The organism is Sediminitomix flava (genome assembly GCF_003149185.1).
In the GTDB taxonomy this organism is placed as follows: Bacteria; Bacteroidota; Bacteroidia; order Cytophagales; family Flammeovirgaceae; genus Sediminitomix; species Sediminitomix flava.
Genome location: NZ_QGDO01000001.1, coordinates 634,385 through 1,095,757 on the forward strand (window position 1 = coordinate 634,385; position 461,373 = coordinate 1,095,757).

333 protein-coding genes and 20 tRNA genes (2 of these 353 only partly in view) are annotated in these 461,373 nt (G+C 36.1%); 163 read left to right on the forward strand and 190 right to left on the reverse strand.

Going from position 1 to position 461,373, the window contains the following annotated elements:
• Window positions 1-1,251, reverse strand: partial view of an RNA polymerase factor sigma-54 gene (gene rpoN, locus BC781_RS02465; protein WP_109615662.1) — the 5' portion only. Its footprint begins 216 nt before the window's first position; 1,251 of the gene's 1,467 nt are visible here — the first part of the coding sequence; it begins with the start codon at window positions 1,249-1,251; its stop codon lies off the left edge, out of view.
• A 367-nt stretch (window positions 1,252-1,618) separates the two neighbouring features.
• On the opposite strand from rpoN, the gene BC781_RS02470 reads away from it, so the two are divergent.
• The 3 genes from BC781_RS02470 (at window position 1,619) to BC781_RS02480 (ending at window position 3,758) form a co-directional block, all read left to right on the forward strand.
• Window positions 1,619-2,464: an alpha/beta hydrolase family protein gene (locus tag BC781_RS02470; protein WP_109615663.1), complete on the forward strand. Its 846-nt coding sequence runs from the start codon at window positions 1,619-1,621 to the stop codon at window positions 2,462-2,464.
• Between the two features lie 60 nt (window positions 2,465-2,524).
• Window positions 2,525-3,127: an IMPACT family protein gene (locus BC781_RS02475; protein WP_109615664.1), complete on the forward strand. Its 603-nt coding sequence runs from the start codon at window positions 2,525-2,527 to the stop codon at window positions 3,125-3,127.
• A 133-nt stretch (window positions 3,128-3,260) separates the two neighbouring features.
• Window positions 3,261-3,758: a hypothetical protein gene (locus BC781_RS02480; RefSeq protein ID WP_109615665.1), complete on the forward strand. Its 498-nt coding sequence runs from the start codon at window positions 3,261-3,263 to the stop codon at window positions 3,756-3,758.
• An 85-nt stretch (window positions 3,759-3,843) separates the two neighbouring features.
• Here the strand turns inward: BC781_RS02480 and BC781_RS02485 are convergent, their stop codons facing one another.
• Window positions 3,844-4,464 carry a histidine phosphatase family protein gene (locus BC781_RS02485; RefSeq protein ID WP_109615666.1) on the reverse strand — a complete coding sequence of 207 codons (621 nt, stop codon included), beginning with the start codon at window positions 4,462-4,464 and terminating at the stop codon, window positions 3,844-3,846.
• Window positions 4,465-4,754: 290 nt separating this feature from the next.
• On the opposite strand from BC781_RS02485, the gene BC781_RS02490 reads away from it, so the two are divergent.
• Together BC781_RS02490 and BC781_RS02495 are read left to right on the forward strand one after the other, a co-directional pair.
• Window positions 4,755-6,605 carry a M1 family metallopeptidase gene (locus BC781_RS02490; protein ID WP_109615667.1) on the forward strand — a complete coding sequence of 617 codons (1,851 nt, stop codon included), beginning with the start codon at window positions 4,755-4,757 and terminating at the stop codon, window positions 6,603-6,605.
• Window positions 6,606-6,777: 172 nt separating this feature from the next.
• Window positions 6,778-7,674 (forward strand): mechanosensitive ion channel family protein, encoded by an 897-nt coding sequence (locus BC781_RS02495; RefSeq protein WP_211323661.1) that lies wholly within the window; start codon window positions 6,778-6,780, stop codon window positions 7,672-7,674.
• 82 nt (window positions 7,675-7,756) lie between these two features.
• Here the strand turns inward: BC781_RS02495 and BC781_RS02500 are convergent, their stop codons facing one another.
• The 3 genes from BC781_RS02500 to BC781_RS02510 are packed head-to-tail and all read right to left on the reverse strand — an operon-like array spanning window position 7,757 to window position 10,965.
• Entirely contained in the window at window positions 7,757-8,689 is a 933-nt protein-coding gene (locus tag BC781_RS02500) for an isoaspartyl peptidase/L-asparaginase family protein (RefSeq protein ID WP_109615669.1), read from the reverse strand.
• A 20-nt stretch (window positions 8,690-8,709) separates the two neighbouring features.
• Window positions 8,710-10,083: a YfcC family protein gene (locus BC781_RS02505; RefSeq protein ID WP_245935565.1), complete on the reverse strand. Its 1,374-nt coding sequence runs from the start codon at window positions 10,081-10,083 to the stop codon at window positions 8,710-8,712.
• Between the two features lie 3 nt (window positions 10,084-10,086).
• Complete coding sequence (locus tag BC781_RS02510) at window positions 10,087-10,965, reverse strand: cyanophycinase (protein WP_109615670.1); 879 nt, start codon at window positions 10,963-10,965, stop codon at window positions 10,087-10,089.
• A 1,229-nt stretch (window positions 10,966-12,194) separates the two neighbouring features.
• Here BC781_RS02510 and BC781_RS02515 point away from each other — a divergent pair.
• The 7 genes from BC781_RS02515 to BC781_RS02545 all read left to right on the forward strand — a co-directional run bounded on the left by BC781_RS02515 (window position 12,195) and on the right by BC781_RS02545 (window position 34,023).
• Window positions 12,195-20,141: a PKD domain-containing protein gene (locus BC781_RS02515; RefSeq protein ID WP_109615671.1), complete on the forward strand. Its 7,947-nt coding sequence runs from the start codon at window positions 12,195-12,197 to the stop codon at window positions 20,139-20,141.
• A 283-nt stretch (window positions 20,142-20,424) separates the two neighbouring features.
• On the forward strand, window positions 20,425-21,816 hold the full coding sequence (locus BC781_RS02520; protein ID WP_109615672.1) for a type III PLP-dependent enzyme domain-containing protein: 1,392 nt from the start codon (window positions 20,425-20,427) through the stop codon (window positions 21,814-21,816).
• 246 nt (window positions 21,817-22,062) lie between these two features.
• Window positions 22,063-25,068, forward strand: a complete 3,006-nt coding sequence (locus tag BC781_RS02525; protein ID WP_109615673.1) for a SusC/RagA family TonB-linked outer membrane protein — start codon at window positions 22,063-22,065, stop codon at window positions 25,066-25,068.
• A gap of 20 nt (window positions 25,069-25,088) precedes the next feature.
• On the forward strand, window positions 25,089-26,717 hold the full coding sequence (locus BC781_RS02530; RefSeq protein WP_109615674.1) for a RagB/SusD family nutrient uptake outer membrane protein: 1,629 nt from the start codon (window positions 25,089-25,091) through the stop codon (window positions 26,715-26,717).
• Between the two features lie 136 nt (window positions 26,718-26,853).
• Window positions 26,854-29,532 carry an alpha-L-rhamnosidase-related protein gene (locus BC781_RS02535; RefSeq protein ID WP_109615675.1) on the forward strand — a complete coding sequence of 893 codons (2,679 nt, stop codon included), beginning with the start codon at window positions 26,854-26,856 and terminating at the stop codon, window positions 29,530-29,532.
• A gap of 530 nt (window positions 29,533-30,062) precedes the next feature.
• On the forward strand, window positions 30,063-32,786 hold the full coding sequence (locus tag BC781_RS02540) for a TonB-dependent receptor (RefSeq protein ID WP_109615676.1): 2,724 nt from the start codon (window positions 30,063-30,065) through the stop codon (window positions 32,784-32,786).
• Between the two features lie 25 nt (window positions 32,787-32,811).
• Entirely contained in the window at window positions 32,812-34,023 is a 1,212-nt protein-coding gene (locus tag BC781_RS02545) for a hypothetical protein (RefSeq protein ID WP_109615677.1), read from the forward strand.
• A gap of 130 nt (window positions 34,024-34,153) precedes the next feature.
• On the opposite strand, the gene BC781_RS02550 is transcribed toward BC781_RS02545, so the two are convergent.
• Window positions 34,154-34,825 carry a hypothetical protein gene (locus tag BC781_RS02550; protein WP_109615678.1) on the reverse strand — a complete coding sequence of 224 codons (672 nt, stop codon included), beginning with the start codon at window positions 34,823-34,825 and terminating at the stop codon, window positions 34,154-34,156.
• 494 nt (window positions 34,826-35,319) lie between these two features.
• On the opposite strand from BC781_RS02550, the gene BC781_RS02555 reads away from it, so the two are divergent.
• The 11 genes from BC781_RS02555 (at window position 35,320) to BC781_RS02605 (ending at window position 48,217) form a co-directional block, all read left to right on the forward strand.
• Entirely contained in the window at window positions 35,320-37,023 is a 1,704-nt protein-coding gene (locus tag BC781_RS02555; RefSeq protein WP_109615679.1) for a sensor histidine kinase, read from the forward strand.
• 6 nt (window positions 37,024-37,029) lie between these two features.
• The gene (locus BC781_RS02560; protein WP_109615680.1) at window positions 37,030-37,422 is read left to right on the forward strand and encodes a response regulator; all 393 of its coding nucleotides are present in this window, start codon (window positions 37,030-37,032) and stop codon (window positions 37,420-37,422) included.
• A gap of 88 nt (window positions 37,423-37,510) precedes the next feature.
• Window positions 37,511-38,899 (forward strand): SpoIIE family protein phosphatase, encoded by a 1,389-nt coding sequence (locus tag BC781_RS02565; RefSeq protein WP_109615681.1) that lies wholly within the window; start codon window positions 37,511-37,513, stop codon window positions 38,897-38,899.
• 288 nt (window positions 38,900-39,187) lie between these two features.
• A complete protein-coding gene (locus BC781_RS02570; protein WP_109615682.1) occupies window positions 39,188-40,189 on the forward strand; it encodes an energy transducer TonB in 1,002 nt (333 codons plus the stop codon).
• A gap of 151 nt (window positions 40,190-40,340) precedes the next feature.
• Window positions 40,341-41,195 carry a pirin family protein gene (locus tag BC781_RS02575; protein ID WP_158281376.1) on the forward strand — a complete coding sequence of 285 codons (855 nt, stop codon included), beginning with the start codon at window positions 40,341-40,343 and terminating at the stop codon, window positions 41,193-41,195.
• Window positions 41,196-41,231: 36 nt separating this feature from the next.
• Entirely contained in the window at window positions 41,232-42,059 is an 828-nt protein-coding gene (locus BC781_RS02580; protein ID WP_109615684.1) for a pirin family protein, read from the forward strand.
• An 8-nt stretch (window positions 42,060-42,067) separates the two neighbouring features.
• A complete protein-coding gene (locus BC781_RS02585; protein WP_109615685.1) occupies window positions 42,068-42,943 on the forward strand; it encodes an AraC family transcriptional regulator in 876 nt (291 codons plus the stop codon).
• An 83-nt stretch (window positions 42,944-43,026) separates the two neighbouring features.
• Window positions 43,027-44,001, forward strand: coding sequence for an alpha/beta hydrolase (locus BC781_RS02590; protein ID WP_109615686.1), 975 nt, complete (start codon window positions 43,027-43,029; stop codon window positions 43,999-44,001).
• A gap of 238 nt (window positions 44,002-44,239) precedes the next feature.
• Window positions 44,240-44,542 (forward strand): RNA recognition motif domain-containing protein, encoded by a 303-nt coding sequence (locus BC781_RS02595; protein WP_109615687.1) that lies wholly within the window; start codon window positions 44,240-44,242, stop codon window positions 44,540-44,542.
• A gap of 283 nt (window positions 44,543-44,825) precedes the next feature.
• Window positions 44,826-46,145 carry an LruC domain-containing protein gene (locus BC781_RS02600; protein WP_109615688.1) on the forward strand — a complete coding sequence of 440 codons (1,320 nt, stop codon included), beginning with the start codon at window positions 44,826-44,828 and terminating at the stop codon, window positions 46,143-46,145.
• 266 nt (window positions 46,146-46,411) lie between these two features.
• A complete protein-coding gene (locus BC781_RS02605) occupies window positions 46,412-48,217 on the forward strand; it encodes an LruC domain-containing protein (RefSeq protein ID WP_109615689.1) in 1,806 nt (601 codons plus the stop codon).
• Window positions 48,218-48,521: 304 nt separating this feature from the next.
• On the opposite strand, the gene BC781_RS02610 is transcribed toward BC781_RS02605, so the two are convergent.
• The 4 genes from BC781_RS02610 to BC781_RS02625 all read right to left on the reverse strand — a co-directional run bounded on the left by BC781_RS02610 (window position 48,522) and on the right by BC781_RS02625 (window position 60,140).
• Window positions 48,522-50,075 (reverse strand): RagB/SusD family nutrient uptake outer membrane protein, encoded by a 1,554-nt coding sequence (locus BC781_RS02610; RefSeq protein ID WP_109615690.1) that lies wholly within the window; start codon window positions 50,073-50,075, stop codon window positions 48,522-48,524.
• Window positions 50,076-50,095: 20 nt separating this feature from the next.
• Window positions 50,096-53,122, reverse strand: coding sequence for a SusC/RagA family TonB-linked outer membrane protein (locus BC781_RS02615; protein WP_158281377.1), 3,027 nt, complete (start codon window positions 53,120-53,122; stop codon window positions 50,096-50,098).
• A 188-nt stretch (window positions 53,123-53,310) separates the two neighbouring features.
• A complete protein-coding gene (locus BC781_RS02620; protein ID WP_158281378.1) occupies window positions 53,311-57,477 on the reverse strand; it encodes a two-component regulator propeller domain-containing protein in 4,167 nt (1,388 codons plus the stop codon).
• 320 nt (window positions 57,478-57,797) lie between these two features.
• The gene (locus BC781_RS02625) at window positions 57,798-60,140 is read right to left on the reverse strand and encodes an arylsulfatase (protein WP_109615693.1); all 2,343 of its coding nucleotides are present in this window, start codon (window positions 60,138-60,140) and stop codon (window positions 57,798-57,800) included.
• A 218-nt stretch (window positions 60,141-60,358) separates the two neighbouring features.
• Between BC781_RS02625 and BC781_RS02630 the strand changes: the two genes are divergently transcribed.
• From BC781_RS02630 to BC781_RS02665, 8 genes are all read left to right on the forward strand, one after another.
• On the forward strand, window positions 60,359-61,324 hold the full coding sequence (locus tag BC781_RS02630) for a helix-turn-helix transcriptional regulator (protein ID WP_109615694.1): 966 nt from the start codon (window positions 60,359-60,361) through the stop codon (window positions 61,322-61,324).
• 387 nt (window positions 61,325-61,711) lie between these two features.
• Window positions 61,712-64,042, forward strand: a complete 2,331-nt coding sequence (locus BC781_RS02635) for a glycoside hydrolase family 3 N-terminal domain-containing protein (protein WP_109615695.1) — start codon at window positions 61,712-61,714, stop codon at window positions 64,040-64,042.
• Window positions 64,043-64,278: 236 nt separating this feature from the next.
• A complete protein-coding gene (locus BC781_RS02640) occupies window positions 64,279-64,743 on the forward strand; it encodes a 3TM-type holin (protein WP_109615696.1) in 465 nt (154 codons plus the stop codon).
• A complete protein-coding gene (locus BC781_RS02645) occupies window positions 64,744-65,562 on the forward strand; it encodes an N-acetylmuramoyl-L-alanine amidase (RefSeq protein ID WP_109615697.1) in 819 nt (272 codons plus the stop codon).
• Between the two features lie 154 nt (window positions 65,563-65,716).
• Window positions 65,717-66,322, forward strand: a complete 606-nt coding sequence (locus BC781_RS02650) for a porin family protein (RefSeq protein ID WP_109615698.1) — start codon at window positions 65,717-65,719, stop codon at window positions 66,320-66,322.
• A gap of 180 nt (window positions 66,323-66,502) precedes the next feature.
• Window positions 66,503-67,105: a porin family protein gene (locus tag BC781_RS02655; RefSeq protein WP_109615699.1), complete on the forward strand. Its 603-nt coding sequence runs from the start codon at window positions 66,503-66,505 to the stop codon at window positions 67,103-67,105.
• 171 nt (window positions 67,106-67,276) lie between these two features.
• Window positions 67,277-67,858 (forward strand): porin family protein, encoded by a 582-nt coding sequence (locus BC781_RS02660; RefSeq protein WP_109615700.1) that lies wholly within the window; start codon window positions 67,277-67,279, stop codon window positions 67,856-67,858.
• A 125-nt stretch (window positions 67,859-67,983) separates the two neighbouring features.
• On the forward strand, window positions 67,984-68,418 hold the full coding sequence (locus BC781_RS02665; RefSeq protein ID WP_109615701.1) for a hypothetical protein: 435 nt from the start codon (window positions 67,984-67,986) through the stop codon (window positions 68,416-68,418).
• 167 nt (window positions 68,419-68,585) lie between these two features.
• Here BC781_RS02665 and BC781_RS02670 read toward each other — a convergent pair whose 3' ends face one another.
• Window positions 68,586-71,951, reverse strand: a complete 3,366-nt coding sequence (locus BC781_RS02670; protein ID WP_109615702.1) for a methylmalonyl-CoA mutase family protein — start codon at window positions 71,949-71,951, stop codon at window positions 68,586-68,588.
• 742 nt (window positions 71,952-72,693) lie between these two features.
• Between BC781_RS02670 and BC781_RS02675 the strand changes: the two genes are divergently transcribed.
• The 5 genes from BC781_RS02675 (at window position 72,694) to BC781_RS02695 (ending at window position 79,272) form a co-directional block, all read left to right on the forward strand.
• A complete protein-coding gene (locus BC781_RS02675) occupies window positions 72,694-73,134 on the forward strand; it encodes a DoxX family protein (protein ID WP_109615703.1) in 441 nt (146 codons plus the stop codon).
• A 104-nt stretch (window positions 73,135-73,238) separates the two neighbouring features.
• Entirely contained in the window at window positions 73,239-73,871 is a 633-nt protein-coding gene (locus BC781_RS02680) for a nitroreductase family protein (RefSeq protein ID WP_109615704.1), read from the forward strand.
• Window positions 73,872-74,304: 433 nt separating this feature from the next.
• On the forward strand, window positions 74,305-77,100 hold the full coding sequence (locus tag BC781_RS02685) for a TonB-dependent receptor (RefSeq protein WP_158281379.1): 2,796 nt from the start codon (window positions 74,305-74,307) through the stop codon (window positions 77,098-77,100).
• 61 nt (window positions 77,101-77,161) lie between these two features.
• Complete coding sequence (locus BC781_RS02690; protein ID WP_109615706.1) at window positions 77,162-78,616, forward strand: hypothetical protein; 1,455 nt, start codon at window positions 77,162-77,164, stop codon at window positions 78,614-78,616.
• 80 nt (window positions 78,617-78,696) lie between these two features.
• Window positions 78,697-79,272, forward strand: coding sequence for a hypothetical protein (locus tag BC781_RS02695; protein ID WP_109615707.1), 576 nt, complete (start codon window positions 78,697-78,699; stop codon window positions 79,270-79,272).
• 626 nt (window positions 79,273-79,898) lie between these two features.
• On the opposite strand, the gene BC781_RS02700 is transcribed toward BC781_RS02695, so the two are convergent.
• Together BC781_RS02700 and BC781_RS02705 are read right to left on the reverse strand one after the other, a co-directional pair.
• On the reverse strand, window positions 79,899-80,573 hold the full coding sequence (locus BC781_RS02700; protein ID WP_146201609.1) for a hypothetical protein: 675 nt from the start codon (window positions 80,571-80,573) through the stop codon (window positions 79,899-79,901).
• Window positions 80,574-80,837: 264 nt separating this feature from the next.
• Window positions 80,838-82,187 carry an NADase-type glycan-binding domain-containing protein gene (locus tag BC781_RS02705; RefSeq protein ID WP_109615709.1) on the reverse strand — a complete coding sequence of 450 codons (1,350 nt, stop codon included), beginning with the start codon at window positions 82,185-82,187 and terminating at the stop codon, window positions 80,838-80,840.
• A 426-nt stretch (window positions 82,188-82,613) separates the two neighbouring features.
• Between BC781_RS02705 and BC781_RS02710 the strand changes: the two genes are divergently transcribed.
• Window positions 82,614-86,324: a T9SS type A sorting domain-containing protein gene (locus BC781_RS02710; RefSeq protein WP_109615710.1), complete on the forward strand. Its 3,711-nt coding sequence runs from the start codon at window positions 82,614-82,616 to the stop codon at window positions 86,322-86,324.
• 345 nt (window positions 86,325-86,669) lie between these two features.
• Here the strand turns inward: BC781_RS02710 and BC781_RS02715 are convergent, their stop codons facing one another.
• Both BC781_RS02715 and BC781_RS02720 read right to left on the reverse strand, forming a co-directional pair.
• Complete coding sequence (locus tag BC781_RS02715; protein ID WP_109615711.1) at window positions 86,670-88,226, reverse strand: hypothetical protein; 1,557 nt, start codon at window positions 88,224-88,226, stop codon at window positions 86,670-86,672.
• 280 nt (window positions 88,227-88,506) lie between these two features.
• Window positions 88,507-89,385, reverse strand: coding sequence for a hypothetical protein (locus BC781_RS02720; protein WP_109615712.1), 879 nt, complete (start codon window positions 89,383-89,385; stop codon window positions 88,507-88,509).
• Window positions 89,386-89,629: 244 nt separating this feature from the next.
• Between BC781_RS02720 and BC781_RS02725 the strand changes: the two genes are divergently transcribed.
• From BC781_RS02725 to BC781_RS02745, 5 genes are all read left to right on the forward strand, one after another.
• Window positions 89,630-92,782 (forward strand): Ig-like domain-containing protein, encoded by a 3,153-nt coding sequence (locus BC781_RS02725; RefSeq protein WP_109615713.1) that lies wholly within the window; start codon window positions 89,630-89,632, stop codon window positions 92,780-92,782.
• A 788-nt stretch (window positions 92,783-93,570) separates the two neighbouring features.
• Window positions 93,571-94,155: a helix-turn-helix domain-containing protein gene (locus BC781_RS02730; RefSeq protein ID WP_158281380.1), complete on the forward strand. Its 585-nt coding sequence runs from the start codon at window positions 93,571-93,573 to the stop codon at window positions 94,153-94,155.
• A 355-nt stretch (window positions 94,156-94,510) separates the two neighbouring features.
• On the forward strand, window positions 94,511-95,872 hold the full coding sequence (locus tag BC781_RS02735; RefSeq protein WP_109615715.1) for a sensor histidine kinase: 1,362 nt from the start codon (window positions 94,511-94,513) through the stop codon (window positions 95,870-95,872).
• A gap of 3 nt (window positions 95,873-95,875) precedes the next feature.
• Window positions 95,876-97,174, forward strand: a complete 1,299-nt coding sequence (locus BC781_RS02740; protein WP_109615716.1) for a sensor histidine kinase — start codon at window positions 95,876-95,878, stop codon at window positions 97,172-97,174.
• A gap of 160 nt (window positions 97,175-97,334) precedes the next feature.
• The gene (locus BC781_RS02745) at window positions 97,335-97,547 is read left to right on the forward strand and encodes a YgaP family membrane protein (RefSeq protein WP_109615717.1); all 213 of its coding nucleotides are present in this window, start codon (window positions 97,335-97,337) and stop codon (window positions 97,545-97,547) included.
• A 229-nt stretch (window positions 97,548-97,776) separates the two neighbouring features.
• Here BC781_RS02745 and BC781_RS02750 read toward each other — a convergent pair whose 3' ends face one another.
• From BC781_RS02750 to BC781_RS02790, 9 genes are all read right to left on the reverse strand, one after another.
• Window positions 97,777-98,535, reverse strand: coding sequence for a LytR/AlgR family response regulator transcription factor (locus BC781_RS02750; RefSeq protein ID WP_109615718.1), 759 nt, complete (start codon window positions 98,533-98,535; stop codon window positions 97,777-97,779).
• The gene (locus BC781_RS02755) at window positions 98,532-99,581 is read right to left on the reverse strand and encodes a sensor histidine kinase (RefSeq protein WP_109615719.1); all 1,050 of its coding nucleotides are present in this window, start codon (window positions 99,579-99,581) and stop codon (window positions 98,532-98,534) included. Before BC781_RS02755 ends, BC781_RS02750 begins: the two co-directional genes overlap by 4 nt.
• A 6-nt stretch (window positions 99,582-99,587) precedes the next feature.
• Window positions 99,588-101,957, reverse strand: a complete 2,370-nt coding sequence (locus tag BC781_RS02760) for a TonB-dependent receptor (RefSeq protein WP_109615720.1) — start codon at window positions 101,955-101,957, stop codon at window positions 99,588-99,590.
• A 147-nt stretch (window positions 101,958-102,104) separates the two neighbouring features.
• Window positions 102,105-102,842, reverse strand: a complete 738-nt coding sequence (locus BC781_RS02765; protein ID WP_109615721.1) for a class I SAM-dependent methyltransferase — start codon at window positions 102,840-102,842, stop codon at window positions 102,105-102,107.
• 73 nt (window positions 102,843-102,915) lie between these two features.
• On the reverse strand, window positions 102,916-103,665 hold the full coding sequence (locus tag BC781_RS02770; protein WP_109615722.1) for a LytR/AlgR family response regulator transcription factor: 750 nt from the start codon (window positions 103,663-103,665) through the stop codon (window positions 102,916-102,918).
• Between the two features lie 23 nt (window positions 103,666-103,688).
• Window positions 103,689-104,642: a sensor histidine kinase gene (locus tag BC781_RS02775; RefSeq protein WP_158281381.1), complete on the reverse strand. Its 954-nt coding sequence runs from the start codon at window positions 104,640-104,642 to the stop codon at window positions 103,689-103,691.
• A 138-nt stretch (window positions 104,643-104,780) separates the two neighbouring features.
• The gene (locus tag BC781_RS02780) at window positions 104,781-105,758 is read right to left on the reverse strand and encodes a hypothetical protein (protein WP_109615724.1); all 978 of its coding nucleotides are present in this window, start codon (window positions 105,756-105,758) and stop codon (window positions 104,781-104,783) included.
• Window positions 105,759-106,073: 315 nt separating this feature from the next.
• Window positions 106,074-106,553, reverse strand: a complete 480-nt coding sequence (locus BC781_RS02785) for an ester cyclase (RefSeq protein WP_109615725.1) — start codon at window positions 106,551-106,553, stop codon at window positions 106,074-106,076.
• 31 nt (window positions 106,554-106,584) lie between these two features.
• Window positions 106,585-107,232 (reverse strand): DUF1349 domain-containing protein, encoded by a 648-nt coding sequence (locus BC781_RS02790; RefSeq protein ID WP_211323662.1) that lies wholly within the window; start codon window positions 107,230-107,232, stop codon window positions 106,585-106,587.
• Window positions 107,233-107,332: 100 nt separating this feature from the next.
• Here BC781_RS02790 and BC781_RS02795 point away from each other — a divergent pair, with 100 nt between their 5' ends.
• From BC781_RS02795 to BC781_RS02805, 3 genes are all read left to right on the forward strand, one after another.
• Window positions 107,333-108,097 (forward strand): response regulator transcription factor, encoded by a 765-nt coding sequence (locus BC781_RS02795; protein ID WP_109615726.1) that lies wholly within the window; start codon window positions 107,333-107,335, stop codon window positions 108,095-108,097.
• A 357-nt stretch (window positions 108,098-108,454) separates the two neighbouring features.
• Window positions 108,455-109,486 carry a hypothetical protein gene (locus tag BC781_RS02800; protein WP_109615727.1) on the forward strand — a complete coding sequence of 344 codons (1,032 nt, stop codon included), beginning with the start codon at window positions 108,455-108,457 and terminating at the stop codon, window positions 109,484-109,486.
• 147 nt (window positions 109,487-109,633) lie between these two features.
• On the forward strand, window positions 109,634-110,233 hold the full coding sequence (locus tag BC781_RS02805) for a hypothetical protein (RefSeq protein WP_109615728.1): 600 nt from the start codon (window positions 109,634-109,636) through the stop codon (window positions 110,231-110,233).
• An 84-nt stretch (window positions 110,234-110,317) separates the two neighbouring features.
• Here BC781_RS02805 and BC781_RS02810 read toward each other — a convergent pair whose 3' ends face one another.
• Entirely contained in the window at window positions 110,318-110,911 is a 594-nt protein-coding gene (locus BC781_RS02810) for a hypothetical protein (protein WP_109615729.1), read from the reverse strand.
• Between the two features lie 193 nt (window positions 110,912-111,104).
• Entirely contained in the window at window positions 111,105-112,520 is a 1,416-nt protein-coding gene (locus BC781_RS02815; RefSeq protein ID WP_158281382.1) for a DUF1254 domain-containing protein, read from the reverse strand.
• A 122-nt stretch (window positions 112,521-112,642) separates the two neighbouring features.
• Between BC781_RS02815 and BC781_RS02820 the strand changes: the two genes are divergently transcribed.
• The 3 genes from BC781_RS02820 to BC781_RS02830 all read left to right on the forward strand — a co-directional run bounded on the left by BC781_RS02820 (window position 112,643) and on the right by BC781_RS02830 (window position 116,222).
• Complete coding sequence (locus BC781_RS02820; protein ID WP_109615731.1) at window positions 112,643-113,614, forward strand: helix-turn-helix domain-containing protein; 972 nt, start codon at window positions 112,643-112,645, stop codon at window positions 113,612-113,614.
• A 277-nt stretch (window positions 113,615-113,891) separates the two neighbouring features.
• Window positions 113,892-114,593 (forward strand): hypothetical protein, encoded by a 702-nt coding sequence (locus BC781_RS02825; RefSeq protein ID WP_109615732.1) that lies wholly within the window; start codon window positions 113,892-113,894, stop codon window positions 114,591-114,593.
• Between the two features lie 18 nt (window positions 114,594-114,611).
• The gene (locus BC781_RS02830) at window positions 114,612-116,222 is read left to right on the forward strand and encodes a hypothetical protein (RefSeq protein ID WP_109615733.1); all 1,611 of its coding nucleotides are present in this window, start codon (window positions 114,612-114,614) and stop codon (window positions 116,220-116,222) included.
• 64 nt (window positions 116,223-116,286) lie between these two features.
• On the opposite strand, the gene BC781_RS02835 is transcribed toward BC781_RS02830, so the two are convergent.
• The gene (locus BC781_RS02835; protein WP_109615734.1) at window positions 116,287-116,931 is read right to left on the reverse strand and encodes a chromophore lyase CpcT/CpeT; all 645 of its coding nucleotides are present in this window, start codon (window positions 116,929-116,931) and stop codon (window positions 116,287-116,289) included.
• A 185-nt stretch (window positions 116,932-117,116) separates the two neighbouring features.
• Window positions 117,117-117,470: a hypothetical protein gene (locus tag BC781_RS02840; protein ID WP_146201610.1), complete on the reverse strand. Its 354-nt coding sequence runs from the start codon at window positions 117,468-117,470 to the stop codon at window positions 117,117-117,119.
• 383 nt (window positions 117,471-117,853) lie between these two features.
• Here BC781_RS02840 and BC781_RS02845 point away from each other — a divergent pair, with 383 nt between their 5' ends.
• The 9 genes from BC781_RS02845 to BC781_RS02885 all read left to right on the forward strand — a co-directional run bounded on the left by BC781_RS02845 (window position 117,854) and on the right by BC781_RS02885 (window position 128,477).
• A complete protein-coding gene (locus BC781_RS02845) occupies window positions 117,854-118,906 on the forward strand; it encodes an efflux RND transporter periplasmic adaptor subunit (RefSeq protein ID WP_109615736.1) in 1,053 nt (350 codons plus the stop codon).
• Between the two features lie 12 nt (window positions 118,907-118,918).
• The gene (locus BC781_RS02850) at window positions 118,919-121,957 is read left to right on the forward strand and encodes an efflux RND transporter permease subunit (protein ID WP_109615737.1); all 3,039 of its coding nucleotides are present in this window, start codon (window positions 118,919-118,921) and stop codon (window positions 121,955-121,957) included.
• An 81-nt stretch (window positions 121,958-122,038) separates the two neighbouring features.
• Window positions 122,039-123,367: a TolC family protein gene (locus tag BC781_RS02855; protein WP_109615738.1), complete on the forward strand. Its 1,329-nt coding sequence runs from the start codon at window positions 122,039-122,041 to the stop codon at window positions 123,365-123,367.
• A 112-nt stretch (window positions 123,368-123,479) separates the two neighbouring features.
• Window positions 123,480-124,511: a sensor histidine kinase gene (locus BC781_RS02860; protein WP_109615739.1), complete on the forward strand. Its 1,032-nt coding sequence runs from the start codon at window positions 123,480-123,482 to the stop codon at window positions 124,509-124,511.
• A gap of 6 nt (window positions 124,512-124,517) precedes the next feature.
• The gene (locus BC781_RS02865) at window positions 124,518-125,282 is read left to right on the forward strand and encodes a LytR/AlgR family response regulator transcription factor (protein ID WP_109615740.1); all 765 of its coding nucleotides are present in this window, start codon (window positions 124,518-124,520) and stop codon (window positions 125,280-125,282) included.
• 98 nt (window positions 125,283-125,380) lie between these two features.
• On the forward strand, window positions 125,381-125,830 hold the full coding sequence (locus BC781_RS02870) for a SecDF P1 head subdomain-containing protein (protein WP_146201611.1): 450 nt from the start codon (window positions 125,381-125,383) through the stop codon (window positions 125,828-125,830).
• A gap of 591 nt (window positions 125,831-126,421) precedes the next feature.
• Window positions 126,422-127,003, forward strand: coding sequence for an outer membrane beta-barrel protein (locus BC781_RS02875; protein ID WP_109615742.1), 582 nt, complete (start codon window positions 126,422-126,424; stop codon window positions 127,001-127,003).
• A 140-nt stretch (window positions 127,004-127,143) separates the two neighbouring features.
• Window positions 127,144-127,803 (forward strand): hypothetical protein, encoded by a 660-nt coding sequence (locus BC781_RS02880; protein WP_109615743.1) that lies wholly within the window; start codon window positions 127,144-127,146, stop codon window positions 127,801-127,803.
• A 95-nt stretch (window positions 127,804-127,898) separates the two neighbouring features.
• A complete protein-coding gene (locus BC781_RS02885; protein ID WP_109615744.1) occupies window positions 127,899-128,477 on the forward strand; it encodes a Crp/Fnr family transcriptional regulator in 579 nt (192 codons plus the stop codon).
• Here the strand turns inward: BC781_RS02885 and BC781_RS02890 are convergent.
• Window positions 128,474-129,451 carry an NAD(P)-dependent alcohol dehydrogenase gene (locus BC781_RS02890; protein WP_245935566.1) on the reverse strand — a complete coding sequence of 326 codons (978 nt, stop codon included), beginning with the start codon at window positions 129,449-129,451 and terminating at the stop codon, window positions 128,474-128,476. The genes BC781_RS02885 and BC781_RS02890 overlap by 4 nt on opposite strands.
• Before the next feature lie 491 nt (window positions 129,452-129,942).
• Between BC781_RS02890 and BC781_RS02895 the strand changes: the two genes are divergently transcribed.
• From BC781_RS02895 to BC781_RS02905, 3 genes are all read left to right on the forward strand, one after another.
• On the forward strand, window positions 129,943-132,540 hold the full coding sequence (locus BC781_RS02895; RefSeq protein WP_109615745.1) for a TonB-dependent receptor: 2,598 nt from the start codon (window positions 129,943-129,945) through the stop codon (window positions 132,538-132,540).
• Between the two features lie 262 nt (window positions 132,541-132,802).
• Window positions 132,803-133,177: a hypothetical protein gene (locus BC781_RS02900; protein WP_109615746.1), complete on the forward strand. Its 375-nt coding sequence runs from the start codon at window positions 132,803-132,805 to the stop codon at window positions 133,175-133,177.
• A gap of 227 nt (window positions 133,178-133,404) precedes the next feature.
• Window positions 133,405-136,260, forward strand: a complete 2,856-nt coding sequence (locus tag BC781_RS02905; RefSeq protein WP_109615747.1) for a M16 family metallopeptidase — start codon at window positions 133,405-133,407, stop codon at window positions 136,258-136,260.
• Between the two features lie 83 nt (window positions 136,261-136,343).
• On the opposite strand, the gene BC781_RS02910 is transcribed toward BC781_RS02905, so the two are convergent.
• Together BC781_RS02910 and BC781_RS02915 are read right to left on the reverse strand one after the other, a co-directional pair.
• Window positions 136,344-137,126: a DUF4292 domain-containing protein gene (locus BC781_RS02910; protein WP_109615748.1), complete on the reverse strand. Its 783-nt coding sequence runs from the start codon at window positions 137,124-137,126 to the stop codon at window positions 136,344-136,346.
• A 150-nt stretch (window positions 137,127-137,276) separates the two neighbouring features.
• The gene (locus BC781_RS02915) at window positions 137,277-139,904 is read right to left on the reverse strand and encodes a valine--tRNA ligase (RefSeq protein WP_109615749.1); all 2,628 of its coding nucleotides are present in this window, start codon (window positions 139,902-139,904) and stop codon (window positions 137,277-137,279) included.
• Window positions 139,905-140,245: 341 nt separating this feature from the next.
• On the opposite strand from BC781_RS02915, the gene BC781_RS02920 reads away from it, so the two are divergent.
• The 5 genes from BC781_RS02920 (at window position 140,246) to BC781_RS02940 (ending at window position 143,195) form a co-directional block, all read left to right on the forward strand.
• Window positions 140,246-140,809 carry a hypothetical protein gene (locus BC781_RS02920; protein ID WP_109615750.1) on the forward strand — a complete coding sequence of 188 codons (564 nt, stop codon included), beginning with the start codon at window positions 140,246-140,248 and terminating at the stop codon, window positions 140,807-140,809.
• 80 nt (window positions 140,810-140,889) lie between these two features.
• On the forward strand, window positions 140,890-141,378 hold the full coding sequence (locus tag BC781_RS02925) for a hypothetical protein (RefSeq protein WP_109615751.1): 489 nt from the start codon (window positions 140,890-140,892) through the stop codon (window positions 141,376-141,378).
• Between the two features lie 52 nt (window positions 141,379-141,430).
• On the forward strand, window positions 141,431-141,973 hold the full coding sequence (locus BC781_RS02930) for a hypothetical protein (RefSeq protein ID WP_109615752.1): 543 nt from the start codon (window positions 141,431-141,433) through the stop codon (window positions 141,971-141,973).
• Between the two features lie 25 nt (window positions 141,974-141,998).
• A complete protein-coding gene (locus BC781_RS02935) occupies window positions 141,999-142,550 on the forward strand; it encodes a hypothetical protein (RefSeq protein WP_109615753.1) in 552 nt (183 codons plus the stop codon).
• A 90-nt stretch (window positions 142,551-142,640) separates the two neighbouring features.
• Entirely contained in the window at window positions 142,641-143,195 is a 555-nt protein-coding gene (locus BC781_RS02940; RefSeq protein ID WP_146201612.1) for a hypothetical protein, read from the forward strand.
• A 93-nt stretch (window positions 143,196-143,288) separates the two neighbouring features.
• On the opposite strand, the gene BC781_RS02945 is transcribed toward BC781_RS02940, so the two are convergent.
• A complete protein-coding gene (locus tag BC781_RS02945) occupies window positions 143,289-143,579 on the reverse strand; it encodes a putative quinol monooxygenase (RefSeq protein WP_109615755.1) in 291 nt (96 codons plus the stop codon).
• A gap of 152 nt (window positions 143,580-143,731) precedes the next feature.
• Here BC781_RS02945 and gldC point away from each other — a divergent pair, with 152 nt between their 5' ends.
• Both gldC and BC781_RS02955 read left to right on the forward strand, forming a co-directional pair.
• Window positions 143,732-144,067, forward strand: coding sequence for a gliding motility protein GldC (gldC, locus tag BC781_RS02950; RefSeq protein WP_109615756.1), 336 nt, complete (start codon window positions 143,732-143,734; stop codon window positions 144,065-144,067).
• A gap of 244 nt (window positions 144,068-144,311) precedes the next feature.
• The gene (locus BC781_RS02955; protein WP_109615757.1) at window positions 144,312-144,977 is read left to right on the forward strand and encodes an SCO family protein; all 666 of its coding nucleotides are present in this window, start codon (window positions 144,312-144,314) and stop codon (window positions 144,975-144,977) included.
• 144 nt (window positions 144,978-145,121) lie between these two features.
• Here BC781_RS02955 and pyk read toward each other — a convergent pair whose 3' ends face one another.
• Together pyk and BC781_RS02965 are read right to left on the reverse strand one after the other, a co-directional pair.
• Entirely contained in the window at window positions 145,122-146,528 is a 1,407-nt protein-coding gene (pyk, locus tag BC781_RS02960) for a pyruvate kinase (RefSeq protein WP_109615758.1), read from the reverse strand.
• Between the two features lie 367 nt (window positions 146,529-146,895).
• Complete coding sequence (locus BC781_RS02965) at window positions 146,896-148,020, reverse strand: BamA/TamA family outer membrane protein (RefSeq protein ID WP_109615759.1); 1,125 nt, start codon at window positions 148,018-148,020, stop codon at window positions 146,896-146,898.
• Window positions 148,021-148,359: 339 nt separating this feature from the next.
• Between BC781_RS02965 and BC781_RS02970 the strand changes: the two genes are divergently transcribed.
• The 8 genes from BC781_RS02970 to BC781_RS03005 all read left to right on the forward strand — a co-directional run bounded on the left by BC781_RS02970 (window position 148,360) and on the right by BC781_RS03005 (window position 156,158).
• Complete coding sequence (locus BC781_RS02970) at window positions 148,360-149,331, forward strand: AAA family ATPase (RefSeq protein WP_109615760.1); 972 nt, start codon at window positions 148,360-148,362, stop codon at window positions 149,329-149,331.
• A 35-nt stretch (window positions 149,332-149,366) separates the two neighbouring features.
• Window positions 149,367-150,293: a DUF58 domain-containing protein gene (locus BC781_RS02975; RefSeq protein ID WP_109615761.1), complete on the forward strand. Its 927-nt coding sequence runs from the start codon at window positions 149,367-149,369 to the stop codon at window positions 150,291-150,293.
• Between the two features lie 23 nt (window positions 150,294-150,316).
• A complete protein-coding gene (locus tag BC781_RS02980; protein ID WP_109615762.1) occupies window positions 150,317-150,790 on the forward strand; it encodes a DUF4381 domain-containing protein in 474 nt (157 codons plus the stop codon).
• Window positions 150,756-151,760: a VWA domain-containing protein gene (locus BC781_RS02985; RefSeq protein WP_245935567.1), complete on the forward strand. Its 1,005-nt coding sequence runs from the start codon at window positions 150,756-150,758 to the stop codon at window positions 151,758-151,760. Before BC781_RS02980 ends, BC781_RS02985 begins: the two co-directional genes overlap by 35 nt.
• A 9-nt stretch (window positions 151,761-151,769) precedes the next feature.
• Window positions 151,770-153,515 carry a VWA domain-containing protein gene (locus BC781_RS02990; RefSeq protein ID WP_109615763.1) on the forward strand — a complete coding sequence of 582 codons (1,746 nt, stop codon included), beginning with the start codon at window positions 151,770-151,772 and terminating at the stop codon, window positions 153,513-153,515.
• A complete protein-coding gene (locus BC781_RS02995; protein WP_109615764.1) occupies window positions 153,509-154,864 on the forward strand; it encodes a BatD family protein in 1,356 nt (451 codons plus the stop codon). Before BC781_RS02990 ends, BC781_RS02995 begins: the two co-directional genes overlap by 7 nt.
• A 42-nt stretch (window positions 154,865-154,906) precedes the next feature.
• Complete coding sequence (locus BC781_RS03000) at window positions 154,907-155,362, forward strand: nuclear transport factor 2 family protein (RefSeq protein ID WP_109615765.1); 456 nt, start codon at window positions 154,907-154,909, stop codon at window positions 155,360-155,362.
• Between the two features lie 160 nt (window positions 155,363-155,522).
• Entirely contained in the window at window positions 155,523-156,158 is a 636-nt protein-coding gene (locus BC781_RS03005; protein WP_109615766.1) for an AlbA family DNA-binding domain-containing protein, read from the forward strand.
• A gap of 47 nt (window positions 156,159-156,205) precedes the next feature.
• On the opposite strand, the gene nadE is transcribed toward BC781_RS03005, so the two are convergent.
• Window positions 156,206-158,215: an NAD(+) synthase gene (nadE, locus tag BC781_RS03010; RefSeq protein ID WP_109615767.1), complete on the reverse strand. Its 2,010-nt coding sequence runs from the start codon at window positions 158,213-158,215 to the stop codon at window positions 156,206-156,208.
• Between the two features lie 261 nt (window positions 158,216-158,476).
• On the opposite strand from nadE, the gene pdxH reads away from it, so the two are divergent.
• Window positions 158,477-159,118, forward strand: a complete 642-nt coding sequence (gene pdxH, locus BC781_RS03015) for a pyridoxamine 5'-phosphate oxidase (protein ID WP_109615768.1) — start codon at window positions 158,477-158,479, stop codon at window positions 159,116-159,118.
• A gap of 107 nt (window positions 159,119-159,225) precedes the next feature.
• Here the strand turns inward: pdxH and BC781_RS03020 are convergent, their stop codons facing one another.
• From BC781_RS03020 to BC781_RS03030, 3 genes are all read right to left on the reverse strand, one after another.
• The gene (locus BC781_RS03020) at window positions 159,226-159,960 is read right to left on the reverse strand and encodes a hypothetical protein (RefSeq protein WP_109615769.1); all 735 of its coding nucleotides are present in this window, start codon (window positions 159,958-159,960) and stop codon (window positions 159,226-159,228) included.
• Between the two features lie 18 nt (window positions 159,961-159,978).
• Window positions 159,979-162,504, reverse strand: a complete 2,526-nt coding sequence (locus BC781_RS03025; protein ID WP_211323663.1) for a TonB-dependent receptor — start codon at window positions 162,502-162,504, stop codon at window positions 159,979-159,981.
• Between the two features lie 288 nt (window positions 162,505-162,792).
• Window positions 162,793-163,422, reverse strand: coding sequence for an NUDIX hydrolase (locus BC781_RS03030; protein ID WP_109615770.1), 630 nt, complete (start codon window positions 163,420-163,422; stop codon window positions 162,793-162,795).
• A 660-nt stretch (window positions 163,423-164,082) separates the two neighbouring features.
• Between BC781_RS03030 and BC781_RS03035 the strand changes: the two genes are divergently transcribed.
• The 5 genes from BC781_RS03035 to BC781_RS03060 all read left to right on the forward strand — a co-directional run bounded on the left by BC781_RS03035 (window position 164,083) and on the right by BC781_RS03060 (window position 176,721).
• Window positions 164,083-165,438, forward strand: a complete 1,356-nt coding sequence (locus BC781_RS03035) for a TolC family protein (RefSeq protein ID WP_109615771.1) — start codon at window positions 164,083-164,085, stop codon at window positions 165,436-165,438.
• A gap of 38 nt (window positions 165,439-165,476) precedes the next feature.
• Window positions 165,477-166,616, forward strand: coding sequence for an efflux RND transporter periplasmic adaptor subunit (locus tag BC781_RS03040; protein ID WP_109615772.1), 1,140 nt, complete (start codon window positions 165,477-165,479; stop codon window positions 166,614-166,616).
• Window positions 166,617-166,659: 43 nt separating this feature from the next.
• Window positions 166,660-170,058, forward strand: a complete 3,399-nt coding sequence (locus tag BC781_RS03045; RefSeq protein ID WP_109615773.1) for an efflux RND transporter permease subunit — start codon at window positions 166,660-166,662, stop codon at window positions 170,056-170,058.
• 719 nt (window positions 170,059-170,777) lie between these two features.
• Window positions 170,778-171,191, forward strand: coding sequence for an acyl-CoA thioesterase (locus BC781_RS03055; RefSeq protein WP_109615775.1), 414 nt, complete (start codon window positions 170,778-170,780; stop codon window positions 171,189-171,191).
• Window positions 171,192-171,690: 499 nt separating this feature from the next.
• Window positions 171,691-176,721 carry a glycosyl hydrolase gene (locus BC781_RS03060; protein WP_109615776.1) on the forward strand — a complete coding sequence of 1,677 codons (5,031 nt, stop codon included), beginning with the start codon at window positions 171,691-171,693 and terminating at the stop codon, window positions 176,719-176,721.
• Window positions 176,722-176,938: 217 nt separating this feature from the next.
• Here the strand turns inward: BC781_RS03060 and BC781_RS03065 are convergent, their stop codons facing one another.
• The 7 genes from BC781_RS03065 to BC781_RS03095 form a co-directional block, all read right to left on the reverse strand.
• A complete protein-coding gene (locus tag BC781_RS03065) occupies window positions 176,939-179,395 on the reverse strand; it encodes an erythromycin esterase family protein (protein WP_109615777.1) in 2,457 nt (818 codons plus the stop codon).
• Between the two features lie 216 nt (window positions 179,396-179,611).
• Entirely contained in the window at window positions 179,612-181,846 is a 2,235-nt protein-coding gene (locus BC781_RS03070; protein ID WP_109615778.1) for a tetratricopeptide repeat protein, read from the reverse strand.
• Window positions 181,847-182,138: 292 nt separating this feature from the next.
• On the reverse strand, window positions 182,139-182,750 hold the full coding sequence (locus BC781_RS03075; protein ID WP_109615779.1) for a PH domain-containing protein: 612 nt from the start codon (window positions 182,748-182,750) through the stop codon (window positions 182,139-182,141).
• A 221-nt stretch (window positions 182,751-182,971) separates the two neighbouring features.
• A complete protein-coding gene (locus BC781_RS03080) occupies window positions 182,972-186,349 on the reverse strand; it encodes a two-component regulator propeller domain-containing protein (protein WP_109615780.1) in 3,378 nt (1,125 codons plus the stop codon).
• A gap of 375 nt (window positions 186,350-186,724) precedes the next feature.
• Window positions 186,725-189,040: a glycoside hydrolase family 65 protein gene (locus BC781_RS03085; protein ID WP_109615781.1), complete on the reverse strand. Its 2,316-nt coding sequence runs from the start codon at window positions 189,038-189,040 to the stop codon at window positions 186,725-186,727.
• A gap of 235 nt (window positions 189,041-189,275) precedes the next feature.
• Window positions 189,276-190,625, reverse strand: a complete 1,350-nt coding sequence (locus BC781_RS03090; RefSeq protein ID WP_245935568.1) for an MFS transporter — start codon at window positions 190,623-190,625, stop codon at window positions 189,276-189,278.
• A 373-nt stretch (window positions 190,626-190,998) separates the two neighbouring features.
• The gene (locus tag BC781_RS03095) at window positions 190,999-192,177 is read right to left on the reverse strand and encodes a THUMP domain-containing class I SAM-dependent RNA methyltransferase (RefSeq protein ID WP_109615782.1); all 1,179 of its coding nucleotides are present in this window, start codon (window positions 192,175-192,177) and stop codon (window positions 190,999-191,001) included.
• A gap of 161 nt (window positions 192,178-192,338) precedes the next feature.
• Between BC781_RS03095 and BC781_RS03100 the strand changes: the two genes are divergently transcribed.
• The 3 genes from BC781_RS03100 to BC781_RS03110 all read left to right on the forward strand — a co-directional run bounded on the left by BC781_RS03100 (window position 192,339) and on the right by BC781_RS03110 (window position 194,942).
• On the forward strand, window positions 192,339-192,971 hold the full coding sequence (locus BC781_RS03100; RefSeq protein WP_109615783.1) for a hypothetical protein: 633 nt from the start codon (window positions 192,339-192,341) through the stop codon (window positions 192,969-192,971).
• A gap of 67 nt (window positions 192,972-193,038) precedes the next feature.
• On the forward strand, window positions 193,039-194,313 hold the full coding sequence (locus BC781_RS03105) for a type IX secretion system plug protein (RefSeq protein ID WP_109615784.1): 1,275 nt from the start codon (window positions 193,039-193,041) through the stop codon (window positions 194,311-194,313).
• Between the two features lie 128 nt (window positions 194,314-194,441).
• Window positions 194,442-194,942, forward strand: coding sequence for a hypothetical protein (locus BC781_RS03110; protein ID WP_146201613.1), 501 nt, complete (start codon window positions 194,442-194,444; stop codon window positions 194,940-194,942).
• 77 nt (window positions 194,943-195,019) lie between these two features.
• Here the strand turns inward: BC781_RS03110 and BC781_RS03115 are convergent, their stop codons facing one another.
• Window positions 195,020-198,307 carry a two-component regulator propeller domain-containing protein gene (locus BC781_RS03115; RefSeq protein WP_109615786.1) on the reverse strand — a complete coding sequence of 1,096 codons (3,288 nt, stop codon included), beginning with the start codon at window positions 198,305-198,307 and terminating at the stop codon, window positions 195,020-195,022.
• A 309-nt stretch (window positions 198,308-198,616) separates the two neighbouring features.
• Window positions 198,617-199,264, reverse strand: coding sequence for a trimeric intracellular cation channel family protein (locus BC781_RS03120; protein WP_317047222.1), 648 nt, complete (start codon window positions 199,262-199,264; stop codon window positions 198,617-198,619).
• 163 nt (window positions 199,265-199,427) lie between these two features.
• Here BC781_RS03120 and BC781_RS03125 point away from each other — a divergent pair, with 163 nt between their 5' ends.
• A complete protein-coding gene (locus BC781_RS03125; protein ID WP_109615788.1) occupies window positions 199,428-200,012 on the forward strand; it encodes a SiaB family protein kinase in 585 nt (194 codons plus the stop codon).
• Here BC781_RS03125 and recO read toward each other — a convergent pair.
• Entirely contained in the window at window positions 200,009-200,689 is a 681-nt protein-coding gene (gene recO, locus BC781_RS03130; protein ID WP_109615789.1) for a DNA repair protein RecO, read from the reverse strand. The genes BC781_RS03125 and recO overlap by 4 nt on opposite strands.
• Window positions 200,690-200,929: 240 nt before the next feature.
• Here recO and BC781_RS03135 point away from each other — a divergent pair, with 240 nt between their 5' ends.
• Together BC781_RS03135 and BC781_RS03140 are read left to right on the forward strand one after the other, a co-directional pair.
• A complete protein-coding gene (locus tag BC781_RS03135) occupies window positions 200,930-202,063 on the forward strand; it encodes a BamA/TamA family outer membrane protein (RefSeq protein WP_109615790.1) in 1,134 nt (377 codons plus the stop codon).
• A gap of 238 nt (window positions 202,064-202,301) precedes the next feature.
• Complete coding sequence (locus BC781_RS03140; RefSeq protein WP_109615791.1) at window positions 202,302-203,426, forward strand: MBL fold metallo-hydrolase; 1,125 nt, start codon at window positions 202,302-202,304, stop codon at window positions 203,424-203,426.
• A gap of 120 nt (window positions 203,427-203,546) precedes the next feature.
• On the opposite strand, the gene BC781_RS03145 is transcribed toward BC781_RS03140, so the two are convergent.
• The gene (locus tag BC781_RS03145) at window positions 203,547-204,920 is read right to left on the reverse strand and encodes a cystathionine beta-synthase (protein WP_109615792.1); all 1,374 of its coding nucleotides are present in this window, start codon (window positions 204,918-204,920) and stop codon (window positions 203,547-203,549) included.
• Between the two features lie 364 nt (window positions 204,921-205,284).
• On the opposite strand from BC781_RS03145, the gene BC781_RS03150 reads away from it, so the two are divergent.
• The 3 genes from BC781_RS03150 to BC781_RS03160 all read left to right on the forward strand — a co-directional run bounded on the left by BC781_RS03150 (window position 205,285) and on the right by BC781_RS03160 (window position 207,832).
• Window positions 205,285-205,662: a TraR/DksA family transcriptional regulator gene (locus BC781_RS03150; RefSeq protein ID WP_109615793.1), complete on the forward strand. Its 378-nt coding sequence runs from the start codon at window positions 205,285-205,287 to the stop codon at window positions 205,660-205,662.
• Between the two features lie 159 nt (window positions 205,663-205,821).
• Window positions 205,822-206,388, forward strand: coding sequence for an SMC-Scp complex subunit ScpB (gene scpB, locus BC781_RS03155; RefSeq protein WP_109615794.1), 567 nt, complete (start codon window positions 205,822-205,824; stop codon window positions 206,386-206,388).
• A gap of 34 nt (window positions 206,389-206,422) precedes the next feature.
• Window positions 206,423-207,832, forward strand: coding sequence for an ankyrin repeat domain-containing protein (locus BC781_RS03160; RefSeq protein WP_109615795.1), 1,410 nt, complete (start codon window positions 206,423-206,425; stop codon window positions 207,830-207,832).
• 7 nt (window positions 207,833-207,839) lie between these two features.
• Here the strand turns inward: BC781_RS03160 and BC781_RS03165 are convergent, their stop codons facing one another.
• Together BC781_RS03165 and BC781_RS03170 are read right to left on the reverse strand one after the other, a co-directional pair.
• Window positions 207,840-208,745 (reverse strand): DUF58 domain-containing protein, encoded by a 906-nt coding sequence (locus tag BC781_RS03165; protein ID WP_109615796.1) that lies wholly within the window; start codon window positions 208,743-208,745, stop codon window positions 207,840-207,842.
• A 107-nt stretch (window positions 208,746-208,852) separates the two neighbouring features.
• On the reverse strand, window positions 208,853-209,611 hold the full coding sequence (locus BC781_RS03170) for a septal ring lytic transglycosylase RlpA family protein (RefSeq protein WP_109615797.1): 759 nt from the start codon (window positions 209,609-209,611) through the stop codon (window positions 208,853-208,855).
• Between the two features lie 309 nt (window positions 209,612-209,920).
• Here BC781_RS03170 and BC781_RS03175 point away from each other — a divergent pair, with 309 nt between their 5' ends.
• Window positions 209,921-210,235: a DUF3276 family protein gene (locus tag BC781_RS03175; protein ID WP_109615798.1), complete on the forward strand. Its 315-nt coding sequence runs from the start codon at window positions 209,921-209,923 to the stop codon at window positions 210,233-210,235.
• 90 nt (window positions 210,236-210,325) lie between these two features.
• On the opposite strand, the gene BC781_RS03180 is transcribed toward BC781_RS03175, so the two are convergent.
• Together BC781_RS03180 and BC781_RS03185 are read right to left on the reverse strand one after the other, a co-directional pair.
• A complete protein-coding gene (locus BC781_RS03180; protein WP_109615799.1) occupies window positions 210,326-211,867 on the reverse strand; it encodes an NFACT RNA binding domain-containing protein in 1,542 nt (513 codons plus the stop codon).
• Window positions 211,868-212,042: 175 nt separating this feature from the next.
• Window positions 212,043-213,062, reverse strand: coding sequence for a threonine aldolase family protein (locus BC781_RS03185; protein WP_109615800.1), 1,020 nt, complete (start codon window positions 213,060-213,062; stop codon window positions 212,043-212,045).
• Between the two features lie 284 nt (window positions 213,063-213,346).
• On the opposite strand from BC781_RS03185, the gene BC781_RS03190 reads away from it, so the two are divergent.
• Window positions 213,347-215,086: a GNAT family N-acyltransferase gene (locus BC781_RS03190; RefSeq protein ID WP_158281384.1), complete on the forward strand. Its 1,740-nt coding sequence runs from the start codon at window positions 213,347-213,349 to the stop codon at window positions 215,084-215,086.
• Window positions 215,087-215,172: 86 nt separating this feature from the next.
• Here BC781_RS03190 and BC781_RS03195 read toward each other — a convergent pair whose 3' ends face one another.
• From BC781_RS03195 to BC781_RS03285, 19 genes are all read right to left on the reverse strand, one after another.
• Window positions 215,173-216,054 (reverse strand): phosphatidylserine decarboxylase, encoded by an 882-nt coding sequence (locus tag BC781_RS03195; protein ID WP_109615802.1) that lies wholly within the window; start codon window positions 216,052-216,054, stop codon window positions 215,173-215,175.
• A 204-nt stretch (window positions 216,055-216,258) separates the two neighbouring features.
• Complete coding sequence (locus BC781_RS03200) at window positions 216,259-217,260, reverse strand: glycosyltransferase family 2 protein (protein ID WP_158281385.1); 1,002 nt, start codon at window positions 217,258-217,260, stop codon at window positions 216,259-216,261.
• 11 nt (window positions 217,261-217,271) lie between these two features.
• The gene (locus tag BC781_RS03205; RefSeq protein WP_109615804.1) at window positions 217,272-217,853 is read right to left on the reverse strand and encodes a TetR/AcrR family transcriptional regulator; all 582 of its coding nucleotides are present in this window, start codon (window positions 217,851-217,853) and stop codon (window positions 217,272-217,274) included.
• 117 nt (window positions 217,854-217,970) lie between these two features.
• Window positions 217,971-219,275, reverse strand: a complete 1,305-nt coding sequence (eno, locus tag BC781_RS03210) for a phosphopyruvate hydratase (RefSeq protein WP_109615805.1) — start codon at window positions 219,273-219,275, stop codon at window positions 217,971-217,973.
• Between the two features lie 219 nt (window positions 219,276-219,494).
• Complete coding sequence (locus tag BC781_RS03215; RefSeq protein ID WP_109615806.1) at window positions 219,495-220,694, reverse strand: coproporphyrinogen-III oxidase family protein; 1,200 nt, start codon at window positions 220,692-220,694, stop codon at window positions 219,495-219,497.
• A gap of 169 nt (window positions 220,695-220,863) precedes the next feature.
• Entirely contained in the window at window positions 220,864-221,874 is a 1,011-nt protein-coding gene (locus BC781_RS03220) for an HmuY family protein (protein ID WP_158281386.1), read from the reverse strand.
• A 57-nt stretch (window positions 221,875-221,931) separates the two neighbouring features.
• Window positions 221,932-224,172 (reverse strand): TonB-dependent receptor, encoded by a 2,241-nt coding sequence (locus tag BC781_RS03225; protein WP_109615808.1) that lies wholly within the window; start codon window positions 224,170-224,172, stop codon window positions 221,932-221,934.
• Between the two features lie 108 nt (window positions 224,173-224,280).
• A complete protein-coding gene (locus BC781_RS03230; protein ID WP_158281387.1) occupies window positions 224,281-225,339 on the reverse strand; it encodes a hemin-degrading factor in 1,059 nt (352 codons plus the stop codon).
• Window positions 225,340-225,380: 41 nt separating this feature from the next.
• Window positions 225,381-226,178: a heme ABC transporter ATP-binding protein gene (locus BC781_RS03235; RefSeq protein ID WP_109615810.1), complete on the reverse strand. Its 798-nt coding sequence runs from the start codon at window positions 226,176-226,178 to the stop codon at window positions 225,381-225,383.
• 1 nt (window position 226,179) lies between these two features.
• Window positions 226,180-227,262: a FecCD family ABC transporter permease gene (locus BC781_RS03240; RefSeq protein WP_109615811.1), complete on the reverse strand. Its 1,083-nt coding sequence runs from the start codon at window positions 227,260-227,262 to the stop codon at window positions 226,180-226,182.
• 3 nt (window positions 227,263-227,265) lie between these two features.
• Window positions 227,266-228,144, reverse strand: coding sequence for a heme/hemin ABC transporter substrate-binding protein (locus BC781_RS03245; protein ID WP_109615812.1), 879 nt, complete (start codon window positions 228,142-228,144; stop codon window positions 227,266-227,268).
• 271 nt (window positions 228,145-228,415) lie between these two features.
• Window positions 228,416-229,546 carry an RluA family pseudouridine synthase gene (locus BC781_RS03250; protein ID WP_245935569.1) on the reverse strand — a complete coding sequence of 377 codons (1,131 nt, stop codon included), beginning with the start codon at window positions 229,544-229,546 and terminating at the stop codon, window positions 228,416-228,418.
• 561 nt (window positions 229,547-230,107) lie between these two features.
• Entirely contained in the window at window positions 230,108-231,457 is a 1,350-nt protein-coding gene (locus tag BC781_RS03255; protein WP_109615813.1) for a sensor histidine kinase, read from the reverse strand.
• Between the two features lie 29 nt (window positions 231,458-231,486).
• Window positions 231,487-232,233, reverse strand: coding sequence for a DUF3575 domain-containing protein (locus BC781_RS03260; RefSeq protein WP_109615814.1), 747 nt, complete (start codon window positions 232,231-232,233; stop codon window positions 231,487-231,489).
• Between the two features lie 256 nt (window positions 232,234-232,489).
• Window positions 232,490-233,848 (reverse strand): phosphatase PAP2 family protein, encoded by a 1,359-nt coding sequence (locus BC781_RS03265; RefSeq protein ID WP_109615815.1) that lies wholly within the window; start codon window positions 233,846-233,848, stop codon window positions 232,490-232,492.
• Window positions 233,849-234,179: 331 nt separating this feature from the next.
• Entirely contained in the window at window positions 234,180-235,568 is a 1,389-nt protein-coding gene (locus BC781_RS03270) for an alginate export family protein (protein ID WP_109615816.1), read from the reverse strand.
• Between the two features lie 27 nt (window positions 235,569-235,595).
• Complete coding sequence (locus BC781_RS03275) at window positions 235,596-236,981, reverse strand: MATE family efflux transporter (protein WP_109615817.1); 1,386 nt, start codon at window positions 236,979-236,981, stop codon at window positions 235,596-235,598.
• Between the two features lie 97 nt (window positions 236,982-237,078).
• Window positions 237,079-238,299, reverse strand: coding sequence for a geranylgeranyl reductase family protein (locus BC781_RS03280; protein ID WP_109615818.1), 1,221 nt, complete (start codon window positions 238,297-238,299; stop codon window positions 237,079-237,081).
• Window positions 238,300-238,386: 87 nt separating this feature from the next.
• Window positions 238,387-239,613, reverse strand: coding sequence for an ABC transporter permease (locus BC781_RS03285; protein WP_109615819.1), 1,227 nt, complete (start codon window positions 239,611-239,613; stop codon window positions 238,387-238,389).
• A 248-nt stretch (window positions 239,614-239,861) separates the two neighbouring features.
• Between BC781_RS03285 and BC781_RS03290 the strand changes: the two genes are divergently transcribed.
• Entirely contained in the window at window positions 239,862-240,782 is a 921-nt protein-coding gene (locus BC781_RS03290) for a universal stress protein (RefSeq protein ID WP_109615820.1), read from the forward strand.
• Window positions 240,783-241,035: 253 nt separating this feature from the next.
• Window positions 241,036-242,055 (forward strand): class 1 fructose-bisphosphatase, encoded by a 1,020-nt coding sequence (gene fbp / locus BC781_RS03295; protein WP_245935570.1) that lies wholly within the window; start codon window positions 241,036-241,038, stop codon window positions 242,053-242,055.
• 105 nt (window positions 242,056-242,160) lie between these two features.
• On the opposite strand, the gene nrfA is transcribed toward fbp, so the two are convergent.
• Together nrfA and nrfH are read right to left on the reverse strand one after the other, a co-directional pair.
• Complete coding sequence (nrfA, locus tag BC781_RS03300) at window positions 242,161-243,735, reverse strand: ammonia-forming cytochrome c nitrite reductase (protein ID WP_109615822.1); 1,575 nt, start codon at window positions 243,733-243,735, stop codon at window positions 242,161-242,163.
• A 16-nt stretch (window positions 243,736-243,751) separates the two neighbouring features.
• Window positions 243,752-244,327, reverse strand: a complete 576-nt coding sequence (gene nrfH / locus BC781_RS03305) for a cytochrome c nitrite reductase small subunit (protein WP_109615823.1) — start codon at window positions 244,325-244,327, stop codon at window positions 243,752-243,754.
• A gap of 246 nt (window positions 244,328-244,573) precedes the next feature.
• Here nrfH and BC781_RS03310 point away from each other — a divergent pair, with 246 nt between their 5' ends.
• The 4 genes from BC781_RS03310 to bioB are packed head-to-tail and all read left to right on the forward strand — an operon-like array spanning window position 244,574 to window position 249,153.
• Window positions 244,574-244,960 (forward strand): cytochrome c maturation protein CcmE domain-containing protein, encoded by a 387-nt coding sequence (locus tag BC781_RS03310; protein ID WP_109615824.1) that lies wholly within the window; start codon window positions 244,574-244,576, stop codon window positions 244,958-244,960.
• A 42-nt stretch (window positions 244,961-245,002) separates the two neighbouring features.
• Complete coding sequence (gene ccsA / locus BC781_RS03315; RefSeq protein ID WP_109615825.1) at window positions 245,003-247,630, forward strand: cytochrome c biogenesis protein CcsA; 2,628 nt, start codon at window positions 245,003-245,005, stop codon at window positions 247,628-247,630.
• Window positions 247,631-247,687: 57 nt separating this feature from the next.
• Window positions 247,688-248,146, forward strand: a complete 459-nt coding sequence (locus BC781_RS03320) for a hypothetical protein (RefSeq protein ID WP_109615826.1) — start codon at window positions 247,688-247,690, stop codon at window positions 248,144-248,146.
• A gap of 2 nt (window positions 248,147-248,148) precedes the next feature.
• Window positions 248,149-249,153 (forward strand): biotin synthase BioB, encoded by a 1,005-nt coding sequence (bioB, locus tag BC781_RS03325; protein WP_109616574.1) that lies wholly within the window; start codon window positions 248,149-248,151, stop codon window positions 249,151-249,153.
• Between the two features lie 69 nt (window positions 249,154-249,222).
• Here bioB and BC781_RS03330 read toward each other — a convergent pair whose 3' ends face one another.
• From BC781_RS03330 to BC781_RS03375, 10 genes are all read right to left on the reverse strand, one after another.
• A complete protein-coding gene (locus tag BC781_RS03330; protein WP_109615827.1) occupies window positions 249,223-250,266 on the reverse strand; it encodes a helix-turn-helix transcriptional regulator in 1,044 nt (347 codons plus the stop codon).
• Window positions 250,267-250,913: 647 nt separating this feature from the next.
• Window positions 250,914-251,912 (reverse strand): GTP 3',8-cyclase MoaA, encoded by a 999-nt coding sequence (gene moaA, locus BC781_RS03335; protein ID WP_109615828.1) that lies wholly within the window; start codon window positions 251,910-251,912, stop codon window positions 250,914-250,916.
• Window positions 251,913-251,945: 33 nt separating this feature from the next.
• Window positions 251,946-252,866, reverse strand: a complete 921-nt coding sequence (gene moaCB / locus BC781_RS03340) for a bifunctional molybdenum cofactor biosynthesis protein MoaC/MoaB (protein ID WP_109615829.1) — start codon at window positions 252,864-252,866, stop codon at window positions 251,946-251,948.
• Window positions 252,866-253,315 carry a molybdenum cofactor biosynthesis protein MoaE gene (locus BC781_RS03345; protein ID WP_109615830.1) on the reverse strand — a complete coding sequence of 150 codons (450 nt, stop codon included), beginning with the start codon at window positions 253,313-253,315 and terminating at the stop codon, window positions 252,866-252,868. The genes moaCB and BC781_RS03345 overlap by 1 nt, the downstream gene beginning before the upstream one ends.
• 29 nt (window positions 253,316-253,344) lie before the next feature.
• Complete coding sequence (locus BC781_RS03350) at window positions 253,345-253,587, reverse strand: MoaD/ThiS family protein (protein ID WP_109615831.1); 243 nt, start codon at window positions 253,585-253,587, stop codon at window positions 253,345-253,347.
• Window positions 253,568-254,146, reverse strand: coding sequence for a molybdenum cofactor guanylyltransferase (gene mobA / locus BC781_RS03355; RefSeq protein ID WP_109615832.1), 579 nt, complete (start codon window positions 254,144-254,146; stop codon window positions 253,568-253,570). Before mobA ends, BC781_RS03350 begins: the two co-directional genes overlap by 20 nt.
• Window positions 254,143-255,534, reverse strand: coding sequence for a molybdate ABC transporter permease subunit (gene modB / locus BC781_RS25820; RefSeq protein ID WP_109615833.1), 1,392 nt, complete (start codon window positions 255,532-255,534; stop codon window positions 254,143-254,145). The genes mobA and modB overlap by 4 nt, the downstream gene beginning before the upstream one ends.
• 9 nt (window positions 255,535-255,543) lie before the next feature.
• Window positions 255,544-256,266 carry a molybdate ABC transporter substrate-binding protein gene (gene modA, locus BC781_RS03365; protein WP_109615834.1) on the reverse strand — a complete coding sequence of 241 codons (723 nt, stop codon included), beginning with the start codon at window positions 256,264-256,266 and terminating at the stop codon, window positions 255,544-255,546.
• Window positions 256,263-256,607, reverse strand: a complete 345-nt coding sequence (locus BC781_RS03370; RefSeq protein ID WP_109615835.1) for a winged helix-turn-helix domain-containing protein — start codon at window positions 256,605-256,607, stop codon at window positions 256,263-256,265. Before BC781_RS03370 ends, modA begins: the two co-directional genes overlap by 4 nt.
• A gap of 216 nt (window positions 256,608-256,823) precedes the next feature.
• A complete protein-coding gene (locus BC781_RS03375) occupies window positions 256,824-257,735 on the reverse strand; it encodes a lysophospholipid acyltransferase family protein (RefSeq protein WP_109615836.1) in 912 nt (303 codons plus the stop codon).
• Window positions 257,736-258,077: 342 nt separating this feature from the next.
• Between BC781_RS03375 and BC781_RS03380 the strand changes: the two genes are divergently transcribed.
• Together BC781_RS03380 and BC781_RS03385 are read left to right on the forward strand one after the other, a co-directional pair.
• Window positions 258,078-260,444 (forward strand): TonB-dependent receptor, encoded by a 2,367-nt coding sequence (locus tag BC781_RS03380; RefSeq protein ID WP_109615837.1) that lies wholly within the window; start codon window positions 258,078-258,080, stop codon window positions 260,442-260,444.
• 293 nt (window positions 260,445-260,737) lie between these two features.
• Window positions 260,738-261,478 (forward strand): hypothetical protein, encoded by a 741-nt coding sequence (locus BC781_RS03385; protein WP_146201614.1) that lies wholly within the window; start codon window positions 260,738-260,740, stop codon window positions 261,476-261,478.
• Between the two features lie 350 nt (window positions 261,479-261,828).
• Here the strand turns inward: BC781_RS03385 and BC781_RS03390 are convergent, their stop codons facing one another.
• The 6 genes from BC781_RS03390 to BC781_RS03415 form a co-directional block, all read right to left on the reverse strand.
• Entirely contained in the window at window positions 261,829-263,511 is a 1,683-nt protein-coding gene (locus BC781_RS03390) for a SpoIIE family protein phosphatase (protein WP_109615839.1), read from the reverse strand.
• 169 nt (window positions 263,512-263,680) lie between these two features.
• Entirely contained in the window at window positions 263,681-264,511 is an 831-nt protein-coding gene (locus BC781_RS03395) for an ABC transporter ATP-binding protein (protein WP_109615840.1), read from the reverse strand.
• A 12-nt stretch (window positions 264,512-264,523) separates the two neighbouring features.
• Window positions 264,524-265,399 carry an ABC transporter ATP-binding protein gene (locus BC781_RS03400; protein ID WP_170123100.1) on the reverse strand — a complete coding sequence of 292 codons (876 nt, stop codon included), beginning with the start codon at window positions 265,397-265,399 and terminating at the stop codon, window positions 264,524-264,526.
• A gap of 281 nt (window positions 265,400-265,680) precedes the next feature.
• The gene (locus BC781_RS03405; RefSeq protein WP_109615841.1) at window positions 265,681-266,781 is read right to left on the reverse strand and encodes an ABC transporter permease; all 1,101 of its coding nucleotides are present in this window, start codon (window positions 266,779-266,781) and stop codon (window positions 265,681-265,683) included.
• A gap of 135 nt (window positions 266,782-266,916) precedes the next feature.
• Window positions 266,917-268,323 carry a CmpA/NrtA family ABC transporter substrate-binding protein gene (locus tag BC781_RS03410; protein ID WP_109615842.1) on the reverse strand — a complete coding sequence of 469 codons (1,407 nt, stop codon included), beginning with the start codon at window positions 268,321-268,323 and terminating at the stop codon, window positions 266,917-266,919.
• Window positions 268,324-268,407: 84 nt separating this feature from the next.
• On the reverse strand, window positions 268,408-269,673 hold the full coding sequence (locus BC781_RS03415; protein ID WP_109615843.1) for an alginate export family protein: 1,266 nt from the start codon (window positions 269,671-269,673) through the stop codon (window positions 268,408-268,410).
• Window positions 269,674-270,263: 590 nt separating this feature from the next.
• Between BC781_RS03415 and BC781_RS03420 the strand changes: the two genes are divergently transcribed.
• On the forward strand, window positions 270,264-271,562 hold the full coding sequence (locus BC781_RS03420) for an MFS transporter (protein ID WP_245935571.1): 1,299 nt from the start codon (window positions 270,264-270,266) through the stop codon (window positions 271,560-271,562).
• A 132-nt stretch (window positions 271,563-271,694) separates the two neighbouring features.
• Here BC781_RS03420 and BC781_RS03425 read toward each other — a convergent pair whose 3' ends face one another.
• The gene (locus BC781_RS03425; RefSeq protein ID WP_109615845.1) at window positions 271,695-272,219 is read right to left on the reverse strand and encodes a gamma carbonic anhydrase family protein; all 525 of its coding nucleotides are present in this window, start codon (window positions 272,217-272,219) and stop codon (window positions 271,695-271,697) included.
• A gap of 200 nt (window positions 272,220-272,419) precedes the next feature.
• Here BC781_RS03425 and trpS point away from each other — a divergent pair, with 200 nt between their 5' ends.
• The 4 genes from trpS (at window position 272,420) to BC781_RS03445 (ending at window position 276,258) form a co-directional block, all read left to right on the forward strand.
• A complete protein-coding gene (gene trpS, locus BC781_RS03430; RefSeq protein WP_109616576.1) occupies window positions 272,420-273,394 on the forward strand; it encodes a tryptophan--tRNA ligase in 975 nt (324 codons plus the stop codon).
• Window positions 273,395-273,526: 132 nt separating this feature from the next.
• The gene (gene dnaN / locus BC781_RS03435; protein ID WP_109615846.1) at window positions 273,527-274,654 is read left to right on the forward strand and encodes a DNA polymerase III subunit beta; all 1,128 of its coding nucleotides are present in this window, start codon (window positions 273,527-273,529) and stop codon (window positions 274,652-274,654) included.
• Window positions 274,655-274,788: 134 nt separating this feature from the next.
• Entirely contained in the window at window positions 274,789-275,319 is a 531-nt protein-coding gene (locus BC781_RS03440; RefSeq protein WP_109615847.1) for a hypothetical protein, read from the forward strand.
• 30 nt (window positions 275,320-275,349) lie between these two features.
• Window positions 275,350-276,258 (forward strand): hypothetical protein, encoded by a 909-nt coding sequence (locus tag BC781_RS03445; protein ID WP_109615848.1) that lies wholly within the window; start codon window positions 275,350-275,352, stop codon window positions 276,256-276,258.
• A gap of 86 nt (window positions 276,259-276,344) precedes the next feature.
• Here BC781_RS03445 and BC781_RS03450 read toward each other — a convergent pair whose 3' ends face one another.
• The 4 genes from BC781_RS03450 to BC781_RS03465 form a co-directional block, all read right to left on the reverse strand.
• Window positions 276,345-276,716, reverse strand: coding sequence for a hypothetical protein (locus tag BC781_RS03450; protein WP_109615849.1), 372 nt, complete (start codon window positions 276,714-276,716; stop codon window positions 276,345-276,347).
• Between the two features lie 144 nt (window positions 276,717-276,860).
• Complete coding sequence (locus BC781_RS03455; protein ID WP_109615850.1) at window positions 276,861-277,808, reverse strand: glycosyltransferase family protein; 948 nt, start codon at window positions 277,806-277,808, stop codon at window positions 276,861-276,863.
• A 148-nt stretch (window positions 277,809-277,956) separates the two neighbouring features.
• Entirely contained in the window at window positions 277,957-278,910 is a 954-nt protein-coding gene (locus tag BC781_RS03460; protein WP_109615851.1) for a glycosyltransferase family protein, read from the reverse strand.
• Between the two features lie 22 nt (window positions 278,911-278,932).
• The gene (locus BC781_RS03465; RefSeq protein ID WP_109615852.1) at window positions 278,933-280,777 is read right to left on the reverse strand and encodes an ABC transporter ATP-binding protein; all 1,845 of its coding nucleotides are present in this window, start codon (window positions 280,775-280,777) and stop codon (window positions 278,933-278,935) included.
• A 284-nt stretch (window positions 280,778-281,061) separates the two neighbouring features.
• On the opposite strand from BC781_RS03465, the gene BC781_RS03470 reads away from it, so the two are divergent.
• The 4 genes from BC781_RS03470 to BC781_RS03485 all read left to right on the forward strand — a co-directional run bounded on the left by BC781_RS03470 (window position 281,062) and on the right by BC781_RS03485 (window position 284,610).
• Window positions 281,062-281,820, forward strand: a complete 759-nt coding sequence (locus BC781_RS03470; RefSeq protein ID WP_109615853.1) for a glycosyltransferase family 2 protein — start codon at window positions 281,062-281,064, stop codon at window positions 281,818-281,820.
• Window positions 281,821-281,947: 127 nt separating this feature from the next.
• Window positions 281,948-282,994, forward strand: a complete 1,047-nt coding sequence (locus BC781_RS03475) for a glycosyltransferase family 4 protein (protein WP_262510259.1) — start codon at window positions 281,948-281,950, stop codon at window positions 282,992-282,994.
• Between the two features lie 27 nt (window positions 282,995-283,021).
• On the forward strand, window positions 283,022-283,849 hold the full coding sequence (locus BC781_RS03480) for a glycosyltransferase (protein WP_109615855.1): 828 nt from the start codon (window positions 283,022-283,024) through the stop codon (window positions 283,847-283,849).
• Complete coding sequence (locus BC781_RS03485) at window positions 283,849-284,610, forward strand: glycosyltransferase family 2 protein (protein WP_109615856.1); 762 nt, start codon at window positions 283,849-283,851, stop codon at window positions 284,608-284,610. Before BC781_RS03480 ends, BC781_RS03485 begins: the two co-directional genes overlap by 1 nt.
• A 39-nt stretch (window positions 284,611-284,649) precedes the next feature.
• On the opposite strand, the gene BC781_RS03490 is transcribed toward BC781_RS03485, so the two are convergent.
• The 8 genes from BC781_RS03490 to BC781_RS03525 form a co-directional block, all read right to left on the reverse strand.
• Window positions 284,650-285,531: a GT-D fold domain-containing protein gene (locus BC781_RS03490; protein WP_109615857.1), complete on the reverse strand. Its 882-nt coding sequence runs from the start codon at window positions 285,529-285,531 to the stop codon at window positions 284,650-284,652.
• Between the two features lie 36 nt (window positions 285,532-285,567).
• Window positions 285,568-286,320, reverse strand: a complete 753-nt coding sequence (locus tag BC781_RS03495; RefSeq protein WP_109615858.1) for a segregation and condensation protein A — start codon at window positions 286,318-286,320, stop codon at window positions 285,568-285,570.
• Between the two features lie 151 nt (window positions 286,321-286,471).
• Window positions 286,472-287,827 (reverse strand): dipeptidase, encoded by a 1,356-nt coding sequence (locus BC781_RS03500; protein WP_109616577.1) that lies wholly within the window; start codon window positions 287,825-287,827, stop codon window positions 286,472-286,474.
• A gap of 237 nt (window positions 287,828-288,064) precedes the next feature.
• Window positions 288,065-288,691: a sterol desaturase family protein gene (locus tag BC781_RS03505; RefSeq protein ID WP_109615859.1), complete on the reverse strand. Its 627-nt coding sequence runs from the start codon at window positions 288,689-288,691 to the stop codon at window positions 288,065-288,067.
• A 141-nt stretch (window positions 288,692-288,832) separates the two neighbouring features.
• On the reverse strand, window positions 288,833-290,398 hold the full coding sequence (gene bshC / locus BC781_RS03510) for a bacillithiol biosynthesis cysteine-adding enzyme BshC (protein ID WP_245935572.1): 1,566 nt from the start codon (window positions 290,396-290,398) through the stop codon (window positions 288,833-288,835).
• Between the two features lie 75 nt (window positions 290,399-290,473).
• Window positions 290,474-291,061, reverse strand: coding sequence for a hypothetical protein (locus tag BC781_RS03515; protein WP_109615860.1), 588 nt, complete (start codon window positions 291,059-291,061; stop codon window positions 290,474-290,476).
• A gap of 303 nt (window positions 291,062-291,364) precedes the next feature.
• Complete coding sequence (locus tag BC781_RS03520) at window positions 291,365-291,985, reverse strand: thioredoxin family protein (protein WP_245935573.1); 621 nt, start codon at window positions 291,983-291,985, stop codon at window positions 291,365-291,367.
• A gap of 68 nt (window positions 291,986-292,053) precedes the next feature.
• Window positions 292,054-293,307 (reverse strand): competence/damage-inducible protein A, encoded by a 1,254-nt coding sequence (locus BC781_RS03525; protein ID WP_109616580.1) that lies wholly within the window; start codon window positions 293,305-293,307, stop codon window positions 292,054-292,056.
• Between the two features lie 134 nt (window positions 293,308-293,441).
• Between BC781_RS03525 and BC781_RS03530 the strand changes: the two genes are divergently transcribed.
• Window positions 293,442-294,704 carry a metallophosphoesterase gene (locus BC781_RS03530; protein WP_109615861.1) on the forward strand — a complete coding sequence of 421 codons (1,263 nt, stop codon included), beginning with the start codon at window positions 293,442-293,444 and terminating at the stop codon, window positions 294,702-294,704.
• A 209-nt stretch (window positions 294,705-294,913) separates the two neighbouring features.
• On the opposite strand, the gene BC781_RS03535 is transcribed toward BC781_RS03530, so the two are convergent.
• Window positions 294,914-295,609, reverse strand: coding sequence for a deiodinase-like protein (locus tag BC781_RS03535; protein WP_109615862.1), 696 nt, complete (start codon window positions 295,607-295,609; stop codon window positions 294,914-294,916).
• A gap of 103 nt (window positions 295,610-295,712) precedes the next feature.
• A complete protein-coding gene (locus BC781_RS03540; RefSeq protein ID WP_109615863.1) occupies window positions 295,713-296,300 on the reverse strand; it encodes a Crp/Fnr family transcriptional regulator in 588 nt (195 codons plus the stop codon).
• 203 nt (window positions 296,301-296,503) lie between these two features.
• On the opposite strand from BC781_RS03540, the gene BC781_RS03545 reads away from it, so the two are divergent.
• From BC781_RS03545 to BC781_RS03570, 6 genes are all read left to right on the forward strand, one after another.
• Window positions 296,504-297,364: a helix-turn-helix domain-containing protein gene (locus BC781_RS03545; protein ID WP_109615864.1), complete on the forward strand. Its 861-nt coding sequence runs from the start codon at window positions 296,504-296,506 to the stop codon at window positions 297,362-297,364.
• A 147-nt stretch (window positions 297,365-297,511) separates the two neighbouring features.
• Window positions 297,512-298,528, forward strand: coding sequence for an alpha/beta hydrolase family protein (locus BC781_RS03550; protein ID WP_245935574.1), 1,017 nt, complete (start codon window positions 297,512-297,514; stop codon window positions 298,526-298,528).
• A gap of 6 nt (window positions 298,529-298,534) precedes the next feature.
• On the forward strand, window positions 298,535-298,909 hold the full coding sequence (locus tag BC781_RS03555; RefSeq protein ID WP_109615865.1) for a DUF2255 family protein: 375 nt from the start codon (window positions 298,535-298,537) through the stop codon (window positions 298,907-298,909).
• A gap of 18 nt (window positions 298,910-298,927) precedes the next feature.
• Window positions 298,928-299,224 carry a putative quinol monooxygenase gene (locus BC781_RS03560; protein WP_109615866.1) on the forward strand — a complete coding sequence of 99 codons (297 nt, stop codon included), beginning with the start codon at window positions 298,928-298,930 and terminating at the stop codon, window positions 299,222-299,224.
• Window positions 299,225-299,247: 23 nt separating this feature from the next.
• Window positions 299,248-300,090: an SDR family oxidoreductase gene (locus BC781_RS03565; protein ID WP_109615867.1), complete on the forward strand. Its 843-nt coding sequence runs from the start codon at window positions 299,248-299,250 to the stop codon at window positions 300,088-300,090.
• A gap of 205 nt (window positions 300,091-300,295) precedes the next feature.
• Complete coding sequence (locus BC781_RS03570) at window positions 300,296-301,363, forward strand: LamG domain-containing protein (protein ID WP_109615868.1); 1,068 nt, start codon at window positions 300,296-300,298, stop codon at window positions 301,361-301,363.
• 84 nt (window positions 301,364-301,447) lie between these two features.
• Here BC781_RS03570 and BC781_RS03575 read toward each other — a convergent pair whose 3' ends face one another.
• The gene (locus tag BC781_RS03575) at window positions 301,448-302,251 is read right to left on the reverse strand and encodes a hypothetical protein (RefSeq protein WP_109615869.1); all 804 of its coding nucleotides are present in this window, start codon (window positions 302,249-302,251) and stop codon (window positions 301,448-301,450) included.
• 257 nt (window positions 302,252-302,508) lie between these two features.
• Entirely contained in the window at window positions 302,509-303,279 is a 771-nt protein-coding gene (locus BC781_RS03580) for a carbonic anhydrase family protein (protein WP_109615870.1), read from the reverse strand.
• A gap of 427 nt (window positions 303,280-303,706) precedes the next feature.
• Between BC781_RS03580 and BC781_RS03585 the strand changes: the two genes are divergently transcribed.
• The 3 genes from BC781_RS03585 to BC781_RS03595 all read left to right on the forward strand — a co-directional run bounded on the left by BC781_RS03585 (window position 303,707) and on the right by BC781_RS03595 (window position 306,827).
• On the forward strand, window positions 303,707-304,075 hold the full coding sequence (locus BC781_RS03585; RefSeq protein WP_109615871.1) for a hypothetical protein: 369 nt from the start codon (window positions 303,707-303,709) through the stop codon (window positions 304,073-304,075).
• Between the two features lie 88 nt (window positions 304,076-304,163).
• Window positions 304,164-305,999 carry a peptidase U32 family protein gene (locus BC781_RS03590; RefSeq protein ID WP_109615872.1) on the forward strand — a complete coding sequence of 612 codons (1,836 nt, stop codon included), beginning with the start codon at window positions 304,164-304,166 and terminating at the stop codon, window positions 305,997-305,999.
• A gap of 96 nt (window positions 306,000-306,095) precedes the next feature.
• Window positions 306,096-306,827, forward strand: a complete 732-nt coding sequence (locus BC781_RS03595; RefSeq protein WP_109615873.1) for a DUF1573 domain-containing protein — start codon at window positions 306,096-306,098, stop codon at window positions 306,825-306,827.
• Here the strand turns inward: BC781_RS03595 and BC781_RS03600 are convergent.
• The gene (locus BC781_RS03600; protein WP_109615874.1) at window positions 306,824-308,674 is read right to left on the reverse strand and encodes a sensor histidine kinase; all 1,851 of its coding nucleotides are present in this window, start codon (window positions 308,672-308,674) and stop codon (window positions 306,824-306,826) included. The genes BC781_RS03595 and BC781_RS03600 overlap by 4 nt on opposite strands.
• 62 nt (window positions 308,675-308,736) lie before the next feature.
• Window positions 308,737-309,354, reverse strand: a complete 618-nt coding sequence (locus BC781_RS03605; protein WP_109615875.1) for a response regulator transcription factor — start codon at window positions 309,352-309,354, stop codon at window positions 308,737-308,739.
• Window positions 309,355-309,642: 288 nt separating this feature from the next.
• Here BC781_RS03605 and BC781_RS03610 point away from each other — a divergent pair, with 288 nt between their 5' ends.
• The gene (locus tag BC781_RS03610) at window positions 309,643-310,239 is read left to right on the forward strand and encodes an FMN-dependent NADH-azoreductase (protein ID WP_109615876.1); all 597 of its coding nucleotides are present in this window, start codon (window positions 309,643-309,645) and stop codon (window positions 310,237-310,239) included.
• Window positions 310,240-310,299: 60 nt separating this feature from the next.
• Here the strand turns inward: BC781_RS03610 and BC781_RS03615 are convergent, their stop codons facing one another.
• From BC781_RS03615 to BC781_RS03670, 12 genes are all read right to left on the reverse strand, one after another.
• The gene (locus BC781_RS03615; RefSeq protein ID WP_109615877.1) at window positions 310,300-310,677 is read right to left on the reverse strand and encodes a VOC family protein; all 378 of its coding nucleotides are present in this window, start codon (window positions 310,675-310,677) and stop codon (window positions 310,300-310,302) included.
• 100 nt (window positions 310,678-310,777) lie between these two features.
• Window positions 310,778-310,852: transfer RNA gene (locus tag BC781_RS03620), tRNA-Val, on the reverse strand.
• 14 nt (window positions 310,853-310,866) lie between these two features.
• Window positions 310,867-310,941, reverse strand: a tRNA-Val gene (locus tag BC781_RS03625).
• Between the two features lie 15 nt (window positions 310,942-310,956).
• Window positions 310,957-311,031 (reverse strand) — tRNA-Val (locus tag BC781_RS03630).
• Between the two features lie 15 nt (window positions 311,032-311,046).
• Window positions 311,047-311,121, reverse strand: a tRNA-Val gene (locus tag BC781_RS03635).
• A 15-nt stretch (window positions 311,122-311,136) separates the two neighbouring features.
• Window positions 311,137-311,211 (reverse strand) — tRNA-Val (locus BC781_RS03640).
• A gap of 14 nt (window positions 311,212-311,225) precedes the next feature.
• Window positions 311,226-311,300 (reverse strand) — tRNA-Val (locus BC781_RS03645).
• A gap of 14 nt (window positions 311,301-311,314) precedes the next feature.
• Window positions 311,315-311,389 (reverse strand) — tRNA-Val (locus BC781_RS03650).
• Window positions 311,390-311,403: 14 nt separating this feature from the next.
• Window positions 311,404-311,478 (reverse strand) — tRNA-Val (locus BC781_RS03655).
• 14 nt (window positions 311,479-311,492) lie between these two features.
• A tRNA-Val gene (locus tag BC781_RS03660) sits at window positions 311,493-311,567 on the reverse strand.
• Between the two features lie 195 nt (window positions 311,568-311,762).
• Window positions 311,763-319,775, reverse strand: coding sequence for a PKD domain-containing protein (locus tag BC781_RS03665; RefSeq protein WP_109615878.1), 8,013 nt, complete (start codon window positions 319,773-319,775; stop codon window positions 311,763-311,765).
• A gap of 69 nt (window positions 319,776-319,844) precedes the next feature.
• Complete coding sequence (locus BC781_RS03670; protein WP_109615879.1) at window positions 319,845-320,897, reverse strand: PorP/SprF family type IX secretion system membrane protein; 1,053 nt, start codon at window positions 320,895-320,897, stop codon at window positions 319,845-319,847.
• Window positions 320,898-321,388: 491 nt separating this feature from the next.
• On the opposite strand from BC781_RS03670, the gene nagA reads away from it, so the two are divergent.
• Complete coding sequence (gene nagA / locus BC781_RS03675) at window positions 321,389-322,552, forward strand: N-acetylglucosamine-6-phosphate deacetylase (protein WP_109615880.1); 1,164 nt, start codon at window positions 321,389-321,391, stop codon at window positions 322,550-322,552.
• Window positions 322,553-322,623: 71 nt separating this feature from the next.
• Here nagA and BC781_RS03680 read toward each other — a convergent pair whose 3' ends face one another.
• The 3 genes from BC781_RS03680 to BC781_RS03690 form a co-directional block, all read right to left on the reverse strand.
• Window positions 322,624-324,069 carry a PP2C family protein-serine/threonine phosphatase gene (locus BC781_RS03680; protein WP_109615881.1) on the reverse strand — a complete coding sequence of 482 codons (1,446 nt, stop codon included), beginning with the start codon at window positions 324,067-324,069 and terminating at the stop codon, window positions 322,624-322,626.
• Between the two features lie 219 nt (window positions 324,070-324,288).
• Window positions 324,289-325,377, reverse strand: coding sequence for an anhydro-N-acetylmuramic acid kinase (locus BC781_RS03685; protein WP_109615882.1), 1,089 nt, complete (start codon window positions 325,375-325,377; stop codon window positions 324,289-324,291).
• A gap of 192 nt (window positions 325,378-325,569) precedes the next feature.
• Window positions 325,570-327,057: a helix-turn-helix domain-containing protein gene (locus tag BC781_RS03690; protein ID WP_262510254.1), complete on the reverse strand. Its 1,488-nt coding sequence runs from the start codon at window positions 327,055-327,057 to the stop codon at window positions 325,570-325,572.
• A 745-nt stretch (window positions 327,058-327,802) separates the two neighbouring features.
• Between BC781_RS03690 and BC781_RS03695 the strand changes: the two genes are divergently transcribed.
• Both BC781_RS03695 and BC781_RS03700 read left to right on the forward strand, forming a co-directional pair.
• Window positions 327,803-330,589 carry a hypothetical protein gene (locus BC781_RS03695; RefSeq protein ID WP_109615884.1) on the forward strand — a complete coding sequence of 929 codons (2,787 nt, stop codon included), beginning with the start codon at window positions 327,803-327,805 and terminating at the stop codon, window positions 330,587-330,589.
• 303 nt (window positions 330,590-330,892) lie between these two features.
• On the forward strand, window positions 330,893-333,595 hold the full coding sequence (locus BC781_RS03700; RefSeq protein WP_109615885.1) for a hypothetical protein: 2,703 nt from the start codon (window positions 330,893-330,895) through the stop codon (window positions 333,593-333,595).
• A 47-nt stretch (window positions 333,596-333,642) separates the two neighbouring features.
• On the opposite strand, the gene BC781_RS03705 is transcribed toward BC781_RS03700, so the two are convergent.
• The 6 genes from BC781_RS03705 to BC781_RS03730 form a co-directional block, all read right to left on the reverse strand.
• Window positions 333,643-334,803, reverse strand: a complete 1,161-nt coding sequence (locus BC781_RS03705) for a PQQ-dependent sugar dehydrogenase (RefSeq protein WP_109615886.1) — start codon at window positions 334,801-334,803, stop codon at window positions 333,643-333,645.
• 139 nt (window positions 334,804-334,942) lie between these two features.
• Window positions 334,943-336,655, reverse strand: a complete 1,713-nt coding sequence (locus BC781_RS03710; RefSeq protein WP_109615887.1) for a glycoside hydrolase family 3 protein — start codon at window positions 336,653-336,655, stop codon at window positions 334,943-334,945.
• A gap of 2 nt (window positions 336,656-336,657) precedes the next feature.
• Window positions 336,658-337,944 carry an MFS transporter gene (locus tag BC781_RS03715; protein WP_109615888.1) on the reverse strand — a complete coding sequence of 429 codons (1,287 nt, stop codon included), beginning with the start codon at window positions 337,942-337,944 and terminating at the stop codon, window positions 336,658-336,660.
• A 1-nt stretch (window position 337,945) separates the two neighbouring features.
• Window positions 337,946-338,422, reverse strand: coding sequence for a GNAT family N-acetyltransferase (locus BC781_RS03720; RefSeq protein WP_317047223.1), 477 nt, complete (start codon window positions 338,420-338,422; stop codon window positions 337,946-337,948).
• Window positions 338,423-338,433: 11 nt separating this feature from the next.
• Entirely contained in the window at window positions 338,434-339,240 is an 807-nt protein-coding gene (locus BC781_RS03725; protein WP_109615890.1) for an N-acetylmuramic acid 6-phosphate etherase, read from the reverse strand.
• Between the two features lie 24 nt (window positions 339,241-339,264).
• A complete protein-coding gene (locus BC781_RS03730; protein WP_109615891.1) occupies window positions 339,265-340,125 on the reverse strand; it encodes an N-acetylglucosamine kinase in 861 nt (286 codons plus the stop codon).
• Window positions 340,126-340,323: 198 nt separating this feature from the next.
• On the opposite strand from BC781_RS03730, the gene BC781_RS03735 reads away from it, so the two are divergent.
• Entirely contained in the window at window positions 340,324-344,397 is a 4,074-nt protein-coding gene (locus BC781_RS03735; RefSeq protein ID WP_109615892.1) for an AAA family ATPase, read from the forward strand.
• Window positions 344,394-345,053 carry a response regulator gene (locus BC781_RS03740; protein ID WP_109615893.1) on the forward strand — a complete coding sequence of 220 codons (660 nt, stop codon included), beginning with the start codon at window positions 344,394-344,396 and terminating at the stop codon, window positions 345,051-345,053. The genes BC781_RS03735 and BC781_RS03740 overlap by 4 nt, the downstream gene beginning before the upstream one ends.
• 69 nt (window positions 345,054-345,122) lie before the next feature.
• Here BC781_RS03740 and BC781_RS03745 read toward each other — a convergent pair whose 3' ends face one another.
• From BC781_RS03745 to BC781_RS03775, 7 genes are all read right to left on the reverse strand, one after another.
• On the reverse strand, window positions 345,123-346,655 hold the full coding sequence (locus BC781_RS03745) for a glycoside hydrolase family 10 protein (RefSeq protein WP_109615894.1): 1,533 nt from the start codon (window positions 346,653-346,655) through the stop codon (window positions 345,123-345,125).
• 180 nt (window positions 346,656-346,835) lie between these two features.
• On the reverse strand, window positions 346,836-349,574 hold the full coding sequence (locus tag BC781_RS03750) for a family 10 glycosylhydrolase (RefSeq protein ID WP_109615895.1): 2,739 nt from the start codon (window positions 349,572-349,574) through the stop codon (window positions 346,836-346,838).
• Between the two features lie 138 nt (window positions 349,575-349,712).
• The gene (locus BC781_RS03755; protein ID WP_109615896.1) at window positions 349,713-351,317 is read right to left on the reverse strand and encodes a PKD domain-containing protein; all 1,605 of its coding nucleotides are present in this window, start codon (window positions 351,315-351,317) and stop codon (window positions 349,713-349,715) included.
• Between the two features lie 59 nt (window positions 351,318-351,376).
• A complete protein-coding gene (locus BC781_RS03760; RefSeq protein WP_146201615.1) occupies window positions 351,377-352,207 on the reverse strand; it encodes a hypothetical protein in 831 nt (276 codons plus the stop codon).
• A 35-nt stretch (window positions 352,208-352,242) separates the two neighbouring features.
• Window positions 352,243-353,751 carry a SusD/RagB family nutrient-binding outer membrane lipoprotein gene (locus tag BC781_RS03765; RefSeq protein ID WP_158281388.1) on the reverse strand — a complete coding sequence of 503 codons (1,509 nt, stop codon included), beginning with the start codon at window positions 353,749-353,751 and terminating at the stop codon, window positions 352,243-352,245.
• Window positions 353,752-353,755: 4 nt separating this feature from the next.
• Window positions 353,756-356,788 carry a SusC/RagA family TonB-linked outer membrane protein gene (locus tag BC781_RS03770; RefSeq protein ID WP_109615899.1) on the reverse strand — a complete coding sequence of 1,011 codons (3,033 nt, stop codon included), beginning with the start codon at window positions 356,786-356,788 and terminating at the stop codon, window positions 353,756-353,758.
• A gap of 722 nt (window positions 356,789-357,510) precedes the next feature.
• A complete protein-coding gene (locus tag BC781_RS03775; protein WP_109615900.1) occupies window positions 357,511-358,425 on the reverse strand; it encodes a tetratricopeptide repeat protein in 915 nt (304 codons plus the stop codon).
• 186 nt (window positions 358,426-358,611) lie between these two features.
• On the opposite strand from BC781_RS03775, the gene BC781_RS03780 reads away from it, so the two are divergent.
• Both BC781_RS03780 and BC781_RS03785 read left to right on the forward strand, forming a co-directional pair.
• Window positions 358,612-359,802 carry a glycosyltransferase gene (locus BC781_RS03780; RefSeq protein ID WP_109615901.1) on the forward strand — a complete coding sequence of 397 codons (1,191 nt, stop codon included), beginning with the start codon at window positions 358,612-358,614 and terminating at the stop codon, window positions 359,800-359,802.
• Window positions 359,803-359,832: 30 nt separating this feature from the next.
• A complete protein-coding gene (locus tag BC781_RS03785; RefSeq protein ID WP_109615902.1) occupies window positions 359,833-360,501 on the forward strand; it encodes a metal-dependent transcriptional regulator in 669 nt (222 codons plus the stop codon).
• A gap of 89 nt (window positions 360,502-360,590) precedes the next feature.
• Here BC781_RS03785 and ttcA read toward each other — a convergent pair whose 3' ends face one another.
• The 8 genes from ttcA to BC781_RS03825 all read right to left on the reverse strand — a co-directional run bounded on the left by ttcA (window position 360,591) and on the right by BC781_RS03825 (window position 369,858).
• Window positions 360,591-361,400 (reverse strand): tRNA 2-thiocytidine(32) synthetase TtcA, encoded by an 810-nt coding sequence (ttcA, locus tag BC781_RS03790; protein WP_109615903.1) that lies wholly within the window; start codon window positions 361,398-361,400, stop codon window positions 360,591-360,593.
• A gap of 99 nt (window positions 361,401-361,499) precedes the next feature.
• The gene (locus BC781_RS03795; RefSeq protein ID WP_109615904.1) at window positions 361,500-362,408 is read right to left on the reverse strand and encodes a S66 peptidase family protein; all 909 of its coding nucleotides are present in this window, start codon (window positions 362,406-362,408) and stop codon (window positions 361,500-361,502) included.
• Between the two features lie 79 nt (window positions 362,409-362,487).
• On the reverse strand, window positions 362,488-362,994 hold the full coding sequence (locus BC781_RS03800; RefSeq protein ID WP_109615905.1) for an OmpH family outer membrane protein: 507 nt from the start codon (window positions 362,992-362,994) through the stop codon (window positions 362,488-362,490).
• A gap of 38 nt (window positions 362,995-363,032) precedes the next feature.
• On the reverse strand, window positions 363,033-363,533 hold the full coding sequence (locus tag BC781_RS03805; protein WP_109615906.1) for an OmpH family outer membrane protein: 501 nt from the start codon (window positions 363,531-363,533) through the stop codon (window positions 363,033-363,035).
• Window positions 363,534-363,646: 113 nt separating this feature from the next.
• Entirely contained in the window at window positions 363,647-364,177 is a 531-nt protein-coding gene (locus tag BC781_RS03810) for an OmpH family outer membrane protein (RefSeq protein WP_109615907.1), read from the reverse strand.
• A 150-nt stretch (window positions 364,178-364,327) separates the two neighbouring features.
• Window positions 364,328-366,877, reverse strand: a complete 2,550-nt coding sequence (bamA, locus tag BC781_RS03815; protein ID WP_109615908.1) for an outer membrane protein assembly factor BamA — start codon at window positions 366,875-366,877, stop codon at window positions 364,328-364,330.
• 57 nt (window positions 366,878-366,934) lie between these two features.
• The gene (locus BC781_RS03820) at window positions 366,935-367,672 is read right to left on the reverse strand and encodes an isoprenyl transferase (protein WP_109615909.1); all 738 of its coding nucleotides are present in this window, start codon (window positions 367,670-367,672) and stop codon (window positions 366,935-366,937) included.
• Window positions 367,673-367,905: 233 nt separating this feature from the next.
• Complete coding sequence (locus BC781_RS03825; protein ID WP_109615910.1) at window positions 367,906-369,858, reverse strand: BamA/TamA family outer membrane protein; 1,953 nt, start codon at window positions 369,856-369,858, stop codon at window positions 367,906-367,908.
• Between the two features lie 194 nt (window positions 369,859-370,052).
• On the opposite strand from BC781_RS03825, the gene BC781_RS03830 reads away from it, so the two are divergent.
• The 3 genes from BC781_RS03830 (at window position 370,053) to BC781_RS03840 (ending at window position 373,204) form a co-directional block, all read left to right on the forward strand.
• On the forward strand, window positions 370,053-370,571 hold the full coding sequence (locus BC781_RS03830; protein ID WP_109615911.1) for a TRAP transporter small permease subunit: 519 nt from the start codon (window positions 370,053-370,055) through the stop codon (window positions 370,569-370,571).
• Window positions 370,572-370,602: 31 nt separating this feature from the next.
• Window positions 370,603-371,907 (forward strand): TRAP transporter large permease, encoded by a 1,305-nt coding sequence (locus BC781_RS03835; RefSeq protein WP_109615912.1) that lies wholly within the window; start codon window positions 370,603-370,605, stop codon window positions 371,905-371,907.
• A 118-nt stretch (window positions 371,908-372,025) separates the two neighbouring features.
• The gene (locus tag BC781_RS03840) at window positions 372,026-373,204 is read left to right on the forward strand and encodes a dicarboxylate/amino acid:cation symporter (RefSeq protein ID WP_109615913.1); all 1,179 of its coding nucleotides are present in this window, start codon (window positions 372,026-372,028) and stop codon (window positions 373,202-373,204) included.
• A gap of 82 nt (window positions 373,205-373,286) precedes the next feature.
• Here BC781_RS03840 and BC781_RS03845 read toward each other — a convergent pair whose 3' ends face one another.
• Window positions 373,287-375,305 carry an OmpA family protein gene (locus BC781_RS03845; protein WP_146201616.1) on the reverse strand — a complete coding sequence of 673 codons (2,019 nt, stop codon included), beginning with the start codon at window positions 375,303-375,305 and terminating at the stop codon, window positions 373,287-373,289.
• A gap of 290 nt (window positions 375,306-375,595) precedes the next feature.
• Between BC781_RS03845 and BC781_RS03850 the strand changes: the two genes are divergently transcribed.
• Window positions 375,596-377,926 carry a lamin tail domain-containing protein gene (locus tag BC781_RS03850; protein ID WP_109615915.1) on the forward strand — a complete coding sequence of 777 codons (2,331 nt, stop codon included), beginning with the start codon at window positions 375,596-375,598 and terminating at the stop codon, window positions 377,924-377,926.
• A gap of 58 nt (window positions 377,927-377,984) precedes the next feature.
• Here BC781_RS03850 and gyrB read toward each other — a convergent pair whose 3' ends face one another.
• From gyrB to ribH, 3 genes are all read right to left on the reverse strand, one after another.
• Window positions 377,985-379,922, reverse strand: coding sequence for a DNA topoisomerase (ATP-hydrolyzing) subunit B (gyrB, locus tag BC781_RS03855; RefSeq protein WP_109615916.1), 1,938 nt, complete (start codon window positions 379,920-379,922; stop codon window positions 377,985-377,987).
• A 251-nt stretch (window positions 379,923-380,173) separates the two neighbouring features.
• Window positions 380,174-382,591, reverse strand: a complete 2,418-nt coding sequence (locus BC781_RS03860; RefSeq protein WP_109615917.1) for an efflux RND transporter permease subunit — start codon at window positions 382,589-382,591, stop codon at window positions 380,174-380,176.
• A gap of 79 nt (window positions 382,592-382,670) precedes the next feature.
• Window positions 382,671-383,153, reverse strand: coding sequence for a 6,7-dimethyl-8-ribityllumazine synthase (gene ribH / locus BC781_RS03865; RefSeq protein ID WP_109615918.1), 483 nt, complete (start codon window positions 383,151-383,153; stop codon window positions 382,671-382,673).
• Between the two features lie 254 nt (window positions 383,154-383,407).
• Here ribH and BC781_RS03870 point away from each other — a divergent pair, with 254 nt between their 5' ends.
• Window positions 383,408-384,253: an alpha/beta hydrolase gene (locus BC781_RS03870; RefSeq protein ID WP_109615919.1), complete on the forward strand. Its 846-nt coding sequence runs from the start codon at window positions 383,408-383,410 to the stop codon at window positions 384,251-384,253.
• 247 nt (window positions 384,254-384,500) lie between these two features.
• A complete protein-coding gene (locus BC781_RS03875; RefSeq protein WP_109616582.1) occupies window positions 384,501-385,109 on the forward strand; it encodes a deoxynucleoside kinase in 609 nt (202 codons plus the stop codon).
• A 62-nt stretch (window positions 385,110-385,171) separates the two neighbouring features.
• Here BC781_RS03875 and BC781_RS03880 read toward each other — a convergent pair whose 3' ends face one another.
• The 9 genes from BC781_RS03880 to BC781_RS03920 form a co-directional block, all read right to left on the reverse strand.
• Window positions 385,172-387,532, reverse strand: coding sequence for a TonB-dependent receptor (locus BC781_RS03880; RefSeq protein WP_109615920.1), 2,361 nt, complete (start codon window positions 387,530-387,532; stop codon window positions 385,172-385,174).
• Between the two features lie 176 nt (window positions 387,533-387,708).
• A complete protein-coding gene (locus BC781_RS03885; protein ID WP_109615921.1) occupies window positions 387,709-388,236 on the reverse strand; it encodes an AAA family ATPase in 528 nt (175 codons plus the stop codon).
• Window positions 388,215-388,841: a nicotinamide riboside transporter PnuC gene (pnuC, locus tag BC781_RS03890; protein WP_109615922.1), complete on the reverse strand. Its 627-nt coding sequence runs from the start codon at window positions 388,839-388,841 to the stop codon at window positions 388,215-388,217. The genes BC781_RS03885 and pnuC overlap by 22 nt, the downstream gene beginning before the upstream one ends.
• A gap of 119 nt (window positions 388,842-388,960) precedes the next feature.
• Window positions 388,961-390,061, reverse strand: a complete 1,101-nt coding sequence (locus tag BC781_RS03895) for a complex I subunit 1/NuoH family protein (RefSeq protein ID WP_109615923.1) — start codon at window positions 390,059-390,061, stop codon at window positions 388,961-388,963.
• Between the two features lie 137 nt (window positions 390,062-390,198).
• Complete coding sequence (locus BC781_RS03900; protein WP_109615924.1) at window positions 390,199-390,858, reverse strand: 3-oxoacid CoA-transferase subunit B; 660 nt, start codon at window positions 390,856-390,858, stop codon at window positions 390,199-390,201.
• 104 nt (window positions 390,859-390,962) lie between these two features.
• The gene (locus tag BC781_RS03905) at window positions 390,963-391,412 is read right to left on the reverse strand and encodes an acyl-CoA thioesterase (protein ID WP_109615925.1); all 450 of its coding nucleotides are present in this window, start codon (window positions 391,410-391,412) and stop codon (window positions 390,963-390,965) included.
• Between the two features lie 83 nt (window positions 391,413-391,495).
• The gene (gene rfaD, locus BC781_RS03910) at window positions 391,496-392,461 is read right to left on the reverse strand and encodes an ADP-glyceromanno-heptose 6-epimerase (protein ID WP_109615926.1); all 966 of its coding nucleotides are present in this window, start codon (window positions 392,459-392,461) and stop codon (window positions 391,496-391,498) included.
• Between the two features lie 81 nt (window positions 392,462-392,542).
• On the reverse strand, window positions 392,543-393,172 hold the full coding sequence (locus tag BC781_RS03915; RefSeq protein WP_109615927.1) for an NUDIX domain-containing protein: 630 nt from the start codon (window positions 393,170-393,172) through the stop codon (window positions 392,543-392,545).
• 102 nt (window positions 393,173-393,274) lie between these two features.
• A complete protein-coding gene (locus BC781_RS03920) occupies window positions 393,275-393,859 on the reverse strand; it encodes a hypothetical protein (RefSeq protein ID WP_109615928.1) in 585 nt (194 codons plus the stop codon).
• 226 nt (window positions 393,860-394,085) lie between these two features.
• Here BC781_RS03920 and BC781_RS03925 point away from each other — a divergent pair, with 226 nt between their 5' ends.
• Entirely contained in the window at window positions 394,086-394,493 is a 408-nt protein-coding gene (locus BC781_RS03925; protein ID WP_109615929.1) for a carboxypeptidase-like regulatory domain-containing protein, read from the forward strand.
• A gap of 189 nt (window positions 394,494-394,682) precedes the next feature.
• Window positions 394,683-395,246, forward strand: a complete 564-nt coding sequence (locus BC781_RS03930) for a helix-turn-helix domain-containing protein (RefSeq protein WP_109615930.1) — start codon at window positions 394,683-394,685, stop codon at window positions 395,244-395,246.
• 447 nt (window positions 395,247-395,693) lie between these two features.
• Here the strand turns inward: BC781_RS03930 and BC781_RS03935 are convergent, their stop codons facing one another.
• From BC781_RS03935 to rsfS, 7 genes are all read right to left on the reverse strand, one after another.
• Complete coding sequence (locus BC781_RS03935; protein WP_109615931.1) at window positions 395,694-396,341, reverse strand: flavodoxin family protein; 648 nt, start codon at window positions 396,339-396,341, stop codon at window positions 395,694-395,696.
• A gap of 88 nt (window positions 396,342-396,429) precedes the next feature.
• Window positions 396,430-396,807, reverse strand: coding sequence for a DUF2255 family protein (locus BC781_RS03940; RefSeq protein WP_158281389.1), 378 nt, complete (start codon window positions 396,805-396,807; stop codon window positions 396,430-396,432).
• 22 nt (window positions 396,808-396,829) lie between these two features.
• The gene (locus BC781_RS03945) at window positions 396,830-397,306 is read right to left on the reverse strand and encodes a DUF2255 family protein (RefSeq protein WP_109615933.1); all 477 of its coding nucleotides are present in this window, start codon (window positions 397,304-397,306) and stop codon (window positions 396,830-396,832) included.
• Window positions 397,293-398,264 (reverse strand): alpha/beta hydrolase, encoded by a 972-nt coding sequence (locus tag BC781_RS03950; protein ID WP_109615934.1) that lies wholly within the window; start codon window positions 398,262-398,264, stop codon window positions 397,293-397,295. Before BC781_RS03950 ends, BC781_RS03945 begins: the two co-directional genes overlap by 14 nt.
• Before the next feature lie 95 nt (window positions 398,265-398,359).
• Complete coding sequence (locus BC781_RS03955; RefSeq protein ID WP_109615935.1) at window positions 398,360-399,229, reverse strand: helix-turn-helix domain-containing protein; 870 nt, start codon at window positions 399,227-399,229, stop codon at window positions 398,360-398,362.
• 204 nt (window positions 399,230-399,433) lie between these two features.
• Window positions 399,434-401,473: an ATP-dependent zinc metalloprotease FtsH gene (gene ftsH / locus BC781_RS03960; RefSeq protein WP_109615936.1), complete on the reverse strand. Its 2,040-nt coding sequence runs from the start codon at window positions 401,471-401,473 to the stop codon at window positions 399,434-399,436.
• A 49-nt stretch (window positions 401,474-401,522) separates the two neighbouring features.
• Window positions 401,523-401,900 carry a ribosome silencing factor gene (rsfS, locus tag BC781_RS03965; RefSeq protein WP_109615937.1) on the reverse strand — a complete coding sequence of 126 codons (378 nt, stop codon included), beginning with the start codon at window positions 401,898-401,900 and terminating at the stop codon, window positions 401,523-401,525.
• A gap of 87 nt (window positions 401,901-401,987) precedes the next feature.
• On the opposite strand from rsfS, the gene BC781_RS03970 reads away from it, so the two are divergent.
• A complete protein-coding gene (locus BC781_RS03970; RefSeq protein ID WP_109615938.1) occupies window positions 401,988-402,764 on the forward strand; it encodes a biotin--[acetyl-CoA-carboxylase] ligase in 777 nt (258 codons plus the stop codon).
• Between the two features lie 65 nt (window positions 402,765-402,829).
• On the opposite strand, the gene thrC is transcribed toward BC781_RS03970, so the two are convergent.
• A complete protein-coding gene (thrC, locus tag BC781_RS03975; protein ID WP_109615939.1) occupies window positions 402,830-404,143 on the reverse strand; it encodes a threonine synthase in 1,314 nt (437 codons plus the stop codon).
• A gap of 98 nt (window positions 404,144-404,241) precedes the next feature.
• The gene (mazG, locus tag BC781_RS03980; RefSeq protein WP_109615940.1) at window positions 404,242-405,027 is read right to left on the reverse strand and encodes a nucleoside triphosphate pyrophosphohydrolase; all 786 of its coding nucleotides are present in this window, start codon (window positions 405,025-405,027) and stop codon (window positions 404,242-404,244) included.
• Window positions 405,028-405,206: 179 nt separating this feature from the next.
• On the opposite strand from mazG, the gene BC781_RS03985 reads away from it, so the two are divergent.
• The 13 genes from BC781_RS03985 to BC781_RS04045 all read left to right on the forward strand — a co-directional run bounded on the left by BC781_RS03985 (window position 405,207) and on the right by BC781_RS04045 (window position 407,959).
• Window positions 405,207-405,848, forward strand: coding sequence for a SprT family zinc-dependent metalloprotease (locus tag BC781_RS03985; RefSeq protein WP_109615941.1), 642 nt, complete (start codon window positions 405,207-405,209; stop codon window positions 405,846-405,848).
• Window positions 405,849-405,948: 100 nt separating this feature from the next.
• Window positions 405,949-406,030 (forward strand) — tRNA-Leu (locus tag BC781_RS03990).
• A gap of 11 nt (window positions 406,031-406,041) precedes the next feature.
• A tRNA-Phe gene (locus BC781_RS03995) sits at window positions 406,042-406,114 on the forward strand.
• Between the two features lie 35 nt (window positions 406,115-406,149).
• Window positions 406,150-406,222 (forward strand) — tRNA-Phe (locus BC781_RS04000).
• Between the two features lie 35 nt (window positions 406,223-406,257).
• Window positions 406,258-406,330 (forward strand) — tRNA-Phe (locus BC781_RS04005).
• Between the two features lie 36 nt (window positions 406,331-406,366).
• Window positions 406,367-406,439, forward strand: a tRNA-Phe gene (locus BC781_RS04010).
• 57 nt (window positions 406,440-406,496) lie between these two features.
• Window positions 406,497-406,578 (forward strand) — tRNA-Leu (locus BC781_RS04015).
• Between the two features lie 11 nt (window positions 406,579-406,589).
• Window positions 406,590-406,662: transfer RNA gene (locus tag BC781_RS04020), tRNA-Phe, on the forward strand.
• A 57-nt stretch (window positions 406,663-406,719) separates the two neighbouring features.
• Window positions 406,720-406,801: transfer RNA gene (locus tag BC781_RS04025), tRNA-Leu, on the forward strand.
• A 10-nt stretch (window positions 406,802-406,811) separates the two neighbouring features.
• Window positions 406,812-406,884: transfer RNA gene (locus tag BC781_RS04030), tRNA-Phe, on the forward strand.
• A 56-nt stretch (window positions 406,885-406,940) separates the two neighbouring features.
• Window positions 406,941-407,022: transfer RNA gene (locus BC781_RS04035), tRNA-Leu, on the forward strand.
• A 10-nt stretch (window positions 407,023-407,032) separates the two neighbouring features.
• Window positions 407,033-407,105 (forward strand) — tRNA-Phe (locus BC781_RS04040).
• 164 nt (window positions 407,106-407,269) lie between these two features.
• On the forward strand, window positions 407,270-407,959 hold the full coding sequence (locus BC781_RS04045) for an SIR2 family NAD-dependent protein deacylase (protein WP_109615942.1): 690 nt from the start codon (window positions 407,270-407,272) through the stop codon (window positions 407,957-407,959).
• A gap of 310 nt (window positions 407,960-408,269) precedes the next feature.
• On the opposite strand, the gene BC781_RS04050 is transcribed toward BC781_RS04045, so the two are convergent.
• From BC781_RS04050 to BC781_RS04060, 3 genes are read right to left on the reverse strand one after another with little or no spacing between them, the layout of a single operon-like run.
• A complete protein-coding gene (locus BC781_RS04050; RefSeq protein WP_317047226.1) occupies window positions 408,270-409,733 on the reverse strand; it encodes a sodium:solute symporter in 1,464 nt (487 codons plus the stop codon).
• A gap of 57 nt (window positions 409,734-409,790) precedes the next feature.
• Window positions 409,791-410,999, reverse strand: coding sequence for an exo-beta-N-acetylmuramidase NamZ family protein (locus tag BC781_RS04055; protein ID WP_109615943.1), 1,209 nt, complete (start codon window positions 410,997-410,999; stop codon window positions 409,791-409,793).
• Window positions 411,000-411,012: 13 nt separating this feature from the next.
• Window positions 411,013-411,936 (reverse strand): hypothetical protein, encoded by a 924-nt coding sequence (locus BC781_RS04060; RefSeq protein ID WP_109615944.1) that lies wholly within the window; start codon window positions 411,934-411,936, stop codon window positions 411,013-411,015.
• Between the two features lie 225 nt (window positions 411,937-412,161).
• Between BC781_RS04060 and BC781_RS04070 the strand changes: the two genes are divergently transcribed.
• Window positions 412,162-413,298 (forward strand): glycerate kinase family protein, encoded by a 1,137-nt coding sequence (locus BC781_RS04070; protein WP_109615946.1) that lies wholly within the window; start codon window positions 412,162-412,164, stop codon window positions 413,296-413,298.
• A gap of 7 nt (window positions 413,299-413,305) precedes the next feature.
• Here the strand turns inward: BC781_RS04070 and BC781_RS04075 are convergent, their stop codons facing one another.
• Entirely contained in the window at window positions 413,306-414,229 is a 924-nt protein-coding gene (locus tag BC781_RS04075; protein WP_109615947.1) for a DUF1835 domain-containing protein, read from the reverse strand.
• Window positions 414,230-414,234: 5 nt separating this feature from the next.
• Window positions 414,235-414,711: a hypothetical protein gene (locus BC781_RS04080; RefSeq protein ID WP_109615948.1), complete on the reverse strand. Its 477-nt coding sequence runs from the start codon at window positions 414,709-414,711 to the stop codon at window positions 414,235-414,237.
• A 200-nt stretch (window positions 414,712-414,911) separates the two neighbouring features.
• Between BC781_RS04080 and BC781_RS04085 the strand changes: the two genes are divergently transcribed.
• The 7 genes from BC781_RS04085 to pafA all read left to right on the forward strand — a co-directional run bounded on the left by BC781_RS04085 (window position 414,912) and on the right by pafA (window position 423,945).
• The gene (locus BC781_RS04085; protein ID WP_109615949.1) at window positions 414,912-416,225 is read left to right on the forward strand and encodes a sigma-54 interaction domain-containing protein; all 1,314 of its coding nucleotides are present in this window, start codon (window positions 414,912-414,914) and stop codon (window positions 416,223-416,225) included.
• Window position 416,226: 1 nt separating this feature from the next.
• Complete coding sequence (lptE, locus tag BC781_RS04090; protein WP_109615950.1) at window positions 416,227-416,760, forward strand: LPS assembly lipoprotein LptE; 534 nt, start codon at window positions 416,227-416,229, stop codon at window positions 416,758-416,760.
• 171 nt (window positions 416,761-416,931) lie between these two features.
• A complete protein-coding gene (locus BC781_RS04095) occupies window positions 416,932-418,125 on the forward strand; it encodes a hypothetical protein (RefSeq protein ID WP_109615951.1) in 1,194 nt (397 codons plus the stop codon).
• 23 nt (window positions 418,126-418,148) lie between these two features.
• Complete coding sequence (gene secG / locus BC781_RS04100) at window positions 418,149-418,493, forward strand: preprotein translocase subunit SecG (protein ID WP_109615952.1); 345 nt, start codon at window positions 418,149-418,151, stop codon at window positions 418,491-418,493.
• A 177-nt stretch (window positions 418,494-418,670) separates the two neighbouring features.
• Window positions 418,671-419,321 (forward strand): O-methyltransferase, encoded by a 651-nt coding sequence (locus BC781_RS04105; RefSeq protein ID WP_394342323.1) that lies wholly within the window; start codon window positions 418,671-418,673, stop codon window positions 419,319-419,321.
• A gap of 74 nt (window positions 419,322-419,395) precedes the next feature.
• Complete coding sequence (locus BC781_RS04110; RefSeq protein WP_109615954.1) at window positions 419,396-422,155, forward strand: LysM peptidoglycan-binding domain-containing protein; 2,760 nt, start codon at window positions 419,396-419,398, stop codon at window positions 422,153-422,155.
• Between the two features lie 116 nt (window positions 422,156-422,271).
• Window positions 422,272-423,945: an alkaline phosphatase PafA gene (gene pafA, locus BC781_RS04115; RefSeq protein WP_109615955.1), complete on the forward strand. Its 1,674-nt coding sequence runs from the start codon at window positions 422,272-422,274 to the stop codon at window positions 423,943-423,945.
• 73 nt (window positions 423,946-424,018) lie between these two features.
• Here the strand turns inward: pafA and BC781_RS04120 are convergent, their stop codons facing one another.
• From BC781_RS04120 to BC781_RS04145, 6 genes are all read right to left on the reverse strand, one after another.
• Window positions 424,019-424,813, reverse strand: coding sequence for a class I SAM-dependent methyltransferase (locus tag BC781_RS04120; RefSeq protein WP_109615956.1), 795 nt, complete (start codon window positions 424,811-424,813; stop codon window positions 424,019-424,021).
• A gap of 629 nt (window positions 424,814-425,442) precedes the next feature.
• Complete coding sequence (locus BC781_RS04125) at window positions 425,443-428,586, reverse strand: tetratricopeptide repeat protein (protein WP_109615957.1); 3,144 nt, start codon at window positions 428,584-428,586, stop codon at window positions 425,443-425,445.
• Between the two features lie 275 nt (window positions 428,587-428,861).
• The gene (locus BC781_RS04130) at window positions 428,862-429,155 is read right to left on the reverse strand and encodes a Dabb family protein (RefSeq protein WP_109615958.1); all 294 of its coding nucleotides are present in this window, start codon (window positions 429,153-429,155) and stop codon (window positions 428,862-428,864) included.
• Window positions 429,156-429,191: 36 nt separating this feature from the next.
• Window positions 429,192-430,406 carry a hypothetical protein gene (locus BC781_RS04135; protein ID WP_109615959.1) on the reverse strand — a complete coding sequence of 405 codons (1,215 nt, stop codon included), beginning with the start codon at window positions 430,404-430,406 and terminating at the stop codon, window positions 429,192-429,194.
• Between the two features lie 99 nt (window positions 430,407-430,505).
• Window positions 430,506-431,405 carry an oxygen-dependent coproporphyrinogen oxidase gene (gene hemF / locus BC781_RS04140; RefSeq protein ID WP_109615960.1) on the reverse strand — a complete coding sequence of 300 codons (900 nt, stop codon included), beginning with the start codon at window positions 431,403-431,405 and terminating at the stop codon, window positions 430,506-430,508.
• Between the two features lie 36 nt (window positions 431,406-431,441).
• Window positions 431,442-435,992 carry a translocation/assembly module TamB domain-containing protein gene (locus BC781_RS04145; RefSeq protein ID WP_146201617.1) on the reverse strand — a complete coding sequence of 1,517 codons (4,551 nt, stop codon included), beginning with the start codon at window positions 435,990-435,992 and terminating at the stop codon, window positions 431,442-431,444.
• Between the two features lie 342 nt (window positions 435,993-436,334).
• On the opposite strand from BC781_RS04145, the gene tsaD reads away from it, so the two are divergent.
• Window positions 436,335-437,354: a tRNA (adenosine(37)-N6)-threonylcarbamoyltransferase complex transferase subunit TsaD gene (tsaD, locus tag BC781_RS04150; RefSeq protein ID WP_109615962.1), complete on the forward strand. Its 1,020-nt coding sequence runs from the start codon at window positions 436,335-436,337 to the stop codon at window positions 437,352-437,354.
• Window positions 437,355-437,415: 61 nt separating this feature from the next.
• The gene (locus BC781_RS04155) at window positions 437,416-438,270 is read left to right on the forward strand and encodes a mechanosensitive ion channel family protein (protein WP_109615963.1); all 855 of its coding nucleotides are present in this window, start codon (window positions 437,416-437,418) and stop codon (window positions 438,268-438,270) included.
• A 274-nt stretch (window positions 438,271-438,544) separates the two neighbouring features.
• Here the strand turns inward: BC781_RS04155 and BC781_RS04160 are convergent, their stop codons facing one another.
• From BC781_RS04160 to ndk, 7 genes are all read right to left on the reverse strand, one after another.
• Window positions 438,545-438,994, reverse strand: coding sequence for a T9SS type A sorting domain-containing protein (locus tag BC781_RS04160; RefSeq protein WP_109615964.1), 450 nt, complete (start codon window positions 438,992-438,994; stop codon window positions 438,545-438,547).
• Window positions 438,995-438,998: 4 nt separating this feature from the next.
• Window positions 438,999-442,679 (reverse strand): di-heme oxidoredictase family protein, encoded by a 3,681-nt coding sequence (locus BC781_RS04165; RefSeq protein WP_109615965.1) that lies wholly within the window; start codon window positions 442,677-442,679, stop codon window positions 438,999-439,001.
• Window positions 442,680-443,320: 641 nt separating this feature from the next.
• Window positions 443,321-443,998, reverse strand: coding sequence for a dethiobiotin synthase (gene bioD / locus BC781_RS04170; protein ID WP_109615966.1), 678 nt, complete (start codon window positions 443,996-443,998; stop codon window positions 443,321-443,323).
• Window positions 443,999-444,005: 7 nt separating this feature from the next.
• On the reverse strand, window positions 444,006-444,791 hold the full coding sequence (gene bioC / locus BC781_RS04175) for a malonyl-ACP O-methyltransferase BioC (RefSeq protein ID WP_109615967.1): 786 nt from the start codon (window positions 444,789-444,791) through the stop codon (window positions 444,006-444,008).
• Window positions 444,792-444,794: 3 nt separating this feature from the next.
• The gene (bioA, locus tag BC781_RS04180; RefSeq protein WP_109615968.1) at window positions 444,795-446,114 is read right to left on the reverse strand and encodes an adenosylmethionine--8-amino-7-oxononanoate transaminase; all 1,320 of its coding nucleotides are present in this window, start codon (window positions 446,112-446,114) and stop codon (window positions 444,795-444,797) included.
• Window positions 446,115-446,145: 31 nt separating this feature from the next.
• Window positions 446,146-446,502 carry a hypothetical protein gene (locus BC781_RS04185; RefSeq protein WP_109615969.1) on the reverse strand — a complete coding sequence of 119 codons (357 nt, stop codon included), beginning with the start codon at window positions 446,500-446,502 and terminating at the stop codon, window positions 446,146-446,148.
• Window positions 446,503-446,677: 175 nt separating this feature from the next.
• Complete coding sequence (ndk, locus tag BC781_RS04190) at window positions 446,678-447,124, reverse strand: nucleoside-diphosphate kinase (protein ID WP_109615970.1); 447 nt, start codon at window positions 447,122-447,124, stop codon at window positions 446,678-446,680.
• 146 nt (window positions 447,125-447,270) lie between these two features.
• Between ndk and BC781_RS04195 the strand changes: the two genes are divergently transcribed.
• Entirely contained in the window at window positions 447,271-447,762 is a 492-nt protein-coding gene (locus BC781_RS04195) for a metallophosphoesterase family protein (protein WP_109615971.1), read from the forward strand.
• 86 nt (window positions 447,763-447,848) lie between these two features.
• On the forward strand, window positions 447,849-450,305 hold the full coding sequence (locus tag BC781_RS04200) for an erythromycin esterase family protein (RefSeq protein ID WP_109615972.1): 2,457 nt from the start codon (window positions 447,849-447,851) through the stop codon (window positions 450,303-450,305).
• Window positions 450,306-450,387: 82 nt separating this feature from the next.
• Here BC781_RS04200 and rpoB read toward each other — a convergent pair whose 3' ends face one another.
• The 4 genes from rpoB to treF form a co-directional block, all read right to left on the reverse strand.
• Complete coding sequence (gene rpoB, locus BC781_RS04205; protein ID WP_109615973.1) at window positions 450,388-454,254, reverse strand: DNA-directed RNA polymerase subunit beta; 3,867 nt, start codon at window positions 454,252-454,254, stop codon at window positions 450,388-450,390.
• A gap of 207 nt (window positions 454,255-454,461) precedes the next feature.
• Entirely contained in the window at window positions 454,462-455,058 is a 597-nt protein-coding gene (locus BC781_RS04210) for a TlpA family protein disulfide reductase (protein ID WP_109615974.1), read from the reverse strand.
• Window positions 455,059-455,106: 48 nt separating this feature from the next.
• Window positions 455,107-455,985, reverse strand: a complete 879-nt coding sequence (locus tag BC781_RS04215) for an SDR family oxidoreductase (RefSeq protein WP_109615975.1) — start codon at window positions 455,983-455,985, stop codon at window positions 455,107-455,109.
• A gap of 90 nt (window positions 455,986-456,075) precedes the next feature.
• Window positions 456,076-457,695: an alpha,alpha-trehalase TreF gene (treF, locus tag BC781_RS04220; RefSeq protein WP_109615976.1), complete on the reverse strand. Its 1,620-nt coding sequence runs from the start codon at window positions 457,693-457,695 to the stop codon at window positions 456,076-456,078.
• 199 nt (window positions 457,696-457,894) lie between these two features.
• Between treF and BC781_RS04225 the strand changes: the two genes are divergently transcribed.
• Window positions 457,895-459,193: a carboxypeptidase-like regulatory domain-containing protein gene (locus BC781_RS04225; RefSeq protein WP_109615977.1), complete on the forward strand. Its 1,299-nt coding sequence runs from the start codon at window positions 457,895-457,897 to the stop codon at window positions 459,191-459,193.
• 65 nt (window positions 459,194-459,258) lie between these two features.
• Here the strand turns inward: BC781_RS04225 and BC781_RS04230 are convergent, their stop codons facing one another.
• Window positions 459,259-460,257, reverse strand: coding sequence for an energy transducer TonB (locus tag BC781_RS04230; RefSeq protein WP_245935575.1), 999 nt, complete (start codon window positions 460,255-460,257; stop codon window positions 459,259-459,261).
• Between the two features lie 36 nt (window positions 460,258-460,293).
• Between BC781_RS04230 and BC781_RS04235 the strand changes: the two genes are divergently transcribed.
• Window positions 460,294-461,373 carry the 5' portion of an ABC transporter substrate-binding protein gene (locus tag BC781_RS04235; protein ID WP_109615978.1) on the forward strand. The gene runs 168 nt beyond the window's last position, so only the first 1,080 of its 1,248 coding nucleotides appear in the window; its start codon is at window positions 460,294-460,296; its stop codon lies off the right edge, out of view.

A 461,373-nucleotide genomic window follows, 5' to 3' on the forward strand; every position in this document is an offset into this window, starting at 1 on the left:
CTCAGAAAAGAAATACTTCAATTGGTAGATCCCTAAATCGGTTTGTACAGCTTTACTGTTCGCTACACGAGAAACCGTAGAAATATCCATATTGATGATTTCTGCAATATCTTTAAGAATCATAGGCTTCAGTCTTCCTTCATCACCTGAAAGGAAAAATGGTTTCTGATAATCTACAATTGCATTCATTGTCTTTAAAAGTGTTTCCTGACGTTGACGAATTGCATCAATAAACCATTTCGCAGCATCCAACTTTTGCTTAACGAAGGTTACCGTTTGTTTCATCTTACGATCCTTTTTCTCACTCTTCTCATAAGAGTCAATCATTTCTGCATAAGATCTACTGATTTTTAATTCTGGAGCATTACGAGAGTTTAGACTGACTTCTAACTTTCCATTAATCTCCTTTACAATAAAATCAGGCGTTATGTATTGTGTTTTGGCATAAGATGATGTAAACCCACCTGGCTTAGGTGTCAGCTTCAAGATTACATCGAAAGCCTCTTTCAGTTCTTCATCGGTTACACCTAACTTTTTCTGGATTTTAGTAAAGTGTTTCTTTTTAAACTCTTCAAAGGTTAATAGAATTACCTTCCTAGCTATTTTAGTTATCTTGTCATTCTGGGGTCTTCGCTGAAGCTGGAGATCAAGACATTCTTGAAGGTCACGGGCGGCAATACCTGCTGGTTCGAAAGTTTGTATCTTTTTGAGGATATCTTCTACTTCATCTAGGTTTGTATCTATGTTTTGGAGAAAGGCAAGATCATTAACGATAGCCTCTAACTCTCTACGGATATAGCCATCATTATCAATACTACCTACAAGTTGTTTCCCAATCACCAATTGCCTTTCATCTAACTTCAAAAAGCCCAACTGGTCCATTAGGTTATCCATTAATGATTCTGACATAGCGATAGGCATATCTCGGTCTTCTTCATCACCTGAAGGACCGTCTCCTTGCATTTTATAGCCGCCAGCATCATCATAATTGGCATATTCTTCTAAACTGATATCTTCAACTTCATCAAAATTTTCATCATCAGCACTATCTACAGTTTCTTCGTACTCAGAAGTCTCTTCTTCTGAATAAGTCTCGTCCTCTTTTCCTTCTTCTAAAGCAGGATTTATTTCCAACTCCTCTTCAATTCGGGTTTGTAGCTCTGCTGTAGGTATCTGCAATAGTTTGATAAACTGTATCTGCTGAGGAGATAAGTTTTGTCTTAAACTCTGAGTTAAATTTAATTTTTGCATACCTAATATTATTTGGTTTAGCTTTTGGGTAAATGAAAACCAAAAAGCCTTTAACTGTTAATCAAATACGGTTCAAAAAATGAAAGGTTTGAGTTAAGTGATAAATTAACCTCTCTAATTTCTTCCAAAAAATAGTAAATTATTTTGAGCCCACATAAAATCATGCCAAAAAAATATATGAATGTATATTTTTTTGAAAAATGCTTGTTATTTCAATTTATTCAGCTTAAAAGACAGTTCGTGAAATTACAGAAACACAATGTTTACAACCTAACTTAAACCTCTCATTTTAGTAAAAATCAAATATTCCTTTCAAAATGGATATGATTGATTTAGCTTTAACTATATCTGGTAAAATTTGATTGTTATGCTGAAGAAAGTTGAATTTATTCTTAACTCACCGAAAAATGATAAGCGTTTCCTACTTGATGCTCGTTGGAAAGAAAATTCAAAGAAAAAACCTTTAATCATTTTCACACATGGTTTTAAAGGCTTTAAAGACTGGGGCGCTTTTGATATCATTGCTGACCAGTTTGCCGAAAAGGGATATGTTTTCCTAAAGTTTAATTTTTCCAATAACGGGACAACTTTAGACTACCCTTATGAAATTACAGACTTCCATAGCTTCGCAAGAAATACATTTACGAAAGAGTTAAATGATTATGATACTATTCTTGAATATCTGAATAGTGAGTCTTGTTTTATTCCTAATATAGATTTAGATAAAATTTATCTTGTGGGTCATAGCAGAGGTGGAGGCATTGGACTTTGTCTTACAGCTCAAGACCCTCGAATCAAGAAACTCGCTACTTGGGCATCGGTTCCTTCTTTAAATCGTTTTTTCACAAAAGATCAATTAGAAAAATGGGAAAATGAAGGTGTTATTCATGTTTTAAATGGAAGAACACAAGAGCAACTGCCACTTCATTATGAACTTGTAGAAGACTTTGAAGCTAACAGAAATAAGTTAGACCTTGATATTCTTCTCCCAAAAATAAATGTTCCTACGCTTGTTATCCACGGAGATGAAGATGAAACAGTTCCTGTGCAGGCAGCTGATTTAATCGTTAGTCATTGCCCGACTGCAGAAAAGAAAATAATCAAAGGAACAGGTCACACTTTTGGCGTTGCACATCCTTTTGAGGAATCAGAATTACCATCAACAATACAAGAAGTTGTTGATCTCACCATCGGATTTTTCGATAAAGTCTAAGTAGACTCACAATTTTTTGTACTTTTGTGTGCTTAAGTATTAAGAAAAAGCCAATTAAATATGGAAGATTCATATTTGACCATAGAGGGAACATCAGAAGGATTATATAAAGAGAAAGGAAGTAAGTTCTTGGCTTTCGCTTATCGGGTTCGATCTGAAGAAGAAGTTCGAGAGATTGTTCAAGGTTTACGTAAGACTTATTATGATGCTCGTCATTGGTGTTATGCCTATATACTTGGAGCTGACAAAAAAAAGTTCAGGGCTAATGATGATGGTGAACCAGGAAACTCTGCTGGTGCTCCAATTCTTGGACAAATTCGTTCGAAAGAATTAACGGATACTTTAGTAGTTGTTGTCCGTTATTTTGGGGGAACAAAATTAGGTGTTTCAGGTTTAATTAATGCCTACAAAACATCTGCTGCAGAAGCTCTTGAAGAAGCGGATATCATTGAAGAATTCTTGATGAAGACGATCAAAGTAACCTTCGAATATCCTTTGATGAATGAGGTGATGAAAGTTGGTAAAACATTTGATCTTGACTTCGGAAAACAAACCTTTGATACCGAATGCCATATCGAATTTATGGTTAGAGAGAAGCTTTTTGATCAAGTTTTTGCAAAACTAGATGATATAGATGGAGTTAGAGTGAATATTTTAAGCTAGTTCACCAAAAATTCAAGGAATAAATTGTTCTCTTTTTGAACCTTTTGATTAATTTCCTCCATTCTAAGAATGTAAACAGGTCTTCGGACAAAAATGATATAGTTACTTTGGTTATTTCCATTTGAGTAGCAAAATGAATTACACTTTAGATGCCGTTAAAAAAGCCCTTCAAGAGAGTGGGCAAGCTTTCATTTATCGCAAAGATGCTGATAACGACGAAAGCCAAGTAAATTTCCTTTTCGTTGGTGAATATGAAGGAAAAGAAGTTCTTTTCGATTCTTTCATGTACATCTTAGAGATGGAGTTCTTTTCTGAGATTTATGAGGAAGCTGTAACCCTTACAGTAGAACAATTCCCTAAGTATGATGGAATGGACTTCAATGCTTTGGAAGGAGAGCATATTGATGCAATGGAACAAATTGCAGCTGAACTTGCGAAAGATGATGAGTACAAGGTTCAAGAACTTTTAGAAGTTGAGCCAAACATCGAAGATTCATCTATTGTAAACTTAGATATTTGTCTAAACCGTCCTGAAATCACAGAAAAAGACGTACAAGAATTCATCAATTCGTTTAAGTCTCCTGAAGGCGTAAAACTTGATGAAACGCTTTATGCTTTTGATATGGACTAATTGATATAATCAAAATATGAAAGCCCTCATTACTTTAGCAAAAGTTAAAGCGATGAGGGCTTTTGTTTTTCTAATTGATACTTTTTTAGAATCTGTATTCACCCAAAAAAGCTCTTTCATTCATCGAAACAATGACATATGCACCATTCACAATCTTAACCACATTCAGACAGCCATTTCCTTGAATAACCTTCCGATAAGCACTTAAGGGTAAACCTAAAAACTCCAACATCAATAATCTATTCACACAATCATGTCCAATTAACACTACCGTTTCACTCTCGTGTGATTTCTCAATTTTCTGAATAATATTTCTTGCCCGAACTTGTACATCTTGCAACGATTCACCATCCTCAAATACATATCTCTCGGGATGCTCCAACCACATCAACCATTGGTCCGGATGCTTTTCTCTAAATTCTTTATGCAATTTAGCCTGCCATATTCCGTAGTCAATATCCACTAACAATGGTAGTTGTTGACTTTGTAACTCAAATGTATCCGCTATATATTTCCCAGTATTGATTGCTCTATCAAAAGGACTAGTGTACAATGTTGAAGGCTGCCAATGACTACCAATGTAACGCCCTAACATTTGAGCCTGACGCTGCCCTTTTTCATTTAATTCTATATTTGCGCGACCACTAAAATAGTTATTCTTATTCCAATCCGTTTCACCATGTCGTGCTAACAAAATTGTTGTCATATCATCTCTGTTTGATATGTCAGTAAGCTAAAATACTTTCTTATAGTTCCTCTATTTGAATTACTGAGCTTGAAGATTTTCACATTCACATTTAATACAATTTTTCGTGATTAAGCTAAAATTCAGTCTAAATAGAGACTAGACTTTCAAAAATTTTAGAAAATTGTGTAATTTTCTAGCTTTAGTTGAAATAAACTTCAACAATAAAGGATAATAGTCCTTTACAATAAACTATGTCTCAAATTGATCTATTTGACGATTCGATCATCTCACTTTAGAAATTTAATTTTATGAAGAAGAATCTTCTACTTTTTGCTTCTTGGGCATTGACTTTCGGGTTTGGATATGCTCAGAGCACAACTTGGCAACAAGCTATCGATTACAAAATGGACATCGACTTCGATGTGAACACACATCGTTATGATGGTGAACAAGAAGCTACACTAACAAATAATTCTCCAGATACGCTTACAAGAGTTTTTTATCACTTATACTTCAATGCCTTCCAACCAGGAAGCATGATGGATGTAAGATCGCGTAGTATCAAAGATCCTGATCACCGTGTGAAAGATCGTATTTCTCACCTTTCTGAAGACGAGATTGGTTATCAAAGAATCAATAGTCTTAAGCAAAATGGTAAAGTACTAGAATATAAGGTTGAAGGGACTATTCTTGAAGTAGAATTGGCTAAACCAATTGCTCCAGGTGAAAAAGCTACTTTTAAGATGGACTTTGAAGCACAAGTTCCAGTTCAAATCCGTCGTTCGGGACGTTACAACAAAGAAGGCGTAGCCTACTCAATGGCTCAGTGGTACCCTAAAATGTGTAACTATGATGCACAAGGGTGGCATGCAAACCCTTACGTAGGGCGTGAATTCTACGGTATTTGGGGAGATTTCGATGTAAAAATCTCGATAGATGAGAAATTTGTAGTTGCATCTACAGGTTACATCCAAAATCCAAAAGAAGTTGGATATGGCTATGAAGGTGTTGAAAAAGGTAAAGCTAAAAATGGCAAGATCAAATGGCATTTTGTAGCTCCTAATGTACATGACTTCACTTGGGCTGCTGATCCTGACTTCACTCATGATGTAGTACAAATGAAAGACGGACCTGCTCTACACCTATTCTACAAAAAGAATATGGATCAAAAGTACATTGATGCGTGGAAAAAACTACCTGAAGACATTGACAAAGTATTTACTTTCTTAAATGAAAATTACGGTAAATACCCTTATGATGTATACAATGTTGTTCAAGGTGGTGATGGCGGAATGGAATACGCTATGCTTACTCTTGTAACAGGACAGAGAAACTACAATAGCTTATTAGGGGTAACAATTCATGAATTACTACATAGTTGGTATCAATTTGTATTGGCAAGTAACGAAAGCCTTTACTCATGGATGGATGAAGGATTTAACACTTATGTAGGTAATGAAGTAGACAAGCACGTATTTAATAAATCTAATGTTCATTTAGGCATTTATAAAGGCTATCAAGCTTTGGTTGAATCAGGGCAAGAAGAACCTCTTTCAACTCACGCTGACCACTTCAACACAAACAGAGCTTACTCTATTGCTTCTTACGTAAAAGGAGCTGTATTCTTGGAGCAAATGGGCTATGTGATTGGTAAAGAAAACTTGAACCAAGGTATGTTGAATTACTATAACACATGGAAATTCAAACACCCAGACGTAAACTCTATTATTCGTGTAATGGAGAAACAATCAGGAATCGAATTGGACTGGTACAAAGAGTATTTTGTTTTTACAACGAAAACAATTGACTACGCTATCCGTCAAACATTCTCTGATGAAACAAGTACTACTGTTACTTTAGAGCGAATTGGTAAAATGCCAATGCCTATTGACCTTGAAGTAGAATACACGGATGGAAGCAAAGAAATTTTCTATATTCCATTGCGAGTGATGAGAGGTGAAAAACCAGTTGAAAACGATACAAAACGTACTCAGTTAAACGATTGGCCTTGGACACACCCATCATACACTTTAACAATTCCTACTTCTGCCAAAAACATTAAGAAGATTGAAATTGATCCTTCTTTAAGAATGGCTGACATAGATAGAAGCAACAATAGCGTTGAATTCCAACAAGCAACAACAGGAGCGGGTATTTAATCTATTCCTACTGATATAATAAAAGCCTCTTTTACTTAATGTGAAAGAGGCTTTTTTCATACCCACTATACTCTCACATTCTCTTATTCAAATTAAAACTTCAGTCTTTATAGGTTCTTTTATTGCTATTCAGTTTGTAATTTGAGGTAGTACCTAAACTATTACAATCGCTATGAGTAGTACATTTTCTGATGTAAAGACAATGGAGGAACACTTCATTAATACTTGGGATAAGCTCGTTGATAAGCTCATGGGATGGATTGAAGCCTCTATTCTGATTTTACCGAATATCTTAATCGGTCTGGTCACCATCCTTCTTTTTTATTGGCTATCGAAATACCTACAAATTCTACTAAACCGAATTCTAAAAAACATCATACACCATTCCTCAATTCGGAATTTATTCACAAATATATTGTCAATTGGTGTTTTTGTGATAGGCTGCCTACTTACGCTTTCCATACTCAACTTAGATGGTACTATAAAGTCTTTGCTTGCTGGAGCAGGAGTCGCAGGTTTGGCCATAAGTTTAGCGTTGCAAGGCACACTTTCAAATACCTTTTCAGGTATCTTTATTTCTATAAAAAATGAAATACAAGAAGGCGATTGGATAGAAAGTAATGGCTATTTGGGACGAGTTGTAGAAATAAACCTCAGAAATACCAAACTTAAAGAGGCTGATAACAATATTGTGATTTTGCCCAACACCATGATTCTTAATAACCCACTTAAGAATTACGGCCTTACACATCGATATCGAGCCACTATTAGTTGTGGTGTAGGCTATGAATCAGACCTTGAGCGCGTAAGAGAGTTAACAATTCTAGCCATTGAAAGTATTTTCCCTTCTCAAGGAATAGATGAGGAAATTGAATTTTATTATAAAGAATTTGGAGACAGTTCCATCAATTTCATTGTGAGGTTTTGGGTAGATGCGAAAGAAAGTAAACAAGCAATGCAAGTTGAAAGTGATGCAATTATGAAGATAAAGTCCATTTTTGACGAAAATAGTATAAATATACCTTTTCCAATCCGCACACTTATCTATCAACAAGACCGTCCTATTTGAAAGTGAGTAACAGCATTATTTGGACAAATGAAAAAGGCGAGGTAAAAACCTCGCCTTTCATATTTAGAATAATATCAATTAATTACTTCTTATCATAAATTGCTGTAAAAGCTTCCAAATTTGAAGAAACAGCTCCACGATACATTCCTGCAGAGTTAAAACACAAATCGATATTTCCTTTAGCATCTACGGCAATAACTCCTCCTTCACCTTGCATTTTCACTAGCTTATCTTTAACTACTTTATCACAAGCTTCAGTTAGAGACAAACCTCCATACTCCATCATTGCAGAAATATCGTATGCCACTACAGCTCTAAGGAAGTACTCACCGTAACCTGTACATGAAATAGCACAAGTATCATTATTCGCATAAGTACCCGAACCTACAACAGAACTATCTCCTAACCTACCGAATCTTTTATTCGTCAGACCTCCAGTTGAAGTTGCTGCGGCTAAGTTTCCATTAAGATCAAGAGCTACAGCTCCTACAGTACCAAACTTACGTTCTCCATCATGATCTAAAACTACTTTGTCAGACCCCATAGCAGCTTGCCACTGAAGGTATCTTTCTTCTGTATGAAAATATTCTTGATCTACGAACTCCATACCCTCTTGCTTTGCAAAAGTTTCAGCACCTTCGCCAATCAAATAAACAAAGTCTTCTGCCAAGAGAACTTTCTTTGCTAAAGAAATTGGATTTTTAATATGTTGTAAACCTGCAGCTGCTCCAGCTTGCAATCCTTTTCCATACATAATTGAAGCTTCAGTTTCATGGATTCCATTATTTCCATACACAGAACCTTTCCCGGCATTGAACAAAGGACAATCTTCTAAAACCTGTACAGCTCTCTCTACAGCATCTAAACTGCTTCCTTCTCCTTTCAATATTTTCTCTCCTTCAAAAAGCGCTTCTGCAAGTGCCTCATGATAAGATTTTTCTTTTTCAGGAGTTAAATGTTCAGGTAATATAGTTCCAGCCCCGCCGTGAATAGCCAATGAATAATTATTGTTCATTATTTAGTTTTTTGAGATAATTAGAATTGTAAAAAGATGCTAGGCGGTATTAAAAGAGCCATAGCTGTGAGTGTAAGAATGATAAATAGTGGGTAAAACCATTTTAACCATTCTCCATAAGATATTTTAGAGATTCCTAAAACTCCCATTGTTACTCCACTTGTAGGAATAATCATATTTGAAAGTCCATCTCCAAATTGGAAAGCGAGTACCGCAGTTTGTCTACTTACTCCCAACAAGTCTGAAAGCGGAGCCATAATTGGCATCGTCAATGCTGCTTGTCCTGATCCTGAAGGAAGGAAGAAGTTTAAAAATGATTGAGATAAGAACATCAACTCTATAGATGCTATTTTACCTATGCCATCTAAACCAGTTGACATACTATATAGAATTGTATCTATAATTTTACCATCTGTAGCTAAAATCAAGATACCTTTTGATAATCCAATAATTAATGCAGCAGGCAGCATTTCTTGTGCTCCTTTTTTAAAGGCTTCCGCTGCGGTATTCATTTCAGTTCTTGAAACAATAGCACAAACAACTCCAAATGCTAAAAACAATGCGGCAATTTCCTCTATGTACCAACCGTATTCTTTCACCCCATAAACGAGCAGTACTAAAAGCACAAGGAAGCTAAACAGAATGAAGATTTGCGATAATGATAAAGCAGAGCTTTTTACTTCTAAGGAAGTCGCATTCCCTTCTAAGGTCTCTGTTTTTTGTTTATCCAGTTTTCGGATGTAAAGAAGAATATAAATTGTAGTGATTGTAGTCAAAACAGCCCATACCAACAAACGATATTCCATACCACTAAAAGGAGTTAACCCTGCAATACTTTGTGCAATTCCAATGGTAAAAGGGTTACTAAAAGCTCCAGCAAAACCTACTCCTGCTCCAACAAAAGGAATGGCTAAACCTACAATTTTGTTGTACCCTAGGCTATCCGCAAGCGGCAAAGTGATCAATACAAATACAAGAACTTCTTCACTCATACCAAAAGATGCCCCTGCCAACGAAAAGAGTACGATCAACAAAGCTATAGTTCCATACTTTAATTGAGGATACTTATGGCAAACAACAACCATTCGCTCCAAAGCTGTTTGTAATGCTCCCGATAGGGTAAATAACTGAAAAGCGCCACCTACCAAAAGTACAAAAGCAATAATTTGAGCAACAGAAGACATTCCTTTCACTGGTGCTAAAAGCAAGTCCGTAATTCCTTGAGGATTTGCATCAGTATACTTAAAAGAGCCAGGTACAATCTGTTCTTTATTGTTTACTACTTCTTTCGCAAACTCTCCCGCAGGAACAATCCAAGTCAAGATCCCAACTAAGATTAGAACCCCCGATACAATGATCAAAGTATCGGGAAGACGAAACTTCATTTTCTCCATATCTTAAATTTCAAACACATCACCAGGTACAAACACATCTAGCTGAATAGAAGTAGCACCAATTTTATCTTCATAAACTTTTGGACTCTTCTGCTTATTCATCATTCTGATTACCTGAGATTCTCCAACTACTTCAATTTTCGTCCCTTCAGTCACTAGAATTGCTGTAGATTCGTCAATTCCGAGACCTACTTTAGAAGGGTTTTCTATCACGGCACTAATCAGTCTGTTATAACGACTTCTTTTCACAAAGTGCTGATCAATAATTGCTTCAGGAAACAAACCTAGTCCTTCCGCTAACTCAATATTTTCTGATTCAATATTTCTGAATGTCGAATTGTATTCGGGATGCTTTTTCTCATTCCCAGTGATCATTGCTTGACTCATCAAAGCAGCACCTGCACTTGTTCCAGCTATAGTACCTCCATTTTTATAACAGTCATGAATTGCTTGGATAAGTTGTGTGCCAGCTACTCTTTCCATAAATCGATTTTGATCACCTCCTGTGATATAAACCAACTTGGCTCCTCGAATAGAATCCAACAAAGATGTATGAGGAGCTACACTATTTGCAATATCTTTTGGGAAAATAGCTGTATATCCCAAATCTGTAAATTGCTTACAACCATAATAAGCTGAAGTGTCAGGTTCTGAGCTAGACATAGGCAACACTACTGCGTAGTTATTATCTTTCCCAAGGTTAGCTTCCTCCCCTAAACGTTTAACCAAAGATGGTGGCCTTTTCCCTCCACCTATTATAAAAAGTTTGCCTTTGTTAGTATTTACTTGCTCAACTAATGATGCTTCTGAAGTTTCTGTAACTTTTGAAGTACATGCGCTAAAAATCAGCCCTAAGAATAAGGCGATATACAATGGTTTCATAGAAAGAATTGATTTGAATATTTCAACAAAAATATTCAGGAGGAGATAAGAGACTTGACAATAAAATGGTGTTATTTGATGAGCAAGTTATAAATATTTAGGCTTTATTCATAATAGAATTCAATGAACTGAACTTATTTTGATAAAAAATTGACTTTTTTTCATGCAATTAATTGCCTTGAATATTTACATTTATTAATATTGTTCCATTATCAGGAGACTTTTTAGATAAAGACAACAGACAAAAATGGCTATCTTTCAATCATTTAAACATATCGCATACTGCAAAACTGCTTCCCAAAGAGGATTGCAGCCGATATTTGATTGTTGATATCTCCCTCCTACTCTTCTTAACAACTTCCTATTTATTTCTTGGGTTTATACTGTTTCATTGTATATATGAAAATACAGGTCTATTTCTTATTCTCTTCATAGGATAAGCTGTATTCATTTTCAAAAATACACAATGTTACATGCATGTTTCGATTCTTGATTTTTCTTAATTCAAGGCTGGGCTACTATTTCCCAAAATCTAAATATTCAATCTTCTAACATTGAAATTTTGAGTTAGCTATCATATTCAAATTTGATAAAAGGAAGTTTCATTTCATTTTGACAGATAACGCTTACCTACTCAAAAATGAGTTAGGATGGGCTTCTATATATCAAAAATTAACTAAGGCAGCGATCATACGCTTTCGTGGTTTTTGCTGTAAATCTTCTTTCTTATTTGTATGTAGCTGCCTTTAGTTTTTAAAAATAATATTGCTATGGTTATTCAAACGAAATCTAGAGCAATTATCTATAGTGTGATAAATTAGTTTAGTGTGTTTCGAAAACAGTGACCTCTCATTTTACAAAGTAATAAGCTGTTTTCTCATCATGTGTATGTATCAATTAGATAGAATGTATAAACGAACTGACAAGCAGTAATCATTTGGTTTTCTTGGAAAGGACTTTTCTATTTGAAGAGTCCTTTTTTTATTTCATTTTCTCAGATGTACCATTTTCAGTTAGAATGAAAAATAATTGAAGAATAGAAACAGGGTTTTGCACTCATTTACTTCAAAAACTTACATGCTCAACCTTTTTTTGTGCATTGTAGGAAAAAGTGCAAAATTCTTGAACTGAATTAGAACTATATATCAATCTACTTATACGCTTTATAAGTTTCATGGTCTCTTCTTAACCGATAACAATTTAATTCTAAGCTACTAACCCAATTATACATGCAGACCAAGCTGAAAATATTAATATATCTCTGCCTTTTTTGCATATCATTAACTAGCTATGCGCAAGAAGCTAACTTTACAACTTCCACCTCAGGGAGTGGATGTGGAGTCTTACAAGTATCATTTCAGAACACCTCCGTTGGTGCTGACGCTGTTTCGTGGGATTTTGGAAATGGAAATTCTGCAACCATTGATAATCCAATTGCAGTATATACAACTCCAGGAACCTATACGGTAACACTGACTGTCACAGCAGGAGCTGCTACTGGATTGACAAAATCAGAAGAAATCACTCTAAACCCATTACCAACTATCCAAAATATGACAGCCACACCTAACAGTGGTTGTTTTGGAGAGACTTTTGAATTTCAAGCTGATGTAAATTCAGAAGCTGTTGGAGGCATTAGTAGTTATTTCTGGAATTTTGGAGATGGTACTTTTTCTAGAGATGAAAATCCTAGCCACATCTATGAAAGTGCAGGAGTCTATGACGTAACCCTCGTTGTAGAAGATGCCAATGGTTGTGTAATATCTCAAACATTCCCTGCCATGGTAACAGTCGGAAATGGATTCTTAGTTGATATTGCAAGTTCAGCCCCACTTCAGTATTGCTCAGCACCACAAACAATTGAATTTTCAGCTGACGTTCCTACTGGAAACTATACTTTTGAATGGTTACTAGACGGTGTGGTTATTTCAACAGACTCTATAATAACACAAACCTTCAATACGATGCAAGATGATCCATACTTATTGGTATTGAATGTAACCGATGATGAATTGGGTTGTACCGTATCTGACCAAGTCAATATTAGACTTAGTGCTGCCATAGCCGCATTTACAACTGAAGAAACGGAAGGTTGTGAGCCTTTTACAGTCAATTTTGAAGAGCAAATAGAAAATATAGTTGACAGAAACACCACAGAAGTGACTTGGGACTTTGGAGATGGAAATAGCATAAATGGTTTTCTTTCTGATGAAAATATAGCTACACCAAGCCATACTTATGACACTCCTGGTACATACACCGTATCAATGCAAGTCTTAGACAACACTAACAGTTGTACTGATTTTGTATCAGTTACAGATTACATTACAGTCTTTGAAAATGTGAGTATAGATTTCACGGCTGATGAAACCAACTTCTGTCAGAATAATCAAACAGTACAGTTTACCTCTTTAGTCACTGATGCCGATTCTATTATTTGGAATTTCGGAGATGGAAACTTCCTGAGAGGTTCCGCATCAGACCCTGCAGTTTTAAATCCCTCTCACACATATTCCATCTTAGGAAGTTATGATGTAGAGTTAACAGTATTCACTACAACTGGATGTGAAACAATTGAATTGAAAGAAGCATATGTCAATTTAGCCGAATTGGATGCACAAATAAACGTTGCTCCAAATACAGCCTGTATTCCTTCTGATTTTCAAAGTGACACCCAATTAATCATAGGTGGATGTGCTCCGTATCAAGTTCAATTATTCGATGGAAGTGGAGCTGTTGTTCCTCTCACATATAATTGGCAAATCACAGGAGTAGATTTAAATGGGAATCCTTTTACCTCAAGTTCAACAGAACAAAACCCTCAGATAGTTTTCCCTGAAGCAGGTAATTATTTTGTACAGCTGAGTATCTCTGCAGATGGTGGTTGTACAAGTTCTACTACTCTTTCTGACACCATAAAGGTCGGAATCTCACCAAGCTCATTAGATTTTAGCTCAGATGCCGCTTCTGAAATATGTAATGGAGATACAGTCCGATTTACCAACGAATCAGTTTTAAACACAGCAAATCCATTTCCTATCTCTACTTATTGGGATTTCACTCAATCAAATACAGTAATGGATGGTGGTAGTGGATTAACCAACGGGTTCTATGTTTATGATGATCAAAACCCTGGAATGAAAAGTGCTAAATTATGGTACTTCTCAAATGGCTGTTGGGAGTGTATCGAAAAGGAAGTTACTGAGGTTAAGATGCCCAAAGCTGCAGCTGAACTTTATACCCCATTATGTGCGAGTGGAGATTCAGTCTATTTTATAAATAGATCAGTAATGACCTCAAATGCCACTCTAGATTGGACATTCACTGTTCAAGAAACAGGAGATGTCTTTACATCATCAGATGAATACGTCGGAATACCGCTAGCTACGGGACAAACTGTAACTTGGGAACTCATCGTATCAGACCCTTTCGATCCATCAAATGACTTAACCAAAAACCCTGATGGCTGTATTGACTTCACCACTGGAACTTATACCAAACCTAACTCTAGTTCTCCAAATTTTGAAAATGCCGTAATTTTCTCACAAACAGACACCGATGCTTGTGCTCCAAATACGTATTCTATAGTATCAAACATTGCTATCTCAGGTACTCAAATCACAGAATATGCATGGGATTTTGGTAATGGAGAAAGCCAGATATCCAGTTCTAATACTGCCAATATCACTTACGACATACCAGGAAACTATAGTGTCCGTCTTAAAATTACCACTGATAATGGTTGTGAATTTGAACATGTATATAATGATGAAATAATTGTTGGTGGTGTAACTGCCAATTTTGATTACTGTCCTGCAGGTACATGTCTTGACTCTGCTGTCACATTTTATGACAACTCTGTTTCTGTATCTGAAATTCAACAATGGGAGTTTGATTTCGGTGATGGAAATACATCTATCATAACTAGTACTGATGACTTCCCATTCGAATACAGTTATACCGATTCCGTAGATTATATTTCACCTCTAGGAAATCCTTATCCACAACAAGATTTTTACACAGTGACTATGAGAGTTACAGCTGCAAACGGATGTACAGATTCTACTTCTATGATCATCAGACCTACACGTCCTGTTCCTGAGGCGAAACAACCTTTCGACTTAGAATATGTCTGTGAAAATGATGTAAAAGGTGCTATGGTCAACTTTGAAGTTGAGCAAGACTCAACCCATGGTTTATTACCTCTGTTTGGTTTATTTTATGTAGATGGCGATCCTGATATGGATTTCTTCAATATTGGTACTTGGGCTACAGGTCCTAAATTTTATGAAGGAAGTGACCCTGCCAGACAATATACAGGAACCGTAATGGTATTCGACCAAAACAACTGTCCTAACACATCTACATTTACATTTGAAGTTGCAAAAGATACAATCATAGCTGACTTTACTGTAGATAATGGTAGTTCCAACTGTATTCCGCTTGAAGCAACTTTTACTGCCGATGCTTTTCTAGATTCAGATGTTTTAGAAAGCCAAGGTTTAAATGGAATTGCATCCTATACTTGGAGCTTTGGAGATGGTATAGTTATGACAGACTCAGTTCCGACTATCACCTATAATTACACCATTCCAAACACTGAAGGGTACGATGTTTCTTTAACTGTAACAGACTCTTTAGGTTGTTCTGTAACTATAGATAAGCCAAGATTCATCAAAGTTGGAGGCCCTGACGGAGACTACAGGATAGATAAAGAAATTGGTTATGCTCCTCTTACTGTAAACTTTGAAGGCTTCCCAATACCTACTAATGAAGACTTTAGTTTCCTTTGGGATTTTGGCGATGGTACCACAGGTCTTGGCGAAAGAGATTTAAGTATAACGGATAGTTTGTTATACACCACTCAACATACTTATACGCAACCTGGAATTTATAACCCTACTCTTGTATTATCAGATAGTGTAGGATGTACCTTATCCCCTCAAGTAACTAGACAAATTGAAGTTTTGGCCTGTCCAGAATTAGCGATTATTGACACTGTTTTATGTGAGGGAGAAGGAGACTACGCTCTTAATCTACTATTGGATAGTATTCAACTAGGTACAGCTAATGTCAGCTGGTTTATAGATGGAACAGAACAAACAGGACTAGCAAATCAGACAGACGTAAGTTTTACAGAGCAACTAGGTGAAAGATCAATAAGGGTTTTATTCGATATCGAATTTGACGGAGAAACTTACTGTACAACCGATTCTACTTTTACATTGACTTATCAAGAAAGTCCAAATACGGCTTTCACAGTTTCAGACACCGCTGTCTGCCTTCTTGAAGATGGAACCTCAGAAGCAATTACACTGACAGATATTTCGACTCACCCAAGTGGTATTCCTCTATCAAACTTAACCTACTTTATTTTCAGACAATTTGATGGTGCATCTATCGCTTCTTTTGTAGGAAACATTGGTGGTGATAATACTTTTGATGGATTTACAGAACCAGGAGTATATGAGATTGTAGCAACCATTGAATCTGAATTGGGGTGTGAAGCTTTTTCTCCTTTACAAGAAATTACGGTTACTCCACAACCAAATGTTAGTATTCAAAATCAGAACCTCTGTGAAGGACTTACCTCTAGCTTTATTGCTTCAGCAAGTTTCCCTGCAGGAACTACAGGTATTACGATAACCTCCTATGAATGGGATTTTGAAAATGATGGAAATATAGAATCTACCGGAGACAGTGTTTCATTTACTTATCCAACTCAAGGGGAATATGTCAATAGACTTATCGTTACAACATCTGAAGGCTGTGATGTGGAAGTTTTAGACACCATACAAATCTTCCCTGTTGCAACCCCTACCGTAGCCACTACCTTTACTGCTTGTGAGGGTGACCCTTTAGAAATACCAATTTCTGCTATCATTGACAATTCTGTATTCAACACCGCTGCTGTGTCAAGTTTTGAGTGGGATATGGGAGACGGTACAGCCCCTATTAGTTTAGCAGCAGATGCAAATGGCGAAGCGACACTCACTTACACCTATTCAAATATTGGAAACTATCAGGCTAGTGTTCAAGTGCTTTCTGCTAGTGGTTGTTTATCAGACCCTGTGGTTATAGACATCACAGTTGAGCCAACACCAATTCCAAGCTTTGAGATAAGTGAAGTCTGTTTTATCAGTGAAGGAAATGTGAGAGTAATTTTTGATGCTTCAAATACAACAGGTCCTGTTACCGCTTATCATTGGGATTTTGAGAGTAATGGCACAGACAATCGTAGTGTAACAGAAGATACCGTACACCATACATTTACGCCAGGCACTCATATTGTACAACTTGTTTCAGAAAATAACGGATGTACAGATACGATCTCTCAAATCATAGATGTACCAAGTATTGATTTTGGCTTTGAATTCGGTTCTTGTAATCCACTTACTGTAAACTTCACTGCGGTAGATGATGACTTAATTGGAAAATCTGGATTTACCTACAATTGGGTAATTGATGGGCAGAACCTCACAGGAGAAGAAGTTTCTGTGACCTTCGATGCCTCAAAAAATAACACAACGATTTCAGCTAGTCTTACCATCGGTTTTACTACTGCTACAAATCCTGCGGATTGTGGAAATGATTATGTAATCACAAAAAATATCACCCTAGACGCCGATTTATCAAATTTAAGACAAGAGATATTACCCGCTTCTCCAGATCCACTTATTGCATGCCTAGGCGATCCATTATCTTTATCAGGAGTTGGTGTTGATATTAATGGCAATGAAGTCTTATCCTATACTTGGGATTATTACCTCACAAGTGACAATTCAGGTCAAGGTATCATTGATGGCAACACTCAAGATGTAGAACTCATATTCACTGCTGCGGGTAATTACACACTCGAATTGGTTATGGAAACCATTGATCCAAGTTGTAATTTAACTGTTACTAGAAATATTGAGGTATTTGAAAAACCAATTGCTACCATAACTGCTGATGAAGTGATATGTGAAGGTGAAACACTCGAGCTGTTCTCTTCTGGCTCAAGTTGGAATACAACAAATAACCCTGTCACTTTTAGATGGTACAAAACAGATGGAAGTTTACTGCTTATGGATACTGTGATTACATCTTCAACAGAATCATATGTAGTAAGTAATACCCTCTTGCCAATAGGTTTCCATAATTTCTACCTTGAAATTGACGATGGCAATTGTGCCACACAAAGCGACACTTTAGAAATTGAGATAAAAGCAAATCCAATTGCTGAATTTGAAGTAATTCAAAAATGTGAAGGAGATACCATTGTCATTGAAGATCGTTCTACTTTGACTCCCGATATTCCTCACACCTATCTGTGGACGGTAAATGATGCCACAAATACATCCGTATTTACCTCTACTGAACAGAACTTGAGTATCCCTACTAGCTTGACAACTGGAAGTTATGAAGTTTTCTTAACGGTAACTTCAGCGGAAACCTGCTCAAATACGATTAGTGAAACCATTCAAGTAACTCCAGTTCCATTTGCTGAATTTTCTACAACTGATGCTTTATGTGTAGAAAGTCCGATCACCTTTACAAATGAAACTGCATATGCAGGAAGTGCAGACTTGACTTACCTTTGGACATTTGGAGATGGAAGTAGTTCTACTCGACAAAATCCATTACCTAAGACTTACACAAGTGCTGGTGCATATACCGTGACTTTAAGTGTTAGCTCTGCTGATGGTTGCTTAGGACGAACAGAGCAAACGATAGAAATACAAGACCGTCCGATAGTTACTTTAGAACCTAATTTTGGACCAATCTGTGGAGATGCATCTATCACACTGACACCACGAGAAGATAGAAATGATGCCGAGCTTAGCTATTTCTGGGAAATAGGTACGACCACAGGAGGTATAGTTTCTGCAAATTCGTTGACTAACTATGAAATCATTTTAAGTGCATCTGATATAACGGAAGAGGAAGTTACAGCGAATGTATCATTGTATGTCATGTCTGATATCACGGGTTGTTTTTCCGACACCGTAGAAACAACTGTAATATTTAGAGGGCTTCCAGTAGCTGAAGCAGATCTGGGTGATGATATTCAAGTGTGTGAAAGTGATAACCCTCTCATTGGTAAAGAAGCTAATCCATCTGGAAATTACAGTTATTCATGGCGAGTGATCACTCAAACTGGTGAAGGGCCTTCTACCGTTCAAATTGATTTTGAAAATTTAAATGCAGCCCAATTACAAATTCGAGAAGCAATATACAACCCGAATAATCTGACTAGCGGTAGTGCTATTTTTGAATTAGAAAGAGTAGTCACAGATGAAAGTTTTTCTGGAGATCCTCAGTTCTCTCAGTGTCAAGCTTCCGATACAATTATTGTAGAAATCGTTCTAAACCCAGAGCTTCAATATGTAGATTCATTTGAAGCCTGTGCTGGGGAAGATATTCTCATTGTTCCAGATGCTAATGCTAGATATAATTTCTATGACTATACTTGGAATGTGATCGGAAGTAATGCCTCAAGTATAACTATTCAAGATGCTGATAATCCTTATGAAGCACGAGTTATTCTTAATGCAGACTCTGCCTTGCTACAGCAAGCGAATATTTCTTCAACAATTGAAGTAGTAGCTACACTCGACAATTGCGAGGTCAGAGATACCATTTCGGTCAACTTCCTTGGAAATCCATTATTTGCATTCCCAAGCGAATATGAATTCTGTGAGCTCGAACAGCAAAATTTCACTGTAAACTTTAATCTACCAACTTCTGAATATTTACTTACTTGGGAGCAGCTTGATACAGATGGTAATGTCATATCAAGCACTACTGGTACTACTATGAACCCAGAACAGGGAGGTGGAATTTATCGAATAGTTGCGACTACGGTGTCAACAGGTTGTACTTTTGAATACATTGTCACCATAACAGATCGATGTGCTCCTCAAATTGCTTACCCTAATGCATTTACACCTAATGGTGATGGTAGAAACGATGGTTTTAGATTAAAAGAGCAGTATGCTAGTAACTTCCTTCTTAAAATATATGACAGATGGGGAGTTGTTGTTTTCGAAACCAATGATAGTTCTATCCCCTGGGATGGCACTTATAATGGTAAAGAGATGCCTCAAGGAGTTTATACTTACAAGGTGGAATATGATGATGAAATCAACAATGAACAAGTTGTCAACTTTGGAAGTATCACACTACTGAGATAAATAATACATCAATCAAAAATTAAAATCCTGATATCAGATTCATTTGCGATATCAGGATTTTTTCGTTTTAAAAAATAGAACTAAAACATAGTAAAAAGGCTCCTCTGAAGAGCTTAAATCTTATTAGCTAAAAAATAATCCCAAATACAGAAAATTTAGCCTTAAAAAGTGTTTAGGCATTAATTAGATACAATTAATGTTCTAGTGTAAGACAGATGTATTTGACATAAATACATTGTCCATAAACTCTATATTAACAAACTTAGATTTGCTTAAGGGCTAAATGAAAAATTACTTTGATCTGATTGATCAAACCTTCGATTTCCCAACTGAAGAGTTTGATGTAAAAGAAGGAACATTATCATTTAACAATGTTCCAATCATGGAGCTTATTGAAAAATATGGTACTCCTCTGAAGTTATGCTATCTGCCAAAAATCAGTCAACAGATACAACGTGCTCAACGAGTTTTCAAAGAAGCTATTAAGAAACAAAATTACCAAGGTGATTATATCTACACCTACTGTACCAAGTCGAGCCACTTCAAACATGTGATTAAAGAGACATTGAAGAACAATGCTCAACTTGAAACATCTTCACATTATGACATTGAGATCATTAAAAGTTTATACAAAAGTGGAGATATAACAAATGACATCACGATTCTTTGTAATGGCTTCAAACCCGAACCATACAAAAAAGCTATTGTAGATCTTATAAAAATGGGATTTCACAATTGTATTCCTATCGTAGATAACATTGAAGAAATTGATTATTATGACGAGCATCTCGATAGAGTTGTAAATGTAGGTATACGAGTTGCAGCAGATGAAGAACCCGACTTTGGAATGTACACCTCACGACTTGGTATCCGATACAGTGAGGTAGTAAACCTCTATCAAGAAAAGATTGCTCCTAATCCCAATTTCAAATTAAAACTCCTTCACTTCTTTATAAATTCTGGGATAAGAGATACACAATATTATTGGACTGAACTTAACAAGTTTATTTATAAGTACACCGAATTGAAAGCACTTACTCCCGATATTGACAGTGTAGATATTGGTGGTGGATTCCCAATAAAGTACTCCCTTTCTTATAATTACGATCACGAGTACATGGCTTCGGCAATCGTGGAAGTTATAAAAGATGTTTGTGACGGAAAAAAAACACCTACACCACATATCATAACTGAGTTTGGAAGTTACACTGTTGGAGAAAGTGGAGCAATCATATATTCTGTACTTGATGAAAAGCTTCAAAATGACAAAGAAGCGTGGTATATCATAGATGGTTCATTTATAACTCATCTGCCAGATAGTTGGGGAAAAAACCACAAATTCATCATGTTAGCTATCAACAACTGGAATAATCGTTTCAAACAGGTACACCTTGGAGGTATCACCTGTGATTCAGATGACTTTTATAACTCTGAAGCCCATAGTGCTAACATCTATTTGCCTGCTTTCGACAAAAAAGATGAAAAACAATATATTGGAATGTTCCACACCGGAGCTTACCAAGAAGCTATTGCGGGCTATGGAGGAATATCACATTGTTTGATACCAGACCCAAAAATGATCATCATTGATAAAGATGAAAACGGGAATCACAAGTATGAAATATTCAAAGAACAAACAAGTTCTGAAAAAATGCTTGACATACTTGGGTACTAAGAAACTCTAATTCATCCAAAAAGATATTTGCCTACTTCTAAAAATACTTGAAGTAGGTATTTTTTTGCCTCTTTTTTCAACGCTCATTCCCGAAATAAGTCTTAAAACTTCTTAAACCTACTCATGTACTAAGTTCATCGGAAAGGTTAAAATTTTATGGCCGAAATCAATCAGTTTTGAACATCTAGGTTTACAACCACTTATGACACAAGGCTAAAAATAAAGACTCAAAAAACTATCATTTCTATGAACATTGTAAGACGAATAGGTTACTTACTACTGTTTCTACTACTGCCTCTGGTACTTTCCGCACAAGAAGTCAGTGTAAGCGGAACAGTAACAGACGAAACTGGAGCGCCATTGCCAGGCGTAAGTATTTTGGTTGAAGGAACATCTAAAGGGGTTACTACCGATTTCGATGGTAATTATACCCTAAATGGCATTTCCAATGACGATAATTTGGTATTCTCATATGTAGGATATTTGGACCAAAGAGTTACGGTCGGGAATCAATCTATAATCGATATTAAAATGGCTCCTGATGTAGATGAGCTTGAAGAGGTTGTCGTTGTAGGTTATGGAGCTCAGAAAAAAGAAGATAACACAGGTTCATTAAAAGCTGTATCAACAGCTGAATTTAACAAAGGGGCATTAACTTCTCCTGACCAACTACTTACAGGTAAAGTTGCTGGGGTATCTATCACTTCAAACAGTGGAGCTCCAGGTGCACAAAACTCTATTAGAATTAGAGGTGGTACTTCTGTAAATGCGAGTAACGAACCTTTGTATGTAATTGATGGAGTTCCAATTGACAACTCAGCATTCAACCCTGGTGGATTTGATGCCGGTAGAAACCCTCTAAACTCGATCAACCCTTCAGATATTGAATCATTTACTGTACTAAAAGATGCTTCGGCTACAGCTATTTATGGTTCTAGAGCAGCAAACGGAGTAATTTTGATTACCACTAAAAAAGGTAAAGCTGGAAAGGTTTCTTTTTCATACGATGGATTTATCTCATTCAGTCAAGACTTCGGTTCTCCTGATCAACTTTCACCTCAATCTTACAGAGATTATGTAACTACAGAATTTCCAGATAGAGCAGGTTTATTAGGTGAAGCAAATACAAACTGGTATGACGAAACTTTACAGACTGGTATTGGTCAAAGCCATACAGTGAGTTATTCTGCAGGTGCTGAAAAATTCAATGTTAGAACCTCTATCGGATACTTTAGCCAAGAGGGTATTCTTAAAAACTCAGAAACGGAAAGGGTAACATTCAATATTGCATCTCAAAGTACACTACTAGATAGTCACCTTAAACTAGACATCAACTTCAAAGGTGCTCAAAATGAAGATAAGTTTGTAAACGGTGGTGTAGTTGGTAGTGCAATTCGATTTGACCCAACTCAACCGATCAGAGACCCTGAAAGTATCTATGGTGGATACTTCGAATATGAGAACATCAACGCTCCTAAAAACCCTATTGCACTTCAAAATGAAATTGAAGATAATGGTACTTCATACAGGGGATTAGGTAACGTAAAACTCGATTACAAACTTCATTTCTATGACAAACTATCAGCGATCTTAAACTTAGGTGTTGATATTAATACAGGACACCGTAGACGTTACGACCCTTACTTCTTACGTGAGCAATTCGGAAGCGACAACGGTAATGGTCAGATCAGAAATGAAAACTTCAGTAGAGTCAATAACTTGATGGATATCTACTTAAACTGGAGAGAAGAATTTGAAGAAATTCATAGCCGTGTAGATGTTACTTTAGGTTACTCTTGGCAAAGATTTATTTCAGAATTCCCAGGTTATAGAGCCTTCAATATTGGTAATGACATCTTGGGAGAAAATGCCGCTAGTTTTGCAGGAGACAGTCAAGTTTTCTTCAACAAACAAGCCAATAAACTGATCTCGTTCTGGGGTAGATTGAACTACTCATTCTACAACAGATACAATATCACTTTCACATTGCGTAGAGATGGTTCATCAAGATTTGGAGAAGATAACCGTTGGGGTACCTTCCCTTCTATTGCCTTTGCATGGAGAATTATCGACGAACCTTGGATGAGAGCTACAGACGGTTGGTTAGCAGATCTGAAACTTCGTGCAGGTTTCGGTATTACGGGTAACCAAGAAATTGGAGATTACAACTTCCTTTCTACTTATACATTTAGTGATAACAGAGCAAGCTATCCTATCGGAAGTGGTTTCGAACCTACAGTAAGAGCAAACGGATTTGATTCTGGTCTAAAATGGGAAGAAACAAAACAATGGAACGTTGGTATCGAAGCGGGATTTGCTGAAGGTAAATACAATGTAGAAGTCGATTGGTATCTAAAAGATACGGAAGACCTTCTTTTTGAAATTTCTGTACCAGGTGGTTCCAACCTTACCAACGTGATTCTGACAAACATTGGATCATTAAGAAATACAGGAGTTGAATTTACGTTCGATGCCGTTGCATTAGATAGACCAAACTTCCAATGGAATGTAGGCTTGAATGCTGCTTACAATGTGAATGAAATTAGAAGTCTAGATGTAATTGACAGTGATGATTTCTTAGGATTCCAAACCGGAGGTATATCAGGGGGTACTGGTAACACCATCCAAATTTTGAGAGAAGGAGAGCCTGTAAATTCATTCTTTGTATTTGAGCACATTTTCCAAGATGGATTACCATTGGTAGACGGTGTAGACCACAACGGAGATGGTAACGCAAACAACCTTGACATCTATGTTGATCAGAATGGTGATGGAATTATCAATGACCTTGATAAAACAGTATACAAAAAACCTGCTGCCGATTGGATTTTAGGACTTACTTCTACGATGTACTTCTGGAATTTCGACCTCTTATTTACTCTTCGAAGCAACTTGAACAACTGGGTTTATAACAACAATAAATCCGACCTACTTCAAACTAACTCAATTAGAAATGGAGACTTCTTGTCAAACGTTGATAAAAGAGTTCGTCAAATTCCATTCAGAGAACCACAATACTTCTCAGACTACTTCCTTGAAAGCGGTAGTTTCCTAAAACTAGATAACATTACGCTAGGATACACTTTCAATGACCTTGTTGATAACATGAACTTGAGAGCATATGTAACAGCCCAAAACTTATTCCTAGTCTCTGGTTACGATGGTATTGACCCTGAAACACCTACAGGTATAGACAATAATGTTTACCCTCGCTCGAGAACTTGGTTGATTGGTCTTAGTCTTGGTTTTTAATCCTAATCTTGATTTTAGCAATGAAAAAATACATACATAAAATATTTGTACTTCTATGCTTAGTATCGGTAGGGAGTGCATGTACAGACTTAGATGAGGAACCATTTACACTCATCACCGAAGTAAACGTATACAATGAACCATCGTCATACCGTACCTTCCTAAATAAGTTGTACGCTGGTCTTGCTCTAACAGGGCAAGCAGGTCCTGCTGGTAACGGTGATATCAAACAAATCGATGAAGGTTTTTCAAGTTATCTAAGACAATATTGGCAACTTCAGCAAATCCCTACAGATGAAGTAGTTATTGGATGGGGTGATGCAGGTCTTCCAGATATTGTTCGTCTAACCTGGTCTTCTGATAACCAGTTTAACAGAGCCGTTTATGACCGTATCTATTTCCAAATTTCTCAAATCAATGAATTCTTAAGGGAAACTACTGATGAGAAATTAGCGAGTAGAAGCACACCAGATTCAGTTCTACAAATTATGCCTCAGTATAGAGCTGAAGCGAGATACCTTAGAGCGCTGAGTTATTTTCATGGTATTGATCTTTATGGTGATATCCCATTACTCACCGAGACAAATTCGAGTGTAGGATTAACTCCTCCAGAACAATCTACAAGAGAAGAGGTATTTACCTTCATTACAACAGATTTACTTGATCTTGAAAGTGATTTATCTCCAGCCGCATCTGCTGACTATGGTAGAGCGAGTCAAGCCTCTGCATGGACATTACTATCTAAATTGTACTTAAATTCTGAAGTTTATGTTGGACAGGCAAAATACGACAGTGCAAGAATCTTTGCCGAACTTGTTATTGACGAATCCGAATTTGGTGGCGGAAGTGCATTTACTCTAGAAGAAAATTATGCTGAACTATTTGGTGCAGATAATGATCGAAGAAAAGAAACAATCTTCTCTATAAATTTTGATGGAGAGAACTCTCAAACCTTCGGGGGGACGACATTCCTAGTGTTTGCAGCTATCGGCGGAAATATGGATCCATTCGAATACGGTGTGAATGGTGGTTGGTGGGGCTTAAGAACAACTCAAAACCTTGTCAACACCTTTGAAGAAGTTGCTCCTGTTGAAGATGATGGAACAAGTACAGATTCTCGAGCTATTTTCTTTACAGATGGTCAAGAAAGAGATATTACAGACGACAATCAATTGGGTAACTTCCAAGTAGGTTATGCTGTTCCTAAGTTCACAAACGTGAGATCAGATGGGCAAGCTGCTGGAAACAACTCATTCCCAGATACAGACTTCTCACTGTTCAGATTAGCAGATGTATATCTTATGTATGTTGAAGCTGTTGAAAGAGGTGCTAACCAAGGAGGATATGCCCCTGTCGACTTAGTCAACGAGATTAGAAATAGAGCTTTTGGAGACGGCAATCAGAATATTACAGATGCTGATATTGATCTTGACTTCATCATTGCTGAAAGATCAAGAGAATTGTATTGGGAAGGGCACCGCAGAACTGACCTTATCAGATTCGGGCTATTCACAAGTGCTGACTACCTATGGCCATTCAAAGGTGGTCCTGTAGAAGGCCGAGCAGCAGATGAGTTCCGAGACCTGTACCCGATTCCTTCTACTGAGCTTATTGCCAACCCTAATTTGACTCAAAATCCTGGATATTAAAGTCTAATCAATGTTTCATAGATTAAGGTTGCTTCTTAGTGGGAGCAACCTTTTATTTTGTTAAAGGATTTACATATCAACAGTATCAACTACATTAGTTTACTATCTTACACTTATATTTTTTAAGAAAGTAATTATGAAATTAAAGACACTGGCTTTTTTAAGTGCAGCCCTCCTCACTGCATGTTCCTCTCAGAATCATAAAAATGAGGAATTTATCTACTCTTCTCCCGAATTTTCAATTAGTAAAAATGAAGTTGTACAAGGAAAATTCACTGCTGAAATCATCGGTAGTAAACAAATATCATCAGACTATCAATCTCCAAAACACCTCAATTATAGTCCTGTAATTGATTTTAAGTTTGCCATTAATCAAAAAGATAATGAACTAGACTTTGGTGTTAACCATAGAGTTTTCATCCAACCTAACGGAAATGAATATGAAACACCCATTATAAAGTTTGGTGAACAGTTTTCTGATCAAAATCAACCGACAGATAACAAACCTTTAGCGCCGAATACTAAAGTTACATTCAGACTAGATATGAATGAGGTTTTAAAATCATTTGAAGAAAAAGGATTCTACGAGACTATTCATGGCGATAAAATAGCAAAGGTCGATTTTAAAGAGGTTTGTATAGCCGGAGGTTCATACCCTCTTCGTTGGGATTTTGAAAATCTTGGAGGAAATAATGGAGAACGTCTCACTGATGAAGATAATGACGGAATTTATGAAACTACTATCGTTCTCAATCCACATAATGAGGATCTAAAAACAAAGAATGTTTGGACTCTAGAAGAAGATATTAGCAACTTTCCTCAATTAAATACAGATATTCCTTTAATGGATGCCGCTTATAATTTGACACTTGAAGAAGTCATTAAACTAAGCGAAGCTGATGGTACTTTCAGAACTGGAGAAAAATGGGCTGGTGTTTGGACTCGTGATGTGAGTTATGCCATAATTTTAGGCCTCGCTCAAGTTGACCCCGAAAGATGTAAAACATCATTGAGAAAAAAAGTAAAAAGAAACCGAATCGTACAAGACACGGGTTCTGGTGGAGCATGGCCTGTATCTACAGATAGAATTGTATGGACACTAGCCGCATGGGAAATTTATAAAGTAACAGGTGATAATGATTGGTTAGAAGAGGTCTTCCAAATTATTAAAAATACAGTCGATGATGACCTAGAAGTCATTTGGAATACCAAAGAAATTGTAAAAGGAGAAACTTCATTTACTGATTGGAGAAAGCAAACTTACCCAAGATGGATGGATAATGTAGATATCTCACAATCAACTGGCCTGAGTACGAATATTGTCTACTACCAGTCTCTTAAGATTCTACATGAAATGGGGCAAGTTCTTGGGAAAGAAAATATAGAGAAATATAACTTAAAAGCAGACCATCTTAAGGCTGAAATTAATGCCAACTTTTGGCTAGAAGACAAAGGCTATTACGCACAATACCAATATGGTCGTTTCAATAAAATAACCTCACCAAACTCTGAAGCACTTGGTGAAGCATTTGCCGTACTATTCGGTATAGGTGATCAGAAACGATCAAATCGAGTAATTGCTAACACTCCTAACATGACTTACGGAATCCCAACAGTTTACCCTCAACTAAATGGTATTCCTCCTTATCACAATGATAGTGTTTGGCCTTTCGTACAAATGTTTTGGAACCTTGCTGCTGCACAAGTAGGGAATGAAGCAATACTAGAACATGGATTAGCTTCTATTTACAGAGCATTAGCTTTGTTCTTAACTAACAAAGAAAACATGGTTGCTTCCACAGGGGATTTCGCAGGTACCGAACTAAATTCAAACTATCAGCTTTGGAGTGTGGCTGGTTCACTAGGCTTAGTGTATAAGATTTTTTTCGGAATGGATTTTCAGGCAGAACAATTGAAATTTAGCCCTGTAATTCCTCAGGCTTATCAAGGGCAAAAAACACTTACAAATTTCACTTACCGAAATGCAATTCTAGATATCACTATTTCTGGACATGGAAATAAAATAAAAAGTTTTAAAGTGGATGGCATAGAACAAGATGCAGCTATTTCCTCATCTTTAGAAGGTAAACATCAAATTGAAATTCAACTAGCAAATAACTCGTTTAAAGACGCTCCTCTTCAACTTGTGGAAAACCATGTGATGCTCCCTACACCAGAAACTACTCTGACCAAGAATATCATTAGTTGGGAGAAAATTGAAGGAGCTCAGAAGTACGAGATTTTTGTAAATGGAAAACTGAAAGAAACTACTGATAAAACTTCAATTAAAATTGAGGAACAGAACTTCCAAGAGGTTTCCGTAAGAGCTATAGACACCGAAGGATTTGTTTCATTCCTTTCAGAGCCTATTAAAGTTTATAATGAGAAAAATGAAAGTCTAATCGAAGCAGAACGTTTTGCTAAAATAAGCGACAAAAAACTCACTGATTTCACAGGAATTGGAGCTATTGAAATCTCAAAATTGGCTAATCGTAACTTTGTATTTGATGTAAAAGTCCCTGCCGATGGGGAATATTTAATTGACTTCAGGTATTCAAATGGAAGCGGACCTTGGAATACAGATAATAAATGTGCGCTACGTACACTATTCTTAGAAAATAATAAAATAGGTAGTGTTGTTATGGCACAAAGAGGCACTGATGAATGGTCGAATTGGTCATACTCGAACTCGAACAAAGTGTATTTGAAAAAAGGAAAAAATCAACTTTCATTAAAGTTTGAAGACTATGATGAGAATATGAATGTAGATATAAATAATGCCCTCATTGACTATATCCGTCTTATCAAACTTTAATTGTTATCACAATATCAGCTATCCTCACCTAAATCTCTTTAGGTGAGGATTTTTAGTATCTGAACATTACTCAAATTATCACTTGTTCAATCATATGGTAGTTTTCCTATCAAAAAGAAATACTTTTCAGAATCTTTAAAAGAAGACAACTTCAAAACACACTCACAAACAATTATTTAGAAACTATCAATGCTAATTTCATCAAAAGTAGAATGTGCTTTTTCACTTGTTTTAGAATACTTCTAACACCACACATCAATATTAACAGACTGTGAATCTGTCTATTAAACAAATTCTAATTCAAGTCAAAATCCTTATAATTCCCCATAAATAGTTAAACTCATAAAAGACGTTCATTCATAATTTGAAGTCGCTCTTTTCTTCAGTTTATCTTCTATAAACATTCGTAACACTAGAGAAATACAATCGAGATAATAGCTTTATTATTTGGTAATCTTAAGACTGTACAATTGCAAAAAATGTCAAGAAAAAGGTGTGGATGATATTTACTACCTAGCTATAACCCAGATATGAAAAAACTTATACTCTTTTGTTTTTTTGCTACTCTTTCAATTGTAGCATTAAGTCAAGAGAAGAGAAAACTAACAGGGACAGTCAAAGATGAAGCTACAGGAGAAGAAGTAATTGGCGCAAACGTCTTGATTAAAGGAACAACCATAGGTAAAGCCACAGATATCTATGGGAAATTTGAACTTGAAATAGAACCTGGCTTTTATACCCTCAAAGTATCTTATGTGGGTTATAAAGATTTAGAGAAAGAAGTTGACCTCACCAATAATGATTTAGACGTAGAAGTTTTACTTCCTGTAGATGCTGAAGAACTAGAGGAAGTTGTTGTAAAAGGTCAGATTGATAAAACCTCCGATGAAGCATTACTGGTGGAACGAAAAAAAGCAGCTAGTATGGTTCAGAGTATTGGAGCCGAAAAATTAGCTGTACAGGGTGTTTCAAATGTGGAAGAAGGCGTTGCCAAAATCTCAGGTATAGCCAAAGTAGGAAGCAAAGGCGTTTACGTACGCGGACTTGGTGACAGGTATAATAGCGTAATGATGAATGACCTCCCGATTCCTTCAACCGACCCCGATAAGAAGGTTATGCCACTTCAAATTTTTCCAACCGATATTGTAGAAAATATATCTGTTGCTAAAACTTTTCAAGCAGATCAATACGGTGATTTTGGAGGTGCAACAGTTATGATTGATACAAGAAGAGCTCCTCTTTCTCCATTCTTAGATATTTCACTTGGAGCATCGGGAAATACAATTACTACTTTTCAAGATTTCAGAGTACAAAACAGTGGTAATAATTTCGGATTCAAGAATTCTGACTCAGACAATCCACTGGGTGTTGATGGAAATAATAACCCTGTTCTTCCTACAGATGGTGATCCTTTCCCTAAAGGCTTCAACCAATCGACATACAATGCTCCAATAGATTTTGGAGGAAATGTAACTGGAGGAAAACTCTTTCCTATTGGAAATATGGGCTTAGGGTTTATGGCTACACTAGGCTATGAATATGACTATAGAAGAGTGGAAGGAATTGTGAGAAACCTTGATGCCAATGGGCGAGATTTATCATCATTTGATCTTGAAGACTGGAAACTGTCGACCTTAACAACAGCATTAGCAAACTTCAACTTAGACATCAACGATAATAACAACCTTGGCTTGAACTTATTATTTGTCAATGACTCAAAGAATTTGGTTGAAGATAGAGCAGGTTTTGTTGACGATCTAGATCGTGATGATATTTTATTCCGAAGAAGAACATTTCTACAAAGCCAAGTTTTTATAGCTCAACTAAAAGGAGAACATATTTTAAACGAGCGTTTTGATTTGGAATGGGGAGGTTCTTTTGCCAATACCAATCGTTATGAACCCGATCGAAAGCAGTTGGCATTTCAAGGTTATTCGCCAGGCGTAGATTCAGTCAACTTCTTGACAAATAGTAGAGCCGACAATCACCGATTTTTCGGCGATATGGACGATCAAGAGTATTCTGGATTGGCTAAAGTGAACTACAAGCACGGAAGTGTCGGGGAAACTTACAAAGGAAGACTTTCATTTGGAGGGCAAGTCAAATTGAAAACTAGAGATGTTACGAACTTTCAGTATAATATTCGATTTTTCGGAAACCCTAGAGTTGATGTAAACAACCCAGATGCCTTTCTAAACAATAGCAATTTTGGTTCAGCATACGAATACACCAACGGTATCGACGTTGCTCAGCATAAATTTATGGTAGATCAGAATGTCTACGGAGGGTTTTTACTTTATGATTGGAATCTTACAGAAATCTGGAAGCTTGTTTTAGGAATTAGATTTGAACATGGTAGTCAGGAAGTTTCTTTCAGAACTTTACAAGACAACTTTAATAGTCCGTTCAGAAGTGAAGATTATACAACCAACGATCCTCTACCATCTTTGACTGTTAAGTATGCAAGATCAGAAAAAGTCAACTATCGATTTGCTTTTAGTAAAACCCTAACGCGTCCAAGATTCTTGGAACTGATTCCATTCCAGTACCAAAGATCAGACAGAAGGTTGATAGAAGGTAATCCCGATCTTGAAAATTCTAATAACTACAATCTAGATTTCCAATACGAATACTTCCCTAATCCTGGAGAGTTGATTTCAGTAACATTATTTGGAAAAATATTCGATAATCCAATCGAACAAATCAGTGTACCCCAAGGAGGAGGAGCTTTATACACGTTCATAAATACGGATTTAGCTCATTTATTTGGAGTCGAGTTTGAATTCTCAAAGAAACTTGGCGCACATTGGGATTTAGACTTTAATGCATCATTGCTTTATTCTAGAATTGAACTAGGCAATAGTGTCGATGCACAGCGTATGACAAACAACAACCGTCCACTAGAAGGGGCATCTCCTTACATCATTAATTTATCAGGTTCTTATCACGATCAGCTTACAGATGCTTGGTACACTACAGCGACTTTAGTTTTCAATGTATTTGGTGAAAGATTGAATTCTGCAGGAGCACAAGGTGTAGGTGATATTTATGAAAAATCAGTCCCAACTCTCGATTTGGTTTGGAAAAATAAGCTGAATGAGAAATGGAAAATTGATGCCAAACTAAGCAACATACTCAATCCAGAAATTCGATATGAACAAAAGGAATTCGGAGATAGCTCAATTCGAGACATTGAAGTATTCAATATTAAATACGGAATAACTTATGGTTTGTCCGTAGGATATATTTTCTAAAACATAAAATCAAAGAAAACCCAAAATGAAACTTTTAAAGTATTCGTTCTTTCTGTTGTTATCATTAGTGATTACAACTTCATGCGATGATGATGACGACAGTTCAGGAGGAGGTTCTGAATGTATTGAGAATCTTGATGGCAACCTTATCTGTCGTAATATCCGTGATGGAGAAACACTAACACTACTTGAAGATTCAACTTATCGAATAGAACAAGGAATCTTCGTTGAAGAAGGAGGAACTCTAATTATTCAGCCAGGAGTGGTTGTAGAAGCTCAAGCTATTGGTTCTTCTCCATTTCTCTTAGTTGAAGCAGGAGCTACGATCAGAGCTATTGGTACTCGTGCGAAACCAATCATTTTTACATCTGATGCAGACACTCCAAGACCTGGTGACTGGGGAGGTATAATCCTAAATGGCTTAGCTCCTGTAAATGCGGGTGATGATGTAGTTGCAGAAGTTGGCGACGCTAGATACGGCGGAAGTGACGAAGAAGATGACTCAGGAGAATTAAGATATGTAATTGTAGCCTACGGAGGTGATCAGATTAACAGTGAAAAAGAACATAACGGATTCACATTTAACGGTGTAGGTAGTGGGACAGAATTGGCTTGGCTCATGGCTTATGAATGTTCTGATGACGGAATGGAATGGTTTGGAGGAACTGTTGAGGGTTCTAACCTAGTAACAGTCGGTTCAGAAGATGATTTATTTGATTGGACTTTCGGATGGACAGGAAGTGCTACTAATATATACGGCAAACAGTTTGAAGATGCCAATCGAGGTGGCGATAGAGGAATTGAGGCAGATAACAATGAAACCAATAATGCACTTACTCCAGTATCTTCACCTACAATCTCAAACCTTACTCTACTCGGAAATGGAAGAGATGTTTCTGGAATGAAACTAAGAAGAGGAACTGGGTTCAAGTTCTCTAATGTAGTAATTGATGGTTTTGGAGGTATAGGAATTGACATTGAGAGTGAGCTTTCATTAGCTCAAGTAGCGGATGGAGATGCTACTTTTGAAAACATTTCTGTTGATACAGATAGCATTGATTTTACAGTCAATTTGAGCCTTCCAGAAGGTACAGAACCAAGTGAAGATAACTTGGCTGATTCTACAGCTACTGTAGAGGCAATTGAAACAGCTTTAGAAGGCTCTGAGCCAACAGGAGCTCCTCAAGATTTGATTGATTTCTCAGAGGAAATGATTGACCTTATTGACGCCTTGTAATTTATAAAACGATCAATATAATCATCCACTTAGCCTCGTGCTAATTGTCTGACTTGTCTTGAGTTTATACACAGGTAATCTAAGTTGTTATAAGATTCTATTCCATTGGAATAGAATCTTTTTGTATGTTTTAATTTTCAAGGTCAGAAAATTCTAAATACAATGTTTTAAAATCAAATGAAGACTTTTTCTCCTCCAAAGGACTATTCTCTAAATCCTCAAAATGGATTCTGAAGATTGAATCTGACCATTCAAAATTAAGCGAAGAATACACAGGACTTCTCAACTCAATAATGTGGTCAAAGTCAGGCTTTGCAGAAATAAAATGCGCTGCAAACTGTTCTTTATCATTACCAAAGAAAATATAGGACGGGTATTCATCTTTAGTCCCATTTTTTTCAAATTTTCTGAAGTGTATCGTTTTAATAAAGTTAACATCAAACTCCTCCGTGATAGCTTTTCCTCCTCTTTCAAAATGTCCTTTGTAAAGAACAGCCTTAAATGACCTTGGCTTTTCCATCATCTCGGGTAAAACAAAAATCTCAGGGACTAAGGTATAAACCGTTTCACTTTGATCATTCTTTTTTGCATTTAGATAAGTTTCTAGCACGTCTGAAGGTAACTGAATTGTGGCAATTACTTGGTAATCGTGAGGTGAGTGAAACATGGGTAGGTGAGACACAAAAATCTCCTTTTCCCCAAATAAGAGCATACCATGTGTACTTGGTTTATCGGTATGATGATGTTGAGCAACACTAAAAAAACTGCTCAGTAAAAAGAATACTAAAAATAGTGGTTTCATTAAAATGGTATTGTGTTTATAAATTTTCACTCTGTTTATAAAACGATCATTCTTTATTTTGTTCAAAAAAATAGAAATTAATCGTATAACACTTAACTTAAAATAAACACCTTGATTAGTAAAAAGGTAAATCTCTACTTACTTTTGAGAGTCAAATTCAATGGGCTGAAAATATTTTTTTGATTTTAACATATTGACTCAATCCCAATAATACAAATATCAGTCTAAAACAATTTTGTATTCACGAATACCAAAAACCTAAGTCAAAATGGATTTAAAAGCATTTTTTGAATTAAATGACTTTAGTGTCTTTTTAACCTTACTTAAAAATTCTTTTGCAAAGACCTCAATCACCCTTGAGACAAGTTCATACACGACTAAAAATCAATAGTGATTCTCAATAAGTTTATATAATTTTACATCTAATTTTAGATTGGTGTGCTCAATCAAAATGAAATAATCGAAATAAAACTGGCTAATTTTTTTTCTAAACTATGCTTCAAAGTATTGTTACTGCTGCTGTAGGCATTGGTGCTGTGGCTACCGATGACCCTCAAGAAAAATCAAGGAAACAACTGCTCAATGGTTTGGCTATACTCATGAGTATGGGTGGAATTCTATGGGGTATTCTTGCTTCAGTATACGGATTTTACTACCTCTCCGTCATCCCGTTTGGATATACAGTCATGTCAGCTGTCAACCTTACCTATTTTCATTTTTCTAAAAACTTTAAGGTTGTCCGTTTTATACAAGTGCTAATGAGTTTACTGCTTCCATTCTTCTTTCAATGGGGAATCGGAGGTTTTGTAGCTTCAGGCGGCGTTATGCTTTGGGCATTGTTATCGCTTACAGGCTCAATCGCCTTCCAAGACAGAAACCATTCTAGACGTTGGTTAATAGCATATACCGTACTTATCATTTTTACGGGTGTAACAGATCAATATTGGGCAGAAAGAGGTTTATCTTTTCCTAGTGAGGTAACATCTCTCTTCTTTACCATAAATGTATCTGTAATATGTGCTATGGTACTGAGCTTAGTTTTATACTTTGTGAGTTTGAGAGATAAAGCCAATGACGAACTTCAAGAACTTACAGAAAATCTAGAAGACAAGGTCACACAGCGTACACAAGAAATATCGGCTGCAAATGATGCCTTAAGTATGCAAAAACAAGAGCTTGAACTTGCGCTAGACAACTTGAAAGCTACACAGTCACAGCTTGTACAGTCTGAAAAAATGGCTTCTCTAGGTACACTCATTGCAGGTATTGCCCACGAAATTAATACACCGCTAGGGGCAATTAGTGCTTCAATTAAGAATATATCGGAGTCTCTTACACTGACAGGAAATAACTTCCCTGAGCTAGCTAATATACTTTCTGAAGAAGACTTGAAACTTTTCTTTAGTATTGTTAGAAAAGCAGATGCACAGTCACAGGCACTTTCATCTAGAGAAGAACGCCAAATCAAAAGACGCCTTCGTTCTGAATTGGAAAATGAAGGAATTGAAAACGAAGACTCATTAGCTGATACTTTAGTAGATGCAAAAGTTTATGATCTAGAAGAAGTTTTACCACTTCTTAAGCAAAAGAATGCTGCAATGATTCTTGAGAATCTTTACCACTTCTCAACCCTTATCAATGACAGTAAAAATATTTCTTTGGCAGTAAGTAAAGCATCTAAAGTAGTATTCGCCCTTAAGAGTTTTGCTCACAAAGACCTTGGAGGTGAAAAGCAAACTGCCAATGTAGTTGACAATGTTGAAACCGTATTGACCTTGTATCATAACCAACTGAAACAAGGAATTGAAGTAGTTAGAAATTATGAAGAAGTACCTATGATAGGGTGTTTTGTTGACGAACTTAACCAAGTTTGGACAAACCTTCTTCACAATGCACTACAAGCTATGAATCATAGTGGTGAGATTACCATCAACATTAAAAACTCAACGATACTATCCGAGTCTGGAGAAGAACTACCCGCCGTAAGTGTTGGAATGGCCGACAATGGCCCTGGTATTCCTGAAGAAATTCAGAATAGAATTTTTGAAGCCTTCTTTACCACTAAAAAACAAGGTGAAGGTACAGGTTTAGGACTTGACATTGTAAGTAAAATTGTCAAGAAACATGACGGTAAGATAGACGTAGACAGCAAACTGGGTGAAGGAACCGAGTTTATTATCACTTTACCTTTAGCATAAAACAAGATGAATAAGAAAGTTATATTATGTGTGGATGATGAGAAAATCATCTTGAATTCATTAAAGAAACAACTTAAAACGAGATTTGGTAGTGAGTTTCTGTATGAAATAGCTGAAAGTGCTGAAGAGGGGCTAGAGATTTTGGATGAATTATTTGAAGACAATATGGAAGCTCCAATTATTGTCTCTGACTGGTATATGCCAGGCATCAAAGGAGATGAATTTTTACAACGTGTACACGAAATACGTCCTGATATCGTTAAAATTCTACTTACAGGGCAAGCTGACACCGCAATTATAGAAAGTGCAAAAAAAGATGGCTATCTAAATGAGGTTTTCTACAAGCCTTGGAGCCAAGATGAGCTGATGAGTAGTATTGAATCGCATTTAGGACTTTAAACTATATATTTTTTCAACCAAGCTATTTTGAAAGAGTGCTTTACCTCACACTTTCAAATTTCAATTATCAACACAAATTCTACTTTCGATGAGAAAACGAGCTATACTATGCGTTGACGATGAAAGAATCATTTTAACTGGTCTCAAGAAACAATTGAAACTAGTTTTAGGTGATGACTTCATTGTAGAAACGGCTGAAAGTGGGGATGAAGGGCTAGAAGTACATGCAGAATTGCTAGAAGATGGTTACGACATTCCTGTTGTAATCTCTGACTACATTATGCCCGGAATGAAAGGAGATGAATTTCTCAAAAATATTTACGATCAAAAAGCAGAAACTATCAGTATTCTTCTGACAGGACAAGCAGATACAGATGCTGTTGGAAATGCTGTAAACGAAGCAAATCTTTATCGATATATCCCGAAACCTTGGGAGCCTGAAGATGTACAGCTCACCGTAAAAGAAGCCATCCAAAAATATGATGCTGCACTCCAAATTGAGAGTCAGAACGCTGAACTTACAGAGCTTAATGAAGGTCTCGAGAAGAAAGTTGAGGCACGTACCGAGGAGTTACAAACCGTAAATGAAGAACTACAAAGTCTGAATGAAGAACTAACGCAAACACTAGAAACCGTTAGTGACCAAAAAGACGAGCTAGAAATAAAGAGCAAGAAAATTCTTGATAGTATTCAATACGCTCAACGAATTCAGAAAGCTGTTCTTCCTTCAAAAAGTCTTTTGACTGATTCTTTTTCAAAACACTTTATTTTCTTTCAACCAAGAGATATTGTAAGTGGAGACTTCTATTGGTGTAGAACAATTGAAAACAGAATCTATATCTGTGTAGCTGACTGTACAGGACATGGTGTTCCTGGTGCATTTATGAGTATGTTGGGAATTGCTCACCTCAACCAAATTGACTCTAGCTATAAAGGAAATGCAGCACAATGTTTAGATGAATTAAGAGATTATGTAAAAACATCTCTTGGTCAAACAGGCGAACTAGGTGAGCAACAAGACGGAATGGATATGGCTTTTTGTATCATAGATACAGATACAAAAATCATCCAATATGCTGGGGCTTATAACCCTATCTTCATCATGAGAGAGAAAGGGCAGCCTATTCCTGAGATTTCAAATCGTACTCAATTCTACGAACAAGATGATTTGGTATTGATCAGAGTAAAAGGGAACCCACAACCTATTGGGGTTTATCCTAAAGAAACACCATTTGCCAACGTTGAAATTAAGATTGAAGAAAACGATCTCATCTACCTTATATCTGATGGATTTGTTGATCAAGTTGGAGGTGATAAAGGAAAGAAATTCATGAGTCCAAAACTCAGAAAACTTCTTTTTGAATGTCACAATTTATCCATGCAAGAGAAACATGATCTTATCAAGAAGACATTTAATGATTGGAAAGGAAATTATGAACAAGTTGATGATGTAACAGCACTTGGTTTCCAACTCTAACATTCATAATAATAATCGTAAAAAAACCTCTGATTGAGTCTCTACTTGACCAGAGGTTTTATTTTATACAAAAACTAATCATATCACTAAATAAAGACCCGATTTAACTATTCAAACATTAAACTATTGTTAACAATGCACTTATTTTTCAATTTTTATTTTGATTAAATTCAAATAATCAGTAAATAATACTAGAAACACTTCGAAGCTGTTGTTTTTAATTCTGAAATAAATGCATTAATCAGAATTTTATTCATCAAATATTCAAACCTTAAATTCTAAAGTAATATGAATGTACCACAGGTTTATGAATTACTAAATTCGATCTGGATTCCATCTGTAGCAGCCTTTTTTACAAGTTCAATTGCCTTACTTGGAATCCGAAATGCAATCATTGACAAAACAAATGCGAAATATGCTTTAAAGAAAAGTTTAAAGTTTTTAGCCATGACGTTTTGTATTGTTTTAACTACGTATACGCTTAATACGGCACAAGAAAGTCTTACAGTTCTGAATACTGCTTTGCTATTTTTTGGTTTAATGGCATTTTTTATTGAGACGATGAAGTCTTTCTCGCAACTTAAAAAGGAAGAGCAAACAGAGAACAAAAAGAGCGTACTAATCAAAAAATATGCTTTTGCAGATTTGAGTAATTACCGTTTCTCAATTGCGAATATTGGGGTACTAATGAGTCTTTTTGTGGTACTTACAGCAATGGAATTCCCAACCTTTGAACCTGAAAAAGTTGTCATTTGGACTTTAGATGCACAGGCAGAGGATACACCTCTTCTACCTCCTACAGTTCCGATTGAACAACCCAAACCACCTAAAGTTGTTGTTCCTAAGCTAACTCCAGTTCCTGACGATAAGGCTATAGACGAAATTGATATAGAAATACCAGACTTCATTGAAGACCTATCTGTAGATGATTTCTCTGATGATGAATTTGTAGAACCAATCGAGGAATTCGTAGAACCTTTTGTCCTTATTGCAGAAAAGAGTGCTGTTCCAGAAATGGGAATGACAAATTATTTAAAATGGGTAGCCAAAAACATCGATTATCCTTCTCAAGCAAGACGAATGGGAGTAGAAGGAAAAGTCTATGTACAATTTATTGTAGAAAAAGATGGTAGCGTTTCTCAGATTCAAATTGCAAGAGGTATTGGCGGAGGTTGTGATGAAGAGGCGATTCGTGTCATCAAAAAAGCGCCGAAATGGACTCCAGCTTCTCAAAGAGGTCGATCTGTTCGTCAGCGATTAATCATCCCGATTAATTTTAAAATGAACTAATAAAATCTAGTTAGATATAATAAAGCCTGTAAATGTTAGTACATACATTTACAGGCTTTTTTTATCCTTTCCACTTTTTACCATCAGAGGTATTTTTTTCACCTTTATTGACCTCCTTATTCAACATAGCTTTGTAAAAATAATGAAAGCTATGAAAACGCTAAAAACAATTAAAAGTATAACTACACACTCAAAAATTGATGGAGTAGTTCCTGGAGTCAAAGGACAGAGAGCCTTTCCGACACATTCGCTTCGTAATACAGATCCATTCATTATGTTGGACCATATTGGTCCACAAAAGTTATCCAAGGATTACTTTATGGATGGACATGCACATCCGCATAGAGGTTTCGAAACCATAACATTTATGTTTGAAGGAGTGATGGAGCATATTGACTCACTGGGAAATTCTGCAACCTTAAAATCTGGCTCAGTCCAACGAATGAATGCTGGAAAAGGAATTATTCATGGTGGAGATATGAGTGTAGCAGATTCTCAAATATTTCATGAAATCCAACTTTGGGTAAATCTGCCTTCTTCTCAAAAACTCTCAGAACCCAATATTCATAATGTCCATGATCATCAGATTCCTGTAATTGAAAAAGGAAAAGTAAAAATCAGAATAGTCTCAGGGAAACAGCAAAACATTATAGGCCCCATCAAAACGGTTCATCCTATTAATGCCTTTCATATCATTTCAAATGAAGATAGAATACTTTCAATCTCTGATCTTCCAAGCACTCACAATACCTATTTATACCTCATGAAAGGTCAGATTTCCATCAATGACCAAATACTTGAAAGCTATAACACAATCAGCTTTAACAAGGATGGTGATCAAATAGAATTTGAAGTTAAAGAAGGCTCGGAACTTTTGATTTTATCTGGAGAACCAATCAATGAACCTGTAGCTATGGGAGGCCCTTTTGTGATGAACACCAATGAAGAAATTGAACAAGCCTATGCTGATTACAGAGATGGTAAATTCGGGAAAGTCACTGTCTAAAATAAATTAAATCTAAAACCTAAACTATTTATTAAAATGAAAGAATCTAGAAACTTAAAAAGAATTCAAGAAGCAAGAAATGGCATTCAACATATTGTAAACAGTGAAGTTAGAAACGAGCTGAAACCTATTGTTTTTTTTGATGCAGGAAAATTCAATAATACAGCAAATGGTTTCAAAATAGATAGTCATCCTCACTCTGGCATTGGAATCATCACTTATTTTCATGGAACAGACCTTCATCACTCAGATAGTGGTCATAATAAAGGAATTATTCATGACGGAGGTGTGCAATGGATAAGAGCAGGTGGTGGAGTTTGGCACGAAGAAGCCTACAGAAGAAAACATGATGCCCCACTTTTAGGAAGTTGGAGTGGTTCTATTCATCAACTTTGGGTTCAGCTTCCTCCTGAGTTTGAAGAAAGCGATGTAGCCTACGCTAACTTAAAAAAAGAAGATATTCCTACAGTAGCCAATGTAAAAGTAATTGCAGGTGAGTACCAAGGTACAACAGGTCTATTCGACATTCCTTTAAACCTTACGTATTTAGATGTTTATTTGAATGAAGGAGAAGAATGGTCATTCAAAACACCCAAAGGACAAACTACAGGTTTCATTTATACCCGAGAAGGAGAACTAGCCTTAGGGAGCGATCTTATTGCAAATTCATCGATGGGAATTTTAGAAAATAACGAAGGTCATATAAAAGTACAGGCGCTATCAAAAGAAAGTCATTTCATTCTTGTAACTGCAGAGCCTTCAAGTTTTCCAATACTCGCACAGGGTGGACAAATACATACCAATAGAGCTTCATTGGAACGAAGTTTAGTTAGAATTCAAGAATTAGGGCTAATTAATCATTAAATTGCATAATGACTCCGAATGAAGATATTGTTTTTTTCAAAGGGGAAGATACTGGAAAAGGTCTTCCCTTTGGTATTGTAAACTCTGATAATTTACTGAGTGGAACAGGTATTTTCACGCCTTCACTCAGAGATTTTCATGTTATTTTTTGGTTTAAAAAAGGCTCAGGAAAATACTACATCGACTTTAAAGAGTATGAACTAAAACCCAATACACTGATCTTAGTACCCAGAGATCAAGTACACTATTTTGCACCACTTAATCAGGAAGAATGTGAAATTGAGTCTATCGTATTTCATCCCGATTACTTGTACAGAAACGATAATGACATTCAGCATCTTTTCTACTTCACTGTTGCAGATCACATAGAGGGAAAACAAATTCTTACACTTGAAAAGGAAGAATGCGAACACCTCACAATATTAAGCACTCAGATGAAAGATGTGTACTACCATTGGGATAGAGAAAAAAGCGAACAAGCCTTTTATCATTGGCTATGCTTGTACCTTATTTATGTAGAAAGACTAGCTTCTGCCCAATTTGATACAGAAACCTTAGACGAGAATGCTAAACTACTTTTATCTTTCAATGAGCTTTTAGAAGCCAACTATAAAACAGAATACAAGGTGGAGTACTACATGGAAAAGCTCCAACTCAATGTAAAGTCTTTCGCTAAACTTACTAAAGAACGCTACAAACTTTCCCCTAAAGCAGTCATTGATCAAAGAAGAATATTAGAAATCAAAAGGCTATTGAAAGGAACAGACACCCCTGTTAAGACAATCGCCTATGAACTTGGTTTTGACGAACCTACAAACATGGTGAAATACTTTAAAAAGCACACAGGCCTTACCCCAGTCGCATTTAGAACAGATAAAGCTTAATAATACTTTTGCATTCTACGATAGTTTATATATTTGCTAAATCTTAGATTTCAATACTTTTTAATACGACTAACACTTTAAGGATGAAAAAAATAACTTACTTGGTGGCCATTCTATTGGGAATCGCTGTTCTTTTCTATCTGATGCTTCCAAGGTTTTTATATTCAATGGTAACAGAATTCGAGCCTTTTACCTTTGAAAAAGTATATTCAGACACCAGCCTAATTAGACATTTCGGCATCAAAAACCATAAGACACCAAAAGATTATGGCTATGAGAATTCGGAAGATATTACTTTTTATTCTTTACTAGACAGTCAGAAACTTAGTGCATGGTATGTCCCTGCCAAAAAAGAATCAGATAGTACTTTATTCTTTATTCATGGAAGAACATCCAACCGATTAAAAACCATGAAGTACTTAGAAATGATGCGTGAAACACAGTTAGATACCCTTTATAATGTATTCATTGCTGACTTTAGAAATTCTGGTGAATCTGCAAATCAAGACTTGACAATCCAAAAAACATATATGGGATATAAGTTTGCTGAAGATTTGGCAGGAGGTATTGAATATTTGAAGAAAGAAAAGGGACAGAAAAAATTCACACTTTACGGCTTTTCGATGGGTGCTATGACCATATTCACCTATATCGGACGTGAAGACCTCAAACATGACATTTCATCTATTGACAAGATCATTGTTGATAGTCCTTTATCAAATGTTCCAGCACTCATCCACGACCAATCTTCATCGATGCACGTGCCAGATGCCATATTTGATGAAGCCATCGATTTGGTCAATCACGACATCAATGGTTACTTCAATAAATTGACCATGGCTGATCAACTAAAAGACTTTGATAAGCCGATACTAGTTTTACAAAGTAAGACAGACCCTACTACCCCACTGAAATATACAGAATCCGAGTTGAAGAAAATGAAAGGAAAAAATATTCAAACTTGGATCGTAGAAGATGCAGGACACGTAAAGATGTATTCTAAACCAAAATACCACAAAGAGTACATTCAGCGTGTAAATACATTTTTAAGAAATTAATTGGAAAAAAATTCCGCTTAAGTATTCAAAATGAACCTCTTTCATCTACAATATGAAAGAGGTTTTTTTTCACTTTTTTCTCATAAAAGCGCTTGCATTTCTACATAATCCTTAATTAACGATCTGTTTACAGGAAAAAAACATAAAAACTAATCGTTTTAATTATATAAGTCATACATTAGCGTATGTTTATTCGTCAGCACCCATATTAGCTGACATTATAATTTTTATTTTCGTTATGAATATTTTTGTTGCCAGATTAAATTACGCCACTAAAGAAGAAGATTTACGAGCTACTTTCGAAGCTTTTGGAGAGGTGAGTTCTGCTAAAATCATCATGGACAGAGAAACAAACCGTTCTAAAGGTTTCGGTTTTGTGGAAATGGCTGACGATGAAGCTGGAGAAATTGCTATCCAGAATTTGAATGATACTGAGCTTGACGGAAGAACTATTGTTGTTAAGAAGGCTGAGCCAAGAGAAAACAACCGTAGCAACAACCGTTACAACCGTGAAAATTCTTGGAACAACGACAGATACTAATATCTGCTTGTTCATTTAGATATGACATCTCTTTCTACTGATAGAGATATTTGGGCGATTCCAATTTTTGGAATCGCCTTTTTATTTTTAATCGATCAAATAGCCCTTTTATCAACTATCAACGGATTTGAGTTTATCGAAATAGAAATACCATTCGTCGGATTATGAAAGCACTTAGTAGAAGTAGCCGAACGACTTCTTCTTGGTCAAGGTTCTGTTGGTGTAATTCAAGAAACAACAGTACGACAACCTAAGAACCAAGACTAAAACCTAACTATATTCGATGAGAAAATTAACTTATCTAGGCTTAATCTGTGCAACAACAACCTCACTCTTTTCTTGTACACAAGAAGAAAACATACCTACGCTTTCCAACCAGAATAATGTAACTACAATTACAGAAATGAAAGATGTTCAGGTTCCAGAACAATTTTCATGGTCAGCAAGTCTTCCATTAGATTTGAACATTCAATTTCAGAATATTGGAGAAACAAACTTCAACTTAGAGAATGAGCTTGTTCTTCTGATGGATATGGATGGAAACCATCTTACTCAAGCTTTCATAAAAGATAATACAGTTTCATTTTCAGGAAAATTACCTCATTCCCTAAATAAACTACAGGTATATTTCCCCAAAACTCAGAATATCCTTGAGGTTTATCCTAATGAAGGTGATGTATGGATGGAAGTAGCAGACCTTAGTACAAATGCCGTATTTGAAAATGAGTTTTTGTACATTGACGGTCTTAAGTACTTCGATTACCAAGCAAAAAGTAATGCTAGAGTACAAACAAGTGGAGACGCTGATAATGATGGCGTAGCAGATGAATTTGATTCATTTCCCAATGACCCCAACAAAGCCTTTAACGAAAGATATCCACTATCAGGTTATCACTCAACATTATTTGAAGACCTTTGGCCATACCAAGGAGATTATGATTTCAACGATGTTGTTGTTTCTACGATCATCAATACGATTAAAGATCCTCAAAATAATATAATCCAACTATCAGTAAGTATAGACATTGATGCTAACGGCGGAGACTTTAACTCAGATATCATGCTTCGTCTGCTAAAATCTGACAAGACATCATTCGGACAACAGATTATTTCAAGTGTAGGTGGTGCTGATGGTTTTGAGCCTGGTTTGCAGGAAGTATCAAGTAACCTCATAAAAGTGATTTCAAACAATCAAAACTTAGGTTACAAAAACAATGGAGATGGAGCGAATGGTGATATTGAAAATAAGAGTTTTTCAATCGTAATTGACCCTGCTTTAGAAATAAAGAGCATTGACCCTAATATATTTATCTGCCGCACTTTTGATCGTTCACATGAAATTCATGGCAGTGATTATCCAGCAACCGTTAGTTTCAATTCTGCTATGCTAAATACAGGAAATGACAATGGTAACTTTATGACATCTGATGGGTATCCATGGAGAATTGAAATTTTTTCAAGCACAAAATTCTACCACCCAAAAGAAGGGGTAAGTATTGTCAACGCATATCCTGACTTTGCGAATTGGGTACAAAACAATAAACAAAGTTATACGGACTGGATGGAAACACCTCAAATGAGTAAAGTATTTGTTCAGGAATAGAATCTATTCCATAGCTAATTAAGTCAGAAGCCCTTGTAATCGTGATTACAAGGGCTTTTTTTATACATCAAATTCAATTCTTAAGTCTCAAAAATGGATTTCCTACATGTGTAATTTTATCGAAATATCAGTACTGTTTATCGGGTAAAACTCCTGCTTAGTAGAAGTGCATGAACGTAGCTTTCAAAGACAGGGTTCTACTGATGAATTAAGAAACAATACGACTTACACAACCTACACTAGAACCTAATACCAACTAGAAACTAATGAGAATATTAACTTACCTAAGCTTTTTATGTGCTGCTTTATTTTCTTGTACGCAAGAAGAAAACGTTCCTACTCTTATTACACAACAGACTAATACAGGAACGATAAGCACAATGAACGAACTTCAAGTTCCTGATCAATTTTCTTGGTCTGCGAGCCTTCCTCTTGATCTAACCGTAGAATTTCAAAATATTGGTGAGACCAATTTCAACCTAGAAAATGAATTGGTACTGCTTTTAGATATGGAAGGAAATCAACTGACGCAAGCACTTATAAAAAACAATAGTGTTTCTTTTACTGGAAAACTTCCGCATACTTTAAGCAAGCTTCAAATCTACTTCCCAAAAACTCAAAATGTATTGGAAGTACTTCCTGATGAAGGTGATATTTTTATGGAGGTCGCAACTTTTAGTCCTTCAGATATTCTGGAAATAGACAATCAATATCCATTCATTAATGGATTGAAGTACTTGGCACTTGATGTAGAAAAAAACTCGAATAGCAATAAGAGAGTCCAATCAACGAACTTACTTCAAGATGGCACTTTAGATGGTAGCCTTACGGTACTACCCAATGATAACTGGTGGCCGCACTTCCTATTAAATGAAGGTGGATGGTATACATCATCAAGATCAAACTATCAAGCAATACACGGAACTGAAAGTAATAATCAATTTGCAGAGCCTCTTGAAACACACTTACTACTAGGTCAAACTATTGATATTTCGGCAGGTGGTGAATATGAACTTTCAGCTGATATCAAACATATGCATCTGTATTTTCACATCATGTATTATTCAGGCGCTGAAACTGTAGGAAGCAGTAATGTTATTTCTCAAGATCAAAGAACACATGCTAATGGTTCTCATCATTGGAAAAATAAATCATTTTCATTCACACCTCCTCAAGGGGCTACTAAAGCTACAATTTATATTTCGGGTTATGACCAAGGAAATGGCTCTGCTAAAATAGATAACATTACATTGACGGGCACAGTTTTAGACAGCGATAATGATGGAGTAAATGATGATATCGATATCTATCCGAATGATGCTACAAAAGCTTTCTTTGAGAGATATCCTGCAGAAGGTTATAGATCTGTTCTTTTTGAAGATTTATGGCCTTACCAAGGAGATTATGATTTTAATGATGTAGTGGTTTCCACAATAGTGAACACCATTAAAAATGCAGATAATAATATTGTACACCTATCAATTAGTATGGACATAGATGCAAATGGAGGAGACTTCAATTCAGATGTAATGATCCGACTTTTGAAAGCTGATAAAACTCCATTTGAACAACAAATTATAACGAGTGTAGGTGGAGCAAATGGCTATGAACCTGGTACGGAAGAAATTTCAAGTAACCTTATCAAGGTAATATCAAATAATCAGAAATTAGGTTATAAAAATAATGGAGATGGAGCAAATGGAGATGTTCAGAATAAAAGGTTTTCTATTGTTATTGATCCTGCATTGGAGATAAAAAACATTGATCCAGAAATCTTTATCTGTCGTACTTTTGATCGATCTCATGAAATTCATGGAGATGGATACCCTGTAACATCAAACTTTAATTCAGCAATGCAAAATACAGGACATGACGGTGGAAACTTTATGACTTCAGAAGGCTACCCTTGGAGACTTGAGATATTTTCAAGTACAAAGTTCGACCATCCTAAAGAAGGTGTGAGCATCATCAATGCCTATCCACAATTTGCCAATTGGGTACAAAACAACAAACAAAGTTATACGGATTGGATGGAGACTCCTTTAGAAAGTAAAGTCTTTGATATGGACTAAAATAGAACTTCAATCCTAAAGTCTCATTGTGAGATACCTTAGTCAATAGATTAAAAATAAAGAACCTTTTAGAAGATGATAACATCCTACAAAAGGTTCTTATTTGTTTGTCAGCTTTGTTATTTCAGAAAAATAGTTTGATAGTCAAAAGTAAATTTCCAACTAAAAAATTCGCAAATACCGATCAATCCCCTACTCAATTCAGAACTTTAATTCGATAACCGCTCATAATTATCTTGTTCTAAACAACTCACTTTTGACCTATCAATACTTATCTTTCTTCCTATTTATACAGATACTATTACTACCAGTTCGGATTCTGAGTAAGATTAGTAGCCGCCACTAACTCTGATTGAGGGATTGGCCATAAAGCATGTTTAGCCTGATATCCCAAATCACCTAACTCTCTTTCTGCTAACCCCCATCTCTTTAAGTCTACATATCTCTGTCCTTCAAAAGCAAGTTCAAGGAAACGCTCTTTTACAATGGCTTCAAACAAATCGTTGCCAGTTACTCCCATCAGAGGAGTCAATGAAACTCTTTCTCTTACTTTATTCAATTCAACCAAGGCTTGTGCATCATTCCCAGATTTATGGTAAGCCTCTGCCGCCATAAGTAATACATCAGAAAAGCGAAGCAATCTCCAGTTTGAACCATAGTTTAATGCCGTTTCTCCATTAGTACTGGTCTCATCTAAATAAGTACCAAACTTAGCTCTGAAGAAGCCTTCAAAATCATGGAATTCACTAAAATCAGGTGTTACAAGTTCATCCTCTGCTACTCCTGCATCTCTTTGTGCTTGCAAGTCTGAATCAATAAATTCTTGAGCGGTAATAATTACAGCAGATCGTCTTACTACATCACCTTCTGCTTCATAAGCATCGTAAAGTTTCGGACTTGGCAACAAGAATCCCCAGCCATCCAACATATCTAAATCAACAACAGCTCCAGCTCTTGGCCCCATCAATTGTGTATGGATATTAGATTGTGCTCTTTGTCCCCAAGGGAAATTCCCCCAGTTATACGCTTGAGAATTAGAATATGAACCCTCAAGAATTGACTCTACTCCAAACTCGCCTTCTGTACTAAAAACAGTTGCATAATCCATCTCCAACTGATATTCTCCAGAAGAAATTACAGAAGCAAATGTACTTGCTGCCTCGCTATATTTCTCTTGGAAAAGGTAAGCCTTTCCTAGTAAAGTTTGTGCTGTTCCTTTAGAAATACGGAATTGATCAGCAGAAGAATACTCACTTTTTAGAGGCAAATCCGCAATTGCTTCCGTTAAATCTTTTTCAATTTGTTGATAAACTTCAGCCGCGGGTGTTCTTGCTTGGTTATACTCAGAAACGATAAGTTCCTCAAGCACCAAAGGAACATCTCCCCAAAGAGAAACCAATTCCATGTAATAATATGCTCTCAAAGCTTTTGCTTCTGCAATAAGTCTTTTACGGAAATCACTTTCTGGATCAATGTTATTGATCGCAAGGTTTGCTCTGTAAATTCCAAAGTAATTTACCCCCCAAGTAGCCAAAACCTTATCGTTGGAAGCATCAAAAGCATAATCATCTAAGGTTTGATAACCTGGTTGGTCACCTGCACCACCACCACCACACTGACCTTCATCAGATGGTAATATCTTTGAAAGAATTGGGCTACCCCAACCCCATTGATTATGGTGCCAGATTAACATATCATAGGCTACGGTCACAGACATTTCAGCATGATCATCATTCTGAAAGAAATTTTCACTTGCTACTCCACCATTCAACGGTGTCTCTAAATAATCTTCACAAGAGGTTAACGTCCCCATAGAAAGACCACAAGTAAAAAGTATTGGGATTATATATTTTTTCATGATTCTTTTCGATTAAAAAATTAAAACTTCACAGATAAACCTGTCATCATCAATCTTGGTGTTGGGTAAACCCCTCTATCAATTCCTAAACTTTTATCATCGTTACTTCCACCAATTTCAGGGTCAAAGCCTTTGTAAGAAGAGAAGGTGAAGAAGTTATCCAATGACACATAGAATCTTGCACTACCCAATTTCAATTTGTCTAATGCAGCGCTTGGTAAATTATACCCCAATTGTAGCTGTCTGATTTTTACGAATGAAGCATCTTGTACCATAAAGTCTGATGATAGCGCCTTTTCATCGAAATTAGCTCCAAACCAATCATTTGTCGCATTCGATTCTGTCCATCTATCTTCATAGAAGAAGCTCGGATAATTCGCTCCATTTACATCCGTTCTAGCATAGCCGATCAATACATCATTCCCAAATGAACCCTGAGCAAAAACTTGAAGGTCAAAGTTTTTATATTCTACTTTTGCATTCAATCCCAAATAAAGGTCTGCATGAGGACTTCCAATTTCTGTAAAATCACCCGAGTTAATCTGGCCATCTCCGTTTACATCAACAATAATCGGATCACCTTTTTTAGCAGGATAAGAACCTGCATCTATTGTAGCATGGTATTCATCTATTTGTTCTTGACTTTGGAAGATTCCATTGGTTTTATAACCTCTAAAGTACCATAACGGATAACCTTCTTCCATAGCTGTTGCACCATTCCAATGTCCTCCAATATTTGTCCCTTCTTCTCTTAGTTTATTTGGGTCGATCTCGGTCACTACATTTTCAATTCTTGTCATATTTGCCGAGATGCTGTACTTCACAGGTCCAGTATTTTTGTCATAAGTAATTCCTAATTCAAAACCTGTATTTTTAACTGTACCCGAGTTTACAATTGGAGGGAAATTACCTACAAAGCTCGGAGGAGTACCAGGATTCAAAAGGTCTTTTGTTTGCTTATCGAAATAATCTGCTGTTACAGTCAATCGGTCATCCAAGAAGCCCAAGTCCATACCAATGTTCAATTGTTCAGAAGTTTCCCAAGTCAATTCAGGATTAGAAAGACGTAGTGGCTCTGCACCAATGACAACTTCTCCATCTGCGTTTGTATACTGGAATGTAGGACTTACTAAACCAATGGAAGCTCCAGGATAAAGATTTGACAAACTACCATTTCGTCCCCAAGAAGCTCTCAACTTTGCAAAAGCAATCGCTGGTACATCAAAGAATTCTTCATTTGAGATTACCCATCCCCCAGATACTGACGGGAAAAATCCCCATCTTTTACCTTCAGCTAATAATGAAGAGCCATCTGTTCTTGCGGTGATCCCCAATAAATACCTCTGCTTATAATTATACTGAAAACGTCCGTAGTAAGACATCAATTTCACCAATTCCTCATTACCGAAAGCTCTTGTATTTTCTTGACCATTCGGAATAGAACTTAAGTATGATAACTCATCGGTTTCACCAAAAAGAGGCCCACCTTCACCTGCTACAAAGGTTGTTTTTTGAGAAAGTACTGAGCTACCCAATATCACACTGATATCATGGTCTCCAAATTGTTTGTCATAGCTCAACCAATTTTCCCACTGCGAACTTACAAACTTACTCATTGAACTTCTTGAATTGGCTTGACCGTTCGTGGCTGTAGTGGTATAAAAATATGTTCTTTGCCAGCTATGTGTCGAATTGTTAGACATAGCCATACCCATTCTTGAATTCAACTTCAACCCGTCCATCAAGTCTGCTGAACCAAGGAATGAACCATAGAATAAGCCTGTTTCACTTGTATTCTTGTCGGCATTTAACAATCCGATTGGGTTACCAATCTCTTGAGTTGTAAAGGTGGAAACACCATAATACTGTCCATTTGTAGCTTGCTGATAAGGAAGGTCTGTTCCAAACTTGGTAGTTACATAAGTTGGTAAACCATTTGAAAATGTAACAGGTGTTGCTGGATCAAACATCATTGCCGTTTGAACGATACCACCATAAGAATCATTTTCTAGAATGTTGTTTCTTTTAAAACTTGCATAAGATGCTTGATGCGAGAAATTCAACCAATCTTTTACTTGATGAGAACCGTTCAATCTGATTGAGAAACGATCAAACTTGGATAAGTCACCTCCAATCACACCATCTTGCGTAAAGAAATTACCCGATACAAAGAATGTTGATTTTTCATTTCCTCCACTGATCGTTAAAGCATGTCTTTGTTGTGGTGCAGTTTGGAAAAGTTCGTCTAACCAATTTGTTTCAGCCAGAGGATCATGATCTCTAGTCAAACCTCTCTCTCCCCAATACTCTTCAAATTGATTCAGATTCATCAAATCAATACGAGTGTCTACACTTTGTACCCCATACTGCAAATCATACGTAATACGGGTTTCTCCTGCTTTTCCTTCTTTAGTTGTTACATAAACAACACCATTTGCTCCTTCTGCTCCATAAATAGCTGTAGAAGCTGCATCTTTTAATACTTGCATTGAACCGATTTCAAGAGGGTCTAAGAAATCGATATTGGGTACACGCATACCATCTACAATGTAAAGTGGATCAGAATTTCCGTTTGAACCAGTACCCCTAACTCTCACTTTTATTCCTGCTCCTGGTGAACCGCCCGAAGGCACAACGTTTACACCTGCAATACGTCCAGTCAGTGAATTTTGAACAGAACCGGCAGAGTAACTCTCCAAGTCGGCAGTTTTTACACTAGAAACAGAGGTTGTCATCAAAGCCTTGTTCTGCTTACCGTATCCGACCACAACCACTTCCTCCAACTGACTTACGTCTTCGTCTAAGGTCAGATTAAAGTTTGTTTGATTACCTACTTCAACTTCCAATGTTTTGTATCCCACTGCTGAGATTTGCAATACTGGAAGTGTAACATCTTGTGGAAGAGCTAGTTTAAAAACTCCATCAATAGACGTTGTAGTACCTACGCTGGAACCTACAATCAAGATATTAACACCTGGCAATGTAATCCCAGCATTATCCTTGATCGTTCCTGTAATCATGCGTTCTTGTGCTGATACTGTTGTCACAGTTAGTATACTGATGATGCACAGTAATGAGTAAAAGGTTAGCACACCTTTTTGTAATTGGGAAAAATTCATATTCAGTTAGATTAATCAAAAAATGTGTTCTTTCAACACTTCCAAACTTCCAGAAAATGAATCAATCTATACTTCGGTAAATGTTCCAAAGCTGTATGGAACATGTTCCATAAGTGTTACACGGACGTTTTAAGCTGTTTTTTATCCAAACTTTCTAAATATTCTGAAGGGTTTACACCGAATTGTTTCTTGAAACAATCTCTGAAATACTGTAAATCATTAAAACCTACTTGGTAAGTTACTTCAGCAATTGTCATTTGATTTTGTTCCAACAACTGAGCGGCTCTCTTCATACGAATAGAACGGATAAATTCATTTGCAGACTGACCGACTAAACCTTTCAATTTTCGGTAAAGTTGAGTTCGACTCAAACCCGATTCTTTGCAAAGGTCGTTTACACTAAAATCAGAATTGGCTATATTTTCTTCTACACATGCCAAAATCTTTTTTAGAAACTGCTCATCCCTAGAAACTAGCTGGACTATTTTCGGACTAAGCTCTTCAGAAGAACCTTGCATTAGTTTTTCACGAATGAGTTTACGTGTATTGAGCAAGTTCTGAATTCTTAATTCTAGTAATTGGGGGTTAAATGGTTTTGTGATGTAATAGTCTGCACCTAATTCCAAACCTTGAATTTCACTTTCTTGGCTTGCTTTTGCAGTAAGCATAATCATAGGAATATGAGATGTCTTTTCATCCGATTTAATTGCTTTACCCAATTCATAACCATTCATTTCAGGCATCATGATATCGGTAATAATCAAATCTGGAAAATGCATCTGAGCTAGTTTGAGAGCTTCTACCCCATTTTCTGCTTCTAAAATTTTATAAGAAGTACTCAAATAGTTTTTGATAAAACTTCTCAAATCTTCGTTATCCTCTGCAATCAGAATTGTCTTACTTGATTTGTTCGCGACAGCTGGAACCTTCCTTTTTTCTTTCTGCTTGGTATCTAGTGCATTATTTTTTGTCGGCGAATAAGAAAAGCTGTCTTTATCTACACTCAAACGTTCATCTATTTCATCAGATGTAAAATGAGCATCTCCTTTTCTCAGAGAAATCGTGAATTGCGTACCTTCATTCAAAGTGCTTTCAACCAATATTTTACCGCCATGTAACTCTACCAACTCTTTAGTAAGTGCCAAACCAATACCCGTTCCTTGGTATTTCTTGTCATTCACTTGGTAAAAACGATTGAAAACATATTGAAGATGTTCTTCTGCAATCCCTACTCCTGTGTCTTTGACAATAATTTCTACAGAATCTTCTGTATCTGTAATTCTAAATAAAATCTGCCCATACTCTGGTGTGTACTTGAAAGCATTTGACAGTAAATTGGTGACAACCTTCTCTATTTTTTCCTTCTCAAAAAATACGTTTAATGTCTTTGTCTCAAATTCACATTTGAAATCAATACATTTTCTTTCCGCATAAGATGTAAAAGAGTATGCAATTGGTTTCAGGAAGCTGATAATATTGTGTTCGCCAACCTGCAACTTCATATTTCCAGACTCCAACTTAGATAGTTCCAATAACTCATTAATCAAATGGAGCAGACGTTCAGCATTTTTGAGCATGATCTGATACAGGTTATCCACATCTCCTTGATAGTTATTCGATAATAATGCTTTGATTGGATCGATAATCAGCGTAAGAGGCGTTCTGAACTCGTGAGAAATATTTGCGAAAAACCTAGATTTGATCTCATCCATTTCATGGAGCTTTTCCAACTCAAAATGCTCGATTTCTAACCTATTCTTCAATCTTTCCCTTGCCAAGGTAGTTCGTCTTACCATAAATAAGGCAAATAAAAACAGTCCAAAATAACAGAAATAAGCCAAGTTGGTTTCCCACCAAGGTTTGTCAATAAACACATAAATCAGTGAACCTTCTTCATTCCAAACCCCATCATTGTTTGCACCTTTTACTCTAAATTCATATTCGCCAGGAGGTACATTCGTATAATTAATTCTATCATTTGGTTGTACATGTATCCACTCTGTATTATAAGGATACAACATGTAGGCATACTGATTTTGCGAAGGTTGAGAATAGTTTAGAACTGAAAAATCAAATTCAAAATCATTCTGATTATGATCTAATACAATACGACTTTCAGGATAGATATCTGATAATAAACGTCCATTTTTGAAATTCAAATCTGCATTATCGGATACCGAAAAACCTGTAAGCAGTACTTCAGGAATTTCTTTATTTCTATTAATATCTTTAGGGTAAAAACGGTTAAAGCCATTGATTCCACCAAAAAACAGCTCTCCATCTGGACTTACAAAGCTTGCATTCTTAACATATTCGGCATCCTGCACCCCGTCTTCTGTATCGAAAACTTCAATCTTACCATTTGGATGGATAAGGTTAAGTCCTTGACTGGTTGTCACCCATGTTCCTCCATCATGGTCACTTTCAATTCCCAAAATCACATTTCCTGTCAAGCCCGTTTTCGATGTGATATAGCTGAATGTTTCTGTCTTTCTATCAAGAATATTGATTCCGCCACCAAACGTACCAATCCATAGATCGCCATTTCTGTCTTCGTGAATCGTAGTTACGGTGTTATGATTCATGCTCAACGAGTCAGCAACTCGGTATTCATAGTTTGTTTTCTCAATGATCTTATAATTCTCATCGAGAATAAGTTTATCCAAACCCGAGCCTTCCGTTCCGAGCCAAATCACACCATCATCGGTCTGATGAATAACTCTATTTTTTGAAGAGCTAATAGCTAAAGCATCAGTGTCTGAGACTTCTAATGTTCTAAAGGATTCTGTCTTTTTATCAAAAATACCTACTCCACCTCTAAACATGGATACCCAAATATTTTCATTCTGGTCTTCCATCAAGAAGTATGCATAATCATCTTTCTTAGATTCATCTTTAAAGCCATTCAGCGGATAATGTATAAAAGCATCTTTTCCTTTAATTTTTTTACTCAAACCTCCCTGCCAAGTAGCTATCCATAAGTCTCCTTCTTTATCAATCAATAAGTTTAAAACGGCATCACTTACCAAGCTTAAAGCTCTTTTTTTGTCATGCTTAAAGTAGGTGTATGCTCCTGTTTTCTCATTGTAATAATTCAGTCCGCCACCATCTGTTCCTATCCACAAATTCCCTTTTTCATCTTGCGCAAAAGAGCTAATAGTATTGTAGCTCAATGTGTTTTTAATATCTTTCTTTCTAAAGATATGCTTGAATTTACGTTGATAGCGATCATACTTATTGACCCCATTATTAAATGTCCCGACCCAAAGTGTATTGGATTTATCTACAAATAATGACCAAATAGAATTACTTGCTAAGCGGTCATTATCTCCTTTATCACTCGTAAAAACACGAAGGTTCTTCGTCTTCTGATCATAGAGATACAGTCCACCATTTTCAGTACCTATCCATACATGATCAAGCTCGTCTTCTACTACAGAAAGGATGGTATAAGATTGCAATTCTTGCAAAAGACCTTTTTGAACACAATCTATTTCTTTAATGATCACATCAGTGAGACCTTCTCCTATGCTTAAATGATAGAGTCCTTTTTCTGAGCCTATCCACAATCCTGTTTTGCTTTTTCCCAATGAAAAAATAAAATCATTACTCAACAGCCCATTTGACCTACTTAGAGAAAGAAAACTATTGTCTTTCGGATTAAATAAGTTCAAACCACCACCGAGGGTAGCCACCCAAAGATTCCCTAAATGATCTTCCTCTATATCCATGATATGATTATGAGAAATTGATTTAGGTTCGTGTTCATCATGAAGGTAATGTTTGAAGCTTTGGCTTTGAGCACTATAAAGATTTAGCCCTTTATTTTCTGTCCCTACCCATAGTTGATGATTCTTGTCTATGAATACGGTACTTGTATTTTTTTCTGAAAGTGAATTTGGGTTATTAGCATCATGGTTGAAGTTTATGAAAATATCTTTTTTTGTATCAAAGTAATCTAACCCTTCTGCTTCGGCTGCTATCCAAAAATTCCCTAGAGAATCCATCACCATGCTACGTACGTTGTTACTGGAAATGGAATGTACATTTTCGGGAGCATGGATATAGCTATAAAATTGCTTACCATCATATTTATTCAGTCCATACCTTGTGCCGAACCACATAAATCCATCTTGATCACGAAGAATTGTAGAGACCGTTTTTTGGGATAAACCTTTATGAATATGAGTAAAAGAAATATTGTCTTGAGAAAATACCTTTAAGGACAAAGGCATCATTAGGATAAGTGAAAGAATAATCCTCAGATGTAAAAAATACTTCATATTCATAAGTTATTAAAAAATGTAACAAAAACACTTTTATGTGTGATTTTATACCACTTAAAACTGAATTAAATTCTATTACATGAGATAAACCATCAGTATAAAAGTCAACAAAACTATACTATATGAGCTAAATGCAACAAGGGTATTTGATTCATTTATACTTGATACATGTTTCCTTCCCTTCGCAATACATTTTCTTGAAAATAGAAAAAATCCATTCTTAAACACATTCCAAAAGGAAAGCAAAGAATGGACTTTTTATGATTACACAAAAGGAGGTTTTAAAGCTCCTTAGGAAAATGAAACAATTATGTAGACTATTTTACACTATATTCTTCTATCAAATCTATTGTTACTCGCTTAAGTAAACCTGTATACTTACTATCCTTTACTTTATAAAGATCGCAAACAGAAGTACCTGTATCATGCCCTACGTCTAACGTTTCATCCAAAGAGTATATATTTGGAATTGTCCTTCCGATTCTTCCCTCACCTACAATTTTTCCATCTACCATCAGCTGAATTGTTGCAGGAGTGTATGGCTTCATCTCATCCATAATCACTTTTGCTTGCATTTCTTTTGCTCCTGCAGATACTTTCGTTTTCGACTTAATAATATAAGGCTTAGTAGTATCATTATATACATACACCAAATAACCCGATTTGTCTACGAATAAGCTAAACCCAGCAAATCGGCCACCTTGTGTGATGAGTACACCTTTATCACCACGTTTATACCCTTCATCTAATTTTGCTGTAAACTGATGTGAAATAAACTTAATAAAAGGTGTTCCACCTTCAGGAATACGTAGTCCATTCGGGTATTTAAATGTTGTTCTTCCAGATGCCAACGAAGGACGATTAGTAGATCTAAGACGTTCTGCACGACGGTCATCTATTGGTAGAGCTTTATTTTTGGCAGCTTCTGCAAAGAACATATGTTTCATATATTCCAATTTCTTTGGCATTTCTGCGGCTAAATTATGTGCTTGAGAAAAATCTTCCTCCAAGTTATAAAGCTCCCATTCCATATCCATCAAGTCGATCTTCGTAGAGGCAGCTTCCCAAGGTTCAACTCTCATTGCACCTGCCCACCATCCATCGTGATAGATTCCTAAGTTTCCTAAGATTTCGAAGTACTGTGTTGTGTGCTTCTCTTCTGCATGTTCATCTTCAAATGAAGAGACAAAAGATGTTCCATCAAAAGGATCTTGATCTACTCCATCAATTGATTTTGGCATTTCCAGTCCAGCTATCTCCAAGATTGTAGGAGCGATATCAGTTACGTGTGTAAACTGCGAACGGATTCCTCCTTTTTCTTTAATCCCATTAGGGTATGAAATAGCCATTGCATTTCTTACACCTCCCAAGTGCGAACTTACTTGTTTTGTCCATTGGTAAGGTGAGTTTACCGCCCAAGCCCAAGCCGCAGGCATATGGTTGAAGTACAACTCAGAACCTAAAGTACCACTTTTTACAGCTGCTACTTTATCTTCCCAAGGTTCTTCAATACCATTGAATAGAGCCATTTCATTCAATAGCCCATCCATTCCACCTTCTGCCGATGCACCATTATCACCCGCCATGTAAATGAATACCGTATTATCTAGTTTACCCATTTCCTCCACAGCATCATACACTCGATTAATCTGGTCATCGGTGTGTTCTGTAAATCCAGCAAATACCTCCATCATATTTGCAAAAACCATTCTTTGCTCATCTGTCAGACTATCCCAAGCTGGCAAGTTTGCAGGACGAGGCGTTAATTCTGCATTTTCAGGAATGATGCCTTTTACTTTCATATTTGCGAAAGCTTTCTCACGAAATACATCCCATCCTTCATCAAATTGTCCTTTGTATTTCTCTATATATTCTTTCGGTGCTTGGTGAGGTGCATGAACTGCTCCTGGTGAGAAATAAAGCAAGAAAGGTTTATCTGGCGCTAAAGCATCAACTGACTCTATATAACTAATTGCCTTATCTGCCATATCGTGTGTGAGGTGATACGGCGAGCCATCTGCATTTGTAGAAGGTGCTTCTATTCTAGTCCTATTTTCTACTAAAGCTGGATGAAACTGATCTGTATCTCCCCCTAAAAATCCGTAGAAATAATCAAAGCCAAGCTCATTTGGCCATCTGTTGAAAGGCCCTGTTATTGTAGCTTCCCATGCAGGAACATTATGGTTTTTACCAAACCAAGAAGTAGAGTATCCTGCATCTTGCATAACCTTTGCAAAAGAAGCGGTTTCATCTGGTAACATAGAAGTATATCCTTCATTACCATTCCCCAACTCCATAATAACACCCGTTTCAGCATGATGATGATTTCGACCTGTCAACAAAGCTGCACGTGTAGGAGAACTGAGTGCCGTAGTATGGAAACGATTATAAAGGAGTCCATCTTCTGCAATTCGGTCAAATGCGGGGGTTTTAATTTGACCACCAGTAGCTCCCATTTGGGCAAAACCAACGTCATCCGTAAGAATTACGACAATATTTGGGTTTCCAGCTATTCCATTAGTTTGATAATTTAACTCTTTAGGTTTAGAGTCTTCAGAATCATGTACAGACAAACCTTTTACAGGTTCTTGAGCCAATGCTGGTGTTGCTAATAAAGCACACGGCAACCATGTACTCATCCATTTACTATTCAAGTTCATTTGATAGTGGGTTAAGATTAGTGTTTTACAAAAGCAGTCAAAAGCTTTTGTTTTTATTACAGTTGCAAAGTAGCAACATACCCCATGAACTTTAATTATAAATAAAGAGATTGTATTTATAAATTTCGGTCATAATATTGGGGTGTAAATCTGACAAGATTAGTCTAATGACCTATTCCATAACCGTAATATATTTCCCCATCTAATTAGAGACTAGAATGAAAAATGAAGAATTAATCGAATTTAGACTTAAAGATTATGATGCCATTGGCTTTTTTAAAAGAACTAGTAAAAAAAGAAAAGGGAATTGGGATGGGGAAGCCCTAAACTTTACGGACCAATTTGGTAGCTACGATATCGTGTCCTTAAAATACCCAAATGGTATAAATATAGGGGTTACAAATCTTTTCATTAAAAGAGGAATACGATTTATCAATGAAAGTTCGGATTATGAAAAATACTTTGCCATTCGTATTGGTTTTCATGGAGGGATATCAAATGTCAAAAATGAAATCACCAACTCTGAGGGTATTTTTATGTACGATGCTACACAAAGTTTTGAAATCATCTATGCTGCAGAACAACAATTTAAATGGTTTGTCATTCGTATCCCTTATTCTTTTGTTGTTGAATGGGGCGACTTGCTCCACCCCGCAATTAAAGAATTGATGAGTAATAACCTCAAATGGAATTATTATTCAAGATTAACTCCCGAAATTGAGAGCTTAGTTAGAGATTGCTTCATGATTTCAAAAGATGTAAAACAGAGAAGGCACCTTTTCTATGCGAGAGCTTTTGAGATCTTAGGACATATATCCAACTTGATAGAAAAAGAAAAAAATAGCTTCATCCCAACCAATATTCACAAAGATGATTTGAGTATGATGCTCCAACTCAAAGAAGAACTCTTATATGATTTCGCTCATTCTCCAGAAATAGAAACGCTGAGCAAAAAATATCACATGAGTATCTCTAAACTTCAGCGTAGTTTCAAAGCAGTTTACGGGATGCCCATTCTAAAATTCTTCAATCTTCACAGACTGGAAGAGGCACACAGACAAATCAAATATTCTTCGAAGACCTTATTAGAAATTAGTGAAAACTTAGGTTTCAATAGCCTTCCTCACTTTAGTGCAGCCTTCAAAAAACATTTTGGCTTTCCTCCAATTGAACTAAGATCATAGAAATCACAACCATCTAAAGCACAAGGCTACACGGGAGAATATTTAGCGTGTAAGAGAACGTTATTACCAATAATGAAACACTAAAAAAATATTATAATTTTTTAAGAACTCATTTTAACACTCTTTCCACTCATCATTTTTTGTACATAAGAAGTATAACTTTTTCTAGAAGAAAAAAACAGAAACACTAATAATCAATGCATTAAACGTGTATAGAAGTGTTTTTTAAGTGCTACAAAAAACTAGACAAGTCTACTTTTCTTCTCAGAATGTAGAAATTACGTACTTGTATATCATTTTGAATTCTGTGATATTGGCTATCATACAAATGGCAGAAAACACATGCTTCTGCACACTTAGCATTCAGATTATAAAGACCATAAACAGATGAAAAAGGTAAGCACTTTTTTCCGATTACATGTACTTTCATGTTTATCGGTGCTTGTCATATGGGGATGTACAGGAACAACAGCCCAGAGCAACAATGAAGACAAGCTGAAGATTCAAGAAATTATTAGTCAAATGACCCTAGAAGAAAAAGCAGGTCAGATGACCCAAGTAACTTTGGAAGTAGTTTCTAAAGGAAAAGACCCTTTCAATATTATCCAACCTTTAGAACTCGATGAAGCAAAACTTAGAAACATTATCGTAGAACATAAAGTAGGTTCTATTTTAAACTGTGGAGGATTTGCACATACACCGCAAAAATGGCAAGACCTTATTTCTTTGATGCAAGAGGTAGCCACAAAAGAAACAAGATTAGGCATTCCGATTCTCTATGGTATTGATGCCATTCATGGGGCAAACTACACCGACGGTGCAACACTTTTCCCTCAACAAATTGGTTTGGCTGCTACTTGGAATAGAGAGTTGGTAGAAGCTGGAGCAAAAGCAACAGCCTATGAAACTAGAGCGTCTTCTATTCCTTGGACATTCAGCCCTGTATTAGGATTAGGAAAAGACCCAAGATGGCCAAGAATCTGGGAAACATTTGGCGAAGACCCATACCTTATTTCTGAAATGGGAGTAGCAATGATAAATGGCTTTGAAGGTGATAACACCGCTGATAAATTTAGAGTAGCTTCTTGCCTTAAACATTATATCGGATATTCCACTCCGCTAAGTGGTAAAGACCGTACCCCAGCTTGGATTCCTGAAAGACAGTTATTAGAATATTATGTTCCTTCTTTTGAGGCTTCAATAAAAGCGGGAGCAAAAACGATCATGATTAACTCGGGTGAAGTAAATGGCGTTCCAGTTCATGGAAGTTATAAACTTCTAACGGAGTTGTTAAGAGATAAATTGGGCTTTGAAGGTGTGGCAGTTACTGATTGGGCAGATATTGATTACCTACATACTCGACACCGCACCGCAGATAGTCAGAAAGAAGCTGTAAGACAAGCGATCATGGCAGGTGTAGATATGGCTATGGTTCCATACAATGTTGAGTTCACAAAACACCTTATTGAACTTGTAAAAGAAGGTGCTATCCCAGAAAGTCGTTTAGATATTTCAGTCGAAAGAATTCTGAAGCTAAAAATGGACTTAGATTTATTTGAACATCCTGTGATGAGTTTTGAAGACTATCCTGATTTTGCCTCTACAAAACATCAACAATTAGCTTTAGATGCAGCACTTGAGTCAATTACTCTTCTTAAAAATAACAAAGACATTCTACCAATAACGAAAGACAAGAAAGTTCTGATCACAGGGCCTAATGCAAATTCGATGCGATCACTGAACGGAGGATGGTCTTACAATTGGCAAGGAAGTGTAACTAACGATGCCATAGAAGCTGAAAACACCATCAAAGAAGCCATTGAAAATACCCTTGGAAAAGCAAATACTATTTTTGTTCCGACCATTACTTACAACGAAAAAGACGTTTATTCGGCAGAAAATAAATCAAGCTTCAAAAAAGCAGTAAATGCAGCCAAAAGCGTAGATTATATCCTTCTTTGTTTAGGGGAAAACAGCTATACCGAAAAACCAGGAGATTTAGAATCTTTAGTTATTTCTGAAAACCAAATTGAATTGGCTAAAGAAATGGCAAAAACAGGAAAACCAATCATCTTGATTCTTAACGAAGGTCGTCCTAGAATTATCAGAGAAATTGAAGAGGTATCTGAAGCTGTTCTTCATGCTTACTTACCAGGAAATAAAGGAGGTGAAGCAATTAGTCAAGTACTATTTGGAGACTATAACCCAAATGGGAAACTACCATACACCTACCCTAGGTTTGAAAATGACATCGTTCCTTATTACCACAAATACACAGAACAACTTCCTCCTTCAGATGGAAGTGTTTATCAAAAGTCACTTTTCTATCCACAATGGGAATTTGGTTTTGGTTTGAGCTATACCACTTTTGAATATACTGACTTGAAAGTTGATAAAACTGAACTGACTTCTTCTGAGACCGTAAAAGTTGAGGTAACAGTGCGTAACACAGGTAAAAGAGATGGTAAAGAGGTCATTCAATTGTACAGCAGTGATCTATATGCTAGTATCACTCCAGAAGTGAAGCGTTTACGAGACTTCAAAAAAATAGAAATCAAAGCAGGAGAAAGCCAAAAAGTGAGTTTTGAACTGCCTATGAATAAGCTTGCATTCACAGGAAGAAAGCTCAACAAACAGCTTGAAGCAGGTGAATTTATACTCAGTATTGGTTCTGAAAAAGTTAGCATAAATCTAAAAGACAGTAAGACAGACATCTAAGTAAATCGAAGTGTAGACAACAGTGTAGACTGTTTGTAAGCATAAGTAGTTTTCATATTGAGGGTAAATTACTTATCGTAACGCCCAATTGAGAGTTAATTCATTGAGTTAACTCTCTTTTTTATACCCATCCCCTAAATAAATCTATTTTAGATTCTAACATTTTTTTCCATATCTTTAATTTGTACATTTCTCATTTTGAGTAGAATCATTCAAATAAGATATTTTTTTTAATCATGAACTTTTTATCCAAAATCTTTAGCTCTGAAGCCAAAGGGATCATAGACAGTGGCGGGAAACTTATTGATAATATTAGTACTTCTGACGAAGAGAAAAGCGCTGCCAAAAATGAATTGAGTGAAATTGTAATGACAGGTCTTAACAATCTTCAGAAGGCTCAGTCTGAAATCATTCAATTAGAAGCAAGAGGAAACTGGCTTCAAAGATCATGGAGACCTATTCTCATGCTTGCTTTTGGCTTTATCGTGATTTATGCCTACTTCATTGAACCTGCATTTATGAATGTGGCCTCAGAAGACCTCATTTCAAAAAGACTTGACCCTAAATTTTGGGACTTACTTCAAATTGGTTTAGGTGGTTATGTGATCGGACGATCTGCCGAGAAAGTGGCAAGTACGCTTACACGAAATGTAGATATGCCATTTATCAAGAAAAAAGATAGGTCTAAAATATTTGGGTAGATGATGAATTTTCAAATCGATGACAACCATAGATTAGAAGGCAAGGTAACGCACTTGGAATGTTCAAAAAACACAAAAAAGTTTCAACAATTACCGAGTAGCATAATTTTGCATTATACCGCAGGACGAGATGCTTTATCTTCTGCCAAATATCTGTGCAAAGAGAATATCAAAGCTTCCGCCCACCTTGTGATTGGCAGAAAAGGAGAAGTCATTCAACTCGTACCTTTCAATACAATTTCGTGGCATGCAGGAAAAAGTAGTTACAAAGGAAGAAATGGCTTCAATAACTTTTCGATTGGTATTGAAATAGACAATGCTGGCCCACTCGAACCCATAGGTCAAAGTTACAGTGCTTGGTTCGGAAAAAAATACCCAGCTACAGCGGTTGTGAAAGCCACACACCGTAATGAAAAAGTTGAACGATACTGGCACAACTACACCGAAAAGCAAATTGATACAGTTGAAAAAATCTGTGAACTTCTGTTAGCTACTTATCCTTCAATCAAAGAGATTTTAGGGCATGAGGAAATTTCTCCAGGTAGAAAGCAAGACCCAGGACCTGCATTTCCATTAGACAATCTCAGAAGTCGTCTTACAGAAGAAAGAGACTCTGAAGAAGCTTTTACAGCTATGAAAGCAGAAGTTAGTGTGCCTCTTCTAAATATCAGAGAGATGCCTAGCATCCAAGCTGAAAAAGTGATGGAACCTCTTCCTGAAGGCACAAGGCTAAAAATTTTAGGAGAAAGAGACGGTTGGCTCAAAGTCAGAACGCAGGTTGAAGGATGGGTCGCAAGTGATTATGTAGATATCGTTTAGCTTGAAGTTAAGTGTCCCCATTCTATATTTAAGATTTAGTCATTTTCAAAGAACCTTTTAGAGGATAAACACATCTGCTAAAAGGTTCTTTTTTTATCATTTAAATTCAAGCAAACTTATTTGAATCAACTTTGTATTGACTAACCCAATTCTCATGAAAAAAATATTCATCATACTCTCTTTGCTATTTTCTGCTCATTTCACATTTGCCCAATCAAGTATTCTGAATATCGGACTTAAAGGAGGAGTTGGAAGTAGCAAATTCACCTTCGATGAATCCGCTCTAGCTTCAGAAGCCGATCGAGAAGCTTCATGGCATGTAGGTCTTATGGCGCGTATAAAAATTCCAGTATTTGGCATTTATGTTCAACCAGAAGTTTACTATTCTCGCACGCAAGGGCAAATTGAAGTCCTTCAAGGCTTAGGGGGAAATGAGTCTTTTAGTCAAGACCGAATTGATATACCTGTACTTTTAGGTTGGAGATTAGGCCTTGATGTCATTGCCATACGTTTCAATGCTGGAGTGGTGGGTATCATTATGCTAGATAATGGATTAGATGATCTATCAAATACACTACTCGAAACAGAAACCAATGATTTTATTTGGGGCTACCAAGCAGGTGTGGGTGTAGATTTTTGGAAATTATCCTTCGATGCCCGCTATGAAGGTAACTTCAATAAGTTTATAGAAGAATCTGCAGGAGTCAATATCGATGGAAGGATTAATCAATGGGTTTTTAGCTTGGGTTATTGGTTCTAACATTGAGATATCGACCTTTTAACGGTATAGAATATCTAAAAAAACAGATCATCTTTTTTGAAATTTTCTAAGTCAGAAATTGTCTGATCACAAAAAAGGATTGTCATAATAGAAATTTCATAAGAATATTGAATCAACTACGTTCTTAAAGTAGTTAATCATTCCTTAAACGTTATCAAAATGAAAAAGCTATTATCAATTCTTTTTGTTTTTGCATTAATTCAAACTGCGAATGCACAATCTGATATTTTTAACCTAGGTATCAAAGGTGGCTTTGGTAAAAGTGAAATTGCTTTTGACAAATCAACGCTTATTCAAGATTCAGACAAAGCACAATCTTGGCACTTTGGTGTAACTAGCCGTATTAAAATTCCAGTAGTAGGACTTTACATTCAGCCTGAAGTTTATTATTCAAGAACAGGTGGTGAAATTCAAATCCATAATGATGGACTTCCTCAAGTAAGCGGAATCACTCAAGATCGTTTGGATATTCCAGTTCTTTTGGGTTGGAGATTAGGTATTGATGCTGTGGCTTTCAGACTTAACGCTGGTCCTATGGGTATTTTGATGCTTGACAACGGACTTTCAGACCTTCAAGATATAGGAGATGTAACGACTAATGACTTCATTTGGGGTTACCAAGCAGGTGTTGGTGTAGATGTTTGGAAATTCTCTCTAGATGCTAGATACGAAGGAAATATCAATGATTTTGTAGAGTATAACGATAGTAATGCTAGTGGTAAAATCAGCCAATGGACATTAGGACTTGGTTACTGGTTCTAATCCAACTATAATTGAAGTAAAAGAGACTGTTTCAGGTTTATGAGGCAGTCTCTTTTTTTATGCTTTCCATTCAAACAGTTAAGACTTATTACAATATATATTTTCAATCAAATACTAACTTGCACGCTTTGATTTCACTAACAAATTATAAACTAAACCGACTACAGTTAAATGAAAAAATTACTAAGTTTTTTCTTCTTCATCCTAATTGCACAAGCCGCACACGCACAATCAGGAATCATTAATGTTGGACTAAAAGGAGGCATGGGATTTAGCCAAAGCAAATCTTATGACTTCGAAAATGCACAATCTTGGCATGCAGGTATTGCCGCAAGAGTCAAAATTCCATTGGTAGGCTTTTATGTTCAGCCAGAACTTTACTACAGCAGAAATGGTGGCGAATTCTCTTTTGAAGAAGCTGCTACAACAAAAGATTTCACACAAGAACGAATTGATTTACCAGTTCTTTTAGGGTTCCGAATCGGGTTAAAATCTTTAGCTGTCAGATTAAATGCAGGACCAATGATGTCCTTTGTACTTGAAGATGGATTCAGTTCTCTTCCAGAAGTAAATGACATTAATAGCAACAACCTCGTTTGGGGTTACCAAGCAGGTGGTGGCGTAGATATTGGCAAATTCTCGATTGATGCACGCTATGAAGGAAACATCAATAAATATGTAAAATCTATAAATGGTGCCGATGTAAATGGCCGAATGAATCAAGTTGTTTTGGGACTAGGATATTGGTTCTAAATCACTTAAAATTGACCTCTTCAAATGCGATTTTCATTTTAAATGGGAATCGCATTTTTTGTTTTTTTGTTTTTAAACTATATCAAATTCTAAGTAATTTAAAGAATCACTTTTTAATGATAAGAATGAAAGTTTTCAAAAACATCATGGCAGTCCTTGTCGGGCTTGTCATTGGAAGTGCAGTCAATATAGGACTTATCGTAATTGGTCCTTCAATCATTCCTCCTCCAGAAGGCTTTGATGCTATTGATGTGGAAAGTCTTGCAGAAGGAATACACCTTTTCAAGCCAAAACACTTTTTATTCCCGTTCTTGGCACAAGCACTCGGTACTTTTACAGGGGCTTTATTAGCTTATTTACTAGCTGCTACTTATAAAAGGACATTTGCTTTCGCTATCGGATTTCTTTTCTTATTGGGAGGCATTGCGAGTATTATCAGCCTTGAATCACCCATGTGGTTCACATTAACAGACCTCATTTTTGCATATGTTCCAATGGCTTGGCTCGGAACCTTGGTCGGGAAACATCTTTTAAATAAAAAACATGCTAGAAATTATTGAATTCATATTTGAAGTCTTAGCAGCTACATCCACTTCAAGTTTAAAGCCTGCCATTAAAATCATTATATTTTTTACATTTATTCTACTTATTATAAATGATTATAGAAATCAAAAAAGTCCTCCCAATATGCAGATTGAGAGGACTCAAATTATTTAATAAAATTCGATTACATATTTCTACGGTATTGCCCGCCTACTTCAAATAGTGCATTTGTAATTTGACCTAGTGAACATACTTTTACAGCATCCATCAGTGCCTCAAAAGTATTTCCGTTTTGAACAGCGATTTCTTGCAGCTTTTTCAGTGCCAACTTCCCTGCTTCTTCATTTGATTTTTGAAGACCTTGAAGAGAACTAATCTGTGCTTCTTTTTCTTCAGTGGTCGAACGAATCACTTCCTCTGGAATAACCGTTGGCGAACCTTCTTTTGAAAGGAATGTATTCACCCCAATAATCGGGAATTGACCATTGTGTTTCAAATGCTCATAATACATTGATTCTTCTTGAATCTTCGAACGCTGATACATGGTTTCCATCGCTCCTAAAACACCTCCACGTTCCGTAATTCTATCAAACTCCGTAAGCACAGCTTCTTCCACTAAGTCTGTCAATTCTTCAATGATAAATGAACCTTGAAGCGGATTTTCATTCTTAGCTAGTCCCAATTCTTTATTGATAATCAACTGAATAGCCATCGCTCTACGCACAGACTCTTCTGTAGGAGTTGTAATTGCTTCATCGTAAGCGTTGGTATGCAAAGAGTTACAGTTGTCGTAAATAGCATACAGTGCTTGTAGCGTTGTTCGAATATCGTTGAAAGCAATTTCTTGCGCATGAAGTGATCTACCCGAAGTCTGAATGTGGTATTTCAGTTTCTGCGAACGCGAGTTTGCACCATATTTCAATTTCATGGCTTTTGCCCAAATTCTACGAGCTACACGTCCGATTACGGCATATTCTGGGTCAATACCATTTGAGAAGAAGAAAGAGAAATTCGGAGCAAAATCATCGATATTCATTCCTCTACTCAAGTAGTATTCTACAAAAGTGAAACCATTTGAAAGCGTCAATGCCAATTGAGTAATTGGGTTAGCACCAGCCTCTGCGATGTGGTATCCAGAAATAGAAACCGAGTAGAAATTCTTGACTTTCGAATCAATGAAATACTGCTGTAAATCTCCCATTAAACGAAGTGAGAATTCAGTAGAGAAAATACAGGTATTTTGCGCTTGATCTTCTTTGAGGATATCTGCTTGAACGGTACCTCTTACTTTCGTAAGTGTTTCAGCCTTTATTTTTTCATAGACCTCTTTTGGTAAAACTTGATCTCCTGTTACCCCCAAAAGCATCAAACCAAGACCATCATTTCCTTTTGGCAATTCACCAATATATTTTGGTCTCTCAACACCTTTTTCTTTATAGATTGCTTCTATTTTTTGCTCAACTTCAGCTTCCAATCCATTGGCTTTGATATACAATTCACATTGCTGATCAATTGCCGTATTCATAAAGAAAGCGGTCATGGCTGCCGCAGGCCCGTTTATGGTCATGGAAACCGATGTATTTGGAGCAGAAAGATCAAAGCCCGAATACAACTTCTTGGCATCATCTAGAGAGCAAACGTTTACTCCAGAGTTTCCGATTTTACCATAAATATCTGGTCTGTGGTCTGGGTCTTCACCATAAAGTGTCACCGAATCAAATGCTGTTGAAAGGCGATTTGCTGGTTGACCAAACGATAGATAATGGAAACGCTTGTTTGTTCTTTCTGGGTTTCCTTCTCCAGCAAACATACGAGTAGGATCTTCACCTTCACGTTTGAATGGGAATACGCCTGCCGTATATGGAAAATGTCCTGGTACATTTTCTTGTGCGCACCATTTCAGAATATCACCCCAAGCCGTATATTTTGGCAATACCACTTTTGGTATTTTAGAATGAGAAAGCGATTCCGAGTAGGTTTTCATTCTGATTTCTTTATCTCTTACTTTAAAGATAAATTCATCAGCAGCGTATTGAGATTTCAACTCAGTCCATCCTTCCAAAACTTTCAGATGCTCGATGTTGAGTTGTTGTTTTAGGCTTACAGCTTTTGCTTCCAAGTGTTTCAACAAATCTTGATCTTCATCTTTCAAAAGATCAATAGTTTGTAACACACTCTGATAAGCATTGGCTATTTCTGCCTGTTTATTTATTTCTTGGTCATAACGACGGTTAGACTCTGAAATTTCGGATAAATAACGTGTTCTATTTGGAGGAATGATGTAGTGCTTTTCAGACTGTTCTTGCACTAGAGAAAACGAACTATCCCATCCTAAACCGAACTTTTCATTCAGTTTATCGACAATTGCTCTGAAAAGTTGATTTGTGCCTGGATCATTGAACTGACTTGCAATAGTACCATAAATTGGCATTTCATCTTCCGCAGTTTCCCAAAGCTGATGATTGCGTTGGTATTGCTTTTTCACCGCTTTAAGTGCATCCAAAGCCCCTCTTTTGTCGAGCTTATTGACCGCTACCAAATCTGCAAAATCAAGCATATCGATTTTCTCAAGCTGAGTCTGTGCCCCAAATTCTGGCGTCATTACATAAAGCGATACATCAGAATGATCTACAATCTCTGTTCCCGATTGTCCGATACCCGAAGTCTCCAAAATCACAAGATCAAACTGAGCAATTTTTAAGATATCTAAGGTCTCTTGTACATTCTGAGCAATTGAAACATTGGTCTGACGAGTAGCCAAAGAACGCATATATACACGATCACTATTTATGGCATTCATTCGGATTCTATCTCCGAGCAATGCTCCACCTGTTTTTCTTTTAGATGGATCAACAGATACAATCGCAATCTTTTTATCTTCAAAATCCATCAGAAAACGACGGATCAATTCATCTACCAAACTCGATTTACCAGCACCTCCTGTACCTGTAATTCCGAGTACAGGCACTTTTACATCTTCTACCAACTTCAGAATATCTGTCAGTTGTGATTTATTATTTTCAGATGCAGAAATGACACGTCCAAGACTTGCTTGTTCTTTGGTTTTGAATTTCTCTAATTCTCCATTCAGATTGATGCCTGTCGGATAATCACAACGCTCTAGAATGTCATTGATCATTCCTTGCAATCCCATTTCACGACCATCATCTGGGGAGTAAATTCTTGTGACACCATATTCGTGTAATTCATCAATTTCTGTTGGAAGAATCGTACCTCCTCCTCCTCCGAAGATTTTGATATGCCCACAGTTGTTTTCTTGAAGTAGGTCATACATGAATTTGAAATACTCCACATGTCCTCCTTGGTAAGAAGTAATCGCGATCGCTTGTACATCTTCTTGAATTGCACAATTCACAATTTCTTCCACTGATCGGTTGTGTCCTAAGTGGATAACTTCAGCTCCCGAACTTTGCATGATACGGCGCATGATATTAATAGCTGCATCGTGCCCATCAAAAAGTGAACCTGCGGTTACAATCCTAATTTTATGCTTAGGCTGATACACTGTTGTTTGTTGACTGACTTGCATGTTTTCGTTGTGTTAATGTTAGTACGTGGTTTAAAAAATTATATGTGTTTATAGTTTATACTCTTTTCCGACGATTTCGGTTTATAAATATACAATACACAGTATTGTAAATAATCGTTAAGCACTCAATATTATAACAATTTTTCTAGATGAAATTAAAAATCATGTTGTTTTCTTCTTTTCCTTATTGATTTAGAACTAAATACGAGGGCAAAAGAAAACGACTGTGACTATCCTTAGAGTTAACGAAGTGATCTAAGGATTTCTCTATGAAAGAAAGAGGCGTACGCAGTTCTTTAGACTCGAAAAATCTGCAAAATGTCGAGTCTGAAGACTCTAACTCCCATTTCTTAATTCGAAGATGCTGCACTCGCTCACTTCGTTAACTCCCCGAATAGGATACCCGAAAAAAATACTGTTCTTAGAGTTGCTCTAAGAACTTAAAATGATTGTAAGAGTCTCTGACTCTATGTTTTGGCATATTTTCCGAGTCAGAGACTCTTGCTTTCATTATTAAATCCTTAGATACTGCGTTCGCACACTTCGTTAATTCTAAGGATAGTTATAAACAAACTTGTTTTCTTATGTCCTAGAACTTAAAGGTCTAGAAACTCCAAAAATTTAAAAATCCTCTCGAATCCTATTTTGTAATCTTTTTTTCCGCTTCTTTTTGATTTATAAATAATACAATTACATTTGTATCGCAAGCGATTTAATCGCGATAATTAAAATGAAATAAATAATGAAAAGATATATTGAAACTTCAACTACACAAAAAGTATTCAGATGGCTTCTAGCTGCTGCAATGCTTTATGCAGGGATCAGTCATTTGAGTATAAATAGGGCACACTTCCAAGCACAAGTACCGAATTGGCTTCCTATGGATAAAGACTTGGTGGTTATCCTTTCGGGGCTAGTAGAAATCGGATTGGCTTTGGCTTTAGGCTTTTGGAAGAAGCAACGCGTGTATGCTGGATGGGCTTTAGGGATTTTCTTCATCCTTATTTTCCCTGGGAATGTCTCTCAATATATCAATGGTATCGATGCTTTCGGGGTATTAAACTCTGACACTGCTCGACTTACTCGACTATTCTTTCAGCCTGTATTAGTAGCTTGGGCTTTGTGGTCTGCGGGTTCTTGGACTGCTTGGAAAACACGAAATGAGCTAGTTGTACCCCAATAAAGAAATAATTCAAAATTATTTACAACTAAATCTAAACAACGTTATTTATTTACACGTTATCTATATCGTTGTTCAAAAATTGATAAACATTAAAAAACTATATAATGGAATTACTAAACAAACTTAACTGGAGATACGCTACGAAAGCGATGAACGGTCAGACTGTAGAGCAAGAAAAACTTGATAACATTCTTGAGGCTATTTCTTTATCTCCAACTTCAAGTGGACTTCAGCCATTCGAAGTATTAGTAATTACGAACCAAGAAATTAAAGAAAAAATTAAGCCTGTTTCTTGGAATCAGTCAGTAGTAACAGACTGCTCTCACCTATTGGTATTTGCAGCATGGGATACTTACACAGAAGATCGTATCAATAGAATGTTTGATTTGGTAAACGATGTTCGTGGATTCAAAAACGAAGGTTGGGAAAACTACCGTCAGATGCTTTTAGGGACTTACCCACAAAGAGATGCTGAAGAAAACTTCAACCATGCCGCTAAACAAGCCTACATTGCATTCTCACAAGCAATTGCAGCAGCAGCTTTTGAAGGTGTAGACTGTACTCCATTGGAAGGTTTCGATCCTGAAGCTGTAGATGAAATCTTAGGTTTGAGAGAAAAAGGTCTTAGAAGCTGTGTAATGCTTCCTATCGGATACAGAGATGCTGATAACGACTGGTTGGTAAATCTTAAGAAGGTAAGAAAACCAAAAGATGAATTAGTGACTGTAATTGACTAATTCAGGACACCCTATTATTTAAAATTTTAAAACCACTTGTTCTCATAGTAGGGCAAGTGTTTTTTTTATGCTAAAAACACCTCTCCTTAACCCAAAAAAGAAGATTAACCGCATATTTTCTGACTAAAAAGAAAAAATAGAATACACTATTATCTTAATTTAAAGATATACTTGACTTCCATTTGACAAAAAACTGAAAAAATAGTCGTTTACAATTAAAGGATTGAATATCAATTTTTAGGAGAAATTAATAAATGAAGTTTAATTTTTATTTTTTTTATCTAACATATAAAAACATTAAGCTTTAGTTCATTTAAAGGCAACTTATAAGCCACCAAAAGGAAATAACAGCCCCGTATGTTTGCAATGTGTTATAACAATAAACACAATTAGCGAATAACTTTATTACATACTGATTTTTAAAGAAATGTCTTTGTGCTGGAAAAATGTGCTCGCCTTGGTTTTCACACTTTCTATCTTAGGTACTACTCTTAACGCACAAGAGAGAGCTAAGCTAATAGGAAGAGTTACAGACCAAGAGACGGGGGAAGAAATTATCGGAGCAAGTATTTTGGTGAAAGGTACTGGAACAGGTACTGCTACCGATATATTCGGAAACTATGCTTTGAATCTTGTAAATGGAACGCATGTATTACAACTCACTTATATTGGTTATGAAAGCCAAGAAATAGAAGTTGTACTTCAAAATGCGGAAACAAAAGAATTGAACATTACGCTAAAACCAGATGCCCAACAATTGGATATGGTGGAAGTAGTGGCTAAGAAAGATCAACGAAGTGAGGCTTCAATGATCAATACCGTAAAAGAAAGTGATATGGTAGTCAGTGGTGTTTCTGCCGAATTGATTGCTAAACAAGGCGGTGGAAGTGCTGCAGACGTCATGAAACGTATTCCGGGAATTACCTTAATCGAGAATCGTTTCGTTATGGTAAGAGGGCTAAACCAACGATATAACTCTGTTTTGGTAAACGGCGTAGGCGTACCAAGTACAGAGCCAGATGCAAAGGTTTTCTCTTTTGATATTCTTCCTTCTAGCATGATTGACCAGCTTTTGGTCTACAAATCAGGCTCGGCAGAATTACCTGGAGAAATGGCGGGAGCAGTGATAGACGTAACAACTAGAAATGATCTGACGGAGGATTTCAACAGTATCTCTTTATCGTTAGGTGCAAGAGTAGGAACGACTGGGCAACGCTTCTTATTTGACCAAGGTTCGGGTATGGATTACACTGGTTTTGGGACAAATAATAGGGCTTGGGGCAATCAATTCCCTCAAAAATTAAGCTCAAATGCCAATGAAGCGGCACAACAAGCACAAAGCCTAAATAACAATTGGGCATGGAGCGAAGGCACTGCCCTTCCCACAGGAAGTATCTCTTACTCTATGGGAAGACTATTTGATGTAGGAGGACTAGAAATGAGCAATATTACTTCTGTAGGCTACAGTAATGATTACAAAACTTCGGAGGTTTCAAACTATAAATATTCACCAGGCGGTACTGCTTCCATCTATAATTCGGAGGGAAATAAGTTTGAGAATTCTACAAAGACTTATGTCTTATCAAACTTCTCTGCCAGATGGAATTCGAATAACAAAATTGAGTTCAAGAATCTTTTCAATCAGATTGGAGAAAGAGAAATGTTTGAGCGTGAAGGCGAAGATTTAGCGAATAACTTCCTTCAGAAGGATTACTCGATGAGGTATCAGTCACGAAGCTTTTACATGGGGCAACTGAGTGGTGAACACGAACTTTCTGATGATAAGAAATTGACTTGGACAACAGGACTTTCAACCATGAGAATGAATGAGCCTGATTGGAAAAGAATCCGATACCAAGGTGGTTATGTTTCAGCAGAAGATAATCCTAACCGATACAATGATTTGCCATTGGCATTCTTTAATCAAGCCAACTTAGATTACAACTCAAGATATAGCTCAGAGTTAAATGAGAATATCTACAATGCTAGAGTAGACTATGAGCAAACATTTGAAAACCCATATCATTCGGATAAGAAGATTAAGCTAAATGCAGGTCTTTATGGAGAAGCATCGAAAAGAGATTTCTCAGTAAGATGGACTTCAATTACTCCATTCCCGAATAACGCACCAGAAACACCAGTTTACGGAGCAGATATGAATACAATCTTTGCCCCTGAAAACTTTGGACCTGGCGGATGGACAATGCGAGAAGGAACAAACCCTTCAGATGCTTATTCAGCAGAGTCTACACTTTTGAGTGGATACTTAGGAGCATCGCTTCCTATCGGGAAATTCACGTTCAATGGTGGTGCAAGAGTTGAATCCTTTAATCAGAATATAATGTCAGAAGGTCTGATGGAAAATGTAGATAACAACAATCTAAATATTTTACCATTTGCCAATGTCTCTTATGACATTAATGACAAAATGTTATTGAGAGCAGCCTACAGCAAGACGATCAACAGACCGTCTTTCAGAGAGCTTGCCCCATTCAACTTCTACGACTTTGAAATGAGAGCTAACATTGTAGGTAATAGCAACTTGAAACAGTCAGAAATTCAAAATATAGATTTGCGTTGGGAGCTTTATCCTTCGGAAAATGAATCGATCTCTATCGGGACGTTCTACAAGAGTTTTAAGAACCCAATCGAGATGTTTATTCAGCCAAATCAGAATACCATCTTCACCTATGAAAATGCAGAAGCTGCAACATCTGCGGGTATAGAAGTTGAGGTTAAGAAATCTTTCAAAGATATCTCACATTTTGATCTGATTCATCATTCATCACTTTCCTTGAATGCTTCTCTGATTCACTCAACAATGACTCTAGGTGAAAATTCGATGGAAGTAAATAGCGAAAGACCGCTTCAAGGACAATCTCCTTATGTAGTGAACTTAGGTTATTACTATGACAACCCACAAACAGGATGGGCTTTTAACCTACTCTACAATACCTACGGACAGCGCATCTATTCGGTAGGAGACGGTCAAAATTCATACCCTTGGTACGAAATGCCAAGACAGTTGATTGACTTGAACATCTCGAAAGAGTTTAACAACAACTGGGAAGTTTCATTGAATGTAGAAAACCTACTGAATGCCAAATACCAACTTTATGTAGATGGTAATGCAGACGGAAAAATTGATACAAGCAATGAAAATGACAATATGGTCATGGAGTCTTATAGTGGACAAGCTTTCACACTCGGACTTTCTTACAAATTCTAATACACAGAATTCATTTTACAATTCACATAAACAAACAAACTTTTAATTCTTTACTTTCAAAATGAATAATCTATCTAAATTCCTAGCAGTTGGTATGATTGCCGCTTCAACTTCATTGTTCACAGCATGTAGCGATGATGACAAAATTGACAACCCTGGCAACGGTGGAGGAGAAACTCCAGAATGGGTAACTGGCGACCAAACAACTGCAGCAAACGGAAATACTGTAACAGTATTAACGGGTTCTGTAGATGAAGATTTCACTTTGACAAAAGACACACAGTGGATCATCATCGATAAAGTTTTTGTTCAAAGAGGAGCAACTTTAACCATTGAGCCAGGAACTGTAATCTACGGTGACACTGAAACTAAAGGTGCTTTGATCGTAAACCGTGGTGCTCAAATCAATGCTGTAGGTACAGCTGATGAGCCTATCGTATTTACTTCTGAGCAAGAAACAGGTCTTAGAGACAGAGGAGACTGGGCTGGTGTTGTACTTTTAGGATATGCTAAAACGAACAACGTAGCAAACTCTGATGTAGAAGGACAAGGTGCATTGATTGAAGGTATTGTAGGTGTTGAAGGTTCTGACGATGGTCGTTATGGCGGGAACACACAAAATGACAACTCAGGTAAGATGGAATTTGTACGTATCGAGTTTGCAGGTGTGGCACTTTCTCCAGACAATGAGTTGAACTCTCTTACATTTGGAGGTGTAGGAAACCAAACTGAAGTAAACCACATCATTGTTTCTCATGCAGGTGACGATTCATACGAGTGGTTTGGTGGAGAGTCTAATCACCAATACCTAGTTTCTACGGGTTGTATTGATGATGATTTTGATACAGACGAAGGTTACAGAGGTATCTTACAATATGGTGTTTCTATCAAAGACCCTATGACAGCTGACGTTTCTGGTTCTAGAGCTTTTGAAGCTTCTTCTTCAAAAGATGCTGCAGCCGCAAATGGATACCACTCTCAGCCTGTATTCTTGAACTTTACAGCTGTAGGTCCTTATGCTTTCTCTGAGTCAATTCATCCTTATCACCAATCTGGTGTAAGAGCTGATAGAGCTACAGAGATTGAAATCTATAATTCTGTACTTGTAGGTTACCCTCACGGTATCCAAAGACAAGATAAGAGTGGTGAAATTGCGCCAAACGCTAAATTCATGAATAACTACTTGGCAGGTCACGATGAAACATTTGTTGATATTGCTGGTGGCGGCATCAATGATATTGTAGCAGATAACCACGAAAAAGCAACAATTGCTGATATCCTGAACTTGCCTACAACAAACTATGGAGACTATGTAGATGGTAATGTTGTTCCTCACTTAGCTTCTGAATTAAACGCTTCTTCAATCAATCCTGCTGATGTAATTGAAGGCGATGCTGACCAATCAGTAATTGAAGATGTAGATTTCGTAGGAGCAATCAATCCTCAAGGAATTCAAGCAGAATGGAACTGGACATCTAACTGGATGTTAATGGATGCTGTTAATCAACCTTACTAATTTTAAAAAAAGTTAAGATTGTGATATATAAGTCTGAGAGTTCTTCTCTCAGGCTTATTAAATACTTAATTAAGTTTAATATGAGAAATTTTGTACTGTTCAGCTCAATAATTCTATTTATATTTGCATGTGCATATGATCAAACGCCATCAACCAATGTTGATGATTATATCACGACAGTACAGCAAGATACCTTGCAATTCCAACTAGCGCTTTATATCGCTAAAAAGCCTAAGCGGAAAGATCCCAAGAAATTTTACGATGAAAATTTTCATTCCTATTACCAACAGAGAGGAAAGGATTACGAATTTCTTCACTATTGGATAGACAATGAACATGTTCATCACTTCTCTTTACTCAAAAAAGAGTATAAAAGTCTGCATAACAAGCATAGAGCTATAGCAGGTAGGTTTACTTTAAATGATCAGAATAGCATCGAAAATTTCGATTACTACTACTGGTCACCAGCTATACAGCCAGAAGATGCTCGAAAAGTAGCCAACGATGTTTTTGATGAGATTTTGAAAGAAAAATCGGTTAAAAAACTCTACGGGAGGAAAGATTTGATTGACTTCCCAAATAAAGATACATTTTATGATGCACCACAAAGAAAGTGGGTATATCAACCTGATACCTTAAAACAGCTGTTTCAATAGCATCAGAGGTAAAGGGAGCATCAAACATACTTATGTAATTTCTGAAAACAGGACAGAGATTGCTATTTTCTAGTGTTTTATACACATAGCAAAGTGTAAGTAAATTACTGAAATTAAGATTCTTACCATAGTTCTACGAACTAGACTAAGAATTGAGACAGAACTACTTACCAAACGCATTTACAATACACATTTACAAGCATATATTCAGTGGAGGTCCCAATTCTGTTGGGCCTTCCCTTTTTTTTGCTCTAAACCGAAGTACCAAATAACAAGGTGTACATTACTCTTATTTTGAAATGCCTGAGCCTATTCTGTATAAATCGCACATTCGTACTTATTTCATAGTAACTTATCCTCTCTAGAACTATAGAGTTTTACTAGAAAAACAAAGCTAAGCCTTCTTATTTCTCCCCCTAAACTTGGCATACTCATGATTATTGAAACGACGATTTATCGCATCTGAGTATTTCAATTTTAAGAGAATTTGAGACGCGATAAATCGTCGTCTCTACCTAGCTAACGAATATTTTAGAATTGAAAAAGTATTGGGAAACCTTTACTCAAAAAGATGTCCATAAAGGTTGGTTGTTTTCCTTACACTACAGTAAGTTTTCGGGGAGATTTTAAAGGTTATAAATTGGCTCTATTTCAGATAGTTTTTCCTTAAGCTTTAAATAATAAGATTGCCATTCTTGAACTCTAGGTACAGGCCTTGATAAAAATTGATCTACCATTTCTATTTTGTTAGTGAAATCTGGATCATTACATAATTTTGAAATAATTAGTCCTCTAAAATATGCATCAATTGTACCCGATAAGATTCCTTCACTCTTATCATGCCACCTCAGACCTTTACTTGTAAGAATATCCATTACTATCAAAACATTAGGCATATATGAAAACTTATCAACAAAAACACCACCACTATTTGCCAAATAATTAACAACTAAACCCGATACTCTTAAGGTTGAAGCTTCATCTTTATAAGATAGTCCATCCATTAAAGGTATTTTTATATCTCTAATAGTTGGTAAAAAATATTCAGAGTTTATATCTAAATACTTATCTGGATAACCATTTGGTTTATTCACCTCTCGTATTATCTCTTCTACCCTTTCCATTCCCATCGATATTCCAGAAAAAGCAATAGAAGAATAAGTTGAGTAAAACTCCAACTGAAATCCTACCACAATTCCGTTTTCACGCTTTATAAATCCTGAATTCTCTCCATCACGATATAACTTAAAACCTTGGTCTTTTATTCGCGAATATAGATCAGCTAAAAGTATCTTTTTCATATTATTGGTGTAAACAACAACTTCATAACTCATTTACATTTAACCAAAAAGTAAATTTCGTCCGCAAATATTTTGCGGATGCTCGAATGCGGCACTTTCAGTGCGGACGCAGTGCCAAAACTTAAACTAAATTCAGCTTGAGCAAGCTATCTAGAAAGATTAGCTACATTTACAAGACCTTACTTTTCCGTACAATCTCTTGCACTGCTATACCTATACTCTGCTACATTCTCCACGAAGCCTGCCCAAACTGGAGATTTACTTTTAGTTAGAATTCATAAAGCTTCCATAAAACTTCATCTCAGAAATACAGATATCATCATACTTTGTCCCCTTATAGACATCAGTAATTGTAAATCTTATCTTTTTAATTTTCCCACTTTCAGCAATACATTCTTCTAGAGTTGGATAAGATAAACACCACTCTCCATTATCAAGGATAATATCTAACATTGAATAATAATTACTTCTATATTTCATAGGTCTCAAAGACCTATCCGTTAGAGGTATTTCATTCTCTTTATAGAACTCCTCAACAATAACGGAATCACCTTGTTCAATCGTGACATCTATTTTATATGATTTTACTTTGTTATTTGTAATGTATGTCCCTTTACTTTTTGTGTAGCCATTCAAAAAAGTTACGGCTTCTATCAAAACTCCATCTATAAATTCAACCTCAATCCATTCTCCTATTCCTGCCCCCTTAACTCCTTCTACCCATGCCGTATTTTTATCATCATCAATGAGATTATGAGGTGAATAATTACCTACAAGCTGAGAAGAACACCTTATATTTTTGACAACAGAAGAAGGTAAACTCCTTTTTACCTCATCATAATTCAATAACGAACTCATATCTACAGCAATAAATAATGGTTCATATGCTTTGGGTTTAAAATCAGAAATTGTCTTTGTATAAACTCCATCTTGGATTTGAAAATTGTCAAAGCCTCTAATTACGATTTCCTCCTCTGAAATATCTATCCAGGTATCTATTGTTATATTTAGTTGATCTACTATCCCATCACCCCAAAACCCTGCGGGTTTAACATCATAAATAAAAGATCTATCGGAGTAATATGAAAAGTAAGTCATTCCTCCTCCATTATAATTCTCATAATTTGCAGTTATGGTATAATTCACCTTTAATACAGCTTCAGAATTTGCCTCAAATTCAAGTTCTGTCAAATACCAATTCCTACTCAATTCAGAACAGGTATAACTCTTACCTCCAAATGCTACTACATACTCAGACTGCACTCCTCTTTCAAGCTTATTGTCATAGCTAAGTTTTTCATCATTAAAAGTAAAAGAAAAACCTTCTACATAATCTTCCTCATTTTCATTTTGATAAGGAGATAAGTCGACTGGAAACCCATAGCTCACCAGATTAGATTGCCCATGATTTTTGAGATAATAGATAACTTCAACATCAAAATAGTTTAAATACACTTTAATATTTAAATTCTCTCTAGTTAACTCAATTTCAGATTGATTTAGCATTTTAATTCCTCCTTGTATTTGCGCGAAGATTCCATCAATAGGTCCTCCATTAGGGAAAGCAACAAGGCTTGAAAAAATAAATGACAGACAAAAAGTAAACTGTTTCATATCATGAAAAATAAATACTAAAAAGTAAAGCTCAAACTAGATTGGTCTTTACTTTTTAGTATTTCAAGTTACAAACTTGATAGTTGCTGCTAACCACAAGTTAGCTCTTCTCACTTCCCAGCTCGCAAACTTGCGGTAGCGAAATACATTGGTATATACATGAAATTTATTACATACTGTATCAAAATCAGTATCACTTACTGTTTTCAAATCGATAAGTTAATCTAGAACTGTTCACACTAACATCAAACTGAAAACAGAGAGAAAATAACCATTCCTTCATCTTTTCTAATGATGAAACAGCCTCATATACCTCGTTATTTTCAAACCTACCTTTTAAGAGATCAAGTGAACTTCAAAACCATTAAAATTTACCTAAATAATAACCAAACTTAAAACTAAACTATTGTCAAAACCTAATTAAAGATGAACTCAAGCAAACTAACACTGACTTTGCTGTTGCTAATGTTTTACTTATGCAATAGCCCAAAAATCTATGCCCAAGACAAAGTATTTGATGGAAGCATAACCTTTACAACACAAACTCAAGTAGATGAATTTGTAGCTGAAGGCTATAACATTGTATCTAATGAATTTGGGTCTGCAGGAGTCTCCTTTAATAGTGACCCAACAAGTACTGACCCAATCACAGACGTAAGTCAATTAAATATCAAACACATAGACGGTAGGTTGAGTATCTGTAATTTAGGAACTATCACAAAGCTCAATTCTCTTCGTGTGGGCAGTTATAGAAATCTATTCATATCTATAAAGGCGAGTTCGATACTAGAAGAAATGAGTGGAATAGAAGGTACAAATAGAGAAGGAGATTATGCTATTTTTAGTGTTTCAACTGCATTAAAGAAGGTCGAAATTCCGACACAAACGCTGTATGACGATATTTCAATTAGTGGATTAAATAGCGATGTCAAATTCACAATTGCCTCCAATGTACAGGTGAAGAAATTCCGCATGAATAATACAAAATCAAAAACGGATCTTGACGACTTTCATTTTGATGCACAAAAACTAGAATCTCTTCGTATCCAAAGTACCTTACTGACAGACCTCTCTTTTCTACAAGGGCAAGCATTGCCTGTTTTAGATCGAGTGGTTGTTTGGGTGAATTCATTACTCGAAAATATTGATGGTTTGAAATTGCCAAGCAGACACATGAGGCAAATACTTATTTCGAATAACCCAAGATTACAAGAGTGTTGTTCTTTGGCTAAATCAAGAGCAACGGCAAGTTCATTTTCGATCAGAGATAATGCAGGTGAGTGCTCCATTTTATCTCTAGCTGACTATAATCGTTTGGCAAATTCCTGTGATCCTACCCTTTTCAGTGGTAGTGCTGACTTTAGAAGTCAAACGGACGTAGATGAATTTGTAGCAGCAGGATACAAGAGAATATTAGGAAGTGTGAGTTTTAACAGTACATCTACGACTGATCCTATTACAGACCTTAGCCAAATTGATTGGGATGAAGTAAACGGAAATGTACTTATTACTAATCTTGGAGAAATAGAAGAACTCACTAGCTTAAAGTTAGGTTCTTATAATGCCATCATTTTTGTAAATTCTACGGTACCATCCAAATTAAAGACCGTTAGAGGTATTCAAGGAACCAATGTAAGTGGGCGTTTTAGTGTCTCCAAAGGCGGAATAAAAACCATAGAAATTCCCACACAATCAGAGCCTATAATATTGCAATTGGGTAGAGATCTTGAAAATATTGAAATTGACCCTAACACAAAAGTTAAAGAACTGAATGTGAGTCGACTTAACACTTCTCTGAGTATATTAAAAGATATAAATCTAGATTATGTAGAACGTCTGATATTATTCAATATACAAGACAAAGACCTTTCTGTCTTTAACCATAAACTAATTGAACCGCTTACTCGTATAACCATTAATTCTTGTCCCAATTTGGAGAGCCTTGAGGGCTTACCCAATTGGACAGATAAACTAACAACCTTACAGATACTATTCAACCCTAAACTTGAAATGTGTTGCCAACTCACAGATAGAGTCTTAGACAATCTTATCATTTCTACTCTATTCTCTAATGCTCCAAGCTGTAATAGAGGACCTCAAAGTCGTTTTGATTTCAGCCCCATTTCAGCCTATTGTTTAGAAAATAATTCGGGTATCAATTTAGTATCTACTTCTTTTAGTACTTCGGAAAAGGGAAGTGTCGCCTTCAATGTTTCCAAACTAACGAACCCCGTATTGGCTTGTATAGAAAAACTGAATTTTGAAACAGGCGAGTTTGAGGCTTTTGAAGATTTCAGTCTGACTGATGCTGAAATATACAATGGGAAAATACTAATTATCCCCAATGAAGAAGAGGATGAAGCGTTAAGTCTCGATGAGAAAAAAGTAGCTGTGGAAAATCTAGAAAAAGGTACTTACCGATTAAGTATCCTAAACTCAGTAGCAGAACAAAAATCTCTGACGGTAAACTTGATTGGAAACAAATTCAAAGTCTTGTCAGCAGTCAACGGAGGCCCATTCACAAAAAATTATAGCGATAATCACATTTTTTACCTCCCAAAAGTACCATCCTTATATGATATGAATCCGTCAAATCAAGTAACGACACTTTCATTGACAAATGACGATAAATTATATCTTCAACTCAACGGAGAAACAGGTATAATTACAGGAATTGTAAGCGCTACTGAAGGCCCCAATTTAGGGACAAAATGGAAAGTCCATATTGTTTTGGAAAAAGCGTTATTACTTGATGGACATCTTCCAAAGTTTGAGTTTAACAATCAAGCCACTCCAACGATAAAAGATCTTTTAACGAAGGCTTGGAGATATTATACCATCAAGCTAAATAACGAATCTTACCTTGAGCTTATTGATGATCAAGCTCCCAAAACTAAAATTGTCATCACTTCTGAAAAAGGAAAGTATTGCTTACAAATTGGAGATTATGCGAACAATAAAAATGCAAATCTGGGCTGTTCAGACTGGTTCGACTTTAAAATAGAAAGAGAAGGTTTTCCAACATCGTATTCTAGTACACATGGAGATATCAATGCTGATCTTGAATGTGTAGATGAAGATGAACTTATCAAGGTTTTGAATAGTGATAACAAGCAAATGGATGCTCGTTACCAACTAGAAGAGGGAGAATTTTCTTACTTAATGGAAAGCTCAGAAAGTACCGATAAGGAAAGTATGTCATTACTGACACAAGTTATTGCAGATGATCTACTTGAAAGCTCACATACAGAAGATCATATCGAACTTCAAAAGGAAATGGCTGTCTTTAATTATCAACTCACTGATGAAAAGCAATTAGATGCAAGCTTTAAAGGCCTATTCCAAATGGCAGGAAATCTTTGGCATATGAATATTAAGCTTGAAGCGATAAAACGTGGTAAAGAAAAGATTTATGTAGGTAACGGTACTATGAGCCTTTGGTATAATGATGATGTTGTTATTCAGCTAAATGAGGTCAGATTAAGTAAATCAAATGACAGAACATTGAATATGGAGTATCAATGGTTATACAAGCTAAATAAAGGGAAAGTTCTTCTAAACTTAAACTATCAATCTGATAATAGGCTGAAGGTTGAAGCAAATCAATGTTCCAAAATAGAAGGGAAATACTTCTGGAAACTCAACAACTATGACGCATTTAGTCCGATTCGATTTATACATAAAAATAGGGAAGTGATTATCCCTCCGCTAGATTTTAGACAAGTATATAGTGAACATGCGAAAGTAGAAGGTTGGATTGGAAATGCCATTGTTTCTTTCTCTAATGAAAAAGAGGATGCAAATATCTCTTGTGAAGATAACCTTCAATTAAGTGCTAAAGATATTGATCTAGATGATTCACTACCTCTCCCTAATTCTCCTCAGCTTCAAGCTATAAAAAAAGCATCCATTCAAGTATATCCAAATCCTAGTCAAGGAATGTTTACACTTGAGAATATGGAAAAAAAGAGTCTTGTAATCAAAGTAGTTTCCTTGGATGGTCAGGTAGTTTTTAGTAAAAGCATCCTTGCAAGTGAAAAGAAATCTATCAATTTACAACACTTGAAAAAGGGAATTTATATGCTCATTAGCACCTCAAAAGAAAGCTCTAGTACACAAAAACTGATCATCAAATAATAGCTTAAAAAAGCTCAAACTAGTATGATACTAGCTTGAGCTTTCTCTTCTTTATAATTTCAAGTTACTAAATTGCCCCCCATTCGTCCGCAAATATTTTGCGGATGTTTGAATGCGGCACATCCTGTGCCAACACTTTAACAAAAAACTAATCTAAGCTACTCTGCTTAATACTCAAAACCACTTTATCTAACTATCAAGATAAAGTGGTTTTGATTTTCTATTGCTTCTGATAGAACTTTCGTTTTCATGTTGGCATTACAAATGCCGCCCTCGTGCATCCTGATAAATATCAGAACGAGATTTATTTTTAATCATTTGAGGACGGACGGGGGGGATTTACTTTTATTTACTCAGCTCTTCAACTACAATTTTATGACGTACTTTTAATTCTGGATGCTCCGGTATTTTAACTAAACCTTTTTCAATGATATTCTTTGCTTTAGTATACTTCCTTTCTCTAAAATATGCAGCTCCAGCTTCGGCATAAATCAAACCATACTGGTTTTCATCATATCTGAGTTCTTCACCAAAATTTTCTATTAGTTCTTCCATATTTTTTAAATACGCTAAACCTTTTTCAATATCATTCGCAATTAGATGATTATATGCTTGTATAGTATAAGTATAAAAATAAAGCGATTGATAAAGACTATTTGTTTCTAAAAAAGAGTATTCAATGACATAATCATCCATCTTTTTTATCGTATTCAAATTACCTGAACGTCTAGATAAGTCTTGTATTAAAATTTGAGTAATTAATGACTGAGTATTAACATTTACAGGATTTAATTTGAATGCTACTGAAGCATACTCCAAAGTCTTTTTAAAATTAGATTTCTGACCATAATAATGAGCTAAATTATTATAGTATAATTCAGAAATATTTCTAACTAAAGTCGAGTCTAAAAGACTTTGTTCCAAATATGAAAAGGCAGAATCCATGAAAACTGTATTACTTTCCTGAAACAACCTGTTCTCTGTAATTACAGAAAATGTTTGAAGTATTTGATTATCATCTGCATTCGAAAGATTCGCATATTGTGCTAGGTATTGTATGTCTTCAAGATTGTCAAACTTAGATTTTAATAAAATATTCGCAAGTAGTATACCACTGAGGTATTCATTCTTATCTGATGGATATAAAAACTGTGCTTTATAAATTGAATTAAGTGCTTCTTTAAACTTTTGTTCAGATAAAAAAGTTATTGTCTCATTATAGTACTGCAAGCCTGCCAATTTTTTTAGATCAATTTCATCTTTACTAAAAAAGAATTCATTGTATACTTGACGAACCCCTTTTGAAGCTACTTCATCTTGAGTATAATATTTCAACTCTACAAGTGAGTTTACAGCATCATTAATCTCAGTGTCACTTGGTTTATAAAAACCATCTTGAGGAGCTGTTGATTCCAAAATTATACCTTTGGTTTTTGGATATGCTATAGCATAAACATGTGTTGGAGTTTCCTTTATTGCATATGGAATATTGTACTTATCCAAAATGAGACAATATAAAGCTGTAGCTGAAACACAGTTATACTCTTTTACATCAAAAATTTTACTAAAATTCGATACTTCTCTATATTTCAAAAAGAATTTTCTATGAGTAAGATTAAAGAGTAATTTCAATTTTTTTTCCTCAGATTTTGACTCAAATTTCTTTTTAGAAAGCTCCTCTATCAATAAATCAATTTCATGACTAGCTTTATCAAGCAATATATTTGAGTTGTCTTCAGATATAGCAAATAGAATTTCTAAAGAACTATGATTTTCTATATCTGTAAGAACACCTTTCTCAAAATCATTTTTAAATTCGATATGCTCTAGCTGTGCAGAAACGAAAAAAGGTCTGATCAGAAAAAATATTAAGACGATCCTAAAAAGTTTATTACTGTTCATTTTGAAACTGTTTTCAATTCTCTTTTAACAAATCACGATTGACTCGAAACTATTCAAAGTCTTTCTTCAAAACAAAAAAATAATCATATTATACTGAGTAATTGTATTTTGATAAGCTAAAGCTAACTGCCGTAAGTTTGCAGGCTGCAAAAAAAGAGTTGGCTTAACTTGTGGCAAATCCTTACAGAATAATAAGGCCCTAAAACAAAAAGCTCAAACTAGTAACTATACTAATTTGAGCTTTTTCTTTTATACTAAATTCTTAGGAAGCTAACTGAAACTATGCCACTACTACTTCCTCTACGTCCAGTTCTTCAACTTTTTGTGTATTCAGACTATGTTGTAGAATGATGAAAGGCAATAAAGCATGTGGTACTCGGTATATCACAGCAGGAAGCCATTGTAAAAATGTATTCTCTAAAAACTCCAAATGGAAATGCCCTGTCAATCTTGCCAATGACGTTAAACTTCCCCATACAACCATATAGATCAACATTGGTCTTTCAATTTTTGAAATAAAAATCCCTATGGCTACGATAAAATCTAGAATGCCTGCTACCAACAACATGTATTTTGCTTGGTCTTCACTGACTCCTAAAGTAGCAATGGTCATATCTAGAAACTTCCCTGGTAAAGGATAAAAGCCTACAGCATACAAACCATGGCAGATAAATGTAAGTGCGATAATTACTTTTGCGGCTAATACAGGAAATTCTTTCTCCCGATTTCTGATCATATACCAAAGTAAAAATGGTGCTGAAAACTGGGCTGAATATTCCAAAAACTGCGCAAGTTGCATAAACTTTTCTTTCGCATAAAGAAAGGCCAAAAAGATAAGTGCTACACTACTGATCAACTGCAAACCCATTCCTAGTTTTCTCAAGATGCCTTCTTTTTGAAGGCCAAAAATGGAAAGAGCTGCAAGTAAATAAAGTACACCAAAAAGAGTAATTGTAGCATTGATCCATTGATCGGTCACAGGGCTAGTCACATAGCTGAACCAATCAAATGCTAATGTATTTTCCACAAAATTTCTAAGCAAAGCCTCATCCCATAACAAAGTACGAAATGGAGCATCCCAAACAAGGTGTTGAAATGCTCGACCGATTAAAACACAAAAAGCACTAATAGAAAGATAAAATAGTAGTTGTTTTTTCATGGGGATACTTTTTATAAGTCAATGAAATAGTTCGAAAATATAGTTCTATTTATTTTCCTTAATGTCAACCATTTATGAATAAAAGATCACACTTCCTTAGGACATTATAAACAGATTAATACCCCAAGGTTAACAAGTCAACTATACTTATTATCTCATTGATTATCTATTCATTAGCCATTCATACGATTAAGTCAACTTGCGGCAACTTAACTTTTTTATTCATTCCTACTAAAACAGAATCATGAGGAATCTTTTACTCAAAGTATGTATCACAACGCTAATGCTAATGGGGCTAAGCCTTTCAGCAATTATGGCCAATACCGACAAGTATCGTTTGGTATTACGTGGCAATCCATCAACAACAATGACCATCGCTTGGAATCAAATTTCAGGCAGCAACCCTGTTGTCTATTACGGAACAACAGATTTTGGAACCAACTACAGTGCTTATCCAATGAGCAAAACGGTAGACCGTTCGGTTTCTTATGCAGGGATGAGTAATCAGTTTGCTCGTCTGACAGGACTTCAACCCAATACAGCTTACTATTTTGTCATCAGAGATAGCCAAGGCACTAGCCAACGCTTTTGGTTCAAGACTGCTCCTGCTACTTCGGCTGATCGTTTGTCATTTATCGCGGGTGGCGATTCTCGTAACAACAGAACTCCACGACAGAATGCAAATCGAATTGTATCTAAACTAAGACCTCATGCGGTTCTTTTTGGTGGAGATATGACTTCCTCTGGTACAAATTCAGAATGGCAAGACTGGTTTGACGACTGGCAATTGACCACAGGTTCTGACGGAAGAATGATTCCGATTGTGGCTACTCGTGGAAATCATGAAAGCTCAAACACGATGGTTTATAACCTATTTGATACGCCTTCATCTGATGTATATTATGCCATTACTTTTGGTGGTGATCTGATCAGAACTTATACCTTAAACACCGAAATGTCTATCAGCGGTAACCAAACTACTTGGCTCGCAAACGACTTAGCAGCCAATGCTAATGTCACTTGGAAAACGGCACAATACCATAAGCCTATGCGTCCGCATGTGAGTTCTAAGTCTGAAGGAAATACACAATACAGCTCTTGGGCAAATCTTTTCTACGATCACAAAGTTCAGTTGGTGGTAGAGTGTGATGCCCATACCGTAAAAACAACTTGGCCTCTTAGACCTACTACAGGAAGTGGAAGCGACGAAGGTTTTATCAGAGATGATGTAAATGGTACGGTCTACGCAGGTGAAGGATGTTGGGGTGCTCCACTGCGTTCTAACAACGATAACAAAGCTTGGACAAGAAATAGTGGAATGTTTAATCAAGTGAAATGGATTTTTGTAGATGAATCTAAAATCGAGTTGAGAACAGTAAGAGTAGACAATGCCACTAGCGTTGGTACGGTAAGTGACCACAACATTTTCACTGCTCCTTCCAACTTAGACATCTGGTCGCCTTCAAACGGTTCGGTCGTGAGCATTTTGAATACAAATGTCAGTGTGCCTGAAGTTAGCCTCACTGCTCCTACAAATGGTACTTACTACGAAAGCCCTCAGTCAATTACTTTAAGTGCTTCTGCCTCTGATGCAGACGGCAATATTACGGCTGTTGAATTCTTTGTCAATGGACAATCGGTTGGGACAGATACATCTGCGCCTTACAGCCTTAATTATAATCTGCCAGCAGATGGAAACTACAGTATTTATGCCATTGCGAAAGATAACGACGGATATGCTACAACATCTGAGAGTCGTCAGGTAAACGTAGGACTTGTACAAGAAAGCTTGAGCGTTCGTATTGCTTCTGGTAATGATGATGTGGAAGAAAGAACTGATGGCTCCATGTATATGAATAGTTCAGATATTGAGCTAGTTTACGACGGAGGAAATCAAACTGTTGGTCTTCGTTTTTTAAGCTTGGATATTCCTCAAGGAGCAACTATTGACAATGCATCTATTCAATTTACTACGGATGAAACAGGTGGGGCAAACGGTACACTCACTATTTATGCTCAAGATGCAAACGATGCTTCTGCCTTCTCTACTTCTAACAACAATGTTTCTTCTCGTACTAAAACTTCTGCTTCAGTAAACTGGTCTCCTTCTAGCTGGTCTAGTATAGGACAAGCAGGAAGTGCGCAAAGAACTCCAGAATTGAAAACATTGGTACAAGAAGTAGTCAACCGTTCGGGTTGGTCATCTGGAAATGATATGGTTTTTATCATTGAAGGTAACGGCGAAAGAACTGCTGAATCTTACGACGGCGTTTCGGGTAGTGCTGCATTGCTCAACATCACTTATACTGTAGGTGGCGGGAGTACTCCTACTCCAAATGAATATACATTGAGTATAAATACATCTAACGGTAGCGTATCCAAATCGCCAAACCAATCTACTTACACCGAAGGTTCAACTGTATCTTTAACTGCCACACCAAATAGCGGTTATGAATTTAGCTCATGGTCGGGGGCTGTAAGTGGTTCTCAAAACCCAATCAGCATTACCATGAATTCGAATAAAACGGTAAGTGCTAACTTCTCTGCCATCCAAACTGGTGGAACTCCTGTAACTATTTCTAAAAGCGTAGCAACAGGAAACGATGATGCTGAAGAGGCTGAAAGTGGAAATATGTATCTAAACAGCTCTGACTTGGAGTTAGTATACGATTCACATCAGTCGGCAGGAAACCAAAAAGTAGGTATTCGTTTTACAGGCTTGTCGATTCCACAAGGCGTAAGCATCAGCGATGCTTATATCCAATTTACAGTAGACGAGACGAAAAATGATAGTGGAAACCTACAAATCTATGCTCAAGACACAAATGATGCCGCAGGTTTCAGCAGTTCTTCAAACAACATTTCATCAAGAACAAAAACTTCTGCTTCTGTTTCTTGGACTCCTGCCACTTGGAGTAGTGTAGGCGCTGCAGGAACGGCACAACAAACACCTAACTTATCTTCATTGGTACAAGAAGTAGTCAATCGTTCGGGTTGGTCATCTGGAAATGACATGGTTTTTATCATTGAAGGTAACGGTAGAAGAACCGCCGAGTCATACAACGGCTCTAGCAGTAAAGCACCTAAATTGTACATCACATACCTTAGCAATGGAAATGCGCGTAAAGCAAATATTTCTCTTGAAGCTACTACTCAATTCCAAATCTTCCCGAACCCCATCCAAGAAATCGTAAACCTTGAATTCAATTCTGAAAAGGATGGACAACTTCAAGTTACGTTTACAGATATGGCTGGAAGAACTGTTTTGGTTGAATCCCTTGAGGTAAAAACGGGCTTAAACAAAATAGAGCTAGATGTCAATGGACTTCCTTCGGGAGTTTATGTAGCGAATATTGTTGGAGCAGGTATATCTGAATCTGTCAAGTTGACGAAGTAGTACCAAGCTAAGTTAATAAGCTCTGATAAAGGATAACTTAAGTACTAGGACAAATAATTTCAGATGAAAAAATACTGTTCTTAGAGTAACTCTAAGAACTTACAAACGAATGTGAGAGTCTTCAGACTCGACAATATTACTGATTTTGAGTCTAAAGACTCTTTCATTCATAGATTAATCCTTAGATCGCTTAGCTAACTCTAAGGATAGTTATACCTATTTTCCATTCATAGAAATTCATACACAGTGGAGATTGTATTCCTTACTCAAATGGTAGTCTTCATTTCTTTGCTTGATCAAAGAAACGAAGACTGCGTCCGCCCAGAAAATCAAGCCACATAAAAAACGGTCAGCGCACTAGCTACCGCTTCTCCGCTTTTGTGGCAAACAACCCACTAGACGCATAAGAGGGAGGCTAGTCCCATCGTGCGAAGCTTGGGATGATTTGTGGGGAGGATGATAGAATGGGACTTGACTTTTTTTGCTTCGTTTTTTGTGTCAAGACAAAAAATGAAGACTACAATTAAGTAAAAAACAATTGTAACCACTGTGAAAGATCAATCTGAATGGAAATCGAAATTACTCGAATTCATATACCCACCTACTTATCGACTTATTAAATCAAAGAACACCTACAGACCGAAGTTTGTAGGTGTTTTATTTTATAACATATCAAGCCTACATAAAATATCACTCTACTTTAAATAGAATATAATTTAACAATCATTGTTTCTAGCATTATTTTTGCGGATTGATCTTTTTACATTATCAAGCCTTTTTACCAATACTTGAGTCAAAATATACGCCATATCGACCGACAAATCCTTGCACAAGGGTTACAACTCAAACTTAGCATTACCGCTATTGCTGAAACTTTGAATGTAGCTCCTTCTACCCTATACCGAGAGTTAAAAAGAAATCGTAAGAAAGATGGCAGTTATGACCCTGACTATGCACATTCATTATATTTAGCACGAAAAAAACGAGTAGGTAGTCGCCCCAAAAGAAAAGCATATAGTCAGAAGAAAAAGCCTTATCAGTTATATGCGAAAAGGAAAGATATACGATGGTTTTCTGATACGAGTATAGGCCGAAAACCAAAGATAAAAATAGCTTTTGCATCCAAATTCAGTCATTTTCTCATTTTTAGAGCTGTTCCGAATGCCTACAAAACATTTGACTACCGAAAAGATGGTTTACTCTATCTTTTACTTTTCCGCCATGAAGGTTGGAAATTTAAAACGATGGTCGATGTCTTGTATACTCAAATTCTGGCTTTATCCCCTACGGCTCTTCTCCAAGGCATCAAAGAACAGTTTGTCAAAACCAAAAGACAAACTTACATGGGAGAAGTCCGTCCAAAGGTCGCTTAAGCACACAAATTGTATCGTTATACACTGTTTTAAGCTACTCTTTTCTGCTCCCAAATAGAATTTTCAATAGCAATACACTGATAGCATTCTCTTATTCTTCTTCTTTTCTGTAAAAAAACCGATCAACTGAAGTTCTAATTTCAGTTTTGCATTTGCTCACGCTTTCACTTCTCTTTTAGACTCGGAGAATTTATTGTAGTTAAAGTCTGAAGTAAAAAAGCAGTATTCTCTCAAAAACATACACACAATATATTTCCTAATAAAACCCAAGAAATTTAAGGTCTAGCTCCATTACATTTAGTCTGCGCTAAATTCAGTTCGCTCTTTGCTCTAACTTTGAATAAGTTTTCCCTTTATGAAACCGATCATTTCTCTTCCAAAATATTTCTCTTCAGCTTTTTTGCTGGGTGATAAAGATAATTTCTCATTCAAAGAGCGAGTGATCAACTGTACATTTTTTTGTGGATCAATAGCAACATCTACTTTATATATAACTGGGATTCAAACATTCACTCCTCTTTTTTCCATTATCATCATCAGTAGTATAATTTTGGGATTTATTGGATATCTCACTACGAGAATATACCGAAGATACCTTGTAAGCTTACTCATATTAATTGTACTTGAGCTAATTATCATAGTGATGCTATGGAAGGAGAAAGGAGGAGTATTAGGGCTAGTTCCAATTACCTTTATTGGAATTGTTGTTATCGATATTCATTTAATTCCCAAAAAATACAATCCTCTATTCATCATCACTTCTGTATTACTTTTTAGTGCTGTCATTTTCGCTGAGGTTAAATTTTCAGAACTCCAAATAGAAGTTTCATCTACCATTGAAGAAAAAATAGCTTTAGCCAGTATTAATTGGGGCGCAATTATGTTGATCATTTTGGCAATCATTGTGCTATTCAAAAATGAATATGACAAAGCACAAAATATACTTCATGAACAAAAAGAGGAACTAAAACAGATGCTCCAAAAAGAACAGGAACGGCACCAAATGAAAGGCGCTTTTTTGGCAATGGTATCGCATCAGTTTCGTACTCCAATGACAGTGATACAAAGCTCTACAAACCTCATTCAACTTAGGGCTAGCAAAAGTTTTCAAGGTTCTGAACTTGATAAAACTAGCCGACAATTCGAGAATATCTATGGAGCAATAGACACCCTAACTAACATTATGGAAAGAATGCTCAACTATGAAAGCATACAGGCGAATAATGTAAATTTCAATCCTAAAATGTTAGAACTCCAAAGCTTTATTCAAAAGATTATTAACAATTATCCTACGACTAAAAAGACTCAAAAGATAGATTTAACCTATACAGGTACTGCAAGACAAATACAAGCCGATCCTATTTTGATGGAGCATTGTATTTCAAACTTGATATCGAATGCCGTTAAATATGATCCTCAACATCGCTTCCCTAACATCAATATTTGTTTTACAAAAGATAATGTGCAAATAAGCATTTCAGATAAAGGTTTAGGCATTCCAGAAGAACAACAAAAAGAGCTCTTTTCACCTTTCTTTAGAGCAAAAAATGTAGCCAATATCAAAGGAACAGGCGTTGGTTTATTTGTGGTTAAAAATTTTATAGAATTACATGATGGACAAATCACCGTTAAAAGCAAGGAAGGAGAAGGGACTACCTTCAAGCTTAGTTTACCCTTTAAAAAGAATAATCTAAAAGTCGAAGCCCCTTCAATCTAATATATGTACGTTCAGAAATTCTCTTCTATTCAACTGCTAGGAGATAAAAGTGAGTTTACATTCGAACACCAGATGCTCAATAGCAGTTTATTACTCGTTATTTTTGGTAGTCCTTTTCTTCTTGGTATTGAAGCTAATTCAGGCAATTTTGACCTTTTTATATACCCAATCACTTTTCTTTTTGTAACGGCAGTATTCGCTTACAGAGCTTCGCGAATCAGAAAAAAATTCTTTACGGCATTATACCTTTTTTCCCTAATTGTTATCATCCTATTATTTATCACTTGGGCTTTCTTAGGTGGTATTAAGGGTTTTCTCCCAATCGTTTCCTTCCCTTTATTGATTTTGCTAATTCAATTTTTTCCAAAAGTCTATTTTAAATACATCATTGGCAGTTCATTACTCTTATTCTTTATATTCTTTTATCTAGAGCATGAGCACCATGACCTTATTTTAATCAAAGACTTAAGCTTAAAGGATATTATTATCAGATGGATTTTCGCACTTACGATTGCTTTTTACTCATTGTATATATCGAAGAAGCAATACCACAAATGGAAAAATGCCTTTTATGAAAAAGAAGTACAACTCAAAACTACTCTCAGAAAAGAACAGGAGATAAATCAGCTGAAAGGTAAATTCATTATGATGGTAGCCCATCAGTTTAGAACTCCGATGACTACCATACAAAGCTCTGCGGAACTCTTAGAATTGAAAAATAGAATAAGACATAAAGATGATCCTAATGATGAAATTCAGTACAATCGGATTTATGGTGCCATAGCTGATCTGACTGAAATGATTGAACAAATTACTTATATTGAAAATATAGAAAAGGAAAAACTTAGCTTAACTCTCAAACCGACCAATCTTTTGGTGCTCTTGGAAGAGTTGCTTCAGCAGACTACATGGAAAAAAGCGACATCTCATCATCATGCGATCACAACGATTGGAGCTATTCAGAATCTAGCCTTAGATGAAAAACTCATCAAAAAAAGTCTTGAAATCTTAATCTCAAATGCTATAAAATTCGACCCAAAACATCGGTTACCATTCATCCAAGTTGAGTATAAAACACATCATGTTGAGATCTTCATTAGAGATCGGGGGATCGGAATTCCAGAAACTGAATTTGAGTTTTTATTTACCCCGTTTTTTAGAGCATCCAATGCCAACAATATCAAAGGAACAGGCTTAGGCTTACTCACGGTAAAACATTTTATAGAGATACATCAAGGGAGTATTTCTGTAAAAAGTAAGGAAAATCAAGGTACTGAAGTTTGTCTTTGCTTGCCATATTAAACCTTCTCAAAAGATATCTTATTCTGATGATCTCCATCAAGGTTTTAGTCTTCACACTATACTACATTTAGGTCACTAAAAGATGAGGTCAAAGTAAGAAAAATCATCTGTAACTATACTCGGCTTCATTATCCATTTTTTACGCAAAAACTTAACTATCATGAAAAGAAATATGGGCTTACTCGATCGCGCAATAAGAGTTTTTATCGCTCAATTGATTGCAATATTATTTTATATGGATATCATTTCTGGCGTTTTAGGAATATCCTTGATCGCTGTGGCATTGGTATTTACATTAACAAGCTTGCTAAGTTTCTGTCCGTTATATGCTCCTTTCGGAATAAAAACTTGTACACTGAATAAAGAAGCTTAGAAAATTATTTAAGGAACAATACAAAGGCGATCATCTAGTTTGGGATGATCGCCTTTTTCTGTTTTTTTAGTCTGAGTGAACTATGTGATATTTTCGGATTTTCAAGTTTAAAATCGAGTCTGAAGACTCTTGTATCATTAATAAATCCTTAGAACGCTTTGCTAATTCTAAGGATAGCATAACAGGAATAACCTGAATTGATAATTAGGTCTACTCAATGTTGCTGTTTTTAATCACTAATCCCCATCCAATCCAAAAAGCTTTTAACTTTTGCTCTGCTGATAATGATTTCAAAATCATGTTGAGGCTTTAAACTCAATTTCAGACGACTATTGAAATACTTTGAGGCTTTTACAATGGCTTCAATATTTACGATCACATTCCGAGTTGGGCGGTAAAATTTTTCGGGTGGTAAAATTGTCTCTAGCTGATTTAAGCTTTTGTCAAGAAGGCTTCGCTTTCCATCAAAAGAGACTATAGTTGTGTATTTATCTTCTGCTACGAAATAGGCAATTTCGTCTACAGTTATATAGCTGTAGTTATCCCCTGTTTGAATCAATAATCGCTGTGTTTTTTGAGGACTGTGCTTCGCAAAAATATCCTGAAATATAGCGGTATCTATTTCTTTCTTTTTCTCTGAAGCGCTGAATTTTTCGATTGCTTTTTCAAGTTCCTCTGAACTGATCGGCTTTAAGAGGTAATCAATACTATTTACTTTGAACGCTCGAATGGCATATTCACTGTAAGCGGTCAAGAATATAATAGGTGTTTTTACTTCTACCGAATCAAAAATTTCAAAGCTAATTCCATCTGAAAGTTCGATATCCATAAAAATAAGATCAAGCTTATCCCCGTGTTCTTTCAACCAACTCACCCCTTCGCTTACGGTTTGGATACACTTTACAACTTCAAAATCTTTATAGTTCTCTAGCAGTTTGATCAACTCTAGCTGAAGTAGCTTTTCATCTTCAATTATCAATACATTCATAAGGCTTCAATAAAAGGAACAAACACTTTAAACACATTATCTTTATTTTCGATGACAATCTCTTGCCCAAAAGTATTGTACCTCATTTTTATATTTTCTAGACCAATACCCCATGAGCTCGTGCTCGATTTCATGGCTATTGGATTGGAGACTTCTACCCCATCCTCTTTTACTTTTAGAGTGACTACCATCGGGTTTTCATCCGACATTTTATTGTGCTTCACTACATTTTCAATCAGTAATTGAAGTACCATAGGTAAAATATATTTGCGGTCACACGCAGTCTTGTTCTCTATTTTCAGAACAAATGCCTCTCCAAACCTTGTCTTGAGAAGAAAGGTATAATGTTCTAAAAACTTGAATTCTTCTTTCAATTCTATAAGGTCTGAATCTTTAAAATCAAGTACATGACGAAGTACAATCGAGAAGCTGTTTACGTACTTTTTGGCTTTATCTTGAGAAATACTAATCAACGGGCTGAGTACACTTAGACTATTGAATAAGAAATGAGGATTGATCTGATTTTTCAATAACTCATACCTATATTTTGTATTCTCATGTAGCAATTGTTTTGTTCTCAATTCCGATTCATAATGTGTATTCATCAAAACCATCAGTTCAATAATTGGAACAAGAAACAGATTGACAATAGTGCCTACGGCCAAAAGGTAAACGATTTTCTCTCCTGTGATTAGATCTTTCCCCACAATCAAAGAAATGATTTGATTGACAAATAAAATCCAAGAAAAGGTAAGTATCGAGAAAACGATAAAGTCTACAAAAGTACGAATAAAGGCTGTTTTGGATGACCATGCGAGCTTTGTGGTGTTTAACCAATTCACAATTTTGAAAGTCATACCAGCCACAAACAACAGATTGAAGTAATTGATGATAAACTCGAATAAGAGTCCAAATGAAAATTCTAATGCTCTTCCATTGTAGTGCCAGTCGAAAGCTAGAAGTACAAACTGAAAAATGACAGAAAAGAAAGCCATAATCAGCAATAAATTCCAACCGAAAAATTGCTTTACCTTTAACTCACTCATATTACCTTAAAATTCTATTTTGTAGTACAAATTCGGTATCAAGAACAATACATTATCTTCATCAATAGTGTTCTCTCTCAAGTTATATTTATAACCAGCCATCTGCTGTGTTAACACTGCATTCTGGAAGTCTAAGCCCCAAGTACGGGTTGTACGTTCCTTGTTGATCTTATAGGTAATCCCTGCATTTAGCCAAAACTCTGGTCTACCCTGCCATTCATATAATCGGGTTTCATCATTCACAACCGATCTGTTTTCATGCGTTTCTGCTTCTAGGTAAGGAGTCAATCGTCCACCACCCATATAAGTTGCATTGAAGTTAAAACCTAATAGGTTTTTCTTTTTCACAACAAACTCTTTCCCAAGTGCAAGCGTAGCCATATAGTTTCTATTGTAAAGGGTGTTACGCTCTATATTCATCGCATCGGTATATTTAGAATCAAAGATTGATGCGGTGAGCAGGTAGTAGAAACCTCTATCCATTTTGCGTTCTAAGGATACATCTACACCTATATTTGTTCCTGTTCCATCATTCGTGATTGCGCCATCTACTTGCCATACATTAGAATAATTGGCAAAAGAATAAGGAGTTCCTTCAATCACAGGTACATCAAACAGCTCCTGATAATAAGCTTCTATGGTTAAGCTTGTATTTTCGGAAAGGTCAAAACCAAGACTTAATACATAATGATCTGCCTTAGATAATTTCAGATCGTTGAACTGATTATCTTCGGGTCTTTTGTAGAAATATGTCTTCAATTCTTCTCTTTTGGTATGACGACCGTAGGCTAAACCAAAGTTAGCAAAAGGTAAATACTGCCAATTTAATCCTATTCTTGGTTCTAGCGTTACTTCATCTACCATCTCAAACTTTGTCGTAGAAAGCCCTGTGGTTAAATCTACCGTTGGACTAAGGCTAAACTTGAACTGTGTAAAGGCACTTACGCTAAAGCTATTCCCCACGACATTGTAATGTTCGTGAAGGGCTGAAGTAGGCTGTGGCGCTTCAGAAGCGTAAGAATCTACATGTAATAAACTTGCTCTAACGCCTGTTTCATTCGTAATTTTTCGACTGAGTTTAGAGTACAATCGTGTAGAAAATTCAAGTTTACTTTCGTGCGTTTTATACTTTGCATAAGGAGACAATGAGCCTGTGTTCAAGGTATCGGCATCTTGAGTAAAGTAACTCACATCATTTTTATAGTAGTTTGTGGTATAGCCAATATTTGAGCGAAGTGCCGAAGCCCCTCCTACATTGATATTGTGATTTATCCCTACAGCTCCCATTCCAAAATGAATGTCCTTTTCTAAAAAATCTTGAAAATACGTTCTGTATTTTATGTTATACTCGTCTTTATCTTCATCATGTTTTACTTGATATTTTTTGAAAGGTGTTGGGTTACTACTCAAGCCTCCCATACCCCAAACAGATATATCTCCTATTTGCTTTGATGGGAAACTCAGATTAAAAGATAAATCTTGGAAATGTGGCGCAGCTCCCCCTGCCAATTCACCATAATAACCAATGAAGCCATGTCTGTAGTTTACAAGATAGCTAGAGCCTTTATCTTTGTTAATCGGCCCTTCTGATGCTAAATCTACACCAAGAATACCCATCTGAGCCATATGCTGATGTTCTTCATTGTTTCCCTGTCTGAAACTCACATCGAACACCCCAGAAGTGGCATTGGAAAACTCTGCTGGAAATGCCCCAGAAAAGAAGTCTGAACCCTTAAGCATATTTGAACTGTAAATGGAGATTAGACCAGCTCCTGCAAGGTTTCCTCCACCAAAATGTGCTGCACCAGGAACATCCATTCCATTCAATCGCCATAATACACTGTTCGGAGAGTTACCTCTAATAACTACACCATTATCTTGTGGAGCTGAAAATGTAACACCAGCAAAATTATAGGCTACACGTGATGGGTCACTTAAACCTCCTGCAAAACGAGAGGATTCTTCTACTGTAAAAGATCTTGCACTTACAGGCGCCATGGTATTATAAGACTCGCTTCCTTTTCGAGCTGTCACAACTACTCCTTCCAAGATTTCGGAATCTTCCTCCAATTTCACATCCAAAAACAATGGTTTGGAAGAAGTCACTAGAATTCCGGGAAGTCGTGATTGCTTATACCCCATATAAGAAACGACGATGGTATGTCTACCTACGCTTACGCTTTCTAAGGTATAATGTCCATCCTGATTGGTAATCGCACCTGTATTTGTATTTTCAATGCTTACAGTGGCTCCGATAAGCGGTTCTCCTGTGATTACATCGATTACTTTTCCTTTAATTTCTTGAGTAATATTTTGGGCTACTGCTTGTTGAGCAATGAGTATGATAATTAGAAACGATACAAGTTTGTTTGTCATTTGTCTATAAATTATGATTACAGTACAAAAGACGTTTTGTTATGCCCTATTTCAAATGTATATCCGATGAGCTTACAATTACAAGGCATGAACTTAAGGATAGAAGTCATGAAGAAATTTGGAATTGTAGCTTCAGCCAATATCCGATTACGCTTTTCTCATTCGGACAATCAAAATAGGTGGAAACTTGCTAAATACATCATCTCGGTTATTCTGTTCAAAAGTAGGTTCAAAAAATCCATCAATCACCAGAGCATTCTGCACTCCTAGATTGAGGTAATAACTGATAGGTCTATGAAAATAAAATTGCTCTTGTTTTTGCGTTGTGATTGCCGTTCCTTTTGAAGTACTTTCTTTCATATAATCATGAATAACTAAAGAGTTACTTTCTTGTACTTCTACAAACTCAGAATTAAAACAAGGATGTTGGATTGAAAACACAAAGCTTCCTTCATCGGTCAATAGCTTATGAATTTGCTTAAATAGTTTCTCGATATCGGGCATATCCATAAAAACCATATTAGATACAATGCCATCGTAGGTCATATCTTGTAAGCTTTCCAAATCAGCATCATTGGTCGCATCTAAGACTTCATAACTTATATTATCGCAATCGTACTTTTTCGCGTTTCGAATATTGTTCTCCGAAAAATCAAAGGCTCGAACTTGAATGCCTTTTTTAGCCATTCGTCTGGCAAAGAGTCCATTTCCACACCCAACATCTAAAAGCCTGTCTCCTTCTTTAAGTCCCAAAAGTCGTTCAGTTTCGGGAGCAATCAATTCTTTATGCCAATCATTCCCTGCTTCTCCCATTGCCTCATCCCAATCATTGGCATTTACATCCCAAATGTTTCTATTTTCTTTGTTTACTTTTTCTGATTTCATACGATCGTATCGGTTTTCAATCTAAAACTAAGAATCATTAGCTATGATAAGAGAAAACAAGTCTCAATAAGTCCTAAGAATCAAGCCATCTCAAAAAATCAGCTACTCTTACTCTACTCACTAAAACCTTATCATGAAATGTAGGCGAAAGCGTGATCAACAATCTACTGTTGAAATACTTAGAGGTACTTTTGATTGCATCTACAGAGGATATAATATTTCGAGCTAGTCTGAAAAAATCTTGTGGATTAAGCGCTGTTTCTATCTTATCTAAAGTTTCATCTACGATATACTTCTGCTCTTTCTTTGTCACAAGGAAAGTTACCTTCTCTTCTGAATAGACATAAGCAATATCCCTTGTATTTACATGATGGTAATTATCCCCCAATTTGACGACAAAACGTTTTCGATAAGTCGGACGATTGAGTTGATGAATCAGTTGATTGATTGCGCTTGGTGAGTTTTCTGCTTCTTTTTTATATGATAATTTTTGAATCGCTTTCTTTAATTCTTCTTCGTCAATGGGTTTTAAGATATATCCAATACTATTTACTTGGAAGGCTTGAATCGCATATTCATCGTAGGCTGTGGTAAAGATGATAGGGGTACGAACTTCCACTTGCTCAAAAATCTCAAAACTCTTCCCATCTGTAAGCTGAATGTCCATAAAAATCAAGTCGCATGAATTATTCTTTAGCCAATCCACACTTTTTTCAACAGACTCTAGAATGGCTACTATTTCATAAGCTTGAAAGTTTTCCGTAATAATTCGCTTCAGTTGCTCTTGTGCTAAAGGTTCATCTTCTATAATTACTACTTTCATACATTTAGCTATTTTACGCTTTGTTAGATCGTTGGAATTTTTACTCGAAAAAACAGCTCACTCTCTGTTATTTGCAGCTCCGAATTACAGACAAGCTTAAACCTACTATTCAGATTCATTAGTCCAATTCCATTCGAATCTTCACTTTTCTTCATTGGGTTCTTGTTGTTTTCAATACAGATCAAATCTTCTTCGGCATAGATTCTTAAGTGTAGTTTCTTGTCTTGCGAAACAATGTTATGCTTCACTGCATTTTCAATGAGCAACTGAAAAGTCATGGGTGGAATCGATTTGTTTCGTTCCTCTTTACCTAATTCAACAGAAAAATCAAGGTGATCTCCCAAACGGATTTTTAATATTTCGATATAGTCGGAAGCAAAGGCTAACTCTTTCTCAACAGCGATAAGCTCCGTTCTGTCATAGTTGAGAACGTAGCGATAGATTTTAGATAACTTCTTGGTGAATAGCACTGCATTTTGAGGGTCGGCATTGATTTGTGCACTTAATACATTTAGGCTATTAAATAAAAAATGAGGATTGAGCTGACTTCGGAGTTGATTATATAAGTACTCTGAGTTTTCACTTTTGAGTTTAATGATTTCTAGTTCTTTCTTTCGTTGATCATCGTATTGGAAAAAAAATTCTAATTGAAAGATCATCAAGAAATTGATAAAAATCGCTGAGATAGAGGGCACATTTAAGATGAACTTACTCAGAAGTTGATCGAAAATCCGTTCTCCCAAAAACACATAATTGGCAATCAGCGAGATACTTACTGATAAAACGGCTCCTAGACTAAGCTCTACTACTAGTCTTAAAATGAAATTGTCTCGGAATAAAACTTTATTACTGATCCATCTGATCATTTGCATATCAATCAAGATGACAAGTAATAAGAATGGAAATGAAAGCAAGGTTTGATTAATGACGCTTACAATCTGAAAATTGTCTTTATGCTGAATCAATTGAAGCATCATAAAAAACAAGGCTAGAAAGATCAGTGCTGATGATACAACTAGAAAATATTGTTGATGCTGTAATTTTTTCCGAGTTAAAGCCATAATACATAAAACAAAACATCAGACCAGTTTCCTGATCTGATGAAGTTGATGTTCTTAATATCTGATACCAAAAGTGAAACCAATCCAGCCTTTCAAGTCAACATTTCCGTTGTTACTTTCAAACAATGTGTAAGGAGCTAGTTGAGAGCCGATCAATTCTCCATCTTCCCCTTGGTATTTAGAAACAGTCATATTCAATACAGGACCAGCGAAGACCTTCACCCCAGATTTAAACTCTTTTGAACCTGTAACTTTTAACTGTGTCAGCATATTCAAATCAGAAGTAAATTCCTGTCCTTCTGAAAGTCCATAGCCAAGAAGTTCAATTTGAGTTGCGAAGTTATTTTTTAGAGCAATGTCTTTACCAAAACCTAAACCAACAGCATATTGAAGGTCATCTGTTTGGTTGATGTAATTTACACCTGCTGAAAAAATAGTATAGAATTTATCAGTACCCAACTTGAAACTTCCATACGTATGAAGTGCATCTGAGAATCCTATTTCAAATTCTTTTTTACCATTTTTCTTTACAATATTGATCAAGCCAATAGAAGTACCACCTACGCTATCTGCTATATTAATCAGACCTATCTGCGTTCCTGCCTTATCGGCTACATTCAGAATTCCACTCAATTGGAAAGCAACATTACCTTTTGCTGTCACATTGGTAATTCCACTGATTTGCACACCTCTATCTTGATCTGATGCAATATTCGTGATACCCGCAAATTGTACTGCTTTCTCACTTTTTGCACTATAATTTGTCAGTCCAGCAAACTGAACACCTTTAGTATAGCTAGTATTCACATTATAAAGACCACCTAATTCAAGGACATTATTTCCTCTGCTGTGTCCTCCTAAAAGGTTTAATGAGTAATCATTTATAATCTCGTTTGCTTGAGTTCCATTTGTTCCAATTGGGCTAATAAAACTTAGTTGAAAAGCTTTTTCTGAAGATTGTGCATTTGCTCCACTTATCATTGCTACTGAAGCAAAAATTGCCAACATCACTTTGCTTAATCTTTTCATCATTATAAATATTGTGTTTGCTTGTTTGTTAATCAATGATGCAAAAGTATAAGAGAATGAGTGAGATAGGAATGAAAAAAAGAAGAGCTTAAGGATTAGCCCGATGAACTTCACTTTTGGGGTGCTGAATTTAATTGGCGATGTCAGCACTATTCTTTGAAATAGTTCTAAGAACTTATAAATGAAGAGAGAGGTGGAGGCAGTTCTTCAGACTCTAGTTATTGTAAAGTACACGAGTCTGAAGACGCTCTCATTCATTCTTCAATCCTTAGAGTGCTACGCAAACTCTAAGGATTGTATTACAAAAAATAAAGAGAATTACTTATCTGAAAGTAGTTGAATCATATCATATAATGGCCAACTCCCCCATGTTTCTGTAATCTTTCCATCTTTCAAACGGAAAAATTCCATTGCCTCCCAAGTTATATTCTTATTTGTAGCTTCAATACCCAAGAAGGTATCTTTATGCGTAGCATTCCATGTTAGACGCACAGCAATAAGATCGCCTTCTACAATTACGTCTTCAACTTTCACCTTTAAATCAGGAAAAGTCTTTTCTGCACCTTTGATGATGTTTACGGCATCTTGGTTCGATCTTGCTCCATCTGGTCTATGCTCGTAGTAATCATCCGCAAAGAAGTCCATCACATACTGTAAATTCCCTTTATTGTAAGTCTCTTCAAAGAAGTTTACTACAATTGCCTTATCTAAAGATTCATTGTCTTCCGTTTTTGCATTCTGACAACTTGCAAGCAATAGTAACAATACAAGTACGATTCCGCTGTTAACTATTTTCATATTTACTTCCTTACGTTCCAAAACGATTCGATTACTCTTTATTTTCTTCTAGCCATTTAAGTCTGCGGACATCTGGCGTATGCTTTACTTCAAAATCTTCAAAAGAAGCTTTAAATCCATTGCCATCAGGACTAGCAGCCATCATACCAACCATTACAGGGGTATTCTCATCAAGGTGCACCAAATTACTTAGTTGATACTCTTTTCCGTCTAACGAATAGAAGATTTCAACTGCATCTAGTTTTCTTACTGCTTTGATCCATACTGCTTCAGGTTTCTCCGTAAGTTTAACCACACTCCAATTACTATATTTATCTGTGACTACAGTACTAAAATTATAAACACCATCTACATACTCAATCCCAGTTTTAATCCAACGATTTTCATCAATACGAAGCATTAATCCCATTTGATCATAGCGAGTCTGATAGTCTCCAACCGCTTTTACAGACACTTCAAATTCACCACCTTTGGTTGTATAATAAAAAGGGCCATCATCTACCGTAAAACCATAATGAGTTTGACGCCAATAATCGCTTTGAGGGGTGACGTTCATAACTAAAACGCCATCTTTAACTTCCCATGATTCAGGTTCATTGAACCACTGCATTTTATCAAGATTTTGTGCCATAGATAAATGTGTAAAGAGCAGAAGACAAATGCTGAGATAAATTTTCATAATATAACTTAGTTTGTTAGTGTTCATTATTAAGAAGCGTGAAATTGCGGAATAGAGTTCAGTATCACAATACTGAAAAATAACCATAGCGACCCGTAAAATGGATATAGTAAAGAAGTTAGAACGTGAGTTATTCGAAGGAAATCTAGAAACAAAAACCTCTAAAGAGGAAGTACTAGAGGTGATTGAAATGGTAAAGTCTTTTGTGAAAATTGATGGAGCCTTAGCCGTTATTTCTGATCTAACAAAAGATGTCAGTTATATCTATGCAGGACATTTTGGGACATTCTTGGGTGTAAAACCTTTCGAACTTTCAATGCTAGATACAATATGGGAAGATGAAATTTTTCAGAAAATACATGAGGATGATCTATTTGAACGTCACCTTCTTGAATATGAATTTCTACATTTCCTTAAAGAAATACCTCCTTCGGAACGATTAAATTACGCCACAAAAAGCTACCTAAGAACAAATACCTCAAAAGAAAAAGTGCGTTACATTACACATCGTACGTCTTACCTTAAAACGACTGAAAATGGGCAATTAGCATTGGTGCTTTGTTTGTATAATTTTAGTGATGATCAAGCTCCAAACGTTGGAATAGGTGGGAAAATAATGAACAAAATCACAGGAGATAAAATTGAGGTAAAAACCTATCATCATTCTTCTAGTCTTCTTAGCCCAAGAGAAGGTGAAATCTTACAACATATTGAACGGGGATTATTGAGTAAAGAGATCGCTAGTGCTTTAAATATCAGCGTACATACCGTGAATAGACATAGACAAAATATCCTTGAAAAACTGAAAGCAGGGAATTCTATGGAAGCCGTTCAACGAGCTAAAGCCATGCAGTTGATTACCTAAGAATGGATTTGTTCAGGTATTTTTTTGCAGAATCAATACAATTCTACCTACAAATGAGGGCTCTGTTTTTATTCTATTAAGCAGTAAAAACTAATGGTTGAATAATAATTATACTTCGAATTTAGACTTACATATTTCGACTCTAAAACTGTATACTTCATAATCGCGACAAAGTACAAGTTTCGCCTTAGTAGCACTAAGAGAAAAGCTATAATAATATACTGTAGTTTACTGAATGATAGTATTTTTTAATTTACAGCATATTCACTGATTACAAATTCAACTTTCTCATGTCTAAATATATCTCATTTGACACTATTACTTTTTGAGATTTAATAATTGGACACACTAACTATTATGAAGTTTTTTAAATTACTATTAATCTATTTTCTCTTTTTTATCTCTTATGCTAACCTCCAAGCTCAAGACGATAGCGAGATCGTAAAAGATTCTACGGAACTAAAACAAGAAAAAATTCTTCAAGAATTAGATTCGGTAAAAACATTATTGGATGAGATCAAAGAACTAAAATCAGACTCTTCTTCACTTAAGGATGCCTATAAAAGTGAATACATTCGATTTTCGATAGGTACAAACTTTGACTTTGAGAATAAACTGAAAGCTGATCAACTCTATGCTGATGTTGAAGGAGAATTCTTTATCACAAGAGGAAAATCTACGGATACTACTGACATGGCAAAAATTAAAAAGATATTCTATTCAGCAAAAAAGCATCCTTTTAAAGTCAACTTTAGAGTATTTCAATCAAAAACATTTTCAGAAAATGATAGCTCTAATGCTATATTAAAAGTAGGTGAAGATGAAGGATACAATACTTTTCAATCCCGAAAATTTTCACGAGATATCATTGGGCTTGATATGACCTTTAAAAAGGATTTTGGCAAGGGCTTTCAAGTTGTTTTTCCAGTTTCGGTAGAACACCACTCTATTGTAGATGAACTGACAGTAGAGTATACCGAAGGGGTAGTCCCTGATGGTTATCCAGATAGCCAAAACACTAAATATGATTTAAATTTCATACGTGCTGGTTTAGGTCTAGAATTCCAAAAATCAATCGCCAATAGGGTCCTACTTAGAGGTAGTTTTGATTCTGGTTTAGCTCTTGCATCAAAGTATCGTATTTTCCAAGATACAGATGAATCATCCACTAAAACCTATGCAAATTTTAAAGTAGAATTTCATGAAACTAAAATTGGTCTAAAATTCGGCTTTAACTATATGCAATACTTTAACTTTAGTAAAAATGAAAATGGTAATAGTCTGATACTAGGTGAAAATCTTATATTCTCTGAACGACCTATTTATAGCTTATATGCTACAAAAGTTTTCGCTTTACAACAGGTATTTAATTTTATTGGACTAGAATAATAAATTAAAGTGTCAAATGATAGCCTTACTTCTAAAGAAGTAAGGCTTTTTTATATACCTGAAATAAACAACTACAGATGTAATTCCTCATAATCCCCACACCCTTTCTTAATATTATCAAATATTCATTTCTTTGTAAAAAAGAAAATGATGAAAATACAACACTTCGCCCTTTTGGGTATTACATTCTTGACATTGATGTCTTTCTCATTCCTTCAGTATACAGAAGAGGATGAGCCTAACTATTACTCTAGTGACTATATCATTACCTATGGCCAAGCTGGGCCTTTTACTTTGAATAGTGCTTTCCCTGGGAAAGAAGGAGAATACATGGGCTATCAACTTGTTCAGAGAAAACAAATCCGCTATGCTGAAGATGGAGCTGATACGCTCACAACTTTCCATGCACAGAAAGATGGAATTACGCATATTATTATCCACCCAAAATATAATAATGACGCTCTTATTGGAGGCTTAGAAGTGGTTAGCGCTTTGTATGAGACTAAACATGGCGTTGGTGTAGGCAGCTCTTTGTATGATTTCTATGCTATTTATCCAGATGCAAAAGGCTATTATACTTTTGTAAGTGATATGTATTGGGTAGAATATCCAGTGATGGAAGGCATCCAATTTCTTATAGATGCAAAAGCCTGTAAGACAGAACCTGACGCTTTTAGTGATTTAACAGTTATAGAAAAATCGAATCTAAACTTAAAAAGTAGAATTACAGGTATTCGTATTTTCTAAGTTTTTCATTTAACTAAAAAATCCCATTGATCACGTTTGTGCAATCAATGGGATTTATGTTACTTATTATTCTTCAAGAGCATATTAAATTTTTTCCAATAGTTCTTTAGGTAAAATCTTACTGAGTAATGGTTTTTGTTTCTCTTCTAGAACTAAAAACTTCCAATCAGCTACTCCATCCGATGAAATGGCATACACCTTTTTTATAGATTTTAGTTCAAAAAAATCAGTCTCTTCATTATAAACTACATTCCCTTTCCCAAAACTTTGATCTAAAGAGCTTTGAAGTATTTTGATTCTTAATCTTTTATCTTTCTTCGATTCTTTCTCTTCGACTAAAAACCGCATTAAGATCTCATTTGAATAAGTCAGAAAGGAATAATATTTTTCATCAATTTTCTGAGCATCTTCAATTTGAATTATCTTAGGATTTTTGAGCTCATACTCCAAAGTAGGGTTATTAAATGTTTGTTCCATAACCATAAGAAGTGTCTTTTTAGGAATGTACTCAAAAAACTCAGGTGTCAGATACTCCATAGATTTCTCAAAGTCTTTACTAATAATAGCACTTAGATAATCATTAAAATCATCTTCGATTTCTTCTTTATAGCTCTGAGCAAAAGAGAACGTATTCACGAAAAATAAAGCTAAAAATATAAGTCCAGTCTTAAGATTCATTCTTTAATATTTTACTTTTTAAAAAGTTAGAATCACGAAATAACAATTTTGCTCAAACACTTACAAAGGATTATTACCTTTCAAGCTAAAAAGGACACAAGCTCTCAAATAACAAATCCCATTGATCGCCTTTATGCAATCAATGGGATTTTTGTTGTTTAAGAATTCTATCTAGAATTAGATTTTTTGGTACTTATTTTTTCTGCAAATCATTTAATTTCCATGTTTTATCATAGAATGATTTCTCAGGACCATAAAGTCTAAATAATAAGAAATAATCATGACCTTCTAGTGTTGGTGCCCAGTTTACTTCTTTTCCTTTTGGTGCTTTTGGCCCAAAATAGATCGTTGTAGAACCATCTTCATTTATTTCTAAACCTTGGTCCATAGAAGTAACACCTGCTTTTGGAGTATGCTTTACAAAAGCTCCTGTTTTAAGATCATAGACCAATACAGACCAAAACAACTTTGCAGGAACATTTGGTGGAAGCGTCAACGTATATTCCTCCCCTCCTTTCAAGAAATCTCCATCAGCATCCATTCCACTTGACAAGTATTGCGTTTGTGTTCCCAATGTCACAACATTACTAAAAGCTGAATAATACGTTGCTGCTCTGTAGGTATAATCCAACAGATAAGGATATTTCCAAGTTGCTTTTGTATCTCTATGAGCGTCTACATCCATCAAAAAAGCCCATGTTCGATCTTCCCAATGTCTTTCATCGCTAGTGGCAATCATTTCTTGAAACTCCTCATGTGTTGCAGCCATTGATTCTTTCAATAAGTTTCTTTCTTCTATGGTTGGCTTGAACTCTAGCCCTTTTTGAATTCCCAATGTTTGAAGCATACCCATTGCTACCATGTCTTTTTCTTCAATAGTTTCTTCCTGAATCATTGTATTTAAGGCATCAAAATAGGTATCGTCGTAAGGTGCAATAGCTTCGATTTCTAAATCACTACAATTGATAAATTTTGTAGGTACAGGATTTTCAGCATCTGCAAGTGGGTAAACCTTGAAATTTTTAATGAACTCCTCTCCTTTTTTCAAGGTCTCAGGTTCGAAATCTTTCAAAAGTGTTCTGAGTAGAAACCAGCCATTATAGTTATTATTTTCAACAACTACATAACCCTCAGGGATACTCTCTTGATAATTAGGAGGAACAATGAGGTATTTAGCGCCTTTTCCTTTGTCTTGTCCTTGTCCACCTACATCCATCAGAGGTCGGTGCCAAACATCCAGAATTGTCCCGAAAAGACCTACATCTTCTGTTGTTTTTGGAACTTCGACTACAATTGGTCCATCTTTTTTGGTATTCCAAAAACTAAAAATATAAAGCGTTGAATTGTTAGGTGTCGTCACTTGTAATTTCCAATCCATTGGTTTAGAAAAATAAGCGACATCATTATATTGAACATTCGCATCTTCTTTAAAACCTTCACGCATTGCCCATAGATTAACTAATGGCATTCCCCAAAGAGCTGTTTCAGTTGCACGTCTTTGATAACGTTTCGTTTCATACTCACTCATTTGTTGCGCATTGATTTGTTCAGTACCCAGTAACAACAAACATAGAAATGGGATAAATCTTAGTGTACTTAATCTTTTCATAGTTTTCATTTTTTTGAGTATTCCTTTACGTGATGATGTTACAAAGATGGTGGATGTAAAAAGGATAAGGTTATCAAAAACCGTAAAGAGAGTTACGTAAAACCGCTAAACTTATTTGAACCATGAAAATATATCATGTACATCAAGGCTTAACTCATAAAACCTTTTCTGAATTAGCAGAACAGATAGATACTTGCAGGTGGGACGGCAATACACTTCAAGCAAATACGAGTGAAATAAAATTCAAGTCCTATTATTACAATGAATTACAAGGCCTGAATTGGGCTGTCAATGAATTTTGGGCAGAAGAAGACGTTTTACTCAAAGATATTCAGGGAGAACAACAATCTATTTTTATTCGATTTATAAAAGATGAAACGCTCTACTACCAACAAGGGATAAAATCTATTGGAAAAGGAAATGTTCAAGGTGTGTGTATGTATAATTACCCTCAAACGATAGATATGTTAATACCTGCGCACAAATCTGTAAAATGGATTGGTGTTAGCATAAACGCTCATCTTTGGAAACAACTTACGCACAATCGCTTTCCTGAATTAGATGGATTAATTTTTAGTAAAAAAAAGTGGATTATCTATGAAAGCTTAAGCATACAGATGGAGAATTATATTTCGGATATTTTCTCGGCTCAAAATGTTGGCATTGGCAGAATAGGACTCACTCTAGGCTCAGGCTTACTTTTACTTACCTTCTTTTTCCAAGAAATTTATAAACGTAGAAAAGAAAAAAATAATATTGGAACATTAACCGCCGATGCCGATCTCCTATTTGCGATCAAAGACGACTTACAAAGCCACCTCAGCGAACCTCCGAGTATAGAAGAACTCATGAAGAAATATGGAATGAGTGAAACTCGGCTGCGAATTAATTTTAAAAAAATGTTTGGTATGCCTCCTCGCCAATTTGTTCTTAGAGAACGTTACAGAGAAGCATATCGTCAAATAAACCAAACCGACAAATCAATTATTGACATCGCGTATTCACTCGGCTTTGCGAATAAAGGACACTTTAGCAATGGATTTAAAAAGGAATTTGGAATATCTCCATCCCAACTAAGAACCAGAAAAATATAATAGAAAAGTATTAAGTAATTGGACTAATGACTTTGGGTTAAAAAATACTGTTCTTAGAGTTACTCTAAGAACTTAGAAGCTTGCCGTACTACTTGTAAATTTCTTCCTATTTCTGAGCTAACATTTTTCACTGAATACTTCCATTCAAATATTACTAGCAAATAGTCTAGTAAAGGATGGCATTGTAATTGTATTTTGACTTTTACATCACTTTCTAAAATCACACCAAGCTTCTCCCCAACTCAAAATTAGGCTTTATCCAAAAACTAAATTATAAATGAAGCTATTCGCTTACATCAGTCTTATCCTAATTTCGCAATTGGATATTTATCCTAAAACCGAAGAAAAATGGTTCTCCAAAAGTGATTTTAAAGCGGGAAAAATACTCCTTCAAGGTATGGATGAAGACTTCAAGAAATACTTTTATGAGGAAGAAGAAATCATCTTAGCTCAAACGATTGTCTTTGGTGAACTCATGCGTTATAACCGATATCAAGATTTTGTAGAAACTAAAAGTCTGGAAGAGTTCTACGTTTCCTACGGAAGTGAAATCATCAATTTCTCCATTGGCAAATTTCAGATGAAGCCCTCTTTCTTTGAGTTTCTTGAACAGAAGCAAAAAGGATTAAATCTTCACTATTCTTTTACAATTCAATATCAATCTTCTGATGAAACCTCCCAAAGGATACAGCGATTGAAACGTTTGAAATCCGAAGAATGGCAAATAAGATATCTCAAACTTTTTATGGACATGATGTACAGCACGCACCCAAGTCTAAAATCATTGAAGATTGAAGAAAAAATTACGCTTTTAAGTACGGCATATAACCTAGGGCCTCAACATAAGCTTAGTACCCTAAAAGAATACGCTGAAGTCAGGCAATTTCCTTATGGAAAAAACTTCCCTGCCCAACTTCAAACTTCTTATGCATCAATCGCTTTGGAAGCCTACCAATATTTAAAACTTGAAAACCAATAATTCAAAATTATATATCCAATGAAAACTCTTCTCAAGACCTATTTTTCCTTACTATTGATTAGTGGAAACTTACTTTTCTCTGCCTGTCAAAGTTCGGGTTCTTTTATACAAGTCCCTCTCGAAGCTGCTGATGTAGCTTTTCATAACTTTAGAGTTGACCCTAGTCAATCGATTCACCTTGAATTAGAAAATGGAACGAATATCTCTATTGCGCCCAAAAGTATAGTTGACAAGGATGGAAAGGTGGTCATAGACTCCATTACGATTCGTTATCGAGAAATACATGATGCTTATCAGAGTTTACTTTCGGGAATACCCATGCAGTTTAAGGAGCAGCATATGCAAACCGCAGGAATGTTTGAAATTGATGCTTTAGATGAAAAACAAAACAAATTATACCTCAAAGAAGGTCAAACAATCGCTGTAGATTTGGCTTCAAAAGTAAATGACAAAGTCTATCCCTTTTTCAGATTAGACACTCTTAAACAAGAATGGCTTAAATTAAGTAATGAAACACTAGCCGAAATTAATCCTGCCAAAGCGGAATTATTGGATTCTGTCCAATCTCAAAATCTATACAAAGAGACACTTCATAAAGAAGCGACTCAACTCAAAAATAAATTTGATAATCGCTTTGCAATTATGAGTCTTGCGGCCTACGATCAACTTTTAAATAATATCGATTACAACCTTATAACTAACCAAAAAGTAGAAAAAATTGTCAAAAAGGTAAAAGAAGAAACGATCACTAAAACCAATAGCTATGGTTTGAAATTATTTCATTACCCATTTTTAGTTTATCAAGGCCCTGATAGCTTTGCTTTTGTCGGTAGTGATTTGGGTGGTTTTGCCTCTAATGTAGATCAAATCTTATGGCAAATAAATAAAGGAGAAATCAATACAAAGTGGTTCTATAATAAAAACAGGGAATGGGCTGGAGATCGATTCTACGATGTAAAAGAGTTTGGCAATAAGACTATTTTGGGCATTCAAATGGTACACCTAAAGGACTTAAAGTATCAGATGATTCGAACGTACACAGATTCTTCCATCGCTGTTACCGAAGTTGAAGCGATTGGCCTGCTTAGCGATATCTATAAGATGAACCCTTACAACTGGAAAAATGATTTTGACCAGTATCAAGCTCGTATTCAGGAATCATTGGAAAAAGCTAAAAAATATACCAATAGAGCCTCTAAGCAGTATAAATTCATCAGAAAACTCAATATCAATGCATTTGGCGTTTATAACTGCGATTACCTCATCAGCCAAGATGATCTCTTATACACTTCGGCTAAAATGGATTTAAAACTGAAAGGAATCACAAATGAGGAACTTGAAAGTACTTCATTCTGGTGGATGCTTCCCGACGAAAGAACCAACTTAAAGTTTCGATATGAAAAGGGCAATTTTTATAATATTCCAGAAAAGTCTATTCTACTGACCGTTCTAGGAGACCAAGTTGCATTGTGCTACCCAGAATACACCAAAATCCGTCAACAAGAATCCGTAGAACTAGAATTGGAGTGGGTAAAAGAGAAAATACAGTCTGCTGAAGATTTAAAAAAAGTAGTACAGTCATATCGTCAAAAACATGAAAATCTAGAATTTATGAGTATGACTTTTTGATTCGTTTTAACAAAAAAGGGACAGCAACATTTTAGTTGACTGTCCCTTTTTTACAATTAAATGGCTACTCCACTGAAGCAACTTCCTCCTCTACTTCATACTTATCAAAAACATAAGCACCTTTTTCAGCTCCCCAAATTTGTTCTCCAGCATCATTCCATCCTCTATCCCAAGATGTGATTTTTGCCTCAGAAACTTCTACCTCAGAAGTTGCATATGATGCACCATAAAGTGAACTCTTACAATCACGTTCGTTAGTAGCACCCGCATAAGAACCGTCTTTTTGTTTTTTCAAGAATACAGAACAACCTTCTCTTGTCACCAAAGAATCTGGAGAAATTGTCGTAAAGATAACTGGTGTATCCCAAGCATGTATAAAACGTGATGGTTGAGGTAACTCATATACCGCACTTTCAATCATTCCATCTTCGGTTTTTGAAAGTTTATACACTCGCTGACGGTACGGCTTTTCTAATTTAGAGCTAACCGCCTGCTCAACATAAAGCCATTTAGCCTCTGTATTTTCTTCCCAAATTGGGTACATCACAAGATTGATATCAAAAAATGCTGAATCTTGCTCTGACTGCAATTTACTAGAAAAATGCCCTTGCATTAAACTCACTACTTCTGATAGTTCGTCTCTTTCATTAGTTTGTGTACAAGCAGTAAATACAAATAGTGTAAGGATAGTTAAAATACCTTGTCTCATTTTCAAAAAGTTAGTAGTATAAAGTTGAATTGATTTTAGTAATACTTAAATCGAAATATAGGAAATAAGTTTTAATCTATTCTTCACCTTTGAAATAAGAATCATATTTTGATGTTGTTTGCGTTCCAATCAATGTATCATTTTGTAAAAAAACTCTTGGGCTAAGGGTTCGTCGTTTTTTTATCTCATACATCGTTTTTAAGACTTTCTAATTGTTTAATTAGTCTACTTGGTACAGCGACTGTACCTCCTAAATTCACTCTTACTTCAGTACCATTTTTAAAATGAATTACTAACCAATCAATCCTTATTGCTGTAGGATTATTAGGTTGATATACTAACTCTGTTTGTACCGTAGAGAACCTCCTAATTTGATTCCATTTTATAACCTCTCTCTGATCTAAATATATCCCAGTACTGTCTGCTTTCAATAAATACCTTGACTCATCTTTCCGAATAAACATAATACCAATAATAGTAACCACACAAAAAAGTAGAAGACTTAGTATAACCGAAAGCTTTATTGGTGCCCCTATCATATTTAATCCGAACCCAAATAAAATAGGGGACACAAACATTATAAAAAGTATCAATACAATATTACTTGTATCCTTTACAATAATTTTTTTCATAGAGGTCTATTCTTCTCTAACATTTTATTTTATCCCTACTAAATATATAGCTTAAACTCGTACTGATCTAATTCCAAAATTTAATACATAATCATCTATCAATTTTAAAAACACTACACTTCTCCAACCCTCACCAAAAATTAAGCCCCCAGATTTGGCCGATTGAGCAGTCAATTCGGCAGTTTCATAAAATTCAGTATTGAAAAAGGAGACAGACACATACACATTTGATTATAGATTCCGCTTCACCTCGGAAACTAGTGTTAATACTGTCACCTATTAAAAAATCTATGAAACGAATCTGGTTTGCAGCCTTGCTTTTAACAGCAGCTTGCTCGTCCGATGATCAACAAGCAAACACGTCGAAAGACAAATTGGTCAAAGCTATCCGCACAGAAAGTAGTACACAAACAAAAGTACGTACATTCTCAGGAATCACGGAGCCTAACAAAGAAGTAAATCTTTCTTTTAGGGTAAGTGGTCCATTGTCGCAGTTCAATATGGAAGAAGGACAAGCGATCAAAAGAGGAGAAAGACTCGGGGTGATTGATACCCGTGACTTTAAAATTAATCTGCAAAAAGCGGAAGCCCAATTTGAGCAAGCAAAAGCAGAAATGGAACGTACAGAGCGTTTGAAAGCTAAAAACAATGTTTCCCAACAACAATACGAATATGCTAAGGCTACATTTCTAAATGCAACAGCCAACCTTGAAGCAGCTCAAAATGCACTAAAAGATACACAGCTCAATTCACCTTTTAGCGGTTATGTGAAATCTGTCATGACAGAAAAAGGAGAGCATATCAATGCCAAACAATCCGTACTTATTGTACAAGATTTTAGTGCTGTAAAAGTACGCTGTAATATCCCTGCCTCTTTGGCAATGCAGCAAGAGAATATTGAGAAAGTAAGTGTAAGATTCGATGAATTTCCGAATAAAGAATTTGAAGCGATTATCAAAGAAATTGGTCGTGATGCCAATGCGCTGAACAATGCTTACCCAATGATTCTGGAAATTGAGAACAAAAATAATGAATTGATCGGGAGTATGTCAGCAGCTGTTGACATCAAAATGCAATCTGATACAAAAAGTAGCATTCAAGTCCCTTCAACGGCCATTATGGGACTACCTTTAGGAGGTGCTTATGTATGGGCATTCAATGCAAAAGACAACCAACTTCAAAAAGTTGATGCTAAAGTAAATCAGCTGAACAATGATGATTGGGTAGAAGTAGAACTGCAATCTGAACAATGGGATTGGATTGTGTCTGCAGGAGGATGCTATTTGCATGAAGGACAGAAAGTCCGTGTACAAGAAGAGGTACGTCATATTTCAATGAGATAAGGGAGGTGAGATATGAGCTTAACGGATTTTACTTTAAAAAATAAACCCTTCAGTTGGTTTGCCCTTGCATTGGTACTGTTGGGAGGAATGTTTGCCTATCTAAAAATAGGAAAACTAGAAGATGCGCCATTTACCATCAAACAAGCGGTTGTACTGACTACTTACCCGGGAGCCTCTGCTGAGGAAGTTTCTGAGCAAGTGACAGACAAGCTAGAAGAAGCTATTCAGTCTTTGGGCGAATTGGATTATGTGGAAACAATCAACAGACCAGGAGTGTCTCGTATTGATGTTTACCTCAAAAAAACAACAAAACAAGCCGATTTACAGCAAGTTTGGGATAAACTTCGACGAAAAGTAGGTGATGCACAAACACAACTTCCTTCGGGTGCAGGGCCTTCAATTGTCAATGATGATTTTGCAGATGTACTTGGTGTTTTCTACGGCATCTACGGAGACGGATTTAGCTATAAAGAACTGAACGACTATGCTGATGAACTGAAAAAGGAAATTCTTAAAGTTCCTAACGTAGCCAAAGTAAATCTCTTCGGAAAAGCGCAAGAAAGCATAGATATTCAATTGTCTCTGACGACCATGAGTGAATTAGGTATTTCTATGGATGCTTTAGTTACTGCACTGAATCAGCAAAACCAATTGGTCAACTCTGGTTTTTTGAATACACCAACACAACGTATCCGAATTCAAACCACAGGAGATTTTGATGAATTAGAAGCCATCAAAAACTTCTTGATTACAGCTGAAGATGGTAGCCAAATTCCACTGAAAGACATTGCTACTTTAAAACAATCTTATGTGGAGCCTTTTACTTCAAAAATGAAGATTCAAGGTCTCCCTGCCATCGGTATTGCTATCTCTACGGTTGACGGTGCAAATGTAGTAGATATGGCATCAGCTGTAGCTTCTCGTCTTCAAGAATTGGAAGAAGACATGCCTTCGGGGCTACTGCTTAAAAATATATATGACCAAGGTGCGGCTTCCCAAGAAGCGAATGACGGATTTGTCATTAACCTTGTCGCTTCGGTAGGAACAGTAGTTTTAATTCTACTTTTCTTTATCGGATTGAAAAATGGTATTCTGGTTGGTTCTGGGCTGATTTTCTCTATTCTCGGAACATTAATCGTGATGTGGGTCACTGGGCTGAATATGGAACGTGTTTCCTTGGCTGCATTGATCATCGCGATGGGTATGCTTGTAGATAACTCCATTGTAGTGGTTGAGGCCACTCTTATGGCTATGAAAAGAGGAATCCGTAAAGGAGAGGCTATCATGATGGCGGTAAAGGGTTCGGCTTGGCCACTACTTGGAGCAACGATTATTGCGATTCTTACCTTTTTACCAATTCGTCTTTCTCCAGATAACACAGGAGAATACCTTTCTTCTTTGTTCTCCGTATTGGCAATTTCACTGACACTAAGTTGGATTTTTGCCATGACCCAAACGCCTCTTGTTTGTGATGATTTCATCAAAGATGAAGAGGAAAATGGCGAGCAAGACGATCCGTACCAAGGGAAGTTCTATGACATTTTCAGAAAAGTATTGAATTGGTGTATTGCCAAAAAATACATTGCCTTATCGATACTTATAGGATTATTTATCACCACCATCTTTAGTTTCAGATTCTTGAGTGTGATTTTCATGCCTGATCTTGACAAACCCATGATTAAAGTGAATGCCTTCTTACCTGAAGGCGCTCGCTTTGGGTATACTGAAGAGCAAGCAGATGCCATGTTCAATTGGCTAATCACTCGGGAAGGGGTAAAAGAAGTCACTACTACAATCGGACAAACTCCACCAAGATATTTCTTGGCTTCAAGCTCATTTGGCCCTCAATCCAACTACTTCCACCTAATCGTAGAATGTGAGGATTTTGAAGCTACCGAAAAGCTTTTGGAAATGATGGAAGCGGAGAAAGAAACTCTTTGGCCAGATGTCTATGTCCGTCCAGAATATTTCTCGGTGATGTCTCCGAAAGAGTCAAAGGTACAAGCCAGATTTATGGGTCCAGACCCCGTTGTTTTAGATAGCTTGGCAAATGAAGCGATGGAGATTATGAGGGTAAGTCCGTATGCCAGACATATTCATAGTGATTGGAATAATATGTCTGCGAAATGGTCTGTAGAATATGCTCCAGAAAAAGCCGCTCATGCCAATGTCACTAGAGCACATCTTGCGAATGCATTCCAGACCATGGGAGATGGAATTACGGTTGGGGTCTACAGAGAAAAAGACAAGCAGATGCCAATTATCATTAAAACCGAAGAATCGGGAATTAGTGATATGCAACAGGTCAATAACCTTACGGTGATGGCAGGAACGAAAAGTGTGCCTTTAGAACAAGTCACCAAAGATCTTCAGCTCGAATTTGAATATCCTGTGGTCAAAACTTATAACCGAAGAAAGGCTATTTCAGCCATGTGTGACCCTGTTTTGGGAGTAACTACTGGGATGGTTCAAAAAGATATCACTGAAAAGATAGAAGGAATGGATTTACCCGATGGCTATTCATTTATGTGGGATGCAGAGAAGAAAAGTCAACAAGAAGCTGTAGAAGCCATTCTGACTTATTTTCCTTTAGCAATTCTACTTATCATCGGAATTCTGATTGCCTTATTCGGAGATTACAAACAACCACTGATTGTTATTGTGATGCTCCCAATGTCTTTGATCGGCTTAGTATTCGGACTGATTTTACTCAATAAGCCATTCGACTTTATGAGTTTCATTGGTTGGATTGGTCTACTCGGAATGATCATTAAAAATGTGATTGTTCTTTTGGATGAAGCTAATGTTCAAAGAGCCGAAGGGCAAAATCATTACAATGCCATTATGCAGGCTACCGTTTCACGTATGCGTCCTGTACTGATGGCCGCTATTACCACCATGTTTGGTATGGTTCCTCTAATTCCTGATAGTGTATTCGGTTCTATGTCAGTTTCCATCATCTTCGGACTTGGCTTCGCGACATTCCTTACCCTTTTGGCAGTACCTGTCTTCTATGCCATTTTCTATAATGTCAAGGAAGACAGTATGTAACCCAATTGAAAGTTGGGGCATAGTTAGGGTGCCCCTCTTTCTCTTATATCATTCATCATTAGCGCATAGAAGAACAAACTTATGTCAAAAAATAGAAAGCCGTGGAAGGTTGTCGGGCTCTGTATGCTATGGGGGCTAACACCTATCTATTCATACGCTCAAGAAGAAATTGATCCATATTTATCAAAATATAGAGAGGAAGCCTTGGCACACGAACAAAGTGTTCAAATGGCCGAAAACCAAGTGAGTGCCGCCGAAGCCAATTATCGAGCTACAATTTCGGACATGCTTCCACAAATATCACTGGACGGGAATTATACCTATGTCCAAAATCCTACGCAACTCACGCTCCCAGATATTTTAGGAGGTGAATTAGGTGGTATGACTATACAAGGGGCTGCAAATCATCAATACGGCACATACGCCCGACTGAATCAATCAATCTACAATGGAGGGTTGCTTCAAGAGCGAAAAAAGAAAGCCGATATTCAGAAAGATAAAGCTCAAGACCAACTCCAACTGACCAAAACGGAGGTTGTCTTACTTACTGATATTCAATACTGGCAAACCGTAGCTCAACAAGAAGTATTAGCTGCTATGGAGGAATATCGTGATGCCATGAGACATCTGACCAGTGTGGTTGAAGATATGGTAGAGTCTGGTGCAAATAGCAGAAATGATTTGCTAATGTCTGAGGTCAGAATGAACAAGGCTGAGCTAGCAGTCGTGCAAGCTGAGAACAATCTTGCAGTGACGAAAATGTCATTCAATCGTTTATTAGGGCATGAATTTAAAGAAGAAATAACAATCAGTGATTCGATTTCATTTCTCAGTCCAAGCCTGCTCATGCACCTAGAACCTCAAGTAAGAGCTGAGTTGAAGATTGCTGAAAAAGAAGTACAAGAAAGTGAAAGCGACTTCAAAATGGTTAAAGGAAAATACCTACCCCAACTGAATGCTACGGCTGTCGGGATGTACTCCTCTCCTGGTTATGATTTTCAGCCTGGAGCTGTACCAAACATGCAAGCGGGTTTAACTATGGCTATTCCACTTTATGCAGGTTCTAAAAAGAAGAATGAAAAAGCTATGGTAAAAATGAAGGTGGAAAATAGCCAACTTCAATTGGAACGAACACAAGAGATGCTCAACCTCGAACACGAACAATCTTTTGTGGCTTGGCAAAATAGCTTGCAAGAAGCTCAACTTGCACAAAAAGCAGTAGAAAAAGCTAAAGAGAATGCCGCTATCATGATGGACCGATATGAAGAAGGAATGATTGCCATTCTTGAAGTGCTCGATGCCCAAATCTACTTCGAACAAGCCATGGTCGATTATATTCAGTCAAAATTAAATATGAAGGTACAATATACACACTACCTAAGAGCGGTAGGTGTATTATATCACAACTAGAATTTTATTCTGCACATATATAATTGGATGTAAAATCCATTCTCATGATCATCTACCTGACTCCATCAATTGATGGAGTCACTTTTTTTCTACTTTGTAAAAAACAACACCTATGAGCGAAAAGGTATACCTTCTCAAACCCACTATCCGATGGGGATTTAGCTTTGTTATTTCCTGTGCCTCTCTCTACTTTATTGCTTGGGGAATGATCCCGAACTTCTCTCCTCTTGACATATTCACTTCATATATCAGTGTCTTGTATGTCGCTTGGTTTAACAGCTCTGTTTACCTTGCTTTCAAGATTGACAAGCAGCTCGATAAGGTGCTTCCATGGAAAAAAAATCAGAAACTTCGTTTTTGGATTGAATTGGTCATCATTTTTATAATGGCTATTCTTTTCTTCTACATCGTTTCTATTCTTTCAGGATTATTTCAAGGTGAACTCAAGTGGTTTCCAAACAAAGCGAGTATCACCATAAGTATTTTGAGTTCTATCATTTTATTATTACAAACCTCTTCGCTACTCGTTCAGAATTTTCTTCAAAATTGGCAAGCAGCCGATTTGAGAGCAGAACAGCTCAAACAACAAAAACTACAATTTGAGTACAAAGCTTTACAGGCTCAGCTCAATCCGCACTTCCTTTTCAATAGTTTAAATGTTCTAGTTTCTGAAATAGAACACGATCCTCAGAAAGCCAAGAACTTTGCACTCGACCTTGCGGATGTCTATCGATATGTGTTGCAGAGCAAAGACAAACAGACCGTGACATTAAAAGAAGAATGGGAAGCTGTAAAAAGTTATATCGAATTGCATCAAGTACGATTGGGCGATGGATTAGTTATCAAAACGAAATTTTCAGAAGAGACACTTGAAAGGGAAATACCACCTCTAACATTGCAAACACTGGTTGAAAATTGCTTGAAACACAACCAAGCAACAGTGCGTAAACCTCTAAAAATTGAAATTATAGCTGAAGGAACAGCATTGCGTATAAATAATAATCTTCAACCTAAACTCAACCCGACCACGCATGGCGTAGGTTTAGGAGCCGTAAAACAACGCTATGCTTTACTTAAAGCAGAAAGCGAAGTGAACATTCAGCAGGATAAAACACATTTTCAAGTTACAGTTCCATTAATTTAGAAGTCTATGAATGTCATAATTATAGAAGATGAAATACCGGCTCAAAGATATTTGACAGATTTACTTCAAAAGCACAGACCTAATTGGAAAGTTATAGAGACTCTACAATCTGTAGAAGAATCTGTAGAATTTATCAAGAGCAACGAACAGCCTATTGCACTCTATTTCATGGATATTCAGTTAACAGATGGCTTAAGTTTCGAGATTTTTGACCAATGCGAAATAGATGCTCCTGTTGTTTTTGTTACTGCTTATGATGAATATGCTTTGCAAGCTTTTGAAGTCAATAGCCTCAATTACATGCTTAAACCTCTTCGAGAGGAAGCTCTTATCAGCACTATTGAGAAATTCGAGGCTCAGCTAGTACAAACCTCACCTACTGAAGACATCATTCAAACTGTAATGCAAGATTATATTGGGCAGAAGAAATCGTATCGAAAGCGATTCTTAGTTCAAAATATCAAGCACATTGAAGTCTTACCTTCCAATCAAATTGCCTACTTCCTTTCTGAAAATAAAGCTGTATATGCCTACACTTTTGACCATCGGCGTCATCAACTTGACTTTAGTTTAGATAAACTAAGTACACAACTTGATCCAGAGGATTTTTATCGTGTAAACCGACAATGTATTACCAATGTAAATGCAGTAAAACAACTTGAACCATACTTCAATGGGAAGTGGATTTTACATTTGAATCCCAAAACAGAAGAACAAATCATTATTTCAAAAGACAAAATCGGAAAGTTCAAACAGTGGCTAGACCTATAAAAACTGATATATCGTTAAATGATATCAATAAGTTTTTTGTTGAGCAGAAATAGTACTAACTCACATAAAATCATATTTGAAAATAAACTTACTAACCTATGAATTTATATAACCTTAGATCACTTTTCGTTCTGATTTCAATGTCTCTTACGCTAAATGCTTCCGCACAAGAGCTATCCGATTTAAAAACATTAGACAGACCCAATGGATTTTATGCCACCCTTAACTATGAAGCAGACAATGTAATAAATGAGGATACGTTCGAAAAAGAACCTTCTATCACCCACACAGATTACAAAAGAGTATCAAAGAAGAAAGATGGATTAGGAATGTGGGCTATTCAGATTGTATTCAATAAACAAGGTCAAGAAAAAATATATCAGCTCACAAAAGAGAATATAAATAAGCCCATTGCCATTGTTATTGACAAACACATTGTCTCAATGCCTAAAATCATGATGCCAATTACTGGAGACAAAACCCTCATTTCAGGTAATTTTACGGAGCAAGAAGTTGATAATATGGTCAAGCAATTAAAAACAAAATAAACTCGTTCCTTAAGACTAAAATAGGTGGATATATCTATTCGGATACTTTCGACTTCTATTCAGGTTGATCTTTCACCGTGGCTGCAATTAGGAGAAAGAAAGTCAAGTCCAACTCGACCTCCCACGCTTCAATCTAGCCCAAGCTCTGTAAGATGGGACAAACAACCTTCCTATACGCATTGGCGAAGAGTTTGCCACAAAAGCGGTGAAGCGATTGTCTGTGGGTTGACCGTTTTTTATGTGGCTTGATTTTCTGGGCGGACGCAGTCTTCGTTTCTTTGATCAAGCAAAGAAATGAAGACTACCATTTGAGTAAGGAATACAATCTCCACTATGTATGAATTTATATGAATGGAAAACAAACCTTTATTCTTATGTCCACCTATTTATTCTACGGTACTGGACTCATTTCAAATTCATCAGGACAAAGCTTAAAAATGCCCCTTTTCAAAAAGCAGAATATTGTTAAAAAATAACAAAAGTAGTTATTTACTTTAGTTAGTATCATAAAGTATAAATGATGCTTATCAATACTTTAGATCAAACCACAATCTACTTTTGCTACATTCAAAACAGATTTCGCTTTTTATCATGAAAAACTTACTAAGCACTTTAGTAGCATTATTCGTCGTTGTTAACCTATCTCAAGCCCAAACATTTAGCATAGGAACCTCAGCCGTTTATGGTGACGATATAGAAGAAGCAGGATTTAACCTAAGAGGTATGGTTCACCTTGACAAACACATCGGTTTAGTAGCAGAATACACGACTTTCCATCAGCATGATGAAATCGCACATCATGAACTTGAACAAAAGCGTTTATGGGAAATCAACCTTAATGCTGAGTATAATATTCACCTTCTTAAGCATCTTGGTATTTATCCTTTAGTTGGTCTCAACTACAGTCATGAGCTTGAAGATATTCATGAACTAACAGGAGCAGAAACACATTCATACACTGCTCAAAATCATGATTCACACCATGAAATCAACTCTTTCGGAATGAACCTTGGTGCAGGTATTCATTACGAATTAGGTCACTTTGAACCTTTTGTAGAATACGGACACCTTTTTTCTGATCTACCACAAAATGTATTTTCTGTGGGGCTGATGTACCACATAGGTAATCATCATCACAAACCACACACTAAACATAAACACCATAATATTTAAGGAAATATTAAATGACATAATTTAGGAAGGGAGTAAAAGCAAATTCAGCTTTTACTCCCTTTTTTCATTAGTTTCTTTAACAGAAGCTGTTTAACTTTAATTGATTTTACAGTACACCAAAAACATAACTATTTTTTCAAATGTCAGAATCAGTTAAAGAACAAGATCAGCCAACTGCTGCTGAGGTAAAGAATGAGATGCTCAAATCGAAATATGATGCCATTAAAGAATGGGCTGTCGCTTTTGGCGTCTTAATTACTTTGATTTCATCCATTCTTTCTAGTGTAACCTCTCATCAGAACTCAAAACAGCTCCAAAGTTTGGAAGAAAGGTTCTACAATGAACTTGACACCATAGCGGCTAATTTTGTGGTAGATGAATTAATTCCTCCTTCCAAACAATTTTCAAATTACAAGCTAGAAGGACGTTTTGAGACTTCACTTTCTCAATTGAAAGATCACGATCTATGGGTTTTTGTAAACGATGGAGATTCTTTTTATGCTCCCAAAACTCCAATTGTTGTGAGTAGCGACCAACGATGGTTTCACAATTCGGTGCCGATTGCAATAGACGGTAGAATTACTTTGGTTTTTGCTGTGGTTGATAAAAGTGAAAGTAAGCGTCTACAATCTTTGGCGAACTCAACCCCTAGTCTTGTGATGAATGGGCTGTCGGATAGTTTTAAGGTTATAGATCATCAACACATCAACAAAGAAGGCGATAAAGTGACTTACAAAAGTGAAGAAGATTTTATCAGTTTAAACCAAGACGCTAAAACAAAAAAGGGAAGTATTCACTAATTTGTAGTTCGTGGATATTGTTATTTTAATGTGACAACAGCGCTATTTTAGCAAAAACAAAGTTTGCAATTTCTCCTATTAAACTAAATTCTAAAATGAAAGAGGCATTAAAAGAATTCGTTTACAATTTCGAGTATCTCACCAAAGAAGAGGCTGATTTGATTATTGAAAAAACAAATCTGCAATCTTTTAAAAAAGGTACGATTTTGCTTTCTGAGGGAGAAATTGCAAAAAATTGCTATGCTGTCATTCAAGGCTTAGTCAGAGAATATTACTACATAGATGGCGTTGATAAAACTACTGCTTTTTACACGGAAGGGCAGCCTGTCAATTCTTTCAGCAGTGCAACCAATCAAACACCTTCTAAACATTATTGGGAATGTGCCGAAGACTGTATATTGACAGTTGGTTCAGATTCCTTGATTAATGAAATGTGTGAATTGATTCCTAGATTGAAAGAATTTATCCTACTAGAAGTGGAGAAGAACACAGGCGAACTTCAAGATCGTTTTGCGACATTTATGACTTCTAGCCATGAAGAAAGATTCGAGAATTTGATGGCTACCAATCCGTCACTGATAAACCGAGTTCCTCAATATCAGATTGCCAGTTATTTGGGAGTAACTCCCGAATCTTTAAGTAGAATCAAGAAAAGATTGCTCAAAAAAGCCTAGAAGGTCATTATGATATTTCCTTTTTTTCTTCCAGAATCGATATAGTGATGTGCTTCCACAACATCTTCTATGGAATAAGTTTTGTCGATAATCGTTTTCAGCTTGTGAGATTCTATCAACTCATTAATTTCATTCAAATACTTCTTTAGCTTTTTAGCTTCTTGTAAACCTGTTGCCTCAAATTTCACTTTCTGATTCCCCCACAAAGAGGTCTTCAACATATCTTTTAATATCGAGAGACTAAGAACAGGTGTGATAAATCTGCCTTCTTCTTTCAACACATTTTTACATTTTGCAAATGAGCTTTCCCCTATGGTATCATAGACCAAATCATACTTGGTGCTCTCTTTCGTAAAATCTGTTTCTTTGTAATCTATCAGATAGTCTGCTCCGAGCAATTTCACCAAATTATGATTCTTTTCACTACAGACTCCTGTAACTGTAGCCCCAAGACTTTTCGCAATCTGCACCGCTGAAGTACCTAAAGACCCCGAAGCTCCATTGATCAATACATGCTGTCCTGATTTCAGCTCACCAACATTGACTAAAAAATTGTAAGAAGTGAGAGCACCATCACAGATTGGTGCCGCTTCTTCTAAAGCAATTCCCTTTGGCAAAGGCAAAACAATATCATTTGCAGCATGTACACAAACATATTCTGCATTCGCACTAAAGTTGATACTAGTTTCTCCGTATACTTCATCTCCAATATTAAAATCGTCAACCTCACTTCCTACGGCTTCTACCACTCCTGCAAAACCTGTCCCTATTACTGGATTTTTAGGTCCTTTGAAACCTAAGAAAAGTCTAGCAAACTTTGGTGTCCCTTGTCGCATCATAGCATCAGCTCTGGTCATACTCGCAGCATGATTTCTCACAAGTATGTCATTTGGTTTAACTACAGGAATAGGCAATTCTTTTATTTCTAGCACATCGGCATTTCCATATTGAGGACAAATAACGGCTTTCATCATAACTAGTTCTTGTTTTAATTTTTATGTCTAAATGTGAAAGCAAGAAGCCCAGAATGAAAACCAATTTCATTGACTTAAGATAAGATTTTAGAAAAAGAGTGAATTTTATTTAAAAAGCTTGACTCACTTTCTTTCCTATAAAAAACTACAAAATAGCCAGTTAGCTATAATCAAATATTCAACTCACAGAAAGGGCGTTTCAACGCTTAAGAATTATTAAATTTTTGAAGTTTTGAACTTCAGAATCTCAAGCTAATTTTGTGTCAACAAGTAAAGAATGCTAATCCTAAAGAAACATATCGAGCTAATAGGGACTCTCAAAGAGTACACAACTCCAAGTCCCCGACGTACTCGTCAAGTCCGACGACGACGATAAGGCTTGTTGTGTCTTAGTGATTCAACTCTCCAAATTCGATCGAAATCTTCTAAGCCCTTTAGAAGGCGACTTCGGTCAGAAAAAAGCAAATAACAAACAATTATATTTTTAATTAATGAATACTTCAAGATTGAACGTACTTAACAGTACGGTGCTCAGAGGTACGATCTTACTTCTGATGCTTTGTGGAAATGTTAGATGTTGGGCAGCAAATACAGCTGAAGCTAAAACGACCAATACCTTTAACACAATAGAATCTCAAATACAAGGTACCGTTATTAATGAGCTAGGTGAACCGATGTTAGGTGTAGCCGTTACGATTCATGGTACAAATACAGGTACAATTACCGATATCTCTGGTAATTTTGAACTGAGTATCCCGAACTTCCCTTCTGAGCTAAACTTTAGCTATATTGGATACCTTCCTCAAAGTATTACTATTCAAGCACCAACAACAAATCTTCAAGTTCAACTACAACCTGATGAATTAAAACTAGATGATGTGGTTGTAATCGGGAGTAGAAATGCCAATAGAGCACTCACAGAAACGCCCGTTCCTGTAGATGTCATTGCTCTTGATGAAGTTACAAACAGTGTGGGGCAAGTAGATCTAAATCAACTTTTACAATTTGCAGTTCCTTCTTTTAACTCTAACAGACAAGCTGGTTCAGACGGTGCCGACCACATCGATGCAGCCACACTAAGAGGATTAGGGCCTGACCAAGTTTTACTTTTAGTAAACGGAAAAAGAAGACACACTTCATCTTATGTCAACCTACTAGGTACAAGAGGTAGAGGAGCAGTCTCTACTGACCTTAATACAATTCCTGTAGCAGCTATTGAAAGAATTGAAGTTCTAAGAGATGGTGCTGCAGCTCAATATGGCTCCGATGCCATTGCAGGGGTGATCAATATTGTTCTTAAAAAAGATACAGAAACAGGTTCCATTAACACAGGAATGGGCTTACACCAAGATGGTGATGGTGAAAGCTTGATGGTTAGTGGTAACTATGGTTGGAAACTAGGTAAAGAAGGTTATCTAAATGCCACTGCTGAAGTGAACAAAAGAGGAATGACCGATAGAGCTCCAGCAGGAGAAATGAGAAGAATTGGTGATGCTGATGTGTTAAACATTTCTTCAATGGTAAACGCCGAGCTTCCACTTTCAGAAAAAACATCCCTATATGCCTTTGGTGGAGTAAATTATAGAGATGCCATTTCAGGAGCTTGGGGTAGAGAAGCCGATGATGAAGATAGAAACATCATTGAAATCTATCCAAACGGATTTGTTCCAGACCTTCTATCCAATGTTTGGGATCATTCGATAGCCGTAGGAATTACTTCAGAAGTAAAAGGTTGGAATATTGATTTAGGACATACCCACGGATTCAATTCAATGGATTTCAACATTGACAATACCTTGAATGCATCTATGGGCGTGGATTCACCAACTTCTTTTTATGCAGGTAAATTTCATTATCAGCAGTTCGTAACCAATTTAGATGTAACTAAATACTTCGACCATATTTTGGAAGGCTTCAACTTGGCAATAGGTGCAATGCACAGAGCTGAAAACTATGCGATTTACCAAGGAGAGGAAGCCTCTTGGAAAGATTATGGCAACGGAAAAGCTGCTGGAGCACAAGGTTTCCCTGGTTACAGACCTGAAAATGAAGTGAACGAGTGGAGAAGTAACGTGGGTGTATATATCGATACAGAATTAGATATCACTAAAAAGTGGATGATTGGTGCCGCAGCCAGATATGAAAACTACAGTGATTTCGGCGGTACACTTACAGGCAAGTTTGTTACAAGATATACAGTTACAGACAACTGGACACTTAGAGGTGCTATCAGTTCTGGCTTCAGAGCACCATCTTTACAACAAGCATACTTCAACTCTACCTACACCGATTTTATTGGAGGAGAAGCTTCAGAAGTTGTTTTAGCTAGAAATGATTCTGAGTTGGCAAAAGCCTTAGGAATTCCAGAATTGAAAGAAGAGACTTCAGTAAACTATTCTTTAGGAACTACATGGGAGCCTCTTCCGAACCTAACCATTACAGCAGATGCTTATCTTATTGATATAAAAGATAGAATTGTATTGACAGGTTACTTCTCTGAAGATGATGAGGATATTTCTGAAATCATGCAAAGTATGGGTGTTTCTGAAGCAGCATTCTTCACCAATGCAATTGATACAAGAACTTACGGATTGGATGTGGTTACAACTTACAGCCTTCCAATCAAACAAAATAGCTTAGACTTCTCTTTAGCTGTTAACCACAATGTAACGGAAGTTCAAGCTGTAAAAACTTCAGACCAATTGATAGGAAAAGAAGATATCTACTTTGGAGAAAGAGAAAGATACTTCCAAGAGGGCTCAGCGCCACAATGGAAAGGTAACTTCTCTACCATCTTCAAAACTGAAAAATGGAATGCGATGGCTAGAGTCAACTACTTTGGTGCAGTAACGCTAGGTGGTTGGACAGAAGGATTTGTAATGAACTACGATCCGAAAGCCACAACAGATATTAGTTTCACTTATCATCCGACCGACAAATGGAACTGGACAGTAGGTGGAAGCAATATTTTCAATGTATATCCTGATAAGCAAGACCCTTACGAAACAGATAATGGTGGTTATTGGGACCCTGTACAAATGGGCTTCAATGGAGCTTATTGGTACACTAGAGTAAGCTACTCTTTCTAATAATTCCATTTCACTATTCAACAAAACCACAGACACAGACCTACTTTTAGGTTTGTGTCTTTTTTTATAATCTGTACTTTCTTAGCCATGATAAAACGAATACAGTGCAACCTGTTTGGATAAAGATCGTAATCGGAAAGGTTCTGACAGATGTACTACTTCTTCCAAAAAATTAAGGTAAAAGCCTACTTTTTTCCGCACCTTTGAAATAGCCAAAGACCTATATATGGCTTACTAACAATTAACCTATAAACCTAATACTATGCAGAAACTAGCTATGTCAATTATCCTATTACTTACTTTTTCATCTTGTGCAACAATGATCAACGGAGAGGATCAAGACATTCAGATCAAATCAGAAACACCCCATGCCAAGATCTTTGTAGATGGCAAATTCATTGGTGAAGACCAAGTGATGGCTCATCTCAGCAGAAAAAGTGACCATGTAGTAGAAATTAAGAAAACTGGATTTGAAGATCAAAAAATTGAGCTTCACAAACATGCTCAAGTAGAATGGGTCGTTTTTGATGCTTGCTTCAACTGGTTCGGTCTTTTGATTGATGGACCTTCGGGGGCTTGGAATGAGTTTGATGAAAAAGAAATTGTAGTCGAGCTTGCAAAGAAACAACAGCTTTAAGCTTTAGCTTCTTCATGGGCTATTTGATCCGATGTCAAGATTTTGGCATCGGTTATTTTTTACAACCGATTCTCCCCTCAAAACAATTCATCCTACTATATACCCGATTTATTATATTTTAAGACCTAACCTTCTTTCAGCTGACGTATTTTTCATAACTTAGATTTATGATATTCACCAAATTGGAATATCATATTTATCCCAACTTTAAACTTTTTGCTTTAAACATGTCAAATAACTTATTAAAGGCGGTATGCCTATCATTCCTTTTTTTAACACCAACTTTTCTATCAGCCCAAAAATTGGTTGAAAAGGTAGAAGCCGATGAGAGCGGCTGGAATATTCCTTATGAAAAGTATGTACTAGACAACGGACTTACTGTTATTCTCCACCAAGATACTTCAGATCCTTTAGTGCATGTAGATGTAACTTATCATGTTGGTTCTGCTCGTGAAGAGTTGAACAAGTCTGGTTTTGCCCACTTCTTTGAGCACATGATGTTCCAAGGTTCTGAAAATGTAGCAGACGAGGAGCACATCAAAATTATCACGGAAGCAGGAGGTACAATGAACGGAACAACAAACCGTGACCGTACAAACTACTTCGAGACTGTTCCAAGTAATCAGTTGGAAACAATGTTATGGTTAGAAGCTGACCGTATGGGATACTTCTTAGATGCAGTTACGCAAGAGAAATTTGAAGTACAACGTGCGACTGTAAAGAATGAAAAAGGACAAAATTATGATAACCGTCCTTATGGTCAATTCAGAGAAAAAAATGCAGAGGCTCTTTATCCTTACGGACACCCATACTCTTGGTTGACGATTGGTATTTTGGAAGACCTAGACAGAGTAGATGTTGAAGATTTAAAGAAATTCTTCCTTCGTTGGTACGGACCTAACAATGCGACATTGACAGTTGGTGGTGACCTAGATGTGAAAGAAACATTAAAATGGGTAAACAAATACTTCGGTAAAATTCCAGCAGGTCCTGCTGTTGAAGACATGAAGTTGGATGCTCCTGTATTGGACAACGATCGTTATGTATCTTATGTAGATAACAATATCCGTTTCCCTGCACTTCTTTATACATTCCCTACAGTTCCAGAATTCCACGAAGATGAGGCTGCATTGGAATGTTTAGCAGATATCATTGGACAAGGACAAGATTCATATTTCTATAAGAAATTCGTACTTACACAAGAAGCTATCCAAGCGTCTATTTTCAACTCTAGCTCTGAGCTAGCTGGTGAATTTACAATGTTTGTATTGCCTTTCCCAGGTAAATCTTTGAGCGACTTCGAGCAAAAAATGAGAGATGCTCTTGTTGAATTCGAGAAAGAAGGTGTAAGTGATGAAGATATTCAGAAGTTTAAAGCTAAAAATGCTGCTGGTGCACTTCGTACATTAGAATCTGTAAGAGGTAAGGTTTCTCGTTTGGCTCACTTCCAAACATTCTTGGGTAACCCTAACTACTTCCCTGAATCTATCAAAAAGTATGAGTCGCTTACAAAAGAAGATGTAATGCGCGTGTACAAAAAATACATTAAAGGTCAGTATGCTGTTATCCAAAGTGTATTGCCTAAAGGTATGGAAGGTCAAGCGGCTAAGCCTGATAACTATGAAGTAGACAAGTCTGGACCTAATCCATTCCCAACAACAGATTATGCTAAGGTAGCAGAGAGAAAGTCTCCAAAAGATGATTTCGATAGAAGTATCCAACCTAAATCAGGTCCTAACCCTACGATTGAAATCCCTACACTTTGGAGAGAAACACTTGCTAACGGTCTGAAAGTAATTGGTACTGAAAGCAAAGAAACGCCATCAGTAACGCTTCGTTTATTTATTGAAGGCGGTCACTTACTTCAAGCAGAAGACAAAGGTAAAGTAGGTCTTGCTTCTCTTACTGCGGATATGATGAGAGAAGGAACAGAGAACTATTCGGCTGCTGAATTTGCAAATGAGTTAGAAAAACTAGGTAGCTCAATTTCTTTAGGTAGCGGACAAACTGGAGTTTATATCAGTGTAAACACATTGAAAAAGAACCTAGATAAAACGTTAGCACTTTTAGAAGAGCGTATGTTCAGACCTAAATTTACGGAAGAAGATTTAGCTCGTTTGAAAAAGCAAACGCTAGAGGCGATTATGGCAAACAAAAAACAACCTGTGCCTATCGCGAATACAACTTATAGCCAATTGCTTTACGGTAAAGACCACATCTTAGCAATTTCTTCAAGCGGTACTGTAGAATCTGTTGAAGCTTTAACACTTGCTGATATCGATGCATTCTACAAAAACAGCTATGCTCCTCAAGTTACTCAACTTGTTGTTGTGGGTGACATTTCTAAGGAAGACCTTCTTTCTAAAGTTGATTTCCTTAAAGAATGGAAAGCTAACGATGTAAAAGTACCTACGCTTACAGTTGAGAATAAACTTGATAAAACAACATTGTACATTGTTGACAAGCCGAATGCTCCTCAATCAGAGATCAGAATTGGTTATATGACTAACCTTAAGTATGATGTAGATGGAGAATTCTACAAAGCTACTTTAATGAACTACACTTTAGGTGGTGCTTTCAATAGCCGTATCAACTTGAACCTACGTGAAGATAAAGGTTGGACTTACGGTGCTCGTTCTTCATTTGATGGAGACAAAAATACGGGTGACTTCACTGCTTCTGCGGGTGTTAAAGGTGTTGCAACTGATAGTGCTGTAGTTGAGTTTATGTCTGAAATTCAGAAATTCTACGAAAGTGGAATCACGGAAGAAGAACTAACATTTATGAAGAGTTCTATCGGACAAAAAGATGCCTTGAAGTACGAAACTCCAGGTCAAAAAGCTGCATTCTTGAACCGTATTGTACGTTATGATCTTTCTGATGATTATGTAAAGAAACAAAGTAAAATCGTTTCTAAAATCAAAGCGAAAGAGATCAACGAGATTGCCAAGAAATACTTAGACCCTTCTAAAATGTACATCGTAGTTGTAGGTGACAAAGCTTCTTTGAAACCAAAACTTGATAAACTAGGCTACGAAGTAGTTGAGTTGGATGTAGAAGGAAATGAAGTTCCTGTAGAATAATCTAAGACTGATTACTTCTAAAACATAAAAAAGCCAATCCACAGAATAGTGGATTGGCTTTTTCTTTTGCCTTATTTTCTAAATTACAACTTCTTCTTTTTGTACTTAGAAGGAATACTAAAAGGCATTTTTATCGAAGATTTTGAAAGATGAATTTTACTGAAATCAAGCTCGATAAGCATATTTGTAAAAATCATTTCTTCCCATTCACTCTCTCCGCTTGTGATCTTTACTTCATGAGGCAAAAACTGCCCTTCGCCATCACTTACATCTTTAAACTCGGAGAAGTTTACCAAAAGATCATTCGTTTTTCTTCCTTTCGATTCTAAGAATAGTTTTGACAGCTTCAAGATTGTTCGATCTACATAAGCTCGAATTTTGTAGTCTCCTTTATTATTTCTGAGTACAAAATTATCGTCTTCAATAAACGCTTTATTCTTTACTTTAAGCGTTGCAGGTAATTCTCCTAAAAGAATCGATTGAATAATCTCAAAGTTGAGGTCTAGATCAAATTCTCTTTTTAAAGCAGAGTAATTATAATCATAATAAACCTTCTCCAAACGGTTGATTGCTTTGATTCTCTTCGGAGTAATATATAATCTTAAACCCTCGATTCCTGTACTTCTCAGTGAAACCCAAATTGCCTCATCTTTATGGATTCTAAAGTCTGCGGTCACTTTGGTATTCTGATCGTTGGCTTGATACGAAGCTTTCGCTTTCGCTGATAGGTATTTGAAATCTAATTTTTCAACCGTGAATTCTTTTGCCTTGGTTTTGGTCACTACTTTCTTCTGTTCTCTACAAGACGAGAAACCCAGAAGTAAAATCCATGACAATAAAAACAGTATATTATTTCTTACTGACATTCTTTTCTATTTCCACAAGAGTAAGAACATTTTTTCGCATACAGCAAAGACATCCCCCCTTAAACTTACATCAATACGAACCCCAAACATAAGATAAAAAAATGAAGTCCCATACACCTTAGAGTGCATGGGACTTATATTCATAAATAATTAAAGTTTTGCTAATGCTTCTTCCAAGGCTGCAATTTTACTTTCAGCATCGGCTTTCTTTTGCTTTTCTTTATTCAAGACAGCTTCAGGAGCATTGTTCACAAAACGCTCATTAGATAACTTACGATCTACAGAAGACAAGAAGCCTTTTGCATACTCCAATTCTTTCTGAAGTTTTTGTTTCTCTTGCTCATTATCAATCTTGTCAGCCAAGTCTACGAAGAACTTAGATGCCTTATGAACAAACTGAGAAGCACCTTCAACTGCTTTGTCGACAAAGTTTACAGATTCAAGGTTTGCCATTTTGTGCAATACATGAGAGAAAGTCTCGAAATGCTCTTTCGTTTCTGTCATGATTGAAAGCGGCAAGCTCTCTTTTGGAGAAATTTGCTTCGAGTTACGGATGTTACGGATGTTTGAGATAATCTCAAATACACCTTCAGCTCTAGCCAATAGATCTTGGTCTATAGCTCCTACTTTAGGATATTCCGCAACGATGATACAATCATTTTCTTCACGCTCACCAATGTTCGCCCAAATTTCTTCAGTCAAGAATGGCATGAATGGGTGAAGAACCTTCATCAATCTCTCGAAGAAGTTGATTGTTGCCTCATAAGTAGGACGGTCAATCTTGTCTCCGAAGTTTGGTTTCACCATCTCTAGGTACCAAGAACAGAAATCATCCCAGATCAAACGATAGATAGCCATCAAAGCATCCGACAATTTATATTGCTCGAAGTATCCTTCAATTTCTTCTAAAGTTTGGTTGAATTTAGACTCAAACCATTCTACAGATTTTTCATTGATCAATCCTTGGCTAGAATCATCAACTTCCCATCCTTTTACCAAACGGAATGCATTCCAAACCTTGTTGGCAAAGTTACGTCCTTGCTCACACAATTTCTCATCGAACGGAAGGTCATTACCCGCAGGAGATGACAACAACATACCTACACGTACACCGTCAGCACCGTACTGTTCCATCAATTTGATTGGATCAGGTGAGTTACCTAAAGACTTAGACATTTTACGTCCAAGTTTGTCTCTTACGATACCTGTCAAGTATACATTCTTGAATGGCAAGTCGCCTTTCCACTCGTAACCCGCAATAATCATACGTGCAACCCAGAAGAAAAGAATCTCAGGAGCTGTTACTAGATCATTTGTTGGGTAATAGTAGTTGATTTCCTCGTTTTCTGGCTCATTGATACCATTGAAAACAGAAATTGGCCACAACCAAGAAGAGAACCAAGTATCCAAAACGTCATCGTCTTGGGTCAATTGCTCTGCAGTGATGCTTGCATCTTTTGCTTGAGCAAGTTTCAAAGCTTCTTCTTTTGTCTCAGCAACTACAAATTCACCATTTGGAAGGTAGTATGCAGGAATTTGGTGTCCCCACCACAACTGACGAGAAATACACCAGTCTCTTACATTCTCCATCCAGTGACGGTACATATTCTTAAACTTTGGAGGATGGAATTGAATGTTGTCATTCATCACATTGTCCAAAGCTGGTTTTGCCAACTCTTCCATTTGCAAGAACCATTGCATCGAAAGACGAGGCTCGATTACCGCACCTGTACGCTCAGAAGTACCTACAGAGTTTTGGATTTCCTCAACTTTAACAAGCAAGCCTGCTTCTTCCATATCTTTTACGAATTCTTTACGAACCGCAAAACGATCTTTTCCAGCATATTTCTCACCTGCTTTCGCATTGATTTTACCATCAGCATCAATGATGTCGATTACTTCCAAATTGTGTTTGATACCCAATTCGTAGTCATTCAAGTCGTGTGCAGGTGTTACTTTCAAACAACCTGTACCAAACTCGATATCAACATAGTCATCACCAATGATAGTGATCTCACGATCTGTAGTTGGTACGAGTACTTTCTTACCGATCAAATCTTTGAAACGCTCATCATTAGGGTTTACACAGATAGCTGAATCGGCAGGAATTGTTTCAGGACGAGTTGTAGCAATCGTTACAAATGTTCCTTCTTCTCCTACAACAGGATATTTGATGTAGAATAATTTACCTGTACCTTCTTTGTGGATTACTTCCTCGTCTGATAAAGCTGTTTGTCCTTCTGGATCCCAGTTTACCATACGAACACCACGGTAGATTTTTCCTTTGTTGTAAAGATCAACGAATACTTTAATCACTGATTCAGACAACTCTGGATCCATTGTAAAGCTCGTACGATCCCAATCGCATGATGCACCCAATTTCTTCAATTGGTCAAGGATAATTCCACCATATTTTTCTTTCCACTCCCAAGCATGCTCTAAGAACTGCTCACGAGATAGATCTGCTTTTTCAATGCCTTGTTCGTCTTTGAGCATTTTGACGACTTTCGCCTCCGTAGCAATAGATGCGTGGTCTGTACCAGGCACCCAACAAGCATTCTTGCCTTGCATACGTGCTCTTCTGACCAATACATCTTGAATTGTGTTGTTGAGCATGTGCCCCATATGCAACACCCCCGTTACGTTTGGCGGTGGAATTACGACAGTAAATGGCTCTTTTTCAGGATCTGGGACAGAACGGAAAAACTTATTATCCATCCAATGCTGATACCACTTGTCTTCGATGTCCTTCGGACTGTACGTTTTTGCTAATTCCATTAATTCATCAATTGAAGGCTCTTAATTATCTATTTTAAGAACCCAAAGTTCTGACTCAAAATTCTCAATCTGCAAATGTAATAAAAAAGTCTTGACTAGACATGAGATGTTTCTGAGAATTGTGCTATGTCTCTATGAACTTTTTGTTCATCTTTCAAACCTTCTTACACATGAGCTTTCATCCGAAGTCTTCTTATTGACTGAGCACAAACACTATCAACAAACTTCTATGAGGAAACTATTGTACTCTCCAAAGGATTAATAGCTGGTTCTAATATGATTAGAAATCTAATGTGTTCTGTACTTAGCGATAAATCTCTAGACCTAACTCCATATGAGCTATGCAACAATTTGTAATCCCAATTCTACTGCTATTATTCATTACATATTTCTCAGCTTGTGAAACAGTTCCATACTCTGAAGATAACTTTGTAAGATATACTGCTGTACGATATTTGGATGGTGACACCATTTTTTGCAGGCTCCAAAAGTCTCAGGATGGAGCAACGACGATTGGGTATTTGGTAAATGGAGATTTTGACTCAGAAGTTACCATAAAGCATGACACATTCCCTTCCTTTGATGACCAAGGCTTTTATTTCTTCAAAGCCTTGATGAAAAAATTAGACCAACCGAAGGAGTCTTACAAGACTGCAAGCATTTTCAATTTAGATACCATTGAGGTGATTTATGATTCGCTTGTTCTAGACTATAAAACAGGAAACTTCAAGACAGATTCTTGTTACATCTATCGAATCATACCTCCCAAGAAAAATTTTATGGGTTTCACGCTCCTCAAATTCTATATCGATTTTGACAGGGGAATTGTATTAAAAGGCTTAGATGAAAAAACAAAAACAGACGCTAATATCATTTTTGAAATCCTTGGTAAAGACAATAATTAACTACTACATACAAGTTCTACGACGTGATTTACAACTTGAAAAATATAACGTATCATCTCCTAACATTACTAATATGCATTATGGTATATAGTTGTAAGGATAATTCAAATCCTTACCAACAATATAACTATGAATGGTATTTTGGTGGAGACACCTCAAACTATATGCTCAGGCATTACAAAGACAATACAAGAAAGATATATATCAATACAGATGACGATTTTGACAGACAAGTTGAAACCATATCTGATACTTTGCCCCCATCTTCAAGAGTTGGCTTCCATTTCTTGTATGAATATATCGAAAAGATGGATTCTACAACTAATTTTTATCATATCGACAATCCTCATATTGGTCATAAAAGTGTGATTACTTATGACTCCCTCATCCTAAATTACGAAATCGCAAATGTTACCATTGACTCCTGCTTTGTGTATTCTGCGAGAAGTGATGGAAATGCTATTTACAGTGATTTGACAATGTATATTGACTTTGATAGGGAAATTATAGTGAGAGCTGTTTTTATAAAAAATAACGAGGTTTTGTTTCAGCTCATTGAAGAAGAATAAGGTAACCGAATATAATGAGAGTGAAGTTTTTACAATTTCAAAGAATTAAAATATGAAAATCCAATATATACTCTTTCTTATACTCTTGACGCTAGCCACTATCTTTGGCTGTCAAGACTCTAAACTAGAAAGGCAGTACAACTGTCATTGGTATATAGAAGGGGATACTTTATACTATATTTTCAAGCATTACACGAATGGTAAAAAAGAAATATACTTTGATGTAAATCAAGATTTTGTCTATGATGAATATTCTCAACTAGATACAATGTTGAATTCAATAGATAATGGGTTTTATTTTCATAGCTGGTTGATCAAAAAAATAGAAAAACCCGAGCACTCCTACACAACTTTTATCAGATACCTAGACGATAGCTGTCAAGTAAATTTCGACACTTTAATATTAGATTATAAAGTTGGGGCACTTGATGTCGACTCTTGCTATGTGTATTCTATCGACGTAAACGATACTATAAATGACTATTTATTCAATAAACTCGTCGTTTACATTGACTTCACCAGAGAGTTGATTGTTAAAGCTGAACATAAACGAGACCAATCTCTACTTTTTATCGTAAAGGATGAAATCAAGTAAAATAATCAACAAATGAATTTCACTGATGAAAAGAATATCTTTAACGCTTATCATTATCACTTTAACCTTATTCTCAATTTTGGGAAATGGCTGTACCCATGAAAAGGTCACAGGAGAATATCTTTATCATTGGTATTCTGGAGAAGACACCATTTTCTACTTGGTTAAGACTTTAAATAATAACACAAAAGAAATTACACTGGGAGTAGACGAAAATTTTGAGCAAAAGATCAAAACACACACAGAACCACATAAAATAATTAATGAGAATGAGTTTTTAGTGAGAGACATTCTTTTCAAAAAACTTAATGCCCCAAATGAATACTATATCACCAATAGCCATTATTTAGATGCTGATCTTACTGTAAAATATGATAGCGTAGTCACAAACTACAGCGTAAGAGATAAGACGATAGACTCCTGTTATGTTTATACTTGTACAGTAGAAGACCCTCAAGCAGAATCTAAACTTAAAGAGTTTTCAATTTATGTTGATTTTGATCGGAAAATCGTCGTAAAAGCCAGAGATAAGAAAAAAGCCAAAGACATGTATTTACTCATCGAGATAAAAGAGTAAAAACGAAACGTCTTTAATTAATATTTTGAAATAGAAATTTTCTAAGATCATATCGTGTTTAAGGAAGTATTAACCAACCATAGTTACGATATGCTTAGTTCAATGCTTAAGAAGTGTTTGTTCCTTTGTCTTCTGATGTTTGTATACACCATAAACATTCAAGCACAAGAAAAGGACAAAAATGAAGACAAAAAACAAACGGAGTACAAGGAAAGAGGAAAAACGCTTGATACTCAATTAGAAACTATCGACGCCGTTGAGAATGAAATTGAGGATGAAGATTTAGAAGAATCTGAAGTAGAATTGAAAGAAGCACAAGATGCCTTGAAAGAAGATGCTGAAGATTCAAAAATTGACATGGAAGAGAGTATTGAAGGAGAAACAGAACAACTTCAAGAAAACTTAGACGAAGAAGCACAAGAGCAAATTGAAGAAAGTGTCGAGGATGTAGGAGAACAAATCGAGGAAAGTTCAGAAGACTTAGGTGATCAGATTGATGAAAGTACAGAGAATGTAAGTGACCAAATCGATGAAACAATTGATGAGGTAGATGATCAAATTGATGAGAGCATTGAAGACGTACAAGAAAGTCTTGACAATGATAGTGACGAAGACGTAAAAGAGCACAACGATAAAGGCATGTAATTCAATTGGTATTACATTCATTCAGACTCACCTTCTGAAAAATGATCTGTTATGATCACTTTTCAGAAGGTGTTTTTTTATATCATTCTCCAATTAATCTTGAAGCACATAAGAAACAGCTTCTGCTTTTTGGCTAAAAAGAGGCTTTACCCTTTTCCAAGTAGTTATAAACAATTCGGAATTTCTGTAAGCTTCTAAAGCTTCTGCTGATTCCCAAATGCTAATGGTTGTACAAACATTTGGCACTGCAAGATCAGCGTACAGATTTACATCCAGACAGCCTTCAAATCCCGAAATCTTAGTTTGCTTTTCTTGAAAAATGGCTAAAAAATTAGCTCTCTCCTCTTCTTTAAAATACATTCTCACTATTCTCGTGATTTTCATTGCTGCTTTATCTTAAGATCTTCTGTTATTCGATAATCTATTTACACTTGTTTTTTTCTCAAAACAATCTCACTAATTTTGTGTTTTGAAAAGGTGCATTATTCAAATGCCACTAAATTCTTGAATTGCGACAATCGAATCTAAAGATAGATATGAAAAAATCAGAAATAAAATTCAACGTAGAACTAGACGAACAAAACGTTCCTGAGAAAATCTTTTGGTCAGCTACAGACTCACCTTCTGCGGGTATGGAAGAGGCTAGAGCGATCACAATTTCGGTTTGGGATCATCTTCAAAAAAATACTTTGCGTATCGATCTTTGGGGTAAAGAAATGACAATGGACGATATGAAGCGTTTCTACATTGATACAGTTGGTGGATTGGCTCAAAGTATGCGTACTGCTACTGGAGATGAGAAACTAGCGAACATGATGGACGATCTTTGTAAAGAAATGGTAGAGCACATCAAGAAGAATCCTAACGGATAATCAATTGCTCTGAATTTTATAAATCATGGAAGGTAGCCTTAGAGAAAGGGCTACCTTTTTTATTTGCTCATTTTTTTGATTGATAAAACACTGTGATTCGTAGATGAAAGTCCGTCAGACATTGATTCCCTTTGTGGTACTGATCTATATTCTGAAACTTGTGTTTAAACACTAACATATTATTCAGAAAAGTTACTACGACCAAACCTGACTTTTTTATATCCGAAAACGAATGAGTCTTAAAATGAAGAATTCAACATTAATCCTACTTTTTAGCATACTAACCACAGTGTCTTCTTGTTCACTCAATTCAAGAGGCAAAGGAAATCGTAACAATAGACTACCTTACTATAAAGAAGCGAGTTTTACGCCATATTGGCTTTCAAAAGATACAACCGAACTTAAAGATTTTCATACCATTCCTTCTTTCAGTCTAGTTTCTCAAAAAGGAGATACCATAACAGAAAATAGCTTTGAAGGAAAAATTTATGTGACCGATTTTTTCTTTACTTCATGTCAAGGTATTTGTCCTCAGATGACTTCTAATATGAAAATCATACAGGATGAATTTGAGAATGATAATGAAATACTCTTACTATCCCATTCGATCACTCCCAGAAAAGATTCACCACAAATGCTAAAAGCTTATGCCCAAAAAAAAGGGATTGATGACGACAAATGGATACTTGCAACAGGCAATCGAATCGACATTTATGAGCTTGGGCGGAAAGGATATTTTATAGAAAAAGACTTAGGAATCAACAAAGGGCCAAATGATTTTCTGCACAGCCCAAACTTTGTTTTAGTAGATAAAGAAAAGCATATCAGAGGAATTTATAATGGACTAAATTCAAATGCTGTCCAGCAACTGATCACTGATATCAAAACACTCAAAAAAGAATATCTATAAGTAATAGATTTGGAAAAGATACTGAATTCTAGAATTGACTAGCGTAAACTAAGCTGCAATGAGACAATTAAATCTAGATAAAAGAAAAAGGACTTGAAGCTTTAAAGCTCAAGTCCTTTTTTTCATCTATAGAAAAGAGAAAGATTATTTCTCTAAGTTTTCTACTGTAGTTACTTCAATGAATGAAGCTCCGTGAGCATCACCATAGTTACCACCTACAACAACGATACGATCTTCAGCAGAGAATCCTTTTTCAGACTTCATTTCTTGAAGAGCCTCTTTGATGTAAGCTTTGCTATCTGCACCTTTCTCAATGTAAGACGCACGAACACCAAATGTCAATGACAATTCACGTACAACGCGCTCATCGTAACATTTAGCGATAATTGGAGTCTTAGGACGGTATGCAGCAATAGCACGAGCAGTTCTACCGAAAGCAGTATCAGTAAGGATTGCTCTTGGGTTCAAGTGCTGAGTTGCATAGTAAGCTGATTTTGCCATAAATGCTCCGATATCATCGTTGATGATTACGAACTCAGTGTCTTTCTTGTAACCTTCGTATTTTTCAGTAGCAGCCGCAATAGAAGCCATTGTTTTAACCGCTTCAACTGGGTATTTACCGTAAGCTGACTCACCTGAAAGCATGATTGCATCAGAACCATCATAAACAGCATTTGCAACGTCAGAGATCTCCGCACGAGTTGGACGTGGGTTATCGATCATTGTGTGAAGCATTTGAGTAGCTGTAATTACAGGTCTTCTTCTAGCGATACATTTGTCGATGATCATTTTTTGTACCGTAGGGATGTTCTCTTGAGGAATCTCAACAGCCAAGTCACCACGAGCAACCATGATACCGTAAACGTGATCCAAGATTTCGTCGATGTTATCTACACCTTCTTGGTTCTCGATTTTAGCAATGATTTTTGCAGGAGAATTACACTCATCCAAGATCTCTTGTACAGCAATTACGTCCGCAGCGTTACGTACGAAAGAGTGTGCAATAAAATCAAGATTATGCTCAGCCGCAAAACGGATATAGTTTCTGTCCTTTTCAGTAATTGAAGGAAGTTTTACGTGAACTGAAGGGATGTTTACAGACTTCTTACCGCTGATTGGCCCTGTATTCATAGCCTCACATAGCAATTTTCCGTCTTTTTCTTCTTTCACTTGAAGTTCCAAAGAACCATCGTCAATAAGTACACGGCTTCCTACAGGAACGTCGTTTACAAAGCCTGCGTAGTTAACAAAGACACACTCTCTAGTAGAAACTGCGTCTGGATCACCTGCCATCCATACTTCGTCACCTGCGTGAACTTCGAATGACTCTTCCATTTTCGTAGTACGAATCTCTGGTCCTTTTGTATCTACCAAAATACCGATTTGGTTAGAAACTTTACGAACATTTTCTACTACTCTTAATGAATCTTCGTGAGTTTGGTGCGCGGTGTTGATCCTAACTACGTTCATTCCTGAATTGTAAAGTTCTGTCAAAAACTCAACTCCACAATTTCGGTCAGAAATCGTTGCAACTATTTTCGTGTTTTTCATTTAATGATAATTTATGGACTTGTTCTAATCCAGTTTTGCAATTGAATTGTAAATTTAAAACAACTATTTAATTTTTTTCTCTCATTCTCTGACCTACAATCCAATTTTTTCCTAAAATTAATACTAAATTCATTTCGTGAAAATTTCAACTTACTGATAAACAACAATTTGACTAATCAAGTATCAGTAACGCATGAATTTGATAAAAATCATTTTTTTCGTTAATATTTTTGAATTCTTGATAGGAAATATGCGTTGGATTTATTATGTGTACTTTTTACTTTTAAAATTATAGCTAACGTTGCGTATAGCTACTTATTAACAATTTCTAAAAAGTGAATAAAAATTCATTTATTTACAAATGAACTTAGAATGCTTCTCTGAGGCCGAAATACCAAACAAAGCCCTCTTTCCCAACAGAAAAATCTACACGAACATTCAGACGTTCATACGGTAAAATCCGATAGCGAACTCCAACACCTCCATCGGGAAGCCACTCGGCATCTCCGAAATTCTCGTAGTCACCATATACTTTTCCAACACCAGCAAAAGCCACAAAACCTAATCGCCTTTTTAAAAGTGGCGTTTCTCTCCTATACTCAGCTTCGGCTGTAACCAAATGACGGTCTATAAATGAGCCTACTTGATAGCCCCTTTGTGTAAGAATGCCAGAACGCCCATAAAAACCATAATTTTCATTTGTAGGATTACCAGATAAAAATCGTCCTAAAAAATGCCATGCTAAGACATGATCGGGATTTCCTTTTATACTAAAGAACTGTCGGAAATCAATGTTGTGAGATAGGTAACCATTGTCTTCCCCTTCTTGGCTGAAATTTTGTCCCAAAGTATATTCTGCATACATCCCATGGTAAGGGTAAAAAATATTATCGCGAGTGTCGTAATTAAGTGCATACTGCAAACCATGATTTTCTACTCTATTTTCAAACCCTGCCATTACTAACTTTTCACTCGATTCATCATCTCTCCCCTCATACTCTACACTACTGAAAGCATAACCAAAACCGCCAAACAGCTTCGGTATAATTCGCCTTTTCACAATAAATTTAGCAACCAGATTATTACGAATAACACGAGCTTTTCCGATTGGTGCCAAGTCTAATTCTTGACGAATTTCTGCATAACCAAAATCCACAAAAATACGCCATTTATCTTCTTTCAAATAAATTCTCGGAACAGCGCCTACTGCCCAACTGCTATTAGTTGTTCCCATCCCGATCACCGCAACGGTACTTGGCGGCGTGATGGTATCCGTTTTATTCATATAGAAAGTAAAAAGATTGACCAAGTTGAGTCCCCATTCTACAGACGGAGAATATGAAGGTGTAGGGATCAGTCGATACTTCATTTTACTTCGCTCCTTGATCGCATCAAATTTTGGACGTTTAGAATAGTCTACTTCATCATCTTCTTGTGCAAAAACGACTGAACTTAGCAGACATAAAATTGGAATCAAAGAGCTTAACTTCATAAAAAGATATTTATTTAGAAGTTACGCTTTACTTAATTCTAGAAAGCTAAAAAGTAGCGTTGAATATTACGTTCTTCATCATTTCTAGCCTTCATTTAGTTTTGGAATATTACCTTTTTTAGAATCAACTTCAACTTATCCTATCGGATCAGTAGGTTAAACATCTTTAAGGATTTTAGGACTTTTAAATGAAGCATTGTCACTCATGATGTTGTAGATTTGACACAATAACCTAATTTATTTTACGTCGGAACTATAACAATCATTATGGATGTACTCTAGGATAGAATACCTGTATTCTGTTCTTAGCTAGCTATACCCCATAATGAGATATTAACCATGGAGAATAACTCTACCCTCAATCAGATCCTAGAATTGGAAACTCAAATAGGATCTATGGTCATTGGTCAAGATGACTTGATTAGAAAATTAGTCATTGGTCTATTGGCTGATGGAAACCTATTATTAGAAAGTGTGCCTGGTTTGGCAAAAACGCGTACCGTAAAAAGCCTTGCCAAAGGTTTAGACACTGGTTTGAGCCGTATCCAATTCACCCCAGATTTATTGCCTTCAGATGTCACAGGAACAGAAATCTATCAAGCTGATTCTGAAGAAAAATTCGTTTTTCAACAAGGGCCAATATTTAGTAATCTGATCTTAGCCGATGAGATTAACCGTGCTCCTGCCAAAGTGCAAGCAGCATTACTTGAAGCCATGGAAGAAAGACAAGTTTCTGTAGCCGGAAAAACACACCAAATGGCTCCTCTTTTTATGGTTTTAGCCACACAAAACCCTGTAGAGCAAGAAGGTACTTACCCTCTTCCAGAAGCTCAAATGGACCGTTTTCTGATGCACGTCAAGATTACTTACCCTTCTTCTGAGAGTGAGAAGAAAATCTTGAATTTGGTCAGAAATGAAAATAAGAGCGATTACAAAAAAGAGTACAAGAAATACGCAGAATCTCTCGTTTTTGAAGCTAGAGAACAGATTGAGCAGATTACAGTAAATGAGGCTGCTGTTCAGTATATCGTAGACCTTATCGATGCGACACGTTTTCCTGAAAAATATTCTGAAGAATTGAATGCTTGGTTAGATTATGGGGCCAGCCCAAGAGGTTCTATTGCTTTGGACAAGTGTGCAAGAGTACAAGCATGGATTTCAAAAAGGGATTATGTAACCTCAGATGATATCAGAGCTGTAGTACATGACGTGCTTCGTCACCGTCTGATTTTAAGTTATGAAGCTAATGCTAAAAGAATCACCTCAGATCAAGTGATTGATAAAATCCTTGAAGTGGTAGCCATTCCTTAAATAGGTAGTTTTCTTTCACTAAAATCAGAGGTCCTATGGCTGAAAATCATAGAAAATACCCCGAAGAGATTGCGATCACCTTAGACGATCTCATTAAGTGGGAATATTATGCGGCACAAACAGGTCTTCTTCCTAAACGCCCCGTACATAGCATTTTATCGGGCGGTCATGCTTCTCGCTTAAGAGGACGAGGATTGGACTTTGAAGAGGTTCGAAATTATGTGGCAGGTGATGATATCCGAAATATAGATTGGAAAGTAACAGCTCGTACAAAGGTAACGCACACCAAAGTCTTCAATGAAGAAAAAGAACGTCCGTCATTGGTCATTCTAGATCAGACAACTCAAATGTTCTTTGGCTCAGAGCGTTTCATGAAATCAGTGATTGCCATTCAGATTGCTGCGCTTTCAGCATTCAGAACATTGCATAGTGGAGATCGTGTAGGAAGTTTCACATTTACCGATGATGAAATTTTGTATTTCTCCCCTAAACGAAACCGTTCTTACATGCGATCTGTCATGGAAACATTGGTAGAAAAGAATCAAGAATTGGTTGAAAAAAGAGAGGTAAAACCAAACCTATCTCAACTCAATGAAACCTTGAGACAAGCGACCAATGTGGCCAAACACGACTATGTGATGACCATCATTTCTGATTTCAACTACGCCAATGAAGAAACCATCAACCACCTTCTCCATTTGTCAAAAAGCAATGATGTCATTTTGGTACATATTGCTGATAAAATGGATAAGGCACTACCCGATGGAAATATTCTGCTCACCAACGGACATGAGCAAATCATGTGGAATAATGAGAAAAAAGGGGCTCAATCAAAGTATCAGAAAGAGCATGAGCATTTCTCCAATACCATTATTGAAGAGTTCAGAAAGTACGGAATACCTACTGTACAGCTAAATACGGCTGAAGATATTGCAGATCAAATTCGAAATGTCTTCCAATAAAAATCACATGAAGGTGAAATATCATGAATGAGAATGAAAACAGCATTGGTCAGCTTATTGAGCCTGGACCGATTGCTTATACATACGATACCACTGGTTGGAAAATAGTAGCCGCAACTCTCGTGTTTCTATTTGTTCTTTTCATCCTTTGGAAGATTTACAGATACCTTAAAAATACCTACCGAAGAGAAGCACTTCAATATTTTTCTACGATAGAAAATACAGATATCAATCTTCAGAAACAGGTATTAGAGGTAAATAAGTTACTCAAACAAGTAGCCATAACAGCCTATGGAAGGCAAAAAGTAATTAGCCTTCAGAAAGAGAAATGGATTGATTTTCTGAATAGTAAATCGAAGAAAGCAATCTTCTCTGATTCGACTGAAGAGGTACTAAATCAGTATATCTACAAATCCGCTTTGAGTACACAAGAAGTAGAACAGACTAAACAATACTTAGATCATGCAAGAACTTGGATCAGCAAACATGAACTTTGAAATCGCCTATCCATGGGTGTTTTTCCTCTTGCCTTTGCCTTTCTTAATGTATTGGATTTTGCCTCCATTAAGGGTTCAAAAAGATGCATTCAAGTTTGCGATGTTCAATCGCTCAGTCAAAGTATTGGATGAAGCTCCTCGGAAAAGTGCATGGATTGCGAAACGAAATATTGTACAGTGGGCGAGCCTTTGGATTGCTTGGTCTTGTTTGTTGGCGGCTTTGAGCTGGCCAAGACTTGTAGCCGAACCCGAAATGAAAGTCAAAACGTCGAGAAGCTTTTTAGTTGCGGCTGACATTTCATTTAGTATGGATACCAAAGATTGGAAAGTAGATGGAAAACTCATTTCACGTTGGGAAGCCACAAAGAAACTGATGAGTGATTTTATTGAGAAAAGAAAAGGAGACCGATTAGGACTTATTTTCTTTGGTTCTAACCCTTATCTACAAGCGCCTCTCACCACTGATTTAGAAACGGTAGAATGGCTCCTAGACCAAACGGAAGTAGGTATGGCAGGGCAAGTCACCAATATTGGAAGTGCAATTACTTATGCCAATAAGGTTTTAGAAAAAGATACACTAGATCATAAAGTGCTTTTACTACTTACAGATGGTAGAGATAGCGAGCAAGATGTCGCACCTATGGATGCTGTAAAAGCCATTGCAGAAGATAGTGTCAAAATCTATACAATGGGAATTGGTGATCCTACTCAGAAAGGCTCAGATCTTGATGAGAAAACATTAAAGTCAATTGCAGAAGCTACCAATGGAAAATACTTCTTAGCCATGGATCAAGACCAAATGGAAAAGGCCTATGAGGTTATGAATGAGCTTGAACCTATGGAGTTTGAAGAGGAAGAATACAGACCAGAGGTTCCCTTGTATTATTATCCGCTCGGGCTTTCACTTTTCCTAATCCTTATCCATCAAGTGTTTAGAGGGATTTTTCACCTATTCTTTCAAAAAGCATAAAACAAGCATATGGAATCAATCTTGAAAAACATAAAGCCTTTCAATTATGAGAGTTTTCACTTTCTCAGACCCGAATGGCTATGGGCATTTATTCCTTTGCTTGGAATAACTTTTCTTCTGCTATTTGCCATAAAAGATAGGTCAAAATGGAAGAAAGCAATCCCGAAACATTTACAGCCTTATTTGTTTGTAAAAGGAAGCAAATGGGCGAATCTGATGCCGATCATTTTATTAGAATTAGGAGTAAGTTGTCTCATTATCGCAATTTCGGGCCCGACTTGGTACAAAAAAGAAATTACTGGGCAAAAAACAGAAGCGGTACTTCTAATGACTCTCGATCTTTCGGGTTCAATGATGGCAAAAGACCTTTCTCCAAACAGATTGGAGCGAGCAAAAATGAAAATCAAAGACCTTTTAGATCATAACCCTAGAGCAAGTACTGGTTTAGTCGTTTTTGCGGGAACACCTCATACAGTTTTGCCGCCTTGTAATGATTATGACATTATTCAGACTCAAATTGAAGGACTGTACCCGGCAGCGATGCCTGTAAGAGGAAGCAATATTTCTTTGCTGATAGAGGAATGGAAAGAAAGGTTGAAAAATGTAAAAGCGCCAAGTACAATTCTTCTTTTTACAGATGAATTAAGTGAAAAAGATACCGATGAATTGATCTATTATATTCAAAATTCAATTCATGAGTTGACGATTGTACCGATGTCTACACCCCAAGGAGCTAAAATTCCTAAGAATAAAAAAGGTACAGCCATTACTCAAAATGGTAAAGCTGTAATTTCTAAAATGGATCAAGCCGTTTTAGGGCGTTTGTCAGCTTCAGAACAAGTTCATATCAGTCAACTAACACTAGATGATTCTGATATGGAATTGATTGCTAAAAAAGTGAGCGACAAATTGATTTATCAAGAAGATGAAGAGGAAAGTGACGAAGAGTGGGAAGACCTCGGAATCTTATTTGTCTTACCGATTTTCTTTATTTCACTCTTTTGGTTCCGTAAAGGTTGGATGGTACAATGGTGCCTTGTCTTTGTTTTCATTTTACCTTCTTGTAGCCCCAATGACCCTAATGCAGATTTATGGTTCTCGCAAGATTACCAAGCACAAGCCAAAGAGAAAAATGGAGATTTTGAGGCGGCAGCAGAGCAATATCAAGACTTAGCTCACAAGGGTGTGGCTTATTACAAAGCTGAAAATTACGATGCCGCTTTAGCAGTATTTGAATTAGATAGTTCTTCTGAAGGAAATTACAACAGAGCATTGACATTGGTAGAATTGGGTAGATTGGAAGAGGCGAAAGATGCTTTTTCCAAAGCTCAAGAATTAGACCCAGACCTGCCCCAACTTCAATCACATATCGATACAATTCAAGCACGCATCAAAGCAGAAGCTGAACTACGTAAAAAGTTCCAAGCACAAGAAGTACCCGATACGGGTAATAAAGAACCCTTGAAAGAGCGAAAGGCCAAAGGTGAAGATGAAGAGCTAACTTCAGACACAGAGGTTGACGAACTTCCCGATGATGGTGAAAGAGTAACTGACGAACAAGAAACGGACATTCAAAAGACCAAAGAGCTTGAACGCCCCGAAGATGCAGAAGGAGCAGAACTAAAAGAAGTCGATGCTTCAAAAGTGCTAATGGAAAAGATTTCTGCTGAGCCTCAAGAATTTCTGAGACGCAGATTTAAGCTCCAAAAAGAAAAGTATTATCCAACGGTAAAAGAAGGAAAAGAAACATGGTGAGATACATACTTATAGCATTGTGTTTTTGTCTATCAGTTCAAGGAAAAGCACAGAAAAAGCCACATACATTCGCAAAAGTAAAAGTCAATAAAAAGTCTGTTTACGAGCAAGAACCTCTGAAAGCAACCGTGAAGGTTTATTCGAGCACTTGGTTTACAGATGACCTTGACATGAGCGACCTTCAAGTAAAAAATGCTTTTGCAGTTCCTTTCAAAAGAACAATGGGAGGTACTGAAGTGGTAAACGGAAAGCAATATACAACCTTGGAATTTTTCTGTCTGATCTATCCGTATAAGGCTGGAAAAACAGAAATTCCCCCAATGAAAGTGACGACTTCATGCCCTCCCGAAGGAGATTACAAAGGCGTTCCGATAGTTGTTTATACAAATGCAATTCCTTTTACGGTAAAACCTGTACCCAAAGAAGTCAAGAAAGACGATTGGGTCGTAGCTCAAAATATTACGTTGAGTGAATCATGGAATACATCCTTGAAGAATTTGAAACAAGGCGATGTCATTGAACGAACCATCAATATAAATGCGGCAGGAACACTGCCAAGTTTCATACCTCCTCTTGAAGTACCCGAAGTAGAAGGAATTTCTGTTTACCCTAAATCGGCAAAGGTTAAAGAGACAAAAACCAATACAGGAATTAGTGGTAAACGAATCGAAAAGGTATCCATTCTTTTGGAAGAAGAAGGTGAAGTCACTTTACCAGAAATACAGGTAAGTTGGTGGAATCCTTATTTGCAAAAGCGTTATTCAAAGACACTCCCTTCCAAGAAATTGACGGTGAAAGCTAACCCTGATTTGGGTATGATGCTCAGTTTAAGAGATAGTCTAAATGCACAAATTGACACAAGCTCTTCTTCAGAAAAAGCCGAACAAGAAGTATTCTTGATTTTTGGGTACAAACCTTGGAAAGTAGCTCTTGTAGCTATTATCTCAGTCTTATTCTTAATATTTCTATTTAAGCGAATCAAAAGAGCAATTTATGCCTTTAGAGAAAGACGAAAGGAATATAAGAAGAGCGAAGCCTACTGGTATTTGAAAATGAGAATGGCTGTTAGGAAGAATCCTAAGGAATTCTTGACAATTACTTATTTGTGGCTCTTGAAATGGACTGACAAGGATCAGCATCCTTCTTATTATACTTTGAAAAAATTTGCGGGAGCTACCGTAGATGATGATGGAGTTCCTTTTGTGAATACAATTTATACGGATCGGATTCCGAACGCATCTCGACCGAAATTAATAAAAGATCTCAAAGCACGTCGTAAGATGTTATTGATACAAAAAAAAGGAAGTCGATCTAAATTCGGATTAAAACCTTTAAATATCAATGAATAATAGAATATGAAAGAAGGTCTTTCATAAATTAATTGTACGAATATGGAAAAAGCTAAGCTTTTAGTTACAGAGTTTTTCAATGCTATTGATCAGCAAAATTGGAAAAAAGTAGAAAAAATATTCGCGCCTAGCGTATTACTTGATTATTCTTCAATGACGGGTGTAGAGGCGGCATACATGACGCCTACACAAGTGATAGACCGATGGAAGGAATTCCTGCCAGGTTTTCAACACACACATCACCAATTGGGGAATTTTGTGGATGAGCTCGATAGAGAAAGTGCACATGTTTTCTGCTATGTAACTGCTTCTCATTATTTAGAACATGAAGAAGGAAGTATTTGGAAAGTCATCGGTTCTTACAATATCGAACTGAATACAGATGTAAGAGGAGAATGGCAAATTGAAGCTTTGAAACTCAATTACAAATACCAAACAGGAAACCTTAAACTTCCTGACCTTGCTAGAGAAAGAGCAAAATCGAACATAATCGGGTAATCTTCTACTCGAATATACTTTGGCCTTTTCAACAAAAAAAGATGTTGGAAAGGCTTTTCTTTTTCAGCTAGAAACCTTTTTATCACAAACTCTTCATACTTTGTTCTTTTATTTTGTGTGTGGTTTTTGTTTATTGTAGTAGGACAACACACAGAAGATCATGAGCGATAAGAACCTTTACCGACTGATCTCAAAAGGTGAATCTCAGACCTTAGATTTTAAAAGAACATTGAATGATGTTTATAAAATCGCGAAGTCACTCACATCTTTTGCCAACACCAAAGGCGGCGTTTTGCTAATTGGTGTGGAAGATAACGGAAAAATAAGTGGCGTTGACCCTGAAGAAGAAGCCTATTTGATCAAAGAAGCAGCTAATTTTTATTGTGATCCACCCGTAAACCTCAAATTTGAAGAAACACTAACAGATGAAGGAAAGACTGTCTTGATGGTCATTGTACCCAACAGTAAACTCAAACCTCACAAAAGTTTAACAAAAAAAGGCGATTGGACAATTTATACTCGCATGTATGATAAGTCTATTCTTGCCAGTGAAGGAATCATTGATCGGATGGAAAGTGATGTGGTAGAAGACGAACCCGTTCTTTATACTTTAAGCCCTCAAGAAGAATCTCTAATTGATTATTTGGGTATTTTCCAACGAATCACACTCAAAGGTTATGCTAATCTCGTCAATTTCAGTGAGCGTAGAGCACGTAGAAGTCTGATGACTTTAATTAAAGAAGGACTCGTCGCTCAGCATGATATTGAAAAAACACCATTTTTTACTTTAGCTTAAAAAAAGAAAGGCAAATCGAAATTTATCACGATTTGCCTTTTTTCATTCTATTTGATTAGTCTTCTTAATTCCTCCAACTCCCTTTTATATCCACCAGATAAAATTGGGAAACGACACCATGTTTTAGGATCAAGGTTTCTGTCATCCAAGTGGAATGAAGCCGCATAACGCTCTCTTTTCCATTGATTACGGCACCACATAGTAAAGAATTTTTCGATCCAAGCGACTAATTGCTCCTTCTCAACCTCTGGATAAATCACATTTAGTTGATAAAAACACTTCACTGGAGATTTTTTATCTCTGATCGCCAATCCTTCAATTTCATTGAGCACCTCATAAGGCATCAAATCTGCCTCATCTGTTTGTTTTGAACCTTTAGGTCTAAGTTCCGCAGTCGGTTGCTGATCGTTTACAGCTCCCAAAGAAGGAATCTTTATTTCTCCTCTAATTCCGACTTTCTCTAACCATTTCAACCAACTTCTTAAGAACGTCTTGTCAATACCTGCCAAAGGACTCAAACCTCCACTTGTATCTCCGTCCATGGTTGCATAACCTACTGCTGCTTCTGATCTATTTGAGGTTGAAAGCAATAAACCACCTTTGATATTTGCCAACATCCAAACTGAAGGGGCACGAACCCTCGCCTGTATGTTTTGTAATGCTAAATCATCTTGTTCCCAAGTCAACTGACGATCGATACTTTCTTCAATCATCCCGACATAGTTCTTAAAAATATCATTGACATTCAGAATAAAGAACTCTGCTCCTATACCTTCTGCCAATCCTTTTGCTGCATTTAGCGTAACCTCGCCACTATTTTCTGTTGGCTGATATGCTGTAGTCAAAAACTCAGGCATCATTTCTTCTACTGACGATAAATTCTGAATCGACTTAAAGTATGCCAGTTTCTTTTTAAATCCTTTCAGACCTAGTTTCTCAATACCCAATTTTACCATCAAGTAAATACAAGAAACAATAGCTGAAGAATCTGCTCCACCACTCAGAGAAACTACAAACCCTTTCGAATAACTTTTACGCATATAATCGAAAAGTGCTAAAGCTTCTGCCCTTGCAAATTCTTCCTCTTTCAAATATTTGCTACTCTCCCAATTTGCCTCTAAGGGCTGATCTGTCGTTGGCCCTGCCGAAGGAATCTGATAATCCACCTCTATTCGTCCTGCTGCTTTTTCTGGCCCAGAATAATCTGAACTCATTTGCATTTGAGCGAGGTGCGCCCTATTCAAATCAACTACCGTTGAGGTAACTTTTACATCATGAAAACCTAACCTTTCGGACATTGCCAATAACCGTCCTGATGAAGCAATTAAGGTTCCTCCATCAAAAATTGATCGACCCGATTCATTTCCTAAAAGATTGGAATAGACATAAGCACACCCAAACGCACGAGAACCGTCTACCACAAATCGTTTACGAGAAGCAAACTTTTGGAAAGCAAAATGACTAGCTGAAGGATTCAAGATAATATCGACACCCATTCTTGATAAACTTCTACCAGGCCTGTCGGCTACCCAAGCATCTTCACAGATTTCAAATCCTATTTTTATACCGTTTAGGTCAAAGTGAATATCCCCTATCGGGAAGGCTTTTTTCTTGGCATGCTTAGGTAAAGAAGGATAACGGAATTGCACTTCTTCTACGACACCTTGAGGCCAAGGGCTAAACCAACGTGCTTCATAATGGATGCCTTCTTTTGGTAAAAATTGCTTAGCCGTAAAACCAATCAATTCTCCATCTACCAAAAGTGCTGCGGCATTGAACACCCTATTTTGGTAAGAGACAGGCAAACCAATGGCTACCACAATATCTTTGGTATGAGGTACAATTTCGAAGAGTACCTCCATGGTTGTTTCATGAAGTGCTTCAGAGAAAAATGTATCTTCACAGCCATAACCTGTAATTGTCAATTCGGGCAAACACAGCACGGCTACATTGTCGTCTTTGGCATCTTCAATAGCCTTAATTATATTTTTCTTATTGTTATCCCAATCTAAGGGAATCTGATTCAATTCTGCTCCAGCTATCTTAATCCAGTTCATTACTCACCTTTTAGCATTAGAATTCTGAAATGATATCAAAGTAAACTATAATTCAGAGAAGGATCAAATACAATATAAATCGTTATGAAGCTTATTTAGTCGTTGATTTTTAAACAGCGATCAGATGGATACCTTAATTCTGAGTTTTTCGCTACTTTTGCCTTCTCAATTTCGAAACATATAAAACGGGGCTAGGGTTATAGTTTATGAAAAGACTTTATACTTTTCTGAGCAAATCCGTTCCAAATAGACTAATAACGCATGAAAACAAATATTGCAGATATCCGAAAAGATTATGCTAAAAAGGACTTAGATACCAAAGACTGTTTGGATGACCCAATAGCACAATTTGAAATATGGCTTGATGAAGCAATTAAATCTGAAGTGCCTGAACCTACAGCTATGATTGTTAGTTCTGCCGATGAAAATGGAAGACCTTCTAGCCGTACTGTTTTATTGAAAGGAGTAGAAGACAAAAAATTCATTTTCTACACCAATTATACGAGTAGAAAAGGGAAGCAGATATTAGCAAACCCATATGTGTCGGTTACATTTTTCTGGCCAGAACTTGAAAGACAAGTTCAGATTGAAGGAAAAGCATTGAAAGTAGCTTCTGATACTTCGGATAAATATTTTGAAAGCCGTCCGTACAAAAGTAAAGTAGGCGCTTGGGCATCAGAGCAAAGTACTGTGATCAATTCTCGATCAGTAATAATGGAACGTTTTGCTAAATTTTCCCTTAAATATCTGACTTCTGTACCTAGACCAGATCATTGGGGTGGATTTGAAATAGAAGCAGATCGCATTGAATTTTGGCAAGGAAGACCTAGTCGTTTGCACGACAGAATCTTATATACTAAAGATGAAAATGGTGAGTGGGGAAAAAATCGTTTAGCGCCATAAGCTAGAATGAAATAATTGAAACATATAAAACAAAAAGGTAAGTGTCTACATCCAAACACTTACCTTTTTTGCTTCTAAGCCTTAACGTTCTTCTTCCATGAAGAATATCAGTTATTTATTTTATTCATTATGATCTCATAATACTGTATCCGTTGTTCAATCCGATCATTTACCCCATCATTGATTAGTACATCGAAGGTTACTTCATATATAATTCCTTCTTCAAAAGTTAAATAGAATCTCGGAATTAAGATATCAGCAATATGATCGTCAATATCATCCTCGGTATTATTACCTAAATCGAAATAAGCTCCTCCTTCACCAAAAGAAATGTAATCTTCTCTTACTAAAGTGTATTGCCTATCGTCATCTGTATTTTCAGTTCTATCTACTCTGAAGATTGGCGACAGCACCCAAGAAGTATCTGACATATCAAAAATAGCTAAGGTATCCACAGAAATTCTTTCCAAAAGGATATTCTGGTCTTCATCTTTGACAACCGAATCGTAACGAACAAAGAAGAATGAACCAGTCTGTCCGTAAAAACCCGAAATCAGGATATCTGGAAGAAACTCCCCTGCCGTACTACCATCAGAAAAACCATTATTTGCTCTCACGGTTGAATCAGCCGAACGGCTATAATCTACAGTTGTCAGACGGTATGGATTATCTTGAGGATATATACCTCCTCCATCAACAAAGGTTAGCCCTTGCACAAGCCTTAAGAATTCATCTTCTTCATCTTGTCTATCCTCATAGAAATCTTCGATATCATCAAGTGCATTACACCCCCACATTCCAATCATCCAACAGAAAAGCACTAAGTATTTCAAAATTTTCATAAGTCTTTTTGTCTTTGATTAAAAATCTACTTTTAATGATACCGACCATGTCGTTCCGACCGAATAATATACCAGAGCCGTTTCTTGATTATGTTCAATACCATCCCGTGCATCTGCTATGTATTTTTCATCAAAAATATTATTGATCTTCGTATTGAAGTAGGCATCCAACGAGCCAATTCTGAATTTATAGCTAGCACTAAAATCAAATAGACCATACTTTGGTACTCGCCATGCTTGTTCTCTATCCTCAGGATCTGTACGGTTACTTGGATCATAATCTGCATACAAATCAGAGAAGAATGTGTAGTCTACGCCTAGCTTCAATCCTGAAAGAATTTCATACTGTGCACCTGCCGCAACTGTGGTTTGAGCAGCGTTCCCAACTTTCAAGTCTTTAATAAACAATTGTAGGGTATCGATAGGTTGCTGAGACTGATCAAAAAAGATCGACTCAACATCGTCTGTCCAAATCCAGTCTCCTACTGAAAGAGAACCTGTTATTCTAGCTCTTGGTGAAAGAATCACTTCTACATCTGCCTCAATACCTTGGTGACGAGCATCTACACCCGTAATATTTGCAAAAGTCTGGAAGTCTGGCGGTAAAGCTACAATCAAACTTTTGTTCTTCCATTCGGTATGATACAGATTGACATTTGCCAATACATTCGTACTTCTGTAGCCATAACCAACTTCTACCGTAAAAATATCTTCATTGATGGCATCATCGTTTACATCATTTTTAAAATTTCTGAAGACGGCATTAAACATTGGAGGGCGTTGTAGGAAACCTGTGTTGAAAAATACATTATGATTATCATTGATATTGTAGTTGGCACCACCTTTCGCACTAATAGTCTGATCATGCACCCATTCAGAAGTTCGATTTCCTGGCATATAGTTAAAGAAATCAACACGTTGTTTCGAGTTGTTCGCAAAAGCAACCGTTACAAATGCTGAAATAGGATCATTGACAAATTCAGCTTGTGCAAAAACGCTTTCCCATGCTACAATACCATCGTTGTTAAAACCTACTTTATCACCTTCACGCGCAATCTTAATTGGCTCGTTTACATCTTTATTGATGTCATAATAAAATTGCCCTCCTAAAAGATTTGTAATTTCTTGGAAGTGGCGTCCTTCATAATAACGTAAATCAAAACCTGCTGTAAGTGTTACTTTATCAGAAATACTTGTAGTAAAATTCGATAATAGTCCATACCAATCATGATCATTCATAGAGGCGACTAGCACCGTATTCGAGGCAATGTCTTCTTGATTTTCCTGATAGTATCGATCGAAATCTATAAGTCCATCACCTGTTCTGAATGTTCTAAAATTTTGATCAGCACCATAACCACCTATTCCGCCACCTCTACCAAAAGAAGCATAAGCTGTTGTTGCCAATTGAGAACTTGAACTGATGTTCCAATAATGGTTTAAGGTAATTACTGGTTTTGAGTAAAAGTTGGCTCTACCATTCGTCTGTTGACCAAACAAATACCCCCAATCTTCATTAAATCGCCTACCTTCTCGTTCAAAAGTTTCAATAGGTAATTGAGTTCTTCTTTGTCCATGCGTTTGTGTTGCTCCGAAAATACTCAAGGCTAAACTATGATTTGCATTGAATTCTTTCGAGATATTGGCGAAATAAGAATAAGCTTCAAAGTTGGTTCCATCTACCCAACCATCTCCCGAAGATTGAGAACCCGACAAGGTCACTGCCCACTTTTTCTCTGTCAATCCTGTAGATACGGTAAATGAAGTCTTCTTATAATTATTGTTACCTCCTGCGACCATTATATTTCCTCCTAACTTTGCATCTGTTGTCCGTGTTAGAATGTTGATTGTACCTCCTACAGATGGTATCGCCAACTTTGTGGCTCCCAAACCTCTCTGTACTTGCATATTTCGAGTCACATCTGATAGCCCTGCCCAGTTTGACCAATAAACTGCTCCATTTTCCATATCATTGATCGGCATACCATTTATAGTTACGGCTATATTTTCAGAGCCAAAACCACGAAGGGTAATCCTAGAATCTCCAAAACCACCTCCTTGCTTTGTGGTAAATACTCCAGGAGAAGATTTCAGTACTTCTGGAAATTCTTGGTTACCTAATTTCTCCTCAATGATTTCGGGGTCTACGGTACTAACCGCAACTGGTGTTTGTCGGTCGACAGCAACAGAGGCAATTACGTTTACTTCTTTTAGATTGACGGCATCTGTAAGAAGTTCTATAACACCTAAATCTGTTGTTCCTCCTAACTCAATGTCTTGTTCAATGGTCTGATAACCCACATAAGAAAATAGGATGACCGCAGGACCTGTTTCTTTCGTTTCTAATTTAAAGTTACCATCAAAGTCGGTCGTGGTACCGATTGTGGAACCTTTGATCACCACTGTAGCTCCTATCACACTTTCTTTGGTTTCTGCATCTATCAACTGTCCATTTACCACAGTTTGTGCGGCTATGTAGGTAGTGCATCCCAAAAACATTCCGATAGTGATGAGCAGTGGTCTCAATTGTAAAAGTGTCTTCATGTGTAAAGAGTCGTTTCTGCTTAATATCGAAATGTAAATTAGAAGAGCTAGGGCACTAAAAAATGTAGTTTTAGAGTTAGAAAGCATCTGTGTAAGCTTTCTGAATTTTGATGCTCACAACAAAAATTATCTATGAGACAAGAAGGGCTTTTATCTTTTATGAAGGAATTAGAATTAAAAATGAAGAAAAGAAAAAACGTAACATCTGTAGTCATTAAGTTTATGCTACAAACATTACGTTTCAATCTAATTTTTGAGAATGTATAGACTTACAAGAAAGCGTTGCTTTTACTTACGCTCCGACATCAACTTTTGATATTGTTCATAAATATCTCGAATAGAAGCATAGGTTTCCTTTAAACAAGTCTGCTCAACTTTCTCGGTCGTCATCCATTCTACCTGTTCAATATCTTCTTCGGTTTGAGGTTGCATCTCCGAATCGTCTTTGCACTTCATTCTATACCAATGTGTACATTTCAAGACTTCCTTTCCATCACGCTGATAAGTATGCCAGGTTTCTCCTATTTTTTCTTTTAGCTTAGCTGTGATCCCACACTCTTCTTCAACTTCACGGAGTGCTGCCTCTGCTATATCTTCATTTTCCTCCACTTTTCCTTTAGGCAAATCCCAAAGTCCCCATCGTTTGATAAAAAGTAATTTATCTTTCTTCTCTACTATTCCTCCGGCGGCATGAATTATTTCAAAATATTTTCTAATTGCACCAACTGTCTTTTCATAATCTCTAACATAGAAAATAAGATGTGGCTTCCCTGAAATACGTCCATCTCTGGCCATCTCATAAAATGAAATGATTTGATCAGGACTCGCAAAACTTTGCATAAATACACCTGCACTTGGCGCTGTTTTCAGCGTATAATCTTTGACCTCTATAAGAGATTCTCCTGTATAAAATTGCATCAGTCTGTTTTTGAAATGGTATCTTTCTGTAAAGCTACAAACCCTTCTTCAGACCCCAAAAAGGCCATTAAAGTTTAATAAAAGGTACATTTAAGACGGTTCGGACGTCTAAATTAAAATTTATACACTACTCGGACGCTAGTTTAACTATCATTTATCTATTTGCTTTCGTGAAATACAAAAAGCAATTATGAAGTATATAATCGAGACAACGCCTTTCATTTTATTTATTTTAATTCATCTTTTCAATATTGGTCTACTCTTCATGTATAGTCAGTCGTTAACACCTATTAAAATATTTACAAATACAGATGTAGCGGAACGCAAAAGATTGTTAACGCAATAATAGAAATTAATTTAAAAGCGTTCTATTTATCAGTTCGGAAGCTTTCTTTGACGCTTAAGTAAATTATTCTTCGAGCTAATTCTAAGAAGCTATATTTTTGAATGAATAATTGAACACCTCTTGTATTGTGAATTTTGGTGAACACAATACACTAAAAAGTCCTAAAATCAGTATTAGACGTACAAAATGAACGGTTTGGACGTCTGATGGAATCATCCGAGTATTTAGGACGAAAACAAGCTTTAGATACTATAGCTTTGTTTTAAAATTGAACACAAACAAACGACAATTAATACTTAACAAACAAATTACCTATGAGACAATCTTTAGTCATGGTACTGCTTGCGCTTTTTTATGCGAGTAGTGTTCATGTAGTCTGGGCGCAAAAATCTGATACCGTACCAACATCTTTCAGCATGGAAGAAGCCGTGAATTATGCAATGATGCACAATAAAGAAGTGACTATTGCTGATTTGAACGAGGCGATTTCAAATATGCAAACTAAAGAGTTTGTCAGTCAAGGTTTACCACAGATCAATGGTTCGGCACAGTTAGACTACAATTTTGAGCTTATGACCATGGGTACTGACGAAAATGGAAACCCTATTCAGTTTGGAAGTGAATATGGCGGACAAGCAGGTATTTCCTTAAGCCAAATGCTCTTTGATGGTTCTTTTTTAGTTGGCTTAAAAGCGTCTAGAACGTATCAGGATTTAGCTATAAAACAAACCACACAACAAAAAATTGACATTGTAGAACAAGTTCAGAAAGCTTATTTTTTAGCACTCGTAAACGAGGAAAATAGAGAAGCGATCCAACGAAACTACGACCGTTTGAAACAACTTCTTTATGAAACAGAAGAAATGTATAAAAATGGTTTTGCAGAAAAAATTGATGTACAACGTATTCGTGTAAACTACAATAGTGTTGTACTTCAGCTTGAGCAAAACAAACAAGAGATTGAGCTTGCTTATATGTTACTGAAGTTCCAAATGGGCTACAATATCGATACTGAAATTCAATTGAAAGATCACCTTTCAGATCAGCACTTGAATGAAACATTGATGACAAGTGACATGCAATATGCTTATCAGAACCGTATCGAATATGACATTCTGAATACCCAATTCACCCTGAAAGAATTGGAAAGAAAAGAAAACAACTTCCAATACATGCCAAAGCTAAACCTTGTAGCCAACTACGGATGGGCAAACTTTGGAGATGATTTCGGTGCATATTGGACTTCGGCTAACTGGTTCCCGAATGGTTCGGTAGGTGTGAAAATGACTGTTCCTATTTTTGATGGTTTATTGAAAAGCAGAAAGAGTCAGCGTATGAAATTGGAAATGCAGCAGATCAGTACGCAAAAAGATTTAATGAAAGACAATGTGGCCGTTGAAGTGAAAAAAGCAGCTGACCAACTTTCAACAAGTCTTAAAGCCCTACAGATCTACGAAGACAATATGGGATTGGCAAAAGAGGTTTACGAACACTCACTTGCTAAATATCAAGAAGGGATTGGCTCTAACTTAGAAGTGATTGAAGCAGATGGTTCTTACAAAGACGCACAAGATGAATATTATTCGTCGTTGTATAATGCTTTGGTTGCACAGATCGCCCTTCAGAAGGCAAATGGTACACTATATCATGTAGCACCAGAGTCTGAATAAACTAATCTTTCCATCCATTTTAATTTTCGAAACACCTTATGAAAACGATAAATAAACTAGCATTTTCTTCAATCTTCTTTTTAGCGGCTTGTTCAGGCGGAAATGACATCGAGTCTCTAAAACAACAACTAGATACTAAAAAAGCTTCGGTCACAACTATTCAACAAGAGATCAAGCTTATTGAAGCTGAAATCAAGAAACTAGATCCTACTTTTGGTGTAAATACTGCAGCAGTTTTAGTGAGTGCAAAAACGATTCAACCCGAAGTTTTTGAACACAAAATTACAGTTCGTGGTAATGTGGAATCTAGAAAAAATATTATTGTCTCTTCAGAAACAGAAGGACGTATCCTAAAAATCAATGCGCTTGAAGGTACAAAAGTGAAAAAAGGAGACGTTATCATTGAAGTAGATGCAGATAAGCTAAAAGACCAAATTGATGAGGTAAAAACATCATTGAGCTTGGCTACTGATATTTATGCAAAAAGAGCTGCTCTTTGGGAAAAGAACATTGGTACTGAAGTTGAATTTTTGGAAGCTAAAAACAAAAAAGAAACTTTAGAGAAGCAATTGAAATCTCTTAAAACTCAATTGAGTTATGCTTATGTAAAGGCACCATTTACAGGTACGATCGATTATGTAGAAGTAAATGTAGGTGAGCATGTCGGAAAGTCGAATCCGCTATTCAGAATTGTAAGTAGTGACGATATGCGTGTGACTACGGAAGTTTCAGAAAAATACTTTGGTAGCATCATCGCAAAAGATAAAGCGGAGTTGGAGTTTATGTCTATCGGTAAAACTTTAGCTTCTAAAGTAAAAGCCGTGAGTACGGTTATCAACGAGAACACAAGAACATTTACCATCGATTCCAACATTCCTTCAAGCGTATTGAGAGACGTTCGTCCGAATATGATGGTGAAGGCAACTTTCACTGATTTTGTAAATGAAGATGCTTTTGTCGTTCCTTCAGATGCTGTAATGAAAGACAACAAAGGAACATATGTGTATATCGTAGTAACTGAGAAAGGAAGACAATTTTCTTCAAAGAACTATGTAACTGTTGGGTCTGAATACAACAACTCAACTTGGATTGAAAAAGGACTAAAACAAGGCGACCAAGTCGTAACTGCAGGTCAGTTCAAACTTGTAGAAGGTAACCTGATTCAAGTAGCTAAATAAGGACAACTGTCCTGATCTCAGACCAACTAAAAGACATACTTCAATGGACAATAAGAATAAAATTTTAAAAGAATTCGGGGCATCGACCTTTGCGGTAAAAAACCGTACTACGGTCTATGTACTGACTGTAATGATTGTCATCTTCGGATTTATTTCATACAGTTCTTTGCCTAAAGAAAACTTCCCAGAAGTTTCTGTACCTACCGTATATGTAGGTACGCCATATCCGGGTAACTCTCCTGTAGAAATTGAGCAGTTGATTACTCGTGTCTTGGAAAAAGAATTAAAGAAAGAAGAAGGAATTGATGAGTTGACCTCTAGTTCTGTAGATGGATTCTCAGCTATTACCATTCAATTCGATATGGATGTAGAGACAGATGACGCTGTTTTCCGTGCAAAAAATGCGGTAGATAGAGCCTCTTCTTTCCTACCTTCAGACCTTCCTGAAGATCCTTTGGTAAAAGAAATTGACCTTTCAGAAATTCCTGTATTGAACGTTTCATTCTCTGGCCCATATACCATTGTAGAGCTTCGTCATTACGCCGAATTACTGAAGGAAGAAGCTGAACGCTACCCTGCCGTTTCTGAAGGTCAGATAAAAGGTATTGATGACCGAGAAGTACATATCAATATCGACCCTTACGAAATGGATGCTCGTAACATCACGTTCAACGACATCAAAACAGCAGTAAGCAACGAACACATCAATATTTCTGGTGGTGATATTATTTCAAACGGAACAAGACGTTCTGTAAGGGTTTTGGGAGAATTCCCTGATCCTGTAAAAATGGAAAACATCATTATCAAAGTCGAAGAAGGAAAGCCCGTTTACCTACGTGATATCGGTTCTGTAGATTATACGTTCATTGACCAAGAATCTTATTCAAGAATCAATGCGAAAGAAACAGTAACGCTAGATATCATCAAACGTAGTGGATATAACCTTTTGAGCACTACCGAAGATATGGTCGAAGTTATCGAGGATATGAAAGCATCTACTTTTCCAGATGACTTGATTATTACGTTAACTGGTGATCAATCCAAACAGACAAAAGATTCACTTAGAGAGCTTGAAAACAACATTATCACAGGTATGCTACTCGTGATCATCGTTCTTTTATTCTTCATGAATACAAGAAACGCGATGTTCGTAGGTTTAGCCATCCCGATGTCAATGCTACTTTCATTTGTAGTCATGAACATCTTCGGGATTACACTGAATACCATGGTACTCTTTGGTCTTGTCATGGCACTGGGTATGTTGGTAGATAATGGTATTGTATTGGTAGAAAACGTTTACCGATTAGTAAGAGAAGGATATTCTCCTATCAAAGCTACAATTTATGGTGCTGGTGAAATTGCATGGCCAATTATTGCATCAACAGCCACTACGGTTGCAGCCTTCTTGCCACTTGCTTTATGGCCGGGTATGATGGGTGAATTCTTCAAAAACCTACCGATTACTATCGCTATTGTATTGTCAAGTTCATTGTTTGTAGCTCTTGTCATCAACCCTACTTTCATTGCTTATTTCATGAAAGAAGAAGATGGTGAAGAAAAAGTAAACTACAAGCGAGTACTCATGACTTCAGGAGCATTCATTATTGTAGGTGTAGTTTTACTTCTTACTGGTAATCGAGTGTCAGGTAATTTGATTGGTATTTTTGGTACACTGATCGCACTAGATACATTTGTACTTTCTCCTCTTGCTAGCAAGTTCCAGAAACACGTTTTACCAAGAATGGAGAATGCATATGAAGCGAGTGTAAACTTTGCCTTGAGAGGAAAGAATCCTTACTTCTTCTTAGGAGGTACAGTTTCATTGCTTGTTGTCTCTATTATGTTGTTTAAAGTATTTAGTCCACAAGTCTTATTCTTCCCACAAAACATTCCTTCCAATGTATATGTGATGGTCGAGTATCCGATTGGTACAGACTTAGGAAAAACAATTGAAACAACCGTTAGACTTGAAAATCAAGTTTATGATGTACTCGGAGATGATGTCAAATACGTAAAATCTGTCGTAACATCTGCTGGTATTGGTTCTAGTGACCCGAACGGAGAGATTAAAGCAAAAGGAGCTGGTACATACCATGAAGGTATCGTAAAAGTAGAATTCATTGATTTTGAAGACCGTATTGGTGTAGACACTTACGCCATTCTTAAAAGAATTCGTGATGCGATCTCTGATGAGCCTGGAGTTGTGATCAAAGTTGATAAAAACAACGTAGGACCTCCAGTAGGTAAACCTATTCAAATCGAAATTTCAGGTTATGACTTTGATGGTCTGATGCAAGCAGGTAACATGCTTATCGAAGCCATTAAGGAATCTGGTATTGAAGGTATTGAAACGCTATCAAGTGACTTAGAACTCACAAAACCTGAATATCAAATCAAGATTGATAGAGAGAAAGCGGCTTTCTACGGATTGTCAACTGCACAGATTGGAGATGAAATTCGTACGGCTATTTTCGGTAAAATCATTGGTAAATACAAAGACCGTAATGATGACTGGGATATCAAAGTTCGTTTTACAGAAGACTATCGTTACAATGCTGAAGCTTTGAAAAATAAGATTCTAACATTGAAAAATAACAAAGGTGAAGTGATGCAAATCCCTGTTTCTGCTGTGGCAGACTTCGAGCTGAGTTCTACATTCGGTATGATCAGCCGTAAGCAACAACAGAGGGTATTATCCATTTCATCTAACGTATTGCCAGGTTACAACGCAACAGCTGTGAATAACCAAATTGCAGCACTTTTACCAACGCTAGATATTCCGAATGGCTATCATGTAAACTTTGGTGGTGAGCAAAAAGAGCAAGCTGAAGAGATGGCCTTCTTAATGCAAGCCTTGATGATCGCCGTATTCTTGATCTTTGGTATTATCGTATTCCAATTCAATAAAATCACTGCTCCATTGATCATTATGGCCTCTATTGTGTTGAGTACAATTGGAGTATTCCTTGGTCTAATCATCTTTGAAATGGACTTCGTAGTCTTGATGACCATGATGGGTATTATCTCATTGGCAGGGGTTGTAGTAAACAACGCTATCGTATTGATTGACTTTGCAGATATGAAAAAGAAAGAGGTCATGATGAATATGAAAGAAGGTGAGGTAATGACCAAAGAATTACTTTCAAAAACCATTGCCGAAGCTGGTAAAACACGTTTGATACCTGTACTTCTGACTGCAATCACTACAATTTTGGGCTTGTTCCCAATGGCTGTCGGGATGAACATAGATTTTGTACAGTTTATGCAAGATTATGATTTTAACTTCTACACAGGTGCCGAATCTCAGGCATTCTGGGGACCACTTGCTTGGACTGTCATCTTTGGACTTACGTTCGCTACCTTCCTAACCTTGATCGTACTTCCTGTAATGGTTGTGATCATTGACCGAATGAAATTGAAAACGGGAGGAAATGTAGCTTAATTTTTAAGATCATCCACCATCCAAAAAAATCTCCAATCGGAGAAAAACTTAAGAACCTTTGAAGGATCTCTACATCCTTTTAAAGGTTCTTTTTTTATTGAAACCCAATTTTCTTAGGACTAAACCTATCATCATTTTTTACGCTTAAAAATTCAAAAATTCTTTCTTAAAAAGATAATACGTCATTCCATTTGATAAAATTATAGGGAATAAAGTCACTGAAAAAACAGCCCAATCCAAATGAACATATAAAACCGACAAAAGAGCTGGCACAGGACTTTCTTTGGTCAATAGATAAAATATTATTGTTGAGAGATATTCAGTTAGAAACATCAGTACAAAGACATACTTAACTTTTTGTATTGGCTTAGAAAATACAATTACTAATCCCCAAGAAATAAAATAGAGCAATAGCTTAACGTAAATAATCAGTAAAATCATCAATCCTTGATCGGAAATTATCACACCTAATACTATTGAAAAAAATATATCAAATAACAGATGGAAAATAACAGAAACCCCTATCAACTTTCTATTCGTATTTCCATAGAAAAAATGTCTCATATCTCAATTTACAACTTCAATCATCAAGAAACATAAGAAGACTTTAAAGATTCAAGACCTTAAAGGAAAAATAGTTTAATGACAAAAGAGCCAACTTAGATTATCATCCTTCAAATAATTGCATTAATTTTAGCTTTGTAAAAGTGACTAAACGAATGTTAGAAGAACTAATCAAACAAAGCGAAACAAGACAATTCAAGGCCGTATTCCCAAATACACTCAATGCAAATGAAACTTTATTTGGAGGAAAAGCGATGCAATGGATGGACGAAGTAGCCTATATTACTGCTACACGTTTTACTAGACAGCGAATGTTTACGGTAAAAACAGGTGATATTAAATTCTTAAAAGCTGTGACACAAGATTCCATCGTAGAGGTTGTCGGAAAAGTGATAGATGCTGGAGCAGTAAAGCTGAAAGTGCAGATGGAAATTTATGTAGAAGATATGTACAGCCGTAAAAGGGAAAAAGCCATTGAAAGTGAATTCGTCTTCGCCTGCCTTGATGAAAATAATAAACCAAAACGAATCGACTATAGCTTAATGGAAGCGGAAACCGAATTAGTATAAATAGAAGTCCTCCCAACATTTTTGAGAGGACTTTTTTGCTTTCCAACGCAAATATAACATAGCGATCAACAGTTCTTTTCTGAAGAAAATTAAATAAATATAGGTGGAAAAATTACTCTTTCACGCTTCACCTATCACATCCGAATAATAAATCTTTAGCCTTTTCACCTTAATCAATCTTAAAAAATCAGCCTAACTTTTTTGTCTAGCTAACAAGCTATAAATAAGATAAATAAACAGTACTGTTGAGACTTTGATGTAAAGTATATTTCTCTTGAGGTATGTTTATCACTTCGTTATTTAGTGTTTAAAAAACATTTATAATTAACCTTGCTCTCAGAGACTTTGAAGAACATGATCTGGTCATCATTTTTTTGAGTTGCATAAGGTAAGCTCACCAATTTTTCTCAGAAGAAATCACCGCATCAGTTCTACTACTTCGTATTTGATCCCTTTCTAATTCTATGAGAGGTTTCATTCTTTTTTAACATTTACAGATATGATTGAGCAAATCAACAGACTAAAACTAATTCTTCTATCCATATTTGTATTCCAAGTATGTTTACCTTCAAGTGCACAATTTGTACCTATCGGTAATGGAAGTTATACAACACAATTTCCGGGTGTAGATCAGGCTGGTCGAAATTCTTACCCTAGCGGAACACCATATTTAAGTGGAGAAGCAGCAAACAAAGCCGTTCCTACCAACGACTGGTTTTCCAATTTTGTAAAGGAAGCTCACGGAGGACAGGCTTTTAATTATCCCTTATCATATTTATCGAAGGCAGAGGGTTTAGTAGTTAACTTAACAAAGCCTAGAGCGGGAAGTCCAATAGAATATCGTGAACCAATGAGTGATGTAGAAGCGGTAAGAGTAGGCGTAAAAGACTTACAAGCCCCGAACTCTACGCTGTCAGACTTTGGCGATTGGACAGTAACCTTTTCTTGGGAAAATGGAAACAATAGCTTCAATGCCCTATTAGGACATGGTATGCCCTTCTCCTATTTCACAAAAGGAGATAATGACCTAGCGCATATTTTAGTTGGTTTTCATGGTGAAGACTCATATGCTGATGGCAATAAAATCATTATTGAAAATGGTTACAATGGTGGAAACTTTATTGTTTTCGCGCCCACAGGATCTACTTGGGAAGGTACTAATGGTGATTTCACCTCTGACCTTAACGGACAAAACTATTGGTCCATGGTATTGATTCCTGAAGGCATGTCTACCACCGAGGCTATTTCCCTTTTTGAGCCTTATGCTTTTGTTTTCCCTGCCTCATCAAAAGTGGATTGGTCATATGATCAAAATACGGGGATAGTCACTACTGATTATACGATTACACCAGAAGTAAAAGAAGGGAATAACGATACTGTATTTTGGGGTATTCTACCACATCATTGGGGACATTTGACAGCCGAATCAGCACAACCAACAGCTTATTCGTATGCTACTGTTCGTGGAGAATTGAAAATGATAGCATCTAACACTTTCTCAACAGAACTGAGGTTTAGTGGTATTTTACCTGCTATGCCAGATGTAGCAAAATACAGTGATAGTTATAACCCAGCAGAGTTATTTGATAAGATTGATGCGATGAAATCTGAAGGTTTGTCTACTTGGACAGACTCTTACAATGAAGGTCAGAGCATGAATCGTTTGGTACAGACAGCACGTATAGCCGATCAATTAGGGTTTACCGAAGCACGTGATGAATTACTTTCAACTGTCAGAGAACGTTTGGAAGACTGGCTTTCGGCAGAAGGAGGAGAAATCGCATTTTTATTCTATTACATAGATGAATGGAATGCTTTGATCGGATACCCTGCAGGTCACCGCCAAGATTCCAATTTGAATGACCATCATTTCCATTGGGGCTATTTCATTCATTCGGCTGCCGTATTAGAACAATATTACCCAGGTTGGGCTGAAAAATGGGGCGATATGATCAACTTATTGGTAAAAGATGCCGCAAATCCGACAAGAGATGAGCAAATGTTTCCTTTCCTAAGAAATTTCAGTCCTTATGCAGGGCACAGTTGGGCAAACGGTATGGCATCAGAGCCTTTTGGAAATGATCAAGAGTCTACTTCTGAATCTATGCAATTCAATTCTTCTCTGATCCATTGGGGTACCGTTACAGGCAATACGGAAATTCGTGATTTGGGTATTTATTTATACGTCACCGAACAATCGTCTGTCAATGAATATTGGTTTGACCAAAATGAACGTGTATTTCAACCAGAATACATCCATGAAATGGTTGCTAGAGTTTGGGGGGCAGGCTATGATAATGGAACTTGGTGGACAACAGATATCGCAGCATCTTACGGCATTCAGCTTTACCCTATTCATAGTGGTTCATTATACTTAGGTCACAATACAGATTATATCCAAAAAGTATGGAATGGAATGACTGCAAAAACAGAGATATTAGATAATGTACCAAACGATAACTTGTGGTATGATACGTATTGGAAATTTATCTCTTTCTTAGATGCCGAGTATGCTTTGGATTTGTATAATAACTATACTGAAAGAAGCTTGAAATTTGGTATTTCGGATGCTCAAACCTACCATTGGTTACATACGATGGTCGCATTAGGACAAGTTGATCCAAGTATAACAGCAGATTATCCAATAACGGCCGTATTTAACAAAGATGGAGAAAAAACCTATACGGCTCACAATTATGGAAACGAACCGATAACTGTACATTTTTCTGATGGATATCAACTAGAAGTTCCTGCTTATGCTAGGGCGACTAGCAGAGATGCATCAAATACCATTAATATCACAGCAGATGAAATAGAAGTAGCTGTAGGAGGTTCAGTAACTTTAAACGCAACTGTTATTGGTGATGTAAACAGTGTCGAATTTTATCAAGATGGTCAATTGATTGGAACAGTAACAGAAGCACCGTATACCATTACTGTAGATCAGTTAACTGCAGGCTATTTGGCATTTCATGCAAAAGCAATCAATGAATCAACTATAAATATGTCTAACTTTATTCGTGTATTAGTGGGTACACAACAGGCATATGGAGGTACTCCTGTTAATTTGCCAGGAACCATCGAAACAGGAAATTATGATACTTTTGAAGGCGCTAAAGGGCAAGGTATCACGTATGTCGATGTAACAACTTGGAATGAAGGCGGCTATCGACCAGAAGAAGCTGTAGATGCTTCAATCACAAATGGTGAGGGAGCTACAGTCGGTTGGATTGAAGCAGGTGAATGGTTAGAATATACAGTGAATATCCAACAACAAGGCGAGTATAAGGCAAATATCCGTTTTTCAAATGGTAATAATGCTCAAGAAGGACCATTCCATTTTAAGATAGATGGAGTAAAAATCAGTGATGATATCTACCTCAATTCAAGTGCTGATTGGGATAATTGGGCAACCAAAACCGTGGAAAATATCAACTTAAAATCGGGAGAGCATATCCTCCAAATCTATATGGATAATGGCGGTTTCAATCTTGGTAAAATCACTTTCGAACATATAGCTGGAACAGAAACTCCTGAAGTATCAAGTCTTGAAGTCACACCTTCTTTAGCTAGTATTGACAATGGACAAACACTACAATTTACAGCACAAGGCTTTGATCAATTTGGGGATGAGATTACAGTTAATCCTGTTTGGTCTATAGACGGAGGTGGAAACATTGATGAAAATGGACTTTTTACAGCCACTACAACAGGGATTTTTACCGTTACTGCAAGTGAAGGAAACATTTCTGGGACAACGCAAATTAAGGTTTTAGGTGAATCTGAACTACGCGAATTAATCATCACTCCTACTAACCCAAATGTTGTCATAGGAACAACATTACAATTCACCGCAGACGGAAAAGATCAATTTGGGGAAAATATGGATGCCCCGATCACATGGAGCATTGATGGTGGTACAATTGATGAAAATGGTTTTTACCAAGCCAATACATTAGGCACATTTACTGTTACAGCTACAAGTGGAGATATTGAAAAAACAACTACCATTACGGTAAGCAGAGCCAATTTAGCTTTGAATAAACAAGTGATGGTCAGCAGTATCGAAAATGGCGGAACCGTAGGAAATAATGCCGTAGATGGAAGCTTATCAACAAGATGGTCAAGTGAATTTGAAGACCCTCAGTGGATTTATGTTGATCTAGGTAAAACTTATGACATTGATCAAGTTGTATTATACTGGGAAGGAGCTTACGGAAAAGCATACGAAATTCAAATTTCTTCCGACGCAAACAATTGGACCAACGTTTTTACTGAAGAAAACAGCAATGGTGGAATGGATGAAATCAACTTTTCTGCTAGAGGGCAATATGTAAGAGTTTACGGAACAGCAAGAGGTACAATCTATGGTTATAGCTTATTTGAGCTTGAAGTATATGGAACCGAAATTCCTGCTGAACCTGATACAGAATCTCCGTCAACACCAACAGGACTTTCAGCTAATAATATTTCGGGTACGAGTTTGACATTGAGTTGGGAGGCTTCTACAGACAATGTAGCAGTCACCGAATATGAGATTTACCAAGACGGTCAATCAGTTGCGACAACAAATCAAACACGTATTTCAATCACAGGACTAACGCTAAATACTAGTTATACTTTTACAGTCATAGCCAAAGATGCGTCAGGAAATCTTTCTTCAGAAAGTGAATCTTTAACCGTTACAACAAAAGAATCAGAAGATACTGAAGCTCCTTCAACTCCGACAAACCTTAGTGCTAGTGAAATTACTGAAACGAGTTTGACTTTAACTTGGGATGCTTCTACCGATAATATTGCGGTCACTGAATATGAAGTTCGTCAAGATGGAGTTGTCGTTATCACAACGGCTGAAACGAATATTACAATTACAGGATTAACTGCTAATACTAGCTACAATTTTACGGTAGTAGCTAAAGATGCCACAGCTAATGCCTCTTCAGAAAGTGAATCTTTAACCGTCACGACAGAAGTTGCAAAAGACACACAAGCACCTTCAGCTCCAACAAATCTTCGTACTAGTGAAATTACAGAAACGAGTCTGACTTTAACTTGGGATGCTTCTACCGATAATATTGCGGTCACTGAATATGAAGTTCTTCAAGATGGAATAGCGGTTGGTACAACAGCTGAAACGAGTATTTCAATCACAGGATTAACCGCAAATACTAACTACAATTTTACGGTAGTAGCCAAAGACCAAGCGGGAAATATCTCTGTTTCAAGTAGTGTATTAAGTGTAAAAACTTTGCGCCTTACTTCAAACGACAATGTTTTAAGTGACACCGAGTTTAAACTCTACCCTAATCCATCAGAAGGTAACAGTTTTATAATCCAAATGAATGCCTTAAGTACTACAACCAACATTGAAATTGTAGATATGAAAGGCCAAAAGGTAAGATTTAGCAAAAATCAACTCAATGATCACCTGATCAAAATCACATTCTCTAAGCAATTAGTAAAAGGGGTATATATTGTACACGTCATAACTAATAATGAGATATACAACCAAAAATTAGTTGTCAATTAAAGGTCTATACCTTCAACATTAAGACAATTCAATATTAGGTTTTTGAGTGGTAACTGATACCTAAAATAGACTAGTGGCATAGTCAAAAATTAAGGTGTGTCCTATAAAGTTTCAATCGATAACCCTAAAAACATAGGGCACCCTTGATTTTTAAAATGAGAATAGTGTAAAAATAAAAGTCCTCCAAATATCATTTGAGAGGACTTTATTTTAATATCTATTTTGAAGGCAAATGCTCCCAATCTTTTGGGTTGTATTCCTCTTGAGGATAAACCTTACGTTGATTGATTATCACACTATCTTTTTCTCCAACTTGAACATCTAAACCTATGATTTCATGAAAAATATGAATTGGTAAATGTTTATCGAAATTGGTTTGAAATAGTTTATGATCTAAAAAATAATGATTTCCTACTTTCTTATAAGTGGTTACTACTTTCTTATAAAAAACAATATCACTCAGCTCTTTACGATTTAACACATTTCCCCACATACGGTAAGCCTTATCCACAAAGGCTAAATATTCTACACGCTCAATCCCAAAATCAGACGCATTTATCAAAATGCTACCTCGTAATTCTTTAACGCCTAATAAGTTTGTAGTTCGTATACTTTTAGCATCAGTCTTGAATAATATAAGATATTGTAACTCTCCATCTTCAGATTCTATGATTTCTTCTAGCTCAAAATCATATTTTCGAAGATTAGCCTTATTCAAGAAATTTCTTTTCTGAGCATCAACAGCATCATAGAACATCCACGCCCATGAAAAATCACGAGAATCGTTTTCAAATGCTAAATTAGTAAAGTCACGCCCTTTTGGTACATCAGCTATTCGTGATTGTTTGACAGTTATAGACCTTTTTTTCCCTCCAGCATGAACTTTTGCTTTTTGATAACCATTTAAATCATAATCATTAAAAAGAACTTCTCTTTGTTTAAAAGTAAGGCTATCAACCCATCCCCTAAATCGTATAATTTTACTTTGACTAAAAGGTGTCTGAATAAAGTTATTCGGAATATTCTTTATGACTTGCTTCATGATTGCCTTTGCTGTCAGTGGCTTATCCGTAACCGTAATTTCAGTTAATTCACGAATACTTGGTTCTAGTTCAATTACAGGATTTTCTTTAAACTGCTTTACGCTCAACTCTAATGGCATATAACCGATAGAAGAAATTCGGATTGTTCTATTCTCACCTTTAGGTAGCTGTAACACATATTCTCCTTTGGTATTTGTAGAAGTTCCTAGCAAAGTATTTGGGATTCCAATATTGATATAAGGAATTCCTTCTTTTGAATTTTTATCTCTAATTTTCCCTTTTAGCTTAACTAAAGACTCATCTTCTCGATTAAAAATCACATAACGAGCCGTATCTGATTTCACCTCTACACTTTCAACATTTGAAGCGGTTACTTTTTCACTTCCAGCATCTTTTGGCGTATCAACCGTAAGCTCAATTGAAGATACAGTTGCTCTGGTAAGCGTATCAATCAGAATCAATCCATCTACTACATTTTCCCACTTCCCTTCAAAATTAGGGTCAAATAGACTTAAGGCATGAGAGTTAAAAGGTTTAAAGTCTTTGGCAGATAGATATACAGCTTTCTTACCTTCTTTTGTAAACTTTGCTTCTAAGGAAGTAGGAGATGAAGCACATGTAGAATCTGTCGTAAAACCCGTAAATCCAATGGTGAAAATATTTTCTTCGCCTAAGCTTTCATTCAAATGATAGCCCATTGGTTTAAACGTTTTAAATTCTTCTTCATCTAAATCACCAACTTGATTTGCTACATGTGCTGTTGCACCCCATAAGATTACTTTTTTGTTAGGATATCTGTTGAGCCAAAATAAAGTATTTTCAGCCATCAAACGATCTCGAACATTATTATCTTCAGCTTGGAATGTTTCTGCTGTTTTATCTCCCGTTCTATTCTTGTAATAATCTTTTGCCATCAGACTCAGATTATCTAGAAGATGAATATAAAAGTCTTTTTCTGCCTTTGTAGCAACTGCGTTTTCTTGGATTCGATTCTTTATCTGAGTATTGATTTTCTGAAAATAGAGATGTGATACTAAATCATCAGGGAAATTGAATTCAGAGATCACTTCCACAAATTCAAGCCAATCATAAAATACATTTTCACTATCATCACCTATCAATCGGAGAATATCTTCTTCAAAATCTGTAATGTAATCATCTCCGATAGCCTGCGAATCGAAACCCAAAACTCCCAAAGAATCCTTATGTGAAGCTACATAGTTTATGAAGGGATGAAACTCCTTTCTAAGTGTCCATATTGGAAATATAGAATTGCCTAAATGCAGTTTGGCACTTTCGCCATTTTGTATTGCTTCATGCGCTTTCTTCAGATCATAAAAACCACTTTCAAAGAGGATAAGGTCAAAATCCATTTCTTCATGTAGAAATTGAACGACACGCGTTTTTGCTTCATACAATTCTCCAAAATCGTGTTGAGCCTCTCCCAAAGCTACAACTCTAGTTTCTCCAATTTCTTTTTTCAAAAATTGGAGGTCTTGGTAATTGGCATCTGAAGGTGAAATAGACTTAATTTCGACTAATTCCTCAAACTGACTAGTGTTTTGTGCAGCAAGTGGAAGAATAGTAAAAAGAGAAAGTAGTAGACTAATTATTGTTTTATTGTCAGTCATTTAAGGGATGGTTTATTTTAAAAAGTAGTAACACTATAAACTTATAAAATAATTCAAAAACAAACCATTTATTTATACCTAAATATCCATATACTGTAATACAGATGAAGCTCCAAATAATACATTTCCCCCTTTTACAATCTTCAAAAAAATAAACCACTTCAGCCATGATTATAGCCAAAGTGGTTTACAATTTTTTTTTATGAGTACAGGTGATTAATTCTCTAAAGAACAGTAATCATCAGACTCTTTTTTTGCTTTTTCATGTCCCATATCTGCTGCAACTTTTAAGTCCATACATGCAGAATATTTATCATGATTTTTCTTATGCAGTAATGCTCTCTGATAATATATTTCTGGATCTTTTGCGTAGATTTTAATGGATGTCGTATAATCCTCAATTGCCTTTTCTAAATGTCCCAATCCAGCATGTAAGCCGGCTCTATTATCATAATAATAGGCATTTGTAGAGTTCATAGATATTGCTGAATCATATTGAACCAAAGCTTCATCGTATCGCTGTGTATTCTCCAAACTTATAGCAAACTGATTATGCATTTTGGCAGTCTTTTTAGGGTGATCGATATAAGCTCTAAAGTAGGTTACGGCATCTTCATACTTTTTCCCCATGAACAAGGCATCTGTGAAGTTTTGCTTCAGCACATAATCATCCTCATTCAATTCGATAGCAGATTTAAAGAATTCAGCAGCTTTGTCGTATGCTTCTGTTCTGAAATATGCAATCCCTAGATAATTCACATAATCTAAACTAGTTGGTGCTAGCTCCACTGCTTGTTTTAAAGACGTAATAGCTTCTGAATTCTTTTCTAAACTCAAGGCTACATAACCATGATTGTAATAATCTACAGGGATAGCATCTTCTCTTTTCACGATTTCTGAAAATACCTCATAAGCTTGTTGGGTACTGTCTTGTCTGAAATGAGACATGGCTAAGTAATAGTAATTATACCTTGTCACACTTGAATCTTCTAGTGATTTTTGAAGATCAGGAATGGCACTGCTATAATCCTTCAAATTGTACTTGACTTCTCCTAAAAGTCCGAAAACATCATTTCTTTTAGGATCAAGCTCCAAACACTGATTAAAATCTGAGATGGCTTTATACCAATTCCCTAACTTTTTGTGAGCAGTACCACGGTTCGAGTAATAAGTAGCATTTTTACTATTTAGGTTGATCGCCTTCGTAAATTCAGCTGCAGCTTCTTCAAATTTTCCTTCTCTATAAAAATCAATACCAAGTTCATTGAAGTAATCAGAATCCTTCTGCATACGCTCTATTCCATTTCCCTCAGCTAAAGCAATAGTTTCTTCCGTTGGTGAGAAAATCGCATCATCAATCTCTTGATCTAAAGAAAATTCATCAATCAAAAAAGTCATCGTATTTGCAATTCTAACAACCTTTATCTCTTTCATCACAAATTGCCCTTTCTCATTTACCTCTCCAGTAGTGGTCGTGATATCATTCTCTTTTTCTACACGGTAAACTCGATAGTTCTCCTTATTGATGTAATATGCTATTGCTTGCTTTTCTTTTGAGAGTACAAATCGGTAAAAAGAAACTCCGTCAAATTCACCTTCTGACAATCTCCTGATCTCAAATCCATCCTCCAATAATTCATTGATATCAGAATTATCAAAATCTGCAATCATATTGTTGTCCTCACTCTCGTCTAATGGTTTTATCTCTGCAATCTTAGCCATCCCATTATAATTCCATGAAACTGAATCATCTTTACCAAAGATCAGACTCATACCCATGATTTTCATTTCTATTCTCATCTTTGGTAGTTTCATGTAGCACAGAAGATCCATCGTCATTCCCTCTACTTCAACCTTACCCTCAAATTTTAAAGGTTTCAGGTAAATACTATCTGCTTCACTTACTTTGTTAAACTGTGATAGGATTTCATCGGCTTTGCTTAATTCGACTGGACTGAAAGTAAAACTACCGTACTTTTCGTTGGCACTCTTTACCAATTTTCCAAAAGTCTTTAACTCCTTATCTGATAAAAGCTTTTCATTACGAAAAGTGAAAGTTGCTTCTTCAGCTCCTTCATCATCTAAGGCTACGGCCTTAATTGTCCCTTCTTCAATACTTTTAATCAAGTAAAAATCAAGAGACATTACCTTACCAGATATGACTTCTATTTCTTTAATTTTCAAGGAATCATTTTCTACAATTCCTTCTACTTTTGTTTTGGTATTAAAATAATTAGGCCAATGGATTATACCATCAAAAGCACCTTTCTGAGACTTTAGTACCTCCATATGTGCTTGAAAAGTTGTACCTGAAGGAAATACTAATTCTCCATACCAATTCCCCTTATCAAGCTTACTGTTTAGCAATTCTTTATTTGTTGTTTGCCCCAAAGCACTTAGTTGTACCAACGACATCAGAAGTGCTAAAGTAAGTGTAAAAAGCTGTTTCATCTTCCCTTTATGCTTTGCTTATAAAATGAAAAAAGTTGGACTTCTCCTCTTTAAAAAAATGGAAAAGTATATTTAAATCAATGTCATATTAAACAAGATTGATCTTATTCTTAGCTAAGAAACAAATTTAAGCCTATACTTAACCTTATCATCAAGATGATAAAAAAAATTTCTAAACGATTGTAGATGAGATCAAGATCTTAAAATCCGATTAAGAGTTATATCTAGAAGAAAACCCCAATAAGACGGTCTTGCTCATTGGGGTTTTCAGTAATTAGGAATCTGAAACTTATTAGTTTAGAATGTACTTCTCAAATACTTCTGAGAAATCATCTACATGAAACTCATGATGTTTAGCAACTTTCCAGTCATAAACATACTCATTCAAGCTTGCGAATTCAGACTTAGAAACATTACTACCAAATGCTCCTTTTAATGCATTAATTGAAACTGATAAACTTTCATCAGACATGTCTAACTTCTTCGCATTTTCATCTTGAATAGATGCAATCTTGATCAAGCTTTTGTATAGGTCTTTTAGCTTTTCAATTTGCTTTTTATCCACATCAATACTGTATGACTCATCGCCAAGTCTAAATTTGATTTCAACATCAAGGTCGATGTTTCCTGCAGTCTCAAGCTTAACATCACTGAAAGTATGTGACTTATAAGTGATGCGCTTCAAGACTCTTTTTGAATTCATTGCAGAATCTCCATCTAAGTGAATAAGCGCTGTATTTGTAAAGCAATATTCATCTGATTTTGATTTGATTAAGAAGAAGATTTTTTCTCCATCTTCATGCATTACATAATCATCAGAATCTACTTTGTCATAATCTGAAGGGTCAATGATTTTTCCGATGTCGCTAAGTCCCATCACATCAGAAGCCAATTTCTTAAACATGGTTTTAAGGTTTCGTTTTTATATTGAATAAATAGGATAAATATTATACAATATAGAAAGAATTCAGACTATATAAAGTAATCATTTAAGCTTATTCACATTCCACACTAAAGAATCATTTCCTTCTCTGAGGGTATATTTTGACTTTCAATCCTTACCTATAAACAAGTCAAAACGACTTGTACTTCAACACTAAACTAGCTTCAGATTCATAAATTCAACTATACTTTCATTCCAAAAATGGTGATATCATCACGCTGATTCGCATCTTTTTGAAAACCATTAATCGTCTGATTTACTAATGCTTCCCCTTCAGAAAAATCTTTTAATGCTACACAATTCATAAACAGTTCTTCTAAACGCTTTGAACCAAATCGATTCTTTGTACCATCATTTTGGTCAATCAGTCCATCAGAACTCATAAATAAGACATCTCCTTTATTTAGTGTAAAGGTTTTGTTTGTGAAAATGCTTTGATTTCGCCTTTTCCAAATTCCACCAATGCGGATATTGTCTCCTTTTACCTTTTTAAGGTTATGTTCTGTATAATAATATAGCGTTGATTTAGAACCCGCATACACTACATTCATTCGGTCTTCCTCATATTCAAATCGGCAAAGAGCAACATCCATTCCATCTGAATTTGAGCCACTTTCTTGCTTTAAAACTACCTTCAATCTGATTTTTAACTCTGCAAGAATTACAGCGGGATCATAAACACCTTTTTCCTTAATGATATGATTAAGTAAACTTGTACCGATCATAGACATAAATGCACCAGGCACACCATGTCCTGTACAATCTGCTACAACCATAAAACTATATTGGTCTTTTTGGTATGCCCAATAAAAATCACCAGAAACAAGATCTTTAGCTTTGTAAACCAAGAAATAAGCTTTTAACATATCGTCCATTACTCCTGTACTCGGAAGAAAGGCTTGTTGAATTGTCTCTGCGTAACGAATACTTTGGGTAATTTGCTCATTTTTTTCAGCTAAGAAATCTCTCTGTAAAGCTAATTCTTCAGCTTGTTGTTGTACCTCTTCATTCTTCTGAACTAACTCGGCAGTACGCTCAACTACTTGTTCTTCTAATTTGTGCTTTTGTACAATTTCTTTATTCAGTCGATGGCGATACCAGCCATACCCACTACCTAAAAAGCTAAGAAGTACAATCGTTCTAAACCACCATGTCATCCAATAAGGAGGTGTTACAAACAATGTAATTTGTTTTCCTTCTTCATTCCACAAGCCATCGTTATTAGAGGCTCTGACAGTCAGTGTATATTCTCCTGGGTTTAGGTTTGTGAATGTTGCCGAGCGTGTTTCACTATCAAACCATTGATCAGAGAAGCCTTTCAATTGATATTCATATTTGTTCTTTTCGGGGATAGAGTAATTGAGTGCAAGAAAGTCAAATGAGATCACTGATTGTTCATAGTCAACTCTGATTGTATCTGTAAAAGTGATCTCTTGAGCTAAAATTTCAGTTTCATCACCAAACTTGATCGATTTATTGAAAATGGAAAAATCCATAAAGTATACTGGTGGTACTTTCTTATTTTCAATCAGTTCGTCGGGATAAAATAGAATGACTCCATCTATTGTTCCGAATGCAAGCTGTCCATCTTCTCCCCTAGAACTTCCTTGATAAGTAAATTCATCACTAGGTAAACCATCTGATTTGTCATACCTTTTCACCACTTCACCAATACTTGTATTATACTTATACAGCCCTTTTGAAGTACCAATCCAAATATTGCCTTGTCGATCGCCATTTAGAGACCTAATACTTACTGATTTTAACTCATCGTTTTCAACTTGTTCGAAAACTTCTTTCTCAATGTTGTAACGTAATAAGCCATTTGTATTTGTCCCTGCCCAAAGAATTCCATCATTATCTTTATAGAAATCGCAAAAATGAGTTTTGTACAATGGGTCTCTAACTGTTGCTTCAGGTATTTCTGGACCTGCAAAAGTTTTAATCACTTTCAAAGACTTCGCATCAATCACTTGAATACCATTTGACTGCATTCCTAGCCAAACTAAACCATTGTCATCCGTATAAAGACTACGAATTCCATCAAAAAGCAGCCCTTTATTATCCATTTTTAAGGTCTTGAACAACTTTGTGTCCTCATTAAATACGGATACTCCTTTTGCCAAAGAGGCTAACCAAATATTGCCATAAATATCTTCAGCTATACTCGCTACAGTTCGGTCACCTAAAGATGTATCATCCCCATCTATTGGCTGATAATTATCAAACTTCCCATCTTCTTCATTCCATACATTAACTCCACCTCTATCAGTTCCTATCCACAGTCGACCTTTAGTATCTTTCAAAATAGCTCCAACTTGGTTTTGAGTAATAGAAATATCGGTATGATCTGTATAAGAATAAACTCCTCCTGTTTCTTGATTAATTATGGAAACACCTCCACCATAGGTTCCTGTGTATAGATTGTTACCTGATAGTAAAACAGCATCTACTTTTTTAGCATTAAGACTTTTATCAGTTTTCGTATACGTCTTAAACTTATATCTATGAGGGTCAAAAACACTAACTCCTCCGCCATAAGTACCAACCCATAGTAAGTCATTGGAGTCAACATAAATACTAAATTGATTATTTGCACTCAAGCTCGAAGGGTCTGAAACATTGTTATAGTACCTTTTAAACGTTTCTTTCTCTACATCAAAATAATTTACTCCACCTCCAAAAGTTGCTAACCAAAGACTCCCTAATCTATCTTCTGCTATTGCCAATACTTGATCTTGCCCTAAGGAATTGCTGTTTTTTTCATCATAAGTAAATGTCTTGAACTTTCCATCACCTAGGTACTTACAAAAACCACCTTCATTCGTTCCTATCCAAATTGTTCCTTTTTTGTCTTTATAAATACAATTTAGAGCATTTGTACTAAGGCTATAAGGATCATCTTTCTGATGTTTTATATATGAAAAGGATTTTGTATTGGGGTTATATACACTTACTCCGTTATTAAATGAAGCAAACCAAATGTTACCCTCTTCATCTTCAACTACACCTCGAATATCTGAAGAATTAGTTCCTGTCCCTTCTTCTTTTGAGTCAAACCCGATCAGAGTTTCGGCTTCCTTATCAAAAAGGTGAATACCACCAAAGTAGGTTGTGACCCAAAAATTACCATGACTATCCTCTAAAAAGCCACTGATATGCCTATCATCTAAAGCAAGACTATCTACTTTTCCATCAACTTCCCTGAATGATTCTGTGCTTGGATCATATAAATTAATTCCTCTTCCAAATGTTCCTACCCAAAAGTCTCCATCCTTATCTGTGTAAAGACATGAAATATCATTTCCACTGATCGACCTCAAAGAATCTTCAGCATCATGATAAAACGTTTTGATTGTATAACCATCAAATCTGTTTAAACCTTTCTCTGTACCAAACCACGTAAAGCCATACTTGTCTTGAGAAATTGTATATACAGACATAGATGATAATCCATCCTCAGATGTAATGTGCTCAAACTTGACAGTCCCCTGCTGTCCATATGCATTTGAAGCAAGTAATAAAAGAGTCAACAACGAATGATAGAATAAAGCCTTCATGTTAGTGTAGTATAAAAAATAAGTCGTTTATCCATTTCATTGATTCGTACAAATGTGAATCATTTTAAGACAGAATAATTGATAAAAATGGACTTATTTTTACAATGAAAAAAATATAGATAATACCCTATAAAATTAAAATATTATCAAAATATACATATTAATTTACATTTTATGCAACAAAGATTAAATGTAAATGCTATTTGAAAGAAGTCTAAAGAATAATGTTACTCTAGTTTAGTTTATCTGTTTTATACTATTTTAAGCTCAAAAAACTGTGGATATACATTTTTTAAAAGCACAAAAAAAGCCCCACAATTGCTTGTGAGGCTCCAAGACACTTGAAAAGTGCTTTATATTAATACAGGCTATGTATTACTTTTTCACAGGGATAACCAACTCTCCGTTACCTGCCAATTCTTGCTTAGCACCGTAAACAAGCATTTCAGCAGCAACATCAGTATTGTTCTTGATTGTTACGTTTTCGTGATCTACACGGATATCCATTGTAGCTCCTCTCCAAACAATCTTGAATGTATAAGCTTCCCACTCAGAAGGAATTTGAGGCTCAAGGCTCAATTGCTCATCAATCACACGCTTACCACCGAATCCTTCGATTACTGACATCCAAGTACCCGCCATTGAAGTTGTGTGACATCCGTCTTGTGAATCCTCGTTGTAGTTATCAAGGTCAAGACGAGAAGTTCTTAGGTAGAACTCATAAGCACGCTCCATATCACCGATTCTTGCAGCGATGATAGAGTGAACACATGGAGACAATGACGACTCATGTACTGTTCTTGGCTCATAGAAGTCGTAGTTACGCTTCAATGTAGGAACGTCGAACTCATGCTCGAAGAAGTACAATCCTTGAAGAACATCAGCTTGCTTGATGAAGTTAGAACGCAAGATTCTATCCCATGACCAGTTGTGTACCAATGGAAGGTGTTTAGGATCTAGGTCTTTCACCAAGATTTGCTCTTTATCTAGGAAGTTATCTGCTTGCAAGAAGATGTCTCTCTTCTCATCGTATGGATAGTACATGTTGTCTACGATGTCTTTCCACTTAGCAGTTTCTTCAGCTTCGTTGAAGTTGTTTTTCGCTACCAACTCAGCATAACGATCAGCGTGATTTGCTTTTACGTAATCTACTGCCTCTTGTGCGTAACGCATAGACCAAGATGCGATGTAGTTCGTGTACCAGTTGTTATCAACGTTGTTATCAAACTCGTTTGGTCCAGTTACACCGTGCATTACGTATTGGTTCTTGTGCTCTGAGAAGTGAACACGTTGTGCCCAGAATCTAGCTACACCCAATAGTACATCAAAACCGTACTCAGCAAGGTAAGCATAGTCTTGTGTATGTCTGATGTAGTTATAGATAGCATAAGACATAGAACCGTTACGGTGAATCTCTTCGAAAGTGATCTCCCACTCATTGTGACATTCTTCACCGTTGATTGTTACCATTGGGTAAAGTGCTGCACCGTTGTCGAATCCTAATTTACCAGCATTCTCGATTGCTCTTTCCAAGTGGTTGTGACGGTATACAAGTAGGTTACGAGCTACTTTAGGGTCTGCTGTACACAAGTAGAATGGCACACAGTATGCCTCAGTATCCCAGTAAGTTACCCCACCGTATTTTTCACCAGTAAATCCTTTAGGACCGATGTTCAAACGAGCATCCTCACCAGTGTAAGTTTGGTTCAATTGGAAGATGTTGAAACGGATACCTTGTTGAGCAGCAACATCGCCCTCAATTTTGATATCTGAAAGCTCCCATTTGCTAGCCCAAGCCTCAGCTTGCTCAGCCAACATTGCATCGAAACCTTTAGCTTTAATTTTAGCCAATTCAGCTTTTGCTGCATCAACTAGTGCTGCTTTATCATGGTTCAAAGATGATACAACAGCTGCATATTTTGTGAATACTACTTCTTCACCTTCTTTAGCTGAAACCTCTACAGTTTGAGAAACAAATTTCTCTGCTTCTGCCAATGTTGGGTTTAATGCTTGCTCCGCTCCTGCTACAGTGATTGCATAATCCATTGCAGTAGTTACTTGGAACAAAGTCTTACGTACTTCAGCAGTTACATAAGCGAAACCTGTTTCGTTACCTTTTGCTGCTTCAGTCCAGAATTTTTCGTCGTAGTTTGAGTCTTCGTTTACTACGTCAGCGTCTACTGTAGGAGTAAATTTGATGTTTCCGCTGAAGTTCAATGGAGTGATTGCATATTTGATCACACCAGCTTCATCATCTACGATAGAACAGAAACGAGTTGCTTCAACTTTAACTTCTTTACCTGATGCTAAACGAGCCGTAAACGTTCTGTAAAGGAAACCATCCTTCATGTTTAACACTCTCTTGAAGTCAATTACTTCAGCAGTGTTCAAGTCAAGCTCTTCACCTTCAATTTCTACATTGATACCGATCCAACTTGGTGCATTCAATACCTTCGCGAAATACTCAGGGTATCCATTTTTCCACCATCCTACTCTAGTTTTGTCTGGGTAGTAAACACCTGCAATGTAAGTACCTTGCATGCTGTCTCCAGAGTACTTCTCTTCGAAGTTACCTCTCTGTCCCATACGACCATTACCCAATGAGAACAAGCTTTCAGAAATACGATTGTTTTCTACATGGAATCCTTCTTCGATGATATTCCAGTTGTCGTGCTTGATGTAGTTTTTCATTTTCAGTAAACTTTATTTTTACCCTTTCTCAATAAATCCTTCAACTATGAACATAACGTGCCAACCTAATCTCACCCAGAGGTCAGAAAAGAAGGGTCTTTATATTCAACCAACAAATGAAAAGGGAATTCAATTTTGATTTTGTAAATAGGACAATTTTTAAGCTAGCCTTGTAAGGAGGCATTCCTAAGGATATAACTCCTTACAAGTAAGCTCAATATATAATACAGGTTGCTTAAGCTTTCTTTTTATCTTTTACGATGAAGACTAAAGCTGAGGCGATAAACATACACACACCTGCTGTAACAAGCATAAAGATTGCTTGTTTATCGAATAGACCGATTAGGAATCTACCTACTACACCACTCAACAACTGAGGGATTACTACAGTAAGGTTGAAGATACCCATGTACGCACCCATAGCTCCTGATGGAAGGTTCTCAGACAAGATCGCATAAGGCATAGCCAAGATAGCTGCCCAAGCAATACCGATACCTAACATTGATGCCATAAGCATGTTTTGATCTGTGATAAAATACATAGATACGTATCCGATACCTCCTGCAAATAGTGCAATAGCGTAAGTGAATTTTCTTCCGTATTTGTTGGCAATTTTATCCATCACCAGAGAGAACAATGCAGCAAATACACCGTAACCCGCAAACAAAATACCTACCCAGTTTGCCGCTTCGTTATAAGCAGCTGAAGAAGTATCATCTACAGAAGTACCCCAAACGTGTTGTGCAACTGCTGAAGTTGAGAATACCCACATCATAAATAGGGCAAACCATGAGAAGAACTGTACTGCAGCCAATTGCCACATTACTGTAGGCATTTCTTTTAAAAGCTCTAAGAACCCTTTCTTTTCTTCTTTTGCTACTTCTGCCTCGTCAACACCATTGTACATGGCATATTCTTTTGGCGGATATTCTTTCGTAGAGAATACTGTCCAAAGTACTGTAACTAGCAATGTAGTACCACCAATGTAGAATGACCAGATTACAGAGTCGGGAACTTGACCTTCTGGCGCTGTATTTTGGATACCAATACCTGTAAGAATAAATGGTAAAGCAGAACCTACTACAGCTCCTACGTTGATCAAAAACGTCTGAACAGAATACCCTTTGTTAATTTGCTCTTCTGGAAGCATGTCTGCAACAAGAGCACGGAAAGGTTGGAAAGTTACGTTGAAAGAACCATCCATTAGTGCCAACATAAGTGCACCAAACCAGATAGCAGGGATATAAGCAGTGAATGCTGAAGCATTTGGCATTAAGAACATACCAATAGTAGCAGCAATAGCACCACCAAAGATAAATGGACCTCTACGTCCGAAATGTTTATTCCAAGTACGATCACTCATTGCACCTACTACAGGTTGAACAACAAGACCAATCGCTGGTGCAATCATCCAGAAGATCGGGAGATCATGTGGATCGGCACCTAGAGTGGATAAAATACGTGAAACGTTAGCGTTTTGTAGTGCGAAACCAAATTGAACACCTAAGAACCCGAAACTCAAGTTCCAGATTTGCCAAAAAGACAACTTAGGCTTGGTTGCTTTCATTGTAGTTTGTTTCTCCATTTTCATTTTACTTTTAATACATGTAAGCCTGTATATGTATTGTGTAATTTATACACTCTCTTTGTTATTCACAAATATAGAAACCCGCTCATTATTATGAGAAAAAAGTTTTTTCGGGCTCGGTTGCGAAACAAAAAATTCACACTTGTTAAAACAAAATTATTTCGCAATCGGTTGATGTTAGTCAAAAAAAGAAATCCTTTGTGAGTATATGAGTTCTCACAAAGGATTTACTTTAACATTTTTGTCTTCAAATGGCAAAAGCATAAAATTTCTTAAATTTTTATACACCACTGAAAACCTCAATAAAATCAAGTTCCAAATGGACACTTTTATTGCGAGACAAGCATAGAAAACAATGCCTAAAATCAGCTTATTCTTCTGACTCTGCTTTCTCTTTTCGGCTTCCTTCGTAGAGTTCGTATTTTACATACTTACACTCCAATCCACCGTTTAGAAGGTCTACTTTTTTGCTCGTTTTCAAACCAACACTCTTCAAACCTTCTGTACTTGCAGACAAAATCCAAGCATCATAGCCTGTAAAATCTTGCTTCATTTTGTCGCCAAGCTCTTTATATAACAATTCGATATCTTCAATATCACCACCAATACGCTCACCATAAGGAGGGTTACAAATCAAAACACCTTCTCCTTTTGGCACTTGACGGTCTTGGAATGCAATCTGACGAATACTGATGTAATCATCCATTCCTGCTCTTTCAATATTCCCTGCAGTTACATCAATTGCATCTGGATCGATATCTGAACCTAAAATCTTACAATTAATGTCTTTTTGTGCTCTTTTAGCTTCACGAATTAGCTTTCTCCACAAACGACGGTCAGCATCTTTCCAACCTAAGAACCCATATTCCGATCTAAAAAGACCTGGTGCTGTGTTTGTAGCAATCAAAGCCGCTTCCACCAAAATAGTACCCGAACCACACATAGGATCTACAAAGTTGCGCTCGCCTTTCCAACCCGACATATAGATCATAGCTGCAGCTAAACTTTCATTCAAAGGTGCTGCTTTCTGTTCTGTTTTATATCCTCTTCTGAATAATGGTGTTCCAGAGCTATCTAAAGAAAGAATACATTTATCATCCGAAATACGAATGTGTATACTTACATTTGGTCTCTCAACATCCACAGAAGGTCTCTTCCCTCCAGTTCTTTCTCTGAAATGATCTGCAATGGCGTCTTTTACTTTCAAAGCCACATACTGAGAGTGAGTGAAGATTGGTGAACTAACACTACTGTCTATCGCGAAAGTGCTGTACAGATCTAGGTATTTTGTCCAATCAATTTTCTTTGCATTCTCATAAAGCTCGTCTTCGTCTTTGGCTACAAAACGCTCAAGTGGCACCAACACTCTGATTGCGGTACGCAACCAAAGATTGGCTTTGTACATTGTTTCTTTATTTCCCTCAAAAGTCACCGCCCTTTTCTTGACCTCGATGTTTTCAGCACCGATGCCTTCCAATTCTTGGGCTAAAATTTCTTCCAAACCTTGAAAGGTTTGTGCAGTCATTTCAAACAATTGCTCTTGTTCCATTAGTCTGTTTTTCAAAATTGCAGTGCAAAGGTAATCGGATTCCTTGACTCTTGATTCTTTATATCGAAAAGTTTTCTTAATTCTACGTTTCTTTAAGTTTAAATTTCTATTGAAATTGCAGCAGAATTAATTAGGACTCTACTCCATAGAAGAATCTTTAGATGAAAAAAGTTTACATTTTTATAGATGTTGAAAGCGCAAATCAACTTTTGGCGGAAGGATTTATTGATGAGAATTGGCATTTGGTCTTCTTCATGCGAAACGACCCTAGGAGTAATCCTGAAGTGAAAAAATGTAAATCGCAGTTAGGACAACAGTGTAAAATCTTCCAAGAACCAAGAATGGATCGTGATTTTTTGGAAGACAATCTCAAGCTCAGAATAGGTCAATACCATCAGAAAGCAAATGCAACAGCCAAGTTTGTGATCATTTCGCAAGAGCAAGTTTTCGACAATACAATTAAGATTATAAAAAAGGACGGAAGACATTGTATTCGTCTCTCAGACTTGAACTATAATAATATTGTCAACGCGCTTCAGTTAGAACCCTCTCATAAAGAAAGTACTTTAAATGAAAGTATTTTTAGCTCAGAGGCACTGAAAGTAATTCGAAACCTTCGTACAGTTTCTTCTAAAAGAAGACCAACAAAATTAGATAGCTTTAAAAATTACCTTTCCAACTTCTTTCTAGGCTTAGATTATAAAGAAGAAATGGCGGCTATCATTTTGGAAGAATTGATCCAGAAGGAAGTTGTAATTGTTAAGGCAGAAAGAGTGAAATACAGATTATTTTAGTTAAAATGACTTTTGGTTAGACTAATAGACATAATCTGCTTCAATTTTTTCAATTAAAAACAGACAAATGAGAGCTTTTCTTCCACTACTACTAATTGTATTTGCTTTTTCTGATGCATGGGCACAATTCAATTATAAAGACGAGGTTTATGATGATGAAATTGCGACGGTTCTTTTCTACAGTACCATCCACAATCAGAATGGTCAGACCTTAAGCCCTCCAATTTTACCACTGAATAGTTCGGGTAAACTGATATTAGAATTTGATCAGTTTGGGGATGATGCTCCATATTATAAAGCAAAGATTATTCATTGTGACCATGAATGGAATCCTTCAAGACTTAACCCAATTGAGTTTATTCAAGGTTTTCAAGATCAAAACATCAATGATTTTGAGTTTTCATTGGGGACTAAAGTTCCTTATGTCAACTTCAAACTTGAGCTTCCAAAAGTGAAAATTTCTGGAAATTACATTATTAAAGTGTACCCAAGAGGAGATGAGAGAAATGTAGTTCTTACCAGAAGATTTGTAGTTTATGAGTCAATTACCCAAGTCGGAATTCAAGCCCGACAAACTGTTGGTGGTCAATTAAGTCAGGAGTTACAAGAAGTAAACGTAACAGTTAGTTACAATGAAGCTGATCTCAATATTCTCCCAAATAATGTATGGATTACCATCCGTCAGAATATGAGATGGGATAATGCGAGATACTCTATCATGCCTCGTTTCAATAAGGTTTTTGATAAACTGCTTGATTTCACTTTTTCAGATTACCGAAATGCATTTGACGGTGGAAATGAATTCAGAGGCTTTACAACCAATACAGAAAATGCGAGAGGTGGGCTCAGAGTTGGAAACTTTGAAATCAATCGTGACTTCAATAAAATGTTTTTGTACCCTGACCTTCAGAGAGGAAACTTAACCTACAATCAATCTCAACAAGATATAAACGGACAATTTTTTGTAACAGTAGCCAACCGAGACCCTCGAACACAAGCAGATTATACTGAAGTGATTTTCACCTTAAAAGCCGATCGTCCTTTGGATGGAGAACTGTACATTCAAGGTGCTTTTTCTGATTGGGACTTGAAAGAAGATTATAAAATGCATCACGTATCGGATAAAAACGCCTATTTAGGCAGTGCATTTTTGAAGCAAGGTGTCTACAACTACCAGTATGTTCTCAAAAAAGCTGATGGTAGCTATTCTAGTGAACCGATAGAAAACTCATTCAGAATCACAGAAAATGCATATGATGTTTTTGTGTATTACAGAGATATGGGAGGCAGATATGACCGCGTAATAGGTTATAAAATGGTCAACTCAAGAGGTAAATTCTAATATCATTAGATTCTACTTTTTACAATTGTATAGAAGCTTTAAGAATTGATGATGATACCCAAGTCTTATTCATGGAAAGACTTGGGTATTTTTGTGATTAATTTTATCATAACCTAGTGTCATTATCCATGAATTACTATCTAATTTTAAGCTTTATCATTATCCTCTGTTCCTTGGGGATGTCAGGATTTTCACAATCTTACCAAAGTCATGGTTTTCAAGTGGACTATTCTGGTCAAATGGAAAAAGTACAAGATAACTTTGACGTAGAAGGAAATCATTTCACTGTTTTTCAAGATGTACAAAAAGGTATCAATCAAAATGAAACGGATATTTACCGCCTTGATATTATCAAATTTCAAGAAACGGTAACTGATACAGATACCTACTTCAATTCCCTCTATGACATTTACAGTGAGACAGGAGATGCTAAACACACTACTTTTAAAGGTAGAAAAGCGGTGATGGCAGATGAAAAGTTTCAGCTTGAAGGAAAAGACATAAAGCAGCGAAGAGTAACGGTTTTCTTTGACAATACTAGCTACACACTATTTTATTTAGGAACCCCGAACGAGCTTTACGAGAGTAAATACAATGATTTTGTAGATGACTTCAAGTTTATCCGATAAATGAACTCGCAAAAAAGCCCATAAAATCACCAATCAACGGTATTTTATGGGCTTTGTTTTTCTATCACAAAATTGCTTTAAGAAACTTCGATACCTACTACGGTTATATCATCTCTCTGATGAAAATCTCCTTGATGTTGAACAAGTTTATCTTTGATAGACTGTTTTTGAACATCTAAAGGTTGAGAAGCATCGAGCCATGACATAAATAATGGTGTCCCTATTTTTTTACGATCTTCATTCGACTGATCTATAATTCCATCAGAACTTAAGAAAATACGATCTCCTTTTTTAAGGAAAGCTGTTTTCAACTCGAACGGTCTTACTTTTCGGTAATGTCCACCAATCGCCTTGTTCGTTGGGCTAACTCTATAAATTTCGGAATCACCTTCCTTGATAAAGATTGGCATCTTGGCTCCTGCATAATACAACTCCCATGATGCTTCATTTTTAATGATTTTACAGAAACTCACATCCATTCCATCTTTCACAGATTTTTCTGCATCATGCTTAAGGTCTTCTTTAACGGACTTATCTAAGAGTTCTAATACTTTATCTGGAGCATGTATTTTCTTGACGTTGACAATTCGATTGAGCAACGAATACCCAACCATACTCATAATTGCACCAGGTACTCCATGACCTGTACAGTCTATTACAGCAATACAGAATGTTTTTTCATCAATTTCTGATAGCCAAAAGAAATCGCCCGATACAATATCTTTAGGTTTATAAATTGTGAAATATGAACCTAAAACATCTTCCATTTTCTGTTTAGAAGGCAGTATTGTCTTTTGAATTTTCTTTGCATACTTAATACTATCAACTACTTGATTATTCTTCAGATTCAGTTCATCCAAAGCCATTTCCAATTCCATTGACTTTGCACTCAGCTTATCCCTTTGTTCTTTTAAGACTTCTGCCTGCCCTTCTATCTCTTCTTTTTGTTGTAAAATCTCACTTGTTTTCAACAATACTTTTTCCTCAAGTACCTGATTTTTATGCTCAAGCCTAGCCATTCGCCATTTCATGGTTAAAACACCTATGACCAGTAAAGACAGAATCACTAAAAACTTAAACCAAGTTGTTTGCCAATAAGGAGTTCTGATCTCAATGTTTAAAACTTTAGGCTCTGAGTTACTCACCCCATCGTTATTGAATGCCTTCAATTTAAACTGATACTGACCAGGACTTAGATTTGTGTACTTGGCAACGTTAAACTCAGAAACATTTGTCCAAGTTTCTTCATAAGGCTCTAAGATATAAGCGTATCGATTTTGCTTTCTATCCACAAAACTCATGGATGAAAAACGTATCTGAATATCGTTTTGTGTATGTGCTAGCGATAAACTATCAAGTGTTGAAGCCTTGTAATTATCGTAAACCAACAGACTTTTTTCACCATCGCTGATCTTCCCAGCTTCCACTGATGTAAAAATAGGTTGAGGCTGATAAGGATTCTCTTGAATAGAATTAGGTTTAAAATGAATTACGCCATTTACGCCACCCAAATAGATTTCACCACTTTGACTTCGTTTAAATGCTCCTTGATTGAATTCTGAAAAAAGAAGTCCATTCTTTTCAGTAAAAAATTTCAAGTGTTTTTTGCCTGCTTTCGCTTCCAGAAAACCGATTCCTCGGTTTGTTGAATACCACAATCTTTGATCTGTATCTTCAACTAATCCGTAAATCACATCATCAAGAAACCCATTTTGGATATTAAATACTTCTACTTCCGATTGTTGATTAATTTTGATCAGACCTTGACCGTGAGTTCCTACCCAAAGGTTTTTGTCACTATCCTCATGAATGACGGTCACTTCTATTACAGCATCAGTTGAATCTGTTGTTAAATGAAATGCTTCAAAAGTTTTGTTTTTAGGATTAAACTTCGCCATTCCATTTCCATAAGTACCGATCAAAATGTCACCGTCAGTGGTTTCAAAAACTACATTTATATCATTACTCGGTAATCCATTCTCTTTGCTGTATGTATGTACTAATTCTATATCTGAGTTGTAAACGTATAATTTATCAGAAGTTCCGACCCAGATATGCTTAGATTGATCTTGAATGATTGACCAAATATTCCCTTTAGGAAGCACTGAACTTAATGAGTCAATGATAGTATAACCTCCATCTTTGGTCGCTAAGATTTGTAATCCAGCAGTAGTACCTACCCAAAGTCTTCCTTTATGATCTTTTCTAAGTGATCGAACTCTATTGGAAGCTAATCCATCTTCCTCTGTAACGTAATTCGTTCTTCTATTTTCCGAAACGATATTTACACCTCCGCCATCAGTACCAATCCATAATCTTTTATAGATATCTTCTTCAATAGCACGAACGATTGGGGTATTTAACTTGTCATCCTTGTTATTAAAATGTCTAAATCTTTCCGAAATCTGGGAAAATGAGATCATGCCACTTCCTCTCGACCCCAACCATATTTCACCACTTTTATCTTGAAAAATCTTGGTCAATGAAAGGTGATTCAGTCCTTCTACTTTTGATAATTTTCTAAACTTATTATCAATACTGTAGAAGCCATTTGTTGTCGTAATCCAATAATTATTTTCTCCTTTTAAAATATCTCTAGCAAGCGTTAGCTCTGGTAATTTGATAACCTTCTTCAATTTCTTTGATTCAAGGTCGTAACCTAAAATCTTCTGCTCTGAGTCAAATAAAACAAAAGCCTTTTGATCAATATGACAGATTCGTTTGATGAAGTCTTCATTATTTTCATCTAGAATATCGAATTGATCTACCAAAGAAAATTCATCATTAAAAATGAAAATTGAGTGATTATTACTCAACCAAATTTCTTCCCGATTTGGAATAAAAGTCACACTAGAAATGAAGTCACCTTTTAAATATTGAGTGAAATCAACATCGAGCCATTTCAGTTTTTTCAAATCAAAAATGAAAAGCCCATTGGCACTTCCTACCCAAATACGTGAATTTGAATCTCCGAAAATTTGGTTTACATGAGTATCAGAATTTGGCAGTCTTTGATAAGCTACTTCACCAGTAGTTGTATTGAGCAAGCTAATCGCTCCTTGGTAAAGACCACAAACCAATTGATGAGTCTCTAAATCATAGTAAAGACTTGTATAATCTTTGATCTGTTCATTCTTATCATTGGATAAAGAAATCTCTGTAATTTGATGACCATCATACCGATTTAGTCCATCTCTAGTAGCAAACCAAAGGTATCCGAACTCATCTTGTGTTATACTTTCGATATTATTATTCGACAAGCCCTCTCGAACCCCTAATTGGTTAAAGTTGATTTTCTGCCCATACCCTCCAACGGAGACCAACATTAGAAAGGTAAAAACAGTGTAGTAAAATTGTGACTTCATGATAGAGAAAATAAAAAATTGGAAGCTCTAAAAACTTCCTATAAAGTAAGTATAGTATTGGCTACCAAACTGGTGCCTTTTCAGGTATTAAACACACTATCGTAATATATAGATACGATTTGCATTAAGTTAATAATATCTAATACAAATTGATACTTTTAGTTACCTTATTTCACTTTTCTAAGAATACCACCCGTTATTTCAGCTTATAAAAAGCTACAATCCGTCAAAAAAATATTCTGATTAAACATAGATAACTTGCCTAAATCAAGAATGAAAATCAAAAAAATCTAGTGATCAGTTAAAACCTTAATTATCCGAAGACTTCTTCCCTGAATGTTCATTTTTTTCAAGACCTTCATTACTCAATTGCGGGAGTGCAAGGTGATATCTTACTGCTAAAAACCTTATAGACATTATAAAAAGTACCGAGATATAAGTGAGATAAGGGTTTTCTATTCCGTAATGACGCATACTTGCGTATAACAACCCACCTAATAGACAAGGTGTTGCATAAATTTCTTTCTTAAAAATAAGCGGTGACTCACCACACAAGGTATCTCGAATAATACCACCCAAAACTGCCGAGAAAATCCCTAGAATAACTGCCGCACCAAAAAAAACATCATAAGAAAGCGCTTTTTCAAGACCAATGATGGTAAAAACACCAATTCCTACTGTATCAAAAAAGAATAAAGTTTTTCGTAATCTAAATACCCATTTCTGAAATAAGATTGTAAAAATTACGGCTAAAGTAATCACCCACAAATAATTATAATCTACTGTCCAAACAATAGGGTGAGCATCCAACAGAAGATCACGGACTGTCCCGCCTCCTATGGCCGTTACAGCAGCTAAAAATAAGGCTCCAAAAATATCCATCTTACGGTCTGCGGCGGCTAAAGTGCCACTGACTGCAAAAGCAAAAGTTCCGACGATATCTAAATAATAAATCAATTTTATTTACGTTTTCTTTGTGTCAATCTCTACAACTACTCACTTTTGGCACGAGCTTGGCGAAGGTCTACAAAAAGACTTTCTTAAATTGTGACTTACACCATCAATTTAGAGTTTTTCACAATACAATAGGGCATTTACCTTTTAAGTACGGGATAACATTATGCAATTAGACATTAGATTCTTAAAAACGGCTCTTCTCCTTCATGACGAAATGAGCGAGAACGGTATTTCCATCATCTACATGGGAGCACTTAACCAAGACTTCACTAAAATGTTCTTGGCCATGACCGAGGACAAGATGGATCGTAAGAATGAAAAAATGAAGGTAAAAAAGAGAGTTTATCACATGCTTGTGGAAACTCTTCAAAATATTACAAGACATTCGGCTGAAATGTCTGACAATCCAAAAGCAGGAAACGGGCTATTTTTTATCGGACAAGACGAAAAAGCATACTACGTAATTACTTCAAACAAAATTGAGAACGAAGAAAGAAAATCTCTTTGTGCCAATATTGACGAAGTTAATAATGCGTCAGAGGAAGAATTAAAAGAAATGTATAAGACGCAAATCAAATCTGGTGATTTGAACGCTACAGGTGGAGCAGGTCTTGGACTTATTGACTTGAGAAGAAAAACTAAAGAGCCTTTACAATATCAATTTGTAAGATTGAATCAAGAGCATTCATTATTCCTTCTTAAAGTATCTGTTGCGGTTTCTGAAGAAGAAGTAGAAGCTGCTGTTTAGTGAAAGATACTCCTCAAGATATCTAAAGATTTTACTTCCCCAAAAGATGGATAATGCCATTGATAAAACTTCAAAAGGATTTCCATCATCTGGTCTCTTTGAGAACTAGACAATTGAATAGCTGTATTTGATCCATTTTCTAGTAATTGGTCAAATGCAGCTATTATTTTTGGCTCATCTGCCCTCACCTCCGAAAGCTGCCTAACCAAATTCTCTCCAGAACCAATATCCAATCCTAAATAAGGCAAGCAAGCTAACAATAAGTATAAATGGAAATAGCTAAAGTTTTCTTTTGCTTGGTCGAAAGCTGTTAGTTCTGCCCACAAAAACTGGAACAAGGTCGGATAAGACTCTGCCTCTCCTTTTAAGATTTTAAAAAGTACCTCAGATAAGAAAAATGCTATTGTATTTTTTCGGATATCAAGACCAATTGAGTAGTAAGGCTGAGCAATTGAAACTTCTCCCATTCGCTGCATTTCTCGGTGAGGTTGCTCATAAGCGACAAACTCTACCAAGGTTAAGGGTTGAAACATTGCCACTTTTGCAGATTTCTTCTGACGTGCGCCTTTCACCATATAGGTTCTAAACCCCAAAGCTTCCGTAAAAACTCTCACAATGAGCGATGTATCTCCATACTTTAAACTATTGATCACAATCCCACGCGTCTTGACCTGCATAATTGACTTTCTAAGCTCTAAAACAATTTGGTTTGAAGATGTAAAAATCTATGTTTTTGAGACTAGAAACAAATCCACATGACTCCCTCAAGCATTTTAATAAAACAGATCACAAGTAATTAGACCCTATCATCTGAATATGATCTAGTACAATTTGAATAAAAAAACACTGTTCAAGGAACATAATGGGCTGAAGCTATCAGATTCAAGTAGATTAGAAATCCTCAGAGTTGTACTAAAATGATTTACCCAATTAGAAACTTTCTGTTCATTCTACTATTTCTTCCTCCCGTGGCTTTTGGGCAAGAAACCGACTCCCTTGAGGAAAACTCTATTTCAAAACTAGCTACAACTATTCTAGACTTTGTAACCTTAGAAACAAAAACCTTTACAATTTCACTTTTTCCAACTTTAGACTTCAATCAAAGAGCTGGATTATCACTTGGAGTGCTTACTCCAATAGTCTTGAAAGAAGAAAAAAAAGATATAAGGAATAAATACTATCGGCCAACAACCATCATTCCTGCGTTTTCTTACTCTACAAAAAATCAGCTTCTTTTTGATTATGATATGCTTCTATTTACCAACAACGGTTGGTTAATAGTGAATCGGATGCAAATATTTGATTTTCCAGATACATTCTTTGGAATTGGAGAACCACAATCTGAAACTACACAATATGATCATTTCAATTTCACTAGCCTCGGAGAAGTTCTATTCCCTATCAAAGATGTATTCTTTTTAGGGTTATTCTACGACTTTACTTACAACCGAAATAGCAATATTGATGGGCAGACTCTAAATGAAAGCATAACAGGCTTTGACAAAGGAACTACATTAGGTTTAGGAGTAGAATTTCGCTGGGATCAGAGAGATAATATCCTTTACCCTACTGAAGGTCATTTTTGGAAAGCAAATGCGAGATACTACTTCTTTGACTTTAATTATTGGGCTGCAACAGTAGACTTGAGGTCATTTTTTAAAATTCGGAATGATAAAAACATTATTGGTGTACAATTTCTATGGGATATCAGAACAGATGGTGTTCCGTACTACAAATTAGCGGTGCTAGGGGGCAGTAAAAGGTTAAGAAGTATCGGAAATTCTAATAAATACATTAACAATCAAATCTATTTCTTGCAAGGAGAATACAGACGAAAACTGTTTCATCGGTTTGCAGCCGTTGCTTTTACTGGCTTTGGGAATCATTTATCGGGTTTTGAAGGCAAAGCTTTCAATGATATCCAGTACACCTATGGGCTAGGGTTACGCATTCAATTGCTCCAAGATGATCCTCTAAATTTTAGAATTGATTTTGGGCTTGGAAATAATTCTGAGTCTGCATTTTTCTTTACAGTAAGAGAAGCATTCTAATTTTCTTCAAAAATATCAGTCTTAATAAGCTTAATTAATTATTAATCTTCTCTATCAGACGAAAAGATCACATACTTTTGTATGTTAATTCAGTAGAGTCAAAACACGCATGAGTCTGAATTATTAACGACTCAGTGGATAGAATTACCCTTTTCCTTAACAAACAAAGGAAAGAGTGCGTATTAATGATGAATTCAATATTTTTTGAAAGGTGAGTAAAATTAAAAAAGTAATAAAAATGACAGGATATATTATCCTTACCATAATAGCTGTTTTTGCTGCATATGTAGTATTCTATTTATACACAAGTCCTGAATTTGGACGTTCTGCTACTAAAACGCAAAAATTAGCCTATGAGCAAACAGGTCTTTACAAAGATGGACAATTCCAAAACCTCATTCCTACAGAAATGAAAATGGATGTTATGGGCTTGGTTAAAGAATATTCAAACAAGTCAAAGTTTGCAACACCGAAAGAACCTGTTCCATTTGAAAAGTTAGATTCAGCAAAAATAGCTGTTGCACCAGACTCCCTAACGACGCTTACTTGGTTTGGGCACTCTGCGTTCTTACTTCAGATGGATGGTAAAAATATTTTGCTAGACCCAATGTTGGGTGATACTCCTTCACCACACCCTCTAATTGGCTCTAAGCGATATAATAAAAATCTACCTTTAGAAGTAGATAAGTTACCACAAATCGATGCTGTAATCTATTCTCATGATCATTATGATCACTTGGATTATGGCACAGTAAATAAAATAAAAGATAAAGTTAAGACTTTTATCGTTCCTCTAGGACTTGGAAATCACCTTAGAGAATGGGGTGTAAAAGATAGCCAAATTCAAGAATTGAAATGGTGGGATGAAACAAAGTTAGGGGATATCAAACTTACTTGTACTCCATCAAGACACTTCTCAGGAAGAGGATTGACAGACAGAAATACAACTTTGTGGTCTTCTTGGGTTATTGATGGACAAAAAGATAAAATCTACTTTAGCGGTGACAGTGGTTATGGACCTCACTTCAAGGAAATTGGTGAAAAATTCGGTCCTTTTGACCTTACATTGATGGAATGCGGTCAATACAACCCTCAATGGGAAGCAATTCACATGATGCCAGAACAAACTGCTCAAGCAGCTAAAGATGTAAAAGCTGAACGTTTATGGCCAATTCACTGGGGTGCATTTACTTTGGCACTGCACGATTGGAGAGATCCAATCCAGAGAGTTGAAAAAAAGGCTGCCGAGTTAGAAATTCCGATGACAACTCCTCGAATTGGAGAACAAGTCATTGTTGGGGAAAGTTATCCTCAAGAACGTTGGTGGGAACAATCTTTAGATAAACCACTAGCTACAAAATAAGCAAACCAACACTTGTCGATATATAATGAAAAAGTTTTGAATTAGATGAGAATCTGAGAAAACTCTTAAAAACAAAAACGACATAGGATATTCCTATGTCGTTTTTTATTTCTACGAAAATCAGACTACAACTTCAGATAATAAATCATTTCTAGTAATAATAAATACCCCTTGTCGATCATCTCTTACTAAAAGAGCTTTATTCTGATTATTCAGCATAGAAGCCATTGTATCTATTGTAGTATTTATGCTTATAAATGGAAATGGTGGAGCCATTATATCTCCTACAAGTCTATTTTCTAAAGAATCCGATTCTAATAATTGATTTAGTAATAAAGTATCAGAAACACTCCCTACAAAACTTTCTTCTTCTACAACTGGTATTTGAGAAATACCATTTTCTTTCATCAATTTAATGGCATCACTCACCAAAGATTTCGGTTCTACAATCACTAGATTATCTTGATCTTTTTTCTTAATCAAATCACTAGCTGTCGCAAAATCTCGTTCCTCCATAAAACCATGATCTTTCATCCAATTATCATTGTAGATCTTATTCAGATAACGTGTCCCATGATCTGGTAGAATAATCACAACATGATCATCTTTTCCTAAATTATTCCGTTCAGCATAATCAATAGCACCTGCAACTGCTGCTCCACATGACCAACCTATAAAAAGTCCTTCTTCTCTCGCTAATCTTCTTGAATAGATTGCAGCATCTTTATCTGTAACTTTTACAAAATGGTCGATCAATTCAAAATTTACATTTTCTGGTAATATATCCTCCCCAATACCTTCAAGCATATAAGGGTAAATTTCATTTTCATCAAATTCACCTGTTTCCTTGTACTTCTTAAAAACAGAACCATAAGAGTCCACTCCTACAGTTGTTATAGAGGGGTTCTTTTCCTTTAAAAATTTTGAAGTTCCACACATAGTCCCTCCTGTACCCACTCCTGCTACAAAATGGGTTATCCCTCCTTCCGTTTGCTCCCAAATTTCAGGACCTGTGGTCAAATAATGAGCTTCAGCATTTGAACTATTATCATATTGATTGGGATAGAATGAATTCGGAATTTCTTCATTTAACTTTCTTGCAACAGAATAATATGATTTCGGGTCAGACGGGTGTACATTGGTAGGACACACAATCACTTCAGCCCCTACAGCCCTCAGAATATCAATCTTCTCACGAGACTGTTTATCTGAAACTGTAAAAATACATTTATAGCCCTTAGAAATAGCCACTAAAGCTAAACCCATCCCTGTATTACCTGAAGTCGCCTCTATTATTGTACCTCCCTTCTTCAAAAGTCCCTTACTTTCAGCATCTTCCACCATTTTTAGAGCCATTCTGTCTTTTATACTATTTCCGGGGTTAAAGTATTCAGCTTTTACATAAAAATTAGCTGATAAATGCTTTGGGATACTATTCAATCGGATAAGGGGGGTGTTTCCAATTGTCTCTATAATATTATTACAATATTTCATGTTCGTAGAAGGTTAAATGAAATGGGTTTGGGTATATGATATCTTCGAATTTTTGGTTAAATAAAATACTCATATTCATCCAATATAACTAATCAAGGATGCGTAATTTCAAAAAAAAATCATATTTTAAGTAACCAGTAAATCAATATCATACGTATTAGAAAAGTACAAGTATATAGTGAATGATTTATATTAATTTTCTAGAATAAAATATATCTTTGTGCAACACTACTTTTCGCTGAGACTAATTTAGAAACAAAAAGTCCTATTATCGATTTAATAGGAAGAACGACTTTTTTTAACCGTGTAAATAGTTTGTCAGGATTTTGTAATACTTGCTTTCTAACACCTAACTTTTGAAGCTATGGCAACAGAACAACTCCGATATTCACCAAGTGAATTAAAAGAATTTGAGGAATTGCTAGAGAAGAAAATTAATTCCTCAAAGAGTGAATTAGAACATTTAAAAAACTCGATTCTAAAATCTCAAAGTGGCCATGATGGCAACCACAATGGAGCAAAAACCCTTGAAGATGGTGCCGCAGCCTTTGAGAAAGAACAATTGAATCAATTAGCTGCTCGTACGAGGAAGTATATTGAGCAATTGGAAAGAGCAATGGTTAGAATCAAAAATGGTACTTATGGTATCTGTGTAGATACTGGAAAACTTATTTCTAAGGATAGATTGAGAGCTGTACCTCATACCTTGCACTCAATTGAAGCTAAGATGAACAAGGCCTAGACCTATTAGAATTAGCCAAATAAATATTAAGCTTCTTCTAAAGTTCAATTAAACAAAAAATTATATTTTCTTTGTAGGTAGATCAAAAATTGGTCTGCCTTTTTTTATGCATTTCTCACTCACAATTGATATCTTTTTCTATCTATAACAATAGAATCTATGGAAAAAATAGAATTAGAAATAGAAGCACTTATCTTCTGTGCTAAAACACCAATTTCAGTAGATCAATTACTTAAGTGTTTAATTGAGGTTCATGGTCCTGCTATTGTAGAAGATGATATCAAAAATACCATTGAAAAGTTAATCAAGACCTACAAAAAAAGACAATCTTCATTTGAATTGTGCAAAGTTGGTGGAGGGTATCAATTCCTCACAAAAAGTGAGTTTCAAGAGACCGTCGCTGTTCATCTCAAACAAGAATCTAAGAAACGTCTTTCAAGATCAGCGATAGAAACACTCGCAATTGTAGCTTATAAACAACCTGTTACTAAAACCGAAATTGAGCTTATTAGAGGTGTGAGTTGTGATTATTCAGTTAGAAAATTACTCGACAAAGAATTAATCGAGATAGTCGGAAAATCAGATGCAATCGGAAGACCTATGCTTTATGGTACCACGCCCACGTTTCTGGAGTATTTTGGCATCAATGATTTATCCGAACTTCCTTCTCCAAAAGAGTTTTCTGAGGAAGAGAAAAATAAAATAGGCAAAGAAATTGATAGTTAATCATGTGCCTTCTTGATATTAAATTATTTGATACATGAAATACTCTCTCGTTTACCTATTATTTCTATCTCTACTACCATTACAAATACTTGCTCAAGATAACTTATCCTTTGAGCAAGAAGAATTCCTTTACGCTTGCTCCAATGGCAACTTAGATGTATTCGAAAAATCGCTTCAAGACAAAGTCGAGATCAACACTATTGATGACAATGGGAATAATGGTTTACACCTTGCGATATTCTACAAACATTTAGAAATAGGTGAAACACTAGTACAAAAGCATATTTCTTTAGAGCAACGAAACTCACTTGAGTTAAGTCCTTTAGATTTATGTTTAATTCAGGCTGATGATATCATAGCACAACAAAGTAGTGTGAAATATGATAAAATCATCACTCTAATTTTCGAATATCTTTATGAACTGCCTAGCCAAGATTACCTCAATAGCCTTTTGATTAATCCTAAATCTCAACAGCATTGTGAAGTTTTAAGGCTAAAGGAGATAGAAAAAAGAGCTTTCTATGAAGATTTGATTAGTAAAAAGAAAACAAAGCAGATACAGAAGCTCATAAAAGAGAAGACATTCTCAAAAAACACTTACTTTCTTGATTTTGCAATTGCTGAAGGCCTAAGTCCAAAAACAGTTAATCTAATGATAAATTATGTTTTTGAAGACAAAGGAAATGAATACATCCTCAATCCTTATGCAGCGCCTCCTACTTATTTAAAATACCTTGTAAATAGTAGTAATTCTTTAATAGAATTAGAGGAAGGTTTAGTAAACGCTATCAATCTATATTATGCATATGGAAATTCTATTGACAATCAATGGAAAGCTCTAGAGCTTATAAATAGCTACAGCAATAGAATTATCGAACTTGCAAAACCGACTCCATCTTCAAAAATTAACCTCGTCACAAATGAAAATGCAGACCTCTTCTCCCCTTATCTCGAAAAGATAAATATACGCCTGAGTACAAAGCTTGATAAGAAGAAGATTTTAACAAATGCAGAAAAAATAAATATCACCCCTTACATAGAAACCTTCAAGCCGATTCATCATGATGAAAAAAACTGGGATGAATTGATTCAAACAGCAGTAATTCAAGGAAATTTGACTTTACTGGATTCGTGTATTCAGAATGGAGCTCCAATTATGCTTAACAATGGCGAACAAGAGACTTCGTTACTGCACATTGCTGCACAATATGGTAAGTCTAATGTCTTAAAATACTTTATTGATAGAAAAATAAGCCCAGACATTTTAGATAGCAATATGAATACGCCTCTTCTACTAGGAATACAAAATATGCATTTACCAACGGTAGAATACCTCATACAAGAAGGTGCTGATATTGAGCATAAAAATAGCGAAGGAGAAAGTCCTCTATCAACTTTAGAAAAACTTGAAGCGGACGAATACATTCTAAGAATAGTCAAATAAGCTGAGTCTAGCTCATTTTTCTTCTTTTTATAAGATAAGGAAGAAGTACTTGATCAATATTTTGGCGACAGTCAACCTCAATCATATCAATCTTGTACTGCCCACATTTCATTTTGATATCGTGATATCGTTGTTGAATTTCTTGCTTGTAAAAGTCTTTTACTTGAGATGGAGAAGCTTTGACTTCTTGCCCTGATTCAACATCAATAAAAATGGTAGGTCTTTCTTTGAAGTTAAAGTTTATTTCTGTTTCTGCATCAAAAACATGAAATAATAGTACCTCATGATTATTATGCTTTAAATGCTGCAATGCACTAAATAATTCATCCTTATTTGAAGAATTATCCATCATATCAGAAAAGATAATAACCATAGAACGTTTATGGATCTTTTCTGCTACTTGATGAATAACTTCCGCTACAGAGGTTTTTTTCTGATTTGGAACATTCTCCATCAGATGCTGTAAGTACAGAAATAAATTATGGATATGCTTTACTGTCGACCTTGCTTGGGTAAAATAATCTATCTCATCTGAGAACGTACATAACCCCACAGCATCTCGTTGCTTTTGCAACATATAAGCCATAGCTGCTGCGCAAACTGTGCTAAAACGAATCTTTGCATAGTCTTTTTCTGGATAATACATAGATGAAGAATTATCCAACAAAACCATAGCTCTCAAGTTTGTTTCCTCTTCAAACCTTTTGGTATAAAGTCTGTCTGTACGTGCAAAAACTTTCCAATCGATGTACTTTGTACTTTCGCCAACGTTATACAAACTATGCTCTGCAAATTCAACAGAAAATCCATGATAGGGAGACTTATGTAAACCTGTAATAAATCCTTCGACTAACTGTTTAGCTAGCAACTCAATATTTCCGTATTCTTTGATTTGATTAAGGTCAATACTCATAAGTCAATGCTTTTTCTATGAATTTAATCCAAATATTCGTCTCCTAAAAATTTCCTTTCTATACTAAAGGATTATCTTAGAATATACATAAACTGATTATTCTAAAACTATAGATGCTTACATAAAAAAGCTCCCTTGTATCCTTTCTTTTCTGCTTTAGGAATATTTACCCGAGCTTTATCTCTAGATGTCCAAGCACCATAAACTATTCTATAAAAAGGCTTTCCATTCTTGCTTGATACTTGAATGTAAACCTCATCCAATTTTTTCTGAGCAGTTTTGGCAGCTTTAAGGGCATTTTTTAATTCACTGTGTGCTGCAAGTTGAATACCAAAACCCTTCACATTTCTTTGAGTCCCCCAAATACTATAAGTCCCAGTTGAAGAAAAATCTTCTTTACTACCTCTATTGGTATTTTTAACTTTAGTCTTTTGATTATTACCTGACTTTTTACCGACACTTGCTTCTGCCACTTCTGGAGAGTCTTGCATAGAAAGAATCGTAAATTCTATTTTGGCCACTCCATCTTGAATCATTCCAATATTCTTTGCTGCTGCATAAGATAAATCTATGATTCGATTACCCACAAACGGACCACGATCATTGATTCTAACTTTAACCCATTTTCCATTAGTTAAATTCACGACTTTCAGTACTGTATTAAATGGCAATTCTTTATGAGCTGCAGTCATTGCATACATATTGAATTTTTCACCATTTGCTGTAGTTCTACCATGAAACTTCTTTGCATAGTATGAAGCTTCTCCAGTCACCTTATCTCCAACTTTAAATTGAGCAAATGATGGAAAACACAAACAACAAAAAATCAAGCAAATGATGGACTCGTATAGTTTATTATGTGGCATTTGATTTTAATTAGATAAAGTATGTAAAAAAGTAACCTAAGATTCGTAAAAATTTAATCCAAGAAATAAATTGTACTTTAAAAGGAAAAAAAAGGCATATCAAAACTTTTTAATGCCAATATATCACTAATTTATCCTTTAATACAATAAAAATAGGGTATACTACATTAATATGGAAACTCACTTCGAAGTTCTGATCTATTGATATTTTAATGGTTTGTAGTAGAAGTGTTTTTTTGATAACATATTTTTTTATAAATTAAAAATTGTTATTACTTTACTTGTGTTGAATCAATAGATTTTAGGAAAGTGGAAGAGAACAATAAAGGAAAAGAAGAGATCTTCTCAAAAAGAGTGAGGGCAGGTAAAAGAACATATTTTTTTGACGTGAAAGCTACACGATCAAATGATTATTACCTGACGATCACAGAAAGTAAAAAGCGTTACAAAGAGGACGGTTTCTACTACGAAAAGCACAAAATTTTCTTGTACAAAGAAGATTTTAACAAGTTCATTGCTGCACTTACTGAAAGTGTAGACCATGTTAAGGAGGAGTTGATGCCTGACTACGACTTTGCTCAAATCGATTCAAACGAAATTGACGACGAGCTGAGCTGGGATTGAAACCAAGAAAAAAGGTGATTGCTCTTGCGTAATCTAATAGGCAAGAGCATTTTATCTATATAGTCATTTAAAGACTAATTTATCTGACTGTTAAAATGGTGATGGTTCTATCATCACCACTTTTTCTTTATCAACTACCACTTGCCCAGGTGCAAATCCTTTGGGCTTACGTACAAATTTTTTGGGCGTGTAAATGACGGGACAAAGCGTATCTGTTTTGCGTTGCGAATAATAAGCTGCCAAAGATGCTGCTTTCTCGATCACATGATTAGGGAATGTTTTACCAGGAATTTGTTTCACCACTACGTGTGAACCTCCTACATCCCTAGCATGCAACCATAAGTCATTCTTACGAGCAAAACGCTGTGTAAGAATATCATTGTTTGCCGCATTTTTTCCCACGAGAATCTCATACCCTTCAAATTCAAATCTTTTATAAGGAAGAGGCATTTCTTTCTCTTGAATATTTTGCAACTTTTGAGCCTTTAAATACTTTTTGAATTCTTTTACTGATTCAAAGGCTTCAATTCGCTCAATATGCCTTTCAATTCCCTCTACTTCTTCTTCCTTCTTAACGACATTATCGAAAAGGATATTCTCCTCTATTTTCTGATTTTTAGACTTTCTGTAATAGTTTTCTGCATTCTTCTGAGGAGTTAATGTATCATTTAGCTTAATACTTATTTCTTCATCTCTATAAAAATCAAAAAGCTTCACCTTTTTACTTCTCGCAGGTATCTGATGAAGATTAGCCATAATAATATCAGCAATTTGATCATGTCTAGCATTCTGATGCAATTCATCATACTTTGCTTGATTCTTTTTGATATAACTCCTAGCTCTTTTCAGTTTAGCTTGTAAAACCTTTAAAACTGGCTGTCGTTCTCTTTCAATAAAGTACTTTCTAGAAAAATGGAAGTAAAATTCGTTGGCTACTTCTAAAGCACTTTTACTCTCAAATTGAATATCTCCCGTTTTAAAAAGTAACAGTTGATCAATATTTTGCCAGTTGGAGATATAGAAATTCCCATCTTCAAATTCTTGAATCAGATTTTGTAGTGCAGTCCATTGTTCAGAGATACTTTTTGATTCAAAACCATTTTCTTTCAAATAGTTCAAACCTTCTCGCCCTAAAGTCGGATATGTTTTTTTAATTCCTCCTTCTTCGAAAGCTTCAAAACTCTGATCTAATGATCTATTCAGATTCATAAGATCTAGATTCCAATCATCTTCGTGCCTATTTTGGAATAAGGAGATGATCTCATTGTCTTTCGACAACAACAAGTTTGAACGATTACCAAACATCTTAAAAAAGAGCTTATGCTCCTCCTCAAAATCAATACTAAAAATTCGTTCGTTTTTATACTCAGTAACTCCTACAATGGATTTACCCACTAGCTCTTTGAAAAGATCAATATTATTTTTCTTAGATCTATTAAATGATTTTGGGAAAGTCAATAGGTTTAAGTTTGGAACTAAAGACGCTCTAATCCAAAACTCCTGATGTCCTTTGCAAAGCCCAATGATCAGTTCGTCTTTATTCTGACTAAAGCATTCTACTAGCTCCATTCCTAAGACAACCTCCTTAACCTCTTTTGCAAGACACTTTAGGAAATAATAATTATTAAACATATATATCGTATTATCTTCTTTCTATATTGAAACACATTTTCTACAAGAAAATGATTTCACAAAGATAGACGAAACTAAACGAGTTTCAGATTCTTGATGATGCTAACTTCTAATGTAGACAGTTAAAAGTCAATTTCATCAAAATTTGAAACTCGTTATTTATTGACAAATGCTTCTAATTGGCATAATGCTGATGAATCAGCTCTAGGAAACCTTGTATATCTTCAGTTGTTGTATCGAATGAACACATCAAACGAGCAAGATTTCTAGATTCATCAAAAATATAGAATGGATATTTCTCTTGTAAAACAGGAATTAAATCTGTTGGTAATTCAGCAAAAATACCATTTACATCTACTGAATGAGTAATTTTTATCTGATCAAACTCCTTTAAACCTTCAGCCAAATGCTGAGCCATTTTATTAGCATGAGTTGCATTTTTTTTCCAAAGATCATTTGTAAGATAAGCATCAAATTGAGCACTTATATATCTCATCTTTGAGAGCAATTGCATACTTTGCTTTCTAATGAAAGGATAATAGTCTGCTAGTTCTTTATTTTGAAAAACCACAGATTCACCCATCATCATACCATTTTTTGTCCCTCCAAAAGAAATGATATCTACTCCTTTAAGCATTTCATGAACTGGAGTATCTAGAGCAACAACTGCGTTTGCTATTCTAGCTCCATCTACATGCAATATCAATTCATTTTCTTTACAGAAGGCTGAAAGGCTCTGAATCTCTTCTGTTGAATATAAAACACCAAACTCTGTAGGTTGAGTGATTGAAACCACTTTCGGCTGAACCCTGTGTTGGACACCTTTGATAGAAAGAAGCGGTTTAATTTGCTCTGGTGTAATTTTTCCATCTTCAGTTTTGATATATGTTAGTTTGCCTCCCAAATGATGTTCTGGAGCACCACATTCATCCGTATTTATATGTGCAACATCTGCACAAACAACAGTTTCATGTGAACGACAGAAAGTTTTTAATGCAGTAACATTCGCTCCTGTACCATTCATTACAAAAAAGACCCTTGGGTCTGTCTTGAAGAGCGCTTTGATTTTATCTTTGGCAAGTTGCGTCAATTCATCATTTCCATACGCGGGAGCATGTCCTACATTAGCCATCACCATAGCCTCCATCACTTCTGGAGAAACTCCTGCATAATTGTCGCTTGCAAAACTTTTCATCACTTTAAAAATAAGCTGTTTATCAAAAGTTAATATTTATAGAATACAAAAATACCACAGACAAATGGAAGAAATATCCAAATGAGCTTAATAAATTTATATTCCTCGTTTCTTAAACATCTCTCCCGAATATTACGACAAGATCACCACTAAACTTTAGCTAAACATTAGGGTTACTGATTGTTCACTTTATAAGCGTTCATGCAACAAATAACATAACATTATGGTAGACCCTACTTAAAACCATGCTCATACATTTGGTTATTGTAACTAAAGTTCAGCATATGGAAATTATCAGAACACAGGATGTAGCGGAAGGAATAGGTTTTCCAACACCACTAGCACGTTTAACAATGAACATGCTAAAGCTTGATCAATTCAACAAGCTTTATTCACAATTACATGAGTATCATGGTATAGAACTTCTTGAAAAAGCCTTAGATGAATTAAACATTTCTCTAAGTATTGATGAAGAAGAATTAAAATTCATACCCAAAGACGGTGCCTTCATCACAATTTCAAATCATCCTTTCGGCTTACTAGACGGTGTATTACTTTTAGTACTAATCTCTAAAATTCGCCCCGACTTTAAAGTGACAGCCAATTATCTGTTGAGCAAAATGGATCCATTCAAAGAGTCATTTATTTCAGTAAATCCTTTTGGTACTGGAAAAAAAATGAAAGGTAGTCGAATTGTGATGGACAGACTAAGTAAAGGGCATCCTGTAGGTATATTCCCTGCTGGCGAAGTTTCTACATATTACAAAGAATTCAAACAGATTACAGATAAAGCCTGGAGCAAGAGTGCTATTCGAATGATCAAGAATTCGAACGTTCCTGTTATTCCAATATATTTTGAAGGTAACAATAGTTTATCCTTCCATCTTCTAGGGCAAATTCACCCTGTTTTAAGAACAGCTAGAATCCCATCAGAATTTTTAAAGAAGAAGAATTCAAAAATTAGAGTACGAATAGGCTCTCCAATCAGCCCTAAAGAGCAAGATACAATTGAAAACATCAATGACTTTGGGAGATACTTAAGAGCTCGTACCTATATCTTAGGAACTGCTCTTTCAAAGAATAGGGCAGCAAAAGTGCGTGATACCTTCCAACAGCTTAAAAAGAAACCTCAACCAATTATTGCTCCAGTAGATCATTATCTTTTGGAAGATGAGATTGAAGAAATAAGAGACACTTATAGAATTCATGAACATCAAGACACTGAAATCTACATAGCCCCTTATCACAAAATCCCTCACCTTCTCACAGAAATTGGTCGACTTCGAGAAGAGTCCTTCAGAGCTGTAGGAGAAGGAACTAATAAGAGTATGGATTTGGATGAATTTGACCGTTATTACCAACACCTTTTCTTATGGAATAAAACCGACAAAAAGATCATGGGTGCTTACCGAATTGGTCTTGGAGATAAAATAATGACCAAATACGGTGTAGATGGCTTTTATTTGAGCACTTTATTTCATCTTGACCCTCCAATGAAAGAGACTTTAGAGAAATCATTGGAACTAGGACGTTCTTTTGTGGCAAAGGACTACCAACGAAAACCTCTCTCTTTATTCCTACTTTGGAAAGGCATTCTGCTTTACTTACAGCACAACCCTCAGTACAAACATTTAATTGGCCCTGTAAGTATTAGTAATAATTACTCTCAAGTTTCTAAAAGCTTCCTGATCTCATTCATCAGAAAACATTACTTTGACCCAATCATTTCACAATGGGTACGACCTAGAAAAGCATTTGCTGTAAATTTCAAAAAAACAGACTCAGATATACTTACAGCTTACGTTCATAATCTAAATTCTTTAGATAAATTGATAGAGAATACAGAACCGCAACGTTACCGAGTTCCGATTCTACTAAAGCAATACCTGAAACAAAATGCTAGAATTGCAGGATTCAATATCGATCCGAATTTTAATAATTCTTTAGATGGGCTTCTGTTCTTGAATGTGAATGAAATTCCTGAAAAGACAATCCAAAACGTGAAAAAAGAAGTTTCAAAGTAAGAATCTCTAAAAGATAATTTCCCATAAAAAAAGACCTCATTCTAGAGTTTAGAATGAGGTCTTTTCCTTTATATTATTCTTAATCTTTAGCTCAAACAAGCGATTTTCTCACCCATTTTCACTGTTGTTTCATATCCGTTTGAAGTGTTCGCAACCAAATCTTGATCGAACATTATTTTTCCTTTTTCAAAGAACAACACAAGTGTAGAACCTCCAAAAGTGAAATAACCTTTCTCATCTCCTTTTTCTACTTCAGAATTAGCTGCATAAGTCTGAATAATACTTCCTACCAATGTTGCACCTACTTCACTAATTAAAATATCTCCAGCTTCAGCCGTTTTTAAGATGCTATATGTTCTTTTATTCTGACAGAAAATTTCGAGTGATTTATCAAGTGCCAAAGGCGAAACAGAAAAGTAGTCTCCTTTGATCAAGTGCGTCTCACTTACTTGTCCACTAGCAGGAAAGTGGAAACGGTGATAATCAGCTGGAGCCAATCGAATAATTGCCATGCTACCATTCTGATACTTCTGAACCAACTCTTGATTATTAAGAAAAGTATCGACACCGAAAGAACTTCCTTTTACAAAGAACTCTTTAACATTCTCCATATTTGGGAAAACCAAAATTTTTCCGTCTGCAGGAGATACAATTCCATCACTGATTTTACGCGTATTAGGTTTTAATTTTCTGTAGAAAAAATCATTGAAAGAAGTGTATTCTTTAGGTTCAAATTCGGCAAGATCAATTCCGTGTTTCTCAACAAAGCCCTTAATATATTTCTTAGAGAAAGATGTATTCATTACCCTTCCGACAAGAGCTGATACAAACTTTCGCTTTAACAAGAAACTAAGTGTAAGTTTACCTAAGGGTTTCTGATATAAAAAAGCAATAGTTTTAGCTCCAGGGATTAACTCGGTAATTTCAATCCCTTCTTCTCTTTCTATATATGTAACAGAAGACTCCATTTTTATATTTTCTATATTCGACTATTGACCTATTTTAAAAAGCTAACTGCAAATATAGCCTTTTTAATTGAAAACTTCTCAAAGCCTTCATTCCCAAACGTCAAATCAATATTCTAAGGCCTGATAATCAATTACTATAACATTATAACAATGTATCTTAACGATTGTATGGTCTTTTTGTGAAAATATATGTTTTTTAAAGACTTAAGACATTAGCAAAAAGTCTTCTTCTTCACTAAATCCTCTACTTAAAAGAAACTTTCGAACCTCTTCTCCCATCCCTCTATTTGAGACATAAGAAAGAATAAAGCCCTTGAAGTTCTCTTTTTGTAAATCTTTATAGAAAAGACATTCTGAACCTAATTTGTCTTTTTTTATGTCAATATAGCCTTCTATTTCAATCCCATGACTTAGTAAAAACTCGGCTCTTTGTCTCGAACGTTTTCCAGCACCCCATATCCAAACTTTAGGATAAAAATCTGAATTCCATTTTAGCCAATCCGCTAAATATTTGGTTTTTAATTTATAGAAAGCATCAACTTCATAGCGTTCGTCCGTACGCGTAAGTCTTCCTTTTGAATCTTTCCAAACCAATACATCATCCTCAACCTTTCCAAATACGACTCCATTTGAAAGCCATCTCAAAATCAAATCATAATCTTCAGGAAAATCGCCATCTCTATAACTTCCATATTGCTCAAAAACAGTTCTTCGAGCCATCAAACTAGGGTTAATGACAGGCAATTCTACGAATCGATTTCGCCAGATATCATCATGGTTTTGTAATTGATTTGCCCAGTTTACAAAATGCTCAAAACCATCAGAGTTGATTTCTGTGCCTTCATAAATAACCTTACCTGTTACAGCATCAATTGAGCTATTTTTATCTAATAATTTTATTTGGGAAGATAAACGTGAAGGTAATGCTTCATCGTCAGCATCCATACGAGCGATATACTCTCCCTTGGCAACTGACAATCCCTTATTAAAAGCAAATACAACCCCTTGTTGATGTTCATCTAGGAGTTGTATTTGTTTTGACTGGTTTGCCAATTCTTCAGCGAGTTCTCGGCTCTGATCTGTTGAGTTATTGTTAACTAAGATTAGCTCTAAATCACAAGAAACAGACTGATTTAATATACTTTTCACTGCTTTTTCCAAAGTCTTTTCAGCATTGAAAAAAGGAATGATAATAGAAACTTTCAAACTAAAATTGATTATTTAAGTGCTTTGATACACAGTTTAGCGGCTCTTTTTGCATCTTTTTCACTCAATGGTTCTGATGAAAAAATACCTTTTACACGTAAAGATGCTAATTCAATTGGAATAGCTGGAAAAACTGCAACAAATTCTTCAGTAGTAATATCTTCGCTTACACATCCTTTTGCTTTCCCTACTTCACATAGTTTTTCTAAAGATTCAGGAATACTTCTTAGAAAATCTTCCGACATTAAGAAAGTATAATCATTCATGAGCATATTCAGAAACTTTGCTCTTGAAGGAGCTTCGTTTGCTAGACGGAATATATTCATAATAATTGCGAATAGCACATCCTCGAAGTCATCATTATTTTCGGACTGCTCAAGGATATTTGATTTAAAATCCTTAATATAGGAGATGTATAAGTCTTGAACCAGCGCTTGTTTACTTGGGTAATGACGATAAAGATAGCCGTCTGCTACACCCGCCTTTTTAGCTATTGCTGAGACAGATGCGCCTCCGTATCCTTTATCTACTACCATTTCGATAGTAGCTTCTTTTATCCTTTCGATTTTCGATTCATCAATGCTTTTCGCCATATCCTATTTATTAGTGAATGTTCATTCACTGACAATATACCTTCATGAATTCAAAAAAAAAAGTTCGCTTTCCAAATAAATGGAAAACGAACTTTCTATGTTTATTATTCAAACAGATTATTTGTTGCTGATATCTTGTTTGAATGCTTTCTCTTGTGGGTAGTAAGCCACATCGCCAAGAATTTCTTCGATTCTCAACAATTGGTTGTACTTAGCCATACGGTCAGAACGAGAAGCAGAACCAGTTTTGATTTGACCACAGTTCAATGCTACTGCCAAGTCAGCAATAGTGTTGTCCTCAGTCTCACCTGATCTGTGTGACATTACTGAAGTATATCCAGCTCTGTGAGCCATTTCTACTGCAGCGATAGTCTCAGTCAATGAACCAATTTGGTTTACTTTGATAAGGATAGAGTTACCTACACCTTGCTCGATACCGTCAGCCAAACGAGTTACGTTAGTTACGAATAAATCGTCACCTACCAATTGACACTTATCGCCAACTAGATCAGTCAAGATTTTCCATCCGTCCCAGTCGTTTTCATCCATACCATCCTCGATAGAGATGATTGGGTATTTAGCTACCAACTCAGCCAAGAACTCAGCTTGCTCTTGAGGAGTTTTTACGCCACCTTTAGTATCGTTAAATTTAGTATAGTTATATTTTCCATCTTCGTAGAACTCAGCTGAAGCACAGTCAAGCGCTAAGAAGATATCTTTACCTGGCTCGTAACCTGCGTTTCTGATAGCCAACAATACGCTATCCAAAGCATCTTCAGTTGAATCGAAAGCTGGAGCAAATCCACCTTCGTCACCTACTGCTGTAGAAAGACCTCTGTCATGGATAACTTTTTTCAAGCTATGGAAGATTTCACAACCCATACGGATCGCAGTAGTGAAATCAGGAGCACTTACAGGCTGAATCATGAACTCTTGGAATGCAATAGGAGCATCAGAGTGAGAACCACCGTTGATGATGTTCATCATTGGAACTGGTAAAGTGTTCGCTGAAGCACCTCCTACATATCTGAAAAGTGGAAGACCTAATTCGTCAGCAGCTGCGTGAGCTACTGCCAAAGATACACCCAAGATAGCGTTAGCACCCAATTTAGATTTGTTTGGTGTACCGTCTAAGGCGATCATTGTTTTGTCAATAAGGTTTTGATCAGTCACTTCCATACCTACTAGAGCTGGAGCGATTACCTCATTTACATTTTTCACAGCGTTCAAAACACCTTTACCCAAGTAAACTGCTTTGTCATTATCTCTAAGCTCAACAGCTTCGTGCTCTCCAGTAGAAGCACCTGATGGTACTGCAGCTCTACCAAAGCCACCAATTTCAGTAGTTACATCTACTTCAATTGTAGGGTTACCTCTTGAATCAAGGATTTGTCTTGCGTGAATTTCAGTAATGATACTCATTTCAGAATATTAATATAGTTAATGAATGATGTGTTCGAGAACGAGTCCAAAGATAAAAGAAAGCCCTAGTCAAAAAATATGACTTAAATCAGTAAGACTTAGAGAGATTTTATTGCTTTCCTACATGACATCGTTCATAACACACTACTATTATTTTGATTTTACTCATAATCAAATTAATAACCCTTTCTGAGCCTGTTTAAATCCCGATTGGCTTTTTTAAATCTTTATGATTCCTTCAGAAATTTTTGTGTAAACTTTCTGAAAATTCAATATTCCCTTTGTGTGAAGTCTGATTTTTTCGCCTTTCGTTTCTAAAAAGCCTTCATTTTCCAAATATTTTAGAGGTGTAGGATCAACGCTAAATCCAGTATTTTCAAAAAATAATGAAAGATCAAGTTGCATACTTTCCAGAATACCTTTCAATCGTTCTTGTGCTAGCTTCAAATCATCTGTCACTTCTTTAACCATCATAGATGGAAAAAGACCTTCATTTACTTTTTCTCTAAAAGAGGCTAAATCGGGAGCATTGAAGCAGCGAAAATTTCCAATCTTTCCCCCTGCCCCACTTCCTAGAGGAATCATATCTCTATTTCCATAAGGAGTTCGAGTATATCTACATTCTTTTCCGTCTTTAGCGTAATTCTTGGTATTCCAATGTACATACCCTCCTTTCACGGCAGTTTCCATGGCTATGAGTTGCATCTCTTCTACCAACTTTTCTTCGGGTAGATTAACTTTCCCACTTTCGACCCTTTTCTTCAAAGGTGTATCTCCTAAAAGCTGTAACCTATATGATGACAAATTATCAACCCCAAAATCGATGGCAATTTCAATTTGTTCTTTTACATGATCTAATGTCTGGTTGGGTAATCCGTACATCAAATCTGTATTCAGAGTAAATCCTTCTTCTTGTATTTGATAAATGAGTTTTTTAATCTGATGAAAATCGGCTGGTCTCCCCAAAAGATTTCTGGTCTCTTTATCAAAAGCTTGAATACCCAAACTTATTCTATTCACTCCATACTTCTTTAGGAGCTTTAATTTTTCAAGATCAAGATGTCTAACGGTACTTTCAACTGTAAATTCATAGTCTGAAGAAAAACTTAGATACTTCGTCAAGTTTGCTAATATTGCTTCTAGCTGATGATTCTCTAAAACTGTTGGCGTACCTCCTCCAAAAAAGAAAACGTCAAAAGGTGCTTCTTGAAAGTAAGGAAGATGAAAATGATTTTGCATTTGCTTGACCACTAGCTCTGCATAATCAGATTGCTTGGCTGTAGTATATTTATAGAAAGGACAATAATTACATCTAGAAGCACAAAATGGGGTATGAAAATACAATACTCGTTCTGCTTTTCTCGGACTGTTTTCAAACACATTTTCTAAAGAAACTGTGTCAACTTTAGTAGTCATCATAATCTAATGATTTTAGTCACTATCGTTTATAAACAAAGAGAAGAAGAGAGCAAAGCCCCCTTCTTCAAGACACATATAAAAAAGACAAAGATGAAGTAGACAAAAGCGCCATGCCTACTCTGACAGGTTTTCATCTTTGATTGTTCTACCTATTATTCATCGTTTAAATCTACTGTAGTTCAGTATACTCAAACTGTTGATACCCACGCTCGCCTTCAGTATTCAACATCGCTGTGATTCTCATTTTCACCACATTTCCATCTAAATCTTCAATCAAGTAAAATTGGTTTGGAGTAATCGTATAGGTGTACGTTGAGAAATCAAATACTCTCCAAGATGATCCAATTGTAGTTCTTGATGAAGAGAATTCTGGATTCAAAGTTTCTAAATCAACTTCTGTAAATGATGCGAAATCAACACTTGTTTCTAATTCATCAATCAAAGCAACTTTTACTCCTTGATTTTGGATGATGTAGTCCTTGTACGCTACTGCTACTCCTTCCTGACGAGCTGTTGTCTGAGTAAATGCAATATCCCAATCGCCTTTCGCAGGTTCTACTGACACTGCACCACTTTCAAATGACACATAAGAGAAATTATACATCGCATCTTTTTCTACTGTATACATTTCTTGTGTATCAAAAGCATCTGTACTTGCAGTAATTACTTTATAGCCACCATTTTCTTGAAGCACTTGTACCAAAGCCCACGAAGTAGCTGATGAATTTTGTTTGATCACAAAAATTTCATTGTCACTTGCAGTTGAGCTAATCGCAGGGATTGCAGTATCTGTTATAAACTCACTTGGATTATCTACATGACCTTCCATTGTTTGGTAACCACCAGGAAGCATCGCTACTGCTGCCTCAATTGCTTCTGAAGTTAATTCTGACCAATCGTTTATCCCTGTAGTTGCTGCTTCAGCTCCAGCCGCGTAATTGATTTTAGCAACAAACTCACTTCCGTTAGATAAAGCTAAATCCCAAGAGTTATTTGCCACTCTTGTCGTCACAGAATCATTCAAGTTTATATATACCTGATGATCTTGAGCATCGCCACCCATATCTACATTTATAACTGCTCCAATCGGTTCTTCTACTTTAAATGTATCGTCTTCTGAACATGAAGAAAATGCTGTTGCTAAAAATGCTAGTCCGATAAAAGTTGATTGTAATCTCATGATTCTCATTTTATATTTGTTTTCTTGTATTTAGTATGAAGTTTTATCTATGCTTATTTAATTTCTGAAGCTTGTGCTTAAGGCGTATGATAGCCTTAAAAAATATGACCTACCATAACTCACCTGACGGCTCCCTCCGCCAGAATGTGTACCACCTCCTCCACTTGCTCCAATTGTGGTCACATCTAGTAAGTTTTTGATACCACCCGTCAGTGAAAAACCTTTTGGCAATGCTTTTACTAAAGTCAGATCAACCCATTGATAAGGCTCTGTTTCTCCCATAAAAACATTTCCATCTTGATCTGAATAAGGGTCAAAACTTGCTCCTGTATATTTGAAAAATAGAGAAGATCTTAAGCCAATTCTTTTGAAATTGTAACTAAGATTTGTGTTAAAGTCTGGAGTGTAGCTAAAGACATTAGATTGACTTTCATCCAATTGATTTGTCACACCCATCAGGCCAAATCCTACCGTTAATCCAAACTTTTCACCAAAGAATGAGGCATTGGAATTGAAGCCAGTAGACTTCTGACTTAGTAAATTAATGTTGTAGAAGTTACCACTACCATCAGCCGCCGCCGCAGTCGTGATCATATTCTCTAAATCCGTATAGTAGCTTGAAAGCTCTAGTTTTAGGTTATTCTTTTCTGAAATTTGATGCACATAGGTTAACCCTAACTGTACCGTATTGGATGTTTCTGGAATAAGGTCAGGATTGCCAAAAATATTATGGTTATCATCTACAAAATTGTAGTAAAGGTCTTTCAGCTCAGGTGCTCTAAATCCTTTTCCATATCCAGCTCTCAAATTAAGATCTTCAGTAAGTTTATATTTTACATTCAACTGCGGAATAAGCGGTGCATCAAAAAGAGAATTATTGATATATCTGATACCCGGCATAACTTTTAAGTTGTTGAACTTAAATTCTGTAACTGCATAAACTCCTAAGTCAGAGATGCTACGTTCTCCATCAATTTTATCACCTGCTCCAGCTTCATGTACAAATTCATATCCCGCAGTTAAGGATAAGAGATCTCCTGATTTTCTGAATTCAGTTTTGTGATTAAATGACTTAATCCAATCTTTTGTATACTCTTGAGCTAAAAACTCTTTAATACCAGAAATACCATTAACAGAGTAGGTTTTCTTTTCTCTTTCGAAATCTGTAAAAGCAAAAAATGTATGAAGACGAGTATCTTTATTGAATCTATATTCTGCCTGTAGATATTGCATTAATCTACTTGTTTCGTACTCGTCATCAATTGCATAAGCTTCTTGACCTACACCCTGTGGTTCACCCAAATCTCTAATGACTTCAGCCATATTATCTAGGCGATAAAAAATATCCCATCGTTGAGAATTGTAACGAAGCAATCCGCCTGTTTGCAGTTGCTTTTTGGGTAACCATTCATGTCCTCTTTTTTCTAGAGCATCAGCTTTCCAACCATAAAATTGGTTATAAGCTAGGTCGGTCACCAAAGTAATTCTATCGGTTATTTGTGCACCTGCTCGAACAATTTGAGCTCTTTTCCCTTGATCTAATCCATACTCAGAACCTACTGATTCTTCTTGCAATACCACATTTAGATTTAGATCATTGCTCAAAGATTTTTTGGTAATAATATTGATAACTCCAGCCAATGCATCTGCCCCAAAACTCACTGCCATAGGCCCTTCAATAATCTCGATACGCTCAATGTTATTGACATTAACTTGCCCGAAGTCAACAGCGTTCTCAACTCCTACACCACCAGCCATCGGTACTCCATCCATCAATACTTTTACATATTTTGCTGACAAGCCCTGCATCGTAATATTGGAAGAACCAGTTGCCCCGTCTTGTTCAAAGCGAATATTGGTCATATTCTGAAGAACTGATTCTACACTTAAGGCTCCCATCTGCTGAATCTGAGAAGCTGAAACCGTTCTAATTTTATAAGTTGCATTACGAATAGATTGTGCCTCTGATAGACCTGTTACAACCACTTCGTCTAAACGAAAATCTTTGGGTTTTAGACGTATCGTTTTAGTCTCGTCAGATGGTATTGTTATTTGCTGTGCTTCATAATTAACATGATGTACAACAATGCTATATGCTTTAGCTATTTGGGGTAATTTTATTTTCCCTTTACGATCTGTGAATAGACAGAATTCCTCTTTTGACCCTACAGCTTTCCCAGCTACAACAACTCCAACGATACGTTCTTCTGTATTGGCATCAATACATGTTACTTCTTGCGCCATCAGAGTCGAAGTAATAATGAACAGTAAAGCTATGATGTTAAAAAGTACTTTCATGACTATTTATAGAGGTCTTAGTTTATTTATTTATTATTAGACTTATTCTAAATAATAAGTCAAATAAAAAGCACAGGCTTGGGGTACCTGTACTTTTAGGGTATACAATTAGATACGCTCGAAATTATCTACTAGCGTTCTCCAATTCTCATCTTCTGCTTGACCAGGTTTACGTAAACCGAAGAACTGAACAATCAACTTATTGTCATGATCAAATACTTCGATTGAAGTTACATGTCCATCTTCTGTTGGTTTCTTTACAACCCAAGCCGTATTGATATGTTCTTCGTTCAAATGCATGTTGAACTTAGGGTCCATGATATTTAACCAGTTACCCATAACCAATACACGTTTCACTACATCTTGATGAATCTGAATGTTACCACGGCTACTTGCAAAAATCATGATTGGAAGCTCAGTTTCTGCTGCTTGCTCCAATAAATCTTTCAAGTTTACAGGGTCTATTTTGTATGTAAATTCACCTTTTACCAATTCGCAAGCATCGTATCTGTCAGCTTTATATTTACGGATCATTCCAAAGAATTGGTGTGTGTCTTTCAACTCTCTCCAAGATTGTGTAAACTCTTCTTTGTCAATATCATGGATTGGCGTAGTTGACATGGGTTTGTAAGCTTCATAAGCCTGTACATCAGACTGATCTTCTGAGGTAAAATCAGCTACAAGCTTATCAAATGCCGCAATATCAGTATTTTCCTTCTTGTAAATTTTAATGACTGAATCCCCTTCTTTGTCATAGATATGAATACTCTCAGAGAATCCTTTTTTACTCTCTTGCTTCACAAAGAAACCTACAGCCCAATATTGCAAGAACATTCTTGTTTCAATAGGACCAATAGAAAGTCCAGTACTACCATCAGGCATTACGTTCGTTTTTCCAAAATCACCTTTATGCTCAAGTACACAAGCTTCATTTCGTGTAATACTCAATACCTCCTTCAATTCTGGTAAACGTTTTACAAAGTCAGCCCAATCCCCCGACAAACGAGTTACTTCACCATTTCCAATTTTTGATGCTAAAAGCTCAGCCTCAGAAACTCCAAGTTTTGTGGCAATATCACGAGGAAATATTCGCTTTCCTTCCGTATCAAAATTAGTCCAAGCTTCCAAAAGCTCTTTACCCTGTAGTCTTTGTGTACTAGTTGTCATATCTATATATGTATCGTTTTTAATTCTATTATTATAATTTGCTAAGCTGTCCATTGTCTTGCATGAGCTGAATCTGCCACCACAAAAGGACAATCAGTATCCGCACATTTCAGCATTCGTACAGGATGAGAAAACGTTTTCTCAATCACCCATGCCTTAAACACTTTTTCAACTTCTCCTTGAGCTACTTCTTTTCCATTTTTTATAAAAAGCATTCGGTCTGAGAATTGAGCAGCCACATTGAGGTCATGAACAATAGCTAATACGCCAATATGATCTCCGCATAGTTTTTTCACTAATTCAAACACTTGTTGTTGTTGAATGATGTCCATGTTGGAAGTAGGCTCATCCAGAAAAAGGTATTTGGGAGCATCATCTTCATCCCAAAGTTGGGTTAAAGCTCTAGCCAATTGTACACGCTGTTGTTCACCGCCCGAAAGACTACTAAATACTCTATCTTTAAACTGATAGGTATTTGTTTTATCCATCATTTCTGCGGCTAATTCCTTATCTCTTTTTACGCCTGTTGAATAAGGAAGTCGTCCCATCATTACCACCTCGTCTACGGTGTAAGGAAAACTCAACTGAAAATTTTGAGAAAGAACAGCCCGCTTTTTTGCTAAATCAGTTACCTTAAAGTCATTGATTCCTTTCTGATCAAAAGAAATTTGCCCTTCAGATAATGGTGTATCTCCTGTAAGAATCTTCAACAAAGTGGATTTACCCGCACCATTGGCTCCCAACACAGATAATAACTCTCCTGGCTTGACCTCTAGATTTAAATCGGATAGAATCTGATTTCCTCTGATCTGATGATGAATATGTTTTGCTGACAGCATATTAAGCGATATTTTTTGCTTTCCTTAAAAGATAAATAAAGAATGGAGCACCTAGCAATGAGGTAACAATACCTATTGGTAATTCTGAAGGGCTTACGATGACTCTCGAAACCGTGTCTGATAAAATCAACAGCGCTGCTCCTCCGAGCATTGAACCTGTAAGTACGGTTTTATGAGAAGCTCCAAAGATTGTTCTTACCATATGAGGTACTACCAAACCGATAAATCCTATAATTCCAGAAAGTGCGACTGCTGCCCCGACAGAAAGAGCTACCAAACACACCACAATTAGCTTCACTCTTTCTACATCAACTCCCAAGTACCTCGCTTCAGATTCTCCGAGTGCCATTGCATCTAAATCTTTAGCATATTTCAGTATATAAAGACTTGAAACAAACATAATTGGCCCTGCTAAGTAAAAATCTGACCATCTAGCTCCAGACAAATCACCCATACTCCAAAATGTAAAACTTCGAAGTTGTGTGTCATCAGCACTATAAACTACCAAACCAATGATTGCACCGATCAAAGCATTGATTGCAACCCCTGCCAAAATGAGGATAGAAACCTGCGTACCATTGTTCATTTTAGCTAATCGGTAAACTGCAAAAGTCACTAGCATACCGCCCAAAAAGGCTCCGAATGGTAGCATATAAGTACCTAGCTTATCTATAAATTCAAATGGTAAATACAGTTTGAAAACCATAATAAGGATTGCAAAAAGTGCTGCGCCACTTGACACCCCAACCAAACCTGGTTCAACCAAAGGATTTCGGAAAAGACCTTGCATTGAAGCTCCAGAAACAGCCAAGCTCATTCCAACTAATCCACCAAGTAGTACTCTTGGCATTCGAAGATTAAAAAGAACGATAGCTTGTCTATCCTCAAAGTTTCCTTCAATTATACCAGCCGAAATTTTCTCTAATAGAATAGCTACAACTTCTGAAATGGAAATTTCTACTGCTCCAATCGTAAGTGAAATACAAACTGAAATCACCAATAGCCCCCCGAGTCCTACAACTACATTGATATTCTTGAGGGCATCAGAACACTTGCTTAAAAAACTGCTCTTCTGCTTACTCATCTTTTATTGTATTGTTTGAAGTTTTGTCGCTAACTCTTGGATTGCTTCGCCAATTCTTGGACCGAAACCTGAAACAAAAGCACCATCCATCGCTATGATTTGTTTTTTCTTCCCAGCCGTAGTCTCTGCCACACCAGGGATAGTGAGCACACCTTCCATTCCTCCTAGACTTTCCAAACCAGACTCAAAGAACATTAGATAATCAGGATTTGCAGCAATCAATGCTTCAGGAGTCAATTTCTTATATCCGACTACATCAGTCACTGCCAACTCAGCTCCTGCAAGTGCTAAAATCTCTTCTGCAAAAGTTTCTTTCCCTAGAATATGCATTGCTCCTCGTCCTCTTGCATAGACCATCAATACTTTAGGTTTTTGAGCTTTTTCATTTGAAGCTAGAACAGGCGTACTAGTTTTCACTTTTTCAATCAACTGAGCTCCCTTTTCTTCTACTTTTAGTTCTTGGGCTACTTGTCCGATCAATTCATACAATTGATTGACTGATTTCTCTTTTGAATAGGTAATTATATTGATTCCAGCTTCTTGCAATTGAGCAATTACTTCTGCTTTCATTCCTTCTTCTGCCACCCAAACCTGATCTGGATTATGGGCTAAAATGCCTTCAGCGCTAATTTTTGAGACATGTCCAATTACAGCAGACTTCAATACTTCTTCTGGATATGTACTTGTAATATCTCTAGCAACTATCTGATTTGCAAACCCTAGCGCAGCAATTACTTCAGTCACTTGACCTCCAATACTTACGATACGAACATTTTGTTCACCGTCAACCTGCTCATTAGTTTTTTCTGAAGTTTTAGCCGAACAAGACACTACTAGTATTGCGATTAGGCTAACTAATATTGAAAAAATGGTCTTTTGCATATCTATAACTGTTTACTTCTTCTTATTTGGACTTATTTTAAATAACTAAGGCAAATATTATATTTATTTAGACCTATTACAAATAATAAACCAAGTTTGTTAATAAAAAAGAATTAAACACATAAGTAAAAACCACTTTTAACCCTGATAATCAATAGGTAAAACAAACTGTTAAAAAATACTCGTCAGAAAATGAGAGAGAACTGAAAGTGTATAAATGAAAAAAGGCAAGCCACTTGGCTTGCCTTCATATATCTATTTAGAATAAATCTTAGTCGTATTGTACGTAATTCTCCCAACGCTCCATTACTTGATGGATATCTTCTGGCAACTCTGAATCAAATTGCATGTATTTACCAGTAGTTGGATGAATAAAACCTAAAGTCTTGGCGTGTAAGCCTTGCCTTGGAAGTAAAGCCAATTGATTATCAATAAATTGCTTATACTTCGAAGTTTTAACTCCTTTCAGTACTTTATTTCCACCATACATTACATCTCCGAAAAGTGTATGTCCTATGGATTTCATGTGTACACGAATCTGATGTGTACGTCCTGTTTCCAATTGACACTGTATCAAAGAAACATAACGCATTCTCTTCAGAACTCTGTAATGTGTCACTGCATACTTCCCAACTTCACCTTCAGGATAAACCATACTTTGTCTACGATCTGTATAGCTCCTTCCGATATATCCTTCAATTGTACCATGATCTTCTTCAGGTTCTCCCCAAACAAGTGCATAATACATTCTGTCAATCGTATGATAATAGAACTGTCTTGACAAGTGATACATTGCATGATCGGTCTTAGCAATTACTAGAAGTCCTGATGTATCTTTATCAATTCGGTGTACAATTCCTGGTTTGTCTTCACCATTACATGCTGTCGGAAGATCTTTGAAATGGTAAGCCAAAGCATTCACTAGAGTATTTTCCCAGTTATTATGCCCTGGGTGTACTACCATACCAGGTTCTTTATTGATGACCAAAAGTTGATCATCTTCATATATAATATTTAAAGGAATGTCTTGAGGAATGACATCTGTTGGAGCTTCTTTTTCTGGTAAATAAATTACAATCTCATCTCCTGGTCTGATCTTGTAATTTGGCTTTACGATTTGCTCATTTACTAAAACTTCACCTCTAGTGATCCCTTTCTGAACTTTATTTCTAGTAATATTCGGTAAACGGTTCATCAAAAACTTGTCTATACGTAGCAGTTCTTGATTTTCTGTTACCGTCAATTTTAGGATTTCTAAATCTTCCTCTATTGAATGATCAAAATTAGGCTCTTGCTGTACACTCTTTTCTTTCTGATTCACCTTGAATTGTTGTGTATGATCCGTATCTGTTTTTAGTTTTCCAGCAAACTGCCCATTATCGTAATTCTCGTCCATTTCCATAACAACTAAATTTCAATTGAGAGCGAAAACAGCCTAAAAGTACTCGCAATGTGGAAAAACCAACTTCCAAAGTTAGTATTTTCTCAAGAAATAATCCTAATTAAAGATCGTATTTCCAAGACACTTCTCGGTCTAAACGCTGCATCAAAAAACTGAGACCTCTATAAAATAGTTTCCCTATTTAATTAACAGATTCTAAATGATAACTAAGAATAAATATTAAGAATTATAGATACAACCTCCAAAGCCCTCAATCTTCAAGGGTTTTAAAAACAAAAAACACAAAGCCTTTTCCAGACTTTGTGTGAGTTATAAAGTGAAAATACCTTATAAAAAATTCTTTTACTTTTTCTCTGATTTGATATCTACTGTTTCAACCCCAGAAAGAAGTTCTTTTAGCGCTTCTACTTTCTCATCAGTATCCACATTGATTTCAATCGAAAATGATTTTTTCTTATCCATAGTACAATAATTGAATGACCCTTTCACATATTATAATGCATAAAATGGCATTTCTATTGTAACATTTGAAGATAAATCCCTGAAAATAGTGATTATTAACTATGCGTTTACAATTTGGTCATCTGAAATAGGCTTGGGCAATTTAGGCATTTCAATCCTAAATTTACTCCCATGATTAATAATTGAATCTACAGAAATATTAAAACCGTGCTTGTGAATGATTTTCTTCGTGATAAAAAGTCCCAATCCGTTTCCTTGAATGGTTTTTGATTGATCTTCACTTCTGTAAAATGGCTCAAAAATATTTTGCAATTCCTCTTCAGCTATTCCAACACCAAAATCTTGAATCTGAGCAACTAATTTTGATTCATCAAATTCGAGGGAAATAATTGGTGAAGCCGCACCCTTAGAATACTTTAAGCTATTTGATATTAGATTTGTAAATACAATCCCTAATTGCTTGGGGTCAGCAACGATACAAAAAGGGTCTCCCGAAACTTTCAAAGTGACGTCACGTTTTTCTGGGTCTACATCTTTAATTTCATCAGCCAAAGATTCAATTAAACCTAAAATACAGGTTTCTTCTAATTCCAACTCCAAATCATCTGCTTGATGGTATTTCATCACATCTTGAATCAATTCATTTGCTCGGTCTATAGCCCTTTCTATTCTAAAAATTGATTTTTCAAAAAGCTCATCCCTACGCTCCATGTCTGAATTCCAAGTCATTTTTACCATTTCAAGATTTCCCTTGATAATAGTAAGTGGCGTTTTATACTGATGAGAGGATATACCTAAGATTAAGTCTTTGACATTTGCTAGATTCTGCTGTTTTTCAATACTTTTTTCAAGTTGTTGATTCTGCTTTTCTACCTCTCTACGCTTTTCTTCAAAGTCTCTTTTTGACAATCGTAATACCGAATACGAACCCCAAAAAGCAAACCATGTCACAAACAAAGTATCTAAATATGCGATTTCAGAAGTGAGAAATGGATAGCTCAAATCAAAGAAATAATCGAGAGTATGTAAGCCTAAATAATTGATGAGCGCGGTAGTATAAATATACTTATGACTCTTCGTTGGTGTAACCATATAAATTAATGCGAGCCCCACCATAAACATCATTGTAGAACCCAGACCTCTCCATCCATCACTAAAGAAGTACCCTATATTTAAACCCAAAAGAAGTAAAGCTCCCCATACAAAAGCTGCATTCTTTACAAATCGGTTTGTACGCGTAAAAAAATATAAAGTAGCAAAACCTACAAAACTCAGTATACAAGTGATGAGAAAAATTAGATGTTGAAAAATGTAAGGACTTGTTACTAAAAATGTCAAATAGCCAATACAAGCTAAAAAGCTCCCCATATTCAGCATTCGATGCTCAAACGAGAACGTTCCGGGGTCTCCTTCTATTTTTAGAATGATGTTTTTGAGCTTTTTACTCATACAAAACTTAATTGTAACCTATTTTTTATTTAGAATAAAATCCCGATTTGAATAACATACCTCAAACCTAAAGTCCAAGTAGAAAAAGTACCACGGGCAGAAATACCTTCATCCAATAATTCTTCTAATCCCGGAAATTTATCTTCAATGGCATCTTGTAATTCATCATAAAATTCACCTTGATCACCACTAAAATCACTGTCCAACTTAAGTGTCGCATTATATAATCCTAAACTCGGACCAAACATGATTAAGTCAAGCGTAAATCGTCTGAAGAATACAAACTGATACCCTAGTTCAAAACCAATATTCAATACATTGAACTTTGAAACTATAGGAATAATATCTGTTGACTGATTCATTGCATCAATCCTACTAATTGAATTTTCCAATTCAAAAGTATATAAAAGTGCATAGGGTCCGATATATAAACCATCGGGAGGTAAACCTCTATTCCTTTTTTTGAAATACCTTCTGTAGTCTAGTGCAAAATCAAATCCTCGATTTCTGTTTTCACCAGATATCAGAAAGTCGCCAACTCTTATATCTACTAATGACGGAAATTCTAATACACCAAAATTCATAGAAAGGGACTGATGCTTACCTAGAACACGTTCGTAGCCAAAAACCAAATTATTGGCTCCAAATAGTATTCGCGGGGTTATATTCCACCTAATGACATTCTTCCTATTTTTAGTGATTGTGCTGTCATATTCAACTTGGGCAAGCGTAAAAGAGGGCAATAGTAAGCAAACAAAAATGAGGATGCATCTCATAAATGAAAATAGGTAAACTGAAGCTGTAATCTGATTTTAGAAGTCAAAATGCATTCTTCCTTACTTGAGAAGTAGCTACTTTTTGCATTCTACGACCTAATTCTGAGATGAATTAAAAAATGGTTTTAGAATTCTTCTCTTTTTCATTTATAAATCAACTTTTCATCAACATCATCCATACTTCATAAAAAAGGAGATGAACCTCTGTTGATCCATCTCCTTTTCATACAGCTATCTTCTTTCTTTCAATCCCAAATTAGAACAACTTAGAGATGTTAATTCCAAAATCTAAACTATTAAGATTATAGCTTTGAGAAGGTGTTGGAGCTTCTCCTATTTTATCGATTAGTTTTACGCCTTTGGTACTTCCTCGGTAAGAAGCCCTAAAACCTACACTCCAAGTTTTTACAAACTGATAATCTAAGCCTGTTCCTAATTGGTAAGCTACAGATGAAGAATTGGTATGTCCAAAAAGCGTATTACTATCTTCAGTGCTGCTATCTGTGTTTCCTTCTGAAGTTCTAAGTTGTCCTCCATTTATTTTAGCATAACCAATTCCTGCATTAGCTACGAAATTCAATTTATCAGCAATCTTATTTCTATAAATAGGACCGATAGTCGCGTGAATACTACTCATTCCTTTCTCTTGAACATCACTCGGTAAAGATGTTTGAGAAAACTGATCTTTCACTTCATACATTCCCATCATCACATCCAAGCCTACACCAAAGTTTTCACCAATGTAATACCCCGACTCAATTCCGAAACCAAATCCTGTACTTTTATAGTAATCACTTATTTCTCCCAAAGGAACAGTCATTGCTGTTTTAAAGCCAAAATAGCCTTCTGCTTCATCAGAAGGTACATAAGCACTCAGATATGCTTCGGGATTCTGTTTCCCTTTTTCTTTGAAAGCTAAACCTGTTAGCCAATACCCAAGTTCTACTGACCCAATTCCAACACCTGCCCCTGCTACTACATCACCTACCCAATGGGCATTATTTAAGATACGAGTAACACCAGTTGTAGCAGCTAAGGTGTAACCTAAAACACTGTAAAGAGGATGAACTTCTCCGTATTCTTTATGAATTGCGTGTGCTCCTACAAATGCAAAAGTTGTATGAGCCGAAGGAAATGAATGATCTCCACCACTTGGTCTTGTATGATTAAAACCTCGTTTCATTTGATAAGCAACAACATCTGCAATAAGTCTCGATGCTCCTACTGCAATTGCTGTTCTATAAAACTTATGCTTTCCTTTTACACCTACTGCTTCCAAACCAACGGGTACTAAGTATAGATAACCCGCAAGATAATCATCATAATTATGTTTGAAATCGGGAGCAAAGTAATCTCGCTTCTCCTTTACATACTGATTTATATTACTTGCTTGAGAAATGGCATACCCTCCCAAAATGAGTGAAGCAGGTATTACGGTCGGTTTTACCCAAGCCTTTTGTTTTTTTGTGACGGATTCTTTCTCTGAGATATTGAAGTTAAGGTGACTTTGTGTGTAATTTTTTTCTTTTTTCTTTTTCTCTTCTTCCAATACTTGGGCACAAGCATACTTGGAATTCATACAGATACATAAGAATACGAGTAAGATAAATGGCATACATTGGTAGTTATGATGAATTAGACTTCAAAAAGTAAAAACCGTTTGAATGACAGTTCTTTATCATAAGTTATTATCCATTAAAATCTATTCATTAATTAGAGCTTATTTGGAACTAAAAACAATCAGTTTCAAATACTCTCGAACAGAATGTTATAAGATTATAGACTCAGACTTCCTCAGTCTTAATTCAAATTGATAGTTAATTAAAAAATCCCCTACACCTTTCGATTTATTGATAGAAGACGAAATACCAATAGAAAAAATAGTTCCAAAATCATTCGTACACACTGACTATTAACAATTTAAACTAGAAAGCTAATATTTTCCATTAGAATTTGTAGGCAGCAGAAAGCGAAACGAAGAATGATGATTTCCCATTTCCTGTTTCAGTAACATAATCGCCTGGCTCTAAGTATGACATAAAGCTTAAGAAGGTTAAATGAGGATTTGGGACATAAAAGATATCTAGCGCATATTGCGTTCCTATACTTTTTGCATCTGACTCAAATTCTGGAAAAGGACGTACTTGTTGAACTCCAGGCGAATAATTTCCATCTTCAATACTTTGTCTACTCAGAAAATATACACTAGCATTCATCATCATACCTTTTACGGGCTGTAAACCTACGATAGGACGAATATTTGTGATATTACTCGGGCCTAGTGGGGCTGCAAAGCCGAACAAAGGTTTTGGGTAGAGTGGGTCAAAAGTATTCAATTCATTGTCTGAATTATTCTGATCGCCTGTAATATAACTTCCAGCTAGTCCAATACTAGGTTTTAGAAATACTTTATCAAATACATAAGCCAGTTCTGCTGAAAAGTTAAAAGCATTAATTTTCAAATCATTGAATTTGCCAAATTGGTACATACTTTCGGCTTCAAGTCTGAACGTTGGTGAATAATGCCAAGCTCTAGTGCCTACAGTATGCCTTGTTTGTTCGCCATTTACCCAATTAAAGCTTCTCCGTTCTGATTTGAAACCAAAGTAGTAAAGATCTAATTTGATATCCTTCTGTTTTCGAGCATTAAGGTAGCTTCCCCATAAGTATTCCTCGATTCTGGTATTATCGAAAACTTCTGGGTTGATGATGACGGGTGTGCCTCCAAAAAGATGAAGATCAAATTTTTTATTATTGTAAATGAAACTTGCCGCATCAAAAGCCAATCGGTTATTTGGGCCTTCTCTAGAGGAGATTAATAAGCCATTTCCAAAATCAAACTCTTGTCTTCCTAAACGTACAAATGTGCTGTGAGAACTGTCTTTTACATCAAAGTGAAACTCCCCGAAAAGTTGATGAAGACCGAGACCATCTACTACAATTTCAGAAATAGGTTCATTAGGAGAGCCAAACTCATTTGTATTATTTAGTTGAGAAAAAACTCTGAATCTTTCTCCAAACCAAGCATCTGCATGAAGCATGATTCGGTGTTGGATAACCCCGTTTTTATCTTCGATAAATTCTGGTGGTAAATCTCCAAAATTAGAGTTTACTCGCAACTCATACCATTCTCGTATTTCTCCACCAAAAGAGAGTGTTATATTTTTCCCGATAGGAATAAATTTCAATTTATCAGTTCCTTTTGCCTGTATCGAATCCGATTTTAGATCACTGAAATCGTCTTGGTATCTAAGATTTTTGATAGGACCAAATTGAGCTTGTACAATTCCTTGAATATCGAGGAAAAGTAAAAGTGCTAATAGTAGTTTTTTCATGGTTTAGCTAAGTAAGATTGTTAGTGATTAGTTAGTTTTTGCAAGTTTAAAGTCGCTCATCATATCTGTGACAGGGTTTCTGTTTTTGAGACTAGAACCAACTCTTTTTAGCTCTTTTCTCATTTCATAAGCAGCATAAAGTCCTCCTAACAAATTACTTAATCCTAAGGCAATGAAAATTCCTTGTGCTCCGAAAAAATATCCTGCGATTGTAAGAGGTAAAGTGAGTCCGAAAGTTTTCACAAGCATAATTCGTAGAGCCTTCTGAGGTAATTGTAAGCCATTGAAAATTGCGATGGTCACAAGGTATAAGCCATGAAAAATGTAACTCAAGCTTACGATATAGAAATAGTTGGCAGTTGTTGCTATAATTTGCTCGTCTTCACTGAAAATACCTGCAACAGGCTTGATAAAAAGGTATAAAACAATTGCTGCCATTGCGCCAAGGTAGAATGATGCTTTTCCTCCAAAAACGATAGCTTCTTCGATACGTTGAACCAGTTTTGCACCAAAGTTTTGAGCAATAAATGGTGTAGAAGCTGTACAGACTGCCATAATTCCGATAAGTAATAAAGTCTCTATTCTGCTGGCTACACCAAAAGAAGCAACTGTATCGGCACTAACTTTTCCTAAAAGAAAAGTGACTAACATGAGTGTAAATGGTGAAATGAGTTGGGTTAAAACCGAAGGCAATCCTAGTTGGAAAAGTGATTGAAGAATTGTTTTATAGGCTGAAAAATCTTCTGAAGAAATACTTAAAAGTCTTTCTTGAAATAAAAAGATAGCCATACAGATAAAAATAAAAACCCAAGAAACGACAGTGCCTATGGCAACTCCTTGAATGCCCATTTGAGGAAATCCGAATTTTCCGAAGATTAAGACATAATTGAGAATGAGATTGATAACTCCTGCTATTCCGAATACAATTTCGGGCTTACTTGCCATTCCTTTGGTTCTTAAAATAGAGCCTGCAACGATTCCCACAGATAGTAATGGCATTCCTAGATAAAGTGGAACCATATAAGCTTTAATGTCTGCTATCAGAGCAGCATTTGCACCTAATAAACTGAAAACGCTATCAATAGAGCTGATTCCTATAGCCGTAAATACAAGTCCGACTACAAAACTAATGATGACAGAAAGTGTAGATATTTGTTTGATTTCGATGGGATTTCCTTCGCCAAATGCCTTTCCAAGAATGATGGAAACAGCAACAGAAAGTCCGATAAATAGTCCGACCAATAAGAAATATACCGTAGAGGCAAATCCTAATGCGGTGAGTGATTCGGCGCCTAGAGTGCCGACAAAATAGGTGTCTACTACTTGGAATAATATGGTAGAAAGCATCCCGAATCCTACAGGAAGAGACATGCTACGTAATACTTTGTTTGTGGGGCTTTTTAGTAAATCCATTGTTCTTCTTGATTTTAGTATGTTACAAAGAACGGACTTAGACCCACGTGCCTAAAGGTGAAAAAGTGTGTGATGATGGTAAAAAATTTCCATCTGCTTATTTTCCGAATAATAATTTGAGGTAGAACATTGGGTTCTTGAAGTTTTTGCGAATATCAACATTGCCGAGCATACTCATAATTGTATTTTGAATACTCTTACTCTGATTAGCTCTGTTGAAAATAAAGTTGAGTAACCAAGCATGTTGAGCAAGTTTTTGCATCATCGTACTTAGCTTAAATGTTTTGCCTAGTTTCTGATAAACAGCCTTGTCATATTGAGCTATAAACTCAGCTGAGAAATTATTTTGTTCTATGCATTTTAAGATCTGATCAGCTGCAAATTTCCCACTGTACATTGCATGACCTATTCCTTCTCCTGTAAAAGGGTCAATCAAGCATGCCGCATCTCCACAAAGCATAAATCTTTCACCAGAAATTTTACGTTTCTTGCTGGCTAAAGGTAAACCATACCCTTTTACTTTTTCTAAAGCTTTTGCATCCTTGAACCTATCTTTTAAATGAGGAGCCGTTTTTAGGTATTCATCAAGTACTTTTTTGATGTTAATTCCTCTTTTGTTTACCCAATCACTTCTCAGACCAAGGCCAATGTTCGCTTTATTGTTTGGTAATGGAAATACCCATAAGTAGCCCGGCAAGATATCTTTTAAGAAATGAAGTTCGATCATATTCCCTTCTTCAAAACCGACTACATTTTCGTAGTACATTCGTAGGCCGGCAGCATAGTGCTCTGCTTCAACTTGTATATTGGCTTCTTTTTTTGAAAACTGCGAATGTGCACCATTTGCCCAAACTACAAGTGCTGAAGTAAGTTTTTCTCCTTCTTTATTTTCTAACTCCCAACCATTTTCAATTTTAGAATAAGATGAAATTTCCCATCCTTCTAAAAATGTAATCAGCGATTGGCTCTTTACTTCTTCAATCAAAAAGTGATCGAAATCCATTCTCGGGCTTACAAAACCTTCGGATTGTCCGTCGGGCAGAGCAAATGGAATCTGAATTTCTTTAAGATTGGGTGAAACGAATTTTACTCCAAAGCAATCTATTTTAGTGCTTTGTTGTCTGAATTTTAAAAGTAAATCTTCAGAATATTGTTTAAGCACTGAAGGAACGAAACCACCCAAAGCATCTCCACAGACTTTATCTCTAGGAAAAACTGCCTTATCTATTAAAATACAAGGGACATTTGCTTTTGCTAAAAAAAGAGCGGCCATTGCACCTGCTGGACCTGCTCCTACTATACAAATTGATGGTTTCATAGATAGAAAATAAAAAGTTAGTGACTCAGCATAATACCATGAAGTCACTAACTATTTTACAAAAATTATATTTGGATGGCTAATTCACTAGCTAAACTTAATGACTTTAATAGGTGATAGCCTTGAAATAATAGACGTCGGAATAAGTTGAATAGCAATCACCAATATCGCTACTAATGCATTTACACCTATCACTATTGACCATTTAAATGTAATCGGGACATAACTCATATAATACGTTTCTGGATCAAGTGGAATAATTTTTCCATACTTTTGAAGCAAAGCCAAAGTAAAACCTAAAACATTCCCCAGTAAAAGTCCCTTTAGCAAAATACGAGAGCCATTGTACATAAATATTTTTCGAATTTGCCAGTTATTTGCCCCAATTGCCTTCAAACTTCCAATCATGTTAGTTCTTTCCATAATTAGAATGAGTGTGATGGAAATGATGTTGAAAAGCACCACAACAAGAATAATCGACATAAAAACAATCACATTCTTGTTGAGCATAGTAAACCAGTCAAAAAAGTGCGAAAACTCCTCTGAAATCTTTATTGGTATAAGGTCTAAATCTGTGACTTCTGAGATGGCTTCATAATCTTGATCTAATAGATCGAAATCACTCACGAAAATCTCCATACCACCTACAATATTATCATTCCATCCATTTATTCGCTGTACAAGTCTGATATCACCAATCGCTACTCGATCGTCAAAATCTTCAATACCTGTTTCATATATTCCGACAATATGTAATGGACGAGCTTTGGGTGGTTGTTGGATGAAAAATAAAATGACTTTATCTCCGAGACTCAATCCCATTTTATCCGCAATCCTCCTACTCACCACAATTTCTTTTGAGTATTTATCAGACGCAAGATTCGGGAAACGGCCTTCAACCAAGCTCCCTTGCAATCTTATCGAATCAAAATCTTGCGAAACACCTTTTAGTAAAATCCCTGTTACTTCCTCTTCATGTTTCAGAATACTCCATTTATGAGCAAAGACCTGTAAATGCTCAATTTCAGAAATAGTATCTTTTGCCAAATAAAGCTCACTATCATTGAGGTCAATTGGAGATTCTTCCATGGATTGATTCAAAGAAAACTTCTCAATCAAAATATGTCCTGAAAGTGCAAATATTTTATCTTGAATAGTGGCCCTAAAACCTTCAAAAATGGTAAACGACAACAGCAATGTTGCAATCCCCAATGCAATACTTCCTACAGCAATTCGACTGATCAAGGAAGAAAAATTCCCTACCTTCTGATCACTAATTCGTTTTGCTATAAAATTTGAAACATCCGCTGCCATAGCTACAAATAATTTGTGTAATCCAATTTACACGATCCCCTAAAAAACAAAGCCAATACTAAGCTGCTAAATTAAGAAGAACTTTCTAGAAGTAAAATGCACAACCATACATAGCTTTTTCAAAAAACAGAACAAATATTAGACTATTCAAATAAGCAACCATACAACTTAAAGAAGCATCAGCCATGTAAGGAATGAAAGACTTTAAAGCGTTGTTAAATAAATGATAACAACAGTTGCTGAGCTTTATGTATGACTTTAAGAATATTTTGGTAGCCTTAGACCGTAGCGAGATGGATCGCATTCTGCTTAACAATCTCTATAAATTACAACCTATGGTCTCCGTAGAGAAAGTTTATTTTTTGCATGTTACCAAAAACGAAATCATACCTGATGAAATCACTGGCTTATCTCCATTGCTCATGGGGCCAAGCGATGTAGATTTGGAAGAAGAGATCAGAGAACAGCTCAAAGAAATATGGGAGAAACAAGAGCGAAAGAAAGAATATGAGATTCACATCGAGAAAGGAAGTATGAGTAAAAGACTGATTGAATTCAGTGAGAAAAAGGATGTTGACCTCATCATATTCGGTAAAAAACTTAAACGAAAAGGTGTAAAATCTCGCCAAGTAGCCAGATTTGCCCATTGTTCAGTACTCATAGTTCCTGAGAACATCCCAGAAAAATTAGACCATATTGCTGTTGCTGTTGACTTCTCTTCATCTTCAATTGATGCCCTCGAAATTGGAATTAATGTAGCAAGGCACAACGAAAACACCAAGTTATCTGCCATTCACCTTTATGAACTACCTGTTGGTTACACTACCGTAGGACATTCTTACGATGAGACCAATAGCATCATGAAAGAGAATATTCAGAAAAACTTTGATGCTTTGCTCGAAAAAATAGATACCAAAGGTGTTAAGATTGAAACCTTACCAATTTTCAAACCTCAATACGAAACCTTTGAAAAATCACTTACTCATACCCTTCATGAACTAGATGCATCAACTGTGGTGATTGGCTCACACGGTAGAGATGCTTTTGTGGAATGGATGCTGGGTTCTTCAACCGAAAAATTCCTAGATATCTCTTTAGATATTCCTGTTTTTATCACTAAAAAGAAAGGTAAGTTTATGCCAATTATTGACTCTTTCTTTGATAAATAGGACAAAATCAGTCAATCTGATATGAAAATTGGACAAGTTGAGAACTTTGAAAATTTTTAATAACTAATTTTAAAATCCCTTTACAGCCTATCAAAAGGTTAGAATGTATTTATAAAAAAAATTAATATTTAAAGAGGTTTGGGCTTGAAAAATTCCCTTTTATCTTTGCGTTAAATGTATTTTTTACATTTATATAGATTACCTGTTAAAAAAACTACACAACCGATTACTTACTGAACAACCAAAAACCAATATGCACGCTTTTCAACGAATGTTAGAACAATTTACTGCACCTGTGGGAACAGCATTAGATCGTTTCATAGCACAAAAACAAGAACAATTCCCATATGCCACTGGAGAATTGTCCCAGCTACTCCGAGATATCGCTCTTGCTTCTAAAATTATCAACAGAGAAATCAACCGTGCCGGACTTACGGGTATTGAAGGACAAGCAGGAGGTGAAAATGTTCAAGGAGAACAACAACAAAAGCTAGATGTAATTGCAGACTTCCGTTTTAGTAGAGCGCTTTCCAAAGGAGGTGAAACTTGCGGAATTGTATCTGAAGAATCGCAAGACGTGATTGATACAGGAAATCATGATTCCAAGTATGTTGTTACGATTGATCCTTTGGATGGTTCCTCAAACATTGATGTCAATGTCTCGGTAGGAACCATTTTTTCTATCTACAGAAGAAAGTCTGAACTAGGAACACCTCCTACAATAGATGACATGCTTCAGAAAGGAACAGAACAAGTAGCAGCAGGTTATATCCTTTACGGATCTTCAACTATGCTTGTTTACACGACCGGTTTCGGTGTTCATGGCTTTACTTATGAGCCTTCTCTTGGCGAGTACTTCTTGTCTCACCCAGATATGAAGATCAAGGAAGATGGAAGTATATTTTCTATCAATGAAGGAGCCTACAACAGCTTTTCACCATCAATCAAGAAATACTTAACGTATTGTAAAGAAAACGAATGGTCTGGGCGTTACATTGGCTCATTGGTAGGAGATTTCCACCGAAACTTATTGAAAGGAGGAATTTACCTTTACCCTTCTACTGAAAAGCATCCTGACGGGAAATTACGATTGCTTTATGAGTGCAATGCTTTAGCCTTTTTGGTAGAACAGGCAGGAGGACTTGCAACAGATGGAAAGCAAAGAATATTGGATATAGAACCTAGAACGCTTCACCAACGTACACCGTTTTATGTTGGATCACCAAAGATGGTCCAAAAAGTACAAGAATTTCTAGATGAAGATGATGTCTAAATGACACATTGAAGAAACTCTGATAAATTGTAAAATAGTTTGAGATATAATAAAAGCCAACACTTTTGTGTTGGCTTTTTTGTTACGCAAAGAGATACATTTTATTTATTTATTAAGCATTGATGCTGTTTGCTCTTTTTCTTTAGATTTTGGCTCAGCATTTACAGCTTGATCGTATTGTGGCATTTTAGACTCTCTCTTTTCAGCTTCATCCAACCACTTCGGTACGACTGTATCTAAGAACAGTTTTTTCTCTGCTCTAAGCTTCGGTAAATCTACCCCTATATATTTCTGAGCCTTTTCTTTAGTGGAAACATCTGGAATAGGAATTTCTTTAGTATATCCTAACTCGGTAAGTACAGAACGGATTTTCATACGAGCTTCTTGAGCTATTTCGATACCTGTACCAACTACTCTCAGAATCTCAACTGGGGCATGGAAAGCCGCACCATGCGCTGCAGCTGCATAATCCCAACGCCATTGGGCATGACGAATATCCAACAGAACATCTTTCATTTGTTCTTCTGTTGCCCCTTGCTTCCAAGCGAATTCTGCTTCTAGGTGAGTTTTAACCAATATCTCCTCCAATTTCCCTCTATTATGAAGCACTCTATCCATGTTATTGTAAACACTTTTAAGAATGTCTTCCTCACTTTCTCGGTGACAAACCTGACAAGAGTTTGCGATATTATTTAGTGGAGATTGAATTTTGTGATCAGTGAACTTCACTCCGCCTTCAGATTTATAAGGCATATGACAGTCGGCACAAGAAACTCCTCTTTGGTAGTGAATACTCTTCGTATAAGTCTCGTAACCTGGATGTTGAGCTTTAATGATTGGTGCTTTACTTAATTGGTGAGTATAATCTTTAAAGTTAATGTCATCAAAATACTCCTCAATTTCTTCAGCTGTGGTACCATTATCCCATGGGAAAGTAAGGTAAGGAACACCTTTTTTGGGCTTATCACTATTGAAGTAATATTCTACGTGACACTGAGCACAAACTAATGTTCGCATTTCTTGATGAGTGGCTTTCGTAATATCTTTACCTTGTCTTTCAAAAGCCTCAATCAGTGCTGGTCTTGTGATTTTGAGCTTCATTGTATTCTCATCATGACAGTCAGCACAACCAATCGGATTTATAATATCTGAACCTCTTTCTTCCCAATGACCACTATAAAACTCTGCAATACCTATTTCCTTCATTTTACGAGGTACATCAGGAGATTTACAAGTCCAACATGTATTTGGCATCGGACTATGCTTGCCATTCATAGGTGCACCCGTACGAAGTGTATTACGAATATCTTCTACAGCATAATAGTGTCCTCTTGCTTGATTATAATCTTGAGAGAATTTATAACCAGCCCAAAGAATTACGAGTGCAGGATATTCATCCAACATATCAATCATGGCACTACCATTGTACTTACTTCTGAAGTCCATACTTTTGGTTTCCATGTATGTTTCATATTCCCTAGGATAATTAATTCCCCAAACCTCATTTCTAGGTTCTAGATTATTAATTTTAATCTTCGGTTTATTGACCAAGGATGATTCGGTTCTACGCTCTACGATGGTCGAAGAAAATACCCCTAATAAATAAACTACACCTACTGTAAGCAGGAATAAAACCCATCCTACCCAAGGTTTTTTCTCGACGGTGTCTTTTAAGCTCATAAGTAATTAGATTTATTTATTCAGATTCTTGTAATTTTTTTAGCCACTGTGGAACGGGACTTCCAAGGTTCGGAACTTGAGCCTGTGGTGTTGAACTCAAACTTCTTACACTCCCGTGAGGTGTCTCTACGTGACAGTCCCAACAATATTTACCATCACCATGAAATATTTCTTCATTGTCAGCCAAGTTCACTTCTGAAATCAGTTGTTCGTGACAACGTTCACAGTTTCCTTGAACTGTTTGAGCTCCTTCAGACTTTATTTGAATCACTTGAGGCTCAAGTCTGAAAGTGAACATATATGAGTGTCCTAAACCATCTTTGGCTTTAAACCAATATTTCTCGAAAACACTTGTTTGAGGAACATGACAATCATTACAGCTTGCAACTTCACGGTGAGAACTATGCTGCCAAGTTGCATATTGAGGATTCATCACATGGCAGTTTATACAGACCTCTGGCTCATCAGATAAATAAGAAAAAGCATTGGCTATGTTTAAGGTATAAATTCCCAAACCCAATAAAGCCGCCAAGAGCCCAAATACAGGGATTTTCCAAGGATCTGGAGGAGTAAAGTATCTCAGTAATTTCATAATAACACCCGAATAGATTCCACTATAGAATTGTAATTGTACTAGCTGTCAGTGGACGTGCTTACACACTACTTTATCCTAGAACAACAGATTTCTTGATGTTATTCATTTCTTGTTAAAAAATCCTATTAGACCTTCTCTTAAACACAGTGATATCATGTAGTTTATAGGAACATCTTACGTAGGATTCATTTTCTCCTCTACTCTGTTTATTTAGTAAGTTCTAAGCTTAATTCAACCTGTTGTATGCGAAAAACACATGTAGTATTAATCTGTATAATTGCGATAGCATGTGCAATGATTCTTTCGACCACATCTTCTACTGGAAAATATGCAAACTTCAATGAAGCTTTTGCAGATGAGGGAGAGCCTTTTACGATTGTAGGGCAATTGAATAAGTCAAAACCAATAGAATATAATCCTCAAGTTGATCCGAATATGGTTACTTTCTTTATGACGGATAAAAAGGGGAAAGAAGTCAAAGTCTACCTCAATCAAAGTAAACCACAGGACTTTGAAAGATCGGAAGATGTTGTAGTAAAGGGTATCGCGAAAGGAGATGCTTTTTATGCTAAAACAGTCTTGTTGAAATGCCCTTCAAAATACCAAGAAGAACAGCAATTCAACCAATAATTAGGTACCCAAATTCACGATATTTTACTTCTGCTACTCATTATGAATACCATAAAGGCTCTCCAAAATCTTAACTTCTATGAAAATGAACATACCCTAATTGGTATTTTAGGTCATGGTATGGTTATTTTCTCATTGTTCTCAGCTTTAATTGCAGCTATATACTTTATAAAAGCGAGTTCAAAAAAAGAGGAAGACCTCAGATGGAGAAAATGGGGTATTGTAAGTTTTAGACTTCACTTCATAGCAGTTGTTTCAACCGCACTGATGCTATTCTCAATGATTTTCAATCATTATTATGAGTATGAATATGTGTGGAAATATTCCAATAATCAGATGCCCCTTCGTTACATTTTCTCCTGTTTTTGGAGTGGGCAACAAGGTAGTATCTTGTTATGGACTTTTTGGACTGGACTGATCGGAGTAGTTCTCAGTAAACAAAAAAACTCTTGGCAACCATATGTACTCAGCATTTTTGCCATCATCCAAGTCTTACTGAGTTCGCTTTTACTCGGGGTATATGTAGGTGATCTCAGAATTGGTGAAAGCCCTTTTATGCTCATCAGAGAGTTACCCGACAATATGATAATGCCTTGGGCTAAAATGTCAGATTACATTGCAAAAATTGAGAACCTACAGGATGGAACAGGATTAAACCCATTACTTCAAAACTATTGGATGGTTATACATCCTCCTACTCTATTTTTAGGATTTGCTGCAACTCAAGTACCTTTTGTATTTGCTATAGCAGCATTGTGGAGAAAGGAATTCAAAGCATGGATCAAGCCTGCTTTGCCATGGACGTACTTTGCAATTATGGTTTTAGGTGTTGGTATTCTGATGGGTGGTGCTTGGGCATATGAAGCTTTAAGTTTTGGTGGCTTTTGGGCTTGGGATCCTGTTGAAAATGCATCATTTGTTCCTTGGTTAATCATAGTTGGGGCAGGTCATTGTATGCTAATTGCTGATAAAAAAGGGAGTAGTACATACTCTGCCTTGTTTTTAGCCATGATGTCATTCATCCTAGTTTGGTACTCTACATTCTTAACAAGAAGTGGAGTTTTAGGCGAAAGTTCTGTTCACTCCTTCACAGGTGATGGTATGCTCGGGCAGCTCTTGGTTTATCTCCTTTTGATCTTCTGCATTTCTATAGGTTTTCTCTTGAATAACTTCAAACTACAGAAACTATATGCTACTTTCTGTGTACTGATTGGTATAGCCTATATTTTATCGAAAAATACCACAATTACATTCTCGACTTTCTTGATCGGAACAATTGCATTTATGGTAGTGGGCTATGAAAAACACTTTTCTAAAGATCAGAAAGAAGAAAAACTATGGTCTAGAGAATTTTGGATGTTTTTAGGAACCATGCTTCTTGCCATTTCCGCGATACAGATTTCAGTTACAACCTCTATTCCTGTCATCAATGGCTTATTCAATACTAGCTTTGATGCTTTCACAGATTTAGCCGAAAGAAATCATTTCTACAATGCGTGGCAAGCTCCTTTTGCAATAGCAGTAACCTTCTTGATTGGGATTACTCAATTTATGAAATACAAGCATACAAATGCTTCTCATTTCTTTACTCAGATCTTAAAACCACTATTTGTAGCGGCTATTATAAGCTTACTATTCTTCTTCCTTCCTATTTTCACCCCAACACATAACCTGCACCTCTTACTCGTTTTCTCTTCAATATTTGCGATTACAGCCAATTGGCACTATGTAAATAGCGTATTGAAAGGAAAAATGAAAAATGCTGGAGCAGCTATTGCACATATTGGTTTCGGGATGATTATGCTAGGAGCTACACTCTCAACCTCTGGAAGTAAAGAAATTTCAGCAAATTCATCTGGGAAAGACTTACAATTGGTAAGTGAGCAATTCAATAACAAAGAGAATATTTTACTATCAAAATATGACACGCTCCTTATGGGAGACTATTTTGTAACCTATAGAGGGAAAAAACAAAAAGGTGTAAACATCTACTTTGATGTGGGGTATTACGAAGCAATTTTCGATGAAAGTGCCAGAAGTTATTCTGTAGGCGACTCTCTTTTCTCACTAAATCCTTTTGTTCAGCTTAACGAAAAATTTGGAAATGTAGCAGAGCCTGGTACAAAGCACTTTTTGAGCCACGATGTTTTTACACATATCAAATGGGCTGATATGGAGACTTCTGACTCGCTTGCCATATTAGATGATTATATGTCTGAATCAAAAGTTACGATCTCTGTGGGAGACAAATTCAGACATGAAAATATAGGAGGTGTTTTCAGAGAAATATATCTGATAAAAGACTCCAAAAAGAAAGAAGAACTCGGATTACGAGAGAATGACATTGTAGTAGAAGCAAATATTAACATTCGTGAAATGTCAGAGGATTCTGAAATTTATGATATCAAGCCATTATTTATCATCCGAGATTCTTCACAAGTCATGACAAAAACTGTAAATCTCCCAGAACTAGATATCAACTTCACTATCAAAGAATTAAAAACAGAAGACAAAACCATTGTTCTCGGTATTCAAGAACGAGAATACATTGTTATGGAAGCCGTTGTCTTTCCATTTATCAATATTCTTTGGGCAGGATGTTTTATTATGGCTATAGGTTGCTGGGTTGCCATTCAAGAAAGACGTAGACAAATGAGGGTGCGACTTTAATATATTTTCTTATTTTTGTTAGACAAAGCACAAATTTTTGGATAACAGAAATTGAGTATGTTTTTTTTCAAACGCTGGTCACGAAAGTCTTACGCATTATTTCACACGCTCAAAAAAGAGGTGCGAATCAGTAGATTATCTATTGATCTACTACAGGCTCAGCCTATAGCTGTAGCACAGCTTTCGTTTGCCCAAACAACAAATACAGATAGTCATGAAACAGATCATGAACATACTCCACCCCCTGATATCTTAGAACTGTTAGGAATAGAATTACTTTTAGACTTTAAAGTAGCTCAATCTGCTTGTGCCTCTGCTTCCCAGCTCAAAAGCCCAAGCCTATTGCTACTTTTTCAGTCTGCACTTTATTACTACTTCCTCCCGCTTTTACTTTTCCCCTTTCAAATCATCTTTTTTCTAAACCTTTCTAAGCATCCTTATTCCAAAGGAAGCCTTAATCGCTTTGCCTTTGGGGAAGCTAGCGATCCAGATAGACAAAACTTTAAAATATCATGAATATGAAATCAATTATCAGAAACGACTGGAGCAAAGCAGAAATCCGCGAGATTTATCACAAACCTATTTTTGACTTGATGTATGAAGCACAAAGTATACATCGTGAATTTCACAAATCTAGTGAAGTACAAGTTTGTACCTTATTATCAGTTAAAACTGGTGGTTGTAAAGAAGATTGTAGTTACTGCTCACAATCAGCGAAGTACACAACCAATGTTAAACCTCAAAAGTTAATGCCTACAGATGAGGTTTTACAAAAAGCTAAACAAGCAAAAGAAAACGGAAGTACTCGTTTCTGTATGGGTGCTGCTTGGAGAGAAGCAAGAGATAACCGTGACTTTGACAGAGTACTTGACATGGTATCTGAAATCAACGGTATGGGAATGGAAGTCTGTGCAACACTAGGACTTCTTAACGAAGAGCAAGCTCAAAAATTAAAAGAAGCAGGACTTTATGCCTACAACCACAACATCGATACTTCTAGAGAATACTACGACAAAGTAATTACGACTCGTACGTTCGATGACCGTATTGAAACAATCAAGAATGCACAAAAAGCTAAGATTTCAGTTTGTTCTGGAGGTATCATTGGTTTGGGTGAAACAGAGGAAGACCGTATCAGTATGTTATTCACTCTATCTAACTTGCCAGAACATCCAGAGTCAGTACCTGTAAATGCACTTGTCGCTATTGAAGGAACACCAATGGAAGGAAATGATCGAGTTCCTGTTTGGGATATGATTCGTATGATTTCTACTGCTCGTATCTTGATGCCAAAAGCGATGGTTCGTCTTTCTGCTGGTAGAAATGAAATGCCAGTTTCTGAGCAAGCATTATGTTTCATGGCTGGTGCAAATTCTATCTTTGCTGGTGATGAACTTTTAACAACGCCAAACCCAGCAGAAGACAAGGATAAAGCGATGTTTGACTTGTTAAACCTTGTTCCACGTCCAGCATACAAAGGGGCTGCTGCAGATAAGTTCGAACAAGTTCCTGAAAAAGTATAGGGAATCTATAGTATAAACTTAAAAGGTCTAGTCAAAATTAATTGACTAGACCTTTTTTAATTATCTTCTTTATCCGAACATCAAACCTGAATTGAAAAATGGTAATGTTTTACCTTTTGCTTCCAGTTGTTCTTTCTTATAGTTTTCTCTTAAAATACTTGGGCTAAGACCAAATTGCTTTCTGAAACCTCTGTTAAAATGACTTGGATGGGTAAAACCTAAAGTATAAGCTATATTACTCATAGGTTCATCTGTTTGAGTCACCATCTCATAGGCTTTTGAAAATCTCAAATTGAGTAAGTACTGGTGAGGAGGAAGACCAAATGTTCTTTTAAAACTAGTCCTCAACTTTTCAGAACTCATAGAAAAACGCTCTGTAAGTTCTTTCATACTTGGAGGATTAGCCAAGTTCTGACTTAATTCATCTTTTATTTGATTGAGAATATTATCAGGGTCAATTTGTGTTGATATAATTCCTTTTTCTTGACTATTTCTTTTCAAGACATTGATAAAGGTATTCATCATTTCCATTCCCCTCATATGTACATTGCCTGAATGGAATATCGCATCGGCTTCTTCTTCAAAAATCTCTCGAAGAGACTCCCTTATATTTACATTAAGAGGATCGAACAATAACCAATCATCACACTCATTCACTAATTCAGTTAAACCAGGATAATACCTTTCTATTACATTTTCAAAAAACGAATGAGTAATTACAATATTTACAAAACGTAACCTTGAGTGTGGAGGAATATAAAATCTCATATCATTACGAGTATCATAAAAAGATGCACTATAAAGGGAATCGTCTCCTAAAGCTACTTTTTTTTCTCCCACTTTTTCTTGATACATCACTCCATCAAACATAAATCTGAAGGAGTAATATGAATCACGACTTGGTCTTCCTACTAGCAAATGTTCATCCTCAACCCTTAAATCAAAAGTCCCAATCTCAACCCCTTCAATTTGCTTGTATAAGTTAATTTTATAGTCATGTGTCGGTGAACTATGTTCTAGTCTTTCTTTATCCCAAATTTCTATCCCCAAATCACGACTAATAATGTCTAAAGATTCAGACATAAATATCTGCTCAAACTCAAAAATTTCCATGATATAAAGTGAGATGTATAACTCAAATAATTGTAAAAAATCTGTAGGTATTATTCTAAAAAAGTAGAAATTCTAAAATACAATCCATTTCAAATTTATATGAACTCCCATCATCTATATTAACATTTTATAAGATATAGCAATAAAGAAAGCCAATACTATTAGTATTGACTTTCAGTTATATCTTCATGATTGATCGTCAAATAAATCAAGTTTAAAACTCGAACCAACGACCAGTCTATTTTCAGAAGAAAAAATTTTCAATGAAAAAATCCTCTATCTCGCATTTATTACTATATATTATGATCTATACTTTTCTTTAATATTTTTACCCTAACCTATCTATCTTCCATTAAAGGATAATATATTTTGTAGTGTTTTATAATTCAATATCAAAATAAGCTTAGGTTCTGATTGATAGCAGATTATTTCTTAATGTATAGTTTGTTATATGATTTAATAACTTATACAAGTTCATATTAGGTCTAAAAGGAATTCCAAACTCTCTATGATAAAAGAGTGGTAATGCCTATATAAATTACTAACGTTTTAGTATTTAATAATTCAAAGGTAGGATATAAAAAAATGAAGGTATTGCACAAAAACAAAATGTAGTTGCACAAAAACAAATCTGATTAAAATCCATACTATCCTCCAATACGAACCATGCTACGGTTATTTTCTCTATCAGCTTTAGCGTTGAAGTCTTTTCCGCCTCTTTCTTTTCTCTTCTTCATGACTCCTTTTCTGACTATCGGTTGGATACTTGTTCCGTTTCTGAATGCTGAAAGAAGATCGAGTTCTGAATCTGAGAAAAGACAATTTTTCATTTTTCCATCTGCAGTTAATCTCAGACGATTACAATCACCACAGAAAGGTTGGGAAACAGTACTAATCAGACCTACTATTGCTGATGTTCCTTCTATTTTAAAATTTGTGGAAGTTTCGTGAGCTTGATGAGCTAGCGTTTGAAGTTTATTTCCTAAATGATTTTCTAGGATGCTCACAACTTCTTGGTGGGATACTCTTTTATTGATAGACCATTCATTTCCTTGGAATGGCATAAATTCAATAAAACGGACATCCAAATTGTGTTGTATGGCAAAATCTGCAAAATCCGTTATTTCATGATCATTTTCTCCTCGCATCAAAACCACATTTACTTTGGTTTTGATTGGAGTTGTTTTCAACCATTCAATGGCTTCCATCACTTTCTCAAAGTCATTTCGCCTTGTGATATGATGAAAACCTTTAGGGTTTAAAGAATCTAGACTGACATTAATACTTTCTATTCCAGATTTAAGTAATGCTTCTTGATGTTTGGAAACTAAAACGCCATTTGTTGTCATGTGCAATGAGACTGGCATTTTAGCCAAACGTAAAAGTATATCATCTATATCTTTTCTGGCTAATGGTTCCCCTCCCGTAATACGGATTTTACGAACTCCCATCTTTACAAAGTCGTGACAAATTGCCTCTATTTCATCCGTCTGCATCAATTCTTCAGAAGGTGAAAACTCAACATTTTCGGGCATACAATAAAAGCATCTGAGATTGCAACGGTCAGTAACCGATAGCCTCAGATAATCATGTTTTCTGCCAAAAGTGTCTTCTAAAGATTTTGTAAAGATGGAGCTATTCACCATTATAAATTTTCGTCGTCTAGTAGTTAGTTTATGTTAGGAGATTTTGTCGTGTTGAGCTCCTTTAAAAATTCTGAATACATGAAGTGCTGCAGGAAAAACGGCATCCATTGACTCTTTAGCACCATTTGTAGAACCTGGTAAAGCCATTACTAAAGTGTCACCGATCGTTCCCACAAGGCTTCTTGAAAGCATGGCATACGGCATCCGTTCTTGTCCATAACTTCTGATTGCCTCTTCCATTCCAGGAATTCGTCTTTCCAACAAAGGTTCAATAGCTTCGGGAGAAACATCTCTAGGTGAAAGTCCTGTACCTCCTGTAAAAATCACCAAATCGAAACCATCTTTGCTATAGCTTAATGTTTTCTCTTTTATAAGATCTTTTTCATCAGGAATAATCTCATAGATTGGAGTTTCAACCTCTAAAGAATGTAATTTTTCACAAATTGCTTTCCCTGCTTTATCCTCTTTTTTCCCTGCCGAAATACTGTCCGAACAAACAATAACAGCAGCCTTTAGTGTTCTATCAAATTTGTCTTTAAAATCTGATTTCCCACCTTTCTTTTTCACCAATCTGATATTTTGTATTTCTACTTGTTTATCAATTGGCTTAAGCATATCATACATTGTAAGTGCAATCACAGAAGCTCCGTGCATTGCTTCTACTTCCACACCTGTTTTATATACGGTCTGAACTGTGATCAAAATCCGAACAAAAAGTCCTTCAATTTCATAATCTACACCAGTATATTCTACGGGCAGTGGATGACAGTCGGGTATAACATCTGAAGTTCTTTTTACGGCAAAAAGTCCTGCCGTTTTTGCCATTTCCAAAACATCGCCTTTAGGTACAGTTCTGTTTTTTATGGCATCAATTGTTTCTTGCTTACTGACCACAACTGTTGCTTCAGCTAAAGCAGTACGTTTGCTTGTATTTTTGTGTGTAATATCAACCATTAGGCTTTCGTATTTTCTTTCCAAACATAAGACTCATCCTCAAAAAGCTCTTTTCCATAAATCGCCACTTCTTTTTTGATACGTTCTACCAAATATTGGCAAGCTTCAAATGCGGAAGTGCGATGCTTAGATGAAACAAAGACAAAAAGACAAATTTCTCCTGTTTTAACCTTCCCTAAACTGTGGTAAATGTGCATACAAGTCAGTTCATCAAACTTTGAGAAAGTTTCTTCTCTGATTTCATGAAGTGAATTTTCTGCCATTTCTTGATAGCAAGAATATTCGATAGCAGAAACAGTTTTTCCATCAATCTCATCGGCTCTCACTTGCCCCAAAAAAATATCGTGAGCACCAATTGTCGTTTTTGTTTGGTGTTTGGCAATAGAGTTTGCTATAAACTCAGGAGAAATAGCTCCCTCTACAAATACGTTCTTTTTCTTTTTTTCCATGTCTGTTGATGTTACTTGGTTTTGTAGAATCAACCTCCAGCAAAAGGAGGTAACAATGCTAATTCTGCTGCTTGAGAAAGTGAAGCATCCTTATTTGTCATCTTGTGGTTTTGACTAATCATGTAAGTAAAATCAGCCACCACAGGATATTTTTCATGCACAAGGTGTAAAAGATCCGAAACCTTGGCATTGCTCGGCACTTCCCACTCTTCGGAATCTTTCCCTACTTTGTCGGAAAGAATTCCAAAATACTTAATGGTTAATCGGTTCATCTTTTAATCTTTTATAATCTTCGGGTGTATTACAATTGAGTAAAGTTGAAGAAGTATTGGCGTCTAAATCAAGTGTTTTTGCTCTGATCACGTCCAACATTTTCATCAAACTATATCTTTTATTTTCTATTTGTTTTTCAATCAATTCAAACACAGAACGATGATAGCAGCCAACTAAAGGGTAAAGTTGATCACCTATTTTACAGACTGTAGCGCTGCCATTTTCTTTGGTTTGTTCCAATAATTTCTCAAGAATTGAAACAGAAATCATCGGGCTATCACAGCTAATAAAAAAGTAATAATCCGCTTGCTTACTTTTCATGACAGCATAAAGTCCTCCAATTGGACCAATGTCTGAAATCAGGTCTGGGACTAGTGAAAAACTAAATTTTGTATATGCTAAATGACTAGTCGAAATCACGATCTCGTCAGCGCCTATTTCGTCTAGCTTTTCAGAAATAAGTTCGACAAAGCTTTTACCACCAAGTTCCAAAAGACCTTTGTCTTGCCCCATCCTTGAACTTTTGCCACCAGCTAATATGACACCTAATACTTTCATGCGAGCTTAAAGTTTAAGGGTTCATCAATAGCTTCTGTAACCAATTTTCCTTCATGAATTAGAAAAACTTTGTCACAGATTTTATTTAGTAATTCCACTTCATGACTCACAATCAACATTCCTGTATTTCTTTTTTTATGGCTTGCCAAAAGAAATTCTACTACTTGTTTTTTCAGTCGAAAATCCAATGCTGAAAAAGGCTCGTCTAGCAAGATGAAATTAGGATTCATCAATAAAGCCCTGCCAATTGCCACGCGCTGTTGTTGCCCGCCAGAAAGCGTATTTGGATACTGATCTAATAGCTCTTCTAATTCTAATTTTTCTACCAATTCATCATAAAATGCGTTTGTAGACTGAAGCGAAAAACATAAGTTTTCTTGAACATTTAGATGCGGAAAAAGTGCATAATCTTGAAATACTACCCCTAGCTTTCTACACTGAGGACTGACCATTTGTCTTGTTGCTTTATTCCAAGGTTCTTTCCCCCAATTCATTTCTCCTTCAGAGAACGAACTCAAACCTGCTATTCCTTTGAGTAAACTTGTTTTCCCTGCTCCCGAAGGCCCCGTCAGTCCTATAATTTGGTTTGACTTAAAGTTGAATTGTAAATTGATCTCTTGTTGTTCAAATTTCTTTCTGAAATCAATGGCTATATTTTCTACAGACTTAGGTTCAATTTCAGCGTGTAGAAATTGAGTACTAGACTGCTTTTTAGTTATCAATGATAAATTCCAATTCTTTACCTTTTTCAGATAATTGATAAAAAGTAAAACTGAAAAAGAAAAAACTAATAATACGGCTGCATACTGATGAGCAGAAGTATAATTTAAAGCCTCTACCTCATCAAAAATAGCAATTGAAGCTACTCTTGTTTCATTCGGAATACTTCCTCCAAGCATAAGTACGACCCCAAACTCGCCAATTACATGTGCGAACGTCAGAGCAAAAGCGCTAAGCAGCGAAATCTTGATATTTGGCAAAAGAACGTTGAAGAAAGACCACCATTCACTTTTCCCCATCGAAAAACTCATTTCTCGAAGCGAAGAAGGAAGGTTTTGTAAGCCTGTCTGAATTGGAGAAACCATAAATGGTAAACTGTAAATCACAGAAGCCATCACAAGTCCTTCGAAAGTGAAAACCAGTCGTAAACCAAACATCTGATCGATCAACTGACCAAAAATATTGGACGGATGAAATAGAATCAGAAAGTAAAATCCTAAAACAGATGGAGGTAATAAAAGAGGAAGGCTGACCAAGCTTTCAACTACAGGCTTTCCTTTAAAGCTTGAAAAGGCTAATATTTTAGCCAATGGCAAAGCGATCACACACAAAATGATTGTGGTGACAAGTGCCAATTTCAAACTCAATATAAATGGTGCCCACTCCATCTTTTCTCCTTAGAATCCGTATTTTTTTAATATTACTACTGCTTTATCAGACTTGAGAAATTTATAGAAATCCAATGTATTTCTGTTATCGTTGAGTAATAGTAAACCCTGTTCTAAAGCATCAACTTCAGCACACTCACGGAGCGACTCTTTCTTTTCCCCTAAAGCCAAACTCGATGAACTAGAAGTAAAAGCCATCGCTACTTGTTCAGACAATATGTAATGATTGACTTGAGATATACTATTTCCAAAAACCAACTGACTTTCCAATTGCTCGTAAACGCCAAATTGTTTTAGATAACTGACCGCCAAAGCACCAAATGGTGCTGTTTTAGGGTTCGCAATTGCAATTTTCAAATCTTTATTCTCAATGATTTTAGTAAAATCTATAGCATCTGCTATTGCCCATTGACACAGTTTATTTTCACCTAGCTTAAAAGCTCTATGTTCCAATTCAAGACTTTCATATACTTTAGAACTATAAATAGTATCTGCTGAAATGAAAATATCAAAAGGTGCTCCCTGTAATATCTGAGTCACGAGAATACCCGAAGAAGCTTTTACCAGCTCTATGTTTTTTCCTGTTTCCTCTTCGTAGACATTTTCTAATTCTTGGAATGCATAAAACGTACTTGCCGCTGTAGCCACTAATACAGGTTCATTCTTAGGCAATCCACATGAGGACAGAAAGCAAACGACACATATAAAAATATACCTAATGAGACTCTTCATGATTTTAAATTTTCTTCAATGTTTGCCAATTCACCATCTAGAAAGTTATAAAACCGAACTTGCAACTCTCTATATTCCTTAATGAGCTTAGTTCCTTTTTCGGTCACAACAGTTCCACCACCACCTTTTCCACCAGATGATTTCAACACTACCCCCTCTCCTGCGGCTTTATTCAACTCATCAATAAGTCGCCATGCTTTCCGATAAGAAATTCCGAGTTTTTTGGCTGAAGCCGAAATTGAACCACACTCTAACAAGGCTTCCAAAAGTCTTACGCGACCTTCGCCAAGTAACGTCTGTCCATTTTCTTCTATCCAAAAGCGTCCTTTTATTTTCCTCATCGTTATTCCTTTGAAAACACAACGATACGATATTACGTAATTATACTTACTTTTAAAATCGTTTTTAAAAATATTTTTAAAGTAAAAAACACGTAAAAATTACATCATATAAAAGAAATAAGATTGTATTAGAATGCTGAATAGGTATTCTCATTCGTTCTTCAGAAAGTAAAAAATAAAAAAGCCATACCTTTTTAAAAGATATGGCTCCTAAGTTTAAACCTGTAATTCTGGCTCTGGAATTACTCCATCAGGATAATCCCTTGTCACTTTACGTTTCCAACGTTTATGAGACCAAAGCCAATAAGCAGGTTCTTCTATTATTTGTTTTTCTAATCTTCTTGTATGTTTTTCAGTAATTGCACAATGCGGTTCCATAGAAGGATCTTCAACCAAAACCTCAAAGAAGATATCATAATAACCTCTTTTTACCTTCCGAATTTCTCCGAATATGACAGGTGCATTTAACTCTCTAGCATACTTTTCAGTCCCAAACATAACCGCAGTATCTTGCGACAAAAACTTAGTCCAATATACTTTTTTACTATATGTCGGTGATTGGTCTGTACCAAAAGTCAGCGCAAATGGTCTCTTCTTCTTGATGTAGGTACGCATAAATGCTTTGACCTCCATTTTAGGAATTGCCTTCGAACCACTTTTACCTCTCGACTCCTTAAATTTCTTTTCAAAGAATTTATTCTTCAATGGTGTATATAAACCAACAATCTGATGCTTCAATTGTGCATTGAAAGCCGCTGCAGACATTTCCCAGTTATTATAATGTCCAAAAGTAAGAATCACGTTTTTACCTTGATCATAAAACTGATTCATTTCCTCTGGATTTATAACTCTGACCCTTTTTTGAAGCTCTTTTTGAGACATACTAAAAAGGCTAATACTTTCCACAATAAGGTCACAAAGATGAGCTATGTAGCGTTTAACCAATACCTCTATTTCCTCATCTGTTTTTTCGGGAAAAGAATTTCTCAAATTTTCTCGAATCACTTTTTGCCTGTACGGAACAACGCGGTACATCAAAAATGCGAGAAAATCCGAAAGCTTATGTAAAACCCCAAGAGGTAAAAGCGATAAAGGCTTTAAGATCAAGTAGTAAAGGAACTGAGCCATAATTCGATCGTGAATAATTCTGAAAAATGAAGTCTATTTGAAATTTATCACTCCTTAAAAATGCTAGATTTTTAGATCGGGGTGCAAATCTAATAAATAGACCTTCAATTGTATTATATAAAGTATGACTTAGGCTAAAATATCTTTACTATTAAGTTTAATTGGCATTAGTTTAAGATTATTCACAAAACTCTCCCTTACAAAAATCCTTACCCAATCAGATAATTGTACTGTGTTTTGATGGAATGAAAAGTATAGAATAAAATGCAAACAGAAATCTCCAAATAAAATTTTAAGGAAAGAACATATTATAAATTAAGCCTTAACTGAGCTTCTTTATTTATGATTCGACCTTCTAATTTTCGCTTTGTTATTTTCTTCTCATTCTTAATTTTTTGCAGCCCCCTCCTCGCACAGCAAAAAGTTGATGTTTCGGGTTATGTGAAGGATAAAGCTGGAGCACCACTCATAGGGGCATCGGTTTATATACAAAGCACCGATTTTGGTGCAATCACAAATGCTGATGGTTATTATAAAATAAAAAGTGTTGAACCTGGTAGCTATAATCTGGTAGCGAGTTTTATTGGTTACAAAGCGCAAACGAAATACAATATTATCATCAAATCTAGAGGAAATCAGCTTTACAATTTTCAATTGGAAGAATCCTCAGAAACACTTGATGAAATAACCGTATCACCAGATCAGAATCAAGTAAGTCGTCCAATCGAAACACCTCTTTCCACTCAAAAATTAACAGCGGCAGAAATTGCAACATATCCTGGAGGAAATAATGATGTTGTAAAAGTTGCGCAAACATTGCCTGGTGTTTCGCCATCAGTGGGTGGATTTAGAAACGATTTGATTATAAGAGGAGGAGCACCCAATGAGTCTGTTTATTATTTAGATGGAATGGAAATTCCAACAATCAATCACTTCAGTACACAAGGCAGTGCAGGTGGTCCTGTTGGTCTTCTCAATGTTTCATTTATTGACAATGTTACTTTATCTACTTCTTCATTTGGAGCACAGTACGACAATCCACTTTCTGGAGTACTCCAGTTTGAACAAATAGACGGAAATCGAAGAGATTTTAGTGGAAACATAAGGGTAAGTTCAAGCGAGACAGCCCTTACCTTGAACGGTCCACTTTTAAAAAATGGAGAAGAACAATCTAAACTCAGCTACATTCTTTCGGTCAGACGAAGTTACCTTTCCTTCATTTTTGGGCTTATTGGGCTTCCAATCAGACCCGATTATTGGGACTATCAGTACAAAATTAACTACGAAATTAATGCTTACAATACCTTAAGCCTTTTAGGAGTAGGTTCTATTGATGATTTTGATGTAGAATCTGATGATGACTTTAGTGACGAAGAACAAGCACTTTTTGAGCAAGTGCCATTTATTGAACAAGAAACTAACGCTATAGGACTGACATGGAATCGACGTTTCAAAAATGGAAAAGGCTTTATGCAAACTACGCTCAGTAATAATTTACTGAATAATGAATTTTCAAGATTTAGAGACAATGAAAATAAAGAAGGGCTATTTTTTAAAAATGATTCCAAAGAAATAGAAACTAAATTAAGGTATGCCTATACCTACTTTTCAAAAAACTGGAAACTTGTTGGAGGCTTTAATCTTCAATACAGTTACTACGAAAACAACACCACAGATCTTAATCGAGATTTGCAATATGCTACTGATATCGACTTCTACAAGTATGGTATTTTTGCCAATGCTTCTCGATCATTTTTCAATAAAAAATTAGAGTTTTCCTTCGGTTTCCGATTAGATGATGATGACTTTATCAGAGGAAATACTCTGGGGAATACATTTTCACCTCGTTTAGCATTATCCTATGAATTTGCTCCGAATTGGAAAATAAACGGTACTGTAGGACGATACTACAAAATACCTCCTTATACTATTCTAGGTTATCAAGAAAATGATATGCTCGTCAACAGAAATGTAGACTATACAAGAAGTGACCACTATGTTTTAGGTTTAGAATATGTGTTAGGGCCATCTTCAAACATCACCTTAGAAGGTTTCTACAAAGCTTATGATGACTATCCCATTTCTGTAGATGATTCTGTGTCTTTAGCTAATAAAGGAGCTGGATTTGAAGTTTTAGGAAATGAAAAAATAGAAACTTCAGGAAAAGGACGTGCCTACGGTTTAGAATTATCATTACAACAAAAACTACAGCGTAACTTTTATGGTATTTTCTCCTATACCTTTTTCTTTAGTGAATTTACAGGCTTTGATCGAAATAACTTCCTTCCGTCTACTTGGGATAGCAGACATCTGATCTCTTTCACAGGAGGATATAAATTAAATAAAAATTGGGAAATCAGCGCTCGTTACCGATTTGCAGGGGAAACACCTTTCGTTCCTACAGACCTTGACTCGACCTTGGTTACTTATCCAGAAATTATCCTTGACTACAGCCGTTTGGGAGAAGTAAAACTCGATGTTTTCAGCCAATTGGATATTAGAATTGACAAAAAATGGAACTTCAATAAATGGTCATTAAATATCTTCATTGAGGTTCAAAATATACTAGCACAAAATATTCCTACTCCACCTGAGTACATCCTTGCGACAGATAATAACGGAAATATAATTGAGCCAAGAGAACTCATAGAGATAGAACAAGAAAATGACAGTCCTGTCCCTGCCCTTGGAATTGTCATCGACTTCTAAACGGATGTAACTTTTAAAATAGAAATAAAAAAACAGAAATTTATCACAAGTACTTTTAGCATTTCTCTTCCTCTCAATATTCATATTTGATGCTATAGATCATGCTTCTTCAGAAAAAATAACAACAGACCATTCTTTATACATTGTAATACCTAATGAATAGAGAACATAGTTCTTAGACCTATCCTAACTCACACCAAAACTACTTACATCAGATGAGATTACATTCAACTAAAAGAATAAACTAAGCCATTTACCAAGTTGTTTTTCTGATACAACCTAATTATTGACCTATGCTAAAAACTTTACTATTACTAGCTATCATGATTTTTTCATGGGCTTTACCTACTTATGCCCAAAAAAAAGAGCCTGAACTTCATATTCTTCTTCCTGAAGACCTTCAAAAAGGAGGTGATTTTGAAGGTTATGTTGTGCTAAAAGAAGAAGGTGATACTCTTCATGGTCACATTAGTATAAAGTCATTGAAGCACCATGAAATGGGGCATGGTCATAGTTTCCCGATTATTGAATCTATCAAATTTAAAGCTGAATGGGGAGAAATGACTTATGATTCAGATGGGATTAGAAGCTTTGCCCTCAAAAGAAAGAAGCCGATTAAAGCATATGATAATCTGGATTCTTTTGACCAAGAATACATGCACTTTGACCTAAAACGATGTCTTAATCAACACCGTTCAGGATACCATGACTTATTCTTACAACGATTGTTAGATGGCGTGGTTCAAATTTATGAAATCCCTTATATGGAAGTCGTTGAAGATAATTTGAAAGATGATAAGATTGTAAAAAAGCTCCACTACCTCGTCAATAAAGAAGACTCTGACTTTTGGGATATTGGAATCAATAACTGCTATCAACTTATACCTCTTCTTTTAGGTGATTCAGACGAAACACAAGTATATCTAAATAAACACCTAAACTGGTTTGACATCTCTCACCTACCTATACTTATTGATTATTACAATACACATCATCATAGACGAAAGTGGAAAAAAAATGTCCATAACTTTTAAATAGTTGGACATAAGAAAATAGGTAAGACTATCCTTAGAATTTACGAAGCTAGCGAGTGCATTATCTAAGGATATATTTATGGATGAAAGAGGCGGACGCAGTTCTTCAGACTATAAAAACACACACAAAATCGAGTCTGAAGACTCTCTCCTTCATTCATGAGTTCTTAGAGCAACTCTAAGAACAGTATTTTTTAACCTAAAAATATTTACTCTAGTATTTATACTTTGTTCGTTTTCTAAAAAGAAATACCTTCTCGAAAATCGAGAAGGCATTTACACTTTACACTTTTCCCTTACGAGAGTTTAACATCCCTAATTTTTTGGCTAGTAAAAATTAGTTCTTAAAATTATAATTCAATCCCAACTATCAACACGTCATCTGTCTGTGGAACATTCCCTTTCCAGTCATCAAATGACTTTCGTAGTACCTTCTTCTGTTCATCCATATTAACTCCACCTAAAGATTCTATCAGCGAAATCAGATTACTTTGTTGGAACTTCATATTGTCTTTTTCACCAAATTGATCTTGATAACCATCACTACACAAATAGAACTGTTCTCCAGTTTTATAATTGGTCGTTACACTTGGATAAATCTTTTCGTACTGTTTAGAGGTATATCCGATGGTCACTCTTGCTCCTTTAAATATTTCAAATTCTCCATTTGACCTTCTGATAAACATTGGCCTTTTTGCTCCTCCAAAGGTTATTTCTTTTTTAGCTTCATCAATTCTAACAATGGCGATATCCATTCCATCATATACTTTTTCAGCTCTTTTAGAATTCAAAAACTGATACAGTCTAGCATCTAATTCTTCTAATATTTTGGAAGGCTCAACGATCTTATTCTCGATAATGATATTGTTCAATAATATATTCCCGATCATCGTCATAAATGCCGCTGGAACACCATGACCAGTACAATCGGCAGCCACTAGCAACTTGAAATCATCATTTTTATGAAACCAATAGAAATCTCCTGAAATCAAATCTTTTGGCTTGCTCATGATAAAGCCATCTGTGAAATGAGCTAAGATTGACTTTCTACTTCCTAGCATAGCATTCTGAAGCCTACGAGCATAATTTATACTATCTGTTACTTTTTTATAGACTTTAGATAATTGCAGGTTTTGATCAAAAATTCGATCATTCTGAGCCTGCAACTCTTGGCTTTGTTGTAATATTTCTTCTTTCTGCTCTTGAATTTCTTTTGTTCTTTCTTCAATCTTCACCTCCAATTCTTGATTTATACTCATTTGAAGGTTGTGGTTTTCTTGAAGTTGAGCGATTAATTCTTCTTGGGCGTGTTTTTTTAACTCATTAGATATTTTTAGGTCTTGATGAGCGACCTCCAATTCATGATTCTTCTCGGTAAGCTTCGACAGGTAGCGAGTCATCGCAATAACTGCTGGTCTAAAAATCAATAAAGCTTCTAAAAGGATGGTGGTGAGGGTAATGATCAGAATAACAATCTCAATCTTTTTTACAGTCTGAATACGAGAAGTAGATTCAAAATCATATTGGAATGTAATTGAGTTCATTCCTTTCAAAAAGTCTCCTTCATTCATTAAGATTTGGGCTACTAATTTATGTTTGTCAGTATCCAAATCTGATTTTATGAGTGAAAATGCTGCTTCCTCTATCAACTCATAGTTATATTTGATTCCATCAAACATTGTAGTTACATCTGTACTATTCTCCCCTCCTAAACCCATCCCCTCTTTTCTCTCAATCAAGCCATAATGTGAACTACTCCACAACTCAATCACTTGCTCAAATTCTTTTTTGAGGTCAAAATATCTTTCATATTCAGATTCCTTCTCTAATTGTAATGCAAGCTTGGAGATTTTTTGGCTCAACATTCTCTGACGTCCTGAGATGTTGATGACCCTTGCATCTTTTTCTTGTTTACTAAGCACTCCACGGATGATAAGTTGGCTGGTGATACTCATGAGTGCAATTAAACTTAGCGCAATTATGTAAGAGGTGGTGAATCTCTTTTTCGGATTTTTCTGTAAAAAAGTTGCCATTAGTTGTAGGTGTTGCGATGTAAAAAGTTAGTAGACAGTTGATTTGAAGCGAAAAGCATCAGCTACATGTCTCACCATGTAGCTTCCGCCTTATCATACGCAAAACAGCAAAGTATGCTGACTAAAATAAACACTTAGTGTATTATAACACTACTATGAAAAAAGTATCTTAATGATTCAAGAAATCCATTAGATACCCTCTATAATCGTAATAATCTGGATGTTCTAATACCGCTTTACGGTTACGTGGACGCTCAAATGGGATTGGCAATTCATCTCCAATTTTAGCGAAAGGTCCACTTGTCATCATGATGACTCTATCAGCTAAGAAAATTGATTCATCTACATCATGCGTAATCATTACTGCTGTGATTTTCTCTTTTTGCCATACCTCCAAAAGAACATCTTGAAGCTCACCCCTTGTCAATGAATCCAACATTCCGAATGGTTCATCTAGCAATAAAACTTTAGGCTTAAGCGCAAAAGCTCTTGCTATTCCTACACGTTGTTGCATTCCTTGTGAAAGCTCAGTTGCTTTTTTATGGAAATCATTCCCTAGACCAACTTTGTCCAAGTAATACTTACAGATATCAACTTTTTCCTTTTTAGTGGCATGAGGAAAAACTTGTTTTACACCTATAAGAACATTCTGAAGCGCTGTCATCCAAGGGAAAAGACTTGGCGATTGGAATACAACAGCACGGTCAGGACCTGCTCCAGCAATTGGTGTTCCGTCTACCAATACTTGACCTCCACTGATTTCATTCAAACCCGCAATCATTGTGAGTAGCGTAGACTTACCACAACCTGAATGACCAATAATAGAGATGAATTCTCCTTGCTTGATCGACAGCTGAAGATCAGACAATACCGTATAATCTCCTTTAGGTGTCGGGTATATTTTAGTAATATCTTTACAGACTAGCATATCTGGTCTATCATCTTTTAAGATAGATGCCCATGCTTTTTTCTGGATATTTTCTTTTTCTAATAATTCCATGAGTGTAGGGGGTTAAGCTCTTTTTTTAGATTTCATGAATCGACTGAAGAAGCCTGTTGGCATGACAGGTTTCAAGTCTGGTAGTGTATAAGTTTCACCTCCTTCAGCTTTTCGGTTTGCACCGACTTCAATTAAATACTCTAAAATCTCATTTCTGAGGTGCTTATACTCTGGATTTTTATTGATTTCCGCAATCACACGAGGTCTTGCGAAATTGACTTTAAATTCTGGGCCTAATGTCGCTCTTGGACCTGGTGTAAGAGGAATAATCCTGTCGGCCATGATAATTCCCTCATCTACATCATTGGTAATCAGCAAACACGTTTTCTGATCTTCACCCCAAATCTTCACGATTTCTTCTTGAAGTGTGCCACGAGTCAAGGCATCCAAAGCGCTTAGCGGCTCATCCATCAGGAGTACTTGAGGGTTCATCGCTAAGGCTCTGGCCACAGAAACACGCTGTCGCATACCACCAGATAATTCAGTAGGTTTCTTGTCGATGGCATGAGAAAGGTGTACCATTTCTACATACTTACGAATACGCTCGTCCTTTTCTGCTTTAGATGCTTTGGGATAAACTTCATCAATTGCCAATTTCACATTCTGATAAACTGACAACCAAGGAAGTAATGAGTAATTTTGGAATACTACTCCTCGATCTGGACCAGGGCCTGTAATTGGCTTCCCATTCAGAAGTACTTCGCCTTCATCAGGAAATTCTAGCCCGTTAATTAAATTTATGAGGGTTGTTTTTCCACTGCCTGTAAAACCAACAATGGCTAAAAACTCACCTTCTTCTATAGATAGATTTATATCTTTTAAAACTTCAACTTTGTCTTTGCCTGTTCCGAAAGATTTGCTGACGCCTTTTAATTCTAAAAATGCCATAATCTTAATTTTTTGATTCAATAGGACTGTTTGAAGAGTTAACGAAGTGATCTTCAAACTCAGAGATAAAGGATTCTGTTTACTCCAAATGTCCTGCAATTTTGCACTAGACTTTTTGGAAAAGACTGTCCTTGTTCTTTCTTCTTTTGTCTTGACACAAAAGAAGCAAAACGTCAAGGCTATGATGTTTCATCTAATGCCGGTTTATTTGACTGTTAATTGCATAACTTGTTGAATTTATTTCTCAATTCAACAGTTAAACACATCAACAATTCAACACCCTAAGCTACTTCAGCCTTGTTGAAAGACATCATCTTTTGGACGGTCATCATGATACGGTCAAGTAAGAAACCGATCAATCCAATAATGAACATAGCTACGATGATTTTAGCATTTGAATCATTTGCTCCATTTTGGAATTCTTCCCAAACAAATGACCCTAGACCCGGACTTTGAGCCAAAAGTTCAATGGCAATCAATACCATCCATGCTACAGAAAGTGTAATTCTTAATCCTGTAAAAATCATTGGCAAAGAAGATGGTAAAACTACTTTGAAGATGTTTTGACCAACATTCAACTTCAATACTCTTGCTACATTCACGAAATCCTTATCAACAGTAGAAACTCCCATACTTGTATTTACAAGTGTTGCCCACATGGCACAAAGTCCTACCGAAATAAATGAGATCATAAATGATTTATCCATGTCAGAATCTGACATAAGCGTTTTCACAATCATGAAAACTAATAGTAGCCATACTACTGGCGATACTGGCTTAAAGATTTGAATTAACCAGTTAAAAGAGGTTCTAAGTGTACTACTCAAACCGATAATAATACCTATTGGGATTGCAATTAGGGCAGCCAATAAAAATCCTGCAAATACAGTTTTAAGGCTAGTACCAATTTGGTCTACGAAAGAAGGACGACCTGTGTAGGTGATAGGTGCTAAACCTTTTGCCTCTCTTGAAGCATTAGTTTTGGCCACTTTCTTTTCGAAAGCATCTTTCTTGTCGCTAATAATTTCATGGTCTTTCAGAAGTGATAAATAGGCTGTCCATACTTTTGCTGGGGAAGGAAGTGTATTTGGCTGACAGCTTACATCTCCTGAAGCAATACAAGATGCCATAGCTTGGGCTGCTGCTTCACCTTGTTCTGTTCTTGCTTTTTCAATTCTTGAATTAGCTTCTTTGTTGTACAAGAAATCGGCACCTAAATGCCATACCAACAAGAAGAATAAAATAGAAGCTAATGGAAATATCGTTGACTTTACGAAGTTGATTAAATTCTTTTTAGGCTCTTCACCATTAATCAAACGAACAAGAGGTTCTAAGAAACCTAGTCCTGTAAATCTTAAACTGTTTATTACTTTGTCTTTCATCTTTTTCTAGTTTTTGCGTATGTAAAGAAAGATTGTTAGTTGACTTGTCAATTATTTTGTTCTGCTTGGATGAGAGAAAAAGAAGAGGGAGCAGAACACCCTCCCCTTTGTAATCAAGAGTGAATTTTAATTAGATTAAAGCGCATCGTCTTTGTTACCAATCTCGAAGCTTTTCAGATAACCGATAGGATCTTTACCATCGTATTTTACACCATCAATAAAGTCTGTAGTTGGTGTTTTGTAACCATCTGTTGATGGAATTTCTGAAGCTTCTAAGTGTCCTTCTTTCACAAGCAATTCTGCTGCTTGCATCCAAATATCAGGACGGTAAATATCTTTAATAGTACTGTGGTACCAGTCTGCTGGCTTAGTCTCAGGAATTTGTCCCCATCTTCTCATTTGAGTCAAGAACCATACACCATCAGAATAGAATGGGTAAGTAGCATGATGACGGAAGAATACGTTGAAGTCAGGCATTGAACGCTTATCTCCTTTCTCAAATTCGAAAGTTCCTGTCATTGAGTTTGCAATTACTACTGAATCAGCACCTACATATTCTGGCATTGAAAGGATACCTACTGCTTTTGGTCTGTTACCTGGAGTATCCAACCACTTACCTGCTCTGATTAATGCTTTTGTTACAGCCGTTGCAGTGTTAGGGTATTTCTCAGTAAACTCTTTCGTCATTACAAATACTTTCTCTGGGTTATTTTTCCAAACATCATAGTTTGTAGTAACTGGCACACCAATACCTTTAAATACAGCTTGTTGGTTCCAAGGCTCACCTACACAGTAACCGTAGATTGTACCTGCTTCCAAAGTAGCTGGCATTTGAGGTGGAGGAGTTACAGAAAGAAGAACGTCTGCATCTACCTGACCCTGAATGTTATCTGCAGTATAGAAACCAGGGTTAATACCTGCTGCAGCTAACCAATATCTGATTTCGTAGTTGTGCGTAGAAACTGGGAATACCATACCCATTTTGAATGCTTTACCATCGTTTTTATACTCACTAATAACGGGAGCGAGAGCGTCAGCTTTGATTGGGTGAACAGGTTTACCTTCAGCATCTTTTGGCACATGAGGCTTCATTTTTGACCATACGTCATTTGAAACTGTAATACCATTACCATTCAAGTCCATTGAGAAAGGAGTTACCAATTCTGCTTGACGACCAAAACCAGCACCTGCTGCAATTGGCTGACCTGCCAACATGTGAGAACCATCCAACTGACCATCAATTACACGGTCAAGAACGTTTTTCCAGTTTGACTGAGCTTCGATAGTTACATAAAGTCCCTCATCTTCAAAGTAACCTAACTCTTTAGCAATTGCCAAAGGAGCCATATCTGTCAACTTAATGAAACCAAAAGTCAACTGAGGCTTTTCAATTTCCAATTGAACTGTAGAACTTGAATCAAGAGAAGCTTCGCTTGTTTCCTCAGAAGAAGAAGACTTACTTCCTCCACATTGAGTCAATCCTACTAAAAGCATCGACAGGATTGAATATCTAACGATAGGATTTAAGAATAATCTTAACATTTTAGTATGCTTTTTAAATTTTTAGATCAGCTTCCAAGCGATTAAACTTGGAAGCATTTATGTGTTTCTGTTATTTCTTATTGATTATTTAGAGGCAAAGATTTGAGGCTTGAAAGTAAGCATCACCCATGCCCAGTTTTGAGTTTGGCTGCTGTCTCCTCCTTTCAAAATCTCCATTGACTCAGTAGCGAACAACTGAGAGTAACCAACATTTAGTGTTACGTCTTTGCTAAGTTTTCTAGCATAAACTAAGTCAAACTCAGTACCCAAGCTAGCATCAGCTACGGCTCCTTCAGTATCTGTAAATTCAGAAGCACCTAAGAATTGGTGACCGTGAACGATCAAAGCACCAGCTTTTTCACCTAACTTAAATTTCGTTTTTACATAAATATCTTGTAGACCTACATTGCCGTGAGCATTACCTACGTAGAAGTAGTCCATGAAGCCATTGTGAGCGTGGTTTGTACCGTATGCAGGAGTAAACTGAGTGATTTTAGTATCCGTTGCTTCTCTACCTGACAAGTATTGATAACCTACTGTGATTGGCGTAAGAGATGTTTTATAAGTAGCATTCAAGTCAAACATATAAGCATCAACTTCTGAACCTTTGAACTCTCCTGTTTGGTAATATCCTTCTCCAGCAAGCTTAATTCCACCAATTTTTTTCGAGGCTACCAATCCAACAGTTTGTCTGTTACTTACGCTATCTAAAGCAGCTCCGTATGCCCAACCGTCGTTGAAAAGAAGTGCAGAAACTCCTCCTCCTTCAAAATCTTTATGTACCCACAGGTATTGCATTGTTTTATAGTTAGCTACATCATAAGCAGTACCTACCAATTTTGCTGGCTCAGCAATTGTACCACTTTGGTTATAAGCAAAACCTGCATGGATTTTCAATTTAGACTCCGCATCTTCGTATTGGAACAATGCAGCATCGTGTCTACGACCTTGTTGCGCCCATTCCAAACCACCTAGGAATCTTTGATTATCATATGAAATGATCTGACGACCTACTTTCAATCCAAATTTGCTAGTGAAGTTGTATTTCGCCCAAGCTTCACTGATAGCTGTCATTCCGTTGTCATCCTTAAAGATTTGACCAGTCTCACCCCAAATACGGATGTCTTGAAGTGTAAACTTTAATTGTAGTTTGTCTTTCTTATAATCGAAATACAAACGTGATCTTTGTTCTGTAAATAAAGCAGCATCTACATCTTCTGCTGTCAATTTCTTAAATCCGTTTCTGTACTCTGTTCTTGGTCTTACTTCAGCAGTAATAGACAACTGCGCATTAGACTCTAGTGCAAAAAGTAATAGTAGCGATCCGATTAGGAAAAAAAGCTTTTTCATCTTAAGCAATAGTTTGTTTAGTGAATAAGTATTATTACGTACCAACACTACAAACATAAGTAAGCTTAATTTTAATACTTAGCACTTAACACAGCCTAATACAAGCTTTTACAACAAGTAAAAAACTGCATTTACGCATTTTCAATGAATAAAACACTGATTAACAAGCTAAATACATTAGAGAAACATTATACGTATAAATAACTAGAAGTACCTAAATCGAATAAAAAATCAGTAATTTTTTCAATAAAATTGATTCAAGTTTCAATACAACACTTAATAATTTAGGTAAAACCACATTTTTAACAGTAAAAAACTAAGTCATTAACTTACATTTTACGTAGTTTTAAATCAGCTATTTAAAAATATTAATACACTAAAAATAAGGTTATTAAGATTAAAAACTGCGAAATAACATATTTACACACAACTATTCACATGTTTATAAATGCCCTATAACACCACTCGTTATGATTATAGTCGCTACTATTGTAAGTATAAACACTTAGTTATTATACGCAATGAAAAAAGAAGCTCTATATCTTGAAAAGGCAACGAGTATTAACCTCTTTAGCCTTAAAACAGTCCAAATGAAAACATTCCACCTTAGCTGGATTGCTTTCTTCTTATGTTTTTTTGGGTGGTTTTCTCACGCGCCACTCTTAAACTCAACAATTGGTCCTGACCTAGACCTTACTAAAGCTCAAAAAATCACAGCATTTATAGCTTCTGTAGGGGTTACTATTTTCGCACGTTTATTTATAGGTAACCTTTGTGATAAAATAGGACCAAGAAAAAGCTATGTTTATCTACTTCTTTTTGGAGCCGTAGTTGTTTCCGCTTCATCATTCGCAAACTCATGGGAAACTTACTTAGTTTCTAGAATGGCAATTGGAGTTATTGGAGCTTCATTTGTAATTACTCAGTACCATACTTCAGTAATGTTTGCGCCTAATGTAGTAGGTATTGCCAATGCTACAACTGCAGGTTGGGGTAACCTTGGTGGAGGTGTTACACAAGCTGTTATGCCACTTATTGCTTCTGGTATGTTAGCTTTTGGCTTTGCGGAGTCAGAACTATCAAAATGGAGACCTGCCATGTTTGTTCCTGCTGCAATTATGCTAGTTGTGGCATTCTTATACTGGAAATACACTACTGATTGTCCTAAAGGTAATTACGAAGACCTACCTAATGAAAGACCTCAAGCAAAAGAAGGAGAATCTAGCTTATTTGTTTCTGCAATGAAGGATAAAAGAGTTTGGATACTTTTCTTAATGTATGCAGGTTGTTTCGGTATGGAACTATTTGTAAACGGTAGAGCTGCTACTTATTACCAAACTCAATTCGAACTTTCTGAAACGACAGCTGGGCTTATTGCTTCGTTATTCGGTTTGATGAACCTTTTCGCAAGATCTATGGGTGGATGGTTAGGTGACCGTTTCTCTGTAAAAGGAGGATTGAAAGGTAGAGTAAAATGGTTAGCTATCGTAATGGCTGTTGAAGGATTGGCACTTATCCTATTTTCTAGAATGGATGTTCTTCCTTTTGCCATTATCACAATGATTACATTCTCATTATTTGTACAGATGGCTGAAGGTGCGACCTACTCAGTTGTTCCATTTATCAATAAAAAAGCTTTAGGAGCTGTGGCAGGTATCGTAGGTGCAGGAGGTAATGTAGGTGCCGTTTGTTATGCTCAGTTCTTATTAAGAAGTGGTTCTTCACTTCAAGATTGTTTCCTTTACTTCGGACTCATTGTAATTGCTATCGGATTCTTAGGTCTTACAATTAAGTTTAGTCAAGAAGACGAAGACGCTGCTGTAGAGGAGCAAAAACGCTTAGAAGCATTAGAAGCTGAATTAAAAAAGAAAGAAGGCGTCATCGCATAAATATATATACAACACAACACTACTTAAACACTTTTAAAGGCTATCCAATTATTTGGATAGTCTTTTTAATTAAAAAAGCATTCTAAATGAGGGGATATATTTAGAATGCTTTTTTTCATTTACCGAAGAATGTTACTTTTCTTCATTCTCATCAAACCAACTGCTGTACATTACATAATTATTCGCAGTTCTTTCAAAAACGGCTCTCAATCGGTCATCTAATGGCTTAATCTTTTTAGCAGGCATTCCAGCATACAAGTATCCTGACTCACAAATCGTATTTTCCAATACGACTGCTCCTGCCGCAATAAAACATCCTTCCTGAACAACTGCTTTATCCATTACAATAGCTCCCATTCCAATAAGAACATTGTCTTCAATTGTACAACCGTGTACCAAAGCATTATGACCTATTGATACATTGTTTCCAATTGTTGTAGCCGCTTTTTCATAAGTACAGTGAATTACTGCACCGTCTTGAATATTGGTTTTGTTTCCGATTCGAATACTATTAACGTCTCCTCTAACGACAGCATTGAACCAAACACTACATTCTTTGCCCATTACAACATCACCAACAATAGTGGCATTATCAGCAATAAAACAATCCTCTTCCCATTTTGGCTCTATTCCTTTTACGGCTCTGATTACTGGCATAACATTCACTTATTTAGTTTAAAAGATATGTGTTGTGGACATTCTGTTTACCATTGTTAAGAGTCTGGTAAAAATCTATGAGTGAATATAATTAAGTATAGATAGAAAACACTGAAAAATTATTACTTTTGCACGTTGGAGTCTTACAAAAAGGCTTTAAACAATCTATAGATCTAAAAGAATTACAAAAGCAGATACAAATGGCAAGAGTTCTGACGGGTATCCAAAGTTCTGGTACTCCACACCTCGGGAATATTCTAGGAGCGATTAAACCTGCAATCGAAATGTCTAAAGACCCTAAAAATGAGTCTTTATTCTTCATCGCAGACCTTCACTCTATGACAAGCATCAAAGATGCTGAAGTATTGAGAGAAAATACTTACTCTGTAGCGGCAGCATGGCTTGCTTTCGGTTTTGATACAGACAAAAACATTTTCTACAGACAATCAAGAATCCCTGAAGTGGCTGAACTATCATGGTACTTAAACTGTGTAACGCCATATCCGATGCTTGCAAATGCTCACTCATTCAAAGATAAAGCTGATCGTTTGTCGGATGTAAACTCAGGTTTGTTTACATATCCTGTACTTATGGCTGGTGATATTATCCTTTATGATGCTGAAAAAGTTCCTGTAGGAAAAGACCAAAAGCAACATTTGGAAATGACTCGTGATATCGCAAAAACATTCAACCGTATATACGAGGAAATCTTTGTTTTACCAGAAGAATCTATCAATGAAAATGTGATGATTGTTCCTGGTACTGACGGACAGAAAATGAGTAAATCTTACGGAAACTTCATCAATATTTTCCAAACGGATAAGAAGCTTCGTAAGAATGTAATGCAGATTGTAACTGATTCTACACCTCTTGAAGAGCCAAAGAATCCTGATACTTGTAACGTATTCACTTTATATAAACTATTAGGTACTGAAGAGCAAATCGAAGACCTAAGACAAAAGTATTTGGGTGGCAACTACGGTTATGGCCATGCAAAACAAGCTTTGTTCGAGCTAATCGTTGAGACTTATAAAGAAGAAAGAGAAAAGTACGATTACTACATGAACAATTTAGATGAGCTAGAAAAAACACTTCAAATTGGAGAGGAAAAAGCTCGTCAGATTGCTCAGAAGAAATTAGCTCAAGTTCGTAAAGCTGTTGGAGTAGGACGCTAAGTTCCTCTATCAGTTTACGATTGATATTGAAACAAATAGTTTCTATTTTAGAGGAAGCTTCTTGAAATATTCAGGAATCTTCCTCTGTTTATCTAATTAGAACCTGAAGATTAAAATATAAAAGCATATATAATGAAGTTTACAGCCTCAACTTCCACGATTCTTAAACAGATTTCTTCACTTAACGGAGTAATCCCTAGTAATCCGAATCTTCCGATTTTGGAAAACTTCTTATTCGAGATTAAAGAAGGAAATCTTAAAATTACAGCTTCAGATCTACAAACTTCGATAATCGCTGAAGTTCCTGTAGAGGCTGATCAAGACGGAAGCATCGCAATTCCTGCAAAAATGCTTGCAGATACATTGAAAAACCTTCCAGAGCAACCTGTAACTTTCGAAATTGACTTGGAAACTTATACAGTTTCGATCAATTCAGATAATGGTTTGTATAAATTAGCAGGTGAAAATGCAGAAGATTTCCCTGAAATCCCACAATTAGGCCGTGTGGATACTATGGAGATCGAAAGCAATGTACTTCTTGATGCACTAGGATACACGCTATTCGCAACTTCAAATGATGAAATGAAGCCTGCAATGAATGGTGTTTTCTTAAATATCAACTCTTCTAATGCTGACTTTGTAGCATCTGACAGCCACCGTTTGGTTCGTTACAGAAGAACTGATATTCAGTCTGAATACGAGACATCAATTATCATTCACAAAAGAGCACTTTCATTGTTGAAAAACAACTTGCCATCAGAAGGTGAGGCTGTTAAAATTGAATTCAACGATCAAAATGCTTCATTCACATTTAGCAATGTTCAATTGATTTGTCGTTTGATTGATGAGCGTTTCCCTGATTATGAAAACGTAATTCCGTTGAACAACAACAACCTTGTAACTTTGGACAGAGCTGCGATGTTGAGCTGTTTGAAGCGTATCGCAATCTATGCAAACAAGTCTACAAACCAAGTTCGTTTCAAGATTGAAGGAAATGAAGTAGTTGTTTCTGCAGAAGATATCGATTTCTCAAACGAAGCAAAAGAGCGTTTGTACTGTGAGCACGAAGGAGATGATTTGGAAATTGGTTTCAATGCCAAATTCTTAATCGAGATGTTGAACAACATTCACTCTGACAAGGTAACTTTGAAACTTTCTGAGCCAGGAATGGCCGGTTTGATGGTTCCTACTGAAATTTCAGAAGAAGAAGATTTATTAATGCTAGTGATGCCAATCATGCTTCACAACTACGCTTACTAGGTCTTAAATGATAGATTAAGTTAAAAGCTCTTACATTTCTAGTCTATAGAAAAGTAAGGGCTTTTTTATTTATTCAGAACCATTAGCAAAACAATTCATGTTTACGGAACGAACAAGACAAAGCTTCTTTAAACATGAAACTAATAAACACACTAGGGCTATCATTTATCATAGTCACTTCAGTTCTACTCACATCATGTTTTGACTCTAAGCAAGAGCAAAAGAAAGTAGACAGTATTGAATTGAAAGACGGTGCTGACATCTCAAGCGAAGGTGAGAAAACGCGTGGAAAGTATCGTAAAAAACTCGTTAAAGGAAAAGAATTCAATGCCTGTCTTCCAAATAAAATGGGAGATTACAAAATCACTTATACCCAAGAAAAGCTCGGCATGATTCAAGCAGTCGTCTCTGAAAAAGGAGATGATGTAGCTACCATAACCGTTGCTGACCTACTCGACACTCCTCAGAATATTGAAAAATACACCTCTTCTACTCAAGATTTGAAAGGTTACCCAATGCTCTCAAAGGGTAGCAAAGGTACTGCTATTTTGGTCAGTGATAGATTCCAAGTACAAGTCAGATCAAAGTCCGATTCATTTACAGAAGCAGACCGAATTGAAGTACTCTCACAAGTAGATCTCAATCACCTTGCACAACTCAACTAATCATACTTACTCATTAAAATTGAAGAAATTATGGGATGGTTTTTTAAAGAAAATCCAGAAAAAATAGCAAGTATCATCAATGATCTACCTAGTTCGGGATTAACTGTGATGAGCTTGAAAGTACTAGATAGTATTGTTCCTGGGCAATGGACAAACCCGACAAACTTTGATCAAATGATTCGTGATATCACAGGCGATGATGATGAATCCTATTTAGCAGATGTAAAAGAAAGAGTCTTCCAACTCTATAATGAAGAAAAAGAAGGTTATCAGAGTGCCATTTGGATTTATAATACCATTGAATCAATTGACACTGCAGTTGGTTCTGCTGCCATGTCTGACAAACTGGGAGAAAAAGTAAAACTCCTATCTTTTCTAAAATACTTAACTCCAAAAGCAGAATCAGCACAAAAATTCGACTTCGCATTAAAAATCATAGGTGAACTGATTGCATTCACTAAAACGAATGGTATTCCTGGTGATGGGATTGTAGATTTTGTAAAAGCATTTGGTCATTATGCCGGAAATGCAAAAATCAGAATGGCTGGTATCATTTGTTTTGATGGAATTCTGCCTTTAGGAGTTGACTTTGTGCGTTCAGCAACTGATGCATTGGATGGGCTAAGTGCTGACGAAGCAGATAAGAATTCATCATTCTCCAAATTCAAAGATATCATTCCGGGTGATTCTACCGATGATAAACTAGGTTATGTAAAAAAAGGATTGGCTGGAGTTGGCGATTCTCTCAATGGTTTTGTTTCTGATAATGGAATTACGCAAGATAAGATTTTAGGCAGTGTAAACCGCTTCATTGATAAAGCCGACACCAAGCTAGATATGCTTTCTGCTTTTATTGATGTTTCCTCAGATTACTATGCCCATACAGGAAAACAATCTGTCGTCGAACAAATTATTAATAGAGCAGCAGGAGAAGTTTAATTCAAACCTGATAAAATAAAGTCCCATTTCTAAGATAGATATGGGACTAATATTGAATAGAAACATTTTTTAGAAAAGTCTAAGGTCTAAGGTCTAGGGCCTCTACCTCTTTTTCCTTTTTGTTCTTCAGCTAATTCTTTAAATGCTATAAATTGTTCTTCAGTAAGGATTTTTTCCATTTCCGACTCAAAACTCTCTCTTTCCTCTTCCATCTGAGCTCTTATTTCAGACCTATCTGCACCACTCTCTCTGAGCTCAGTCATTTTCTCCATTTGTGCAAAAAATAAGTCATAAATCTTATCTCCTTGCTCTTCTGTTAATTCAAGAGCCTTTGTTAATTGAGCTGTTCTTCTTTCTGCGGCTTCTTTAGGATCAAGATTAGGACGTTGAGCACATGCCACAAATGTTGAAAAAATAGAAGCCAAACCAATAAGCGTTACTATAAATTTCTTTTTCATATCTCATCTATGTTTTATTTCTGAAGTAAAAATGGGAAATGCTTATTTCCTTATGAAAAAATTTCAACGAATGGGCATTTATTTTCAATGAAAAAGAAAAAAGGCCGGTTGAAACCTCAACTGACCTTCTAATTATTTATATATCTACTTTTTGAGTAAAGTGTAATTTTTATATCCACCGATCAACCTACCTCCTAGTAAATTTCGCTCTACCCAAATAATAATTCTATACTTCAACTTTTCATGTTTCCGTATTGGTCTACCAATCACTATTGGTCCATCATAACGAAGATCGTCTTGCCAATCTAATTCCTTAATGCGTTCACTCATAACCTTCGGATGTGTACCCTTGAATTCTAGAGTTCTATCCATTCGGCCATAATCGAAAACATCTTGAGTAAATTTCTTTAATGTCTCTTCAGTTACCTTCCTGTAAGCATTGGCAAAAGTGAGTCTTTTTGTCAACATCACTTTAGGGGGTCTCACCCAGCCATAGTGATAAATATTAGCGTCAATCTTTACGACATTTAGCTTTGAAGAACCCTCTTTTTTTGCATAACTAAATCCATCAAAATTAGGGATTTTTCTAAATGATTGAGCATCTCTGAAAGAATGGATTTCAGGCTTATTTCTAATAATTCGAATCTCGTAAGGATACCAACAATGGTCTCTGAAGTAGTGTTTATAGTCTCCCCAAAAATGAAAATAGCTAAACAGAAAACCGTCTACTTCTTCATCATTGAGGTGTTTTTCACAAGCATTCTTTATTGTTTGTTTATCTTTTTCATGGACAACTTCATCCCCTTGAATATAAAATAGCCAATCTCCAGTACATGCCTCTTTAGCAATATCAGTTTGATGTGCGTATTCCGTTCCTCCTGTAAATTTTTCGAAATCCCATTTGGTATGAATGATTTTAATTTTATCAGAACCAATACTTTGTATCAGTTCTAAAGAATTATCGTCCTCATCTCCTTCTCCCAATGCAATTACAAACTCATCTACTAAATCTAGAATCGAAAGAATAGATTCTTTGATCGGGTAATATAACTTGGAGGTATTCCTCAAGAAAGTAAAGCCACTTATCTTCATCTGATTCCCAAAAACTTCTTAACTACCAAATTGAAAGTTAATCACTTCCAATTCTTTTTTTTTTAAAATCTTATTTCTTTATTAATACATAAAAATAGAGACTGCCTAACACCCAGATCAAGACAGTCTCTATTCAAACTTAGATAAATTACTCACTAACTAATTCGTAATTCTTATATCCACCGATTAATCGGCCTCCTAAAAGATTTTGTTCAACCCATATGATCATCCTATATTTTAACTTTTCATGTTTTTGTATAGGACGTCCAATAACAGTAGGACCACTGAAGCGAAGATCGTCTTTCCAATCTAGCTCACTCCTTTTTTTATCCATTACTTTTGGGTGAGTGCCTTTAAACTTTAAAGTTCTATCCATTCGCCCATAATCATATGTGTCTTGAGCGTATTTTTGGAACTCATCATTTACATAAGCAGCTCCCCTATGTGTATGGTTAAAATATTTAGCCTTTTTCAACATCAACTTTGGAGGACGTACCCAACCATAGTGATATATGTCCGCATCAATTTTTACAACCTTAAGTTTATATGTATTTTCTTTTGTACGATAGCTTAATCCATCAAAATTAGGCATTCTTCGGAAAGACTGTGCTGATTCATACGAATGAATATCCTTATCATTTCTTATTATTCTTATTTCATCAGGATACCAACAATGATCTCTCCTATAGTGCTCATAGTCACCAAAGAAATGCATATACCTAAACAAAAAACCTTCGACTTGTTTATCATCTAAGTATTTTTCACAAGCTGCCCTGATATTTGAATGATCTTTTTCATGTACTAATTCATCACCTTGTAAATAGAACAACCAATCACCTGTACACGCTTCTTTAGCTATATCTGTTTGGTGTGCGTGCTCCATACCTCTAGGGTACTTTTCGATGTCCCAAACTGTATTTATTATCTTAATTTTATCAGATCCTATACTCTGAATAACTTCAAGAGTATTATCATCCTCATCGCCTTCACCTAGAGCAATTACAAACTCATCTACCAAGTCTAGTATAGAAAGTATAGATTCCTTGATAGGATAATAGAGCTTAGATGTATTTCTTAAAAAAGTAAATCCGCTTATTTTCATTTTAAAAAAGTATTATTCTGAATTACATTTTTTGCATTGATTGAAGCTTATGATAAACTCCTTTTTGTAATAGTAAATGATCGTGTGTACCTTTTTCAACTATCTCTCCGTCCTTAATCACTACAATTTCATCTGCATGCTGAATTGTACTTAGTCGGTGCGCAATAACCAAAGATGTACAATTTTGCATTAAATATTCCAATGCTTTCTGAACTAGCTTCTCTGACTCTGTATCAAGTGCAGAAGTTGCTTCATCTAGAATTAAGATTTGAGGTTTTTTGAAAATCGCTCTAGCGATACTCAACCTTTGGCGCTGCCCTCCAGAAAGTTTCATTCCTCGATCGCCAATATTTGTATCATAACCATCTTCCATTGCCATAATGAAATCATGGGCATTAGCTATTTTCGCTGCTTCTATTACTTCTTCCCTACTAGCATTTGATGTGCCAAAAGCTATGTTATTAAAAATGGTATCATTAAAAAGAATAGATTCTTGAGTTACAATACCCATTTTCTCACGAAGGGAATGTAATGTGAAGTCTTTTACATCCTCACCATCAATTGTGATTTTACCTTCAGTAGGATCATAAAAACGAGGGATTAAATCCGACAAGGTAGATTTTCCTCCACCAGAAGGACCTACCAAAGCGACCGTTTTTCCTTTTGGAATATCAAGATTTATATTTTTAAGAACCTTTTTATCTTCATATGCAAAAGATACATTCTCTAAAGAAACCTTATCATCAAATACCTCAAGCGTCTTCGCGTTCTCTTTATCTTTGATTTCGATTTCTACATCCAACATTTCAAGAATACGATCACCTGCTGCAAGACCTCTTTGAATATTCCCTATAGCTCCAGCAATTGCTTTTGCTGGGTTCAATACTTGAGTAAATAAAGAAATGTATGCAATAAATTCTGAACCTGTCAGACTAGCATCTGTAAGTACTAAACTTCCACCTTTTATAATCAAAATAGAAATAAATACACCTCCCATTACTTCTGAATAAGGTGAAGCCAATTCTCTACGGCTTGCCTCCTTTTGGAATGAGCGGACATATCTTTTATTCTCTACCTCATATTTTTCCTTCATGTAGCTTTCAGAGTTGAAAGCTTTCACAACACGCATACCCCCTATCATTTCATCCAAGATAGACAATAGGTTTGCCGCCATTTCTTGTGTTTTCTTAGAGTGCCTTTTGAGCTTCTTGGCTATAAATGAAATTGCACCTCCAGAAACTGGAATAAGAATAAAAGCGAATAGCGTTAAATCTGTTGAGATATTAAAAAGAGCATAGAAAAAGATAATCAGCTGTATCGGCTCTTTAAAAAAAGTTGTGATACCATGCATAATAGCCCCTTCTACTGCTTGTACATCATTCGTTGCTCTAGACATCAAATCTCCTTTACGAGCAGAACTAAAAAAGGCATTATCCATCAAAACTACCTTATCAAAAATAGATGATCGAATTCTAGCAACAGTTCTAGCACGCATCCATTCTCTTAAACGAGCAGTAGCATATCTTAGTAAGTTTGATAAAAGTGAGAAAATCACCGTTGTTCCACACACATAATATAGAACTTTCATTTTGGCATCATCTCCTCCTTCCGCAATCATCTGATTAAGAAACTGATACCCATAAGCTTTCCAGTTTGTAAGATCATACCATTCGAAATCGCCCAAAACCATGAGTTTTTCAGGCTTAGCTGAGTCTCCTAAGCTATTGAAAATGGTATCTAGAACGGGCATGATCATAGCGAAGTTCGCTACGCTAAAAATACTTCCTAAAATTGATAACAGGATATATGGAGTTAAAAACCCTCCTATAGGTTGAGCAAACTGTAATAACCGTTTGAATGTCTTCATATTAATATATCATAATTATGCATCTTAAAAATGCAATAATTTTCACCTTCGCAAAGGTAGTATTTTTTAGAAGTAAATGCTGATATTCTTACTGAATGCCTTTATTTAGCTACTAAAGTAAAACTACATCCTTCCAAAACTAAAAACCTTTACATTTTTAATATTCGGAGAATCTTTTATAATTAGGAACAATCTTATGATATTTGTGATGTGTTAGTATTGAGCTGTGCTAAGATATATTTTCAAGCTTTTTAAATGATTGACAATCGAATTTCTAACTGATTTTGACATTACCTAAAATTACCGCAATTATCCCGACCAAAAATGAAGAACATAATATAAGAGAGGTTCTTGAGTCTGTTTCTTTTGCAGATGAAATTATGGTTGTAGATTCATTTAGTACAGACCGTACTGTTGAAATCGCTAAAGAATACACTGATTTCATTTTACAGAGAGAATATGAAAACTCTGCATCTCAAAAAAACTGGGCAATTCCTCAAGCTACACATGAATGGATTGTTTTGGTCGATGCAGATGAAAGAGTTACCAAAGAACTTGAATTGGAAATAAAAGAGATTCTTAAGGGCGATAAACTCAAAGCTGGTTATTGGATATACAGAAGAAATCACTTTTTAGGTAAGGAAGTTAAATATAGCGGATGGCAAAATGATAGAGTAATCAGATTATTTCAGAAAAGTAAGTGTAGGTATGAAGACAAGCATGTACATGCTGAAATAATTGCAGATGGAGAAGTTGGCAAGTTAAAAAATAGACTCATTCACAATACCTATGTGAGTTTTGATCACTATTTAGCCAAATTAAACCGCTATGCAGCTTGGCAAGCTGAAGACTATTCGGATACTCAAAAAATCACTTTTTATCATCTAGGAATTAAGCCTGCTGTTCGTTTCTTTAAACATTTCATCCTTCAAAGAGGATATAAGGATGGTATGATTGGATTTATTATTGCTTATTGTCAATCATACGCTGTAGCTAGTCGCTACATCAGACTCTGGATTTCACGAAATACAAATAAAAAGTAATCTGTCTGCTTTCATCTACTTTTAAAAGTACATAAGCAACAAAACGTTTACTCTGAATTTTTACATACAATTTTTAGTACTTAGTCCTACAGAAGCTTTCATGAATATATTACATATAGCCACATCTATGACATGGCGAGGGGGAGAGAGACAGGTTTACTATTTGATGGAATCCCTATCAACTCAAAGCATCAACCAACATTTACTTTGTTCTGAAAACTCTGAAATATCTAGTAGAGTCAATACATCTGTTGCTACAACACACGTAAAACCAAAACCTAGTAGCATAAGCTTGAGCTGGGCTAAAGAAGTAAAACGAATTTGTCAAACTCAAAAAATTGACATTATTCATGCTCATGACTCTAAATCACAAACTTTTGCTGTGTTGGGTAATGCCTTATTTAACATCAACATACCTGTAATTTTAACCAGAAGAGTATTGTTCCCCGTGAAAGGGAAGCTCTCACTTTTCAAATACAATCACCCATCAATAAAAAAAATTATTTGTATTTCTTCAGCAGTACAAAAAGAAATGCAGAAAACGCTTAAGGTTGATAAAACTATTATCATCCCTAGCAGCATAGACACTCACAAATTTGAAACTACTGAAAAAAAGGATTTTAACTTAATAGAAAATAAAACAAAAATTGGATACGTAGCTGCTCTTACTGAAGAAAAAGATCATAACACTTTTATAGAGACAGCTAACTTAATATTACAAAACAGAGATGATGTTCATTTTTATATTGTAGGCAGTGGAAAGTTGGAAAAAGAAATTCAAACTAAAATTGCAGAACTAAACTTAACAGAACATATTTCTCTTACAGGATTTATAAAAGAAATAGATGCATTTATACCTCAATTAGATCTTCTACTTTTTACTTCTTTATCGGAAGGCTTAGGCTCTACTATTCTTGATTTCTTTTTGTGCAAAAAGCCTGTTGTTTCGACTAAATGTGGAGGAAATGAAGATATTGTCTTCCATCGAAAAACGGGAATGTTAGCAGAAAAAAAAGACTCAAAAAGTCTAGCTAAATATGTTGAAGAAGTTCTAAATAATGAATCACTAAAAGAAGAAATTATTGAAAATGCATATAAGCTTGTAAAACAAAAGTACTCCCTAAATAACATCAGTAAAGAAACACTAAAAGTTTATACTGATTCTCTAGGCTAGTACCGAGTATAAATAACTATCACATCAATGAATCGAAAGGAACTTATTACAATTATTATCTCATATTACAAAGAAATAGAAAACCTCAAACTTGTTCTAGATGCTTTAAATAATCAATCTGACCATAGATTTGAAGTTATTATTTCTGAGGATGACCAAAATACTGAAACAATTACCCAGCTTACTCTTTTTAGAGAAAAGTATTTTTTCAAGATTCATCATGTCAATCAAGATATTGATGATGGATTTAGAAAAAATATTATGCTGAATAAATCTATACTGACTTCAACTACTGAGAATATTGTTTTTATAGATGGTGATTGTATTCCTCACAAACACTTTGTGAAAAATTATATCAAGAACTTTAAAGACAACGTCATTCTTTTTGGAAGAAGAGTCAACTTAGGGGATACTCTTACTTCAAAAATAAAGTCATCCAAAAAGACATCATTCTCTCTGGCTTCTCTTTTATTTTCAGATTCTTGGAAAGTTAAAGAAGGGATTTACTCTCCTAATTTCTCAATTATGTTCTCTAAAAAGCAAAAAGGTTTATTAGGCTGCAACTGGGGCATAAAAAAGAAGCACTTATTAGAAGTTAATGGCTTTGACAATGATTATGTACTCCCAGCAGCTGGAGAAGACACCGATATTGAGTGGAGATTGAAACAAATTGGAATTAAAATGGAATCAATAAAGAACAAAGCAATTGTTTACCATTTATTTCATGATAATTCAAGAAAGCCTGAAAATGAGGCTAAAAATGCAAAAATGTTGCAAGGTAAAATAGATGCAAAATTAGCTTTTTGTAAAAATGGCCTGAATCAAATTGATATTAAAGAGCCTGTTCTTGGGTAATGAAAGTTAGTTTAATTATCTCCACCTACAATTCTCCAGATTCTTTAGCTTGTGTTCTTGAAAGTATAAAAAATCAAATCACGAAGCCATATGAAGTAATTATTGCCGATGATGGCTCTAATTTTGAAACAGCAAATCTTATTCAAAACTTCAGAAAACAGAACTTTACAATTAAGCACTGTTGGCAAGAAGATAAAGGATTTCGATTAGCTAAAATTAGAAATAAAGCAATCGCACAAGCTAAAGGAGACTATATTATTTTCATTGATGGAGATATAATTTTGCACCCATCATTTATAAAAGACCATAAAACATGGGCCAGAAAGAACTTCTTTTTACAAGGTTCAAGGGTTCTTCTGTCAGAAGAAAAATCTAGTACTGTCAAAAAGGAAGGACTTACCCCAATACACTACTTTAGCAAAGGAATTAAGAATAGATTAAATACTATAAACTCAACCTTATTAGCTAAAATTTTCACTAAAAAAGGTCTCTCATTCGATAAAGCAAAAGGCTGTAATATGAGTTTCTGGAAGAAGGATTTACAAAAAGTTGGAGGCTTTAATGAAAAGTTTATTGGTTGGGGAAAAGAGGATAATGAATTAGCGATTAGACTTATCAATAACAGTGTTAGAGGTATTAAACTTAATTTCGCAGCAAATACATACCATTTGTATCACCCTATGAACACTAACCCTAACATTGAGAAAAACATCCAACTTTTAAAAGAAACAGTGAACAGAAAACAAAATAAGATTGGATAAAAAAGCTAGAGTTACCTTAATAACCCTAGCTTTTTTATTCTAGATAAACTGTTTCCTTAAAAAGAACTTAATGTCTTTTGCTAAAAACTTCGTTTTCTCTGTTTTTGAAAACTCAGGTCGATCTTTTTTATCTAACAGCTTAAACACAGAGTGACCTTTTAATCTAATCCATGTTCTTGACGTTTTTCTATCAATAGCATCTATCACAGAGCCAAGATCCAATACATGTTTATTATAACCTTGATTCCACAATCTTTTAGCTACAACATTTGAAGCCGCTCCAGCTGATGTAATAATTAAGTCAACTTCTTTTACATTTTTCTCCACACTTGGCCACCAATCATCTATTGTAGAGTAGGCATTTTTTCTTGGTGTTTCTACATAAATATCAATTTTCCCATACAACTTTTCAGCACTTGATTTAGGAACTCCACCAATGAACATTTTCTTCTTAGGGCGGATATATTTATCTAAAAATGACTTTATTTTTTTAGGTTGAAAAACTGTAAGAGTTGAGAAGAAAAAATGATTCTCAAAAACTTTTTTTTCATTAAAATTGAATTCTTCTGATATGAAAGATTCAATCTTTTTATTAGCTCCAAATGGTTCATAAACCCCTTTAGAAATACTTTTCTCTAAAGGAGGATGAAAAGGCGCTGCTATCAAATAATCAGGATTATCTATTTTAAAAGCCTCTAAAAGTTCTTTTTTATATGCAGGACTACCAATATGGTTACGGGTACTTTCCCCCATCATTAACAAAAACTCCCCATCACCAAATCTTGAAAAAAACACTCTAGAAGAGCTATCAAGACGTTTCTTTAGGTAATAAAGACTTTCCTCACATGACTTTATTTTCAACTCTGCATTTTGATATTCAGTATCTTCTGAAAAAGATTTAATTAGATATTTTAATGTCATTCTTTAAAAAAGTTGAATTGGAAAATTCTTCGTTTCCTAAAAAATATCTGGTCCGTGATATGGCTTAACCCAAAAGTTGTTATAACCTTCTCCAATCTCAACGGTCACTTTGTTAAGTGACATCAATTCTAAGACAGCCAAGAAATTAAATACGACTGCTACCTTATTATATTGTTTTCGGATTAGATCAATGAATTCGATCTTTTCTTCAACTTGAAGACGTTCTAATAGATTAGTTTTTTGCCCTTCAAGAGTATATGGATAAGGAACAACTTCATGACGTCTAGGATTATCATCTTCTTGCATAAACCTCTTCATCGCCCCTTGGTAAACTCTCAAAAGCTTATATAAAGTTACATCTTGTAGTTCTGCTTCAACATCTGTAAGCTTCTCTATTTCTTTCAATTCGTCTGGAATGTTACCTCGTTTAATTCGGTTAAGCATTCCTCCTTCCCATTCTTCAAGTACACCAATTACAGATTTGTATTTTTTATATTCGAGTAGATGTTTTACAAGCTCTTCACGAGGATCTATTTCATTTCCTTCCTCATCAATTTCTACTCTTGGTAATAACATTTTTGCCTTGATTCTCATCAACGTAGAAGCCATCAGAATAAACTCACTCGCTACTTCGATATTCATTTGTTCGAGATGAGATAAATATTCCATAAAATCATTGGTGATCTTATAGATCGGAATATCATAAATATCAATTTCATCTCTCTGAATGAAGAATAGCAATAGGTCAAAGGGACCTTCGAAAAGCGGTATTTTTATTTCGAAACTCAAGACAGCAGTTTAAAGGAAACAGTGATTATTTCATAAAAATAAGCAAAATAATCCTATCATCTATTTTTAAAGGAGTTACACTTAAAGAAAAAAATAAGTCACCCCAAATTTTCGGAGTGACTCATGTATAATCTTAATCGATTCTATCTAATTATTTTTTTGCAAAATACTTGTAAAATAAAGCGATAGTCTCGATTCCTTTATGGTAAAGCTCAACTTCAAAGCTCTCATTTGGTGAGTGAATTGCATCTTCATTCAAACCAAATCCCATCATGATTGAGTCCAAGCCCAATTCATCTTTGAACATTGGTACAATTGGGATACTACCACCACTACGTACAGGAATTGGCGTTGTTCCGAAAGACTCTTCATAAGCGTTACTTGCTGCTTTATAAGCTTCAGAATCTGTAGGAATTACTGCAGGGTAACCTCCGTGATGAGCCGTAACTTTAACTGTAGTTCCTGCCGGTGCTAAAGACTCAAAATGTTTTGCAAATAGCTCTGAGATCACTTCCCAATCTTGCCCTGGTACCAAACGCATTGAGATTTTTGCATAAGCTTTTGAAGGAATTACGGTTTTAGCTCCTTCTTCAGTGTATCCACCCCAAATACCATTTACATCTAAAGATGGACGAATAGAAGCTCTTTCATTTGTAGAATAACCTTCCTCACCAAATACATCTTTGATATCGAGTGCCGCTTTATAAGCATCTAAGTCAAATGGTGCTTTAGCCATAGCCTCACGATCTGCCGCAGATACTTCTTCTACTGTATCGTAAAATCCTGGAATTGTAATTTCACCTTTCTCATTCGTCAATGAAGAAATCATCTTCGTGATCGCATTGATTGGGTTCATTACAGCACCACCATAAAGACCTGAGTGAAGATCACGATTTGGACCAGTTACTTCTACTTCCATGTAGCTTAAGCCTCTCAATCCAACTGTGATTGAAGGAATATCTTTTGCGATCATTCCAGTATCAGATACCAAAATCACATCTGCTTCAAGCTTCTCCTTATTCGCTTGAACAAAAGACGTCAAGTTCACTGAACCAATCTCTTCTTCACCTTCAAGCATAAACTTCACATTACATGTCAGGTTATCTGTAGCCATCATTGTTTCGAAGGCTTTTACATGCATGTACATTTGGCCTTTATCATCACTAGCTCCTCTAGCGAAGATTTTTCCATTTCTGATTTCAGGTTCAAAAGGAGGTGTGTGCCACAAATCTATTGGATCTGCAGGTTGAACATCATAATGTCCATAAACTAAAACTGTAGGAAGTTCGCTATCAATTAGTTTCTCTCCATATACAATAGGGTTACCTGGAGTTGGGCAAATTTCTACATTATCAGCGCCAGCTTTCGTTAATTGATTAGCTAAAAATTCAGCTGCTTTTTCTACATCTTTTCTGTATGAACTGTCTGTACTTACAGATGGAATTCTAAGCAATTCAAATAACTCTTCAGTGAAACGCTCTTTGTGTTCGTCAATATATGCCTTCATAAAAGGAAATTTTATTTCTTTTTGTAACTCTTCCAAATTCTACACAACCATTCAGACTCCTCTCTATCCTTGGAAGTAAAATTCTAGTAATAGATGATTAACTTGATGGATTAGAACAAATATAACATTTACAAAAGCATCTATAAAAAATTATATAAAATGTCTACATACTTTTTAATCATTATAAATAAAAAAGCCCATTAAAAAATGGACTTTCAATCAATTTCGGATATAAGATTATTTCTTTTGAATAGGCATGGTTCCGTAAATATGATCCCACAAGGTTGAAGATACTCCGAATGCCCTTTCTGGATCTTTGTAATGATGAATGCCGTGATGAACCCACAATACTCTAAGGAAATTTTTTGGAGGTCTATAACTATGCACTATGTAGTGAATTAGAAGATAAGTAGCATACCCTGTCAAGAAACCTGGTAAGAAGCCATAGGTCCAATTACCCATCAAAAATGTAAACATCACAAAGAGTAAACTAGCCAAGACTGTACTCACTATTGGAGGCATTGCTAATCGACTTTTATCTTTTGGAAAATCATGATGTACACCATGAAACTTGTAGGTAAGGTCTTTTCTGAATTGTGTGGTCTCGGGCATATGATACACAAAACGATGTGCCGCATATTCGACCCAAGTGAAAAGTAACCATCCAGAAATAAATGCTGCTAGGCAAGAAATTGGACTTATCAGATTTTCATAGACACCGTAAAAAATCATTCCTATGGAACCTACTAAGAAAATACTTATCGGAACATAAGCATGCGTGTGTGTCAAATATTCGAGTAACTTATTGTCAAACAGCTGATCGTTTGCTGGTTTGTTAATTCTTTCAGTAGAAGCTCTTTTCATAGTATTGGGTTTAACTTGGTTTTCCACCTCAATACTGTAAAGGTTCAGTTTGTAATTTTAGTTCTACTTGGTAGCTTTTCAGACAAAAAAAGTAGGATTTTGTATCAAAACCCTACTCATCTATTTCTTTAGTTCTTAATCCTAGATTGAAATCACTTGGAAGCTCAACTCGAATGGTTTCAGCGTTTGATGAACCTTCTCCACGAAACTTGAATCTTTTAAGTAAAATCCTAACATATTTTCTCTTCGCTCTTGCAATCCACCGCCAGGGAAAAGTTCATATTTCAGATTAAGCAAATGTTGTAAGCTTTCTTGCTGTCTTCGCTGTTCTGCTTTTACAAATTTGTGAGAAGTGTGTGCAAATTTCTTCTCTAGTCTTTTCTTTTCTGCTTCAATATGACCTATTAATGTCACATCTACTTCATTTGCCTTGGCTAGTAGATTGTCATAAGCTTGGAATAGCATCTGATGTTCTGCTTCAAAAGACAAATCATAATCTGTATTTCGCTCAGCAAATTCTCTTTTTAGTAAATGCTCTGCTTGGAAAAGCTCTTCTAAACTAAAGCCTGTCTTAGCTAGCTTTCTTTGCTGATCTTCAGTAATTACTAAAGCAAAATTTCTAGGAAGTAGAATTGGGAAAGGAACTTCCATTTGGTCAAATAGTTCTTTCAATTGGAACCAATATACAACTTCTGCAGGTCCTCCTGTATAAGAAAGGTTTGGCAAAATCATTTCTTGATACAACGGACGAAGTACCACATTTGGACTGAAGCGTTCTGGGTGATTTTCAATCTCAGCTTCCATTTCAGCTTTAGAGAATTTGATAGCCGTATCAACTACTTGGAAAGTATCTTCATCAATTTGTTCAATACGATTACGCAATTCACCTTTTAAATAGAAGAAGTTTATCGGGCGGGCATAAATTTGTGTTTTAAACCCTGCCTCTTCCATTTTCTGATTATTTTCCTCGACCCACTGATGCGGTAAATTTTCGAAAATATCCTTTTTCATGACTGACTTAAAACTTGCTTTCAAGTCTACGTCATCTCCATCTACACAGATCAGTCCTTCCTTCTCAAAAAGGTAATGTGTGTATGCACGAACAGCCTCTGTCAAATTTTCAGCATTCTGATAAGCTGATTTAAAGAAGTCAGGCATATCCTTGAAACGATCTAAAATCGCCTCAATATTTTTAGGATTCATTCTTCCTACAGCACCTGTCTGATCATTTTCCCAAACGTATTTTTTGTCTTTGATACAGAAATACGAGATTTCCTCAAAGTCATGATCTTCTGAAGCCATCCAATAAACAGGAACAAAATTGTATTGCGGATATTTTGCTTTCAGCTCTTTTGCCGCTTCAATAACCGTTACAATCTTGTAAATAAAATAAAGAGGTCCCGTAAATATATTAAGCTGATGACCTGTAGTAACCGTAAAGGTATTTTCATCTAATAAACGCTCAATTTGGGGAGTATAAGAAGGATATTTTTCGTATTGGTTCTTAAGAGAATTCACCAATACTTCGCGTTGTGCTTTTGAAAAGACTTTATCTTTAATTTGCTCTGGAAAATTCTCAATACTTGGGCTACGGTGTATAAAAGGTTTTACCGAAGGGTCATTATTGATATATGCGTTAAAAGTATTCGAGAAGAATCCTGTTTTTTCAAAAGGAATACAACAACCTTCCATAATATCTGTCTTCATTTTATTTGATAGTCAAAAAGAAATTGGATGTAAAAATGCTAAATAATTGCGTGAAGCTCGGTATGCGAAACAATATTATTCACATTCGAACTGAAAAATATAAAAAGGATTTTGAGCACTGAATTTCACAAAACCGTCTTTATCTGTCTTGAATTTATGCTCTTCAAAAGGCTTAAGTCCTTCCATCTGAACATTTAAAGGAAGTTCAAAAATACTATCTCTTTGTACCCATTTTTCAAAAGTATCTTGACAGAACATCCCCTTCCCATCTTTGGTATAACTCACAATATCCCATTTATGAGTCAATTGTAAGAGTTGTTCTTGTTCACTTTCAGAAAGTGTACCGTAGATATTAAATGCTTTTTGTCCGTCTTCACCTAAAAACTCAAGAATATCGATGAGTCCGAAAGATTCAAAATCATGAATGGTAGAAGGTTGAAAGCTATCCAACAGCGGTTTCAATTCCTCTTCTTCACCTTCCAAACAAAAGATTCTGTCTACTTTTATTCCCCAAGAAATAAGTTGCTTTGCTGTATTTGCATGACATACCACCACAGGACTCCATTCCAACAACTCTCCAAGTCTGGGCAAATCATCCTCTGTTAGCTTCCAGCAAATCAGACTTGGTTCTTGATAATCTCTAACAATATGATGTGATGACATCTTTGAATAATTAGTCTTCCAAGTACTAGGACAAATGATTACGGGATAAAATTTTACTGTTCTTAGAGTAACTCTAAGAACTTACAAATGGAAAGCAGAGTCTTCAGACTCGAAAAATCTGCTAAAATGTCGAGTCTGAAGACTCTAATTCCCATTTCTTAATTCGAAGATCGCTTCGTTAACTCTTCGAATAGAATATCCGTTTCCATTTGTCCCACTACTTAATGAATTACAATATACTAATCGTGAAAAAAGGTCAACCTTAGGTAATCACCAAAAGTTAACCTTTTATCATTTTTTATATTATTTCAACACAGACTTCACAATCTCTTGAATTGTTGTCTGTCCTTTATCTTTATTATACCACTTTTGTAATACCTCTTTAATTTCCTCAAAAGGCTTTTCTTCAGCTCTCATTTGCATATAGCTCTCTTGAAGTTCTACAGGACGAGGCCCCCAATTTCCGATTTCTTCTTTTGTTTCTGCATCAAAAGCAATCAACTTCGGAATAGAACGCCCTCCATTAGTCAAGTATTCATCCATCAACTCCAAGTTTTCATCTCTCAGAAGAATTTGAAGTTCGATGTTTTCACTCAATTCAGCCAACTTAGCCATTACAGGTACAGTGTGTGCAGCATCGCCACACCAAGCCTCTGTAAGTACAACCCAAAGTACTTTTCGGTCATAATTTGCGAAAAGCTCTTTTACTTCATCTGAGAATTTCAAATTCTTATCATGACGTAACATTCTCTTTTGGTTCATCACCGTATAGTGAATCATGGCTTCACTGTGATTCTCCCCTGTTGTTTTGCCTTCAGCAAGCAATTCAGCAATCATTTTATGAAAGCTGTCATAAGTAATTCCTTTTTGAGTCTGGATTGTTTCTAATGTCTTTACCATCACCTTATATGAATGTTCGATCATATAAACGCCATTTCATTAAAAAGGTTTACAAGTAAGATAATTCAAGTGTTATAATTTCAAAATCACTTTTAATTTTCGTTTGCCAAATTACTCCAAAGCAACCTTAAAACTGCTGTTGTGGTGTACTGAACATTGATTTTTCTTCCTCGCGTAATATTCAAAAGTTTTGCTTCTGTTTTCTTACCATCAGAATATCCAATCCAAATTGTACCTACAGGCTTGTCTGGTGTTCCTCCTGTTGGTCCTGCAATTCCTGTAGTAGAAATCCCTACCGAAGCATTGAATTTCTTACGTACATTTTCAGCCATTTCCTTTGCAGTTTGCTCACTTACTGCTCCATATTTCTCTAAAGTTTCAGCTCTTACTCCCAATTGATCCATTTTGATTTCATTAGAATAAGGAATAATTCCTCCTTTGAAATAAGCTGATGAACCAGAAATATCTGTAATCTTATTCGCTACATTTCCACCTGTGCAGCTTTCAGCAGTAGCTACAGTCATATCTCGTTGTTTAAGGATAATGCCCACAACTTCTTCCAGCTCTATATCTTCTTCCGCATAAATTCCTTTTGTGACTATAGACTTCAGTTTCAGAACCTCTGATTCTAGTTGTAGCTCTATAGCTTCTTTATCCTCTCCTACCGCAGTCAGACGTAAACGAACTTGCCCTAACTTTGGTAAATAAGCCAATCCAATATTTTCGGGTAAAGCCAATTCCCAATCTTCTAGCATCTGAGAAAGTTTTGATTCGGGAATACCGATCGTTCGGATTACTTTATGAATGATATGCCCTGGAATGTATTTTTCCTCCAAACGAGGTAATACATGCTCAGACATCAAGAATTTCATCTCATGAGGAACACCCGGCATACTCACAAACACACAACCCTCATGATCAATCCACATGCCCGGAGCTGTACCTACTTCATTTTGCAGTACATCGCAGATTTTAAGGACTTCAGCTTGATTTTTATTCTGTTCAGTAAGTTCTCTTCCAAATTGTCGTAACAATCGCCCTATATTCTCGTACACATTTTCGTTGAAAATGAGTTCAGTGTCAAAATAATTAGCTAATGTCTTCTTCGTAATATCATCTTTGGTAGGTCCTAAGCCGCCCGTCATCAAGACAATTTGAGCTTCTTTCTTGGCTTTATCCAAAGCTTCAGTAATTGCCTCTTTTGTATCTCCGATGGCTGTTTTACGGATTACTTTCACGCCAATTTCGGTAAGTCTTTCAGACATCCATTGTGAATTTGTATCTGTAATCTGACCGTACAAAATCTCATCGCCAATCGTGATAATTTCTGCTTTTATTGCTGTCATTGAAGAAGTGTATTTACTATTTCGTAAAGTATGCTGAAAAATTTCGATAATTCTTAAACTAAGATTCATCATTTTGGTTGCAAAATCAAAGAGCTTTGTAGAATAAGCGAACTATATTTTAGAAACACATCATAATGAAAGAGCGCGTAGTCATTTTTGTCTCAGTTGTATTTGTCATTTTATTCCTTTTGGACTTGTATTCATTTAAAGGAGTAAAACTTTTGGCTGAAGACATTTCCAAAAAATCTACTCAAGGGCTATTGTTGAAAGGCTATTGGGTATTCAATGTATTTATCTATTTACTTTTTGTTGCAGAAGTATTCCTATTTGAAAAATATAGAGTTCCAGGATATACCCCTTATTTCTTCATAGCCAATGCGCTAATCATGATGTCCATTTTCTCTAAACTGATCTTTGTACTATTCCACGGTGCAAATGATTTGGTGTATTGGACAAAAATGATTGGAGAATACCTCTTTTCAGCACCGAAAGTAGATGAAGAAACCGCTACCAAAATAAGTAGGGGGAAATTTTTAACCTATGTAGGTGCAGGTTTAGCTGCTGTTCCTGCCGGAGCATTTCTGTACGGAATGCTGAAAGGACGTTATGATTTTAGAGTGATCAAAAAAACACTTTCATTTGACAACCTACCAAAAGCTTTTGATGGTTTGAAGGTTGTTCAGATTTCTGATATTCATATTGGCAGTTTCCCGAAAGGTCACCCATCCGTGCAAAGAGCTGTTGAACAAATCAATGAATTGGAGCCTGATGTTATTCTTTTCACAGGTGATTTGGTCAATAACCTCGCGATTGAAACTGATGGTTGGGTAGATGTTATGAAACAGATGAAAGCCAAATATGGTAAGTATTCCATTCTTGGTAATCACGATTACGGAATGTACGTGCCTTGGGAAAACAAAAATGACCAAATCGCGAACTTTGATGCTGTAAAACAAGCCAACAGAGATATGGGCTTTGATCTTCTTTTGGATGAAAACAGAGTTCTTGAAAAAGATGGTGAGCGCATTGGTATTTTGGGTGTTGAAAACTGGGGTGAAGGCTTCTTGAAAAAAGGAGACTTGAACAAAGCACTAAGTGGGACAGAAGGTCTTCCATTTAAAATGTTACTTTCTCATGACCCTTCTCACTGGGATGCTCAAGTTCGTGACACAGACATTGACGTTACACTTTCTGGTCATACACACGGAATGCAATTTGGTATCGAAATTCCGGGTATCAAATGGAGTCCTGTAAAATACCGTTACCCAAGATGGGCTGGTTTATACCAAGAAGGAAAACAATTCTTGTACGTAAACAGAGGTTTTGGTTATCACGCATACGCTGGTCGTATCGGGATGGCTCCAGAAATTACAGAGTTGACTTTGACTAAAGCTTAACCATAAAAAGGTAGAGACAGATTTAACTTATCTCTACCTTTTTTACATCTTACCCAAACACTACCCACAGATGATATCAGAAAGTACATTGTTATTCTTACCTCACTCTTGATCAAAAGCGATGTAGATATAGAGTAACATTACCACATGAACAAGCCCAGAAATCAATAGATAAGAATAAGGAAATGACATAATTTCTTTGTTTTCAGTTAAAATAAATTGCCAGCCTTGTAGTGCTTTTTCAAGAGTAGAGGTAATTCTACGATAAAATCATAAGCAGCTACCCAACCTCCATGGAATAGCGTTTTAAATGACTGTATAACTCCTGGTTTAGCAGGTCTGAACTTCAAATTGTCGGGGGACTGATTTTTACTGATATGCTCTAAAATTGGTTCAAGGTAATCGGTATTATTCCATGCCCTTACGTATTTAATCACCCCATCTGTCCCGATGATAAACATACTATTAGGCAATTCTCCGTAAGTCTTATGTGCCTTACCGTCTAGATTATCAATTAGAATGGTTCTTCGGTCATCGTAAAAACGAATTGCTTCTCTTGCCGCAGCTACTTTATCCGTTTGGCTTAAGTGATTTTTGATGATATTTCCAGGATGAGCTTCACGAACATATAAAACAACAAAATTGTATTCTGGATGACGTTTTGCAATTTCTTGCATAGGGTTTACATGTCCTCCGTACATTGGGCAAGTGATACTTCCCATCTCGAAAACTAGAGGCTTATCAAGAAAATCTGAAATCTTTACTTTTTTTCCTTCGGCAGTCATCAATTCATAGTCAATGAACCGATCACCCTCCTTCAAACCCATAAAGTCATGGAATTGGTAGAAATCAGCTTTAAATCTTGGGTAATTATAATTCTGCGAGTTGTTTGTGTTTGTTTTCATGTCTTATCTACTTTTAATGATAAGACAAAGTTAGTTGACGGCTTTTCGAAGTCTTTTGACAAATATCAAAAAGCAATTGGCAGACTATTTTCTGCTAAAGAACTTATTTACTTTTCTTTCTCACTCTACTCAAGGTTTCTTGCGTAATCCCTAAATAGGTAGCGATTTGCCCTAATGAAGCCCTTTGGATTACTTCAGGTTGGTTTGTCATCAAATCATCGTATCTTTCTTTTGCGGAGTGCATCTGAAGAGAAAGAATACGTTTTTCTAGACTTAAATAATATCTATCCCTTAACAATCGTCCGAAATAAAGTGAGTCTATAGATTCATGATATAATTCTTGGATATTTTGAAAGCCAATTTGGATAACCGTAGAATTCTCTACAGCCTCTAAATAATCTAATGAAGCTTTTCCTGTTGTGATAGAGTAGATCGAAGTGATCATTTCGTTCTCGTGAGCAAATTCTAATGTAATATCTTTCCCATCTTGCAGCGTATATCTACGAATAAAGCCTTTGTGAATGATGTAGGCATTTTTACAGTACTCTCCCTCTTTCAGTAAATTAGTTCCTTTTTCGTATTCTTTGACCTCAGAAATCTCTAAAAGAAGCGTTAATAATTCATCTATAATCTTTTCTGTGGATATAACAGGCTGTAAAAAGGCTTTAAAAGTTTGCTTAATGTCATTCATCGATCTACTCGGGCTGATTTATAATTGAAACGAGATAGACAAATATTCAGTTTATTTCCAACCAAGTCAAATGACCAAACTTACTTTCTACATCAAAAATGAAGATTATTCTACAAATCAGAATTTATTCGTCCATTTTGAAATTTAGAATATAGAAGCTCTTTGGTAAGAGTTATATGTAAAATACAATTCTGAGTAAAAATATGCCCAAGACCTATTCTATAACTGAATTCACAAAATATCTGAATATTGATGGATGTAAAAGCAACAAAGTCCACCTTACCAATTATGACGACCACTCAAACCTCAAACTTAGTTCTGAACCTATTATTGTTGATTTTTATTTGATGGCTATCAAATTGAATTTTAGTGAAACTGAAGCTTTTGGCAAGACAAAAGAAGACACCCGCAATACTTTTGCCTTTTTAGATGTCCCTAAAAAAACATTGGCTTGGGACGTAAAACAAACTTGGGGAGGCTATCATATACTACTAAGTGAAGCGGTTTTTAAAAAGTATACTGATGAATACAGCTTTTTCAAATACGAAAATCATGAGTCTTTATTTTTAACTGAAGAAGAAGAAGTTGTACTTATTGACATCTTTAAAAAAGCATATGATGAATATCAGAAAGAAGATTTTAACGAAGCAATTATTCTCTCTTATGCACAATTGATACTCACCTATATTCATTCATACTACAAACGCCAATTCGATACAAGAAGCAATGACTACAATAAAGTCGTTGATTCGTTCCTCTCAGAACTAGACGGTTATTTTTATGAACCCGAACAGGAAGTTTATTTACCTTCCGTGTCCTTCTTCGCAGATAGAGCCAATCTTTCTCCAAACTATTTCGGAGATGTGATTAAACACTTCACAGGTAAATCTCCACTAGAACATATTCATGAAAACATCGTCAAACAAGCAAAATCCAAACTCAGAAAAACCAACTTAAGTATCAGTCAGATTGCTTATAGTTTGGGTTTTGAATATCCTACCTATTTCACCCGTTTCTTCAAGAAAAAAACAGGGCTATCTCCTAAGGTCTATCGAAATCAGTAAAATGTTTCATTTTTTAAGTGATCTGTGCATTCACATTTATTTAAAATAAAGCGACATTGCTTTCATCAAACATCCTCTGTTTTAGCTGATTTACCTATTGCTAGTCAAACAAAATCTTATTGTATCACTCTTACAACTTGAAATATTATGTTTCAAAAAACTTTAGAGTATCAAATAGATAGCACTTTGAAAAGTAGAATGGGCGAAGAACGCTACCTGAAAGCTATCGAGCAACAAAAATCAATTGCTGAAAAAGACTACGCTACGATTAAATATTTGGCAGAATTTGCGGTTCGTCCGATGTTCCGCACACCCGTCCATAAAACCCCAAAAGATCATGGAATTCCTAACTGGGAAGATGTGTACTTCCCTTCATCAGATGGTGTCCCATTGGAAGGTTGGTACATCCCTGCGGTAGATGGAGAAAGCGACAAACTAATTATTATCAACCACCCTATGCCTATGAGTCGTTCGGGTTTCACAGGACACTTTGGAGAGCCTTTCTCTAATGTAGATACGCTTGAAATCGACTTTGTAGCCCATATGGCTCACCTTTCAAGGGCAGGCTATAATATTTTGGCTTATGATCTCCGAAATCATGGAAATAGCGGCAGTGCCAATGGCGGAATCTGTGGAATTGGTCGTTATGAATGGCGAGACTGCGTAGGAGCGAAAAAATACGTGGATGCGCACCCAAAACTATCCAAAATGACCGTAGGACTTTACAGTCGTTGTACGGGAGGAAATGCACAATATGAAGCGATTTACAGACATCCCGAGTTATTTGAAAACCTTAAATGCTTCTTTGGGCCAATGACGGTTTCCATGACAGCTCTCATGACCTCATTTGCAGGGCTAATGGGAGTAAATCAGTACATGGAACTGATGGATTTTGAACAAGTCAAATTAGGTGGTTTTACCAATGGAGAAATGCATCCTCAGAATTATTCATCGGCGGTGAAAGTCCCTTATTTTATGGCTGAAGTCCTAGACGATGTATGGACTGACAACCCTAAAGATGCTCAAGAAATCTTCGATAATATCAGCTCAGAAGAGAAAGAACTGTTTTGGATTGAAGGAACAGACAGACGTTTCGATGGCTATAATTACTTTGGTCTTTACCCAGAAAAGATGACTACTTTCTTTGATAAATACATGAAATAAATCGCTATGACAAAAGACGAAATCTTAAAGCTCGTAGACGAAACAAAAACACCACAAATCCGAGCTGGAGAAACCCATTCTTTCAATGACATCTGGATGGTTGTAGTTGATGGTAGAATATTCTGTAGACAGTATTCATTTAGTGAAAGAAGCTGGTATTCAAGTTTCCTTTCCGATTCTAAAGGCGCAATCAAATGTGATGACAAAATCATTGAAGTCAATGGCATTATCCCTAAAGATTTAGATGAAATCAACGAAGAGGTGAATAAAGCCTACATCGAAAAGTATGATAATCGGCTAAATCACTACCCTCAGATAGCTCATCAGATGACAGGTGAAAAATATATGGCAAAGACCATGGAGCTTATACCAATTATATGATGACTAAAGACAAACCCTATGAATACACCATTATATGTATTTGCAAAATTCCATTGCCAAGCTGACAAAGTGAAAGAAATGAAAGCACTTCTTCAAGAGTTTATTACAGAAACCCTAGCGAATGAAGAAGGCTGTATCACTTATACTTATTTGCAGTCAACCGAAGATGAAACCCTTTTTACTTCCTTAGAAATTTGGCAAAACTCGGAAGTAGAAGCGGCACATTGGGAAATGGAACATATGAAAAGATTATTAGCCAAACTGCCCGAAGTTGCAGATGGTGATGCCGAAATCACCAAATACACAAGAGCTTAATTATTCACTTTATTCAACTAACTATGAAAAGGATTCTAATAACAGGAGCTGGTTCTGGGCTAGGAAAAGGTACAGCTTTAGGGCTTGCAAAAAATGGACATCACGTCATTGCGGCTGTTCACCTTTGGGAACAAAAAACTGCACTGCTAGAAGAAATAGAAGCTTTAGGTCTACAGAACATTGAAGTCACAAAAATAGATATCCTAGATCAGATTGATCGAAGAAAAGCATGGCAATATGATATTGATATTTTAGTCAACAATGCAGGTATCGGAGAAACTGGACCTATTGCTGAAATCCCTGTTGATCTCCTACGAAAAGTGATGGAAACGAATGTTTTTGGTACGCTCGAATTCACACAAGGTTTCGTAAAGAAAATGGTAGAAAGAAGGGCGGGTAAAATCTTCTTTGTGTCTTCTATGGCAGGTGTTTCTACCTACCCTTTTCTAGCTCCTTACAATGCTTCCAAACACGCTTTGGAAGCCGTAGCACAATGTATGCGCGATGAGCTAAAGCCTTTTGATATTACTGTCGCGACGATCAATCCTGCGGCTTTCAGAACAGGATTTAATGATCGAATGTATGACTCGGTAGATCAATGGTACGATGAAAATAAAAACTTTACAGAAGCAAAAGCGATTAGAGATATTCAAGAAAGTGTCGCTAGCCCTGATGGTCAATATGACCCTGAAATGATGATAAAGGGAATGATAGATGTTATTCCGAAAGACAAACACAAATTCAGAACGATGATTCCGAAGGAAGTAGAAGATTGGTGTAAAAATTACCAAGTCAACCAATGGACGTTAGAGGTCGAGGTCAAAAACTCGGACGAAAATAATTCAAATATTAGAGCTGCTTCTTAATGAAATAAACATCAAAAGACTAGAAAGTAACTTTCTAGTCTTAATCACCTATCTCAAAATAGCTCATCACATGAAGTAAATCATCAAACTTTTATTTATATTTTTAAATTATATCACTTAAATTTAGATAGTCAAAAAAGACAACTCTTTTTAAAATTTCAAAAGTATTTTTCAGCTATTTATCATTCATTAAACTCAATTTAAAGTGAAACATTTTTTTTATTTTTTTTTAATATCCCTAGTTTCTTGCGAAGGAGAAATTGGACTGACAGAGGGTAATAGTTTGTTCAATATTGTCAATGAACCTATCGGAGAAAATTGTTCCGCTGGAGGACAAAAAATAGATATCGGAATAGACCTTAACAAAAATGGTACTCTTGATTATGAAGAAATAGAATCAACTCAATACATATGTAATGGGGAAAATGGTACCGATGGACAAAGTAGTCTTATAAAATTGACAGAAGAAAAAGCAGGAAACAACTGCTTTTATGGAGGGTATAAGATCGAAACGGGTATCGACTTAAACAAAAACGATATCCTTGACGAAGAAGAAGTTGAATACACCCAATACATTTGTCACACTGACTCATATGTTTCATTAAAAAGTAATCTTGTTGCATATTACCCTTTTATTGGTAATGGAGACGATATTACAGACAACGGGAATAACAGTACTGTATATAATGCAAGTTTAACAAATGACAGAAAAAGCAACACCAATAGCGCTTACCACTTTGATGGTAATAGCTATATCAGCATACCTCATAGTTCGTCATTTGCTTTTGACACACAGTTTTCAATAGCTGTATGGGTTAAGCCTTCTGCATTTAATTCCGATAACTGTGAATCTAACCGGATAATAGAAAAAGGTATTGAAACTCAAAGAGGTAATTGGGGTTTATATTACGATGATAACTTTGAAGGAAATGGCTGTGGAGAACTTGATCCAAATAAGGTTCGATTTAAATTCGGTATCGTTGGTGATAATGGATATAGGTATGCGTATGTTGGTGAAACAAACATAAATTTAAATGAATGGTATTTCGTAACAGGAACTTATGATGGTTCACAAATGAAACTATATGTAAATGGAGAAGTTGAATTTAGTGAAAATGTATCTATTAATTTATACACAAATACAGCACCAATAACTATCGGAAAACAAGACCATAGTTCATATCCTTACTTCTTAAACGGAGCGATTGATGATATCCATATTTTTAATAAAGCCCTCACTAAAGAGGAAGTAGATTTACTATATAATCTATAAAAATATTCAGATTTTAACTTACAAGTTAAAAATTATGCCTCTATTGGTTAATAACTAATAGAGGCATTTCTTAATAAATTAATTTTAAAAGTTAGGCATCCCCAAAATATAATAACCCAATTTTTTACCATTTTCTTTTTCTGCTGGCTTTACTTCCCAAGTATATTCATTGTCTGAAGGTGGAAGTAATTCTTCAATATCTTCAAAAGTATAAGTTCTGGGTAAAGAAGCTTGTCCATCCCAAGCATAGAAAATAGGAACAAGAGGAATTAGCCATGTAAATAAAATGTCCTTAAAAGTTAACGGCTTGATAAAAGGCAGCATAAAAATAGACATGATAGCCAATATAGGTAAGGTAATGGGTAACAACAATCCCCAAACAAACACGGGTACTTTATTTTCACCTAACTCATAGATCAGGATACTTTCTTTATTCTTTTGAGCTGAAGCTAAAATCTCACTTGCTATTTTGGGAGGCATATGGTGAAAACTATTGATCATAGTTTTTATCCCTTCTGGAGTATTATCCAAGTTTACTGCATCTAATGATTCTTCTTGATAAGAAATAGAATTACTTTCATCTGAATTAAATGATACTGCAAGTTTTGCATTAGGATGTAAATCAGTTAAAAGCAAATCGACTATTTCAGCCTCAAATTGAGAATTCAAATACGCTATAGCCATTGGCATTGCTCCTCCAGACCCAGAACCTAGATCTACTACTCTGGTAAAATTTGTCTTCTGTTTAGCTTCCAATAAAAGGTTAGCAATCACCTTCTCTACTCCCATCATCTTTTGTAAGACATTGAGTAGCTTCGTCATTGTCATTCTGAAAGAATTAGGAAACCATTGGAAATCTTCAAACTCAAAAAGTTGTATGCGCTTCATCTCAATAATTTGGTTTAGATAAAAAATAGATGATAAGGTAATTTCCTAAAGTTAATCGAATCTTCTTCAAATTCTCTGTCTAAGCTCTTTCCTACCTTGAATTCTCTCTCCCTTAAATGAATAAAGTTAGGCTCTAATAGTGACAACTAACTGATTTTAATACAACTGAAAAGAAAAAACCCACTTTCAAGTCTTCTTAAAAAGAAGAATTGAAGCGGGTTTCTGATAGAAAACGAAATATAATAATACAGTTTAGCTTAGTTGGCGTCAACTGGTCTTGAACACATTGGTTGTACGTGTCTGGCATTATTGCCTTCAATTGCATTAATTTTCTCGATCTGCGCTTGAGAGGCTTCAAAAGTATCTTTAATCACCAACCACTCCACTGTCTCAGTGTATGGAGGTGTTGTCAACGAACCCTGATAATGATAGTAATGAAGGTCTTCCAAAGCACTTTCATGGCCTGAAGCACACTCAGATAAGTAAATACCATCTTTGTCTACCATTTCTTTTTCATGCGCTTTTTTAGGGACTTTATTCAAGAATTCTTTAATCATTCTGTTTTCTTGTCCCATCTTAAACATGATACCCACAACCAAATAGTCAGTTTGCTCTGGGTTTTCATCATTGGTTCTTGTATGTACAAGGTGCATTTCCATAGGGTAAGTCATTCCATCAATTAGGTGCTCCGATGGTGTATGAAAATGACACTGTACAAAATTATAATCCTTACCGTCAAAAGTTGTAGGCGCTCCTTTCTCAAAATCAAGTTGGATGGTATGCCCTTTATTTACTACATCTATAGCGTGAGCAGACTTACAGCCCAAAGAGATTGTATGTTTTCCTGTTTTTGCCTCTGAAGTCACAATATTAATTGGTGACTGCGCCTTACCATGCTCAATATCTGCAAAAGCATAAAGGCTCTTACTTTCAGTTCCATGAGCATCATGCTCTCCGTGCTCCGTATGATCTTCTCCACAAGAGACCATGAACGCTGCTAAAATCGCAGTAAAAATTACTTTTTTCATTTTACGTTTAGTCGAAGTTGTTTGCACAGGCAGTGATCAGTCTTTCGTTGCCTATACTATTTTAGTAGTGAGATTAAAAACGGTCGCAAATGTGAAGTAATGCCTCACATTGTGCAAATTTGAAATGTGATGATAACAGAAAATAACAATTGTATCAACCACATTTTTAAGCCTTTACCAAAAGCACAAAACATACTTTCTATGGCTTTTAATGTTTTTTTAGGTTTTTGAACGCCCAAAGTTAAAGTATCCCAAAATGATTTTTTGTAACCTAGGTTATACTAAAAAGATGCTTTTTGTCTTGTACTATACACCTACTCAAATAGACTCATTCGGAATCATTTACAAATATTTACTGTTTGTGTACTGACGAGAAATCGCGAAGATTAAGTCTTTAGGTGTGAAGCTATTAGGGTATATCATATTGATGTGGGTAATATTTCTCCCTTCTTTAAATTTGGAAGAAGTGCTAGATCAGTATGTGCCTAAAACCGAAATAATCCAATCTGAAACAGCTTCAAATAAGGCTATCACAATTAATGACATTCGTCACCTTTCAGATGAAGACAAAGTAATTGTACTCCATATCGGAAATTCTACTTTTATCATTCCAGAGAAAAGACTTTTTGAAGAGCAAGAGCTAAAAGGTCACTTAGAAGATTATCATTTTACGGCTACTTTCCACCCTGAAAAAGGCGTCAAAATTGTAGATACAGAAGAGGCTCCTCTTCCTTATGAAACTTCCAATTGGCTACAGGTAAGTAGTCTTTATGACAATGCTTTAGTATTGCATTAAAACCTTGTTTACAATCAGAAGGTAGATTTTAAACTCATTCACAGTATATTATTGACAAACTACTCAAGTACCGCTACTTTAGTCGGTTATGAGAAAGCTTGAGTTATTGGCACCTGCCAAAAATTTGGAACAAGGAAAAATAGCAATCAATTACGGTGCGGATGCATTGTATATAGGAGCTAATCAGTTCGGTGCAAGAGCTAATGCATCTAATTCTTTAGAAGATATTGAAGCACTCATTCAATATGCTCACCGATTTAACGCTCAAGTGTTCGTGACGTTGAACACTTTGCTTTATGAACAGGAAATCAGAAAAGCTCAAACACTTATTGATCGACTTTATCAGATGGGTGCAGATGCCCTTATCATTCAAGATATGGGCTTATTAGAGCTTGATCTCCCTCCTATTCCATTGCATGCAAGTACTCAGACACACAATTATGAGCTGCCTAAGATTCAGTTTATGGAAAAAGCTGGATTTGATCGTGTAGTTCTAGCTAGAGAACTTTCTTTGGCTCAGATTCAAGAAATCCAACAAAATACAAATGTAGAACTCGAATACTTTGTGGCAGGAGCTTTATGTGTAAGCTTCAGTGGACAATGCTATATGAGTCATGCAATCGGAAAAAGGTCTGCCAATAGAGGCGAATGTGCTCAACCCTGTCGCTTAAAATACCAAATGACCGACAGAGATGAACAGATCATTGAAAAAGATAAGCACTTGCTTTCTCTGAAAGACCTGAACCTTTCTCATAGAGTTGACGAATTGGCAAAAGCTGGGATTACTTCTTTCAAGATTGAAGGAAGGTTAAAAGGGCCTGATTATGTAAAAAATATGGTCACACAATTCAGAAAAGAATTGGATGACTGTATGGAAAAAGATGCTTCATTTATTCCTGCTTCTAGCGGAAAAGTGGTTCAGACGAAATTCGACGCTGATCTTGAAAAAACTTTCAATAGAGGATTCACCTCTTATTTTTTAGATGGACGTGAAGGAGATCAGATTACTTCCTTCGATTCACCTAAATCAAGAGGTAAATTGGTAGGAAAGGTTAAACAAGTCGGAAATAAATTCTTTACGCTGGACAATGACACCCCGTTTGCAAATGGAGATGGGATTATGTTTTGGGATCGGAAAAAAACGGCTTTTGTCGGTACAAAAATCAATACAGTAGACGGAAACAAATTATTTCCGATGAGTATGAATGGTATCCGAAACGGCTTGGAAATTTTCAGAAACCATGATCATCAATTTGAAAAAACATTACTTCAAGATCAAAGCAGAAGAGTACTAGATGTAAAAATCAGTTTATCAGAATATGATGGTAAGTTCTTACTAGAAGCTACTGACAAAGACCAAAACACGGTAACCTCTACTTTTGAGGCACAAGTTGAGCTTGCTCAAAAAGAAGACGTTGCCCTTAAAAATATTGAGAAACAACTTTCAAAAAGTGGAGATTCGGATTTCTACATTTCGGAAGTAGCTATTCAGACCTCAAAAATGTACTTCTTCCCTGCTTCAATGCTCAACCAATGGCGTAGAGAAGTTCTAGATAAATTGGCTGAAAAACGAATCAATTCTTACCCAAAACCGATTCGTCAAAACTTTCCACAAGAAGTTTCTTTTCCAAGTGCAACCTTGGATCATCATGGAAATATTCTGAATTCTTTGGCTGAGTCTTTTTACAAAAAACATGGAGTAGATAGCCTAGAAAAAGGTTTTGAACTCCAAAAAGATGCGAAAGGCAAAACTGTAATGACCACAAAACATTGCCTAAAGTATGAATATGGTTTTTGTAAAAAATTTGGTGATAAGAAACCAAAAGATGGAGTAAAAATGCCTTATAGACTCCGACAAGGTGATTACAGTTTCAGACTTGCTTTTGACTGTAAACAATGTGTCATGAAATTGATCATGGAATAATTTTGAAAACAGATGAGGAACAGTTTATGTATATATAAAAAATATACATAAACCGTTTCGAATTTAATTGAACTAGAAGTCTTAAATACCGATAAAATGTATTCTCAACTGAAACATTATTTTTTTATTTTCTTGAGTTTAGTTTCTCTCAACTCAGTAGCACAAGGAGTTTTGTATTTAGAGGCAAATGATATTGATTTAGGAGAAGTTGCCTCAGATAAAATTATCACTTTTGCACTACCACTTGAAAACATTGGATCTACTGAATTAGCATTGAATGAGGCTATTGGAGATTGTGACTGCACGTCATTAATTCTTTCCAAACAAACACTTAAAGCTAATGAGATAGCTGAGCTAAAAGTTTCAATAGACACAAAAGGATATGATGGCTATTTCTATAAAAATATCTATATAACTACAGATGAGTTTCCTTTCGAATATCAAGTAAAAATTAGAGCCAATGCATCTAAGACATCTGACCGTACCAATAATGTTGAATGGGCAGGAAAAAGCAGAGGTGCTCAATTTTTAGTTGAAAACAAAAGATTTTATTTCGAAGAAATCCCTCAATTTCAACCAAAAGTTCAGAAAGTAAAACTTATTAATACTGGAAAATCAAATTTACAAATTAAAGCTCCAGCTACAGAATTAGTACACTGTGAACTACCTACAACTAGCTTGAAAAGTGGTGAGCAAACAGAATTAGAATTGCATATAAACACAAATACGTTAGGCTTTCAAAAATTCTATTACCCTATCCTTATCGATGACAAAAAAGTAACGTTCAGAATAGAAGCAAATGTCATAGAAGCTGAACCGAACAATTAAAGTTCTTCACCAAATACATTTATACCTTCAATACGGATAAACGTACCTTGTGCCGAAGATTCAACAACAAGTTGCCCTCCAAGTGCTTTTGCTCTGAAAGATATATTCTGAAGACCTATACCGTCATCTGGTGGAGAGTCTTCAAAACCAACTCCATTATCTTCGTAGATAATTCTCGTGTCTTTTCCTCCAAAAAACTGAATATAAACAGAGTTTGCTTTACTATGCTTTTCTGCATTTTGAAGCAACTCTTGAACAATGCGATAACAATGATTAAGAGCTGTCAAATTTTCTGATGGCTCCCAATCATGAAAACTAATATGTACTTTTCGATCTTTTGAATTATACTTAGCTCCCAAATCTGTTATTGACTCCTCAAATTCTTCATACTCAAATGAAGGTGAAACAAGACCATGACTCAAATTCCTCACAGATCGAATTGTTTCATGAATTAACTTTCTAACATCTCCTCCTCTGAAGTTTTTTGTCTTATTGATAAGTGCCAAATTCCCACCTACATAATCATGTAATTCTCGTCCTATTCGATTTCGCTCTATTTCTTGCCCTTTGATCAGCGCCTCAGAAACTTGCTTCTGGACCACATGATTTTCTAAAATAAGCATTTCTCTTTCATTCAAGATAGTCACCGCCCTACGCACAATAGCAATAAAAAATGCAAATGCCTCAAAAGTATAAAGTACGTAGATGTACAAGAAACTATTGATATTTCTGCCAAATACACCCAAGTATGGAAGCGATACTATAATAAATGCACTGCTCAAGGTTATTAGATGGATAATGAAAAGATATTTAGCCAACTCATTTCCTTCTTTTGCTCTCCTCAAGCATACAGCAAGATTATAGACCCCAGAAACATAGGTGAGAATTATAACGAAAGCTGAAGAGATACTACTGATTAAATAACTATTGTATCTGAAAACAGAGAATAAGACACAACACGCAATAGCAGCTATAATTAGTGGATGAAGCCACTTATCAGATTTAAAGAGATAAACACCTTTAGGTTCATTCAAAATACGTCTAAAGAATAGATAAGAACACAATATAATTCCTGTATTTGCCCAATATCTCACCAATAAAAACGTACTGTAAGTATCCTTCTCAAAAATTATCCATAATGTTCCTATTTCACTTTCGGTGAATAAAAATATGGATAGGAAAAACATGGAGTAATACAGAAAAAACTTCTGCCTTGTAAAAGCAAACAGAATAAGGCTAAGAAAAATGATCAGGGTTGTTACTGTTCTGAATACAATAAAATATCGGCTTAAAGTATTTGTTTCTTCCTCTAACAAACTTGGATCAGCCAAATAGATATTTGAAAGGTGTGGTTGTCCGAATGCTTGAAAATGGATATAACAAGTATAATTACTTCCTTTCTTAAACTCTGCATTGTATGTAAAACCTGATTTAATTTTTGGCATTGAAACCAAAAACCTCCTTTCAGTCCCCAAATGTATTGATTGTACAATCTTTGTTTCTTCTTCAATGAGCCAAATATCCAAGATTGGAATGGACGGACAACTTGTAAAAATACTTTTGACCACATCCTCTTGAGATCTCACTTGAAATTTAAACCAATCTTGATCACTACCAGGGCCAAAATCTAAACCCGAACTAGGCACTTTCTCCCAGTTTTGAGCTGTAAATGTTGGAAGGTTCTCTCCATCAAAATTTGGTGTAACTGAATAATGATATAGAAAAGGAGTCAAATCTAATCTTTCATTGACTTGATCTGCAAAAAGAATTTCTTCTTCAATTGGTTGTCCAAAAGAAAATTGAAATGAAAAAAAGAATAGTAAAAGTGAAAAAGTATACTTTGACATTGTTTTAAAAAATACCTTACGTGTAAGGTAACAAAGATCTAAGAAATTAAAAATCTCTTGTTTTATAAAATGAGGTTATCTATCGCATATTTTATCAGTTCAGCTTTGTTCCCAACTTTAAGCTTAGATTTAATATTTTTAGCGTGTGTTTTCACAGTTTCTAAACTAATGGAAAAATCTTCTGCAATCTCCTGCATGCTAAGTCCTTGTGCCAAATGATTCAATATTTCTTCTTCACGAAGTGTCAATACAATTTCTTCCTTAGGACTTTGGAGCATCGTATCAATTACTTGTTTTGAGTAATACTCATTTCCATCAAGGATACTCAGAATTCCGTTTAAAAAATCTATTGCATCATCGTCTTTGAGCATATAGCCCATTATCTTCTCCTTCTGTACTTTTCGAATGATTGAAAGTTTATTGTGCATTGTAACTATCATAAACTTCAAATCTTCGTACTGATCTCTTGCTCTTTTGATAAACTCAAAACCTTTGATCTGTGGCATATCCATATCAACCAAAATGAGGTCAAATGTAGATAAAGGTAATTCTAAGCCCAAAAGCGGATTATTTACGATAACTACTTCTGCATTTGTGATGTGTTGTTTTATGATTTGCTCTAGACCATTACAAAAAAGTACATGATCATCTACTATGAGTAATTTTAGATTTTGATCCATATTGTCAATTTTCTCATAATAATAAAATAATTTCTAAAGCTTATCTATACCTAAATAGGGGGATTTTCTACTTTTCCATTCTTTTTTTAGTCCAAAATAAATCTAAACCTTGTCAACAGGTTATAAATAAAGCCTTTACTCTTCAACTTTTAAATTGAATTATTTCTAATAATCATTTCATAAATGACTGAAGTCAATGTTAATTAACAAAAAAATCAAGTAATTATTTTACATGTAATATAATTACAAGTATATTGCAGAGTAATCAAACAAAAAATCACTTTCAAGATGACTATTCTTAAAATTAACTCAAGCCTTCAAGACATTAATACTTCAGCTAGCCGTCAGTTAGTAGAAGAAATCATAAAGACAATCAATACTTCTGATGCTAAGATCATTGAAAAAGACCTAGCAGAAGGATTGCCACTTTTATCTCCTCAAATGTTAGGCGCATTCTTCACTCCAGAAGGAGATAGAACTGCAGAGCAAAAAGAGGAAATAGCTGTTTCTGATCAATTTATTGCAGAACTACTAGAAGCTGATACTCTTGTTATCGGAGCTCCTATGTACAACTTTGGTGTTACAGCGTCACTTAAAGCTTATTTTGACTTGGTAGCTAGAGCAGGTGTAACATTCAAATACACTGAAAATGGACCTGTAGGTCTTTTGGAAGGTAAAAAAGCTTATGTTGTAATCTCTACTGGAGGAACACCACTTGGTTCTGACTGGGATCATACTTCAAACCACATCAAAACATTCCTAGGGTTTATCGGAATCACTGACGTTACAATTGTGGATGCTTCTCTAAACAATGGAAGAGTAGAAGAGGTTGTAAACAATGCAAAAGCAAAAATTGCTGAGCTTTCATCAGAAAGCATTGCTTAATAAAAGCAACTCATCTCATACTAAAAAATCCTGTGTACGACCCTTTGTACACAGGATTTTTTATTTGAAATCAAAAAAGTCTCCAATATGCCATAAAACACCTGAAGGATCGTGTAAAAAGAACTCATTACCCCATTCTTGATTGACTATCGATGAGATACGTATCTCTCTATATGTTTCTGACAAGTTTTTACTCAAAAGCTCCTCTCTGAACTCCTCTGCACTATTTACTTCTAAAAAGAGCATTGTATTATTCACCCACTCTTCTACATAGTAATCTTGTAAATAAAAGCTGACTTGTTCTCCTTTATGAAACAAGCTCATCTTTTCACCTATCATCACTTCCTCAAAACCCAGTGAATGATAAAATGCTTTCGACAATTCAAAATCCTTTGCACCAATAAAAGCTCTTATTGATTTTACTGAATCTTCTTTCATCTTACTGTTACTTAAACAAATAATATCTGATGAATTTGAGAAAATAGAGGGAATAAAAAAAGCCACTTCAAATTTTGAAGCGGCTTCTGATTTTCTTGTGTGGGACGTATTGGATTCGAACCAATGACCCCCTGCTTGTAAGGCAGGTGCTCTAAACCAACTGAGCTAACATCCCTGTTATTCTATGTGTGGGACGTATTGGATTCGAACCAATGACCCCCTGCTTGTAAGGCAGGTGCTCTAAACCAACTGAGCTAACATCCCTGTTATTCTTATGTGTGGGACGTATTGGATTCGAACCAATGACCCCCTGCTTGTAAGGCAGGTGCTCTAAACCAACTGAGCTAACATCCCTGTTATTCTTATGTGTGGGACGTATTGGATTCGAACCAATGACCCCCTGCTTGTAAGGCAGGTGCTCTAAACCAACTGAGCTAACATCCCTGTTATTCTTATGTGTGGGACGTATTGGATTCGAACCAATGACCCCCTGCTTGTAAGGCAGGTGCTCTAAACCAACTGAGCTAACATCCCTGTTATTCTATGTGTGGGACGTATTGGATTCGAACCAATGACCCCCTGCTTGTAAGGCAGGTGCTCTAAACCAACTGAGCTAACATCCCTGTTATTCTATGTGTGGGACGTATTGGATTCGAACCAATGACCCCCTGCTTGTAAGGCAGGTGCTCTAAACCAACTGAGCTAACATCCCTGTTATTCTATGTGTGGGACGTATTGGATTCGAACCAATGACCCCCTGCTTGTAAGGCAGGTGCTCTAAACCAACTGAGCTAACATCCCTGTTATTCTATGTGTGGGACGTATTGGATTCGAACCAATGACCCCCTGCTTGTAAGGCAGGTGCTCTAAACCAACTGAGCTAACATCCCGTTCTTTTCAGAAACCTTATTTCCGAAAGGCGAGTGCAAATGTAGTAGCTTTGTTTAAACTGTGCAAGTCATTAATGGTAAAAAAAAGTCAACAATTGATTTATGACTGATAACCAAGGGAGAAAAAATTCATGTTTTATTACAATTTTTCAATATCCACACTCAAAACACGACTATTTACTCTTATTTACATTGTTAGTCCGCTAAGGTTATTCGACCTGTTTTTTGGAAATTTTGCTTCTCATTTCCTAAAGATGAATAACTAACTACAAATGTATAAACACCTAAAGGCATCAATTCACCTCTATATTTCCCATCCCAACCATTTTCAGGAATACTTGCCTCTACTGCATCTTCATAATTTCTTTCAAAAATAACTTCTCCCCATCTGTTAAAGATTTGTAAAGTTATTTCTGCAGTATACGCCGTCTCCAAAAAGAAGTAATCATTGATTCCATCATTATTTGGAGTGAAAGCATCAGGAGCAAACATCCGATTAGGGCAAACATCCGTGATTGTAATAGTTTGCTCAGTTACACAATTCAGCGGATTAGATATATCAGTCATCCAAACGGTATACTCTCCTACCTTATTTCTAACAACTGATTGTGTTGTTTCTCTTGTGTCTTGCCACTCATAAAGCACATCTGTAAAAGAAGGAGCTGAAATAGTTACTTCTTGACTGTCTTCGAAACAATGATCAATTACATCATTCGCTATTTCTAATTGAGGATAATCTACAACCACAAAATCTGCTGTATATGTACAATTTGCTTGAGAAGGGTGTAAAGTTTGAACCTCCACACTGTATGTATCAGGTTGACTAATAGATACCAACCTATTTGTTTCTCCTGTTGACCAAGAGTAGCGGATAGCTGTTCCCTCAGTTACAATTCTTCGAGCATCAATTTCTAAAGGCTCTCCAAAACATTTGTATAGTGTATCCCTCGTATACGTATTTGGTGAAACTTGAATAAAAACAGAGTCCATAGAAGAACAGCCTGTCGTACTGAAAACTTCAACCGATACCCACCTAGATTCTTCAGCAAGTTTATCTATACGTTGTTCGGTAGATCCATCTTCCCACAGATATGTTTCCCCTCCTTGTGCTTCTAAAGTAAACCACTCCCCATAACAAACATAAGTTGGCGCTTCTAAAACTACTTCTGGACGAATTCCTACTTCAATAATTTGTGATAAAGTATCAATACAACCATTCGTCCGTTCAACTCTAGCAAAGACAGTATATAGCCCTACTCGATCAAACTGATGATTTATTTGGAGACCATTGGTTGTCAGATTACTTCCCAAATGTTCATGATAATTCAAATCCCAACTCACCTCTTGCACTGATGCTTCAGGATAATTTGACGAAAATTGAATGGTAACATTTTCATTTAAACAAGCCTGTGATAACAATTGAATTTCTGGCTTGAAGATATTATCTATTTCAATTTCTTGCTGGAATACGTCTCCTATACAACCATTAGGACTAATAGTTCTTGCACTGAAAATATAAATCCCCTCTTCATATGCTCTAACTAACATTAAGGAATCAGAACTTGATTCAAAAACTCCATCATTATCTAAATCCCATTCCCATCTATAAGTATTCGGGAGAGTTGTCATACTTCGATCAAAAGTTAACTCACCGAGTTTACAAGGATTTTGAGAATTAACTTCAAATCTGGCTTCAATTGAAGGTTCAATGACTAAATAAATTTCCTCAGAAATCTGACAATCCAGATTCACTCTGTTACTCCCTACCCTATTAAGAGTTAAGAGCATTCTACTAGCTAAAGGATCAAAAGTCAAATCTGAAATAGTTGGATTAAATGAATTGATATCTTGTAAACTTGCAGTCCCTCCACTTGTATTGGTGATAGACCATTGATAGGTATAAGCAGAATTCTCTGTCAGATTACTATCTAAAACCGTTAATTCGTCGGTATTTTCACACAAATAAATTGTATCTCCACCTACCAAATTGGGACGATTATAGAATGACAGTGTTACGGTATCTGCTGAGAATATATTTTCGTTTAGTTCATTCGTGATTTTTAGCACATAAGTAGCACTTATTTCACTGATCGTTTCATCTAAATCTGGGACATAGAGTCTTAAGGTATCAAAACCTACATTTCTTTGATCTAAACCATTTCGTATTCTGTTTTCTTGGATGGCTTGAGCTTTTCCATTCTGATCTGTAACAGTTATTCTAGACCAAGTTTTTATAAATCCACTTTCGATAAGACTGTCAGGATAAATCAATGTTTCTTCCTCAAAACACACTCCTGTAGAATCAAATATCAAATCAAAGATTGGTTCTTTGTAGAATGTCACTGTAATTGTATCTCGATCTGCACAGTCTTCGTTACTCACAATCAACTCATAAGTAAAATCCACCTTTATTTCTCCTACTGGGAATGTAGGATTACTCAGATTTAAGTTTTCTCCTAAAACACTTTCTTGTACACTTGCGGTATTTGGAGTAGAACTCAACTGATTCCAAGTATATACGCTATTTGGGTAAACCTCTCTCGAGCTTAAATTGATTTGTTGTGACTGGGGAGCTTCTGTTTTATCTGCTATAATTTCAGCATTCGGAGTTCTTAGGAAATGAAAATTGATTGTTTTTCGATCAGTACAACTAGAAGTCTGATTTGAGACTTCTACTATCGCGCTAACAAATAATTGATCTTGGCCATCTTCAAAGAAAGCAACGCTTATATCTAAAGACGGAGAGCTCAAACTTTGGGCTTCAACTCTTCCATTTGTAGCTTGTAAAACCCATTCAAAATCATAAGCTGGTAATGGATTTGTCATTGCATCAATAGAGGCTTCTGTAGCACAATTAGGAATATAAATTGTATCGTTGTCTACAAATCCATCAATTTCGGGAAAGCGGTGAATCGTGAGGTTTACAGTGTCTAAATCTTCACAGAATGTACTTAATTCTGCATCGAACGTTCTCACAGTAAAAGTAGTATTAATAATCGCACTTGGCGTCTCAAAATTGATAGAATCAAAAGTTATCCCTACACGATCTGTTCTAACATAATTTTCTTGAACAGTCCCACCTGTCTCAGCTATTTTCGTCCATTCGTAATCCCAATCTGGGTTTGCATAATTTGTTGAAAAAATCGTATCTAAAAATGCTTCACAAATTGTTATTGAATTTGCAATATCAGTAAACGGTTTTTCTTTAACCTCAATTGAAACTTCTGTACTATCAACACATCCTCTTTCACTACTTACAATCAATTTCACAGTATAATCTCCTACTTCTGAATACTCATGAACAGGATTCTGAGCCAAACTGGTACTATCATCTCCAAAATCCCAAGACCACGCATTGATTTCATTAGTCCCTACAGGTAATGGTATCGGGATTAAAGATGAGATATTTTGATTATCAATTTGAGAACGATCCGTAAAACTCAAGACCTCAGATACACATATTTTTTGGGCAGAAGTCTCAAAATCAGCTTGTGGAGGGTTAAACCTAAAAATAGGAATATCTACTACAACAGAATCTTCACAACCATTGACAGTCGTGACCTTTACCCAAACTTGATGATATTGTTCTACACCGAAATTTTCAGCTTCATAATCAATAACTATTTGATTTAAATTTTGCCCTGCCCTATCTACTTGTGGTAAAATTCCATCGTAATTAAAATCCCACTCCCAATTCAGAATACTATCTAAAGGAACTCGTGGATTTTGGATTTCAGCAACAAACGAAACCTCATAAGTACCACAGTTTATCTGATTTGACAACTGCAACTCGGGTAAAGGGAAAATTCTAGCATCTTGAACAAGTGTATCAGCACATCCTGAAGTTGAATTCACGATCAGTTGAACAGGGTATACTCCATCTCCAATAAATTCATGAGTAGTTGTCAATCCCTCTGCTGTATTTCCATCGCCAAAATCCCACTGATAAGACTCAATCGTATACCCCAAACCTGCCAAAGAAGTCGTTGCATCAAATAAATATATTCCTTGCCCACAACGCCCTGTTTGTGGCACACTTTCAAATAATGCTGTTGGTGGAGGTCTAAAAGTAATTCTGAATGAAGTTTCTTTTTCGCATGACACTTGATTTGAGACAGACTTTTGAGGATTTAGAAAGTCGGTGTAATCAGAAACCACCCAATACTTCACTGTGATTTCTTCTCCGTCAGTGTCCAAAGGATCAATTTCATTTGAGCTTGTAGTTCCAGATAAAAACTGCACATTATTTAATCCTTCTCCTTCTGCCACGACAGTCCCATCTTCTCTTAACCATTGGAAGTAAATCTCTCCTTCAATCTGTGCTCTATTCAAACTGTCTTCCCATTCATAAAAATCTATAAAATTGAAATCTTCAAGGTTTACCGTCAATCCTTCTTCAGTGGCACACAAAGTTGTATCTTCATAAGACAAGGTCGGACAATTTAAAATACTAATTGTTCCTGCATAATCAGCTGTAGTGACACAACCATCCGCATCTGCAAAAGATAAAGCGGGTTCTGCTGTCTTTAGATTAACAGTATCGGGAATTGTATAAGTGAATTCTTGAATAGGAAACGAACTACCTCCTTGTCCATCTCCTGAAGTCCAAATTAAAGCTACACTATCAGGGTCTATTCCTGGAGTTTCAATAGTGGCGGTGAGATCAATATCTTCTTCCCCATAAAAAATTAGTTTTTCGATATCAAAACTTCCAAGAACACCACCAACTGTAATTGATTTTGATTCTGACTCATGTCTACAAGTTCGCCCATTTGGAAGTTCCTCTTCAATCGTTAGAGTAACTTGATAAGAAGAATCTGGTGGGGAAGGTTTTGTATAAAAGTGTGCAACTTCACCCGTAAGAGTAGTAGCTGTATTCCCATCACCAAAATCCCAAATCCATCGAACGATTGGCACTTCGTAAGTCGTTGAATCATTTTCTGTGATTACTCTTGGGGTTGAACTTCCAATTGTCCCATCGGCAGAATCAAAGAAACTGATAAAACCTGGACAATCTAAAGAGAATACATCGGCAGAAAAATCTACTTCTGGAATTACTGATGTTGGCACTTCAAAGCTGGTTTCTTCCATAGAAGTACAACCATTCCCATCTGTGACTAATAAGCGTAGTTGGTAGGCTTCACCTTCTTCAAAATTAAAGGTAAAAGTAAAATCAGCAGGGAAACCATAATCGAAATCATCTTCGAAGGTATCTACCCAATCAGTACCATCAAAAATTTGCCATTGGAAGCTAGGAAAGGGGAAAAACAGAAATCCTTTAGGTCCTATTCTTGGGGTTATTTTGGTTTCTGTTCCTTCACATCCATAATCAAAGGTTACATTATCTGCGATGTTGAAATCGGGATATGTCAGATTAAAAAGAAAATCATTTTCCCATTCACAACTATCTGTAAACACATTCAGCGTTATACGTTGTCTATCGTCTTGTGGGAATCTTGCTTCAATAGGAAAAATGCCTTCCAAATTATCAATCGTACCGTCTGTAGAGGTTCCTTCTTCTAAAACCTCTCCATTCCAAAGCCATTTCCATTGTATGGTATCAGAAGTTGTCCACACCTCACTGACTTCAATAATAACGGAATCTCCTTCACACAATTGATCATTTCCATCCAACTCGAAAGATGTACCCAATACGGTAAAAGGTTCTATTGGTACTCTTCGAATACAAGTCGGAGATAACAACACTTCATAAAGTCCTTCCCACTCTCCTGCTTTCGGAAATATTGCGGTTGTATAGCTATTGAATTCTAGTAAAGTGGTACTATCATCTTCATGTGTAAAAGTCCAACGATATGCCGCATCTACAGGTAATTCACCTCCCTCAAAAAATGCTGCTCTGCCTACACAAACCTCCGTAGGTACACTAATGATTTCGGGAATTCCTACTTCTTCTGCAAGTTGAATAGTATTCGAAAATCCATCAGTACAAGTACCTTCAGTTGCGACCATAGAAACTTCTACAAAAGCTTCGCTTGGTAAAATTCCTCGAGGATTTCCATTAAATGTAGGAAAATTGGGATGCTGAACAGGATCATCACTTGCATTGGTGGTAGACAAAGTGAAAACTTCTCCATTGACAATAATTTCCCAATCAAATCGATCTCCTCCTACAGAAGTGTTTTCGATCTGCAAGAGTGTAGGCGAACACTCGTCATTTACATAATTAAACTCTGCTTTTGGTGGTAAAATTTGAACCTGTTTTTCCAATATTCGTTCTTCACAATCATAGCCTTCATAATAAGCTCTCAAACGTACATTGATAAAGACAAAAGGGTCTGCTAGGTCATACTGAAACCTACCATCGCCTTGAGGATTTACAGCATTATCATAAGAACCACCACCAGTATAATCCCACTCATATTTTATGGAATCGGCATAAGGTGTTGAAATCCCTCCGAAAGAAGATAAGTTTCTAAATGTTACGATAGTCTCGTTACAAATAGCTGAGTCGGGTAAAATCTCAAAATCAAGTATAGGAAGTATTCTGATATCTACAGGCTTTTCTAAGACAAACTCACAGGAAGGGTTATTACCTATGGGTTCGGTACGTACCAATGCCTCAATCTTATAATTCCCATCATCGTTGATCGAAAATTGAAAATCTCGTTGATTACTCGTTTCAATCTCTGTTTCTGTTCCATTTTCAAGTTGGATGAGTGACCAGTTTACTGAAGCAATTTCTACATTCTCTACATCAGAAATAGTATATCGTCCATCAAAAGGTAAACAGCCTCCGTCATTTCCTACAATTTCAAAATCTGGGATTTCAGACCTTACTCGAATAGAATCTAGCACACAAAAATTACTTCCTTCTTCAGTTACAACTTCTATCGTAAATGAGCCAATAGAGTTTACAGGGATTTGTGGAGCTCTTTCGTTTTGTCCGTATCGTTGTGATTCCCCTCGAATCTGCCAATACCAATTCCCTAGATTGGAATCATCACGAAGTATAGGAGAAACGGTAAAAGGAGATTGGCAAAAAACAGTATCATCAAGTTGTATTTCAGCTCTAGATAAAACAGGAATTAGGATTGGTCTAATAAATTGACAGCCAAAGTTTACTCCTCCTTCTATTTCCATTACCACATTTTCCGTTTGAGAAGATGCTGTGTTATTTGTAAAGCGATGTTCTACTCCTTCAGGGTATACACTTCGCTTGACACTTCCATCTTCAAATCGCCAAACTAGTTCTGTTCCAACTAAAGAATTTTCCAACAGGGGTGTAAAAACAATAGCACCATAATCGGTACAATAAGGTGGGGTAAGTGTATTGAATTCAAAACCGTTGGTCTGATCTATAAAATACATCCCATCGGAAATAGTAATGCTATTAGAACAACCCGCTGGACTGCTAGCTGTCACACTAATGTCAAATGATTTTCCACTTGACCTGTCGTAGTTATGAAGTAAAGATTTACCTAGACCTTGCCAACCATCTCCAAAATCCCAATCATACTGAATGTTTGTGTCATCAACTTGATTTCCATCCGTATCAAATATAGCTGCGGTATACATCACCATGGCATTATCCTCGCAGCTATACGTTTTTTCGGGGGTAATTCTCACCTCAAAAGGCGGAACGACTTCAATAATTCCACTATAATTTTCTATCAGTCTACACCCTTGCGCATGTGTTCCTTCCATAAAAATGGAGAACTGACCAGCTTTATCCATAGGTACAATGGCTGGATAACCATCTTGTGAAGCATCGCCTTGGTATAGTTGATTATCTATTAAATACTCAACTTCTGCAAACGTTCCTACAGGAGCATCATTGCTTACAACCAACTCTTCCCCCAAACATAATAATGTACAATCAACGAGAATATTGACCACATTAACATTATTGATTTCTATAAAATCTACAGGACTTGAAATAACCTGTGTACTCCCATCCGATAATTCAATAGTGACAGAGATAGTGTAAGTCCCTACCGAATTATATTGCTCCACTGGATTTGGTAATACTGAGGTGTTCCCATTTCCAAAATCCCAATTATAACTATTCACCCCAGAAAATCCATCTAGTCTTAGGCGAAGAACCAAGCCATTACAAGCCACAATTTCATTTCCTGTGATAGCATCAATTTCTTCTAAACCCGTATCCACTACTATGGATTGCGCCTTAGAAGAAATCTGTGATGTTATAAGTAGGACTCCACTAAAGAAGAGTACTAGGTATTTCATAGTGATAAACAGTGCTTCTGTGAAATATAAATTTCGAGTTTGCCGTGTTAGCTGTTTATCAATTGATAGTTATAACCAAGGTATTGGTGTAGGACAAATTACTTTACCTTTTCTTTTTCTCCTTTTTTTAGGGTAATCTTTATTGAAATTAAAATCAAAGGATAAAGAAACTTCATGTGTTTGTGCTAATTGCTGAGGTAAATCCGAAAGATTAACATCATAGCTATAGCCTACTTTCACACTTTTCAATTTGAAACCGACCAAAAAAGCTAGTGCATCTTGATTTAGCCCTTCTCCGTTTTCTTTCAAAACAGGTAATCCTCTGTACCATACACCCAGCATTACTGGAGAATACAATCCATAAATACCCAAACTTAATTGATCTGATTTACCTTGACTTTGGTAAAGAATTACAGGTGTAAGTATTTTATTGTCTAAGTTCTCACCTCCATATTTTGTTTTATGACTAAAGGGAATTACATAACCTGCCATTACAGAATACTTGATAGGCAAGGTCTGAGAGCCTCCTGTAAAACTTGTTTCAGGAGAATTCACATGATGAGCAGAGAAACCAAACCACATTTTTTCATGTAAGAGTAAACCTCCAAGAGAAATATCTGGATAAAACTTACGTTCATCCAGATTAGGTTCTTGCGTAGGTTGTCCCGTAGGTCCAAAATTATCTAGCTGATCTCCAAAGAGGAAATTATTGAAATCAAGATCTGATTGTACTATTCCTCCTTGAATCCCCAAATTCAGCGACCAAGACTTTGAAATACGAAGAAGATAAGCTGTCGAAATAGATAATTGTGTGTTTGAAAGAGGTGCATCTTGCCCTAAATTATCATGCTTCAGCATTAGCCCAAGAGACAATCCACTTCCAATAAAGTGATGATCAAAACCGAATAAATAAGATTCGTAATTTGACGGTAGTCTTGTCCATTGATTTCGGTAATTGAAGTTCATTCTAGCATCTAAGCTAGAACCTGTCATTGCAGGATTCAAGTAAAGGGGTGCTGCATAGAATTGTGTGTATTGTGGATCTTGCGCCTCACAATTACTGCGAGCAAGACATACAATGAATAATGTTAGTAATAAACTAGAAGCGTAAGTTAACTTCATGTTTTTCAGTTGTAGTAACAAATTAGGTTTAGGTAATAAGAAGTTAGTTGGTTGTTAGTTGTGTAGTTATGCTTATTAAAGTGGGAAGAAACGCAATTCGGTTGTAGTAATTGTAGAGTTACGCATAAATTAAAAGGTTTATTGCATTTTCTAACACATGAAGCTTTATCGGCTATATTTCGTTCCTACACTGTTCGTTTGTCTACAATTTTTATATCACTTTTTTCAAATAGTCCTATTCTTAAGCTTTTCAAGCGGTTTTCCACTCTCATAACCATTAATTACTTGATGTAATATTTACCAAGCTATGTTCTAATAAAGCTGTAATGAATAATTCACAAACTATTAATAATTTTTATTATTAATAATATTGTTTTTAATATTTTATATTCTTTATATTGCAATCAAATAAAACAAATAATAGTAAAATCTCTACTTGTAGAGTTATCAACACATTTTTTCACCCTTTATTGATATAAACTCGAAGAACCATGAAGAAGATCTTATCAAATTGCCATATCATGACTGGAGAAAGGGAACTATGGAACCACTCCATTATTATTCAGGATGGAAAAATATTAGACGTTGTTCCTTACGCGTCTATGGCGCCAGAAGATTGCGAAGTGATAGATATGTCAGGAAAATTTCTTCTTCCTGGATTTATAGATTTACAAGTTAATGGAGGTGGAAGTGAATTCTTTACACACAACATTAGTAAGGAAGCTGTTGAGGTTATGTATAAGTCTCACCTAAAGTTTGGTACTACCAGATTTTTACCAACGCTTATATCTACCTCAAAAGAGAATATTCTGAATGCTTGTAATGTCATTAAAGAGTGCCAAGAAGAAAATGCTTATGGGGTTTTAGGAATGCACTTAGAAGGGCCTTATTTCAATATGGAGAAAAAAGGGGCTCATTATCCTAAGTTTATTAGAGAACCTCAAGAAAATGAGTTAAATGAGATTATAGAGGTAGGAAAAGAAGTCATCAAAATTATCACTGTTGCACCAGAAAAGTTTTCAGATGATTTATTAAAGCTTCTAGTAAATAATTTTGTTGTCTCGGCTGGACATAGTAATGCGACATATGACCAAGCCAAAAGAGCATTTAACTTGGGTATTAAAAAGGTAACTCACCTTTTCAATGCCATGTCTCAGTTTAATAGCCGTAACCCCGGATTGGTAGGGGCATTCTTTGATGAGAAAGATGTATTCGGAGGTATTATTGTTGATGGCGTTCACTGTGATTTCGCCTCAGTAAGAGCTGCACACGCCTTGAAGAAAGGTAAATTATTCCTCGTTTCCGATGCCTCATTTGTAGACAATGATGTAGAATCGTTTGAGTTTGATGGTTTCCAATTGAAAAATATAGGCGGAAACTTCTATACAGAAGCAGGAAATCTTGCAGGCTCATCTATCAGTATGTTAGATGCAGTGAGAAACTGTGTTCTTAATGTAGGAATATCTCTAGAGGAAGTTGCGAAAATGGCTTCAACCTACCCTGCACAATGTTTGGGTATTCAAGATGAATTTGGAAAAATTAAAGCTGGTTATGTTGCTGACCTCGTAGTACTTGACAATAACCTTAATTTGGAAAGTGTAATTGTTGAAGGAAAAGAAGTTGTTTCATATAAAGAAGAAATGGAGTTAGCTTAAACTTTATTTTAATTACTCGTTTGGAACCCTATTGAAGAAATTCGATGGGGTTATTTTTTATCAGAATAAAACTAAACTTCTACAGCAAGAGCTAAAACATCATCAGTTTGAGGCGTATCTCCTTTCCACCCCAACCAACTTTGGACTATGGCATCAAGATGATTTTCAAAGTTTTCATTATGATCTTCTAAAATCAGATTCCTAATTCTTTTTTGAAGAATTTTCTTATCTCTTGGTCCTCCAAACTGATCTGTTATACCATCAGTAAACATAAATAAGATATTCCCTTTCTCCAATACAACTGATTGATCTTCAAAACAAAGATCTTTATGATAATCTATTCCCCCAATTGTCTTCTTCGTTCCTTTCAATTCTATTAGTTCAGAATTTTTTAAAAGCCAAAGAGGGCGTCTAGCTCCAGAAAAAATTAACTCTCCTGTAGGTTTATGATACCTTACTAAACTCAATTCCATTCCATCCTCGATATGAAATTTATTTCCTTTCACAGAGATGGCTGCTCTAAACTCTTTTTGAAGCTGTTCAAAAATTTCTGCTGGCGTAATTTCAGTCTCAGCTTTATCAACTATGGTATCTAGTAATACTTTTGCGATAATTGTTAGAAATGAAGCAGGAACACCATGTCCAGTACAATCTACGATTGCAGTATAGAAATACCCATTCTTTTCTTTCCACCAATAAAAATCACCTGATACAATATCTTTAGGCTGATAGATGATTCTATGCTTCTGATAGTAATTATCTAAGAGCTGTACATCTGGTAAAAAGGCTTGTTGAATTCTCAGAGCATACCTTACACTTGAAGTTATATTTTCATATAATTTGGATAGTTCTTGATTTTGATGGTGTGTTAGCTCTAACTGTATCTTAAGTTCTTCAGATTGATTTTCTACTTCCTGCTGCTTTTCTTGTAATTTTTCATTTGCAAGATTCAGACTCTTCTTTGTTTTTAATTCATTGATAATTCCGTTGTGTCTACTTTTCATCATAAACACAGAGAGAATTGATAGAACTAAGGTCATAGGATAACCATTGTCTATCACATCGGCCCAAGTCATTTCATGAAAAAAATGAATACCTAAAGTGAAAATCAAAAAACATAAAATGTTGATAACTGCAGAATGTTTAGAATCCCAAACAATCAAACCATTACCAGCTAAAATAGCAGCAGACAATGCGCTAAAATAAACAGGACTATGTTCACTTGGACTTATCGAACAGAGGTAGCTCAATTGTAAGGACATCCCTCCATAAACTACGTAATTAAAAACAACAGCCCTCCTATAAATCCCTAGCTTATACATTATATAAAAAAGTAAGGTCACTAGGGCTTGAAATACTCTGATAAAAAGAAAATCAGCAGCTATATTTTGAGGTAAAAGTCTATGGTCCATTATCGCACATAATGGGTAAACAATTACTCCAACAATAGTAAGAATTCCTATGTACTTGCTGTTGAAAGGTTCTAAGTACCTTTCGTTTTCTCTATCTAAAGTCATAAAAAGTGTGGATCGGTATTTCCACAAAAATAAACCAAATACTTACATATTTAAATTAATTATATAAATAATCCTATTTTCAATTATCGCGATAGAATTATCTAATAGAAATTTAGAAACAAATAAATGAACTTAAATAACTTTCAGAATAATTAATAAAAGCTCTTCAAATAATTCAACAACAAACAATAATGATCTAATTTTTAGATAAATAACAAACTAAACAAACTTCAACTTACTATTGAAATCATATATCTGCCCACCTACATTATCTACTAAAGCTCCTGTTACACTTGACAAACAGTTGACTTCACCTCTGACTTTTAAGACTCCTAATAATCCAAAAATTAAAGCTTCTTTCATTTCAATCAACTCAGATGAGGTTGTTGCAAATTCAACACCTGAAGCATAATATTTGATTCTATCAATGAAGTAAGAATTAAATGCCCCTCCACCTGTAATAAGGCATTTTTCATTTTGATCTAACTTATACTTCTCTAAACAAACTCCAATTTGCATAGAAGCATGCTCCACAGCTGTTGCTAGTTTATCCTCAAGGGTTGGTATTTGATCTAATAATGGAATGACATACTCCAATACCCACTCTTTCCCTAATGACTTAGCTCCTTCTTTTTTATAGAAATCCAATTCATTTAGTTTATTCAAAATATCTAAATCAACTTTCCCAGAAGCTGCTAATTTTCCATCTTCATCATACGATTTCCCAATAGTTCGCATATAATGATTTAAAGGCATATTGGCTATTCCTACATCAAATGCAAGACGTTCGCCATTTGTACCTTCAAAGGATATATTCGATATTCCCCCTAAATTCAAACAATATCTAAATTCACTGAATAACAGACGATCACCTATTGGTACTAATGGAGCTCCTTGTCCACCTAAAGCCACATCTGTAGTTCTAAAATCTGCAACCACAGGAATTTTCGTAATTGCATTTATATGGGCAGGACTCCCAATTTGAGTGGTAAGTGAAAACTCATCTGGTTGATGAAAAATAGTATGACCGTGAGAGCAAATAAAATCTACCTCCAGTTGATACTCATCTATAAACTTTTTGACTTCTTCAGCGAAAAACTTACCGAGTTCTACATCAAAACGAGCATACGCCAAAGCAGAACCAGATTCTACTGAAGCTAATTTTTCTTGTAAAGAATGATCATAATCTACGCTTTTACTCTTTTTGATTTCAAATTTCCAATTATCAGTCACATCAAAATGGACATAACACAAATCTAGACCATCTAAACTTGTCCCCGACATCATACCAATCACCTTATATTTCATAACTCAGAATTGTTCTTTATCTCAAAAAATAAAACCTTAAACTTCTTCTGTAAATCTAATTTCAAAACTGATATTTCACCTCACTAAATACGGTTATTTCTGCTTTTAACCTTTGAAGAATTATATACAAAAAAAGTGAGTTGAGCCTTTTACAGCCACAACTCACTTTTTAGTAATTAACAACAGATTTAATTATTCCATTAAACCTTTCAATATATCTTCTATTTCTTTTTCTCTCTTATCTTTTTCCAATACAGTTGGGGCAAAACCTCTAACTGTACAATCTGTAGAAGGACATCTCTCACAAGTTTCATTCACCATCTCTACTTTTATACTAGGGTCACTCAAGAAACGGCAGGTTTGTTTAAGTGTATCATCAATAAAGAATCCAATTGTAATACTTGTATTTACAGCAGGTTGTCTATTCAGACCATGTGCCAATGTAATACAGAAATATTCTTTTCCAGAAGTGATATATCTTGAAACTTGAGAGTTACAAACAATCTTCTTAGGATCTTCTAATTGATCTTTCTCAAGTTGTTGGAAAATCTTTAACGAAACCCACCTTCTACAATAATGTTCACTTAATACAGTTCCATGAGGAGAGTGTAAACCAGCCAAATGAAGTTCTTTAGTTAGTTTAAATGCATTATCCCCTGGATTATTATTTAACCTTAGGAAGAATATTTTATCGATTCCGAAAAACTTTGGTAAAATACTCGTTAACCTTGAAAGGAAAATCTCAGGTGAAACTTGGTATTTATTAAAGATATCTAGGAATTTATTCTGACTAAAAGTCTCACTTGATAAGAAATCAGCTAGGTCAGTTGCAATTTCTTTTTCGGGCATCAATAAAGCTCCAGCAAAGTAGCTAGCCATATGATGATTTAATAGCTCATCAAATGATTTCACTCGAACCCAAGAATAAGTTTTAGTTCGATCCTGAATCTCCATAAAATTATATGCAGCTTCTCTACAAAGTACAAATAACTTATGATCAGGTGAAAGTTGCGGATGAAGCATCAAAGTTTTCTTACCATCTTCACCATCATCTTTTAAGAAAGAATGCAAACTACCTTTAGATGGATTGACAGCTAATTGTTGCTCATCAAATTCGTAACCGTGTTCTTCTTTCAAGAATTTTTCTAAATCTTCAATGTTCGGCTTTCCTTCATTGAAATATTTAGACATAAAATTTTGAGCAGCTTCTTCCACTTCCTCAAAATAATTTTCATGCATTTCCTGATAAGACCTAAGAACCGAGAAATAAAGATTCTCAACAGTAAGGTCATAATTTCTCGAAATTTCTACGATGGTATTGATAAACGCACTCAATTTCGCTGGTGCATCTGAAACTAACTCTAATAAGTTTCGAGGCTCAATACCAAAAACTTCTAGCGGCAACTCTTGAAGTAAATTTGATTTGAGAAGATTTGAAAGTGGACTGAGTTTCTTTGAAATTTTCAAGGAAACCAATTGATCGTAAGATAGTTGAAGAGCATTCGCTAAAAGCACTATTTTAGTTCTTTTAGGATACTTTTTCCCCTTCTCTATTTCATTTAAATAGGAAACAGATAATTCCGCTTTTTTAGCTAATTCAGACAAAGATAATCCTAACTCCTGTCTACGCATTCTTACCTTTAGTCCTAAGATTAAGCGTATGTTCTCTTCTCTTACCACCTATTTTTTACTTAAATTGATTCTACTCTGATGTTTTCGGGAATAAATCTACAACAATAGTCTCAAATGAAAAAAAAATATACAAAAAGCGAAATTTCGCTTTTAATTATGAATTCGTTTCTATACATTTGTAATGTTACTTGAGAGACAATTTAGTCGCCGTATTTTTATTGTACAGGTGCTTAACTCTGTCAATCAGACATTATTAATTTTTCGTTTTCAATATAAAAAGGCATTCCTCATGGGAATGCCTTTTTTTGTTATTGTTTCTAAAATTGAAAAATAAATGAATACGAACTTTTTTAATACAAACAGTCAGTCGTTATATCAAATACTAAATTGAGGACACTTAAATGGTAACAAGAACAAGCTCAACATGTAATAAAAAATAAAACTTTGTAAATAAATCCGAACTCAATTGAATCATAGCAATAATACATTACACTTTATAAAGATTATTTAAGCTCTAAATACTAAATCCCAAACCAATCATATAATTTTAGGCCATTCAAAATTTAGGCGTTAGCCACAATCCAAAATCTTAATACATACATTTTATTATGTATGTAATTACTATGTAAAATATTAACCTAAAATCATCTTTCTATCGACCAATTATTTCCAAATCCTAGATTTCATCAAAAGCTCTCGACCTTCGTCTTGTGCCGAGTAAATTGGACTCGGAGCTAGTCTTTTTTACCAAAATTCACCCATTAACAAAAACTCTTTTTTAATAAAAAGTAAAATGAAACTTTTAAAATTTTTCCCGATTCTATTCCTACTATCTCTTATTGCTTGTCAAGAATATCAATTAGAAGAATCTGAAGTTCTTGAACAAGAGGTTGGTAATAACAAGCGTATGGCTTTTAATCAAGATGTTTATTTCTTGAATAGCGCCAATGGTAAATCTGAAATTTTCGATGTTGACTTTGATTTCCAAGGTTTGACAGGGCATGCAGATTTAACAAAGTTAGAACTCACAAAAGACGGGGTTCCATTTGAGCTTCCAAATGGTGGACACATGTGTGTATCTCCAGACAATCGTTTTCTTACTGTTGTTGTGGCTAAACAGAGTAAAATTTTTCTTGTAGAAATAAGTTCGGGTATCGTAAAAGAAGCGACACTCATGGCTTATGACCTCAACAAGACTAGCATCAGTACAGTATTGGCTGACCCAGAAAAATATAAGATGCAAAATCTTAAAAATGCTAAGGGTAAAAAGATCGGAGGTATTACTCAAGTTGATGTAGACAAAGAAGGTTATCTATTTATAGCAGGTAAAGCCGGTTTTTTTAGAGTTGTAGCTGATAGAGGAAATGGTGAAAAAGACCCATCTGAAGTTAATTACGGAAAGGACATTTGGTCAGAAATTTGGGCACAACAAGATCTTGCTTATTTACAAAGAAATAATGTAGATACAGATACTCATGGTTCAAACTGGGTTCATGCTATTCATTATCAATTCTCAGGAAGTGTTGCCGTTGAATCGTCCGAAGACGAATTTGAGGAAGAGTATTTTGAAGAGGTTGATACTTTTAATCCGAAAAAAGTAAAATTCAGAGGTGGAGATATTTTATTTACTCAAAACTCTGCTGAAACTGATGGTTTTGAACAACAAAGATTAATCTCTTTTTCACAATGGAAAGGAGGTACTGCAATCTATCTAGACCTTCACTGGGACTGGAAAAACGAGCAAATTTATTTTGACGCAGGAAGAGTGATGGAAGGATTAAACATGAATCGTAACAACGAAAGTGGAAAGGGAGCTGGTAGAGTTACTGGAGCTGCGCTTACAGGAGATAATATGGTATTTACCTCTCATCATTTTAGTAACTATCTTCAATTAAGAACATTAGATGGTACTGTAATTCGTGATGATATTGAATTAAGAATTGATGGAGATGAAAACAACCTTCTCAGACACAATTGGGGGGATATGGCTTCAACTCAACAATTTGATAAGAACTCTCAAAATCCTGTTGCAGGAGGAAGTTCAAAAGAAATAGACGGTGAATATTATAATGCATGGTATAGAGGTGAAGAAATAGGTCATCAATACGCAGAAGTAAAACTTTACAGACCTGAGAAAAAAGTATATGACATCAACGAGCTATCAAATACTGAAGCTAGCTACAATGCAACTAAAGATTCAAGAGGAAACTCGGCAAATGCTGACCTAGCTGATTACCGTAAAAACGCAGAGAAGTTTGTCTCTCTAGGAGGTGATGGCGGTTATGTCTTAATGCAACTACAAATGCCTATCACTGTCTCTAAACAATCAATGCTTCAGGTTGTAGAAACTAGTTGGAACAAAGCATCCGATTATACACCAACTTCTGCAGGTTGGAATTCATATAAAGAATCTGCTGAAGTTTATGTTTTAGAAGGAAACACTTCAAAATACTATGATCCTACTGAAATGGATCCAAATAATTCAAATTGGACGTCTGTAGGTGTTGCTTACATCGCTAATAACGAATTCAAGCTATCTGAAGCTATCGATTTAGGTACTGATATCAGATGGATTATGGTAAAAGATTCTGGTTCTAAAACAAGTGATGGTTTTGACGTCAATTTTGTATCGTCTTATGAAGCTCAACCCGAAATTCTAATCAACCAAACTGACTACACTTGGCTACCTTGTGACATTACGGTTGACAGTTATGCAATAAGATCAGGTGACGATAATCCGAGTAACAAAGTTAGAGGAGGCGAAGCAATGTATAAAATACCTGACGCTGATGACATTGTTGCAAGTAGTATCATTCAATTAACTCAAGCACAAATGGATGAACTTGGTACAAAGTCAGGAAGAAGTAGAGTGATAGGTCTATTTACAGCGGAAATTGATGGTAAACTTCATGCTTATGAAATTCATGACGATTGTGCAGTTAAAGGAATGAGACATTTTGAATGGGGCGGAGAAAATAAAAATGCATCCTTTGTTCCACTTCCTCTAAAAGCTGACAAATACGACATGTCTCAAGTTACTACTTCATTTGTAGACTGGGATGGATTTGACATCATCTATAACCTCAATGGAGAAACGAAAAGAGTACCATTTGCTCAAAAGCAAGAGGCTCGTTTAAGATATAAGAAAGCTATAGACTATGTTAAAGTACTCACTCTCTGGGGAGATATTATTCCAAAGCTCTCTATTTGTGGTGACAAAGGTGATATAATTGAAGTAGACTCTAAATATCATTGGGATCAGAATAGATTTACTAGTGATAAAGTTTACATATCTAGTATGTCTAAAGATTTAAACACAAATAACCCAATCACAACTGATGTTTTCCAAATTCTTAATGGTTATAGTTATGATATTAAAGTTGATTTGAATATCGATGGTGAAATTTTAGAAATAGAGGTTCCTGCTAATACTTGGATTATGGGTAAAGGTGTTTTCAATGCTAATCTAAAAGGATATACCATTTATCGTAAAAGTAACAATGAAGAAATTAGTAATAAAGGACAATTTGGAACATTTGGTTCAACACAAATGCTTGAGTATGAATGCTCGTCTTTATAGTTCTTAAAGTATAAATAATGCATGAAGGCTATCACATTTTGATAGCCTTCTTTATTTATACCTACGAAGTATTGCAAAGAAATATTTACTTCGATCTACTTAACATCAAAAACCGAAAACAATAATTTCTACTAATCTTAATAATGTAAGATCATACTACTTTTTGATATAAAATCATCTACTTGCCAACCAATTTTTTAGTAAGCACTACTGTTATATGAGAGAAGTATAATCTTCTAATTAAGGGCAAAACAAACGTAGCCTTTGAACTAAACTAAAACTTCTCAATAAACTACAAGTAAGATGAAATCTCTCAAATTCATCTCATTATTTCTACTCATTTATTTTGTAGGATGTAATGAATACCAACAACTAGAAAACGAAGCCATTCCAACCCATGAAGTTGGTAACCACAAACGGATGGCTTTCAACCAAGATGTTTATTTATTAAACAGTACCAACAAATCTGAAATCTATAAAGTAGGTTTTGACTTTCAAGGCTTACAAGGAGATGCTACACTTACTAAGCTTGATCTATGGACAGAAGACAACCAAGATTTTGAACTTCCTAGAGGAGGACATATGTGTGTATCACCAGATAACCGTTTTCTTACGGTTGTCATAGCAAAAAGAAGTAGAATCTATTTAATTGACTTAAATACGTATGAAGTTCGATCATCACTCCTACTCGGGTATCGATATGATCAACGCCAAACAAGTATCAGCACTGTCAGAGAAAACCCACAAGCTTTCTATATGAGCAAAATTGGGGGAATAACCCAAGTAGATGTAGATCAAGAAGGCTTCTTATTTATAGCGGGTAAAGCTGGCTTCTTTAGAGTAGTCTCAGACAGGGGAAATGGTATGCAAGACCCATCTAACATTAATACAGGTAAAGATATCTGGACTGAAATTTGGGAAAGAGATGACCCTAGCTTAGAAAATAATGAAAATTGGGTTCACGCGCTACAGTACAAATTCAATGGAAATCTCAGTGTTGAATCTACAGAAGACGGAGAAGAATACTTTGAAGATGTCACTCCTTTCAATCCTAAAAAAGTAAAATTCAGAGGTGGTGATATTTTATTCACCCAAAACAGTAATGAAACCGACGGTTTTGAACATCAACGTTTAATCTCTTTTTCACAGTGGAAAGGCGGTACTGCTATATATCTTGACCTAGAGTGGAATTGGGCTACTCAAACCATTCAGTTTGATGCAGGAAAAGTAATGGGAGGATTGAACATGAACCGTAATAACGAAAGCGGCAAAGGAACTGGTCGAGTAACAGGAGCAGCTCTGACAGGAGATAATATGGTTTTTACCTCTCACCATTCTAGTAAATTCTTACAGCTAAGAACATTAGATGGTACAGTTGTCCGTGATGATATCGAATTGCAGTTAGATGGAAATGAGGAAAACCTCCTAATACATAATTGGGGTGATATGGCATCAACCCAACAATTTGATAGAAACACGAATAATCCTAATGATAAAACACTTAGCAACAAAGAAATTGATGGTCAATATTTTGAAGATTGGTATAAAGGAGAAAAAGAGGGTCATCAATATGCAGAAGTGAAGCTATACAGACCAAAACGAAGAATATACGAACCGAATGATTTGTCTCAACCCGATCCAGAAGAAAGCTATAATGCAACAAGAGATTCTCGAGGAAACGCTGCTAATGCAGATTTAGCTGATTATCGTAAAAATGCCCAGAAATTTGTTTCATTAGGAGGAGAAGGAGGCTATGTATTGATGCAACTCCAAACGCCTATTAAAGTAAATTCATATTCAACGCTTCAAGTTGTAGAAACGAGCTGGAATAGAGCTCCACAGTTCACCCCAACATCTTCAGGGTTTAATTCTTATGCAGAAAAGGCTAAAGTTTTCGTTTTACCCAATGATGATTCACGCTATTATTCTGATACCGACATGCAAGTAGATGATCCTGACTGGATTGAAATAGGGGAAGCCTTTATTGCAAATAATGAGTTTTCACTTTCAGAGACCGTCAGTGAGGGAACTACGATCAAATGGATCATGATTAAAGATTCTGGCTCTGAAACACCTGATGGTTTCGATCTTAACTTTGTTTCAGCATATGAATTTAAACCAGAAGTTTTGATTACTCAAGACGATCATCCTTGGCTGCCTTGCGACCTCACTGAAGACAGCTTTGCTATAAGAACTGGAGATGACAACCCAAGCACAAAAGTAAGAGGTGGTGAAGCAATGTTTAGAATTCCTCAAGCCAATGAAATCATTGAGAGTAGTATTATAGAACTTACGCAAGAACAAAAAGATTTTCTTGGAACGAAATCTGGAAGAAGTAGAGTCATCGGTCTATTTACAGCCGAAATTGATGGAAAACTTCATGCATATGAAATCCATGACGACTGTTCTATTAAAGGGATTCGACATTTTGAATGGGGCGGAGAAAATAAAAATGCATCCTTTGTGCCACTGCCGTTAAACCCCAATAATTACGACTTATCTCAAGTTACCACAGCGTTTAAAAAATGGAAAGGTTTCGATCTTGTTTATACATTAAATGGGGAAACCAAAAAAGTCCCATTTGCAAACAAACAAGAAGCTCGCCTTAGATATAAAAAGGCTATTGACTATACCGAACCAACATGGAATAGTGTCATTCAAAAACTTTCGGGCTGTGGTGAAATAGGAGACAAAGTAAATATCACGACTGAGCTATGTTTAACTCCAACTGGAGGTTTTGCTCGTTCTACCATAGAGGGTTCAGATGTATTCCAACTAAGAAACCCTAGTGATGATGATGTTACATTTATCGTTACGACTAATACTCAAGGTACATTTGAGATTTTTGCCCCTGCTAAAACTTGGCATTTTGTAAAAGGCGGTACAGGTACTGTAATTACTAATGTGAAAGCTTATACCGATTTTGGAGGTACTTCTCAAACAGAAGTTTGGAATAAAGGTGGTACTTCTACCTTAGGAAGCGAACTTAATTGTCCTATGCAATAAATTTATAATTCACCTCCCCTCAAGAAATCTTAAGGGGAGGTTTATTCTTATTTCTTGTAGGTCACTCGATAAATAGCTCCGGCAAAATCATCAGAAATCAAAAGTGAACCATCTGGTTGTTCTAGTACATCAACAGGTCTACCCCATTGCTTTTGTGTTTCTTCGTTTAACCAACCTTCAATAAAAGGTTGAAAAATCTCAGATTTATTCCCATCCAACAAAACTAAAGATACTTTATAACCTGACTTTTTACTTCTGTTCCAAGATCCATGCTCTGCTACAAATACTGATTTTTTATACAATTCTGGGAACATATCTCCCGTGTAAAATGACATTCCTAAAGGAGCTACATGCGCTCCCATCTTCTGAACAGGATCAATGTAATCTTCTGACTTCGTTCCTTTTCCAAATTCAGGGTCTTCTACATCACCCGCATGCCAATAAGGATAACCAAAATGCTGTCCCTTTTCTGTAGCTACATTTAACTCACAATCGGGAATATCATCTCCCATCATGTCTCTACCGTTATCTGTAAACCACAATTGTCCTGTTTCAGGGTGCCAATCAAAACCTACTGTATTTCTCACGCCATGTGCATAAACCTCAAAATCACTACCATCATCGTTCATTCTAGTAATAGATGCAAACTGAGGATCATCTGACTTACAGATATTACAAGGTGCACCTACAGGAATATATAATTTCCCGTCAGGACCAAAAGCAATATACTTCCATCCATGATGTCTCTCGGTCGGAAATTTATCATAGATAACGACAGGCTTTGGAGGATTTTTAAGATTCGCTTCTATATCATCAAAACGGAGGATTCTATTGACTTCTGCTACATATAAATTCCCATCTTTTAAAGCTACTCCATTTGGCATACTCAAGCCTTCTGCAATTACATAGCGATCATCTGCATAACCATCTTGATCTGAATCGACCAATGCCCATACCTTATCTTCTTTACGGTTTCCAACAAAAATAGTCCCTTTTTCTCCTCTTGCAAGCGAACGAGCATTAGGGATATCTTCTGCAAAAACATTGACCTCAAAACCGTTTGGTAAAGACAGTTTTTCTATTGGTAACTTGGTAGAAGGTTTCTCTATTTTGACTGTCTCTGTGTTTTTTTTCTCTTCTGCTTTATTCTCCACACAAGAGCTAGAAAATAGCGCTAGGATTGAAAGAATTGGTAATAGCTTTTTCATAAAAGATTTGTGAGTTTCCGTGTTTAATATTTATACATTCGAATTTATCGTCATTAAACAAGCCCAATTTATAAACAAAAAAACTCAGAACAATTATATAAATTGAACTGAGTCTTTTCTTCTATGGAAATAATGACCTCTATGCGTTTACTGCATTTCTTTGTCCATCCCCTGCCTTGAAATTTGAAAGGCTAACAGGTAATGTTCCATTCGCTTCTTCTTTACCCAATAACACATCTACTACAGCATCTTGGAAATAGATACTATCTTGATAAGTGATAAAAATAGTAGAAGCATTTTTATGACCTTCTACCTCATCTAAAGCGTATGCATTTCCAAACAATAAAATTGTAGTTGAAATATTTCCTAAATTCTTCATCAATTCTAGTCTGACGAACTCAGGAATATCAAAGTTATTGAAAGGCTTAATGTTCACGCCATGAAGACTTACAATCACCTCATCAGAAGATTTTGCTTCGCCGATCAATTCTTGCAGTGCTTCAATTCCTTGACTTTCTCTCCAAGTCAATACAGTCACATTATCTAGCTCATTTTGTAATCTTTCAGCTAGAATGTTCGCCTCCTTCTTTTCAACTTCTTTCAAGTGATGCGCTACTTGATCTCTTGAAGTCAGCGTTTTATTCTCTGCAAAAATTTGAATTACAGCAATCTTCTTTTCTCTATTTTGAAGCGGAATAAAATCACCTTCTCCCAATTGAGTTACTGCTGCTTTTGCAAGTTGCTTGTTAAGCGCAACTGAAGCTTCATCATTCAAGTCTTTTTCAAGCTGTGCTAAAGAAATAGATTTGAACTGATCTAAAGCTGCCCATTTTTTCATCGCTAGAACTTTCTGAACAATCGAATTCAATTGTTCTTCCGTTAGGATATTTTGAGCTAAAGCTTCTTTCAGTTTCTCCACTCCTTTTGGTACACTCTTACTATTTGTAATGATGTGATTTCCGGCCAAAATAGCTCTCAAATCTGCATCACCATCCTCATAGTGATTTGTAATACCGTGCATATCCATGGCATCTGTGATCGCTAGACCTTTAAAGTCTAGTTCTCCAAATAATAGATCACTCAAAATCTTTTCAGAAAGAGTCACAGGCATATGCTCTCTATTATCCAAAGATGGAATCTCCAAATGAGCTGTCATTACAGAACTTAGTCCTTCATCGATCAAACGCTTGAAAGGATAAAGTTCTAAATTATCCAAACGTTCTTTAGAGTGCATCAACTTAGGTAGCTCCAAATGTGAATCTGTAGCAGTGTCTCCATGCCCTGGGAAGTGCTTCGCATTATCTAGAATATTTGAAGCTTGTAAGCCTTTCATATAGGCTACTCCCTTTTCTGCAACCTTTTCCTTATCCTCTCCAAAAGAACGATAATTGATTACAGGGTTTTTAGGGTTATTATTGACATCTACTACAGGAGCTAAAGCTGAACTGACGCCGATGCGTTGACAATGTTCACCGATTTTCTTTGCCATTTTAAAAATCAGCTCATTGTCTTGGATCGCTCCTAAAGCCATCTGATATGGAAACTGGGTTGTCCCGTCAAGACGCATAGCCAATCCCCATTCAGCATCTATATTGATAAATAAAGGTACTTTGCTTTTTGCTTGGTATTTGTTTGTTAGTTCAATCTGTTTTTCAGGAGTTCCTTGAAAAAAGGTCAAACCTCCCAAATGATATTTTTCGATCAGTTCTTCAATAAACTGCTCATGTTCTTCGTCACGATTAGAGAAGGCTGCAACTTGAAAAAGTTGACCAATTTTCTCCTCTACACTCATTGATGACAGGGTTTCTAATACCCACTCATCATTTAAATAGGTTAAAAATGGAGGTTGCATAACTATTCTTTTTCAGGTAGTTTTTCATGTATTTTCTTAACAATCCAGATACTTGGGATTCCTGACAACAATACCCATACGAAGAAATTGTCATAACCCAATACCTCTTGCAGTTTACCCGAAAACAAGCCAGGAATCATCATACTCAAAGCCATAAATGCAGTTGCAATTGCAAAGTGCGCCGTTTTGTATTTTCCTTCTGACATATGAATCATATACATCATATAGGCTGTAAAACCAAAACCATAACCGAAGGTCTCAAAGATAATTGAACCACCAATTAAGTATAAGTTTTCTGGTAAAACCCAAGAAAGGTAAATGTAAGTCATGTGTGGTAGGTTAATAGCTACCAACATAATCCAGATCATTTTCTTTAATCCATATTTTGAAACGGCCATACCTCCTAGAATACCTCCTAGAATCAGACCTATTGGACCAACCGTACCGTAAACCGTACCTACTTCTGTAGTGCTCAAACCTAAACCTCCTACTTCAGCCGTATCCAACAAGAATGGTTGAGCCATTTTTACCAATTGAGCTTCCCCAAAACGATAAAGTAAAAGGAATGCAATTGATAACCACACACCTTCTTTTTCAAAAAACGTTTTGAAAGTTGCGAAGAATTCATTGATGATATTACCTGCAGACTTTTCTTCTTCTGAAGTTGTTTCAACCTTAGGAATAAACACACTATGGTATAACCAAGATACTGCCATCAATATAGCCATAACGCCTAAAGTCACTGACCAAGCCATTGGCACACTATTGAATTCTTTTTCAAGGTATCCTCCCAAAACAACTACACCACCTTGGGTAAATACCATTGAAATACGGTAGAATAAGCTTCGGATACCGATAAAATAAGCTTGATCGTCTTTACTGGCACCGATCATATAGAAACCATCTGCCGCTATATCATGAGTTGCAGAACTAAATGCGATTAACCAGAAAAACGCTAAAGATGCCTGGAACCAAAATTCCGTATTTAAGGTAAATGCAATCCCTGCCAAAGCTACTCCAATGACAAATTGCATGATAAGAATCCACCAACGTTTGGTTTTCAATATGTCAATGAATGGAGACCAAATTGGTTTTATAACCCAAGGCAAATAAAGCCATGAAGTATAAAAAGCTAATTCAGTGTTTGACAATCCCATATTCTTGTACAGAATTGTCGTCACATACATGACTAAACCGTATGGAAGACCTTCCATAAAATAAAGCGAAGGAATCCACGTCCAAGGGGATTTTTGCTTTATTTGTTCTCTTTCTAACGTTGTGTCCCTCATCTTACCTAAGCATATTTTTGTAAATACCTGGAGTTGAACCTTCAATTAGGCTAGCCCCAACAACTTTCTCATAAAATTCTGCAGGACCAATGCCTCCTATGAAGCCATAGGCATAGCCCATATGTTTTAGCTCGTGAAGTGTTTCGATCAATAATAATTTACCGATTCCCTTTCCTCTCATTGTTTCATCTACTCCTGTAGGTCCAAAAAATGCCTTGCAAGTAGCTTCTACACAAGCAAATCCTTTCATTTGCCCATCTTGAATGGCTATAAAACATGAAATCGGATTATTTGAAAAAGCAGCTTCTACCTCACTTGCCCAATGCGGATTAAAATGTGTTTTCACCCAATCTACAACAATATGTCTTTCGGGTGCAATAGCCCTACGAATTTCGATGCCTTCTTCGCTGAGTAAATCATAGTTTTTTTGAAACTCAGCTTTCTGAGGAAGGTCATACAACTTTACGAGCATGTCCATAATCCTTGCAGTTATTTCTGTTTATTAAAAAAATCAACGGCCTTACGTACAGAACCTTCTTGTAATAAAAGTTTTTGAGCTTCCTCATAAGAAATAGAAGAAACCTCATCCATGATCATACGAGTACCTCTATCCACCAACTTTTCATTACTCAATTGCATATCGACCATCTTATTGCCTTTCACATGCCCCAAACGGATCATTGCCGCAGTAGAGATCATGTTCAATACCAATTTCTGAGCCGTACCCGATTTCATACGTGTTGAACCTGTCACAAACTCGGGTCCTACTTCTGCTACAATCGGAATTTCAACTTCAGGAATCAGTTTAGCATTTGAATTACACACAACACAAGCTGTCAGCAATCCTTCTTCTTTTGCCTTTCTCACGCCACCAATCACGTATGGTGTTCTTCCCGATGCCGCAATACCTACCAAAATATCATTTTCATTGATATCATAAGCTTGAAGGTCTACCCACGCTTGGTCAAAATCATCTTCAGCATTTTCTACTGCATTTCTGATAGCATGATCTCCACCAGCAATGATACCGATTACCTTATCACGTACGCCGTATGTAGGAGGGATTTCTGACGCATCAAGAATACCAAGTCTACCACTTGTTCCTGCTCCGATATAGAAAATTCTTCCGCCTTTTTTCATACGCTCTACCGCACCGTCTACCAACAAAGTGATTTCATTAAGTGCTTTAGCTACTGCCAAATGTACTTTGGCGTCCTCCTGATTCATATTGAATAGGATTTCTGAAGTAGCCATTTTATCAAGATCGTTATATAATGAAGGTGATTCTGTTTGCATCTTATTTTTGTTTTATGTTTTTAATTACAAAACTGTCGACTTATCGACTGTGTAATCGATTAGACCATCAATTGGCGATTGCATCACTTTATCTATTTCCACGCCTTTTTGTACTGCAATAGTTTCAATTTGCTCCGAAAAGTGAAATGCGATTGAACCTGCTAGTCTAATTTTTAGATTTTCAACTTCTGAATATTTTAAAATATAATAGTCGAAAAATTTATTGAAATTATCCTCTAAAATAGCTTGGCATTGCGGATGAAAACTATTTTCCTTTAGAAATGGAGTAAAAGATGCCAAATATTTATTTGGTTTACTCTGATGGTATATCCTGTCCAACACATCTAACTTATTGATCTCATATTTATCATAAAAAGCTTCAATAAGCTTAGGATCCATTTTATGCGTAAGCATTTCACTCAATAAATCTCGTCCTAATACAGCCCCACTTCCCCAATCGGAAAGAATGTAACCAAGAGAAGCTACATTTTTAACTATCCCTTGATTTTGGTACACACAAGAATTTGCTCCTGTACCTAAAATTGCAGCTATTCCATCTTCATTTTGCCAAAGAGCGATAGCTGCGCCTAACATATCACTCCCGACATGGGTTTCAATACTTGAGCCATAACAGGCTTCGAAAGCTTCGGTCAATATTTTTGTAGAACTAGGATTTCCACAGCCAGCAGCATAAAACAACACTTTAGTAAGTGCGATACCTACTGTCTCAGGAACTACCGCTTGTTTTAACTCTTCGATTAGTTCTGCGAAAGTATAAAAATACGGATTAATGCCTTTAGTTCTAAACCGTTTTATTGGGCCTCGCTCAGGATCGACAACTACCCATTCTGTCTTTGTAGATCCGCCATCTCCAACAAGCACCATATTATTATATATTTAAATTTCTTATTTAGATATCGAAAAAATTACGTTTACCTTGCTTATACTATTTCATAGGTATTTTAGTATTTACTACAAAGCTAGTGAACATCTGCAAGCCAAAATTCACTGAAAATGGCTATTTAGAGAAACACACTTTTTAGGGCAGTATGTTAACTTTTTTCAGTTGTTTAAAAAGTAAATATGGATCAGACGACTTCAACACACAGGTCGATAAGCTCTGAATTAGAAACCACCATCAACACACTAATTGAGGCGACCTATATACAACATAGAGTATCTCTTATACAAGGAATTGAGGGCACTGGAAAACAGCGAATTGTAGATCAGCTTGCACATTCATTTCAAGGGAAAATTCACTTTATAAAAGTCAGTTGTACTCAACTTTCATCGAATGTGCCATACTATGCCTATCGTATGGTAGTACAAGCGCTCATTCAAGAATTACTACTGAGTGAGCGATTAGAGCTGCTTCAAAAAGTTTATGATAAATTCATCAAATCACACTCTTTAGAAATATTCACAAATCTAGAATCCTTTATTCCCGAATTGAAAGGTGTGATTTCAAAAAAAACGGAGGATTCAAAAACACAGCAACAGCCAACAAGAGAGAATAGCCTTGAATACTTTCGTAAATTCATGGAACTATGCTTTCAAGAAGCTGAAAAACCTGTTGTTTTGGTTTTTGAAAAAATTGAATGGTTGGATAGCTCAAGTTCTTTTTTCCTAAAAAGTCTATTCAAAGAGTGGAATAGTGGAAAAGCGCTTTTCATATTCCTGAGTTCACTAAACGAAAATGAAGGGCATTCTAATAACTTCTTGAATATTGTTAAAGCGCATAGTTCAGCTACATTTCTCATAAGCATTATCTCAAAAACTGATTTTGAAAAAGCTTTGGAAGTTAAACTAGCTCCAAACATTGTCAGTAAAAGTGTCCGAAATGAATTGTACCGATTAACTGGAGGAAATATACAATACCTTTCATCTATTCTGAGTTGGCTAGAAAGTAAAAGGCTCATTTGGCTATTAGATGGACTTTGGTGTACGGATATATTTGCCTTAAGAAAACACCTAAAACCACAATCTGCTGAGAGTCTATTAAAGGATCAGTTAAAAAGACTTTCAGCTTTAGAATTATCCATTCTCAACCATATTGTAATTGCCCAAGAATGTGATATAGAGTTGCTTTGCCATTTATTAGCATTATCTAATAGTCAACTTCAGCAAGAACTGCTGTCCCTTGTAGAAAAGCAATTTATCAATCTCAATGATCAAGGTGAATTTGAACTAGAAGAGTTATATCGAACTAAACTTCTCTATGAGCTTATTCCCGCTCCAGAAAGAAATAAGACTCATTTTAAGATAGGGTTTAGTGTTTTACAAGAAGCAAAAGAACGTCATCGAATCTTTTCAGCAGTTCATCACCTCAATAGAGGAAGCCAATACGCACTAAAAAACAACAAACATGAGTTACTCGCAAAGGCTAATTTAAAGGCTGGAGAACAAGCACTAAAATCGGGCATTTTTCAAGAAGGAAGACATTATTTTCGAATGGCAGAAATGCATCTCAATTTTGATGGATCACTTCAAAAATACAAACTCTATTATCAGATCATCACCCAAAGAGCGCAGCTTGAATATCTTCTTAAAAATTATGATTATGCGAACCTCAGACTTGATGATCTTTTAGTACCACATTACCCACTTGAAGACCGAATTAATGTTTATGTCAAAAAGATAAAACTCAATAACCACCTAGGCAGATATACCACTGCTAGAGATGTTCTATTAGATGGATTAAGTGCATTGGGTTTTAAAAACTTCTTTGAGACTGCCCCACAAAAAATTAAAAGACTTCAAACAGATATTGATTCTAAAGTCAAACTTTTCTTAGCTTCTTTAGACCATGATGACTTAGATGAAATGCCATCTCATTTCGTCCATAAAAATACGCTTTTATACAATGCAGGGATAGCGATTCATCATACATCTGAAGAAGAAATGCTATTATCGAATCTATCTATTATTACAGATGGATTGAAGTATAAAAAAACAGGTGAACTAGCGGTTGCTTGTTGTGTGTATGGACGTTTCCTATTTACACAGCAACAAGATATTGAACGCGCAATTAGCTTTGGTCAGTTAGGACTTAAAATAGCTGAATCTCTTGAAAATAAACTGTATCTAGCTAGAGCTTACGGAATTTTCACTTTCTACACCTTACCATGGAAAAGAACGCTACATGAAAACCTTAAATACCTTGACCAAGGAGCTTCTATCGCTAAAAAAGAAAAAGATTTTTACCTACAATCCATTCTTCAAACACATGCCTATACACTCCAAGTTCTTTTAGGAAATCATTTAGAAGATGTAACAGATTTAGGTGAACAGCTAAGTAATCAAAATAGTCCGATAGCCTACAGTGTTTCGGCTCTAAATCATCTGATCAAATTTTTGAGTGGAAAATTAAATAGCTTACCAAAGGCTTATCAGTCAATTCACTCAACGACTGTTTACAGTAAAAATGAGACACTTTTCTTTCAAAGCTTTTCTAAAGGAGTCGGCTTATTTACAATTGGTTTGTATGCTTTTGCGGCAATAGAATTTGAAAAAGCTTATGCACACTCAGTATTGCAAAGAGGTTCTATTCTTTACAACATTAATCTAATGTTTCTAGGTATTTCTCTAGCAGAACATCAGAACTCAAATCATAAAGAAGAATATCTGTTACAATTGATTTCAGAATTAGAGCGGTATGAAAAAGAAACTTCTACAAGCTCTCAAATCTTTACTTTTTCTACATTACTGAAAGCTGTTTTCTATTCTTCAAAAAATGAAAATGCAACAGCAGAGTTTTTCTTTGATCGTTTTGTCAATAATCAAAATACACCCCAAGGATTTAAAGCACTAGGTTATGAGCTTAAATTCAATCATCAGCTTAAAAATCAAAAAGAGGATAAGTCCACCCTAGAAAAAGCAATAGAAAACTACAAATTATGGGGAGCGGATTATAAGGCTAATACCCTAAACCAAGCATATAGAAAGTTTAGAAAAGACAGCGAATATAAACAACTAGACACCTTCAAAGTATATCTCGAATTTCAGAATTTACTTGAAGAACTTTCTAGTATAGAAGAGGTCAGTAGCTTTGCTTTAAAGTATCTGTTTTTACTGAGTTCAGCCAATAATGGAAGTGTCTATCTCTATCAAAAAGATCATTTTATTTTAATCAATAAAGCGCACAATTTCCCTTTCAACTGTTTTACCTATTCACCAGAAATGAATGTAAAAGGGCAAGCTTATCAACTAAATATTGCCTACCAAACCAAAATTGAACAACAAATCATCAGTCATAAATCAACAGATCATCTTAAAGTCCCCACTACTCTTCACAACTTCTATAGCATACCAATGAACAGCGGAGACTTTATAGGTACAATTTTATTAGAAAATTTAGATGAGCAGCTAAATGAAGATTTGGAAAATCAACTTCAACTATTTACAAGACTCATCTCGTCTAAAATCAGACAAATCTTAAGCTCTGAAAAAGAAAGGTTTTTAAATCAACAATTGATTGAAGAAGTCAAAAAGAAAGATTTACTAAATCAAGAAATTAAAGCGCAAAATAAAACTTGGCTAAAAGCTACAATTGAGGGGCAAGAAAAAGAGCGATTACGTATTGCGCAAGACCTTCACGACAGCGTTGGAGCTATGCTTGGAGCTGTGAAACTGAATATTCAGAATGTGATTGAACCTGAATCTGATACTCAAAGAATTTCTCCAATCTTAGAGCAAATAGATGAAGTCTGTCAAGATATCAGACGCATTTCGCATAATATGCTACCAAGTGCACTGACAAGGTTTGGGTTAAGTGTTTCTTTAGAAAAATTAATTGACCAATACGAAACCCTTGATAAGTTTGAGATTGACTTTTCAATAATGGGTTTAAATGAAACACCTTTAAGTCAAGATATTGAAATTTCGGTTTTCAGAATCATACAAGAGGCTTTACAGAATATTCAAAAATATGCAGGCTGTACTGAAGTCTGTATCCAATTAATCGCAAGAGACGATGCATTATCTATTTTTATTTCAGATGATGGTTGCGGCTTTGATACAAACACCACTGCAAAAGGTATCGGGCTGCTCAACATCGAATCTCGAATTATATCTCTCGACGGTACTTGGACATTGGACTCTACACAAGGAAGAGGTACAGAAATAAACATCGAAATACCACTAAATAAATTAACATGATACAAACACAAACGATCAAAGTAGCCATAGTAGACGACTACAGCATCATTGCTGATGGTATACGCCTACTCATAGAACCTGAGGAGGATTTAGAAATATATGGTGTATTTAATAATGGAAAGGCTTTCGTGAATGCCTTAGAAAAAGAGGAAGAACACCCAAACGTTGTTTTGATGGATATCAACATGCCTATTATGGACGGTATTGAAACCACAAAACATCTGATGAAAAACTTTCCCAACATCAATGTTTTAGCGCTTTCTATGCACAACGAAAGAGAATTTATATCGGGAATTTTGAAGGCGGGTGCATTGGGTTACGTTCTGAAAAACACAAGTAAGTTTGAACTTTTACATGCTATTCAAAATGTAGCCAATGGCGAAACCTATATTTCAGGTGAAGCTTCAAAAGTGCTTCTTAGTGGATTTGTGAAAAAGAAACAGACCTTATCAGAAAAAGTATCTAAAAGAGAAATGGAAGTCTTGGTCAAAATTTCGGAAGGACTAACCACACAAGTCATTTCAGAAATGTTATCGATTTCAAAAAATACAGTGGAAACACATCGAAAAAACTTGCTATACAAACTGAAAGCAAAAAATACGGCTGAGCTTGTCAATATTGCCTACAAAAAGCAATTGTTAGGCATGGATGAATAAATAAGCAAGCCCATCTCAAAAACAGTATGAGATGGGCTAATTTTATGAACGCTTAAAAGTGTATATGCATTAAATCTGCTTGATTTTAGATTTCTTCACTTTAACAGAAACAGCATTTCCTGCTTCTCCTTCATCATGAACTCGATTACAAGCCGTCACGATATAAGTATAAACTTTTCCTTTCTCAGCTGATTTATCTACAAAAGTAGTTTCAGCATAAGGTGCTCTTTTCAATGTTCCTAAAAGGTTTCCTGCAGTAGACATCTCCCCTGCCTTTTCTCCTTCAAAACGATACACAACAAAGTAGTCTGCATTACTTTCTGTTGGGGTCGTAATCTTCACAACTACTTCATCTCCTTGCTTCTCTACTTTCTTGATTTCAGCTTGTGCTGGTTTTTCAATATTCAACCAAGGCATTTGAGGAACCAAAGCTGGTTTTCTGTAATGATCATTTCGTAAGGTATCTGCTACTGCCACAGCATTTGAACCAAAAGATTTAGCACTGAAGTACATACTTCCATTTATTTCCTTAATCGTTCTGTTCAAATTCAACTGTCTCGGAAGCTCAGATAAATCTTCCCACGCTCCCTTTTTTCCTACTCGATATGGTGCTTGACCTACATAAATATGCTTACCATAGCCATGTTGTTTCCACCAGTTCACCAAAATCTCGTAATCGGCTACTTTCTTACCAATTTCCCAATATAACTGAGGAGTAATGTAATCTACCCAACCTTCTTTCACCCACAATAAAACGTCTGCATACAAGTCATCATAATTGGTTTGACCTGCTTTAGTTGCTGAACCTGTAGGATCTTTATCTTGATTTCTCCACACACCAAATGGGCTAATACCATATTTTACATAAGGTTTTTCTGCCTTGATACGTGTATTCAATTCTTTCACAAAAGATGAAACATTGTCTCTTCTCCAATCTTCAATATTGTCAAACTTGTCTTTTCCGAATTGCTCATAAGTCAATGAATCTGGAAAATCTTCACCAGGTACTTTGTAAGGATAAAAATAATCATCCATGTGAACCGCATCGATATCGTAAGTTCTCACGACCTCCATGATATTCTCCAACACATATTCTTTTGCCTCAGGAATGCCAGGGTTGTAGTACATTTTCTTACCATACTCCACAAACCACTCTGGGTATTTATTTACAGGGTGCTGCTCTGAAAGCTCAACTTTTTCCGAATTTTTTGCTCTATATGGGTTGAACCAAGCATGAAATTCCAAGTTTCTTTTATGTGCCTCTTCTAGCATAAATGCTAACGGATTATAAGCAGGTTGCACACCTTGCTCTCCTGTAATAAATCTTGACCAAGGCTCTCTTTGAGAAGGATAAAAAGTATCTGCCACAGGTCTAACCTGTACCACTACAGCATTCATCCCTAGAGACTTTTGCTCATCCAATAGTTTGACAAATTCTTCTTTTTGTTGCTGAACGGAAAGTCCTTTCTTACTTGGCCAGTCAATATTTGCTACGGTTGCAATCCAACAAGCTCTTAATTCTCTTTTTGGAGGATTTCCATCAGAGGCAATTACTTGGTTTGTCATCAGTAATGCCATTACTATCTGAAATATCTTTTTCATACGTTTCGCAATTAATCAACCCAAATATCAAAATCGTAACGATTGTATTTATTTAGTGTAAAACTAGAATAATTATAGCTTTAAAAATTCACCAATTATGGGGATTTCTATTTTTCACTAGCAAAAAGAGGTTCCCTTTTTTTGAGAACCTCTTCAGTAGATTTGGTTAGCCAGAAACGACTACTCAATTACCATTTTTTTAGTGTACTGAATATCATCAATAATGATGGAGTAAAAATAAATTCCAGAAGTCCATTTAGAGACATCTAATGAAAGCTTATGACTCCCTGCCTCAAGAGTCCCTTCTTTCTTCAAGTAGACTCTATTTCCAATTATATCATGAACAAGCAATTGTACCTCCGAACGTTTTTCTAGTTCAAATGCAACCGTAGTCATATCTGAAGCCGGGTTTGGGTAATTCTGCTTCAGAGCTCGGTTCAATTTATCATCGTCTGTACCCGTAGGTATTTTTTCTTTTACATAGAAATGATAAATAGCTGACCATTCACTTTGACTACCTACCGCATTTGATCGAATACGGAAGTAATAATTAATTCCTTCGTCTAGGGTATAACTAAAGTCCGTTTCTTGAGTCTCTGTACTTTCAAGTATTGTGCTCTCTTCAAATGCAGACGATGTCGCCCACTGATACTGCCCCGATGAAGTACCGAGAGGATATTCCCATGTAATTTCTATTGTACCAACATCCAACAATTCATTTTCTGTATCTGTAGGTTTCAAAATTTGAGGAGAAACCAGAAGAGCATCATCCATGTAAAATAGATATGTATTAGACCATTCTCCATACCCCAACAAGCTATTTGATCTGATTCGGAAATAATACTTCTGACCGATTTTGAGTTCACTAAATGACTTAGTTGTTACCTCTGATTCTTCATCAAGTAGGATGCTCTCTTCTGCAAAATCGGATGTCGTTGCCCATTGGTAATTTGCTGAATTCACACCCATCGGATATTCCCAAGTGATTTGGACATGGTCGATATCTAATTCATTACTTTCATCTAAGTCTAAAAGACTTGGTGCCATTGGTAAATCCTTTTTGAGGTAAAAGTGATAAACTTCTTCTGTCCAATCTCCATAACCCGCTAATGAATTATAAGAACGAACTCTGAAATAATAGTCTGCTCCAAGTATCAAATCTGAGAAAGTAACTGAAGTATCTACAGTTCCTCTATTTTCTACAATACTTCCTTCATCAAAATCTTTTGTAGTTGCCCATTGGTATTCAACCCCAAGTGAGCCTTCTTCTAAAGTCCAATCAATACGAACCTCAGCTTCTAGTACTTCATTTTCTAGTTGTGTCGGATTTGTCACTACAGGAGCATTTGGTTTTACAAGTTCAGATTCTTCCCACATGTTATTTTCCGAAAGCACTTTTACTTCGTAATTCGAAAGATCAACATTTGAAATATGTATTGAAGTACCATAAGTTAGACCGATAACAACTGCTTCCGCATTTGCCGTTTCACCATAATAAACTACAAATTTCTTATTCGGTATCTCTTTCGAATTGTCAGTCCAAATCAAACTATCTCCTACAATCGCTAAATCAGAAGGAGCATTAGGAACAACGGTTTCCAACCAAGGCATTGCTGGAGGTAACGCAACTTCTGCGTAAGCTTCTCCAAATACATCCTCTGTATTTATACCATTCATGACCTGTTGTGCTCTGAAAAACACACTACCAAGTGAATTCTTATTTCTATTTTCCTCTTTTCGATCTTCCTGTATTTGTCTAGCAATTTCATTTTCTGATGATACAGTATTTTGAACTTGTAGTCTTGAATTTGCTTCCAAATTTGAAAGGTTCATATAAGCTTTCAACTCATGTAAATCTTGAGGATATTCTTCAGATTGACGAGCTGTAGCCGCCGTTGCCACATCTTGATCTAAGTATTTTAGCTCATGACCGCTGTACAAATGACGTTCAGCTTTTTTACACTGATCTGCCCACCAACTTACCAAACTCGTATAATCTTGTCCACCTCCAATTGGCCAATACAACTGAGGTGTTAAATAATCCACAACTGGAATTCCTACAGGAGTATCCGAATTTACATCTACTCCCAACCAAGAAAGTGCATCAGCATAAATCTGATTGTAGGCATTCATCCCAACGATTCCTTGTGGATAATTTGGCTTCCATATTCCAAAAGGACTGATTCCGAACCTTACAGAAGGCTTTAACTCTTTGATTCGTCGGTTGACCTTCCCTAACATTTGGGTGATATTATTTCTTCTCCAATCTCCGATGTTAGTATAATCAGCTCCATAAGTTTCAAATGTGTCTTTATCTTCACTTGTCGTTCCATTGTAAGAGTAGAAGTAATCATCAAAATGAATTCCATCTACGTCATAATTAGCTACAACATCTGCTACAACATCTGAAATGTATTCAGAGACTGCTGGGATACCTGGGTCTAAGATTTTCTTACCATCAGCATATTTCAAAATCCATTCGGGATGTTTTTTAGAAACGTGCTCTTCAGGATAAGTATAACTCGTAGATGCATTTACACGGTATGGATTCAACCAAGCATGTAACTCTATACCTCTTTTATGAGCCTCTTCAATTGCAAAAGCAAGAGGGTCATATTCTGGCTCTCCGCCTACATTTCCAGTCAAATACCTCGACCAAGGTTCGTAAGCTGAACTATAAAACGCATCGCATTCTGTTCTTACTTGCAAAAAAACTGCATTAAAATTCAAACGCTCTAGCTCATCAAGCATTAGAATTAGTTTTTCTTTTTGAGCTTCAGCCGTATCATATTTATTAGGCCAGTCAAGTCCAAAAACGGTAGCAATCCATACTGCTCTAAACTCCCGATCGTAGGTTGTTTGTGAAAAAGCAGAGGAAGTGATAAATAGGCTTAAAAAGAGAATGTAAAATTTTTTCATATCAATATTCTAGCTAAAAAATTGATAACATATTAAACAATAATATTCTAAAAACCACTAAAACCTGACTTTCCTTCATATAAAGTCATATGCAGAAAGTCAGGCTTAGAATAAATTGGGCTTCTCTAAAACAAACGATTAACGTCTTACTGGATCGATTGCCATTCCCATTGGCGCATAACCAGAAAGATACATTTCTACTTCACTTCCGTCTAGGTTTGCTCTTTTGACACCAGAGGTTTCTGGGGCTTGATCTGCTGATCTGTAACTCCAGTAAATTTTATCATTCATCTCGTCTATAGCGATACCTGTGATCCCCACCAAACAAGAGTAAGACAAACCTTCTAGGTTACCAAATTGATCAAATTCTGAAGCTTCGTAGCTTTCAATTTCTTGAACATTTGTACCATTCAAATCACACATATACAAGCCTGTTTTTAGCATTGCAGATGTATTTGGATCAGTACTTGGTACATTCACTGCAAAATAGATTTTATCCTTATACACCTTGAATGTTTTCACAGAAACACCTGCTAGGAGACGATCGTGAGCAGTTTTACCATCTCTACTGAAAGTATAGATACTTTGTCCATTATTCGCTTTCGACCAATAGAACTTATCTCCTACCAACTGACCATCACCATTCATATTACCCCATCCAATTCCACCTGGCTCACCAGGTTGAGCTGTTGAATTATAAAAAGCGGTTAGTGTATTATTTTTCACAAAATGAGCTGGTAAATCTGCTTCTGCTAAGTTTTCAGTAAACTTATTAATTGAACGAAAACCTTCTCTACGATCTAGATAATAGACATTGTTACCTTCTACTGTACCTGCATAGGGAACATTATTTGCAGAAATAGCATCTAAGATGACTTTCATTTCTTTTGACACAACATCAAAAGCGTATAATTGTCCAGCTGTACCCGAGCCTAAGAAGAACGAACCTTCACCAGCATCAAAAACATAAACTTTTCCGTCAGCAACCTCCAAGTCCATAGCATGTGCCGCAGAAAACTCTGTAGCCATCGCCTCTGTTTCTGTTCTGACTGTTAGCGGCTTTCTGAAAATTTTCCCTGTTGCTAAATCATGGAAATATAAACCTTGTGCTAACTCTGGTTTCACCTCCACTTCAAAAGTAGAATTCAACACCTCTTCTCCGTCATTGACAGTAAGAAGAATATGATACATACCTGCTTCTTCCCAAGCCATTTTCACAGATGATTCCGTAAATGTTTCTCCATTCCCGAAATCCCATGAGTAGCTCACATCTTTGCCTTCATAAGTAAAAACCTTAGCACTGAAAGTCACAGAATCTTGCATTTCGATTGCCTCTTTATCCATCAGAAGCTTTGGCATTGGTTTTACCACATTGATATCTAAAGATGTGCTTTCTTTGACACCATTTGCATCCGTGACATCCAAGTTAATGGTATAACTACCTGGTAAATCGTAACGGATGGTATCTGGAGTTAAACCTGAATAACTATCCGCTTTATTCAAATCATTTTTTAAATAACCTTCTGGAAATGACCATTCGTGAGACACTGCATTTTTTGAAGCATTTATTACGACAACATTAGCAGGTGCTTCAAGTGGATTTTCAACAGTAACTTCATTGGCTAATTTCAAACCTGCCGTAATTGGTAGACTCTCTGAGTCTTCTGTCTGACAAGCACCCATGCCTATAGCTAACGCAAAAATGCCTGCAAACTTCAATCTATTTAATACGCTCTTTTTCATTTTTGAGATAGATTTAAAACCAAAAAATATCTATTCAAGTATTCTAGTTTAGTACCTACTTATTGGATCATTGCACTGATCTCTCTGTTGTAGATTCTTGAAATCCCTTTCGTATTTGTTGCTTTGGCTTCAAAGAACATCTCATTCTCTGAAGTGAATACGAACTTAGAACCATCAGCTGATTTAGCAATTACTTCAAGTACTGAGGCATCTGATTGACTTACTAGCTCTGTAGCACCAACTTCTGTTAGTACCCATTCTGTGATAGGAGGCTCATCTCCTTCTGATTCTTCTACGACAACTTCTTCAAAGAATGTCATGAAGGTTTCCAAATCATAAATGGCTAAATCATCTACAAATACTGATTGTAAAAACTCATGAGAGAGTTCAGGTACAATCTCGTTTGCAATTTCATTGATGAGAACAGATTCAATAGAGCTTAAGTAGCTTAAATCCTCTTCTTTTACAGGCGCATATTCTGGAAGAATAAGATGTGCATGGTCTGTGATATAAGCACTCTGCGCTGTTTGCCAGTCTTCAATGAAGTTTTCTGATTTAGTGAAAATATTTCCTTTCTCACCTAAGGCTTCATCATCTACTTTCTTATTGTAGGCATAAGTCTCTTCCCCTGAAGTAATCGAATATGTCAATGTATAAGATTGAAGTATCCAAGCATTGATTTCTACACTTTCAATGTTATCATCTTGTCCCCAATATCTAACTCTCAGATCAAACTCTTTCCCTGCAGCTGAAGCCTTAACCCTATCCATTGTAATTGTTGGAGCATCACCTGTTACAGTCCCTTGATCGGCTAAAGGATCGTTTTCCTCACAGCCCGTAAAAAATAGGACTGCAAGTACTAAAAGTATGGTATATGTCAATCTTGTCATGATTTCTATTTTTAAGGTTAAAAAAAGATGATAGGTTATTTTTGCCACCACATTTTTTTAGTAATCCAGTCTTCTGCTTTTGCACCCAATCTCTCGATTTCTGGAAGATTGTAGATATACTCCGTTTCTGGATCATAAGGAAGACGGTTGAACCAATCCCCATGCATTTCAGGAAGCACCTGTGAAGGATAAGTCATTCCTCTGAACACCGTTGGGTCAAAATTGTATCTACGCATATCCGTCCAAGACTCAGGAGCAAGGTAAAGTGCTACATATTTTTGCTCCATGATATCTGCCAACGTTAGTGCATCTACAGATTCAGCTACTAAATCGGAATCCATTAAGTCTTCAACTTCAGAAGTTTCAACACCCAACCTTGCAAGATTCAAGCGAATACCTTCTTGGTAAGCGGCAAATGCTGTTGATTTATCTCCTGTTTGGAATGCTGCTTCTGCTTTGATGAACTGTAATTCTTCATCTAGGAAAAGAGGCTGAGAGGATAAATCTAAAGTCCAGTGACCGCCATAAAGTGTTGGGTAATCATTGGCACTCGCTGTTCCTAGCCCTTCCGATACAATAATTCCATTAAAGTTTTCTACTCCACCTTGACCTGCATTAGCTGCTGCAGTCATCAGTTTTGCTAAACGAGGATCCTCAAAAGATGCGGACTTTACTTTTGACATAAAGAATGTTGTTGGCAAACTCGTATCTAAATCATTTGTAACGTGATCCCACTGCGGTCTAGACTTAGAAGGTCCCATTGGGCTTGTAGACCAAGTTCCAGAACCGTCATATCTATAAAGTGCTCCTTCAAAACCAACTTGTTCTGCTTCTGAAACAGCTTCTAAAACTTTCGCGTATCTATCTGGCTGAATTGCGGTAAGGTGCAAATGCATTTTAGCTCTTAAGGCTTTGTTTAGCCCTTCCCACTTTCTGATATCTCCTCCATAAATAAGGTCTTCCCCATTACCCATTGGTAAATCCTTCGCCGTCCCTGCCTTTTCGTATGCTACATCAGCTTCTGCCAATAAGTTTTCAATGTATTTATACACCTCTTCTTGAGCATCGTAATGCGGATCAATTACTCCTTGAAAAGCTTCATAAACGGGCATATCACCAAAGTGGTCTGTGGCAAGCATCGTACTGTATGCCATAATCGTTTTACCGACGGCTACATAATTGTAGTTTTCATCTTTTTCTGCACGAAGAATCAGGTTATTCACATTTCCTCCTACATCAAAATAATGACGTCTCCATTCTCCAATACGATAAGGGTTTCTGTAATCCCACTTATCATGAAATGAACTCGTTCCCCACAATGTCGTTCTGTACTGAGTTGTATATGAATCTCGAAGTGTATGCTGATAGAAAGAAATTGAAAGCATTCCTTCAACTCCTGGTAATAAGAAGTTTGGAGTAGTGGTTACAGGATCATCTTCTGGTTGGTTTACATCCAAAAAGCTATCCATGTCACAGCTTGTTGTTCCTACTAAAAGAACCAACAAGAATGTCCATAATTTATATGTTAAATTAAATCTTTTCATGTTCTTAGAATTTAGCATTTACACCAAATGTGAAACCTTTTGTTGGAGGTACCCCGAAGTAGTCAATCCCCATTGTACCCGCACCAGCCGTAGATGAACCTGTAGAGTTCACCTCAGGATCTCCACCTGAATAGTTGGTGAAAAGAAGTAGGTTACGACCTGTTGCTGAGAACTCCACATCTTTGATTTTCCATTTGTCTAACAACGAATTTGGAAGTCTGTAGCTAAACGTCACATAACGAAGTCTCAACCAATTCACATCTTCTACAAAGTTGGTTCCTACTTGTTGGTAGTTATCTCTGTAGTAGTCGTAGTCCATCACAACTTCCTTCTCATTCTTTTTATAAGTTGTATTTCCTGCTTCATCGGTTACTGGTACTACTCCGTCAAAGACAATTGTTGCATCTCTATAATTCTCTAGCATCTTATCTTGACCGTAAGTAATCATGTGATAACTATTGGCATTCAAGACATCGCCTCCAAGACTGCAATCAAATAAGAATGAAAGACCGAAGTTTTTATAAGTAAAGCTGTTTGTCCAACCTGCAATCAAGTCAGGCATTCTATCTCCTATATTTTTTCTTTGTGTATCAACAACAGGATAACCATTCTCACCAATAATCATTTGTCCATCAGGTGTTCTTGCATAATCAGTGCCTGTTACACCAAATACTGTTTCTCCCACAAATGAGCTACCGTATGCGGTATTCCCCATCACTTGAGCCTGTGCAATCACATATTCTGACACGAAACTTGGTAACTCTTCAAGAGTAGATTTTGATTGAGATAGGTTCAAAGTTGAATTCCATGTGAAATCCGCTTTCTTGATAATATCTGCATCAATCATTAATTCCCAACCTGAGTTATCAATTGTACCTGAGTTAAATGTCTGAATGATATAACCAGTTACTGGAGAAATACGGGCCGTGATAATCTGATCATGAGACACTTGGTTATAAACAGCTCCTTCTACTCTCAAACGACCATCCAAGAAGGCCATATCAATACCTATTTCTCTAGACTCTGTTCTTTCAGGTTTCAAGTTCGGGTTACCCGCTGTATGGTAGTTGACAAATCCGCCATTCGCACCCAAGTAAGGAGTCAATGTTGGATACAACTTCTGAATAGGAGCATCCTTACCTACTTGTGCATAAGAGACATGCAACTTACCGTATGATAGAATATTATTTTCTGGTAGAAGTTCTCCGAACACAATACCTCCAGAAACTGCTGGATAGAAGAATGACCTGTTGTTTACTGGCATGGTAGAAGACCAGTCATTACGACCTGTAACGTTTACATAAGCCACACCTTTATAGTCCAACTTCACATCTCCGAATACACCAACTCTATTTCTTTTTCGTGTTGATTGTTTCGAAAATACCTCTTCCATATTATTGATAGAGATCAAATCTTTATTCAGTAGTCCTCTACCTTCTTGAATGGCTCCATAGCTTTCATACATTTCAACGTTATTACCAACCAAAGCACTCAATGTAAAACTTTGATTAAAAGTCTTGTTGAAAGATGCAGTTATCGTTGAAGTTGTAATAGAACTCATTGACATCACTCTGTCCATTCCCCCTTGGAAATAACCGACAGTAGAATAGGCCATCTTTCTCTCATATTTGTTTGTGTACTCGTCACGTCCGAGTCGGTATGAGATATTGAGTGATTCAAAAGGTTGCCAGTTCAGATTCGTATTTACGATCAAACGATTGTTTTGCTCCTCTACAGGGTTATGATCTAAAACCCAAAGCTTGTTATCAAATTGAGGACCTGCTTCTGTATCAGTCACTAGACTAGGAAGTGCCCAAACCTTTTCTCCATTTGCTTCCTTGTAATGAGTAATGTCTTTTGTAGACGGCCAAAGCATTACATTTCTTGCAAAACCACCTGAATAATTTAAAGCACCACGTATGTTTGTAGAATTGATGTAGTTGGCTGATGCTCCTACTCTTAGATTATCTCTAAGTTTGAAAGTACCTTTTAATAGTATACTTGTTTTATCATAACCTGTCATAGGTACTACCCCATCTTGTGTAAGATTATTGATAGATGCATACGCCGTTGTATTTTCAGTTCCTCCAGAAATTGTTGCACTGTTGGTAAACGCTGCCGCTGTTTGGTAAAAATTCTCAGGATTATTATATGTCTTTTCATCGGGTCTAAGAAGCGGTCCCCACATCATCATGGTTTCATCGTTTGCAAGACCAAGACTACCCTGTGAATATTTTTTTTGTTGCTCTGGTAACCTTCCTACTTTATCAATATCTACCGAGCTAGAAAATGTCACTTGTGTTTCACCTGCTTTACCACTTTTAGTTGTGATAATAATTGCTCCGTTGGCACCATCCATACCGTAAAGCGCTGCAGCTGCAGGACCTTTCAAAACAGTCATGCTTTCAATATCATTTGGGTTGATATCGGCGGCCCTGTTTACCCCACCATTTTGAGATGAGTTATCGATCGGAATACCATCAATGACAAAAAGTGGTTGGTTATCTCCTGTAAGTGAATTGGCTCCACGAATCATAATCTGAGAAGATGCACCTGGCATACCTCCACCTGAAGTAATCTGAACCCCTGCTACTTTACCTTGTAGCGCATTAACCATGTTAGACTGCTTAGATTGTACAAGTTCTGCAGCATTCACTTCTTGTACAGCATAGTTCAAAGCTTTCTTTTCTTGCTTTACCCCAAAAGCAGTTACTACAACTTCCTGAAGTTCTTCAGCATCAATTTCCATGAATACTTCCACCTCAGACTCAGTACCGATCTCTACTTCTTGCGGCTTATAGCCCACATAAGTAATCAATAGGGCTGTTTTTCCTTCTGGTACGAGCAATGTGAATGCTCCGTCAAAATTGGTGATTGTACCATTTGAAGTACCCTTTACAACAATGTTTGCACCAATGACTGCAGTTTTGTCTGATGCATCTCGGACGACACCGCTAATTGTTCTTTCCTGAGCAAATGTCAAGGTAGAGCAGAACAATGCGATCATCCCAAAGAGTGAAACCTTTAGTAACCTCATATCCAAAAATTACTGTTTACAAAAAATGTTATCTCGTGGTTTTATAGATCAAAGGATGTAATCATATCAGTTGTATTCCTTATCCACGATGTGAAATTGACACTTATGAGATTTAAAATCCTCACTGAAAATAAGGATAAACAGAAATACACATTTAAGATGATAGGTAGAATTTAGCTATAAAATACTAAATATCAACCCATTAAATTCACTCCTCAAAAATTCCTGTATCCTTTATTTCATCATCATTTTTAGAGAATTGGTGGTTACTTAGCAGAAGGTGTATGAAATCTAAGTAAAACTCTAAAAACATCTGTTTAATTAAAATTTCAGAAATTTGGTATCATTCAAATAATCTAATGTTAAAAAATACCAAAGGACAAGGTGCAAAATTTAAAGCTTAGCTTCACATAATGATTGTTAAGCCTAAGTAGTTGAATAAGTGATTTTGGGTTTAAAAAAATATTGTTCTTTGAGAAACTCTAAAAACTCATAAATGAAAGAAGGAGACGAACACAGTTCTTCAGACTCGACATTTTAGCAAACTTTGGAGTCTAAAGCCTCTAATTTCCATTTCTTAATTCGAAGACCACTTCATTAACTCTTCGAATAGAATACCCGAAATCATTTATCACAGTAATTATTTCACTTTCAAATAAAAAAGCCCTAAAAAGACATAATGCTTTCTAGGGCTTGAACCTCTAAATATGTATTGAAAAATCTTACCAATCTGGTCGGTCAGAATTTTGTGGTTTCTTAGACTTACGCTTCAATTGCTGATAATACTGTTGCTCTTTATTTTTCAAAGCTTCCAATATCATTTTAGCCTGATCTTCAGACATCTGTATCTCTTCCATACGCTGCTGCTTTTGCTGCATACGCTGTTGTTTTTCTTCTTCCGCTTTTTCCTCTTCAGATTGCTCAGGTTGTTGCTCTTTTTCGCTTTCAGATTCTTTTCCTTCCTGATCCTGATTTTCCTTCTCTTCGGCGTCTTTTTCGTCATCAGACTTATCAGACTCCTGTTCTTTATTCTCTTTCTCAGATTCCTCTTTTTCTTTAGATTCATCTGAGTCTTCATTTTCTTTATCCTGATCGGAATTCTCCTTATTCTCCTGTTCTTTATTCTGCTCGTCTTGGTCTCCTTTTTCGTCTTTATTTTGATCGTCTTGGTTCTGCTGATTTTGCTGTTGCTGATCTTGCTCCTCCTTCATTTTCTTGACAATCTCATAATTTTGGCGAGTGACCTCATTCGTTGGGTCAGCCTTCAAAGCTTCTTTAAATGAAAAAATAGATCTTTCCAGATCTGGTTTTTCACCTTCCACAGCCATCATTCCCAATTGGTGATAAGCCGCCGACTTCACCATATTATCATTATTCCTACTCAACTGCTCATAAAGCGGTTTTGCACTATCCTTTTGCCCTGCTTTGTAATAAGCATGAGCTAAATTTAAAAGTACAGCCGCATCTTCCACTTCTTCAGTGTAAACCAGATGTTTGTATTTTTCTATGGCAGTATTATAATCTGAGGCGAGAAAAGCTTCTTTGGCAGCTTCTTTATACTCATTAATACGAGCAATCTTAGTAGGATCAACAGACCCTAGCATTGTCAAAAGTAAGATAGCAAGTAAGTGCTTCATGATTTAAAAAGAATAAAAATGATTGACAGTACGATGTATAGACCATATTTCGGACTGTATACTAATGTGGAATATACGACTTCGGATATCTTTAGTAAAATGTCTTTTTGTTTGAGAAAGGATTTTTAAGATAGTTTAAGAATAGTAATCAACACATTCATATTATTCTATTTCCTTCTCATATTCATGATTAAAGTGAATGAAGGAAAAATTCCTATTTTAAAAGCTATCAAACTAGCTTACCTTTGTACAACAGCACGAATTCGATCAGGGTATCAGATGAACAAGAAATCTATTTTTTTAGCTTCTACACAAAAACCTATCAATGATAGTAGAATGTTTGAGAAATTTGCTTTATCGCTCTCTCAACATTTCCGACTAAGCGTTTTTGGATGGAATGCACCTGTCCCTAATGTTCCCGAGATTGAATTTATCTGCCTTCACACCACTCAACGTTTACAATGGTATAAAGAGTTTTGGAAAAGTCTTCACACTCAAAAACCAGACTATATCATCGTTCATCATCCCGAATTATTGCCTGTCTCTCTCGCCTATAAAATCAAGCACCCTAGTGTTTGTTTATTTTATGATATGCAAGAGAATTATTTTCGGAATTTCCATTATCAAAATCTGTATCCCAAAGGCATAAAAACCATACTTGGTATAGGCTTTAGAACTCTGGAATATTTATCACTACCATTTCTTCAAAAAATCTTCTGTGCCGAAAAGTGCTACCCCAATGAAATTCCATTTATAAAAAAGAAAGCGCTCGTTCTTGAAAATAAATACAAGAGTCTCTATCCTTCTGAAAAAGATAAAATCAAAGAACCCTTAAAACCTAAAGTCCTTAAACTGCTTTTGTGTGGTACAATTTCTAAAGTTTTTGGAGCAGAAAGAGCCATTGAATTTGTTGAACGTCTAAACCAAGAATCAACTTTGGTTCAGCTTAAAATAATTGGAAAAGGAGTTGAAGAAGATTTAATTTCTGAGATCAAGGAAAAAGCAGAGAAACTAGATTATATCACAATTGAAGGTATTGACCAACTCGTAGCTCATCAGCAAATTATAAATGAAATGAAAAAAGCTGATGCAATACTTCTTCCTTACCTTCCAAACAAAAGTACGGAAAACTGTATTCCAACGAAGCTCTACGAAGCTATGGCTTTGGGGATTCCTATGTTAATTCAAAAAAATAAACTGTGGGAAACAATCATTAAGAAACACCAGGCAGGACTTATGATCGACTTCCATTCTACTAACACTCAAATCGTTAATACATTTCTGGAACAATCTTTTTACCCCAACGGTATTGTGAAAGAAGCTTATTGGGAAAATGAGGAGAAAAAATTATTGAAAGTCATGAGAGAAATACGCTAATTGCAAACCGTTTGTATAAAAAATTTGACCATGATTAAGCACGACTTCAGTCATTCCGAAGAGAATTATATCAAAACCATATTTCATTTATCAGAACAAGAGCAAAATGTATCGACCAATGCTATTGCTGATGTTTTGAAAACAAAACCTGCTTCGGTTTCAGATATGTTGAAAAAACTTTCTCAAAAGGAAGTGCTCAATTATGTAAAATATAAAGGTGTTTCACTAACGGAAGAAGGCCGTAAAGTTGCACTTTGGATTATTCGAAAGCATCGACTTTGGGAAGTTTTCTTGGTTGAAAAACTGCATTTCAGTTGGGATGAAGTTCATGATGTAGCCGAACAGCTAGAGCATATCAAATCTACTCGAATGATTGAACGCTTAGACGAGTTTTTAGGCTTTCCTAAATTTGACCCACACGGCGATCCGATTCCTGATGCTGATGGAAACTTCCAAGAACAACAAACAATTTTACTGTGTGAAGCTACACTCAAAAAAGGCTATAAGGTCGTAGCTGTAAAAGATACAGAGAAAGCATTGCTTCAATACCTGGATAAAATAGGAGTAGGTATTGGTAGCAAAGTCGAGGTTTTAGATAAAATTGAGTATGATGGTTCTTTAGAATTAGATATTGATGCCCGTAGCCGAAAAATAGTTTCTAAACAGGTTGCTGAAAATATCTTGATTTTGGAAAACTAAGGTTCAAATAACCTAACAATAAAAAAGGTCTTGATAAAAGTAGAAATACTCTTATCAAGACCTTTTTCTTTATCTAAATACGCTGAAATCTAAGAAATCATAAGTCCCTCTTCAGGAATCTTAGATTCTAAATTATCAAAGTCATAAAGCTCTCTATCCATCAAATGAGAAGGTGATACATTCTTGATCGAATTAAAGATCACTTCCAATCTATTCGGATTCTTTTCTTCCCATTCTTGAAGCATCTGTTTGATATTCTGACGCTGTAAACCTTCCTGCGAACCACAAAGATTACAAGGAATAATCGGGAACTGCTTAATCTCAGCAAATTCCTCAATGTCCTTCTCCTTACAATAAGCCAACGGACGAATGACAACATGCTTTTCATCATCCGTTCTATACTTTGGTGGCATCGCTTCCAATTTACCACTGAACATCATGTTCAAGAACAATGTCTCAATAATATCATCTCTATGATGTCCTAAGGCAATCTTAGTTACACCTTGCTCTTCAGCAAAAGTATAGAGTGTTCCTCTTCTCAAACGAGAACAAAGACTACACATCGTTTTACCTTCTGGAACCTTGTCTACAACAATACTGTAGGTATCTTTCTCCAATATATGATAATTGACATTGATGCTGTCAAGATAGTTTGGCAAAACATCTTCAGGAAAACCTGGCTGTTTTTGATCTAAGTTTACGGCAATGATCTCAAACTTATACTTTCCCGTTTTCTGAATGTGCATCAAGATATCAAGCATAGTATAACTATCCTTTCCTCCCGAAAGACAAACCATCACTTTATCTCCATCCTCAATCAAAGAATAATCTGCAATTGCATTCCATACAGATTTCCTTAATCGTTTTGTCACTTTCAAATCATCAATTTCCGATACCATAACAGTTAATTATTACGCATTTATTTTCAGACAATTCGTAAGTTAAGGAAATAATTTCAGAGGGCTTACAATTCATTCACTGATATTCGAGAATCGCTATTAAGATAAGTGACTCAGAATACTCCCACTTTCGTTGACTTCAATACTAATTTCACAGCCCAATACCAAAGGATAATTAGGCTGTTCGTGTCCTATTGCAAAGTTGAAAGCTACAGGATAATCAAATTCCTTTACTTTTTCAGTAATAATTTCTTCTGGAGTAAGTGGAAACTCATTCTCATCGTTCTTTCTCGTATCAGTAATCTGACCAATTACTAAAGCCGCCAAATGATCTAGTTTCCCACAACGCTTCAAATGTGTCATCATCCGATCTATGGTGTAACGGTATTCCCCTATTTCTTCAATAAAGAGAATTTTGCCTTTCATATCAATGTCTACCAAAGAACCTACTTGATCATTTACAAGGGCTAAATTTCCACCGACAACTACTCCTTGTGCACTTCCAATTCTGTTCAACGGAGAAGCTTCGGCTAAAAGAGGCTCTAAACCTTCACCAAATAAAAATTGCTTTAGATTTTCCCTAGAAGGAAGAGAATCTTCTAAACCCATTTGAGCTAACATACAAGCATGCAAACTCTGTACATTTTCGCTATTGATTTTATAATGTAGGGCAGTAATATCGCTAAAACCAATAAGCCACTTTGGGTTCTCTACAAATTTGGTCATATCAATTTGATCCAAAATTCTAGTTAGCCCATAACCACCTCTTGTACATAAAACAGCTTTTACCTCAGGATGGTCAAATGCCCACTGAATATCTTCAAGTCGTTGTTCATCTGTAGCGGCAAGAGAACCATAACTATCTCGGATATACTTACCCTCCAGTACATTAAGCCCCCAAGATTCTAAATAAGAAAAACCGGCCTCAATTTTGTTTAATGGCGCAGGACTAGACGGGGCAATAATCGCAATTGTATCGCCTTTTTTTAAAAAACTGGGTTGTTTCATCTTGAATTAAAATAGTTAGTTCAAAAAAAACCTGTCATCAGTGTTGATGACAGGCTTCATATTGAATATTGCAAAAATATTATTTAGCTACTTTCACTTTCTCAATCACTTTACCAGTGATATCGTCTTTTCCATTATTGAAAAGAAGCATTGTAATTGGTAATACTTGAGAGTATCCCGCTTCTTTAGCGACATCCTCAATACCTTTTACAGCTTTTTGTTGCATTGGAATAAGCGCTGCTTGCTCTCTTTGCATCATATCTTGTTGCGACTTTTGTTGGAACTCTTTCAAGCTTGCATCCAATTGTTGTAACTCTCTTTCTTTTTCTTGAAGAACTAAAGGTACCCAAGTCTCTCTGTTTGCAACGTATTCTTTATACTTTGCTTCAAACTCTTTTTGTTTATTGATAAATGAAGCTTCCAATTGCTTACCGTAACTCTCTAATTGAGTCATTTGTGTTTGGTACTCAGGCATTGCTCTGATTACACTATCCAAATCTACATAACCAAATTTTGTTTGTGCAGAAGCAGAACCCATACCCACTGCCAAGAAAGCTACTAAAGCAAAAATAAATCTAAGTTTCATTGTATATAGTCTTTTAAATATTTCGAAATAATATTGGCTTAGTTAAGCATTTTATCGATAATCTTCTGTGTATAATCCTCCACATCAGATCCGTATAAAAGAATCGTAGAAGGAAGCACCACATCAATACCTTCAGCTTCTGCTACAGTTTTGATACTTGCATCCATCTTTTCTTTGATAGGCTTCAATAACTCTTGCTCTTTTTTCAATACTTGAAGTTGAGCTTCTTGTTGCAATTGGTAAATCTCTTGCTCTAGAGCTTGAAGTCCTCCAATTTCCTCTTGAAGTTGTTGAGGCGTCATAGATTGTTGTTGCACTTGAAGATTCTGCTGCTTTTGCTGAAACTCCTTTACTTTAACATCTATACGACCTTGGAATTGCTTTTTATATACTTCTAATCTTTTCTGCGAATTTTTAAACTCTGGCATCGCTACCTTGATGCTGTCCATGTTTACATAAACTGCTTTTTGCGTTTGAGCAAAAGAAACAGTAATGCTCATGATCATTACAGCAAAAAAGCTGTATAAAACTTTTTTCATGCTTATAAAAAACTTAATTGGTTAAATCCTTCCTCCTAAAAATTCGAATTAGCGCTACGAAAATACTAATTATGAATTATAACTTCCCACTTTTTTTAAGACAACTACTTCTTTTATTTCGTTGTGTCTTCAGGGTCACCTAAATCTAACTCTTCCAATACAAAATCTGTGTAATTGTGCTTAGGATCAGAATAGATCATGATAAGATCAGCAGATTTATCAAATAAAAATTGTAGCTTTTTTTTCTTACAAACAGTTTCTGCTGCTTTCGCAATCTGATCTTGTATTGGTTTTACTAGTTCTTGGCGCTTCAAAAAGAGGAGTCCTTCATAGCCAAAGGCATTGTTCTGATACTTATAAAGCTCATCTTTAACAGTGGCTATTTCGGCTAATCGCTCTTCTTTCATTTCTTCAGTGAGTAGAATCTCATCTTGGAGGTACTCACGTTCCATGTCATCGATCTTCTTTCTACGATCTTTAATTTCTTGTTTCCACTCACTCGCAAACTCATCAAGCATCTTCTGAGCTTCCTGATATTCGGGCATTTGATCCATGATCACTTGCGTATCAATATATCCGAACTTCTGAGCATAAGCAGAAATTGAAATCGAAAAGGTAAAAAGGAGAAGAAATAAAGATTTCATATCTTTTTTAATATTGATCGAGAAGCATTTTAACAAAAAAAATTCAGATATAAGAATGATCGTATAAGTGAAAACTGAATTTTTGGAAAATTTATGATAAAGCAATAAAAAAGCCCCTCAATAGAGGGGCTATATATAATATTTCTAAGTCTATCTGAAAGTCTGACCAATTGTAAAGTGGAACTGGCTTCCTCCGATATTCCCTGTTCCAGGAACATCATCAAATCCGTATCCCCAGTCAATCCCCAGCATACCAAATGCAGGCATAAAGATACGAGCACCAAAACCTGCCGAGCGCTTCAAGTCAAATGGATTGAACTCATTAAATGTCGCCCAGTTGTTTCCTGCCTCAGCAAAACCTTGTACATAAATAGTAGCTGAAGGGTTTAGAGAAACAGGGTAACGTAATTCAAGTACATATTTGTTATAAACGGTACCACCTTCTCCATTTGTTGATGGAGGAATAATCGAACCGTTAGGATAACCTCTCAAACCGATAGTCTCTGTACCTAACAAATAGTTTTGGTAAGTAATACCGTCACCACCCAAAATGAATCTTTCAAATGGACCTAAGCCTTTTTCATCGTTATAAGAACCTAGGAAACCAAGGTGTGCACGAGTTGCCAATACCAAATCACCCACTAGCTTTTGATACCAGAAGTTATCAAACATCCACTTATGGTACTCAACTAGTTTGAATCGGTCATCATTTGTAATCTCTGGATCGCTAAAATCTTTATCAGAGAATACAGAATATGGAGGAGTCAAACTGATTTGCAATTGCATCTGAGAACCTTGTCTTGGATAAGTTGGGTTATCTACAGAGTTACGTGCAAATGTTGTATTGAATGCTAAGTTGTACGAACGTCCTGTATCATAAGAACCAAATCCTGTAGCTCGGAAGTTATCCAAGTTGTAGATACGGTAACTGATCGAGTTACTCATCGTAAACCAGTCATCTGGCCATGTCAGACGTCTACCTAAACCAACTGTAATACCTCCAATTCCAAGAGATCCTGTTACATTGTTACTTGCGTCAAACAATCTCTCAACTGAATACTGGAAACTCACAGACAATGAGTTTGGTTTTCTACCTCCTAACCAAGGCTCTACAAAACTCAAAGAATATGTTTGGTAAACTTTACCGTTTGCTTGAACTCTCAATGAAAGCTGCTGACCATCACCTGAAGGAAGTGGTCTCCACTTACTAAAGTCACCTACATTTCTTAGAGAGAAGTTATTAAATACAAGACCTACTGTACCTACAAATCCGTAGAAACCTCCCCAACCACCAGAAAGTTCAATCTGGTCATTTGGTTTTTCTTCCAAACTATAAGCAATATCTACAGTACCTGTTGACATGTTTGGAAGTGGATTGATACCAATTGTCTCAGGGTTAAAGTACCCCATTTGCATCAATTCACGTTGTGTACGAATCAATAAAGAACGGTTGAACTTATCACCAGGAAGTGTTCTCACTTCACGGTGAATAACGTGGTCACTTGTCTTTGTATTACCCGATACTAAAATCTTACTGATTGATGTTTGCTCCCCTTCTGAAACTCTCATTTCAATATCAATTGAATCTTCTTCAACCAATACCTCTACAGGAGTAATTCTTGAGAACAAATAACCATCATCCATATACAATGCTGATACGTCTCTTCCTTGAGGGTTAAATGTAAGACGAGTCTCTAGCTCACTCTTATTATATACATCCCCTTTTTTGAAACCTAATACAGCTGCAAGTTGCTCATCTGTATACTTATAGTTACCAACCCAGTTAATATCTCTGATATAGAAACGTTGACCTTCATCGATCTCCATTTCTACACGTACCATTTCTTTTTCGTCTACAATAATATCAATTACTGTATCTCTAACGATTTGGGCATTTCTATATCCTTCTTCGTTATAGAAATCAATAACATTGGCTTTATCTGTTTCGTATTCTTCAAGAATGAACTTTGAAGGTGTAAAGATTCTGTAGAAGCGCTTTTCCTTTGTCTTCTTCATCTTACGTTTTACAACCTTCTCTTCAATTTGCTCTACGCCATCCAGTTTGATTTCATCAATTTTTACTTTCTTTTTCTTATTGACTACAAACTTTAGAATAATACTATTTGAAAGTACTGGATCTTTCTCCTTAATGACTTTTACCTCACAATTTTTAAATCCTTTTTCAGCATAGTGCTTCTGGATAATATTTACTGAGTTTTTCAACATTGGATCAGTCACAATACGACCTCTCATCAAGTTGATTTTGTCTTCAAGTGTACTGGCTTGTCCTTTTGGAATGCCTTCAAAAGAATACTTTGAAAGTTTCGGACGTTCACTAAGTTCAATCTGAAGGTAAACATCAGATCCTTTAATTTCTGATACAGAGATGGATACATCTCCCACAATACCAAGACGCCAAAGCTTTTTAATGGCATTTGATATATCTTCTCCCGGTATCTTTATTTTGTCTCCTACTTTAAACCCTGCAATATTGATCAAAGCGTTTTTGTCATTGAATTGAGCTCCAACAACATTCACACCTGCAATCGTATATTCAACGGGAGCGGCATAGCTAATTCCATAATCGCTTCTATAAGATTTGGTATCTAGACCAAATTGGGCAAAGGCATTGCCGGATACCAAAGCAAGAAGCAGCGGTAATAAAAGATACTTAAAAAGTCTCAAACCGTTTTGATTCATTATTCCCAACACTGTAACTTTTACATCTATTCTGTAGGATCCAAAAAAATGATTCTATTAACTACTCACTTGTTCGCTTGTCATCCCAAATCGTCTTTCTCGATTTTGATAAGCATACAGTGCTTCGTGCAGCGTGTGCTTACGAAAATCAGGCCATAGGGTCTCAGTGAAATATAATTCAGAGTAGGCTAATTGCCAAAGCATGAAATTACTAATACGTTGTTCCCCACTGGTACGAATCAATAATTCTGGATCAGGTATATTACGAGTACTTAAATTTTCGGTGATAGTGTCAAGGTCAATCGCATCTTCCTCAATCAAACCTGCTGCAACCTTTTTAGAAATATTTTTGATTGCATTGAGCATGTCCCACTTCCCACTATAATTCAAAGCAAGAATGAGGTTGAGTCCTGTGTTATTAGCAGTCATTGACATGGCTTCTTTTAAGGATTTTTGACAATTCCTTGGCATGGCCTCAAGATCACCAATAACTGATAATTTGACTTTATTCTCGTGAAGGCTACTGATTTCTTTATCTATAGTTTTAACTAACAGTTGCATTAAGGCATCTACTTCCAATTTAGGACGATTCCAATTTTCTGTAGAAAATGCAAATAGTGTAAGGTATTTCACCCCTAGTTCACCACACCCCTCTGTTACTTCTCTGACCGCTTTAATAGCACTCTGATGACCAAAAACACGTCTAGCGCCTTGTTTTTTAGCCCATCGTCCATTCCCATCCATGATTACGGCTATATGCTCCGGGATATTTGTCAGATCAATCTTCTCTTTCATTTATACTACAGTCTTAGTTAATGCTTACACATTTTGCTAATGATCAACAAAAATAGTCTTATAAGTTAGTTTCACAAAATAGTTCCTTCATTTCGCCTTGATCTATCAATAATTTCTTAATAAAAATTTATTCACGTTTATTCGAAATTTATAAATCCAAAGTTACAATGTTTCAGTTTTCACAAACCTTTTCTTTCATTTAAGAAGATTTAACTGCAAAAGATAATTTTGATTTACCTATATGGGATTATTTCTGGACGCCTACTTTCAAAACCTTTAATCTCAAAAGGGATACTAGTACTCAGCCGTATACTAAACTTCGACTGTTCGGGTATATCATTGGGTATATAGCCTATTTCTAACTCCAAAATATTAATTGACAAGTTTTCATTTAGTGTCCGAAGTCCGAAGCCAAGACTATGGTACCTAGGAGATTTAAAAATACTGTCAGATGTATTTTGTGCAATCGTACCAACACTCCAAAATCCAAAAAACGCAATCTTAAAGCCATAAAACTGATAAGGGCTGAAGAATACAATTTCAGGCTCAACTACAGCTCTTTTTTTTCCAAAAAGTTCACGTGATCTCACATTATTCAAACCTACATCTCTGTTCAAAATGACAGAATCACTTTCAAAGCGATTAATTCCATTTAAATAATTGAGATTGATGAAGTAGCGAAAATTCCAGTCTCCTTTTCTAAAAAGTCTAGAGAAGTGAACAAGCTCTACATTGATCACCCCTTGATCTAAACGAGCACTATCTATAAAACTTCCTAAATTGAGTTCTGCCCGATAATACCCCCCTTTCTTATTTTTTTGACCAGAAGCAACAGTTACAGCACCATAATAGCGGTCTTCAAATTCTCCATTTTCATATCCGCCTGTAAATTGAAGAAGGTGCCCGAGTGGAATATCCTCTGTTCTACCAAATCCACGTACTAAAGAAGTGACATAGAATTTACGATCAGACACACCAATATTTGCCAAATACTGATCATAATTATGATAATTGTAATTGAGGTTTTCCTCAACAGCAGGTCTAATCGTATAATTCTGCCGATTAAAACCAACTGAAGTGATCAAGCGATAATTATATTCATTGCTAAGTTTATATGCTCTACCAAACCATGCATCTGCAAAGGTACCTTCAGTATCCATCCGATTACCTAAAGTATCAATTTCTAAGGCCCGTCTTCGCAATTCATAGCGTCCTCCAACACCTCCTGCATATTTAGTGAGTGGAGAGAAAAACTCTCTTTCTAAGCGAATCCCTTGCAATTCCCGATCTGCATGCGACTCATAATCACCTTCTAGTCTGATAAATGAACCTCCAATATTTACAATTTCATACTCAATATCTACGCCTAAATTTGGTGGTTCATCTCCTCTATAAACTCCTTCGAGTGTAAGGCGGTGTCCTAAACCTGCAATATTGCCATGTCTCAATCCGAAATCAAACCTAGAAGTAGAGCCGTAAGAGCCAACAGGAATAATAGCCCATTGATCTTTTGTCACAATTTGTAAAGACACAGAATCTTCTGATTGGGTAGGAAAAAGGTTGATACGGGCATCTTTAATAAATGACAATTGACGGATAAGACGCTCACTGTCATACATTTTAGCAGCAACGACCTTTTCACCTTTTTTTACGATCAAGTTATTTCGGACAACATGCCTTCGCGTTAGCGTATGAATTTTATTAGCCCAAGCCTCAAAACGATCGACACTTGCCCTACTATAGCCATCTACACTTGTACCAAAAGGGGGAAGCCGTATAATCTCAACATCTTTAATAATTTTTCCTTCATATGCAGTCCAATATTCTTCCCTCCGAGAATCTCGAACTTTAGCCGGTTTGTTATTACTTCGATCAAAAAACCAAGAATACAACTGTCTTCCAACTCTACTCTGATCCGCTTTAATCTTCAAAGAATCTAAAAACTGCTCTGTTCGTTCCACATCCAAAGAGTCAAAACTGTACTCCATATCTACAGGGACTTCTAACACAGTATCTCGCTCAAAAGAGTAGACACTATCCCCGATTACGATAGACTGATATGCTCTCACTCGAATTGTCTGATAAACCTTTAGGGAATCGTCTTGAGCAAAACCTAAAAGTGTTTCAAACAACAGAATAATCAGCAGTATTATTTTTTTAGAGCTTTTGAAACTCAAGCTATTCATTTAAAACTATCGGCCTTTGGTTTTTAGTGATAAAAAGCTTCCTCTTTTCAATTCTGTAAACAGTGAATTTATATGGTTTAGCTTTAGTCAAGCTATTAAAAAAGCTATATGCTGAGGAAATTGTATTATATTTATTTACAAAAAAGCTAATAATTGTTCAATACCAACACAATTTCCAATAAACAATCTTTAATATGCTGAAAAAATCAATTTTATACTTTTCACATACTATCCAAAAGCTGAATGAACATATTGGAAAAGCGATCTCTTGGCTTGCTCTTCTTTTAGTTTTACTAATCTGTCTAGATGTATTTCAGCGCTACGTTCTGAGTTACTCCACACCTGCTATTGCTGAACTTGAGTGGCACTTATTTGCAATTCTTTTTCTTATTGGAGCGGCTTACACCTTAAAACACGATAAACATGTTCGAGTAGATGTGTTTTACAATCGTTTTTCACCTAAAAACAAAGCACTCGTAAATATCTTTGGTACTATTCTTTTTCTCTTTCCATTTGCGTGGATTATACTCAAGGCTAGTATTCCATATATTGAAGCATCTTACGCCATCAACGAAAGCTCTACTGACCCAGGTGGATTACCTGCTCGTTACCTGATCAAATCAAGTATTTTTATTGGTTTTACACTATTGCTCCTTCAGGGATTTTCTCTAATCATCAACTCCATGTTAGTCATTTGGAATCAAGAAGATTAAACACATCACATCAAGCTAACTTTACTAAATCATGATTGTCCTTTTACTTTTTGCTACCTTATTCATTGCCTTACTTTTTGGCTATCCTGTTGCTTTTACATTAGCAGGTGTTTCTATTATTTTCGGATATTTCGTTTTTGGGATAGACCTTTTCTACCTTCTTCCATTACGTATTTTCGGTACGATGAGTAATCAGTTACTGATGGCTGTTCCGCTATTTGTATTTATGGGGGTAATGCTTGAGAAATCCGGTATAGCAGAACGACTACTGAATATTATGAGCCTTTTGCTTGGGCGTTTGAGAGGGGGACTCGCTATTTCAGTCATTTTGGTAGGAACGATGCTCGCTGCTTCCACAGGAATAGTAGGCGCGACAGTCGTTACTATGGGTTTGCTCAGTCTGCCTATTATGCTGAAAAAAGGATACAGACCTGAGATAGCAACAGGCGTGATTGCTTCATCGGGGACACTCGGGCAAATCATACCTCCAAGTATTGTACTTGTTCTTCTAGGAAGTGTTATGAATGTTTCTGTCGGAGATTTATTTATAGGTGCTGTCATTCCTGGCATTTTGCTAGTCGGACTTTATATCGCTTATATTTTTATTTTGAGCATTGTCCGACCAAAAGATATCCCATCAATCTCAACCGATGCTTTAACTGAATTCAAAAATCAAGAAGGCTTTGTAAAAACTATTATCAGTGCTTTTGTTCTTCCGTTCTTACTTGTCTTAGCGGTATTAGGCTCCATTTTCACAGGTATTGCCTCTCCTACTGAGGCTGCTGGAGTTGGTGCTTTTGTTGCGACTTTACTGACTGCATTTGAGAAAAAATTAAATCTCAACATTCTAAAAGAAGTCATGCGAGAAACTACATTTCTCACGAGTATGGTATTTCTGATTCTAGTAGGGGCAACTTCTTTTGGTCTTGTTTTTAGAGGTATTGGTGGGGATGAAATTTTAATTTCGTTTATTCATTCTTCAGAATTATCACCAATAGGATTTTTACTCATTGTCATGCTGGGGATGTTCATTCTTGGCTTCTTTATCGACTTCATAGAAATCGTTTTTATTTTCATGCCTGTAGTCACCCCTATTTTCCAAGCTTATGACATGAATTTAGTTTGGGTAGCCATCTTGGTTTCTCTGAATTTGCAAACCTCATTTCTGACTCCTCCATTCGGATTTTCATTGTTTTATTTAAAAGGCGTTGCGCCGCCATCGGTTCGAACGTCTCACCTGTACAGAGGTATCATCCCTTTTATCCTAATCCAATTATTGGTACTTAGTATCGTGATGTTTTTCCCAGAAGTAGTTACTTTTTTAGGTTCTCAATAAAACGTGATCGTATCCTAACAAGCTCAAACATAAGCTAATTTGCAAATCTTGTTGTTCTATAAGTATTACTTTCGTTGATGTAGTAAATACACCTCGATATAAAAATCACAAAATACTTATGGCAAAACTTAAAGGGATAAAACTTGGGCTTCTCCCCAAGCTCATCATTGCAATATTTATAGGAATCGGCTTAGGTAACTTAGATTATTTCTGGATCATTCGCCTCTTGGCTACTTTCAATGAGATTTTCGGGAATTACCTAGGCTTCATGATTCCACTAATCATTATCGGATTCATTGTACCAGGAATTGGAGATTTAGGAAGTGGAGCAGGGAAACTACTAGCCCTTACCGCTGGTTTAGCGTACTTATCCACAATCACGGCAGGTGCTATAGCTTATGGTGTGAATTCGGTGGTCTTACCCAATTTATTGGAAACAGGTTCCTTTTCATTAGAGTCTTTCTCAACCTCAGAAGGCGGCATTACTCCTTATTTCACTGTTGAAATGCCTCCACTTATGGGAGTAATGTCGGCTTTGTTATTAGCATTTACACTTGGACTCGGGATCACTATTCAGAAAGGGAATGCATTAAAAAACATAGCAAATGAGTTCCAATTGATTATAGAGAAAATAATTACACTAATTATCATTCCTCTACTTCCGTTTCACATTGCTGGTATTTTCGCCCAGATGACTTACACTGGTCAATCCACTTTAGTCTTATCCGTATTTATCAAAGTATTTCTAGTGATTTTTGCACTTCACTTTATAATGCTTTCTATCCAATATACCATTGCTGGAATCTTAAGTAAACAATCGCCTCTAAAACTATTAAAGACGATGCTTCCTGCATATTTTACGGCCATTGGTACACAATCTTCGGCAGCGACTATTCCTGTTACGCTTCGACAAGTCATCAAGAATAATGTAAGAGAAGATATAGCAGACTTTACGGTTCCATTATGTGCCACAATTCATTTGTCTGGTAGTACGATTACACTTACAAGTTGTGCAATGGCTATTATGATGCTTAACGGTATGCCTACAGAATTTGGGGCTATCTTCGGTTTTATAATGATGCTAGGTGTGACCATGATTGCAGCTCCGGGTGTTCCTGGTGGTGCTGTAGTGGCTGCACTTGGCTTGCTCGAAACCATGTTAGGTTTCCCGCCTACCTTAACTTCTCTGATGATTGCTCTTTATATGGCTCAAGATAGTTTCGGTACAGCTTGTAATGTCACAGGAGATGGTGCAATTTCTATTATGGTTGACCAACTTTCTGGAACGAAAAAATAATTTCCAACATATTATGAATAGAAAAGGTCAATAGAATTTAAGTTTCTATTGACCTTTTTTTGAATGAGGAAAACTATAGTCTTTAAATCTCTAAAACCTTAAATTCAACCCTTCTATTCATCTTTTTTGACTTATAATCTCGTTTTTGGGTAAGTGGCTTTGTACTTCCAAAAGCCTGTGTCTGAATACGATTCTCTTCAATACCATTATCTTTAAGGTATTTCTTCACCGTCTGAACTCTTTGTTCCGAAAGCGCTAAATTAATTTCAGGATCACCATCTAAATCCGTATGTCCTTCCAATAAGATTTTCAAGGTCGGATTTCCTTCTAGAACAGCCAACAATCGTTGTAATTCCGTCACTGACTCATACATTACCTCCGCTTTACTTTGCACAAAAATCAAATCCTTTAAATTAATTCGTTGTCCAATTTTCAGTGGGTGCAACACAAGGTCAATCTGAGCATACGAACTCTCACCAGAAAGCTCCACTTTTTGCTCAGAAAGGTAATATCCTTTCACATCAGACTTGAAAGTAAAACTTTGAGAAGCAGGTAAAATCACCTTAAACTCTCCCGTTTTCAGATTAGGAGTGAAAAAACCCTCTGTCTTACCTTCACGGTTCTGATACATGACTTGAGCAAAGATATTTTCATTTGTTTCTGCATCATAAATTCTTCCACGCACTTCTACTACTTTCTTTGGGGCTAAATTTTTAGGTACATTAAACGTATAGATATCAGCTCCTTTCCCTTCTGTATCTAAGCTCACATAAAAGCCTTGTTTCCCTTTCGCATCCATACAGAATGAAACCTGAGAACCTTCATTATTGACTTTCTTTCCTAAATTCACTGGTTTAGACCAATTCTCCCATGTCTCATCCAAACGCTTACTCATATAAATATCAGCCTGTCCGTAGCCGCTATAACCTGTAGAAGAAAAGTATAGTGTTTCTCCATCAGGGGCCAAGAAAGGTGTCATTTCATGAGATGCTGTATTGATCGAACTGCCAAGATTTAAAGGAGCTGACCACTTTCCACCTTCACCTCTAAAACTCACATAAAGATCTCTTTCGCCAAACGAATAATCTGTTTGTTGAATAGACATAATCATCACCCGATTATTCGTTGCTAAATAGAAGTCTCCAATATTTGAATTATTCTGAAAATCTGGAATTTCAAGAGGAACAGGTAATCGATCTGAGTTTTCATTTGCTATAGAAAGTCCTTTCGCCATTTCTCCATTCTCTAAATACACATTACCCAATAGCATATTCCCATTGAGATCAATTGCACAGACATAATTATTCCCTGTATTATTAATCGGAGGACTTAATAATTTAGGTGTACCCCAATAGTTTCCTTTTCGGTCAACATACCAAATATCATCCATTTTTTTGTCACCATAATTTTTAGGATGACCTCTTCGTACAAAGTACAATCTATTCCCGTCAGGACTAATGACTGGGTTGATTTCATCGAATGATGTATTTAAAGCGCCCTTTACTTTCTCTACCTTAAACTCCATCAACTCTTTCCCCTCATAAACAACAATTTTAGGCTTCACCTCACTATCAGAAATTCCTATGGCATCAATATGATTAAAACCTTTCACCTTTGAAGTTGACAGGAGAACCTTCACTTCTTTTACTTTATAATCGGTGAGTTCGGGCAACATATAAGAATATAATCCTCCTTTTGTTTTTGAATTTTTGAACTCGTCTTTTGTATAAACAACATGATATCCATTCCCTTCATCGATAAACATGATTTTAGATACAGCTCCTGGGTTATACGTTTCTGCAACCAATACTTGTTTTACTGCTTGCGCTTCAGCAAAACGTACATGAATCCATTCGGGAAAACTTGAAGAAGGAGAAGCTGGCGACCAAGCGCAACTAGAATTTCCTATTGCAGGTAATTTATTAGGTTCGCCTAAAGCTTGTGTTGCTTTATATTGGGTATTAATCTTTCCTTTTAATTTATACTCAGTAGAAACGCCTACCACTTCACTAGCCCACTGAACTTTTTGAGCAATAGAATATGGTATAGCGAAAACTAATAAACAGAGAAAAAGAATAAGTTTAGGTAATTGTGGTTTCATACAACTATCAATTGACGGTTTGAATATCACCAAAGAATCATCTGGCTTAAAGTATTGAAAGATGTAAAAAAACACATTTGAAAAAATGTCAATTCGCAACTGTATCTCACACAGTTACCTTTTACTAGCATAATACATTTTCTAAGTTCAGGCATTTTCATACATAGGCGATAATACATCACTTTACTAAGAAAAGTCACTTTAAATAAGTACAATGCTTAATTGATTAACCTCTATCGTCTATTTTATACTTCCCTTTTTAACCCATTATTCACCCAATATCAATTATTTTGACTCCAAAAATTATACTTCAAGCCAAAACGCTATTCTTAAGCCTTTTATTCTTCATCTCATTACAGAATATTTCAGCTCAAGTGGGATGGGTTAATGAAATTCATTACGACAACAATGGTAGCGATAGTAACGAAAACATTGAAATAGCCGTACTTACAAGCTCTATTTCAGACTATAACCTTCTCAATCTACACCTAATAAATGGAGCAGATAATCAGATTTATGCTTCTGTAGACATAGGAGTCAATTATAGTTCAATCTCTACAAATGGAGCGTACACTATTCTGACTTGGGAAAAATCTGGTATCCAAAATGGTAGCCCCGATGGTGTATTGCTCACCTACAATGATATTCTTCTAGACTTTATCAGCTACGAAGGGAGTTTGAACAACATTTCTGTAGCGGGATTCACTGATATTTCATCTACTGATATAGGAGTCGAGGAATCCAATACAACTCCCTCCAATTACTCACTCCAAAGAACAGGGATTGGAACTGATGCCACATGGACCACTCCTTCAGCTGCTTCTTTAGGAACTGAAAATAGCGCAGTCGGGCAAAACCTTAATGCGACTCCTAGAATACAAGAGTACAGCCCAAATGAAACAGCTATTTATTACCAAGCTGAAACTGAAATCACACTCACATTCTACAATGAAGTAACACTTACGGATGGTTGGTTTGAGCTTCTAGGAAGTAGCCAAGGAACAATTCTATGTGAAGCTTCTACCTCTGATCAAAAAAGCTTTACACTCAGCCCTCAAGAAAGTTTTGATTATGGACAATCCATTACAGTAAACTTATATGCAAATAAAATTGCGAATGCTGATAACCCAACTCAGTTTATGGATGAGGATATTTCTTTTTCTTTTGATATCACTCCCAAAGTTCTTATCAATGAAATATTAGCCGATCCTCACAACTCTCTTTCCTTTGGAGATAGCAATATAGATGGCATTCGAGATGCTTATGATGATGAGTTTATCGAATTTGTTAACCCCACTCCTATTGATCTTGATATTTCTAATTGGACAGTTACAGATGCTGAACTTGAGAGGCATGTTTTTGAAGATGGAACCACCTTAAAGGCAGGAGAAGCAATTATTGTTTTTGGAGGGGGAAACCCAAATGCAAATTTTGGTTGTGCTCAATATGTAATTTCATCAAATGGCTTTTTAGGCTTGAACAATACCGGTGATATCATTAGTATCAAAGATGAAAATGGGAATTTAATTGATCAAGTCACTTACGGAAGTGATGCGAACTCAGATCAATCCATCACAAGACAAAGAGATGCACTCGGAAAGACTTTTTCAACACATTTATCCATTAGTGAAGACTACTTTTCTCCTGGCGTTCAAACGGATCTCACTCCTTTTGCAGATAATAATTGTCCATCTATTTCATTTACAGCTGATACTTTTGAAGTTACAGAATCGAACTCTGAGTTATTTGAAACTAACAATATCGTAAAAGTGAAAAGAGATGGAGACCTTTCTGGCGCTCTAACAATTGAAATACATGACTTAGAAAGCGGTGACGCCACTGGAGGAAATAATCCTGATTTAGGGATTGATTATGACAATAGCGAATTCCCAATAGAAATAATTTTCTCGAATGGTGAAGGAGGTGAAAAAGCAATCAATATCCCAATTCATGGAGATACTGAACTTGAAAGCAATGAAACCATCCATCTTTCAATTCAAATAAAAGAAGCTGAAACACTCCCATATATTTCTCCTGTTGAGACTGTATCACTCTCTATCATTGATGATGAAAATATCACACTTCCTATTCAATTGATTTCCTTTAAGGGAGAAATAGAGAACTACAATTTGTCTTTGAATTGGGCGACAGTCTCTGAAGTAAATATCAAATCCTTTGATATTGAGACTTCGGAAAACGGAATAAATTGGATGTCAATAGACAGAGTAAATGCAAATGGTTTTGAAGCTGCTATTCAAAAATACCAATGGAGAAAAAACGTATTTCCTAGTAACCCCAAATATGCTAGACTCAAGATTAAAGAATCCGATCATCAATATTCCTACACAGATATTCTTCCACTTACCAACACTCAAAAGGCTAATATTTTAGTTTACCCATCACAGATAGAAAGTGGCCAGCTCATTCATATTCAAAGTCCCTCTGTAGCACTTCAAGAAACTGAGATTTACAACTTATTTGGTCAACTCATTTACTACAGAAAATTTACTGAGAACATTTTTAAAATACATCTTGATATTCCTTTACAAAATGGCTTTTACCTTATTCATACTATCGATCAGCTTGGAAAAAGGCATATCCAAAAGATTATAGTAGAATAAAAAAACGGGATAACTCTAATGAGTTATCCCGTCAATATCTAATTAAATACGAAGTTGATTAAGCATCAACATTAGCGTATTTAGAGTTTTTCTCGATGAATTCACGACGAGGTCCTACTTCATCTCCCATTAGCATAGAGAACAAGTGATCAGCTTCTGCTGCTGACTCAATCTCTACTTTGTTTAGACGACGGAACTCAGGATCCATTGTCGTACTCCAAAGCTGCTCAGGGTTCATTTCTCCAAGACCTTTGTATCGTTGTACGTTTACTTTTCCTTCTTCTCCACCAAACTCTGCAATTGCATTGATACGATCTTCTTCAGTCCAGCAATAGCGTTCTTGCTTACCTTTCTTCACTAAATAGAAAGGAGGCTGAGCGATATATACATAACCTTTTTCGATCAACGACTTCATATAACGGAAGAAGAATGTCAAGATCAATGTACGAATGTGGCTACCATCCACATCGGCATCGGTCATGATTATGATCTTGTGGTAACGAAGTTTTTCAAGGTTTAAGGCTTTTTCATCCTCTTCTGTACCGAAAGATACACCAAGAGCAGTGATAATATTCTTGATTTCCTCGTTATCGTAAATTTTATGCTCTTGTGCTTTCTCAACATTCAAGATTTTACCCTTCAATGGCAAGATCGCTTGGAAGTTACGGTCACGACCTTGTTTTGCCGAACCACCCGCAGAGTCACCCTCCACTAGGTATACTTCACATTGAGCAGGGTCTTTTTCAGAACAGTCAGCCAATTTACCTGGCAAACTAGTCGTAGTTAAGACGTTTTTACGCTGAACCATTTCTCTCGCTTTACGAGCTGCATGACGTGCTTGCGCAGCCAAAACTACTTTAGAAATGATTTGCTTCGCTTCTTTTGGATGCTCTTCCAAGAACGTAGCAAGTGTCTCAGACATTGATGAATCTACAGCTCCTGTTGCTTCAGAGTTACCCAATTTTGTTTTTGTCTGACCTTCAAATTGCGGTTCTGGTACTTTCACAGAAACAATTGCTGTCAAACCTTCACGGAAGTCATCTCCAGAAATGTCCACTTTTGCTTTTTCAAGCATACCCGAACGATCTGCATAAGACTTCAACGTACGTGTCAAAGCTCTACGGAAACCAGAAACGTGTGTACCACCTTCATAAGTGTTGATGTTGTTTACATATGAGTAAACATGCTCAGAGTATGAGTCATTGTACAACATCGCAACTTGAACTTGGATACCAGATTTCTCACCTTCCATATAGATTGGCTCAGGAATCAGTTTGTGACGAGTAGAGTCCAAATAAGCTACAAACTCTCTCAAACCACCTTCAGAGTAGAATTCATCCGAAATTGGATTTCCTTCTTCATCCATTTCACGAAGGTCTTTCAACTTGATTCTGATACCTGCATTCAAGTATGCCAACTCACGAAGACGTGTTGCTACAGTTTCGTAGTTGTATACACTTGCCGTGAAAATATCAGTATCAGGCCAGAAATGAACCGTTGTACCGTGAATATCAGTGTCACCGATTACCTTAGCAGGATATTGCGGTTTACCGATTTTATATTCTTGTTGCCAAAGTTCACCATTACGGTGTACTGTAACTTTCAAATCTTTAGATAAGGCATTCACACAAGATACACCCACACCGTGCAAACCACCTGATACTTTATAAGTATCTTTATCGAATTTACCCCCTGCGTGAAGTACCGTCAAAACGACCTCCAAAGCAGATCTTTTTTCTTTAGGGTGCATATCTGTAGGGATACCACGACCGTCATCTGTTACGGAAATCGAGTTATCCTCATGAATTGTCACTTCAATGTTCTTACAGTAACCTGCAAGAGCTTCGTCAATAGAGTTATCGACAACCTCCCAAATCAGATGGTGTAAACCTTTAACTCCAACATCACCAATATACATGGCTGGACGCTTTCGAACTGCTTCAAGACCTTCCAGTACCTGAATATTGCCTGCTGAATATTCTTTATTCTCTGCCATAGGATTATTTCAAATAAATACGGCTAAAGGTACAATTTTAACTGCATATTTTCAAGCTATAAACCGCCTTTAAACGACTCAAATCATTGCATTTTTCATTTCATAGCACAAGTTCTGAGAATACAGCTCAAAAATGTGCTAATAGTACTTTTCCTTTAACTTAATTCTCTTCTGAAATTCGGTATTAAAACAAAAAAACGGCTAATCTTTGGTAGGAGATTAGCCGTTTCATTTATAAATGGAAATAATGATTACTCATTATCTCTTCTTTTTTCTGCACGAATCTGATTGAGGTCTATTTCCTCGTCTTCGTCTTCCAAATAGAAATCTTCTACTACCTCAAAAATTGGTGTAAACCTCATTTGTTGCCTTCTTACTTCAAAAGTATAAAGCAAACAAGGAAGAAGAACTAAGTTGGTCAACATGGCAATCAGCAGTGTAATAGAAGTCAAAAGACCTAAAGCTACTGTACCACCAAAATCAGATGCTGTGAAAATCACGAAACCAAAGAACAGTACAATAGAAGTATAGAACATACTCGTACCTGTTTCTCTGATACTGATATGAATTGCATTTATAGGATTGTATCGGTGCATTACCAATTCTTGTCTGTATTTCGCCAAGAAGTGAATAGAGTCATCTACAGATATACCAAATGCAATACTAAATACAAGTGCAGTACTTGGCTTTAAAGGGATATCAAGATAGCCCATAATCCCTGCCGTAATCAAGAGCGGAATCATATTAGGAATCAAAGAAATCAAGATCATTCTCAAATTCCCAAAAAGAAGTCCCATGATTATCGCAATCAAGAAGAATGCTAAGAACATACTGTTCTTCAAATTCTCAATCAAGAAATCATTACCCTTGATAAATACTCTTGTCGTACCTGTAATAGCGGCACTCAAACGAGAATCCTCAGTAATTTCATCAAGCCCAGGCCTAATTTTCGTATCAATCAATGAATCCATCTTGATAGAACCAATATCAGCCATACGCATTGATATTCTCAAATAACGTCCTGTTGAATCTACAAAGTTTTTAGACAGGTCAGAACCGCCATTTTCACCAGAATTCTTGAAGTATTTATTGATTGTTGCTAACTCCATTTTTGAAGGCAATCGATAATCTATCGTATCTCCTCCGTTATAAGCTTGATTGGCTGCTTTTAAGAAAGTAGCCATAGAAATAGCAGGTGAAACCTCGTCAATAGAAGATACAAAATCACTTATCTCCTCTATTTTTTCAAAAGTACCTTTTCTTCTATACCCTTTCTTACTGCCTGTATCTACTATAATTTCTAATGGCATTACACCACTAAAATTATCTTCAAAAAATGCCAAATCTTGTCTTACACTAAAACCTTCTGGAAGGTCATCTACCATGTAAGAATTAGATTTCACTTTCATCAGTCCTACAATACTTGCGATTACAATCACAAAAGTGGTAGCGTATACCCAAGTCCTTTTGGTTGTTACTACTTGGTCAATACCATTGATTAACTTACCAGTAGGTGTAAATTCTAAGTGCTTTAGCTGCTTTGTCGTTGGGTCTGGCAAATATGAAAGCACTGCAGGAATGTAAGTCACACTGATCACGAAAGTAGCGAAGATGTTAATCCCTGCTACAATACCGAACTCCATCATTCCTTGAATACCTGTGAAGATCAATACCATAAAACCAATAGCCGTTGTTGTATTGGTAATTAGCGTTACAAAACCGATTTTCTTAATCATTCTTGTAATCGCCTTGATCTTATTCTGATGGTGACTGTATTCTTGATGGAATTTATTGATCAGATAAATACTGTTTGGTATACCTATGACCACCAATATTGGTGGTAGCAATCCTGTCAGAATCGTAATTTTATAGCCTATGAGCCCTAATGTTCCTGTCACCCAAACGATCAGAATACCGATCATCATTAGTGCCACGATCACAGGTGTAAATGATCGGAAGAATAGGAACATTACTAGTACAGTAACACCGATTGAGATACCCAAGAAAAGGCTCATCTCTTTCTTCACCTTCGTAGATGTGATATAGCGGATAAAAGGCAATCCCGACCTGCGAATGTGTAATCCTGTTTCTTCTTCAAAACGATCACATTCCTGAAAAATCTCATCCATCATCGGGAATCGTTTTTCAGAGTTCAGGTAGTCACTCTCAAAAGCTATAACGACTAATGAAGCCCCCGTTTCGGCATTAAATACTTTATTCTCATAAAACTTTTGCTGGCTGAACAGTCCTCTCAAACTATCCAATTCAGCTTGCGACTGAGGCGACTTGTCAAAGACAGGCTTCAGTTCAAATTTCTTTTCGTCTCTGTTTACTACTAATTGTGGAAGGTTGGCTACACTAATAACACTGTTAACACCACTAATCCCTTCAACCTTTTTAGTAAAGCCTTCAAAAGCTTTGTAATTCTCAAACTCAAAGATCTTATCGTCTTCGAAACCTAAAATCAATGCATTGGCATCCTCTCCAAATGTTTCCAAAAATTGGTTGTAATAAACCATTTCGGGATCTGTATCGGGAATGATACGTAAGAATTCATAGGACATTTCAGCCTTTCGCCCTTGCCATCCCATAAAAACGGTAAACAGCAAGAGAGAAATGATAATAAATAAGCGATTTCGGAGAACGACTCTTGTAAATTTTGTCCACATAATTAAAACTAGAAAGACAACCCTCTTTTGTTAATCTTCACCCAAAAAATAACCCCCAACTCTTGGGGGCTTTCAACTTTTATTGATTAAAGCCTAGCATTTTTACGGCTGCCATTGCTGCTTCAACACCTTTGTTACCATGCTTTCCTCCTGCACGATCCAATGCTTGTTGCATTGTGTTTGGTGTAAGAACTCCAAAAATCACAGGTTTATCATATTTCAAAGAAACATTGGTTAAGCCTTGTGCTACAGCATGACAGATAAAGTCAAAGTGTTTTGTTTCTCCTTGAATCACACAACCTAAGCAGATTACTGCATCTACCTCGTCAAGTTGTGCCATATACTGAGAAGCCAAAGTCAACTCATAAGTACCAGGAGCATACTCTTTGAAGATATTTTCTTCTTTTGCACCTTCTTTTAGTAAAGTTTCAACTACACCATTGAACAATGATTCTGTGATGTCAGTGTAATAATCAGACACTACAATCGCAAAACGCTTGTTCGAAATATCAATATCTTTATTTTTTACGTACTCGCTTAAGTTTTTCAGTGATGATGCCATCTTGTACTATCTTAATTTTATCTATGTCAATACCGTGCAAATCTAATAAACTTAATGAATTTGATCGCCTATCTGATTTCTTTATCCTAAGATTTTTTGTAATAAATACAGAATTCTTTTCTATCTTCTTAAGATTCCCGACCTTTTGAATACTAGACTGTGTGTTTACCAACTTAAGTAACACATTATTCCTCAGAATCTAAGCTTGGATGTTAAGTCTAATCTGAAATCGTATTTTTTTAAAGAAAAAATTCATGCAGCAAAAAGAAATCTCATACAATACTCCAGATGGACAGGCCTTTTATGCTTACCAATGGAGCCCCGAACAGAAACCCAAAGCTGTTCTTTGCTTGGTACATGGTTTTGGAGAACACATCCATCGTTACGAACACGTGGCCAAGTTTTTTGTAGACCATCAAATTGCACTTGTAGGTTTTGACCTTAGAGGGCATGGACGTACTGAAGGTAAAAGAGGGATAGTCAGTTCATACGATCAATTAATGGATGATATTTCATTTTTTATTCAGCAGGTAAAAAATGAATTCCCAGACTCATCTTATATTTTGTACGGACACAGTATGGGTGGTAACCTTGCATTGAATTATTTATTGGCAAAATCAAACGAATTTGAAGGGGCTATTATCACGAGTCCTTGGCTAAGCCTTGCTAGCCCGCCCCCTTCTTTTGTTGTTTCTATCGCAAAATTTATAGGTAGTATTTTCCCTAACTTCACTGTGCAAAGTAAATTAGACGAAGAAGGTTTGTCTCGTGATTTAACGGTAGCTCAAGCCTACAAAGCTGACCCTTATGTACATGGCGTAATGGGTACTCAATTATTCACAGGAGTATCTGCTACAGGAAAATCTATAATAGAAAAAGGAGCTAATTTCTCCCTTCCCATGCTTCTTATGCATGGAAATCATGATACCGTAACATCTCACAAATCATCTCAGCAGTTAGCAGATAAAGCAAATGAAAATCTTCTATTCAAAGAATGGGATGAAGCAAGGCATGAACTTCACAATGAAACGAACCAAGAAGAAGTGATGAATTATATGCTTCAGTGGGTTGAAGAGAACATTTTAGTGAAAAAAGCATAGAAATATTTCCTATTTAAAAATCTCCAAATTCATCGATGTGATTTTGGAGATTTTTTATTGCATTTTATAAAGTCCTCGAAAACCAATATCTTGCGCTCGAAAAAGCGTACTTGTACTTTCTTTGATCTTCATTTTGATAAGAGATCGTAATGACTTTTTCATTAGGTAATGCACTTCTGTTACTTCATAAACAGATCAACACATACCTTTGTGTAGAGGGGAATATTTAGAGAAAGAAGAAAAAAGAATGAAATTAATAGCTGTTGAAGCGAATATAGGGGTAGGAAAAAGCACACTTCTACCGAAACTAGCAGATGAAATTGGTTTTACTCCAATTAAAGAAGATGTTGATGACCCAATGTTTACCAAGCTTCTGAAAGATTTTACAGACAATCCTCATGATACTGAGAAACGTCTTACCTTTCAAAAATACATTACAGAAACCAGAGCTAAGTTACTTAACAATATTCCTGAAGGAAATTATCTGATTGAGCGTTCGCTATTTTCAGACCTCATTTTCTCTCAAGTGAATATGTTGGGTATGGAACGCCCTGATGGAAAGTATTTGAGCTACTACTACGACATCATTGACGCTTTGAAGGATTACCCTCAAGTAGATGCTATTGTATATTTGCAAGCAGACCCTAAAGTGAGTTATGAACGCTTGCTTAGAAGAGGTAGAAATGCTGAGGCTGGTACTCCATTTGAGTATATCTTGGACCTTCATAATTATCATGAAGCAGCTTTACCTCAAATCTGTAGAACGTATAACACTCCGCTTATTCGTATAGACTGGAATAACTTTGGTAGTGCAAGAGACATTGCTGATAGATTGAAAAACCAAGATATCATCTAAAGAAAAACACCTCAAGCAAACAAAATGCTTGAGGTGTTTTTTTATATAAACACTATTGAAAATTATAATTTCATAGATACAGAGAACATCACATTTGTTCCTGCCTGTGGGTAATAATAATTCTCAGTGATCAACTCATTATCCCAATAATAACTAAAGGTATAACCATTCGCCTCGTAAGTATGATTAAAGATATTATTAATCTGACAAGCTAGATCAATAGACTTCATGAATCGAGGTTTGATACTGTATGAAAACCTCAGATCATTCACAAAGTAAGCATCTAACTTACGGTTTTCATTCGATGTATTATCCAAATATTGGTCGCCTACATATTTAGAGATAAAACTCACCTCAAAGTTTTTAAATGGACGGTAATTCAATTGCGCACCACCTACTACACTTGGACTAAATGCAATATCTGTATCTTCATAGGTATTATATCTTACAAACTCATCAGTACCCTCTGTGTAATCATAAACAACCTCTGTAAACTCAGCAATTTTATTGATGCTCAAAGCCAAATTGGCTGCAATACTTAACTTTGAATTGAAAGCATAGCTACCATCAAGTTCAATACCCATTCGGTAACTATCATCTACGTTTGTTCTGATATTTGAACCTACATCATTCAATTCACCTGTCACTACAAGTTGGTTAGTATAATCCATCAAATAATAATTCACATTCAATTGTGTATTACTATTTCTGAAACGGTATCCTAACTCAAAGTCGCGAAGAGTTTCATGTTTTGGTGTTACACCATCTAGCGCATCTACAAAGTCAGAACGTACAGGCTCTCTATTCCCAATACTATACGAAGCATATAAAGATGAATTTGGTGTCATTTGGTAGTTGATTCCAAACTTAGGGTTTACGAAATTATAAGTTCCTCCCGTATTGATATCTACAAGGTCATTATCATTTCCTTCTGTACGGTAATGAATGTAGCGATATTGAAGATCTCCGTATAAATTGAGTTTGTCAGACAACTGATAAGAAGCCTTTACATAGGTATTTGCTTCTTGCTTTTTTCCTTCATTGAAGTAATAGCGGTCTCCCCATTTTGCAGGACTCGCTGTTTCAGCCCAAATCACTTCTCCAAAGTGATCGCCCACATACTCATTAGCTGCTCCGCCAATATTTAAACTCAATCGATCAGAAGCATAATTAAGACTTAGCGTAAAACCATAAAAATCATTATCTAACCATCTCTGACGAATCAAATCTGTTTCTGCACCAGATTCCGACACCAATTGGTAATGAGCAGGGTCTTCACCTTCTTTATACTCTTCATAATACCCACGACCTTTTGTGTAATGCAAAGCACCATTCAATGTCCAGTTATCAGATAAATCTTGCGCCAAAATCAACTGATAATGGTCTTGTTGATAATTATCTGTTTGATTTTCGTAAGTATAATAGTTATAAGTTCGGTCTTCTTCCAATAGGTATTCTGGTACTCCCCACCAAGATTGGTATGTTTTTTCTTTTCCTGTCCAAGCATTCAACTTAATCATGGTAGACTCTCCGTAGTATCCTCCAGACACCCAAAGTGACTTAAGATCAGAAAAAGCCCTATCTACATAACCATCTGAAGTAATATTTGATAGTCTGACGTCAAAAGCAAATTTATCATCGATCAGCCCAGTACCTAATTTCACGGTGTTCTTCATCGTATTGAATGTACCGTAAGCATTATTGATTTCAGCATAAGCATCAGGGTTTACATTTTCAGTCTGAATATTTACTGATGCTCCAAATGCTGCGGCTCCGTTGGTTGATGTCCCGACACCTCTTTGTACTTGAAGTTGATCTACCGAAGAAGCAAAATCGGGCATATTCACCCAAAACACATTATGAGATTCCGAATCATTCAAAGGGATTCCGTTTACCGTCACATTGATTCGTGTAGCATCGCTACCTCTGATACGCATCCCTGTATAACCAACCCCTGCACCCGCATCTGAAGTAACAACCATTGAGGGGGTTTGCGCTAAAAGGAAAGGCATATCTTGTCCAAAGTTTTGTTTCTCAATAACCTCTTTATCCAAATTGGTAAATGTCATTGCCGTTTTGTCTGTTGCCCTAAGTGCATTGACAATAACTTGTTCTGTCATGATTACTTTTTCCTCCAAAGCAATCTCGATCGTTGTATTTTGCTTGAGCGTTAGCTTTTGAGTAAAAGTCTGATAACCAAGAATACTAACCTTCAGGTCATAGCTTTCAGCAGGAATGTTATCGAAAGCAAAGTTTCCGTCTGCATCCGTAATTGTTCTGTACTTTGTTCCAAGCAATTGAACATTGGCTGCAATTAATGTTTGATTGTCGTTAGCTGAAGTTACTTTTCCAGTAATACTAAATTGCGCAAAAGCACACACTGGTAATAGCCATACCAGTAAGCCAGATAATAATTGTTTCATTTGAAGTTGTTTAAAATCTGAAGACTAGGAAACGTCTTCGTTTCAACTATCCCCGAATTAGCATTACCTAATCGGGTTGTATGGGTATACTCTCAGCCCGTTGTATTGAGGCACCCCTAGTTGTGAATGTTACGTGATTACAAATGTTTATAAAAAACGGATGCAAAAGTAAGAATTTATTTCGAATTTAGAAGTAGTTCTATATTATTTATCGCCTTCTCAATTCGCTCTTCCTTCAGTCCGCCTATTATAATGACATTACTACTTAGTTTGTTTAGTTCTTTTTGGTACATTTCAAATAACTCATTTCTGAAATGCGGGTGTTCTCGCTGAGGATCAGCTTCCCAAGGTAAATCTGGTTTCATCAAAAAAATAAGATCATACTGCTGTTTTTGTAGTTGATCAACAATCCAAGCATCCGATCGTCCATACTTCACATCCCCCCAAACTTTGAGTACTGTCATTTCTGTATCTACAAAAAGGATTTGATTTGCCATTGGAATCAGCTGCTCTTCTGCTGCTAATTGACCTTTAGCAATGAGAAGAAGGTCTTTTTCTTCATATGGTCTATCCAGTTTTTCGATATAAGTCCGAGCAAACTCAGGAACCCATACCGTCTGATAATGCTTTGCTAAAAGTTCAGCTAAAGTACTCTTCCCACTAGACTCTGGACCTGTAATGGCTATACGGTAAGTTTTTGACATGCTTCTTGTGCTTTCTTTTTCCAAGAGAAATATCCCCAAATAGCTAACAATAGGTAGAAGAAATAAAGTAGGCTACTCAAGTACCAGCCTTTATAAAAATATAATGGAATGGCTAGAAGGTTTGCCAAAATCCAAAAATGCCAATTTTCAACTTTACGCTTTGCCACAAGCCACATCGCTACGAAAGCAGGGGCAGTACTAGAGGCATCCCACCAAGGGACATTCGTATCAGTAAAATGATCGAGAAAAAAGCCCAAGGCTATAAAGCTCAAAAGAGCGAAACTTATACTTATTAAATTCTCTTTGAAGTCATTGAAAGTGATTGGCAATACAGCATGATTCGAATCTCTACGAGTCCACATGTACCAACCATACACACTCATCATCACATAATATGCATTGATACCCATTTCAGCATATAAAGCAGAAGTATAGCCCATATACACAAAAATGCCCACACTGATTAAGCCTAAAGGATAAACTGCAATATGATTTTTACGTTCATACCAAACACTCATCAAACCTGTCGCGAAAGCTACTACCTCAAACCACTGTAAAGCTTTAGCAGTACTCCAAACGCTCTCCCAAAATTCTACCCAATCCATTAATCCGTAATCATATTAAAAATTCAGCCCGCAAAGATAGCGTAACTCTTGAAACTAAAAAACGGAAGTTGTTTCTGTACAACTTCCGCTCTATTCATACCATTTAGATCAGTCTTCACCTAGATCATCATCAATCTCCAAACAGCACTAATAAGTACTAATACAAGTGCCATTGGTGTCAGGTATTTCCAACATAATGCCATTAACTGATCAATACGCAAACGTGGATAAGTCCAACGAGCTAGCATTTGGAAAAACACCAAAGTAAATGCTTTTGAGATTAGCCAAAATGCTCCCCAAGCATACCCACTTACTTCACCGACAACTCCACTTGTCCAATCTGCCAAACGAACAGAACCAATATTGGGCAAAGGCGTATTCCAACTTCCTAAGAAAAGAATACTAGCCAGCAAACTTGCCAACAACATCATTCCATATTCTGAAAGCATCAAGAAGGCAAAACGCATTCCTGAGTATTCTACGATATAACCTGCAATCAACTCTGATTCTGATTCAGGTAAATCGAATGGTGTACGATTAGCTTCCGCTAAAGATGCTACGAAGAAAATGACAAAAGCGAAAAAGAGGAATGGAGAACGGAAAATGTTCCATGTCAAAAATCCTCCAACTTCAGTCACATTTATATTTAAAAACTTTAATCCGAATAAATAATTAGGATCGGCATTCAATAATTGAGCTGAGAATATACCTTGTTGCATACTCATCTCTTGTAGATCCAAGGTCTGAGAAATCATCACAGGACATAAAATCGTTAAACTCAGTGGTACTTCATATGAAATCATTTGAGCGGCAGAACGCATTGCGCCATACAATCCATATTTGTTATTAGAACCCCAACCTGCCATCAAAATACCAATCACATCCATTGAGATGATTGCCATCATGTAAAAAACACCAACAGCGGCAGCTGATCCAACAAAGTTTGGTGCAAAAGGGATAATCGCGAAACCTGCGAAAATAGAAGTAAAAACAACTACGGGCGCTAACTGAAACAAGGGTTTGTCAGCTGCCGCAGGTCTAGTATCCTCTTTTGTCAAAAGCTTGACGATATCCGCCAACGTTTGTAGTAATCCGTAAGGACCTGTTACCATCGGTCCGACACGATTCTGAATAAAGGCAGAAACTTTACGCTCTGCATAAACTCCAAAAAGTGCGAATGTAAGGATAAACGGAAGAACGATAAAAAGTGCAATAGTCATATTCTCTTGGTCTTATTCAACTCTCCTAGCAGAAAGAACTCACAAAGATAACTATTGTTTGAATTATAAAAAGAAAGCCAGACTCGAATACTCAAGTCTGGCAAATCTGGTCGTATAATTGAATTGGTTTATGATATCTAATCAAGTTGCATTTCAGGGATTTCTCCTTCTACAATAAGCTTACCTGCTGTTACTTCTTTAATTTCTTCCACACTCACACCTGGTGCTCTTTCCAAGAGCTTAAAACCTCCTTCAGGTAATACATCAAGTACCGCAAGATTTGTCACGATTTTCTTTACACAGTTTACTCCTGTGATTGGAAGGGTGCATTTAGGCAATAATTTTGATTGACCTGATTTGCTACAATGCTGCATAGCAACTATAATATTGTCAGCAGAAGCAACCAAGTCCATAGCTCCTCCCATACCTTTCACCATCTTCCCAGGGATTTTCCAATTGGCAATATCTCCATTCTCAGAAACTTCCATTGCGCCTAAAATGGTCAGATCAATATGTCCCCCTCTAATCATCGCAAAGCTTTCAGCAGAACTAAATAGGCTAGAGCCAGCCAACATACTTACTGTTTGCTTTCCTGCGTTGATCAAATCAGCATCAACTTCATCTTCTGTGGGAAAAGGACCGATGCCTAACAATCCATTTTCAGATTGTAATACGACATCAATATCAGATGGGATATAGTTTGCTACAAGAGTCGGGATACCAATACCTAAATTGACATAAAAGCCATCCTCAAGCTCTTTCGCTATTCGTTTAGCAATTCCGTGTTTATCTAGCATGTTGTTGTTTGTGGTTTTTGAGTCTCTATTGACAGCCTCCTCAAGCTGAATAGTAACTTATTACAATAAGTTAAAACTTAAATCCACAGAATACAAGTATTTTACTAATTCTCTGAAGGAACACTCTTTTCTAAACGGATAATATTATCCCACATTAACTGAGGCACGGTGACAGTTTCCCCCAAATTAAAATCGTAATGGATGATTGAAGAACTAAAGAAAGCGACCAAAGTATTGAACTTGGTACTATAAAATTTGGAGATCATCTTAATTCTCTGATCATCAAACTCCTTTACTTTAATCCCTACTTTCACCTGATCTGGAAAAGTGACAGGATAGACAAAGTTTGATTCCATAGAAGCCACCATCAAACCTTGGTTTTTGTGTTCTTCATCGGAAGTTTGGAGTCTTCTAAAATATTCTTGTTGGGCTGTCTCAAACCATTTAATGTAGGTTGAATGATTGAGATGTTGGTGTGCATTCAAATCTCCCCAAATGACAGGAAACTCTAACCAGATTGGAAATTCTGAAGGAATAAGTGCTGTTGATTTCATGTTGTTTTGATTGTACCTATACTGATGCAATCAAAAAACAGAAAGAGATTGTTCCCAAAACGGAAACAATCTCTTTTTTATTTCTAGTAATATTTCTTTTCAGAAAGGTAATTTTTCACATAATCTGTGACTCCTTCCTCCAAAGTATGGAAGGCTTTATCGTATCCGATACTTCTTAACTTAGACATATCTGCCTCAGTGAAATATTGGTATTTGTCACGAATATCTTCAGGAGTATCTCTAAATGAAATATTCTCTGCTTTATCCATTGCTGCAAAAGTAGCTTTTGTAAGGTCTAAGAACGTACGTGCTGTTCCTGTACCCAAGTTGTAAAGTCCTGAGTTCTTACGGTGATGCATCAAGAACATCATCACTTCCACTACATCTTTTACATAAACAAAGTCTCTTGACTGATGTCCATCTGCAATTCCTTCTTTGTGCGAACGGAACAATTGCATTCCTTCAGTCTCTCCGATTTGTTTGTGAGCGTGCATAATCACAGATGCCATACGTCCTTTATGGTACTCATTAGGTCCGTATACATTAAAGAACTTCAAGCCTGCCCAGAAGAAAGGTTTCTTCTCTTCTTTCATTGCCCACTTATCAAAATCATTCTTAGAGACACCATAAGGGTTTAATGGTTGTAATTGCTCAATGATGTCCTCACTGTCAACGTAACCATGCTCACCTAATCCATAGGTTGCAGCCGAAGAAGCATATACCACAGGAATGGCATGTTCACAACATGCTTTCCAAACTTTTTTCGTGTATTCTGTATTTAGGTGGTTCAACACGTCCATATCGAACTCAGCCGTGTTTGTACGAGCCCCCATGTGGAAGATAAATTCAACCTCTAGGTGATTTTTATCTAACCAATCAAAGAAATCTTCACGATCTACTTTTTCAATAATTCTTTTGCCATCCAGATTTTTATTTTTTTCTGGATTAGAGAAATCATCAACTGCAACCACGTGGTTGAAGTTATCCTCATTCAAGCGGCTGACCATACAGCTCCCAATGAAGCCTGCTGCTCCCGTTACTACAATCATTATTTAAGAATTTATAAAGTCGATCAAATGAATTTGAGGGCAAAGTTAATTATTTCAAAGAAAGAAATAACTTCTAAGTGATTAGATTTTAGGAATGTTTTGTGAGATCAAATCTTGCGTTTGAAGCCACTGCAATCCGATAATTGTCTTGGCATCGTGTATTTGCCCTTCTTCAAGCATTTTATAAAGGGTCTTTTTATCATAAAATTCCAAGGCAATATCTTCATATTCACAATCCAATCCACCGCCTTCTTCTATTTTAGATGCATTGTCTACTTCTATATAGAATAAATGGACTTTCTCATAAGTATTGCCTGGTGTAGAAAAGAAAGAACAAATGAACTCCGTCTTCTGAGCTTTATACCCAGTTTCTTCCAAGACTTCTCGTTCAATGGCTTCAAATTTACTTTCTCCTTTATCCAAAATTCCAGCTACGGTTTCTGTAAGCCAAGCATTTCCACTTTGCATGATTGGGAAACGAAATTGCCTTACCAAAACCACTTTCTGTAAATCCTTGTGCCAAAGAATTGCGGTTACGGCTTCTCCTCTATCGTTAAAAATACGAGTTATGGTATCTGTCATCCCTCCATCAAACTTCTCATGACGAAGCGTCCCTTTTCTGATCTTAAGAAAATCGTCATAGACGGTTTCTTCTGACAGAATCTCTACTTTTTGAGGATGTTTATTGATTTTTTTTCCTTTTAGGTACATGATTTCAAGGTATCTGATACTCAGTTTATAAACAAAACTTAAAGCAAAAGGATATAATCATGTATCTGATTTCTTGATAGAAAGGAAGTTATTCTTAGAATTTTAGTGCAATGGTTGTCGAATAATCACAGTTTTGTCAGATGGCGTCTTTCCCAAATAGATTTCATGGTGAAATTCCTTTGGTCGTCGTCCCAATTGACGGATGTAACGAAACATTTCTCCTATCGGAATATCTGTATTACTAGACATATGCCCTTTACCTAACATCTGAACACAATCACCATCTTCATATTCAAAAATACTGATCCCATTTACAGAAGAAGTATTCCCATCGCTATGATAGCTCTGAAATAAAGAAATAAGAGAATCTTTAAATTTTAGAGGAATTCGTAAAAGTAGTTTCCATGCCCAACGCGTATGGAGTTGACTTTTATCTTTAGCACTCTGATCTAACTCCCAAAGAGTCTCTAGCCTTGGGATACTAAATGAAATCTGATGTTCTTTGAGGGCGTAGTTTGCAAATTCCTGTGCAAATTCTAGAAGCAATTTAGATTTTGATTGAAATTCATTATGGTCAGGCTCACCAATTCCATTGATACTCAGGTATAATTTTTTATCAAAGGAAATAAATTCCGGGGTATTCTTAGCATTGTAATAATTAGGATCTATAGCTTCTATATCAAGCATGATAAGGATTGGTTTCTTCTTGAAATTAAAAAATAGTGATTTTAAAAAAACAGTTCCATCAAATAATAGGTGATTTCTCTAAATCTTAAAAATTTGTTATGAAATATTTATAACTAACTCTTTGAATCTCACTCTAAGATTATCTTACTTTTGCTAAAGGAAGGTATGTGATATCTTAATTTACCTTACCGCTTTTTTGTTTCTCATTTCCTCATATATTTAGTCTATGAAAAAATTAGTAAGCATTATTTCTTTCATTAGTTTTATTTTATTGAGTGCCTATACTCCTATCGACTCTTTTGACAAACCTGTTGTATTGTTGAAAGTTACCGTTTTAGATGAGACGGGTAATACTCAAAAAAATGCTAAGATCAGATTATATGAATCTTTGACTGACTTTCAATTTGATGATAATGTAGTCGTAGAAGGAACGACTAACGATAAAGGGAAAGCCACATTCAAAGGTCTTGCACCAAAGAGTTATTTTGTAAAAGCTTGGAAAGGTAATAAAGTTTCTCCAGAAGCTGGATTAAAAACTAAGAAGTTACAAAAGAATAATTTGAATAAGATAAATGTGATCATTTCAGAAGCTAATGAAATGGCAATTCCAAAAGTGAAGAAAGAAGGTAAATAATAGACCTTAGACTTCTAAAACAAAGAGCCTTACAAATCATTGTAGGGCTTTTTTTATTTGCCATTGCATTATTTCTACTCCGAGTAAAACAAATCAAACTATATTCTAAGATAAATAGACTGAAATTAGCACTACAAGAAACATCTCTCTATACTTACGACATCTAAAGGTTCATCAAATCACTATTACTTGTCCAAAAATCTCAGATATATAGATCGAAAAATCATTGCAGAAGGACTCAAGCTAAAATTAAGCAAAGCTGAGATTGCAGACACCTTGAAGGTCTCTGTGACTACCATCTACCGAGAATTGAACCGAAACACCCGTAAATCTGGTACTTACGATCCAAAATATGCCCACAAATTAGCATTAGCCCGTAAAAAACGGGTAGGAAGCATTGCCAAGAAAAAGTCTGTACAGACAAAAAAGAAAGCTTATACACTTTATGCTGATCGTCGTTTGATAAAATGGTTTTCGGACACGACAGAAGGAAGAAAACCTAAAAACACTTTTCTTACTCCTTTAAAATGGGGAAGTGCGTATCAGGTTATACTTTCAAAGAAAGTATTCCATTTCTACAACGATTTCGCATTATTCGCCTTACTCTATTATCATGAAGGTTGGAACTTCCCAACAATCATTGATGTACTTTACAGTTCATTTCTACCCCATCTAACATCCAACTCAACTTTTGTTTCAAGTACAAAAGCCTTCACTCCTATAAACTTTATCCAAAAAAATACAGCTGCTTAATCCTATTCTCCCATTTTTTTAATTGCTCAATTGGAAAAGTCACTACACCTATGATCGGAAATTGAAAATGCTTCAATTTTGCAGCCTCAAGAGGTTAATTCTAACTTAGAAAACCTTCATCTTTTTGAGCTTAGTTTCTTTTTTGCATTTGCTCACGAATTGTATTTGATCTTCAATTTTAACTAAATGGACTTCTATTCACCTATAAAGTTCATTAATCAAAAAAACGTGTAAAACTAAAAAAGCATCAAGCTACAAAAGCCCAATGCTAATAAATTTCACCCTAGTATAAATCTGTGACGTTATAGTAGGGCTAACATTACGAAGTTTAGAGAGTTGATTATTCCTCATCTTGATCACTCAATTAGTGCTAGAACGCCAAACTGCAGCTTTGAATCCTATAGGTTTAACTTGGGATATTAATTTTTGAAAATGCCTTTAGTCATTCTACAAGTCTGTTGAGATGCTCAACTGAACCAATTGTTCCAATATTTGCTTTTCTAATTCTTGCGTGTCTATCTGTTGTCCCATTCGTCCTCTGTTCACTGCTATATGCCCCATAAACACTCCTCCTTTTGCTCGAACTGAATCTGCAAAATCGTCAATATACTGTTGCTCAAATTTACTATTGTAAGTATTGAATAATATGACCTTGGTTCCTCTCAAATCATTTGATCTAATGAACTCCCAAATAGGTGGTGCGGGACTATACCACCAAATAGGGGATCCTATATAAAGCGTGTCTATTGTATTGAAATCAACAGGATTGTAATTAATTTCCGCTTTTTGCTTTCGTGCATCTTGATTGGCATTTATCCAACCATTGAGTCCAATCTTATAGTTTTCAGCTTCAATAGGAAGAAGCATTGCTTTTTTATGCTTTGCAATAGTCTTGGCTGCTACCTCTGTATTCTTGGATCGACTAAAATAAGCGACAACAGTTTTTGAACCGTTTGTATTTTCTTGAAAGGGGAAAAGCGCATTGTCCTTATATTGCTTATGTTCAGTACTTACAACGAATACTGCAAAACCAACAAGGGATAACAATAATGTTCCAATTAGTCCGAGGAGAATGTAAATCACTTTCTTTTTCACTGTCTAAAACAATACTTTATATTACTCAAATCAAGCCACGTTTGATCATATCTATGTGCATTAACAACACCATATTTCTGCTTGTTCATTAATCCAGTACAGGGACAAGTTCCATAGTTCTTTCCATAAAACGTTTTCCTGTCATTTTATGAGCAATTTCAGGATAATGATTCAGACGTGTATCATATTTTTCGATATACGCCCTATTGATTTCCTCTCCCAAAGCTTCTAGATCATCAGGAATAATTCCTTTTACTCGAATCTCAATTTGCCCACATTTGATATGCCCCTTTGGATCATTTTGAAAGCTGGTATACCAGCTTCGTTCAGCAAAAGCGTACTGCCTACAGAATATTCTATTATAAGCCACCACTAGCCAAATATCATTGAATCTATGTATTTCCCCTGCCTTAATTTGAGGAGTTTTGGTCTCATGAACCAAATTTAGGATTTCATTCTTTGTCATGTTCATTCCCTTTAAGAATTAGCTATGGTCTAGTTGCTATTACCTTCAACTCCAGTGTCCGCGCCATCCTTTCTGCTTCGATCATTTGTTTGGCAATTTCGGGATGATCTCCATCTCCATACTTTTGTATATAAGCTGTATTGATTTTCTCATTGATAGCATCGAGATCATCAGGTATTATACCTTCAATTTGATAGAACTTATCGCCACATTGTATCGCTCCCTTTTTATCTTCCAAAAACTTATAATACCAACCCTTTGGATCGCCTAGCCATGACCTTGAAAAAATTCTATCGTCTACAACGACCATCCACATGTCAATAAATGGGTGGGTGTCACCCTGTCTGATGGTGGTAATGGGTGTGGCATTAATACAATTTATAAGATCTACATAGTCTTGATCTGCAATACTATGGATCTTGTTTTGCTGTGCATAAGAAAATTCCCCCATCAGTATTGACAGAGGAAAAATCATAATCAGTATTTTAAAGGCTTTCATTAAATAATTGATGAATTTTATCAATAGCTATGCTTACTGCTTCCTCAACATGATATAAATCGATATGCGATGCACCCTCTACGATGAATAACTCACCTCTTCCTTCATTGGTGTAGCTAATCGCTTCGTCACTAAGTGGACCAGTCAGTGCGATTTCACCCCTGATAGCAAGTAATGGACGATCATTCAGGTATTTTAGCATCGGATTCACATTCATCATATATCGAATGTCTATGGATTGTGCGTCTCTGTAATCACCATTGGTCACTTTATACCATCCACGATTACCACCTTCTCTGTAATAGTGACTGGCTTGCTTCCAAAATTGATTTCTTGTTTCCCATTGGCTTTGATCTTCTGCAAAATCCGTTTCACCATACCAAGCATCTACATATTGCTCCTCATTAGTAAGGTAATAATGCTTACGTGCTTTAATGGACGTCTCCAGCATTTCATCAAAGGGTAATGCGCCTGCAGTAGTTACCCAGCCCGCAAAATCAAAAATTCCTGATACCGTGGCGACTTTTTTGATTCGTGGATCAAAAGCGGCAGCATAAGCTACATAGCCTGCCCCAGAACAAATCCCTAATCCTACAATGTTATCTTCATCCACACTCTGAAGACAGCTTAAAAAAGTCACTGCATTTTTAATATCATAAACCTTCATGAAAGGGTCTTCACGGTATCTAGGCGTTCCTTCACTTTCTCCAAAAGTTCTGTGGTCAAATGATAGCGCGATATACCCTAGGCTAGCGAGCCTTTCAGCATATAAACCTGTCGATTGCTCTTTTACTGCTCCTGCTGGTGTTGCAGTCACGATAGTCGTATACTTTTTCGTTGCATCAAAATTTGCTGGAGTGAATAAATTACCTTGTAACTTATAGCCTTCACTCATAAACCAAACTGGATTTTTTCCAGCCTTTAATGCTGTGGAGTATTTGATTCCAAAATTCTTCATTGCTACTTTTTTAAAATTTGTTTCTGCAAAACTATAGTGTAGCTGAATCTTGAAAAGATACTTTTTCGGAGATTATGGGTAAAAATTAGAGATTACTAAGATTTTCGGTATTGGCTTGGGCTTAAGTCCGTTTCAGCTTTAAATACCTTTGCAAAATAGTTAGGGTATTCAAACCCAAGACTGTAAGCAATATCTGATACCGATTGATTACTATTTTTAAGCAATTGTTTAGCCGTCGCTATAATATGTTCTTGTATATGTTTTTTAGCCGTTTTAGAGGTATAGGTCTTTAATAAATCACTCAAATAGTCGGGGGTTATACTCAGTTGATCAGCGAAATCATTCACCTGTGGCAGCTGTACTACTTCTTGATTATTGATATAATAGGTTTTCAATAAGTGATGAAATTTTTCTACGATAGCATTATACTGTAGTTTCCTTTGATTGAACTGTCTTTCATAAAATCGATCAATATAATTAAACAGTAGATTGGAATAGCTAATGATAATCTCTGTATCTGCTGGTGAATTTTTATACTCAGCATGCATCTGCTCAAAAAGGGTTGTTATCCTAAGTTGTTCAACTTCCTTTAAAAACAAAGCCTCATGGTTTCCATAATAAAGGAATGAGTATTTCAAATGCGGATTTTCCTCAATTACTGAAGGTAATATTTGAAGGTAATAGCCGGTATAATCCTCTTCGGTATCCCATTCCAATACCTGATTTGGACTTGTGAAATACATAAATCCTTGGTTTTCCTCCTCTGGCTGAGCGCCAAATTGACTTGGATTACTAAAGTTGTGCTTTAAGGAAATTCTATAAAAGTCTAAATATACAGGCGGGGAAGTCAAACGCAGCTGCTCCGAATCTTGATATCTTCCTACATCAATTACAGTGTTTTTATTGGGTATTAAACCTGCATATTCATTATAATTTTGTATGGTTTTGAATTGATTCTTCTTCATGATATATATTAGACTTTTGACTAGTCTCTAAGACATTTAATGTTGTCAAAAATAGGCTTATCGACCTAGGTTTAGTATCCCAATTCCCCAAAGGTATCAATAACTAATAGCCAATCTTTCTAACCTCACCTATGTATGATATATAAAAAGAGCTTAAACCATAATATGGTTTAAGCTCTTTTAAAATTTTATTTCAGCTTGTGATTATTCCGAATCAGTTTCTTTAGATTCTTCTTTTTTCACATCCTCTTTTACTTCTTCTACTGTCTCAGCACTTTGAGTAGCTTCTTTTTGCTCTTTAGCTTCAGTAAACTTTTGGTAAGTTGTCTTTTGCTCAAAAGGGCGTTGTCCGATTAACTTCTCAAGGTCTGATTGATAAAGAATTTCTTTATCCAATAGTTGCTGTGCCAAAATTTCAAGCTCTTGTCTCTTGCTGTTCAAAAGATCAATCGTTCTAGCGTAAGCGTCTTGAATGAACTTCTTCACCTCTTCGTCAATCTTTTCAGCTGTTGCTTCAGAATAAGGACGAGAACCGAATTCGCTACGGTTAGGATCATAGAATGAGACATGACCAATCTCTTTGTTCATACCATAGATAGAGATCATGCTGTAAGCCATTTTAGTCGTTCTTTCCAAGTCACTTAAAGCTCCTGTAGAAATCTTCCCGAAGACAATTTCTTCAGCTGCACGACCACCAAGTGTCATACAAATTTCGTCTAGCATTTGCTCTGTAGTGTGCAAGAACTGTTCTTTTGGCAAGTATTGGGCATATCCTAATGCTGCAACACCTCTTGGTACAATACTTACTTTTACCAATGGATCGGCATGCTCCAAGAACCAACCTGCTACAGCGTGACCAGCCTCATGGTAAGCCACAATTTTCTTTTCATCTGGAGAAATGATTTTATTTTTCTTCTCAAGACCACCGATCACACGATCGATCGCAGCTTGGAAGTCTTCCATTTCAACCGCATTTTTCTCTTTACGAGCTGCAATAAGAGCTGCTTCGTTACAAACGTTGGCAATCTCAGCACCCGCAAAACCTGGTGTTTGAGCCGCAAGCTCTTTTGGTTTTACGCCTTCAGCCAACTTGATTGGCATAAGGTGTACCTTAAAGATTTGCTCTCTACCAATAATATCTGGTTTATCTACACTGATTTGTCTGTCAAAACGCCCTGGACGAAGAAGTGCATTATCCAATACATCAGGACGGTTAGTCGCTGCAAGAATAATTACACCCGAGTCAGTCGCAAAACCATCCATTTCTACCAATAGAGAGTTCAATGTATTTTCTCTCTCATCGTTAGAACCTGGCATTTGCCCTTTTCCTCTTGAACGACCAATCGCATCGATCTCATCAATAAAGATAATTGCTCTACCTTTTTCTTTTGCTTGCTTGAATAAGTCTCTCACACGAGCAGCACCTACCCCTACAAACATTTCAACAAAGTCAGAACCTGAAAGACTGAAGAAAGGCACTCCAGCTTCTCCTGCTACTGCTTTTGCCAAAAGAGTTTTACCTGTACCCGGAGGGCCTACTAGTAGAACTCCTTTAGGGATTTTACCACCAAGATTAGTGTACTTCGATGGGTTTTTAAGGAATTGAACAATTTCTTCAACTTCCTCTTTAGCCTCATCAAGACCTGCTACATCATTGAAGGTTATCTTAACTTTATTTTCAGCATCAAACAGTGCCGCTTTTGATTTCCCAATGTTAAAAATCTGACCGCCAGTACCACCGCCAGCCATACGACGCATCAAGAACCAGAAACCGAAAAGGAATGCAATAATAATTGACCAACTCAAGAATTGGCTTCCTAATTCTCCACGATTGTTATCTGCCTTTACAATTACTTGTTTGTCTGCAGGAACATCCGCTTGAATCTGATCTAGTTTTTCTAAGAACTGATTTGCATCTACAATTTGAAACGTAAAATGAGGACCATAAACGCCTGAGAAAGGACGATCATCTAACTGATCCTTATACATTGGCTTTTTGAATGCCTCTGTATCAAGAGTAACTTCTACAAAGTCTTTGTTTACAATGGTAATTTCTCTAACGTCTCCCTCTTTTACCATCTTTTCGAACTCAAATAGGCTAATATCAGAGGCGGAGCCTTGGCTATTCATCCAAGTAATACCAAGTACACCGACAATGAGTGCCAATAACAACCAAACTTGAAAGTTGCCCTTTGGTGCGCTATTGGGGTTCACCCTATTGTTCTTTTTCGGATTTCCTGTCATGTGTATCTATCTAAAGTGTATCTCAAGAAATTTCAATTAAAAAGAAAGCCTAATCTAGGTTTTCAAAACGAGTGACTTTGGCGTCACCCCATAAATCTTCCAAACCAAAATATTCTCGACGGCTTTTTTCAAAAATATGAACTACAACGTTAATATAATCTAATATAATCCATTGTTTTTGCGTATAGCCTTCTCTATGATGCGGAAGCTCGTTTTTTGCAATTTTTATGATTTCCTCAACACTATTCTGAATTGCATCCACTTGCGTATCGGTATTACCCGTAGCAATCACAAAAAAGTCTGCGACTGCATTTCCTGTCTTTCTCAAGTCAAGTAAAACAATATCCTTGGCCTTTTTCTCCTGCATCCCTTTCACCGCAAGTTCGGCAAGCTCTTTCGAGTCTAATTCAGTATTTTTTCTTTCCATTCTATTTTTTTAGAAATCTTTCTAGCTATTGTGTAATTTTGTCTGATAGATAGTCAGTTGTTTTACCTATTCATACAAAACTAAGAATTGTATAAAAACTTTACCAACACTTATTTCATTGGCAAAAAAGTAACTTATCTGCCAACTTGTCATTCAACCAATGACATCGCTTCCGAGATCATCCAAAAAGGAGAAGCTATCGATGGTCAATGTGTTATTACCTCATACCAAACGAAAGGTCGTGGTCAACGTGGAAATTATTGGGAGTCGGAAGAAGATAAAAATATTATGCTCTCACTGATTCTCCGTCCGTCATTCTTAACTGCCTACGAACAATTTCAACTTAATATAGCAATCTCTTTGGGCATTTTTGATGTTTTATACAACTATACTGGCGATGGCTTAACTTTAAAATGGCCAAACGATATCTATTTCAAGAAACAAAAGCTTTGTGGTATCTTAATTGAAAACTGTATTAAAGGTTCAAAGATTGACACCACAACTATTGGTATGGGAATAAATATCAACCAGTGTAATTTTAACCATCCAGAAGCCATTTCTGTTTCTCAAATTACAGGGAAACTGTTCAATTTGGAAGAAGTAATTGCAGATTTACTGAAAGGGATTGAAAAAAGATACTTTCAGTTACTCAACGGTAAAAAAGACCTACTCAAACAAGACTATTTGAGTAAACTACTGAATTACCAAGTGTTTGCACAATACCTTGATATGAGAAAAGACCCACCAGAACCTTTTGAAGGAAATATTTTGGGGGTAAATGACAAAGGACAGTTAGCCGTACAAAGAACCAATGAAATCGATTATTTCAACTTCAAAGAAGTGAAATTTGTTATTAACCGCTAAACTTTAATGAAAAAGTCATCCCAATTTACTTGAGATGACTTTATTTTTTCATACCGTCTTAGAGACTATTTTTGGCTCATTGCCATTTCTAGAAGATACTCTTTTAATTCAGAGAATTCTGTTCCCATAGAAATTGCTTGCTTTTCACGCTCAATCAATTCTTTCAAACGTTGAGGCATTTCAATTTCTTTGCTCAAGTTATCTTCAACTATATCTTTGAATTTCACAGGGTGTGCTGTTCCTAACACAATTCCTGTTACATCTTCTTTTGTTTCTTTCAAGTAATCTTCCAATCCGTAGTACCCAACGGCTGTATGTGGACACATTACATATGCTGATTCTTGGTAAACCTCTTTCATTTTTTCTAAGGTTTGCTCATCGTTATAAGCATAACCTTTGATTCTTGAAGATACTTTTTCGTAAGAGTCTTCATGAAGTGCCATCAAACGAGGGAAGTTACTAGGGTTACCCACATCCATTGCATTAGAAAGTGTCTTCACGGAAGGACGAGGAGTAAACTCCTTTGTTTTTAAGTAAGTCGGAACAATGTCATTCGCATTTGTAGATGCGATAAACTGATGTATAGGTAATCCCATTCTTTCAGCAATCAATCCACCACAAAGGTTTCCGAAGTTTCCACTTGGTGTACAGAATACGACAGGCTTACCCAATGCTTTTGTTTGTGCATAAGCATAGAAATAGTAGAATGATTGAGGAATCAATCTACAAATATTAATAGAGTTGGCTGAAGTCAAGTGTAAATGAGCATTCAACTCTTTATCCAAGAATGCCTCTTTTACCATTCGCTGACAGTCATCAAAGGTACCATCAATCTCAAGAGCTTTAATATTCTGACCGTTTGTTGTCAATTGCTGCTCTTGAATGAAACTTACTTTTCCTTTAGGATAAAGGATTGTCACATCAATGCCATCCATCCCTAAGAAACCTTGAGCTACGGCACTACCTGTATCTCCAGAAGTTGCCACTAGAATATGTACTCGCTCACCTTCTTCCAAATAATGTTGCATGATGCGCCCCATGAAACGCCCACCAAAATCTTTAAAAGCAAGTGTTGGCCCATGGAAAAGCTCTAAGACATGTTTGTTGTCTTTTACTTTTACGACTGGTGCATCAAAATTTACAGCATCATCAATAATGGTTTTTAACTTATCCTCTGCTATATCATTTTGAAGCAATGTTTTTGCAACCTCGAAAGCAATTTCTTTGAAGCTTAAGTTTTCAATATTTTCAAAGAAAGAACTTGGCAGACTTGGAATTTCTGTAGGCATATACAAACCATTGTCTGCTGGAAGACCACGGAAAAGTGCTTCTTTTAAACCTACTTCTGGAACCTGTTTATTGGTACTGTATAATTTCATAAAAAAGTCGTTAAGTTGAGCGCAACGTTAATTATCGATTTATCTAAATTACAATGAACACTAAAGCAGAGCTTTAGCAAAAGTGAAGATATGTTTCTCTATAGACCTAGTTTCTTAGCCTCATTCCACAAGGCATCCATATCTTCTAAAGAAACATCTTCAAATGATTTATTTTGTGCTATCAGCTGTTCCTCCACATAGTTGAAACGTCTGATAAACTTCTTATTCGTTTTCTCTAAAGCTGTTTCAGGATTTACATCTATGAATCGGGCATAATTGATTAGAGCAAAAAGAAGATCGCCATATTCTTCTTCTGTTTTCTCGGTGTTTCCTGTTACTTCTATTTCGTGTTCGAGTTCTTTAATCTCTTCCACTACTTTATCGAAAACATCTTTTCTTTTATCCCAATCAAAACCCACTCCGCTGGCTTTATCTTGAATTCTAATGGCTTTCAGAAGAGCTGGCTGAGATTTTGGAACACCTCCTAATACTTTCTTTTTTTTGTTTCCTTTCTCTTTGAGCTTTATCAACTCCCAGTTCCTTTTAACCTCTTCTTCATCTTGAACTTCTACGTCGCCATAAATGTGAGGATGACGTTCTACCAATTTGTCAGAAATACTATTCAATACATCTGTAATGGTAAAAGCCTCTTTTTCAGAACCTATTTTAGAGTAAAAAACAAGGTGAAGCATTAAGTCTCCGAGTTCTTTTTTCACCTCCTCCAAATCGCCGTCTAGTATAGCATCGGAAAGTTCATAGCTTTCTTCCAATGTCAAGTGACGAAGTGACTCCATTGTCTGCTTTCGATCCCAAGGACATTTCTCCCTCAACTCATCCATGATATCCAATAGACGCTCAAAAGCCTCTAATCTTGCATCTGCCATACTTTTTCTCCTAAATTTCCCTTATTTTGAATTAAGAATGCCGATGAATCCCGTAAATTCACGCTTAGTAAAGAAACAAAGATAAAAACTAGCTTGATACATTTTTAAATATATCAACAAATAATCCCTATTTATTGATAATTTTTTAAAATTTAAGCGGTGAAATAGATTATGTATTAATGAGAGCGCGAATTTCTGAACAATTAGCTAAATATCTTCCAGCTTCAGCTGTCGAATTATGCACTGATTGGGTGATCAATTATAAAATTCAGGTAAAAGTAGCTGCTCCTCGTAGTACTAAAAGAGGAGATTACCGACACCCATTCCAAAATAGAGGGCATCGTATTTCAGTAAATGGAGATTTAAACCCTTACAGTTTCTTAATCACCTTCACACATGAAGTAGCTCATCTTATTGTTTGGAATAATCATAGAAACAGTGTTCTCCCTCATGGGCTAGAGTGGCAACAGACATTTGCTGAACTGCTCAGACTTCTCTTAAAGATGGATATCTTTCCTTCTGACATAAAAACTGCTCTTCTCAATTACATTAGAAAGCCAAAAGCATCTACTGCTTCCGATGCTGAATTATTCAAAGTTTTAGAAAAATACGAAGAACCAGACCCTGCATTGGAAGGCTTAGAACTTTATTATGTAGAGGAATTGAACGATGGGACTATATTTAGAATGGAAAATGGGCGAATATTTAAAAAAATTCACAAGCTCAGAAAATATTTTTTATGTGAAGAAATCCCTTCAAAAAGCCTATTCAGAATCAATCCATTAGCCCGAGTGGTTGTCTGCGAAAATATGAATCATTAGGCCTGTATTGAACATTTTCAAGTAATAAAATAGAAAAATACATTTGCCTAGTATTAAAAAAATCCGCACCTTTGCATCGCTTTTTACGAAAGCGATCAACGCGGATGTGGCGAAATTGGTAGACGCACTAGACTTAGGATCTAGCGCCGCAAGGCGTGGGGGTTCGACTCCCTCCATCCGCACATAATTACTAGGTGCTGTAGCTCAGTTGGTAGAGCATCGGACTGAAAATCCGTGAGTCGGTGGTTCGAATCCACTCAGCACCACAAATGATCGTCTTCATAAAAAGCAGCCTTTTAAAGGTGCTGTAGCTCAGTTGGTAGAGCATCGGACTGAAAATCCGTGAGTCGGTGGTTCGAATCCACTCAGCACCACAAAATGGTCATCATATAAAAGCATTACTTTTAAAGGTGCTGTAGCTCAGTTGGTAGAGCATCGGACTGAAAATCCGTGAGTCGGTGGTTCGAATCCACTCAGCACCACAAGATGATCATCATATTAAAAGCATTCTTTTAAAAGGTGCTGTAGCTCAGTTGGTAGAGCATCGGACTGAAAATCCGTGAGTCGGTGGTTCGAATCCACTCAGCACCACAAGTCTTTTTAGCAGCTTAAGACTAAAAACATAATCTGCGAAGCATTAGTAAAGATGCGGATGTGGCGAAATTGGTAGACGCACTAGACTTAGGATCTAGCGCCGCAAGGCGTGGGGGTTCGACTCCCTCCATCCGCACATAATTACTAGGTGCTGTAGCTCAGTTGGTAGAGCATCGGACTGAAAATCCGTGAGTCGGTGGTTCGAATCCACTCAGCACCACAAGTCTTTTTGGCAGCTTAAGACTAAAAATATAATCTGCGAAGCATTAGTAAAGATGCGGATGTGGCGAAATTGGTAGACGCACTAGACTTAGGATCTAGCGCCGCAAGGCGTGGGGGTTCGACTCCCTCCATCCGCACAAATTACTAGGTGCTGTAGCTCAGTTGGTAGAGCATCGGACTGAAAATCCGTGAGTCGGTGGTTCGAATCCACTCAGCACCACAAGTCTTTTGGCAGCTTAAGACTAAAAACATAATCTGCGAAGCATTAGTAAAGATGCGGATGTGGCGAAATTGGTAGACGCACTAGACTTAGGATCTAGCGCCGCAAGGCGTGGGGGTTCGACTCCCTCCATCCGCACAAATTACTAGGTGCTGTAGCTCAGTTGGTAGAGCATCGGACTGAAAATCCGTGAGTCGGTGGTTCGAATCCACTCAGCACCACTTTTAATAGTATCGCGAGGCTATCTCATTTCATGAGTTAGCCTCTTTTTTTATTTAAGCTCTAAAAGCTCAATTTTATTGACTTTATTTATAGTCTCTTTTTATCTATTACACATCTTTTATAGACAAATCATTCACTATTCAATTCTTTAATTTCTATTGATATGAAAATTGTAGTCTTAACAGGAGCAGGCATAAGTGCTGAAAGTGGAATCCCTACCTTTAGGGCGTCTGATGGATTGTGGGCAGGATATGACATTAATGATGTGGCAACTTATGACGCTTGGAGAAAGGACAAAGAACTTGTCTTACAATTCTACAATGAGAGAAGGCAAAATGCGAAGCAAGCAGCTCCAAATAAAGGACATTTACTTTTAGCCGAATTAGAGAAAAAACACGAAGTAACTGTCATTACTCAGAATGTAGATGATCTTCATGAACGCGCTGGTTCGTCTAAAGTAGTTCATCTTCATGGCTCTTTATTTGAAGCCAGAAGTACACTCGATGAAAGACTGGTTTATGATATAGAAGGGGATATTCTGATTGGAGATAAATGTGAAAAAGGCTCACAACTACGACCAAACATCGTATGGTTTGGTGAAGCTGTACCAATGATCGAAAAAGCTGCAGAGATTACAGAAGAAGCCGACATATTTCTTATTGTTGGCACATCTATGCTTGTTTATCCTGCCGCAGGTTTGATTCACTCTACCAAACAAGAGACTCCAATCATTGTAGTGGATCCTAACAAACCCGATATAGGCGGTGTGTTAGGGATTCATTTTATAGAAGAAAAAGCGAGTACAGGTATGCTAAAAGCAATTGAAATTATAGATCAACTTTCTAAGAATTAAGCTAAACACAAGTAGGTGGGCATCTATTTCGAGATAAAACTTAACTGTTCTTAGAGTTTTTTCTCTAAGAACTCACAAATGGATAGAGAGGCGGAAGCAGTTCTTCAGACTCAAATTTTTAGCCAATTTTGAAGTCTAAAGACTCCAGCTTTCACCGAGAAATCCTTAGATCACTTCGTTAACTCTAAGGATAGCTACACTCGTTCTCTTTTGTCCTAGTACTGATCAGGTATATATAAAAAAACCTTCTATCAGAAACTTTAAGTATTTCTAATAGAAGGGGTTTATTTTTGCTGTTCTCTTAAATTGGTTAACTCCTTAATTCTTTTCGACTTGACACTATCCAAAGTCCTATCATTGTAAAGACTGCATTTACTAACAATATTTCAAAACCAAATTGGTATCCCCAGAACAACTCTTGTGAGTAAGTATTCAGTACCCAAGAAAGTAAGGGTGATAAAATACAAATCAGAGGCACCCACTTATCTTTGATTACTCGTTTATTAGACAAACCGAATGCAAATAAGCCCAACAAAGGTCCGTAGGTATAACCTGCCACCTTAAATACAGTAGTTACCACACTATCATCTTGTAGAATTCTAAAGATGACAATCACTGCAAAGACCAAGGCGGAGAAACCAACATGAACCATTCTGCGTACCTGCACTTCATGTTTACTTGGTTTATAGCTATGGTTTAAGAAATCTACACAGAAAGAGGTGGTCAGTGCTGTCAATGCAGAATCCGCACTAGAGAAAGCCGCAGCAGTAATCCCAAGTAAAAAGAGGATTGCAATACTTTCTCCAAAGTAATTCATGGCTAAAAACGGGTATATTTCGTCTGTTTTCGTAGGCAATTGAATCTGAAAAGCATCACCATATTGATACAAGAGTACACCTAAGGACAAGAATAAAATAGTTGCTACAAAAAAGGCTAAAGAGAACCAAATGATATTTCGTTGGGCATCTTTCATAGAACGACATGTCAAGTTCTTTTGCATCACATTCTGATCTAAGCCATTCATTGCAATTGCTATAAAAACACCTGCAATAAATTTCTTCCAAAAGAAGTTCTTAGATCTCCAATCCCAATTGAAAATCGTGGATTCTTCTCTTGAAGAAATGCTTTGCCATAAATGATCAGACAATTCCAATTTAGAAGCTAAAAATACAATGGTTAATACAACTGCCGATAATAGAAAAAATGTTTGAAGGGTATCTGTCCAGACTATTGTTTTTATTCCTGATTTGTAAGTATACAACCAAATCAAAAGCAATGTCATTAAGACGGTCATCCAGAAAGGAATGCCAAAATGATCTGAAATGGCAATTTGAAGTACACTAGCTGCAAGAAAAAGTCGGAAAGAAGCTCCGATCGTTTGGGAAAGTAAAAAATAGAAAGAACCTGTTTTATAGCTAGACACGCCAAATCGTTCTTTCAGAAACTCATAAATAGAAACCAATTCTAATCGGTAAAAAATAGGTATAAGTACCAAAGCAATAAGCCAATATCCAACTACATTACCCATGACAAATTGTAAATAATGCCATGACGAATTCCCGACTTCACCCGGTACCGAAATAAAGGTTACACCCGAAAGTGAAGCTCCAATCATCCCGAAAGCAACCAAATACCAAGGCGATTTTCGATTCCCTGTAAAGAATGTAGCTTCATCAGAAGACCTACTCGTCCAGTATGAAATCCCCAATAAAAATAAAAAATAACATACAACCACTCCAATGGTTAAGCTTGGTGAAATCTGTTGTAGCTCCATAATTAAAAATTAGATTAGAAGTATTTTATGTTTGTTTGTCAATTCTAAAAAGTCGGACTAATTAGGGTAAAGAAGGTATTTTTCTCTCATCTGATTGTAAGCTGCAAGGTCAGAAGTCCAAGAATCTTCAATTTCTTTTAAAGAAGTTCCCGACTCTATTTGCTTCCTCAATACATCTGTACCAGCTAATAAATCCATAAACTTCGGACGATCTATAAATTTCTCATGCCCTAGACTATCCATTTTTTGATACCAATCCATAAAATAAGAAAGCGTAAACTTAGCGTCTCCAGAATTGCGAAGATCTAGCCCATAACACTTTTTATCTTGAAGTTTCGGATACATAGACGCTCCTTTTATTGGAATAGGTGTAAAGCTAAAATCACCAAGATTTTCATCGGGATAGCCAATAACTTGAAAAGGGAAATTTGTACCTCTACCAATACTTACCACTGTAGGCTCAAAAAAGCACAAAGACGGATAAAGTCTGATCGATTGATGATTTGGAAGATTTGGTGAAGGTTTAATAGGAAGAATGTATTGCTTCTGATGGTCGTAATTTTGGACTTTTACAACTTCTAGGTCACATTTAGCTTCTGTTTCCATCCAGTTTTCCCCATTGATCATTTGCGCAAGCTCGCCAACTGTAAGCCCATGTACTACAGGTATGGGTACAATCCCTACAAAAGATTTGAAATCGGGATTTAAAATAGGGCCTGCGGTATAGTCTCCTAATGGATTTGGTCGGTCTAAAATGAGTAGTTTTTTCCCTTGCTCGGCACAAGCCTCCATTACATAATACATGGTACTTATGTAAGTATAGAATCGAACTCCTACATCTTGGATGTCAAAGATGACTAGATCAATATCTTTCAACATCTCAATAGAAGGCTTTTTCAGCTTTCCATAAAGAGAAATAATAGGCAAACCTGTTTCAGGGTCAAGACTGTCATTTACTTTCGCACCTGCATCAGCTTTTCCTCTAAAACCATGTTCTGGGGCAAAAATGGTTTTGATTTTTACTCCACGACTTAGTAAAGTATCGACAAGATGTGTTCCATCCACTACTGAGGTGTGATTCACAACTAAAGCTACCTTTTTTCCTTCAAGAGAAGGGAGATAAACATCTAGCTGATCTGCTCCACAAATAATCTCAGACTCACGTTCGTCAGTGACCTCTACCGTAGCTCTATTTTTTGTTTGCTCTTGACAAGCCCAACCCAAAAAAGAGAAAAGACTTAGTACAAACAGTAATTTCGTATACATGTGTTTTCGAAAGCTATTGAACCATAAAATTGGACTCTCCGATTTTAGACTCTTTAGAATAAAGCTCAACTGTATATTTACCTTTAACTAATAATGTTCGGGTACAGTCAAGGCCAAACTCATTATTCAAAGTATTCGGATATTCAATTTTTTTCTTGTCGGTATAAAATAGCTCCTTCTCCTTCACCTTAAATTTACCAGATGAATTCTGCTGATAAATCACAGCTCCTCCTGGCTCAATAAGTCTGAGAATAATTTCTTTCGGCCCTTGATCAATCAGTGGGTTTTGTTCGAGTGTAAATAGAATTTTGATCAGTTCAGTTTTTCTAGGGTTGAAAACATCTGCGTCAAAGAAACTGCCTTTGTTATTTTTACCCGTAAACTGAATAGCTGTCGCTCTCAAAATAGAAGCTTCCTCTACTAATTGTGTCAGATGACTATTTTCAGATTCCAACTCTTTGATTTGAGCCTTCATATTACTTTGAGCAATTTTCAATGAATCATTCTCATCTGTCAGTTGCTGGAATCTATGATTTAAGGATAGGATATCTTTTTCTTTTTGCAATAGAAGGGCTTCGTAGTGCTGAACTTTCAGCCTGATATTTTCAAATTCTTCAGAAGTGAGGTTTTGTGAGACTTTTAGGGTTTGCTTTTCTTTCTCCAAATCTTCCTTAATCATCATCAGCGCATCCACATTTCCATTAAGTTCCTCAATTTCTCTGATTTTGGCATGAAGTTCATTCGAGATAGAGTCTAATTTATCATAGGTGTTAACAAGCTCTAGCTCTTTGTTTACAAGTATCTTTTCATCCTCTAACTGAAGATAATCATTATAAAACCATTGCATTCCATTAATGAGTAATAATACTGCAATTAGTAGAATCAAAATATTGGTTTTTCCTTTAACAATTTTCTTATCCTCTTGATTAGTCTTCATACTTTATTATGTTTAAAAACATAAACATTAGAAGTTCACCTCTCCCATGCTTCCCAAAAAAGTCTTTTTTCTTAATATCAGTATTATTTAAGATACTTCTACTGTATATAACTAAGAAATGAATCCACAAATTATATTGATAAGTAGTATCTTCCAAAAGCTTTTCGAAATCCTTCAAAAATTACTTATAAAAAGTCATATTCAGCTCAAGTTAAATAGAATAACATGAATATCTTAATTGCCATAGACAGCTTTAAGGAATGTTTGAATTCTTCCGAAATATCAGAAGCTATTGCTACAGGCATCTCTAAAGTGGATAGCTGTATTTCTATTACCCAAAGAAGCTTAGCTGATGGTGGTGAAGGAACTTTAAATGCGTTTAATGACAGTTTAAAAAACAGAGTTAAGCTATCGACACTCGATCCTCTCGGACGAAGAATCGATGCTGAATATGGAATTCTAAAAACTAACACCGTCATCATTGAACTAGCACAAGCTTCGGGTTTGGAGTTACTTACCAAAGAAGAACAAAACCCTCTGATTACCTCTACTTTTGGAACAGGTTTGCTCCTAAAAAAAGCAATAGAAGAAGGATATCGCAATTTTATCATTGGCTTAGGAGGAAGTGCTACAAATGATGCAGCTACAGGTTTATTGAAAGCTCTTGGGTTTCAATTTCTAGATCATGACAAATCAGTCATCGAAAAAGAAGGTGGGCAAATTTTGGAAAGCATTTGCTACATAGATAATTCTCAAGTGATTGAATATTTAGATGAATGTACTTTCACACTTGCTTGTGATGTTCAAAACCCTTTCAGTGGAAAAAATGGTGCTGCATATATTTTTTCACCTCAAAAAGGTGCAACAAGAGAAGACGTTGAAATACTTGATCGAGGTCTGGTTTCTTTTTCAGAAGTCATTAAAAAAGAAATTGGAATTGACATTAATCCGATTGAAGGTGCTGGCGCTGCTGGTGGAGTTGGAGGAGGATTAGTCGCATTGCTCAATGCAAAGATCAAATCGGGAATTGAGCTAATTATTGAGAATATAGGCTTAGAAGAGCATATAAAAAACGCAGATTTGGTTTACACAGGAGAAGGTAAATTAGACAAACAAACCTTGCAAGGTAAAGTACCTGTCGGAATTGCTAAAATCTGTATGAAACACAATACACCTGTCATCGGAATTGGAGGGGTAATTGACCTTGATGCTATTGAAGGATTAAATCAACATTTTACAGCATTATTTTCCATTCAAACAGAACCTTGTTCAAAAGAACTTGCGATGCAGCCAGATTATGCAAAACAACGATGTGAAAATATCGGAATGCAAAGTTTTAAATTAGTCAAAGCATTTAAGTAAGCTCATGTTATTTATCTAAAGTCTCAGTCATCGGATTGTATGAATAGTCATCGGCTGGAAAAGGGTAATCTTTCATCTTATCGAAAATAAATTTCTCTCCATTCAACACTTTAAGACCAAGCTCATTCAAAGAAACCTCTTCATCTTTTTGATCAAAAAACACAGCTAACTTATCCATATAATTGAAATACTGAAGATCACCTAAACCATATTGATCTTTGGTCAAAAGCATTTCTCGGACAATTTTCCTATCGGGTATTCCATTATGTTTCTGAACAAAAGTCAGCATCGAATTTTCTAACTCACTTAAACCATTAACTACCGATGGATACCTCTTCATTTGAAGTTTGAGCGCTGGAATTAAGTATGGAAAACTAAGCTTGCACTCATTTTCTAAATTAAAAATAGCTTTATAGTCTTGTGCTAAATAATACTTCCAAACTCTTGAAATAAGCTGAAGGTCAGCCATAGAAATTTCAAGGCTGTTACTCATTAATTTTGAATATGCTTTAGGAGAAAAATCACTCAGTGTCTTCCATTTATTTTCTGATTCATCATAGCCCGTACAAATCAATTGAAGGCTTACTCCCTCCTTTAAATTTTCAGCTATGAAAGCCAAAACAGCTAGCATATTCATCTGACAGAATAAATCATACTCAAACCATAAATAAACCTGCTGATAATCATTTATATGATGCAGATTCTTAAATGTCTCACTGCTTTTTGCTACATATTCTAGTGCATCAACCTCAAAGTAATCTTGAAAGAAATTTGATCTCATTTCCCAAAATGGACGATCAAAAAGTTTTTTACTCAATGGCCCATCGCACAATACTTCTCGACAAACACAAATATCTCCTTCAATCGCTGTTTGCTTGAAAATTTCAGCAGTAGAATCTCCATTAAGAATATGTAGTGTTGTCTGTTTCATAAGGCTTATTTTTTCCAACGATTAAAAACAATATCTGAAATGTATTTTGGCTCATAAAATGCAAATTCGGCAAATTCGATATCAGCCAAATCTTTTACTAACTGAACACAAGTAGGATGATGTCCGTTGACGGGAGTTTCAAGAGTAGCTTTTGAAAGTACTTTTACAGATTTCTGAAAAAATGCTTCCACCAACTCTGGAATATCCAAAAACTCAAAACTTCCAAAGTTATTTTTGGAAATAGCCATCACAGGAAAATATTTATGACTCAACAACAACAAAGCGACATCATCATACTTAAACTTCACCAAAATATAGGTATGATCACTGCTTTGCCGATCGATTACAGCTTTTGAAAAATCAATTTTAGAATCTGTAAATACTTGTTGAAGAAATTTATCTAGATCAAAAGGTTCCTTTTCGTAATCTTGCGGGAAAAATCCTGATATGTAGGTTGGCAAAGGTTTTTCAAAAACTTTCATAAGAATTTGGGCTAAATCACTTTTTTGAGAATGTTTAAATGCATTGAAAGTTGAGTGAATTTCGGGTCAAATTTTCAATGATTATTAATCCCAGCTAAAATACTTTAAAATGCATGGACACTTTGCTATTTTTTCTGTGAATTATCACTATAAATCTGCATATTTGTCAGTGTCATTTAGTCAGATCAAAATTAATAACCGTGTACGATCAAGAAATACAATCCGTTAAGCAGCGTTTCGGAATTATCGGAAACTCACCCAAACTCAATCATGCTATTCAAGTAGCTGTGCAAGTGGCTAGTACTGACCTTACAGTTCTCATCACTGGTGAAAATGGTAGTGGTAAGGAATCCTTTTCCAAAATAATACATCAGCTTGGTCAGCGCAAACATGGACAATTTATCGCGATCAACTGTGGAGCTATTCCTGAAGGAACAATAGACTCAGAGTTATTTGGACATGAAAAAGGCGCATTTACAGGTGCTCAAGAAGCTCGTAAAGGATATTTTGAGGTAACTAATGGCGGTACAATTTTCTTAGATGAAATAGGCGAAATGCCACTCAAAACGCAAACACGTTTATTGAGGGTTTTAGAAAATAAAGAATTCATTCGTGTCGGTTCTTCAAAAGTTCAAAAGACAGATGTACGTGTGGTTGCTGCCACAAACCGTGATCTGATGGAACAGGTTGAAAAAGGGAAATTTAGAGAAGACCTTTACTACCGACTTAATACTGTACCTATCATAGTTCCTCCATTAAGAGAACGAGAAAACGATATATTATTACTGTTTAGAAAGTTTGCTAGTGACTTTGCCGAAAGATATCGCGTAAAGCCAATTATGCTGACTGACGAGGCAAAAGAAATAGTTTTAAACTTCAGATTTCCTGGAAACATTCGTCAGCTAAAAAACTTAGTTGAACAAGTTTCTGTACTCGAAATCGATAGAAATATAGATGCGACTACCATCAGTAAATACTTACCGAGTGAATCGCGTAGAATGATGCCTGCCTTAGTTCCAAACAAGGAAGAAGACAAAGGGCTCAATGAACGTGACCTGCTATACAAAGTTCTGTTTGATATGCGAAAAGACATGACAGAACTTAAAAAGATGGTATTGCAGATGGCGCAAGAAGGAGGACAGGCGGCTCCACAACTGATTAAAGATAATCATCACCTTTTCAACGATATTGAGACTGATGATGCTTACGATTCAAATCATCTGATAGAAGAAGTACCAACGGTTCAACCAACGACACCTTCTCTTCCTTCAACTTACATGATTCAACCTTCTGAAGAGCGTATCGAACCACGTAAAGCGGTAGATTACGACAAAGTTGAAGATATCATTCATGAAACTGAGGACGAATCTTTCTCTCTTCAGAAACAAGAGAAAGAGATGATTGTAAAAGCACTAAGAAAGAATAACAACAAACGAAAATATGCGGCTAGAGATCTTGGTATCTCTGAACGTACGCTATATAGAAAAATCAAACAATATGAGATTGAGGATTAAGATGAAGAGGCTAAACCACTTTTTTAAATACTTCACCTTTATCGGAATTTTATTGCTGTGCAATGCTTGTACAGGATTCCGATTCACGTTTTCTGGGGTAAACCTAGACCCGAACGTAAAAACATTTTCTGTTGAGACTTTTGACAACAGAGCACCCGATGGACCATCAAACATGGGAATTGTATTTTCAGATGGTTTTAGGGATTATATGGCCAGAAATACGCCACTTACCCTAGTTCCACAAGGCGAGCAAGGAGATCTTCAGTTTGAAGGAACAGTAACAGGTTACAGAATTACACCAATTTCTCCTGGTGCGAGTGAATTGGAAAATGCCGATTTTCAACGTTTGACCATTACAGTAAAAGTAAATTTTGTCAACAATTATGACGATCAGGCAAACTTTGACCAAAACTTCTCGTTCTATTTCGACTTTGAAGCAAGTCAGAATATTACATCGGTTGAAGCAGAGGCCTTAGACGTAATCTTCGAGCAAATTTACTTCGATGTATTCAACGCATCGGTTGCTACTTGGTAAGATTAACGAACGAAGAAGACACTGTTTCTTTATTGTAACTGTTTTATTATCAAGTCATGATACTGAAGTAGTAATTTTTGAGATTTCTTTATGCAAAAGAATCTCACAAAATTACTATTTTAGTATTTTGTACTTTCTTTCGCTTCAGAAACTATTAAAATAGGTTGGCTCGTGGACAGATTACTTTTTTCAGAATTGCTGATGAATCCTCAGGATGTATCACTTGAACATAAAGAAGATTTAGTTAAACTGACTAAAAAATACCCTTATTTTCAAGCCCCTCAAGTTTTATTGGCTTTATCTGACCGAACTGATACAGATCAGATCAAGAAAGCTGCTGCTTACTCAGTCAATCGTTCGGCATTAAAGGCACTTATCAACGAAGATTTTAATGCAAATGTAAACCTTCACAATGTTCAAAAACTGGACATTCAGACGGAAAGCATTAATGCATTCGAAAGATTGGCCGACAATTCTAAAGTACAAACCCAAGAAAGTACAGTACAAGAAAAAGAAGTTACTACTCTGGTAGAAGAACATGTAGAAGCGTCTTCCACTACAAGTCGTGAAAGTGAAAATCATTCGGAGCAAACATCTGCTTCAGAACCCTCTGAAGAAGGTGGTGTTTTAGCCTTTTTACTTTCAAATGTAGAAGAGGAAGAAAAGTCAGAACAAATCCGAACATCTCTTTTTGAAGAACAAGAACCTGAAGCAATCGAGGAAAACATTCCGACTTCTACTCCTAGTCCTGTAGAAGAAGAAAATGATGAACTCGTTGTCAAAGATGATGATATTGGAGAAATTTGGGCTTCAGATATGGTCAACCGCTTGAAAGGTCTCGAAATGATGCGAGAAGAACTCAAAGCGGAACAGTCTGAGGATGTAGATAAAGAAATAAACGGAACGGAAACTAAAACAGAACAACTTTCTGAGGAAAGTGAAGAAGAACTTCCATTGTTTAATCCATTTGGTAAAGGGAGTTCAGTTGATCATAAAAAATTGAGCACAGATGATTCGTGGGCATTTGAACTTCATAAAGAAATGTTCCCTGAACATTTGGAAGAATTAGAGGAAAAAGAGGAGAAAATGGAGATGGAAGAAAAAAAGGTGATCATTAATAATTTCATTAATGAAAAACCTAGGATTAACATTGATAGAGATGAATTGAAAAAAGACATTCAAGACTTAGCTGGTCAAACTTCAAATCATTTTATGTTTAATCCATCCGAAAATTTTGCAAAGATTTTAGTTAAACAAAGAAAATATAAAGAGGCTATACACATTTATGAGGAATTAATCTTGAAAAATCCCGATAAAAAGTCTTACTTTGCAAGCTGTATATCAGAAATTAAAAAGGAAAGTTAATTTTTTAGATTAACATTATATATATGACAACTTTCATCATCGCAGTAATTATTGTAATTGCTGTTTTACTCGTATTGGTCGTGTTGGCTCAAGATTCTAAAGGCGGTGGATTAACCGGTATGGGTGGTGCCACTCAGATGATTGGAGCACGTAGAACTATGGACGGCATTGAAAAAGCAACTTGGGTGCTTGCTGCTCTTATGATGGTTCTTTCTGTAGGCGTAAACATGTTTATCGATCCTACTGAAAGCGGAAACGTAAACGTCTCTAACACTATTGAAAGTGTTGAAGCACCAGCCACTAGCTTGGAAGTTCCAACTACTGGTGAGGAAACTCCAGCAGGGGAATCAACACAAGACGCTGAATAAGCTGAAAAAAGATCAAAATATTAAAGGCTCACTTCTCCGGAAGCGAGCCTTTTTTTATTTCCCAAGCCTCAATGTTCATTTCATTTAACAAGTTCTAGTGCCTGAAAACCCATAAATGCCACGATTTTTCGTAAAATTGCAGTTCATAACGTAAGAACAAGAACAGTTTACGATTCAATTCATCCTATGAATACACTTGCTAACAAAGCACTCGAAAAGTATGTAGACGATCATACATCGCTTCAAGATGAAGTACTTCGAAAGTTAGAAAGAGAAACCTATCTTAAAGTAACTCAAGCCCATATGGTTTCTGGGCACTTACAAGGGCAACTACTTACAATTTTAGCTAGGAGCATGAATGCAAAACGCATTCTGGAAATTGGTACATTCACGGGCTATTCTGGAATTTGCTTGGCACGAGGATTATCAGAAGGTGGAAAATTGTACACTCTTGAAGTCAATGAAGAATTGGAAGAAATGATTCGTAAATACTTTGAAGAAGCTAAACTCTCTGACAAGCTAGACCTTCGTTTCGGAAATGCCCTAGACATTCTTCCTGAAATTGACGATACCCTTGACCTTGTTTTTATAGATGCAGATAAAGGAAACTACGACAAATACTTTGAACTAGTAATTGATAAAGTCCGCACAGGTGGGCTGATTATTGCAGACAATGTGATTTGGAAAGGAAAAGTTTACGATGAAAATGCAAATGACAAAAAAACACAAGTCATCAGAGACTTCAACAAGAAAGTTCAAGATGATCCTCGTGTTGAAAATGTTTTCCTTCCAATCAGAGATGGCTTACTGATTGCATGTAAAAAGTAAATGCATCTGTTACTTTTACCAAAGGTAATAAAAGCTAAAACGAACCATTTAAGATCTTAAGCGGACAACTTCTTATGAAAAGTTTTTTATCGACCCTTACTTTTATTCTATGGGCAACACTAACATGGGCACAGTTACCAACAGTACCAGTACCTCCTGTTGTTCAATTTGCTGACGTAACTTTAAGTTTAAGCCCTGGAGCACGCGAACGCATCAGCCATAAAGTAAACTCCTTAATGAAAAGCGAGCGTCATTTTATGGAATACGTAAGCCGATGCGATCGTTACTTCCCATATATCGAAGCAATTTTTGCAGAAGAAAACATTCCAGACGATTTCAAATACCTAGCTCTTCAAGAAAGTGCGCTTTTACCTTATGCAATTTCTTCAGCAAATGCGGTAGGTTTTTGGCAATTCAAAGACTTTACAGCTTTAGAGAATGGTATGCGTGTCGATAATGTCATTGATCAACGTAAAAATATCGTCTCTGCAACCTATGGAGCGGCTTCTTACCTAAGAAAAAACAACAATGTGTTAGATAACTGGCTTTATACTTTACTCTCTTATAACCTAGGACTAACTGGAGCTAAAAGAACAGTAAGAGAACAAGAACTACTTGCTAGACATATCACTTTAGATAAAAACTCTCATCAATACATCATTCATTTCTTAGCTCATAAGATTGCATTTGAGCATTATGTTGGCAGAAGAGAAAACACGCCAACAGTACAGCTTCTGATCTACCCTAATGTTTCTGGAAAGTCTATTAGTTCAATAGCCAAAGAGACCAAGATCAACGAAGCAACGATTAGAGATCATAACTATTGGTTGTTAAAGGGAAAAGTACCTTCAGATCAAGATTACTACTTCATTTTACCCGTAGAGGTTAATGATATCGCTAAATACAAACAAAAGCATAAACTACTAGATGCTTCAGATATTTTTGGAACTCCTCGTTCTCAAGATTATTATGTAAGCAATGAGGTGGAAGAAAATACTAACGATGGTTTCGAATATATTTTTGAAGGCGATGCATATCCAGACCTACAATCTGTTGAAGTTATTGAGCTAGGAGGTATACAAGTTGTAAGAGCATTTGCCAATGGTTTACCAGCTATCATTGCTCAAAAAGGACAAAAACTACAAGATATCTCTAAAGCTGTAGGTGTTTCAATTTCTAAACTTCGTAAGTACAACGAATTGGAGAAGTTTGATGAGCTACAAGCAGGACAAATTTATTATTTGAAGCGTAAGCGTCGTAAAGGACTTACAGACTTCTTCACTGTCACAGAAGACAAGGGCTTATGGATGGTCTCTCAACGATTGGGTATTCGTAAAAAGAAATTGGTCAGAAATAACCGTATGCTACCACATGAACTCATCAAGAAAGGTAGAGTTCTTTGGTTGAAAAAACGCCGTCCATCTAGTGCTCCAATTGAGTATGAAGAAATTGAAGAAGAAACGGTTGAGGGAGAAGTTATCACACAAGAACCTTCAAATGACTCCCAAAAAGAAGAAGATACAATTCTTAGAGTTGAAGAAGATGTAGAAGAGGTTGACTTAAATGCAACTTATCACACTGTTAAAACAGATGAAAACCTTCTTTCTATCTCAAGACTTTACAATGTCACGATCATTGACCTCAGAGCTTGGAATAAAGACGAGTTAGGCGAAGATGGCGGTGTTGCTGTTGGGCAAAAAATTAGAGTTAAAGCTCCATCGAATTTTCAAAAAGATGAGCCTACGGGAAATGCTATCTTCATTGAAGAAGTTGAGAATGAAGTATTGGCTGACGGCACAATCATTCATATTGTAAGAGATGGTGAAGATTTGAATTCAATTGCAGCTCATTACGAGGTAAAAAGCTCTAAAATCATCATGTGGAATAGCTTACAAAGCCGACAGGTGAAAAAAGGAGATAAACTCATCGTAAAACCAATGAGTTCAAATAGTATTCCTTCAGCTTCTGAGCCAAAAGAAAAAGTAGAGGAAACAATTGCCGAAGAAGGGGAAAAGACAACAGCACCAAAGCAAGAGGAGAATAATGTAGTAGAAAAGCCAAAAGTCAATGCAAAAGATTTCCATATTGTACAAACAGGAGATACCTTCTATGGTATTGCAAGAAAGTACAATAAGAAGCCTGCAGATTTGATGAGGCTAAATCCTAACTTGAATCCGTCTTCATTGAGCCTTGGCTCTAAGGTTTACCTCACAAAGCAAGGAGAAAAAGTGACTAAGCCTAAAACTGAAGAAATAGCTAAACCAAATTACCACATTGTAAAACGTGGTGAAACTTTAAGTGCTATTTCTAGAAAGTACAATATCTCTGCGAAGGAAATTGTAGCTATCAATAAGCTTAAAAATGTAGATGATATAAAGGCTGGTCAAAAGTTACTGATTCGTTCTTCTAAAGAAAAAACAGAGGATGAAATTGCTTCTGAAGCCATTCCTGATGTAAAGTTAGATGATGATGGTACTTATGTTGTGGCCGAAGGTGCAAATACAAAATGGCATACCATCCAAAAAGGAGAAACACTTTACAGCATTAGTAGAAAATACAAAGTATCTACAAAGCAACTACAAGCATGGAATGAAATGAATGGAGCATCGATCAATGCAGGAGATCGAATTATTGTTTTTAAAGGAAAAGAGGTTCAGAAAAAATCAGTTGAAGAAGCTCCAAAAACACATACTTCATACCATCTAGTATCGAAAGGAGAAACACTTTACAGCATCAGTAGAAAGTATGGTGTGAAAGTTTCTGAGCTTATGAAATTAAATAATTTTAAGAGTGCACAAGACTTGAAATCGGGAATGCGTCTTAAAATTCGATAAATTAATCTTTATTAAAATCAATTTGATATAAAACCCAGAAATAATTCGTATTTCTGGGTTTATTTTTATGTTCCTAAAAAATACGATGATTTTTAGGGCGGTTAAATAAAAATACGATGAAACATATTATATCAATTTTATTAGTTGCTCTTGTTGCATGCACGCCAAAAGAGCAAGCTAGAAACGAGAAAAAACCTAAACTGGTTTTAGGAATAATGGTTGACCAAATGCGCTATGATTACATTAGCCGATTTTGGGATAAATACGATGACAATGGAGGTTTCAAACGCCTTGTAAACCAAGGTTACTTCTTAAAAAATGGTCACTTCAATTATGCACCAACAGCCACTGGACCTGGTCACGCATCTGTTTATACAGGGACAACACCTTCCAATCATGGGATTGTAGGGAACTATTGGTTTGATAGAGCTACAGATAGAAGTGTGTATTGTGTTTATGATGATTCTGTTGCTACAGTGGGTGCTGATAGTAAAAACGGAAAAGCGTCACCTCATAGACTTCAGGCCACTACCCTATCAGATGAATTGAAGTTATTCTCAAACAAAAGATCTAAAGTAATCAGTATATCAATGAAAGACCGTTCAGCAGTTTTACCTGCAGGTTTTATGGCTGACGGATCTTACTGGTTAGATGACAAAACAGGTAATTGGATTACGAGTACATTCTACAGAGATTCTTTACCGACTTGGGTTGAAAAAATCAATACTGCTGAAAATAGAGAAGTAGACCAACTCTTCAACACACCTTGGGAAACTCTCCTACCTATCGAAGAATATACGGAAAGCCATGCCGATGACACTCCATATGAATCCACATTTAATGGCGAAACAACTCCAACCTTCCCTCATGACCTTCAGAAAGCAATTGCTGCAGATAGAATGTCAAAAGTAAGCCAGAAAAAATATGGACTACTAAAAGGTACTCCTTGGGGAAATACAATGGTGAAAAGTCTAGCCATTCAAGCTATTGAAAATGAAAACCTAGGGCAAGATAAATTTACGGACCTTTTAGCTATCAGTTTTTCATCTACAGATTATGTTGGACATGCCTATGGTCCTGCTTCAATTGAAGTTGAAGATACGTACTTAAGATTAGATCAGGATTTGGCGGAACTTCTGAACACTTTAGATCAAAAAGTTGGAAAAGGAGAGTATGTCGTATTCTTAACTGCAGATCACGCGGCTGCATACAACTCTGATCATTTGAAGGACGAAAAAATCAATGCAGGATACTACAACTCGAAAGAACTTAAAGGGCAATTGAATGACTACCTAGATCAAAAATATGGGAAAGCTCGTTCTGAAAACCGTTGGGTTAAATCTTTATATTCTGGATATGTTTACCTAAACAGAGAAGAAATTCAGAATAAGAGATTAGACCTTCACACTGTTCAACAAGTTGTTGCCGATTACATGATCGAAAAGCCTACAGTAAAAGATGCTTTAACAGCTTATCAGTTAAGATTTAACGAATATCAGACAGGTTACAAAAAGCTGTATACAAATCAGATGAATCCTAAAAATACAGCAGATGTCATCTTAGTTCACGATGCTGGATATATGGAAGTTCGCGACAAAGGAACGACACATGGTTCTCCATTTGTTTATGATACTCATGTTCCGATTATCTTCTACGGTTGGAATGTAAAACATGGTGAAACTCATGAATATCATACAATCACTGAAGTTGCTCCAACTGTGGCTTCATGGTTAGATATGAGTTATCCTAGTGCATGTTTCAACAATCCTGTGAATGTTCCATTGAGATAAGCATTTTAATTTCTTGAAATAAAAAAAGCACTAAGCAGATTTCTGTTTAGTGCTTTTTTAGCTTTATGAGTTACTAAGATTTTTTTCTTGCCTCTAATGCATAAACCATTGGCAGTTTTCCTTCTACGCCCTTAATCTGATAGCCTTTCTCAGACTTCACTGTATTATTAAAGCAATCATAAGGAGAATAATCATATTCCCTCAGGTTCGTAATTTCTAATCCTGCCTTGCTTAAACCTTGGAAAACATCTTCTAAACTATGATTCCAAGAATATGATTTATCTTTTAGCTCAGCATCTCTATCTGTATAAGTACCCTCTGTTTCCTCTATGATAGCTCCACAGTCAAAATATCCGTATGTTACCTTTTCAAACTGCTCATCAAACATCCATATCACAGGGTGAAACTCAACCAATAATAACTGCGCATTAGGCTTCATCACCTTCTCAATAACTTTACCCCAAGTATTTAATTCTGGCAACCAACCGATAACCCCATAAGATGTAAAAACGAAGTCGTATTGCTCATCCAATAATTGATCAATCTCAAAAACATCTCCGCACACGAACTTAGCATCTAATTCCAAATCTCTAGCGGTCTTCTGCGCCACTTCTATTGCCTTAGGAGATAAATCTACTCCTGTAACCTCAGCTCCCATTCTAGCCAAAGAAAGCGTGTCTTGTCCAAAGTGGCATTGCAAGTGCAATACTTTCTTTCCTTTAAGCTCAGGTAAAAGAGCTAATTCTATTTCATTCAAGGAGCTTCTTCCTTCCAAAAAACTCTTATGATCATAAAATTCAGAATCTAAATGAACAGGAGTCTTATGATCCCACAATGTTCTATTGATATTTAAATATGTTTTATCCATAATAATCATTTTTACTTTTAGACATAAAAAAAGAAAACACTCTAATATGAGTGTTTTCTAGGACTTTTTCAGTAGGTAATAGCTTTAAAGATAAAACTGTTATTACCTCTTATCTAACTTCCCCTTTAGATTTCCTTTGTATTACCGTTCGGATCAACTGCAATACTCAATATTTTATGATGATAATGTGAAATAAATTCTAGATATGCTTAAGACTATTTTTAATACCTTATTGACTTTCTGAACTATCCTTGAGACTAGAATTCACTCTGAAATTCTTTGTCTCCCCACAATCCTCATTCTACTTCTTTATGAATATGTACACTTAAAAAGTAAGATTAAATTTTGACACTGAAAGTAATAGTAAATAACCTGACACTGAATAATGTTATTTCTATAGTTTGATAATGAATATCACTGAATCGGTTAATTATAATTCCAAGAATATGCCAACACGCATAACCTATTGATTTACTGATTCTTAAAATTAATATCACAAAATAAGTCATAAAAAGAGTATCCGTAATTGATACATAAGTGTTCATATACGAACATCATTTCTTCATATGATGTATAAAAAAAGGTCACTCTTAATGAATAAGAGTGACCTCACATAGGTTTATATTTTATTACAATTTGATACCAATCATACTGATATCATCTCGTTGTTCTGCTTTACCTTGGTGAGCAAGAAGTTCTCTTTCGATAATCTCTCTTTGCATCTCCATAGATTTCGATTTGTTATTTTGAAGTAATTCAAGCAACCTCATCGTACCAAACTTTTCTCTATTGATATCATTTTGGTCAACCAATCCATCTGAAGTTAGGTAAATGACAGTTCCTTTTTCTACATGTACTTCTTTAGACTCAAATCGCTTATCCTTTTTCTTTCTTCTCAGACCTCCGATAGCCAAGTTATCTCCTTTCTGGATTTGAACTTCATTATCCTCTGGGCCAATGTAGTAAAGTGATCGTTTTGCTCCTGCAAAAGTTACTCTCTCAACAACTCCACCACCTCTTTCAAGTACAAGAAGACATACATCCATACCATCATCATTGGTACTTGTTTCATTGTCTTGTTGAAGTGCTTTCTGAATTCCGATATGAAGTTCATTCAAAATTTCACCTGCATCGTAGATGTTTTTCTGAACCACAATCTCATTAAGTAGTGTGTTACCAATCATGGACATGAAACCACCAGGAACCCCGTGACCAGTACAGTCAGCTACGGCCAAGAAGATCATTGAGTCAGTAAACGGATCTGAAACTCCTGTTCTATCAATATCATCACCTTTCAAGTGCGTGAACCAATAGTAGTCACCAGATACGATATCTTTTGGTTTAAATAGAGAGAAAATCTCATAACCTGTACTTTCAATGTATTCTTTCGTTGGAAGAATTGCCTTTTGAATGGTCTCTGCATAACGGATACTATCTGTAATATGCTGGTTTTTCGCATTCAATTGGCTATATGCATTTGCATTTGAAAGTGCAATTGAAATATATGAAGCAAAAGAACGAAGTAAGTTAACGTCCTTTTGTTCAAACGCTCTCTTATTGTAATTCTGAATGGTTACAACACCTAGTGTTTGCTCAATATTAAATGGCAAATAAATCACCGACTGAGTCACCTCATCTGTATGCAGAATTGGGAAAGAAGCAAGGTAATCTTTGTATTCAACATCCATATTGCTGACTACAATTTCTTCTTGACTTTTCACGGCCAATACCCCCATACTATCTCTTGAAGACATTGGGATCACCACTCGTTTCTTAGGAACACCTTTATCGATAAAAGTGATGTATTCCAAACAATCACGATCTTCTCTGAACAAACCTACACCAAACACATCAGCATCGGTGATCTGCCCAACATAATCGTATGCTTGAGAAACAATCTGTTTTATATCTAGCTTAGATGTAATTTCTTGTCCAAACTCCGAGATTACTTGAATGTTGTTGAACGCTCTTTCAGCTTGTGTTTTCGCTTTAGAAACTTGATCTCTTTGTTGCTCAATCTCTTCTTTTTGCTGTGTAATCTCAGTATTCTGACTTTTCAGTCTCTTATTTTTAGTGATATTTTTTCTAACTAAAACAATCGCTACGATAAGGAAAATGAAGATAATTCCAATGATAACGGCAGCAATGATATTCATCTTCTCTTTCGCCTCATTTTGCTCCTGCAAAATTTTATTTCTTTCCTCTTCTGTTTTCTTCATCAAAGAAAGAAGATTCTTTTCACGTTGTGCTTTTTCAATCTGATCTGCCTGACGTTTGTTCAGAAGTTCTTGATACTTCTTCTCTTCCATCACCTTAGACAGCTCTTCTTCTTGCACTCTTTGTAAAAGTTCTTGTTCTGCAAGGTAAAGCTGATCTTCAATCTTACGTTTTTCTTCAACTTCAAGCTGGAAAGACATATTGTTGATTTCTTCTTTCTGCTTCAGCAACTCAAATGCTTGCGCCTTCTTGATTAGCTCTAACTCTAGACGTTCTTGACGAGCACTTTGAAGTTCTTGCTCTGATTTCAATTCATCTAGCTCTCTCTCTTTCTTTTCCGCAGACATCAAGCGTCTTGTCTGAGCCTTTTGTCTATCTAACTCTTGGTTAAGAATTTCTTTGGTAACCTTCAGTAAGTCTTTGTAAGCTTCAACGGCTTTCAAGTTACGGCCTGCTCTTTCATAAATTTTTGTCAGAACATCATAAGTTCTTTCAAGCTGTTTGGTATCTCCTAACGATTTTGAAATATTGATGGCTTTCAATAATTCCTCTTCTGCTTCTCTCGTACGACCTTGAGAAGACAATACAAGACCAATAGAGTGGTGAGCACTCGCTAGACCTTTTGTATCATTATTTTTCTTTACAATATCAAAGACCTTTCGGTAGTAACGCATCGCTTCGTCAGGGTTACGACGTCTCTGATAAATAGAACCAATATTTTTGTAGAGGGAAATATTTGCTGATTCTGGTTTTCCTAGAGATTTATTTACCTCAACGGCTCTTTTAAAGTATTCAATTGCCTTTTTACCATCACCAAGTTTTTGGTAATGAACACCAATATCGTTGAGGTTAATAAAAGTATCTTTCTCTCCGTTTTCTTCTTTTACCTTTAAAATTTCCAAGTTTACCTCAAGAGCACTCTTGTTATCATTCTTACTAGAATAGATATTGGAAATTCTGTAAAGAATAGAAACGTACTGATTAAAATCTTTCTGATTTAAGTGAAAGTCCTTACACTTATTGAAGAATACTAGGGCTTTATCTTTCTCTCCAATTTTAAGGTATGAAATGGCTATCAAATAATTGAAGTTGTTTGCCCTTGTCTTATCTCCTAACGAGTGAGCAATAGAAAGTGCTTTCAGTTGGAATGAAATCGTCTTTTCTGTCAATCCCCACTCTTGGTACAAGAATGATATTTCAGAATAAACTTTCAATAAGCTTTCTCTATTATCTCCATTAAGACCTTCTATGATTTGCATTGCACGAAGTGCGTAATCTAGTGCTTGTGCAAATTCTCTTTTGATACGAAAAACGTTTGCAATACAAAGTAACGCATCTGCATTACCTTTCTGATAGTTGATATCCTCTGCTAGAAACTGGGCATCTGTACCCAACTCTTTAGCATCTGAAAAACGGTTTTCTTCAATCGCTTTTTGAGCTTGAGAAACTAAATTATCCACTCTCAATTGCTTTTTCGACTTCAGCTGCTGAGCATTAACTGAAAAAGCACCACAAAGTAGAAGCGTAAAGAAAACAAGTTTTATAAATTTTAGCATAGCCTAGCCCTCTATATTACTACAAAAAATTGCTTTATCGAATATGAATAGAAGCTTAATAATTAGACCATAAATCGTTAGAATAATTATTGTCAACTTCATGAACGTTAGATCAACACTTAATCAATTAACGTGATAACAGATACCCGCTAAATTCAAGCCAAAAAAGAAAAAAACGTGAAATAATTGCACTATTACTTCGAGATGGGTGTCAATCTATTTGTTAGTAAAGAAAAGTCAATGGAGATTGCCCCCATTGACTGAAGTATTACTGGTTAATACTCAATATCTCCAACAACCAATTCAGCTAAAATTGGCTTAATATGATTTTCAAGAACATCGACATGATCTGGGTGACTAGCATAAACAGCTAAGCCTTCTTTATCGTCAAAAATTGAATTTAGCATTACTGAAAAACCTTGAGAACGGTCAGAAAAGTTATATCCTGCATTCATTTCTACTAATGTAGGAACCTTACCTTTTAAGTCTTTCAATGCCTGAATAAGAGCATCTACCTTTTCTTGAGGAGTACCCTCTTTGATTTTCATTAGTACCGTATGAACTACCATGCTTTAAACGATTTTTTGTTGATTTTAAAGTAGAGCTCAATTTTCGGATATATTCACCAAATTTTCAATGACTTTTATACTAAATCTAGTTTTATTATCATCATTCTTATTAGATAATTCGCCATTTACCTCAAACTGTACAGAGGTTTTTCCATTTTTCTTGGCTTTACTATTGATTTCCCATACTTGCTTGTCTTCAATTTCACTACAAGTCTGATTACTAAAATCTAATAATTTGTTCGCATCAGTTACTTTTATATCTATGATTTTATAATCTATAGCTGCTACTGATAACTTGTTCAAGCTAATAATATTAGATTCTATCCTTTTAGTAATACGCTCCCACTCATCCATCTGTATCGAAGTATCTGCACTCCTAACCAAACTTTGAAGCTTATCTCTTAGCACATTTGTCAATCGCTGATGGTTTCTCAATAATCGAATGAAGGGACTGCCTTGATCTTTGAGTATTGCATATTTGTAGAGAGCGTCTTGGGTTAAGACATAACTTTCATCTAATGAATTATTGAGAATCGTGAGTACAGAATCAGGTGAAGAAGGGTGTCTAAGCTGATTATATTGATATTCGAACAGAAAAAGTTTTTTCTTTAATTGAATTGACAATGCCAATAAACGACTCTGGGTTTCGATCAAATTATTGAGCGCAAATAAAGTCTCAGAACTAGAACTATTCCCTTCATCTATTTGCTGCTCAAACTGCTCACTAAAAATCTGATTTTGGGTCAGTAACTTTTTGTATTCTTGACTCACTAGATAAAGCTTTTTAAAGACATAATCTGTTTTGTGTTCATGAGCAAACCGAACAATATCTTCATTCTGGTAAACATTCTTGTAAGATGCTAACTTTGTATTTAGATTTTGCAGTTGGGGAAAATATGGTGTGAGTAAACTCTTTACTTCATTTTGTTCTTCTTCAGCTTGAAGTTCTAACTCTTGAATTAAACGGTTTAAAGAGTCTTTTTGCTTTTGAAGTTTTTGAATATTCGTAATCGGGATAACAAGTTGAAAGTTAGCTTCTTCATTCAGAAATACTTCCTTAGGTGATTCGAGATAGATATTTTCTTTCAGATAAGTAATCAATCTTTCTTCTTCAGGAGAAACACTGCTTGTATTCCACCAAAATACAATCCCGATCAGACTAATGAGAAGTAAGGGAATAAATACAAAGAAAATCCATTGAGGAATTTTCTTTTTCTCAGGTATATCTTGTTCTTGATTTTGCTCTGTCATAAATAAAAAGAGGCAGTACCACTAAACTTGGTATTGCCTCTTTCTAAGTTACAGCCCTTATGAAAAGTAATCAAGATAAGATTCCAACATTCTTATTGATTATTCTAACCAATCGATCCCTTTTTTGAGTAAATCGAGTGTTTTAGCCTCAGGACTGCCTTCTTCTGCCTGAAAATCATAGACCCAATTAGCCTGCGGAGGTAAACTCATCAAAATAGATTCTGTACGTCCATTTGTATCTAAGCCAAACTTAGTTCCTTTGTCCCACACAAGGTTGAACTCAACATATCTTCCTCTTCGAAGCTTTTGCCATTCTAGCTCACGCTCATCAAATGGAAGTGCTGCGTTTTTGGTCATCAGATGAGGATAAATATCGATAAATGCATTTCCTACATCTTGAACAAACTTGAAGAGTTCTTCCTTAGACTTCTTCTCTGATTGCTCATTCAGATGATCAAAGAAAATACCTCCAATACCTCTGGTTTCGTTTCTGTGCTTTATAAAGAAATAATCGTCCGCCCAGTTTTTAAATTTTGGGTAGTATGATACCTCATGAAGATCACATACATCTTTTAATTTCTGATGGAAGAATTTTGCATCTTCTTTATTGATATAATGAGGAGTCAAATCAATTCCGCCACCGAACCAATATGTACCATTACTCATTTCAAAGTATCTCACATTCATGTGGATAATTGGTACCATCGGATTTTTAGGATGCATCACAATTGAAACTCCAGAAGCAAAAAAGTCTGCCTTTTCTAATTTTAGTTTTTCTAAAATCTTATCAGGTGTTTCTCCATGAACTGCTGAGAAATTTACCCCTGCCTTTTCCAATATATTACCTCCATTCAAGACTCTTGTTCTTCCGCCACCTCCGGCCTCTCTTTCCCACAAGTCTTGTTGAAATTTAGCTTTCCCGTCTACTTCTTCGATAGCCAAACAGATTCTATCTTGTAAATCCTTGAACCAATCTGCAATAAATTCCTTTGTTAGCATCTTTAGGATAATGTTATGTCAAAAAAACCTTATCAATTAATTGGATAAGGCTTGAGTATCTAAATTATTTTCTTTTTGCTTTGAAGCAAGTTGCTGCTTTTGTTTGGCATTCCTCTTTGCTTCACGAATTGCCTTTCGTTGCATTCGTTTCAAACGTTTGGAAGCTCCTGTATTCTTTCGCTTAAAGAAATCACTAAAACTATTGAAACTCTTTGTATGCATTATACTGAAGCCTTGAGTCGTCATTGTTTGACCTTGAGTCACATCATTGAAGTTGTTAAAGTTCTGTTTCACATAGACTTTAGCCCTCAAATTACCTTGTGGAGTTAATTCCATCTCTAAGGTAATGTCACCCAATACACTTGCAGCATCAGCTTTATTATCTTCGTTTACAAAACCACCATCACGAATAAGCTTAAGCCTTCCTCCTAAGAAACTATAAGCAAATCTTAATTGCATCTGTTGAAGGTCATCCGAATCAAATCCTCCGAGATTCAAATCAATCTGCATGTTTTCATCAAGATTGGATAGCAAACTACTCAACTGATTTGATATAAGCTCACTTAGGTTTCCTGCTAGGTTGTCATTTTCAATAGCTTCATTGGACTCCAACGGAACAAATTGCTTGAATATCATCAAGTTGACGACCTGAGCATTTAAAGCCGCTTCATCAGAATTGATTTTCTGTTTCATGTAATTTACATACATGTCCAAATCAACGACTTCTCCAGTTTCAGACAATTGAATTTGTTTTGGATAATCATAGACATCAATATCAAACGAAATAGTTGGTGAAAGCATTTGCCCTGTCATCATCAATTTCACTTTCGTTGGATATTTTCTTCTTAGCTCAATTGGTGTTTTCTTATTTCCTTCTTCGTCTTCAGGGAAAAGCTCTGTATTTACCAAGTTTGCTAGATTGACAACCTGTTCATAAGAGGTTGTGATATCCATTGTAGCCTCATACGGATCCCCTGCCCAAACTATGCTTGAGTTAGGTTCTATATAAAACTTCTTAGCCAATACATTGACATTAAGGTCTTTTCCTAAATTCAATGAATAGTTAAAGTTATACACTCCTTCTTGGATATCCACATTACCAAACATCAAAAAGGCTCCTTTAGTATCCATCTGAATCTGCAACTTCCCTTCTCCTCTACCCTGAATAAGGTCTCCTGTCGCTTTATCAAAAATCAATTCACAATAGGCATCTGGTGTAATATCCAAATTCATATTGAGTTTGAATCCCATCTCCTCAGCTGCTTCCTCAACTTGTTCTTCCACTTCTGGATTTATGAAATGAATAAAACTATCTGAGATTTCACCAGTATCTTCAATTGGAATGTAAACCTTTGTATTCTTATTTGATCTTGCTGTTATATCAAATTGTAAATCATTGAAAGGCCCTCTAAAATGTAAATTACCTGTTCCGAAAGCTTGTCCATAGAACAGTTCATTGTCTGTTTCTTGCGTGTTTAGCAACATAAAGTTTCTAAACCTAGCCTTCATATCTAAACTCCAGTCGCCATCATTCAGCAATATGCCCCCATCTAAGAAACCGTAGTTATTATAATCATCTGCAACACTAAGGTTTTTGAAGGTAATTCCTTTATTACTGAAGTCAATTCTATCATTGAGAACTTTGTAGGTTGTTTTGAGGTAATCAACCGTAAACTCCATTCCATCTAAAATGGCATCTCCTTCAAACCTAGGTGCATTCGGATTACCCTGTACTTTTATCAGACCTAATGCACTTCCTTTGATATCTGACATGACTCCCTCCATAAAGAATTCTAGCAACTGCAAGTCTGTATTGGCAAGGACAGCTTCCAAGTCAAACATGTCCGAATCATACTTGTATGGGAATATATTTCCAAAAACAAGCAGAATTTCTTCTTCTAACTTTTCAATTGATGCATTAAGGTTTATTGCTTGAGACTTTGAGTCCCATTTTGAATATGCATAAATATCTCCGATATGGACATTCCCGGCATGGGTATCAAAAAGTTTTACAGAACCATTCACCAATGGAACTTTAAGCAAGTCCGACACTGATAAATCTACATTCAAGATTCCAGAAAGATCGACATCCACAATCTTTCCGATGGTAGATATATCTACATTATGAATACTAAAAACTAATTTATCTGAAGGGTCATTTGATATACCACCCGATAGTTTAATACTCTCATCTTTATGATTTAAGGATATATCTTGAATACTGAATTTTTCATGACTATAAATCACACTATTTGACATGGTTGAATCTTGTACCCATTCACGATCAAATAGTTTAAAATTTAAATCATTAAAAGCGATATCAATGCTGTCTCTAGAGAAAAGAACTGATGTTCCACTTGAGAAGTAATCATCCCTTACAGCATGATTAAGGTCTGTTGTCACCTTAAACTCTCGTTCTTTCTTTTCTATATTTAAGGATAAATCTTTCGTTTTACCTCCAAGCAACTCCTGTTTTTCAGACTCCAAGGTAACTTTAAGAGGAAACTCATACCCAAATGTTTTTTTCTGCGCATTAACCAACAACTTAGAATTAGAGTAGCTCATATCAAACATGGAAACGCTATCTGCATCTAACCTAAGTGCCAAACGCATTTTTTCTTTATCCTCTCTAAAAATACCTTTCAGCTTCGTATTTTTTGAGATATAAATATCTTGATTCCAGAAATCAAGTACTTTATTGATATCATTGATTTTACAATCAAACATGGAAAAGAAGTTATGAAGTAGGTCTTTCTTCTTTTCTTCATAAAACGTTTCTACTTGCTCATCATTCGGATAAAGACTCATGATGAACTCATCTTTCAAACGATTGATCTGAGTTGAATACTCTCTATATTCAAAATTCCCTTTAAAATTGGCATTAAGAACATCCGATTGAATATCAATTGTTTTTATTCCATTCTTAGCTCGAGCATCTGATTCTATTGTTACTTCACCTAGATTCAGTTCTGTCGTATCTCTTTTCAGTACTAAACTTGAGAAATACATTTTACCTAGATGGGATTCATTCCAATTACCATCCCAGTTAAATTTGAGTTTTGTATCAACTGAAAGTGAATCATCCATCAAATTCAAATCTGCTAAGTTTTGTGCCGATAAATCTAAGTCAAGAGTGACTGTGGTATCTGCTAAACTTCCTTCAAAAGGCAAATGAACTGAAATGAGGGAATCCGTCAAATTGAAGTCCCCAGAAATGTAATCTTTGCTAAAAGTAAGATTTGATAAAGTTGCTTGATCGTAGATATACTTGTTGACTTCGAACGCTGAAGCTTTGAGGTCGCCTTGGTAATACATCTTGCTAAGGTCTGTTCCTCTTCCGTTTACAAACAACTCGAGGTTAGCCCTTCCTAATTGCTCTTCTTGTTCAATCAGTTTTCCTAGATCAAACTGTTCTGTAGTCAACCAACCTTTAAGTATAGCTCCATTCGGTCGGTATGAAAGATCTGGAGATACGCGACCTAATTCAGTATCTAAGTGTCCACTAACAGCAAAATCGGATAAGAAACCTGCAAATGTCAAATCACCATCTAGTGTTCCGAACTTCTCAAGATAAGGGTGTACGACATTTGGGATAAAAGGCGCTAAATCTTTTCCTTGCACATTTATTGAAGGAAAAGAGAAAAGCATAAATGAATTTTCAACCTGAGGTAAACCCGAAAGGGTTATTTCACCTTGTATGACCGAGTGTTTTCCGAACTTTGCTTCTAAATCCGTAAAGTTAAAATCTGAAACCAGCCCTCTAAAATCCCCCGAAAGAATAACCTCCTCTTCGTAAGGAAAATCTTCAGCGAAAGGCTTTAAATCTTTAAGTGAAATTATAGATCGATCTAAGTGTGCATCAATTTTAACTTGATTGAAAAAGTCTGAGAAGGATTTATAATTTTCATACTCAAATGAAATGGAATCTCTTAAAACACTTTCCCCAATAGAGGCATACAGTTTATTGAGATGCATAGACTTCTGACAAATCATAAAATCTGTATCAAGTTCATTGATACTTAAGCCAGAATTCACTTCTACGGTATTGAGTTTACTCACCGATAAAGCAATTGTATCAGAGGCAATCTTGAAATTGGAAGCACTTCCATTTAGGTTATCAAAAACTAGATGTCCAGGGTTAAATAAACCCTGTTTCATTTGAGGAGCTCCTTCAAGATGATTTTCGTAATGGCTATTTTTGAGCGTTACTTTTTCAATAATGAAAGGGATAGCTTGTTTAATTACTGAATCAGGTTCTACAATAACTTCTTCTGTTGGGACTTGCTCTTTCCCAAGCATCCTAAAAACCCATTCATTTATGTTGTTTGATTCTTCTCGGTTATTCAATACAACATGTGCAGAATCTAAAGTAACCTCATCGATTAGAATTGATGTTCCACTAAGAAGACTTCTGAGTTTATAATCAATAATGACTTCACGTACGGAAATCATTTCTCTTTGGTCAGTGGTATCGTAAACATGAATCTGTTTTAGACTCATTTCATCGAACCAATTGATATTAACTTCCCCGATGGTTGTAGGGTAGCCCGTCTTTTCACTAAGAAATTCGGTAACAAAATTGATCAACTGACCTTGGACGTAGGGAAATTGGACACCTAAAAGCAAAAATATCCAAACAAAAAGGGTTAAAAAGCTCACCCTAGCCAACCAGACGCCAAATCGAGTATTCGAAAAGACTTGATTAAGAATGATATTTTTTAACTTTGCCCCCAAATTTAGTATCTGCGTTAGTCTCGTGATTTTATTTATTAACTGATCATAGATAAATAGCTGGTAGTGATGCAGTCCGTCTACGTCTTAATATTTGATAACAGGCGTATCAATATTTTACAAAAATAAAAAAACTCTCAAGAACCTCACCATATTCTGGGAGGTTTATCAAAAGAGATATTTTATAAGCGATAAAAAATGAAAAAAACAATAATTCTTGCCATAGAGTCCTCTTGTGATGAAACTTCAGCCTCTGTAATCATCAACGGAAAAATTAAAAGCAATATTGTTGCTACTCAGGAAGTTCACCACAAATATGGGGGTGTTGTACCCGAGCTGGCTTCTAGGGCTCATCAAAAGAATATTGTTCCTGTGGTAGATCAAGCCTTGAAAGAAGCTGAGGTTCAGAAATCAGAACTTTCAGCAATTGCATTCACCAAAGGGCCTGGTTTATTAGGTGCATTGCTTGTAGGAGCTTCATTTGCAAAGTCAATGGCTGCTGCACTCAATATTCCCTTGATTGGCGTGAATCATATGCAAGCACATATTTTGGCACATTTTATTGACGAACCTCAGCCTCAGTTTCCGTTTTTATGTTTGACCGTAAGTGGCGGACACACTCAACTTGTCATGGTTCGTTCTCACTTGGATATGGAAGTGATCGGAGAAACACAAGATGATGCTGTAGGTGAAGCTTTTGATAAGACTGCGAAAATTTTAGGATTACCTTATCCGGGTGGTCCACTAATTGATAAGTATGCGCAAAAAGGAAATCCATTGGCTTTTGAATTTCCAATGGTAAGTACAGAAGGACTCAGCTTTTCATTCAGTGGAATTAAGACTTCATTCTTGTATTTCTTCAGAAAGAAGGTGCAAGAAAATCAGAATTTCGTAGATGAAAATATTGAAGATATCTGTGCGAGTGTACAACATACTTTAATCAAGATATTAATGAACAAACTGCGTAAAGCAGCTGCAAAACATAAAGTCAAGAATATAGGAATTGCTGGTGGGGTTTCAGCCAATTCTGGATTGAGAAAAGCAGTAAAAGAAGAAGGTGAGAAAAAAGGATGGGATGTATTTATCCCTGAATTTGAATACTGTACCGACAATGCTGCAATGATTGCAATTACAGCTCATTATAAATATTTAGCGGGTGAATTTGAATCGCTAAATGTTTCGCCAAACCCTAGAATGAAATTTTCAGGTACGAGATAAACAATAAAACTTCAAGAAGTTAGGTAGAGATTCAAAAGTGTCTCTACCTCATGTATTTATTATGGAATTCCTACACGACTTGGTGAATCAGCACAATATTGTCCTTGTGTTGATCATCGTTGGAATATCAGTTGCGCTATTTCTTCTCAACAATCGAATAAAAGCTCAAATTGAAAAGTCTGGAAAAAAGTTAAAGTTAGAGCGTACACACCTCAACTTCTTAAAGAACGCTTCTTCATTTTTCCTCTTATTAACCATTATCATTTTAGCACTATCTGTTTTTCCTAGTTCAAAAAAATACGGGAATACATTATTTGCCAGTGCCGGGGTTATTGCTGCTGTATTGAGTTTTTCAGCTCAGCATGCTTTCGCAAATATTATCAGTGGAATCTTCATTGTCATCTTTCGACCTTTCAGAGTTGGAGATGTCATAGAGATCGGAGGTTATGATGTAATGGGTGAAGTTCAAGATATTACTCTCAGACATACAATCATTAAAGATTATTACAACAAGAGGGTTATCATTCCAAATCAAACCATTTCTACTGACCGAATTGTAAACTCAGACATCGACGATCATGCTATCTGTAGATATTTGGAGTTTCCTTTCCCACAAGATGTAGACTATGACCATGCCTCAGACATCATTAGAGAAATTGGAGCGAAACATCCACTCTCTATGGATTATCGAACTGAAGAACATCTCAAAGAAGGTAGGCCATATATCAAAATTCGTATTGTCAGAATTGAAAAACACGCCATAGTTCTCAGAGCTTATCTTTGGGCTGAAACATCTGATAAATCTTTTGTACTCAAATGCGATGTATTAGAAGAATGTTTGAGACGTTTCCAGAAAGAAGGTATCAGAATTGCATTGTTAGATGATCAACGTGAAGAAAAAAGACTGAATTATTAATCAGTAAGTACTAGGACAAAAGAAAACGAGTGTAACTATCCTTAGAGTTTGCGAAGCTATCTAAGGTTTGATTGATGAGAGTAAGAGTCTTCAGACTCGAAAAAACTACTAAAATGTCGAGTCTGAAGACTCTGGTGTCCATTTATGAGTTCTTAGAGCAACTCTAAGAACAGTAAAGTTTTATCCCGAAAACATTTGTCCTAGCACTTCACAAAGTATACAAGAAAAGCTAGCCCATTTTTGAGCTAGCTTTATTTTGTTGAACATAAAAGAGTTATTGACCATTAATAATGACCGTTTGAGAAAGAATATCCTCGCCTTTATCAGAAGTAAACTTCAAATGGTACACTCCTTTTGGTAAAGGATCAGAACTTTGGTAATTGAAAAGTGCTTCACCGCTAATTCTAAATCTTCTAACAATTACACCTAATTGATTCATTATAACAGCTTCACCACTTTTCTTGAATGGATTTCCTACAGTAAATGTCCCATTATTTGGATTAGGGAAAACCATCATAGAATTGATCGTTTTTTCACCTAAAAATGATTGTCGACTGTTTGAATTACAGTTTGCATCAGCTTCTTCTTGCGTCTCCCAACATTGGTCGCAACTCTGAATTGGACGGCATGGAGGACACTTTAATGTGATTGTCTGACTTTGAACTGCCGAAATAAAGAACAGACTAAGTAAACAACCGAATATGATATGTTTTATGAATTTCATAGTCTTATAAAGATTCTAAGAACTTAATAATTTTTTGTTGGTCACTAGTTGATAAGCTGTTATAAGCAGCACGTGATCCACTGGCGTCACCTCCATGCAATTGAACGGCACCATCTAATGAAGTGGCTGTACCGTCATGCATAAATAAAGTAGCTTTATCGTTTCGTTCTAGTAATTGAATATTTCTACCAATTCCCCATAGTGCTGGAGTTCTGAATGTACCATTATGTACCGTGTGTGTTTTCATGTCGGTATATGGTCTGATCGTAAGATCTCTAAACTCTGCAGGAGCATCACTACTTGTTCTTTGTGTCGGTGAATGACAAGAAGCACAACCAACTTGATGGAATAAGACTTCTCCTTGTATCACATCTTCATCATTGTAAGATGCCGCACTACGTGTAGGAACCGTTAAGAACTCTGTATAAGCGATTAGTAGATTTAAGTCTTCTGGAGAAATATCTGCAGGGTTATCTGGATCAATTTTGTGATCTTCAACCAAAGCATTTTTAGTTTGTTCAGCTACTGTAGCAGCACCTCCGTCCCAACGTAGTCCAACTTCTGCTCCTGCAATCCACTGCAGTAAACCTGTCCCATATACAGCAGGAGGAACTCTAGGACCCCGAGGAGTTTGAATAACTTCAGGTCCTCTACCATCTCTGAAGTGACAGCTTCCACAACTGAAATCTCCGATTTGTACTTCATCAAGTACTGGAGGGCCAAGACGATTATTATCACTTCTATGAATTACACCATGGAAAATATGATGCCCTTCCAAGAAGTCATCCACATCATCTTCTTCTGTAAGCGTGATTAAGTGTTGTGTGAAAATGGCATCTCGTTCAAGATTGTAGTTTGTCTCGTTGAACCCTGCTGTTTGCAAACTTGGTAAAATCATAAGCGTACTTGCTTTACCTGCCGAAGCTAAACGAGGATCTCCAAGTGTATTAAAACCTTGTCCGATAAAGTAATTTTGAAGCGTGTTATAGGTTTGTGCTCCACTACCACCTGCTACGGCAGTGATTTCGTAGTTCACCATATTTCCGTAGTTATAACCAGGACCAAGGTCTGCGTAAGTAGTACCACTCACTCCCCCAACTGTAGTCGCATATCTTGGGGCCGGAGAATCTCCAATATCCAAAATATCAATACGAACTGGAGTTACTGGAGCTCCTTCATGAGGATGGAAAGTACCATTCGCAGATGTTAATTGTGGATCTATTCTTAAGTTATCTGGCCCATCTGTAATAATCGTTTCATAACGGTCTAAGTATCTCAACTGATCGGCATTGTGTACTGCATCAAATACGGCTTCTGTAATACCATCATAAGCATGTGGGTGTCTGAAACGCATCCAGTTTGCTCCTTGAGAAACGATTGTTTCACGAGTTCTAGGATCTATTCTTTCTCCTTGAGTAGTGAATAATGAAGAGTACATGTACTGATCTCCCGGATCATCTGTCTGATAATCTTTTTTCTTATATCTGAAGAAATAATAGAAATCACCAGCATCTTGACATTTTTGAGGAACTGCAGCAGGTCCTGAAGCAAGCGAAACACCTTCAAATTCTACTTGATTACACGAACAGTAGAATTCGAAATCAGGATTTCCGTCTGACTGGATATAGATAGTTTGACCATAGTCAACAGAGATTTCAGAAAGATCTTCTGACAAGTCAAAAGTATAACCGTGTACACCCGGAGTTATACCTGTAACAGGACTAGGAAGAGCTGGAGAAGGGTAGTTTACAAGAGGAATATCACCACAGGCACTTTCTTCACAAGCTGCACAAGGACCTCCACAATCAACTCTTTCTTCTCCTTGATTCAAGATTCTATCACTACAAGTTGGTTCTGGTCCTCCTTCATTGATTCGATAATCACCAAGGTTCATCGGACAGTCGCCGTTACTCCATCTGGCATATACTTGATAGATTCCAGGAGGAAGATCATAAATAATTAAAGAACCCATGTCGTCAGGAGAAGCATACTGGTAGCTTAATCCTCCATCTAAACTAAATTGGATATCTGTACGACCTTCTACATCATTGAAATAGAATGTTATTGTACCGTCATTTTTGAATTCAATAGTTTCATTTGTTGTAAAGACTGTTGCTGAAGGATTAGGAGTTCCGTTACAAATCGTTTCACAAGATTGACACTCAGATCCACCACAATCAACACCAGTTTCGTCTCCATTTTGCATACCATCATCACAAGTAGGGCATGGATCACATTCTGGTCCTCCACAGTCAATACCTGTTTCATCACCATTTTGAATTCCGTCATTGCATGTAGGAACGAAGTAACAACTGCTTTCTCCTGCAACAACTGTGAACTCCACATTTTGAGGAGAAGCTTGAATTGCTAAAGAATAAGTTTGACCGATTGTTACATCAATATCTTTTTGATAATACCCATTTTCATATCTATCGGGAGGAACACAATTATTGAATCCACCACCAGTACAGAAGTAAAGTGCTGTACCTAAATCGTCTTTGTAGTACATGATCCCTTTTCCGTCTACAACAGTAAGACCATAGTCGCCACAAGTTCCTGCATCTACAACAGGAGGAGGACAATCTTGACATTGAGAACCACCACAGTCAACACCAGTTTCATCACCATTTTGGATTCCGTCATTACAGGTAGGTTCAACTACTTGCTCATTTTTCACAATCCACCATACATTTCCAGCGCCTTCTCCATTTGTATCTCCTTGTACTTGATCAGAAACGTAGAAATAAAGAGGATCACCATTATAAGTCAATTGAAGTGCCCCGTCGCATCGACCACTTACACCCCAAGTACCCGTAAATTCATCTTGTACAGATTGAGGAATCAGCACTTCAGCTAAACTATTCACTAATACAGGAGGCCATGAATTCGCACAGCCATCGTTGCATTCGCTAAATTCTGTTTGGTCAGTATCGAAACTATAAATAGTAAGACCATTGCTACTACTTCCGGCTCCTCCCGTAAGAATAAGGCCATGCTCAGTGTGAGTGTAGATACTTACAGTTGGTTCTATAACAGGAGTAGAATCATCACAGGCTTCGCAGTCGGGTCCACCACAGTCAAGGCCAGTTTCATCGCCGTTCTGAATTCCGTCATTACAGGTAGCACATGGTTCGCAATCTGCTCCACCACAATCAATTCCGGTTTCGTCACCGTTCTGAATACCATCATTACAAGTAGCACAAGCTTCACAATCTGTTCCTCCACAGTCAATACCTGTTTCATCACCATTCTGAATCCCATCTGAACAAGTTGGCTCAACAGGTTCGTTACCTGCTTCAGAGGCTACCACATCATACATTGGTGAAATGTATTGTCCAGTAGAGTTATCTTGAATTTTTAATTGAATAGAATACGTTTGACCTACAGTGATTCCACTAATCTGTCTTTCCCATCTATTTCCAACTTTTGTACCCGCAGTACAGTTATCGCCAAGACAGATATAGTTCCAGCCACCAGTCCAACCTTGATCTACAAAATAAATTGTAGCGGTTGTACCGTTGACTTCAATACCATAATCGTTTTGTGCATAAGTGTTTGATACGAACAGTTGAATAGTGAGAACTGTTAGGCAGAGTTTAGTTATTAGACTGAACATCTGACTACTTACAGTGCATAGTGTTCCACCACTAGAAGGTTTTACCTTAGTGTAAATGGACTTAAACATAGTTGATGTATTTTTGAAATAAATAATTAACAGGTCAGAATGGCTTCAATTATTCAAAATGTTTTCAAAAAATAGAAAGGAATGTTTTCGCAATGAAGAATCACAAGCCTCCTACTTGAGGGAAGATTTAGCACATTCTAACACTACATATTTATTCAGATTTCAGAGCTTAACGTAATTTAAACCCACTTCAAAACCACTTCAAAAAACTGACGAATGATTGATGTGAGCCTATTTTAAGCATACTTTTTATACTTCGAACAAATGTTAAGCACACACCGATTAAGTCTAGATAACTAAGAATAATGAAAAAGAAATAATGCTTTATTGAAATACAACTAAATTTGTTGAATGGCTTTAAAATCAATTAGAAGAGCATTAAAAGAAGGAATTTAGCATTAAGTGTAAAACCAACATTAGAATATTGAAAAATAGGTTTTACTTCAGTTTTTGGTTTACGATACGTCAGCTAACTACAAAATACATAACTACTCACTACATTTTTTTTGATGGCTTAAAAATCAATACAACTTGAAACGGTCCATTTCCACCATTGGAGTAATATCGTTCTAAAAAAACAGAGTTGCTTGAAAAGGATTTCTTGCAACTCTATCTTATATATTTTACTAAAAGAGAAAAATTTAATTATCAAACACAGCAAAATCAATCAATGGAGTTTCACCTTTTTCTAATTTGGGAATTTCAACCAACACCTCAGGGAAACCATAATGCTTTAAATATTTAAGAAATACTTTTCGACTATCTTCAGCAATGATATCTGAGTGATCAGCAACTCTATTGTAGATAATACCACGTATGTCTAATCCTCTATATTTTGCGATTTCAAGCGTCATCAAAGTATGATTAATACTTCCTAGTTTAGCAGAGCTAACAAGTACAATTGGATGACCTTCTTCCTGTAAATAATCGAGTAATGTCATTTCATTATTCAAAGGTACTTGAATACCTCCAACCCCTTCTATGATTACTTTATCATAATTTTCAGTCAATGAAGTTGTAGCTTTTCTAATATGCTCTATATCAATTTCATTACTTTCCAAAGCTGCCGATAAATGTGGAGAAGCGGGATATTCAAAAATATATGGGCAAGTCAGGCCTTCATTATCTGCTTCTTGAAATGGAATCCCCATTATTTCACGATGCATCTCAATATCTTCTGACACGTCTTTACAACCTGTCTGAGATAATTTCTGCGTGATCGTTTTATAACCTTTCTCTTGAAAATATTTTCCTAAAAGCCCTGTTGCAAATGTCTTCCCGGCATCGGTATCTATAGCTGTTACAAATAGTGTTTTCATTCTATTTTTAGTTTAGTTTTTTAGCAATAATAAAAAGTGCATCATAGGTCAAACTCAGTCCTTTTTCAGACCTAAAATGCTCTTCATAGGCTTTTTCAAAGTTTCTATATTCTCTGATTGACCATGGTGACTGATGCACGCCATTCACCCCTGTGTCTTTTATATGTCGGAGTAAATCCTTCACACTTTCAAAATAGAGGGTATATGTTTTTTCTTGGAGATGAAGAATTTGAAAATTATAGAGTAAATGTGAGTAATCTTGTTTTTCTATATAGTTTAAACCTTGATTGGTCAACTGTCTTATTTCATAAAAATTCCTTGTTCCAAAAGTAGAAAAGCACAGCAATCCATTTACATCAAGATGATCTCTGAGTTTACAGAAAAACGTTCTTGGTGCTGTCACCCATTGAAAAGTTGCTCCAGATACAATCAAATCTAATTGATCGGGAATAGCTATTTTTTCAATGTCTCCAGCTAAAAAAGTACAGTCTTTTCTGATTTCACTGACAGTTTTTCCCACCTCAGCGACCAAATCATTAGCCCAAAAACGCTCCATTTTTTCATGTGGGAGTTTTTGAGTTAGAAAACCAGTTCCACAACCAACTTCTAAAACGCGATTGAATTCTTTATTCGAAAAGTCTTTTAGCAATTCGGACAAGTGACTAGCCATCTGCTCTTGTACAATTGCAGAATTTCGGTAAGTCTCCGTGCTTGATTTAAACCGTTGAGCTACCAAATCTTTATCAACATTTTGTTGATGTGATAATTTTTGAAATCCAATTTGAGTAATCATAGCTTAATCCATTTTTTCAATAACACTAGCCATTGCTGTGGTTAAAAGTGCCAATTCATCATCTGAGATAATATAAGGAGGCATAATATAAATGAGCTTTCCAAAAGGTCTAATCCAAACTCCTGCGTCAACAAATTGAGCTTGAATTTCAGCCATGTTTACCGCTTCTTTCATTTCCACAATTCCTACAGCTCCAATTACTCGTGTATCAGCAACCTGTTCCAATTCTGCTAATTGGTGAATAGCTTGGTTTAGGAATTTCTCAATACGTCTTACATTTTTTTGCCAATCACTTTCTTGAAGTAATTTCATACTTGCTACTGCTACTGCACAAGCTAACGGGTTTCCCATAAATGTTGGGCCATGCATAAATACTCCGGGTTCTCCTTTTGATATGATTTCTGCAACCTCCTGAGTAGTCATGGTTGCTGCCAAAGTCATATAGCCCCCTGTAAGTGCTTTTCCTAGGCAAAGAATATCAGGAACGACTTTAGCATGTTCCATTGCAAACAATTTCCCTGTCCGTCCGAAGCCGGTAGCAATCTCATCAAAAATCAATAAGACATTATATTCATCACAAAGTGTTCTTAGTTCTTTTAAGTACTGTGGATGATAAGCCCACATCCCTCCAGCTCCTTGAAGGACTGGTTCAATGATCACAGCGGCTATTTCTTCATGATGTTGCTCCAATTGTATTTTTAGTGAGTCTATATCTTTTGGGTTCCATTCTTCACCAAATCGGCATTTAGGTTGGTCAGCAAAAAAGTGAATCGGTAAAACTCCTGTGAAAATCTTATGCATTCCATTGTCAGGGTCGCAAACAGACATCGCATGAAATGAATCTCCATGATAACCTGAACGCACGGTAAGCATTTTATTTTTACTTTTTTGCCCTTTACTGTACCAATATTGCATAGCCATCTTTAGCGCAACTTCAACAGAGATAGAGCCCGAATCTGCTAAAAACACCTTTTGAAGAGGTTCAGGAGTCAAATCAACTAGAAGCGATGTAAGCTCTACAGCAGGTTCATGAGTGATTCCTCCAAACATGACATGAGCCATTTTTTGTGTTTGATTGATTATCGCTTCATTCAACTTCGGATGATTATAACCATGAACTGCACACCACCAAGATGACATTCCATCTATCAGTTCTCGACCATCTTTTAACTTTATCTTACAGCCTTCGGCAGATTCTACGGCATAAACAGGTAATGGATTTATCATTGAGGTGTATGGATGCCATACATGTTCTTTATCGTAGCTTAAAAGCTCCTCCTCATTTTCCCATTTATATTGAGTACTATCTTGTTGTTTTACCATAATTGTAGATAAAAAAAGCCTACTACGGTTTTTATACCGAAGTAGGCTCACTCCATTTCTTATAAAAATACATACCCAATACAGACTCACATTCTACTGAAAGTGTGCTTGGGCTAGTTAATAATCCTTGTAAAGTCAATAACAGATGATCGACTAGGCTACCCGAATCTTCTTCAAGCTCCTGTAGCTTACCTTCTCTTTCTGCTATCAATATCTGTATGATTCTTCTTTTTCCTGTTTTTAAAGATTGTCTACAGATATCTATACTTAAACGACCAATTTTCACCTGTTTTCCCAAAATAGAAAACAGCGTATACCTCTTCCTCGTCCAACGAGAAAAAATGACAACCTTAGGCGATATTTTGGCTTTAAAATTCAATGATTTCATTTAAGTATACCACTAAGATATTTATGATCATGGAAAAAGAAAAAGAGAATTGTAGTTTTCAGTGTTGATTTTTATCACAGAAGGGAAGTAATATCAATTAGATTTGAGTTTAGAAAATAAAAAAGTCACCCCATATCTGTTTTAGGATGACTTTCTTATCAGTAAGAAGAAACTTTTAGTTTGCTACTTCAACACGAGTTAACTCTACACGCTCAAACTTATTGAAGAAGAAACTAGCTTCCAATTCTGCATTTTCGTCAGAATCAGAACCGTGAACTGCATTTTCTCTTGTACTAGTTGCGTATAAACTACGAACAGTACCCTCTGCAGCTTCCTCTGGATTAGTTTTCCCAATCAATTCACGAAAATCCGTTACTGCATTTTCCTTTTCTAGAATTAGTGCCATAATTGGCCCTGAACTCATAAAATGACAAAGTGGTTCATAAAAAGCTCTTCCTTCGTGCACACTATAAAAAGTTTTAGCCATGTCTTCAGACATATGTAGCACTTTTGCCGCTACAATACCAAAACCTGCTTCCTCGATCATTTTTAGAATATTTCCAGTATTACCAGCTCCGAAAGCATCTGGTTTGATCATCGAAAAAGTTCTCTTGCCAGCCATGTTGTTTATGGTTTTAATGTTTTTTGGTTGAATAATCCGGTTAAAACCCGAATTGATAATTTATGAGTATTGTTTTATACGTAGATTTGTAAAATCACGTTTGTAAATGAATATTAATAGAAATAAATAGATTAAGCAATTTTTTGATGAAAATAGGCATATTATCTGATACCCATAGCTATATGGATGACCGTATTTTGGATCATTTGAGGGATTGCGATCAAATCTGGCACGCAGGCGATATTGGAGACATAAAAGTAACCGATCAGTTAAGGACAATCGCTCCTTTGAGAGCCGTATACGGCAATATTGACGGGGGTGATATTCGTAGAGAGTTTCCAGAACATCAAATTTTTGAGATAGAAGGTGTAAAAGTTTGGATGACACATATTGGGGGCTACCCTCCAAAGTACAGTAAGAAAATGATACCTATGCTCAATAAAATCAGACCTAAATTATTCATCTGTGGACATTCTCACATCTTAAAAGTGATTCCTGATAAACACCGTGAGATGCTACACGTCAACCCTGGAGCAGTTGGACAACATGGTTTTCAAAAAGTAAGAACAATGATTACGATGAAAATCAAAGAAGGACGGATGTATGATATGAATGTGATTGAATTTGAAAGACCTTAATTTTAGATGGCATCGAGTGAACACTCGATGCTTTTTTGTTTTGCAACTTCTTTATACATTGTATAATGTAAAACAAATTATTTTTTATGCTTAACTCAAAATTTTATAAACTCATTAATCTACTGCTTCTAAGTAGTATTATTTCCCTCCCACTTTATGCGCAAAAAGACAACATTGATAATTTATCAAATTGGGAAAAAGAATTTCTTAAAGATGTAGATAAAGCAAGAGTCGTATTCTTAGGAGAACCTACACACAATGAAGGAAATGTCTTTGAATACAAATTACGACTAGCTCAACTCCTCCATGAAAAGAAAGGATTCAACGTTATTGCTTTTGAAAGTGAATACTACGGATTTGAAGCCTACCAGCTAGGTTTATACTCTTATAAAAATGATTATCGCAGCTTTTTAAAAGATCATATTTTTGGAATTTGGACAGGCTACAAAGAATTTCAAGCCTGTTTAGATTGGATGAATGATAGACAAAATGAGCTAAAAGTATTAGGCTTTGATTCTCAGTTTTCTTCCGATAGTACTTATCAAGTTCTAGTTGAATTATTAAAAAAAGAATCAGAAAATGATGTAGATATTGATTGGGAACAACTAAAGTCTACGCTAAATACAGTAGCCAATCACTACAGCTTTCCTGAAGAAGTTAGCTTAAAAGATTTTGAGAAAGACCTAAAGCACATCGAAAAAGTATTACCCCAAAAAATCACCTCAGATGATCGAAAACTAGCATACTACAAGCAATCTATAAAAAGTATACTTGCTATGGCTTACGATTTTGCGACTAACCATCCTGCATCAAAAACAGAGCAGACTTGGAGAGCAACCGACAGCAACCCAAGAGATGCACAAATGGGAAACAATTTACTTGCCTTACTAGAAATGTACCCAAATGAAAAGTTTATCTGTTGGGGAGCGCAAGGACATTTTGCCAATCAAGTGAGTGTACTAGAACACAATCAACTTGAGGAGTTTATACCTATGGGAAAAGTGGTAAAAGATGCTTTGGGTGAAGAGTATGTGAAAACGTATGCTTTTATTTCAGGCAATGGTTACAAAGAAGTCATAAAAGAAGATTCCACTCGATTTATACGTAAACCTATCCACACAAGTCTAGAGGCAGAACTTTCAGCTTCTAGAAGTACAACTTCCTTTATCTCTTTAACTGGTAATGCTTATAAAAATAAGTCTTTTGTTTCACTTGCTATGGGTGATCCACCAGTAAAAGGAGTCTGGGCAAAGGTGTTTGATGGATTTATCTATCTAGATCATTTTACTTCTACTCATTATTTGAATCAAACAAATACATCTGAAACGAATGATGTTAAAGTGATCCCCTTAGAGATTGAAGATATTCCAAATAGCGATTCCACGTCTTTTAAAGAAAACAATTTAGCCTTACTCCAAAGAACACTTCATTTTAGAAATAAAAAGAACACTCCAAAAGAACTTTTACTAAAAGGAATAATAAAAGAGCTAGCTTCAAAAGAAGTAATTCCTTTTGCAGTTGTCAGAACAATGAGAGGGAATAACGGTGCCGTTTGTGACATAGATGGTCAGTTTCGTCTCGCAGTTCAAGCTACAGATACCTTACTTATATCCTCATCAGGCTTTGAAGAATTAAGGCTTCCTGTTTCAAAAATAGTCAGTAGTTCAGATACTCAACATGAACTCTACCTAAAAGCGTCTGTTATTGAACTTGGACAAATCACTGTCATGTCAGATGAAATCACCCCAAAAGATATCATCAAGAAAGTGATTAAGAATCATAAGAAAAACTACAGTTCTCCTTCATACAAGCTTGAATATTATGCTAGAAATATGGCTTATAAAAATGATACCTCAGTAGTTGATGTTGAATTTGTGGGGGATATGTTTATTAAACCTAATAAATTTTCTAGACCTACGATTAAAGAAAAGAATAAAAAAGTTTTAGCACAATCAGCATTTGACGACAGAGATATTATTCCTTTTGCCTATGGAGGATTCCCTTTACTGGTAATGGGAGGAATAGAATATGACCTTATTCGCTCACCACGAAAAACTAAGTTAAAACGTTATAGCTTTGAATGGGATAAGTCAAATTTTGACAGCGATCTATATATTATCAGCTTCGTAGAGAATAGCCCTAGGTATAATTTTATACACAGAGGAAAGCTTTACATCGATATGGATGATTACGCAGTAGTTCGCTATGATGATAATCTATGGTTGAAGGAGGGTGAAAAATTTTCCTCTATTTACGATAAAAGTCGTTCTATTTCTCACACCGCTACCTACCAAAAAGGAAATGATGGTATATACCGAATGAAAGAATTTTTTAAAGACTTTCATATCCAAAGACACCAAAATGATGTAAGTGATGGAGCCTCTGTTATCATCAAATATTTTGCAAAGTATAAAGAGGCTGTACTAGAAGAAATTGATATAGATTCGATGATGGAGCTACCTGTAAACTTCTCAGATATTGAAAACTCTCTAGATCTAGAGTTCATGAAAAGTTCTAAACCAAAAGAGGGGAAATTGAATTAATAAACAGAATTGATTTGCCACAAAAGAAAAAACCTGCAATGCCGAAGCTTTGCAGGTTTTTTTATGGCTACTTTGTTCAGTTCTAGTCTAAAGTGATTTCTAGAGCCAAACCTCTCAATTCGTGAACCAATACGTTGAATGATTCTGGAATATTTGGTTTTGGCATGTTATCACCTTTAACGATTGCTTCGTAAGCTTTTGCTCTACCCACAACGTCATCAGATTTAACTGTCAAGATCTCACGAAGAACGTTTGCTGCACCGAATGCCTCAAGTGCCCAAACCTCCATCTCACCAAAACGCTGACCACCAAACTGTGCTTTACCACCAAGAGGCTGTTGCGTAATCAATGAGTAAGGACCAATAGAACGAGCGTGCATCTTATCATCAACCAAGTGACCAAGTTTCAGCATGTAAGTAGTACCTACTGTTACTTGACGATCGAAACGCTCACCAGTCAATCCATCATATAGGTATGCTCTACCCCAATCAGGAACACCTGCTTCTCTCAATTCTGCCAATACTTCCTCTTCAGAAGCACCATCAAAAATTGGAGTTGCATATTTTCTTCCCAATCTCTTACCAGCCCAACCTAGAACAGCTTCATAGATCTGACCGATGTTCATACGAGAAGGTACCCCTAGTGGGTTAAGAACAATATCTACAGGATTACCATCTTCTAGGAATGGCATATCTTCTACAGGTACAATCTTAGCAACAACACCTTTGTTACCGTGACGACCTGCCATCTTATCACCTACTTTCAGTTTACGTTTCTTAGCGATGTAAACCTTAGCCAACTTCACAATACCTGTTGGTAACTCATCTCCTACTTCAAGAGTAAATCTATCTCTCTTGAATGAACCAGTCAATTCGTTACGAGCTTTTGTGTAGTTGTGAACCATTTCTCCGACCATCTTATTCAGACGCTCATCCTCAGTCCAGTTATCCAAAAGGATATCACCAATAAGGTTAGCTTCCTCTGGTACTGCGTAAGAACTATCGTCTCTATAAGGGTTTTTCTCAGGGAAAAGGTTTGCAATGATGTTATCACGAGAGAATTTAACTCCTGGGCTCATGATTTCATCACCAAACTTGTGATTGATTCCTTGACAAGTAACACCATCTAGGATACTTACAAGTTTATTAATCAATCTAGCCTCGATACCTTTCAAGTCGCGAGAATAAGTAGCTTTTAATGCCACTACTTCTTTCTTCGCTTTAGCTCTAAGGTCTTTATCTTTCTTAGGACGAGAGAACAACTTCGTATCGATAACAACACCTTCTAATGATGCTGAAGCTTTCATTGAAGCATCTTTTACATCACCAGCTTTGTCACCAAAGATTGCTCTAAGAAGTTTCTCTTCTGGAGTTGGATCAGACTCTCCTTTAGGAGTAATCTTACCGATAAGGATATCTCCAGCTTTAACTCTTGAACCAACACGGATGATACCGTTTTCGTCAAGGTTTTTCACTGCATCCTCAGATACGTTAGGGATTTCAGAAGTTAATTCTTCCTCACCACGTTTTGTATCTCTTACCTCAAGCTCAAATTCTTCGATATGGATTGAAGTGAAGACGTCTTTCTTAACAACGTTTTCAGAAATTACAATCGCATCCTCAAAGTTATATCCTTGCCAAGGCATGTAAGCTACCATAAGGTTTTTACCCAATGCAAGCTCACCATTATTTGTAGAATATCCTTCACAAAGAACTTGACCTTTCTTCACTACATCACCTTTCTTCACCAATGGAATCAAGTTGATTGTGGTATCCTGGTTAGTTCTACGGAATTTAATCAATTTGTTCTTAACAACTTCGTTGTCAAACGTAACAGTACGTTGGTCTTCAGTCAAGTCGTAGCGAATGTTGATGCTATTTGCATCTACAGAGTCAACTACACCATCGTGTTGAGCTGTCAATACTGTTCTTGAATCTCTTGCAGTTCTCCACTCCACACCAGTACCTACGATTGGTGCTTCTGCTTTCAATAATGGAACTGCTTGACGCTGCATGTTGGATCCCATCAAAGCACGGTTGGCATCATCATGCTCCAAGAAAGGAATCAAAGAAGCCGCTACCGATACAATTTGGTTAGGCGCAACGTCCATGTAAGAAAGCTCTTCCGCAGGGATTAATGGGAAGTCACCTTCAAGACGAGATTTTACAATATCATTAGAGAACTTACCGTCTTCCTCAATTGATGCTTTCGCTTGAGCAATATTGTGTCCATCTTCCTCCTCAGCACTCAAATAAGTGATATCTGACTGATCTACTTTTCCTTCTTTTACTTCGTAATAAGGAGTTTCGATAAAGCCCATGTCATTTACTTTAGCGTAAACACATAGAGAAGAAATCAAACCAATGTTTGGACCTTCAGGAGTCTCAATAGTACAAAGACGACCGTAGTGCGTGTAGTGAACGTCACGAACCTCGAAACCTGCTCTTTCACGAGAAAGACCACCAGGACCCAAGGCAGAAACTCTACGCTTGTGTGTAATCTCAGCCAATGGGTTTGTTTGATCCATGAACTGAGAAAGCTGGTTTGTACCGAAGAATGAGTTGATCACTGAAGAAAGTGTTCTTGCATTGATCAAATCAACTGGTTTAAAGTCTTCGTTGTCACGTACGTTCATTCTTTCTTTGATTGTACGAGCCATACGAGCCAAACCAACACCAAACTGAGAGTACAATTGCTCACCAACTGTTCTTACACGTCTGTTTGACAAGTGGTCAATATCATCGACTACTGCTTTAGAATTGATCAAAGTGATCAAGAACTTCACAATCTCGATAATATCTTCTTTTGTAAGGACTTTAGTGTCCATAGCCGTATTCAACTTCAATTTCTTGTTGATACGGTAACGTCCTACTTCCCCTAGATCGTAACGCTTATCTGAGAAGAATAGGTTGTTGATAATATCACGCGCTGTTTGCTCATCTGGTGCCTCAGTGTTACGCAACTGACGGTAAATTTGCTCAACAGCTTCTTTTTCAGAGTTAGAATTATCTTTCTGAAGCGTGTTATAGATAATTTGGTAATCTGCAATGTTAATATCATCACGGTGAAGGATGATAGACTTAACACCTGCGTCCAAAATAATATCGATATCAGCCTCTGTAAGCTCAGAGTCACGCTCAAGAACTACCTCGTTTCTGTCGATAGATACTACTTCTCCAGTATCCTCATCTACGAAATCTTCTGTCCATGTTTTCAAAACACGAGCAGCCAAGGTACGTCCTACAATTTTGTTAAGCTCACTACGAGAAGCTTCGATTTCTTGTGACAACCCGAACAAGTCAAGGATATTTTTGTCACTACCATAACCGATAGCTCTCAAAAGAGTCGTAACAGGGAATTTTTTCTTACGGTCGATATAAGCATACATTACGTTGTTTACGTCTGTAGCGAATTCGATCCAAGAACCTTTAAAAGGAATTACCCTTGCAGAATAAAGCTTTGTTCCGTTTGTGTGTTTTGATTGAGCGAAGAATACACCCGGTGATCTGTGTAGCTGAGAAACGATTACACGCTCAGCACCGTTAATCACGAAAGAACCTCTTTCACTCATATATGGGATATTCCCCAAGAACACATCTTGTTCGATTGTCTCGAAGTCTTCGTTGTCCTCGTCATTACACGAAAGTTTCAATTTCGCCTTCAAAGGAACATTGAACGTCAGACCTCTTTCAATACACTCATCTTCTGTGTATTTTGGAGGATCAACCGTATAATCGATGAACTCCAAAACGAAGTTTTCTCTCGAATCTGTGATCGGGAAATTTTCTTCGAAAACCTTATAGAGCCCTTCTTTTTCACGCTCTTCAGGCGGAGTTTCTAATTGAAAGAATGACTTAAATGACCTAAACTGTACATCCAAAAAGTCTGGGTATTCCAGTACATTTTCAATGGATGCAAAGTTTTTCCTGCCGTTTTTGAATGTAGCCAAGGTACTAATCCTTTATATTTTATAAACTGAACTTAACTTCAACCACCTATTTAGTGATCGCGGAAATTGTTTCAAACATGACACAATAGCCGCAAAATAGACTCGCAAAGTTAGGGAGTCCCCATTGTAAATCCAAGTAAAAAAGCAAACTTAATTCTTTTTTTCCGATTCAAGTATTGAATATTTTCGATCTAATCTTATAATCAGCTACTTGGAGTTTAATTGGGTTATAAACTCTTTGAAAGAAGCGGTGTTGTAATTGGCTATTCCTTCCTTTCTAAAGACAATTTGCCCTTGAGGAGAGACTACAAATGTTGTAGGAACCACATTACTTTCAAATACCTTTGGTCTCGGACCAGCTAGACGATAGATTGGGAAATCATATGCTTTACGATTTATGAACTTCTTTAACTTCTCCAAGTCTTGATCAACAGAAAGCATTACAAAGATGATTTCCTCAGAATGAATATCATCATAAAGAGCTTGTAACTCTGGCATTTCAGCAACACAAGGCGGACACCATGTCGCCCATACATTTATCAAAATGGTTTTTCCTCTAAATTCTTCTAATGAAGATATATTACCTTCTAAATCAAGTAAATTCAAATCATAAGATGCTTCAGCTACATTTTCACTACTTGCTTCGGCATTCAAGATTCCTGTTTTAAGGACTAAACGCTGAAAAATCCCGATAACTTCAGTGTGATAACCAGAAAAATACAATCCTCCTATAAGGATAATCCATATCCCACCTTCAATTAGTTCCCTTTTCCAATCTTTTTTTCCTTTTTTCTTCTTTTCCATTCCTTACAAATCACCGTCTTCCCTGTATTTATAGCTTTCTATTTTCAATTATTTTTTCCGATTTGCCTCTCTCACTTTTTGCTCTACAATATCCCACATTTCAGGCGTAACCTTTTCTAAATAGTTAAACTCTCCAGCTCCTTGCAACCATTCTCCTCCATCAATTGTAACTACTTCACCATTTATATAAGATGAAAAATCAGACATAAGATATGCTGCCAAATTTGCTAGTTCTTGATGTTCTCCAACTCTCTTCAAAGGTATACGACTCGCAGGATCAAACATTTCTCTCATATTTTCAGGGAAGAGTCTATCCCAAGCCCCCGCTGTTGGGAATGGGCCAGGAGCAATTGCATTCATTCGAATACCATATTTCCCCCACTCTGCCGCCAAAGACTTTGTTAAAGAAAGGACTCCTGCTTTTGCACAAGCAGAAGGAACAACATAACCAGAACCAGTCCATGAATAGGTTGTTACTATATTTAGTACCGTACCACGTACTTTTTCTTCAATCCACTTTTTCCCTAAAGTCAAAGTACAATTGTACGTACCTTGTAGAACAATACCGACAATCACATCAAATGCTTTTGCACTAAGTCTTTCTGTGGGACTGATAAAATTACCTGCAGCATTATTTACAAGTCCATCCAATTGCCCAAACTCAGAATAAGCTTTTTCAATCGCTTTCTCTACATCTAAGATTTTACGAACGTCGCATGCTACTGGTAAAACCTTCCCTCCTGTCTCCTCTTCAAGTTCCTGGGCTGTTTGCGTCAGTACATCAATTTTACGACTTGAAATCACGACATTCGCTCCGAGTTCTAGAAAATACTTTGTCATAGAACGCCCTAGCCCTGTTCCTCCTCCAGTAACAAGATATGTTTTTCCTTTTAAGCTCCCTTCTTTTAGCATTGGTTGATTATACATAGTCTTTGGTTTCTTGAATTATAAAAGTGTGTTTTCTACAAGATATATTTTTAGAAGAATAGTCAAAAGGAAAAACTTTAGCCAATTAAACTATTTTGTCATTTCAGCCTCTACTATTGAGTTTGATTGTTGTTGTATTATTTCAGATAAGATGAGAGCAATTCCATTCGTCCATCCAAAGCCATCTTGATTAGGGTATTCGCCGCCTCCTGCTTTCAAATTGGTATTGACTACATTATATTTTTCCATCATTTTGTGCTCACTCTGATATACTTTACGATTGAGGTTTAGCCAGTTTGACGCAATTTTCATAGCCAATTCATCATAGCCATAATTCAATAAACCTTTTACAGTCATCCATTGCAAAGGAGCCCATCCGTTGGGTGCATCCCACTGTTCCCCACTTTCAATTAGAGTTGTCACCACCCCTCCGTCTTTCAAAAACTCTGATTCAATAATTTCACAAACCCTTTCCGCCTGTTCTGGAGAAGCCATTTTACAAAAGAGTGGATAAACCGTTGCCAACGTTTTAGCGGGAGTAAAACTCTGTAGCTTAAAATCATAATCTCGATACAGACCACTTTTGCTATCCCACATAAACGTATTTATCAACTCTTTGCGAAGATCAGCTCTAAACATATAATGATTCGCTTCTTCGGGATGACCATACCAATAATGCATTTCAGATAAAGTATGCTCTAAATGATAAAGTAAACTATTTAGGCAAACGGGTACGATATCCATAGTGTAGATACTATGGATATTTTCCTGATCCTTGAACCATCGACTACTAAAGTCCCAACCAGACTCACACGCAGCTCTGATATGTTGATGAAAGGCTGATCTTTCGTGAGTATCTAAATGAAATGCCCATCTAGTTTCTTTGGAATAAGCTTCAGCTCTAGGGATTTTCAATTCGCTGTAATATCGATTCAGTGTATGTAATGAATCTACCTTAACCAAATGACGGTAGCTTTTATCAGTTAGGTTATGAGGCTCATGCTCCATCCAATATTGATATTCTTTTTCTAGAGCTGGTAAATACTTGATCACACTTTCCCAACCATGCTTATCGGCATAAGCGCGTAGCATAAATGCAAAAAATGGGGGTTGTGATCTTGAAATGAAATAGGTTCGATTAGCATTAGGGATATGTCCAAACTCTTCAATCAGATATTGAAAATTATCTAACATCCCATGTACCAAAGAATCTTCATTAGAAACAAGAAGTCCTTCAATCGTAAAGTAACTATCCCAATAAAACATTTCCCTAAACCGCCCTCCGGGTACAACATAAGGTTTCGGAAGTGAAATTAAAGTTGAAGACATTCCTTCATCTGCTGCTGATTTTGTCAATCGTTTCCAATGATTTCCGAGGTGCTCCTCCATTGAAGTTGGGAACTCAAAATTTTCATCTTTTTCAGAAGTCGGCAACTGAAAATTATCTTGAACAAACTCTTTTAATTCAAAATCATGGCTATTTTTTTCTACTTGATACTTTTCAACAATTTCTGAAGGAGAATAAAGTGGTTCTGCATCTACAAAAGTTTTATCATCAGGAAACATTCCACTCCTTTGCACATCTGAAAATAAAACACCGAGGTGCTGATCAGGGATGTAATAGTTTTTATGATTACTCGAATCTTGATTGAAAGATAAATTACAGGAACTCAAAAAAATCAATAGTAACAGTAAAATTGGATATCTCATAAGAACATGGGTCTAATTGGTTTTCAGACTTAAATACTTCTTTATAAAGATTCTAATCTTGAGTCTGAATATTGTTTTGGATTTGTAGAAATAAGGGTAATAGATTTTAAAAAAGTTACTTAAATGTAGCATTTTTTTAGAACCGCATCTTATAGAAGAAGAGGTTTTAGCGTATACTCTTTTAAAAAAGGGATTAAACATGACAAAACTAAGATATAGTATCACATTACTGTTTGTGTTTTTTACAATTTCTGTCAGTGCTCAAGAAGTACAAGGGATTGTTTATGATGCAGAGAGCAATGAAGTTATCCCATATGTAAATGTTGTCATTGACAATACCAGTAGAGGTACTGTCAGTGGACCAAATGGTACTTTCTCATTATCTATTCAAGGGCTAGACTTGAATGAAATTAAATTATCTTTTTCTTCAATTGGCTATCAAACACATCAGCAGTCAATACGTTTAGAAAGCGAAAGTACCGAAGCCATTGAAGTTTACTTGAAAGCATCTGAAATCACCTTAGATGAAGTAGTTGTTACCCCTTTAGCCCCAGAAGAATACATCAAAAGAGCTATTGATCAAGTCTCTGAAAACTACCCTGACTCGGCTTTTGTTTGCAAAGGCTACTTCAATGAATATCTAAAAGAAAACAAGGTCTATTTGAAGTTTTCCGAAGGTTTAATGGAAATGTGGCATCCTCCTTACGGAGACACAACAGCTACAAAAGTGAGAATCTTAAATGCTAGAGCTAAAAGGGATTTAGGTCAGTTGACATTTATGAGAAAAAAGCTCGACAAAATGTATGACAAGGAAGTAAAAAAGGAAAAAGAGAAAGCTTTGAAAGGGGGAGAAGAATGGGATAATGAAGAACATCAATCCATTGATCAAGAGTTACTAGAATCGAGTCTTGGAGGACCGAATGTCGTCACTTTTATAGATCCGATTTATAATATGGATGAATATTTACAGGAAAAACATTTCAAAGATTTTAATTACGAAATCAGTCGATTTACAGAATATCAAGGGCAAAAAGTAATGGTCATTTCATTCAAGAGTAAACGAAAAATTGACCATATAAAAGGTCATGGTGAAATTTACCTAGACATAGACAAAGATGTAATTGTAGCTGTAAAAGCAAAAGGAAAATTCTATGTTCCTACCCTCGCAAAACCTGTACTTTTTGTCATGGGCGTAAAAGTAAAATCAGCTGTGTTCCAAAAAGAAGTTCACTACAGGAATATAAATGGAAACTTCTATTTGAGTGACTTTGAAACCTACATCGAACTAGACCTGATCAACCTTAAGATGTTTTCAAAGAATGTCCCTGCCAAATTTGAAATAGAGCAACATTACTTTGTTTCTAATATTGAAAAAAAAGCAAAGCCTCCTTTCCCAAAATCACAGTGGATGGATATTGAAAAGTCAATGGAAAGTCAAGCTGTATTTCCATATAATGAAGAAATGTGGGAAGAATATCAGAGCCTAAGACCGTGGTAAAACAAAAAAGCATTTCTGAGATTGCTCAGAAATGCTTTTTGTAAGATATGATTACCTAGTTGTTATTAGCTCAATTTAAAGTTGATTGGCAAAACCATTTTTTGTTTTACCGCTCTACCTCTTTGCTTACCAGGTTTCCACTTCATAGATTTTCTAATTACCCTTTCAGCTTCTTCATCACATCCAGCACCAATTCCACGAACTGTTTTTACATCGATCAAAGAACCATCTTTGTCAACTACAAACTGAACGTATACTTTTCCTTCAACACCCATACGACGTGCTTGAGAAGGGTACTTCATGTTTTTACCTACCCACTTCAAGAATGCTGTAGTTCCACCTTGGTAAGAAGCTGGATCTTCTACGATTTCAAAAATCTCATCTACTGCTTCCTCTTCAGTTTCGAAATCTTCAACAACCTCTTCCATTTCGAATTCCTCGTCAAATTCAGGTAGTTCGATTTCAATTTCTTCTTCGATTTCAGCCTCATCTGGCACCTCTACAATCTGAGGGATTGTAACTTTTGGTGGTGGAGGTGGCTTTACAAAAGTTTGAGGAACTTCAATTTGCTCTTCAGCTTCCGCCTCAAGATTACCTAAATCCATAAGCGCTTGCTCTTCAAACTGAGGAAATTCCATAAATGCAAGAATAACTCCGATACTCAAAGCCCATCCTACACTTGATACCATAAAACCGTTGATACCACCAAATCCTGCTGATGCGTATTTTTTATCAAGGATTGAAGAAGAGTTTTCGTTTGAATTTTGCTCTAATTCTTCCTGACTTCCAATACTCATCATATATTGCGTTAGTGAAACGATAAACCAAATACCGTCAATAAACAATACAACAAGGTTGAATAAAAGAATATTTGTACCTGTGAATCCTAAATAAGCAAAGGCTCCAAGTACGATTATCGCTACTCCGATTCCTGCTAGTTTCTTTATTGAACTTGAGTCAAGAGTCCCATCAGTCAATCGAATAGCTAGGTAAAGGGCCAGCAATATGATGTTGATTATCGGGAACATAACATTTCCCAATGTTTCATAGACCGCAACAAGCATAGTACTAGTCGTTTTGTTGTTTAAAAATATTATTAAATGAATATCGAAAAATATAAATTAAGTTGGATAAAACACAAAGAATTATTGAAAAATATGATTTTGAGATTAAAAAAAATTTATAAGTCAGTCATTGTATTGTCAGTAATTGGGACAATAATTTCTTGCCAAAATGCAAATAAGTCTAACAATTCAAATGAAAATCAACAAAATATAAACGTCCAATGGGATAAGGTTGAAACAAAATACGCTAAGAAGTTTGACATAAAATATTACGACGATCTCGGCTACAAAGAGCTAAACATTATTGAGCCTTTTTCAGGAAGTAAAGACACGCTTACTTACATCTTGAAAGAGTCGGGTGCACAAGTGCCAACTGAAGTGAAAAATAAGGCTATATCAGTTATAGATATTCCAATAAAATCTGCTGCATCGCTTTCAAATGCACATTTAGCCTACTTTGACAGGCTAGGTACACTTCCTTTTCTTACAGCCGTATCAGATACAGCCTTTATTTCAAATCCTTTGGTAAAAGAAATGATCGCTCAGAAACAGATCACAGATTTAGGAAGCAGTAACCAACCAAACAAAGAGGTAATGCTAACTGTTCAACCTAAGCTTGTCACATATACAATTTATTCAGCAGCTCAACTCGGAACTGGTAGTGAATACAAAAATCTCGGTATTAATTATGTACCAATTGCCGAGTGGCAAGAAAATACACCTTTAGGTAGAGCAGAGTGGATTAAATTTTTTGCCTGCTTCTTCAATAAAGAAAAAGAAGCTAATGAGGTTTTTGACCTTGTGGAGGAAAACTATTTAAAATCAAAAGAGATTGCAGCTGAAGTAACAAACCGTCCTAAAGTTTTAACAGGACTTTCTTACCAAGGTGCTTGGCATGTTCCTAATGAAAATAGCTATATCGCTACACTGCTTTCTGATGCGGGAGCAGATTTACCTTGGGAAAATAATAAAGGTACTGCGAGTACACCGATGGCTTTTGAAGTCGTTTATGAAAAAGGACACAAATGTGATTATTGGATAAACATTAGTTCGATTCGTAATAAAAAAGAGCTTATTCAGACTGATCACAGATTTAATGACTTTCTGGCTGTAAAG

Coding starts and splice junctions, on each gene's coding strand:
- BC781_RS02470 (WP_109615663.1), top strand. CDS start 1,619: ATGCTGAAGAAAGTTGAATTTATTCTTAACTCACCGAAAAATGATAAG.
- BC781_RS02475 (WP_109615664.1), top strand. CDS start 2,525: ATGGAAGATTCATATTTGACCATAGAGGGAACATCAGAAGGATTATAT.
- BC781_RS02480 (WP_109615665.1), top strand. CDS start 3,261: ATGAATTACACTTTAGATGCCGTTAAAAAAGCCCTTCAAGAGAGTGGG.
- BC781_RS02485 (WP_109615666.1), bottom strand. CDS start 4,464: ATGACAACAATTTTGTTAGCACGACATGGTGAAACGGATTGGAATAAG.
- BC781_RS02490 (WP_109615667.1), top strand. CDS start 4,755: ATGAAGAAGAATCTTCTACTTTTTGCTTCTTGGGCATTGACTTTCGGG.
- BC781_RS02495 (WP_211323661.1), top strand. CDS start 6,778: ATGAGTAGTACATTTTCTGATGTAAAGACAATGGAGGAACACTTCATT.
- BC781_RS02500 (WP_109615669.1), bottom strand. CDS start 8,689: ATGAACAATAATTATTCATTGGCTATTCACGGCGGGGCTGGAACTATA.
- BC781_RS02505 (WP_245935565.1), bottom strand. CDS start 10,083: ATGGAGAAAATGAAGTTTCGTCTTCCCGATACTTTGATCATTGTATCG.
- BC781_RS02510 (WP_109615670.1), bottom strand. CDS start 10,965: ATGAAACCATTGTATATCGCCTTATTCTTAGGGCTGATTTTTAGCGCA.
- BC781_RS02515 (WP_109615671.1), top strand. CDS start 12,195: ATGCAGACCAAGCTGAAAATATTAATATATCTCTGCCTTTTTTGCATA.
- BC781_RS02520 (WP_109615672.1), top strand. CDS start 20,425: ATGAAAAATTACTTTGATCTGATTGATCAAACCTTCGATTTCCCAACT.
- BC781_RS02525 (WP_109615673.1), top strand. CDS start 22,063: ATGAACATTGTAAGACGAATAGGTTACTTACTACTGTTTCTACTACTG.
- BC781_RS02530 (WP_109615674.1), top strand. CDS start 25,089: ATGAAAAAATACATACATAAAATATTTGTACTTCTATGCTTAGTATCG.
- BC781_RS02535 (WP_109615675.1), top strand. CDS start 26,854: ATGAAATTAAAGACACTGGCTTTTTTAAGTGCAGCCCTCCTCACTGCA.
- BC781_RS02540 (WP_109615676.1), top strand. CDS start 30,063: ATGAAAAAACTTATACTCTTTTGTTTTTTTGCTACTCTTTCAATTGTA.
- BC781_RS02545 (WP_109615677.1), top strand. CDS start 32,812: ATGAAACTTTTAAAGTATTCGTTCTTTCTGTTGTTATCATTAGTGATT.
- BC781_RS02550 (WP_109615678.1), bottom strand. CDS start 34,825: ATGAAACCACTATTTTTAGTATTCTTTTTACTGAGCAGTTTTTTTAGT.
- BC781_RS02555 (WP_109615679.1), top strand. CDS start 35,320: ATGCTTCAAAGTATTGTTACTGCTGCTGTAGGCATTGGTGCTGTGGCT.
- BC781_RS02560 (WP_109615680.1), top strand. CDS start 37,030: ATGAATAAGAAAGTTATATTATGTGTGGATGATGAGAAAATCATCTTG.
- BC781_RS02565 (WP_109615681.1), top strand. CDS start 37,511: ATGAGAAAACGAGCTATACTATGCGTTGACGATGAAAGAATCATTTTA.
- BC781_RS02570 (WP_109615682.1), top strand. CDS start 39,188: ATGAATGTACCACAGGTTTATGAATTACTAAATTCGATCTGGATTCCA.
- BC781_RS02575 (WP_158281376.1), top strand. CDS start 40,341: ATGAAAACGCTAAAAACAATTAAAAGTATAACTACACACTCAAAAATT.
- BC781_RS02580 (WP_109615684.1), top strand. CDS start 41,232: ATGAAAGAATCTAGAAACTTAAAAAGAATTCAAGAAGCAAGAAATGGC.
- BC781_RS02585 (WP_109615685.1), top strand. CDS start 42,068: ATGACTCCGAATGAAGATATTGTTTTTTTCAAAGGGGAAGATACTGGA.
- BC781_RS02590 (WP_109615686.1), top strand. CDS start 43,027: ATGAAAAAAATAACTTACTTGGTGGCCATTCTATTGGGAATCGCTGTT.
- BC781_RS02595 (WP_109615687.1), top strand. CDS start 44,240: ATGAATATTTTTGTTGCCAGATTAAATTACGCCACTAAAGAAGAAGAT.
- BC781_RS02600 (WP_109615688.1), top strand. CDS start 44,826: ATGAGAAAATTAACTTATCTAGGCTTAATCTGTGCAACAACAACCTCA.
- BC781_RS02605 (WP_109615689.1), top strand. CDS start 46,412: ATGAGAATATTAACTTACCTAAGCTTTTTATGTGCTGCTTTATTTTCT.
- BC781_RS02610 (WP_109615690.1), bottom strand. CDS start 50,075: ATGAAAAAATATATAATCCCAATACTTTTTACTTGTGGTCTTTCTATG.
- BC781_RS02620 (WP_158281378.1), bottom strand. CDS start 57,477: ATGAAGTATTTTTTACATCTGAGGATTATTCTTTCACTTATCCTAATG.
- BC781_RS02625 (WP_109615693.1), bottom strand. CDS start 60,140: ATGAACTTGAATAGTAAATGGATGAGTACATGGTTGCCGTGTGCTTTA.
- BC781_RS02630 (WP_109615694.1), top strand. CDS start 60,359: ATGAAAAATGAAGAATTAATCGAATTTAGACTTAAAGATTATGATGCC.
- BC781_RS02635 (WP_109615695.1), top strand. CDS start 61,712: ATGAAAAAGGTAAGCACTTTTTTCCGATTACATGTACTTTCATGTTTA.
- BC781_RS02640 (WP_109615696.1), top strand. CDS start 64,279: ATGAACTTTTTATCCAAAATCTTTAGCTCTGAAGCCAAAGGGATCATA.
- BC781_RS02645 (WP_109615697.1), top strand. CDS start 64,744: ATGATGAATTTTCAAATCGATGACAACCATAGATTAGAAGGCAAGGTA.
- BC781_RS02650 (WP_109615698.1), top strand. CDS start 65,717: ATGAAAAAAATATTCATCATACTCTCTTTGCTATTTTCTGCTCATTTC.
- BC781_RS02655 (WP_109615699.1), top strand. CDS start 66,503: ATGAAAAAGCTATTATCAATTCTTTTTGTTTTTGCATTAATTCAAACT.
- BC781_RS02660 (WP_109615700.1), top strand. CDS start 67,277: ATGAAAAAATTACTAAGTTTTTTCTTCTTCATCCTAATTGCACAAGCC.
- BC781_RS02665 (WP_109615701.1), top strand. CDS start 67,984: ATGAAAGTTTTCAAAAACATCATGGCAGTCCTTGTCGGGCTTGTCATT.
- BC781_RS02670 (WP_109615702.1), bottom strand. CDS start 71,951: ATGCAAGTCAGTCAACAAACAACAGTGTATCAGCCTAAGCATAAAATT.
- BC781_RS02675 (WP_109615703.1), top strand. CDS start 72,694: ATGAAAAGATATATTGAAACTTCAACTACACAAAAAGTATTCAGATGG.
- BC781_RS02680 (WP_109615704.1), top strand. CDS start 73,239: ATGGAATTACTAAACAAACTTAACTGGAGATACGCTACGAAAGCGATG.
- BC781_RS02690 (WP_109615706.1), top strand. CDS start 77,162: ATGAATAATCTATCTAAATTCCTAGCAGTTGGTATGATTGCCGCTTCA.
- BC781_RS02695 (WP_109615707.1), top strand. CDS start 78,697: ATGAGAAATTTTGTACTGTTCAGCTCAATAATTCTATTTATATTTGCA.
- BC781_RS02700 (WP_146201609.1), bottom strand. CDS start 80,573: ATGAAAAAGATACTTTTAGCTGATCTATATTCGCGAATAAAAGACCAA.
- BC781_RS02705 (WP_109615709.1), bottom strand. CDS start 82,187: ATGAAACAGTTTACTTTTTGTCTGTCATTTATTTTTTCAAGCCTTGTT.
- BC781_RS02710 (WP_109615710.1), top strand. CDS start 82,614: ATGAACTCAAGCAAACTAACACTGACTTTGCTGTTGCTAATGTTTTAC.
- BC781_RS02715 (WP_109615711.1), bottom strand. CDS start 88,226: ATGAACAGTAATAAACTTTTTAGGATCGTCTTAATATTTTTTCTGATC.
- BC781_RS02720 (WP_109615712.1), bottom strand. CDS start 89,385: ATGAAAAAACAACTACTATTTTATCTTTCTATTAGTGCTTTTTGTGTT.
- BC781_RS02725 (WP_109615713.1), top strand. CDS start 89,630: ATGAGGAATCTTTTACTCAAAGTATGTATCACAACGCTAATGCTAATG.
- BC781_RS02735 (WP_109615715.1), top strand. CDS start 94,511: ATGAAACCGATCATTTCTCTTCCAAAATATTTCTCTTCAGCTTTTTTG.
- BC781_RS02740 (WP_109615716.1), top strand. CDS start 95,876: ATGTACGTTCAGAAATTCTCTTCTATTCAACTGCTAGGAGATAAAAGT.
- BC781_RS02745 (WP_109615717.1), top strand. CDS start 97,335: ATGAAAAGAAATATGGGCTTACTCGATCGCGCAATAAGAGTTTTTATC.
- BC781_RS02750 (WP_109615718.1), bottom strand. CDS start 98,535: ATGAATGTATTGATAATTGAAGATGAAAAGCTACTTCAGCTAGAGTTG.
- BC781_RS02755 (WP_109615719.1), bottom strand. CDS start 99,581: ATGAGTGAGTTAAAGGTAAAGCAATTTTTCGGTTGGAATTTATTGCTG.
- BC781_RS02760 (WP_109615720.1), bottom strand. CDS start 101,957: ATGACAAACAAACTTGTATCGTTTCTAATTATCATACTCATTGCTCAA.
- BC781_RS02765 (WP_109615721.1), bottom strand. CDS start 102,842: ATGAAATCAGAAAAAGTAAACAAAGAAAATAGAAACATTTGGGATGTA.
- BC781_RS02770 (WP_109615722.1), bottom strand. CDS start 103,665: ATGAAAGTAGTAATTATAGAAGATGAACCTTTAGCACAAGAGCAACTG.
- BC781_RS02775 (WP_158281381.1), bottom strand. CDS start 104,642: ATGATGCTTCAATTGATTCAGCATAAAGACAATTTTCAGATTGTAAGC.
- BC781_RS02780 (WP_109615724.1), bottom strand. CDS start 105,758: ATGATGAAAAGATTAAGCAAAGTGATGTTGGCAATTTTTGCTTCAGTA.
- BC781_RS02785 (WP_109615725.1), bottom strand. CDS start 106,553: ATGAAAATAGTTAACAGCGGAATCGTACTTGTATTGTTACTATTGCTT.
- BC781_RS02790 (WP_211323662.1), bottom strand. CDS start 107,232: ATGAAAATTTATCTCAGCATTTGTCTTCTGCTCTTTACACATTTATCT.
- BC781_RS02795 (WP_109615726.1), top strand. CDS start 107,333: ATGGATATAGTAAAGAAGTTAGAACGTGAGTTATTCGAAGGAAATCTA.
- BC781_RS02800 (WP_109615727.1), top strand. CDS start 108,455: ATGAAGTTTTTTAAATTACTATTAATCTATTTTCTCTTTTTTATCTCT.
- BC781_RS02805 (WP_109615728.1), top strand. CDS start 109,634: ATGATGAAAATACAACACTTCGCCCTTTTGGGTATTACATTCTTGACA.
- BC781_RS02810 (WP_109615729.1), bottom strand. CDS start 110,911: ATGAATCTTAAGACTGGACTTATATTTTTAGCTTTATTTTTCGTGAAT.
- BC781_RS02815 (WP_158281382.1), bottom strand. CDS start 112,520: ATGAAAAGATTAAGTACACTAAGATTTATCCCATTTCTATGTTTGTTG.
- BC781_RS02820 (WP_109615731.1), top strand. CDS start 112,643: ATGAAAATATATCATGTACATCAAGGCTTAACTCATAAAACCTTTTCT.
- BC781_RS02825 (WP_109615732.1), top strand. CDS start 113,892: ATGAAGCTATTCGCTTACATCAGTCTTATCCTAATTTCGCAATTGGAT.
- BC781_RS02830 (WP_109615733.1), top strand. CDS start 114,612: ATGAAAACTCTTCTCAAGACCTATTTTTCCTTACTATTGATTAGTGGA.
- BC781_RS02835 (WP_109615734.1), bottom strand. CDS start 116,931: ATGAGACAAGGTATTTTAACTATCCTTACACTATTTGTATTTACTGCT.
- BC781_RS02840 (WP_146201610.1), bottom strand. CDS start 117,470: ATGATAGGGGCACCAATAAAGCTTTCGGTTATACTAAGTCTTCTACTT.
- BC781_RS02845 (WP_109615736.1), top strand. CDS start 117,854: ATGAAACGAATCTGGTTTGCAGCCTTGCTTTTAACAGCAGCTTGCTCG.
- BC781_RS02850 (WP_109615737.1), top strand. CDS start 118,919: ATGAGCTTAACGGATTTTACTTTAAAAAATAAACCCTTCAGTTGGTTT.
- BC781_RS02855 (WP_109615738.1), top strand. CDS start 122,039: ATGTCAAAAAATAGAAAGCCGTGGAAGGTTGTCGGGCTCTGTATGCTA.
- BC781_RS02860 (WP_109615739.1), top strand. CDS start 123,480: ATGAGCGAAAAGGTATACCTTCTCAAACCCACTATCCGATGGGGATTT.
- BC781_RS02865 (WP_109615740.1), top strand. CDS start 124,518: ATGAATGTCATAATTATAGAAGATGAAATACCGGCTCAAAGATATTTG.
- BC781_RS02870 (WP_146201611.1), top strand. CDS start 125,381: ATGAATTTATATAACCTTAGATCACTTTTCGTTCTGATTTCAATGTCT.
- BC781_RS02875 (WP_109615742.1), top strand. CDS start 126,422: ATGAAAAACTTACTAAGCACTTTAGTAGCATTATTCGTCGTTGTTAAC.
- BC781_RS02880 (WP_109615743.1), top strand. CDS start 127,144: ATGTCAGAATCAGTTAAAGAACAAGATCAGCCAACTGCTGCTGAGGTA.
- BC781_RS02885 (WP_109615744.1), top strand. CDS start 127,899: ATGAAAGAGGCATTAAAAGAATTCGTTTACAATTTCGAGTATCTCACC.
- BC781_RS02890 (WP_245935566.1), bottom strand. CDS start 129,451: ATGATGAAAGCCGTTATTTGTCCTCAATATGGAAATGCCGATGTGCTA.
- BC781_RS02895 (WP_109615745.1), top strand. CDS start 129,943: ATGAATACTTCAAGATTGAACGTACTTAACAGTACGGTGCTCAGAGGT.
- BC781_RS02900 (WP_109615746.1), top strand. CDS start 132,803: ATGCAGAAACTAGCTATGTCAATTATCCTATTACTTACTTTTTCATCT.
- BC781_RS02905 (WP_109615747.1), top strand. CDS start 133,405: ATGTCAAATAACTTATTAAAGGCGGTATGCCTATCATTCCTTTTTTTA.
- BC781_RS02910 (WP_109615748.1), bottom strand. CDS start 137,126: ATGTCAGTAAGAAATAATATACTGTTTTTATTGTCATGGATTTTACTT.
- BC781_RS02915 (WP_109615749.1), bottom strand. CDS start 139,904: ATGGAATTAGCAAAAACGTACAGTCCGAAGGACATCGAAGACAAGTGG.
- BC781_RS02920 (WP_109615750.1), top strand. CDS start 140,246: ATGCAACAATTTGTAATCCCAATTCTACTGCTATTATTCATTACATAT.
- BC781_RS02925 (WP_109615751.1), top strand. CDS start 140,890: ATGGTATATAGTTGTAAGGATAATTCAAATCCTTACCAACAATATAAC.
- BC781_RS02930 (WP_109615752.1), top strand. CDS start 141,431: ATGAAAATCCAATATATACTCTTTCTTATACTCTTGACGCTAGCCACT.
- BC781_RS02935 (WP_109615753.1), top strand. CDS start 141,999: ATGAAAAGAATATCTTTAACGCTTATCATTATCACTTTAACCTTATTC.
- BC781_RS02940 (WP_146201612.1), top strand. CDS start 142,641: ATGCTTAGTTCAATGCTTAAGAAGTGTTTGTTCCTTTGTCTTCTGATG.
- BC781_RS02945 (WP_109615755.1), bottom strand. CDS start 143,579: ATGAAAATCACGAGAATAGTGAGAATGTATTTTAAAGAAGAGGAGAGA.
- gldC (WP_109615756.1), top strand. CDS start 143,732: ATGAAAAAATCAGAAATAAAATTCAACGTAGAACTAGACGAACAAAAC.
- BC781_RS02955 (WP_109615757.1), top strand. CDS start 144,312: ATGAAGAATTCAACATTAATCCTACTTTTTAGCATACTAACCACAGTG.
- pyk (WP_109615758.1), bottom strand. CDS start 146,528: ATGAAAAACACGAAAATAGTTGCAACGATTTCTGACCGAAATTGTGGA.
- BC781_RS02965 (WP_109615759.1), bottom strand. CDS start 148,020: ATGAAGTTAAGCTCTTTGATTCCAATTTTATGTCTGCTAAGTTCAGTC.
- BC781_RS02970 (WP_109615760.1), top strand. CDS start 148,360: ATGGAGAATAACTCTACCCTCAATCAGATCCTAGAATTGGAAACTCAA.
- BC781_RS02975 (WP_109615761.1), top strand. CDS start 149,367: ATGGCTGAAAATCATAGAAAATACCCCGAAGAGATTGCGATCACCTTA.
- BC781_RS02980 (WP_109615762.1), top strand. CDS start 150,317: ATGAATGAGAATGAAAACAGCATTGGTCAGCTTATTGAGCCTGGACCG.
- BC781_RS02985 (WP_245935567.1), top strand. CDS start 150,756: ATGCAAGAACTTGGATCAGCAAACATGAACTTTGAAATCGCCTATCCA.
- BC781_RS02990 (WP_109615763.1), top strand. CDS start 151,770: ATGGAATCAATCTTGAAAAACATAAAGCCTTTCAATTATGAGAGTTTT.
- BC781_RS02995 (WP_109615764.1), top strand. CDS start 153,509: ATGGTGAGATACATACTTATAGCATTGTGTTTTTGTCTATCAGTTCAA.
- BC781_RS03000 (WP_109615765.1), top strand. CDS start 154,907: ATGGAAAAAGCTAAGCTTTTAGTTACAGAGTTTTTCAATGCTATTGAT.
- BC781_RS03005 (WP_109615766.1), top strand. CDS start 155,523: ATGAGCGATAAGAACCTTTACCGACTGATCTCAAAAGGTGAATCTCAG.
- nadE (WP_109615767.1), bottom strand. CDS start 158,215: ATGAACTGGATTAAGATAGCTGGAGCAGAATTGAATCAGATTCCCTTA.
- pdxH (WP_109615768.1), top strand. CDS start 158,477: ATGAAAACAAATATTGCAGATATCCGAAAAGATTATGCTAAAAAGGAC.
- BC781_RS03020 (WP_109615769.1), bottom strand. CDS start 159,960: ATGAAAATTTTGAAATACTTAGTGCTTTTCTGTTGGATGATTGGAATG.
- BC781_RS03025 (WP_211323663.1), bottom strand. CDS start 162,504: ATGAAGACACTTTTACAATTGAGACCACTGCTCATCACTATCGGAATG.
- BC781_RS03030 (WP_109615770.1), bottom strand. CDS start 163,422: ATGCAATTTTATACAGGAGAATCTCTTATAGAGGTCAAAGATTATACG.
- BC781_RS03035 (WP_109615771.1), top strand. CDS start 164,083: ATGAGACAATCTTTAGTCATGGTACTGCTTGCGCTTTTTTATGCGAGT.
- BC781_RS03040 (WP_109615772.1), top strand. CDS start 165,477: ATGAAAACGATAAATAAACTAGCATTTTCTTCAATCTTCTTTTTAGCG.
- BC781_RS03045 (WP_109615773.1), top strand. CDS start 166,660: ATGGACAATAAGAATAAAATTTTAAAAGAATTCGGGGCATCGACCTTT.
- BC781_RS03055 (WP_109615775.1), top strand. CDS start 170,778: ATGTTAGAAGAACTAATCAAACAAAGCGAAACAAGACAATTCAAGGCC.
- BC781_RS03060 (WP_109615776.1), top strand. CDS start 171,691: ATGATTGAGCAAATCAACAGACTAAAACTAATTCTTCTATCCATATTT.
- BC781_RS03065 (WP_109615777.1), bottom strand. CDS start 179,395: ATGACTGACAATAAAACAATAATTAGTCTACTACTTTCTCTTTTTACT.
- BC781_RS03070 (WP_109615778.1), bottom strand. CDS start 181,846: ATGAAACAGCTTTTTACACTTACTTTAGCACTTCTGATGTCGTTGGTA.
- BC781_RS03075 (WP_109615779.1), bottom strand. CDS start 182,750: ATGTTTAAGAAATTGGCTTCTGATGTGATGGGACTTAGCGACATCGGA.
- BC781_RS03080 (WP_109615780.1), bottom strand. CDS start 186,349: ATGAAGGCTTTATTCTATCATTCGTTGTTGACTCTTTTATTACTTGCT.
- BC781_RS03085 (WP_109615781.1), bottom strand. CDS start 189,040: ATGAAAAACTACATCAAGCACGACAACTGGAATATCATCGAAGAAGGA.
- BC781_RS03090 (WP_245935568.1), bottom strand. CDS start 190,625: ATGGAGAAACAAACTACAATGAAAGCAACCAAGCCTAAGTTGTCTTTT.
- BC781_RS03095 (WP_109615782.1), bottom strand. CDS start 192,177: ATGGAACAAGAGCAATTGTTTGAAATGACTGCACAAACCTTTCAAGGT.
- BC781_RS03100 (WP_109615783.1), top strand. CDS start 192,339: ATGAAAAAAGTTTACATTTTTATAGATGTTGAAAGCGCAAATCAACTT.
- BC781_RS03105 (WP_109615784.1), top strand. CDS start 193,039: ATGAGAGCTTTTCTTCCACTACTACTAATTGTATTTGCTTTTTCTGAT.
- BC781_RS03110 (WP_146201613.1), top strand. CDS start 194,442: ATGAATTACTATCTAATTTTAAGCTTTATCATTATCCTCTGTTCCTTG.
- BC781_RS03115 (WP_109615786.1), bottom strand. CDS start 198,307: ATGAAGTCACAATTTTACTACACTGTTTTTACCTTTCTAATGTTGGTC.
- BC781_RS03125 (WP_109615788.1), top strand. CDS start 199,428: ATGCAATTAGACATTAGATTCTTAAAAACGGCTCTTCTCCTTCATGAC.
- recO (WP_109615789.1), bottom strand. CDS start 200,689: ATGCAGGTCAAGACGCGTGGGATTGTGATCAATAGTTTAAAGTATGGA.
- BC781_RS03135 (WP_109615790.1), top strand. CDS start 200,930: ATGATTTACCCAATTAGAAACTTTCTGTTCATTCTACTATTTCTTCCT.
- BC781_RS03140 (WP_109615791.1), top strand. CDS start 202,302: ATGACAGGATATATTATCCTTACCATAATAGCTGTTTTTGCTGCATAT.
- BC781_RS03145 (WP_109615792.1), bottom strand. CDS start 204,920: ATGAAATATTGTAATAATATTATAGAGACAATTGGAAACACCCCCCTT.
- BC781_RS03150 (WP_109615793.1), top strand. CDS start 205,285: ATGGCAACAGAACAACTCCGATATTCACCAAGTGAATTAAAAGAATTT.
- scpB (WP_109615794.1), top strand. CDS start 205,822: ATGGAAAAAATAGAATTAGAAATAGAAGCACTTATCTTCTGTGCTAAA.
- BC781_RS03160 (WP_109615795.1), top strand. CDS start 206,423: ATGAAATACTCTCTCGTTTACCTATTATTTCTATCTCTACTACCATTA.
- BC781_RS03165 (WP_109615796.1), bottom strand. CDS start 208,745: ATGAGTATTGACCTTAATCAAATCAAAGAATACGGAAATATTGAGTTG.
- BC781_RS03170 (WP_109615797.1), bottom strand. CDS start 209,611: ATGCCACATAATAAACTATACGAGTCCATCATTTGCTTGATTTTTTGT.
- BC781_RS03180 (WP_109615799.1), bottom strand. CDS start 211,867: ATGTTTAATAATTATTATTTCCTAAAGTGTCTTGCAAAAGAGGTTAAG.
- BC781_RS03185 (WP_109615800.1), bottom strand. CDS start 213,062: ATGAAAAGTTTTGCAAGCGACAATTATGCAGGAGTTTCTCCAGAAGTG.
- BC781_RS03190 (WP_158281384.1), top strand. CDS start 213,347: ATGGAAATTATCAGAACACAGGATGTAGCGGAAGGAATAGGTTTTCCA.
- BC781_RS03195 (WP_109615802.1), bottom strand. CDS start 216,054: ATGGAGTCTTCTGTTACATATATAGAAAGAGAAGAAGGGATTGAAATT.
- BC781_RS03205 (WP_109615804.1), bottom strand. CDS start 217,853: ATGGCGAAAAGCATTGATGAATCGAAAATCGAAAGGATAAAAGAAGCT.
- eno (WP_109615805.1), bottom strand. CDS start 219,275: ATGAGTATCATTACTGAAATTCACGCAAGACAAATCCTTGATTCAAGA.
- BC781_RS03215 (WP_109615806.1), bottom strand. CDS start 220,694: ATGATGACTACTAAAGTTGACACAGTTTCTTTAGAAAATGTGTTTGAA.
- BC781_RS03220 (WP_158281386.1), bottom strand. CDS start 221,874: ATGAGATTACAATCAACTTTTATCGGACTAGCATTTTTAGCAACAGCA.
- BC781_RS03225 (WP_109615808.1), bottom strand. CDS start 224,172: ATGAAAGTACTTTTTAACATCATAGCTTTACTGTTCATTATTACTTCG.
- BC781_RS03230 (WP_158281387.1), bottom strand. CDS start 225,339: ATGACAACTAGTACACAAAGACTACAGGGTAAAGAGCTTTTGGAAGCT.
- BC781_RS03235 (WP_109615810.1), bottom strand. CDS start 226,178: ATGCTGTCAGCAAAACATATTCATCATCAGATCAGAGGAAATCAGATT.
- BC781_RS03240 (WP_109615811.1), bottom strand. CDS start 227,262: ATGAGTAAGCAGAAGAGCAGTTTTTTAAGCAAGTGTTCTGATGCCCTC.
- BC781_RS03245 (WP_109615812.1), bottom strand. CDS start 228,144: ATGCAAAAGACCATTTTTTCAATATTAGTTAGCCTAATCGCAATACTA.
- BC781_RS03250 (WP_245935569.1), bottom strand. CDS start 229,546: ATGGAAATGGACGAGAATTACGATAATGGGCAGTTTGCTGGAAAACTA.
- BC781_RS03255 (WP_109615813.1), bottom strand. CDS start 231,457: ATGAGTAAAAAGCTCAAAAACATCATTCTAAAAATAGAAGGAGACCCC.
- BC781_RS03260 (WP_109615814.1), bottom strand. CDS start 232,233: ATGAGATGCATCCTCATTTTTGTTTGCTTACTATTGCCCTCTTTTACG.
- BC781_RS03265 (WP_109615815.1), bottom strand. CDS start 233,848: ATGCCATTTATCTTACTCGTATTCTTATGTATCTGTATGAATTCCAAG.
- BC781_RS03270 (WP_109615816.1), bottom strand. CDS start 235,568: ATGAAAAAACTACTATTAGCACTTTTACTTTTCCTCGATATTCAAGGA.
- BC781_RS03275 (WP_109615817.1), bottom strand. CDS start 236,981: ATGGATTTACTAAAAAGCCCCACAAACAAAGTATTACGTAGCATGTCT.
- BC781_RS03280 (WP_109615818.1), bottom strand. CDS start 238,299: ATGAAACCATCAATTTGTATAGTAGGAGCAGGTCCAGCAGGTGCAATG.
- BC781_RS03285 (WP_109615819.1), bottom strand. CDS start 239,613: ATGGCAGCGGATGTTTCAAATTTTATAGCAAAACGAATTAGTGATCAG.
- BC781_RS03290 (WP_109615820.1), top strand. CDS start 239,862: ATGTATGACTTTAAGAATATTTTGGTAGCCTTAGACCGTAGCGAGATG.
- fbp (WP_245935570.1), top strand. CDS start 241,036: ATGCACGCTTTTCAACGAATGTTAGAACAATTTACTGCACCTGTGGGA.
- nrfA (WP_109615822.1), bottom strand. CDS start 243,735: ATGAGCTTAAAAGACACCGTCGAGAAAAAACCTTGGGTAGGATGGGTT.
- nrfH (WP_109615823.1), bottom strand. CDS start 244,327: ATGAAATTACTGAGATACTTTACTCCTCCAGATCCTTGGAAAATCCCT.
- BC781_RS03310 (WP_109615824.1), top strand. CDS start 244,574: ATGCGAAAAACACATGTAGTATTAATCTGTATAATTGCGATAGCATGT.
- ccsA (WP_109615825.1), top strand. CDS start 245,003: ATGAATACCATAAAGGCTCTCCAAAATCTTAACTTCTATGAAAATGAA.
- BC781_RS03320 (WP_109615826.1), top strand. CDS start 247,688: ATGTTTTTTTTCAAACGCTGGTCACGAAAGTCTTACGCATTATTTCAC.
- bioB (WP_109616574.1), top strand. CDS start 248,149: ATGAAATCAATTATCAGAAACGACTGGAGCAAAGCAGAAATCCGCGAG.
- BC781_RS03330 (WP_109615827.1), bottom strand. CDS start 250,266: ATGGAAATTTTTGAGTTTGAGCAGATATTTATGTCTGAATCTTTAGAC.
- moaA (WP_109615828.1), bottom strand. CDS start 251,912: ATGGTGAATAGCTCCATCTTTACAAAATCTTTAGAAGACACTTTTGGC.
- moaCB (WP_109615829.1), bottom strand. CDS start 252,866: ATGGTTGATATTACACACAAAAATACAAGCAAACGTACTGCTTTAGCT.
- BC781_RS03345 (WP_109615830.1), bottom strand. CDS start 253,315: ATGGAAAAAAAGAAAAAGAACGTATTTGTAGAGGGAGCTATTTCTCCT.
- BC781_RS03350 (WP_109615831.1), bottom strand. CDS start 253,587: ATGAACCGATTAACCATTAAGTATTTTGGAATTCTTTCCGACAAAGTA.
- mobA (WP_109615832.1), bottom strand. CDS start 254,146: ATGAAAGTATTAGGTGTCATATTAGCTGGTGGCAAAAGTTCAAGGATG.
- modB (WP_109615833.1), bottom strand. CDS start 255,534: ATGGAGTGGGCACCATTTATATTGAGTTTGAAATTGGCACTTGTCACC.
- modA (WP_109615834.1), bottom strand. CDS start 256,266: ATGAAGAGTCTCATTAGGTATATTTTTATATGTGTCGTTTGCTTTCTG.
- BC781_RS03370 (WP_109615835.1), bottom strand. CDS start 256,607: ATGAGGAAAATAAAAGGACGCTTTTGGATAGAAGAAAATGGACAGACG.
- BC781_RS03375 (WP_109615836.1), bottom strand. CDS start 257,735: ATGGCTCAGTTCCTTTACTACTTGATCTTAAAGCCTTTATCGCTTTTA.
- BC781_RS03380 (WP_109615837.1), top strand. CDS start 258,078: ATGATTCGACCTTCTAATTTTCGCTTTGTTATTTTCTTCTCATTCTTA.
- BC781_RS03385 (WP_146201614.1), top strand. CDS start 260,738: ATGCTAAAAACTTTACTATTACTAGCTATCATGATTTTTTCATGGGCT.
- BC781_RS03390 (WP_109615839.1), bottom strand. CDS start 263,511: ATGGCAACTTTTTTACAGAAAAATCCGAAAAAGAGATTCACCACCTCT.
- BC781_RS03395 (WP_109615840.1), bottom strand. CDS start 264,511: ATGGAATTATTAGAAAAAGAAAATATCCAGAAAAAAGCATGGGCATCT.
- BC781_RS03400 (WP_170123100.1), bottom strand. CDS start 265,399: ATGGCATTTTTAGAATTAAAAGGCGTCAGCAAATCTTTCGGAACAGGC.
- BC781_RS03405 (WP_109615841.1), bottom strand. CDS start 266,781: ATGAAAGACAAAGTAATAAACAGTTTAAGATTTACAGGACTAGGTTTC.
- BC781_RS03410 (WP_109615842.1), bottom strand. CDS start 268,323: ATGTTAAGATTATTCTTAAATCCTATCGTTAGATATTCAATCCTGTCG.
- BC781_RS03415 (WP_109615843.1), bottom strand. CDS start 269,673: ATGAAAAAGCTTTTTTTCCTAATCGGATCGCTACTATTACTTTTTGCA.
- BC781_RS03420 (WP_245935571.1), top strand. CDS start 270,264: ATGAAAACATTCCACCTTAGCTGGATTGCTTTCTTCTTATGTTTTTTT.
- BC781_RS03425 (WP_109615845.1), bottom strand. CDS start 272,219: ATGCCAGTAATCAGAGCCGTAAAAGGAATAGAGCCAAAATGGGAAGAG.
- trpS (WP_109616576.1), top strand. CDS start 272,420: ATGGCAAGAGTTCTGACGGGTATCCAAAGTTCTGGTACTCCACACCTC.
- dnaN (WP_109615846.1), top strand. CDS start 273,527: ATGAAGTTTACAGCCTCAACTTCCACGATTCTTAAACAGATTTCTTCA.
- BC781_RS03440 (WP_109615847.1), top strand. CDS start 274,789: ATGAAACTAATAAACACACTAGGGCTATCATTTATCATAGTCACTTCA.
- BC781_RS03445 (WP_109615848.1), top strand. CDS start 275,350: ATGGGATGGTTTTTTAAAGAAAATCCAGAAAAAATAGCAAGTATCATC.
- BC781_RS03450 (WP_109615849.1), bottom strand. CDS start 276,716: ATGAAAAAGAAATTTATAGTAACGCTTATTGGTTTGGCTTCTATTTTT.
- BC781_RS03455 (WP_109615850.1), bottom strand. CDS start 277,808: ATGAAGATAAGTGGCTTTACTTTCTTGAGGAATACCTCCAAGTTATAT.
- BC781_RS03460 (WP_109615851.1), bottom strand. CDS start 278,910: ATGAAAATAAGCGGATTTACTTTTTTAAGAAATACATCTAAGCTCTAT.
- BC781_RS03465 (WP_109615852.1), bottom strand. CDS start 280,777: ATGAAGACATTCAAACGGTTATTACAGTTTGCTCAACCTATAGGAGGG.
- BC781_RS03475 (WP_262510259.1), top strand. CDS start 281,948: ATGACATGGCGAGGGGGAGAGAGACAGGTTTACTATTTGATGGAATCC.
- BC781_RS03480 (WP_109615855.1), top strand. CDS start 283,022: ATGAATCGAAAGGAACTTATTACAATTATTATCTCATATTACAAAGAA.
- BC781_RS03485 (WP_109615856.1), top strand. CDS start 283,849: ATGAAAGTTAGTTTAATTATCTCCACCTACAATTCTCCAGATTCTTTA.
- BC781_RS03490 (WP_109615857.1), bottom strand. CDS start 285,531: ATGACATTAAAATATCTAATTAAATCTTTTTCAGAAGATACTGAATAT.
- BC781_RS03500 (WP_109616577.1), bottom strand. CDS start 287,827: ATGAAGGCATATATTGACGAACACAAAGAGCGTTTCACTGAAGAGTTA.
- BC781_RS03505 (WP_109615859.1), bottom strand. CDS start 288,691: ATGAAAAGAGCTTCTACTGAAAGAATTAACAAACCAGCAAACGATCAG.
- bshC (WP_245935572.1), bottom strand. CDS start 290,398: ATGAAGACAGATATTATGGAAGGTTGTTGTATTCCTTTTGAAAAAACA.
- BC781_RS03515 (WP_109615860.1), bottom strand. CDS start 291,061: ATGTCATCACATCATATTGTTAGAGATTATCAAGAACCAAGTCTGATT.
- BC781_RS03520 (WP_245935573.1), bottom strand. CDS start 291,985: ATGATCGAACATTCATATAAGGTGATGGTAAAGACATTAGAAACAATC.
- BC781_RS03525 (WP_109616580.1), bottom strand. CDS start 293,307: ATGACAGCAATAAAAGCAGAAATTATCACGATTGGCGATGAGATTTTG.
- BC781_RS03530 (WP_109615861.1), top strand. CDS start 293,442: ATGAAAGAGCGCGTAGTCATTTTTGTCTCAGTTGTATTTGTCATTTTA.
- BC781_RS03535 (WP_109615862.1), bottom strand. CDS start 295,609: ATGAAAACAAACACAAACAACTCGCAGAATTATAATTACCCAAGATTT.
- BC781_RS03540 (WP_109615863.1), bottom strand. CDS start 296,300: ATGAATGACATTAAGCAAACTTTTAAAGCCTTTTTACAGCCTGTTATA.
- BC781_RS03545 (WP_109615864.1), top strand. CDS start 296,504: ATGCCCAAGACCTATTCTATAACTGAATTCACAAAATATCTGAATATT.
- BC781_RS03550 (WP_245935574.1), top strand. CDS start 297,512: ATGTTTCAAAAAACTTTAGAGTATCAAATAGATAGCACTTTGAAAAGT.
- BC781_RS03555 (WP_109615865.1), top strand. CDS start 298,535: ATGACAAAAGACGAAATCTTAAAGCTCGTAGACGAAACAAAAACACCA.
- BC781_RS03560 (WP_109615866.1), top strand. CDS start 298,928: ATGAATACACCATTATATGTATTTGCAAAATTCCATTGCCAAGCTGAC.
- BC781_RS03565 (WP_109615867.1), top strand. CDS start 299,248: ATGAAAAGGATTCTAATAACAGGAGCTGGTTCTGGGCTAGGAAAAGGT.
- BC781_RS03575 (WP_109615869.1), bottom strand. CDS start 302,251: ATGAAGCGCATACAACTTTTTGAGTTTGAAGATTTCCAATGGTTTCCT.
- BC781_RS03580 (WP_109615870.1), bottom strand. CDS start 303,279: ATGAAAAAAGTAATTTTTACTGCGATTTTAGCAGCGTTCATGGTCTCT.
- BC781_RS03585 (WP_109615871.1), top strand. CDS start 303,707: ATGTGGGTAATATTTCTCCCTTCTTTAAATTTGGAAGAAGTGCTAGAT.
- BC781_RS03590 (WP_109615872.1), top strand. CDS start 304,164: ATGAGAAAGCTTGAGTTATTGGCACCTGCCAAAAATTTGGAACAAGGA.
- BC781_RS03595 (WP_109615873.1), top strand. CDS start 306,096: ATGTATTCTCAACTGAAACATTATTTTTTTATTTTCTTGAGTTTAGTT.
- BC781_RS03600 (WP_109615874.1), bottom strand. CDS start 308,674: ATGTCAAAGTATACTTTTTCACTTTTACTATTCTTTTTTTCATTTCAA.
- BC781_RS03605 (WP_109615875.1), bottom strand. CDS start 309,354: ATGGATCAAAATCTAAAATTACTCATAGTAGATGATCATGTACTTTTT.
- BC781_RS03610 (WP_109615876.1), top strand. CDS start 309,643: ATGACTATTCTTAAAATTAACTCAAGCCTTCAAGACATTAATACTTCA.
- BC781_RS03615 (WP_109615877.1), bottom strand. CDS start 310,677: ATGAAAGAAGATTCAGTAAAATCAATAAGAGCTTTTATTGGTGCAAAG.
- BC781_RS03665 (WP_109615878.1), bottom strand. CDS start 319,775: ATGAAATACCTAGTACTCTTCTTTAGTGGAGTCCTACTTATAACATCA.
- BC781_RS03670 (WP_109615879.1), bottom strand. CDS start 320,897: ATGAAGTTAACTTACGCTTCTAGTTTATTACTAACATTATTCATTGTA.
- nagA (WP_109615880.1), top strand. CDS start 321,389: ATGAAGAAGATCTTATCAAATTGCCATATCATGACTGGAGAAAGGGAA.
- BC781_RS03680 (WP_109615881.1), bottom strand. CDS start 324,069: ATGACTTTAGATAGAGAAAACGAAAGGTACTTAGAACCTTTCAACAGC.
- BC781_RS03685 (WP_109615882.1), bottom strand. CDS start 325,377: ATGAAATATAAGGTGATTGGTATGATGTCGGGGACAAGTTTAGATGGT.
- BC781_RS03695 (WP_109615884.1), top strand. CDS start 327,803: ATGAAACTTTTAAAATTTTTCCCGATTCTATTCCTACTATCTCTTATT.
- BC781_RS03700 (WP_109615885.1), top strand. CDS start 330,893: ATGAAATCTCTCAAATTCATCTCATTATTTCTACTCATTTATTTTGTA.
- BC781_RS03705 (WP_109615886.1), bottom strand. CDS start 334,803: ATGAAAAAGCTATTACCAATTCTTTCAATCCTAGCGCTATTTTCTAGC.
- BC781_RS03710 (WP_109615887.1), bottom strand. CDS start 336,655: ATGCAACCTCCATTTTTAACCTATTTAAATGATGAGTGGGTATTAGAA.
- BC781_RS03715 (WP_109615888.1), bottom strand. CDS start 337,944: ATGAGGGACACAACGTTAGAAAGAGAACAAATAAAGCAAAAATCCCCT.
- BC781_RS03720 (WP_317047223.1), bottom strand. CDS start 338,422: ATGGACATGCTCGTAAAGTTGTATGACCTTCCTCAGAAAGCTGAGTTT.
- BC781_RS03725 (WP_109615890.1), bottom strand. CDS start 339,240: ATGCAAACAGAATCACCTTCATTATATAACGATCTTGATAAAATGGCT.
- BC781_RS03730 (WP_109615891.1), bottom strand. CDS start 340,125: ATGGTGCTTGTTGGAGATGGCGGATCTACAAAGACAGAATGGGTAGTT.
- BC781_RS03735 (WP_109615892.1), top strand. CDS start 340,324: ATGGATCAGACGACTTCAACACACAGGTCGATAAGCTCTGAATTAGAA.
- BC781_RS03740 (WP_109615893.1), top strand. CDS start 344,394: ATGATACAAACACAAACGATCAAAGTAGCCATAGTAGACGACTACAGC.
- BC781_RS03745 (WP_109615894.1), bottom strand. CDS start 346,655: ATGAAAAAGATATTTCAGATAGTAATGGCATTACTGATGACAAACCAA.
- BC781_RS03750 (WP_109615895.1), bottom strand. CDS start 349,574: ATGAAAAAATTTTACATTCTCTTTTTAAGCCTATTTATCACTTCCTCT.
- BC781_RS03755 (WP_109615896.1), bottom strand. CDS start 351,317: ATGAAAAAGAGCGTATTAAATAGATTGAAGTTTGCAGGCATTTTTGCG.
- BC781_RS03760 (WP_146201615.1), bottom strand. CDS start 352,207: ATGACAAGATTGACATATACCATACTTTTAGTACTTGCAGTCCTATTT.
- BC781_RS03765 (WP_158281388.1), bottom strand. CDS start 353,751: ATGAAAAGATTTAATTTAACATATAAATTATGGACATTCTTGTTGGTT.
- BC781_RS03770 (WP_109615899.1), bottom strand. CDS start 356,788: ATGAGGTTACTAAAGGTTTCACTCTTTGGGATGATCGCATTGTTCTGC.
- BC781_RS03775 (WP_109615900.1), bottom strand. CDS start 358,425: ATGAAGCACTTACTTGCTATCTTACTTTTGACAATGCTAGGGTCTGTT.
- BC781_RS03780 (WP_109615901.1), top strand. CDS start 358,612: ATGATTAAAGTGAATGAAGGAAAAATTCCTATTTTAAAAGCTATCAAA.
- BC781_RS03785 (WP_109615902.1), top strand. CDS start 359,833: ATGATTAAGCACGACTTCAGTCATTCCGAAGAGAATTATATCAAAACC.
- ttcA (WP_109615903.1), bottom strand. CDS start 361,400: ATGGTATCGGAAATTGATGATTTGAAAGTGACAAAACGATTAAGGAAA.
- BC781_RS03795 (WP_109615904.1), bottom strand. CDS start 362,408: ATGAAACAACCCAGTTTTTTAAAAAAAGGCGATACAATTGCGATTATT.
- BC781_RS03800 (WP_109615905.1), bottom strand. CDS start 362,994: ATGAAACTTAGATTTATTTTTGCTTTAGTAGCTTTCTTGGCAGTGGGT.
- BC781_RS03805 (WP_109615906.1), bottom strand. CDS start 363,533: ATGAAAAAAGTTTTATACAGCTTTTTTGCTGTAATGATCATGAGCATT.
- BC781_RS03810 (WP_109615907.1), bottom strand. CDS start 364,177: ATGAAATCTTTATTTCTTCTCCTTTTTACCTTTTCGATTTCAATTTCT.
- bamA (WP_109615908.1), bottom strand. CDS start 366,877: ATGAATCAAAACGGTTTGAGACTTTTTAAGTATCTTTTATTACCGCTG.
- BC781_RS03820 (WP_109615909.1), bottom strand. CDS start 367,672: ATGAAAGAGAAGATTGATCTGACAAATATCCCGGAGCATATAGCCGTA.
- BC781_RS03825 (WP_109615910.1), bottom strand. CDS start 369,858: ATGAATAGCTTGAGTTTCAAAAGCTCTAAAAAAATAATACTGCTGATT.
- BC781_RS03830 (WP_109615911.1), top strand. CDS start 370,053: ATGCTGAAAAAATCAATTTTATACTTTTCACATACTATCCAAAAGCTG.
- BC781_RS03835 (WP_109615912.1), top strand. CDS start 370,603: ATGATTGTCCTTTTACTTTTTGCTACCTTATTCATTGCCTTACTTTTT.
- BC781_RS03840 (WP_109615913.1), top strand. CDS start 372,026: ATGGCAAAACTTAAAGGGATAAAACTTGGGCTTCTCCCCAAGCTCATC.
- BC781_RS03845 (WP_146201616.1), bottom strand. CDS start 375,305: ATGAAACCACAATTACCTAAACTTATTCTTTTTCTCTGTTTATTAGTT.
- gyrB (WP_109615916.1), bottom strand. CDS start 379,922: ATGGCAGAGAATAAAGAATATTCAGCAGGCAATATTCAGGTACTGGAA.
- BC781_RS03860 (WP_109615917.1), bottom strand. CDS start 382,591: ATGTGGACAAAATTTACAAGAGTCGTTCTCCGAAATCGCTTATTTATT.
- ribH (WP_109615918.1), bottom strand. CDS start 383,153: ATGGCATCATCACTGAAAAACTTAAGCGAGTACGTAAAAAATAAAGAT.
- BC781_RS03870 (WP_109615919.1), top strand. CDS start 383,408: ATGCAGCAAAAAGAAATCTCATACAATACTCCAGATGGACAGGCCTTT.
- BC781_RS03875 (WP_109616582.1), top strand. CDS start 384,501: ATGAAATTAATAGCTGTTGAAGCGAATATAGGGGTAGGAAAAAGCACA.
- BC781_RS03880 (WP_109615920.1), bottom strand. CDS start 387,532: ATGAAACAATTATTATCTGGCTTACTGGTATGGCTATTACCAGTGTGT.
- BC781_RS03885 (WP_109615921.1), bottom strand. CDS start 388,236: ATGTCAAAAACTTACCGTATAGCCATTACAGGTCCAGAGTCTAGTGGG.
- pnuC (WP_109615922.1), bottom strand. CDS start 388,841: ATGGATTGGGTAGAATTTTGGGAGAGCGTTTGGAGTACTGCTAAAGCT.
- BC781_RS03895 (WP_109615923.1), bottom strand. CDS start 390,061: ATGACTATTGCACTTTTTATCGTTCTTCCGTTTATCCTTACATTCGCA.
- BC781_RS03900 (WP_109615924.1), bottom strand. CDS start 390,858: ATGCTAGATAAACACGGAATTGCTAAACGAATAGCGAAAGAGCTTGAG.
- BC781_RS03905 (WP_109615925.1), bottom strand. CDS start 391,412: ATGAAATCAACAGCACTTATTCCTTCAGAATTTCCAATCTGGTTAGAG.
- rfaD (WP_109615926.1), bottom strand. CDS start 392,461: ATGATTGTAGTAACGGGAGCAGCAGGCTTCATTGGGAGCTGTATGGTC.
- BC781_RS03915 (WP_109615927.1), bottom strand. CDS start 393,172: ATGTACCTAAAAGGAAAAAAAATCAATAAACATCCTCAAAAAGTAGAG.
- BC781_RS03920 (WP_109615928.1), bottom strand. CDS start 393,859: ATGCTTGATATAGAAGCTATAGATCCTAATTATTACAATGCTAAGAAT.
- BC781_RS03925 (WP_109615929.1), top strand. CDS start 394,086: ATGAAAAAATTAGTAAGCATTATTTCTTTCATTAGTTTTATTTTATTG.
- BC781_RS03940 (WP_158281389.1), bottom strand. CDS start 396,807: ATGACAAAGAATGAAATCCTAAATTTGGTTCATGAGACCAAAACTCCT.
- BC781_RS03945 (WP_109615933.1), bottom strand. CDS start 397,306: ATGAAAGCCTTTAAAATACTGATTATGATTTTTCCTCTGTCAATACTG.
- BC781_RS03950 (WP_109615934.1), bottom strand. CDS start 398,264: ATGAAGAATTTTGGAATCAAATACTCCACAGCATTAAAGGCTGGAAAA.
- BC781_RS03955 (WP_109615935.1), bottom strand. CDS start 399,229: ATGAAGAAGAATCAATTCAAAACCATACAAAATTATAATGAATATGCA.
- ftsH (WP_109615936.1), bottom strand. CDS start 401,473: ATGACAGGAAATCCGAAAAAGAACAATAGGGTGAACCCCAATAGCGCA.
- rsfS (WP_109615937.1), bottom strand. CDS start 401,900: ATGGAAAGAAAAAATACTGAATTAGACTCGAAAGAGCTTGCCGAACTT.
- thrC (WP_109615939.1), bottom strand. CDS start 404,143: ATGAAATTATACAGTACCAATAAACAGGTTCCAGAAGTAGGTTTAAAA.
- mazG (WP_109615940.1), bottom strand. CDS start 405,027: ATGGCAGATGCAAGATTAGAGGCTTTTGAGCGTCTATTGGATATCATG.
- BC781_RS03985 (WP_109615941.1), top strand. CDS start 405,207: ATGAGAGCGCGAATTTCTGAACAATTAGCTAAATATCTTCCAGCTTCA.
- BC781_RS04045 (WP_109615942.1), top strand. CDS start 407,270: ATGAAAATTGTAGTCTTAACAGGAGCAGGCATAAGTGCTGAAAGTGGA.
- BC781_RS04050 (WP_317047226.1), bottom strand. CDS start 409,733: ATGGAGCTACAACAGATTTCACCAAGCTTAACCATTGGAGTGGTTGTA.
- BC781_RS04055 (WP_109615943.1), bottom strand. CDS start 410,999: ATGTATACGAAATTACTGTTTGTACTAAGTCTTTTCTCTTTTTTGGGT.
- BC781_RS04060 (WP_109615944.1), bottom strand. CDS start 411,936: ATGAAGACTAATCAAGAGGATAAGAAAATTGTTAAAGGAAAAACCAAT.
- BC781_RS04070 (WP_109615946.1), top strand. CDS start 412,162: ATGAATATCTTAATTGCCATAGACAGCTTTAAGGAATGTTTGAATTCT.
- BC781_RS04075 (WP_109615947.1), bottom strand. CDS start 414,229: ATGAAACAGACAACACTACATATTCTTAATGGAGATTCTACTGCTGAA.
- BC781_RS04080 (WP_109615948.1), bottom strand. CDS start 414,711: ATGAAAGTTTTTGAAAAACCTTTGCCAACCTACATATCAGGATTTTTC.
- lptE (WP_109615950.1), top strand. CDS start 416,227: ATGAAGAGGCTAAACCACTTTTTTAAATACTTCACCTTTATCGGAATT.
- secG (WP_109615952.1), top strand. CDS start 418,149: ATGACAACTTTCATCATCGCAGTAATTATTGTAATTGCTGTTTTACTC.
- BC781_RS04110 (WP_109615954.1), top strand. CDS start 419,396: ATGAAAAGTTTTTTATCGACCCTTACTTTTATTCTATGGGCAACACTA.
- pafA (WP_109615955.1), top strand. CDS start 422,272: ATGAAACATATTATATCAATTTTATTAGTTGCTCTTGTTGCATGCACG.
- BC781_RS04120 (WP_109615956.1), bottom strand. CDS start 424,813: ATGGATAAAACATATTTAAATATCAATAGAACATTGTGGGATCATAAG.
- BC781_RS04125 (WP_109615957.1), bottom strand. CDS start 428,586: ATGCTAAAATTTATAAAACTTGTTTTCTTTACGCTTCTACTTTGTGGT.
- BC781_RS04130 (WP_109615958.1), bottom strand. CDS start 429,155: ATGGTAGTTCATACGGTACTAATGAAAATCAAAGAGGGTACTCCTCAA.
- BC781_RS04135 (WP_109615959.1), bottom strand. CDS start 430,406: ATGACAGAGCAAAATCAAGAACAAGATATACCTGAGAAAAAGAAAATT.
- hemF (WP_109615960.1), bottom strand. CDS start 431,405: ATGCTAACAAAGGAATTTATTGCAGATTGGTTCAAGGATTTACAAGAT.
- tsaD (WP_109615962.1), top strand. CDS start 436,335: ATGAAAAAAACAATAATTCTTGCCATAGAGTCCTCTTGTGATGAAACT.
- BC781_RS04155 (WP_109615963.1), top strand. CDS start 437,416: ATGGAATTCCTACACGACTTGGTGAATCAGCACAATATTGTCCTTGTG.
- BC781_RS04160 (WP_109615964.1), bottom strand. CDS start 438,994: ATGAAATTCATAAAACATATCATATTCGGTTGTTTACTTAGTCTGTTC.
- BC781_RS04165 (WP_109615965.1), bottom strand. CDS start 442,679: ATGTTTAAGTCCATTTACACTAAGGTAAAACCTTCTAGTGGTGGAACA.
- bioD (WP_109615966.1), bottom strand. CDS start 443,998: ATGAAAACACTATTTGTAACAGCTATAGATACCGATGCCGGGAAGACA.
- bioC (WP_109615967.1), bottom strand. CDS start 444,791: ATGATTACTCAAATTGGATTTCAAAAATTATCACATCAACAAAATGTT.
- bioA (WP_109615968.1), bottom strand. CDS start 446,114: ATGGTAAAACAACAAGATAGTACTCAATATAAATGGGAAAATGAGGAG.
- BC781_RS04185 (WP_109615969.1), bottom strand. CDS start 446,502: ATGAAATCATTGAATTTTAAAGCCAAAATATCGCCTAAGGTTGTCATT.
- ndk (WP_109615970.1), bottom strand. CDS start 447,124: ATGGCTGGCAAGAGAACTTTTTCGATGATCAAACCAGATGCTTTCGGA.
- BC781_RS04195 (WP_109615971.1), top strand. CDS start 447,271: ATGAAAATAGGCATATTATCTGATACCCATAGCTATATGGATGACCGT.
- BC781_RS04200 (WP_109615972.1), top strand. CDS start 447,849: ATGCTTAACTCAAAATTTTATAAACTCATTAATCTACTGCTTCTAAGT.
- BC781_RS04210 (WP_109615974.1), bottom strand. CDS start 455,058: ATGGAAAAGAAGAAAAAAGGAAAAAAAGATTGGAAAAGGGAACTAATT.
- BC781_RS04215 (WP_109615975.1), bottom strand. CDS start 455,985: ATGTATAATCAACCAATGCTAAAAGAAGGGAGCTTAAAAGGAAAAACA.
- treF (WP_109615976.1), bottom strand. CDS start 457,695: ATGAGATATCCAATTTTACTGTTACTATTGATTTTTTTGAGTTCCTGT.
- BC781_RS04225 (WP_109615977.1), top strand. CDS start 457,895: ATGACAAAACTAAGATATAGTATCACATTACTGTTTGTGTTTTTTACA.
- BC781_RS04230 (WP_245935575.1), bottom strand. CDS start 460,257: ATGCTTGTTGCGGTCTATGAAACATTGGGAAATGTTATGTTCCCGATA.